Origin of the sequence: Edwardsiella anguillarum ET080813 (assembly GCF_000264765.2) — a bacterium.
Lineage (GTDB): Bacteria > Pseudomonadota > Gammaproteobacteria > Enterobacterales > Enterobacteriaceae > Edwardsiella > Edwardsiella anguillarum.
The window spans coordinates 920,343-1,381,715 of record NZ_CP006664.1; the positions used below are offsets into that span (position 1 = coordinate 920,343).

The window sequence follows — 461,373 nt, forward strand, 5'->3', positions numbered from 1 at the left end:
CAACAACATTCATTCACCAAGCTTATATATTTACTTTTTTTGCGCAAATATGTGAACGCTTTTTTGACTAAAAACAGATTTATCTTTGTTTTTTTTCGTCTAAAAAAATCCAAAAGAGCTCTAATTTACGATCTTTTTCTCTGCTCATTGCGCTATGCTTAGTTTTTTGTTCTGCACACACAAAAATGATAGGATTTATATATCGTTTACTTTACTTTCACAAGCAGTTAAGATCGTGTAATTATCTTTTTGCGGAACAATCAACTTGTTCTAGAATACTCGCCAGTTGAAGGAGAGAGAAGGATAAGGACTAGTTTGTGACTAAAACAGAAGTAAGCATTGAAGAGGATCTATCATTCATTTTCTGATATTAAAGGTAATATGAATGAGGCTGTTGATTATATGAACGATGACACATTAACAAAACGTAACAATAATGATGATAATTTCTCCTCGTCCACCACGAAAGGTCAGTTTGCACCCGGTGTAATGACAGAAGGACGATTTTTGCTATTAATTGAGATATCCTCTATCCATAGCGAGAAGGTTATAGCTGCACTAAAAGAGCATCTAGTATTAGGTTATACAAGAAGAGAGGTTTGTGAACGGAATAATGTTTCCGCAGGATATCTGTCGCTTAGCTTAACTAAACTACTTCGCATCGAAAATGCAGCAACATCATTATCTACTCATTGTAAATAATATTTTGATGCATATAGCAGACTGGCTAAAGCAGAACGTAACTTAATGAATCACAGGGGGGGGTAATAGTGTGTTAATTGACTAATTGATTTCGCGGCTTAATTTTATATTGCCAATTAAAATATCGATGCGATTGATTTACCATTATTATATTGGTGAATTAGCAAACTCATCCTATTTTTAGTATAAATATCAGCATCATGTCAATTAGTGAGTTATATATAGTGCAATTGCATTAGGAATCTAGAATGAAAAATAAAAAAATATTAAACATTACTGGATACGGCATGTTAGGCGCTGTATCGCAACGCCGGTATTCAAAAAAAATAATGTTGCTATTGGCTACATGCTGCGCATTGAGCATGTCCTCTTTGCAGAGTCTTGCTGCAGAGAAACCAAACATTGAACAAAACTCTCAGGAATTTGCTGTTAAATTGGGGGCGACTCGGGTTATTTATGCGCCGAGTTCAATGGGGCAAACTTTGTCAGTAAGTAATCCTCTGGATTATCCAATGCTTATCCAGTCACGAGTGTATGGCGAAGATATGAAAAGCAAAGCCCCATTTGTAGTTACACCACCGTTATTCCGCTTAGATGGGCAACAACAAAGCAATCTGCGCATTATTCGTACCGGTGGCGATTTTGCAAAAGATCGCGAGTCACTCCAGTGGCTATGTATAAAAGGGCTTCCTCCGAAGGAGGGAGATCTCTGGAATAATAAGAAGGGAAAGATAGAAAGTCATAAAGTAGTTTCATTAAATCTACAAGTTTCTATTGATAGTTGCATTAAACTATTTGTTCGTCCGGAAAGCATCAAGGGCCATCCGGAGGATGTTGCCTCATCACTATCTTGGTCTCAACAAGATACGAATTTAAAGGCGATGAATAATACACCATTTTATATGAATTTAGCATCTTTAAAGGTTGGTAATGTTAACATTTCTAATGTGCATTATATTCCGCCATTTTCGTCTTATACATTCCATTTACCTAAAGGTGTATCAGGGATGGTCTCTTGGAGTATTGTCACTGATTATGGTGGCGTGAGTGATATATATCATAAAAGTATCAACTGAATAATAAATTAGAAACTAAAAACAAATTAACTTAATTTGACCAGGTATCACTATCGTAAGTCATAGTGGTAGTGTGGTCATTCAGGTTTCGTTTACTAATCAACCAAATGATCCAAGCTGAACTCATGCTGGAAAGTAAAATGAAATGTAGTCTGATGAAAAGATCTTCTTCAAAAAAAACATCGGTTACGTGTTTGGTTTATAACCCAATAGCCTTAGCTGTTAGTATGGTGTTTATCTGTGGGCTGTACAGCACTAGCGTACAAGCCAAGTATTATACTTTCGATGCCTCTCAGTTAGATGGAGGGGGGAATGTTGACATTTCGTTACTTGAGCAAGGCGGTCAATTACCCGGCACCTATCAAGTTGATGTGATACTCAATGGTGAACGAATTGACTCACGTGAGATGCTCTTTCATCTTGAGAAAGATGCAGGTGACACGCCTTTTTTGCAAACATGTTTAACCCGTGAACAGTTGATACGTTATGGCATTAAAGTGGATAGTTATCCTGAGCTGTTTCCGACTATCAAAAGCGGTAATCGCAATAGTGCACCTAAAGTAGCTAAATGTGCACGGATATCGGCTATTCCGCAAGCTAAAGAGACATATCAGTTTAATAGTCAACAGCTGTTGCTGAGTATTCCACAGATTGCGCTGCGTCCTCATTATACAGGCATTGCACCACAAGCACTTTGGAATGATGGTATCCCTGCATTTCTAATGAATTACCAGGCGAGTGCTTTTCGTTCTGAATATCGAGGCAATGGTGAAAACTCCAGCATCAACGGCATGGATGTCCAGTTAGAACCGGGGTTTAATTTAGGCGCATGGCGTTTTCGCAATCTGACCACGTGGCAGAAGCAAGGGGCACAAGAGGGACAATGGCAGACCTCATATACCTATGCTGAACGTGGTCTATATGACTTAAAAAGCCGTTTAACACTGGGAGAGCGATTCACACCATCTGACGTATTTGACAGCGTTCCTTTCCGCGGTGGAATGATAGGGTCTGATGATGCAATGGTACCTTATAGTCAGCGAGAGTTTGCGCCAATAGTACAAGGTATCGCGCAAACACAGGCACGTATTGAAGTTAAACAGAGTGGCTATGTCATTTATAATACCACGGTAGCACCAGGGCCTTTTGCCTTGACTGACCTTCCTGGTATTAATGGTGGTGGTGATTTACAGGTAACGGTTTTTGAATCAAATGGGACCCGTCAAGTATTTACAGTGCCCTATACCACACCCGCCATTGCGTTACGACAAGGATACTTAAAATACAACGTAATGATGGGGCAATATCGCTCTGCAGATACGTCGGTCGATAAAGCCCCTGTTGGGCAGGCGACCGTTATGTATGGTTTACCTTGGAATTTAACCGTTTACAGCGGTGGTCAATGGGCCAACCACTATCAGGCTGGTACATTAGGGTTAGGGGTTTCTCTGGGTGCTGTGGGTGCAATATCATTGGATGGTACGCTCTCTCGTGGTCAGAAACGAAATCAAGAGATAGAACAAGGACAGACGTGGCGCATTCGCTATAGTAAATCATTTCAGAGCACGAATACCGGATTTACATTAGCCAGTTATCAATATGCTTCATCTGGCTATAACTCATTATCAGATGTTCTTAATACTTATCGTTCGGGCGATGGTTGGTATTCGAAAGAATATTGGTATCCTGAACAAGGTTATCAGTCTTATTGGTATCGTGATGATTCGAGTGAAAAACGAAAATCACGGACCAGTATTACATTAAGTCAACCACTGGGTGAATGGGGTTCCATTTATTTTAGTGGGAGTCGTGAAAACTATTGGAACCGCTCACAAAGCACTAATGAAATATCAGCACGCTACGCTGGACCAATGATACAGGGTATCTCCTGGTCGGTGGATTTAACTCAGCGAAAATGGGATTATTACTCATATTATGGTAGTGATGATAATAAGACCGAGCGATCTATTAATCTATGGATCAGTGTGCCATTAAACCGTTGGTTGGGTGGGGATACCAGTGTTTCTTACCAAATGCAAAATAGGACGGACCAGGGTACTTTGCACAATGTGGGATTGAACGGTTATGCCTTTGATCAACGATTGTACTGGAATGTTAATGAACAGATAGTACAGGGTAGCACGAGCGATAACCAAAATAGCAGTGATCTGAACTTACGCTGGAATGGGACCTATGGTGAAATCAGTGGAGGATATGGTTACCACAAGAATGGTAATCAAATGAATGCTGGTGTTCAAGGTAGTATGGTTATCCATCAGCATGGAGTGACATTTGGACAACGTCTGGGTAACACCGCAGCCTTGATTGAGGCACCTAACGCCAGTGGTGTTTCGGTAATCAATGAAGTGGGAGTTAAAACAGATTTTCGTGGTTACACCACTGTGGGAAATTTGGCTCCATATCAGGAGAATGCCATTAGCTTAAACCCAGTAACGTTACCGACAAATGTATCAATACCACACACTGATACCAAGGTGGTTCCAACGGAAGGCGCTATCATTCCAGCAAGTTTCGTGACGCGTGTTGGTGGACGTGCATTGATTACACTGACGCAAGCAAATGGTAAGCCTGTCCCCTTTGGTGCCATCGCCAGCCTCGTCGGCCAAATCGATACGCTGCGTGGTACGGGTATTGTCGGAGATAGTGGTGATGTCTATATGACTGGTTTACCGGAAAAAGGACAACTTCTGGTGCAATGGGGCAATGGGCAGCGACAGCACTGTCAAGCTGATTACCAGTTATTAGAAAAGAATGACGTTGCAGGTGTATCAAATCTGAAGGCATTGTGCCGGTAAATAACTGGGGGCGGATAAAATGACTCAGCGTGTAATAAAAGGTGTGCTAGCAGTATGCGCTATCCTGGGGAGCATACCGGCTCAGGCTAATGATAGTGTGGACATTACGTTGAACAGCGTATCAAATTTAAGCTCGCAAGTTAGAGATGGGCAAATGATTAGTCGCGGGCGAATCACCGGTCAGCAAATACGCCAAGGTTATCAAGTGTGGTTAGATGCAGAAAGAAACGGTGATGCACCTAATCGGTATGTACTTACAGGAAAAAATAGCAGACAACATAAGCTATACGTAATAATCGGTCAGGAGGGTTGGGTACCAGATACCAAGGATGGCTTAGGGATAATAAAATATACTAGAAAGGGACAAGAACAGTTTGATATTGTAGCGAATGGTAACCAGAGTGTTCCGATAGATACCTATGTCATAACGATTCAAGGGCGTTATCTTAACCGTTAATTAAAATCACTTGATAAACCTTATTTTTATTATTAAGTGGGTAGTAGCGATGATATTTATACATTCAAAACAAAGAGACCAGGCCAATATACACTACGTTTATTATTGAGCATGTTATAACTCACAAATTCTAAATTTAATAAATGGAAGGAGTTGTTATGTACACAATGTGGATAGTTTTATATTGCTCGCACCAAAATGCGAATAATTGCGACAATATTCGCAAAGACTTTACTATTTATTCAAAAAATATTTTCTTAAGAAATAAGGAGGCGATGATTTTATTAGTAAATAATCGTACCGCGTGGAACCGTAAGATGAAAAATTTAATGAGCACAGGGCCACCGATATGGCTAGCCGTGCTCGTAAGGAACGATACCTGTAGTTTTATTAGCAACCTTGTCGACATAGATCACACATAATGAATTATGTTACAAGATACAAGTCTATCGAACCTAACGACTAAAATAAGCAAGGTGATTAATACCTTGAGCCGAATAAAACATCGGCTCTTGAATCAAGTTATTTTGCTCAACGAAGCTCTAATTAAATAAGGATGTAAAGATGAAAAAGACTATTTTAGCTGTTGCAATTTTTGCTTTAGGTGGTTCCGCATATGCTGCTACAACGGCCACAAGCCTCGTAACTGTCACTGGTTCTACGGGATTCTCTATCGGGGGGAATCCAGCAAAGACTCTGGGCTCCACTATCACTAACGGTGTTCAAGTAGGTGGCTTTACTGTGACCAACAGCGGGACCACTCCGGCCAAAGCAGCCGTTGAAATTAGCTCTAACAACAAGTGCAGTGACGGAAGTTCTTTCCAGTTCTGCTACATTACCGGAGACGGTAAAGGTGCGACTAAACAAATTTGGGTAGATCTGGACTCTGCAAGCGACTTTATCTGGAATTCTACGTCTAATCAGTTTATTAGCAAATCACTAATGGCGACCAATGCTAAATTGCCATTGCTATTTACTGCGATCCGTAATAACGCTAACCTTACTCCAGGGGAGTATAATTTAGTTGCAACAGTAAAAACATCAACTAACTAATTAAGGGCCGCCGGGGAGTATTTCCCCGGCGGCATATACCTCCTTGCAAAAAATGCTCACTCATAATATTTTATTTTTACGGAACAAATCCAATTTTATTGAATTATAAAAATCATAGCTACACGTCGTCGATATAAATGCTCTACAGGTAAAAAATCATCGTTTATCATAATACTATCAAGCCATTATCAATCATTTTCCATGGCATCTACTTAATCGATAAAGTGATTTGACATCGCTTATGGATATTTAATGAACTAACGTTATTACATGGCCACAATAAATAAAATTACTCACCGAAATTATAGCAGCGGCAACTCCGCAATCAACGTTACATTATCGTGATAGATACCATCTATTAGATTTGATTTATCTTGATTAAACTGAAACATCAAAATTAACGGAAGTTGATTTGTACTGTTTAAACTGATTATCTCTACGGGGGGGGCGATGCTAACCGTATCCTTATTTAAGGCATATTGTTTCGACCCAGCATGCAATATAGCCTGATAAGGTAATACTCTTCCCGTATCATTACGCAGAGAGAAGTTATTATCAGAGCGTACACTCAAACGCACCCGGCCAAAATTGGGGTCAAATGAACCTTGTAATATCAGCGGCGTCGAGGCATACCCTTCCACGTGCTCTTGTGTATATCTCGTTTTAAATAGCACGTTCTTTGAAGGTAAAGATAATCCGCTAAAATAGGGTTGTTTTCTTATTGTTACAGATGTGGTTGTATTTAATTGCTTTCTGGCGCCTCTATTGGGATTCTCCAGAGATTCCAAATTTAAACTAACGCTACCGGTATAAGTATCCGCTGGTAGTGATTGCCAAGCATCACTCGCTATCAACGTAGGTATATCGAGCCAGACGCGTCTTGCATCGCCATATGTATATATAGGGCGAATGTTTTCATAGATAAAAGGATATGTGTTTCCACTGCAATCCTGCGTAAAATCATGATTACCTGAATCAATAAAAATAAAATGACCAGCGCCTCCAGGGAAATTATCATAATCCGGCTGCAGCCCCCCACTACATCCGTTATTAACGGTACTGCCAGAAAAATGAGCGAGTAAGAACGAATCCTGTCTAAATATACTCCTACCTAACTTTGCACGTAACGTTATCGTTCTTCCATATCGCGCCCCCGTCAGAGTTACAGTAAAAAGACTTGTTCTTCGATGGAAGCTAGAGTCTCCCTTACCATTTCCCAAATCTGATATCAAGAACCCAGATAACTCAGGGTAGTTATCCTGGAGTTGCAGTACACCGTCACTCAGAATTTCTGGCCCATCACCACTAACAATCTGTACCTCTTGATTAAATATATTAAGACTCACGCCGATAGCATACCCCTTTGCTATTAACGACAGCGGCAATACACTATAAGCTAAATAGCGTAGGAACCTCCCCCTAATTACATTATACATACTCTCTCCTTACATAAAATTAAATCACCAACTTAAGAACATAGCAGGTGATACCTATTAAAGAGGCACACTCACTAATAAGCTAACCTGCCCACTGCAGACTATCGGCATACTGACCCCATCGGCGGGAAGTCGGCTTGAGATATCGGGCAGGGTTACCCGAAGATAAAGGTCCAGAATAAAACGATTTACCGTTATACCCGCCAAATCCTCTGCACGTTGCCATTGCCCAGGCTCAAAACGGTGTTGGCGCCCGCCCTCACTCTGCAACGTGGCAACCTGACGCCCTCCGCTTTCCACCTCATAGCGATATCCTTGGTTGATCGCCGTCGCCGTAAACGGCGGGCGCTGTATCGGAGAAAGACTCGCACACTGATACTGATCGTGTACGACCTCCAGCAATAGCGGTTGACTGTTTTGCTCGCTAATCGCCCGTAAGGCAATCCCCATCGCCTCAAAGCGCTGACGCTGCGAGTCATAGGCGATTTGCTGAAACAGCGGGGTTTGGCTGATCACCTGCAGCGGTAACACAATATGGCTGCCCATATCGATAAGCGCGCTCAGCTGTAAAGTCTCTTCCAATCGCTGACCGTTATGACTCAGTACAAAAGCCTGTGCCGAGCTCAATAGCAACCCGAGACTTAGTCCTATTCCCAGTCCTACTCGACGTTTATTCACTTTTGCACTCCACGATGGGTAATTGATCTGCCGGTAACTGCATCGCTGAAGAGAGCGAGGTACATGAGCGCCCTTCAGACAACAGGTGAATTGCCCCGTTAGGTTGTAGCTGCAGCATAAACAGACCGTTCTGTATCCGCTGAACGCCAATACACCCTGGACCGTCGCACTGCAATTGCTCTACTGGACTGCCTTGTCGTCTAACGCGGATCGCCTGATTGCGTACCGGTAGGAGCGTACGTGTGGTGTCAACTAAACGCCCTGGGAGTAAATCAATCTGCTGCTGATAGCGTAACTGGTGATTATCAAAGACATGGCCACTGCCAATCAGGCGCTCATCTAGCTGATAGCGGCTATATGCCGGCAGGGCGATGATTCCCCCCTCTCCTTCGGTGTAATAACGAGTGAGTCCGGTGGTTTGCTCTTTCAACGCCACAGATACGACTCCTTTCTCCTGTGCCGGTAGGCGCAGAAAAGCTCGCTGACTCAGCTCATCCGGACGGTGAAAGGAGATCCCATCTGCAGCGATTAATTGACTGGACTGCACATCAAGGCTACCAGCGCCGCCTGGCTGATCGCTGGCCAGGTAAACCTGTGCCCGAACATCTGCCTTACCCCGATATTGTGCGCCGGCCGAGAAGGTTGTCTGCGCGCTGCTATCGGAAAATTGCTGGCCGCCCTGAAGATTAACAAGCCAATTTTCAGCCAAGCTTTGGTTATAGTTCACGGTATTTTGACTGCGCCAGCGCCCTCCATTTTGTTGCGAGTAGTAGCTGCTGGCTTGCAGGCTGCCTATCGGTACCGATATCCCCAACGTGGCGCTCCAGAGATCACGTTGAGAGTAGCTTAGGCTGGAAGTGAGGTTAATATTCCATGGTAATCGGCTAAACAATGAGAATGTATAGTATTGAGTCTGTTGAGATTGCTCGCGAAAAAATTGATAGCCGAGCTGCAATGTATGATCTTGATGTAAGGCAACGTTATAGTTAACCAGTAGATTCTCACGGTTTGTTGACGTGCCAAGAAGGTTATCCAGGTAGTCGGGGATTGGATTGGGCCGCAGCACATCATCGGGCTCGACAGTGATAGACAATGGGCGTTCGGCGCGGCGCTCGCGTTGACGATAACGTTCGCGGGTATATTGCAACGAGAGTCGGTAGAATGTAGCGACTGCATCACTCTTCGTATACCCCTGACTCCCCAAGGTTTGCAGTAATGATAACGTGATGCTGTTGCTACGAATATCGGTCCCTACCGTCCCCAAAAACTCACGATCGGCATAGCCGGCTAATCCAGACAAACTGGCGATAGCGCCGATGGGGAGCGTAAGGCCGAATTCGCCCATCCAAGCGTTACCGTAATAGGCATGATCATCCAGACGCCCGGCAGTAAGATGAGTACTAACCCCCTCAAGCGTCGGACCATCGTTAACCAAAAGCAGGGGTTGGTCAGAAAACAGCTCATCATTTAGCCCCTTAATGACAACCCGTACTTGATAAATGCCACTCGGCAAGCTCTGATAGGCGAGATCCCCCATACCCGCATTAACGCCGCGACGCAGTAACAGTTTATCGTCACGCCAGACCTCCAAGACACCCGGTAAGGGGGCGTAATAGGTATAATGGCGATCGTTATGGCTCCGCACCTGCATCTCTGCAGAGTTACCAAGCAGAAGAGCGGTCATTTGAGTATTTTTGAACAAGCTACGTTGCGCGGAGGGGTTAAAGTCATAGCTGCTATCAACGGCGCCTAGCTGAGCCTTAAACCACTGGTGTTGAAAAACGTAATTTAATGCATTGATGCCATATGTCTGTTCGGTAACATAGGCATCATATTTTAAAAAGCCGCCGGGTAATCCCCATAAGCCATAATCACGGGCATAAATGCTATCTCCCTGATTTGCATAGCGATTAACAAAGAGGCTAGTATGGTTAACTAGGATTTTTTTCTCCGTACGCCCTTGCAGATATTCAACATGACGCGTTTCAGGTGCAAACCAGCTGGGGGTAAAGAAGAGACGGACTTGGCGTGCGTAATAATCAATAACGACGGCCATTCCATCAGTGTTGATGATACAAGTCGCCCGACTTCCCTTACAACGGCTATCATGTGATACCCCTTCGGCAAACTGTTGAGCCACGTAGCTTGCCTGTTTTTGACTCAACCCAGCACGGTATAAAAATGCTGTTACCGCGCCGACATCCTCAATACGGACACTGTCTAAAGCAAGCTCACCCTCAAAGCGATCCTCATCCAATTGTGGAATAACGAGGGTGATCGCCATGGGCGTAGGGGTAAGAATTTTACTATAACGCGAGCTCGCCAAAGGGATGCCGGAGGCTAATGACATCCCATGTGTCATAGCCAGTGTCGCATTATTCCGCGCCAGAGTTTGCATAGAGGCGGAGGTTGAGTGATTACTGGTTAACGTATCTGTAGGGGAAGAGGGCGCCGCCCATGCAGCACCGTCGAGCAAACAGATAACCGGTAATATTTTTATTACGTTAATATGGATACTCGTCATGGTCGTATTGGTATTCAATCCTTGTGACACATCTGTGATCTGTTATCTGTATTAAAAAATTACCGTAATTCGGTTATCTAACAGAACGGAGAGAGATCTCTTTTTTATATTGATTACTGAGATCAAAAAATATCACTTTCCCCGTATTCAGATCCGCCCCCATAGGGACATTAATCTGCTTTTCATTTCCGGGGAGTAAGATGGCTTCGCTATAGCATCCCTCACTTGCTGTACTTTTATCGCTATCTGGACAAACATCCAACGTCAGGCGTAAAACCTTATTCGTTGGGTTATTGAAATGAATACGCTTGTCGCTGATCCAGGCCTGGGGTTCCCCAGCGAGAGGTTGGGTGCCGGGGATGAGATACCACGACTTATAGCCAATGGTGATGGCGACATTGCTGTTTGCGCCCTGCTCTTGTTGACGTAAACTGTCAGGGATAAAGCTAACACCAATAATACGATCGAGGGGGGTGGTTTGTGCTGTACGGATAACTGAAACACGCACCTCACCACTAGCATCAATAACGATATCCATGGGGTCAATATAAATAGGCCATGATAAAAAATCGTCAGTAGACAGCGCTATTTCTTGATAGACGCCTTTATTTGTTCGCTGAAGTTCCGTGAGTGAAACAGATAAATAAACTGACTCAGCGTCTGGGTTTTTTAGTACAAAATAGCGACTGTTTTCACTGTCAACTTTGAATAGTGAGTCAACAGTAAAAGCATAGGCATGATTGAATATTAATAAAAAAGGTATAATCCATTTATACATTAAGAATACTCTATGAACAATGGTAAATATCCGGCGATATAATTACCACCGGATCGCATTAAACCGTAGAATAGAATCTAAGAATTAAATTGTAGATGGTAAGGCTGAAGTTATATCAACCCCGAAGACGACTGGCGTCGTAAAGCTGACACTGCTGCCGGCATCGTAAGCATCCTGGGTTGCTTTAGCATACAGACCAAGACTGATAGGACGATCATTACCCGAGCCAGTAACAGTAACAGCATCAGAGCTACCTACTTTAAGTGCCTGACCATTGATGGTAATCAAGACCTTATTATTCTCTGGTGCAGTGGATGTTTCTTGTAAATCCAGTTGGCGGCTTCCTTTAAAACCAGTGGCTACGGGTGCAGAAGCCAAATAAGCAGTGATACCATTAATAGAGCCAGTATTCGATTTAATATTAAAGGTTACCGGTGAGGAGGTGTTTAAATTCACGTTATTATCAGCATCGACTGAGGTAGAGAGCGTCTGAGGAGTCGATACATAATCATTTCCTAGGGCATCAACAAATTTCCAGTCGCCGGAAAGCACTCGGGCAGGGATAGTCCCCTGCCAGGTAAAGGTCAGCTGACCGTTAGTTACATCTGCGGAGGCATACAAAGGGGCAACCAGTAGCGCAGCTAAAGCTAATTTTTTCGCGAAAGACATCTTGTCTACTCCATACTTAAGCATTTTAATGATATAATTAATATTGATACTAATTATTGATAAGCCTTCAACATCTAGTCTAGGGCTTCACAAGGCTAAGTTAGGTAGGCGTTTTTATATTTATACTAAAGCAAAGGATTAAGGATCATCAACTGGCGTAACGACAACACAGCTTTCGCGCGGCTCCACCACTCTCTGGCTGGAACGGAAAGTCATTAAGGCGAGGAAGGTTAGTCTTCCTCTTCGGCGACATCCGCATATGGATTGCCCCATTCCATCAGTCAGACCGTAGACCCTCCGAAAACTCGCTCCGCTTCTGGGCAGTTAGCTTCATCTTGCGTCCTGTACCCGGGGCGAGCTCATAAAAAGGCAGAGAGCCGATTACTGATTACTTGCTCCAATGCATTTTACATACGTATATCTGAAGTCTATACATTTAACTAAATGAATTCGCGAGTACCAATAGGCCCCATTGGTCGATTATATCCGCCCAATATCACAGACATCTGTTGCCAGACCACTATAAATAAAAAGCCCATGTAAACATGGGATTATATATTTTCATCTTTTGGCGCTAGAGAATGCCTAACGTTAAATCATTCCCACTCGATTATCAATTAAATCAAAATCAATACATATAACAGTTACTTAGAAAATTGATCTTTCTCGATACCACAATCTATACCATGCGGAGATTTTTTTATTTTTCTGCTCATCGACGTTTATACAGCTATGCTGAGAAGATTCTCGCATAACATGCATTTGATATTTAATTTAACATATAAAAATCAGTATATTACATAAAATCATGCACAACCTCCATTTGAACTACTAAGCAGATTGTAGTCAGCTATGCGGACACATTTTACCGACCATGACACCTCTTGTATTTCATGCCACTGCCACATGGACAAGGTACATTACGGCCAATTTTTAAGCTATTGCGACTAGGGGAGATTTGTTTTCCCCGGTCTAGATTGACTGTACGTACAGGGTTAGCCATTCTCACCGCGTCTTCATAATAAATGTGGACGTTTTCTGCCGTTTGCTCCGTCGGTATGTAAATTTTGAAAGACCGCGCTTGGACATAAGTACCATCGGCACTGACTTCAGCCACAACGCCAATGACGTTAGTAGCCTTGGCGCTCAACGCAACTGCGCTGGCCTTAGTCCAGTCAATTGGATGGCCATACCGTTGAAGCCAAACGAAGAGCGGTACACCGTCCCCGCCCAGAACAAAGTAACGAACGGGATGCTGAATCAGTGTTTTTCGAAGGTCGGACAGCATCTTGGCCAGATTATTCCGGCCTTCCTCTCCTAGGTCACGGATATGACTCTCTGCTGAAAGCCAGCCGCTAGCTCGGGTACTATCGAGTGCTCCAAGCAGCTTCAGCACCTCCTCTGGGAACTCCTGCCTTGGGAACGGTCTGCTTTCCCACTCTTCACCCTCGAAGCTTCTGTCAACGATGTCACTCATGCCATCCCAGACAAGCATGTTCGCTTTCCCTTCCTTCAGCTGCTCGACAATATCCTGATCGAAACAATTCTTCTTAAGATAAGCACCCAAGTGATCGAACTCGTCGAAGAGATGAGCTCCACGTATCCCAGCCACAGCTTGCCGCACTTCCATGTAGTGCATGAACTCGCCAGGCGTGGGTAGGAGAGCACTGTTGCAAAGTTAACGATGAGGCAGCCTTTTGTCTGATTGAAAGATCTTACATTTCAAAAACTCTGCTTACCAGACGCATTTCGCCCAAGGGATCACCATAATAAAATGCTGAGGCCTGGCCTTTGCGTAGTGCACGCATCACCTCAATACCTTTGATTGTGGCGTAAGCCGTCTTCATTGATTTAAATCCCAGCGTGGCGCCGATTATCCTTTTCAGTTTGCCATGATCACATTCAATGACGTTATTCCGGTACTTAATCTGTCGGTGCTCAATGTCAGACGGACATCGACCTTCACGTTTGAGCAGGGCTAGCGCACGGCCATAGGTGGGCGCTTTATCCGTGTTTATGAATCGCGGGATCTGCCACTTCTTCACGTTGTTTAATATTTTTCCTAGAAACCGGTATGCAGCTTTGCTGTTACGGCGGGAGGAGAGATAAAAATCGACAGTGCGGCCCCTGTTGTCGACGGCCCGGTACAGATACGCCCAGCGGCCATTGACCTTCACGTAGGTTTCATCCATGTGCCATGGGCAAAGCTCGGAAGGGTTATGCCAGTACCAACGCAGACGTTTTTCCATTTCAGGCGCATAACGCTGAACCCAGCGATAAATAGTGGAGTGATCGACATTCACACCACGTTCGGCCAGCATTTCCTGCAGCTCACGGTAACTGATACCGTATTTGCAGTACCAGCGTACCGCCCACAGAATGATGTCACGCTGAAAATGCCGGCCTTTGAATGGGTTCATGTGCAGCTTCGTCAGCAAAAAGTTTATCACTACCGACTATTTGCAACAGTGCCACAGGAAGCACAAAAATACAGTAATCCACCAGTTATCGATCCTGTGCCGTTCTTCTATATATTTAACCGAATGGAAGATGGTATAGAAACGAAAGACTAATAGCCTGGTCAAAAACAGCCGGTATATTTACCGGCTGTTTTCCTCTTAGCGATACCCTGCCCCTTAGCTATATCGTCTCAGCTACATTTTTACAGGTCACTAACTCAATAAGAAGCCACACATTATTCGGATAAAGTATGTTTTATCCTTTCTTTAATAAGGAGTTCTTTGATTGACAGTCCCATAGAAGCACTTTCCCGAAATCTGTAGCGAGTAATTTCCGTACAAAGGAACTCAATAATAAAAAGTTGGGAAGCCCTGGTTGTGATTGAATCTCCTTGCAAAGGACCTTCCGTTCCACTGGTGAGTAGAATAGTGCTGGCCAACTCTGCAAGCGGAGAAGTAGTATTGTGGGTTATCGCCAGCCGATAAGCTAAAGCCTTTTGAGCCAACCGGAAAGCATTTACCACCTCCGGAGTTTCTCCCGAATGAGAAAACGCAAGTACAATATCGTCTTGTTTTAAATTGGCAAGCTTAAGTGTGATAGTAAACCGATCTATATAAGCCTCGGACTCGACCCCTAGACGATTCATCTTATCTCTGGCCTCAAGAGCTGATAAACCCGACGCGCCAAACCCGACAAAAATTACACGGCTTGCTTGTAGTAACCTTTCCACCACGGGTTTCACAACCTTCATATCTAATAGGCCAATGGTTTCTTTAAGGGTTGTATCAACAGTCAGCGCAATTTTATAGGCGACATCAATTCGTGAATCATTAAGGTAAATATCAGGGGATGAAGGTAATGATAAATCATTCTCAGCAAGCAGCTCCCTCTTTAAATCGCTTTTTAGGTTCAAAAGACCGCTATAACCAATTTTTTTACAAAAACGAACTATTGTTGCCTCGCTAAGGGCAATTTGCTCAGCAAGTTTCTTTACCGGCATTTGGGCAAATTGAGCCGGGTTTTGAAGAATAAACTCGGCTATTTGTCGGTCTGATTGCTTCAGACCATTAAGAATATTGCTAATATATATTCGTACATTTTCTTTATTTACGCCCATATAGCCCAGATCCTGTTGAAAAAATAGCCCTAGCCATTTTGCCAATTTTGACGCTATACGTCTATATCAAACCTGAGGGATACCTTAAACATACAGCTCTCGTCTGGTTCCAGCCAGCGAATACCCCGTTTGGTATCGACCTGGCCGGAAAAGTCCGGATCATCAGTCGTTCCCGCCAACGGTTCTACGCATAAAAAATCGACGTCAGGTACGTTCCATAAGGCGAGCCAGTCAAAATTTTTCGACTCCAGACGTAACACCGTTTTTCCCATCGGGTTGTTTACACATACGGTGCGGCAGGAGCCAAAATAGACAGCGCCGCGATGAAAGCACTCCGCTGTCAGCGGAAATGCCATGGTTCCCGGCTCAGGGTGCGGAATTGATAATGTGCGATCTTGTGTCGGCAGCGGACCAACAACCTGTTTTCCAGCGAAATTAACCTGCCAACCGGGCTGTGACGAAATAGGCAAGTTAAAACCAGGATGCCACCCCATAGAGTAAGCAAAAGGTATCGTATCTTCATTCTGGACTGTAAAGCAAAGTTGAACGCCTTGCTCATCCAGTTCCCAATAGCTATCCACCCGCCAACTCCACGGCCAGATAAGGCGTGTTTCTTCGCTGGCGCTCGCGGTGAGCGCCAGCTGTGTATCATGCTGATGAACACAGGAGAAAACCTGATCGCGCAAAAAACCGTGTGCAGGTAGTGTAAAAAAACGGTCATTCTGCCGCCATCCGTTATGGATAAGTCTGCCCACCACGGGAAAGAGACAGGTCGCAGAGTTGTTCCATACGCCTTGCCTGGGCTGCCAGATCCATTCTCTTTCCCGTTGTTTATCCCATACGCTGCAAAGCTCGCTGCCTTGCGCGCTAACCATCACCCTGAAACAGTTATTCTCAAGTATCCATTTTTGCATCTGGCTCGCCCTATTCGGTACGTAAAAGTAAACGAACCTGATACATCAGCGCCTTATGTCGGTCCCCGGAGAAAAACGTATCAATCAGTTTGAAAATATCCTGCTCAGTTATGACTTTCCCCTCAAAAAATAACGCTTCGATATCTGACAGTTTTTTCCCTTGTTCCCTGCTGGCCGCGGAAATAAATGATAGAGCCTCCTTAACCCCCGGATCGGTACAACGCAGTGAAGAATCCTGGAACCTGTATTGCTCATTTCTGCGTACGGCAAATGCCAGCTCACGCGAGCGCGAAATTGGTTCCAGCTCGAAACGTTGATATAGCTCATCCGGCGCATCATGCTCTTTCATTAACGAAACCATTGCCTGCATATAATAAAGCGTTTTATCTACATCGTTAAGAGCCCGCTTCTGGGCGGGATCGTTTTTCAGATCGAATAATTTATCACCGAAACGCCACGGATTAAGGTAGCTGAATGAAGCAGGAATTTTCATTACCTGGGCCCCTTGGGTAAAATTAAAGCCCGGATGGATAGTAATTTCGCGCAACTCGGAAAGTTTGAACGGACTGTCGATACGAGTCGGCATCAACGTATATTCATAAAGCGACCCCTTCCCTTTATCACGCGGGCAGCGCATATAAACATAATCACCATCAGTGATATTGATATGTCCACCAAAATAACCATAGAGAGCGTAATCACGGATCAACTCATTTTTCTCTATCGCCGGAAGTAAAGATCTACCGGTCATCGTTTTGGGCTGAGTGATATTGAAATAATCCAGCAAAGTAGCAGGAATATCAATGGTTTGAGCCAAAATATCTTTCCGTACACCCCGTACATCATTACGTGGATCACGAATAAAGAAAGGGGTATTAGCAATCTCGTTATAGACCGGCATAATATTTTTCCCCCACCACTGGTGCTCACCTAGTAAAAAACCGTGGTCGGTACAGACAATAAGTAAGGTATCCTCCCAGAGGTTTAATTCTTTCATTTTATCCATCACCTGACCAAGGTAGTCATCGCACATGGTGATCAAGGCTTGATAGAATTTCTTTGTTTTGTCATCCGCCGGTCCGCCGGGAGCATCACAATAATAAGGTACCCAACCGTTAAAATCTTCCTGCTTACAGTCGTACTGAGTCAGATACTTTTCCGGCACGAAAAAGGGTTCATGAGGGTCAAAGCATTCAATCTGCAGGAACCAGTTTTCCTGGTTCTGGTTCCGCTGAAGGAACTCCATGCCGGCACCAATGGTCCGGTGGGTATAGTGGTCTTCCTGTCTGGGCATCGCGGACCGATTAATCAAGTCCTGCGTCATTCTGACGGTTCTGCGGCAGCGGGTTTCCTCATCCTCTGCCCCTTGCCAATTAACTTCGGGCTTTTCTACCTGCCCTATCCAGTTATCCCCCTCCTGACCACGGATAAATTCAAAAGTCGAGTATCGTGTATGGTAGGTGGCACCGCCGTCGCGCCAATAGTGTTTATGGTCTGTGACAAGATGGGAATGAATCCCAGCCTGATGTAATGCCTCCATGACTGAAAAATCAAACGGTTCCAGCGGGCCCCAGCTCCGGTGCATAAAATTGTAACGTCCGGTATGCAATTCCCGCCGCGCAGGCATGCATGGCATACTGCCGACATAAAAGTTATCAAACTGTACCGACTCCGCCGCCAGACGAGTAAAATTCGGCGTGATCGCCTCGCCCCCATAGGGTGCGAGATGATGGCGAGTCAGTGTGTCAAAAATCAACATAACGGCTTTCATAATTTATTCCTGCTTACAAACCAATAAATTCTTCAACTTCGTTCTTAATCAGCGTGACATGAGGTCCGTAGACCACCTGCACCCCTTCACCTTTTACAAAAGCGCCCTTGCTCCCCAACCGTTTAAAATCATCAACTTTCACATAGTTTGGATCTTTAACGATCACACGTAATCTGGTTGCACAGCAGTCGACATCGACGATATTATTTTTCCCTCCCAGCGCTTCCACGATGCCTGCAGCTCGTTGACCCTGTGTCGAAACACCGCTTTCCTCCGTCATCACAGCGTTAGTATCATCCTCACGCCCGGGCGTTTTTAACTGGCGCCATGAGATGAGGAAACGGAAGCTAAAGTAATACAAGCAGAACATGACGGCACCGAGCGGCAGCATTAGTAACCAGTTAGTTTTCGCGTTCCCCTGGAGCACGCCGAATAAGAGGAAATCAATTAATCCCCCGGAGAAAGTCTGGCCTACCGTTATTTGCAGAATATGTGTAAACATAAACGCTACGCCAGTAAGGACGATATGCACACCGAAAAGAAGTGGTGCACAAAACATGAAGGCAAACTCCAGAGGCTCAGTGATCCCCGTCACGAATGCCGTCAAAGCAGCGGACAACATCAGGCTGGCGACGCGTTTACGGTTTTCAGGGCGAGAAGATTGATAAATGGCGAGCGCGGCGCCTGGTAATCCGAACATGAAGTCGGCGAATCTTCCGGCCATAAAACGGGAAACGCCAATGTAGTATTGGGTTACACTGGGATCAGCCAACTGCGCAAAGAATATTTTTTGCGTGCCCTGCACAAGATGACCATTTACCATCACCTCTCCTCCGACACTTGTCAGCCAGAATGGCAGATAAAAGAGATGATGCAGTCCTAACGGGATAAGGCACTTCAGAATCATGCCGTAGAACAAAGTTCCGACGTAGCCAGTCCGTTCCACCAGCCCACCTAAATGAGTGATCCCGGCCTGGACCGGCGGCCACGCCCAGAATAACGCAGCACCCAGAAAAATAGCGAAAAAAGAAGTGACAATAGGTACAAATCGCGAGCCGCTAAAGAATGCCAGCATGTTCGGTAGCTCGGTTTTGCCAAAACGCTTTTGTACCCACCAGGCAAGCAGGCCGCTCATCACTCCGCCCATCACACCCGTTTGCAGAGTGGTAATACCCAGAACACTAGTTTGGCCTACCGCGTTCATATTTTCACTGGCCAGTTTGCCACTCAACAATAGCAGCACATTGATTGCTTTGTTCATAACGAGAAAGCTCAGAACCGCGGCTAGCCCTGCGGTTCCTTTATCGCTTCGCGCCATACCAACGGCAATCCCCACGGCAAACAAAAGTGCGAGGTTATCGAATACCACGCTGCCGCAGAGTTTCATTACGTTGAAAATCATCTGAACAATATGGTTGTCCAGAATGGGGTAAGTTTCGATCGTTACCGGATTGGTGAAAACGCCACCAAACCCTAGCAGCAGACCGGCAGCAGGTAAGATAGCAATGGGCAACATGAATGATTTGCCCAGATTTTGTGCCCCAGCGAACAGTTTACTCATAAAAACCTCTGGTATTAACCAAATGTAGTTTATATTTCACATATAAATTAAAGTCATGAAATCATTATTTCTACTGTTTATACGTAAAGTCAAAATTGGATGCTGCAAAAGTGATCAACATCACTATTACTGATGCAGAAATTGGTCCGGAGGTTATATGAATCGCCCTTTTCATTTGATGGCTAAACCCGTTAGCTATCAATGCAATATCGCCTGTGATTACTGCTTTTATTCTGCAAAAAAGGGATTAGTAAAGACATGTAAGGAACAAAGACATATGGACGATGCAACGCTGGAAGCCTACGTACGCCAGTACATTGAAGCTAACCCGATGTCCGAGATCGAGTTCACCTGGCAGGGGGGGGAACCCACGCTGGCGGGAATAGAATTCTATAAGAAAGCGCTCATGCTGCAACAGAAGTATGCAAAAGGAAAAACGATCTCCAACAGCTTTCAGAGCAATGGGGTACTCATCGATGACGAATGGGCTTCTTTTTTTGCCCAGCACAAATTCCTCGTAGGCCTTTCTATCGATGGCCCGGAGTGGCTTCACGATCAGTACCGTAAATCAAACAGCAATAAATCGGTGTTTAATAAAGTCATCAAGGCGATGGATGCGCTTCAGCGCCACCAGGTTGAAGTTAACGTATTAACGGTCGTCAATAACATCACATCCATTCACCCCATTGAAATATATAAATTTTTAACCCAAGAGCTGAAAGCCGAATTCATTCAGTTTATCCCGGCAGTGGAACAGCGTCCCGGCGCTGAAAAGTTCGGAGAGCTTCTTTATCCACAAACATTATCCGGAGGGATGGTTACAGAGTGGTCCGTATCGGGAGGACAGTACGGTTATTTTATCAATACTATTTTTGACTATTGGGTGCGCCACGACGTTGGTCGCGTATTTATTCAGCTATTCGACAATGCTCTGGCCGCCTGGGCTGGTGAACAACCCTCGCTATGCGTTATGCGCTCATCCTGCGGCAAAGGGCTTGTTGTCGAGCAAAATGGAGACGTTTATAGCTGCGATCATTATGTCTATCCCTCGCACCGACTGGGTAACTTACACCATGATAATCTGGTCCAGATGGCGAACGGCAAACAGCAGCGCAAATTTGGACTGGCAAAAAATCAGCTGTCAGCCGAATGTGAGCGCTGTCAGTGGCGTTTTGCCTGCCAGGGAGGATGCCCAAAGCACCGTATCCACAAAACGAGCAGAGGCTGGCATAACCACCTATGTCCCGGATATAAGGCCATTTTCAGTCACATAGATCCCTATATGAGATTTATGGCATACCAGTTAAATCTACACCTTCCCCCTGCTAACGTCATGCATACTGCATCGGCCATTGCAGCGACCCAAACAACTTTAAGCAAGCAAGAGACTGAATGTTTTCCGCATAAAGCGTGACATACATCACTTTATGCTCACAACAGCGTTGACTCATATTATTATATGAAATATTTAATTCTCACTGAATTTAAATTTAGAAACAAAAATTACAAAAAACTTTTCTCAATCGAGCATCATGAATAGCTTCGGATACATTCAGAGAGATCAATGTAATACATAAACCAGTTATACAATGAAATATAAGGAGAAAAATATGAAACAAGCCTCCTCTGCCCACAAATCGTGCCAGCAATCATTGACAGATCAACTAATTCAACGTACCCGGATAACCGTGGTCGGCGCGTTTGTCCTTGCAGCCCTCGCAGCTACGCCTTCCGCTCTCGCTGCCTCACACACGGCTCCGAATGAAAAGGTGAATGTGCTACTTATTGTACTTGATGATGTCGGTTTTGCTGACCTTGGAGCCTTTGGTTCAGAAATTAAAACCCCAAATATCGACGCCCTGGCCAGCTCAGGCGTCAGGTATAATCAATTCGATACGAAAGCTATGTGCTCGCCATCACGAGCCTCCCTACTGACCGGTCGAAACAACCATACGGTCAATATGGCTGACCTCCCACCGAAAGGAAAGCCAACACCATCGCAAAAGGTCCCACTGGGATCAGGGCCGTCTGACAGTGGAGAAATACCGCTGAACGCGCAGAATATAGCGCAAGTACTTAAGGCCGACGGGTATTCAACTTATGCATTTGGTAAATGGCATATGGCTCCTTTATACAAAGACAATACAGAGCGGAATAAACCCTTTTATCCACGGCAACGCGGGTTTGACTATTTTTACGGTTTTTTAAGTGGCCACTCTGACCAATATCATCCGGACCTGGTAGAAAATAATACAGTTTTACCTAAAGTTGAACACCCGAGCGGTTACCATTTTTCTACCGATATTGTTAATCACGCGATTGATGCTATAACAAAAGATGCAAAAAAGCCCAAACTTGTATACCTGGCATTCGGAGCTGCTCATGCACCTTATCAGGTACCTGACACCTATATTCAGCAATATAAAGGGTTATACTCACAAGGTTGGGACGAGCTACGGCGCCAACGTTACGAACGACAGATAAAAATGGGCATCATCCCTACCAATACCAAATTACCACCGAGAGAAAATGGCGATGCAGCCTGGGCCTCTTTAAATCCAACTGAAAAAAGAGTCTATTCAAAGTTTATGGAAACCTACGCCGGTTTCCTAACCCATACCGATCATGAGATTGGTCGGATAATCGATACGCTTAAAAAAACGGGTCAGTATGATAATACAATGATCGTATTTTTAACCGATAATGGAGCCGCTTCCGAAGGAGGGCCACATGGGGGTTTCCAGGTCGCCTATAATGATAAAATGCCGGTTGAGGAAATGGATAAACGTCTTGACGAAGCCGGCAGCGCTTCTACATATATGCTGTATCAACGCCCATGGGCCTATGCCGGTACTACACCATTCCGCAGATATAAACTCTGGCCATATTTAGGTGGAGTCAGGACTCCATTAATTATTTCCTGGCCTCAGCATATTGATAACCCGGGAATTATTCGGCATCAATATGTCAACATCATTGATTTGGCACCAACCATTCTACAGGCAACAGGAACAAAATTTTCTGCTTCTGTGGACGGCCAAAAGCAACTACCGATTGCAGGAAAATCTATACTTGATACATTAAATTCCGATATGGCGAAAACTCGCGATATCCAGTACTTCGAGTTGCGTGGACAACGCGCTATTACCTGGGGAAAATGGCGTGCGGTTGCCATGCATGACGTAAATACCGATTTCTCTCAGGACAAATGGGAATTATTTGATACCGAAAAAGACTTTTCCGAATCCACAGATTTAGCAAGCCAGAATCCGGAAATTCTATCAAAAATGAAGGAAATATGGCAACAGGAGGCAGAAAAATATAGCCAACCAACGGCATTTCAGCCTGATCCCACACTTTATAAAAACAACAGTATGCAGGATGGCATAAAAAACTGATTGGGAATTAAATCTTACCTGAACGTTGTGGCTATAGGAATAAGGGGTGACTCGTAAATTTCGTTCATTTTACAGAAGCCCCATTCATTATCCAGCACTCCATTGATTTGAGCAGTAAAGATGATTAGTTCCTTTCCTGCAGTATATAAGATTAGCTCTCAAACGGGCAGATAAGAATATGCAAAAAAATAACGGTTCTTCCCCCACAAAATGGTGGCAACGAGGTAAACGTCCCGATTATCGGTTTTCTCTCGCAAACGAACGCACCTTCCTGGCATGGATCCGTACAGCGTTGGCACTGCTGGCAGGAGCTTTTGGTATTCAACAACTTACCAGCCACACAGATTCATATCTTGCTAGTTATTTGCTGCCTTCGATGTTGACGCTCGGAGCAATCGCTCTGGGAAGCATGGCCTGGAGACGCTGGAAACAAAATGAAAAGGCAATGCGCCACGATGATGACTTATCTTATTCGAAGTTATTACCAATATTATCCGTCTGGCTGCTGGCCATTGCTGTAGTCATTATGTATATGATTTTTATGGCATGATGGTGAAATAATCATGCGCGATCCCGGACTGCAACCAGAACGCACCTCTCTTGCCTGGGCCAGAACCACTTTTTTAGCACTTACAATTGCGGTACTTTTCTTCAGACAGGCCATACTGTGTGAAAAAAATTCATACGCTGTCGCAGGGATGATGATGTTTGCTGCAGCTCTGTGCAGTTTTACCCTGAACCATACAGTTGACGACTCTCTGAAAATTCCTCCCCTTAGCACTCGGTACCCGCTCAGATATTTCCTGCTGTTGTCGTTTAGCGTATCAGTGGTATTGTCAGGTTTATGTTATCTTGCTGAACTGTGGGGTATTCCTTAGAGGAACCGACATTTTGCAAAATTATTTATTTTACTCCCGTTTGAAACATGTAGGATTTACTTATGAAAAAAGCTGTACCTCATTCATACGACAATATACGCAGGATAAACGATGGCGAGTTCAATATGGGATCCAACCTGCATTATCCGGAGGAGCGGCCGGTCAGGCCTAAGCATGTTCATGGGTTTTGGATTGATATTACCCCTGTAACAAATAAACAATTTGCTCAATTCATTAATGACACCGGTTACGTAACCACTGCGGAAAAAACTGTCATAGAGGATTTTCCTGATGCAGATCCGGCACTTCTTGATGGTTAGGATTTTCAATCAGTTATTATTAACGTTATAATATCAAATCTCTGCCTGTGAGGTAGCCTTGGTGGTGCGCTTACAAAGAACCTATTCGCTTTCCTTCAACGCACGAAAGGCGGCGGCCGTCAGCAGATGGCTGCTCAGCTCTATCTGGTAGACCATTTTTATCTGCGGATAAGGTGCTGTCTGGCTGGCATAAGTCTGTCGCGGGAAGGAGGCATAATTCTAAGGAGTTTCTGGCGTTCGCCAGACCACGCCATCCATGGGCAGCAGCGTCAACCCGTACCAGTGTGGATGAGTGACAGAGCAGTGCAGTTTCAGTGAATCCCCCTCGAACTGCCTCGCTGCCCAGTCTTTGATGTACCTGGATAACCTTGATTTGGCGACTTTAGACCTATGAACCCGTTGTTATTTTGTCACGGGAAAGGCTTTCCCAGATGCCAATCACTACCAGAATCACCGTCGTTAAACCGCTAACCATCAGTAAATCCGTGTGAAACGCCAGCGGGAACAACACGATAAAGGCAATCAGGCCAATAAGGTGCGACAGTGGGAATCTGCCGTGAATGATGCGCTTATACACAACGTTAGCCAGAATATAAATAGCGGGGCCGAGGATTAACACGACGGCGGTTACGGACTGTATGCGCTCGTCGGGGTGCGCAATCACTTGTTCATTAGCCACTGCGCAGACAATAATTGCCCCAACCAGCACGACATGAATATAGTGGAACCAGGCTCCCATTTGACCGGGATTTTTCGAATGAGTAATGGCATGACTTCCTGTTTTGCTGCTGGTATCGAAATAAACCCACCACATCGCCAGGCTACCGACAAAGGCAACCAGTGCAGCAATGACGATGGGGAGACTCCAAAACTCAAGCTCACTTAGTGTGGCTCCCGTGATAAGAATTGTTTCACCTAGTGCGACAATCACAAACAGCTGGCAACGTTCGGCTAAATGATGACCTTCGATAGTCCATTCCTGATTGCTGTCCGAACGCCCCAGTCCTGGCAGACGGAACCCGAACATGGGTGAAAGGTATTCGCACAGCACCGCAACGGCCCACAGAGCCAACCTGGCGTGACCTTCAGTAAAACCCCCGATGATCCAGAAAAGCGCTGAGATGCAAAGCCAGCCCAGGATCCGTTGAAAATTCTTCCTTAACGGATTATCCCGACCCAGTAAACGCAGGATGACCAACGAGCGGCCTACCTGAATAGCGGCAAACGAAAGCGCGAAAACCATTCCGCGTTCACCAAAAGCTTCTGGCAGGGCCGCCGCCGCAAATAGCCCCAGGAGCATAATGGCGAAAAGCAGTAAGCGGATCTGGCGAGTATCAGGATCGAACCAGTTAGTGACCCAGGCGGTATATTGCCAGGCGAGCCAGACAGCGAACCACAGCACCAGCGTTTGCAGGGCTCCTGTCAGCGTCAGGTGATGTAGCAGGTAGTGAGAAAGCTGGGTCACTGCAAAAACATAAATCAGATCGAAAAGCAGCTCTGAAAATGAAACACTGGCGCCGTGGCCATCGCGGGAGCGAAGCAGGGTTCGAGCCATAATCTTACCTTAGTAATAAGTATGTTGTCAGACTGCGTGGCAATAATAATCGAACAACAGAGTAATTCCAGTCAGTTACCCGCAAATCAGCAAAATCCGGCGTATGTACTGGGAAAATCTTATTACCGGTTTCGGGTGTCCGCCGGACGCCTGTAAGGCCAGGCTGTACGGAATAAGGAAGCTTTTGATGGTCGATGTGGTGTCCCTGGAAGATTAAATAAGAGGGCGAAGCATGAGCTTCGCCCTCTTATCACGCACCAGTGTGTTTATTACCCGTGCGCACTCCCCATGCTGGTCATCTAGCTGCTTCAGGCAAAGTGTGCAACCATTTACCTTGATTGAACTGGTTTATTCGAACGTAAGCGCACCGTGAAGGACGTGGGGTAAAAATTAGTTTACAGAGAGAGTAACGTTCCAGAGCAACAGCTCTTTCACGCGGTTGGCAGGCCAGGTGTTGATGACACTGATCACGTGACGTAGCCTCGTTTCCAGCTCGATGCCGTTAAGTTTGCAGCTACCTATCAGGCTGTACATCACTGTTGCACTGTCGCCACCACCATCAGAGCCGAAGAACATGTAGTTACGACGCCCCAGCGCAACCACCCGGAGGGCGTTTTCACACAGGTTATTGTCGATCTCCACCCAGCCATTGCGGCAGTATTCGTTCAGGGCATCTATATGAACGCATCCCGTTTTGCAAGGCGTCCATTGTTTTGACTTTGTCAGGTAGGTTGCAGCTCTATATCCGGCCTTAACACAGCCAGAGCTGCGGGCCACTATGAGATTCGCTGACTTGCCCCTTATTCCCATTACGAGCTTTAAGCTCTGGATGCCCTTCAGGTTTAGCAAGTCACGGTCTTACCTGTCTTGATCATAACTCTGGCCACCATAGCAACCTTTCAGCATGCACCATTTGTAAGCGTTGATTTTTATCGATATCAGCGATTAATACGGCCTGATACTGACATGATTTTTATCGTATTTACGGCCATGGGCTGTGATAGCCCATACAGTCCGCGCCAGTTTGTTGGCCATACTCACCACAGCTACGCTGACAGGCCTTCTTTTTATCAGTTCCGTTATCCTCGCCGGCGAACCTGAGCGTTCGGAGGCAGATGTAGTTTTTGAGACGACGAAGAAATCAACATTTAAACCTCACTTCACTGGTCTGAAACCAGCTTTCAGCAGTTCCGGTGATCCACAGGAAAGAAAAGTTGGCAGCTATCGCTGCTACCCGGTCACTACCCCTACACGCCAGATCCATCACCCGCTTTCGGCGGAATATACAAAATTTTGGCGGCTTGCCGCTTACAACCCCATCCCGGAAATTTCGGCGGTTCCGGCGTACAACCCCTTCTAGGATACGAAGGGCCTCTTCGAAATCCTTAGGCCCGTGCGCTAAGCCGTAGGTTCTGCTCATCGCTGTATGTAAGGGCTCAAAAGATGAGCGAAGGGTCACCAAGGATACCCCATACTCCGCCAGAAAAAACATCGCTATCAAAAGGTGCCTGCACCGATGATCGATGTGTGTGCGGAAGGCGGTGTCCCAAATCTGGCTAGGATTATTCAGCGCGTCGATAAAATCTGCAGGGTAGTTGGCAGGTTCAATATCGCGGACACGAAATGCGTCTGTCATGGCCTCGATAACACGTGGGTTATAGTTCTTATGATCAACAATTTCCCCAAGCTTATTGCTTTCCAATAGGGCCCGGATATACGGCTGAGGTGTCTCTGAGACGAGAAGATGATTGTAAAGAATCCGTGCCTTGATCTGGCGTGTATAGACACCAACATCGAGTACATACTTCGTTACATCGAGGCGCTGATCGCCAAGATGTTCTGAAACCCTCCGGGCTTCCTCAAAGATGTACGCCCGCGTCGTCAGAATAAAACGGGCATTGGGTGAGCGACGTACTCGGCTCATGAACCGCGCCAAATCAGAATTTTTGTACGCCAAAGCTTGCCGGTCAAGAGCAACCTTTCCCAAAAAGTCGTCGAATAGGAATACCTGCTTTTTGCTGTCGGCAATAGCAGCGAAGCCGTCCTCCAGACTACGGATGGGAACGAGCTCCCACTGCTCACTCAGGAAGGTGTAGCAAAGCATCTCGGCCAATATCGTTTTGCCTACACCCGGAGGCCCGGAAATGATAAGAAGACGATGCTTCTCTAAAATGCATGGCAATAATGGATACTCCTAGACCATGGTCTGTTCACCGTTAAATTTCTCCAGATAGACTTCCATTTCGCGAGTCCACCTAGGGGCGGGTACCAAGGTCACCATTAGCCACGGAAACCACCATACAAGTATGAAGAGCATCATAAACGGTGCGACCATTTCGGCCGAAGCATGAGAAACTATATAGATAATGAATACTATCAGTAGAACTGCGTTTGCAATCTGACCTGCCAGAAAAAGACGCCAGCGAAAACAATGCCATTTCCTGTTGAACACAATCCGTCCATCCCGTTCTTCGAGCCAGTTACGCCACGGCTTGAGATAACCAGCCCGCAACCCATAACGATCACACATTATTACAGCCAAATCCTGCAGCCGATAATTATACAAGCCTGTGAGCCGATAAAGGCTGCGCTGACGAAGCTCACGCTTTGCCAGACGGACCGCATTTTTATTCAAATATGGCTGTGTAAGCATTTGCTCTAGCCGGCGCTTCCTAAGATTGAGTAGTCCACGAAAGACACTACCAGATTCAGCATTAATTACTCTGTGACGAACTACACCGAGTACAATATAGATAAACAGCAATAGCCAGCCGGTCTTAGGGTATTGATTCATCCATTGTATAATTACAGACAACTCAGGCACTCTTATTTTTCCTTTTTATGCAATCCAGATAAAACCAGTAAAGATTCAGTAAATTTTAGCGGCTAAAATTACTCTCCTAGCGTAGACAAAAGAAGCATATCCACTTAACTTACTGATTGTTAACTACTTACTAGTCCATTCATCAATCATATTCGCCCAATCTTGTAGCATCTCAGCCCTCTGCTCACGATATTCAGCCTTGTTATAAACAGCTCGTACCCCTTTTTTTTCATGAGCAAGGCTCTTCTCAATCCAGTCAGTATTGTACCCGGCCTCATGTAGCAAGGTGCTGGCTATACGCCGTAAGTCATGGGGACCAAACTTAGGCAACAACTCCCCTTCTTTCTGAGCCAGGCGATACGTCAGTGTCAAAACCCGGTTTAAAGTAGCGCTACTCATTGGCGCATCGGAATGCGTAGCGCGAAGGAAGAATAAAATCAGAGCTACCGGCAAAGGTTTTGAGTGCAATCAAAATATCCATTGCCTGTCGGGGAAGAAAAACCAAATGTGGATTGCGTCGTTTCATCCTCTCCTTTGGTATCGTCCATACAGCTTCACTAAAATTGACCTCATCCCAGGTCGCGTTAGTAAGCTCACTTTTACGTACCATCGTTAACAGTAATAGTTTAACTGCGGCTCTGATTGATGGCGTCGAGCCTACACATTCCATATAACGGTACATCAACCCGATTTCACCTGCCGTCAATGCCCTGTCACGAGGTTCAAATTTTGCAATGCTTGCAGGACGTACCAGATCAGCTGGATTCTCCACCTTCTGACCGCGCTCAATAGCCCAGCGATAGACTTGCAATACAATCTCTCTGGCGTGTACAGCTGTCGCCGGTGCTCCTCTCTCGACAATATTATCGGTTAATGCGCGTAAGTCTTCATGCGTAATCTCACTCAGTTTCTGCTGGGCAAATTTTGACTTCACCTCCCTTTGATATACCGAACGCCGCATATCACGCGTCGATTCAGCCATTTGATAACCGCGTAACCATTTCTCAGCCCACGCACCAAAAGTCTCCGCATCTTTGATACGCGCTTTATCTCTGGCTTTTTCCCTCGCAGGCGATCTTCCATCGGCAACCATTTTTTTGGCTTCATTGAGCCGTTCACGCGCTTCTGCAAGCGTGATCCCTCCAACACCATAGCGGCCAAAAGTAACGGTCTCCTGTCTTCCGTTTATTGAATAGTTATAACGAAATGAGATCGTTCCAGCCGGAGTGACCGCAACATACAAACCATCACGGTCATTAACTTTATAGAGTTTCTCCTTCGGCTTAAGGTGACGCAGCCTGGTGTCAGTCAACATGGTTTATTGTTTTCCTTCATCAAAAAATACCATGTTGTAAAAAATTCAGAAAAGTCATTTAACTCTCTGTTTTTAATTGAGTTATAAAAAACAAATACCATAACTCAACCGAAATTTATCACATGGTACTTTTTCAAACCTGAATTCGAAATCAGAGAGTACCATCAAAAATTCCATTGAAAAAACCGTGCTTCCCGTTGCCAACAGCTGCCAGAAAGTGCCAGACACAAAAACAAAAAAGCCCGCAGTTACGCGGACTTAGAGGTACTTTACTGCTTTTACGTGCAGGCTGTTGCCAGACGCGAAATCATTCCCACTCGATGGTGGCCGGCGGCTTGCCGGAGATATCGTACACCACGCGGGAGATGCCGTTGACCTCGTTGATGATGCGGTTGGAGACGCGGCCGAGGAAGTCATAGGGCAGGTGCGCCCAGTGCGCGGTCATAAAATCGATGGTTTCCACCGCACGCAGGGAGACCACCCAGTCATACTTACGGCCATCGCCCATCACGCCGACGGAACGTACCGGCAGGAAGACGGTGAACGCCTGGCTCACCTTATGATACAGGTCGGCCTTGTGCAGCTCTTCGATGAAGATGGCATCGGCGCGGCGCAGCAGGTCGCAGTACTCTTTCTTCACTTCACCCAGCACGCGTACGCCCAGGCCCGGCCCCGGGAACGGGTGGCGGTACAGCATGTCGTACGGCAGTCCCAGCTCCAGACCGATCTTACGCACTTCATCCTTAAACAGCTCTTTCAGCGGCTCGACTAGACCCAGCTTCATCTCCTCCGGCAAGCCGCCCACGTTGTGGTGCGACTTGATCACGTGCGCCTTGCCGGTGGCAGAGGCGGCGGACTCGATCACGTCCGGGTAGATGGTGCCCTGCGCCAGCCACTTGACCTGGGGCAGCTTGGTCGCCTCTTCATCGAATACCTCGACGAAGACCCGGCCGATAGTCTTGCGCTTGGCCTCCGGGTCGGCGATGCCAGACAGCGCCGAGAGGAAGCGCGCTTCGGCGTTGACGTGAATGATGTTCAGGCCGAACCGATCGCCGAACATGTCCATCACCTGCTCGGCTTCGTTCAGGCGCAGCAGGCCGTTGTCCACGAAAACGCAGGTCAGGCGCTTGCCGATGGCACGATGTAGCAGCAGCGCGGTGACAGAAGAGTCCACGCCGCCGGACAGGCCGAGGATCACCTCGTCGTCGCCGATCTGCTCACGCATGCGGGCGACGGCATCTTCAATGATGGTGGCCGGGGTCCACAGCGCGGCGCAGCCGCAGATCTCCAACACGAAGCGCTGCAGCACATGCTGGCCCTGATGGGTATGGGTAACCTCCGGGTGGAACTGCACGCCGTAGAAGCGTTTTTCTTCGTTGGCCATAATGGCGTACGGGCAGGTTTCGGTGCTAGCGACGGTGGTGAAGTCAGACGGGATCGCCGTCACTTTGTCACCGTGGCTCATCCACACGTCCAGCACGGCGTTACCGTTGGCGCTAAGGGCGTCCTGAATGCCGTCGAACAGACGACCCGGCGCCGTGACTTCTACCTTGGCATAGCCAAACTCGCGCTCGGTGGAGCTCTCCACGCGACCGCCCAGCTGCATGGCCATGGTCTGCATGCCGTAGCAGACGCCCAGGACCGGGACGCCGGCCTGGAATACAAACTCCGGCGCACGCGGGCTGCCGGCTTCGGTAGTGCTCTCCGGGCCGCCGGACAGAATGATGCCGCTGGGGTTGAACTCGCGGATCTGCGCTTCGCTGACATCCCACGCCCACAGTTCGCAGTAAACGCCAATTTCACGCACGCGACGGGCCAATAACTGGGTGTACTGTGAACCGAAATCCAGGATCAGGATACGATCTTGATGAATATTTTGCGTCATTAGGGGCTCTGTATTGGCAAATTGATCGGGCAAAACGGTACAAACTCAGCGGGCCCGGCGCAGCGCCGGGCCCAGCTCGCCGGGTTAGGAACCCAGACGGTAATTCGGTGACTCTTTGGTAATGGTCACGTCGTGTACGTGGCTCTCCTGAATACCGGAGCCGGTGATACGCACGAACTGCGCCTTGGTGCGCAGCTCATCGATGGTCGCGCAGCCGGTCAGCCCCATGCAGGAGCGCAGGCCGCCCATCTGCTGGTGTACGATCTCTTTCAGGCGGCCTTTATAGGCCACGCGCCCTTCGATGCCTTCCGGCACCAGTTTATCGGCGGCGTTATCGCTCTGGAAGTAACGGTCGGAGGAGCCCTTAGACATTGCGCCCAGCGAGCCCATGCCACGGTAGGACTTAAAGGAGCGCCCCTGGTACAGCTCGATTTCCCCCGGAGACTCTTCGGTCCCGGCCAGCATGGAGCCGACCATGACGCAGGCGGCGCCGGCGGCCAGCGCCTTGGCGATGTCGCCGGAGAAGCGGATACCACCATCGGCGATCACCGGAATGCCGGTCCCTTCCAAGGCGGCGACGGCGTCAGAGACGGCGGTGATCTGCGGTACACCGACGCCGGTCACGATACGGGTGGTACAGATTGAGCCCGGTCCGATACCCACTTTGACGGCGTTCACCCCGGCGTCGGCCAGCGCCTTGGCGCCGGCGGCGGTGGCGACGTTACCGCCGATGATCTGCAGCTGCGGGAATTTAGCGCGGGTTTCGCGAATGCGCTGCAGCACGCCTTCGGAGTGACCGTGAGAGGAGTCGATCAGCAGCACATCGACGCCGGCCTCGACCAGCGCGGCGATGCGCTCTTCGTTACCGGCACCGGCGCCGACGGCGGCGCCGACGCGCAGGCGGCCATGCTCATCCTTACAGGCGTTCGGCTTGCGCTCAGCCTTCTGGAAATCTTTCACGGTGATCATGCCGCGCAGGTGGAAGCTATCGTCTACCACCAAGGCCTTCTCAACGCGCTTTTCGTGCATGCGCTGCAGCACCACGTCGCGGGCTTCGCCCTCTTTCACCGTCACCAGACGCTCTTTCGGCGTCATCACGGCGGTGACCGGCTGCTCCAGGTCCGTCACGAAGCGCACGTCGCGGCCGGTGATGATCCCCACCAGCTGGTTATCTTCCGTCACCACCGGGTAACCGGCAAAGCCGTTACGCTCGGTCAGGGCCTTCACTTCGCGCAGGGTGGTGCTCGGCGTCACGGTCTGCGGGTCGGTCACCACGCCGGATTCGTGCTTTTTCACCCGGCGTACTTCTTCGGCCTGGCGCTCGATGGACATGTTCTTATGGATAAAGCCAATCCCCCCTTCCTGCGCCAGCGCAATGGCCAGACGCGCTTCGGTGACGGTGTCCATGGCGGCGGACAGCATAGGAATGTTCAGGCGAATAGTGGTAGTCAGCTGAGTGCCAAGTTCGGCGGTGTTCGGCAGAACGGTAGAATGGGCAGGAACTAAAAGAACGTCGTCAAACGTCAGGGCTTCTTTAACAATACGTAGCATGGGCAATATCTCACCAGAGAGGAAGGTCAAACCAGATTTAATATTGCCGCGGCATTATACAGGCCGGAATCGGTTGCCTCCAGCATTTTTTTCAAAAATATCTTGCGATGCATGTTCATGCATGTAGTATCGACTAATTAACAGTATGATTTTAAGTTTGATCTAGGTCACATGACGCAGCCTGTTACCCCCACCATCTTTACCGTCAGCCGGTTAAATCAGACCGTGCGCCAGCTGTTGGAGCTGGAGATGGGGCAGATTTGGCTGTCGGCCGAAATCTCCAATCTTTCCCAGCCCGCCTCCGGCCACTGGTATTTCACCCTCAAGGATGACAAGGCACAGGTGCGTTGCGCCATGTTTCGCAACAGCAACCGCCGCGTCACCTTTCGTCCGCAGAATGGCCAGCAGGTCCTGGTGCGCGCCAGTATCACGCTGTACGAACCGCGCGGCGACTATCAGCTGATCGCCGAAAGTATGCAGCCGGCGGGCGACGGCCTGCTGCAGCAGCAGTTCGAGGCGCTCAAGCAGCGTCTGCAGGCCGAAGGGCTATTTGACGTCGGCCACAAGCAGCCGCTGCCGTCGCCGGCGCGCTGCGTCGGGGTGATCACCTCCACCAGCGGTGCGGCGCTGCACGACGTGCTGCATGTGCTGTGCCGGCGCGATCCGGCCCTGCCGGTGGTGATCTACCCCAGCGCGGTGCAAGGCGCCGAGGCTCCGGCACAGTTGGTTCGCGCCATCGAACGCGCCAACCAACGGGCGGAGTGTGACGTCTTGATCGTCGGACGCGGCGGCGGATCGTTGGAGGATCTGTGGAGCTTTAACGACGAGCGGGTCGCGCGGGCGATCTTCGCCAGTCGTATTCCCATCGTCAGCGCCGTCGGCCATGAGACCGACGTCAGCATCGCCGACTTTGTCGCCGATCTGCGCGCGCCGACCCCCTCGGCGGCGGCCGAAGTGGTCAGCCGTAACCGGGACGAACTGCTGCGCCGTCTGCTGAGCCAGCGTCAGCGGCTGGATATGGCGTTGGATTATACCCTCGCGCGCCGCCGTCAGCGCCTACAGCAGCTGCGTCACCGCCTGGAGCAACAGCACCCCCAGCTGCGTCTGGCGCGCCAGCAGGCGCGACTGCTTAGCCTACGCCGCCGCCTGGAGGAGGCCATCGATACCCGGCTACGCCTGGCGGAGCGACGCTGGCGCCTGGGCGGTGAACGCCTGCAACAGCACTCTCCGGCGCATGCCCTGCGCCAGCAGCAGTACCGCCTGCAGCTGCTCAGCCACCGATTGGAAAGTCAGCTGCAGCGTAACGTGGCTGCCCGGCGGGAGCGCTTTGGCGCCCTGTGCTCACGCCTGGAGGGCATGAGCCCCCTGGCAACGCTGGCGCGCGGCTTCAGCGTGACCCAGCGCGATGACGGCCAGCTGCTGCGCCGCCGCGAGCAGGTCGCTCCGGGCGATACCCTGCGCACCCGCCTGGAGGACGGCTGGGTCGAAAGCCAGGTCACCGCCACCCGGCCACTGACCGCCCGCCGCCCCCGCGGGACAAAGGGCTGCGCGTAGCCCCCGCTGTAGCTATCCCTGCCGCTGCATCATGCGGGCGGTGGCGATAGCCTCGATCAGTTGACGCCGGTTGATCCGCGCAGATCCGTCGTCCAGCAGGCGCTGCCATAGCCCGATCGCCCGCGGGTAGTCCGCCAGCATAAAGGCATCCGCCGCCAGCAGCATCAGCGCGGAAACCTCCCCGGGATCGAGACGCAGCGCCATGCTGATATCCTCCTGCACCTGCGGCGTCATCTGCTGCCCGGCATCGTAGTAGCCCGCCGCGGCCCGCGCCGCCCACAGCTCAGCGCTATCGGCGCGCAGCGCGATGGCCCGATCGTAGGCGCGCAGAGCGTCGCGACTCTGTCCCAGCCACAGATAGTGCTGCCCCAGCGCCGCCCAGGCCTCACCGCTTTCGGGTGTCGCCCGCACCGCCTCCCAGCGCTGCGCCAGCATACGATCCGCCTGCTGCTGGGGGGTAAACAGTCGCTGCGGATCGTCGCGCAGACGCTGCGCCTGCAGCACCAATGCCGCCCGTCCGCTCAGACCATAGCCCGCCAGTGCCAGGCTCAGCGCCAGCGTCGGCAGCAGCAGCGCGCGCCAGAGGCTCATCGCCGCCTCCGCCACAGCCCGACGACGATCATCAACAGCAGCAGCGGCGGCAGTCCCCACAGCAGTGCCGTATGGCGATTGACGGCGGGTCGATAGCGCACAAACTCGCCGTAGCGCGCCGCCATAAAATCGACGATCTGCGCCTCATCCTGCCCCTGCGCCACCCGGCGAAACACCTCATGGCGCATCGCCACGGCCACCGGCGAGTTGGACTCGAGCAGGTTCTGATTCTGGCACTGGGGACAGCGCAGCTGGGCGGCGATGGCCAGCCCTTGGGCGCGCGCCTGGGGCGAAGGAAACGCCCACGCATCCACCACCTGCGCCCGCGCGGCCCCGCACAGCAGCAGCAGCGCCCATAGCCCCCCTCTGATGATCCTCATGGCTCCCTCCGTCGCGCCCGCAGGCACAGCAGCGCCCCGGCGATCATCAGACCGCCGCCGCACCAAATCCAGCGTATCCCCTGGCGCAGGTACAGGCGCAGGGCATAGCGATCGCCCTGCTTTTCCGCCATCAGGGCGTACCATTCATCGCGCCAGCTCCAGCTGATGCCCGGCTCAAACATCTGCTGGTTGCGGGCCAGATAGTGGCGCCGCTCCGGATACAGGCGCGCCACCGTCTCTCCCGCCCGCTGCACCCAAATCTCCCCACGCTCGGCGGTATAGTTGCCGCGCGCAAACTGCGTCACCTCCCGCAGGATAAAACGGTACTCACCCAGCTGCGCCGACTGCCCGGGCGCCAGCGCCACGCTGCGCTCCTGCTGTCCGGCGGCGTGCAGCCCGATCCCCAGCGCGCACAGCAACGCCCCCAGGTGAGCCAGGCGTCCCCCCGCCCCCACCCTGCGTCGCAGCCCGCCATACAGCATCAGCGCCAGCGCCAGCAGCGCAAACGGCAGCAGTACGCCGTTAAAGTAAGGCGCCCCCACCGAAATCCGCCCCCAGCCCAGCAGGCCGTACAGCATGGGATACAGCGTTCCGATCAGCACGATCAGCGCCGCGGCGCTGAACAGCCACAGGATCCCCAGCAGCGGTAGGGAGACCGACGCTGTCACCGGCGTCAGCCGCCCCGCATACAGGGCGTACAGCATCAGGGCACCGACGGAAAGGCCACCGAACAGCAGCAACAACGCCAGCGCCCGCGCCTCGTCCAGAGCGAAGGCATGCACCGACAGCAAAACGCCGGAGCGCACGATCAGCGTACCCATCAGGGTAAAGATCAGCGACGTCAGCGCCAGCAGCAGCGACCAGTGCGCCAGCGCGCCGCTGCGCCGAGTGACACTCAGGCTGTGCAGCAGCGCCGTCGCGCTCAGCCAGGGCAACAGCGAGGCGTTTTCCACCGGATCCCAAAACCAGAACCCGCCCCAGCCCAGTTCGCTGTAGGCCCACCATGACCCCAAGATGATCCCGGCACTCAGGCACCCCCAGGCCGGCAGCAGCCAGCGCCAGCAGCCGTCGGCCATCGCCTGCGCCGTCTGGCGCGCCAGCAGTCCGGCCAACAGGCGGGCGGCGCACAGGGCCAGCCCACCATAGCCGAGATAGAGCAGCGGCGGATGGAAGATCAGCCCAGGGTGCTGCAGCATCGGATTTAGATCGCGCCCCTCCGGCGGCGCGGGAAACTGACGTGCGAAGGGATCGCCGAGGGTGACGATAAACAGCAGAAAGGCGCCGACGATCAACGCCATCAGCCCTAGGGTATAGGCGTTCGCCTGCGCCGCCTGACGGCGGGCGCACTGGGCATACAGGGCGCTCCACCCCGCCAGGCACAGCAGCCACAGCAGCAGCGACCCCTCGTGGCCGCCCCAGGCGGCGGCCAGCTTTAGCCCGCGCGCCAGCGCGGAATGGCTGTGCTGGGCGACATAGCGCAGGGAGAAATCATCCGCCAGCAGCGCCAGCAGCAGCAGCGCAAATCCCGCCGCCGTCAGCGCCAGCTGAGCCAGCGACCAGCGCCGTGGACACAGCGCGGGTAGGCGTTGCGCCCACGGCGCGCCGCCCGCCAGGCTCAGCAGCGCCGTCAGCAGGCTGACGCACAGCGCCAGCAGCAGGGCAATAAATCCCAGTTCAGGCCACCACAGCACACCGGCTCCTTAGGGGGTAGGTTCGCCTCATCTCCGGCTCAGACCACCGTCAGCTGCCCGGCGTACAGGATAAACAGATGCAGCAGCAGCAGGCCGCACAGCGTTATCCCACTCCCCAGAAGGATGCGCAGGCGCAGACTGCCCCGCGTCACCAGGCGCAGCAGCAGGGGCAGGATAATGCCGATGCCGACCACGCCCAACCACAGCCACCAGCTCCAGAAGCCGCCGTCCAGCAGCGTGGCCAGCGCCCGCTGCTTCGCCGCGTCGCCCTGCGCCAGCCCCAGCACAAACAGCAGCAGCAGCGCCAGCAGCACGCCCCCGAGGGGAGCCTCGATGCGGCGCAGACGCGCCTGCTCCTGCGCCACATCGTCGCCGTGCAGCCACAGCGAGGCCAATAGGGCGACCGCCACGCCACAGCTCAGCGCGGCGCACAGGAACAGCGCGGGCAGCAGGGGCGAGTTCAGCATCGGGTAGGACTTCAGCGCCGAGAGCAGCAGGCCGTTATAGATGCCTAGCAACAGCGCCAGGATCAGCAGGATGATGGACAGCGGACGCCGCAGCCCCTGTAGGCGCATCAGCGGCGCCGCCAGGCGCAGGGCGCTCGGCTGCCTCCGCTGCAGCAGCCCGATCAGCGATGGCGTAAACCACAGCGCCAACCACAGCAGCAGCAGCGGCAGGTAGAGCTGGAACAGCAGCACTCGCACGGAGAGCACCGAACTCAGGTTATAGTGCAGGCTGACCTTCCAGAACATCCACGGCCGCGCCAAATGCAGCGCCAGCATCAGCAGCCCCAGCATGACCGTCAGCGGCGCCAGCCACAGCGTGGCGCGCATCACCGCGCTGGCCTCCGCGCGCTCTCCGCGCCAGCCGCGCGCCATGACCGCCAGCGCGACCAGACCTGCAGAGACGCTGACCAGAAACAGATCGATGGCGATGGGCCAATCCCAAACCAGCGACGGAAAATGAAACGGCGATGTCATGGGGTCACCTCCCCGTAGCGGAACGGAATGCGATACAGTTTCGGGCGGGTGCCCAGCGCCAGCTTGTAGCGGTAGCTCGGCTGTTCGCGCAGCAGGCGGCTCACCGCGCTGGTGGGATCGTCAAGATCGCCAAAGGTGAGCGCCCGGGTCGGACAGGCCAGCACACAAGCGGGCTCCTTACCCGCCTTCAGGTTGGTTTTACGACAAAAGTCGCACTTATCGGCGGTACGGGTCTGCGGGTGAATGAAGCGCACCCGATAGGGGCAGGCGGCGATGCAGTACTGACAGCCGACGCACAGATCGGGATTGACGTCGACAATGCCGCTGGCGACGTCGCGGAACGATGCGCCGGTCGGGCAGGCATTGACGCAGGGCGCATCGTCACAGTGCTGGCAGGAGTGGCGGAAAAAGCGATATTTCACCGACGGAAACTGGCCGATGGGTTCGCTGCGGATGATCTCCAGACGTGATACGCCGGCGGGCACCCGGTTAACCTCACGGCAGGCCTCCATGCAAGCGGTACAGCCGATGCAGCGATTTTCATCATACACCATGCCCAGCCGGACGCCCTGCGGCGTCACGGCAGAGGCCACCACCCGCGGCAAGGCGCCGCCGGAGAGCGCCATGACGCCCAGCCCGGCGATGAAACGTCGACGGGAGCAACTCATGGCCGCAGCTCCTTACCCGGCATTTTCAGCGTCACCGCTGCCGGATCGAACGCCGGGTTATCCTGCTGCTGGCGGTGACAGTCTACGCACAGCGCGACGCGCTCGCGCTCGTTCAGCCGGATGACCGGATCCGACTGCGGATGCAGGCTGTGACAGGCGGCGCAGTTCACCGTGGTCAGATGTACATCGTGCGGCCAGAACGCCTTTTGCAGCTTCTCCGGTAGATGGCAGGACATACACACGCTGTTTTGCTGTGCGGCGCTGTGCCCGTCACGGTTGAAGCGCATCACGTCCGGCGCACCGTCGCGGTGACGCTCAAGGGAGACATTGCCGTGACAGTTGCTGCAGGCGATCGCCGAGCCGGTATTGGGATTTTTCTCCTGGCTATGACGCCCGTGCAGGCGATCCTGCGGTGTTTTATGGCAGTCCAGGCACCCCTGGTTGGGATCGCGCTGTAAGACGACCTCTGCCTGCGCTGGCGTCGCCCCCTCTCCCGCCGCCGGCGGGGTGGAGAGTGACGGAGTGGAAAGCAGCAGCCCACTGACCAGCGCCCCGGCGGTAAATAACAAACGCAGTAGGTTCATGATGACTCCATCTGCAGTGCCCCGCAGCGCGGGGCGCAGGGGTTAATGGTCCAGGCGCCCGGCGCTGCGCGCCTGGGCTTCCCACTCAGGAACAACCGTATTCAGGAAAGTCTGCTTTTCCTGCGTAAACTGCTGCATATTCATCCCCAGCGCCTGCTGCGCTAGCGCCTTGGTGGAAATATCCGGCAGCGGTACCGCGTCGTTGACGCCGTGGTTAGCCAGCACCCGCACCAGCTGCGTACGCGCATTGGCCGCCTTGTCCAGCGCGGTGCCCAACATCCGTAGCGCGACGTCCGGCGCATGCATATGCACGCCGTGGGAGGCAATAGAGAAGTCCCAGCGCCACTGGGCGTGGCGAATGTCGGTCAGGATCGGCTGCATTTCGGCCTCGCTGGCACCGGCGGCCCAAGCGGCCTTGGCCTCAAAGTGCGCCCGTACTAGCTGATCCTCAACCTTCAGCTTAATCTCATTGACATCCTGCTTGCGCTTGGCCACGGTCTGCTGCAGCGTCGCTTTATCCTGGGTATGACAGGTCCGGCAGGTCTGCTCAAAGCTATCGAATGGATTGCCTATCTTATGGCTGGTGTACAGCTTGCCTTCGGCGTTCTGCACCTTCGGCATATGGCAATCGACGCAGGAGATGTTGTTCTGTCCGTGGATCCCGGCGCGCCAAGTCTCATAATCCGGGTGCTGCGCCTTCAGCATCGGCGCCTTGGAGAGCGGGTTAACCCAGTCGGTAAAGGCAATACCGTCGTAATAGGCCTCGATCTCATCGACGCTGGTGCCCTGATCCCAGGGGAATTTGACGGTTTTATCCTTGCCGGAGAAGTAGTACTCCACGTGGCACTGACCGCATACCATCGACTGCTGATCGATGCGGTTGGCTTTATCGAACGGTTTGCCAATCGCCTCCAGCGCCCGCGCGGCGTAGGGGCGCGACAGCTGCAGGGCCGGTTTGCCGGCGGCAAAGTCATCGGAGGCAGTATTATGGCAGTCGGCACAGCCCAGGGCGTTGACGATCTCCGGCCCGCCGCGCGCCCACATGCCGTGGAAATAGGCCGCTTCTCCCTGCTCCGCGATCACCCGCGCCACGTCCGGACTCTTACAGCTCCAGCAGGCCATCGGCTGAGGCCCATCCTCCGGCTTCATCGGCGCACCAGTGCGCAGGGTCTCGCGCACGTCGGTCAACGCATAGGCGTGGCCGCGCGGCTTGTTATAGTCCTTAGCAAAGGCGTAGCCGGCCCACAGGATCACCAGACGCGGATCCTCCGCCAGCGCATCGCTAAGTTCACTCTGCTCGGCGGTGGCCTTCCAGGAGGCATACTGGTCAGGGTGCGGCGCGGCGAAGCGATCATTGCGCGCCTCGATCTTCGGCGGCGCCTTCTCCGCCGCGGCGGCGGAATCCGCGGCAGCCGCCTGGGCCCCCCCGCCAAACAGCGCCAACGCGGCGCCAATCAAAATACGCTGCAGCGCATTGCTTACCTTAATCATAAGCATTCCATCCAGAGTTATATCCCTGTCGCACACGAGTCATGGCACGCAGGTTATGAGTTATACATCGCACATCCGTGGGCGTAAGGGTGAAAATAGATTCACCAAGTCGATAAAGTAATCCCTACCACCGCCTATCGGGAAATATCACCCGACCACCGGAAAATAAAAAACACCCCACTCCGTGCGCAGCTTAATTTTTATTTGTCACGCCTAGCATGAATAGCAAAAACCAGATAAAAAATATTGTTTTTGATCAACACCGATAAATACCACACAGGGCAAAGGTGTATTCTGTAATTTAAAACACGGAGAAAATGTAACCGAGAATTTGTACAGAGGAATTATGTGGAAATTACGACATAAAGAATAAAATCTATAAAACAAAATCACAATAAATAAAAAATACCCCAATCGGGGTATTTAAATATAATTAAAAATAAATCTGTATTCAGCAGGGAATATAGCATATGTGCAGCTGCTTTTTAGAGATCAGCCCATGCCCATGCGGGCAGAAATAATCAACGGCGCCGCACGCCTTCAGCTCCTGTAGTGGCTGCTGGCACTGGGGACAGCGCGCCTCACGGCGATAGGCCTGACGGCAGGATGGGCAGAAAAAGCGCCCATCCTGCTGCCACTGTAGCTCATGCTGGCACTGCGGACAGCTAGCTTGCATCACACTCTCCTAAATAACGCCCCACTGGCGCAGGAAGTAAAGCCCCAGCGCCGTGGTAAAAAACGATCCCAGGGTGGTAATGGCGATAATATTCGCCGCCAGCGTCGCATTGCCGCCCATAGCCCGGGTCATCACGTAGCTCGCCGCCGCCGTCGGCGTGGCGCTCAGCAGAAAGATCACTCCCAGCGTAACATGGCGGAAACCGCAGAGCCAGGCGCCGCCGGTCAGCAGCAGCGGCACCAGCAGCAGCTTGGCCAGCGAGGCATACCCCGCCACGTTCGAGGCGCCGAACATGGCACGCCAGTCGATGCTGGCGCCGGCGCACAGCAGCGCCAGGGGCAGGGCCATAGCGGACAGAAAGTTGCCGGTCGCGTGTATCACCTGCGGCATCGGCAGACCGGCCGCGCTCCACAGCAGCCCCAGCACGATAGCAATGATCAGCGGATTGCTGACGATCCCACGCAGCATGGTGCGCCAGCCGATCCCACGCTGGCCGTCGCCGTACAGCGAACGCGTCAGGGTGATCACCGACAGGACATTGAACAGGATCACCGTCACCGCCATGTAGAGCGAACCGATGGCAACCCCCTCGCTGCCGTAGGCGCTGGCGCAGTAGGCCAGGCCGACAATCGCCGTATTGGCGCGAAAGCCGCCCTGAACAAAGATCCCCCGCTCACGCGGATCGCATACCAGCCAGCGCGATACCCACTCCAGCAGGAGAAAGCTCAGCAACGTCGCCCCGGCACCATACAGCACAAAGGGCAGATTCTGCCGCAGAGAGGCCTGTGCGGTGGCGATGCTGAAAAACAGCAGGCAGGGCAGCGACAGGTTAAACACCAGCCGGGTCGCACTGTCGCAAAAGCGATCGTCGAGCAGCTGGCAGCGGCGCAGCAGTATGCCGATCAGCAGCATCAGCAGGTTAGGAACGGTAACGCCAAAGGCAAAACTCCAGGTCTCCCAGGACATAGCGCATCCTTGTTACAGGCGGGAAGAATAGCGGGCGGCGCAAGGCACTGACGGGAAGGCACCGCATCGGCGCGCGGCGCCGGGCCGCCGTAAGGACTTACTCACCGGCGGAAACTGCCTGGGGCCCACTCCCGCCGAACGTATCACGCGCGGTCAACATGACCGCCAACGACGCCCAGAACAGGTACGATAAATAGCCTAACATAGGGCCGAGGCAAAAAAAACGGGACACCAATGTGTCCCGCTATTAACGATTACTTCGCCTTTTTCAGGTGGCTCAACAAACGCTTACGCTTACGCATCTGGTTTGGCGTCAAGGTGTTGCGCTTATTGGCGAACGGGTTATCCCCCTCTTTAAACTGAATGCGGATCGGCGTCCCCATCACGTTCAAAGAGCGGCGGAAGTAGTTCATCAGGTAGCGCTTGTAGGAGTCCGGCAGATCCTTCACCTGGTTACCGTGGATCACCACGATCGGCGGGTTATAGCCCCCGGCGTGCGCATACTTCAGCTTCACCCGGCGCCCGCGCACCATCGGCGGCTGATGGTCATCCTGCGCCATGGTCATAATGCGGGTCAGCATCGCGGTGCTGACGCGGCGGGTAGCGCTTTCGTAGGCTTCCTGAATCGATTCGAACAGGTTGCCCACGCCGCTACCGTGCAGGGCGGAGATGAAGTGGATGCGGGCGAAGTCAACGAATCCCAGACGCAGATCCAGCATATCCTTCACCTGCTCTTTGACCTCCAGGCTCAGGCCGTCCCACTTATTGACCACCACCACCAGTGAGCGCCCACTATTGAGGATAAAGCCGAGCAGAGAGAGATCCTGATCGGAGATCCCCTGGCGGGCATCGATCACCAGCAGCACCACGTTGGCATCCTCAATCGCCTGCAGCGTCTTGATGACCGAAAACTTCTCAACGGTATCCGTAACCTTGCCGCGCTTGCGCACCCCGGCGGTGTCGATCAGCACGTATTCGCGCTCGTCACGCTCCATCGGAATATAGATGCTGTCGCGCGTGGTGCCCGGCATGTCATACACCACCACCCGGTCTTCGCCCAGGATGCGGTTGGTCAGCGTGGACTTACCGACGTTGGGACGCCCGACAATCGCAATTTTAATGGGCTGATTGATGGGATCAAACGCCTCTTCCTCCTCCTGCGCCTCGCCGTCGGCTTCCGTCTCCAGCTCCGCCCAGTAGGCCGCGTTCTCCTCTTCCTCGCTCAGCACCGGCGCCGGCGCTTCCTGTGGAATAAACGGGACCAGCGCATCTTCGATAAGCTGGGTCACACCGCGCCCATGGGAGGCCGCGATAGGGTGAACCTCCCCCATCCCCAGGGAATAAAAGTCCCCGACGGCGACCTCGGCGTCAATGCCGTCGGTTTTGTTGGCGACCAGGAACGTCGCCTTATCGCGGCTGCGCAGGTGGCGGGCAATGGCCTCGTCCGCCGGCAGCAGGCCATCGCGGGCATCGACCAGAAACAGCACGATATCGGCCTCTTCAATCGCCATCAACGACTGCTCCGCCATGTGGGTCTCGACCCCGTTTTCGGTGCCGTCGATACCGCCGGTATCGATAATGATAAACTCGTGACCGTTTACTTCAGCACGACCATACTTGCGATCTCGGGTTAATCCGGGGAAGTCGGCGACTAACGCATCGCGGGTGCGCGTCAACCGGTTGAATAAGGTGGATTTCCCCACATTCGGGCGCCCGACTAGCGCGACGACAGGTATCATTGTTGAAGCCTCTATTACGTAATGTCATTCCCCGCCGCCGTCGGCGACGGGGAAATATGCAGAAGACGAAACGGCCCCTGAGGTCATCAGGAGCCGTTCCGGGCGGCGAAAGCCGCCCTATATCATGTTATAAATCAACGAGATATGGCGTAAACTTCACCATCCCGCGCCTGAATAATCAGGTTATCGCCCGCCACCTGTCCAGCGCTGAGCAAGCCGGAGCCGTTCAGCTTCTGCTCAACCACCAGACGACCGTCGTCCGGATTGATCCAGTACAGGTAACCTTCGGCGTCACCGACCACCAGATAGCCACGGTACAGCACCGGCGCCGTTACGCCGCGGTGTAGCAGCTCGCTGTTTTTCCACAGCGCGACGCCGCCGCTGGTGCTCATGGCGGCGACGCGGCCATCCTGATCCACCAGATAAATACGCCCGCCGTCGACGATGATATTATTCACCCCGCCCATATCGCGTTTCCAGACGATCTGGCCAGAACGCAGATCCAGCGCGGACAGGCTGCCGTTGTAGCCCAGGGTATACACCACCCCGTCCACCACCACCGGCGTCATATCGATATCATTCAGGCGATCGATCTCAGTCGCACCGGTCGGCTGAGCCACCCGCTGCTGCCAAATCATCTGCCCCTGCTGCAGCAGCACCGCGCTGACGCGGCCATTGTCACCGCCGACGATAGCGGCGCCATAGGCCACCGCCGGAGCAGATTCACCGCGCAGGGTCAGCGACGGAATATCCAGGCTGATGGTCCACTTGATCGTACCATCGCTCTCATCCAGCGCCTGCAGCATCCCGTTAGAGGTGTGGATCAGCACCAGACCGTCGCTGACCACCGGACGGGAGATCGCCTCGCCGGCTACCGTCGTTTTCCAGGCGACGCTGCCGTCATCGCTGTTCAGCGCATAGACGACCGCGTGCTCAGAGCCGACATAGATCTTGTTGCCGGAGACGGTCAGGCCGCCAGACAGCAGCGCATCGCGACGGGAGAACCAGCCCTCTTTCTCGCCAAGGTTCACCGACCACAGCTTATCGCCGTTTTCGGCGTTCATCGCCATCACCAGCCCCTGACGATCAGCGGCGTAGATATGGTTATCCTGAAACGCCGGACGCAGGTGGGAATAGAAGTCACCGACACCGTTACCGACCGAGCGGCTCCATACCGTCTGCGGCGTAAACTGGTTCTCTACCTGCGGCAACGGGGCCATGACGACCGTATCCGTCTCGCCGCCGAACCAGGAGCATCCGCTCAGCATAGTTGCTGACAGTAAGCCGACCAGGAGCGTTTTACGCAATTGCATCGATTATCCCCTTAGCTGGATAAATTATTCAGTTTCATCCGCAGCAGCGCCTGCAGCGACTGGGAGGCGCTCTCCGCCAGCCCTTTGCTATAGGCCTCACGCGCGCCCTTGGCGTCGCCTTTCTTCAGCAGCACGTCGCCGCGTACATCCTGGGCCAGCGGCTGCCACCCTTTGGCCGTGACGCCATCCAGGGTTTTCAGCGCCGCATCCAGCTGATTTTCCTGCAGCTGTACCCGCGCCAGGCGCAGATCGCTCAGGGACTTCAGATTTTCGTCTTTGGCCTGCCCCGCCGCCCAAACTAGCTGGGCCTGCGCCTTGGCGAAGTCAGACTTCTCTACCTCATACTGCGCCAGCTGCAGCGCCGCCAGTACGCCGTAATTGTTGCCATTCTCTTTGATAAAGGCTGCGCTGAGCGCCACGCCGTCCTGCTTACCACCGCTCAGCGCCTCGCTGGCCAGCTGATAGGACTGGGAAGCCTGCGCCATGTTAGCCTGCTGATGACCAACCCAGTAACGCCAGCCGAGCAGCGCACCGACGCCAATCACCACGCCCACCACCAGCGTCTTGCCATACTCCTGGAAGAAATGGCGGATGGCATCAACCTGTTCGTTCTCTGTGCTATAGACTTCCACTGTTTCCTGCTCCTTAGCCCAACAGGGTCGCCAGCAGCATCGCGGCCTGATCCTGCGCCACGGTCTGCTGTTCACCGCTTGCCAGGCACTTCACGTTCACCTGACCACTCTGTACTTCGCTCTCGCCCAGCACCAGCGCAATGCGGGCGCCCCATTTATCGGCACGGGCAAACTGCTTCTTAAAGTTACCACCGCCGTAGTTGGTCATCAGACGCAGCGTCGGCAGGGCGTCGCGCAGCTGCTCCGCCAGACGCATCGCTGCGCTTTGGGTGCCCTCGCCGGCGGCGATCAGGTAGACATCGACCGTGCGCTGCGGCAGGAAGCCTGGGTTGACCGCCTGAACCAGCAGTACCAGACGCTCCAACCCCATGGCAAAGCCCACCGCCGGCGTCGCATGACCGCCCAGCTGCGCCACCAGACCATCGTAACGGCCCCCAGCGCAGACGGTGCCCTGTGCGCCAAGGCTGGTAGTCACCCACTCAAACACGGTGCGGTTATAGTAATCCAGCCCGCGCACCAGACGCTCGTTGACCGTATAAGCGATCCCGGCGTCATCCAGCAGACGGCACAGGCCGTCGAAGTGTGCGCGGGAGTCGGCGTCCAGATACTCGGACAGGCGCGGCGCCGCGTTCAGCAGCGTCTGTACCTGCGGATTCTTCGAGTCCAGCACGCGCAGCGGATTGCTGTACATGCGACGCTGGCAGTCCTCATCCAGCAGATCCTTATACTGTTCCAGGTAGGTGACCAGGGCGTCGCGGTAGGCGGCGCGCGCCTCCAGCGAACCGATGGAGTTCAGCTCCAGCGCGACGTGATCGGCAATCCCCAACGTCTTCCACCAACGGGCGGTCATCATGATGATTTCCGCGTCGATATCGGGACCGGCCAGGCCGAACACCTCCGCCCCCAGCTGATGAAACTGGCGGTAGCGCCCCTTCTGCGGGCGTTCGTGGCGGAACATCGGCCCGATGTACCACAAACGCTGCTCCTGATTGTACAGCAGACCATGCTCGATGCCGGCGCGCACGCAGCCAGCGGTGCCTTCCGGACGCAGGGTCAGGCTGTCGCCGTTGCGATCCTCGAAGGTATACATTTCTTTTTCAACGACATCGGTCACTTCACCGATGGCGCGTTTGAATAACGGGGTCTGCTCTACAATCGGCAAACGGATTTCGCTGTAGCCGTAGCTGGCCAGCACCTGCTTAAGCGCCGCTTCAATCGGCTGCCACAGCGCCGTATCTGCCGGCAAATAGTCGTTCATGCCACGAATGGCCTGGATATTCTTAGCCACGTCAACTCTCTATGTAATTTGCAAAAACTGGCCCGATTATAGAGGGATTCACGGCCCCTCTTCAACGCGGGCAAACAGCGGCGGCGCCAGAACGCGCCGCCCGTCATCACCGCTCGTCCAGCGTCGTGACGCCAATGCGCATCTTTTCATCCAGCATGGCGGCCTTGGCGCGGATCTTCGCCTCCAGCAGATCGATGATCGCATCGTTATCAAAGCGCTCCTTCTGACGGACTCCGTCCTCATAGAAGCCGCTCTTATTGTGTCCGCCGGTCACGCCCAGGGTTGAGACCAGCGCCTCACCCGGCCCGTTGACCACGCAGCCGATGATCGATACATCCATCGGCGTGATGATATCTTCCAGGCGCTGCTCCAGCGCATTCACCGTTCCGATCACATCAAACTCCTGGCGGGAGCAGGTCGGACAGGCGATAAAGTTGATCCCGCGCGAGCGGATGCGCAGCGACTTAAGGATGTCGAACCCGACCTTGACCTCTTCCACCGGATCGGCGGCCAACGATACGCGCAGGGTATCGCCGATCCCCTCTGCCAACAGCATCCCCAGGCCGATGGCGGACTTCACCGAGCCGCTGCGTGCGCCGCCGGCCTCGGTAATCCCCAGATGCAGCGGCTGATCGATACGCGCCGCCAGCAGGCGGTAGGCGTCAACCGCCAGAAATACATCGGAGGCCTTCACGCTCACCTTAAACTGGTCAAAGTTGAGGCGATCCAGAATATCGACATGGCGCATGGCCGACTCCAGCAGCGCCTGCGGGGTCGGCTCACCGTACTTCTCCTGGATGTCCTTCTCCAGCGATCCGGCGTTAACGCCGATGCGGATAGGAATGCCGCGATCGCGCGCGCAGTCGACCACCGAACGGATCCGGCTCTCATTGCCGATATTGCCCGGATTGATGCGCAGACAGTCTACGCCGTACTCCGCAACCTTCAGCGCAATACGGTAGTCAAAGTGGATATCGGCCACCAGCGGCACCTGCGCCTGCTGTTTGATCAGCCGGAACGCCTCGGCCGCCTCCATGGTGGGCACCGATACGCGCACGATATCCACCCCGACCCGCTCCAGTGCGCGGATCTGCGCCACCGTCGCATCGACGTCGGTGGTGCGGGTGTTGGTCATGGACTGGACGGCGATAGGGGCGCCGTCGCCGATCGGCACGCTGCCGACATGAATACGCGTCGATTTACGGCGCTTAATGGGGGATGCACTATGCATGACTTCTCTCCGCCCTTGCCGTAGCTCAGTTAGCCGCCGCAGGCTGCGCGTCTAACGTCAAACGGGCAACCTGGCTTGACTTGATAAAACGACTCAGATCAACGGGCTTACCCAGATACTGGATCTGCACCGCCGCCGGCGCCCCGATCTTCAGGCGATAGGGAGCCTTACCGGCCAAATCGAGTTTACCGCCGGCGCGCTGCAGCCCGCTGAACAGGACCTTGCCGCTGGCATCGCGCACTTCCAGCCAGCAGTCGGCGCTGAAATGCATCGCCAACGGGCTCGCAGAGGCTTCGCCCGCGCTGCCCGGGGCCACGCTCGCGGCGGCAGTCGGCAGGGCCGCGCCGGAAAGCGGCGCTACGTCAGCCTGGCTCGGTGCGACCACGGCATTGTTCTGCGCCGCGGTCGGCCCGTTATTCTGCACCGCCGCCGGAGCGGCAGCCTCAGGCGCTGCAGCGTGAGCCGCCACAGATGCGGCAGGCGTCGTCGCCGGCGCAGTATGGTTAGCGTCCGCAGCGGACGGCGCCGCGGCGCTATCGCCGGCGGTCGTCGACGCAGAGGATGGCGATGCCGCGGACAGATCGACCGGCTGAGCATCCTGCTGCTTCGCCAGCTGAGCCGACGACTCATCGGCCATTTCCACGATATCCTGCTGCTGGGCTTTATGGTTTTGCCACCACCAGGATCCGGTAATGCCGATCACCACAAAGATCACCAGCCAGGTAAAGGTCATCAGCCAGCCTTCGCGCTTCTTACGCTTTTTGCCCAGCGAAAAGCTCTGCATTGGTGCCATTTTTACCGCCCGAACAGGGGCTTGTTTGGCTAACAGCGGGGCGATCTCCTGCTCGGGGATCTGCACCAGCTTGGCGTAGGAGCGGATATAGCCGCGGACAAAGGTCGATACCAGACCATCCGGGGCCTTGTCTTCTTCAATATCGCGTACGGTTGAGAGCTTCAGGCACAGGCGTTCGGCCACCTGCTGCTGGGTGAGTCCTAAACGCTCGCGGCCCTGGCGCAGACGCTCGCCGGTGCTCATCGGTGCTGCTTGATCTTGGGAGGCTTCAGTATTCATTCGCTAGGAACTGCTGGTACTGTTGGGATTGTGGAAAATTTCGCGCCAGTTGCTTGCCATAACGTTCGAGATTCGTCTGGCGCCCATCTAACGCAGCGAAACGGATTTGTAACCATAAACTATCGGCGCTGGCCGGTAAAATATGATTGTAAACATCCAACATCAATCGTGCATCCGTGCGGTCACCCTGTTGTAACGCCCGTGCGGCGTCGCCCAGCAGACGCGTCCCCTGCTGCGGATCGGCCTTTAACGCGCGGGCAAATAGCCTGCGGGCTTCATCAGGCCGATCGGCCCGCAAAAAGCAGGTCCCCGCGCTAAAAAAAGCCTCGGCGACCCAGCCGTCGTCCGGCAGGCGCGCTGCAGCGTTAAACTGTTGTTGCGCCGCTACATACTGCCCTAAACTGCAGAGAAACGCACCGTAATTATTCACGACGCTGCCGTTGTCCGGCGCCAGCGCCAGCGCCTGGCGATAACTTTGCGCGGCCGCCTGCGGCTGACCGCTCAGCTGCTGATAGCGCGCCGTCAGCAGCGGGCGCCGATAGTCGCCGGGTGCCGCGGCGGGCAGCTGCGCTAACGCCTGCTGCGCCAGGGCGGCATCGCCGCGATCGAGCGCCGCCTGCGCCCGCGCCTCCGGCGACAGGGCGAGCGCATCGGCCGCTGCCGCGCTCGGTGCCTCCGGGGTATCGGCACACCCGAAGAGCAGCAGCGTTACGCTTGCGCACATCGTCGCCGTCGTCGTTTTCATCCCTTGCTCCGCTACGTCCGTGTGCGGGTCAGCCGATGTCTGGCGCTGCGCCGCCGTCGCCGGCGGCCGTTCGTCTCTACATCAGACTTCACGCACGTTGATAGGTTCCCCTGCCGCTTGCTTCTTCAGGGTCCGTTTGGTTCGGTCGATCACCTCACCCGCCAGCTGACCGCAGGCGGCATCGATATCGTCGCCGCGCGTCTTACGCACGATAACGGTAAAGCCATACTCCATCAGCACCTTGGAGAAACGATCGATACGGCTGTTGGAGCTGCGACCAAAAGGCGCTCCCGGGAAAGGGTTCCACGGGATCAGGTTGATCTTGCACGGCGTATCCTTCAGGCACTCCGCCAGCTGGTGCGCATGCTCCGTACCGTCGTTGATATGATCCAGCATCACATACTCTACCGTCACCCGCCCCTGATTGGCGTTGGACTTCTCCAGGTAGCGGCGAACCGATCCCAGGAACATATCGATATTGTACTTGCGGTTGATCGGTACGATCTCATCGCGGATCGCATCGTTCGGCGCATGCAGCGAGATCGCCAGCGCCACGTCGATCATATCGCCCAGCTTATCCAGCGCCGGCACCACGCCGGAGGTGGACAGGGTGACGCGACGCTTGGAAAGACCGAAGCCAAAATCATCCAGCATAATCTCCATCGCCGGGATCACGTTGGTCAGGTTGAGCAGCGGCTCCCCCATCCCCATCATCACCACGTTGGTGATCGGACGGTTGCCGGTCACCTTCTGCGCGCCGATGATTTTTGCCGCGCGCCAGACCTGGCCGATGATCTCCGAAACCCGCAGGTTACGGTTAAAGCCCTGCTGGGCCGTCGAACAGAATTTGCACTCCAACGCGCAGCCCACCTGGGACGAGACGCACAGGGTGGCCCGATCGTCTTCCGGAATATAGACCGTCTCTACCCGCTGATCGCCCACCTGCAGCGCCCACTTGATGGTGCCGTCAGAGGAGCGCTGCTCAACCGCCACCTCCGGCGCACGGATTTCCGCCACCTGCTTGAGCTTAGCACGCAATACCTTGTTGATGTCGGTCATCGCGTCAAAGTCATCGCAGCAGTAGTGGTAGATCCATTTCATGATCTGATCGGCGCGGAACGGCTTTTCGCCCATCTGGATGAAAAACTCGCGCATTTGCCTGCGATCCAGATCGAGCAGGTTAATTTTTTCCGGCGCCTGAGAAGCGCACGGCGCGGCGTCAGCAGAAACGGGCGTTACATGAATATCAGACAAGGGAGACTCGATGGCAGTGGCATCGGGCGCAGCGCCCGGATGCGATAAAGGATTCTTGGACATAAAATGGACAGGCCTCGTTGTTACACTTTGCGGCTCGTTGCCCCCCGCCCGACGGGCGGAGAGGACAGAAACTGGCATACAATAACGCCCCGGAGAAAACGCGGGGCGGCATATTGTACCTACTCTCGCCCGCCGATGCCATGGCGATAATGCACCCAGGCGGGATTTTGGCGCGCGGACGGGGCGCTCAGCGGGTGCGCGGGCAGAGGTCGCCGGCGCTGAAGAAATAGGCGATTTCGCGTTCGGCAGAGGCCGGAGAGTCAGAGCCGTGCACCGCGTTCTCCGTCAGGCTATCGGCATAGTCTGCGCGCAGCGTACCGGCCAGCGCGTTTTCTGGATTCGTGGCTCCCATGATCTCACGGTTACGGCGCACCGCATCGTTACCCTCCAGCACCTGCACCATGATCGGGCCGGAGGTCATGAAGGTCACCAGGCCGTCAAAGAAGGGGCGCCCGCGGTGCTCGGCGTAAAAGCCTTCCGCCTGCTCGCGCGTCAGGTGCACCATTTTGGCGGCGACGATCTTCAGGCCAGCAGACTCAAAGCGTGCGTAGATGACGCCGATGGCATTTTTGGCCACTGCGTTCGGTTTTACGATGGAAAAGGTACGTTCTAAGGTCATGTCTACCCCTGTCAGACAGCTTTAATCAACATCCGCGCGGGATTCTACGGCGCAACAGCGACGGAAGAAAGCCACCCGGTCATGCCAACACCATGAGCTGGCGGAAGATTTTACTTACGCTTATCGCTACCGATGATGCCCAGTCGGCCCGTTGCCCGCCCGGCGGGGCGCGCAGACTGGCGAATTCGATTATAAGAGGGCGCCGCGGGGTTGCCTATGGTAATGACGTTAATTTGTTAAAAAGATATGAATATTTTGATGCCTACCGCAGGGCGCTCTCCCGGCGGTAGGCGGAGGATGGGTCTGACGGACTAGCGTCTCGTCGCAATGGCGTTGCGCAGCCAGCCGCCCCAGCGCCGCTGATACAGCGGCGTCACGTGGGTGCGCAGGTAGTCGGCCAGCGGATCCTGTGCATCACGGCGAAGGCAGCAGACGTCGATCGCGTCATCCTGATCCAGCAGGGCGCTGGCTAGGGTGCCCGCCTCGCGGATCAGCGCCTGATGCGCGGCCGCATCGTTTCCCTCCAGCTCCAGCGCCAGCAGCAGCACCGGCTGCGCGTCGCAGAGCGGATCCTGAAAATGCGCCAGCCAGGCGCTCCGCACCAGATTGCGCTGGCCGCACAGGACGGTCAGCCCGCTCTGCAGGGCCTCCGGTGTCCGCTCCAGCGGCCCGACGCGGATCGCGGCGCCGCCGTCGATCGACAACGTCTGCGGCTGTGCCATGCCGCCGCTCTCCAGCAGCATCGCCACCTCCTGCGGGTAGAAGGCCTTGCCCGCCTCCGCGCGGGGATTTAAAAACAGCGTCTCGCCGCGAGTCAGAGCGAACAGTTCGCGGACCGGCAGCGCGTGCCAAGACGCGGGACCGCCGTCCGTCAGCGCCTGTTGTAGACGCGCCGGCGTAGAGAAAAAGGGGATCACCCGCGTGCCGTCCTCCATTTCCCAGTGTTCGATCGCCAGCATATCGTCGTCCGCCTCCGCCATCGCGTCACCCCGAGCCGGAAGATAGACCGTCGACGACAGCAGCGCACGGTAAAACAGCGCCAGATAGGCCGGATCGGCCGCTGCCTGGGTCAGGCTGGATTCGAGCCGCTGTTCGGGGGTATCGTGATGGTGATCGTGCTCATGCTGACGATCATCGTGATCGGGGGGGGTATCGCAGGTACTCACCGTCATCTCTCCTGTTTCCGTATTTCCTTGGCCGATGCAGGCTCCGCCGTGCGGCGGAGCCATAATGTCAACGTCAGCAGCGCCCGGCCTGCGTCAACAGCAGGCGCGCCAGCGTCCGTACGCCGATGCCGGTCGCCCCGGTGGACCACTGATCCACCGCCGCCTTACGGTAGGTGGCGCTGCAGTCAATGTGCAGCCAGCCCTGCCGGTAGTCAGTGACGAAGTGCGACAGGAAGGCCGCCGCCGTACTGGCGCCGGCCGAGTGCGCCGCGCCGGCCACGTTGCTGAGATCGGCAAAGGCGGAGGGCAGCTGACTACGGTGAAACTCCGCCAGCGGCAGACGCCAGAACAGCTCATCTTCCTGAGTCGCACTCTCCTGCAGCGCCGCCGCCAGCGCATCGTCAAAGGAAAACAGCGCATGGTAGTCGCCGCCGACCGCGGTCTTGGCCGCGCCGGTCAGAGTCGCGCAGTCGATGATCATGCGCGGCGCCTGACGCGAGGCATCGATCAGGCCATCGGCCAGCACCAGGCGCCCTTCGGCATCGGTATTCATAATCTCAACCCGTTTGCCGTTGCGATACGAAATGATATCGCCCAGTTTGAACGCGTTGCCGCTGACCAGGTTATCCGCGCAGCACAGGTAGAGTTTGACCCGCGCCTGCAGCCCCTGCGCGATCGCCAGCGCCAGAGCGCCGGTCACCAGCGCCGCACCGCCCATGTCCGACTTCATGGCATCCATGAAGGCCGTCTGCTTCAGGCTATAGCCGCCGGAGTCAAAGGTGATCCCCTTCCCAACCAGGCAGGCCAGCACCGGTGTATCAGACTTACCGCCGGGATTATAATCCAGCTCCAGCAGCGCCGGCGCGCGCGCAGAGCCGCGGCCAACGCTGTGCAGCCCCATATAGCCCTGCTCGCGCAGATCGTCACCCTTAATGATGCGGTAGTGAATGCTGTCGCAGGCCTGTGCGCACAGCAGATCGACCGCGCGCTGCGCCAGCTGAGTCGGCCCCAGGTTTTCCGCCGGGAGATTGATGGTGTCGCGCACCCAGTCGATATTCAGCAGGCGGCGATCCAGCTCGGCGCGATCGGCGGCGCTCAGCGCAGGCCACTGCACGTGCTGCCCGCCCTTCGGATTGCGAAAGCCCTGCCAAAACGCCCAGCAGACGCTCAGGCTCCACGACGTCCCCTGCAGAGAGACCTGCTTCATCCCCTGGGTATCCAGGCGGCGCGCGGCGCGCTGAACCGCCCCGAGGTCCAGCGGCTCTCCGGCATGAATGGTCATCCCCTGAGCGTCCGCGCTCAGCAGCGCATCGCTGCCCCAGCGCATATCCGCGCACTGACTTGATAAATGGACCGGCATCAATTCATTGGTCATACGTGTTCTCCCGCTTGCTTCGCGGCCCCCCGCGAACGGACGTCGCGGGCGGTCTATAGTAAAAAGCCACCCCTACGGGTGGCTTGCCCGGGCCGACTCCCGCGCCGAACTCAACGACGGGGGAGGCCCCTCTCACTCTGCCTCATCTAACCAGACCAGCAGGATGGCTTCCAGAATTTTTTCACTGGAGGCGCCCGGATCGTCATCAAAATCATCCAGACTGCAGATCCAGCGGTGCAGATCGGTAAAGCGCACGCTCTGTGGGGAGACGTCCGGATACGCGTCATATAGCGCCTCGCCGATGGCGCGGCTATCGTGCCACTTCAGTCCCACCTCAGTGCTCCCGCGCATGGTTAACGGTATAGCGCGGGATCTCGACCACCAGATCCTCATCCGCGACCCGCGCCTGGCAGCTCAGGCGACTTTCCGGCTCCAGACCCCAGGCCTTGTCCAGCATGTCATCCTCCAGCTCGCTGCTCTCCGCAAGGGAGTCAAAGCCTTCGCGGACGATGCAGTGACAGGTGGTGCAGGCGCAGGACTTCTCGCAGGCATGTTCGATTTCAATCCCGTTACGCAGCGCGGCGTCCAGGATCGTTTCGCCTTCCTGGGCCTCGATCACCGCCCCGTCCGGGCAATGTTCCTGATTGGGCAGAAATACGATTTTTGGCATGTTTAAACCTCATCCACAGAGTGACCGGCCAGAGCACGACGAATAGAGCTATCCATGCGCCGCGCGGCAAATTCTTGAGTTTGTGCATCCAGCGCCTTGATCGCCGCCTCGATCGCCGCCGTATCATTACCGGCGGCGGCGGCCTGCAGCGCCGTCTGCGCCTGGCGGATTGCCGCCAGCTCCTGCTCGCCCAGCAGAGCACTGTCCTGCTGCAGCGCGCCGTGCAGGCTTTCCAGCACCCGCGCGGCCTCTACTTTTTGTTCCGCCAGCATACGCGCGCTGAGATCGCCCTCGGCGTTCGCCATGGAGTCCTTCAGCATGCCGACGATTTCGTCTTCGCTCAGCCCGTAGGAGGGCTTCACCTGGATCGCCGCCTGCGCCCCGGTAGACTTCTCCATCGCGGTCACGCTGAGCAGCCCGTCGGCATCCACCTGGAAGGTGACGCGAATATGGGCGCCGCCCGCCGGCAGCGGCGGAATGCCGCGCAGGGTAAAACGCGCTAGTGAACGATTATCCTGGGCCAGCTCACGCTCGCCCTGCAGCACATGGATCATCATCGCCGTCTGGCCATCTTTAAAGGTGGTAAACTCCTGCGCCCGAGCCACCGGGATGGTGGTATTGCGCGGGATCACCTTCTCGACCAGCCCACCCATGGTCTCCAGCCCCAGTGAGAGCGGGATCACATCCAGCAGCAACATATCGGCATCCGGTTTATTGCCGACCAGAATATCGGCCTGGATAGCCGCACCGATCGCCACCACGCGGTCGGGATCGATCGCGGTCAGCGGCGGACGGCCAAAGAAGTCGCCCACCAGCGTCCGCACCAGCGGTACCCGGGTTGAGCCACCAACCATCACCACCTCCAGCACCTCGTCGCGGGTAACACCGGCATCTTTTAGCGTCCGGCGACAGGCCAGCAGTGTGCGCTTAACCAGCGGCGCGATCAGCGCATCCAGCTGATCCCGGCTCACCTCACCCTGCCAGTCGCCGACGCACACCGTCGTCTCTTGCTGGGCGCTCAGGGCGATTTTTGCCGCGACGGCCGCATCCAGGAAGCGGCGCGCCAGCCCGGCATCGCTACGGTCGTGCAGACCGGCCTGCTCACGCAGCCAGTCGGCCAGCAGGTGGTCAAAGTCATCGCCGCCCAGCGCGGAGTCGCCGCCGGTGGCCAAGACCTCAAACACCCCGCGGCTAAGGCGCAGAATCGAGATATCAAAGGTGCCGCCGCCGAGATCGTAAACCGCGATCACCCCCTCCTGGGCGGAGTCCAGACCGTAGGCGATGGCGGCCGCGGTCGGCTCATTGAGCAGGCGCAGCACGTGCAGACCAGCCAGACGCGCGGCGTCTTTCGTCCCCTGGCGCTGCGCATCATCGAAGTAGGCTGGCACGGTGATCACCACCCCGTCCAGCTCGCCGCCCAGGGCCGCCTGCGCGCGCGCAGAGAGTGCGGCGAGGATGTCGGCGGACACCTGGATCGGGTTGACGCTGCCCGCCGCCGTCGCCAGCTGCGGCATACCGCTCTCGCTGGCGTGCATCTGATAGGGTAAATGCGGGTAACGCGCCTGAACGTCGGCCAGCGAACGCCCCATCATGCGTTTAATCGAGCCCACGGTATTGAGCGGATCGTCGGCGGCCTGCTCACGGGCCTCAGCGCCGACGATATGCCCGCCAGCCTGGTAGCGCACTACCGACGGCAGCAGATGGCGACCCAGCTCATCGGCCAGCGTTTCGGCCTGGCCGCTGCGCACGGTCGCCACCAGAGAGTTGGTGGTGCCCAGATCGATACCCGCCGCCAGACGACGCTGATGCGGCGCGGCACTCAGTCCCGGCTCACTGATTTGTAATAACGCCATGTTCGCTTCCGTTACTCCATCAAAAAGGGTTACATCCCCAGCAGCCGCTCTTCCAGCTGTTCGGTCTGCTGCTGGAGCCTGTCTAGAAATCGTAGCTTGCGCACGCTGTCCGCCGCCTGGGTCCAGGCCTGACGATCCAGCTCACTCACCATCTGCGCGCTGCGGGCCTGCACCATTTTAGCGATCCCGTCGGCAAAGTTCATTAACGCCTCATCGGCGTCGGCGCGCTGCTCCAGCGCCTCCAGCTCCTCGCGCAGGGTCATCTGCTCCATCAGGAAAGCCGTATCGCGCAGGGTCTGCTGTTCATTATTGATGTCAAAACCGTGCAGCGAGAGCAGGTACTCGGCCCGCTTGAGAGGATGTTTGAGCGTCTGATAGGCGTCGTTGATGGTCGTCGCCTGCTGCATCGCCAGCAGACGATCGCGCTCGGGCGCGGTGGCGAAACGATCGGGGTGAAACTGACGCTGCAGGTCCTGAAAACGCACAGCGAGCAGGCTGCCGTCCACGTCATAGCGTGCCGGCAACCCGAAAAGCGTGAAGTAGTCCATGCCGTACTCTGATGCTGATACCGTGAAAGCGGCGTCGCCGACGTCGGCTGGTTAAGGAAAGGCGACGGCCGCCGGTGACGCGGGCGCGGGCGCGGGTTAAACGTTAAAGCTCTCGCCGCAGCCGCACTCATTCTTAACGTTCGGGTTGTTGAACTTAAAGCCTTCGTTCAGGCCCTCTTTAACGAAGTCCAGCTCGGTGCCGTCGAGGTACACCAGGCTCTTTCCGTCAACGATGACCTTCACCCCTTTATCCTCGAAAACCACATCGTCCTCGTTCAGGACATCGACAAACTCCAGCACATACGCCATGCCCGAACAGCCTGAGGTTTTTACCCCCAGACGCAGGCCCAATCCCTTACCGCGATTGGTTAAAAATGTCTGTACGCGCTTTGCAGCGGAGTCGCTCATGGTAATCGACATACAACAACCTCAGTCAAAAAATTCAGGGTGACGGCGACCAGAGAACCGGCCGCCGGAGCGCGGCGCTTATTCCGCGCTATGCTTGTTTTTATAATCGGCGATCGCCGCCTTGATGGCGTCTTCTGCCAGGATCGAGCAGTGGATCTTCACCGGCGGCAGCGCCAGCTCCTCGGCGATATCGGTATTCTTGATCTCCGCCGCCTGCTCCAGGGACTTGCCCTTGACCCACTCAGTGACCAGCGAGCTGGAGGCGATGGCAGAGCCACAGCCGTAGGTCTTGAAACGGGCGTCCTCAATGATACCCTCATTGTTGACTTTAATCTGCAACTTCATCACGTCGCCGCAGGCCGGTGCGCCAACCATACCGCTGCCGACGCTGGGATCGCTATTGTCAAAGGATCCGACGTTGCGCGGATTCTCGTAGTGATCGATCACTTTATCGCTATAAGCCATTTATCGATGCTCCTAAAAGGGTGTCCAGGGAATTAATGGGCTGACCATTCGATGGTGCTGATATCCACGCCCTGCTTATGCATTTCCCACAGCGGTGAGAGCTCGCGCAGACGGCCGATGGATTTACGCACCAGATCGATGGCGTAATCGACCTCTTCTTCCGTGGTAAAGCGCCCCAGAGAGAAGCGGATGGAGCTGTGCGCCAGCTCATCGTTCAGGCCCAGTGCGCGCAGCACATAGGAGGGCTCCAGACTGGCAGAGGTACAGGCAGACCCGGAAGAGACGGCCAGATCCTTCAGCGCCATGATCAGGGATTCCCCTTCAACAAAGTTAAAGCTGACGTTCAGGATGTTCGGCGCCCCCTGCTCCAGGGAGCCGTTCAGATACACCTCTTCGATATCCTTCAGCCCGTTCCACAGGCGATCGCGCAGGGCGCGCAGACGCGGAACTTCGGTCGGCATCACCTCTTTGGCGATACGGTAGGCCTCGCCCATCCCGACGATCTGGTGTACCGGCAGGGTCCCGGAACGCATACCGCGCTCATGGCCGCCGCCGTGCATCTGCGCTTCGATACGCACGCGCGGCTTGCGGCGAACGTACAGGGCACCAATGCCCTTCGGGCCATAGATTTTATGGCCGGAGAATGACATCAGATCGACCTTCAGTTTACTCAGATCAATCGGCAGTTTGCCCACGCTCTGGGTGGCATCCACGTGGAAAATAATGCCTCGCGCGCGGCACATCTCGCCGATGGTCTCAATATCCTGAATGATACCGATTTCGTTATTCACATGCATGATGGAGACCAGGATCGTGTCGTCACGCATCCCCGCTTCCAGGGCATTCAGGTCGATCAGCCCGTTGGGCTGCGGCGCCATATAGGTCACCTCAAAGCCTTCACGCTCCAGCTGACGGCAGGTATCCAGCACCGCTTTGTGCTCGGTCTTACAGGTAATGATGTGCTTGCCCTTCTTCTGATAGAAGTTGGCGGCGCCTTTGATGGCCAGGTTATCGGCCTCGGTCGCACCGGAGGTAAACACGATCTCGCGCGGATCGGCACCCACCAGCTCGGCGATGTTATTGCGCGCAACGTCTACCGCCTCTTCGGCTTGCCAGCCGAAGCGGTGGGAGCGGGAAGCTGGGTTACCGAATGTACCGTCCAGCGTCAGATACTGCATCATCTTCTCAGCCACGCGCGGATCGGCCGGCGTCGTTGCGGAGTAGTCCATATAAATCGGTAATTTCATTCTTTTGCTCCGTACATCACTTCCAAAAATGATTTGCCTACGGGTGATAATTCAACGCCGTGCCCGCGCTTAGGCGCGCAGGTTCACGTTAATCGTATCCTGACGCCCGGCCGCGACAACGCTGCGCCGTGCATCGATATCCTGTCGGTCAGCCACATCCATGACTTCCTGGTTATTGACCAGCTCCGCCAGCGAAATATTGTTTAGAAAGCCGCTGATACGCTCGCTGAGATCGCGCCACAGCGCGTGGGTCAAGCAGCGGGTTCCCCCCTGGCAGCCCTCTTTTCCCTGGCAGCGGGTTGCGTCCACCGACTCATCCACGGCGGTGATCACCGCGCCGATGGCAATCTCGCTGGCCTCTTTTCCTAGCAGGTAACCGCCGCCGGGACCGCGTACGCTGGCCACCAGACCATTCTTGCGCAGGCGAGAGAACAGTTGCTCCAGATAAGAGAGCGAGATCCCCTGGCGTTCTGAAATATCCGCCAGCGGTACCGGTCCTTCCTGGGAGTGAAGCGCCACATCGAGCATGGCTGTTACGGCATAGCGCCCTTTGGATGTCAGTCTCATGGCTAATAGTCCCTTTGGGAAAAAGAGTGAAACACGCGGTGTTGCTCAACGGTTTCATCCTCTCATTCCTGACTATTTCAGTCAACCATTTATCCTACTATTTTAGTCAAGTATTATGCCGTTGTCGACGCCGCCCCTCCGCGAGAAACGCGCGGCAATACCAGCCAGCGTCCACGCAAAAATACCCGTGTATTCTACTATGATATAGCCGCTGTCGCAGTTAACTTTCGTGCCGTTCTGCGTCGCACTTATCAATTGAGGCCAGTATACCGCGCAGGATATTCAGCTCCTGAGCCTCCGGGCGGGCGCGAGTGAACAGGCGGCGCAGACGGTTCATGACCTGACCCGGATTCTTCTCACGGATAAAACCGGTGTGGTGCAGCGTCTGCTCCAGATGGGCATAAAAGCGCTCCAGATCGTCCGCCAGCGGATAGGCCGCCTCCTCCACCGCCGGCGCCTTGGCCGCCTGGCGATCCAGATGCGCGACGCGGATTTCATAGCTGAGGATCTGCACCGCCATCGCCAGATTCAGCGAGGTGTACTCCGGATTAGCCGGGATCTGCACATGGTAATGGCACTTCTGCAGCTCATCGTTGGTCAACCCGACCCGCTCACGGCCAAATACGATGGCGACGGGCGCATGCTCCGACTCCATGGCGCTGCGCTGGCCGCATTCGCGCGGCTCCAGCATCGGCCACGGCAGCGAGCGCGAACGGGCGCTGGTGCCCACCACCAGGCTGCAGCCGGCGATCGCGTCATCGAAGCTGTCCACGATGGTCGCGTTGCCGATCACATCGCTGGCGCCGGCCGACAGGGCAATGGCCTGTGAGTCGGGGCGTACCAGCGGGTTCACCAGATACAGGTTGGTCAGTCCCATGGTCTTCATGGCGCGGGCGGTTGACCCCATGTTGCCGGTGTGGGAGGTTTCCACCAGCACGATGCGAATATTGTCCAGCATGCTTACTCATTACACGGTTGAATTGATTCTGCGATTTTACCATAAGGCGCTATTAATGGTTTCTATTGATTTATTTACCGCCGAGCAATTTCACAGCCAATTGATATAAAACACTATTTATTGTTATGGTCCACGGATATCAAAACGGCATGGTTGTTTGCCGCGCACTTTGCTATACTCTGCGCCGTCTAAATTTCCCGTTCTTTAACATCTAGTGGAAGATTCCCATGCATCCGATGCTGAACATCGCCGTGCGCGCCGCGCGCAAGGCCGGTAACCTGATTGCCAAAAGTTACGAAACGCCCGACTCAGTAGAAGCCAGCCAGAAAGGCAGCAATGATTTTGTGACCAACGTCGATCGCGATGCTGAACACCTGATCATCGAGACCATCCGCAAGTCTTACCCCAAGCACACTATTATCAGCGAAGAGTGCGGTGAGCTGCTGGGTGAAGATCACGAGATCCAATGGGTAATCGATCCGCTGGATGGCACCACCAACTTCGTCAAGCGTCTGCCGCACTTTGCGGTGTCCATCGCCGTACGCATCAAGGGCCGCACCGAAGTCGCCGTCGTCTATGATCCGATGCGCAACGAGCTGTATACCGCCACCCGTGGTCAGGGCGCGCAGCTCAACGGCTACCGCCTGCGCACCGGCGTCGCCAAAGATCTGGATGGCACCATCCTGGCCACCGGCTTCCCGTTCAAGATGAAACATCACGCCGCCACCTACATCAAGATGGTCGATAAGCTGTTTACCCAGTGCGCCGACTTCCGCCGCACCGGCTCTGCCGCGCTGGATCTGGCCTACGTCGCCGCCGGCCGCGTGGACGGTTTCTTTGAAATCGGCCTGAAGCCGTGGGACTTCGCCGCCGGTGAGCTGCTGGTGCGCGAAGCGGGCGGTCTGGTTACCGACTTTATCGGTGGCCATGGCTACCTGGCCAGCGGTAACGTCGTCGCCGGTAACCCCCGCGTCGTCAAGTCGCTGCTGGGCGCCCTACGCGACGAGCTGAGCGATGCGCTGAAGCGCTAATCGCCCGCCCGAATGGGCACCAAATTCGTCTTTTTCAACGCCCTGCCGGAGCCCCCGCGCAGGGCGTTTTGCTTTTTTGCGCTCGCCGCCGCACGGAAACCCCGCGTGGACGCCCCACCGAGGTCGTCGGGCTTTGCTATGCTTAGACGATGCCCCAGCGTCCGCCTCGCGGGGCGTACCCTATGCCGGTTTCGTCGCTCTTCGCCCGGGGGGAAACACACATGCAGAACGATGTCCCGCTGCCGCCGCCGCACTCCCGCGCTGAGCGACACTGTAATCTGGCGCTGCGGCTGCTGCTGCCGACGACGCCGCTGACGATGGCGCGCCTGTGTAAGCTGCAGCAGCAAACACCCTATGAGGCCGAGCGAGATCTGAGTCACCTGGTCAGCGACATCATGCGCTATCACGCCCTGCATATCAGCTTCCACCCGCGCCATGGCTATCGCCTGCACGGCCCGGCCTATGAGTGGCGGCTGTGCCTGCTGCACTGGCTACAGCGTACGCTGCGCTACTTCCCGGCCAACGTGGAGCTCCTGCTATCTCCTGCCCTGCACCCAGCCTTTTCTCGACAGACGCTCTACGAACGCCTGCAGCAACGCGCCCCGATCCTGGAATCCCCAACTATCCCGGCATCCGCGGCCTTTACGCCGCGCCAGCGCCAGCTGATCGGCTGCATGATGCTATACGCCGCCGCACAGGGCCACGGCGGTCGATCGGATTCACTGATGCCCTGCTGGCTGCTGCCCTACCGCCGCCGCTGGCTGGAGCAGAAAGAGGAGTATGCCGTTGCCGAGGCGCTATGCCGCATCTACATCGGCGACGCGCCGGCGGACGTTCTGGAACAGGAACGGCTATTCGCGACGCTGCTGTTAACCCTGCTCAAGAATCATAGCCACAGCCCGCGGGACAATGCGCAGGACCGAGCCCTCATGCACGAGATTGAGCGCTGCGTCGACTGCGTCGAGCGCGACAGCGATGTGCGACTCTCCCAGCGCGAAAGGCTGTGCGCCCGCCTGTTCGCCCACCTCGGTGCCGCCGTTGAGCGCGCGCTGTTCGACATCCGTATCGGCACACCGCTGGCGGCGGAGCTGGCGTCTCACCATCCCGCATTACTGGCGCTCACCCGCCGAGCCATCGCCGGGCTGGAGCGACACTACCGTATCCGCTTCTCCCCCGAGGAACTGAGCCTGATCGCCGTCAGTATCGGCGCCTGGCTGATGCAGGCCGGCCGACTACAGGAGCCACCGGCGTAAAAAAGCCCGCACGCGGCGGGCTCGGCAGGGCTGGTAGTCGGTCAGGCATAGACCGGCAGGCGTTCACAGAGAGCCAGCACCTTCTGTTTAGTGCAGGCGATCGTGGCCTCATCATGGATGTTGTCCAGTACGTCGCACATCCATCCCGCCAGCTCGCGGGACTCCGCCTCGTTAAAGCCACGGCGCGTGATGGCCGGGGTGCCGACGCGGATGCCGGAGGTCACGAACGGGCTCTGCGGATCGTTGGGCACGCTGTTTTTATTCACCGTAATATTGGCGCGCCCCAGCGCGGCGTCGGCCTCTTTGCCGGTGATCTGCTTGTCGACCAGATCCAGCAGGAACAGATGGTTTTCCGTGCCGCCGGACACCACCTTATAGCCGCGCTGCAGGAAGACGTCGACCATCGCCTTGGCATTCTTAGCCACCTGCTGCTGGTAACGGGTAAACTCGGGCTCCATCGCCTCTTTCAGCGCGACCGCCTTGGCGGCGATCACGTGCATCAGCGGCCCGCCCTGCGCCCCCGGGAACACGGCAGAGTTCAGCTTTTTATACAGCGCCTCATCCAACCCCTTGGCCAGGATCAGGCCGCCGCGCGGACCGGCTAGGGTCTTATGGGTGGTGGTGGTCACGACGTGAGCATGGGGAACCGGATTGGGGTAAACCCCGGCGGCGACCAGACCCGCCACGTGCGCCATATCCACAAACAGGTAGGCGCCGATGCTATCGGCGATCTCGCGCATACGCGCCCAGTCCACGACGCCGGAATAGGCCGAGAAACCGCCGATGATCATCTTCGGACGGTGCTGCTGCGCCTGCGCCGCCAGATCGTCATAGTCGATACGGCCATGCGCGTCGATGCCGTAAGGCACCACGTTATACAGCTTACCGGAAAAGTTAACCGGAGAGCCGTGCGTCAGATGGCCGCCGTGCGCCAGGTTCATGCCCAGTACCGTATCGCCCGGCTGCAGCAGCGCGGTATAAACGGCGAAATTGGCCTGAGAGCCAGAGTGGGGCTGCACGTTAGCGTAGTCGGCGCCAAACAGCGCCTTGGCGCGATCGATCGCCAGCTGCTCGACCTGATCCACATACTGGCAGCCGCCGTAGTAGCGCTTGCCCGGATAGCCTTCGGCATATTTATTGGTCAGCTGGGAGCCCTGCGCCTGCATAACCCGCGGGCTGGTGTAGTTTTCCGAGGCAATCAGCTCAATATGCTGCTCCTGACGCGTCACTTCCTGCTGCATTGCCTGCCACAGCTCGGCATCGTAATCGGCAATGTTCATCTCACGCTTTAACATCCGCTTCTCCTGACTCAGCTAACCGGTTTTGAGTAAATCTGGCCCTCACAGCCAATACATCTCCACCCCAACGGGCAATCGTCACAGTGTAATATGTTTTTAGCTTGTTACAAACACCTTGCCCCATCTTTTGCGCAATCGTTTGGCACTCCGTGGCGCAAGGCCTCGGCCAGATAGACACCTTGTTGCATTTTTGTGCGCGCAGCGATAGGCGTGCATAAAAAAACACCATTACCGTAACGCCAATGAGGCCCATCGGCAATTATTGATTTACAGCGTCGCCTAAAAGCTTTAAGTTGCATTTAAAATGCAACTTAATTGACAACGCCCAGGAGCGCCCATGCTGGACACACAAACCATCGCTATCATCAAATCCACCCTGCCGCTGCTGCAGCAGTATGGCCCGGGACTGACCGCCCATTTCTACCAACGCATGTTTCACCATCATCCAGAGCTGAAGCCTCTCTTCAATATGAGCCACCAGCGCAGCGGCGATCAGCGCGAGGCGCTGTTTAACGCCATCTGCGCCTATACCGCCCACATTGATACCCCCGCCGCGCTGGCCGGCGCGGTGGAGCGTATCGCTCACCGGCACGTCAGCGTCGGTATTCAGCCGCAGCAGTACGCCATCGTTGGCCATCATCTGCTCAAAACGCTGGAGGAGCTGTTCAACCCCGGCAGCGATGTGCTAAACGCCTGGGGAAAGGCCTACGACGCGCTGGCGCAGCTGTTTATTGCGCGGGAGGCCCGGCTGTATCAGGGACACGTCGGACAGCCCGGCGGCTGGGCGCATCAGCGAGCGTTTACGATCGCCGAAAAACGGGCGGAGAGCGACCTGATCACCAGCTTTACGCTGGTGCCACAGGATGGCGCGCCGATCGCCAGCTTCCTCCCGGGGCAGTATCTGGGCGTATATGTGCGCCATCCCAGCCTCCCGCGCCAGGCGATCCGTCAGTATTCACTGACCCATGCCCCCAACGGTCAGCATTACCGTATCGCCGTCAAACGGGAGCCTCAGGGCGCCGTCTCCCGCTACCTGCACGACGTCGCCGGCGCGGGCGATACGCTGCACCTCTCAGCTCCCTGCGGCGGGTTTACCTTAGAAACGACACCAGAGACGCCGCTGGCGCTAATCTCGGCAGGCGTCGGTGTGACCCCGCTGCTCAGCATGCTGGATACCCTGAGCCGCCGTGGACAGCGCGCCCCGCTGTACTGGCTGCACGCCGCCGACAGCGACCCCGTACGCGCCTTTGGCGAGGAGAGCGAGCGCCTGCTGGCCACGGTTCCCCTGCATCACGCGCATCTGTGGCTACGCCGCGGCGAACCCGCGCAGCCGGTCCACGCCCGCTGGCATCGCGGTACGATGGATCTCGGCGCCGTGGGCGATGGGCTGCGCGATCCGCGCATGCAGTTCTATTTCTGTGGACCGATTGGCTTTATGCAGCACGTGGCGCGGCAGCTGCTGGCGCAGGGCGTCGATGCGGAACGGCTGCACTATGAGTGCTTCGGCCCACACAAAATTCTGTGATCCCGCCGGCCCGGCCATCCTCGCGCCGGAAACGCCGGCGCTGCCGCCCGCGGCGACTGATCGATGAGGGATAAAACGAAAAACCCCGGTTCATTTCTGAACCGGGGCTTGGAATGTTGGCGGAACGGACGGGACTCGAACCCGCGACCCCCTGCGTGACAGGCAGGTATTCTAACCAACTGAACTACCGCTCCGCGTTGTTCCCGCTGGGGGAACGAGGCGCATATTACGGTCAGCGCCCGGCGGCGTCAACCCTTTTTCACCGCAAAACCATCATTCGCACATATTTTATACTTTGCGATGATTTTCCAGCAAATTTTCTCGTTTAGCTACGCCACAGACAGCTGCCGCCCTTTTTCTGGACCAGATCCAGGCGCTGTTCATGGGCCGCCAGCTCCGCCTCGCTGGCGTACACGATCCGTAGCCCTTTAGCGCCGCGTACCACCCGGCGAATTTCCGACGCCTGCGACTGAGAGGCGCCGTCGCCGTCGCTGGAAAACGCCAGCGATGTCTGGCCACCGGTCATGATAAGGTAAACGTCGGCCAGGATCTGGGCATCCAGCAGCGCCCCGTGCAGCGTACGTTTGCTGTTGTCTATCTCATAGCGGTTGCACAGCGCATCCAGGCTGTTCCTTTTGCCCGGAAACAGGCGACGCGCCATCACCAGGCTATCGGTGATAGTGCAGAATGTCTCCGTCTTCGGCAGATCGCGCCCCAGCTTGGCAAACTCATAGTCCATAAAGCCGATATCGAACGGCGCGTTATGGATCACCAGCTCCGCGCCGCGGATAAACGCCAGAAACTCGTCGGCAACCTCGGCAAAGCTGGGCTTATCCAGCAAAAAGTCATCGCTGATGCCGTGCACCGTAAACGCCTCGGGATCCACCAGGCGATCCGGCTTCAGGTAAACGTGAAAATTACGGCCGGTCAGGCGACGATTAACCACTTCAACGGCGCCGATTTCAATGATGCGATGCCCCTCATAGTGGGCACCCACCTGGTTCATACCGGTGGTTTCCGTATCGAGGACGATTTGGCGGGCGATAGGGGTAGTCATTTTACTGTGCTCATCGTGTCACTTTATGTCAGACTCACGGTTTTGATCAGGGAGTAGTCTACCAGAGATGTTAAAGCAGGTTGAGATTTTCACCGATGGCTCCTGCCTGGGTAACCCGGGTCCGGGTGGCTATGGCGCCATTCTACGCTACCGTCAGCATGAAAAGGCGCTCAGCGCCGGCTATCGGCTAACCACCAACAACCGCATGGAGCTGATGGCGGCCATCGTCGCCCTGGAGACGCTGACCAGCGCCTGTCAGGTCACACTGTTCAGCGATAGCCAGTATGTCCGTCAGGGCATCACCCAGTGGATCCACGGCTGGAAACGACGCGGCTGGAAAACGGCGGATAAAAAACCGGTGAAAAACGTCGATCTGTGGCAGCGGCTGGATCAGGCCATCGGCCCGCATCAGGTGGAGTGGATATGGGTCAAAGGCCACGCCGGCCACCCGGAGAACGAACGCTGCGATGAGCTGGCACGCAGCGCCGCCGGGGCACCGACCCGGGAGGACAGCGGCTACAATCCCGAGTAGCCGCGTCACCGGCGGTGCCACTAAGCCGGTCGCCGCAGGATCTTCGCCGCGCCGCCAAGCGCGCGGCGGATCCCGTGATGCGCCCGTAGGACGCGCTGCGGCGTCAAGGTCAACGGAACGGTGCGCTTCCGCGCCACGATCAGCATCAGACACCCCATCGCCGGAAAGTGGCGACTCAGCAGAGAAACACAGGGCTGATGCCAGGGCAGCACCTGAAAACGTGACGCCGCCAGCACCTCGTAGTTCAGCAGATTCAGCCAGTCGATGAGGCGTCCCATACTGAACATACGGCTGTTATAGGGCACCCGGCGGCACAATCCGGGCACCAGCTTCCCCATCCCCAGCAGGCTCAGCGGACTAAAGGCGCTGATGATAAGCCAACCGTCATCTACCAGTACCCGATCGACCTCGCGCAGCACCCGGTGCGGATCGCGGGAGTAGCCCAAGGTGTGGGCCAGCAGGCAAGCATCCACCGACTTCGCGGCGAACGGCAGATGCGTGAGATCGGCAATCACCTGTAAATGCTCTCCCTCCGGCGCCACACTCACCTGATGTGATATGGTACAGCGGTCCGTTGCCAGATCGGTGCTCAGCGCCCCCAGCTTCAGCAAATGGTAGCCAAACAGCTTGGGCCACCACGGCGTTAAACGCAGCTCCAGCGCGGCCCGGTAGTGCATTCCCCACGGGATTTGCCGCCAGGTAAAAGGCGCGTTCAGCGTACGCTTGCTCAGTGCCGGTTTCATCGTCACCTCTGACTTTGGAGTAGATAACATCATGGATCTTATCGGTCTTCCTGTCCTACAGGATAACTACATCTGGCTGCTAATCAATCCGCAGCATCAATGTCTGATCGTCGATCCCGGCGTCGCCGCGCCGGTTTTACACTATTTGACAGAGAATAGGATAACCCCTAAAGCCATCCTGCTGACGCATCATCATAATGACCACGTTGGCGGCGTTGCAGAGCTCGTCCAAGCCTACCCTGAAATGCCGGTTTACGGCCCGGCAGAAACGCAGGGGCTGGGGTGTACCCAGATCGTGGCCGACGGCGATACGTTCTCCCTGCTAGAGTGCCAGATTTCGGTCATGGCCCTGCCGGGACATACGCTGGGCCATGTGGCCTACTACAGCGCCCCTTACCTGTTTTGCGGCGATACGCTATTTTCCGCCGGCTGCGGCCGCCTGTTTGAGGGCAGTGCGCAGCAAATGTTTGACTCGCTACAGCGCATTATGCAACTTCCTGATAACACGCTGGTGTGCTGCGCTCACGAATATACCGAGTCAAATCTGCAATTTGCACGGCATGTCTTACCCCAAAACAGGGCAATAGAAACATATCAGCAACACGTAGCGACGTTGCGGGCAAAACAGCAACCTACGGTGCCTTCAACGCTACGGATTGAGAGGGAAATAAATCCATTCTTACGCTGTTATGATGATGATTTGCAAAGGAATGTAGGTTTTCCTACGCAACCTAATGAGATTTGGCGAGTTTTTGCCTGTCTACGCGACATGAAAGACAGCTTTTAAAGCTTTTTCTTGTGTTGTGCGGCCAAGCAACGTATTATTGCTCGTCTTTTAATCACCAGTGACACACACATGAAGGCTAAAGCGATTATCTTCGCCTCCGTGTTGTTGGCTGGCTGTCATGGGGCCTCCCAATCACAGCCGGAGCAATATGCACAGAGTTTGTCTTCTGTCAGTCGAAGTGAAGCAGGACAGCCCTCGGACGCACGAGCGACCTCCGCGCGATGGTTAAGCGACAGCAATACCCTCGCGCAGGATGACTTATGGGGCTTCATTAGTGACGACATGAAGATAAAGGTTCCGGACAATGCCCGGATCCGCGAGCAACGAAACAAGTATTTACGCAATAAGAGCTATCTCCACGATGTAACATTACGGGCAGAGCCGTACATGTACTGGATTGTCGAGCAGATTAAGAAACGTAATATGCCGATGGAACTGGTACTGCTACCCATAGTGGAGAGCGCTTTTAATCCGCATGCAACATCATCGGCCAACGCCGCAGGGCTATGGCAGATCGTGCCTCAAACGGGTCGTAACTACGGATTGAAACAGAACCAGTGGTATGACGGACGCCGGGATATCGCCGCCTCGACAACGGCTGCGCTGGATATGATGCAGCGCATGAACAAGATGTTCGACGGTGACTGGCTGCTGACTCTGGCTGCATTCAACAGCGGCGAAGGGCGTGTCATGCAGGCGATCAAGGCCAACAAGCGCAAAGGGCGTCCGACCGACTATTGGTCTCTCTCCCTACCGCGTGAGACGGCGCTGTACGTGCCGAAGGTGCTGGCGCTGAGCGATATCATTAAGCATAACCAGCGCTACGGTATCAAGCTGCCTAAGTCGAGCCAGGAGCGGGCGCTAGCGCGCGTTGACGTCGGTCAGCAGATGCAGCTCAGTCAGGCTGCCGAGATGGCCGGGATGTCGCTGACTAAGCTGAAGTCGTTCAACCCAGGCTATAAGCGCAACGTTACCGCGCCGAGCGGTCACGGTCCGCGCTATATCATGGTGCCTCAGGCTCACGTTGATCGGCTGAAGGATTCGTTGGCAGAACGTGAAATTGCCGCGATCCAGCCGGATACCGAGCTGGCGAACAATCGCAGCGCGTCAACCTACCGGGTGCGCAGCGGCGATACGGTGTCTGGCATCGCCCGTCGCCTAAACATGACGCAGAAAACGCTGCTGAGCATGAATAATATGGGCAGCCGCAGTACCCTGAAGGCCGGGCAGACGCTGAAGGTCGCCACGGACGCGAAAGGCACTGCGCTGGCGGACAATACCATCACCTATAAGGTGCGGAAAGGGGACTCACTCTCCAGTATTGCACGCCGCCACGGCGTCGACATCGATGATGTCATGCGCTGGAACAGCAAAGTGAACAACCCGGGTCAGATCCAGCCGGGCGATCTGCTCACCCTGTACGTGAGGGATAAGCAGGACGGCAACAGCTGACGCCACTAACGGCAATAAAAAAGCGCCTTTTCGGCGCTTTTTTATTGCACGGTATGGAGGTCCATCACTCGGGACGAAACTCAACCAGCAGCGGATTATGATCTGAGGCCTGAGTCACCAGTACCGATGCCTCCACAACGCCTAAACCACGATAAAAAACAAAGTCTAAAGGACGCCCAAAGGCCGTACGGCGATGATCGTTCGTGAAGTGGACCTCACGTAGCTCCATACCGCTGGCAAAGCGCCTCAGGGCATTCAGACGGCGATTACTCCAGGCATTGAAATCCCCCGCCATGATCACCGGCCCCTTATGCAGGGCAATCTGCTCCCCTATCGGATCCAGCTGCTTGCTGTAGACCTCAACGCCTAGGCTAAAGTTGACCGCATGAATATTCACCACCATCAGCAGGCGCCCGTCAAACAGCGGATATACCGTCACCAGCGCTGATTTCGCCAGACGGATCAGCGGCTCCTTCTCCCGCAGCGGACAGCAGTAGATCGGGTGTGCCGCGGCCAGGGTCATCACGCCGGAGGGATGTTGGGGCAGCGAGAAAGCCGGCACCTGATCGGCCGTCAGATAGTGACTGGTGGCAAAGCGCACCAGCTCAGGGGTGGTTTGCGCCTCCTGCAGTAGCACCAGCTGTGAACGACGCCCATACTCTTTCAGCACCGACAGCCAATCAGCGCGCTGCTGCTTGAAAATATTCCAGACCATGATCCGCAGGGCATCATCCGTCGGTAGCGCCTGGGTCATCGCCGGCTGGCTCAGCGCGTCGGTGGCTCCGGGAAAAATACGCGTCGCCGGCATGCCCGCCGTATAGCGCATGGCAAAGTTCTTTTTGCGCACGTTTACCGCCTGTTGCTCAGAATACATCGTAGAAAAGACGCGGGAGTGCGCATTCCACGCTATGTCCTCGAGTCTACTCCTCTGTTATAGGGATGCACAGCGTGAATTACAACCGCCGGGCGCCCAGCTCCGGTGATATCGGCAAAGTGTAAGCCTGAAAGGACACGCCAGGCGGGGTAGAAGAGTCCAGCGAAAAATGGGAATGGGAAAACAAAAAGGCCTGCTGAACCAGCAGGCCTTTAAAATAAGTGGCGGAACGGACGGGACTCGAACCCGCGACCCCCTGCGTGACAGGCAGGTATTCTAACCAACTGAACTACCGCTCCACCGAATTTTGTCTCTTGGCACACTCTCCACCTACAGAGTTCGGCCTCCGTCGGCGGGTACTAAAAAGGCCTACTGAACCAGCAGGCCTTTTGAATAAGTGGCGGAACGGACGGGACTCGAACCCGCGACCCCCTGCGTGACAGGCAGGTATTCTAACCAACTGAACTACCGCTCCACCGAATTTTGTATCACACCCGTTTCCGGGGTACTGCTAAATTGGGTGCCTGGCAGTTCCCTACTCTCGCATGGGGAGACCCCACACTACCATCGGCGCTACGGCGTTTCACTTCTGAGTTCGGCATGGGGTCAGGTGGGACCACCGCGCTATCGCCGCCAGGCAAATTCTGTTTCACCAACCGCCATCACTGGCCATCGGTTCCAATCTTGAACAAGCTAAATTCGTCTCTCTAAAAACACCTTCGGTGTTGTAAGGTTAAGTCTCACGGATCATTAGTACTGGTTAGCTCAACGTATCACTACGCTTACACACCCAGCCTATCAACGTCTTAGTCTTAAACGTTCCTTCAGTGGGCTCAAGGCCCAAGGGAAGACTCATCTCGAGGCAAGTTTCGCGCTTAGATGCTTTCAGCGCTTATCTTTTCCGCACGTAGCTACCGGGCAATGCAATTGGCATCACAACCCGAACACCAGCGGTGCGTCCACTCCGGTCCTCTCGTACTAGGAGCAGCCCCTCTCAATCTTCCAACGCCCACGGCAGATAGGGACCGAACTGTCTCACGACGTTCTAAACCCAGCTCGCGTACCACTTTAAATGGCGAACAGCCATACCCTTGGGACCTACTTCAGCCCCAGGATGTGATGAGCCGACATCGAGGTGCCAAACACCGCCGTCGATATGAACTCTTGGGCGGTATCAGCCTGTTATCCCCGGAGTACCTTTTATCCGTTGAGCGATGGCCCTTCCATTCAGAACCACCGGATCACTAAGACCTGCTTTCGCACCTGCTCGAGCCGTCACTCTCGCAGTCAAGCTAGCTTATGCCTTTGCACTAACCTCCTGATGTCCGACCAGGATTAGCTAACCTTCGTGCTCCTCCGTTACTCTTTGGGAGGAGACCGCCCCAGTCAAACTACCCACCAGACACTGTCCCTACCCCGGATCACGGGGCCAGGTTAGAACATCAAACATTAAAGGGTGGTATTTCAAGGTCGGCTCCATGCAGACTGGCGTCCACACTTCAAAGCCTCCCACCTATCCTACACATCAAGGTTCAATGTTCAGTGTCAAGCTATAGTAAAGGTTCACGGGGTCTTTCCGTCTTGCCGCGGGTACACTGCATCTTCACAGCGAGTTCAATTTCACTGAGTCTCGGGTGGAGACAGCCTGGCCATCATTACGCCATTCGTGCAGGTCGGAACTTACCCGACAAGGAATTTCGCTACCTTAGGACCGTTATAGTTACGGCCGCCGTTTACTGGGGCTTCGATCAAGAGCTTCGCCTTGCGGCTGACCCCATCAATTAACCTTCCAGCACCGGGCAGGCGTCACACCCTATACGTCCACTTTCGTGTTTGCAGAGTGCTGTGTTTTTATTAAACAGTTGCAGCCAGCTGGTATCTTCGACTGGCTTCGGCTCCATCCGCGAGGGGCTTCACCTACATGCCAGCGTGCCTTCTCCCGAAGTTACGGCACCATTTTGCCTAGTTCCTTCACCCGAGTTCTCTCAAGCGCCTTGGTATTCTCTACCTGACCACCTGTGTCGGTTTGGGGTACGATTCAGTGTTATCTGGAGCTTAGAGGCTTTTCCTGGAAGCAGGGCATTAACCACTTCAGCACCGTAGTGCCTCGTCATCACGCCTCAGTGTTAAAGATGACCGGATTTGCCAGGTCATCACACCTACACGCTTAAACCGGGACAACCGTCGCCCGGCCGGTCTAGCCTTCTCCGTCCCCCCTTCGCAATAACACCAAGTACAGGAATATTTAACCTGTTTCCCATCGACTACGCCTTTTCGCCCTCGCCCTTAGGGGTCGACTTACCCTGCCCCGATTAACGTGGACAGGAACCCTTGGTCTTCCGGCGAGCGGGCTTTTTCACCCGCTTTATCGTTACTTATGTCAGCATTCGCACTTCTGATACCTCCAGCAGCCCTCACAGGCCACCTTCAACGGCTTACAGAACGCTCCCCTACCCAACAACGCCTAAGCGTCGCTGCCGCAGCTTCGGTGCATGGTTTAGCCCCGTTACATCTTCCGCGCAGGCCGACTCGACCAGTGAGCTATTACGCTTTCTTTAAATGATGGCTGCTTCTAAGCCAACATCCTGGCTGTCTATGCCTTCCCACATCGTTTCCCACTTAACCATGACTTTGGGACCTTAGCTGGCGGTCTGGGTTGTTTCCCTCTTCACGACGGACGTTAGCACCCGCCGTGTGTCTCCCGTGATAACATTCTTCGGTATTCGTAGTTTGCATCGGGTTGGTAAGTCGGGATGACCCCCTAGCCGAAACAGTGCTCTACCCCCGAAGATGAGTTCACGAGGCGCTACCTAAATAGCTTTCGGGGAGAACCAGCTATCTCCCGGTTTGATTGGCCTTTCACCCCCAGCCACAAGTCATCCGCTAATTTTTCAACATTAGTCGGTTCGGTCCTCCAGTTAGTGTTACCCAACCTTCAACCTGCCCATGGCTAGATCACCGGGTTTCGGGTCTATACCTTGCAACTAGACGCCCAGTTAAGACTCGGTTTCCCTACGGCTCCCCTATTCGGTTAACCTTGCTACAAAATATAAGTCGCTGACCCATTATACAAAAGGTACGCAGTCACACCCCGAAGGATGCTCCCACTGCTTGTACGTACACGGTTTCAGGTTCTATTTCACTCCCCTCGCCGGGGTTCTTTTCGCCTTTCCCTCACGGTACTGGTTCACTATCGGTCAGTCAGGAGTATTTAGCCTTGGAGGATGGTCCCCCCATATTCAGACAGGATAACACGTGTCCCGCCCTACTCATCGAACTCACAGCTGTGCACCTTCGTGTACGGGGCTATCACCCTGTATCGCGCGACTTTCCAGACGCTTCCACTAATGCACAAACTGATTCAGGTTCTGGGCTCTTCCCCGTTCGCTCGCCGCTACTGGGGGAATCTCGGTTGATTTCTTTTCCTCAGGGTACTTAGATGTTTCAGTTCCCCTGGTTCGCCTCGTTAAGCTATGTATTCACTTAACGATAGTGCAACGGATTGCACTGGGTTTCCCCATTCGGACATCGCCGGCTAATAATGCTTCATATCAGCTCACCGACGCTTATCGCAGATTAGCACGTCCTTCATCGCCTCTGACTGCCTAGGCATCCACCGTGTACGCTTAGTCACTTAACCTCACAACCCGAAGGTGTTTCACTTCGTGCTGTAAGCATTTGAGAGACTCTCGAATCACTTATTAAAAGCAATTCGATTGTTTTCGAATTTTCAGCTTGTTCCAGATTGTTAAAGAGCAAAATATTGCAAACATGACTCGTAAGTCCGTTTTGCAATACTGTTGGCACCGTCTTTCACCCGATACCGCAAATGGCGTCCCCTAGGGGATTCGAACCCCTGTTACCGCCGTGAAAGGGCGGTGTCCTAGGCCTCTAGACGAAGGGGACACAAGGGTCGGCTTCGCAGACGCGTTTGCTCGAACATCTATCAGACAATCTGTGTGAGCACTACACAATTTCGTATCTTCAGGTAAGGAGGTGATCCAACCGCAGGTTCCCCTACGGTTACCTTGTTACGACTTCACCCCAGTCATGAATCACAAAGTGGTAAGCGCCCTCCCGAAGGTTAAGCTACCTACTTCTTTTGCAACCCACTCCCATGGTGTGACGGGCGGTGTGTACAAGGCCCGGGAACGTATTCACCGTGGCATTCTGATCCACGATTACTAGCGATTCCGACTTCATGGAGTCGAGTTGCAGACTCCAATCCGGACTACGACGTACTTTATGAGGTCCGCTTGCTCTCGCGAGGTCGCTTCTCTTTGTATACGCCATTGTAGCACGTGTGTAGCCCTACTCGTAAGGGCCATGATGACTTGACGTCATCCCCACCTTCCTCCAGTTTATCACTGGCAGTCTCCTTTGAGTTCCCGGCCGAACCGCTGGCAACAAAGGATAAGGGTTGCGCTCGTTGCGGGACTTAACCCAACATTTCACAACACGAGCTGACGACAGCCATGCAGCACCTGTCTCAGCGTTCCCGAAGGCACTCCCGTATCTCTACAGGATTCGCTGGATGTCAAGAGTAGGTAAGGTTCTTCGCGTTGCATCGAATTAAACCACATGCTCCACCGCTTGTGCGGGCCCCCGTCAATTCATTTGAGTTTTAACCTTGCGGCCGTACTCCCCAGGCGGTCGATTTAACGCGTTAGCTTCGGAAGCCACGCCTCAAGGGCACAACCTCCAAATCGACATCGTTTACAGCGTGGACTACCAGGGTATCTAATCCTGTTTGCTCCCCACGCTTTCGCACCTGAGCGTCAGTCTTCGTCCAGGAGGCCGCCTTCGCCACCGGTATTCCTCCAGATCTCTACGCATTTCACCGCTACACCTGGAATTCTACCTCCCTCTACGAGACTCTAGCTTGCCAGTCTTGGATGCAGTTCCCAGGTTAAGCCCGGGGATTTCACATCCAACTTAACAAACCGCCTGCGTGCGCTTTACGCCCAGTAATTCCGATTAACGCTTGCACCCTCCGTATTACCGCGGCTGCTGGCACGGAGTTAGCCGGTGCTTCTTCTGTAGGTAACGTCAATTGTGAACGCTATTAACGTTCACACCTTCCTCCCTACTGAAAGTACTTTACAACCCGAAGGCCTTCTTCATACACGCGGCATGGCTGCATCAGGCTTGCGCCCATTGTGCAATATTCCCCACTGCTGCCTCCCGTAGGAGTCTGGACCGTGTCTCAGTTCCAGTGTGGCTGGTCATCCTCTCAGACCAGCTAGGGATCGTCGCCTAGGTGAGCCATTACCTCACCTACTAGCTAATCCCATCTGGGTTCATCTGATGGCATGAGGCCCGAAGGTCCCCCACTTTGGTCTTGCGACGTTATGCGGTATTAGCTACCGTTTCCAGTAGTTATCCCCCTCCATCAGGCAGATCCCCAGACATTACTCACCCGTCCGCCGCTCGTCAGCGGAGAAAGCAAGCTTTCTCCCTGCTACCGCTCGACTTGCATGTGTTAAGCCTGCCGCCAGCGTTCAATCTGAGCCATGATCAAACTCTTCAATTAAAAGCTTGATGCTCAAAGAAATTAAACTGTTTATTCGTAATGAATTAACTGCTGTCACTCTTCAAGACTTTAAATATTTTGGCATTCCGAGGAATGCTTAATACGAATCTTGCGAGTGCCCACACAGATTGTCTGATAATTTGTTAAAGAGCAGTGACTTAGCAAGTTTTCCTTACCAAGTCGAGGTGGCGTATATTACGCTTTCCTCGGTGAGAGTCAACGTTTAATTTACCGTTTCACTCTCACTCTCCCCGGCTCATCCTGTGATGTTGTTCACATGTGCCGTGTCGATGGAGGCGCATTATAGGGAGATTACGCCGCCTGACAAGCCCTAATTACAACTTTTTTATCATTCGACCATTTTCCATACAGAGTGCGTTATTTTCATACCTTTTCCAGCCTTCTCTCCACCAGAAAAGGTAAAAGAAAGGGCAGCCATCAGGCTGCCCTCGTATTGCGCTATCGTGAATTACTGCTGTGCCACGATCTGCTCGCCGTCCAACGCCAGGGTAATCGGTTTGCCCGGCAACAGTTTCCCGGACAGGATCTGTTGTGCCAACGGGTTTTCGATCTCCTGTTGGATGGCACGCTTCAACGGACGTGCACCGTATACCGGGTCGAAGCCAGCCTGAGAGAGCTGATCCAACGCCGCCTCGCTCATCGTGACGCTGTAGCCCTTCTCTTCCAGACGCTGGTACAGACGCTGCAGCTGGATACGGGCGATCGCCTTGATATTCTCCTGACCCAACGGATGGAATACTACCGTTTCATCAATACGGTTAATGAACTCCGGTCTGAAATGGTGAGTGACTACGCTCATCACCAGCTCTTTCATTTCGCCATAGCTCAGGTCACCGAAGCGATCCTGGATCAGATCGGAGCCCAGGTTAGAGGTCATGATGACCACCGTATTACGAAAATCGACGGTGCGCCCCTGGCCATCGGTCAGGCGTCCATCGTCCAACACCTGTAGCAGGATGTTAAAGACATCTGGATGTGCCTTCTCGACCTCGTCGAGCAGGATCACCGAGTACGGACGACGGCGTACCGCCTCCGTCAAATAGCCACCCTCTTCATAGCCGACGTATCCCGGAGGGGCCCCGACCAAGCGGGAGACGGAGTGCTTCTCCATAAACTCGGACATATCAATACGCACCATGGCGTCATCACTGTCAAACAGGAAGTTCGCCAGCGCCTTACACAGCTCGGTTTTACCCACCCCGGTCGGGCCGAGGAACAGAAATGAGCCGATGGGACGGTTCGGGTCGGACAGCCCGGCGCGGCTACGGCGAATGGCGTTGGAGACGGCCTCAACCGCCTCATTCTGGCCGACGACGCGTTTATGCAGCTCATCTTCCATACGCAGCAGTTTTTCACGCTCGCCTTCCAGCATCCGCGATACCGGAATCCCGGTCCAGCGCGCCAGCACCTCGGCGATTTCGGCGTCGGTGACCTTATTGCGCAGCAGCTTCATGCTCTTGCCTTCGGCCTGCGTTGCAGCCTGCAGCTGCTTCTCCAGATCCGGCAATTTGCCGTACTGGATCTCAGACATCTGCGCAAGGTCACCGCTGCGGCGTGCCTGCTCCAGCGCAATCTTGGCCTGTTCGATCTCGGCCTTGATATTCTGGGTACCGGTCAGCGCGGCCTTTTCTGCCTTCCACTCCTCTTCCAGCGAGGCATAGTCGCGCTCTTTCTCCTCCAGCTCGGTGTTCAGGATCTCAAGACGCTTCTTGCTGGCCTCGTCGGACTCTTTCTTCAGCGCCTGCTGCTCCAGCTTCAGCTGAATGATGCGCCGCTCCAAACGATCCAGCGTCTCCGGCTTGGAGTCGATCTGCATACGGATGCTGGAGGCGGCCTCGTCGATCAGGTCGATGGCCTTATCGGGCAGCTGGCGATCGGCGATATAGCGGTGCGACAGCGTGGCGGCCGCTACGATGGCTGGATCGGTGATCTGCACGTGATGGTGCAGCTCATAACGCTCCTTCAGCCCGCGCAGAATGGCAATGGTATCCTCGACGGACGGCTGCGCCACATAGACCTTCTGGAAACGGCGCTCCAGCGCGGCATCCTTCTCAATATACTGACGATACTCATCCAGGGTCGTCGCACCGACGCAGTGCAGCTCGCCGCGCGCCAGCGCCGGCTTCAGCATATTCCCCGCGTCCATGGCACCGTCGGCCTTACCGGCCCCGACCATGGTGTGCAGCTCATCGATAAACAGGATGACGCTGCCCTCCTGTTTGGCCAGATCGTTCAGCACCGCTTTCAAACGCTCTTCAAACTCACCGCGGAATTTCGCGCCGGCGATTAATGCCCCCATATCCAGAGAGAGCACGCGCTTGTGCTTCAGTCCCTCAGGGACCTCACCGTTGATGATGCGCTGGGCCAGCCCTTCGACGATGGCCGTTTTACCAACCCCGGGCTCCCCGATCAGCACCGGGTTATTTTTGGTGCGGCGCTGCAGTACTTGAATGGTGCGCCGGATCTCTTCGTCGCGCCCGATCACCGGATCCAGCTTGCCCTGCTCGGCACGCTCGGTCAGATCGATGGTGTACTTCTTCAGCGCCTGGCGCTGATCTTCCGCATTCTGATCGTCCACTTTCTCTCCTCCGCGCAGCTGCTCAACTGCAGCGCTGAGTTTTTGCGCAGACGCACCGGCGGCCTTCAACATATCGGCCAGTTTGCCGCGCTCTTCCATCGCGGCCAGAATAAACAGCTCTGACGATATGTAGGTGTCGCTGTGCTTTTGCGCTAATTTGTCACACAGGTTGAGAACCCGAATCAGCTCATTGGATGGCTGAACGTCGCCACCGGTCCCCTCCACCTGCGGCAGACGGGCAATCGCCTGTTCAAGGGACTGCTGAAACGCGCTGATATCGACGCCTGCAGATACCAGCAAAGGACGAACCGTGCCCCCATCCTGACCAAGCATCGCGCTCATCAGATGTATCGGTTCAATAAATTGGTTGTCACGCCCGAGTGCCAAAGACTGGGCGTCAGCGAGGGCTAACTGGAACTTGTTGGTTAAGCGATCCAGACGCATGTTTCCTCCGAGACGTATGCAAATTGCTTCTGGAGAATAAGTGTGGTCTAGACTGCACTTTTCAACCAAACTGTGACAATTATTTAATTATTTTTTGTTCAATTTAGAGTGGCACGTGAGGCGTACAGCGTCCCAAGGCCGCCGGACGCGGGCCTTGGGAGAAATACGTTAGGAGAACCAGATCAGCGAGGCCATGCGACCGGTCTGCGCCGCGCGACGATAGGAGAAAAAGCGCGATGCATCGCTCAACGTACAAAACTCGCCGCCGCTGATGCGGGTAACGCCCGCGGTCTGCAGGCGCTGGCGTGCCAGGGCGTAGATATCGGCCAGGTATTTACCGTCCGCAGTGGGCCGGAACGCGCTGATGCAGGCCCGATCGTGCTGGATAAACTGCGCCCGCACCTCGGCGCCCACCTCAAAGACCTCGGGGCCAATGGCCGGCCCGAGCCAGGCCATCACCGCACCGGGCACCGCATGAAAACGGCTCAGGGTCTGCTCTAAAACCCCATTGCATAACCCACGCCAGCCGGCATGGGCCGCCGCCACTTCGTTACCCTCATCACAGGTAAACAGCACGGGCAAACAGTCAGCCGTCATCACTGCGCACACCAGCCCCGGCGTGCGGGTATAGACCGCATCGGCACGCACGTCGTCATCGGTATGCCCGACCGCCAGCGTCAGCACCCGCGTACCGTGCACCTGATCCAGCCACACCGGCGGCGTCGGCAGATCCAGCGCCTGACACAGCCGCGCGCGGTTGGCCGCGACCCGCGCAGGATCGTCACCGACGTGCGCGCCCAGATTTAACGCGTCATAGGGCGGCAGACTAACGCCGCCGTCGCGGGTGGTCCCATAGGCAAAGACCCGCGGCGGCGCCGGCCAGCGTGGCACGATCGGTTTCATAGCCAGTCCATCTCATCCTTAAAGGTTTCGGCGTCCTCCTGCATTACCGCAATCAGGCGCTGCATATCTTCTGGAATCGGCGCATGCCACTCCATCTCAATACCGCTGATCGGGTGATACAGGCGCAGCATGGTCGCGTGCAGCGCCTGGCGATCGAACTCGCGTAGGATGCAGATAAACTCCGGCGACGCATCGCGCGGCGGGCGCGGGCGGCCGCCGTACAGCGGATCGCCCACCAACGGATGGTTAATGTGTGCCATATGCACACGGATCTGGTGAGTACGCCCGGTCTCCAGACGCAGGCGCAGGCGCGTATGGGCGCGGAAGTGCTCCATAATGCGATAGTGCGTCACCGCCGGTTTGCCCATCGGATGCACCGACATGTGGGTTCGCTTGGTCGGATGGCGCGCGATCGGCTCACGCACCGTGCCCCCCGCGGTCATGGTGCCAATCGCGACAGCCTCATATTCACGAGTGATTTCACGCAGCTGCAGCGATTCGACCAGACGCGTCTGGGCCGGTACCGTTTTAGCGACCACCATCAGGCCGGTAGTGTCTTTATCAAGCCGGTGCACGATCCCGGCGCGCGGAACGTCGGCGATCGGCGGATAGTAATGCAGCAGCGCGTTGAGTACCGTACCGTCCGGGTTACCGGCGCCGGGGTGCACCACCAAATCGCGCGGCTTATTGATCACCAGGATGTCCTCGTCCTCGTAGACGATATCCAGCGCGATATCCTGCGCCTCCCAACGGTTCTCTTCCTCAATCAGGGCATCAATGGCAATATGCTCACCACCCAGAACCTTCTCTTTAGGCTTATTGATGATGAGCCCGTTCACGCTGACGCGTCCCTCCAGGATCCACTCTTTTATGCGTGAACGTGAATAATCAGGGAACAATTCCGCCAACGTCTGATCTAAGCGTTGACCGAGCTGGGATTCCGTCACCGTCGCGGTGAGCTGTACTTGTTGTGCCATAGTGAGTTTCTTTCGTTAACGTTGGGTTTTCTCGGCGTTGCCGTTTAAAATAATGTGCTATTGTAGCTGGTCTTTGCCGGGAGCTTAACGGAGAGTCACCCGGAACAACACAAAAAAGGGTAAGCAAAACGTCATGACGCGTATCAAATATCTGGTGGCTGCCACCACGTTGAGCCTGGCGCTGGTTGGTTGCTCCAGCTCCAAAGAGGCGGTGCCCGACAATCCTCCTGCAGAAATCTACGCCACTGCACAGCAAAAACTGCAGGACGGTAACTTTAAAGCGGCGATTACGCAACTGGAAGCGCTAGATAACCGCTATCCATTTGGCCCTTACTCTCAGCAGGTGCAGCTGGATCTGATCTACGCCTACTATAAATCGGCTGACCTGCCGATGGCACAGGCTACCATCGATCGCTTCATCCGTCTCAATCCGACCAGTCAAAACATGCCCTACGTACTGTACATGCGTGGTCTGACGGATATGGCCATGGACGACAGCGCGCTGCAGGGCTTCTTCGGCATCGACCGCTCTGACCGTGACCCCGAACATGCCCGCCAGGCTTTCCGTGACTTCAGCCAGTTGGTACAGCGTTACCCGAACAGCCCCTACACGGCCGATGCCACCAAGCGTCTGCTCTTCCTGAAAAACCGGCTTGCCAAACACGAACTAGCCGTCGCCCGCTTCTACACCAAGCGCGGGGCCTATGTCGCCGTGGTGAACCGCGTAGAGCAGATGCTGCGCAACTATCCGGATACCCAGGCCACCCGCGACGCACTGCCGCTGATGGAGAACGCCTACCGTCAGATGGGCCTGAACGGCGAAGCCGACAAGGTACAAAAAATCATCGCGTTCAACGGCGACAAAGCATAGCGCCAGCGCTGAGACAGATAAATAGCAAAGGCAGCCCATCGGCTGCCTTTCGTTTGATCCGCGCAGACACGCAGAATAGAAGCTGAGAGGCGCGCCCCGCCTGGGGGGATATTTCGGCCACGGCCCATCCTAGGCTGCGCCAATTTTTCCGCCTTAACTTCGCCATCATGCGCATAAATTTCCGCTGACTCAAGCGCTATTTTCAGCACTTTTCACCAGAATCGCAAAACCACTTAACTTTGCAAAAAGTGACAAAAATCCGTGATTTTCCTCTCACACTTTGCTCCGCGGCGCGTTATGCTGAAATCACCAAGACGGAAAAGACAGAGAGGTATCTGTATGACTATCAGCATTACCAGCAAACAAATGGAAATCACTGCTGCCATCCGTGAACATGTCGAAGACCGTCTCAGCAAACTGGACAAATGGCAAACGCACCTGATTAACCCGCATATCATTCTGTCTAAGGAGCCGCAGGGGTTTGTGGTTGACGCCACGATTAACACGCCCAATGGTCAACTGGTCGCCAGTGCCAAGCATGAAGACATGTATGCCGCGATCAACGAGCTGCTGAACAAGCTGGAGCGCCAGCTAAACAAAGTCCAGCATAAGGGCGAAGCTCGCCGCGCCCATACCAGCGTAAAAGACGCTAATCTGCAGGCTGCTGCCAGCGAATAACCTAAAACGAGCCCTTTTATTTAGAGATAACGCGCCCCATGGGCGCGTTTTTTGTATCAATAAAAAACATTGACAGGAAAAAAGTATCACGGTTAACGTAGGGTATGACTCACCGTGGAGCTGCGTTATGTCACCTCGCCCGCTGTTCTTGCGCTGCTTTTTTCCGACTCTGCGGCCGGGAGGCGTCGCTCCGCGCTAAGAAAGCAGCGCAAGAACGACGTAAAGCCTCCCCCCGGGAGGCTTTTTTTATGCGCGCCACCACTGCACCAAGCTGATTAAGGGCCCCTGATGAGCACACCTAATCCATTATTGACGCTGCGCGAGCAGATTAGCGCCGTCGACAGCCAGCTGCTGGCGCTGCTGGGCGAACGCCGCTGCCTGGCCGAACAGGTCGCCCGCACCAAACAGGCGCTGCATCACCCGGTTCGCGACCGGGCCAGAGAGCGCGACCTGCTGCACAGCCTGATTGAACAGGGCAAACCGCTGCAGCTTGACGCGTATTTTATTACTCGCCTGTTTCAACTGATTATCGAAGACTCGGTGCTGACCCAACAGGCGCTGTTACAGCAGTCACACCTGGCCGCCGACGCCACCGCACGCATCGCCTTTCTCGGCCCCAAAGGCTCCTATTCCCATCTGGCCGCCCGCCGCTATGCCGCGCGCCATTTTGACCAGGTGCTGGAGTGCGGCTGCCCACGTTTTCAAGACGTCGTCGCCCAGGTCGAAAGCGGCCAAGCCGACTATGGCGTACTGCCGATTGAAAACACCTCATCCGGTGCCATTAACGACGTCTACGATCTGCTGCAGCACACCAGCCTCGCTATCGTCGGAGAGCTGACGCTGCCTATCAAGCACTGCCTGCTGATCGCCGGGGAAGGCGATATCAGCGCGCTGACCACCGTCTACAGTCACCCCCAGCCGTTTCAGCAGTGCAGCCAGTTCCTCAGCCGCTACCCACAGTGGCATATTGAATACTGTGAAAGCACCGCCGCTGCGATGGAGAAGGTCGCCGCGCTGCGCTCTCCCCAAGCGGCCGCCCTGGGCAGCGCCGACGGCGGCAATCTGTATGGCCTGCAGCCGCTGGCGCACGATCTGGCCAATCAGGCCCAGAACATGACCCGGTTCATCGTCCTGGCACGCAAAGCGATCGAGGTTAATCCCCGCATCGCTGCCAAAACCACGCTGATCATGGCGACGGGCCAACAGCCCGGGGCGCTGGTCGATGCGCTGCTGGCCTTCCGCGAGCAGCATATTGTCATCACCAAGCTGGAGTCACGGCCAATCAACGGCAATCCGTGGGAGGAGATGTTCTATCTGGATGTACAGGCTAATCTGAATGACCCTGCAATGCAGCGGGCGCTGCATGACCTACGGGCGCTCACCCGATCGCAGAAAGTCCTGGGCTGCTACCCGAGTGAAAACGTGGTGCCGATCGCCCCAAGCGAGCAAGCATAGGCCTGATACCGCCGCGGCATCAGCCGCGGCGATCGTGCGCCTGGCTCAGCAGCGCCCGGCTCTCATCCTGAAAACGCTGCGCGTCGTCGCCGAACCAGCGGGCGATACGCTGAAACGTCTCGATAAACGCCTCTTTATTCTGCCCGTCGAGCAGTCTGATCGCTTCACCAAAGCGCTGATAATAGCGCTTGATCAGCGCCAGATTATCCGGCGATGCCATAATGATGTCAGCATACAGCTGCGCATCTTGCGCAAACAGACGCCCTACCATCATCAGCTCCAGACGATAAATCGGCGAGGAGAGCGCCAGCAACTGCTCCATGCTGACATTCTCTTCGGCCAGATGCAGCCCATAGGCAAAGGTGGCAAAGTGACGCAGCGCCTGAATAAACGCCATATTCTGATCGTGCTGTACCGCGCTGATGCGATGCAGGCGGGCGCCCCAAACCTGCAGCTGCTCCAGTAGCCACTGATAAGCCTGCGGCTGTCGACCGTCGCAGTAGACGATCACCTGCTTAGCAAAGCTGCCGACGTCCGGGCCAAACATGGGATGCAGCCCGACGACGGGCCCGCTGTGCGCTGCCAGCATCGCCCGCATAGGTCCCCCCTTCACCGACGCCAGATCGACCAGCAGGCAATCCGCCGGCAGCGGCGGCAGGCGGGCTATCGCGGCCTCGGTCAAATGGATCGGTACGCTGATCATCACCATACCGGCATCGGCGCAAAGCGCCTCGGCCCGCGGCCAATCCTGCGTCTCCAGTATGCGCACCGAGTAGCCCGATAGGCGCAGCATCCGGGCAAACAGCCGCCCCATCTGCCCCGCGCCACCGACGATCACCACCGGGCGTAGCGCCGGATTCAGCGCCTTAAATCCCTTGTCATTTTCACTGAGGTAGGACTCCCGCATCACCCGACGCAGTACGTCCTCAATCAGATCCGGCGAGACGCCAAGCAGCTGCGCCTCCGCCCGGCGCGACGCCAGCATCGCCGCCTCTCGTTCCGGCACATAGACCGGCAGGCCATAGCGGCTCTTGACCTCCCCCACCTGGGCGACCAACTGTAAACGGCGCGCTAACAGCCCCAGCAGCGCCTTATCGACCTCATCAATGCTATCGCGCAGTGCGCTCAGTTCCGCCACCATCGTCTATCATGCCTCCCGATCGCGCCGCCGCGGCGCCAGTTGACGCTGCATATCGCGCAGCAACGTTTCCGTTGTCGTCCAGTCAATGCAGCCATCCGTCACGGACACGCCATAGCGCATAGCGCTGCGCGGCTGCTCCGAGCTCTGACTACCGGCGTCCAGGTTGCTCTCCAGCATCACACCGATAATGGTGCGGTTCCCCCCCGCGATCTGCGCAATGACCGACTGCGCGACCTGCGGCTGACGCCGGTAGTCCTTGTTGGAGTTGCCGTGGCTGCAGTCAACCATCAGCAGCGGGCGCAGACCGGCCTGTACCATCTGAGCCTCGCACTGCGCAACATCCTGCGCGCTGTAGTTTGGCGTCCGCCCTCCGCGCAGAATAACATGACCATCGGGGTTTCCCTGCGTCTGCAGCAGGCAGACCTGCCCCGCCTGATTGATGCCGACGAAGCGATGCGGCATCGCCGCTGCCTTCATCGCATTAATCGCGGTCTCTAGGCTACCGTCGGTGCCGTTTTTAAAGCCGACGGGCATCGACAGGCCAGAGGCCATCTCGCGATGGGTCTGCGACTCGGTGGTTCGCGCGCCGATGGCCGACCAGCTGAACAGATCGCCCAGATACTGCGGCGAGTTGGGATCCAGCGCCTCGGTCGCCAGCGGCAACCCCATATCGACCAGCTGCAGCAGCAGGCGACGGGCGATGTTCAACCCGGCCTCAACGTCAAAAGAGCCGTCCATATAGGGATCGTTAATCAGCCCTTTCCAGCCCACCGTGGTACGCGGCTTCTCAAAATAGACCCGCATGACGACGTAGAGCCGATCGCCAACGCTCTGCGCCAGCGCCCGCAGACGGCGCCCATACTCAAGGGCGGCATCGACATCATGGATCGAGCAGGGGCCGCAGATCACCAGCAGACGCGAGTCGCGCCCAGCCAGAATATCGGCGATCTCGCGGCGGGAGGCGGCGATGTGCGCCTGCTGGACCTCGGTCAGCGGGAAGCGGGCCTTTAGCTCCTCCGGCGTAATCAAAATCTGCTCATCGCTGATATGGACGTTATTCACGGCGTCTTTTTGCATCATCATTACAGTACCTGCCTATCTGGGAGTGGTTATCTCGGCGCGGCCGCCGTGCTTCTATTCAGGCTACATTAACATGCGCAGTAAACTTTTCAATCCATATGTGTAAACAATATCGTACAATCATCTTTACACGTCACCGAGCAGCAAAATTTGAAGTATCACGCAGTTTCATTGTCGATTACACCGCGAAGTTAAAGACACATGCTAGGCTGTGCCCGCTGACCATCCGCGACGCGCCGGCGGCTTGCCGCCCGATCCTGTTCGCTCTGGGGAGAAAAGATGTTAACCGCTATCATTGTCGACGATGAACAGCCGGCCCGTGACGAGCTGACTACGCTGCTGCAGCGCTATCCTGAAATAACGCAGGTTGCCAGCTGCGCCAACGCCCTGGAGGCGATTCCCGTCATTCATCGCCTGCGCCCCGACGTACTATTTCTCGATATCCAGATGCCACGCATCAGCGGGTTAGAGCTGGTTAACATGCTGGATCCGGACAGCCAGCCCTACATCGTCTTCATTACCGCCTTCGACGAATACGCCATCCAGGCGTTTGAACAGCACGCCTTTGACTATCTGCTAAAACCAATCGACTGCGCCAGGCTGCAAAAAACCCTGGATCGCCTGCTGCGCGGGTGTGCGGTGCGACAAAATCTACAGCCTCTGCAGGAGCCACAGCTGCGGCATATACCCTGTCACGGACTCAACCGCATCTTTTTGCTCAAGCTGGATGAGATTGAATATCTATCGTCAGAATTAAGCGGAATTCACGTCGTCGGCGCTCAGCAAAGCGGCTATACCCAGCTGACCCTCAAAACGCTGGAGGAGAAAACGCCCTTCGTCCGCTGTCATCGTCAGTACATGGTGAACGTCGATCGCCTGAGCGAAATCCAGCTGCTGGATAACGGCGCCGCCGAGGTATTGACCCACAGCGGAAGACGCATTCCGGTCAGCCGCCGCTACCTGAAAAATTTAAAAGAACATCTGGGGATCGCCTAATGCCTCCGCGAATAGACTGATTAGCTCGCCTGATAAAATATCATGCTGGCATCGTCCGCTGGCGTGGATAAAAATAGCCGAGCCGGCGTGCCACCTCAGATTTTATTATATTTCATATACTCATAACACGCTGATCGCTAATCCTCATCCGTTCATCATTCTACGCACATCCATTTTATAAGATCGCTGCAATAAAGGTTATATTTCCGCTTTATTACTACGAAATAATCTACCATTCATCGATGGGTACCCCCTTTGGGGTACCGACCTGTCCTATCCGTGTGAGAACGGAGACATGATCCGGCGTCAGCGCCGCAAACGAAATGCTAGCGACCGCGCTAAACCGAACGAGACAATAAAATATTGCGGTGCATATAAAATATTTTGTGCACTTTTGCATCCGTTTTGCATAAAATAAACAGCATAGAAGTTAGCGCATATTATTTTATGCTTACCCATCGGTAGCGCGAGCTCTCTGCCCTGCGCCAGTGACATTGATTAAATATGATGAATACAACTGTCTCATTTGAAGCCAAAGGCTATGAGGATATTCCTGCGCTATTAGCCTTTCTGCAGCGGAATCTACAGTGTGGAGAGCTGAGCATCGAAATGACCGCTGATGATTTCTATGCGCAGGCCACGATCACCGCGCTGGAGAACGGCGCCCACTTCATGACCATGAACGCCTGCGGCTACCGTATTGAACATCATATCGCCTGCGATCTGCACAATCGGCGGCTATACCTTATCTACTCCGATCACAAGATGCAGTGGGGTGAAGAGGGGCTCAACTGCACCCTGCCCTATCGGGACTCTTTTCTGATCGACAGCACCAAAAGCTTCCGTATCGCCTCGCCGGGATATCAAAAAACACGCTCTTTCGGCATCCCATTTTCCCTGCTGGGCGATCGGCTGGAGCATGTGATCAATGGATTAACCGGAAGGAAGCTCTCGACGATCAAGTATGGGGATGAGATCAACAAAATCCTATCGACCACCTATCATGCGCCGGGGCTCGCCGAACGCCTAGACATCGTGACCAACCTGATCAAGGTGATCACCTACAATGAACCTCCTGAGGGCAACGGTAAATACGATCGTATCGTCAAAAAAATCACCATGAATATTTACGATGAGTCCCTCACGCTGCCCAAGCTGGCGCATCTGTGCGCCATGTCAGCCCGCACCATTCAGTATATCCTGGCGTCGCACGGTACCTCGTTTAACCGTCTGAGCGCCGATATTCGACTCAGGCTACTGTGCGAAAACATACACAAGATGAAAAACAAAAGAATCAACGAGATCGTCTTTCTCAGCGGCTATAACTCGTTTTCAACGGCGGCCAGACATTTTAAGCGTAAATTCAATCAGTCAATCACCGATTATCTCAGCGCCAGTGGTCAATAGCCGTCCCCGCTTATAGGCAGTATTTTATGTAGCATCCCTCCAGCGACTCGCGGTAATAGCGTCTGAAGTTCCGCGAGGCGGTCAGCAGCGAGCGATAGCCGCAGCCGCTGGCCAGCTCGACTAAAGACTGCGAGGGGTTACGCTGCATCTCTCTCAGCAGGCGATCTAGGCGAGCCTGGATCAGGACATCTTGAAAACGCGTATTCTGCTGCGCAAACACATACTGAATCGAGCGCTTGGACATCCCGCTGACGCTGACCAGCCCCTCGAGGGAAAAGCTGCGCTCTACACAGTGTTCGTCTATCAGGCTACTGAGATAGGCGAACTTATTCAGCGTACGCCCCAGTGACATCCCACAGGAGATAATCAACAGGTTGACCAGCGCCGCCACCTTTTCCTGCAGCGCCGCCACGCTATGACATTCTGCGGCCAGCTTATTGATCAGCTTGCCAAAGGGCAGCGTCGAGGCCAGGCGCCCGTCAAACATCGGGGTAACCGCCTGCGCATGCGGACCAAAGCTGGTGGCGGGAATCAGTACCGAGATGGTCGCCCGAGGGACCGCCGAATCCAGGATAAACGGCAGCCCACCGTTCATCAACACGCACTCCTTACTGCGCACGGCGATCGCCCGCCCACCCAGCGTACACCGCAGCGGTGCATCCGAATACACGATGCCGAACACGGGTTCAGAGTATTCACACTTCTCGATAACGCCCGGCGTGGTGCGGATGACTATCACCCTCTCCCCACTGGCCAGATGGTGAATCTCACTCTCACCAAAAAAATCATCATTATGCACATTAATCTTTATCTTGCCGCAGCGTGCCTGCTGTTGGAAAAAGTCGCCCCATCCTGAAAAATGCTCGATGCCGTATGCAAAGAATGTGCGTGTAATAATGTCCGCCATAGATCCACACCCTTAAAATAAGAAAAATTGTACACAGGCAAACTTAATCGTGCCGGCAGTAGACGCAACCTACGTCAAAATATGCAGCCTCCCATTTTTCTTAATATTTTGATGCCGTTCGATATATATCCAGCGACGCCCTTCACATCCGCAATAATCCGGCATGAAGGGCAGAACCCTGAATATATGGTTAAAGCGTTTTTACACACATCGCCATTCTGAGCGTCGGCCACCCATTGTTAGCGATCAGCTCTGTTGCAAGATATCCCGTCATTCGGCCAACGCTATAGCGGACGCTACGGCTCTCATCGGTATATTCCGCGCTCCAGCTCTGTTCGGCGCCAAACATGACGTCTAGCCTGGTAATATCTCCCCACTCCGACCACAGCGGGCCAACCGCACGCCAGCCCGTTTGACCTTTATAAACGGCAGTGGTCACCCAACGGTAGCTGGGCACCTCGTAACCGCGCCTTGCGGCACAATAGGCATCGGCCGCCGCACTGGAAATATACTCAATGCCATTGCTGATAAACCAGCGCGATACGGTAAAGCGGTAGGAGACGTCATGACCATAGCGCTTAGACCTCGCCGTGATCGTTACCTCTTGGCGCGCCGTCGGTTCGGCCAGAAACTGCACGTAGCCACCGCTGTCGACCATGACCCACTCCGATGCGCTGCTGCGCCACTCATAGTCGGCGTTTTGCGCACTGTCACCGTTAATTTCCAATAAAAACTTAGCATTGGCAAAACCCGTCGTCGGAAACCCTGCGCTGGCATCAAAGCGTGCGCCGTTAACCATCACCGCGGTAAACCGATCGTTTGGCACAAAGTGGGTATCCAGCGCAGACTGTCGGTTATTACTCAGCGTAGCGCTCACCCGGCTGACACCAACCGCCGTACTGCTCAACGAGACCTCGGCGACCCCATCCTCGCCGGTGGTAACCTGCGTCTCCTCCAGCGTGGCGCCGTTATCCGCCGAGAACACGACGCGCTGATGACTCAGCGGTGTCCCCGCGGCGTTCGTCACCCGCGCGCGCACCTGATTTTTATCAACGCCGTCGGCCTTCGCGTTGTCCCGGAGCAGCGTGAGGTTGCCGCTCAAAATCCACGCTTCATTATCCCTCTCGGGCTTTAATACCGTGATCCGCGTAGTACTGATATTCGAGCGCTGTCCTCGGGTATCATAGGCCATAACATCGATATGATAGATATTCTCCCCATTGTCATTATACGGGGGATATGTGATTTGCAACCGATTGTTTGGCAACATCATGATCTGCCCTCCAGCAGCAACTAACGCCGCGGAGCGCATCCACTGTAGATTGCGTACGCCATACTTGCTGACCACCTCGGTATATATTTCACTGCTATTACCGGGATACCCCTCAAGATATTCAGTACTTTTAATTTTTAGCATCTGCTGCTCTTGGTACTGCAGGACAATATTATGATTCCGCTCCACTAGGTCATAGCGGGTTTTTACTATTGTCCTTGCGGCGATCAGCTCGGCGGGATCAAGCTGAGGCAGCACCTCAGCGCCAATACGATAATTTATTTGTAGCCCCAGCTGAGTATCCTGATTTCCCTGTTTACCCAAGCGCTGCTTAACCTCCAGCGTCAACAGCGAGAATGGCGTGTAGTTCCCTCCTATCGTAATGGCATAAGGGTTACGCTGCAGATGCTCTTTACCAAAAAGCGCAACGCTATCGCCAAAATAGTGCTCATATATCAGCGCTCCCCCCAGCTGAGGCTGTGCCGGAAGCCAGCCGTTGACGCGCAGATCGACCCCGTTGGCCGGCCGCTCATTATAGTCGCTGCGATCGCGCGACGGATGCCACTCCGTCAGCCCGAGGTAACCGTTAGCCGACAGTTGAAAATAGTCAGTCCAGAGCTCGGCGCCGAGCCCGATACGCCTGTTTTGCCCTGTGAAATCATTATCATAAAAAGCATTCCCACCCATAATCCACTCACGGTGAATGAGCCGGGCACCGATTCCAACATTCGCAATATTACGCCGATCCTTATTCCTGAAGCCCAGCTGTGTAAACAGGATAGACGCCTGTGAATCATACAGCGGCAGCTGCCAGTCCAGAGCGCTCTCTGCCAATGAAAAATACCGATCGGTATTTAGCTGGATCCGCGCGCTCCCATAGCGATTTAGCCATTGCCCTATCTGATCATTTACCGCCGACGTCGCCATGGTACGCGCTATATTATGTAACGCATCCGCCCGCCCCGATGCAGCTAGCGCGCTACCCATGCCGCGAATGGGCAGTGCATCCAGAGGGCGGTGTTCTTGAGTCAATGACTCAGCGCTTTCATGCTTTTTATTATTCTTTATGGCAATGACATCGCTTATTGGTTCGTCAATAATTTTCCCGCCATCGGCGTTTTCAATCTGGTGTATAGCCATCGACCGCTGACCTATTTCACCATATAAAACAACCGCTCCACCCCGTATTACTGACACGCTGGAAATGCTACCGACCTTATCCTGGATAGCGTAGTGGTGTTTTTCTTTTATGATATCATCAGATCTTCCAGTTATTTTTTCAGACGCCGCGCAAGCCATACTAAAATATAAAATCAAAGCCAAAAGAAATAATAGACAAAACGGGAAAATAAATAGCTGATGCCTGATACGCAGGTTTTTCTTCATCTTATGCCTCAGCGCATCGGTTAGATACAGTGATACCATCCCGCCTCCCCAAAGGCATCCGAAAAACAACAATAGGAATCATCAATAACAATTTTTGCATATATTATTTGTCAATTGCGTCACACGCATCCAAAATGCGCAATTTATGATATAACGTGCAAAATATAATTATTTTTTATTAACATGATGGCGTAATCTCATCACACAAATCACACCAAAATACAACGTACCGAGGAGGCGTCCGGCTCTCTCGCGATATCACTGAAGGCGTGAAAAAACCGACGATTGCCGGCCGAGGAAAGTCGCCAAATCGCGGCGTTAGATATCGAGATAAAAGCAAAGGGACAGATCAATTACGGTTATTGAATGACAGACCGCAGCCTATGCCGCGTCCGCGATACACTATAAGCAGGATAAGCAACCGGCGACGCCTGTACGCTTACGGCATGATGACGAACGGATTTACCTCATGATATCAATTCTATTTTATATGCCTCTCCGCTTCTCCGGAGTTTTCATTTTTTCCACAATAGTTTATTCAGATCAATTTTCATTGAATTTATATTCTGTATTTTTATAAAGGGAGAGCAATCTCTCAGAATCACGTGCAGACCCAAAAGATTATTACGCAGCATCACGCTGTATACGATTTTCGCTGTCATGAATGCCCGACGCTCTCATAACATGAACCACGGCGCGGGAGAATAAAAACAAAGGGAATATATGGTCACACTACAATTTGCCGTTATAATAATCTGTCTATTGCTGGGGACACGCTATGGCGGGATGGGGCTGGGGCTTATCAGTGGTATTGGTCTCTTCATCCTGACCTTTGTCTTCGATCTGGTGCCTGGCAAGCCGCCGGTCGAGGTGATCCTGACCATCCTGGCCGTCATCGGCTGCGCCGCCGTGCTGCAAACCGCCGGCGGCCTCAATGTGATGATGCAGTTTGCCGAACGCCTGCTGCGCCGTCACCCACAGCACATCACCATTCTGGCGCCGCTGACCACCTGGATGCTGACGTTCCTCTGCGGCACCGGGCACGTGGTCTATACCATGTTCCCCATCATCGCCGATATTGCGCTGAAGAAAGGCATCCGCCCGGAGCGTCCGATGGCGGTCGCCTCCGTCGCGTCACAGATGGCCATCACCGCATCGCCGGTCTCCGTCGCCGTGGTTTCGCTGGTCTCGATCCTCGGCGCCGCGCACGGCATTGGCCAGGCCTTCACCATTCTAGATATTCTGGCCGTGTCAGTGCCAGCCTCGCTGTGTGGGGTATTGGTTGCCGCGCTGTGGAGCCTGCGCCGCGGTAAAGATCTAGACAAGGATCCAGTATTTCAGGAGAAAATCAAAGATCCGGAGCAGCGCGCCTACATCTATGGCGATAGCCAGACGCTGCTGAACCAGACGTTCCCCAAACAGTCCTACTGGGCTACCTGGATCTTTTTTACCGCTATCGCCATCGTCGTCATCTTGGGCGCCTTCGCCGATCTGCGGCCAGCCTTTGAGGTTAAAGGGGTGATGAAACCCCTCTCGATGAACCTGGTCATCCAGATGATGATGCTGATCGCTGGCGCCATCATTCTGATGTCCTGCAAGGTCAAGCCGGGTGACATCTCCAGCGGCGCCGTCTTTAAAGCCGGTATGGTCGCCATCTTCTCCGTCTTTGGCGTCGCCTGGATGAGTGATACCTTCTTCCAGGCACACATGCAGGATCTGCGCCTAGTGCTGGAAGATGTCGTGAAGAGCCATCCCTGGACCTATGCGCTGGTACTGTTTTTGGTCTCCAAGCTGGTAAACAGCCAGGCGGCCGCGCTGACCGCCATCGCACCGATGGGGCTATCGCTAGGCGTAGAACCCAAGATGCTGCTGGCGTTCTTTCCGGCGGCCTATGGCTACTTCGTTCTGCCGACCTACCCCAGCGATCTGGCCTGTATCGGCTTTGACCGCTCCGGGACCACCCGCATCGGGAAATTTATTATTAACCACAGCTTTATCCTGCCCGGATTTATCGGTGTTATCACCTCGTGTACGGTAGGCTATCTGCTGGTTGCCGCATTCTATTAAGACATACCTTCCCCGGCCTCCTGCGGGAGGCCGATATAAAAAAAGCGTATAACGCTCCCGTCAACCTTGCAAAAATAAGCTAATCATTACCATTTTTGGCCACAATATCACCCGCTATAATGTGACGCCTGTCAACTTTGGCAACATCCCTATTTTTACTGGAAACATCATGCTCCGCTTATGCGTCACCCGTTCACTGCCGATCCTCATTGGCATTACCACTGCCCTGTACGGCGTCAATGCCTGTGCCGATAGCACCCTGTTTACCGCGTTGGACGATCCGTCAACGGCGAAACAGCCCTTTACCGGAAACATACAGGCCGGTTATAACTCACAGTCAGGAAACAGCAATAACGCCAGCCTACTGGCCGACACCACCATGACCTGGTTTAACCGGGATGCTGCCACCGCCTATAGCCTATGGGGAACGGCGAACAATGCCGAGTCTAACGGCACCCGCTCCGCCGAAAAATACCAAGCCGGCGCCCGCACCCGCTATAACGTCACGGCTGATAACTATATGTTTGGCCAGGTTAACTGGCTGAACGATCGCTTTGCCGGCTACGCCTCCCGCACCACCGGTACCGCAGGCTACGGTCGTCAGATCTTCTCCTCGCCGTCGCAGGATCTGCGCGTCGAATTCGGTCCTGGCATCCGCCATGACGAATATCGGGAGGGGGGGCGATCCACCCGCGCACTGGCCTACGGCGCCGCGAACTACACCTATCAGCTCACCAAGAACACCCAGTTTACCCAGGGAGTCTCTGCGCTCTCTAACGAAGATACCTCCCTCAACTCGGAAACGGCGCTCAACGTCGGCATTAACGATGCTTTCTCGCTGCGTCTCTCCTATAACGTGACCTACAACAGCGAGCCGCCGGCCAGTGCGCCCAAGCACACCGACCGCACCAGCGCGATCACCCTACAGTACAACCTGTAACGGCCGCCCTCCCCCCGGGAGGGTGTCTGCGCCTGCGCCACGGGTCGGTCGTGGCGCGCCTGACACGACCTTACCCTTCTTATGCTTTCTTTACACCGCAGCTTAATATCCGCTTAAGCATTTATCGCTCTAATGGAAACCACGATATGAGAAGCGAGAGGAAGCGGTATCATGCTATTGACCGAATCACTGAAAACGACGGCAAACTTCATTACCCAGTTCGTCCGCTCACCCCGCACGGTTGGCGCCATCGCCCCCTCCACCCCCTATCTGTGCCGCCAGATGGTAAGCTCCGCTGACTGGGCCTATAGCCGCCGCGTTGCGGAGTTCGGTGCGGGTACCGGGGTTCTGACGCATCATATTCAGCGTCATATGCGGGCGGATGCCAGGCTGGATATCTTTGAGACCAACCCGCACTTTTGCCAGGCCCTGCGCAATATTGCCGATCGACGCACAGCGGTACACTGCGCCTCGGCGGCGGCGATCACGCAAAAATACGATGCGATCTTTTCCGGCCTGCCGCTACTGGCTTTCCCCCAGGCACTGCGCCAGACGATCCTGGCTCAGGCCGCCCACGCCCTGACGCCCGACGGGGTATTTATCCAGTTCCAATACAGCTCGCTGCTGGAAGACAGCCTTTCTGCCCACTTTCTCTGGCAGCGTACCCTGGTATGGCGCAATCTTCCCCCCGCCTTTGTCTACCTGTGCCGGGCGCGCACGATGAGAGGGTAAAACAGCCCCCTGCCGCGCAGGGGGATCAAGACACTTAGACACAAAGACAAAAAAAGGGGTTGACCAAATGGCCAACCCCTTATCATTTAACTACTTTCGGATGTAGCGAAAGCGTCGTCTTAGTTCAGGCGCTCTTTAATACGGGCAGCCTTACCAGTACGCTCACGCAGGTAGTACAGTTTAGCTTTACGAACGGCACCACGGCGTTTCACAGCGATGCTGTCGATAACCGGTGAGTGAGTCTGGAATACACGCTCAACACCTTCGCCGTTGGAAATTTTGCGAACAGTGAATGCAGAGTGCAGACCGCGGTTACGGATAGCGATAACCACGCCCTCGAATGCCTGCAGACGCTTTTTGGAACCTTCAACGACCCATACCTTCACTTCCACGGAGTCACCCGGACGGAACGCAGGTACGTCTTGCTTCATCTGCTCTTGTTCAATCTGTTTAATGATATTGTTCATAATAATCTCTTACCCTAGGTAAACTGATATATCGGCCCGACCTTTTAGTCGCAGCCTTCATGATCCTGCTGCGCGGCATGCTCCTCGCGGAACTGCGCCAGCAGCTTTGCTTGCTCGTCAGTCAGAGCTAGGCTTTCTAGAAGTTCAGGTCTTCTAAGCCAGGTTCGGCCCAGCGACTGCTTTAAGCGCCAGCGACGTATCTCGGCATGGTTTCCCGACAGCAGCACTGGCGGTACCTCCATATCCTGTAACACCTCAGGGCGGGTATAGTGTGGACAGTCCAGCAGACCGTCGACAAACGAATCCTCCTCAGCCGAGGCCTGATCGCCCAACACCCCCGGAACAAACCGGGAGATCGAGTCAATCAGGGTCATGGCCGGTAGTTCGCCGCCGCTGAGAACGTAATCGCCGATCGACCACTCTTCATCGATTTCGGTTTTGATTACGCGCTCATCAATACCCTCATAACGCCCGCAGACCAGAATTAACTTCTGGCTGGCGGAGAGTTCGCAAACGCCCTGCTGGTCCAGTTTGCGCCCCTGAGGCGAAAGATAAATCACCTTCGCCCCTTCGCCTGCCGCTGCCTTTGCCGCATGGATGGCATCCCGCAGGGGTTGAACCATCATCAGCATCCCCGGTCCGCCGCCATAGGGGCGATCGTCCACGGTTCGATGCCGATCGTGCGTGAAATCGCGCGGATTCCAGCACTGCACGCTAAGCAGGCCTTTTTTTACGGCCCGGCCAGTTACCCCGTAATCGGTGATTGCGCGGAACATCTCGGGAAACAGACTAATTACCCCAATCCACATCGTGGCGTTCCACTCAGTTCTACCGTTAATATCGGAGGTCAAAAACCAGGATCCCAATCTACTTCAATAGATTTAGCAGTGAGATCGACTTTCTTGATCACCTGTCCGTCGAGGAACGGAATCAACCGCTCCTTCATACCAAATGCATCTTTCAGGTTCGCCTTCACGACCAATACGTCGTTGGAGCCGGTTTCCATCATCGCAGTGACTTTACCCAGCGCATAGCCAGACACGGTGACTACCTGGCAACCCATCAGGTCTTTCCAGTAGTAGTCGCCCTCATCCAGCGACGGCAGCTGCGACTCATCCACGATAATCTCTCGATTAACCATGGCATTGGCCGCATCACGATCGTCAATACCTTTAATTTTGACGACCCAATCCTGATTGTGGCTGCGCCAACTTTCCAGCTCGATCGCAACCCACTTACCCGCCTGCTGGATAAACCAGGGCTGGTAATCAAAAATGCTTTCAGCATCCTCGGTGGAGGAAAACACTCTGAGCCAGCCGCGGATGCCATACGCAGAACCGAGTTTCCCCAGAACGACCGCATTGCTCACCGCCGGCTTATTCTCTGTGCTCATCGTGACCACCGCAACGGGTTAAGCTGCTTTCTGAGCTTCTTTGATCAGCGCAGCTACGCGATCAGAAACGGTTGCGCCCTGGGAAACCCAGTGGCTTACGCGATCCAGATCCAGACGCAGGCCTTCGGCGCTACCGGTCGCGATCGGGTTGAAGAAACCTACGCGCTCGATGAAACGACCGTCACGGGCATTACGGCTGTCGGTCACTACTACTTGATAAAACGGACGCTTTTTCGCGCCGCCACGTGCTAAACGAATGGTTACCATAACATCCTCATTAGTAAATAAAACACCAGACCCCATCGAGGAACGGAGCCCGGTGTCCTTGTTCATACGAACATAAAAGCCCGAAAATTTTACTCATTTTGGCGCGAAAAGCAACTGCCGCTATAGGCTTTCGCACCAACGACGGCGATTAACGCCCCGGGAACCCCGGCGGCATCATGCCGCGCATGCCGCGCATCATTTTTGCCATTCCGCCTTTCTTCATCTTTTTCATCATGCGCTGCATTTCGTCAAACTGCTTCAGCAAGCGGTTCACGTCCTGCACCTGCATGCCGGAGCCCTGAGCGATGCGGCGTTTGCGTGAGCCTTTGATAATCTCCGGATTGCTGCGCTCTTTCAGCGTCATCGAGCTGATGATCGCCTCCATCCGCACCAGCACCTTGTCATCCATCTGCGCCTTCACGTTGTCCGGCAGCTGGCCGACACCCGGCAGCTTGGCCAGCATGGAGGTCATGCCCCCCATGTTGCGCATCTGCTTGAGCTGATCCATAAAGTCGTTGAGATCGAAGCCGTCTCCCTTCTTCAGCTTGGTCGCCAGCTTCTCGGCCTGGGCGCGGTCAACCTTGCTCTCCAGCTCTTCGATCAGCGATAGCACGTCGCCCATGCCCAGAATACGCGAGGCCACGCGGTCCGGATAAAACGGCTCCAGCGCCTCGGTCTTCTCCCCGACGCCGAGGAACTTGATCGGTTTCCCCGTGATGTGGCGGATCGACAGCGCCGCACCGCCGCGGGCGTCGCCGTCTACCTTGGTCAGCACCACGCCGGTCAGCGGCAGCGCCTGATTAAAGGCGCTGGCGGTATTGGCCGCATCCTGGCCGGTCATCGCATCGACCACAAACAGCGTTTCCACCGGGTTAATCGCCGCGTGGATCTGCTTGATCTCATCCATCATCGCTTCATCGACGTGCAGGCGGCCTGCAGTATCGACGATCAGCACATCATAAAACTTCTGTTTGGCGTGGGTCAGCGCGCGCTGCACGATATCCAGCGGACGCTCCTGCACGTCAGAGGGGAAAAAATCGACGCCTACGCCCTCTGCTAGCGTCTCCAGCTGTTTGATCGCCGCCGGGCGATACACGTCGGCTGATACGACCAGCACTTTCTTCTTCTGTTTTTCCTTGAGGAACTTACCCAGCTTACCCACGCTGGTCGTCTTACCGGCGCCCTGCAAGCCGGCCATCAGCACCACGGCCGGCGGCTGCGCCGCCAGATTCAGCTCGGTGTTGGCCTCCCCCATTGCGCGGGTCAGCTCATCCTGAACGATTTTGACGAACTCCTGTCCCGGCGTCAGGCTCTTGTTGACCTCCTGACCCAGCGCGCTCTCTTTCACCCGACTGATGAACTCGCGCACCACCGGCAGCGCCACGTCGGCTTCCAGCAGCGCCATGCGCACCTCGCGCAGGGTATCCTTGATATTATCTTCGGTCAGTCGCCCGCGGCCACTGATGTTGCGCAGCGTGCGCGACAATCGATCGCTTAGATTTTCAAACATGGTTTATGCTCAACGTAGTACCAATGCAAAACGGGCCGTCAGGCGACGACATCGCTAAAGATGGCGGCGAGTATAACACGAAGCCCCGCGATTCTCTCCCCCACGGCGCGCATTGGTCGGCGCCAGCGGTTGGAGCGTAGCGCCGCTGCGGCTATACTGAACGCCTCATTCACTCAGCCATCAATGAACTCGCTATGCCCGAATTTGCCATCACGGCCATGATTGCCTATCTGCTCAGCCTGGGACTGATTGTTCCCGGTCTGGCGCGCAATAATCGCGCATACCGGCGTCTGGCGCTGACCTTTGCCGCCGCGGCGCTGCTGTGCCATGCCATCGCCCTCTACCAGCGCATCTTTGATGTCAGCGCAGGGCAGAACCTCAGTCTGCTGAATATGGGATCGTCGGTCAGCCTGCTGATCTGTCTGGTTATGACCGTAGTCGCCTCACGCGATCGCGGCTGGTTTCTGCTGCCGATCGTCTACAGCTTCGCCCTGATCAACCTCGGTCTGGCCAGCTTTGTTCCCGGGGAGTTTATTACCCATCTGGAGGCCAGCCCCTCTCTGCTGTTCCATATCGGGCTGGCGCTGTTCTCTTACGCCACGCTGATCATCGCCGCGCTGTATGCCTTTCAAGTGGCGTGGATGGATCACCTGCTGAAGAATAAAAAGCTGAGCCTGCGCGCCGACATGCCGCCGTTAATGAGCATTGAGCGCAAGATGTTCCACATTACCCAGGTGGGCGTGGTGCTGCTAACCCTGACGCTGATCAGCGGCAGCCTGTATATGGCGCAGCTGTTCAGCGCCGAAAATATGCACAAGGCGCTGCTGTCGCTATTGGCCTGGTGCGTGTATATCATATTGCTGTGGGGGCACTATCGCCGGGGATGGCGGGGTCGTCCGGTCGTATGGTGTAACCTGGCCGGCGCGGCGCTGCTGACGCTCGCCTACTTCGGCAGCCGGATCATTCTGGATCTGGCGCAGTAATCCTACGCCCCCACACCGATTTTCGCGCCCCGCCGTCGCGCGGGGCTGACCGCTAACCACCATAAGGAATACCCGTTTGGAGCACGTCTCGACCGGTACGCTGATCGCCATTCTTCTGCTGATGGTGATCGTCTCCGCCTACTTCTCCGCCTCGGAAACCGGGATGATGACCCTCAACCGCTATCGCCTGCGCCACCTGGCCAAGCAGGGACTGCGGCCCGCCCGGCGCGTCGAGCGCCTGCTGCGACACCCGGATCGCCTGATAAGCCTGGTGTTGATTGGCAATAATCTGGTCAATATACTGGCCTCGGCGCTGGCGACCATCGTCGGTATGCGTCTGTACGGCGACAGCGGCGTGGCCATCGCCACCGGTATCCTGACCTTTGTCATTCTGATCTTTGCCGAAGTGATGCCAAAAACTTTCGCGGCGCTGTACCCGGAAAAGGTGGCATTCCCCAGCAGCCTACTGCTGGGCCCGCTGCAGAAGGTCATGATGCCGCTGGTCTGGCTGCTGAACGGCATCACCCGCTTGCTGCTGCGGCTGTGCGGCGTTCAGCCGCACGCGGGCCCCAGCGATGCGGTAAGCAAAGAGGAGCTGCGCACCATCGTGAACGAGTCGCGCGCTCAGATTTCGCGGCGTAACCAGGATATGCTGATCTCGGTACTGGATCTGGATAAGGTGTCGGTCGAGGACATCATGGTACCGCGCACCGAGATCGTCGGCATCGACGTCAACGACGACTGGAAATCGATCCTGCGCCAGCTCACCCACTCCCCCCACGGGCGCATCGTGCTGTTCCGCGATACCCTGGACGACGCTATCGGTATGCTGCGCGTGCGCGAAGCCTACCGCCAGATGATTGAAAAGCAGGAGTTCAACAAAGAAAACCTGCTGCGCGCCGCCGACGAAATCTACTATATCCCGGAGGGAACCCACCTCAACGTGCAGTTGCTGAAGTTCCAGCGCAATAAGGAAAAGGTCGGCATCGTGGTTGATGAATACGGCGACATCAAGGGGCTTATCTCCGTCGAAGATATCCTTGAGGAGATCGTCGGCGACTTTACTACCTCCATGTCCCCCTCGCTGGCTGAAGAAGTGCTACCGCAGAGCGACGGCAGCGTACTGATCGACGGCAGCGCCAATATCCGCGAGCTGAACAAGGCCTTTAACTGGACCCTGCCTGCAGAGGGGGCGCGCACCATCAACGGGATGCTGCTGGAAACCCTGGAGGAGATCCCGCTGCCGGGCACCCAGGTCACCATCGGTAACTACTTCATCGAAATTCTCGATGTGCAGGACAACATGATCAAGCGGGTGAGAGTCTCTCTGCTGCGCGCCCACCTGCCGGGCGACGGTGCCTGATCTGCGCATTTTCCCCCGCATCGCAGACATAAAAAAGCCCCCGCAGGTTAGCGCTGTGGGGGCTTTTTTATCGAGGATGCCTAGGGCGTGTCCCGCAACCGGCCGTGAGCGGCGCTGGCGGTCATTTTAGCCCAGGGCAAGGTCCGGGGCCCAAAGGCACCGTGAGTAACGCAACCCTGGGCAAAAAGGCCCCAGCCCTACGGGACCCGTGCCAGGAACGCATACCTTGCGCTGTCGGAGTTGCGCATAGATCCACGATCTCCTGCGCCTCGATGATGCGCTTTTGGCTCAGCGTCGACGCCGCGCGCTGTTATCTGGGCCCCCCTAGGGGTGCAGACGGACCAGCTGTTCGGCGGAAAGCGCCAGCGCATCGTTATGGTTGATACCGATCCCGGCCACCAGGATCTGGCGGGCAATCTGGTGAGCCTCTTCCAGCGAGTGCATGCTGTAGGTACCACACTGAAACTCATTCAGCTCTGGAATGCTGCGCTGATCGGTGACCCGCAGCACGTCCTCCATCGCCGCCTTCCAGGCCGCGGCAACCCGCGCTTCATCCGGTGTACCGATCAGGCTCATATAGAAGCCCGTGCGGCAGCCCATCGGTGAAATATCAATGATCTCAACGCCGTCGCCGTTCAGATGGTCACGCATAAAGCCGGCAAACAGGTGCTCAAGGGTATGAATACCGCGCTCCGGCAGAATAGCATGGTTGGGACGGCAGAAGCGCAGATCGAATACGGTGATCTGATCGCCGTGCGGGGTGGTCATATTTTTTGCTATGCGAACGGCGGGTGCGGCCATGCGAGTATGGTCGACAGTGAAGCTATCCAGTAACGGCATTTCGTCACCTCCTCAATAAAAAAATATTTTTTTCCTTTGTTAGGAAACCTTTTCCCATACTGCGACTCTCAGTATATGAAAGACGCGCATTTGTTATCATCATCATCCCTGTCCTCAGAGATGCTTATTTTGGCCACAGGTATTGTGGCCTTTTTCTTTTCTAGCGTCCGGCGTGCTGCCGGAGATAGGCCGCGAAGGACTCGCTGTCCTGTGATTCCAGCGCCGCTTGACGACTCACCGAGCGCTGCGCCTGCGCCGTCAGCGTCGCCTCATCCAATAGCGTCAGCGGCTCGCTGCACAGCCGATCTCGGTAATGCTGCGCCAGCGCCAGGCCATAGTCACCGATCCCCCGATCCCCCATCTGGGCTACGACCCGAGCCGAGTAGGTCAGTGAGACGTCCTCGAAGGCCGCGACCAGGCGAGCGCAGACCTGCTGGTAGCGCGCATCGCCGTTAATGCCATCCAGCACCTCGGCGACCCGATGCAGGTCGGCAAAGAGTGACTGCCCCACGTGCGCCAGCGGCTGACGGGCATCATGACAGCCAATGCCGATGGTCTGCCCCGGCTTACGTCCCTCAAGGATCACCCGGTTCCAGTTTTGGCGCGTACACAGCAGCTCGTCGCTGCTCATTTCTGGCGCGTCGGCCAGCACGCACCAGATCAGGAACAGATCGAGGAAGCGGGCCTGATCGGCATCGACGCCGATGGGGGTGAACGGGTTAATGTCCAGAGAGCGAACCTCAATGTACTCTACGCCGCCACGCAGCAGCGCATCGGACGGCGACTCACCGTCGCGCGTCACGCGCTTGGGCCGGATCGGCGCATAGAGCTCATTCTCGATCTGCAGAATATTGGCATTCAGCTGGCGATAACGGCCGTCTTCCTCCACGCCCAGGCGGGCAAACTCGGCGGAGGGGGTATGAATGGCGCGCTTCAGCCCTTCGACATACTGGTCAAGGTGGTTAAACGTGATCCCGAGATTGCTCTGCGACTTATTGGTGTATCCCAGATCGCTCAGGCGCAGCGAGGTAGCATAGGGCAGGAACAGTGTTCCGCCGCTGCGTTCAAACGGCAGCGTGCTCTCCCGACCGTTCAGAAAGGAGCCGCAGATGGCCGGCGAGGCGCCAAACAGATAGGGGATCACCCAGCCAAAGCGGTAGTAGTTCCGGATCAGGCGGAAATAGCCGTCGGAAATGGCAGCCTTACCGCTATCCGCATCCTGTACGCCAGCGCGCGCCTGCCAAAACGACAGCGGCAGGGAGAAGTTATAGTGCACGCCGGAGATGGTCTGCATCAGCGCCCCATAACGGTTCTTCAGCCCCTCGCGGTAGAGCGTTTTAAAGCGCCCCAGGTTGCTGCTGCCGTACTGGGCCAGGGTGATATCCTGCTCGCTCCCGATAAAACAGGGCATGCTCAGGGGCCACATCCGCTCATCGCCGAGATTGCGCGCCACATAGCGGTGAATATCGCTGAGGAACGCCAGCATATGGTCGATGCTACCATCGACGGGCGTGATGAACTCCAGCAGGCTTTCGGCGAAGTCGGTGGTGATCCAGGGGTGGGTCAACGCCTTGCCCAACACCGCCGGATGCGGCGTAGCGGCCAAATGCCCCTCGGGAGTGACGCGCAGCGTTTCGCGCTCGATACCACGCCGGATGCCGTCCAGGGCATTCGGATGAGATTCTAGCCAGCTAAGGGCCTGAGATACGTCCGGGATCAAATTGACCTCCCGCTAATAAGAAGAGTTAATCGCGCCCACCGCGTCTTACCGCAATGTACGCCTAATGCCACCACGACATGCCGTACAGCGTCAACCATGCCAGCGCCACATAGCGTGCGGCCTTGCCCAGGGTCAGATACAGCGCAACCTTTCCCCACGGCATCCTCAACCATCCGGCCAGGAGGCACAGCAGATCGCCGATCAGCGGCAGCCAGCTGAGCAACAGCGCCGCGGCACCGTAGCGCTGCATCCAGCCCAACGCCATCGCCAGCCCGCGCTGCGGCGTCACCTGGGGCAGCGCCCGACCAATGATCACATTGGTCAGTCCGCCCAGTACGTTACCCACGATCGCCGCCGTCAGCAGCCAGAGCAGCGGCGCCTGAGCTGCGATCAGCAGCCCGCTCAGCACCACCTCCGAATTACCCGGCAGCAGCGTCGCGCTGGTAAAGCTGCTGACAAACATGCCAGTGACAGCCCAAAATTCACTCATTACAGGTCGCGCACGTCGATCCAGTCCATCCCCGCTCGCCGGGCGGCCTGAATCCCCAAATCCGCATCCTCAAACACCACGCAGCGGGTCGGCGCAACGCCGAGCAACGCAGCACAGCGTAAAAAGGTTTGCGGATCCGGCTTATGGCGCTGTACATCATCAGCGGCCACGATCGCCTGAAAACAGTCGCGCAGCCCCAGATGGCGCAGCAGGGCATCGGCCAGGCGATGTTCGCTGCCGGTGCCGACGGCCATGGGACGACGCCCCTTATAGGCCAAGGCAACCTCCGCCAGCGGCAGCGGACGTACGCAGTCCAACAGCATACTCTCTACCGCCCTCATTTTTTCCGCGGCCAGCGCATGAGGATCGAGATCGGACTGATTGTGTTCAATGATAGCCTGAGCAATACGCCATGTGGGAGAGCCATTGAGTGCGATCACCGCCGTTAGGTCATAATCCATACCGTAACGCCCCAGCACCGCGTCCCACGCCCGCCGGTGCGTCGGCTCGCTGTCGAGCAGGGTACCATCCATATCGAAAATCAGCCCGTCATAACGGTCATACATCGTCATGCTCATCCTCTGAAACGGGGAAAAGAGAGCTACTTTAGCGTAAAAGCAGGCTGGCTGTCGCGGGCCGTCGCCGCATCGCCGTGATAGCTGCGGGAGGACTGGGCAGGAAAAGTGGATCAGAGGGAGGAAGGGGCGACTGAATGCAAAAAAACCCGCAAAAGCGGGCTTTTTTATCCAGCGAGAAAGCATCTAGGCGGATAATTTGACGCTGCACGTCTCACCGCAGGGGTCGTTGCTACGCAACCTTGACCAGTCTAGTGTGCAATCCTATACAGTCTTTAGCGTAGGCGAAGCATGATGTTAGCATCACGCTCTGCGAAAGATGGTGCATCCGGGAGGATTCGAACCTCCGACCGCTCGGTTCGTAGCCGAGTACTCTATCCAGCTGAGCTACGGATGCACAGAGTTACAATGTTGACGGTAGGTAACCCTACGGTCCGATCCACCGCGTACCAGCGTGAATCGAAAAGATGGTGCATCCGGGAGGATTCGAACCTCCGACCGCTCGGTTCGTAGCCGAGTACTCTATCCAGCTGAGCTACGGATGCACAGAATAACAATGTTGACAGAAGGGTTACCCCGCTGTCTGATTCACCGCTAATCACCATGAATCTAAAAGATGGTGCATCCGGGAGGATTCGAACCTCCGACCGCTCGGTTCGTAGCCGAGTACTCTATCCAGCTGAGCTACGGATGCACAGAGAACTTACCTGATGACACGGGCCGTTCTGATTCCCGTATCCGATTTACCGCCGTGAGGCGATAAACCTGAAAGATGGTGCATCCGGGAGGATTCGAACCTCCGACCGCTCGGTTCGTAGCCGAGTACTCTATCCAGCTGAGCTACGGATGCAAATGGCGGTGAGGGGGGGATTCGAACCCCCGATGCAGCTTTTGACCGCATACTCCCTTAGCAGGGGAGCGCCTTCAGCCTCTCGGCCACCTCACCACACGCGACTCTTGCGAGCTGTGCCCACTCAACCTTTCGTTGTCTCATCGGCACTGCGTGGCGCACATATTACTTTCACGGGCTGATAAGTCAAACAATTTTTCCTGAGTTTTCACGCAATCTGATTCGTTTGCACAATTCACAGGCAAACCGCTGTGAATAGCGTCAACCTGCTGTTTTTATGAACCGCAAAAACCCCCCGCTTTATCCAGCATGGCGCGCGCGCCATGCCTACCGAGCGCGCGCCGCCAAACCGTTTGGATAAAAAAAAAGCGCGCCTCTCCTCGCTGGGGCGATCGCCGGACAGGAATCCACGCCACAGGCGGAGATGACGCCGGCAGAGAAACGTAACAGAGAAGCGTAAAAGGAGAAAGCGACGGAAGAAAGAGGATACGAGGGGGGAGCGACAGAGGTCGCAGCAGGCACCGCGTAAGCGCCCCGCTGCGATGCGAGACGCTATACCGAAATTAATACGTCGTCGGTTGGGACTTTTCCGCCTGAATACGCTGGTAGATCTCTTCACGGTGCACGGAAACCTCTTTCGGAGCATTCACACCGATACGTACCTGGTTTCCCTTCACCCCCAACACGGTGACCGTTACTTCATCGCCAATCATGAGGGTCTCACCCACTCGACGAGTCAGAATAAGCATTCTTTGCTCCTTGAAAGATTAATTAGAGTCGGGTCTCTCAGTTTTTCCCCGCCATTATCCATCATCTGTAGTAAAAACGTAAACAGCAACAAATCTATAATGTGTAAGCAGATTCCCGCCTACTACATTCTTAGTACAAGTTTAGCTCAAACCACAAACACCATTGCAAAATTTATAACACCAAGCGGGCGAAAAAACAAAAAAACGCCGTATCCAACAAATGGATACGGCGTTTTCACCGTTCTAGCGCGGATTACAGCTTAGCGGCAACCCAGTCCGCCACGCTAGCCAGCGCCTGAGGCAGGGCTGCAGCATCGGTTCCTCCGGCCTGCGCCATATCGGGACGTCCGCCGCCTTTGCCTCCGACCTGCTGCGCGACCATACCGATCAGCTCGCCGGCCTTCACCTTGGCGGTCAGATCCTTGGTCACGCCGGCGATCAGGCTAACTTTACTCGCCTCCGCCGTCGCCAGCACCACAATGCAGGAGCCCATCTGGTTTTTCAGGTCATCCACCATGGTACGCAGCATCTTCGGCTCCACGCCGTCCAGCTGACTCACCAGCAGCTTCACCCCGTTAACCTCGATGGCTTTCCCGCTCAGCGAGGCGCTCTCCTGCGCAGCCTGCTGATCCTTGAGCTGCTGCAGCGCTTTCTCCAGCTGGCGGCTCTTTTCCATCACGGCGCGGATCTTCTCTGCAACGCTTTGGGCATCACCTTTCACCAGGGATGCAGCCTCACGCAGCATATCGCTCTCCTGGTGCATCGCCAGCAGCGCCTGCTCACCGGTCACCGCCTCGATGCGGCGCACGCCGGCCGCGGTGCCGCTCTCGCTGACAATGCGGAATAGGCCGATATCGCCGGTGCGCTCTGCGTGCGTACCGCCGCACAGCTCGGTGGAGAAGTCACCCATGCTCAGCACGCGAACCTGGGCGTCGTACTTCTCGCCGAACAGCGCCATGGCCCCTTTGGCCTTAGCCTCCTCCAGCCCCATCTCCTGCGTGTCTATAGGCAGGTTGCTACGGATCTGGGCGTTAACGATATCCTCAACCTGACGGATCTGCTGCGGCTTCATCGCCTCCGCGTGCGAGAAGTCAAAACGCAGAGCGCCATCGCTCACCAGCGAACCTTTCTGCGCGACATGCTCACCCAGTACGCTGCGCAGGGCGGCATGCATCAGGTGCGTCGCCGAGTGGCTCTGGCGGATACGCTCGCGGCGCGCGCCGTCGATGCCGGCCTGGACCCGCTCTCCGACCCGCAGGCTGCCCTGGGCTACCTTACCGAGATGTCCGATAGCCTGACCGTACTTCTGGGTATCCTCAACCACAAAACGGCAGCCCTGCGCCGTCAGCTCACCGCGATCGCCCACCTGACCGCCGGACTCGGCGTAGAACGGCGTCTGCGCTAGCACGACAACCCCTTCCTCGCCGGCCTGCAGGACATCAACCGCCTGCCCGCTGTGAAACAGGGCCGTCACCAGGGCATCCTGCTGCTGCAGGTGATAACCGGTAAAGTCCGTGCTACCGTCAACGCGGATCATGCTGTTGTAGTCGGCGCCGAAGCCGCTGGACTCGCGCGCACGACGGCGCTGAGCCTCCATCGCCCGCTCGAAGCCCTCTTCATTCACCTTCAGACCGCGCTCGCGGCACACGTCGGCGGTCAGATCCAGCGGGAAGCCATAGGTATCGTACAGGCGGAATGCGGTCTCGCCGTCCAGGGTATCCCCGTCCAGCGTGGACAGCTCGTCGTCCAGCAGCGTCAGCCCACGTTCCAGCGTGCGCGCAAACTGCTCCTCCTCCGTCTTCAGCACCTGCTCCACCATCGCCTGCTGCTGCGCCAGCGCATCGGCGGCCGACCCCATCACGGCGATCAGCGGCTTCACCAGCTTATAGAAGAAAGTCTCTTTGGCACCCAGCATATGTCCGTGGCGCACGGCGCGGCGGATGATACGGCGCAGCACGTAGCCGCGGCCTTCGTTGGAGGGCAGCACGCCGTCGGAAACCAAGAATGCGCAGGAGCGGATATGATCGGCGATCACCCGCAGCGATTTGCTGCTCAGATCGCTGACGCCGATCACCCGCGCGGTCTCCGCGATCAGGGTACGGAACAGATCGATATCATAGTTGGAGTTAACGTGCTGCAGCACCGCCGCAATACGCTCCAGCCCCATCCCGGTATCGACGGAAGGCTTAGGCAGCGGCAGCAGCGTGCCGTCGCTCTGGCGGTTAAACTGCATAAAGACGATGTTCCAGATCTCAATATAGCGATCACCGTCCTCATCTGGGCTGCCCGGAGGTCCCCCGGCGATGTGGGCGCCGTGGTCATAGAAGATCTCGGTGCACGGGCCGCACGGACCGGTATCGCCCATCTGCCAGAAGTTATCGGAGGCGTAGGGCGCACCTTTATTGTCGCCGATGCGAATAATACGCTCGCGCGGTACCCCGACCTCGTTGGCCCAGATGTCGTAAGCCTCGTCGTCGCTTTCGTACACCGTCACCCACAGCTTCTCTTTCGGCAGGTTAAACCACTGCACGCCGGTCAGCAGCTCCCAGGCAAAATTGATGGCGTCATGCTTGAAGTAGTCGCCAAAGCTAAAGTTGCCCAGCATTTCAAAGAAGGTGTGGTGACGGGCGGTATAACCGACGTTCTCCAGGTCATTATGCTTACCGCCGGCGCGTACGCAGCGCTGTGCCGTAGTTGCACGGCTATAGCTGCGCTTATCGATACCAAGGAAAACATCTTTAAACTGGTTCATCCCGGCGTTGGTAAACAACAGTGTCGGATCGTTGTTCGGCACCAGGGAGCTGCTGTCCACCACCTGGTGGCCCTTACTGTGATAAAAATCGAGAAACGCTTGACGGATCTCAGCGGTACTCTTGCTCATAAATGTCCCGGAGTCTGGCTAGAAGAACAGTCCGTGAACAAAACAGCCCGCATTCCGCTGCCGACGCCCGCTCACGAACACAAAGTGACACTAAGATAAAATTTCTTCTCACCGAAGTAAAACGCCGCGTGCGTTCACGAAGTTAAATCGCGCAGGGCATCCTGGATCTCCTCCGAAAAGAAGCCACGGTACAGCAGATAGCGCTGCACTTTAACCCGAGTAGCCCAATCGGGCGAGAGCGGTAAGGAGAAGTGGCGCTCCAACGCCCGGCGCGCCTGTGCGCTCCAGTCGATCTCACACTCGGCCAGCGCCTGCTGGATGAGATCGCGCGCCACGCCGCGCACCCCCAGCTCCTGACGAACGCGCTGCGCGCCATAGCCTTTACGGCTGCGGGACTCGATATAACGCTGAGCAAAGCGGGCGTCGTCCAGCCACTGATAGCGCTGACAGTGGGCGATAGTCAACGCTATCTCCCCCTCAGAAACGCCCTGCGCCGCAAGTTTGCGGCGCAGTTCATTCTCGCTGTGGTCACGCTGGGCCAGCAGACGCATGGCCCGGTTAAGCGCGTCGCTCACGCAGACCTCGCCGCGTCGCGCCCGTGGCCGGCGGGATTAGAAGTTTTCATCATCCGTCGCCGCGTCGTCTTCGCGCTCGGCCCCCGCGCGCTCGGCGTCGGTCGCCGCGGCGTGACTCAGCAGCAGCTCACGCAGCTTGCCCTCCAGCTCAGCGGAGATCGTCGTATTCTCCTGCAGAAACTTCATGGAGTTCGCTTTACCCTGGCCGATCTTGTCGCCATTGTAGCTGTACCAGGCGCCGGATTTATCCAGCAGCTTGTGCTTAACGCCCAGATCGATCAGCTCGCTCTCCTTAGAGATACCGGCGCCGTACAGGATCTGGAACTCAGCCTGACGGAACGGCGGGGCCACCTTGTTCTTGACCACCTTAACGCGGGTCTCGTTGCCGACCACCTCATCGCCCTCTTTTATGGCGCCGATGCGACGGATATCCAGGCGCACGGAGGAGTAGAACTTCAGCGCGTTACCGCCGGTGGTGGTCTCTGGGTTACCGAACATCACCCCGATCTTCATACGGATCTGGTTGATAAAAACCACCAGACAGTTGGCATTTTTGATATTGGCGGTCAGCTTACGCAACGCCTGCGACATCAGACGCGCCTGCAGACCAACGTGAGAGTCCCCCATTTCGCCTTCGATCTCCGCCTTCGGCGTCAGGGCAGCCACGGAGTCCACGATGATCACATCGACGGCGCCGGAGCGTACCAGCGCATCACAGATCTCCAGCGCCTGCTCACCGGTATCCGGCTGCGATACCAGCAGATCATCGACGTTGACCCCCAGCTTGGCGGCATAGATCGGATCCAGCGCGTGTTCGGCGTCAATAAAAGCGCAGGTCTTCCCCGCCGCCTGGGCGCGCGCGATGACGGACAGGGTCAGCGTGGTTTTACCGGAGGACTCCGGCCCGAAGATCTCAACGACGCGCCCCATCGGCAGACCGCCGATGCCCAGCGCCACGTCCAGACTCAGAGAACCGGTTGAAATGGACTCAATGTCCAGCGTTTGGGTATCCCCCAGACGCATGATAGAACCTTTACCAAACTGCTTTTCAATCTGGCCTAACGCCGCAGCCAGGGCACGTTGTTTGTTCTCGTCCATCCGTTTACTCCACGCATAGCAAATCTGAAATTGACCTTGATTATACTGTATGCTCATACAGTATCAAGACTCACGTAAGAAATTTTTCCAGCAGCGTCTGCAACGCAAACTGCGCCGCCTGCCGCCGCACGGCCTCCCGATCGCCGGCAAAACGTCGGCACAGGCACAGGGGCTCCCCGCCGCGAGCGGCAAAGCCAAACCAGACGGTGCCGACCGGCTTCTGCACGCTGCCTCCGTCGGGCCCGGCAATCCCACTCACCGCCACGGCCAGGTCGGCCCGCGCCGCGCGCAGAGCACCGACGGCCATCGCCGCTACCACCGGCTCGCTGACCGCCCCATGCTGCGCCAGCACGCCGCCTGCCACCCCCAGCATCTCCTCTTTGGCCCGATTGCTGTACGTGACAAAGCCGCGCTCAAAATAGCACGAGCTACCGGCAATATCGGTCAACAGCTTGGCGATCAGCCCCCCGGTGCAGGATTCGGCGCAGGTGATCTGCTCCCCGCGCACACGCAGACGCTCGCCCACCTTTCGGCTTAACGCCGTGAGCGATTGTTCCATAGCGACTCCTTGGTTCATAGCGGAACTGACGGCATAGTAGCACGTTCTGCCGCGGGAGGCCCCGGCGGCGGAGCGCAGGGTTAAAATAATGAGGAAAAATAAATAAGGTTAATAGAATATATAGATATTATATTCAACAGGCCAATACTGAAATAATAAAAATACCTCAAAAAAATAATCTCAATATTCCCGTTAGGTCGCTCACACAATAACGTCAAATTTAAAAACGGCGCAGCGAAAACATGTTAATTAGCGGTTGACACAGCATTAATCTCGAAAAAGAAACTGAGAAAACACCATAACCATAAAGCCGCTGACGCCCCTACCGTCGGGCCGAGCCGATGTGTGTCGCGTTTTATTTCCCATTAATGCAAGGACACCGCTATGAAGAAAAAACGAAATACGACTTTCCGCCGGTCTACGCTCGCACTCTCCATCGCACTGCTGCTCGGTACCGGCGCCATATTCCCCCGCGAGGCTGCCGCCGATCAGCCCCGTCTCTCCAGCCGCACAACACCGATTATTACGCTTAATGATGCAACTAATACCTATTATTTTAAAGACGCCAATAAAAACGGCACACTGGATCTCTATGAAGACTGGCGCAACCCCGCCGCGCTGCGGGCCATCGATCTGCTGAGTAAAATGCGCAATGAAGATAAACTGGGACTGATGGTCATCGGCTCACAGTCATTGGGATCAACAGGCTGCTCAAGCCCCAACGCCAACGGTATTTTATGTGAGACCTACCGCCAATTTACCAGTAACGTATTCAGTGCGCCCGGCGACAGCTTTGAATTCTTTGAAAAGCCGGTTATTGAACGTAGCGCGCCAGCGACCGAAGGGATCCTCGACTGGAAAGTGCGCTTTATGATCGATCGCAGCAACGCCGATCCGCTGACGCTGACCATCTGGACCAACGCCCTGCAGCAGGTGGCGGAGGGCTCCACGCACGGCATCCCCGTCGTGGTCACATCCAACCCACGTAATCACAACACCAACAATGTCGGCTTTGGGCTTCAGGAATCTTCCGGCACATTCTCTCTATGGCCCAGCACCCTGGGAATGGGGGCTGCTTTTATTGGTGAAATGCAAACCCGCAACGCCCGCAGCAGTCTTATCCAAGACTTCGCCAACATGGCGGCACAGGAGTGGGAGGCCACCGGCGTTCGCAAGATATATGGCTATATGGCCGATACCGCCACCGATCCGCGCTGGTTCCGGCTGGCCGATACTTTCGGCGATAGCCCGGAAATCGTAGCCGAGGCAACGCGCCAGGTCGTTACCGGATTTCAGGGGGATCAGCCAAGTAACCTGGATATTGCCATGACCACCAAGCATTTTCCCGGCGGCGGCGCCCGCGATCGCGGCACCGATCCCCACTATGTCTACGGTCAATACTCCCCCTACCCGACCAAAGACAGCCTGTACCGCTACCATCTGCCCGGCTTTATCGCCGCCGTCGATGCCGGCACCTCGTCGATCATGCCCTACTATGCGCGTCCCAGCGATGCCATGAGCCTGCCTCAGCTGTATCTCAGCGATATTCCCGAGGCGGAGAAGATCGTCAATGACGCCGGCGACGGCTCGACCCTATTTACCCGCGACCGCTTCGGCAACCGTATCTATGATCCGCTGTATCTGGCCAAAAAAGCTCCGGAGAAATTCCTGGATCAGGGTTTCAGTGAAGAGCTGGGCTTTGCCTATAGCCACAAGCTAATCGACCGTCTGCTGCGCGATCAACTCGGCTTTACCGGCTACATCAACAGCGACTCCGGTATTCTGACCGGCATGGCCTGGGGGCTGGAAAACGCAACGCTGGCCCAGCGCGTCGCCCTCGGCGCCGCCAACGGCGTAGATGTGTTCAGCGATCTCTCTGATGTTTTCCTGTTCCGCGATGCGTTCGACAGCGAACAAAGCTTTAACCAAGCCATATTGGATCAGGCCGCTGGCCGCCTACTGACGGAGATGTTCAGTCTGAGGTTATTTGAAGACCCCTACCGCGACCCGCAGCAGGCCGTTGATATTTTCAATGAGCCGGCGCGACACGAGGCCGCCTACCAGGCCCATCAGAAGTCGGTCGTGGTGCTGAAGAACAGCGGCAATCTGCTGCCGTTGACCGAAGAAAAGATCGGCGATGCGCCGGTCTACATCGAGTTCTTCTCACGCGACGCCGAGGCGCAGCGGGCGACGGACACGCTGACGCTATACCAGGCGATCAAACGCCAGGCGCCCTGGCTAAACGTTACGTTTGACATCAATAATGCTGACTATGCCTTGCTGTTCGTCAAACCGGCAGACGGCGTCGGCCTATTCGAACAGAGCGCAGAATTTGTCTACAACCTGCAAGTTAATGATCATAACGGCATCGATATCGATCGCATTAATATGATCCAGGCGAAAGTTCCCACCATCGTCAATGTTAACCTGTCCCAACCGTGGCTGTTGGAAAATCTGGAGCCGGGTGCGGCTGCCATCACCGCCAGCTTTGCCACTCTTTCTGAAGCGGTCGTGGATGTACTCGCCGGTAACGTCAACCCCTCTGGTGCACTGCCGGTAACCCTACCGCGCAACGAAGGTGAGGTCGTCAAAGCTGAAACGGCCGGGCCACAACGCGATGGCCGCAAGATAGCATCCGATGTGCCGGGCTACCTGCGTGATAACCTACAGGAGTATGCCTACACCGACAGCGACAATAACCGCTACCAGACTGGCTTCCATCTGGTATGGGATATCGCGAACCTGGATAACAGTGCCCCCAATCGAAACGCGCTGCTGCAACAGGCACGCATCGGGCTGATCTCCACCCGTTATCAACAGGCGGAAAACCCGCCCGAAGTCAATCGCTACTACCTCAGCGCAGAAGCGATGGCAGACAGAGTCTCTGCACACAAAGGCGAAACACTGGCCCTGAGCAATCAGGTTAATCTTGCCGTTAACCAGCCGGCTCACACTGCAGCCGATGCAGATGCTAATCTGAAAACGCGCCAGCCGGCGCGCAGCATGAATCCGGGGCTGTTTATCACTAAGGAAGATAACGACGTGACGCTAGACCACGTCTTTAACGGTGGCGTTTATCAGCGGACTCAGGATAACAGCGCTAACGTCTACTCTGCCGGGATCTGGCTGGACGCCTCCGCGGACCATAATTCGCTGCACCTGAACCGCAGCATCAACCTGGCCTACAGCAATGCCCTGGCCGCTTATGGGGTATTCCAAAACGCCAGCAGTCAGGACAACCTGCTGCTGCTGCAGAACTCACTGAATCTGTCCATCGGCGACGGTGTCACCTCACACGGTATCTACCACGGTAACAGCAATGCCTATAGCCTGCTGACAGATGAAGGTTATGACAGCGGGCAGCGTCAGGCGTTCAGCCAAAGCGTCGTCGTTCTGGATAATGCGGCCAACATCGCTGTGCGTTTGAAGGACGGTGTATTGCCTAGTCTGACAAAAGCCTTTACCAACGTGCCGACGCTGATCCTCAATAACAGTCTGGTGGGCGGCGATATCACCCAGACCGCGGGAGACGACTTCCTGCTCAGCTTCAACAGCGCGCTGTACGGCGACATCGCCCTGAGCAACGGTAACGATATCTTCGTGCTGGACGAAAGCAGCCGTGACGTCACTCTGCGTGGACAGATAACGCCAGACTATCGGTTTACCGATAGCCTCTACATCTACACCCCCTCCTGCAGCGACAGTAGCTGTATTCAGCTCATTCAAGGCGAAGACAGCTTCAGGGTTGTCAGCACCGCGCCCGTCGGCGGTGACACCCACACCATCGCAGACGTCCGCTACGGCGCGCTGAACCCGTTCAATGTCTACCAGGTTACGGCGGACGGCAGCGTTTCCGATGTCGCGCTGCTGAGCCGCGATGTTCCACCGCCGCTGCGCCCGCTGATCCAAGCCTACCGCTATACCTTCGCCAACGGCTATCAGGCGGACTTCGCCCTGCCCGTGCAGGATAGTGACCGCGTTACCCTACGCGGCGCCGAGATGCGCGTCGGCGACTGGCGCCTGACGCCAAACGCCGTCGTTACCCCGCAGGGCTATCGACTGCGCAGCGACGGCCTGCTGGTCCGCGCCGGTACGCCGCTGCCGGGGCTGGTCACCGGCAGGGTCGAGGTGCCCAGCGAGCCCACCTATGTCCTGCTCCCTGACGCCAACGGCGCTCCCCGCATGGAGCGCTTCACGGAGCCGCGCGTCCTCGATCCCGGCAAGCCGCTTACCCTGACCCAAGATGCCCTGCTGGTGCGGGATATCGCCACCCGCGCCGCGCCGGAGAATACGCTGCTGGTCGCGATTGACGGGGCGCAGATGCAGGTCAAAACCCCCGCCGGCATCCAGGCCAGCATCGACATCAACGCGCTGAGCGCAACCCGGGTCAGCCATATCCCCGGCAGCGCGCTGCATGTCGATGCCTTTAACTACCTGTTGGAGGTCCCGGGGATGCTCAACGACACGCTGCAGGCTCGCGAGCGCAGCGTGCGTCTGCAGGAGGGCGAGCTGGATGTCTATCTGAACTACCTGGCCGACAACCGCACCGATGACGGCGGCAACGGCGGCGCGGGCAGTAAGGGGCAGACCTCCGGCATCGCGCTGGGACTGGGCGCTGGCGTAACCGATACCCTGACGCTGTACGGTCAGTTGGCGAAGACCTACGGCAGCCTGAGCAGCGGCGCCAGCGAGGCCGACGTGGATGTCAACAGCCTGACGCTCGCCCTCACCTTCCGCCCGCAGATGACGGAGGAGAGCAGCACCCCCTTTGTCTCTCTGAGCGCCGGGCTGGGCTGGAGCCAGTATGAGCCACGCCGGCAGATGGGGAGCCTGGGACAGGCGCGGGCAGAGAGCGATGGGTGGCTTTACAGCTATGCGCTGACGGCCGGCTATGAAGCCAGCCTGAGCTCGGCATGGCGTCTGACGCCGTCGCTGGCGCTGCAGGGTAGCTATCTGCGTCAGGACGCGTTCCACGAGTCGGGACACGATACGCTGGCCCTCGACGTCGCCCGCTTCAGCGACAGCCGTAACGATATCGCCCTGCGCCTGGACAGCGATTATCGCATCAGCCTCGGCGACTGGCAGATAGCGCCACGGCTGTTCGCCGAATACCGCTATGGCCTGGGCGATAAAAACAGCCGGGCGGATCTGCGTCTGGGTAGCGCGACGCTGGATCCGATCGTCCACGTCCGCGGCGATAACCAGCTGCGCGGCGGCGCAGAGCTGGGCGTCGGCTATGGCCCCTGGTCGCTGGCGCTGCGCGCCGACGGCACCGTCGGCGATAAGCGCGGCGGCGGCAGCGCGGCCCTTCTCGTAGGCGCCCGCTTCTAACCTCCAACGGCCCAACCCTCCGGCGCGCGCCCCGCGTGCGCCGGTATCCTGAGCAGAGTCTCAGGTCGTGTCCGCGCGGCGCCATCGCGCCGCGCTATCCGCCCTCTCCCCTCCGTAGGCAGCGCCGTCGGCTACTTCACCAGGCCATACTGCAGCACCAGCTGCGTCAGCCCGGAGGCCAGCAGCTGCAGCGACAGCGTCACCAACACAATGCCGGCGATGCGCGCCATGGCATCGATCGCCCCGCCCGAGAGGCGTCCGTGCAGCGGACCGACCGCCAGAAACGTCAGAGCAATAGTCGGCGCCATCAGCAAAATCACCGCCGACAGCTGCAGCAATCCCGCCAGAGAGCCGTGGCTGGCCAGCGAAATGCCGACGGCGATGGTTCCCCCGCCGATGGTCAGCGGAAACAGCAGCGGCACCAGCACCATATCCTGCACGTTGGGGCGGGCATCGGGCGCGACGACCATCCGCGCCGGCTCCGCCTTGGTCCCCTTGGTCATCAGCGGCCAACCCTGAAACAGCAGCGCCGCGCCGCCGGTCGCGGTCAGCGCGTGGGCGTTCAGCCCCAGCGCCATCAGCAGGTAGTTCCCGATCCAGATCGCGATCAGCATCACCGCCACATATTCGAGCGCCACCTTCCAGGCCAGCTGGCGCAGCGTATGGGGTGGCACCTGGCCCAGCAGGATCGTCGCCGCCGTGATGGTGGCCGGGGGACAAAACATCGACAGAAAGGTGACATAGGTGAGCAAAAAATGAATCAGCCACGTTTCCATACCGTCCGTCCCCGTCGGAAAAACAGCGCCAGCGCCAGGCTCAGCAACAGAGCGCCCAGTACCCACAGCAGCGCCGGCCCGCCCTGCTGCCACAGACTAAAGATAAAGCCGACGATCACCAGCAGCATCACCAGCGCCCCGCACAGCAGCAGCGGCGCGGCGGCGCCGATCTCCCGGCGCAGGCGCCAGGCCACGACAAAGACCGCCAGATAGCAGAACAGAAAGGTCGCGCTGGCGACGTTGGCCAGCGCGCCGAGATCCAGCAGCAGCGTTATCAGCATAATCAGCGCCACCACCGTCAGGTTGCCGGGCGTACTCTGGCGCCACAGCGGGCGGTGGAACGCCTCCGGCAGCTCACCCTCGCTGCCCATGCTGGCCATGATGTTAAAGGCCGCAAACAGCGTCGCGTTGATCGCCGAGGCCGTCGCCAGCAGCGCGCCGATCGCCACGATGGTATAGCCCACACGCCCCAGCAGCGGATAGGCGGCCTGTGCCACCGCCGTATCGGCATAGCGCTCCAGCTGCGCCGCCGGCACATCGCTGACCAGCACCAGCGCCAGCGTCACATACAGCAGCGCCGTGACGCCGATGGCCAGCGTGAAAGCCCGCGGCATGGTGGTGGCCGGGCTGCGCACCTTATCGGCCGCGTTGGCCATCATGCCAAAGCCCGCGTAGGCGAGAAAGGTAATGCCGATGGCGGAGAAGAAGGCCCCACCGCCGGGCGACGACGTCAGCGTCAGCGAGGCCGGGTGCAGCGCCCATACCCCGGCGGCGATCAGCACCAGCAGGATCCCCAGCTTGACGGCCACCAGCACCACCTCCAGCCGCCCGACGGCATGGCTGCTCAGGGCGTTGAACAGCGCCATCAGCGCGATCACCCCCAGCGCATAGCTCAGGATCACCCGCTGATCCTGACTGCCATCATGCAGCAGATCGGCGGCATAGGCACCAAACGCCCGCGCTACCATGGCGATGGTCAGCACCAGCGTCACCAGATACAGCAGCGACAGCGACAGCGTCAGCAGCCCGTCGCCCAGCCCACGGCGAAAGAAGTCGATTATGCCGCCGTTGCTGGGGTAGCTTGCCCCCAGACGGGCGTAGGCGTAGCCCGAAAACATGGCCACCACGCCGCCGAAGACAAAGGCCAGCCAGGTCGACGAGCGCATCAGCAGCGCCGCCTGCCCCAGCAGCGCGAAGATCCCCGCGCCGACCATCGCCCCGATACCGATGGCGACCACATGCCACAGCCCCAGGGGTTTCTCGTTGTCGCCATCGCCCGCGTTCATCGTATTTAGGCCTTATACAGGTTATATCCCAGCCGCGCGGCGACGTCCGCCACCATTTTTTGCCCACGGACGCTGTTACCCGCCTCATCCAGCGGCGGAGAAAAGGCCGCGATGCCCATCACCCCCGGTACCACGGCCAGGATCCCGCCGCCGACCCCGCTCTTGCCCGGCAGACCGACGCGGTAGGCCCAGTCGCCGGATCGTCCGTACAGCCCCTCCATGGTCATCTCCGCCAGGATATACGGCACGTTGTCGACCTGCAGCACCCGCCGTCCGCTGCGCGGATTGACGCCCCCCGCCGCCAGCGTGGCGCCCAGCGTCGCCAGCTCAACGGTATCAATGAGCGTGGAGCACTGGCGGGTATACACGTCGCAGGCCTCCATCGGATCGCAGTACATGGTGCCGGCCGAGTAGAGCAGCCAGGCGATGGCGCGGTTGTGGAAGTTGGTGGTCTGCTCCGACTGGTTTACCTCGTCCGATAGCGCCACCGTCTCGCCGGCCAGCTGCTGCTGGATGGCCAAGATACGCTGCCAGCGCTGCTCACGGTTATCGGCCTTAATCAGGCTGGCCGAAGCCATGGCCCCCGCATTGACCAGCGGCGACAGCGGCTTGTCGCCGTGCAGCTCCAGCGCCATCACCGAGTTGAACGGCAGGCCGGTCGGATCGGCGCCGATCTTATCCTGCACCGCCTCGGGCCCCACGTCCTCCAGCGCCAGCGCCAGGGTACATACCTTGGAGATCGACTCCAGGGCGAAACGGTAGCCGCTGTCGCCGGCGCAGTACACCGCGCCATCGCGCGTGACCACCGCCACCGCCGCCAGCTGGCTCGGCACGCTGGCCAGATAGGGTATGTAGTCCGCGTTTTTCCCTCCCACCAGCGTCGCATACTGTGCGTGGGCCGCATCGACGGCCTGCTGCAATTTCTGTGCATCTAACGTCATGATATAACTCCTGATACCACTCCGGGTTAAAATGCAGGCAGGGCATATGCCCTGCCCAATGTCTTACGGACGGGATCAGACCGGTGACGTCGGCGGTTTATTGCCGGGCGCCGCGGCGGCCTGCTGTGCCTGGGCCGCCAGCACGCTGGGGTGAGCAGAGGAGTCCGTCGGGATGCCCGGATGTCCCCCCTCGGCCTGCCAGGTGAACGGCGCAAAATCGCTGTTGTCATCGCGCCAGTGCGGCTTACGGATGGCATAGATAACAAACGGCACCAGACAGAAGAACAGCGACAGGGCTATTAGGATACCGACATACGCCATCGGGCTACCCACCGCGATCTGGCTGGGCGGCACAAAGCTGAGGATAAAGGCCAGAATCGAGCCCACCAGCCCCGCCCCGCCGATGATCCACATGCCGATCGCGCCGCCGGGAATGCGGTAAGGCCGCGGGCGGTTAGGCTGGCTATAGCGCAGGTAAATCGCCGAGCAGAACATCAGGATGTACATGATCAGATACAGGATCACTGTCAGCTGACTGAGGATCTGATACGTCGCCTGCACCGACGGCAGGATCACGAACAGGATCGACAGAATGGTGACGATCACCGCCTGCAGCAGCAGGATATGGGTCGCCATGCCATTCTGGTTGGTGTGCTGCCACCAGCGCGGCAGGTAACCCGCCTTCGCCACGACCAGCAGACCGGTACTGGGGCCGCCGACCCAGGTCACCACCCCCGCCAGTACGCCGATCGCCAGCGCGCAGGCCATCACTGGCCCGAGCCACTCCACGTGCGCCCATTTGAACATGTCGTCAAAGGCCACCAGCAGACTCTGGGTCAGGTTGATATCGGACTGGGGAATGATAAAGGCGATGGCCAGGGTCCCGAAGACGAAGATCACTACGGTACCCAGCGCCGCCAGCATGATGGCGATGGGGTAGTTACGCTGCGGGTTGTCCACATCCTTGACGTGAATGGCGTTCATCTCCATCCCGGCGTAAAACAGGAAGATACTCGCCGCCAGCACCACGTTGTCGAAATTGGTGAAGTCGGGTACCACCTGATCCCAGCTTAACGTGATTTGCGGCGTACCGCCGCCGATCAGGTAAGCAAATCCCAGCACGATCAGGATAATCGCCGGAATGATGGTGCCGATCATCCCGCCCCATTTGGAGACCTTGGCAAAGGTATTCACTCCTTTAAAGGCAATAAAGGTCGCCAGCCAGTAGATGAACAGTACGATGGGCAAGATAAAGAATCGGTTGGCGGAGAGGGCCTCATCCCAGCGCTGATCAGGGCCGATAAACGCCAGGGAGACGGCGCCGAAGGTCAGCGCCGTCGGGAACCATACCGTCACCTCAATCCACAGCATGCACATCGCCAGGAAAGCCCAGTGCGGTCCGAAGGCCTCGCCGACCCAGCGGAATATCCCCCCTTTCTCCGGCCAGCCGGTCGCCAGCTCAGCGGCCACCAGCGAGACCGGGATCAGGAAGAAGATCGCCGCAAACAGGTAGTAGAAAATGGAGCTCAACCCATATTCCGCCTCTGCCGGCAGTCCGCGCAGGCTGACCACCGCGACGATATTCATGATCGCCAGGGTCATGATACTCAGTTTCTTCACCGACACGGGGGAGGCGGCGGTCGATTTTGTAGCCATGATAGTCACTCCTTACCTCAAGGGTGGACAGGCGCCTCAGGAATGCTTGAAGCTGTTCTGATGCGCCACATGGGCCACTGCCGGATAGGCCTTGAGATAGGCCAGCGCCGCGCGGAAGTCCGCCATCAGCAGCTGAGCGAAGTCCATCTCAAAGCCGCGGCGGCACATGATGCGCATCACCACCACATCGGACATTTCGCCGTTCAGGGCAAAGGCCGGAACCTGCCAGCCGCGCAGGCGCAGGCGCTCGGAGAGATCGTACAGGCTATAGCCCAACTCCTTGCCGGCCGGAATGCGGAAGCACACCGCCGGGATGCCCTGCTGCGGATCACCGCTACAGATAAACTCATAGGGCCCCAGCTTAGCGATCTCCGCCGCCAGGAACTGCGCCACCTGATAGCTGGCGGTATGCACCTTGGTGTAGCCCTCGCGTCCCAGACGCAGGAACTCATAGTACTGCGCGATCACCTGGCCCGCGGGACGGGAAAAGTTAATGGCAAAGGTACCGACCTGTCCACCCAGATAGTCCACCTTAAAGATCAGATCCTCCGGCAGGGAGGCGGCGTCGCGCCACACCACCCAGCCGCAGCCGAGCGGCGCCAAGCCGAACTTATGCCCGGATGAGCTGATGGATTTGACCCGCGGCAGGCGGAAGTCCCAGACGATATCCGGGGCGCAGAACGGCGCCAGGAAGCCGCCGCTGGCAGCGTCGACGTGCATGTCGATATCCAGCCCGGTACGCGCCTGCAGATCGTCCAACGCCTTGTGCAGCACATCAGGCATCTCATAGTTACCGGTGTAGGTTACGCCGAAGGTCGGCACGACGCCGATGGTGTTCTCATCGCAGGCGGCGATCATCCGCTCCGGATCCATAAACAGCTTGCCGGGCGCCATCGGGATCTCGCGCAGTTCGACATCCCAGTAGCGGGCAAACTTATGCCAGCAGACCTGTACCGGCCCGCACACCATATTGGGTTTATCCGCTGGTTTTCCCTGCGCCAGACGCTTGGCGCGCCAGCGCCACTTCATCGCCATGCCGCCCAGCATGCAGGCCTCGGAGGAGCCGATGGTATTGGTACCGATGGCCTGCCCGTCCGCCGGACGCGGCGCATGCCACAGATCGGCCACCATGTTGACGCAGCGCAGATCGATCGCTGCCGACTGTGGATACTCCTCTTTATCGATCCAGTTTTTATTGATCGAAATATCCATCAGGCGGTGTACATAGTCGTCATCCCAGGTCTGGCAAAACGTCGCCAGGTTTTGCCGGGCATTGCCATCTAAAAACAGCTCATCGTTAATAATCTGGAAAGCAATGTCTTCGCGCATTTCTCCCTGAGGAAAATGGTGAGCCTCCGCCGCCGTGCGAATAGTCTCTGAACCAAAGCGGGAATCCAAATATCCCCCACGGGTGTCAGTACCTTTTTTCATTCTCTCTCTCCCAAATGGTAAATCGCTGATGACCAAAAGACAGACTCAGGAGAAAAGGGCAGTCGTTATGCACCGCCCGTTCCCTATTCCTCCTTAAGTGATCGCCAAAATAGGTAAACAGGCAAATTATTAACAACAATTATTTATAGAATGATTAAGATAATGATGAGAAAAATAACGCTAACTAATAGATAAGAAAGAAAACTATGGCAGGGAATAAAATCATTCGCCGCCCGCAACGCGGGACGGCGACATTGTGCCCGGACGGGCGATCAGGAATCAGATACGGAACTGTGCGATAGTGCCGTGCAGCGACCGGGCGTACTCCTCCAGCGCGCGGGCATCGCCCGCCAGCTGCTCGGAAAGGGCCGCGTTCTGGCGGATACCACTGTCCATGAAGGCCACCGCGCTGACGACCCCATCCACCGTTCCGGCCTGCTCGGCGGAGTCTGCGCTGATCAGGTTCACCGCGCGTTTCACCTGCTGCATCGCCGCATCGATTTGGGTCATACAGCGCTCGGCGCTGTCAACGGAGTGGGCGTTGCTGCGCACTCGCTGTACCGAGCGGGCCAGCAGCTGGCCGATGTCGCGGGCGGCGACCGACGAGCGCTGGGCCAGAGAGCGAACCTCGGCGGCCACCACGGCAAAGCCGCGTCCCTGACTGCCGGCCCGCGCCGCTTCAACCGCCGCGTTCAGCGCCAGGATATTGGTCTGAAACGCGATGGACTCGATGATGCGAGTAATATCGGAGATCTCCGCAGAATCCTTGATGATGTGCTCCATATCCGCCACCACGGCATGGATCACCCGGCTGCCCTCGGCCACCTGCTCGCCGGCGTCGGCCACCAGACTGTCCGCCTGGCCGGCGTTCTCGGAGTTACGCTTCACCGCCGCCGCAAACTGCGCGATCGCCGCCGCCGTCTGCTGAATGGACGAGGACTGACTGTCGCTACGGGCGGCCAGATCGCCGCTGCCACCGGTCAAGCCCTGGCTGACGCCGGAAACCTGCTGTACCGACGTTTTCACCTGCCCCAGCAGGTCGGTCAACGCCCGCTGCATCTCCTGAGTCGCCGCCAGAATGCTGCCCGCCGGCACCGGCGCTATCGCCAATCGATACTGCAGATCGCCCGCGGCAATGGCGTTAATTAGGCGACGCAGGGCAACCGGCTCTGCGCCCAGCGTACCGCTGATGGTGCGCCGGATCGACAGGGCGATCAGCACCACCGTGGCGACCGCCAGCGCAGCCAGCGCCAGCATCAGAAAGCGAAAGTGTTCGGAGACCCCGCGCGCAACTTGGGTCTGCGCGTTGCTATAGCCATCCTCGATGGTGATAAAGGCATTGATCTGCTTCAGCCAGGTCACAAAGCGGGGGCCGGCCTGCTGCAGCAGCAGCTGAGACGCCTGCTCGCGCTGCCCCGCCTCGCGCAGGGCGATCACCTGCGCGATCAGCGGCAGAGTCTGGGACTCCGTCGCCGCCAGTTCGCGATAGACTCGCTGCTCCTCTGCGCTGAATCCGGCGTTGCCGCTGCGCAGCTGCTCCAGACGCTGCCAGGCCCGCTGATAGTCGCCCCCCAGACGGGTAATATCCCGCACGATGGGCGCCAGGGCGCCCGGCTCCACCAGCACGACGTCGCGCAGCGCAATGGCGCGATCGTGCACGCTGCCGCGCAGATCGACCGCTAGCTGCTGCTTCACGTTATTCACATCGTTAATCTGCTCCAGCGAGCTTTTAATCTTGCCGACCTGCCACACGCTGACCGATGCCAGCAGCAGCACCAGTACCAATACCACGCCAAAGCAGATGACGATCCGCTCCCCAATTGTCACTCGCTGAAAATAACTGCGTACTGCCGCCAACATGACTTTCCCTCAAATAAAATACCGACCGCGCATCGGCTAAATAGGTTTTATCGTTATCCTGCCGTGGGGTAACCCCAGCGCCACCCCGCTCGCCAGTCTCATCGATAACCGACACCGTTCTGAAATGGTTATCCGTAACTACGCTATATCGGCCAGACGCGGCAACAATTCAGTCATCTCGCCGCTTTATTTACCTATCGATGAGATAGCAATGGCGAATCAATCCTGCGCTAGCGGAATCATGGCGCTTTCTTGCTCAGGATGCGGGGCTCCCCCCCCCGGCGGATCGCCCGTTCGGCCCGGAGCAGATAACCCGGCAGATTTTGCGCCGCCGTACGCCATTCGCGGCTATAGTGCTAATAACGCGTTTTCCGGCAGCTCGGCGTCGGCCCCCCGGGCATCCCTTGAAAAGGCTCCGCGTTGCTGGCAAGATGGCGTAAAATATGTAATACAAAATGCATATTCTATTTATCGATCAATTAAGTGAGGCAGTGACAGCAATGAAAATGACGCTACTCGCCGCGGTTCTGGGCGCCCTGACGCTGGGCGGCACCAGCCTGGCCCAGGCCGCCACGGAAACCACGCCGCAGAACATGACCTGCAAAGAGTTTGTGAACCTGAATCCTAAGGCGATGACGCCGGTCGCCTTCTGGATGCTCAATAAAGATACCGACTATAAAGGCGGTGACTACGTCAACTGGAATGAGGTCGAAACCGTCGCCGTTCCCCAGGTCATGGAAGTCTGCAAGCAGCATCCGCAGAAGAAAGTCATGGATATCAAAGGTCAGATTAAACCTGCCGGCAACGCGGCGCACTAATCCACCGGCGCCCGGCTCCGTTGAGTCGGGTGCGTTTCTCCCCCGCCGCCCCACGCCGAATGGACAGCCCGCCCGCAGTGCCTACACTTAATGGGCTCCCAATCAGCCAAGCTCGGAGGCGCCATGCGGCCAGCGATATCCCCACAGGCGTCACCCGATAGGCCCCACTGCGTCTACATCGTCGCCCCCTGCCCCTTTTTTGCCCAGGGACTGTCGGCCCTGCTGGCCCCGTATCTGGAGATCCACCTGCTCCCCTCTCTACAGGCGCTAAGCCACGATCGGCAGGACACCGGGCCGGCGAGGGCCATCGTCTGCACCGGCACGCTGAATAGCCAGCGCCTTGGCGAACTGAGTCAGCTGGTCGCCCGCCTGCGGCGACGCCATCCTGCGGGGCTGCAGCTGCTGGCCGTGCTGGATGCCCGACATCCCGGCCTGGAGCGCCTGCTGCTGGCGATGGGGTTCGACGCCGTCTGGTATGACCGCCTAAACCTGACCCAGTGGCTGCTGCATCTGGCCCACTGGCTCGACATCCGCCCCACGGCGGGGCGGATCGCCGTTCGTCCCTATCTCACCGAACGGGAGCTGCGGGTCCTGAAGTGGAGCGCCGAGGGCGCCTCGCTGCCGACCATGGCCCAGCAGCACGGCGTCAGCGTGAAAAGCCTCTACAGTCAGCGCCGCTCCGCGCTGCATAAGCTAGGGCTGACCCGTACCCGCGAGTGGCTACAGCTCTCCGCCTCTCTGCTGCGTACCCCCCCTTTTGCCATCAAACGCCGCCGCACGCCGCCGGCCTGAGCGCCGCGCAAAACGCGCTCGCGGTTCCCCTGCCCTAAAGAGTTGGTTATCATGCTTAGTTAACGGTTTTCTGGCCTGGGTTCGCCCGGTCGCGGGCGTACCCGCCCGCCGCTCTCCCATCAGGCCGGTTCTATCACACGGATACGCAGACCTATGACCACCACGGACAATCTTGACGCTCACACCCCCATGATGCAGCAGTATCTGCGTCTCAAGGCACAGCACCCCGACATCCTGCTGTTTTACCGGATGGGAGACTTTTACGAACTGTTTTATGACGATGCCCGCCGTGCGTCACAGCTGCTGGATATCTCCCTGACCAAACGCGGCGCCTCCGCCGGGGAGCCGATCCCGATGGCCGGCGTACCGTATCACGCGGTAGAGAACTACCTGGCCAAGCTGGTGCAGCTGGGGGAGTCGGTGGCTATCTGCGAACAGATTGGCGATCCCGCCGCCAGCAAGGGGCCGGTAGAGCGCAAGGTGGTGAGGATCGTGACGCCGGGCACCGTTAGCGATGAGGCCCTGCTCAGCGAGCGGCAGGACAACCTGCTGGCGGCGATCTGGCAGTCGCCCAACGGCTTTGGCTACGCCACGCTGGATATCAGCTCCGGACGCTTCCGCGCCGCCGAACCGCAGGACGCCGATAGCATGGCCGCGGAGCTGCAGCGCACCAATCCGGCGGAGCTGCTGTATCCAGAGGGGTTTGCCGCCATGGCGCTGATCGAGCAGCGCCGCGGGCTGCGTCGCCGCCCGATGTGGGAGTTCGAGCTGGAAACCGCCCGCCAGCAGCTCAACCTGCAGTTTGGCACCCGCGATCTGAGCGGCTTCGGCGTCGAACAAGCCCCTCTGGCGCTGCGCGCCGCTGGCTGCCTGCTGCAGTATGCCAAAGATACCCAGCGCACCATGCTGCCCCATATCCGTGCCATCACCATGGAGCGCCAGCAGGACGGCATCATTATGGACGCCGCCACCCGGCGTAATCTGGAGCTGACCCAGAATCTGGCCGGGGGCCAGGAAAACACCCTGGCGGCGGTGCTGGACGCCAGCGTCACTGCGATGGGCAGCCGGATGCTCAAGCGCTGGCTGCATATGCCGATCCGCGATCGCCAAGCGCTGCAGCTGCGTCAGGATGCCATTGAGGCGCTGCTGCCGCTGATTGACGAGCTGCAGCCCCTGCTGCGCCAGGTCGGCGATCTGGAGCGCATTCTGGCCCGGCTGGCGCTGCGCAGCGCCCGCCCACGCGATCTGGCGCGCATGCGCGTCGCCTTCCAGCAGCTGCCAACCCTGCAAACACTGCTCGGCGAGCGCGGCGGTGAGGCGCTGGCGCCGCTGGCGCATCAGGCTGGCCGCTTCGATGCCCTGTGCGAGCTGCTGGAGCGGGCGCTGGTCGAGACGCCACCGGTGCTGGTACGCGACGGCGGCGTGATCGCCAGCGGCTATCACGCCGAGCTCGACGAGTGGCGTGCGCTGGCGGATGGCGCCAGCGACTACCTCGACCGGCTGGAGATCCGCGAGCGTGAGAAGCTGGGGCTGGATACCCTGAAGGTCGGCTTTAACGCGGTGCACGGCTACTATATTCAGGTCAGCCGCGGACAGAGTCACCTGGTACCTATTCACTACGTTCGCCGCCAGACGCTGAAAAACGCCGAGCGCTACATTATCCCCGAGCTGAAAGAGTATGAGGATAAGGTGCTGACCTCTAAGGGCAAGGCGCTGGCGCTGGAGAAGCAGCTGTATGACGAGCTGTTCGACCTACTACTGCCGCACCTGGCGGCGCTGCAGCAAAGCGCGACGGCGCTGGCCGAGCTGGACGTCCTGAGCGGCCTGGCCGAGCGGGCCGACCGCTACGGCTACGTCCGCCCACAGCTGAGCGAACGCGCTGGAATCAATATTGACGAGGGGCGACACCCGGTCGTGGAGCAGGTGCTCAGGGAGCCCTTCATCGCCAACCCGCTGACCTTGTCCGGCGCACGGCGCATGCTGGTGATCACCGGCCCCAACATGGGCGGCAAGAGCACCTACATGCGCCAGGCGGCGCTGATCGTGCTGATGGCGCACATCGGCAGCTTCGTCCCGGCGCAGCGCGCCGTCATTGGCCCAGTCGATCGCATCTTTACCCGCGTCGGCGCCGCCGACGATCTGGCCTCCGGCCGCTCCACCTTTATGGTGGAGATGACCGAAACGGCCAATATCCTACACAACGCGACCGAGCACAGTCTGGTACTGATGGATGAGATTGGCCGCGGCACCTCCACCTACGACGGCCTGTCGCTGGCCTGGGCCTGCGCCGAAAGCCTGGCCAGTCGTATCAAGGCGATGACGCTGTTCGCCACCCACTACTTTGAGCTGACCACCTTGCCGGAGAAGCTGGAGGGGGTCTACAACGTGCATCTGGACGCGCTGGAGCACGGCGAGACCATCGCCTTTATGCACAGCGTACAGGACGGCGCAGCCAGCAAGAGCTACGGGCTAGCGGTGGCGGCGCTGGCCGGGGTGCCGCGCGAGGTGATCAAGCGCGCGCGCCAGAAGCTGCGCGAGCTGGAAACCCTGTCGCAGCACGGCAGCCAGAGCCAGGCAGACAGCGCTCAGCTACCGCTACTGGTCGAGGCGGAGCCGTCGGCGGCGCTGGAGGCGTTGACGGCGATCGATCCCGATGCGCTGACGCCGCGCCAGGCGCTGGACTGGCTCTATCGCCTCAAGGGGATGCTATAGCGATAAAAAAAACGGTGAAGCCTTGGCTTCACCGTTTTTTTGTGACCGTACCGCTCAGCGGAACAGGGCCTCGATACTCAGCCCCTGCATCTGCAGGATCTCACGCAGGCGTCGCAGCCCTTCAACCTGGATTTGACGCACCCGCTCACGGGTCAGGCCAATCTCTCGCCCGACATCCTCCAGCGTGGCGGCCTCATAGCCCAGCAGGCCAAAGCGGCGCGCCAGCACCTCGCGCTGCTTGGCGTTAAGCTCAAACAGCCACTTGACGATGCTCTGCTTCATGTCGTCGCTCTGGGTACAATCCTCCGGCCCGCTTTCGTTCTCATCGGTCAGAATATCCAGCAGCGCCTTCTCCGAATCGCCGCCCAGCGGGGTGTCCACCGAGGTGATCCGCTCGTTGAGACGCAGCATGCGACTGACGTCATGCACCGGCTTCTCCAGCCGCTCGGCGATCTCCTCCGCGCTCGGCTCATGGTCCAGCTTATGAGAGAGTTCGCGGGCGGTGCGCAGATAGACGTTAAGCTCTTTAACGATATGGATAGGCAGGCGGATGGTGCGGGTCTGGTTCATGATGGCTCGTTCAATGGTCTGACGGATCCACCAGGTGGCGTAGGTCGAAAAGCGGAAGCCGCGCTCCGGGTCAAACTTCTCTACCGCGCGGATCAGACCCAGGTTACCCTCTTCGATCAGATCCAACAGCGCCAGACCGCGGTTGCTATAGCGGCGGGATATCTTGACCACCAGCCGCAGGTTGCTTTCGATCATCCGCTTACGCGACGCCTCATCCCCTCGTAGGGCGCGGCGGGCGAAGAAAACCTCCTCCTCTGCCGTCAGCAGCGGCGCATAGCCGATTTCGCCAAGATAGAGCTGCGTGGCGTCCAAAACACGCTGTGAAACAGACTGAGACAGCAATTCATCATCGGTAATGTCATTTTCCATGGACTCTTCAACGAGGGCCTTCTCGTCAAAACCGTCCTCAACGCCATCCTCCAACTCGACTTCATCATGTAATTCGTTAACTTTCAGCGTAGTGTGACTCATAGCTGTACCCTACCCGTGATTTGCGAGCAGGATACAGCGATCCTGCTCAAACTATCGCTGCGGCAGATATTGCAGCGGGTTTACGGATTTTCCCTTGTAACGAATTTCAAAGTGCAATCTAACTGAGCTGGCACCGGTACTGCCCATGGTGGCAATTTTTTGACCCGCCTTCACCTCTTGTTGCTCCCGGACCAGCATGGTGTCGTTATGGGCGTAGGCGCTCAGGTAATCATCATTATGCTTAATGATAATCAAGTTTCCGTAGCCGCGCAGCGCGTTACCGGCATACACCACCCGCCCATCGGCGGTGGCCAGCACCGGCTGTCCACGCGAGCCTGCGATATCGATCCCCTTGTTGCCCCCTTCGGCCGACGAGAAGTTTTCGATAATCTTACCGTCAGTCGGCCAGCGCCAAGTCCCTACCGGCGCAGAGCTGGATGACGATGCGGAAACGGCGGGAGCAGCGCTAACCGCCCCGGCTGCAGGCAACATTCTGCCTACATTCTGTTTACCCGAAGGGTCAGAATACGCGCTGGCCGATTTAGAATCAACATTCGTCGTCTGAATTTGTGCACTGCTTGGCTGAACGGGAACAATATTATTGGAGGCCAACATACCGCCGCCGCCGTTTCCGCCGATGCGGATAACCTGCCCGACATTCAGGCTATAAGGCGCCTGAATATTATTGCGCGCGGCCAGATCGCGGAAATCACTGCCGGTGATCCAGGCGATATAAAACAGCGTATCGCCGCGCTTCACGGTGTAGGCTTCGCCGTTATAGCTTCCCTTGGGAATCGACTGGTAGCTGCGGTTATAAACAATATGCCCGCTGGCATCCGTTTGCACATGACCGCCGGAAGAAAGCATGCGGCCACCGCCCGAGCCATTCACAGAGCTTATCGGTGCGGAATTATCACTACTGCTACACCCCGCCAGCCACATTGTAACCAGCGTACACATCGCCACCCGGCGCCATTTAATCATTGGGCTTCCCATGCTCATGACTCCCCCATGACAGCATTCTTCTCTTAAATAAGTCATTCGATATACCCGGAAAACGCCGGATTAGCATCGGCCGGCACTGGCCGAAAGGCATTGATATCGCTTAGCCAATTATTCTACTCATTCCCTAAGGCAGGGATTGGACACTAAAAAGCGCCCGCAGGTCAAATACGGATTCAGTAAGAATTATCCCTATTCGTCCCGGCAGGACGCGATGGGAAAGTCTACGGCACGCTCCGCCGCCGCTCATCCGTATCCCAGCATAACGGCAATTGCGCCGCCCTGCACGGCGAGGCGTGCCATTGCCCCGTCAGGCCAGCTCGCCGCTCACCAGCGGGACAAAGCGCACCGGCTCGATCGATTCGACCAGGTATTCGTCGCCGCGCCGCTGGATGCGCCGCAAAAACTGGGGCTGGGACGGCTCACCGACCGGCAGCACCAGGCGCCCCCCCTCGGCCAGCTGCGCCAACAGCGCCGACGGGATCTCCGGGGCGGCGGCGGTCACGATAATAGCATCGAAGGGGCCGCGCGACGCCCAGCCCTGCCAGCCATCGCCGTGGCGGGTCGATACATTGTGTAAATCCAGCTGCTTAAGACGCCGTTTGGCCTGCCATTGCAGGCTCTTGATCCGCTCGACCGAATAGACGTGAGGCACCAGGTGCGCCAGCACCGCCGTCTGATAGCCGGAGCCGGTGCCGATCTCCAGCACCCGGGAGGCCGCCTGCAGCACCAGCAGCTCGGTCATCCGCGCCACCATATAGGGCTGGGAGATGGTCTGTCCTAACCCTATCGGCAGCGCCGTGTTGTCATAGGCCTTATGAGACATGGCCTCATCGATAAAGCGCTCGCGCGGCACCGAGGCGATAGCCTTCAGCGCCGCCTCATCGCGGATCCCCTGACGCATCAGCTGCTGGATCAGCAGCAGAACCCGGCGATCGACGTCTACCATGCCGCACCGCCCTTATCCACCCGGCCCAGCCACTCCGCCAGCCGGTCGCGCGCGCCGTGGGCGGTCAGATCCACCTGCAGCGGCGTCACGGAGACATAGCCCGCCGCAACGGCGGCAAAATCAGTCTCTTCGCCGGCGTCCTGTTTGGCCCCCGGCGGACCGATCCACATCAGCGGCTTACCGCGCGGATCCTGCTGATGGATCACCGTCTGCGCCGGATGACGGCTGCCGCAGCGGGTCACGCGCCAGCCGCGGATCGCCGCCAGCGGAACGTCCGGCACGTTCACATTCAGGATGCGCCCGCTGCGCAGCGGCGTATCGGACAGCATGCGCAGCAGCCGGCAGGTGACTGCCGCCGCCGTATCATAGTGTCGCTCGCCGTCCAGCGACACCGCCAGCGCCGGAAAGCCCAGATGACGCCCCTCCATCGCCGCCGCCACCGTGCCGGAATAGATCACGTCATCGCCCAGGTTAGGACCGGCGTTGATGCCGGCGATCACGATATCCGGGCGCGGACGCATCAGCGCATTGACCCCCAGATAGACGCAGTCGGTCGGCGTACCATCGATCACGCTGATATCGCCATTGGCCAAGGTTTCGCTGCGCAGCGGCGACTCCAGCGTCAAGGCATTGGAGGCCCCGCTGCGGTTGCGGTTCGGGGCGACGACCTGCACCTGGGCAAACTCTCGCAGCGCCGCCGCCAGCGTCTGAATACCGGGAGCCGTTACGCCATCATCATTACTCAGCAAGATCCGCATCGGGGTTTTCCTGACAGAACAGTTCACGCACCACGCTGGTGGCGAAACTACCGGCGGGCAGATCGAAGGTCAGCTCGACGGTGGCGTCATCCCACCAGTTCCAGGCCATCACCTGCGGCTGCAGCAGCACCGCACGGCGCGCCGGCTCTACCCGCTCACGCGTCAGCAGGGCCTGCAGATCAGCATACTCAGACAGCACGCGACGTTCAAACTCCGCCGCATCGCCGGCGACGCCGCCGTCACCGTCGCCCGGCAGCGCCGCCGTAATGCGCAGCTCGCCGGCGTCCAGCCGCTGCTGCAGCGCCGCCAGCTCCGCCTCCTGGGCGACAAACCAGCTGCCGCGACCGGTCAGCTGCAGCGCATCGCCGGCCAGGGCTCGAGAAAAACAGCCCGCCGCCAGCCGCTCGCTCACCAGCCGATTAAACAGCGCGCTGCGCGCCGCGGAGAGATAGAAACCGCGCTTGGCGCGCTCTTTCACCCGAATCTGATCGGTGGCCCAGCGACGCGCCTGCTGCAGGTTATTGCCGCCGCGGCCAAAGCGCTGCTCGCCGAAATAGTTGGGCACGCCCTGTGCCGCCACCCGACGCAGGCGCTCTTCGACCTCGGCGCTATCGCTGATATGACGCAGTACCAGGCGGAACTGGTTGCCGCGCAGCGTACCGATACGCAGCTTCTTCCGGTGGCGAGCCACGGTCAGGACCTGGCACCCCTCCAGCACAAACTGGCTGAAGTCTGGGGTATCACGCCCCGGCAGGTGCAGGCAGAACCACTGCTCGGTCACCGCATGACGATCCTTCAGGCCGGCGTAGCTGACCGAGCGCGCGGCGATACGGGCAAAGCGGGCCAGATTCTCCGCCACAAACTGGGTATTGCACCCCTCTTTACGCAGACGAACCAGCACATGCTCACCCTCGCCGTCCGGGGCAAACCCCAGATCCTCCGCGACGAAAAAATCCTCGGCGAACGCCTTGACCACCCCGGTCGCCGCCGGGCGCCCGTGCAGATACTGCAGCGTGGAAAACTCCATCGATCACTCCTTGACCAGCAGGGCCACCGCCTCGCAGGCGATCCCCTCGCCGCGCCCGGTAAAACCCAGCTTTTCAGTGGTGGTCGCCTTCACGTTGACATCATCGATCGGGCACTGCAAATCCTCAGCCAGAAACACCCGCATCTGCGGGATGTGCGGTGCCATTTTCGGCGCCTGGGCGATCAGGGTAATGTCCAAATTCCCCAGACGGTAGCCCCTGGCGCGAATGCGACGGTACGCCTCACGCAGCAGCGCGCGGCTGTCCGCCCCCTTATAGGCGGGATCCGTATCCGGGAACAGCTTGCCGATATCCCCCAGGGCTGCCGCCCCCAGCAGGGCATCAGTCGCCGCATGCAGGGCGACATCGCCATCGGAATGGGCCAGCAGCCCCTGTGGATGCGCGATGCGCACGCCGCCGATAATCAGCGGCCCTTCGCCGCCGAAGCGGTGAACGTCAAAACCGTGACCAACTCTCATCGGTTATTGCTCCTGTGAGTGCGTCATAGAGGCATGGCGCGCCAGATAGAACTCTGCCAGCGCCAAATCCTCTGGACGGGTAACTTTAATATTATCCGAACGCCCGTTGACCAAGCGTGGATGGTAGCCGCAGTGCTCCAGCGCCGAGGCCTCATCGGTCACCGTCGCCCCCTCGTTCAGGGCGCGCTGCAGGCACTGGATCAGCAGCGCACGGGGAAACAGCTGCGGCGTCAGCGCATGCCACAGATCCTGACGCGCCACCGTATGGGCGATCCGCGGGAGACCGGCCTCGGCCCGCTTCATCGTGTCACAGACCGGCGTCGCCAGTATCGCCCCCTGATGCGCTGCGTCCACGCAGGCCACCAGTTGCGCCAGATCGTCGGGCCGCAGGCAGGGGCGCGCCGCATCGTGCACCAGGACCCAGTCGGCATCGGCGGCGGCCAGCAGCGCGGCCAGCACCGACTCGGCGCGGCTCACGCCGCCCGTAACACGGCTCACCCGCCGATCCGCCGCCAGCGGCAGCGCGTCAAAACACCTGTCCTGCGGGTGCAGCGCAACTATCGCCCGGCGCACCGACGGGTGGGCGAACAGCGCCGTCACGGCATGCTCCAGAATGGTCTTGCCATTCAGCGTAAGATATTGCTTGGGGGTAGCGCTTTGCATCCGGCTGCCGATCCCGGCGGCCGGTACAATGGCGACAATGGACGGTTCGTTAACGGAGTCGTTGTCGTTCATCGGTGAATTATCGTTATCGGATATGAAGGCATGGCGCGGGCCATGCAAAGAAGTCAGTGACTCGCCGTCACTGACGGGTAGGACGCGGCTGGCTGGGAGGCCGTTCCCGCCGTACGGCGTTTGTTCTGATCGGGCACCAGGCGGTAGAAGGTCTCGCCCGGTTTAATCATCCCCAGCTCATTGCGCGCGCGCTCTTCGATCGCCTCTTGCCCGCCGTTAAGATCGTCGATCTCGGCAAACAATTGATCGTTGCGCGATTTCAGCTTGGCATTATTCGCCAGCTGCGTCGCAACATCCTGCTTCACCCGCATATAGTCATGGACGCCGTTTTTGCCGACCCACAGCGAATACTGCAGCCAGCCCAACAGCACCACCAATAATAGCGTCAGTTTACCCATTCACGCCCCCTGAAAAACCGCCCAATCATCCCATAACTTCCGTCAGGACTCCATCATGACGGCAAAATTCCCCGGACGCGCCCTACATCCCGCCTCGGATCAGACCGCCGACGCCGCGCCGCTCCAAAAACGAGGCGGTGAGGTGACGCACCTCGGTCGATGAATGGGTCGCCACCATACGGGCGGCCAGCCCTTCGACATCTTGCAGATCCAGGTGACGCAGCAGATACTTGATACGCGGCACGCTGTGGCCGTTCATGCTCAGCTGACGAAATCCCAGCCCCACCAGCAGCAGTGCGCCCATCGGATCGCCGGCCATCTCGCCGCAAACGCTGACCGGCAGCCCCAACTCGGCGCACTCGCGCACCACCTGCTGCAGCAGGCGCAGCATCGCCGGGTGTAGGCCATCATACAGCGCCGCCACTCGGGTATTGTTGCGATCCACCGCCAGCAGATACTGGGTCAAATCGTTGGTGCCGACCGAAATAAAGTCGACCCGTGAGGCCAGCCCCGACAGCATAAAGGCCAACGCCGGCACCTCCAGCATCACCCCGATACGCGGACGCGGCAGAGCATAGCCCAGCATCTCCTCGACCTCCCTCCCGGCACGATCGATCAGGCGACGCGCCTCATCCACCTCGGCCAGGGTGGTCACCATCGGCAGCAGGATCCCCAGGTTGCCGCTGGCCGCATTGGCGCGCAGCATGGCGCGCACCTGCACCAGAAAGATCTCCGGCTGATCGAGGGTGATCCGCAGCCCACGCCAGCCCAGGCTGGGGTTCTCCTCGCTGATCGGCATATAGGGCAGCTGCTTGTCGGCGCCGATATCTAGGGTGCGCAGCACCACCGGCTTCGCCGGGTTGATCTGCAGCATGCCCTGATACTGTGCGACCTGCTCCTCCTCTGACGGGAAGCCGCTCTGCAGCATAAAGGGAATTTCGGTACGGTACAGTCCTACGCCGTCGACGCAGGCCTCCAGACGCTGCTCATGCTCCGCGCTCAGGCCGGCGTTCAGCAGCACGGCGATCCGTTCGCCACTGCGCAGCTGCGCCGGGCGATCCGACTCAGCCTCTGTCTTACGGCTCAGCGCCTGCTCTTCGCTGATCAGGCGCTGGTACTCCTGCACCAACACCGGCTCCGGCTCAACCAGCACCTCTCCGCGGTAGCCGTCGATGATCAGCAGCCGCTCATGGAGCAGCGCAGGGCGAATATCGGCCCCCATCACCGTCGGTACACCCATCGCGCGCAGGATGATCGCCGCGTGGGAGTTCGAAGCGCCGTCGCGCACCACCACCCCCAGCAGACAGGACTGCGGGATCTCCGCCAGCAGAGTCGGCGTCAGCTCATCGGCCACCAGAATAAAGCGCTCCGGCCACGGCGCCGGACCGATGGCGTTATCATCAAGATGGAACAGCAGACGCTGCCCGAGCGCGCGCAAATCGCTGGCGCGGTCGCGCATATAGCTGTCCTGCAGGCTGGCAAACTGGTCTGCAAAGTGCTCGGTGACCTGCTTCACGGCCCATTCGGCTACCGCGCCGCCGTCGACGTGACGCATCAGCTCGCGCTTCAGACGCGGATCGTTGAGCAGGTGGGAGTAGAGATCGAAGATCGCCGCGCTCTCTTTCTGGGCGCTGGCGCCAAAGCGCTTGCTGTAGCGGCGAAACTCGCTGGCCGCCTCCTCCAGCGCCCGCGCCAGCCGCTCGCGTTCGCTGTCGGTATCCAGCGTGGAGGCCTCATAGACATGCTCCAGCGCCGGCTGGCTGATATCCATCCATCCCTTGGCCACCGCGACGCCGGGCGCCGCGGCGATGGCGCGCAGACGATTCTGGCGCAGGCGGCCAAACAGGCTGTTAAGCTGGGTTTGCGACAGGATCCCGGCCAGCTGGGTCGCCAGGGTCACCAGAAAGGACTCTTCGACCTCATCAAACTGACGGGACGCACGCTGCTGTATGACCAGCACCCCCAGCAGCTGACGGCGATAGATCATCGGCACGCCCAGGAATGCGCGGTAGCACTCCTCGCGCACCTGCGGCAGGTATTTAAAGCTGGGATGGCTAGGCGCATCCGCCAGGTTCACCGGCTCCGCCAGACGGCCCACCAGGCCGACGATCCCTTCGTCGAAAGAGAGCGCCACCACGCGGCCGCGCGGCTTTTGCAGACCGCGAGTCGCCATCAGGTAGTAGCACTGACGATCGTTGTCGGCCAGGTAAACCGAGCAGACCTCCGTCTCCATCGCCCGACAGGTTTCGTCCACCAGCACATTCAACGCGTCATTCAGGCTGGCGGCCGCGGCCACCTTCTCCACGATCTCGCGCAGGCGTGTAAGCATGATTACTGCCACTTAACCTCTTTTACGGCGATAGCCGGGAGACGAACGCCCCCCCTGGGCTACGCTCTCCTGCAATGACATGACAACGGATGAGAACTCCTTCATCACCCGGCGGTAAACATCGCGCTTAAACGACACTACCTGACGCACCGGATACCAATAGCTGACCCAGCGCCAGCCATCAAACTCCGGCGTATTACTGCGCTGCATATTGATCTCCGCCTCACTGCACTGCAGCTGCAGTAAAAACCAGCGCTGCTTTTGGCCGATACACACCGGCTTGGTATCCCAACGCACCAAACGTTTAGGTAATTTATAGCGTAACCAGTTGCGGGTAGAAGCCAGAATTTTCACATCCTTACGTCCCAGCCCCACCTCTTCAAACAGTTCGCGGTACATCGCCTGCTCGGCGGTCTCCCCGGCGTTGATCCCGCCCTGCGGGAACTGCCAGGAGTTTTGCCCATAGCGGCGTGCCCACAGCACCTGCCCCTGCCGGTTACAGATTACAATACCTACGTTCGGGCGGTAGCCATCATCATCGATCACCAGACTACCTCAATAGCAAAATCGCAAGATGACATGATTGTTTCACACTCGCACCAAGCGGTAAACCATTGGCTCAACGTCGGGATTTCTCGCGCGGGCGCCGCATGATTTCGGGATAACTCACAGATAAATGCAAAGTTATAAACACACACCCGATGGCGAGGCGGCTTTTATTCACTTTTTCTGTGGATATATTTGTGTAGAACTGTCTGGAAAGAGGGGTAAAACTTATCACCACCGCGACAACCACCCTGTACCACCAAAAAACATTTCAATATCTTTCAATTAATTAATCAACAATTCCACACTGTGCACACGATAAAAATGTGATCCATGCACGCTTAGGATCCCGCGCTGTCTAAAGATCGCGCAACGCCGATTTTATCCACAACATATCCGCAAAACTTGCACACTGCGGCAGCAATTTCGCAAAAAACAGCGTCCGTCAAGGCTGTAAATCAAACCAGTGCCCGCCGATAAAACGGGTTATCCAAAATATCTGTGGATAAATAGGTGTAAGATCCTGTTCATTGTCAGTGGCTAGTGGTGCACAATAGCAGATCCCGGCCCGGTGTGGGGAGCGCGTTATAAAAAATTTCATTATGAATCATAATATTATTTATAGCCTGCGCCGCTGCCGCCCGAGCTGTTGATAAGCCCTAAATGAGCGTACATTTTTTGACCAGATGATAAACGAACCGTTTCCCCCTCACTCGCCGCCGGCGGATCGTCAGGCGCTGCTGCAGCGCGCCCTGCGTCTGGCCGGATATACCTATACCGAGCTGGCCGCGCTGGCCGGCCTGACCCTACCGCGCGATCTGCGACGCGATAAGGGCTGGGTCGGCCTGCTGCTGGAGCGCTGCCTCGGCGCCTGCTCGGGCAGTAAGGCGCAGCAGGACTTCCCTGCGCTGGGCGTCGAACTGAAGAGCATCCCTATCGATGCCCAGGGACGGCCCCTGGAGACTACCTTTGTCTGCGTGGCTCCGCTGACGGGAAATACCGGGTTGACCTGGGAACACTGCCATCTGCGCCACAAGCTGCAGTGCGTACTGTGGATCCCGGTGGAGGGGGAGCGCCAGATCCCGCTGGCGGAGCGCCGGGTCGGCGCCCCGCTGCTGTGGACCCCCTCTGCACAGGAGGAGCTGGCGCTGCGGCGAGATTGGGAAGAGCTGATGGATCTGATCGTACTGGGGCGGGTTGAGTCGATCACCGCCCGCCACGGCGAGGTACTGCAGCTGCGCCCCAAGGCGGCCAACAGCCGGGCTCTGACCGAAGGCATCGGCCAGCGCGGCGAGCCGATAATGACCCTGCCGCGCGGCTTCTATCTGAAAAAGAACTTCACGGCGGCGCTGCTGGCCCGCCACTTTCTGCTGTAAATTCTGTTTTACGCCCCGCGGGCGCTGCGCAGCGGGACACTCTCGGTGTATAATTCCCGTTTATGATTTGTTTAGGTATTTATCTCTATGTTTGCGTGGATTGCCGATCCTAACGCCTGGCTGGCGCTGGGGACCTTAACGATTCTGGAAATCGTTTTGGGCATCGATAACATCATCTTCCTCTCCCTGGTAGTGGCTAAGCTGCCCAAGAAACAGCAAAACAAAGCGCGCCGCATCGGCCTGCTGGCCGCCATGGGGATGCGCCTGTGCCTGCTGGCCTCGATCGCCTGGGTAGCCCACCTGGTGCATCCGCTGTTCAACCTATTGGGCCACGCGGTCTCCGCCCGCGATCTGATCCTGCTGCTCGGCGGACTGTTCCTGATCTATAAGGCCAGTAAAGAGGTGCACGAGACCATCGAGGGCAGCAACGATAATCATGCGACCCACGTGCACTCTTTTATGGGGGCCATCGTGCAAATCATGATGCTGGATATCATCTTTAGCCTGGACTCCGTGATCACCGCCATTGGCCTGTCCGATCACCTGTTCATCATGATGGCGGCGGTGATCATCGCCGTGGGCGTGATGATGTTCGCCGCCCGACCGATCGGCGAGTTTGTCGCCCGCCATCCGTCGGTCAAGATGCTGGCGCTGGCCTTCCTGATCCTGGTGGGCTTCACCCTGATCCTGGAAAGCTTTGCGGTACACGTCCCCAAAGGCTACATCTACTTCGCCATGTTCTTCTCCATGGCGGTGGAAAGCCTCAATCTGGTCCGTAGCAAAAAGGCCAGCGACGGCGAATAAGCCACGCGGCGCCAACGACAGAGGGGGCGTAAACGCCCCCTCTGCTTATCCCAGCGATTCCCCGCCCGTACGACTCACTCCACGCAGTCCCTGCGATTCAGCATCAGAATACGCTCCTCCTGATGCACCCGGTAGACATACATCACCTTCATGCCGAACTGACGCACGCCGCGCTCGTGGCAGTGTTGGAGGAAGTCGGTCAGGGCGTGACGGCGCAGAGATGCCTCGCTGGCCCCCTCTCCCTCCAGACGCACGCGATAGACAAACACCAGCGTGCGTCCCTCCAGGCGCACCCGCCGCAGCCAAATCCCCGGGGCATTCGGCGTTTCGGCAATCGTCAGGTGCTGATAGCGTCCCAGCATCTGGCGGCGATACTCGATCCACAGCAGTGGATTCTCCCGCTTTTTCTCCAGCCAGCGCAGGGCAAAACCGCTGCTGAAGCAGCTTAGCAGCAGCGCCAGCAGCATCAATACCAGCACCGGCCGCCAGCCGCGCCGTGCCAGCCACAGCGGCCGCACCGCACCGCGCGCCTGACGTTGGCGCTGCGTCGTCGCGATCGCACCAAACAGGAAAAACAGGACGAACAGGAAGCTGATCGCCAGATTAAAGGCGGTTCCCCGTAAAAACAGATACAGCAGCAGCGCATTAAACCCAATCAGCAGCGCCCAGGCGCAGGTGCGCGGAAAACGCAGCATCCCCAGCAGCAGCAACAGGGTCACCGGCCCCAGATAGACCCCGGCCAGCATATAGGTGCGCTCTTTAAAATCACCGGGGAACATCAGCACCATCATTAGCGTCAGCAGGGCGCTGCTGGCCGCCGCCATGACGCCGCACAGCTGATAAAAGCGTAGATGTTCACCCGGCTCAGCATCGGTGTCGTCGTCCGCACCGGGCGAAACAGGATGTTTTATGAACATATTTAATTAGAGGTGTAAATAAATGCACATAAAACATACCATAAGAATAATAAATAGTTCACTGATACTTTTATCCGTGATCCGGGATAAAAAAAACGGCCCGGCTGGCAATAGCCCCCGGGCCGCCGATCTCGGTCACGGCTTAAGGGGCGCTCTTCAGTCCCAGCGCATCGCGCAGGGTAAAGAACAGATCGGTCTGATCCGTCAGGCCGACCACGTTGGCCCCGTGGGGACCGTAGGCGGCGATGCGCAGCTGAGAGCCGGTATGCTCCTGGCTATCCGCCTCCTCGGCGGTGCCGTAGCTGATGGTCATCGGTACCCCATCCTGGGTGATCAGCGTCTGCGTCAGCCCCGGCGCCTTGGCATCGTTGGGGATGATCTGGCTGGTGTGGGCGTGGTCGGCCGTGACCACCACCAGGGTGTTGCCATCGCGGCGGGCAAACGCCAGCGCCTTCTGCACCGCCTCGTCCAGATCGACCGTCTCGCCAAACTGACCGCACGGATTGGCGGCGTGATCCTGCTTATCGATCGACGCCCCCTCAACCTGCAGGAAAAAGCCGTTGGGATTCTTGCTCAGCAGCGAGATGGCCTTATCGGTCATCTGCGCCAGGCTCGGCTGGCTGTCGCTGCGCTGCGGATTCGGCTGGCAGGTCACCGGCGCCTGACGGTTGCCATGTCGCGTGGCCTTGGGCCCCAGCCAGCGCACCGGCATGTTGCCCTCGGCGAACAGGCCCAGCAAAGGACGCCGATCGTCCGCCTCCGTGACAGCGTTCATCTCATCCAGATTGCTGACGATGTGGTAGCCCTGCGCCTGCGCCTGCTGGCGCAGGTTTTTTCCCTTAAACGCCCCCGAGCTCACCGTCTGCGTAAAGGTCTTCGCCCCGCCGCCCAGCGTCACATCGGCACGCGCCTTCAGCATCTGCTCGGTGATCGATCCGGCGCCGCCGTTATCCAGCGCATTCTCCGGGCATTTCTCCAGGGTCTGCTGCGGGCCATAGCATTTGCGCCCACTGACGTGGGCGAACATCGCCGCTGGCGTGGCGTCCTGCAGCTCTGCGGTCGAGACGTTTCCGGTGGCCTTGCCCGCCGCGCGCGCCAGCTCCAGTAGCGTCGGATGCGGCTTACCCGTCACATCGATGCCCAAGGCGCCGTTATAGGTCTTTACCCCGCTGCTCCAGGCGGTCGCCGAGGCCGCCGAGTCGGTGACATAGTTCGGTCGGTGGGTTTGGCGATCCAGCGAATAGTGCGTGTACTGCCCGGTCAGCGGCAGGGCATCGATGCCGCGCAGCATTCCGCCCGCGCCGGCCGCATAATTACGGGCGGCGGTGATCTCCGCATCGCCCATGCCATCACCGATCAGTAAGATCACGTTCTTGGCCGGACGGGCGCTCAGCGACGCCTGCAGCGCCGCGGTCTGATCGCCGAGCAGGCGGCGGGCGCCTCCCCGCTGGGTGATATCGCCGCGCGCGGCGCGTTCGGTAAGCACCTGCTCTGCGCTCGGCGCGGAGGGCGCGGCCTGCAGCGGCAGGGCCAAGCTAAGAGAAAGCATCAGCAGAGAAAGGGAAAAAGGGGGATGGCTTGCCATGATAAGACTCCGTGTCCAAGAGGAAAATCGATCAACTAATGAATGAGTTGGCACGAAGTATAAGGAGAGATAATGTCGGTTAGGTGACACTCCGGTGAAGGCGGAATGACAGGCGGCGCCTCAGCGCCGCCCCCAGCGCCAGACCGCGACGATCGCCAGGGCAAACAGCAGGCCAAAACCCGCGCCGGTCGCCACCACCGGCACCCCGCAGCGAATCGCGGCGGAATAGCACGCCAGCATCAGCAGCATGGCCCCATTCTCTCCCAGATTCTGCACCGCGATAGCGTGGCCGGCGCCGACGCTTTCACGCCCGCGCTGCTGCAGCAGCGCGTTGAGCGGAACCACGAAAAAGCCGCCGCACACCCCGACCAGCAGCAGCAGCGGGTAGGAGAGCGCCAGGCTGTGCTGCAGGGAGAACAGCAGCACCAGCAGGCCGATCAGGATCCCCGCGGGCATGCAGCGCTGCGCCGTGCTCAGGGTGACCAGCCGCCCCGCCGCCGCCGCGCCGATCACGATGCCGATGGCCACCATGGCGTTCAGCAGCGTCGGGGTGGTGTTATCCGCGATGCCGAGCACCGTCGGCACCCACAGCACCAACAGAAAGCGCAGGGTCACCCCGGCGCCCCAGAAGAGGCTGGTTCCCACCAGCGAAAAGCGGGCCTGCGGATGACGCCACAGGGTGCGACAGGCCGCGCTAAACTCCGCCAGCATCGCGCCCGGCCGGCACGCCTCAATCCGGCGCGCCGGCGCGAGGCGCGGAATATACAGGTTGGCGATCAGCGCCGCGCCATAGATCAGCGCGCAGATAGCCAGCGCCGCGCTGACGTGCCAGTCGGCCAACATGCCGCCGGCGACCGACCCCGCGAGGATCGCCGCGATCGTCGACGCCTCCAGGACGCCGTTGGCCTTCACCAGGCGACCGCCGTCCGTCAGTTCGCCCAGGATCCCATACTTGGCCGGAGAGTAGGCCGCCGCGCCAATCCCGACCAGGGTATAGCCGACAAAGGGGTTCACCCCGAGGCAGATCAGCAGCGCCCCCAGCAGCTTGAGGGCGTTAGCCCCCATCATCACCCGCCCTTTGGCAAAGCCGTCGGCCAGGTGTCCGACAAAGGGGGCAAACGCGATATAGGCCGCGACAAAAGCCATCTGCAGCGCCGGCTGACTCCACTGCGGGAAATGCAGCCCCTTCAGCAGCGCCAGCGTCACAAACAGCAGGGCATTGTCGCCAAACGCAGAGAAAAACTGCGCCACAACAACCGCTCGCATTCCCCGTCCGCTCCCGCCGACGGCGGCGCGCTGTGTCTCATCCATCCACGCTATCCTCAGACTCCGCCATACGGCGTAGCGTCACAAAATCCACCTTGCCGCTGCCCAACAGCGGCAGGGCCTTCAGGTAGCGAATATCCCGCGCCACCGCCAGCTCAGGGGCGCCGCTGGCGCGAGCCGCCGCCAGCAGCTGCTCCCGTCCCAGTTCGGCATCGGTGGTAAACAGCACCAGCGCCTCCCCCTTGAGCCGATCGCTTCGCGCGCTGGCGGCATGCTCGCCCTGCGGCGACGCTGTGCGCGCCAGCAGTTCAACCCGCTCCAGCGATACCATTTCGCCGGCCAGTTTGGCAAACCGCTTGAGACGTCCAATAATCGTACAGTAGCCCTGTGCGTCCAGCGTCACAATATCACCGGTATCGTACCAGCCCGCCGCCATCTCACCCTGTGCGTTCGCCGCCGCAGGCGGCACCAGAACCCCCGGCGCCTCGACCCGCAGGTAACCTTTCATAATATTGGAGCCACGCAGCTGCAGGCAGCCGCCCTGCGCGATCCCCGCCACCGGGATCAGCCGCGCCTCCATTCCCGGTAGAATACGGCCGACGCTGCCGGTGCGGGTCGCCATCGGCACATTGATCGCCACCACCGGCGCACACTCGGTCACCCCGTATCCCTCCAGAATACGGATGCCAAACTTCTCAAACCACAGCCGGGCCGTCTCCGGCGCTAGCTTCTCTGCGCCGGCAACCACATAGCGCAGACGGGCAAAGTCATAGGGATGAGCGAAGCGCGCGTAGTGCCCCAGGAACGTCGATGTAGCGAACAGCACGGTGCAGTTCCGGTCATACACCATCTCCGGCACCATGCGGTAGTGCAGCGGGCTGGGGTACAGAAAGACCCAGCTACCGCACAGCAGCGGCGTCAGCAGCCCCACCGTCAGCCCGAAGGCGTGAAACAGCGGCAGCGCCGACATAAAGCGATCGCGCGGAGTAAAGTCCGCTACGCAGCGGATCTGCTCCACGTTGGCCAACAGGCTACGGTGAGTGTGTACCACCCCTTTGGGTGCGCCCTCTGAACCGGAGGTAAACAGGATCAGCGCCGCATCGTCAGGCTGGCGCGGCAGCATCGCACCCGCTGGACGCCACAGGCGCCACAACACCCAGAGCTTATCCCGCCACCCTAGCGTATCCCGCAGATCCTCCAGATAGATCCAGCGTGCGCCGTCCACCTGCTGCGGTAGCTGCTCCAGATGCGCCTTCTGCAAAAATTGCCGCGAGGTGACCACGGTCTCGATCCCGGCGGCCAGCAGGGCGTTGCGCAGCCCGGCAGCGCCGGCGGTGTAGTTCAGCATCGCCGGTACCCGATTGCGCAGCGTCGCCCCCAGGATTGCCGCCGCCGTGACGGTGGCGTTGGGCAGCAGCATACCGACGTGCTCATCCTCGCGGGTAAAGCGCTGCAGGATCCGGCTGACGGCGAGGCTCTTTTTCAACAGCCCGCGGTAGCTGTCCTCACGCAGGTTAATGTCGTCGATAGCCCGGCTGCCCGCCCCATAGCGCCGCATCGCCGCCAGATAGGCGGCAAACAGCGTGGTCATCGGCTGTGCGTCCAGACGCGCGCGCATCATAATGTCGCGCAGGCGTTCACCGGCCAGCAGGCGCCGCTCGCGCGCCCGCGCGGCCTGCGGCATCGCCAGATGCGTCACCGGCAGCAGATGAAGGGAGAGCGGCGGCAGCAGGCGCAGGCGGAACAGCCCCTTCAGACGGCCAAAATGGCTGAACTCAGCGCCCTCGATGCGCACCGGCAGCAGGGCTGCGCCGGAGCGGGCCGCCACAAACGCCGCGCCGTCATAGACCTTCATCAGCGAACCGGTCACGGTGATACGTCCCTCAGGAAAGATCACCACCGGCCTTCCCTGCTCAACCAGGCGAATCAAGCGCTTGATCGCCATCGGCTTGCGCGGATCCAGGGCGACGATATCGACAAAGCGCCCGACTAGGCGCATCAGCCAGCTATCGGCTATCGAACTGTAGACGGCAAACACCGGCCGGACCGGCAGATACAGCGTCAGCAGAACGCCATCCAAGAAGGAGACGTGGTTGGGAACGATTAACAGCTTCGGGTGATCGAAGCGCTGATCGAAGCCGGTCAAACGAAGACGGAACAGCGTTTTCAGCAGCGCGCCGATGAATCGGTACAGCATGGACATCTCCCTATGTGCGACAGGATAGCGCGGCTAGCATACTACCCCATGCCAGAAGCGCCGCAAACTGCGCAGGCGGGAATATCTGCGCCCCGGCACGGACGGGCGCGGCGGGCAAAAAAAAAACCTACGCATCTGCGTAGGTCGGTGTAAGCGTTGGTCGGCTTTCCGGCGGGAAAACCAGAACATCACCAATCAATACCTCTGGGACAATCAGTGTAGGAAAATAATGGCCGACGCCGCCATGAATAATTCGCAAGCTAACCATTCAAAATGAAACAGAGTGTAATCAGGGAGAAAATGAGGCAAAAAAAAACCTACGCATCCGCGTAGGTCGGTGTAATTTTGTTGGCTTCAGCAACTGAAAACTGAACTCTCACCAATCAATACCTCTGGGACATTCAGCATACGGGGCATCCCCGCTCTCCATGAAGTCCCGAATGGCAACATTCGACTGCAAAATGTAACCAGCGGTGTACTTTGTTGTTTTTCGCACATATTAGGGGCCCAAACGCCCATCCCCGGCTTGCAGGCGCGGCGCTTTTCCGCAACACTGGTGTAAACGTTTACGGTTTGCAGTTGGACATACAAGAATATGGCTACGATCAAAGATGTTGCCAGGCTTGCCGGCGTATCGGTAGCCACCGTCTCCCGGGTTATCAATAACTCTCCCAAGGCCAGCGAAGTCTCGCGCGCAGCGGTGCACGCCGCCATGGCGCAGCTGCGCTATCACCCCAACGCCAACGCGCGGGCGCTGGCTCAGCAGTCGACGGAGACCCTGGGGCTGGTGGTCTGCGATGTCTCCGACCCGTTCTTTGGTGCCATGGTCAAGGCGGTCGAGCAGGTGGCCTATGCCACCGGCAACTTTCTGCTGATCGGCAATGGATACCATGAACAGCACAAGGAGCGGCAGGCCATCGAACAGCTGATCCGCCACCGCTGCGCGGCGCTGGTGGTCCACGCCAAAATGATCCCCGACGATGAGCTGGCGGCGCTGATGCAGCAGATCCCCGGCATGGTGCTGATCAACCGAACGCTACCTGGCTATGAGCTGCGCTGTGTGGCGCTGGACGACCGCCACGGCGGCTGGCTGGCGACGCGTCATCTGATCCAGCAGGGGCACCGCCGCATCGCCTGCATCTGTTCCAACCATGCGATCTCCGACGCCCACGACCGCCTGCAGGGGTATCTGGAGGCCATGCGCCAGCACGATCTGCCGATCGATGAACGGCTGATCGTCCATGCCTCGCCCGATGAGCTCGGCGGCGAGCAGGCGATGACCGAACTGCTGGGGCACGGGCGTAAATTCAGCGCGGTCACCTGCTATAACGATCCCATGGCCGCCGGCGCGCTATCGGTGCTGAATGACAACGGCATTGAGGTGCCGGGCGCGGTCTCCCTGATCGGCTTTGACGACGTGCTGATCTCACGCTACCTGCGCCCGCGTCTGACCACCATCCGCTATCCGGTAGTGGCCATGGCGACTCAGGCGGCGGAGCTGGCGCTGGCGCTGGCCGCGGGGAAAACGCCGCCGGAAACCACCAACGTGTTCAGTCCCACGCTGGTATGCCGCCATTCCGTCTCTCCCCTGCGAGCGCTGTGATACACTGCTGCACGTCATCGCCGTCAGCCAAGGGAGAGAGGGAACTATGATCACCATGCTGGACGTCGCACGCCGCGCAGGCGTATCCAAAGCGACGGTATCCCGCGTGCTCAACGCCACCGGGCAGGTCAGGCAAAGCACCCGTAGCGCCGTATTCCGCGCGATGGAGGAGCTGGGCTACCGCCCCAACCTGCTGGCCCAGGCGCTGGCCAACCAGACCTCCAACACCCTGGGGCTGGTGATCTCCCACTTTGACGGCCCCTACTTTGGCCGCCTGCTACGCCAGGCCGCCGCGCAGGTCGAAGCCAGCGGCAAACAGCTGATCGTGACCGACGGCCACGATACGCCCGACGGCGAACGCCAGGCGGTGCAGATGCTCAGCGACAGGCGCTGCGACGCCATCGTACTGTACACCCGCTTTATGGCCGAAGCCGATCTGATGAAGCTGGTATCTCAGTACCCCTCACTGGTGGTAATCAACCGTGCGCTGCCCCAGGCGGCGCAGCGCTGTATCTTCTTTGAACAGCGCGCGGCGGCGCGTCAGGCGGTAGAGTATCTGATCGGGCGCGGCCATCGCCGCATCGCCTGTATCACCCTGACCATCGACACCCCGACCGGACAGGCGCGCCTGCAGGGCTACCGCGACGCGCTGCAGGCCCATGGGCTCTGCGCGCCCGCCCAACGCGTCGCCCACGGCGATAACAGCGTGGAGGGCGGATACCACGCCTGCCTGCGGCTGCTGGAGCAGCGCGACGCGCCGTTCAGCGCCCTGTTCTGCTGCAACGATGATATGGCCATCGGCGCCCTGCGCGCCCTACGTCAGGCCGGACTGCGCGTCCCGCAGGAGGTCTCCCTGTTCGGCTTTGACGACCAGCCCATCGCCGCCTACCTGATGCCGGCGCTCTCCACGGTCTACCTGCCCATAGACGCCATGATCGCCGCCGCGATTCAACAGGCCCTGCGCCTGAGCCGCGGCGACCCCGTCGACGCCCTGCCGCCCTTTCACGGCGAAATGCGTCTGCGTGAGTCGGTGGCGGACGCCCCCGCGGCGCAGTAGCGCATCGTCATAAGTGTCGATATGCCATATGCGCTGTCGACATCGTCACCTTATCGCTCGCTGTCGACAGACGGCGCCGCATCACAATCCATTGATTTAAAACAATAAGCAAAGAAATTGTTTATTTGGCATGGTTTATGCTTATCCGGGGCGGATCTTTTTTATAGTCTGTCTTTGAGGACATAACATGAACCGCTTTGTGATTGCGGATCCCCGACTGTGCATCGGGTGCAATACCTGCATGGCCGCCTGCTCGCAGGAGCATGAGGCACAGGGCCTGCAGGCACTGCCGCGCCTGACGCTGGTCAAGACCAGCCACGAGTCGGCGCCGCAGATGTGTCATCACTGCGAAGATGCCCCCTGCGCCCTGGTCTGCCCGGTCAATGCCATTACCCGCCAGGACGGCGCGATTCAGCTCAATGAAAGCCTGTGCGTCGGCTGCAAACTGTGCGGTATCGCCTGCCCCTTCGGCGCCATCGCCCTGGGCGGCAGCAAACCGCTGCATATTCCCGCCAACAGCAATACGCCGCTGGCGCCGCCTGCGCCCCCGGCCCCCCTCAGCGTCGGCCCGTTCCTGGACTGGTATCCCGGTATCCGCAGCATCGCGGTGAAGTGCGATCTGTGCCAGTTTAGCGATGCCGGACCGGCCTGCGTCCGCGCCTGCCCAACCCATGCCATCGTACTGGTGGATGCGCGTCGCCTAGAGGATGCCAGCGCCGCCAAACGCCTGAACGTACTCGATGCCCAGCGCGCCGACCTGCTGGCTCTCGCTCGTTTATCCGGGGGAAATGACGCCCTATGAGTATTCTGCAGCTGTTTAATCTGATGCTGGCGCTGTACCTGTGCAGCGCCGCCATCGCGCTGGCGTTCAGCGGCATCGGCCGACTGGGCGCCCGCATCGCCGCCGCCGGCGGGCTACTGGCCGGCCTCTGCGGCAGCGCTGCCGCCGCCGCCCTGTTACTGCAGGCGCCGCAGTTTCCTCCGGCGATCCTGCTGTTCAACCGTCTGCCGGTGCTGTTCAGCCCGCTGAATAACCTGATGCTGCTGCTCACTTCGCTGATCAGCCTGCTGTGTGCGCTGTCCGCCTTTAGCGTATCCCGACACGACGCCGGTAAAGCCGCGCGCAGCGGCTGTCTGATGAACCTGCTGAGCGCCGCTATCAGTCTGCTGGTGGTATCGAACGATGCGCCAACCTTTATGGTGATGCTGGAGCTGATGAGCCTGAGCGCCGCGCTGCTGGTCTGCCAGGGCGGCAGCGCCAAAGCGCGCCGCGCCGCCGGACTGTACTGGCTGATGTCCCGCCTGGGCTCGCTGGCGCTGCTGCTCTGCTTCTGGCTGCTGTGGCGCGCCAGCGGCACGCTGCTGCTGAGCGAGTTCCATCTGGCCAGCCTCGGCCACGCGCAGCAAAGCGTCGTCCTGCTGCTCGGCCTGCTCGGCTTTGGCATCGTCACCGGCCTGGTGCCGCTGCACGGCTGGATCCCGGAGCTGCATGCCAACGCCCCGGCGCCTGCGGCCACGCTGTTCGCCAGCGTCATGATCAAGATCGGCCTGTTTGGCCTGCTGAAGCTCAGCATCGACTGGCTCGGCGTCCCGCCGCTGTGGTGGGGGCTGCTGCTGCTGTGCTGCGGCGCCCTCACCGCCTTTATCGGCGGGCTATACGCCCTGGCGGAGCACGATCTGCGCCGCCTGCTGGCCTATCACACCGTGGAAAACAGCGGCATCATCCTGCTCGGCCTGTCGGCCTGCGTCATCGGTGTCGCACTAGGCAGTCCGCTGCTGGCGGTGATGGGGCTGTTGGCCGGGCTGTTCCACCTGATCAACCACACCCTGTTTAAGGGCGGGCTGTTCTTCGGCAGCGGCGCCCTGATCCACGCCACCGGCCTGCACGACATCGATAAGATGGGGGGCCTACTGCGCCGTATGCCGCTACTGGGACTGATGATGCTGTTGGCGCTGATGGCCATGGCGGCCCTGCCACCACTGAGCGGGTTTGTCAGTGAATGGTACACCTACCAGTCCCTGTTCAGCCTAAGCCAGAACGGCGCCGGCGCCCTGCGCCTGCTGGCGCCGCTGGCGATGGTGGCATTGGCGATCGCCGGTGCGCTGGCGGTAATGTGCGTAGCCAAAATCTTCGGCATGACCTTCCTGGGAGCCCCGCGTAGCGAGGCGGCGACCAACCCGGGCACGACGCCGTGGAATATGCTGCTGCCAACCCTGCTGCTCAGCCTGTGCTGCGTGCTGTTTGGGGTCGGCGCCCCCTGGGTCGTTCCCGCGCTGCTGCGCCTCAGCGCGCAGGTGCTGCGGCTGGCCATCGGCAGCGATGCGCTGACGATGGGCGCCATCATGTCGCCGGGCAGCGGTAATCTGACCCTGCTGTCGCCGCCGCTGATGACCCTCCTGCTGCTGGCCTTCCCGCTGCTGCCGCTGCTGCTGGCCGCCCTGTACCGCGGCAGCCGCCTGCCGGCGCGCCGCCACGGCGACGCCTGGACCTGTGGCTACGGCCATGAGGCGGGCATGGTGGTTACCGCCGGCGGCTTTGCCCAGCCGCTGCGCGTCCTGTTCTCCCCGCTGTTTGCCCTGCGTCGGGTCTGCAATCCGGCGCCGCTGTGCGGTGGACTGCTGAGCGAGGGCGCCCTGCGTGTCTACCCGGTACTGGCGCTGTGCGAACTGGCGCTGCTGCTGGTTGCCGTGTTCTCCTGAGGAGATGATGTGATGATGAGTTCACTTTCCATTTTTGCCCTGGCTCTAGGCCAGGCGCTGATCCTGCTGGCGCTGGCGCCGCTGGCCAGCGGTATCTCGCGCGTACTGCGGGCGCGCATGCACAGCCGACAAGGCCCCGGTCTCCTGCAGGAGTACCGCGATATCGCTAAGCTGCTGCGGCGCCAGAATATCGCGCCGCAGTGCAGCGGCGCGCTGTTCCAGATGATGCCCTATGTCATGGTCGGCACCATGCTGACCATCGCCAGCGCCCTGCCGCTGGTCACCCGCAGCACGCCGCTGCCGGGACTGGGCGACGTCATTACCCTGGTCTACCTGTTCGCCGTCGCCCGCTTCTTCTTCATCCTGGCGGGGCTGGACACCGGCAGCCCGTTCAGCGCCATCGGTGCCAGCCGTGAATCCCTGCTGGGCATTCTGGTCGAGCCGATCCTGATGCTCGGACTGTGGGTGACCGCGCTGCTGGCCGGCTCCAGCAACCTGGGGCTGATGGGGGGCTATGTGTATGACTGGCATCAGCACGCCTCGCTGGCGCTCGGCCTGGCGCTGCTGGCCTGCGTCTTCGCCACCTTCATTGAAATGGGCAAGCTACCGTTCGATCTGGCCGAGGCCGAGCAGGAGCTGCAGGAGGGGCCCCTGACGGAGTACGCCGGCTGCGCACTGGGCATCCTCAAGCTGGGCATCAGTCTAAAGCAGCTGGTGGTGCTGCAGCTGTTCATCGCGGTGTTCATCCCCTGGGGGCAGAGCACCACCCTGAGCGGCGGTGCCCTGCTGCTGGCGCTGGTCATCGCGCTGGTCAAGCTGCTGATCGGCATCGTCGTCATCTCCCTGCTGGAAAACAGCATGGCGCGCCTGCGTTTCCTGAAGACCGGCTACGCCACCTGGACCGGCTTCGGCCTGGCGCTGCTGGCGTTCTTCTCCTGGCTGATCGCGTGAGGCGAACCATGACATCCATCGCCACGACGACCCGTTTTCCCTTTTTTGGCACACTCCATGAGGCCGCAAAGTAAAATGACACAACACACCGGACAACACTACATTGCGGCGCTGCGCCAACAGTTCCCCCACGCCATTATCGAGGAGAGCTGGCAGACCGATACCCAGGCCACCATCACGGTGAAGACCGGCATGCTGCCGGAGGTGGTCGAATACCTGTACTACCAGCAGGGCGGCTGGCTTTCCGTCCTGTTCGGCAACGACGAGCGCCCGCTGTGCGGCAGCTACGCGGTCTACTACGTTCTATCGATGGAGCGCGGTACCAAGTGCTGGATAACCGTCAAGGTGCTGGTCGACGCCACGACCCGCGAATACCCGTCGGTCACGCCGCGGGTGCCCGCCGCCGTGTGGGGCGAGCGCGAAGTCCGCGACATGTATGGGCTTATCGCCGTCGGCCTGCCGGACGAGCGCCGCCTGGTGCTGCCGGACGATTGGCCGGACGAGCTCTACCCACTGCGCAAGGATGCGATGGACTATCGTCAGCGCCCGGCGCCGACCACCGATCGCGAGACCTACCCCTTCGTCAACGACAGCAGCAGCGGTAAAATCGTTCCTATCGGCCCGTTGCACATCACCTCTGACGAGCCGGGCCACTTCCGCCTGTTCGTGGACGGCGAAGACATTGTCGACGCCGACTATCGCCTGTTCTATGTCCACCGCGGCATGGAAAAGCTGGCGGAGACCCGCATGGGCTACAACGAGGTCACCTTTCTCTCCGACCGCGTCTGCGGTATCTGCGGCTTTGCCCACAGCACCGCCTACACCAGCTCGGTCGAAAACGCGCTGGGCATCCAGGTGCCGCAGCGCGCCCAGGCCATCCGCTCCATCCTGCTGGAGGTGGAGCGTCTGCACAGCCACCTGCTCAACCTGGGGCTCTCCTGCCACTTCGTCGGCTTCGACTCGGGCTTCATGCAGTTCTTCCGGGTACGTGAAAAATCGATGAAGATGGCGGAGATCCTCACCGGCTCGCGCAAAACCTACGGACTGAACCTGATCGGCGGCATCCGTCGCGACATGCTCAAAGAGGACATGATCGCCACCCGCCGTCTGGCCGCAGAGATGCGCGCCGAGGTCAAAACCCTGGTCGACATCCTGTTCAGCACCCCCAATATCGAACAGCGCACCGTCGGTATCGGCCGCCTCGACCCGCAGATCGCCCGCGACTTCAGCAACGTCGGCCCGATGGTGCGCGCCAGCGGCCACGCGCGCGATACCCGCGCCGACCATCCGTTCGCCGGTTACGATCTGCTACCGATGCAGGTTCACAGCGAGCAGGGCTGCGACGTCATCTCGCGCGTCAAGGTGCGTATTAACGAGGTGTTTACCGCCCTCAACATGATCGAGTTCGGCCTGGACAACCTGCCGGGCGGCCCGCTGGCGGTCGAGGGCTTTACCTATATTCCGCAGCGCTTTGCCTTGGGCTTTACCGAGGCGCCGCGCGGCGACGACATCCACTGGTCGATGACCGGCGACAACCAGAAGCTGTATCGCTGGCGCTGCCGCGCGGCGACCTATGCCAACTGGCCGACCCTGCGCTACATGCTGCGCGGCAATACCGTATCCGATGCGCCGCTGATCATCGGCAGTCTTGACCCCTGTTACTCCTGTACCGACCGCGTCACCCTGGTGGACGTCAACCGACGCAAATCGGTCACCGTGCCCTATAAGGAGATCGAACGCTATGGACTGGAGCGCAAGGACTCACCGCTGAAGTGATCGCCGGAGACGAGAGACTATGCTGAAACTGTTAAAAACTGCCCTGCGTCATCGCCACGCTACCGTCGCCTATCCGGCGCGTCCGCTGGATGTCGACGCCAACTTCCGCGGCAAGCCGCAGTATGATGCCCAGCAGTGCATCGCCTGCGGCGCCTGCACCGCCGCCTGCCCGGCCAACGCCCTGACCATGCAGACCGACGCCGCCAGCGGCGTACGGACCTGGGCACTCAATCTGGGGCGCTGCATCTTCTGCGCCCGCTGTGAGGAGGTTTGCCCCACCGCCGCCATCGTGCTGTCGCCGGAGTTTGAGCTGGCGGTGTGGCGCAAAGAGGATCTGCAGCAGCGCGCCGAGTTCCGCGTCTGCCGCTGCATCGAGTGCGGCGCGCCTTACGCCGCGCAGAAAGAGATCGACTACGCCATGGCCCTGCTGGTCCAGGCCGGTCACCTGACGGTCGAACAGGCCGAGGCACGCCGGGCCCAGTTTGAAACCTGTCCGGCGTGCAAGCGTCAACACAACATGATCCCGACGGCGCGCATTGCGCTGGGCCGTCACCTGATGCCGGAGGCGTCACAATGAGCCAGATCATCACTACCCCGCCGGCGGCGGGCGCGTTAATCGGTCCGCGCGACGCTAACGGCCAGCCGGTGCCCATCACGCTGGATGCGCAGGCGGCCCGCCTGAAGCAGACCCTGCTGAAGGACATCCGCCGATCGGCCTATGTCTACCGCGTTGACTGCGGCGGCTGCAACGGCTGCGAAATTGAAATTTTCGCCGCCATCTCACCGCTGTTCGACGCGGAGCGCTTCGGCATCAAGGTGGTTGCCTCGCCGCGCCACGCCGATATTCTGCTGTTCACCGGCGCGGTGACCCGCGCCATGCGCATTCCGGCGATCCGCGCCTACCAGTCGGCCCCCGACCCCAAAATCGTTATCTCCTACGGCGCCTGCGGCTGCAGCGGCGGCATCTTTCACGATCTGTACTGCGTCTGGGGCGGCACCGATAAAATCGTCCCGGTGGATGTCTATATCCCCGGCTGTCCGCCGACGCCGGCGGCGACCCTGTATGGCTTTGCCGTCGCCCTCGGCCTGCTGGATCAAAAGCTCAAGGCGCAGCACCATAGCCAGCAGGATGATGAGCAGGCGGCCATCCTGCACCCGGATATCCCGCAGACCCTGCGGGTGCTGATCGACCGCGAGGCGCGACGCATGTCCGGCTACCGCTATGGTCGCCAACTGGCCGACAAGTTTATGGCCCTGCTGGCCAGCCGCGACGCCGATACCCTGGAGCAGCGCCTCGACCGCTTCCTGGCGGCGGAAAACGATCCGCGCCTGAGCGAGGTCATGGGACGGCTGATGCAGGTGTGCAGCGATGCCGCCCCGCGGGGAGACCGCCGATGACCGAACGCGCGTCCGCCTACTTTCCCGATCCAACGGTGGTGTTTCACATCCTCAACGCCAAGTTTGTCCAGCAGGCTGAAGATGAAGCAGCAACGCCGCCGGCGGCGCGAGAGGTTATCTACTACAGCCTGGCCATCGGTCATCACCTGGGAGTGATCGACTGCCTGAAGCCCTGCATGTCCCTGCCCCTGAGCGACTACCGGGCGTGGATAGCGCAGCTGGAGGCCGGCGAGGCGCGGCGCAAGCTGGAAGGCGTGCTGCGCTTTGGCGAGATCGGCATCGATATCAGCCATATCCACACGCTGGCCTGCGCGCTGGATCGGGCGCTGCCGGCGATGACGCCCCCGCAGCAGGCGTGGAGCCGCAGCCTGATCGACGCGCTGCAGCTGATCGAGAATGAACCAACAATCTATCTGATGGTGAAACGACACAATGGCTGACAATCTAATCCTGTGCGTAGGCAACAGCATGATGGGCGACGACGGCGCCGGCCCGCTGCTGGCGGAGAAGCTGTGCGGGCACCCCATCCCCGGCTGGCAGGTCATCGACGGCGGCAGCAGCCCGGAAAGCTGCGCCCACACCGTGCGCGAACTGCGCCCGCAGAAGCTGCTGATCGTCGATGCGACGGAAATGGGGCTAGAGCCGGGCGAAATCCGCATTATCGACGAGCGCGACATCGCCGAGCTGTTTATCGTCACCACCCATAACCTGCCGTTGAGCTACCTGATAGCCCAGCTGCGCGAAGACGTGGACGATATCACCTTCATCGGGATCCAGCCGGCCATCGTGGCCTTCTACGCGCCGATGATGCAGCCGGTCAAAGAGGCGGTCGAGACGCTGTATCAGCGCCTGCACCGCTGGGGCGACGACGGCGGCATCGCACGCCTGACGGTGCCCTCAGGCGAGATCTGACGTGCGATGCCGGGCAGGGTGCCAAAATTGTGCGACAGTTTTGTCGAGTCCATCGGCACTTTGATGCGGATCATCACGGGATTCCCACGCCAGCCTTTATAGTTCAGGCAATTAGGCCACCTGGCTTGATAGGAAAACCTGGCACGCATCATGCATATATAATCGGGAGAGCGCGGCGAACGGCCTCTGTGCCGCCGCCCGTACATGACAGGCGGGACGCACACCGATGCGCCAAGGCTCTCTGTAGATAGTTACGCCGGACGGGTACGCGACGTCCGGTGGTCATAAAAATAGGAGCAATGTTGATGAAGAAAGTCATCACGGTCTGCCCTTATTGCGCCTCGGGTTGCAAAATCAACCTGGTGGTGGATAACGGCAGAATTATTCGTGCCGAAGGGGCGAATGGCGTGACGAACCAGGGCGAGCTGTGCCTGAAAGGGTACTACGGCTGGGATTTTATCCACGATACCAAAATCCTGACCCCGCGCCTGAAGTCACCGATGATCCGCCGCGAGCGCGGCGGCAAACTGGAAGCGGTTTCCTGGGACGAGGCGATCGCCTTCGCCAGCTCCCGTCTGCTGGCGGTCAAAGAGAAGTACGGCCCAGATGCCATTATGACCACCGGCTCATCGCGCGGTCCCGGCAACGAAGCCAACTACGTGATGCAAAAGTTCGCCCGCGCGGCTATCGGTACTAACAATATCGACTGCTGCGCACGCGTCTGACACGGCCCTTCGGTTGCAGGTCTGCAGCGATCGGTCGGTAACGGCGCCATGAGCAACTCTATCGTCGAACTTGAAGATACTGACTGCATTTTTGTCTTCGGCTACAACGCCGCGGACTCTCACCCCATCGTCGCCCGTCGCATCCTCCATGCGAAGGCGAAAGGGGCAAAAATCATTGTCTGCGATCCGCGTCGCATTGAAACCGCGCGCATCGCCGACATCCACGTTCCGTTGAAAAACGGCTCTAACATTGCGTTCCTCAACGCGATGGCGCAGGTGATCATCGCGGAGAACCTGCACGATCGCGCGTTTATCGAACAGCATACCGAGGAGTTTGATACCTTCCGCGAGCTGGTCGCCGCCTACACCCCGGAATCGGTTGAAGAGACCACCGGCATCAGCGCCCAGATGATCCGCGAGACGGCGCGGATGTATGCCAAGGCACCCAGCGCCACCATTCTGTGGGGCATGGGGGTTACCCAGTTCTATCAGGGGGTGGAGACCGTACGTACCCTGACCAGCATCGCACTGTTGACCGGCAACCTGGGCAAGCCCCACGTCGGCGTCGGCCCGGTGCGCGGGCAGAACAACGTACAGGGCGCCTGCGATATGGGCGCGCTACCCAACACCCTCCCCGGCTATCAGTACGTGAATCAGCCGGGCGTACTGGAGAAGTTTGCCCAGGCCTGGGGCGTTGAAAAGCTGAATGACAAGATCGGCTACGCCCTGAGCGAGGTACCGCACAATATCGATCACGGGCTGATCAAGGCGCACTACGTGATGGGCGAAGATCCGCTGCAGACCGAGCCGGATCTCGCCACGATTCGCCGCACCTTCGAACAGCTCGATCTGCTGATCGTGCAGGACATCTTCATGACCAAGACCGCGGCCATCGCCGACGTGATCTTCCCGGCCACCAGCTGGGGCGAACACGAAGGTGTATATACCTCCGCGGATCGCGGTTTCCAGCGCTTCTATAAAGCGGTGGAGCCGGTGGGCGACGTGAAGCGCGACTGGGAGATCATCGGCCTGATGTCAACGGCGATGGGCTACCCGATGCGCTACAGCGATACCCAGGAGATTTGGGACGAGCTGCGTGAGCTGTGCCCGATCTACTACGGCGCCACCTATGAGAAGATGGCGGATCTGGCCTATATCCAGTGGCCGTGCCCGACGCTGGAAAGCCCCGGCACCCAGTACCTGTACCAGGGCGGCAAGTTCGACACGCCCAATGGCAAAGGCCAGTTCTTTACCTGCGAATGGCGCCCGCCGATCGATCGCGTCAGCGACGACTATCCGCTGGTGCTGGCGACGGTTCGCGAAGTGGGCCATTACTCCTGTCGCTCCATGACCGGTAACTGCAAGGCGCTGGCCGCGCTGGCCGACGAACCGGGCTATATCCAGATCAATACCGAGGACGCCAAGATCTTTGGCATCCGCGATCAGGATCTGGTGTGGATCCGCTCCCGTCAGGGCAAGGTCATCAGCCGGGCGGCCGTCAGCGAGCGCGCCAACCGCGGGGCAGTCTACATGACCTACCAGTGGTGGATCGGCGCCTGCAACGAGCTGGTCGCGGAGAACCTGAGCCCCATTACCAAGACGCCGGAATACAAATACTGCGCGGTCACCCTGGAGGCCATCGCCGATCAGCCGGCGGCGGAAGCCTACGTGGAACGTGAGTATGACAGTATCAAGCGACATCTGCGCGAAAGCGCAGAGGGGTAACGGGCTACGGCTCTCAAAACAATAACGCGCCTTTGAACGCCTTATCAACGGGGTGCGCAGCGGATTATCAAACTAACACGCCGCGTATCACTTTTGATAACCGTCCGGCGGGGTCGGCAGCAGCGGCTCCGCCGGGGTTCCACGGCGCGACACTATAACGATATCGGGAGTAATTGAATGAATCGGTTTGTCATTGCGGATCCCAAAACATGCATCGGCTGCCGTACCTGCGAAATCGCCTGCGTCATGGCCCACCGGGAGGAGAGCGAGCTGCATAACCTCAGCCGCGATAACTTCACCCCGCGCATTCACGTCATTAAGGGAGACAACATCAGCACGGCGATCCTGTGTCGTCAGTGCGAAGACGCCCCCTGTGCCAATGTCTGCCCCAACGGCGCCATCAGCCGCCAGCAGGACTTCATCTGCGTTGACCAGGAAAAATGCATCGGCTGCAAGACCTGCGTGGTCGCCTGTCCTTACGGCACCATGGAGGTCGTCACCACCACGGTGACACAGCGCTACGGCAGCAGCGGCTGTATCAGCAGCAGCAAGGCTGAGGCCAACAAGTGCGATCTGTGCAACCACCGCGCCAACGGCCCGGCCTGCGTGGAGGCCTGCCCGACCAAGGCCCTGAAGCTTATCGATCGCAACGCCATGCAGGCGCTGATCCAGGAGCGACGCCAGCGCGCCGCCTTCGATAACCTGGGCGATCTGCTGTAACCGGGCGTACGCCCCTCTCCACCGTTCTCGCGGGGGTCTCCCCCGCCACCGGCGCACCGCGGCAAAGCGAGAGCCAACGCTCAGATGTGACATGCCGCGTTGCACGGCCCTCGGCCCATTTGCGACAATTTATTCACCGTTCGCTTTATTTAACGCGCTGCGATTTGCGTGTAGGCTGCCTGATATCAAAGCGGCCTGGCGCCGCTGCCGCTAGGCTTATCCCCGGTCAACCAGCGCAGCGCCGCTATCCCCGGACAACCCAGGTATCAAAGCCAGCCCCGCAGCGCGCTGGCACGGAGTTATTTTTTGGAACACAACGCCATCGCATTACGGATAAAAGGAAAGGTTCAGGGCGTCGGCTTTCGCCCCTATGTCTGGCAGATAGCCCAGGCGCTGGGGCTACACGGCGAGGTCAGCAACGACGCCGGCGGCGTCTGGCTGGTGGTCCGTCTGCCGGCAGATCTGGACACGCTGATTCAGCGACTGTACGCAGACTGTCCGCCGCTGGCGCGTATCGATACCATCGAACGGCACCCCTGGGCAGAGACGCCCGCGGACGGCTTCCGGATCGTCGACAGCCGCCAGGGTGCCATGGATACCCAGATCGTGCCCGACGCCGCCACCTGCCCGCGCTGCCTGGCTGAGATGCGCGACCCGGCCAACCGCCGCTACGGCTACCCGTTCATCAACTGTACCCACTGCGGCCCGCGTTTTACCATCATCCGCCGTATGCCCTACGATCGCCCCTTTACCGCCATGGCCGACTTTCCGCTGTGCCCGGCCTGCGCCCGCGAGTACCGCGATCCCGCCGACCGGCGCTTTCATGCCCAGCCGACCGCCTGCGCCCTCTGCGGCCCGACGATGTGGAGCTGCGGCGCCGACGGCGCCGACCGGCGCGAAGGCGAGGCGGCCTGGCAGGCCGTCACCCGGGCGCTGAATGCCGGACATATCGTCGCCGTCAAAGGGCTGGGGGGATTTCATCTGGCCTGTGACGCCGAAAACGACGCCGCCATCGCCCGCCTGCGCGAACGCAAGCGGCGCCCCGGCAAGCCGCTGGCCCTGATGCTGCCCGACCTAAGCTGGCTGGCGCGCTACTGCCGCACCGTGCCGGATGCCGGGCTGCAGGCCCTGCTGAGCAGCCCGGCGGCGCCCATCGTCCTGATCCCCGCCTCCGACGCGGTACCGACCGGGGTCGCCCCCGGCCTGGACGAAGTCGGCGTGATGCTACCGGGCACGCCGCTGCACCACCTGCTGATGGCGCGTATCGGACGGCCGCTGGTGATGACCTCCGGTAACGCCAGCGGCCAGCCGCCGGCGCTGGATAACGCCCAGGCGCTGAGCGATCTGGCGGGGATCGCCGATCTGTGGCTGCTGCACAACCGCGATATCGTCCAGCGCGCCGACGACTCGCTAGTGCGCTACGCGCCGGAGGGGAGCGAGATGCTGCGCCGGGCGCGCGGCTATGTGCCGGACACCATCGCGCTGCCCGCGCCCTTTAGCACGCTCCCAGACATCGCCGCCGTCGGCGGCGATCTGAAAAACACCTTCTGCCTGCTGCAGCGCGGACGCGCCCTGCTCAGCCAGCATCTGGGCGATCTGGGCGAGGCGCGCATTCAACAGCAGTTCCTGCAGACCTGGCAGCTACTACTGCAAACGTACCAATTCAGCCCGCGCGCCATCGCCTGCGATCGCCACCCCGGCTACCACAGCCACAGGCTGGCGCAGCAGCAGGCCGACGCGCGCGGACTGCCGCTGATCGCGGTGCAGCATCACCATGCGCACCTGGCGGCCTGCATGGCCGAGCACGGGATTACGCCGCAGGAGACCCCGCTGATCGGTCTGGCGCTGGACGGCATCGGCTACGGTGAGTCGGGGGAGCTCTGGGGCGGCGAATGCCTGCGGGTCGACTACCGGGGGTACACCCGCCTGGGCGGTCTGCCGGCGGTGGCGCTGCCCGGCGGCGATCTGGCCGCCCGTCAGCCCTGGCGTAATCTGCTAGCCCAGCTGCTGCGCTTTGTCCCTGAGTGGCCGCGTTACCCGGAAACTCAGCGGATACAGGCAAAAAACTGGCCGCTGCTGGCCCGGGCCATCGATCGCGACCTGAACTGTCCGCGCGCCTCCTCCTGCGGGCGCCTGTTTGACGCGGCGGCGGCGGCGCTGGATCTCTGTCACGAGCAGATAAGCTTTGAGGGTGAGGCGGCCTGCCGCTTAGAGGCGCAGGCCTGGCTAGCCTGGCCCCAGGAGACGCCGGTAACCCTGAGCCTCGACGCGCAGGGCGAGCTGGCAATGGGCGATTTCTGGCGCAACTGGCTCGGCTGGCAGGCGCCGGTGCCCCTGCGCGCGCTGGCCTTTCACCGGGCGCTCGCCGACGGTCTGGCGGCGCTGCTGCGCTACCACGCCGAACGCGAAGGGTGCCAAACGCTGGTATTGTCCGGCGGGGTACTGCACAATCGACTGCTGCGTCAGCTGTTGCTGGCGCGCCTGGCGGACTACCGTCTGCTGCTGCCCCTGCGCCTGCCCGCCGGAGACGGCGCGTTGGCTCTCGGTCAGGCCATCATCGCCGCTCACTGCCTAAAAGATGCGATAGATCCCGCGCAGGCGTCATGCAGCGCCGAGGAATCGGTGAACTGATGACGGTAATCAAGGTTCAGCCGTCCGCTTTCCCCGAGGATAAGCCCGGCACAACGAAAGAAGAATGACCATGCATGAATTATCCCTTTGCCAAAGCGCATTTGACATCATTGAACGCCAGGCGCGCGACAGCGGCGCCAAGCGTGTCACGTCGGTCTGGCTGGACATTGGCGCCCTCTCCTGTATTGAAGAGAGCGCATTAACCTTCTGTTTTGACATCGTCTGTCGCGGCACCTTGGCCGAAGGCTGCGCGCTGCGGATCAACACCGTTCCGGCCCAGGCCTGGTGCTGGAGCTGCAGCCGCCCGATCACGGTAACCAGCCACGATGCGGGCTGCCCGCACTGCCAGAGCCACAATCTGCGCGTCGACGGCGGTGACAGCATGCAAATCAAACAGATTGAGATTGAGTAACCCTAACGCTCAGGAGATCCCCTATATGTGTACCACCTGCGGCTGTGCAGCCGGCGAACTGCATATTGAAGGCGACGAACACCATCACGCCCACCGTCACGACAGCGACGGTCATGCGCATCACCACGGTCACCACCATCATGGCCATCGCCATGAGAGCCAGGACGCCGCACGCGTCGTGAATGTGCATCATCACTACCACCATAATGGCGATGTGCACCACCACTATCACTATGTCTTCGCGACGCCTGAACAGGCACAGCAGCATGCCCATAGCCACGATGGCCACCCTGAGCATGCCCACAGTCATGAGCATAACCACCATCATGACCATGCGCACGAGCACGAGCATAGCCATGCCCACTCTCATGCCCATAGCCATGCCGAAGAGACGGCGTTCGCGCCCCATCAGCATCACGACGATCTGGACTATGGCCACGGTGAGGCGGGCGCCCACGCGCCGGGCATCAGCCAGCGCCGCATGGTGCAGATAGAGCAGGACGTACTGAGCAAAAACAACGCGCTGGCCGAGCATAATCGCGAACACTTCACCCGCCAGCATATTGCTGCGCTGAATCTGGTCTCCAGCCCTGGCTCCGGTAAAACCACCCTGCTGACTGAAACCCTGAAGCGCATCGCCAGTCGCTTCCCGTGCGCGGTGATCGAAGGCGATCAGCAGACCACCAACGACGCCGAACGCATTCGCGCCACCGGCGTCAGCGCGATTCAGGTCAACACCGGCAAAGGCTGCCACCTGGATGCTCAGATGGTACATGACGCCATGCACCGCCTGGCGCTGCCGGACCACAGCCTGCTGTTCATTGAAAACGTCGGCAATCTGGTCTGCCCGGCCAGCTTCGATCTGGGCGAACGCCATAAAGTCGCGGTGCTGTCTGTCACCGAGGGTGAAGACAAGCCGCTGAAATATCCACATATGTTTGCAGCCTCCAGCCTGATGATCATCAATAAGATCGATCTGCTGCCCTACCTGCAGTTCGACGTCGACGCCTGCATTGCCAACGCGCGACGCATCAACCCGCAGATCCAGGTGATCCAGCTGTCCGCCACCAGCGGAGAGGGAATGGACGCCTGGCTGGCCTGGCTGGAAACCACGCTGGGAGAAAATCAATAATGTGTCTGGGAATTCCGGGAAAAGTGGTCGCCGTCGGCGACGATATCCACCAGCTGGCGCAGGTCGACGTCTGCGGCGTGAAGCGTGACGTCAACATCGCGCTGGTGTGCGAAGGCGACACCCGCGATCTGCTGGGTCAGTGGGTGCTGGTGCACGTCGGCTTCGCCATGAGCGTGCTGGACGAGCAGGAGGCGCAGGATACGCTGGAGGCGCTGAAGTCCATGGAAGCGGTAGAGGCCGACGTGGCGCACTTTATGCGCGTCGGCGCCGGCGCGGCGCGCAGCGGAGAGTGATAAATGCAGTTTGTTGATGAATTCCGCGATCCCCAGCTGGCGGAGGCGCTGCTGACGAAGATCCGCCAGCGCGTCAGCCAGCTGCCGGCCACCTGCCGCCTGCCGCTGCAGATCATGGAGGTGTGCGGGGGGCATACCCATGCCATCTTCAAGTTTGGCCTCGATCAGCTGCTGCCCAAGGAGATCGAGTTCGTACACGGCCCGGGCTGTCCGGTCTGCGTACTGCCGATGGGACGTATCGACCAGTGCGTGGAGATCGCCCGCCGCCCCGGCGTGGTGTTCTGCACCTTTGGCGACGCCATGCGCGTGCCGGGCCGCAGCGGTTCCCTGCTCGACGCCAAGCGTCAGGGGGCGGACGTACGCATCGTTTACTCCCCCCTCGATGCGCTGAATCTGGCGCAGCAGATGCCGGATCGCGAGGTGGTCTTCTTCGGCCTTGGCTTTGAGACCACCATGCCCAGCACCGCCGTCACCCTGCAGCAGGCGCGCGCCCAGAATGTGAAAAACTTCAGCGTCTTCTGCCAGCACATCACCATTACCCCGACGCTGCGCAGCCTGCTGCAGCAGCCCGACGTGCGCATAGATGGCTTTATCGCACCGGGGCACGTCAGCATGGTGATCGGCGCCCACCCCTATGCCTTTATCTGCGATGAGTTTCACAAGCCGCTGGTGATCACCGGCTTTGAGCCGCTGGATATCCTGCAGTCTCTGGACATGCTGCTGGCCCAGGTGTGCGATGGGCGCTGCGAGGTGGAAAACCAGTACCGCCGTATCGTCCCAGACAGCGGTAACGCCCTGGCGCAGCGGGCGCTGGATGAGGTGTTTGTCACCCGCGACAGCAGCGAATGGCGCGGTCTCGGCGAAATCGCACACTCCGGGGTGGCCCTGAGCCCGGCCTACGCCGAGTTTGACGCCGAGCAACGTTTTCACCCCCGGCGCCAATGCGTGGCCGACGATCCACTCGCCCGCTGCGGCGATGTGCTGACCGGACGCTGCAAACCGGCGGAGTGCCCGCTGTTCGGCACCCGCTGTAACCCCCAGAATGCCTTTGGCGCGCTGATGGTCTCTTCGGAAGGGGCCTGCGCGGCGTTCTACCAGTACCGTCGAGGAATGGAGCAATAAGCATGAGCAAATGGTCTGAGGACGATGTGATTACCATGGCGCACGGTAGCGGCGGCCTGGCGATGCAACAGCTGCTCGATACCCTGTTTTTACCGCTGTTTGACAATCCGGCGCTCAACGCCCGTGAAGATCAGGCGCGTCTGCCACTGTGCGGCTTCAACCAGCTGGGCGATCGGCTGGCCTTCACTACCGACAGCTACGTGATCGATCCTATCTTCTTCCCCGGCGGTAACATCGGTAAGCTGGCGGTCTGCGGCACGGCCAACGATCTGGCGGTCAGCGGCGCCTATCCCAAGTTTCTCTCCTGCGGCTTCATCCTGGAAGAAGGGCTGCCGCTGCGCGATCTGGAGCAGGTGGTACAGAGCATGGCCCAGACGGCACGCGACGCCGGGATCCAGATCGTCACCGGCGATACCAAGGTGGTGCAGCGCGGCGCGGCGGATAAGATCTTTATCAATACCGCCGGCATCGGCGCTATTCCGGCGGACATCCGCTGGGCGGCCGCCGAGATCCAGCCGGGCGATCGTCTGATCGTCAGCGGCACCCTGGGCGATCACGGCGCCACCATCCTCAATCTGCGGGAAAAGCTGGGGCTGGAGGCCGAGCTGAGCAGCGACTGCGCCGTGCTGGCGCCGCTGATCGCGCCGCTGCGCAACATCCCAGGCGTACGCGCCCTGCGCGATGCCACCCGCGGCGGCGTTACCGCCATTCTGCATGAGTTTGCCCAGGCCAGCGGCTGCGGCATGGATGTCGACGAGAAGTCGCTGCCGGTAAAAGCCGCGGTGCGCGGGATCTGCGAGCTGCTGGGGCTGGAGCCGCTCAACTTCGCCAACGAGGGCAAGCTGGTGCTGGCCGTCGCGCCCGAGGCGGAGCAGGCAGTGCTGGATTGCCTGCATGCCCACCCGCTGGGGGCAGATGCCGCCACCATCGGCGTCGCCACCGATCGGCGTCAGGTGCGTCTGGTCGGCCTGTTCGGCGCGGCGCGTCTGCTCGACCTGCCGCACAGCGAACCGCTGCCGCGCATCTGCTGATAGCGGCTCAACACCGGGCATCTCCGCCCGGTGTTTTCCCCCTGAATATCAGGCGGGAACGTTGCCGCCCCAGCGGGCAAACAGCACCTCATGCAGCGGACGGCTGTCCTGCATGGCATGATACAGGGTGTCATACAGCGACTGAATTTTTTCCAGGTAGTGCTCCAGCACGCCATCGCGGTCGCGGTTGCTAACCCGGCCATCCAGGACCCCCTCGTCGTCAAAGGTCGCCCGTCCCAGCTCGACAAAGCGATCCTCATCGCCGCCGCTCAGCCGCAGGCCGTACTGAATGGTCTTGCTGTAAAACTCCCCGGCCAGACGGATCTCCACCATAAAGTGGTCAAACACGGTAAAGTTGACGCTGTCGCCGTCACCGCAGCTGAACTCATGGAAAATCTTCAGCCGGGAAGAGGTGGTCGCCTTGATCAGGCTGCTTTTATAGGTCGCCCACTGCGCCATCAGCTTCTCATTCTTATTATGGATAAATAGCGACTTCTCAGTTAGTTCGCTGACCTTCATAGTAATTACTCCACCATACTCCAGAGATTGCGCGCATCGCGATGTGATGCGCCGTGCGGCCGGCGCGCAGTCTATATCACCGCCCGTCGGTCACCAAAATAAGCAGGATACGTGCCAGTTTTAATTATTAATTATTTGTATGATGTTTTACAGGAAATTAGTAACTTAAATAACGTATTTCAGCGCAGATGATGCGTTTATCGCCAGAGGGAATGCCGCGCGGCGTGCGGTCCCCCCAAAACGACGGCGGCATCGACACTAATGTCGATGCCGCCGTGACACCACTGGCGACGCCTAACGCTACGGGGTGGCGTCGTGGGCCGAGATCCCCAGGCGCTGCATGCGCGAAATCAGCGTCGTACGCTTCAGCCCCAGGCGAACCGCCGCACCGCGCGGCCCGGCGACGATACCGTTGCATTCGCGCAGCACCTGCAGGATGCGCTCTCGCTCGCTCTGCTCCCCCGGCGCCGGCGACGCGAGTGCCATCGGCGCCTGACCCGGCATACTGCGGCTGGCCAGCGGCGGAGAAAGATGATACTGCAGCTCATCCAGCGGCAGATTCAGCACCGGGCCACGGCTCAGGATCACCGCCCGCTCGATAATATTCTCCAGCTCACGCACGTTGCCCGGCCAGGGCAGCTGGCTCAGCACGCGGATGGTCTCCGTTGGAATGCTGTCGATAGTGCGGTTCATCCGCTTGGCTATCTTGCGCGTGAAGAACTTAACCAGCAGCGGGATATCCTCGGGGCGCTCCCGCAGCGGTGGAATCACGATAGGAAAAACGTTGAGCCGGTAGTAGAGATCGCTGCGGTACTGGCGATCCTGCACCATCTGCTTCAGATCGCGGTTGGTGGCGGCGATCAGTCGCACGTCCACCGGGATCACCCGGCTGCCGCCCAGACGCTCGATCTCGCGCTCCTGCAGCACCCGCAGCAGCTTGGGCTGCAGCTCCAGCGGAATATCCCCGACCTCGTCCAGAAACAGCGTGCCGTGGTTGGCCAGTTCAAAGCGCCCTATGCGCAGGGCGCTGGCGCCGGTAAAGGCCCCCTTCTCGTGGCCGAACAGATCGCTCTCCAGAAGGCCGCTGGGAATGGCGGCGCAGTTCATCTTGACCATCCGCTTCTGATTACGCAGGCTGAGGTTATGGATCGCCTGCGCGATCAGCTCCTTACCGGTGCCGGTCTCCCCCAGGATCAGCACGCTGCAGTCGCTGGCCGCCACCATCTCTACCTGCTCCAGCACGCTGCGCATCGCCTCGCTCTGGCCGACAATCTCGCCAAAATCGCCCTCCTGGCGGATGCACTCCGTCAGATAGCGGTTCTCATGCACCAGGCTGTCCTTCAGGCGTGAAATCTCGCCGTAGGCCAGCGCATTATCGACGGCAATGGCGATGCGGGCGGCGATCTGACGCAGCAGCTTCAGGTTACGCTGATTAAAGACCCCCGCCTGACACTGGGCCAGCTTCAGCACCCCCAGCACCTTATTGCCAAAGATCAGCGGCAGCTGGCAGACGGTACGGTTGCCAAAGCTCAGCATCTGCGCCAGCTGACGATCCTGCGGCGCTAGGCGGGCGGAGTCGGAGAGATCCATCAACAACAGGGTCTTATCCTGGATCACCCGCTGGGCCAGCGAGCCGGCCAGCGGCAGCAGCTTTTGCTCACGCAGCACCGCCTTACCGTTCTGATAGCCGGTGATATAGGACTTAAGGCGCTCGTCGCCCTGCTCGATCAGCGACAGCCCGATGTAGTCGATGCCGAAGAAGCGGTGGATCTCCTTGGAAACCTCGGCCGCCAGCGCATCCATCTCCAGCTTGGAGGTCACCGCGTTGGTCACGTCCACCAAAATACGGAAGTGGTCGCGCTCCCGGCGCAGCAGCTCCTCCTGCTGCTGAAACTGCTCCCGCTCCAGCAGACGCTCAAAGATCTGCGCCACGATCTCAGCCAGCGGCGCCGCCAGCGCCAGCTCTCCCTCACTGAAGGCATCGGCTCGATACTTAATGAATTCGATACCGCCCAGACGCTGCCGATCCGTGGTCAGCGGCAGCTGGCAATAGGCCGTAATCCCGGCATAGTGCGGCAGCGTGGCGACGGCGGCGAAGTCAGTGCAGAAATCGGCGCCCGAGCAGCAGACCGGACGCTGTTCGGTCCAGACCCGCCCGCCTGGGCCATCGGCCAGCAGGACATCGCCGTCCTGAATCACTCGATCCTGCTGCGGATCGTAGCGATACAGGGTGATGCGGTTATGCAGCGGATCCAAGCGCAGGATATTGACGCGATCGAAGCGGATCGCGGAGAAGGAGAGCTGATGCAGGGCACGCATCAGCTCGAGAAGCGAACGCTGAGCCAGCAGACTCTGCGTCGCCTGATGCAACAAATCCTGCCAGATCGGCTCCAGGCGCGATAACGAACAGGTTTTCGTGCTATTCATACTCGACTGTATCCCATGGCTGTAACGGTGCGTGGCGTCGACGCTGAGCCAGAAATGGGGGGGCGGGACGCAAAGGCCCTGTGACACCGATCCGACGGTGCGGCGCTCCCATTTCTGGCGCGCGTCACGCAGCGGGGCCTGAGGCCCGGCGCTGCGTGACTCACGGCGTATCGGGGGTGACGCATCTTGCCGCTCGCGCCTTGCTCCGGGCCAATATGATCGCCGCTGCCGCCCCGCTACGGGAAACGCCCCAACCCAATCTCGCAGTAAGAAATCAGGCCGCTGAGTGTAGGCGATCCGCTCTGGGGGAAATATGATCTAATTAGTTAAATAACGTTATTGTTGGCCTATGAAACATAAGGCAACAATTTAATATGTTTAATTTGAGAGCAATAGCGCAGAACAACGCCTGAAATCATTATACCTGCTCCAGCGCCAATAGCTCATCCATTCGCTGACGACGACGGATCAGCCGGACCCTATCCCCCTCCACCAGCACCTCCGGCAGCAGCGGACGACTATTATAGTTGGAAGACATCGAGGCGCCGTAGGCGCCGGTATCGTGAAACACCAGCCAGTCTCCCACCTGCGCCGCCGGCAGCGCGCACGAGGTCACCTTTCCCCCCTCGCGCTGGGTAAACACATCGCCCGACTCGCACAGCGGCCCCCCCACCACCGTTTCGATACACGGCGTCGCGACGTCGCGCCCGTCCTGTGGCAGCAGTGAGATATGGTGATGGCTACCGTACATCGCCGGACGCATCAGATCGTTAAACCCGGCGTCTGCCAGGACAAAGTGGCGCTGTCCCATCGACTTCACCGCCCGCACCTGCGCCAGCAGCACGCCGGACTGCGCCACCAGATAGCGTCCCGGCTCAATCTCCAGACCCACCGGATGCCCCAGATGTGCGGCGATACGCCGCCGCGCGGCATCCCACAGCCCATAGTAGTGCCTGACATCCACCGCGGCGTCGCCGTCGCGGTAGGGGATGCTGAGCCCCCCGCCGGCGGAAATCGCCCGGATATCACGCCCCAGCGCGATCGCCTGGTTGGCCAGCGTATCGCAGACCCGAGCCAGGTGGTCGTAATCCACGCCGGAGCCAATGTGCATATGCAGGCCGACCAGACGCAGGCCATAGGTATCGATCAGGGCCAGCGCCTGTGCCAAATCCTGATGCCAGATGCCGTGCTTGCTGTTTTCTCCGCCGGTATTAGTCTTCTGGCTGTGGCCATGGCCAAAGCCTGGATTGATGCGCAGCCAGACCGGATGCCCGGATGCCCGACGGCCCAGCTGACGCAGCATGTCGCAGGATCCTGCGTTAACCGTGATCCCCAGCGCGCAGATCCGATCCAGCGTCGCCTCATCGATCACGTCGGCGGTAAAGACGATCTCCTCATCGTCGCCGCCCGGGCGGAACCCCGCCACCAGCGCCCGCTCAATCTCCCCCAGCGATACCGCATCCACCTTCACACCGGCCTGACGCATCAGGCGCAGAATATGCAGGTTAGAGCAGGCTTTCTGCGCGAAGCGAATGGTGTCGAAGGCGCGCAGGGAGGAAATCTGGCGTTCGATCAGCGCAGCGTCATAAACCCACAACGGCGTACCAAAGCGGCCCGGCAGAGAGGAGAGCAGCGTGTCATTCAGGGCATAACCGGCCTGATTCAGAGGATAGGGCATGGCAAAAGACTCCGGAAAAATCAGCATTCCCCTTTATGTAACAGCGCGCAGAGCGAATAAAAAATATCTATTTGTCACGAGTCTATTCATTTATGATATAGAATCAACCCGTTTCCTGTACGGCCACGCGCCGCCGGAGCCCGCCATGCACCGCATTTCCCTGCGTCAGGTCGCCATCTTTCATGCCGTGATGACCAGCGGCAACCTCACCGAGGCCGCCGCGCAGCTGCACACCTCTCAGCCGACCGTCAGCCGCGAACTGGCCCGCTTTGAGCAGCTGCTGGCGCTAAAGCTGTTCGAGCGGGTGCGCGGTCGTCTGCGGCCAACCGCCCAGGGGCTGCAGCTGTTTGAAGAGGTGAAGCGCGCCTACTATGGCCTTGAGCGTATCGAGGATGCCGCCAGCCAGATCCGCCAGTTTCGCCGGGCCACGCTGGATATCGTCTGTCTGCCGGCATTTTCCCAGTCCCTGCTGCCGCAGGTCTGCCGCCGCTTTCTCGCCCCCTATCCGGAGGTCAGCCTTACCATTACCCCACAGGAGTCCCCCCTGCTGGAGGAGTGGCTGTCGGCCCAGCGCTACGATCTGGGGCTGACGGAAGAGTGCAGCACGCCGCCGGGCTGCGAGCGCCACGCCCTGGCGACGCTGAATGAGGTCTGCGTACTGCCGGACGACCACCCGCTGCTGTGCCACACCATCCTGACCCCGGCGCACTTTGCGGCGCAGCCCTATATCAGCCTGTCGGCCGGCGATAGCTATCGCCATACCTTGGATGCCCTGTTTCAACGGGCCGGGGTCGCACGCCGGATGGTGGCAGAAACCCACAGCGCCGCCGCCGTCTGCGCCCTGGTGCGTCAGGGCATCGGGCTCTCCATCGTCAATCCGCTGACCGCGCTGGACTTCGCCGGCCGCGGGCTGGCATGGCGTCCCTTCAGCGTAGCCGTCCCCTTTACCGTCAGCCTGATCCGCCCCCGCCACCGCCCCGGCTCCGCCGCCGTAGAGACCTTTATCGCCTCGCTGCAGGAGGAGATCACGGCCGTCGCCGGGCTGCTGCGGGCGCCCCACGCCAATAACGAAAAAAATTGAAAGCGAAAGATCATTTATTGCACAATATCACCTCGGAAAAAGCTTTCGTTTTGATTTTTATAAAACAAAACATATGCAATAACATGATTTATAGTTATTTATCTATTAATCACGACGCTTTCGATTGCATGCGGTGCTATTTTCGGCGCGCGACAATCCCCCCCGGCACCGCGGCGGCTCACCACGAAAATCCCCCCTTAACCTTCGCGATTTCCGTCCAGCGCTCGCACATTAACGCCTTTAAAAACCGTATGCTATGCGGTAATACCTGTTAAGTACCTCACAGTTTTTTTATCCCTCATCCCCCCCTTCGCCACGCTGTGGTGCATTTAGTGTGATCTTGCTTTTATTTCCATAATTTTCGTTAATTTATGATTTGAGCTGCACAAAAAGTATAAATAAGATGTGTAAAAACCAAACGAAAGAAAACGCAAAAATAAAGAAGGGGGGTTTGATGTCCGTTACTCGCAGGAGCTTTCTGAAAGGATTGGCCGCCGGAGGTGCAGCCATCTCTGCGCCGGCCGCCCTCGCCGCCACGCTGGGGCAGGAGCAGGGAAAAGGCGCCCAGGCCAGACCGGCGGATGCGCCGAATCTGCTGATCGTGTTTCCCGACGAATTCCGCGCCCAGGCGCTGCAGTTTATGGGACAGGACCCCTCGCTGACGCCGAATTTGAACACCTTCGCCAAGCAGTCTCGCGTGATGCGCCAGGCCGTATCCAACTACCCGCTATGCACGCCATTTCGCGGCATGCTGATGACCGGGCAGTACCCGATCCGCAACGGCATCACCGGCAACGCGCATGACTTTGGCGGCAAGGTCGGGATTGAGCTATCGCGCTACGCCCAGTGCTGGTCAGACGTACTGAAAAAGCTGGACTACAGCACCGGCTACATCGGCAAATGGCATCTGGACGCTCCCCAGGCCCCCTTTATCGAGAGCTACAACAACCCGATGGAAGGGCGCTACTGGAACGACTGGACCGCCCCGGATCGTCGCCATGGCTTTGACTTCTGGTACTCCTACGGCACCTACGATCTGCATATGCGCCCGATGTACTGGGGCAATAATACGCCGCGCGAATCGCCGATGTATGTCGATCAGTGGAGCGCCGAACACGAAGCCGACATGGCCATTAAATTCCTGCGCAATGAGAAAGGCAGCTTCCGCGCCGCCGACAAGCCGTTCGCGCTGGTGGTGTCCATGAACCCGCCGCACTCCCCCTACGATCAGGTACCACAAAAATACTTAGACCGCTTCCCGGGCAAGAGCTCGCGCGATCTCAACACCCGCCCTAACGTCGACTGGCAGGCCAACTACCAGGAGGGCTATGGCCCGCAGTACTTCAAGGAGTATATGGCGATGGTCAACGGGGTCGATGAACAGTTTGGCCGTATTCTGGCCGAGCTGGACAAGCAGGGGCTGGCGGAGAACACCCTGGTGGTGTTCTTCTCCGATCACGGCTGCTGCCTGGGCGCCAACGGTCAGCCGACCAAGAACGTTCCCTATGAAGAGGCGATGCGTATCCCGATGATGTTCCGCCTGCCGGGCAAGATTGCCCCGGGCAGCGATGATGCGCTGATGTCGGCGCCGGACATCTACCCGACCATCCTCGGTCTGATGGGGCTGGAGCAGTGGATCCCCGGCACGGTCGAGGGCAGCAACCTGGCAGCGCGTATCACCCACGGCAAGGGCGAAACGGCCAGCTCTCAGCTATACCTGTTTGTCCCCTACGGCGAGCCCTCCTTCGGCCGCCGCGGCGTACGCACGGCCAGCCACACTCTGGTTATCGATCGCCAAGATGGCCAGCCGCTGAAATATACCCTGTACGATAATGTTAACGATCCCTATCAGATGAAGAATATTGCCTCTGGCAATGACGCTCTGATTAAAAAAATCACCGATGAAGAATTAATTCCATGGCTGGAAAAAACCGGTGACTCCTGGCGGCCGGTCGAATTTACCACCGCCACCACCAATAAACTGAACAAAAAAGTGGCCGAGTGCGCTAAAGCCAGCTAACGCCACCCATCGTACGTATTTCCCCCGCATCCTTACTGTCGGCGCTGTCGACAGTAAGGGCGGTGTTTGGTTTGCGTTCGAAAATAATCATAACAATACCAGCAAAAGCATTAATTCATCACGGTTGTTATTATCGTAAGGAATGCTATGAACAAGCACAATCAATTACTTCTGGGATCGCTTATTGCGCTGTCGCTGACCTCCCTGAGCACGCAGGCGGCCAATATTAACACTATATTTTCTTGGGAAACCGCCGATTATGATACGCCGGCGAACTACTCGGGTTACCGCTTAGATATCAATATTAACCCAACCAAATCCAACTGGTATTTTGATGCCGGACTACGTCAGCGTGAAGCCGATAATAACAGCCGCTATCAGCGTCTGGATCTCCAGGCTGGCTATCGTTACAAGATCAATAATGGTTGGGTTCAGCCCAGCTTCAAGGTGCGTCAGGACACAACCACGTATGACAACGGTAACCGTATTACCGTTGACTTCTACAGCACCAAGACATCCTATTACTATAACCTCTCCAACAGCTGGGCGCTGGCGGGCAGCGGCATGTTCAGCATGGAGAAGAAGGAGAACCTGGCAAAGGGACTGACCACCAATACCGACTATCTCTCCTGGGAGCTAGAGCCAGGCATCCGCTACTTTATCACCCCGAATATCAACACCACCGTCGCCTATTTTCAAAGTGGCAAACACGCCAATAAGCAAAATGAGTTTGCAACCCGTGAACTCCAGCGTAACCAGCAGGTGCGTGTGTATTTAAACTGGAACACCCCCATCGGCTTAGTCATTTCACCCTCAACCCGTCAGTCGGTATTCAGCGAAATTACCGAGCGCAACGCTCTGGGTGATGTGATCAAGAAGGATATGTCACGCTACACACTGCAACTGGCTTACCCAATTAATAACCAGTGGCGTGTCATGACTGAGTATTATCACGAAAAAATCAAAACCAAAGATAGCGATAAGAAAACCGAGTACGACTACTTTAAGGTCGCCGTACGCGCGAGTTTCTAATTCATTAATAAATTTTGCCAACGCCGAGGTTATCACGTGAATAAATACCAGCATCTTTTCCTTTATACCGCCATTATCTCTGCACTCTACAATACTGCCTGGGCGGCAGATTGCGATCCTGCCAGCGATATCTGCGATACCATGATCATTGGCGGGAGTGGCGCGACGCTAAATAAAAATATTGTCGTCAATGCTCCGGACACCCCCGCGATACTGGTTGCAGCTGGCACCACGGTCACCGGCAATGTCTATATCAACGGCGCCAACGTTATCAGTGAACAGGGCACCGCCATTCAGGTCGACGGGAGTTTCACTCCCGGGCGTATCTTCAGTGTCAAAGGCGGTGCGACCGTTCAAGGTGGCAATGGCATCGCCATGGACTTTCGTCAAGCCAGCGGTCCGATGCGTGCAGACATCGTCGACGGCAGCACTATTATCGGCGATATCCTGGGCAACGGTAACGCCGAAAAAGGTAACAAGATCAACTTTGCCCTTAACAACAGTACCGCTATCTTCAACGGTAACAATATCAGCGGGTTTAATACGATCGAAAACTGGGGCACGCTGACCATAATCGGACAAGACAGCACCATCCACTTCGGCGGAACCTTTGTAAACCAGAAAGGCAGTAATCTGCTCTTTCAGCTCAACGACCGGACCAACCTGGATGAGGCCATACTGCGGGTCGACAAGCTCTCTCTCCATAAGGAGGGCAGCACCGTCAGCATGGGCTACAACGGCAGTAATATTTCGAACATTATCAATAAAGATATCATCCTGATCGAGGCCACCGGGGGCATCACCAACCCCGACAAGGTCACTATCACCGGCACGGATGGCGCCAAGCTCGACATCTCCCCGCTGCTGACCCAGACCAACTCCTGGATAGAGCCCTCTCCACCGCAGATGAACGGCGGCGTCAGCGGCAATCAGCTGATCGTCAACTACGGCGTCAGCTACGGCGGCGCCAGCACCTTTGCCGCCCTGGCGGAGCAGGGCGGCGCCTCGGCCAACGCGCTGCGCACCACCGCCTTTATCGTCCCCAACGTACTCAGCGAATTTAACGGTACCCACAGCGCCGCCTCTGACCAGGCGCTGGCGCTGCTGGTCTCCGCCGGCAGCAATGCCGAAGCCATCGCGACGCTGGCCAACCAGATGACCCCCAACGGCGACGGCAGTGAGATCCGCGCCGCCAACCAGCTGGTCGGCGACATGCGGAACAATATCGCCCAGCGCCAGCTCGGCTACCTGGGTCAACTGCCGCTGCAGGAGCGTGACAGCGGCTGGAACCTGTGGGTCAATACCCTGTACGGCCACGGCACCCAGAGCGGCAATGACTACGCCACCGGCTTTCGCATGAACCGCTACGGCATCAGCCTGGGCGCCGATCAGGAGATCGACGATAGCGCCATGCTCGGCTTCGCCCTCGGCTATAGCCATAGCCAGGCCGATAGCCGCGGCGTGACCCAGAGCAAACGCATCGATGCGGTCGAGCTGATGCCCTACCTCGGCTGGCGCAGCGGCATGCTATTCGCCGACGGTAACCTCAACATCGGCTATCTGCGCGTCAACAGCGAGCGTCATATCGGCGGCGACAGCGGCTGGCAGGGCGAAACCCAGGCCAACGGTGACTATACCGGCATCCAGGCGGGCTACCAGCTCAACGCGGGCCTGAATCTGGAGCTGGGCGCCCTGCACCTGCGCCCGATGCTCACCTACCAGTACCAGTGGCTCAACTTTGACTCCTGGCGTGAAAACGGCTCCATCCTCTCCCTGAGCAGCAGCAGCCAGAAATACAGCCTGAACCACCTGGGCGGCGGCCTGAGCGCCTGGGCGCAGTACGCCACCGGCTGGGGCACGCTGACGCCATCGATGCAGGTCAGCTATCTGCACGATCTCGACGGCGACCGCCGTATCCGCCAGCAGCATGCGCTGGTCTCCATCACCAACGGCGGCTCGACCTTTGAGACCGTTGGCGCCCGGGTGGGCGGCAATCAGCTGCGCGTCGATGCCAGCGCGCGCATGGATATCAGCGAATCGCTCAACCTGGGGATCGGTCTGGGCTATAACCGTGATGACCGCTACGGCGAAGGCGTTATCGGCCTGACCCTGGGCAATCGTTTCTAATCGGCGCACTTGGGAAAGGGAATCTACCATGTTATCCATGCATCGCACCCTGCTGGCGGCCTCCATCGCCGCCCTGCTACTCAACGCGGCGGCCACGGCGGCCCCGGACGCCAACGCCCGCGATCGCGCCGAGATGATGCGCTCGCAGATCTACAGCTTTGATCAGCCGGAAGATCTCCGTGACATCACCACCACATCCGGCTCGCGCGTCGCCCTGAGCGATAAGCGCGCCATCATGGGGGAACGGGCGCTGGTCTGGGACTGGCAGCGCGGCGGCAGCCTGCTGCTGCGCCACGCCATGAATATTCCAACGGATGCCCAGGTCTCCAAGATTTGGGGACGGGCCGCCACACCGGTCCTCTCCTTCTGGATCTATAACGAGCATCCCATCGATGGCGTCCTGACCGTCGATCTTGGCAATGGCCTGAACGGCACCAATGAGGCCGACGCCGGCACCCAGGTCAAGCTGAACTTCCGCGGCTGGCGCGCCGTCGGCGTCTCGCTGAACAACGATCTGGCCAACCGGGAGATGAGCGGCGCCGGCGTACGCAGCGACGAGGACGCGGCGGAGCCCAGCGTGGGCCGCACCCTCGGCGATCGCATCGACACCATTCGCTTCCGAGCGCCGTCCGGCGAGAAGTCAGGCCGCCTGTTCATTGACCGGGTGATGATCTCGGTGGATGACGCACGCTATCAATGGTCTGACTACCATGTCAAAACCCGCTATACCGAGCCGGAGATCCAGTTCCATCGCGCCACGCCGACGCTGGCGATGACACCCGCCAGCCAGGCCGGCGTCGAGTTGATCCGCCAGCGCCTGATCGACGAATTCGTCAACGGCCCGCAGGACAGCACCCTGAAAGCCGAGGCGGATCTGGGCAAACTGCGCGCCGCCTTCGACGCCCTGCAGATCCGCCAGGCCGCCGACGGCACCCTCAGCGGCCGCCACCTGATCACCGATAAACAGAAGATCCTTTACCAGCCGGAGCACCTGAGCGCGCAGGATAAGGCCAAGTTCGATCGCTACGTCATCCTAGGCGACTACACCACGCTGATGTTCAACATCAGCCACGCCTATCGTCAAAGCCGCGATCCTGCCGTGCAGCGCCAGCTGGCCGATATGTATCTGCTGATGACCCGTCACCTGCTCGACCAGGGCTTCGCCCAGGGCAGCGGTCTGGTCACCACCCACCACTGGGGCTACAGCGCCCGCTGGTGGTACATCTCGGCGCTGCTGATGAACCCGGTGCTGGATCAGGCCAAGCTAACGCAGCCGGTCTACGACGCCCTGCTGTGGTACTCACGCGAGTTTAAGGCTAGCTTCGACATGAAGGTCGGGCCCGAGAGCAGCAACCTGGACTACTTCAATACCCTGTCGCGCCAGCATCTGGCCCTGCTGCTGCTGGAGCCCGACCCGCAGCAGCGTATCGACCTGCTAAACAGCTTCAGCCATTACATCAGCGATGCTCTGGCCCAGACGCCGCCGGGCAGTAACGACGGCCTGCGTCCCGACGGCACCGCCTGGCGCCATGAGGGGAACTACCCGGGCTACTCCTTCCCGGCGTTCAAGAATGCGGCCCAGCTGGCCTATCTGCTACGCGGCACCCCCTTCGCCCTGCAGCAGGACGGGCTGGACAAGCTCAAACAGGCCATGGTGGCCGCCTGGATCTACAGCAACCCGCAGACCGGTATCTCGCTGGCCGGGCGCCACCCGTTTAACTCCCCCTCGCTGGAGAGTCTGACCAACGCCTATTACTGGCTGGCCATGTCCTACGGCAAACGGCCTGACGCCACCCTAGCCGCCATCTACCTGCGCCTGGCGAATAAGACGGCGGCGGATGCGAAGACCCTGTTCGGCGAGCCCCTTCAACCGGCGGCACTGCCGCAGGGGTTCTATGCCTTCAACGGCGGCGCCTTCGGCATTCATCGCTGGCGCGACAAGATGGTGACCCTGAAGGCGTTTAACAGCAACGTCTGGTCCTCTGAGATCTACCTTAAGGACAACCGCTATGGCCGCTACCAGAGCCACGGCGTCGTCCAGATCGTCTCTCACGGCCCGCAGGAGGAGCAGGGCTACCGCCAGGCGGGATGGGACTGGAACCGCATGCCGGGGGCGACCACGCTGCACCTGCCGCTGGAGGCGCTCAACAGCCCGAATCGCCACACCCTGATGCAGCGCGGTGCTCACCCATTCAGCGGCGCCTCGTCGCTGGATGGCCGCTACGGCATGCTGGCCTTCGATCTGCGTCCGATGCGTGATCAGCCCAGCTTCGATCAGGCGTTGAGCGCGCTGAAAAGCGTCCTGGCCGTTGATGACCGCCTGATCATGGTCGGCAGCGATCTGAACAGCAGCGACGGTAAACACGCGCTGGAGACCACCTTGTTCCAGCTGGCCAACGCCCCGGGGCGCGACAGCGCCATCTGGGTCAACGGTCAGCGTATCGACGCAGCCGCCTGGCAGGGCAACCTGCAGAACGGCGACTGGCTGATCGACGCCGATGGCAACGGCTACCTGCTGGTGCAGGGGCCGACGGCAGAGGTGCGCCGCCAGCTGCAGCGCTCCGCCGATAATAAGAGCATGGCCCCGACGGAGGGGGAGTTCAGCGTCGCCTGGCTCAATCACGGTACGGCGGTCAAGAACGGCACCTATCAGTACCTGGTAGTGCTTGACGCCACGCCGCAGCGCATGCGCGAGCTGGCGCAGCAGCTGAAGCAGGGGAATGCACCCTTCACGGTTATCCGCAGCCGGGATGGCGTACACGTGATCCGCGACAACGCCAGCCAGGTCACCGGCTATGCCTTTTACCGGGCGCAAACCCTGAAGGAGGGGCCGGTGATCGGCGTCAACCGCCCGGCCATCGTGATGACCCGGCCGCAGGACGGCGGCCTGGTGCTCAGTGCCGTGACGCCGGATCTGAACATGACGCGCCAGAAGGCGGCGAAACCGGTCACGATCGAGGTCACCCTGCGGGGACGCTGGCAGCCTGCCACGCCGGTCGACGGGATCGCCTGCGCCACGCGCGGCGACGAAACCCGCCTGCGGTTCAGCATCGACTTCGGCATTCCACAGCAGATTGCGTTGAAGAAAATGCCCTAACCGGATCGCGGACGGGGCCTCCCGTCCGCACCGCCCACGCTTGATTACGGGATACCTGCCCATGCACAACCATTACGGCATCAATACCATCACCCTGGGGCTGCTGGCCTGTCTGTCCGCTCCCCTCTGCGCCGCCCTGCCCTCGGTCAGCCAGGAGCCGGGCGCCGGTCACGTCTATCTGTTTGAACAGACGCTGCCGGCGTCGATCTCCACCCATAATGCCACGCTACGCATCAGCGATCTGCGCGCCAAAGATGGGCAGCATGCGCTGCAGTGGCGCTATCAGCCCGGCGCCACCCTGACCGTGAAGACCCCAATCAGCTACCGCGACGCCGCCGACAGCGCAACCCCGCTGACCTTTATGGTCTGGGTTTACAACGAGCGGCCCGTCGACGATACGCTCACCTTCCGCTTTGGCCAGGGCGAACGCAGCGACGCCCACTTTCAGGCCAGCCTCAACTTTCAGGGCTGGCGCGGCATCGCCGTCCCCTATCGCGATATGCAGGGTACGCCGAGCGCCGCGATGGATCGTCTGACCATCACCGCGCCGACCCAGGCCGGCACGCTCTATTTTGATCAGCTGATGCCGGCGGTGCCGGTGGATAACCGCTGGCCGCTCCCCGACTATACGACGCCGTTTGCCAATCGCGCGGTCAACGACATGGTCAGCAAAAACTGGAGCGCGCTGCTGATGTATGACGAGATGCTGCGTCAGCGCTTCCCCACCCTCAACTTCGATGTCGCGTTCAGCGACAGCAGCGGTCCGAGCGCCTCGCTGTACCGTCGCTTCGACGATTACCAGGGGATCCGCAGCGACAGCCGCGTCAGCCCCGAACAGATCGAGCAGAACCTTGAGGCCTACCGCCGTCTGGGCATCCGTACGCTGGCGGATGGTACCGTCGGTGGAACCCCGCTCGACCACCCTAACCGCCAACACTTTATGAAGGTGAAGGGGATCTTCACCCCGCAGACCCTCGATGCCCTCACCGCGGGAAATCCCATTCGCGACGTCGGCAAAACGCTGCTGCAAAGCGCGCGCTACCTGCGCAGCGACAGCCTGACGGCACAGCAGCGCGACGCGCTGCAGCGCCAGTTCCTGGATACCACCCGCTATGTCCTCGATCAGGGCTTCGCCCGCGGCAGCGGCTACCAGATCATCACCCACGTCGGCTATCAGACCCGGGAGCTGTTCGACGCCTGGTTTGTTCAGCGCAACCTGCTGGCCCAGCACCATCTGCTAGCGCCGACGCAGCAGGCCATGATGTGGTACAACGCCACCGGGCGCATCTTTGAACCTGCGGCAGACATTGTGGATGCCAATGTGGACATCCTCAACACCCAGCTACAGTGGATGGTGAAGAGCATTCTGATGCTACCCGATCCCGCCCAGCGCGACGCGCTGCTGGCCCAGACCAGCCAGTGGCTGGCGAAAACCGTATTAAGCTCCAGGGGGGTCGGCGGCGGCTTTAAGCCCGATGGCGCTATCTTCCATCACTCTCAGCACTACCCGGCCTACGCTAAGGATGCCTTCGGCGGACTGGCACCGACGGTCTACGCCATGAGTAGCTCGCCTTTCCGCCTGCCGACGGAGGCGCACCAGCGACTGAAAGAGGTGCTGCTAAAAATGCGCATCTACACCAAAGAGACCCAGATCCCGCTGACCCTCAGCGGCCGGCATCCCACCGGCCTGCACAGCATTACCATTGCGCCGTTTAAGTGGATGGCGCTGGCCGGTACCCCGGACGGCAGTCAGCCGGTCGATCCAGCGCTGGCCGCCGCCTATGCCCGTCTGGCCGGAGAGGCGCAGTTCGCCGCGATCGCCGCCGAGGCCGAGCCCAGCGGCGCCTGGGCGATGAACTATGCGGCGATGGCCATCCAGCGCCGCGCAGGACAGCAGAGCGACGGCCGATCCTGGCTGGCCATCGCCCGCGGTTTCAGTCGCTATCTGGTGGGTAACGAAAGCTATGAGAAGAACAACCGCTATGGCCGATACCTACAGTATGGTCAGTTGGAGATCATCCCGGCCGATAAGGCACAACAGGGATTCCGCCACGCGGGCTGGGACTGGAACCGCTATCCGGGCACCACGACGGTGATCCTGCCCTATCCTCAACTCAAGGCACAGCTGAACCAGCTGCCGGGGGCGGGCATTGAGGAGATGCTGCTGTCGACGGAAAACTACGCTGGCGCCAACGCCCTGGACGGCAACAGCATGTTTGCGATGAAGCTGCACGGCCACAGCAAGTATGGGCAGGAGAGTCTGCGCGCGAATAAATCCTACTTCCTGTTCGATAACCGCGTGATCGCCCTGGGCTCCGGCATTAGTAACAGCGACAGTCAGCACCCGACAGAGACCACCCTGTTCCAGTTTGCCGTCCCACAGCAGCAGCCGATCGGCGTCAACGGAGAGCGAATCAATCAGCCGGACAGCCTGCGGACGCTGCAGGGCGCGGCCCATCTGGTCGATCCGGCGGGTAACAGCTACTGGCTACCGGCGGGTCAGCAGGTACGGGTCAGCTACCGCCAGCAGCACTCCGTCGACGATCGCAACGATGCGCCGACGCAGGGGCTGTTTGCCGTCGCCAGCCTGCTGCACGGCACCGCGCCGCAGCAGCAGGGATATGAGTATGCCATCACTATCGATGATCCCGGTGCCAAGGCCCCCGCCTACCGGGTTCTGCAAAAGGACGACACGCTGCACGCCGTCCGCGATCAGAACAGCGGGCAGGAGGGCTACGCCTTCTTCCGCGCCGCCCAGCGCCAGGGCGACGGTCTGCTGCTCGCCGTCGACGCGCCGCTGATGGCCATGCTGGCGCCGGGCGAAGACACCCTGCGCCTGAGCATCGTCAACCCGGATCTGGCGCTGTATCAGGGGGACGATCCCGAACAGCGCGGCGCCGACGGCAAACAGAAAGAGGTCAGCATCTACTCCCGTCCCTGGCGCAGCAGTGAGCCGACGCCCCAGCACGCACAGCTGACGCTGAAAGGGCACTGGCAGCTGGCGCAGCCGGCCAGCGGCGCCAGCCTGATCCGCCAGGGCGATAATACCTTGCTGCGCGTCACCACCCGCGCCGCGCAGCCGCTGGAGCTAACGCTCAACCGCGGCTAACGCCCGCCTATCGGTAAGCGAGGGGCCGCGGCAACGCCGCCCTTCGCCACTCCGGATACGCTTAAATCAAACGGTACCAGGTGAATATATTTTATATATCACTAGCGCAACAATATTTATCAGACTAATCCTCTACCTCTACCGCACTATCCTGACAAAATAGAACTTGCTAAAACCCCCCGTGCGTGAGTTAATGCGATGCTGGTTTGCAGCCATAGGGCAAACATTCCGCATTTATTCGACCTAAGCTCCCGGGGGTCTTCCCGCCGGCCTTCTTCTCTGATGCGCCGTTTACCCGCTAACAGTAGGTTTTATCTGAAAATCAGAGATCAGCGGACATGCTCCCCTCTCCGCGGCGTCACCATGGCTGGAAACAGGCATAATACAAAAGAAGCGTCATAAAACCTGTCAATATATATAGGAAATAGAGGCACATTAATTAAATAGATAGATATCAACACCCAAAGACACAGATAAAAATAACATCAAAAAACCATGGCTGCACCATCCTGCCATCGCGATAAAAATAATAAGCAGTCCAATAGATAAAAATAAGGTTTTCAATGAAAAAGCCGTTTCACTTCCGCCAGGCGTACCTGCATCCCCGCTACCTTAGCCTGTGGCTGGGTATCGGCCTGCTCTACCTGCTGGTACAGATGCCCTACCGCTGGATCTGCGCCCTGGGGCGCTTTCTGGGCCTGTGCGCCATGCGGCTGATGGCCCGGCGCGCCTCCATCGCCCGTCAAAACCTGACGCTATGCTTTCCACAGAAGACGCCGGCGCAGATCGAACACATCGTCCGGGAAAACTTTAAGTCCCTGGGGATCTCACTGTTTGAGCTCGGCATCGCCTGGTTTTGGTCAGATCGCCGCATCCGCCGCTGGTTCGATGTCTCTGGCCTGGAGCATATGCAGGCGGCGCGCGCGAAAGGGAAAGGGGTATTGGTCGTCGGCGTCCACTTTATGTCGCTCGATCTCGGGGGACGGGTCATGGGGCTGTGCAACCCCATGATGGCGGTCTACCGCCCGCATAACAACCCGGTGCTGGAATATCTACAGACCCGCGGGCGCTCGCGCGGCAATAAACAGATGCTGGATCGCAAAAACTTGAAAGGGATCGTCGGAGCGCTGAAAAGCGGCGAGGCGGTCTGGTTCGCCCCCGATCAGGACTACGGCCCGCGCGGCAGCTCCTTTGCGCCATTCTTTGCCGTCAGCAACGCCGCCACCACCAACGGCACCGCCACCCTGGCCCGGCTATCCAACGCCGTGATACTGACCACCGTCCTGATCCGCAAACCCGACGCTCAGGGCTATCAGTTGATTATCGAGCCCGAGCTGGAAGGCTACCCGGCGCACGACATGGTACAGGCCGCCACCTTCATGAACCGCATCGTCGAGCGCGAAATCCTGCGTGCACCAGAGCAGTATCTCTGGCTACACCGCCGCTTTAAGACCCGCCCAGAGGGCATGCCGTCGCTGTATACCCGTTAGACCACACCGCCCACGGCATCGTTTACCCGGCAGTTGATATCCTGATATACCTCCGCTGCCGGGTTAACGAACAGAGACGTCGATCGACTATCGGCACTGGGGCTTAATCCACTATTTTATACAACATAAAATAACAACACGGAATATAATAGAGAAAACCAGACAACAGGAATGTAATAAACTGAAAAAACCAAGCCAACATTAAACCATTTTTTATACTATTGCGCCCTCCAGTTTGACCATCGTCAAATAACCTAACGGTTTATGTCTATCGGTAAATACACGACAAACACATTAACTCATTTTATATATTATACCTTATCCCCCTCAGCGCCGCGGACTAAGCCAAATCAGCAGCCGGCAATAGCGTACTAAGTCAAATGTTAAGCATTTTCCAAAGCACAATGGCCCAACCTCAGGGTTTACAGCATGAGACATCGGTCATAGAATCACTCCCGGAAGATAAAAAGCGTTAAATCCAATCAGTTATAAATTAGTCTGTCGTTCCTTGCGCTGCATCAGGGACGATGCATCATCGTCCTAGAGTGCAAATGCATCAACTTTTATAATCAAACCGGCAGAATAATTCGATTGTCCAACTCCTCTTCCTCCCACTCACCGTCATAGACGGCGAGAGAACTCTTGCGTAACGATATTCCGCCGCGGCATCTCGTGCCGCCATGCGTTTTTTGACAGAGAATGGTATATTAAATGAAATTAAAAACTTCCTGTGCACTGCTAGCGTTATCCTCCTCTTTATTCCTTTCCGGCTGTATGAATAATGCGGACCAATATGCCGCCGATGTTTATAATCCGACGCAGCTGAATCAGAAGCAGGAGAGCAAAACCGTCAATATTATTTCTATTCTGCCTGCCAAGGTTGCTGTAGATAATAAAGAGAACAAAGAGATGGCGCAGACCGTCGGCGCGATCCTGGGCACCGTTGCCGGCGCCGCCGGCGGCTACAACCTGGGGCATGGTTCCAAGGCCGGCGCCGTTGCCGGCGGTGCCGCCGGCGCCGCGACCGGCGCCGCCGCGGGCTCACTGGTCAAAGACAAGGTACTGGTGCACGGCGTCTCCCTGACCTACAAAGAGGGCAGCAAGATCTACACCTCGACTCAGGTTGGCGAAACCTGCCAGTTCCAGCCGGGTGTCGCGCTGGTGATCTCTATGGAGCAAGGGGAAACCCGTATCCAGCCAAACGCGGCCTGCCCGAAAAAGTCATAAGCGGGGTCTAATATGCGCAAGCCATTAATCGCCCTGCTGCTGGCGATACCGACGCTGACCTGCGCCAATCCGCTTTCATCCCAGCTAAACGCGGTCGCCGCCGCCGAACAGCAGGGAGTGAGAGAGGAGGCCAGCAGACAGGCGCAGGAAGAAGCCGCCCGCCAGGCCCACCTACGCCATGAGCAGGCCGTCGCCGCACAGCACCAGCGTGCCGCCGCGCAAGCCCGCCTCAAGCGGGAGCAGCAGCAGCTTGCCGCACAGCGGGAGGCGCATCAGGAACGGATGGCCGATAAGCAGCGCGAGCAGTCCTACCAAGATCAGCTGCGACAGATGGAGCTGGAGAACATGAAAATGGAGATGGACGCGCGCCGCGCGGAGCTGGAGCTGTCCAAAGCCCGTAATCATGCCCGCAGCAAGCTGGTGGATGAAGAGCAGAAAAACCAGATGCAGCTGGATGCGGCTGAACGACGCGCTGAAATCAGCAACAAATCCGCCGTCGGCGACGCCATTCGCAACGAGAGCGAGGGCGATAAGCACCTCAAGGAGCGGATGGGAAGCGGGATTGAGAATGCGGGCAAGGCCGCCGCAGACAAGGCCAGCGGATGGTTTAACTGATCCGCTCTGACGCGATGGGACAGGCGACGGCCTGTCCCTTTTTTTATCTCGTGAAAGCCGCGGGCTATGCCGGGGGACCCGCTCCGGGCCCGAAAAGCAAAAACCCCCGCCGAGGCGAGGGTTTGCAAATCTGGAGCGGGCGAAGGGAATCGAACCCTCGTATAGAGCTTGGGAAGCTCTCGTTCTACCATTGAACTACGCCCGCGATGTGTGAACCATTATAGTCACTTCCCTCGCCGCAGCAAGAGGAAACTGAGCTAAGTGATGAATATTTCAGCAGATATCTTATCAACCCGCCCATGTGCCGTTTTCTTCACCATTTCGGCCGCCGCCTTCCCTCTCCACGGCAGACGTTCTACCCTTTCGCCCCTCTCGCCAGCGCTCTCCCCGGGAGCGCTGGCGAGAGGATGACAGTTGAAACATGCCCTGAAATATCACCTGAAACAGTAATCACAACGTAATTGATCGCCTGAAATAGCCAATAAGTATGTCAGAGAAAACATTTGCAACCGAAAGCTGACACGGCGGGAGATTATCTAAAAATACAGAGCGCAATTTGCATAAGAAAACGGCAGATTACAAATACAACATCATAATATCCAACAGTTTTAATACTTGAGCCATCATTGATAAAAAAGAGGATATTACGATGTCCCTATTCCGCATCGGTATTATTTCTACCGCCGTTCTTTTGACCGTCTCACCGTTTGACGACGCCGTCGCGGCGCCGGCACTCCCTAACGCCGCCGCCGTCCATCGCGGGATCCTGGATGTGCATCTGGGCAACGACAGTAACTGCGCGGGCGGCAGCTATGATACGGCGCTCGGCGCCAGCAGCCGTACCCGCGGCGACGCCGCTACCGCCATCGGCGCCGAGTCCTACTCCGGCGGCGCCAACAGCGTCGCCATCGGTAACGAAAACCGCAGCCAACAGTCTGGCGGGACAGCACTCCACGGCGCTCGGCGATGGGGCCCAGGCCACGCCCGATAACGCGATAGCGCTGGGCGACGATGCCCAGGCCAGCGCCAGCTACTCCACCGCCATCGGCGTCAGCGGACGAGCATCCGGGTATAGCAGCATGGCGCTGGGCAACGATAGCCAAGCCTCCTATATGAACAGCGTCGCCCTCGGCGCCAACAGCCAGACCGCGCGCGTCAACAGCGTCTCTATCGGCGCCCCCGGCAGCACGCGTCAGCTCACCCACCTCAGCGCAGGCACGCAGGCGACGGATGCGGTCAACGTCAGCCAGCTACGGGGATATAGCCGTAGCTTAAGCAATACAGAGCGTAACGATATGCAGGCAGCCAATGCGCGCCTCAACCGGTTCGGCCATGCGATAGAAGGACGAGTCAACCGGCTGCAGCAGCAGATGACCGACCAGCATAACGAGAGCAATGGCGGTATCGCCTCCGTCACCGCGATGGCCGATATTCCCTATACCCACCGGCAGACCGTTAGCGTCGGGGTGGGCGTCGCCAACTATCAGAACGCCAACGCGCTGGCCGTCGGGGCGCAGTACCAGGTAACGCCGCACACCGACATTCGTCTGGCCTCTGCGTGGAACAGCGCCGAAGGGGATGTCGTGGGTGCCGGTATCGCCTATGGCTGGTAACAGGCGAAAACCGGCGTAGATGACAAAAAAAAAGCCCCGGCGATGCCGGGGCTGATACGCGATGAGGACAACGCTTATTTCTGCGGACGCATCGCCGGGAACAGGATCACGTCACGGATGGTGTGGCTGTTGGTGAACAGCATCATCATACGGTCGATACCCACGCCCAGACCGGCGGTCGGCGGCAGGCCGTGCTCCAGCGCGGTCACGTAGTCTTCGTCGTAGAACATGGCTTCGTCGTCGCCGGCATCTTTGGCTTTCACCTGATCCAGGAAACGCTCCGCCTGATCTTCGGCGTCGTTCAGCTCGGAGAAGCCGTTACCGATCTCACGGCCGCCGATGAAGAATTCAAAGCGGTCGGTGATGAACGGGTTCTCGTCGTTACGGCGCGCCAGCGGAGAAACCTCAGCCGGATATTCGGTGATGAAGGTCGGCTGAATCAGCTGGCTCTCTGCCGTTTCATCAAAGATTTCGCACTGTACGCGGCCCAGGCCCCAGCTTTTCTCGATCTTGATGCCCAGGGACTCGGCGATCTTGCAGGCCTTATCCATGTCATCCAGATCGGCAGAGGCGATGTCTGGACGGTAGTGGCAGATGGCCTCTTTCATGCTCATCTTGATAAACGGCTTGCCGAAATCGAAGGTCTGATCGCCGTACTGCACCACACTGCTGCCCAGAACATCCTGGCTGATGGTGCGGAACAGCTCTTCGGTCAGCACGATCAGGTCTTTGTAGTCCGCGTAGGCCATATAGAGTTCCATCATAGTGAACTCGGGGTTATGACGCGGAGAGACGCCTTCGTTACGGAAGTTACGGTTGATTTCGAACACGCGCTCGAAGCCGCCGACCACCAGACGCTTCAGGTACAGCTCCGGCGCGATACGCAGGTACATATCGATGTCCAGCGCATTGTGATGGGTGATGAACGGACGGGCGGAGGCGCCCCCCGGGATCACCTGCATCATCGGGGTTTCGACCTCCATGAAGCCTTTGTTGACCATGAAGTTGCGGATAGCGGCCAGGATCTTGGAGCGGGTACGGAAAGTCTCGCGGGAAGACTCGTTGGCGATCAGGTCCAGATAACGCTGGCGATAGCGGGTTTCCTGGTCAGACAGACCGTGGAATTTGTCCGGCAGCGGGCGCAGGGCCTTAGTCAGCAGATGGATAGAGTGGCAATGAATGGACAGCTCGCCGGTCTGAGTGCGGAACAGAGTACCGCGTGCGCCGATGATGTCACCCAGGTCCCATTTCTTGAACTGTTCGCTGTAAACATCATCTTTCAGATCGTCACGGGCAACATACAGCTGAATACGGCCACCCATATCCTGCAGCGTAACGAAAGAGGCTTTACCCATGATACGGCGGGTCATCATGCGCCCGGCAACGGAAACTTCAACGTTCAGCGCTTCCAGCTCTTCCTTGCTCTTACCGTCATACAGGCTGTGCAGCTTATCGGAGGTGGTGTCGCGGCGGAAATCGTTAGGGAAAGCGATGCCTTCCTTACGCAGAGCCGCCAGTTTCTCGCGGCGAGCCTGCATTTCGTTGTTTAAGTCCAGAGCCTGTTCGGCGCCTTGTTGCTGTTGTTCAGACATAGTGTTTCCTCATAACCCGGCTTTTAAACTTGCCTCAATAAACCTATCCAGGTCGCCATCTAACACGGCCTGTGTATTACGTGTCTCAACGCTAGTACGTAAATCTTTTATGCGGGAGTCATCCAGCACATAAGAACGGATCTGACTACCCCAACCGATATCGGACTTGGTATCTTCCATCTGCTGCCGTTCAGCATTTTTCTTTTGCATCTCAAGTTCATAAAGCTTGGCTTTCATCTGCTTCATGGCCTGATCTTTGTTCTTATGCTGGGAACGGTCGTTCTGGCACTGCGTCACCAGCCCGGTCGGAATGTGGGTAATACGCACGGCGGACTCCGTCTTGTTGACGTGCTGACCACCGGCGCCAGAGGCGCGGTAAACGTCGATACGCAGATCCGCCGGATTGATATCGATATCGATATCGTCATCCACTTCAGGATAAACAAAGGCGGAGCTGAACGACGTATGGCGACGACCGCCCGAGTCAAACGGGCTCTTGCGCACCAGGCGATGCACGCCGGTTTCGGTACGCAGCCAGCCATAGGCATAGTCACCGCTAATTTTGATGGTGGCGGACTTCAGACCGGCCACTTCACCCTCAGATTCTTCGATAATCTCGGTTTTGAAGCCCTTGGATTCAGCCCAGCGCAGATACATACGCAGCAGCATGCTGGCCCAGTCCTGCGCTTCGGTTCCCCCGGAGCCGGCCTGAATATCCAGGTAGCAGTCGGCGCTGTCGTATTCGCCGGAGAACATGCGGCGGAACTCCAGCTGCCCCAGCTTCACGTCCAGTAGATCGAGTTCGGCGACGGCCTCGTTAAAGGTCTCTTCGTCGTCGGCCTCTACCGCCAGCTCCAGTAATCCGGATACATCCTCCAGCCCCTGGTGCATTTCATCGATGGTGTTGACGATGGTTTCCAGGGAGGAACGCTCTTTGCCCAGTGCCTGCGCACGCTCCGGTTCATTCCAGACATCCGGCTGTTCCAGCTCGGCGTTTACTTCTTCCAGGCGCTCTTTCTTGGCATCGTAGTCAAAGATACCCCCTCAGAACATCTGTCCGCGCAGACAGGTCCTGAATACGGTGTTTTACCGGATTAATTTCAAACATAGATTGTTATCTTCTTTAAAAGTGCAACGGTCGGGAAACACGGTGCCGTCATACGGCCCCCGGCCAAAAGGACAAACGCAAAGTAACGGGATATCTCGCCATACGCTGGCAAAGGCATAACCTAAATCCCCATCCCATTACCCCTACAGACTATAGCAACTCGTTTGCAGAAATGGCAGACCCTACGCAGAGATCCTGCACTGTTGCTGTAAAATCCGGCACTTAACGCGGAAGTTCAACGAATTTACTAATCTGCGCGCCCCAGTTATTAATTATGCTAATAAACAAGAGGGGTAACTTTCGTTACCCCTCTACAATACATGATTTTGCTGACCCTGCCTCAGCGCGGCCAGAGGTGTTGGATCATTAACTGTACACTGCGATTGCCACGGTACTCATTGATGTCCAGCCGATAGGCCAGCTCCACCTCACGCACGCTGGCGTCCGGCCACAGGGCGGTATCCACATTAAACGCGATGCCGTCCAGCAGCGGGCCACCGCCCAGCGGTTCCAGCATCAGCTTAAGGTGGCGCTCCCCGACCAGACGCTGCTGCAGAATGCGAAACTGACCGTCAAAGGTCGGCTCCGGAAACGCCTGTCCCCAGGGTCCACCGTCGCGCAGCAGCTCCGCCACCGGCAGCGTCAGCTCATCGCTGCTCAGCGCCCCGTCCGACCAAACCACCCCTTCCAGCTGGGCCGGATCGAGCCACTCGCCCACCAGCGCATCAAAGTGATGACGGAAGTCGTCAAAGCGCGCCGCCTCAATGGTCAGCCCCGCCGCCATCGCATGGCCACCAAATTTCTGCATCAGCCCCGGGTATTGGGTGTCCAGACGCTCTAGCGCATCGCGCATGTGCAGCCCCGGCAGCGAGCGCCCCGATCCCTTCAGCAGCCCCTCTCCGGCCGGAGCAAAGGCGATCACCGGACGGTAAAAGCGCTCTTTGATACGCGAGGCCAGAATCCCCACGACACCCTGATGCCATTCGGGATGGTAGAGCGCCAGCCCGTAGGGCAGCTGCGTCAGGGTGCGCTCCAGCCCGGCACAGATCGCCAACGCCTCGCTCTGCATCCCCTGCTCTATCTCGCGGCGCGTCTGGTTTAGCGTATCCAGATCGCAGGCCAGCGCACGCGCCTGCGGCATATCCTCGCTCAGCAGCAGCGCCACCCCCAGCGACATGTCGTCCAGCCGCCCGGCGGCGTTGAGGCGCGGCCCCAGGGCAAAACCGAGATCGCTGGCGCTCAGACGCAGGGCATCGCGCTTGGCTACCTCCAGCAGCGCGCGGATCCCCGGACGACAGCGCCCGGCACGAATACGGTTCAGCCCCTGGTGCACCAGGATACGGTTGTTGGTATCCAGCGCGACCACGTCCGCCACGGTGCCCAGCGCCACCAGATCCAGCAGATCGGCCAGATTGGGCGCAGGGCGCCCCAGACGCTCAAACCAGCCCTGCTCTACCAGATGACGGCGCAGCGCCAGCATCAGGTAGAAGGCGACGCCGACGCCGGCCAGCGACTTGGAGGGAAAATCGCAGTCGGCCAGATTCGGGTTGACGATGGCCTCCGCCGCCGGCAGCGTCTCTCCCGGCAGGTGGTGATCGGTCACCAGCACGCGGATCCCGCGCGCGTGGGCCGCCTCGACCCCCGCGTGCGACGAGACGCCGTTATCCACGGTCATGATCAGCTCCGCCCCCATGGCGGCGGCCTGTTCGACCACCTCCGGGCTAAGGCCGTAGCCATCCTCAAAACGGTTGGGCACCAGATACTGCACGCTATCGCAGCCCATGGCGCGCAACGCCAGCACCGACAGCGCGGTGCTGGTCGCGCCGTCCGCATCAAAGTCACCGACGATCACCAACCGCAGACGCTGCGCCAGTGCCTCCTGCAGCAGCGTCACCGCCCGCTCAATACCGCTCAACTGCTGATACGACAGCAGCCCCTTCACCCCGCGCTCCAGCTCGGCGGCGCTGCGCACGCCGCGGTTACCGTACAGACGGCGCAGCAGCGGCGGTATCTCATCCGGCAGCTGACTCTCCGCCGCCGCCTCTCGCCGGCAAAGCCGTGTCTTCATCGTCAAAACATTAACCTTTCTTCTGGCCCATCTGGGCCTGGGCATCCAGCATCGCCAGCATCTCTTTCGGCCCCTGATAGCCAGGGATCACCATTCCGTTGCTCAGCACGATCGCCGGCGTCCCCTGAATGCCAAACTGCACGCCCAGCTCATAGTGAGACTTGATGTTCACATCACAGGTCGCCGGTGAAATCGTCTCGCCCTTCAGCGCATCGTCGAAGGCCTTGCGGCGATCCGCCATACACCAGATCGACTGCATATCCTTCTCCGCCTTGGAGTCCGGCCCCTGGCGCGGGAAGGCTAGATAGCGCACGGTGATCCCCAGATCGTTGTACTCCTTAATCTGGGCGTGCAGCTTATGGCAGTAGCCGCAGGTGATATCGGTAAAGACGGTGATCACATACTTCTGCTTCGGTGCCTTATAGACGATCATTTCTGGCGCCAGCTTATCCAGGCGCTTCATCAGCAGCTGATTGGTGACGTTTTCCGGCACCGCGCCGCTGACGTCATACATCGGCCCCTGCAGGATATGCTTGCCATCGTCCGTTACATACAGCACGCCGCCCTCGCTGAAGACCGTCTTCAAACCGGCCACCGGCGACGCCTGGATCTGCGCCTGCTGGATCCCCAGCTTTTTCAGGGACTGCTGGATCGCGGCATCATCTGCCCGGGCCAGGCCGCTGACGGATGTCGCCAGTAATGCCAACCAAATCACGCTTTTCTTCATAATGAATTCCTTTGAATTGCCCTCCGCTCAGGCGCGGGGATGATGCTGTTGATGTAGCTGTCTCAGACGCTCTGTCGCTACATGGGTATAAATCTGGGTAGTGGAAAGATCGCTGTGCCCCAAAAGCATCTGTACGACACGTAAATCCGCGCCATGGTTCAACAGATGGGTAGCGAACGCATGGCGCAGCACGTGCGGTGACAGGCGCTCCGCATCGATCCCCGCCAGGACGGCATAGTGCTTAATCCGGTGCCAGAAGGTCTGGCGCGTCATCTGGCGGGCGCGATTGCTGGGAAACAGCGCCGCAACCGTCTGGCCGTTCACCAGCCACGGACGGCCATACTCCAGATAGTACTCAATCCAGTAGATCGCCTCCTCCCCAAGGGGAACCAGGCGCTCTTTGTTGCCTTTGCCGATCACCCGTACTACGCCCTGACGCAGGCTGATATCCTCCTGCGCCAGCCCCACCAGTTCGGACACCCGCAGGCCGGTGGCGTACAGCAGCTCCAGCATCGCCTTATCGCGCAGCTCCAGCGGCGTATCGATGGAGGGCGCCTGCAGCAGGGCGCCCACCTGGGCTTCAGAAAGGTCTTTCGGCAGCCGCTGCGGCAGCCTGGGCGAGGCCAACTGCGCGCTCGGATCGTCGCCACGCAGCGTCTCCCGGTACAGATACTGATAGCAGCGGCGCAGCGCGCTGAGCAGACGGGCCGAGCTGGACGCCTTATAGCCCCCGTCCATGCGCTGGGCGAAGAAGTCCTGCAGATCGCCGTGCGCCGCCGTCAGCAGGGTCAGATCGTGACAGGCCAGCCATTCGGCCAGCGTGCGCAGATCCTGACGATAGGAGGCCAGGGTATTCTCCGCCAGATTCTTCTCCAGCCACAGCGCATCCAAAAACTGTTCGATCAGCGCCTGATCCTGTTCGTGCACCCCGACTCCTTAACCCATAATATCGCTGTATGGTATCCCGCCTGCACGCTACGTGCGGCGCCTTATCGACGGCCAGCCTACAGGATGCGGTCAGTGGTTTCAAATCTGTTACACTGCCCGTATCCGCTTGGGCAATCATGGCAAACGCACAATGAAAATCGGTCTTTTTTATGGCTCCAGCACCTGCTACACCGAGATGGCCGCCGAGAGAATTCGCGACATTCTGGGCGCCGATCTGGTCACCCTGCACAACATCCGCGACACCTCGCCCGCGCGAATGACGGAATACGACATGCTGATCATGGGGATCCCCACCTGGGACTTCGGTGAGCAGCAGGAGGATTGGCAGGCCGCGTGGGACGCGCTGCCGCCGCTGCCGGGAAAAATCGTCGCGCTGTATGGCATGGGCGATCAGCAGGGGTACGGAGAATGGTTTCAGGACGCGCTCGGCATGCTGCACGATCGCCTGCTGACGCTCGGCGCCCGCCCGGTTGGCTACTGGCCGACGGCGGGCTATACGTTCACCGCCTCTCGGGCAACGCTGGACGATGGACGCCTATTTGCCGGCCTTGCGCTGGACGAGGTTAGCCAGTTCGATCTCAGCGAGGCACGGCTCCAGCGCTGGTGCCAGCAGATCATGCTAGAGACGGCCGAGCTGCTGTAGCGACCACGCCAGCGCGGCGATTCGCTATGCGCGATCGTCGCCCGTATCGAGCAGCGCGCGGCGCAGCTGCCCCCACTCTTCTCGGCTCATGCTGTCGGCCGCCAGCCACAGACGGCGGCGGCACGGTACACCATGGGTACTCTGCAGAATCAGCAGCGCCCCCAGATCGCTAACCCAGGGGCGCCGGGCCAGGCGCCACTCGCGCAGCTGCCAGTGCCACACCTGCGGCGTCAGCAGCTGCAGCTCACCGCGGTTACGCGCAATCCGACGCTGGCTGCGGATACACTCAAAGATCACCGCCACCAGCAGAACCAGCCAGAATGCGCTGTAGTTTTCCGGCCAGGGCGCCAGCAGGATCGCCAAAACCAGCGCGCCGTGCCCCAGCAGAAACATCACCTGGGTACGCCAGGAGACGTGAACGTTACAGCGCCAAAGGACCACGTTCTTTATTTCGCGTCTGAATCAGCGTAATCATACGGGCCAGATCAGCGTCGTCCGGCTTACCCTGGTTCATCAGCCATTTAAATAGCTCAGGATCGTCGCAGGCCAGCAGGCGGACAAAGGTCTGTTTATCGGCATCGTTAAGCGCATCATACTCATGTTCAAAGAAAGGCATAATCGCGATATCCAGCTCGCGCATTCCGCGGCGGCACGCCCAGTGAACCCGCGCTTTATTATTGATATCCATGACTCATCCACTCCGACTTCGTTTTCTATTTGGTAACTGACGGGACGCCGGCCCACACGCCGGCATCGCTGGCGGTATCCCGCGCCAATCTGACTCTTATTCTAGCGCGAAAACCCGTTTGATTTAGAAAATCCCTTAACACTCTGTCATATTTTGCCCACGCTGCCACGGATAATATTTGTTATTCGTGCTTTTTTATTCAGGATTTGCAATGTGTTACGCAACACCTCATGCCGAGACCGCCCAGTTTCTGAACGTAACCACATCGAGCGCAATTAACCATTGGCATTGCGGGCGAGCTTTCTTACCATGGTCACTACGTCCGGTATGACCTTACAGGGAACTCTCATGAACCTTAACGCCCCCTTCTCCCCGCAGCCGCCTCTGGCCGCAGAGCACCTTCCCCTGACCCTGATACGGTTGGATGACTGGCTGCCGATCAACGTCAGCGGCCCGGATGCGCCAAGCTACCTACAGGGGCAGCTTACCGCCGACGTGCTGGCGCTGACCGCCACGCAGCATACGCTGTGCGGCCACTGCGACGCCCAAGGCAAGCTGTGGAGCAGCCTGCGCCTGCTGCGCCGCGGCGACGGCTTCACCTATCTGCTGCGCCGCAGCGTGGCCACCCTGCAGACGCTGGAGCTGAAAAAGTATGCGGTATTTGCCAAGGTCAGCATCGCCAGCGATGAGACGGCAGTGCTGCTGGGCGTCGCCGGCGCGCAGGCCAGCGAGGCCCTCGGCACACTCTTCCCGCGGCTGCCGGACGCCGATGCGCCGCTGCTGCAGGCCGGCCGTAGCCATCTGCTCTATATGGCCTGGCCGCAGCCGCGCTACCTGCTGATCTGCGATGATGCGGATGAAGCGGCGCGGCTCCTCACCCCGCTGGCCGCGCGCGCACGCCTGGCGGATAGCGCCCAGTGGCTGGCGCTGGATATCGAAGCCGGGCTCCCGATCATCGATGAGCCCAGCTGCGATCGGTTCCTCCCCCAGGCCGTAAACCTGCAGGCGCTGGGCGGGATCTCGTTTACCAAGGGATGCTACAGCGGCCAGGAGATGGTGGCGCGGGCCAAATACCGCGGCGCCAACCGGCGGGCGCTGTTCTGGCTGCGCGGTAGCGCAGAACGGCTACCGCACGCCAGCGAAGATCTGGAGCTGCGTCTGGGCGACAGCTGGCGGCGCAGCGGTACGGTGCTGGCGGCACAGCGGCTGGCCGACGGCGACATCTACCTGCAGGCGGTGCTGAGCAGCGATCTCCCGGCAGACAGCGTACTACGGGTACGCGACGATGCGCGGAGCCAGCTCGCGCTGTCGCCCCTGCCCTATCGCATCGCGGATCAACCGGAATAGCCTCCATCGCGCCCGACACAGCCGACGCCCGCGGTCGGGCGTCACTCTCCCCGGGCGTGGGCGGCGGCCTGTAAAAATAGCCCGTGCTCCGGCCGAATGCCGGTATACAGGACAAACTGCTCCACCGCCTGGATGGCGAACACCTCGGCCCCGGTGATCACCGTTTTGCCCGCCGCCCGCGCCGCCTGAACCAGCGGCGTCGCTATCGGTATGGCCACCACCTCAAACACCGCGCGGGCCTGCGCGATGAGCGCGGGATGAAATGACAGCGCGCTGGCAAACTCGCCGCCGAGCATCCCCACCGGCGTGGCGTTGATCAGCAGCTCGGCCGGCGCCTGCACCGGCAGCTCTCGGTACCAGGTATAGCCATACTGCGCGGCCAGACGCTGACCGGACTCGGCGTTTTTCGCCACGATATAGCCACGGGTAAACCCCGCGTCCCGCAGCGCGCAGGCGACCGCCTTGGCCATGCCGCCGCTGCCGTGCAGGGCAAAGCACATGGTGGGATCGAGCGCATACTGGCGCAGCAGCTGGGCGATGGCGATATAATCGGTGTTATAGGCCTTCAGCCAGCCCTCCGTATTGACGAGGGTATTCACCGATCCGATCCCGGCGGCCGAGGCATCCATCTCATCCACCAGCGGGATCACCGCCTCCTTAAACGGCATGGAGATAGCGCAGCCGCGGATACCCAGCGCCCTGACGCCGCCGATAGCGGCGACGATATCGCAGGTGGTGAAGGCCTTATACAGATAATCCAGATCCAGCGCGTCATACAGGTAGTTATGAAAGCGGGTGCCAAAGTTTCCCGGGCGCGCCGCCAGCGACATGCACAGTTGGGTATCCTTGCTGAGGTGTCGGGTCATGATAGCTCCTTAGGCCAGAAAGTTCGCCGCACAATCCCGACATCATGGCGTAAAACGCGGCACAGAAAAACGGCTCGTTTTCCTGCGCGCCTTCCTCTTTTTAGCCATGAAAAAGGCCCCGTCGCAGCGGGGCCCTGATGCAGACATGGCGTGGGATTAGAAGTTGTACCCCACCACCAGGTAGTAACCCCAGCCGGTCGGATGCAGATCTTCACCCAGCGCGGCACCCTCTTTCCACTGGCCGCCGTTATGGAAGTAACGAGCCACCACGGAGTAGTGCCAGTGGGTGTAGTTCAGCGCCAAAATATGGCTGGAGGCGATGGAGTTATTGGAGCGCAGCTGATTGCCGTTGCTGCCGACCCCGGACTTGTCGCCCAGACGGGAGCCGAAGTCAAAGTTGGTGAAACCGATATAGTTCAGGTTGCCGCCCCACAGCTCGGTCAACGGCACGAAGTACTTCACCTTCACGCGGTAGCCGTCCCAGCTATTCTCGTTGGCTGCACCGTAGTTTTCCCACTGGTACTTGCCGTACACGTTCAGCGACAGGCCCATCGGCAGACCGGTATCAATGTCGGTCCCCAGACCCATATACCAGGTATTCTGGCGGCTATCGCTGTTACGCCCCATGTCAAAGACATAGTCGTTAGCGAAGTACCACTCTTTAAACGGACCGAAGCCCAGGTTCAAGCCGGTCAGCTTATCGATAGAGAAGCGCGGCTCGATCTCCATAAACAGCGGGGAGCCTTTATCCCAGATCCCCTTATCGACCGTGTTGCCGGCGCCGAAGAACTTCGGTACGTCAACATAGCCATAAAAATCGAGCCAGTCCTTCTTGGCAAAGGCTTCGTACTCCAGGTACACATCATTGGTACGGAACGGCCCAAAGCGAGTATGGTAGCTACCCACCACGTTCACGCTCTGATGCCACCAGTCGGAAAGATACTCGCCGTTATTGTCCGCCGCCGTTGCCGTGACGCTGGTGGAGAGACAGGACAGCAGAGCGCCCGCAGCTAAAATTGTTTTTTTCATATGAGTGCCACTTACCTTAAAAAGCTCCCCGCGCAGAGGGAGACAACGACAACATGTCAACATCGCCACAAATCAGCCATCACTCGCGCGAACGCCCGCTCGTTGGCCTGGCGCATTATAGAAATAAACGGATACAGAAAACTGTGATCAAGTAAGAGTTTTTTAAAAGCGTAATCGATTGCGTTCACGATTGCGGAGAAAAACGACGCAGGAATAATACATTAATTGAGATTCTCATCAAATTAATGAGTTGGACGTTTTCCGTGCAGAAGATCTCTTTTTTGTTTAAAAATCAGTTTAATAAATTCAACAAGATAGCCATAACCCCCGACAATCCCCCGCGCAGCGGCAAAAAGTGGCCCTGACGGCGGCGATCCGCTGTTGTAAAAGTAATAATCACGGTGACTATTTGTGATTTTAAGCACATCAACTCTCATTATATGGCCGCGCGCCGCGCCGCTTTTTTAGCGTACACGTGTACACTGGAATCATTCTCAGCTACTCTAGGTCGTTCCGTCGCTGGCGGAATGACCTGGAGCTGGGAGGCATGTCCCCGGCTTACCTAAGTCCGACGTGGATCGGGCTTCGCTGCGTGAGATCATACGATGATGACAACCGCTTCCCCGCTGCAACCGGGGTACTCTCTGACCGAAGAGATCGCCAATAGCATCAGCCACGGCATCGGTTTTATTCTGGGGATCGTCGGGCTGGTTCTGCTGCTGGTACAGGCCGTCGGCAGCGGCGCCAGCGCGATGGCCATTACCAGCTACAGCCTGTACGGCGGCAGCATGATCCTGCTGTTTCTGGCCTCGACCCTCTACCACGCCATCCCTAACCGGGCGGCCAAGCGCTGGCTGAAAGTTTTTGACCACTGCGCCATCTATCTGCTGATCGCCGGAACCTATACCCCCTTTTTACTGATCGGGCTGGATTCACCGCTGGCGCGCGGGCTGATGGCGGTAATTTGGACGCTGGCGCTGCTGGGGATCCTGTTTAAGCTGGCCTTCGCCCACCGCTTTAAGATCGTCTCGCTGATCACCTATCTGACCATGGGCTGGCTCTCGCTAATCGTGATTTATCAGCTGGCGATGCGCCTCTCCGGCGCGGGGATCGCGCTGCTGGCGCTGGGGGGGATCGTGTATACCCTGGGGGTTATCTTCTACGTCTGCCGGCGCATTCCCTACAATCATGCCATCTGGCATGCCTTTGTCCTCGGCGGCAGCGCCTGTCACTTCTTCGCTATCTATCTGTACCTCTAAGTAAAACGGCGGCAGAGGAGCCCCCTGCCGCCGTGATGCTAACGCCCGACTAGGTCATTCGCCTTCGGCGACCGCGCTACCGTGGCGGCGCTGGCCGATCTCGCGGGTCAGACGGATCACCACCGGCGACAGCAGCAGCAGCGCCGCGAGGTTCGGCAGCACCATCAGGCCGTTGAACATATCGGCCATATTCCACACCAGCTCCACGTGGAAGAAAGAGGCGATGAAGATAAAGACGACCACCAGCAGCTGATACACCCGCACCGCCTTCTGCGAGTTAAACAGATAGCGCACGTTGGTCTCCGCATAGTAGTACCAGCCAATGATGGTCGAGAACGCGAAGAAGAACAGTGAGGCGGAAATAAACAGGCTGCCAAAGTGACCATAAACATAGGAGTACGCCTGCTGGGTCACAGCAATCCCCTGGCCTGAAAATACGCCGAGGAAAGAGGCCTGCGCCTGCCCACCCTGCTGCCACATCGCCATGCCAGAGGTGATGATCACCAGCGCCGTCAGGGTGACGATCACGCACACCACGAACACCCCCATCATGGCGATAAAGCCCTGCTGCTCCGGGTGTTTCACCTTGGCCACCGCGTGGGCATGCGGCGTTGATCCCATCCCGGCCTCGTTCGAGAACAGGCCGCGGGCAATACCGAAACGCATCGCCTGCTGGATAGCGATCCCCGCGCCGCCGCCCAGCACCGCCTGTGGGTTGAAGGCCGCCACGAAGATGGCCTTGAACGCCGGCAGAATATAGTGGGCGTTCAGGCCCAGGATCAGCAGCGCGCCGACCAGATAAAATACCGCCATGGTCGGCACCACCTTCTCCGTGAAGGAGGCGATACTGCGCAGCCCGCCCATGATAACCCCACCGGTCAGCACGGCCAGAACCACCCCGACGATCCAGCCCGGAACGCCCAGCGAACCCTCAAAGGCGGCGGCGATCGAGTTGGACTGCACCATGTTGCCGATAAAACCCAGCGCAAAAATAATCAGCACGGAAAACAACGCAGCCAGCCATTTACAGTTCAGCCCTTTCTCAATGTAATAAGCTGGGCCGCCGACAACGTGTCCCTGTTTATCAAAAGACTTATATTTCTGCGCCAGAATGGCCTCGGCATAAATCGTCGCCATCCCCAGGAATGAGGAGACCCACATCCAAAAAATAGCGCCCGGACCACCGGCGACGATCGCCGTCGCCGGACCGGCCAGGTTCCCGGTCCCCACCTGGCCCGCGATGGCCGTGGCGACCGCCTGGAATGAGCTCATCCCCTGCTTGTCCGCCTTATCACCGGACAGAGACATACCACCGAACAGCGCGCGAAAGCCGGAGCCGAAATGCCGGATCTGAATAAAGCCCAGACGCAGGGTGTAATAGATCCCCGTGCCGCAGAGTAAAAAAATCAATAGCTCATTCCACAACAGACTATTGATGCGGTTCACACACTGTGCCAAAAGTTCCATACCTGACATTACCCGTTTTTATTTTTGCCTGTCGGTGTATTGGACGTTTAAACGGGAATAGTACGCCGCCGTCGCCCGGCAAACGGGCGCGGTAACATAAACCGGATAAACGCGGGAGCGGTACGCTGCCGGCGGGCGGAGAAAAACGCCTCTCCGCAATGGCAACATTTCACGATGAGAACTCTATCACACTTTACCCCCCTGGCCAGCCGGGGAAATCGCCGATCAACGCATGAATAAAAGTGATGATTAGCGCAAGTAATAACAGACGATCAAAATGTAATAAAATGATTTTAATTGATTTTTAATACAAAAGCGCCAGATGCGTCGTTCGTTATCCACTGGATAATAAATTAGAATATTTCATACATAAAATGTTCATAAAAAGCGGACACGCCCCGGGAGAACCGGGTTCGCCATCGATCCGGCGCGCGGAAGCCGTGCAAAAAAAAGCGGGCGACCGTCACCGATCGCCCGCCCGCGTGGGATAACCTATGCCCAGTCGCTCAGCGGCGGACAGGAGCACTGCAGATGGCGATCGCCATAGACATCATCCAGGCGCTTCACCGCCGGCCAGTACTTGTTATCCCGCGTCTGCGGCGTGGGAAACACCGCCAGCTCACGCCCATAGGGGTGATGCCACTCGCCCACCAGCTCTCGTTGGGTGTGGGGCGCATTGACCAACGGGTTATCCTGCAGCGGCCACTCACCGGCCTCAACGCGCGCGATCTCATCGTGAATCGCCAGCATGGCAGCGATAAAGCGATCCAGTTCGGCCTTATTCTCCGACTCCGTCGGTTCGACCATCAGCGTACCGGCGACCGGGAAGGACATGGTCGGTGCGTGGAAGCCATAGTCGATCAGACGCTTGGCGATATCCATTTCGCTGATGCCGCTGCGCGCCTTCAGCGGGCGCAGATCCAGGATACACTCGTGGGCCACATAGCCCGTCTTCCCGCGGTACAGCACCGGGTAGACCGCCCCCAGACGGCGGGCGATATAGTTAGCGTTCAGGATCGCCACCGCGCTGGCGCCGCGCAGCCCATCGGCCCCCATCATGCGAATATACATCCAGCTGATGGGCAGAATGGATGCGCTGCCGAACGGTGCGGCGCTGACCGCGCCCTGGCGGGTGGTCAGGCCGGCCAGCTGCACCACCCGGTGGCCGGGAACAAAGGGCGCCAGGTGAGCCTTGACGCCGATCGGCCCCATTCCCGGCCCGCCGCCGCCGTGCGGGATGGCGAAGGTTTTATGTAGATTCAGGTGCGAGACATCGGCGCCGATATAGCCGGGCGTGGTGATCCCGACCTGCGCGTTCATGTTGGCGCCGTCCAGGTACACCTGACCACCGTACTGATGCACTATCTGGCACACCTCGCGAATGGTCTCTTCATATACGCCGTGGGTCGAGGGGTAGGTCACCATGATCGCCGCCAGGCGCTCCCCCGCCTGCCGCGCCCGCTCACGCAGATCGTGCAGATCGATATTGCCCTGCTCATCACACGCCACTACCTCGACCTCCATCCCGGCCATCTGCGCCGAGGCCGGGTTGGTGCCGTGGGCCGAGGCCGGGATCAGGCAGCGAGTACGCTGCCCCTCGCCCCGGCTTTCATGATAGCGGCGGATCGCCAGCAGACCGGCATACTCCCCCTGTGCGCCGGAGTTGGGCTGTAGACAGACGGCGTCATACCCCGTCAGCTGCACCAGCCACTCCGCCAGCTGGCTCAGCAGAAGCCGGTAGCCCTGCGCCTGCTCCGGCGGACAGAACGGGTGCAGCGCGGCGAATTCGGGCCAGGTGATCGGGATCATCTCGGCGGCGGCATTCAGCTTCATGGTACAGGAGCCCAGCGGGATCATCGCCTGATTCAGCGCCAGATCGCGCCGCTCCAGCGCGTGCATATAGCGCATCAGGGCGGTTTCGCTGTGATAGCGGTTGAACACCGGATGCGTCAGGATCGGCTCGCGGCGCAGCAGCGCCGCCGGAATGCTGCCTTCGCAGGCCTCCTGCGCCAGCGTATCCAGGGTATCGATATTCAGCGCATGGCCGTCTCCGAGCAGGATGGTAAACAGCGCCTCCAGATCGTCGCGCGTGCTGCACTCGTCAAAGCTGATGCCGACCGCGCCATCCAGATCGCCGCGCAGGTTGATGCCAAAGCCGAGGGCCCGCGCCAGCACCGCCCCCTTGTCGGGCACCGCCACCGTCAGGGTATCGAACCAGCGGTGGTTGCGCAGCGTCATCCCCTTTTGCTGCAGGCCGAGCGCCAGAATATCCGCCAGGCGGTGAACCCGTTCGGCAATGCGCCGCAGCCCCTGCGGACCGTGATACACCGCATACATACCGGCGATATTGGCCAGCAGCACCTGCGAAGTACAGATGTTGGAGTTGGCCTTTTCCCGCCGGATATGCTGTTCACGCGTCTGCATCGCCATGCGCAGGGCCGGCTCCCCGGCGGCATCCCGCGCGACGCCGATAATCCGCCCCGGCATGGCGCGCTTAAACGCCTCGCGACAGGCAAAGAAGGCGGCGTGGGGGCCACCGTAGCCCATCGGCACGCCAAAGCGTTGAGCGGAGCCAAACACCACGTCGGCTCCCTGACGCCCCGGCGCCTCCAGCAGCACCAGCGCCAGCGGATCGGCCGCCATACAGGTGATCACCCCGCGCTCGCGCAGGGAGTCCATCAGCGCACGATAGTCATGCAGCTCGCCCTGCGTGCCGACCTGCTGCAGCAGCACCCCGAACAGATCGCGGTGATCCGCCGCCCGCCGGGCATCATCGATGATCACCTCAACCCCGCAGGTCGCGGCCCGGGTACAGACCACGTCGATGGTCTGCGGGTGCACATCCTGCGCGATAAAGAACGTCTTGGCCTGCTTCAGGCGGCTGGCGCGCCGCGCCAGCGCCATCGCCTCGGCGGCGGCGGTCGCCTCGTCAAGCAGCGACGCCGAGGCCAGCTCCAGCCCGGTCAGATCCAGCGTCATCTGCTGAAAGTTAAGCAGCGCCTCCAGACGCCCCTGGGATACCTCCGGCTGATAAGGGGTATAGGCGGTATACCAGCCGGGGTTCTCCAGCATGTTGCGCTGGATGGCCGGCGGCGTCTGCACGCCGTAATAGCCCATGCCGATAAACGATCTGTAGCACTGGTTTTGCGCGGCGATCGCCCGCAGCTCGTCCAGCGCCTGCTGCTCGCTGCAGGCGGCGCCGATGGGCGGCGCGGCGGGCAGCTGAATATCCGCCGGGACGATGTGCGCCAGCAGCGTATCGAGATCCGCTGCACCAATCTGCGCCAACATCTGCTGCTGCTCCTCCAGCGTGGGGCCGATATGGCGGGCAATAAAAGCGTCACTGTTTTCAAGCTGAGTAAGGGTCTGAGTCATGGCTTACGCATTCCTGGATCGCGCCGCAGCCCGGCGCCCGGCAAATCATACGAAAAGGCCGCCACTGGGGCGGCCCGGCGGTCACGCGCTTATTCGTCCAGCGCGGCCAGATACCCTTCGGCGCTGAGCAGCGCCGCAAACTCGGCGGGATCGTCGGCCCGGATACGGAACAGCCAGCCCTCATCATAGGGCGCTGCGTTGACCTGCTCCGGCGCCTCCTCCAGTGAACCGTTTACGGCCACGATCTCCCCCGCCAGCGGGCTGTAGATGTCCGACGCCGCCTTGACCGACTCGGCCACCGCGCACTCCGCGCCGGTGTCGATGTGCGCCCCTACCTCCGGCAGATCCACAAACACCATATCGCCCAGCAGCCCCTGGGCATGATCGGTGATCCCGACGCAAAAGACCCCGTTTGCCTCCGCGCGTACCCACTCATGGGACGCGGTATACTTCAACTCTGTCGGCACATTGCTCATCGCCATCCTCTCCTGGAGTTATGTGTTGCTTCACTTGGTTAGTTGCCTATCGCCGCCGCATCGACGGACGGGATCAGGCTGCGGCCGTGACGAACAAAGCCCGGTTTCACCACGCTGAGCACCAGCTCGCGACCGCGAATCTCGACCCACGCCTCGCCGCCGATCCCCTGCGGTACCCGCGCCAGGGCGATGCTGCACCCCAGCGTCGGCGAGAACGAGCCGCTGGTGATCGTCCCCTGACAGGCGTTCCCCTGTCCATCGCGGAAACGGATCGTCATGCCCGCCCGCAGCACCCCTTTCTCCCGCATCACCAGCCCGACCAGCTGTTCAGGATGCTGGCCCTGCTGACGCTCCAGCGCCGCCCGGCCAATAAAGTCACGCTCCGGCGGCGCCCAGGCGATGGTCCAGCCCATGTTGGCCGCCAGCGGCGAGATCCGCTCATCCATCTCTTGACCATACAGGTTCATTCCGGCCTCCAGACGCAGCGTGTCGCGGGCGGCCAGCCCGCAGGGCCTGATGCCCGCCTGTACCAGCCGCTGCCAGAAGGCCGCCGCCGCCTCCTGCGGTAGCGCTATCTCATAGCCATCCTCCCCGGTGTAGCCGGTGGTGGCGATAAACAGCGATCCCGCCTGACGGCCGAAGAAGGGTTGCATCCCGGCGATCGTCTGACGCTGCGCCGGCGTTAGCAGCGCATCCACCCGCTGACGGGCCGTTGGTCCCTGCACCGCGATCAGCGCCAGATCGCGCCGCTCGCGCAGCTCAACGCCAAAGGCAAGCGCATGCTCGCCAATCCAGGCTAAATCCCGCTCTCGGGTCGCCGAGTTGACCACCAGACGAAACTGCTGATCCGTCAGAAAATAGACGATCAGATCGTCGATCACCCCGCCGCTGGCGTTCAGCATCGCGCTGTACAGCGCCTTACCCGGCTGTGTCAGGCGCGCCACATCGTTGGCCAACAGATGGCGCAGGAACTCTCGTACCCTGACCCCGTGCAGATCCACGATGGTCATATGGGAAACATCAAACATCCCGGCATCGCTGCGCACCGCATGGTGCTCCTCCAGCTGGGAGCCATAGTGCAGCGGCATCATCCAGCCATGAAAATCCACCATGCGCGCCCCGTCGGCCACATGTTGATCATAAAGCACCGTCTGTTTTGCCATTCTCATCCTCGACTGAGTATGCGGCCGTAAGCGGCTGCGCTCGCGCCGCCGCGGCCCCTCCGCGGCGCGCAATCGATACATCTCTGCCCGACGGTATCACTGAAACAGCGAATTAACCATAAGATAAAATAGGCGTAACAACGCTAACCCCGCCGGGACGATAGGATGATAATGCAGAATATCTTGCTGAAAAAATGCGCACATCAGCACAAAATTAACATAGTTGCTGCATTTTTGTTGCCTATGTATAACCTTAACAGATTAAGGAAAGCAGAAAACAGCAGGGATAAAAAACGGGGAGATGAGAAAAACTAATTCAAACGGCGGGGATAGGATTAGAATATTTCACCCGCGGAGGGCATCCGCGGGCGAGGCGCCCGATCTTTATTCGTCCGACGGCGCCGCCCGCAGCAGCGCAGGCAGATCCGCCAGTCCCATGGCATGGCGCACCAGCTGAGGCTTCACCCCCGGCAGGCGATCGGCCAGCGTCAGCCCCAGGTCACGCAGCAGTTTCTTCGCCGGGTTGGCCCCGGCGAACAGATCGCGGAACCCCTGCATCGCCGCCAGCATCACGGCGGCGCTGTGCTTGCGCCGACGCTCATAGCGGCGCAGATACAGATGGTGTCCGATGTCCTTGCCCTGGGCCTGCAGGCGGCACAGCTCACCCGCCAGCTCCGCCGCATCCATCAACCCCAGATTAACCCCCTGACCGGCCAGCGGATGCACGGTGTGCGCCGCATCCCCCATCAGGGCCAAGCGGTGTCCGGCAAAGCTGCGGGCATAGCGCCCCTGCAAGGGAAACAGCGCCCGTTCGCCGACGCACTGGCAGCGGCCAAGCCGATGATCGAAGGCGATGGTCAGCGCACGCTCAAACAGCGGCGGCGCGGCCGCGTACATGCGCTGTGCCTCCTGCGGCGGCAGCGACCACACGATAGAGCACAGGTTGGGATCCCGCAGCGGTAAAAACGCCAGGATCCCCTGCGGGTGAAAGATCTGACGCGCGATCTGGTCATGGGGCTGCTCACAGCGGATCGTCACCACCAGCGCATGATGCTGGTAGTCCCAGAACGTCAGCGGTACGTCGGCCTGACGGCGCAGGGCCGAGTGGGCACCGTCGGCGCCGACCAGCAGCCGCGCGCTGAGCATCGTCCCGTTATCCAGCGTCACAAACGCCTCACTCTCTCCCCAGGCCACCTGCGCAAGGGTCGCCGGCGTCATCAAAGTGATCCCCTTATCCTGCTCGGCCCGCTGCCACAGCGCCGTCTGTACCGCCTGGTTCTCCACGATGTGGCCCAGGTGGAGATGCCCATAGTCCGCGGCGTCAAAGGCGATACGACCAAAGCTGTCCGCCTCCCATACCGCCATGCCGCGACAGGGCGCGGCACCCTGCGCCAGGATCTGAGGCCAGACGCCCAGCTGCTGTAGTAGACGCTCGCTGGCGATATTCAGCGCGGACACCCGCCGCACGGTCGTTGGTGCCGGCGCACGCGGCTCGACCACCGCGATGCGCAGCCCGCTGCCGGACAGGGCATTGGCCAGCGCCAGACCGACCATACCGCCGCCGACAACAATAATATCGAATGATTGCATAGCTTCCTGTTTCCCCAGCAACGGCGGACTAACGGGCGACCTGACCCAGCGTGCGCCGCACCAGCGGTGTGCGCAGCGGCGGCGTCAGCGCCAGCGCCATCAGTCCCAGATTACGCCCGACCGCCAGCGGCGGCAGACGGTTGGCGAACAGCCGCACCAGACAGTCGGTCAGCGCAACAGTCGCCGCGCAGTCGGGCTGACGCCGCCCTTGATAGCGCGCCAGCGTCCGATAGGCGCCGGGATCCTCCCCGCGCCGCAGCGCATCACTCAGGGTCTCCGCCAGCGTCATCACATCGCGCAACCCCAGGTTAAATCCTTGCCCAGCAATCGGGTGCAGCGTCTGCGCCGCATTGCCGACCAGCGCCAGACGGTGGCCGATATGCCCGTGCGCCCGACGTAGGCTCAGCGGGTAGCTATCGCGCCGGCCGCAGTGCGTCAAGCGCCCCAGGCGCCAGCCAAAGGCCTGCTGCAGATGATGCAGAAACGAGGCATCATCCCACAGCATCGCCTGTGCCGCCTGCGCCGGCGGCAGACACCAGACCAGCGTGCTCCGCCCCTCCGCCATCGGCAGCAGCGCCAGCGGCCCGTCCGGCGTAAAACGCTCAAAGGCGCGTCCACGGTGCACCTCGCGGGTAGCCAGCGTGGCGATCAGCGCCGTCTGCTCATACGCCTCGCTGTGCCACCCCATGCCGCACATCTGCGCCAGAGGCGATGAGGCTCCGTCGGCGGCCACCAATAGCCGTCCCTGTAAGCAACGGCCATCCGCCAGCCAGGCCGTCACGCCGTCGACGCGACGCTCCACCCGCGCCAGCGTCGCCGGACAGAGCAGCGTCACACCCGGCGCCGACGCCAACAGCCGAAACAGACGGGTGCCGGCCTGATGCAGCGGGATCACCTGCCCCAGCGCGGGGAGATCGTACGCATCGGCGTCCAGCCACAGCGCTCCGCCGTGGCCGCGGTCGCTTATCTGCACCTGACGAATCGCGGTCGCGCAGGAGGCCAGCGCCGGCCAGACGCCGATCTGCGCCAGCTGCTGACAGGTACCGTGGGCCAGCGCGATGGCGCGGGCGTCAAATCCGGGGTGCGCATCGGCGCCGGGAGCGACTGCCTCCACCAGCGTTACCGCACAGCGCCCGCCGCTCAACGCCGACAGCGCCAGCGCCAGCGTCGCGCCCGCCATGCCGCCGCCGGCGATGATGATGCTCATTCCCGCGCCCGCGCCGCCGCCATCAGTGCTTCGATCGCCTCGACCGATTTCACGACGCCCTCGGTCAAGATCTCGCAGCCCGCCTCGGTGATCAGCACATCATCCTCAATCCGCACCCCGATGCCGCGATAGGCCAGCGGCACATCGGCATCGGGTGCGATATACAGCCCCGGCTCGCAGGTCAGCACCATTCCCGGCTCCAGCGTACGATCGCGCGCCGGCGTCGCATAGTCGCCAACGTCGTGGACATCCAGCCCCAGCCAATGCCCGAGGCCGTGCATAAAGAACGCCCGATGCTTCTGCTGCGCGATCAGCTGCTCGACCTCTCCCTGCAGGATCCCCAGCGCCACCAGGCCTGTCACCATCATCTGCACCGTGGCCTCCTGCGCCTCGCGCAGGCTGCTGCCGGGACGATAGTACTCAAGCCCCGCCGCCATCGACGCCAGCACCAGCTGATAAATCTGACGCTGGGGCTCGCTAAAGCGGCCGCTGACCGGGAAGGTTCGGGTGATATCGCCGGCATAGTGGCGGAACTCGGCGCCGGCATCCACCAGCACCAGATCGCCCTCTTTCATTTCACTTTCGTTTTCAGTGTAATGCAGGATACAGGCGTTCTCGCCGCTGCCCACGATGGTATTGAAGGAGGGGGCCCGCGCGCCGTGTCGGTTGAACTCGTGCAGCAGCTCGCCCTCCAGCTGATACTCATACATCCCCGGACGGCACTTCTCCATCGCCCGGGTATGGCCCTGTGCGGTGATCTCGGCGGCGCGCCGCATGACGGCGATCTCCTCCGCCGACTTGAACAGCCGCATCTCATGCACCCAAGGCCGCCAGTCCGTCAGGGTCGCGGGCGCACGCAGGCTCTGACGGGCGCCGCGGCGCAGCGTCTCCAGCGCGGAAAAGAGCATCGCATCGGCGAAGTCATACATGCCCTGCGCGTGATACACCACGTCCAGACCGTTGAGCAGCAGCGGCAGTTGCTCCTCCACGTCGCCGTACGGCAGAGCGCGATCGATATTCAGCCGCGCCGGCGCCGCCTCTTGTCCCAGACGACGGCCAAACCAAACCTCTGCCGTGACGTCTCGCACCCGATTGAACAGCACGCTGTGGCTATGGTTGTCGGCGCTTTTGATCAGCACCAGCAGCGCCTCCGGCTCATTGAATCCGCATAGGTACCAGAAATCGCTGTTCTGGCGATAGGGGTATTCGTTTTCGGCATTGCGGCAGCGGACCGGCGCCGCGAAAAACAGTGCGGCGCTGCCCGGTTGCATTTTGGCCAGCAGCGCCTGACGGCGACGCTGATACTCTTGCGGGGTCATATCCATCTCCTGACAATAGGCGGGTCAAACGGCAGGGCAGCCCGGCGGCTGCACCCTGTCTCCATAATACAAACCGGTTATTAAAACGGGATACGTCCAGGCCGTATCCCGCAATAATGCGCGCGATCAATACGCATCCACAACGGCGACGCTCCGCCGACGGCACCGGCGGTCCCGCCGCCGCTCATCCGTCAGCCGCGCCGATCAGTGCAGGCGGGGCGCGTCGGACGCTGGCGCCCCGCGGCGGCTGAACTCGCCGTGGCACAGCATGGCGGCCATGCGGACATACTCCGCAACCTCCTCCAGAGAGTGGGCCAGCGCCTCCTGATCTTCATCCTCGTCGTAGCCCAGTTGAGCGATGCTACGCAGATCGTCGATGGATTCGCCCACGTCGCCTTTAACCTGTCCCAGCTTGGCTTGCATCATGCCCAGCCCCAGCAAGAAATGGTTCACCCACCCGGCCAGCGCATCGGCGCGGACGAATACCGAGGCGTCATCCTCGCCCGGCAGCAGCAGTTGGAAGGCGAACTCATCGCCCTCCAGCGCGCCGCGCGTCTGCCCATACAGCGCCTGCAGCGGCTGCGACAGGCTCAGGGAAAACGCCGTGCCTTCGTTGGTCAGATCGTGCACCAGCGTCAGCCAGCTGTCATCGCGATTGCCGCCGCACAGCAGGCCGCTGAGTAATCCGTGCATTTCGGCGGCGGTCAGCGCCACGCCCTGCTGCTGCAGGGCCTGCGTCAGGGTGGCGTAATCCGCCAGGCTATTCTCTGTAGACATACGTATTGGTCATCGTTGGCTGATAAAGTTCGTGTTATGCTACCACCAAGATGAGTCGCTATACCAGAAAGGGCCGTATCGCAAGCCGAGGGCTTGTCACTGCATAGCGGGGTAGATATAGTTAGCGCCCACAGCGTTCTACAGTGGAACGCGGCGCAAAACCTAGCAGGAAGATAGTATGTCTGCACAACCGGTAGATATTCAAATTTTTGGCCGCGCACTGCGTGTTAATTGTCCGCCAGAACAACTGGATGCCTTAAACCAGGCCGCAGAGGATCTGAATCAGCGGTTGCAAGATCTGAAAGTTCGCACTAGAGTCACCAATACGGAGCAGTTGGTCTTTATCGCGGCATTGAACGTATGTCACGAACTGGCGCAAGAGCGATTGAAAACTCGCGATTATGCCGCCAATATGGAGCAACGGATCCGCATGCTGCAGCAGACGATAGAGCAGGCGTTGCTGGAGCAAGGACGCATCACCGAGCGTCCCGGAACCTCTTTTGAGTAAAAATTAACTTACTGATTATACAACAATATTTACAAAGAAAGCCGTTCCATAAAGCGAAAGTTGTGTTAGTATAAACAGTAACAAAGCAGCAAGATTTCAAATTTCTCTGAGGTGTTCGTGCGCGGGCCAGTCCCCTGAGCCGATATTTCAAACCTTAAGAATGTGGCGCTCCACAACCGGTGAGCAGGCTCGGTCTCCGAGAAGCCTTAAAGTTGTGACGTTATGTTCACCTTGAACCCCGGGTTCAAGGGTTACAGCCTGCTACGGCACCTCGGAGATTCCCTAAAACGCCAGTCCTGCCGCGGAGTCAGCTCCATGTCCCAGGAACCTGCGTTATCTTCCCGTCATCAGTTTCGTCATCGCCTACGTACGCTGCGCCGCTCGCTTTCCCTCGATCAGCAGAATCAGGCCGCCCTTGCGCTCAAAGATCGCCTGCTGACGCTGCCGCGACTGAGCCAGCCCCAACATATCGCGCTCTATTTACCCTTTGACGGCGAGCCGGATACCCAACCGCTGATCCACGCTCTGTGGCAGCGCGGCCACCGGATCGCCCTGCCGCGGTTACATCCGTTCAGCCCCGGTCACCTGCTGTTTCTGGAATATACCCCGGAGACCCCGATGTGCCGCAACCGCTTTGGCATCGCCGAGCCGCGCCTAGACGTCACCCGGATTATTCCCCTAGCCCGGCTGGATCTGCTCCTGACCCCGCTGGTGGCCTTCGACCGACGGGGACACCGACTTGGCATGGGCGGCGGCTTTTACGATCGCACGCTGCAGGGGTGGCAGCAACGCCACCGCCTCGGCGCTGGCCCCTACCCCATCGGTCTGGCCCACGACTGCCAGCGCGTCGCGGCCCTGCCCGTTGCCGCCTGGGACGTGCCGCTGCCGGAGATCATCACCCCGCGGGCCCACTATCGCTGGCCCGACGCCGGCGCCGCTTAGTACAGCAGGCGAGCGCGCACGGTGCCGGGGATCACGCGCATGCGCTGCAGCGCCGCCTCCGCCCGCTCGGTCTCCGTTTCCACGTCGATCACCACATAGCCGATGGTCGGGGTGGTCTGCAGGTACTGAGCGGCGATATTCACCCCCTCTTCGGCAAAGATCTGGTTGATGGCATTCAGCATCCCCGGGCGGTTTTCATGGGTGTGCAGCAGACGGCTGACGTGATCCTCATGCATCGGCAGGGAAACCTGCGGAAAGTTCACCGCCGACAGGGTCGAGCCGTTATCGGAGTACTTCGCCAGCTTACCCGCCACCTCAACGCCGATATTCTGCTGGGCCTCCTGGGTCGAACCGCCGATGTGCGGCGTCAGCAGGACATTGTCGAAGCGGCACAGCGGTGAGGCAAAGGGATCGCTGTTGGTCGCCGGCTCCGTCGGAAAGACATCGATCGCCGCCCCGCTCAGGTGACGGCTCTCCAGCGCCTGACACAGGGCATCGATATCCACCACCGTACCGCGCGCGGCGTTGATCAGAATCGCGCCGGGCTTCATCCGCGCCAGCTCCGCCGCGCCAATCATATTGCGGGTGGATGGGGTCTCCGGCACGTGCAGCGATACCACGTCGCTCATGTTCAGCAGTTCGGAAAGATGGCGCACCTGGGTCGCGTTGCCCAGCGGCAGCTTGCCCTCAATGTCATAAAAATAGACGTCCATCCCGATCCCTTCCGCCAGGATCCCTAGCTGCGTGCCGATGTGGCCATAGCCGATGATCCCCAGCTTCTTACCGCGCGCCTCATAGCAGCCCACCGCCTGCTTACTCCACTCACCGCGGTGGGCGCACGCGTTGGCCTGCGGAATATTACGCAGCAGCAGTAGGGTCTCCCCCAGCACCATCTCCGCCACCGAGCGGGTGTTGGAGAATGGCGCATTAAACACCGGGACACCGCGGCGCTGCGCCGCGGCCAGATCAACCTGGTTAGTTCCGATGCAAAAGCAGCCCACCGCCACCAGCTTTTCCGCCGCGGCAAACATCGCCTCGCTCAGCTGCGTGCGCGAGCGCAGGCCGATAAAGTGGGCGTCGCGGATCGCCTCGCGCAGCGCATCGTCATCCAGCGCCCCCTTATGGTATTCAATGTTGTTATAACCGGCGGCGCGCAACGTATCGACGGCGCTTTGATGCACCCCCTCCACCAGCAAAAACTTAATTCTGTCCTTGTCCAAAGAAACTTTTGCCATGATCTGCCCTACTGTCCGAAAGGAAATGGTGTGCAAATACGCGGTTCCTGCGCGCCTACGGCAGCGCGGCGCCGCCTTATCAACATAACAAAAATTACACTCGCGACAAGCGACGGGCCGGCGACGGGCATCATCCGGGCGATAGCGCGATGGGCATAAACTGGCAAAAAATATTAATAAGACGGGATGTATCAGCGGGAAAAATTGAATCAGCGAAACTCCGTGATAGATGTCACCAAATTTCACCACAGCGGAAAAAAGTGTCCGCCGCGAGCACGGCGCCCCGCCTCGGCGGGGCACCCAGCGGCGATTACAGGGTCAGCGTTTTGACCCCATCAGCGCAACCGACCAGCGCCACGTCGGCGCCGCGGTTGGCAAACAGCCCCACCGTCACGACGCCGGCGATAGCGTTAATGGCGTTCTCCAGCTTGCACGGCTCCATGATCTGCAGGTTGTGTACATCCAGGATCACGTTGCCGTTATCGGTCAGGACGCCCTGACGATACACCGGCTGTCCGCCCAGCTTCACCAGCTCGCGGGCGACGTAGGCGCGCGCCATCGGGATCACCTCGACCGGCAGCGGGAAGTGCCCCAGAATATCGACCTGCTTAGAGGCATCGACGATGCAGACGAACGTCTTGGCCACCGCCGCCACGATCTTCTCACGCGTCAGCGCGGCGCCGCCGCCCTTGATCATCTGCATGGCGCCGTTGATCTCATCGGCCCCATCCACGTAGATATCCAACGCATCCACCTCGTTGAGGTCAAAGACCGGGATCCCCAGGCTTTTCAGCTTGGCGGTGGAGGCATCAGAGCTGGAGACCGCACCCTCGATCTGGCCCTTCATGGTCGCCAGCGCATCAATAAAGTGAGAGGCGGTGGAGCCGGTGCCTACCCCAACAATGGTCCCAGGCTGCACATACTTCAGCGCTGCCCAGCCCACGGCTTTTTTCAATTCATCCTGCGTCATATCGTATCCTATGGACTTTGCTACGAAAACGTGTGCGTTATTATAGAGCAGCCCGCGTAAATACCCCACAGCAGCGGCGTAAATTTACGCCTACTCTCCGTTTTTTTCCCGTTGCACCCGCGTATTTTCTCCGCGACGCCCGCCAAAATGTGGCATATTGCGATAACGGTAGCGCCTCCAGCCGCCACGCGGTGCCTGAACAGGGCTCCCCCGCCGGGGGACGGGCCGTTCGCGCCGTTTTCCCGACGTGAGCAATAACGCTTTATACATAACAAAAATGGAACCAAGGGGACAAATACCATAATGAAACGCCCGGACTACCGGACCTTGCAGGCACTGGACGCCGTCATCCGCGAACGTGGTTTTGAGCGCGCCGCACAAAAACTTTGCATCACGCAGTCGGCGGTTTCCCAGCGCATCAAGCAGTTGGAAAACCTGTTTGGTCAGCCGCTGCTGGTGCGCACCGTGCCACCGCGCCCTACCGAGCAGGGACAGCGTCTGCTGGCGCTGCTGCACCAGGTCGAACTGCTGGAGGAGGAGTGGCTGGGCAATGACAGCAGCAGCGATGGCCCCCTGCTACTGTCGCTGGCGGTCAACGCCGACAGCCTGGCAACCTGGCTGCTGCCGGCCCTGAAGCCGGTGCTGGCCGACTCGCCGCTGCGCCTGAATCTGCAGGTCGAGGACGAAAGCCGCACCCAGGAGCGGCTGCGCCGCGGTGAAGTGGTCGGCGCGGTGAGTTTGCAGCCCCAGCCGCTGCCGAGCTGCCTGGTGGATCGTCTGGGCGCGCTGGACTACCTGTTCTGCGCCTCTCCCGCCTTTGCCGCCCGCTACTTCCCCAACGGGGTAACCCGCTCATCGCTGCTTAAAGCGCCGGCGGTCGCCTTCGACCACCTGGACGACATGCATCAGGCGTTCCTGCAGCAGAACTTCGAACTGCCGCCGGGCAGTGTGCCCTGCCATATCGTTAACTCATCGGAAGCGTTTGTGCAGCTGGCGCTGCAGGGGACCACCTGCTGTATGCTGCCGCACCTGCAGGTTGAGCGCGAACTGCGCGAAGGGGTGCTGATCGATCTGACGCCGGGCATGGTGCAGCGCCGCATGCTGTACTGGCACCGTTTTGCCCCGGAGAGCCGCCTGATGCGTCGGGTCACCGATGCGCTGATAAGCCACGGCCGCGACGTGCTGCGTCAGGACTAGACGCCCCCTCCACGCGGGGAGCGCGTCTCGACAGAGCGGGATCGGCGATCGATCCCGCCCACCATCAAGCCGTTATTTACTCAGGTTAAATACCACCTCAACCCGATCGTCGAAGTGAATCGTCTGCTGCTCATAGGTCTGTGCCGCCGAGGTTTGATTGGCGGACGGCGCCGCTGCGTACATGCGCGTCACCGGCTCCGGCTGGAAGTTGGAGACGTGGTAACGGACGCTGTAGACCGGCCCCAGCGTCACCCCGAATCCCTGCGCCAAGGACTCAGCCTGGGAGATGGCGTTCTTGATCGCCATCTGGCGCGCCTTGTCACGGTACGCCTCGGGTTTGGCCACGCCCAGTTCGACGGAGCGGATCTCATTGAGGTTGGCCTTCAGCGCCCCGTCCAGCAGGCTGTTCAGCTTATCCAGCTGGCGCAGCGTCACCTGTACCGTGCGCACGGCGCGGTATCCCTTCAGCTGGCTTTTCCCGTCTTTCTGATACTCATACTCCGGCATGGTATACAGATTGGCGGCGCTGATATCCTGCGGGTCGATGCCGCTACGCTTGAGAAAATCAAAATATTTGGCCACCCGCTGATCGACCTGAGATTTGGCACCGGCGGCATCCTTAGCGCTGGCGTTAACCTGAAAGGTCAGGGTCGCCATGTCGGGGACGGCGTCCACGCTGGCGGTACCCGACGTCACGACATGCGGCCCCTCCGGCACTTCTGCCGCCTGAACACCGGCGGCCATGCCACCGACTCCCATCATTGTAGCCAAGGCCAATACTGTTAATTTCACGGTTATCCTCCGGTTCACTACCACGTTGCCAGGGGCTTCCCCTCTGTCACGCGCCGACCCCTGGGGCCCGGCCCTCTCCCGCCGGCCGATCGCCGACGGATGTATTGTTAGCATAGCGCGCCGATGGCGCGACGTGAATCGGATATTCCCTACATGGCTAGCCCCTGACGCGCCAGCGCGAGCGCAATAAACCACATCACTCCGCCGACGGCCAGGTTGATCGCCCGCTGGGCGCGCGGGCGGCTCAGCCAGGGGGCCAGCCAGGCCGCCAGCAGCGCCAGGCTGAAGAACCACACTACCGAGGCGCTGACCGCCCCAAAGGCAAACCAGCGCCGGGCATCGGCCACCAGCTGTCCTCCCAGGCTACCGAGCACCACAAAGGTATCCAGATAGACGTGCGGATTAAGCCAGGTCACCGCCAGCAGCGTGACGATGATCCGCCAGCGCCCCTGCTGCATCAGGCTGTCGTCCATCGACGCCTGCACAGGACGGAGCGCCGTTCGCCAGGCCCCCCAGCCATACCACAGCAAAAACGCCACGCCGCCCCAGGTCACCAGCTGCAGCAGCAGCGGCGACCGCAGCAGCAGCGCGCTGCCGCCGAAGACCCCGGCGCAGATCAGCGCCAGATCGCTCAGGGCGCACAGCGCGGCGATGGTTAGGTGATAGCGGCGCCGGATACCGTGGCTAAGCACGAACATATTCTGCGGTCCCAGCGGCAAAATCAGCGCCGCGCCCAGGGCAAATCCCTGTGCAAATACAGAGAACATAACGATAATCCTTCAGAAGAGGGAGTGCGGACGGCGGCCAAGTGACCGGATGGAGAGCATCATAAACAGCCGGGCGGCGGCGGGGAAATGGCGATTTCTTATCGTCGATTAGGCGGGCTAATGATGTCTGGCCGGAGCCCGGCCAGACCGGGAGCGATCACTCGATGCGGGCTTTGGCCGCCTGATACAGATGCACGTCCATCTGCGGGAACGGAATACCGATGTTATTGGCATCCAGCGCGCGTTTGAAATTCTCCATCAGATCAAAATAGATGGCCCAATAGTCGGCGTTGTTGCCCCAGACACGCACCACGAAATTGAGCGACGAGGCCGCCATTTCGTTCAGGCGGATGGTCACGCCATCACCGTGCAGAATACGCATATCGGCCGCCACCACATCGCCCAGCACCCGCTTGACCACGTCGATATCGGCGTCGTAGGCCACGCCCACGATAATATCGATACGGCGCTTCGGCTCGCGGGAGAAGTTGATGATGTTGCCGGCAATGATCTTGCCGTTCGGCACCACGATCACTTTATTGTCGGCGGTGGCCAGCGTGGTAGAGAAAATCTGCACCTCGCGTACCGTGCCGGTGACGCCGCCCAGATCCACCACCTCGCCCGCGCGGAACGGGCGGAACAGCACCAGCAGCACGCCGGCGGCAAAGTTGGACAGGGAGCCCTGCAGCGCCAGACCGACCGCCAGACCGGCGGCGCCCAGCACGGCGATCACCGAGGTGGTCTGTACCCCGAGTCGCCCCAGCGCGGCGATAATGGTAAAGGCCAGAATGCCGTAACGTACCATCGCCGCCAGGAAGTGCACGACCGTCACATCCAGACCGCGCGCCTTCAGCAGGCGAATCAGCGTCGCCGAAATGCCGCGGGCGATCAGGGCGCCGACGATCAGGATCACCACGGCCGCCACCAGATTGACGGCATAGCCCAGCAGCAAATCCTGATTACGGACGATCCAACCGCCGGCGCTCTGAAGGCCGTCAACTACATTCAAGTCTTTCATCTTATTGTTTACCCTCTAATTTCATTACCTGACCTCTCACCGGATCCCCCGGTGACACAGGCAAAACAGGCCGCAGATCGCGGCCAAAGCGCCCTAAGGGTAACCCAACTACGGCGATGGACTCCACATTTCATTAACGCCAAAAATCTGAAAATTAAATCTAATTAACACAACATATTCATCTAACCGCACGCGGCGGCATTTCCCCGCGATCCAGCAGCATAAAAAAACCCCGCAATGCGGGGTTTCTCCAGCCGATGGACGACGATTACAGCACGTCTATGCAGTTCAGCTCTTTGAATGCTAGCTCCAGGCGCTCGATCATCCCGGTCTGACCGGCGCGCAGCCATACGCGCGGATCGTAGTATTTCTTGTTCGGCTTATCGTCGCCTTCCGGGTTACCCAGCTGGCCCTGCAGATAGCCTTCGTTCTTCTTGTAGTACTTCAGCACGCCTTCCCAGGTTGCCCACTGGGTATCGGTGTCGATGTTCATCTTCACCACGCCGTAGCTGACCGCTTCTTTGATCTCTGCCGCGGTAGAGCCGGAGCCGCCGTGGAAGACAAAGTTCAGGCTGTTGTGCGGCAGGTTGTGCTTCTTGGAGACGTATTCCTGAGAGTTTTTCAGGATCACCGGCGTCAGCTGCACGTTACCCGGCTTGTACACGCCGTGCACGTTGCCGAAGGAGGCGGCGATGGTGAAGCGCGGGCTGATGGCGCTCAACTTGGTGAACGCGTAATCCACGTCTTCCGGCTGGGTGTACAGCGCGGAGTTGTCCAGGTGGCTGTTGTCCACGCCGTCCTCTTCACCGCCGGTGCAGCCCAGCTCCAGCTCCAGGGTCATGCCGATCTTGGACATGCGGGCCAGGTACTGAGAGCAAATTTCGATGTTCTCTTCCAGAGACTCCTCGGAGAGGTCGATCATATGGGAGGAGAACAGCGGCTTGCCGGTCGCGGCGAAGTGCTTCTCACCGGCGTCCAGCAGTCCGTCCAGCCACGGCAGCAGCTTCTTGGCGCAGTGGTCGGTATGCAGGATCACCGGAACACCGTAGTATTCCGCCATCTGATGCACGTGGTACGCGCCGGAGATCGCGCCGAGGATGGCCGCCTGCTGGCCCTCCAGCTTCAGCCCTTTGCCGGCGATGAAGGCAGCGCCGCCGTTGGAGAACTGAACGATGATCGGAGCGCGTACCTTGGCGGCGGCCTCCATCACCGCGTTGACGGAGTCCGTACCGACGCAGTTAACGGCCGGCAGAGCGAATTTGTTCTCTTTCGCTACCTGGAATACTTTCTGAACGTCATCGCCAAAGATGACACCCGGTTTAACAAAGTCAAAGATTTTAGACATGTCTAATCGTCCTGTTTCGTGGGCGTGAGTGTTTTCCAATCGGATCAACATTACCGCGCCAGGGCGCGATAAAACAACGGGAGGCATGATGGCCTCCCGTGTCGGGCATTACTGCTTGGCGCGCTCTTCGAGCATCACCACGGCCGGCAATTTCTTGCCTTCTACGAACTCCAGGAAGGCGCCGCCGCCGGTGGAGATGTAGGAAATCTTGTCGGCGATGCCGAACAGGTCGATTGCCGCCAGGGTATCGCCGCCGCCGGCGATAGAGAACGCGTCGCTCTCGGCGATGGCATTAGCCACGATTTCGGTCCCTTTACGGAAGTTCGGGAACTCGAAGACGCCGACCGGGCCGTTCCACAGGATGGTCTTGGCGTTTTTCAGGATAGCGGCCAGCTGCTCAGCAGAGGCGTCGCCCAGATCCAGAACCTGCTCGTCGTCTTTGATTTCGCTGACGGATTTCATGGTCGCCGGTGCCGTCTCAGAAAACTCGGTCGCCACACGTACGTCGGTCGGAACCGGGATGTCGCAGGTAGTCAGCAGCTTCTTGGCTTCCGGGATCAGGTCGGCTTCGTACAGGGATTTACCCACGTTATGGCCTTCGGCCGCGATGAAGGTGTTAGCGATGCCGCCGCCGACGATCAGCTGGTCAGCGATCTTGGACAGGGAGTCCAGTACGGTCAGCTTGGTGGAGACTTTGGAGCCGCCGACGATGGCGACCATCGGACGTGCCGGGTTGCTCAGGGCCTTGCCCAGGGCTTCCAGCTCGCCGGACAGCAGCGGACCGGCACAGGCGATCGGCGCAAACCGGCCCACGCCGTGGGTAGAGGCCTGGGCGCGGTGCGCGGTGCCGAACGCGTCCATAACGAACACGTCGCACAGGGCGGCGTATTTCTTGGACAGGGTCTCGTCGTCTTTCTTCTCGCCCTTGTTAAAGCGGACGTTTTCCAGCACCACCAGCTCGCCCTGGGCGACGTCAACGCCGTCCAGGTAATCTTTGGCTAGACGCACTGGCGCCTTCAGATGATCTTTGAGGTAATTCACCACCGGCAGCAGAGAGAACGCTTCGTTGTACTCGCCTTCGGTCGGACGACCCAGATGGGAGGTGACCATCACGCGCGCACCCTGCTTCAGCGCCAGCTCAATGGTCGGCAGCGACGCGCGGATACGCGCATCGGAAGTCACTTTACCGTCTTTAACCGGAACGTTCAGGTCCGCACGGATCAGAACGCGTTTACCCGCCAGATCCAAATCGGTCATCTTAATTACAGACATGGTGAATCCTCTCATTGATTCTCTAAAAGTTGCTTTAAGCTGTGTCGCCGCACGCGGCTACGACGCATTAGAAACTGCCCGGGTCATCGCCAGCGTAGTATCCAGCATCCGGTTGGCGAAGCCCCATTCGTTGTCGCACCAGACCAACGTTTTAATCAAATGCCGACCACTGACCCGCGTCTGGGTGCCGTCCACGATGGCGCTGTGCGGGTCGTGATTAAAGTCGGTCGAGACCAGCGGTAATTCTGTGTAATCAACTATACCATGAAATGCCGTCGATGCTGCCTTTTGCAGCAGGCCGTTTACCTCGTCTACCCGCACCGGCGTACGCACGCTGACGCTGAGATCGATGGCGGTCACATTCAGCGTCGGTACCCGTACCGAGATCGCCTCAAAGCGATCGCGAAACTGCGGCAAAACGCGTGCAATACCCGCCGCCAGCTTGGTGTCCACCGGAATGATCGAGTGGCTGGCCGCCCGGGTTCGCCGCAGATCCGGATGGTAGGCATCGATCACCTGCTGGTCGTTCATCGACGAGTGGATGGTGGTCACTGCGCCCGAGTCGATGCCAAAGGCATCGTCCAGCAGTTTAATCACCGGGATGATACAGTTGGTGGTACAGGAGGCGTTGGAGACGATGCGATGCTCCGCCAATAGACACTCCTGATTCACCCCGTAGACCACGGTGGCATCAAGGTCATGGCCGCCGGGGTGGGAAAACAGCACTTTACCGGCCCCCGCCAGAAGATGAGCCTCGCCATCCGCCCGGCTGCCATAAACGCCGCTACAGTCCAGCACCACATCGACCTGCAGCGCCTCCCAAGGCAGATCGGCGATCTGCGGCCGGTGCAGCAGACGAATGCAATCGTCGCCGACCCACAGCTCGTCATCCTGCTGGCGCACCGACCAGGCAAACCGGCCGTGGCAGGTGTCATATTGCAACAGGTGCGCCATCCCCTCGGCGGCCGCCAGCTCATTGATCGCGACGACGCGCATCTGCGTCTGCCGTCCCGACTCATACAGCGCCCGCAGTACGTTGCGGCCGATGCGGCCAAAACCGTTAATGGCGATACGAATGGTCATCTTACTCTTTCCTCGTCCGGCAAACAGACGCTCAGAGTAATCCATGCCCGCGACGCCGGGGCGGATTCCGGCAGCAAAAACGCCACTGGCCCCATCAATTCGTCGCCGCTTCCCCCATCAACTGAAACGCTTCAGCCAAGAATAAACCAAACGCGGCGCAAAGAAAACACGGGAGAGAAAAAGCGGGAAGCGCAGAGGTGAATTTGAATGGAAACGTGCATTACATCACAATTTAATGCGAAATCGGTGCATAGATCGCGCCCGATGCGCCGGCAGAAAAAACGGGGCAGACGCCCCGTTCATCTTTTTCTACCGCGGACGGCTTACTTCAGCAGCGCGCGGGCCTTGGCCAGCACGTTGTCGACGGTAAAGCCGAACTCGACGAACAGCTGCTCGGCCGGCGCGGACTCGCCGAAGGAGGTCATGCCAACGACCGCCCCGTTCAGACCGACGTACTTGAACCAGAAGTCGGCGATACCGGCCTCAACCGCCACGCGGGCGCTGACCGCGGACGGCAGCACGGCTTCGCGGTAGGCGGCGTCCTGCTTGTCGAACACCTCAGTCGACGGCATGGAGACCACGCGGACCTGACGCCCTTCGGCGCTCAGCGCGGCCGCGGCGTTCATCGCCAGCTCCACTTCGGAACCGGTGGCAATGAAGATCAGCTCCGGCTGACCGGCACAGTCCTGCAGAATGTAGGCGCCGCGTTCAACGTTGGCCAGCTGCTCGGCGCTGCGATCCATCTGGGTCAGGTTCTGGCGGGAGAAGATCAGCGCTGACGGGCCGTCCAGACGCTCGATGGCCTTCTTCCAGGCCACGGCGGACTCCACCTGGTCACACGGACGCCAGGTGTTCATGTTCGGCGTGGTGCGCAGGCTGGCCATCTGCTCGACCGGCTGATGGGTCGGGCCGTCTTCGCCCAGACCGATGGAGTCATGGGTGTAGACCTGGATGTTACGGATCTTCATCAGGGCAGCCATACGCATGGCGTTGCGGGCATACTCCATGAACATCAGGAAGGTGGCACCGTAGGGGATAAAGCCACCGTGCAACGCAACGCCATTGATGATAGCGGTCATGCCGAACTCGCGCACGCCATAGTGGATGTAGTTGCCCGCGGCGTCTTCGTTCAGCGCCTTGGAGCCGGACCACATGGTCAGGTTGCTCGGCGCCAGGTCGGCGGAGCCGCCCAGGAACTCCGGCAGCAGCTTGCCAAACGCTTCCAGCGCATTCTGTGACGCCTTACGGCTGGCGATCTTGGCCGGATGGGCCTGCAGCTGTTCGATAAACTGACGGGATTCGCTGTCCCAGCTGGCCGGCAGTTCGCCGTTGATACGGCGCGTGAACTCGGCGGCCAGCTGCGGGAACGCGGCCTGATAGGCGGCGAAGCGGGCGTCCCAGGCCTGCTCTTTGGCCTTGCCGGCCTCTTTGGCATCCCACTGGGCATAGATTTCCTGCGGGATGACAAACGGCGGGTAGTTCCAGCCCAGCTGAGCGCGGGTCGCCGCAATCTCGGCATCGCCCAGCGGCGCGCCGTGGGAGTCATGGGTACCGGCCTTGTTCGGCGAACCGAAGCCGATGACGGTTTTGCACATCAGCAGGGACGGCTTGTCGCTTACGCTGCGCGCCTCTTCGATAGCGGCCTTGATAGCGGCGCTGTCGTGACCGTCTACGCCGCGCACCACGTGCCAGCCGTAGGCTTCAAAACGCTTGGCGGTATCATCGGTGAACCAACCGTCAACGTGGCCGTCGATGGAGATACCGTTGTCATCATAGAACGCGATCAGCTTGCCCAGCTTCAGGGTACCGGCCAGAGAGCAGACCTCGTGGGAGATGCCTTCCATCATGCAGCCGTCGCCCATGAAGGCGTAGGTGTAGTGGTCGACGATCTCGTGGCCCGGGCGGTTGAACTGCGCGCCCAGCGTGCGCTCGGCGATGGCCATGCCGACGGCGTTGGCAATGCCCTGGCCCAGCGGACCGGTGGTGGTCTCAACGCCCGGGGTATAGCCATACTCCGGGTGACCCGGGGTCTTGGAGTGCAGCTGGCGGAAGTTTTCCAGCTCAGACATCGGAAGATCATAGCCGGTAAGGTGCAGCAGGCTATAAATCAGCATAGAACCATGGCCATTGGACAACACAAAGCGGTCGCGATCGGCCCAGTGCGGGTTAACCGGGTTATGGTTCATGTAATCACGCCACAGGACTTCGGCGATATCCGCCATCCCCATCGGGGCGCCCGGATGACCGGATTTGGCCTTCTGCACCGCATCCATGCTCAGGGCACGGATAGCATTGGCAAGCTCTTTACGAGAGGACATGTTCTACTCCAAGTCGGATTGTATGAAAACAAGGGTTCGCCATATTGTCTCAGACTCGGAGTGAAAACGGCAATCCTTAATCGCGGCGCCGTCAAGGGGCCGCGCCGAAAAATCCGCGATGATACGCACTCACACCGTTCTCCCGACGCCGCGGGACAGTATGGCCTGACGGGGCAGGGTAGCACAAAACCGACGCCGCCCCGCCCCGCGGCGTACAGCGCTTGCGCAATCGGCGTCCTTTTTTGACCTGCATTGCGCAAAGATGGATTTTTCACCGTGCGCGCCGCCGCGGTCTATTTGCGCGCAAAATACTTTCTTTTTCTTTTGATTGTGCGTTATGCGATCGATATCGCGGTGAAATATTGTTTCGAATTGTTATCTTTGCTTTCGAACAATAAAAAGGAATCGACCATGTCTCTTTCTCGACGCGAATTTTTACAGCGAACCGCCGGCGGGATGGCCGGAGTCGCCCTCGGTGCGCCGGCGCTGGCCGCCAGCGATGCCCCCGCCGGCACGGGCGCGGGCGCCAAGTCCCCTCCGCGCAATATCGTCATCATCACCGCCGATCAGCTGGCGCGGCGCGGCGTGGGGGGCTATGGCAATCCCCAGGTCAACACCCCGGCCATCGACAGCCTGATCGCCCGCGGCACCCGCTTTGAACAGGCCTACTGCCCCTACCCGCTGTGCGCCCCGTCGCGCGCCTGCTACTGGACCGGCCGTCTGCCCCATCAGACCGGGGTGATCGCCAACGACAGCCCCAACGTCCCGCAGGATATGGTGACGCTGGGCGAACTGTTCAGCCAGGCGGGCTACGAATGCCGCCACTTCGGCAAGCGCCACGACTACGGCGCGCTCAAGGGGTTCACCTGCGCCGACCAGATCGAGCTGCCCTACGACAGTCCGGCCGCCTACCCGGTCGATTACGATACCCGTGAGGATGTCTACTGCCTGCGGGAGAGCCTGAAGTATATCGACACCCTGAAGGGGCGCGGCGCCGATGCGCCGTTTATGCTGGCGATCGAATTCAATAATCCCCATAACATCAACGGCTGGACCGGGGCCTTTGCCGGTCCGCACGGCGATATCGACGGCCTGGGCCCCCTGCCGCCGCTGCTGGATAACTTTGACACCTCCGCCGATCTGCCCAACCGCCCCCTGGCGATTCAGTATGCCTGCTGCACCCATAACCGGGTGATGCAGGCCGCCAACTGGAACGCGCTCAACTTCCGCCAGTATCTCAAGGCCTACTATCACTTCACCGAGCTGGCCGATGGCTTCATCGGCCAGGTACTGAGCGCGCTGCGCGCCAGCGGCCACGCGGACGATACCCTGGTGGTCTTCTTTGCCGACCACGGCGATGCCATGGGCGCCCACCGCCTGGTGGCCAAGATGAACTGGTTCTATGAAGAGTCCACCAACGTGCCGTTGGTTTTCGCCGGCCCCGGCATCCGTCCCCAGGCCAGCAGCCGCCACCTGACCTCCCTGTGCGATCTGCTGCCGACCCTGTGCGACTACGCGGGCCTGACGCCGCCGCCCGGCCTGTACGGCCGCTCCCTGCTGCCAATTCTGCGCGGCGAGCAGCCCGACGCGTGGCGCGATGAGGTCATTACCCAGTGGAATACCGATCGCAACGTCGACGTACAGCCGGCGCGCATGCTGCGCACCGAACGCTATAAGTACATCCTGTATAAAGAGAATGAAGAAGAGGAGCTCTACGATCTGCAGCAGGATCCGGGAGAGACGCGCAACCTGGCGCACTCGCCGGCGCATCAGGCCGAGCGTCAGGCGCTGCGCGCCCGCTTCGACGAGTATGTGCGCAATCAGGTCGATCCCTTCTACAGCCAGGAGGCGATCATCGACCGGCGCTGGCGCAGCCATCTGCCCGGCTACCATAACCATCAGGGGCAGACCAGCATTCAGGTCTACCAGAAGGAGATCCGCCCGCTGATCATGAATAAGGAGTTTGAAAAGGCGCGCGAAGTGCGTCTGGCGCTCTACCGCCAGGCTCGTGCCTCGTATGGCGGCGGGGTGTGATCGCGGCGCATAAACAGCCTCCGGTGAGCCGGGGAGTTTTCAAGACACAAAAAAGGCCGGGCGTCTGCCCGGCCTCGCGCGCTCAGCGAAGATTACTTCTTCGCCGCCTGGATATACAGCATCTCCAGCGCCAGGGTCGCCGCCGCCAGGGCGGTGATCTCCGACTGATCGTAGGCCGGCGCGACTTCCACCACGTCCATGCCGACGATGTCCAGATCCTGCAGACCACGCACCAGCTTCAGGGCGCGATCGGAGGTCAGGCCGCCGATCACCGGCGTACCGGTGCCCGGCGCGTGGGCCGGATCCAGGCAATCGATGTCAAAGGTCAGATAGACCGGCATATCGCCGACGATACGCTTCACCTCGGCCAGCACATCCTCTACGCTGCGATCGTTCACCTGGGCCGCGTCCAGCACGGTAAAGCCGTTGTCACGATCGTACTCGGTGCGAATACCGATCTGCACCGAATGCTGCGGATCGATCAGCCCCTCGTTCGGCGCATGGAAGAACATGGTGCCGTGATCGAACTTGCTGCCGTGCGCATAGGTATCGGTATGGGCGTCGAAGTGCACCAGCGCCATTTTGCCGAAGTGCTTGGCGTGAGCGCGCAGCAGCGGCAGGGTGATGAAATGGTCACCGCCAAAGGTCAGGCAGCGTTTCCCGCTGGCCAACAGACGCTCGGCGTGAGCCTGTAGGTTATCGCTCATCTCCTGGGCGTCGCCAAAGCTGAAGACCACGTCGCCGCAGTCCACCACCTTCAGGCGGTCGCGCATATCGAAGTTCCACGGCCAGCGCTTGCCTTCCCAGGCCAGGTTGGTCGAAACCTGACGGATCGCCGCCGGCCCGTGTCGGCCACCCGCGCGGCCGGAGGTCGCCATATCGAACGGCACCCCGGTGATCACCCAGTCGGCGTCGCCGTCATACGGCATGAAGTCCAGCGGCAGACGCAGGAAACCAAAGGCGTTGGATACCAGAGAGTTATCAGGCTTATGCCCCAGAGTACACATACTCACTCCTCCTATAAATCCCGTCGCCGCGCCGCGTATCGGCCAGGCTGACGGAGTCGCGATGAAAAAAAATCCCTCCCGCGTCGTTAACCCGACGAGGAAGGGATTATCAGTTCGTTTGGCAGTGCATTTCGCCGATTATGGCGACAACCCACCGCAACTGCAAGCCCAGAGGATCTCCCCGGCGACGCCGCGCCGCCGGGCACCGATCACTCCTCTTCCAGGTAGGTGTAACCGTACAGACCGGCCTCAAACTCTTCCAGGAACTGCGCCTGCAGCGCCTCGTCCAGATGGGCCGCGCGCACCTGATCGCGGAAGTGGGTCAACAGCACCTGCGGATCGAGCTGCACATACTCCAGCATCTCCGCCACGGAGTTGCCGTCGTAGGATTCGTCCACCTCGACGCTGCCGTCCTCGAACACATACACATCGACCGTGGCGGTGTCGCCGAACAGGTTATGCATGTTGCCCAGGATCTCCTGGTAGGCACCGATCATGAAGAAGCCCACCAGCGGCGGATCCTGCGGATCGTACTCCGGCATCGGCATGGTGGTCGCTACGCCATCGCCGTCGATGTAGTGATCGATGGTGCCGTCCGAATCGCAGGTGATATCCAGCAGCACGGCGCGGCGCGTCGGCACCTTATCCAGCCCGCTGAGGGGCAGCACCGGGAACAGCTGATCGATCCCCCAGGCGTCCGGCATCGACTGGAACAGGGAGAAGTTCACGTACAGTTTATCGGCCATCCGCTCCTGCAGCTCATCGATGATCGGACGATGGGCGCGGTTGCTGGGATCCAGCTGGGTCTGCAGCTGGCTGCAGATGGCCAGATACTGCTGTTCGGCCCAGGCGCGCTGGCTCAGGCTGAGGATCCCGTGGGCATACTGGCTGTGCACGTCGTGCAGATCGAGCTGGCTATCATGCAGCCACTCGCGCAGCGAACGGCGGCCGCTAGGCACCTGCATCTCCTCCCAGGTGGCCCACAGGCTCTGCAGCGCGCGCGGCGCATCGGCGGCCGGTGGCTGCGGCTGCGGCAGTTCGTTGCGCTCCACCCCGATGATATTGGAGACCAGCACCGTATGGTGCGCCGTCACCGCCCTGCCCGACTCGGTGATCACCGTCGGATGCGGCAGGCCGTGTTCGTTACAGGCGTCGCCTATGCCCCAGATCACGTTGTTGGCGTATTCGTTCAGGCCGTAGTTAACCGAGCAGTCGGACTGGGAGCGGGTCCCCTCATAGTCGACCCCCAGGCCGCCGCCGACGTCGAAGCACTGGATATTGACCCCCAGCTTATGCAGTTCGACGTAGAAACGCGCCGACTCGCGCACCCCGGTGGCGATATCGCGAATGTTGGCCATCTGCGATCCCAGGTGGAAGTGCAACAGCTGCAGGCTATCCAGGTGCCCGGCCTGACGCAGGGTCTCCACCAGCTGCAGGACCTGCACCGCCGCCAGGCCGAACTTGGACTTTTCACCGCCGCTGGACTGCCACTTACCAGAACCCTGGGAAGCCAGACGCGCACGCACGCCCAGGCGCGGCACCACGTCGAGACGCCTGGCCTCTTCCAGCACCACGTCTATCTCGCTCAGCTTCTCGATGACCAGATAGACCTTGTGACCCAGCTTTTCACCGATCAGCGCCAGCCGAATGTATTCACGATCCTTATAGCCGTTGCAGACGATCACGCTACGCGTCATACCGGCGTGCGCCAGTACCGCCATCAGCTCGGCCTTGGAGCCAGCCTCCAGCCCCAGCGGTTCGCCGGAGTTGACCAGCGACTCGATCACCCGCCGCTGCTGGTTGACCTTGATCGGATACACCAAGAAGTAATCCCCCTGGTAGCCGAACGAGGCGCGCGCCCGGCGGAAGGCGGCGTTGATCGAGCGCAGACGATGCTGCAGGATCTGCGGAAAGCAGAATAGCGCCGGCAGGCGCTGCTGGCGATCGGCCTGGATCTGCAGCGCCAGCGCCGTCAGATCGACCCGCGCCTGCGGCACGTCGGGGTCCGGGCACACGGAGATGTGGCCCAGCTCATTCACATCGTAATAGTTGCCACCCCAGTAGGCGACGTTATAGGTGCTCAGCATCTTGCTGGCATTACTATCGCTCATCGCGACCTCCTGCATGGAACGCAAAGGGGAGCTGTCTGCCGAATCCTGCGGGTACTGTGCAATCAGATCAGACACGGGCAGCTCCTTTTCCGGCGTGGCCAACCGTTGCGCCAGCCACTATCGCAGCATCATCTGCATAGAACAACCCACACGCCGGGATTTTTGGCGTGACCACAAAGCTCAGCACCGGACATAATGCCGGGCCGATATCAGTATAAGAACAAAACACGTCGTTAACTCCGTGGGTCGGGGAACGTATTGGAATCGCCGATCCCCTATGAATAAACCCCTGCGGCCGGACGCCACAGGCTACCCTTGTTCAGTCATCAGATGCCGTAAACGGCGCAAGAATCCTGAGGTACACCCAAGCCGTCATCCCAAGGATGGGTAACATCGGGCAAATGCGAGAAAAGAGGATAAAAAGGAAGGAAGGCGCGTTGCACAAAACGCGTCGCAATGACGCAGTACGCCGCAGGGAGCGGCACGTTTTACCACAGCCTTAGCACGGATCATTACCTGAACCACCTCCATCGCTGCCATATCACACGGCAGATCTTCAAAGTTAACAGCATGATAAAACTGACAGTATGGCGCTGCCATACCCTCCTCGGCCGGAAGTGGGACACATAGCCGCCCCGAAACGCCCCGTTTTACGCCATCAGCGGTGGGGAAAACGGCAGCACGCAGGTTGAAGCGTTATGCACCGGTAAGCCGCGCGCCGTTTATACCGACAACGGGCTAAAAAAGCAAAATGAAATTGTATCCACCGCCTGCAATCGGATTACCGGACGTGCGGGGGGCTCCCCTAGAGTGCGTTTCCGACAAAAAAGGAGTGGAAAAATCCCACCGCCTTGGCCTAGAATAGCCGTCCAGATGTTAATCCATCTATACTTTTTAACCGATAAACTGCTTAACGGCTTTGCCTGAGGGGCGTTGCAGGAAGCATCAGGCACCAGAGGTCCTCAGCGGATAACGATGAGGGTGCCCCTGATGGCTAACCCCAAACAGCACGCAGCGTCAGCGCTGTGCAGCGCAGTAGAATCAACCCGTCTTTTGAAGGTAAAGAACACATATGGCCAAACACCTTTTCACTTCCGAGTCCGTGTCTGAAGGACATCCGGATAAAATCGCCGACCAAATCTCCGACGCCGTACTGGATGCCATCCTCGAACAGGATCCGAAGGCGCGCGTAGCCTGTGAGACCTACGTCAAAACCGGCATGGTGCTGGTCGGCGGCGAAATCACCACCAACGCCTGGGTCGATATCGAAGAGCTGACCCGTAAAACCGTGGCCGACATCGGCTACGTCAGCTCCGACATGGGCTTTGACGCCAACTCCTGCGCCGTACTGAGCGCCATCGGCAAACAGTCCCCGGATATCAACCAGGGCGTCGACCGCTGCGATCCGCTGGAGCAGGGCGCCGGCGACCAGGGCATCATGTTCGGGTACGCCACCAACGAAACTGACGTACTGATGCCGGCACCGATCACCTACGCCCACCGTCTGATGGAGCGTCAGGCCCAGGTGCGCAAAAACGGTACCCTGCCGTGGCTGCGTCCGGATGCCAAGAGCCAGGTGACCTTCCAGTATGACGACGGCAAGATCGCCGGTATCGATGCCGTGGTGCTCTCGACCCAGCACGCCGACACCATCAGCCAGAAAGATCTGCAGGAAGCGGTGATGGAAGAGATCATCAAGCCGGTTCTGCCTGCCGAGTGGCTGTCCGCCAGCACCAAATACTTTATCAACCCGACCGGCCGCTTCGTTATCGGCGGCCCGATGGGCGACTGTGGCCTGACCGGCCGTAAGATCATCGTCGATACCTACGGCGGCGCTGCCCGTCACGGCGGCGGTGCGTTTTCCGGTAAGGATCCATCCAAGGTTGACCGCTCCGCCGCCTACGCCGCGCGCTATGTTGCCAAGAACATCGTCGCCGCCGGCCTGGCCGACCGCTGTGAGATCCAGGTCTCCTACGCCATCGGCGTGGCCGAGCCGACCTCGATCATGATAGAAACCTTCGGCACGGAGAAGGTCGATCAGGAACAGCTGACCCAGCTGGTTCGTGAGTTCTTCGATCTGCGTCCGTATGGCCTGATCCAGATGCTGGATCTGATCCAGCCGATCTATCGCCAGACGGCAGCCTACGGCCACTTTGGCCGTGAGCAGTTCCCGTGGGAAAAAACCGACAAAGCCGCGCTGCTGCGCGAGGCCGCCGGTCTGAAGTAACCGCGTATTACGCCTTCATAGAGCAGGTCTTACGGCCTGCTTTTTTTATCCCCGCGTGTCCCCCTCCCCGCACCGCGCATCCCTCTGCCGCTGACGCAGCACCAAAGTGAAAACGGTTACACAGTGCGATACAGCGCCATCGTTCGTCGGTGTCACTCAGCCTATCGCCAGGCTTAATTAGGCTTTCCATTGGCCAAAACAGGGGTAAAACCGCGAAATAACGTCGTGTTACAACATAAACAAATCGAGTCATTAACAGTGCAGCTACGTGTATTGATGATGATTATTTATCCGGATGAATGTAAGCGATTACATTTGTGTGATCATGCGCACTTTATAGTCAGCGGGCAATTCTTACCATGGCGGCATCAGAGAAATGATCCTGTTTGGAGGCAGTATGAGTACTACCGTCAATACATCCGCCGTACCCCATGCCCGTTCCAACGCCGGCATGACGTTCTTTGTCTGCTTTCTGGCCGCGCTGGCGGGTCTACTGTTTGGTCTGGATATCGGGGTGATCGCCGGTGCACTGCCGTTTATTACCGATACCTTTAACATCACCAGCTCGCAGCAGGAATGGGTCGTCAGCTCGATGATGTTCGGGGCCGCCGTCGGCGCCGTTGGCAGCGGCTGGATGAACCACCGTATGGGGCGTAAATACAGCCTGATGATCGGGGCGATTCTGTTCGTCGTCGGCTCCCTGTGTTCCGCCTTCGCCCCTAACGTCGATATTCTGATCCTGTCGCGCATCCTGCTGGGGCTGGCCGTCGGCATCGCCTCCTACACTGCGCCGATCTACCTGTCCGAGATCGCCCCGGAGCGCATCCGCGGCAGCATGATCTCGATGTACCAGCTGATGATCACCATCGGGATCCTCGGCGCCTATCTGTCCGATACCGCCTTTAGCTATACCGGCTCCTGGCGCTGGATGCTGGGGGTGATCACCATCCCGGCCATCGTGCTGCTGCTGGGGGTCTTCTTCCTGCCGGACAGCCCACGCTGGCTGGCCTCCCGTAACCGCCACGAACAGGCGCGCCAGGTGCTGGAAAAGCTGCGCGACAGCAGCCAGCAGGCCCAGGATGAGCTGAACGATATTCGTGACAGTCTGAAGTTGAAGCAGAGCGGCTGGACGCTGTTCCTGCAGAACAGCAACTTTCGCCGGGCGGTCTATCTGGGGATCCTGCTGCAGGTCATGCAGCAGTTTACCGGGATGAACGTCATTATGTATTACGCGCCGAAAATCTTCGATCTGGCCGGCTTTGCCAGCACCGAACAGCAGATGTGGGGAACGGTGATCGTCGGTCTGGTCAACGTACTGGCCACCTTCATCGCCATCGGTCTGGTGGACCGCTGGGGCCGTAAGCCAACGCTGATCCTGGGCTTTATCGTCATGGCCGTCGGGATGGGCACCCTGGGCACCATGATGAACATCGGCATTACCTCCAGCGTAGTGCAGTACTTCGCCATCTTTATGCTGCTGCTGTTTATCGTCGGCTTCGCCATGAGCGCCGGCCCGCTGATCTGGGTGCTGTGCTCCGAAATCCAGCCGCTGAAAGGGCGCGACTTCGGCATCACCTGCTCCACCGCCACCAACTGGATCGCCAACATGATCGTCGGGGCAACCTTCCTGACCATGCTGAACAATCTGGGCAGCGCCCACACCTTCTGGGTCTACGCCGCCCTGAACCTGATCTTCATCTTCATTACCCTGGCGCTGATCCCGGAGACCAAGAATATCTCCCTGGAGCACATCGAGCGTAATCTGATGGCCGGCAAATCGCTGCGCAACATTGGCTCGCGCTAAACACATCGCCCCACGCTACCGCATGGCGCCTGCCATGCGGTTTTTTTATCCGCGCCGAGGCGATGAGACCCCCTTCACTCCCCGGCGATCTGCATGCTGTCCAGCAGCACCGAGCCGCACTGAATGTTGCTGCGCGTTTCAATATCGTCGCCGATGGTGACCATGTTGGCCCACATGTCGCGCAGATTGCCAGCGATGGTAACCTCGCTCACCGGGTACTGGATCTCGCCGTTCTCCACCCAGAAACCGGATGCGCCGCGCGAATAGTCGCCGGTCACCGCGCTCACCCCCTGCCCCATCAGCTCGGTGACCAGGAAGCCGCGCCCCATCTCGCGCAGCATCTGTTCAAATCCCAGCCCGCGGCCGGCGATACGCCAGTTATGAATACCGCCTGCGTGACCGGTGCTATGCAGCCCCAGCTTACGCGCCGAATAGCTGGTCAGCAGCCAGGTCTGCAGCACGCCGTCCTGTACAATACGGCGCGGCGTGGTGCGTACCCCTTCGCTGTCGAACGGGGTCGACGCCAGACCGCGCAGCAGGTGCGGCTGCTCATCAATGGTCAGCCAGGAGGGCAGGATCTGCTGGCCCAGGCTATCGAGTAAAAAGGTGGACTTGCGGTACACGCTGCTGCCGCTAATCGCCCCGACCAGATGGCCGAACAGCCCGGTGGCGGCCTCTGCGGCAAACATCACCGGCGCCTGCATGGTGGGCAGACGACGCGGTGCCAGGCGCGCCAGCGTTCGGCGGGCGCACTCCTCGCCGACCCAGCGCGCGGAGCGCAGGTCATCCATATCGCGGGAGATGGTATAGGCGTAATCGCGCTCCATGTCGCCGTCCTGCTCGGCAATCACGCAGCTGGACAGGGAGTGGCGGCTGGAGCAGTAGCTCTGCAGCATGCCGTGGCTGTTGCCGAAGACACGGATGCCATAGTGGCTGTTGAAGCTACCGCCCTCGGTATTGCTGATTCGCGCATCGGCGCTCAGGGCCGCCTGCTCGGCCTCTGCCGCCAGCGCAATCGCCTGCTCAGCGTTCAGCTCCGCCGGGTGAAACAGATCCAGATCCGGCGCCTCAAACGCCAGCAGATCGCACGGCGCCGGCCCGGCGCAGGGGTCAGGAGAGGTGTAGCGCGCAATATCCAACGCCGCCTGCACCGTACGCGCGATGGCCTGCGGGCTGAGATCGGTCGAGGAGGCGCTGCCTTTACACTGCTGATGGTAGACGGTGATCCCTAGCGCGCCGTCGCTGTTAAACTCGACGTTCTCGACCTCACCAAAGCGGGTGCTGACGCTGATGCCGGTGGTCCGGGTCACCGCCACCTCTGCCGCATCCGCTCCGGCCTGCGCCAGCGTCAGCGCCTGCGCCACGGCCTCTTCCAGCGCCTTGCGCTGCTCTGCTACCTGATTGATGACTTTCATTAATCCGCCATGATTGCAAAACGGTTAAACCGGACGACACCGCGCCGTCGGCTATGACAACAGGCCGCAGCCTGAGTAATACAGGGCCGTATCTCCCGCGGACAGCCGGCAGCGGTACAGGCCGGCGCGATCGCCGACAACCGCCCAGGGACAACGGCGCCCAATGAGGGAACAGCAGCTATGAGTGTAACAGGAAGCGCAGCGAATTTCGTTGCCAGCGCATGTCCCGGCGCAGACCCGCCGCGGTGCGAGTGCCGTGCCGCAGGCGCAGCGCGACCCAGCGAAGGGATGAGATAAGAAAAAGACGGGACGCGCGGCGCCGCCGCAAATAACGGCGCGACCGCCATGCCCCGCGCTGACGGGGAGCATCATGACGGTCGGAGAATTTATTTGATCAGGAAATCATCCAGGGATTTACCGGCGTCGACTTCACTCTTGATCATTTTCGGCATGCGGCCCTGGCCGGTCCACTGCTTAATTTCGCCGTTCTCATCCAGATATTCATATTTAGCCGGACGCGGCGCACGCTTAGCTTTACGCTCAGTGACCTTTTCCATCTCCAGTAAATCATCCAGAGAGATCCCTTCGGCCATCAGCATTTCGCGGTAGGACTTCAGCTTCTCTTCACGCTCGCGGCGGCTGCTCTCAGCCTGCTCGATCTCTTCACGGCGCTCGCTTACCACGGCGCGCAGCTTATCCAGCATATCTTCCAGAACGGTAATCTGGGTTTCGCGTGCATAGGCACGCAGCGTACGAATATTATTCAGTGACTTCAACAAATCTGACATAACTAACCTATATTAATTTAGACCGCGGCATTATAATTATATTGTCTTTCGAGTCAAAACCTATGACAAATTAATTTTCCCTGACCGACGTTCCGTGTTCGGTCCCACTTTCCGCCACCGTTAACAGATCAAAAAAGACGATTTAGCAAAATATTATATATCCCCCATCAGATCACAATCCGCCAATTAAATATTAATATGTATTATTAATCAGAGTATTAATTTCAGCGCACTGCGCCGATCCGCCGTCACCGTCGCGCGACAGACCAGGCGTAACGCGCTATTTTCCGGCGCTACAGCGCGGCGCGTGGGGGCGATGGCGATGGCGAACATTCCCTGCCGTAAAACGGGCGCCGGGTATATACTTCTGCACGGGAAACCGTCTTACGGGTCATCCATCGACCGCGGCGTCGGCGCGGGCCGATAATTGCGCGACACGCACGCGTACACCTGTTAGGATGTGCGCCATTTTTTAAGGAAACTGCCATGCACAAACATCCAGACGAAGAGTGGCTGGACGAGATCCCAGGCCAACAAGAGAACGAAGATGATGATGAAATCATCTGGGTCAGCAAAAGCGAAATCAAACGCGATGCCGAAGCCCTGAAAGCCCTGGGGGCCGAACTGGTAGACCTCGGGAAAAATGCGCTGGACCGCATCCCGCTGGATGAAGATCTGCGCGCCGCAATTGAGCTAGCGCAGCGCATCAAGAAAGAGGGGCGTCGTCGCCAGCTGCAGCTGATCGGTAAACTGCTGCGCCAGCGCGATCCCGAGCCGATCCAGACGGCGCTGGATAAGCTGAAAAACCGCCACAATCAGCAGGTTGCTCTGTTCCATAAGCTAGAACAGCTGCGCGACCGTCTGATCAACGATGGCGATGAGACGATCACCGAGGTTCTCAACCTCTATCCCCACGCCGACCGCCAGCAGCTGCGTGCCCTGATCCGCAACGCCAAAAAAGAGCGGGACGGTAACAAGCCCCCCAAATCCGCACGTCAGATTTTCCAATATCTGCGCACGCTGGCAGAAACAAACGACTGATACAACGCGCCTGCCGGCCGCTTGGCCGGTAGCGCCGTTTCCCCGCGTATTAGGCCGCTCTATCGTAGGTATTAAAGCGCAACTCGCCCTCCAGCTCCTCTTCGGCGTCCTCAAACAGCAGCACCAGCGCTGCAAAGCGTCGCCTTTTCGCGGCGTCGAAGTTGACGAACGTAATCTCCAGCGGCATCCCGATATCGCCGGTCAGCGCATCCCACAGCGCATCAAGGTTGTTGCCAAACCTCGGCGCCAGCGTAAAGGCCCGGGAAAACTGGCGATAGAACGCCGCTAAATCGGCTATCTGGTTAAAATCAAACTGGACTTTTTGCATGGCGATCACTCCATACGGGTAAAGTGTCGATAGTGATCACGGGTGACATAAATCAGACCGTCGTTAGAGTACAGTACACGATCCGCCTGACGACGGCCACAGCGATAGTTTATATCGGCCTCACGCCAGATCCGGTGCGCCTGCTGCGGCAGACGCCCCTCGCGGTTGGCGAAACGATCGCCGCCGATGGCCCGCCCCGGCACCGCCTGGCACAGGTTGCCGCGTGCGGGATCCCAGCCCGCCGCCCGCGCCTGGCGCTTGGTAATATAGTAGTCAGGCAGCCGCTGGTTCGCCTGGAGATAGGCCACCACCCGCGCCTGACGCGTCAGCTGCTCGATCGACGCTTCCGTCTGTCGCGCCTGTTCATCACTGGCCCCGCGCACATGGTGCTGCGCCAGCGCCGCACCGCCCGCGATCATGACACTCAGGGCCAGGATCAGGCCAAAGAAACCTCTGCTCCGTCCGTTCATCGTTACTGAGAGACCACTCCTGCACTGCGACGGCAACGCGACCGTCTCTGTCTGCCGCCAACGGCGGCCCTATCCCTTTATCATAAACGCTGAGGCGGGAAAAACCAGCCGGGCGGCGCCGTCGGGAGGACAGGACTTAACGCTGGGCGCCGTTGCTGCGGATCACCTGCTGATACCAGTAGAAGCTGCGCTTCTTGCGCCGCGCCAGATCCCGCTGCCGATCGACATACACGAAGCCATACTGCTTCTGGTAACCGTTCAGCCACGAGAGCAGATCGATAAACGACCAGGGGTAGTAGCCGCGCACGTCGGCGCCCTCGGCGATAGCCTGCTCGACGGCGGCGATATGGTCGCGCAGGTAGTCGATACGGGGCTGATCGGCTATCTCAGCGTCGGTGATGGGATCTTTGGCCCCCAGTCCGTTCTCGGTGATATAGATGGGGATCGCGCCGTAGCGCCGACGAATGCGCGCAATCGCCTCCGTCAGCCCCTGCGGATAGATCTCCCAGTCCCAGTCGGAGTAGACGCCATCGGGGTTGCGTACGATCTTAAACAGCCCCTTAAACCCCATGCCGCCGCCGCTGCCCTTCTCTCCGCTGGTATTGAGATCAAAGCCCTGTATATCCTCATTGGCGGCGATCATCTCGCGTTTGTAGTAGTTCAGTCCGATAAAATCGACGGTGTTCTCCCGCAGCAACGCCGCATCGCCCGGGGCAAACTGCGGTACGCCAAACGCCTGCTGCGCCATCGCCAGCAGCTCCGCCGGATAGCGGCCCTTCAGTACCGGATCGAACAGCCAGTGGGTGTAGATCCCTTCGGCCAGCGCGCAGGCGCGCAGATCCTCAGGACGTTGACTGATGGGATCGTTCGGCTGCATCACGTTAACGAAGCCGATCTGCCCAGCCACGCCCATCTCGCGAAAACGCTTTACCGCCCGCGCGTTGGCCAGAAATACATGGTGACAGGCCTGAATGCCGATGCGCGGATCCTTCAGCCCCGGAGGATGCTGGCCGGTAAAGTACCCCATACTGATAAAGACGATGGTTTCGTTAAAGGTCGACCACAGATCGACCCGATCGCCGAAGCGGGCGTAACACAGACTGGCGTACTCCTCAAAGGCCTCTACGATGCGGCGATCGGCCCAGCCGCCGAAGCGATCCTGCAGCGCCTGCGGCAAATCCCAATGGTATAGCGTGATCATCGGACGGATATTATGCTGCAGCAGCGCATCGATAAGCTCGCTGTAAAAGCGCACGCCCGCCTCATTGACCCGCCCGGTTCCCTCCGGCAGCAGCCGCGACCACGAGAGTGAGAAGCGGTATGAGGTCATCCCCAGCTCGGCCATCAGGGCGACATCCTCACGAAAGCGGTGATAGTGGTCGGCCGCCACATCACCGTTGCTGCCCTGGTAGGTCGTGCCGGGCCGATGTGAGTAAACGTCCCACACGGAGCGCCCTTTGCCGTCGGCGTCATGCGCCCCTTCAACCTGATAGGCCGCCGTCGCCGCCCCCCACAAAAATCCCTCGGGAAATCCCATGACCGTAGCTCCTCGGCGTCACGCCATCGCTTACTCTGCGCCCCGCGGGCACCCCGCTCCGCAGTATAGACTGCGGCAAAAAGAGACTGCAACCGGTTTCAGAAACCGGTTGCAGTCTACGTGATCGCCGCCACACCGCAGAGAGCCGGCGCACCGGCCCCCTGTCGGCGATAGCCGCACGCGTATAACGCGGGACAGAGGTGGACGCGGAGGTAGACGTGGAGCTGGAGGTGAACGCGGATGTAAGCGCGAAGGTGGAAGTGGTCGTTCATCGTAGCAGAGACGCAGACTGTATACGCGGCGCGCAGGCGACGGAGCGGGGGGATGACGCGGGGCAGAAAAGCGAAAGCAGAGGGGGGAGAGCCTCTCTGCTTTCTGAACCCGATCTGTCAGAATCGGGAGTCGTTCAGCGGGATTTTAGCCGAATCCTGCGAACCGGTTCATTATCTCACAGGCAACCGACGGCGCAATTCTCCGCGCGACTAAATCTGCTTTTTGTGAGCTGTCAGACCAGATAATTCGGTGATAACGAAGCCCCCCGCTGGTTTTGCTGAAACATCCCGTCAGGCCGCGCCACACGGGCATAATACTGCCCGTTTCCCCCTCCGCCCGACCGATAGCTTCCCGCCGATTTCAGTGCCGTATCATTTTCTGCCCCTCGGCGTTATAGGGCGCTAGGACGTATCCCGTAACGGTGCGTGGCGTTGACGCCGAGCACTGTTGATCCGCCTGGTCAGCGTTGATCCGGCCTGCGGTAAAACGGCGGTGTACGGCTATCCGATCGATGCCGCGGCAGATGCTAAGCGCAGTGACGCCGGGATCGGCGATATCGTAGCGACCGATACCCAGCGTATCCTGCTGGTAGAACACGACGACGCCATGCCCCCCGAGGCAGTCGACCAGGCTCACGCCAGCGACCTGAGCACATTTGACCGGCCGGCCGCGAACCTGGCACAGCGTGGCATAACGCTCGTGGACACACGCCGGCGGCTGACCTGCGTAAGCTGGGCTGGCAACAGAAGAAAGCCGCGTGGCTGGCGCGCATCGACAGCACAACGCTGGCGCTGACCAACGATAGCAACGTCGGCGTGAAGAGCGTACTGCCGCGCGCGCAGCAGGATAAACACGGAAAGGCTACCGGATTACCCCATAGGGTAAGCTGACGCTGGATGGGATCGCGCAGGGCATCGGCATCGCACCGTTAAAAAACCGGATGCCGGCAGCGCGCGTTGGAGGGGAACGCTAACGGCGCCGCGCTCTTGATGTCAGCGCAGACCGGGCGCGGTAATGAAAAATCCCCCGCGGTTCACTAAAAACGCGGGGGATTGATACCCGACGGCGGGTGGAAAAATGCGAAAAGGCAGAGATAAACTCTGCCTTCCGGGTTGTGACTCCGCTTACATCAGGCCGAACAGCTGCGGCACAAACAGGGAGATCTGCGGGATATAGGTGATCATCATCAGCGCAACGATCAGCGCCAGGTAGAAGGGCAGCAGCGGCTTAATCAGCTGCTGGATCTTCACGCCGGAGATAGAGCAGCCGACGAACAGCGCGCTACCGACCGGCGGCGTCAGCAGGCCGATACACAGGTTGGCGACCATCATGATCCCGAAGTGTACCGGATCCATCCCCAGCTCCTGTGCGATCGGCAGGAAGATCGGGGTAAAGATCAGGACCGCCGGGGTCATATCCATAAAGATACCGACGATCAGCAGCACAATGTTGATCAGCAGCAGGATGACGATCGGATTTTCCGAAATCCCCATCAGCGCATCGCTGATCATGTAAGGGATATCCGCGTTGGTCATCGCCCAGGACATGCCGACGGAGAAGCCAATCAGCAGCAGTACGATGGAGGTCGTCACCACCGACTCCAGGATCAGCCGCGGCAAATCACGCCACTTCACTTCGCGATAAATCAGCACCGACAGCACAAAGGTGTACACCACGGCGATCGCCGAGGCTTCGGTCGCGGTAAAGACACCACCGAGGATCCCGCCCATCACGATGAATACCAGCAGCAAGCTGGGCCAGGCATCCCAGAAAGCTTTACCTGCCTGACGCAGGGTCGGACGCGCGCTGACCGGATAGTTACGCGCCTTGGCGATAAAGGCGCACACCACCATGATCGACAGCCCCATCAGGATCCCCGGCAGATAGCCGGCCAGGAACAGCGACGCCACCGACACGCCGCCGGCGGTCAGGGAGAAGACGATCAGCACGTTGGACGGCGGAATCAACAGCCCGGTGATACAGGACGACACGTTCACCGCCGTACAGAAGGCCGGATCATAGCCTTCGCGGGTCTGGATCGGGTGCAGGGTCCCCCCCACCGCCGCCGCCGCCGCCACCGCCGAGCCGGAGATGGAGCCGAACATCATGTTGGCCAGCACGTTAACGTGCCCCAGGGAGCCGGGCACACGTCCTACCATCACCTGTGCCAGGTTGATCAATCGAATGGCGATACCGCCGCTGTTCATCAGGGTGCCGGCAAAGATAAAGAACGGTATTGCCAGCAGCGCAAAGTTATCCAGCCCGTTGGCCAGACGCTGCGCGACGGTAATGGTAGCGATCTCCCACGGAAACATCAGCAGCATGGAGGCAAAGGTGGCGATACCGATAGAGAATGAAATCGGCACACCGACAAACACCAGAAAGAAGAAGCTGCCAAACAGGGTCAGGGCGATATAGCTCTCCATCAGTTATTCACTCCTTGCGGGATGGCCAGTTTCTTCATTCCACTGATCACAAAGTACAGACTATAAAAAATGATGATGGCGCCGCTCAGCGGCAGAATAAAATAGACATACCCCATCGGGATCTGCATCGCCGCCGACAGCTGCGCCGTCTCCAGGGTCTTTTCGATCAGCATTCGCCCCCCAACGATCATTACCAGGAACGAGAACACCATCACCAGCAGATTGACCAGCACGCTCAGCGCGGCCTGGGTACGGGCACTGACCGACATTGCCAGCAGATCAATCGACAGATGGCGCTGGGCGCCCACGGTATAGGCGGCACCCAGCAGGCCGACCCAAATCATCAGAAAACGCGCCAGTTCATCAGTCAGGGTACTGGGCTGACTGAGCACATAACGGCTGAATACCTGCCAGACGACGCAGGCCACCAGCGCCACCATCACCACCACCGCAAACGAGGCGATACTGCGGTCGACGATTTTTTTGATCCGATCGAGAATCATACGGTCTATCCAAATAGCGGGATGAAACGGCGCGGGCGTATCTCTCGCCCGCGCATAACGGCGTTACTGCGCGGCGGCTTCGAACTTGTCCAGCAGCGCGGCCTGCTGCGGATCCTTGCGGAACTCGTCATACAGCGGCTGTACGGCGGCACGGAACGGTGCCTTGTCTACGGTTACGATGCTGGCACCCATCGCTTTGGCCTGCGCGCGGGACTCGGCATCGACCTGATCCCACAGCTTCTGCTGGTAGACTTCAGAATTGCGGGCGGCTTTGGTCAGGATGGCCTGCTGCTCCGGGGTCAGCTTCTCCCAGGTTTTGGTGGCGATGACCAGGTAGTCCGGAATCGAGGCGTGCTCATCTTCAGACAGGACGTTGGCGATTTCGATGTGGCGGGTCTGCACCCAGGAAGGTATGTTGTTCTCCGCGCCATCCACCACGCCCTGCTGCATGGCGGTATACACCTCGCCGAAGGAGATCGGCGTCGGAGAGCCGCCCATCAGCTCCACCATCTTGATGGTGGTCGGGCTGGCCTGAACGCGGATTTTCATCCCTTTCAGATCGGCGGGCGAGGTGATCGGCTTCTTGGCATAGAAGCTGCGGGTACCGGCGACGTAGGCGGACATGGCGAAGAAGCCCTTATCCTTGGTGGAATCCATAATCTCTTTGCCGACCGGACCATAGACGACGTTATTAAAGTGCTGCTGATCCTTAAACAGGTACGGCATATTATAAATGGCGTAGACGTTATCGAATGATTCCAGATCGCTACCGGAGCCTTTGGTCATATCCAGCGCGCCGTTCTGCAACAGCTCGAGGGTTTCGCGGGCGCTGCCCATCTGGCTGCTGGGGTAAATACGGATACGCATATTGCCGTTAGAAAGTTGTTGTACCTCTTTCGCCATCTGCTCGAAGGCTTGGTGCACAACGTGGCTGCGCTCAAGGTTATGAGCCAGTTTCAGCGTGACTTTCTCTGCTGCCTGTGCGCCGCCAGCGATCAGAGAAAGCACGGCTGCACAGAGGATATGACGGGAAAAAGTTTTCAGTTTCATATGGCAAGGCTCCCTGATATTGGTTGAATATGTGTTACTTTTGGTCTGAACAAATAAGTAATTACGCCAATTTCTGTATGACATCTTATTTTAGCTATCGGATAAGTAGGCAGTGCATGCCTCACATTTTCGGTAATTCTCTTATCAGAGATACAATTCTGCGCCTTCGATCACCAAATAATTCGAATTGAGCAGCTTAATTACATCGTAAATACCGATGATTTAATCTCCATATTTATCATTCAAATTATTTTCCCTACATGTATGTTCGGAAAAAATATATTATTCACTGAGAATCGCGCGACGGGGTTGTCATACCACTGGCCGAGAGGGCAGGATAGCGGGGAGCATCCGGAGAACCGCGGAGGGGGAGCAGAGATGGAGATAGGCTGGCTTGAAGACTTTCTGGCACTGGCAGAGCTGCGTAACTTTTCCCGCGCCGCCGCCAGCCGCAATATCACTCAGCCGGCCTTTGGCCGCCATATTCGGGCGCTGGAGCAGAGCGTGGGTCAGCAGTTGGTCGATCGCAGCACCACGCCGGTGACCCTGACGCCCGCCGGCTACCAGTTTCGCCTGCTGGCCCACGCCATGACCAACCAATGGCGCGAAGGGCTGAACAACATCAACGGACGCCCGCAGGCTCTGCTCCATCCGGTACGTTTCAGCGCTCCCCACAGCCTCTCCTCCCCTTTTCTGCTCGACCTGATCGCCGCGGTCACCGCGGACGACCCGGCGCCCTTACCCTTCGGCGTTGATATTCTGCGGGTGGACTTCGCCGTCGAGGCGCTGATGGAGGGTGAGAGTGACTTCCTGCTGGCCTTTGATAACCACGCCCTGCTACAGCCGCCGTTTGACAACCTGCTGCTCGGGCGCGGCGATCTGCTGCTGGTCAGCGCCCCCGATACCAACGGCCAGGCCCGTTTTCAACCGGGCGAACAACCGGTGCCGGTGCTGCGCTACACCCCGGACTCCTACAGCGCCCGCATGGTAGAGCGTCTGATGCCCCAGTATCCCTTCCCCGCCCAGCCGCTGTTTGAGGCCTCGCTGTGCGATCTGCACCGCCAGATGGCGCTGCGCGGCCACGGCCTGACCTGGCTCGCCGACTGCCAGATCGGCGCAGAGCTGGCGGAGGGCCGGCTGGTAGCCGTGGATCGCCAGCGCTGGCGCGTCCCCTATCAGATCCGCCTCTATCGCAACCGCGCCCGCCTGCACCAGCGCGCCGAGGCCTTCTGGCAGCGGCTGGCGCAGCGCATCGCCGCCGACCATGCCTTCTGGCCGCCGCCCGCGCCGGCGCGCTGAGCGCCGGCGAAAAACCGGCCCCGGTGCCGAATCGGCCTGAGCCATGCCGGAATAGCATTTCACGCCCGGCGCGCGCTCCCCTATGATGCGCCTTTCCCTTTTTCTGCCGCGGGATAGGTCAATGCCAGCGACGCAAACGATTACCTGGCCGGATTTTCTGGCCAGATTCCCCAAACTGGATCTGCACTACCACCTGCTGGGCGGCGTTCGCCTAGAGACGATGCGCGACCTGGCGAAGCAGGCGGGCGTGACCCTCAGTGAACGCGATGCCAAGAGCTTCTACCGCCGCTATCAGGCGGAGACCGGTCAGGTCAAAGGCGGTATCGCCGCCCTTAATTTCCTCTACCCGCTGCTGACGCGCCCCCAGGACTACTGCCGGGTCATGCAGGAGGTGGCCGAGGACGCCGCGGCGACCGGCGTACGCCACCTGGAGCTGTTCTGGAACCCCTCTGACACCGCGCTGCCCTATGCCGAGGTCACCGCCGCGCTGGCGGAGGGACTAGCCTGCGCCGCCCAGCGCTGGGATATCCACGCGCTGTTCCTGCCGGCCATCAACCGCGAAAAGAGTCCCGAAGAAGCCGTACGCATGGTGGAGACGGTGCTATCGCACCCGCACCCGCTGGTGCCCGGAATCGGCATCGACTACCGCGAACACGATGCGCCGATAGAGCACTTCTGGAAAGCCTACCGTCTGGCGCGTCAGGGCGGACTGCGCCTGACCGGCCACTGCAGCGAGTTCGGCCTGCACTGGCGTAACGTGGAGAGCGGACTGGATCTGCTGCACCTCGATCGCATCGATCACGGCTACAGCATCGTCGATAACCCCGAGCTGATGGCGCGCTGCGCCCGCGACGGCGTTCCCTTTACCGTGGTGCCCAGCAACACCTTCTTCCTCAAGCGCTGGCCCGATCGCGACACGTGGCGCCAATGCCATCCCATCCGCCGCATGGCGGCGGCGGGCATCAACCTGATCCCGGCCACCGACGACTGGCATATGCACGACACCAACGGCGCCGAATGCTACCGGGTCATGGTGGAGGAGTTCGGCTTCGATCTCGACGGAGTGCGAACCATGCTGGCCAACGCCATCGACGCCTGCTGGCAGCCGGCGCCGCTCAAGGCGCGTTGGCGCATCCAGTGGCTGGCCGAGTTCGATGCCCTGCGTGCCCGGCTGGCGCAGGAGCCGCCCTACGATACGCAGCGCCACGTCATCTACCAACGCCCTGTCTCGGGAGACTAAACCATGTTAGTTATTGCCGGTATTGCGATCCTGATCCTGACGGTGATCCTGTTGATCAAGCGCCAGGATACCCGCACCGTGCTGCTGTTCTCCGGCCTGCTGATGTGCCTGCTGGCCGCCGATCCGATGGCGGCGATGAACAGCTTTGCCCAGAAGATGGTCTCCGAGGGGCTGATCCAGGCGATCCTGTCGGCCATCGGCTTCGCCACCGTGATGAAGTTTACCGGCTGTGACCGCCACCTGGTACGCCTGCTGAGCGTACCGCTGCGCCGCGTCGGTCTGCTGCTGATCCCCGGCACCATTCTGCTGACCACCTTCGTCCAGCTGGCGCTGCCCAGCGCCGCCGGAGCCGCCGCCGCCGCCGGTATCACCATGATCCCGCTGCAGCTGGCGGCGGGTATCCACCCGGTGATGGCCGGCGCCGCGGTACTGGCGGGCACCTTCGGCGCCAGCCTGCTCAATCCGGGCAGTCCGCACATGGCCCTGGTGGCCAAGATCGTCGGTGGCGACGTGATGACCATCATCGGCTCACGCGCCATGACCGTGGTGTGGCTGGGGCTGCTGATCATGGTCGGCATGACGCTGACCGCCCTGCTGCGCCGTGAGCATCGCGGCTATCACTCAACGCTGGAAAGCGAGATGCAGGCCAACCACCAACCGATCAATCTGCTGGCCGCGCTGATGCCGCTGCTGCCGGTCACCCTGCTGATGCTCGGCGCCTTCGGCGGCGTCAGCTGGCTGAAGATGGGGGTTCCGCAGGCGGTCATGTGGGGGATCCTCGCCACCCTGCTGGTCACCCGTACCCACCCGGGCAAAGCGATTCCCGCCTTCTTCGACGGCATGGGCAAAGCCTACAGCGACGTGTTCGGCATTATCATCTGCGCCGGGGTCTTTGTGGCCGGCCTGAGCGCCATAGGGCTTATCGATGCCGCCAAAACGCTGCTGATCGACTACCCGCAGGCTGCCCGCTTCGGCGGCACCGTCGGCCCGTTTCTGATGGCCATCGTGATAGGATCCGGCGACGCCGCGGCCTACGCCTTCAACGAGGCCATAACCCCCCACGCCGCCGCCTTTGGCATGGATGGCACCAGCCTGGGAACCGCCGCCGCCTTCGCCAGCTACCTGGGGCGCACCGCCTCGCCGCTCTCCGCCGCCGCCATCGTGGTCGCCGGCATGGTCGGCGTCTCGCCGCTCGATCTGGTCAAGCGCACCGCGCCGGTGATGCTGGTGGGGCTGCTGCTGCTGATCGTCCTGATCTGAGTCCGTCCGCGGCGTATCCAAACGAGATCGCCGTCACATATCCCGCCACAACACACCCGCCCGGGACATTTGTCCCGGGCGGGTGTGTAATATCAGAGCCCGTCGGCAGTTTTTACGCCCCCGTTGCTGCCGCAGCGGACGCCCGTCCTGTCCCGTAACCGAAGGAATATCTATAGTGTTCAAAGCTAACTGCGGCATGCACAGCGAAGCGTGGCAGGCCATCATTGCACAGGTCACCGCCAATGCCGCCCTCTACGATTGGGTTAAGCACTGTCCGCTGAGCATCATGCGCCGCTGGTCCGCGCGAACGGTCGCTCAGAACGGGCTGATCTGCCGGCAAGGCGATATCTGCCAGCATTTCCGACTAATATTGCAGGGAGAAGCCGACATCTTTTTTGAAGCTGACGACGGACGCCGTTATCAGCAGGCTCGCTACCACCAGGGAGACATCTTGGGGGAGCTGGAAATATTTGAACAGCGCCCCTATATTTGCTCGGTCGAAGCCACCCGCGAGACGCGTCTACTGGAGCTCACCCGCGATGACTTCCACCGTTGGCTGGCGCTGGATAACCATTTTAATCAACGCATACTGCGTACCTGCAGCCAGCAGTATTATCACCTGTCTGCCAAGGCCGGTGCCGACAGCCTGTATACCCTGCAACAGCGGGTATCGCTGACGCTGTGGCACCGCTTTGCGCAGCAGGAGAGCGAGCGCATCGCATTGGACAAACAGCAGCTCAGCCACGAGTTTGCCGCCGCTGTGCGCAGCATCAATCGCATCCTGTTCACCCTGAAGGCGCAGCAGATTATCGCGGTTGATGGGGAGTATATTACCCTGCTTGATCCCGACAGCCTGCAGCGTGAAGCCGGTCTGTAATACAGACGTATGAGGAGCCCGATGGAACTACAACCGCACATCCGCCTGAGCCGCGCCATGACCCAGGCACGCTATGCGCTGCTGCCCGGCGATCCGCAGCGCGTTGAGCACGTCGCCCGCTTTCTGGAGAAGGTCGAGCCGCTGGGGCAAAACCGCGAGTTCCGCGCGCTGCGCGGCGAGTTCCACGGCATCGAAGTCCTGGCCATCTCCACCGGCATCGGCGGCGCATCGACCGCCATCGCCGTGGAGGAGCTGCGCCACATCGGCATCACCACCCTGATCCGCATCGGCAGCTGCGGCGCCCTGCAGGATCACATGGCGATGGGCGATCTGGTGATCGCCAGCGGCGCGGTGCGCGATGAGGGAACCAGCCACGCCTATGCGCCTGCCAGCTACCCGGCCTGCGCCGACAACGGCCTGGTGCACCTGCTGCGCACAGAGGCCGAACGCCTGGCGTTCCCGGCGCACTGTGGCTATGTGCGCAGCCACGACAGCTTTTACACCGACCGAGAGGCCGAGCTGGACGCCGAATGGTCGGCGCGCGGTATTCTGGCCGCCGATATGGAAACCGCGCCGCTGATGGTGGTTGGCGCGCTGCGCGGCCTGCGCACCGCCTCGGTGCTCAACGTGGTGGTCACCCACAGCGGTGGGCTGGCGCAGGGCATCAACGACTACCAGCAGCAGGAAGCGCACAGCCAGCGCGGCGAAGCCCGAGAGATCGAGCTGGCCCTCAACGCCATCCGACAGGATTATAACAAGGGGAACTGATATGGATTTTTTCAGCATTAACAACGTAATGGCAAACATCCCCCTCGGCGAAGGCGGATATGCCCTGTCATGGATCGAAGCCATCGGCACGCTGTTTGGCCTGCTGTGTATCTGGTTTGCCAGCAAAGAGAAGATCATCAACTACCTGTTTGGGCTGATCAACGTCACCCTGTTTGCCGCCATCTTTTTCCAGATCCAGCTGTATGCTAGCCTGCTGCTGCAGGTGTTCTTCTTCGCCGCCAACCTGTACGGCTGGTACGCCTGGAGTCGGCAGAACGGCGATAACGAGGCTGCCCTCAGGGTACGCTGGCTGTCGCGCGGCAAGGCGCTAACCCTGGCCCTGGTCTGCCTGGTTGCCATTGCCCTGATGACCCGCTTTATCGATCCGGTGTTCGCCGTCCTCACCCGCGTCGCCATCGATCTGCTGCAGGGAATGGGCGTGGCCGCCGTGATGCCGGATCTGCAGCCGGATGCCTTCCCGCTGTGGGATTCCACCATGCTGGTGCTCTCCATCGCCGCGATGGTGCTGATGACCCGCAAATACGTTGAGAACTGGCTGCTATGGGTGGTGATCGACATCATCAGCGTGGTGATCTACGCCATCCAGGGGGTCTACGCCATGTCGCTGGAGTACATCCTGCTGACCGCGATCGCCGTGATGGGCTCCGTGACCTGGATCAAAAGCGCGCGCCGCCACGGCTCCCGCCCGCTGGCGCCGGCCACCGTATAATCGCCCTGCCCGCGTCCCGCCAGCCGGGACGCTCCTCTGCGGCGCGGCTCATCTCACAGCGGTAGACGGTAGGTCACCTGCCGTGCCTGCTCGGTCAACCCCAGCGCAGCCAGCATACGCTGCTGCGCCCTATCCTCCAGCGCCACCGCCGTCACCATCTCCGCGCATCCACGCTGCCGTCCCCAGGCCGCCACCGCCGCCATCAGCGCCGTCGCCACCCCGCGCCGTCGCCGGTCGGGCGATACGAACAGGCAGCACAGCCGCAGCCGGGCAGGCGCACTGCGCTGTAACGTCTCCGGCTGTAGCGCAATCTCCACAAACCCCTGCGCCTCACCTTCGGCGTCCAGCGCCAGCAGGGCGGCGTAGGGGGCGGCATCCAGCAGCGCGCAGCCCTCAAGCCAGTGGCGGCTCAGCGGCGTCTGCGGCGCCAGCTGGGCGCGCAGTGCGACCCAGCGGCGCATCATGGTTTCATCCAACGGTACAATCGTCATGCGTCCCCCTGCGTGGGTGAGATTCGGCAATGAAAAAGGCTAGCCTAACGACCGGGATCGGGACAGACAACGGATGCGCCGGGGCAAGAGGGAGGGCACCCTGTGGGCATTAACATGGCGAAAAAAATGGGCCGCACTCTGCGGTGCGGCCCGGTATATCGGCAAGACTCAGGCCTCCTGGCGTACGGCAGCGTCATGCCCCTGCGGACGGACGTAGCGGTAACGGAACAGGAACAGGAAGATGACGGCCAGCAGCAGCGAGTAGCCGGCGAAGATCAGCCATACGGTCGGCCAGTCGGTCACACCGCCGTGGGTGTAATACTCCACCACCTTCCCGCTGACGATGCCGCCCAGGATACAGCCGAACCCGTTGGTCATCATCAGGAACATCCCCTGCGCGCTGGCGCGGATGGACGGTTTGACCTCCTGATCGACGAACACCGAGCCAGAGATATTAAAGAAGTCAAAGGCGCAGCCGTACACGATCATCGACAGCACCAGCAGCACGGTGCCGAACGGCGACGGATCGCCGTAGGCAAACAGGCCGAAGCGCAGCATCCAGGCCACCATGCTCATCAGCATCACGTTCTTGATACCATAGCGCCCGAGGAAGAACGGGATGGTCAGGATAAACACGGTCTCAGAGATCTGTGATACCGACAGCAGCACCGAGGCGTGCTCGACGATAAAGCTGCCGCTGAACAGCGGATTCTGATCGAAGCTGTGCAGGAACGGGTTACCAAACATGTTGGTAATCTGCAGCTCAGCGCCCAGCAGCATGGAGAAAATAAAGAAGATCGCCATGCGCGGGGTCTTGAACAGGCTAAAGGCATTCAGCCCCAGCATCTCCGCCCAGCCCTGTTTCTCCTGGCGTTTCGCCACCGGAATATGGGGCAGCGTCATGGCAAACAGGCTCAGCAGCAGCGAGGCCACGGCACCGATATACAGCTGCATGTAGCTCAGCTCAAAGCCGGAGAAGCTGACCGCCCACATGGCCAGAATAAACCCAATGGTGCCCCAGATACGGATCGGCGGAAAATCTCTGACGATATCCATGCCCGCATTCTGCAGCCGATAATACGAAATGGTATTCACCAGCCCCAGGGTCGGCATATAGGCCAGGGAGTTCAGCAGGATAACCACGAACATGGCGCTTGGCGTCGTCACCTGGGCCGCCAGGAACAGGGTCAACGCCCCCACCAGATGGCAGGCGGCATAGACCCACTTGGCGCTGATCCATTTATCCGCCACGATCCCCAGCAGGGTCGGCATAAACAACGCCGCAATCCCCAGCGAGCTGTAAACCGCCCCGATGGCCGCGCCGTCAAACTTCAGGGTAACAAACATGTAGGAACCGAGCGTCGTCAGCCAGCTCCCCCACAGGTAGAACTGCAGAAATGACAGTATCTTCAGCTGCAGCTTGAGATTCATGTTATTTTCCTCACACATAGGAGCCAGGATAAGATGGGATAAAAACATTTTTAATTTATTATGGTTTGATCCTATCACCCCGCGGGGAAAATATTTTGCTACCGCGCTCAAAAAATGAAAAAGCATATTAATTGCGGCATAAATTAGTGATGGAGATAACATTTATGCCGTAGTGCAATGGCCTACGACGCCGGGCAAGACGCAGTGCCCAGCGGGATCTCGCATCTGTCGCATAGGACAGATGCTCAGGTAACATGCTGTTTTCCTGTGATGCCGCTTAACCATGCCTCTTATCCGAAGCGCCCTCAAACCACGGGATTATCCCATCGAGGTTATTGTTCAGTGTATCCGCTGATATCTGACTTACTCACTGCCTCGGCGCGATCTCGAAGAGATAATGACCGTGCGCGGTATTCATTTTAACCACGCCATGCTTCACCGCTGGGCTATCCGCTTGGCGCCGCTTCCGGATAAGGCATGTCGTTAGTATAAACGGCAGCGGGCCGCGGATGACGTATCAATGAAACCGGCATCAAAATCAAAGACCAGTGAAAATATTTATATCGTGCGATAGGCACGGTAGGTCAAACCGTCGATTTCCGGCTGACCGCCAAACGGGAGACCGCCGCCGCATTACGCTTCTTTCACAAGGTGAGTAGCCATCATGGCGCACAGGATAGCGAATTTATTGATAAGAATGGTGCCAATACCGCCATACTGGTGACACCTAATGGCGATAGCTCAATCGATGAAATAATTACCATCAGTAAGGGCAGATATCTTAATCATCTGATTGAGCAAGCTCTCTGGAATATCAAATAACGGGTGTGACCCATGCCAGGATTTAAAGCATTTCAGCGGGCATAGACGATAGTGGCGGGCACTGAGTCAATACTCATGTACACACAGGACAACGTCAGCATTCAGCCGCCGACAGATTATCACCGGCGGAACACTTTTATCTGTGGGTGGCTGAAAAAACGGCCAGCTCCCCCCTTTGGCTAATGCCATGTCGCTCATGCGACAGGATCACAAAGAGACCGCACGTTTTACACTACCACCGAAATAGTTTATGAAGTTACATTCATCTTACTTACTGTTATTCTGTTTATATTAAATGCAATGAATTATTCTATTCCAGTTGCTTGTGGTCATCTTATGGAAATATCCATGTTAATTTATTGTTAATAATATTCCAATCTGTTTTCAAAAAGAAAACATACATATTCATTATTTAAATTTGGCATTTAAAACCAAAAATATAATCCAAAACGATCTTTTCATTCGATATAGTTGATATATTTGGATTTTTATTTTGACTATCTTTGTTTTTTTTAGTTTTTTATATCACATCAACTCAATTTTGCAGATCAAAAGATCGAGTTATTGTCTTTTTTCAGCATAAAAGATCGTTTATTCTCAAAAAAGTAACATTTGTTTGAGTGCTGCATGTTTGCATGTGATGTGCATTAGGGGAGTATTATGAGATTTATCGCAATTAATAACACAAATGGAATCTTAGCTATTGGAGTTATCACCGCGGCGATTCAGAGCGCTATCGCCTCTCCCGTGGATTTTTCTGATGGCAACCACCATAAAATAATGGGTGAGAATCTAAATAATAATGGTTCTGCATATATCAGTACTGTGACCGTAGGTAACAAATCTAGCCTGGAAATCACTAACTCCAGTATTACTGCAGCGGCTATTGCATCCAGTGGAATTTTGACTACATCAGGAGGAAGAACAGATGTAACATCATCTCACTTGCTCAGCAGCGGGGGTGGAAGTTTTGCTCTCCAGTCAAAAGAGGGCGGTAGTACAACTATTTCTAAATCAGTGGTTGAATCCAATAACAAGAGCCATGGTGGGGTACTTAGCTCAGGTAAAGGCTCAGTGATAGACGTTGATGCAACCAAAATCATCGTAACATCAGCAGGGGGGATTGGATTAAATGCTGCTGGCGCTATTGCTGAATTCGAGGCCAATCTAAATATTAAGAATAGTCAGGTTGAGACTAGCGGTGAGTTTTCCTCTGCACTTTTTGCTCAGGCTAAGGGAACGCTGAATGCACAAAAAACTGCACTGTTCACTACAGGAAATAATAGCACCGCAGTGCAAGCTAACAGCGGCAGTGAGGTGACTTTTGATAGTGGAAATATTCAGACTCGCGGCGATGGTTCGCATGGTGCAATGGTTTCAGGGGGAAGTACTGTTGCAATAAGCCAAAGCAGTATTGCAACGACGGGGGCTGCCTATGGCGTCTATGCTACGGATGCGGGTAGTCGAGTAACGCTAGATAACGCTCAAGTGGTGACGAGCCATGCGTTGTCGAGTGCTTTGCTAGTTCATCAAGGTGCGATGCTTGTCAGTAATGATAGCCAGATTGTTACAGAAGGTGCAGGTAGTTACGGTGTACTTACCAGCGGCGAGAATTCTCAGGCGCAGCTGACTAATATTCAGATTGAAACACTGGGTGATATGTCAGGGGATGTCTCGGCGAATGGTGTTGTTAGCGAGTTCGGCGCTAATGTCTCACTACGTGGTAATAACCGCATTACAACGCAGGGAACCTCGGCGATGGGTATATTAGCTCAGGTCTCCGGAACCATCGGGGATACGCTAATATCAACGATAGGAAATACGCAGGTAGTCACGCGAGGAGATGGGGCATTTGCATTGTCCGCTTGTGCCAGGAACGGAGGGAGAGAGTGTACAACGGCTCTCGAACAAGGTGTGGATGGTAGTGATCCGGTAAGTCAGGCGTTGGTCGCGGCTAAAGGTTTACATGCCATTACCGAAGGGAAAGGAAGTTATGCCGCCTATGCGAATGGCGCGAATGCAAAAGTAGCATTAGATAACGCCTATTTAGAGACTCGCGGAAGTGGTAGCCATGGCGTAGCTATCCGTGCGGGTCAAGCATCCCTTTCCCAAACAGATATCCGTACTATTGGTGATGGTGCACACGGTGCAGCTATATATAATGGTGGTTCGCTACAAGTTACCGATTCATCGCTCAAGGCTGAGCAGGGTAGTGGACTGTACGTTAATAGCACTCAGCCTAGCAGTGTCGCAAATATTTCTGTCTCTAACTCACAGCTTTGGGGAAAGCATAGTGCAATTAATGTAAATACGGGTAAGGCAAATATCGCATTGGTGAACTCAGCAATCAGCGCCGGTAACGGTGTCATGCTTGAAGCCGAACAGGGCGATGTTGCTCTAGAGGCTAAAGGGAGTTTGCTTAGCGGTAGCGCGATGAGTAGCAGTCATAGCAAGATAGCGATGACGTTGAGTGACTATAGTCGATGGGAAAATGCTGCAGGATCACGGATCAGCGGCCTGACATTGGTCGACAGTTCACTGTATTTTGCTGAACAACAATCCCCTAATCCCCACGGCGCGCTGACGATTGATGGTAATTTAAACAGCGATAACGGCCATTTTTATTTTAACGGGGTTATTAATGGCGATGATTCAGCCATTAATAAACTTATTGTGAATGGTGATACACAAGGCAGCGGATGGGTCAGTGTAACCAATGTAGGAGGAGTAGGAGAAAAAACCTTACAGGGGATTGAGCTGATTAATGTTTCAGGAAATTCCTCTGCAGATTTCCATCAAGTCGGGCGTATTGTTTCCGGTGCTTATGATTACTATCTCGTCAGGGGGCAAGGAGACAATAAATCTAACTGGTATCTGAGTAATACGTTGGCTTCTGCTCAGTCTCCGGTTCTTCGGCCTGAAGTTGGCGGCTATATTTCCAATATTGCTGCTGCCAACACACTTTTTACAATGAGTCTGCACGATCGCCTCGGTGAAATAGAATATATCGATGCATTTACGGGTAAAAAGCATGCAACCAGCCTGTGGTTACGCCAGTCCGGTAGTCATAATGTTTCCAGGGATAATAGTGGTCAGTTGGACACGCAAAGTAACCGTTACTTGGTGCAACTCGGAGGCGATATTGCCCAATGGATTATGCCGGGTCAACAGCGTATCCATCTAGGTGTGATGGCGGGTTATGGACATAGCAACAGCAATACACATTCAACGCTTTCTGGATATCGTGCTCAAGGATCAGTGAATGGCTATAGCGTGGGTATGTACGGCTCTTGGTTTGCTAACCCCGAAGACCAATCAGGTAGTTATGTTGATAGCTGGTTGCAATATGGCTGGTTTAATAACCAGGTAAAAGGTGAGCAAACTGTTGCACAAAATTATCGCACTCACGGCTGGAGTGCATCGCTAGAAAGTGGCTATACACTTAAGTTAAAAGATTACCATACTGAATATGGCAGCCTTAATAGCTGGTATCTACAGCCTCAGCTACAGTTGACATGGATGGGGATTCAGTCTGGTAATATGCAGGAAGCCAATGGAACGCGCATACGTGGTACCAATACAAATAATATTCAGACGAGAGTGGGGCTGCGTACCTTTCTTAAAGGACATAGTATTATCGATAAAGATAAATCCCGTGAGTTTGAGCCGTTTATTGAAGCAAACTGGCTCCATAATACACAGCGCTTTGCTGTTGAAGTAAATGGCGATCGATCTTATCAGCAAGGCGCGAATAATCTTGCTGAGGTAAAATTAGGCATTGATGGGAAAATCAATAATAGCGTCAATCTGTGGGGCAACGTTGGCGTACAGGTTGGCAAGGAACACTACAGTGATACCACGGCAACACTAGGCATTAAGTATATCTTTTAATTGATAAATCGCCGGATACGTCCGGCGATATTTCCCATGCTCGCTGAAATATAATCAATGATTTTTGACGAAAGCGTTTATGCCTAATTCTATTGCTAATCGATTAAATTTTTATGGCTTAGATAACTTCTTTATTTCAGGCCTTGAAAAGGCCTGTTCTACCATGCTGGATAAATCTGTTTATTTAGGCGTAAATCAGTATGACGAGAAGGTGTCTGTGTATGTTATGTCAGGGATGAGCCTGGCTGAAATTGGCCATTATATATTACATACCGATCCAGGTGGAGTCGTACTATTCATTATGGATAGCAAATATATACACATTCTCAGCGATATGTTTAATTACCATCAGGTGAGATTTATCGAATCATCAAAAAACATTCATGAGATATGTAATATTTTGTCTGACTTGTTGCTGGATATATCTTATACATTGAATGATAAAGCGCTTGGACTGCGCGATTCCAGATTGATCTCGCCTACTGAAACACGATTTATGTATTACTTCTTACGAGGAATCAACAATAATGAAATCGCAAAAAAACTCTCTATTAGCAATAAATCATCAAGCTATATCAAGAGGAGCTTAATGAAGAAAATCAATGCAAGAAATAACATTGAACTACTGATTAAATATCAGTTATTATGCCGTTTTATCCCTAGCATACATCAAGACTTAAGAATTTATGATTTAGCGATGTAATCCATCTCTATTTCTTAATAGAGCGACATTAATAGATACTCATAAAAATGTGTATCAACTAAACCTTGAATGTACAACAACGCAGCATAGACAAAGTGATTTTGTCTATAGAATACCGAGACCATTGATAAGAATCATGTCAATAAAGCGACATGGGTAATACTCAACGCTGATAAAACAGAAGATGAAGCGGTTACCGCCGGACTAAGCAAGTATCTTAATCATCTGATTGAGCAAGCTCTCCGGAATATCAAACAACGGGTGTGCCCCATGCCGGGATTTAAAGCATTTCAGCGGGCATAGACGATAGTCGCGGGCACTGGGCCAATACACATGTACACGCAGGACAACGTCAGCATTCAGCCGCCGACAGATTATCACCGGCGGAACACTTTTATCTGTGGGTGGCTGAAAAAACGGCCAGCCCCCCCTTTGGCTAATGCCATGTCGCTCATGCGACAGGGGTCACCCGACAGCCCGACTGGCCGGCCGCGCCGCTGATTCGACGCAGCGCGTTGATCGGGCTGCTGACGGCGGCGGCCTTCGCCGAACGCCCGATCCATCTTCTCTGACCGAATGACAAATCCTCGCCCCGGCGCCGGGTGGTCACGCTCAATGCGCTGGCGGCGCACTTCTCGCCGACGCCACCCTGGCTGCGCGATCCGGCGGATGACCGCGGCGACAAATGGGCGCCAGCGCCGCGCAAAACCGCCTACGCCTGCCGCCCGGAGCGACGGTGCGCGCCGGGCGGCAGGCGCAGACGGCGATCCTCCCGGGCCTTATCGCACAGGAAGGTCAGCGATACCCCGTTCAGCATCGCGGCCACGTCATGCTCTATCGACAGCAGCAGCGCCGAAACCTGTGCCCGGCGCTCGCCGTCCTCTCCCGACGCAGCCAGGGCCTGACGCCCGATCAGCCGGTTAATCCGCTCCAGACGCCGCAGGCGACGACGAGCCAGATCGAGCCGCAGCGCCACGATGGCGTCGATAACACCGGTCAGGGCCACGCTGTTCAGACACAGCGCGCGATACCAGGGATCATCCACGGCCAGATGCAGGCGGGTCGTCAGGCTATGCAGCAGATTCAGCGTCAGCATCAGGCGGCTGATACGGTGGGTAAACAGCTGAAAGCGCGCATAGATATAGCGATCGAACAGCAGATCGTAAGACCAGATGGGCAGGTTGCCGTGCACGTAGTGCTCCAGCTCCTCAAAATGGTGAAAGAAGGCCCCCTCCGGCACCCGCCACTCTCCCCCGGCCGCCAGTAGGCAGCTCCGGTTAAACCCGGCGATACGGCGCAGCAGGCCGGTCAGGGTCGCAAAAACCTGATCATGCTGGTGGCGCGGCATGATCAGCAGCGAACAGAGATAGGCCACCAGGGCGCCACACAGCGTATCGATCAGGCGATAGCTGAGCAAGGTCCACAGCAGCGGGCGCTGATGATTAAAAAAGCTGGCCAGCAGCATCGCCACCAGGGTCGTGATCAGGCAGACAAAAAGGCCGTAGTAGCGGCTCAGGCACTTGCTCCAGTAGGCCAGCGTTCCGGTCAACACCAGCAGAATCAGGAAGATAGCAGTATGATCGATCAGTAGGATGCCACAGCTGCCCAGCGCGACCCCGCACATCGTTCCCAGTACCCGCTGGAAACCGCGGCGAAATGCCGCCGATGAGGAGGTGATGGTCAGACTGACCACCAGCGCGGTCAGGGGAACCCAAAATCCCTGTACCAGCGGCACCCATGCGATCAGCAGCTGGGCCACTACCATGGAGACCGCGGCGCTGGCCATCTGGTGTAGCACCAGCGGCGGCAGCGGCGTCTTAGCGCCGCTCAATCGCATGACGCCTCCTGCTGCGCGGGGAGCGCCAGCGGCGCGCATTGCTCGACCAGCGCCTGCAGCAGGGAGACCAGCAGGCGCAGCGTGGGATGCGCCCCCTCCGGCAGCGCGCATGCAAGCCACTGACGCAGCGCCGTCAGCTGCTGCGCGCGCTGACGGTAGTCCAGCGACTCCACCCGACACAGCAGCGAGGCCAGCGCCAGAAAGCAGCGTCGACGCAGCGCGTTGACCCGGCGTAGATCATCCCGCCCCAGCGGCTCCACCGGCCAGTAACTCAGGGTGATCACCCCCTCCACCAGCGCCATCAGCATCGCGGAGCGGGGCGACGGAGGGGCGCCACCGCCGTCGCATCCCGCGTGGTATGCGCTCAGCAGGCGCTGCAGCGTAGCCTGACGATTGAAGGTGGCCTTTTTCAGCGCCGGCGCCAGCTGGTTAAAATCGCGTACAGCGGGCAGATAGGCCAGCCAGCGGCAGGTCTCTCCCAGCTGGTGTAGCAGTACGCGCGGCAGGCGCCGCCGGTAGCGGCGGCTGGTGCGGGCGGGAAGCAACAGGAAGGCGCCCAGCGCGCAGGCGCCGCCGGCCAGCAGCGCCGGGATCAGCTGCCCCATGACCGGGGGGCGCTCCTGCGCCAGCCCATTGGCGATAATGGCGAACAGCGTCACAAACAGCGACACCATGGCCATCGCGGGCCGGCAGGAGAATAGATACAGCGTTAGGGCCGCCAGCAGCGCTACCATCACCACCTGCAGCGGGATACTGCACAGGCTGCCCAGCAGCACCGCGCTACCGATCAGCAGGGTATTGATCAGGACGCTCAGCGCATGGCTGGCGAGGCGATCGCCCATCACCACCTGTACGGAGAATACGCCCAGCAAAATACTGTAGATCCCCCATTCGGCGAACGGACCGACCTGATCGACCACGATCCCCAGCGTCAGTCCAATCGCGGTACGCATAGCGTTGAGCATAAAGCGGCCGTCGGGATCGGCCAGAATAACGCGATCGCATACCCTCATCGCGAGCGCTCCGGACCACGGCGTAGGGAGACCCAGGCGTCACACTCGCCAGCGCGCGGCCTCGGCATTCTTGACGTAGACAAAACAGAGAGGCTATCCCAGAACACCATAAAATCGCCGACCTAAAAAAATGACTCTATTATTAAATAGCATATCAATCTGGACATTGGGTTGGAATATTTCTACTGGAATGATTTTATTCTATTAATTTATGCTTAATGGGAATTTTTATATGCTTTGTTATCGATAATAAACGCCGGATATTATGCGAAAAAAATTCATCTCCGGAATAAATATGAGCACCGTAGTCAGCGAAATAGATTATCAGTCCCGCAGTTACCATATCCTGCAGCCGTTACTGCAGCAGGCCGGCATAGGCCTTGAGGGGCAGCAGCCCTATGACCTGCAGATCCATAACCCGCAGCTATTCTCCACCGTGCTCAAGGCCGGCTCCCTGGGGCTGGGCGAGAGCTATATGGACGGCTGGTGGGACTGCGAACGCCTGGATATGTTTTTTGACCGCGCCCTGCGCCACGGCCTGGACAAGAAGCTGCCCGGCAACCTCAACGATCTGATCTATGCCGTCAGCGCCCGCCTGTTTAACCTGCAGTCGCGCCGGCGCGCCGGTCAGGTTGCCCGCGAACACTACGATCTGGGCAACGATCTGTTTGAGGCCATGCTCGATCCCCACATGCAGTACTCCTGCGCCTACTGGAAAGAGGCCAAAACGCTGGAGCAGGCCCAAGAGGCCAAGCTGGATCTGATCTGCCGCAAGCTCGATCTGCAGCCGGGTCAGCGAGTGCTCGACATCGGCTGCGGCTGGGGGGGACTGGCGGCGTACATGGCCCGCAACTACGGCGTAGAGGTCACCGGGATCACCATCTCGCAGGAGCAGTGCGAGCTGGCCCGCCAGCGCTGCGCCGGTCTGCCGGTAACCCTGCGCCTGATGGACTACCGCGATCTGGACCAGCCATTCGAGCGCATCGTCTCCGTCGGCATGTTTGAGCACGTCGGCCCCAAAAACTACGCCACCTACTTCAACACGGTCAAACGCTGCCTGCACCCTGAAGGGCGTTTTCTGCTGCACACCATCGGCAGTAATATCTCCGATCACGGTGTCGATCCCTGGATTAACCGCTATATTTTCCCTAATGGACGCCTGCCCTCCATGCGCGATATCGTCAGCTGCAGCGAGGGGATGATGGTCATGGAGGATTGGCACAATTTGGGGAGCGATTACGATAAGACGCTGATGGCATGGGAGGCTCGCTTCCGCGCCGCCTGGCCACAGCTGAAGGATCGCTACGGCGAGCGTTTTTACCGTATGTTCCGCTACTATCTCTGTGCCTGCGCCGGCGCCTTCCGCGCCCGGGATATCCAGCTGTGGCAGGTGCTGTTTAGTCCCCACGGCGTCAGCGGCGGCGTACGGGTCGCACGCTAACCCCGCCCCTATTTTCTACGGTCGGCCGCCGCGGCGGTCGGCCTGTCTATGATCGCTAACGGTGAATACGACACCGCAACAGGTGACGCCATGTCGCACGATAATTTTCTGAAGTCCATGTATGACACCCACTACGGTGCCCTGATCGCCCTGGCCGCACTGAATGAAGAGCAGAGCGTCAGCCGGGCCGCCGAATGCCTGAGCATCAGCCAGCCCTCCATGAGCAAGCTGCTGATGGAGCTGCGCAAAGAGTTCAACGATCCGCTGTACACCAAGTGCAATAATCTGTTTACCCTGACCCCGGTCGGCGAGACCCTGTGCACCATCGTGCGCAATACGCTGTACGCCAGTCAGTCGATGATCGACCAGCTGCGCTGCGGGGTGAAGCACCGCTATAACATCTGTCTGCCCCACTGGTTCAATATTCAGGAGGTCTCCGCCCTGATCGGCAACGTGCGCACCCTGTATCCCAACCTGGTGATCAACTTCCGGCCGCCCAGCGCCACCACCGCAGAAGACATCGTGCAAAGCCTGAAGCAGGGCAACGTGGACGTCGCCGTACGCCACTTTCCCCACGCCTGTCCCAGCGGTATTCACCTGAAGACGCTCGGATCCTCCGAATTCATGTTCCTACGCCGTGTCCGCGCCATCGGCCAACAACCGACGCAGATGCTGACCATGACCCGCGAGCAGCTGCTCTGCACGCCGCTGATTATCTACAATATCAGTCCCTACCTACAGGACAGCTTCCTGCAGGCCAACCGCCTGGATGAGGGACTGCTGAATATCACCATGACCCTGACCAACAACTTCCGCCGCTGGCTGGATGAGCTGGTGGACGACGATACCCTGCTGATAACGCTGCGCAGCGTCGGCGAGGCGCTGGTCGAAAGCGGGGAGTACCGGGCGGTCGCTATTCCCGGCATGGCCATCCACTTCCCGTATCATCTGATGTGGCACGAGCGCTCGTCGCAGGATCCGGTCCATCACCTGATCCGCAAGGCGCTGATCGCCATGGGCAGCGCCAGCCTTCCCCCACCGATGGAGCGCTGAGGCTAGCGATAGACCAAAACGGCAGCCAACGGCTGCCGTTTTTACTGCGTCCAAACTAGATCTGCACTGCCCGGTGGCGGCCATGCACCACCCAGATGCGCAGGGTAAACAGCACCAGCGCCAGCAGCGCCAGACTCAGGCTGTAGAAACCGATGTGCCGGCTCAGCAGCGCGGTCACCAGCGCCCCGACAAAGAAGTGCGCGATCACCATCAGGTAATGCAGGCCCTCATGGTACAGGCGTACCCGCTCACGTCGATTGCGGTGACGATCGAACACGCTGAACAGACGGCTCATCATCAGCACGTACACCGTGGTCACCACCGAGGTCGCCGTCGGCTGACGGGTTCCCCCGTGCTTAATCACAAAGTTCTGGATATACATAAAGATCAGCCCGATGGTCACCAGCGGCATCACCCGCGGCGTCGGCTTGGCACCCAGCAGCCCATAGTGGCTCATCGCCGCCCCCAGCAGCATGAACGCCAGCAGCAGCAGGCAGTTGATGCTCATGGCAATGGCATAGCCGTGCCACGGGCTGTTCAGGCGGGAGTGATAGCGGTTGACGAGCAGCTGATGCAGCGCCGCCAGCACCATCCAGATCAGGATGATAGAAATATGGTAGACCGACTCAAAGTCCATCCCCCCATTGGCCAACGCCGCAATGCCGAAGATCATGTTAGAGGTCATATAGCCGATTAAGGCCTTGTATAAATACATAAAACTGACGATTTCCAGGCAGCCGCCAATAAAGCTCATCATATAGTGAATTTCATGATTGAGCGTGCGGTAGACCCGGGATAGGGGCTTATTACGCATTACGTCACTCGATAAGAATTAACACGCAGAAATTTTATCACTCGATAATAATATCTGGTGGTTATGATGATTATATTATAGGCGGGAATAAAAACGGCGTCGGACGACGCCGGTAGAACGATGACGGGGGCGGCATCGACCCGCCCCCGGTTGACCCAGGCTATTTCAGCCGCGGCTCAAGCCATACCAGGATCAGAGTCGACAGCGAACACATCAGCAAAATGCCGACAAACCACAGTAAATACCACATCGCGCCCTCTCCTCAGTACAGTTCGTGATCGTGACGGCGGATGGTCTCCGGATTAATCCGCCCCAGCATTTTATAGTAGCTCCACAGGGTGTAGAGCAGCACGATCGGCAGGAAGATCAGCACGATCACCAACATGATACTCAATGTCATCTGGCTGGAGGTGCTATCCCACAGCGTCAGGCTGGAGACAGGGTTAATGCTGGAGGGCATCACAAACGGGAACAGCGTCACCCCGGCGGTAAACACCACCCCGGCCTGCGCCAGCGATGCCAGCAGGAATCCCCACCCTCCACGACCGCGGGCGCTGGCGAACAGGGTCAGCAGCGGACACAGCACGCCGAGCAGCGGGAAGAGCAGCAGCAGCGGCGAACGGATAAAGTTACTCATCCAGGCGCCGGGCAGCACCGCAACCGCCTTCAGCAGCGGGTTGGAGGGGCCATTGGCATCCTGGCTGAGCAGCACATAGCCATCGATGCCGACCCATAGCCAGTAGCCGGCCAGCAGGAAGCAGAGCACCACCAGCAGCGCGCTGCGGTTGGTCGCCGAGCGGGCCCGCTGACGGATCACGCCGTCGGTCTTCAGCTGTAGCCAGACACCGCCCTGCATGATCACCATACACAGGCTGAGCAGCCCGCACAGCAGGGCAAAAGGCGACAGCAGCTGCCAGAAGGTGCCAAAGTACTCCACGCGCAGCTGCGGGGTGAAGGCAAAGGGAACCCCCAGGATCAGGTTGCCAAACGCCACGCCGAACACCAGCGGCGGCACCAGGCTGCCGATCACCAGCCCGATATCCCACAGGGTGCGCCAGCGCGCATCGGCGATCTTGCCCCGGTAGTCAAAGGCCAGCGGACGAAAGAATAGGGCACACAGCACCAGGATCATCGCCACATAGAAGCCGGAAAAGGCGGCGGCATAGACCCGCGGCCAGGCGGCAAACAGCGCGCCGCCGGCCAGGATCAGCCATACCTGGTTGCCCTCCCAGTGGGCACCGACGCTGTTGATCAGCACGCGCCGCTCGTCGTCGCTGCGCGCCACCAGCGGCAGCAGGCAGCCGACCCCCATGTCAAATCCGTCGGTCACCATAAAGGCCACCAGGATCACGCCGATCAACAGCCACCAAATAAACCGCAGCGTTTCATAATCAAACATAACAGTCTCCTTTACCCCTGCTGCGCCGGTTGTTCACTCTGCATCGCGCTCGGCCCGAGACGCGCGTACTTCTGCATCAGATAGACCTCGGCGATTAAGAACAGGGTGTAAAGCCCCAGGATCAGCCCCATCGAGAAGGCCAGCTGGCCTACCGTCAGGGCCGAGTGAGCGGAATAGGTCGGCAGGATATCCTGAATTGCCCAGGGCTGACGGCCAAACTCCGTCATAAACCAGCCGGCCTCGATGGCAATCCACGGCAGCGGCAGGCTATAGAACACCATACGCAGCACCCAGCGGTGCTGATCGATGCGCACCCGCAGCGTCTGAACCAGCGCAATCAGCATCACCAGCAGCAGCAGCGAGCCGCAGCCCACCATGATACGGAAGCTCCAGAACACCGGCGCCACCTGCGGGATCAGGCCGCGCTGCGCCGCCTGATACTGCGCCGGCGTCACATTGTTCATATCCGGCGCATACTGCTTCAGCAGCATGCCGTACCCCAGATCGCTTTCGACGGCGCGGAACGCGCTCAGCACCTGCGGCGAGCGGTTGCCCTGCGAGAGGGTATTCATCAGCAGCCAGGCCTCGCGCCCGCGCTGCAGACGCGGCAGGGCGTCGGCCATCAGATTCTTCAGACCCGGCACCGGCGTATCCAGCGAGTGGGTCGCCAACAGGCCGAGTAGAGCCGGTACCTTGATGGCGAAGGCGTTACGCTCCTGCTCTTGCTCCGGCCAGGCCACCAGGTGGAACGGCGCAGGCGCGGGTTCGGTCTGCCACTCCCCTTCCATCGCCGCCAGCTTCACCGGCTGAACCTTGGCCACCTCATAGGCGGAGCTGTCGCCCAGCTGCAGCGTCCCCAGAATGGCCAGGGTGCCGAACACCGACCCGATGGCGAAGGAGCGCAGCGCCACGTCACGCTCGCGGCCGCGCAGCAGATACCAGGCGCTGATGGACATGATGAACATCGCCCCGGCCACATAGCCGGACATCACGGTGTGGACAAACTTCACCTGGCTGACCGGGTTAAATACCAGCTCGCTGAAGCTGGTCATCTCCATACGCAGGGTGTCGATATCAAAGTGAGCCCCGGTCGGAAACTGCATCCAGCCGTTGGCGTTCAGGATCCACAGGGCGGAGATATTCGAGCCGAAGGCCACCAGCCAGGTCACCAGCAGATGCTGATACTTGTTCAGCCGCTGCCAGCCGAAGAAGAACAGGCCGACAAAGGTGGACTCGAGGAAGAAGGCCATCAGCGCCTCCATCGCCAGCGGTGCGCCGAAGATATCGCCCACGTAGTTGGAGTAGAATGACCAGTTGGTACCGAACTGAAACTCCATGGTCAGGCCGGTCGCCACGCCCAGAGCAAAGTTGATCCCAAACAGCTTACCCCAGAAACGCGTCATATCGCGGTAGATCGCTTTGCCGGTCACCACGTAAATGGTTTCCATGACGGCCAGCAAAAAAATCAGCCCCAGGGTAAGGGGTACGAACAAGAAGTGATACAGCGCGGTCAGCGCAAACTGCCATCGCGATAAGTCAATAACATCCCACATGCGGACTCCTGTAGGCGATAAGATGGGGAATATGGACCCGGCTGTCTCCCGCAACGGATCACCGCGTCAACGCGTGCCCGGACGTGCGCCCTGCCAACGGGGAGGCTCCCCCGCCGTTTTTGCGCAGCCCAAAGCCGCCATGACCACTGACGACATATCCATACTTTTACGGGATACCGCCTAATAGTAGATCGCCGCGCGCGCCGCCGCAGACCCGGCCCCCATATATAGGCCAATCGTGCTACACAAAGGCCCGAAAACCCTATTTTATGTACGTATTTATCAGATGACTGCGCCGCCTAACGGCGGCGCAAAATGAGGCGGGCTGACGCGCGAAAAGCGCTCAGTCCAATAGCAGGAAGTGCGGCTTATCCGCGTCACACTGTGGGCAGCGCCAGTGCGCCGGCAGCGCGCTGAAGGGAACCCCAGGCGGGATTTGTCCCACCTTGTCCCCCTGTGCCGGATCGTACACCCACCAGCACAGGTTGCACTCCAGCCGGGCATCGTCCGCGATCGTCTGGGCGTAGCCGCGCTCAAACATGGGCCACCTCCTCCAGCCAGCGGCAGACGTCGCCCAGACGCTGGGCCGAGTCGGCCAGATCCTCCGGCGCCGCCAGCACCAGCTCCGGCAGGGTGCACACCTCATAGCTGTCGAGCAGCGTCCCCTTCAGGGTATCCAGACAGCGTACGTGCCAGACATGGCGCAGCCCCGTCGCGTCGATACGGCTCTCGCCGTAGCCAAAGGTGCGGATCTGAATCCGCCCTGCCCCACACAGCCGCGTTAAAAACAGACGATCGGCCTCGCTCAGCGGCAGCTGGGTCAGGTTGATGCTGTGGGGCTGGGCCGCCGGATCGCGCACGTGCGTCAGCAGCTCATGGGCCAGCGGCAGCCCGTTCATCAGCCCATCGATGGGCGGCGGCAGCAGCGAATCGTTCGGCAGCGTATCGGCGCTGGCCGCCTGCCACAGCGGCAGCGGTGCACAGCCCGCCTCCAGCCGGTCCTCCAGCACGCAGCCCCCCAGCAGACGGCGAACCCGCCACAGGCCACAGAAGATCGCCTCCTGGATCTCGCTTTCGCTGCCGTCCGGATGCTGAATACGCACCGAGACCTCCCCTTCGCCCAGCAGGGCGTTGAGAAAGGTCATATCCTCGTCATCCAGCGCCGACAGATCCCAGCCGATCACCTCGCCCAGGGGGGGAATCCCCTGCGCCAGCTGACTCAGTAAGCGCGTCAGCAGTGCCATGATCCGCGGGCTGTGGGCGCAGTGCTCCAGCGCCGCCATACTCGGATCGCCGTTTACCCCGCAGGTGATCGGCAGCGGGTTCATGCTAAAGCTGTCGTCATCGGGCTGGGTGCCCGGCCCCAACAGATGGAAAAAGGTCTCGCTCATCGATCAGGACTCCTGCGGAAGGGCGGATTCAACCAGCGGGCGCATCAGGGCGATCAGCTCGGCCCACGGGTGGATCCCGCTGAGTACGCCGCGCAGTTCGCCGCCGATAAACACCAGCGTTGCCGGAAAGCGACGCACGCCAAAGCGATCGCCGATGGCCTCGCTCTGATCCAGATCGGCCATCGCGATGCGCCAGTCAACCTGGGGAAACTCACGCAGCAGCTCGGCGATCATCACCGGGTTGTCGCTGACCTCCGGCGTACGGCGCGGATCGCAGCTCAGCAGCACCACGCCGTCCGGCGCCTGTGCCAGCCAGCCGTCCAGCGAATGCGCCTCTACCGGCTGCCAGCCGCGCGCCAGCATGCGCTGCCACAGCGCGGAAAACGGATTGTCGTTCAACACTCCTCCTGTCCCTCCAGCGTCATCCGATACTGGCGAATGCGGACGCCCTCATAGTTCTCCATCGACAGACATTCGTAGTTCAAGCAACGGCTCTCCTCGCTCGGCTGCGGGACGATCCCCCAATCGGCCAGCTGCGTCAGCGCCGCCTGCTCCGCCGCGGGCAGCTGGGCCCGCGCCACCTCGGTCAGGCTACCGCCGTACTCATCCAGCAGCGCGGGCTGCAAACCGACCAGCGCGACATGAGACGGCATGTGACCGCGAATGTCCGCCAGGGCCAGCACCTCGGAGAAACTGCTCTGGTGCAGACTCATCTTCTTGGCGCTGAGGTAGGCCGGCACCATCTCCCCGGCGTAGGTACGCAGGGTGCCCGGCGCCAGGCCGTAGTCAATGGCATCCAGGATCAGCAGATGGCTGGCGCTTTCGACATAGCCCAGCAGGTTCAGCCCCTGGGTGCCGCCGTCGACAATCTCCACCTGATCCGGCCAGTGGTAATGGGCATACAGCCGTTCGGCCACCCGTACGCCGAAGCCCTCATCGGCCCACAGCAGGTTGCCCAGCCCCATCACCACCACGCGCTGCTCACTCATGACGCCTCCTTGTCGCGTTTGCGCTTCGGGAACTTATGACTGCGAAATCCATTGATCATGGTAGAGATAACCGTGTCGTCAGACATGATGTCTTCGCGGATGGCCATATACACATGCCCAACGATAAACGCCCCGATAAGCCACATCCCCAGGCGGTGCCAGCTGTGGATATCGATGGAGTTGCCGCCGGTCCAGTAGAAGAACTCGATCACATAGTGGAACGGGGCGAAGATGGCGTACTGGCTGTGCTCGCTGAACAGCGCGAACCCGGTGAGGATCATGAATACCGACATCAGGAAATAGCCAAACATCGCCGCCTGGGCGATGGGGTTATGGCCAATGTCACCGCTCGGGCGCTTCTCCAGAAACAGATACCAGCGGATCTCATACAGCACGCCCTGCCACCAGCTGCGGCGCCACACCGGCACCACGAACAGCTCGCGCGAGTAGCGGTTGCCGACGCAGGCCCAATAGATGCGCATCAGCAACAGCACGGTGAACAGCATCCCTGCGCTGAAATGAACCAGACGGATATAGCCCATGTAGAACAGATAGGTGGCCTCGCCGCTGACCGACGGCAGTGGCCGGCCAATGAAGTACCCGGTCACCATCAGCACCAGCATGCAGCCCACCGTCAGCCAGTGCCACAGGCGCACCGGCGCCTCGAACACATAGTGGCTGACGGCATCATCACGCGCCTCCTCGGCGCGCGGGGATGTCTTTTCACTCATCGTTCTTCTCCTTAGCGCTTAGCGTACCTGGACGGAGATCAGTTCGCTGCCGTCATCGCCGAGCACGTGGGTTGAACAGGCCAGGCAGGGGTCGAAGCTGTGCAGGGTGCGCAGGATCTCCAGCGGCTGATCGGGGATCGCCATCTGGGTCCCCATCAGCGCCGCCTCATAGGCCCCGATCTGTCCCTTGGGATCGCGCGGACTGGCGTTCCAGGTGGTCGGTACCACGCACTGATAGAGATCGATCTTCTGATCGCGGATCGATGCCCAGTGGCCCAGCGCACCGCGCGGCGCCTCGGTAAAGCCGATACCGCGGCAGTGCTGCGGCCAGGTGGCCGGTTCCCACTTCTCGGTATTGGCCGTCGCCAGATTGCCGTTCTTCAGATTGGTCATCAGCTTGTCGAAGAAGTACTGCAGCTTGCCGGCGGCCCACTGCGCCTCGTGGGCGCGGCACAGAATGCGGCCCAGGGTAGACTGAATGCCGGAGAGCGGCAGCTTGAGCGATGACATCATACGATCCACCGACTCGATGGTCGCGGCATCGCCCTTGTGGTAGGCGATCAGGGTACGGGCCAGCGGGCCGACCTCCATCGGGTGACCGCGCCAGCGCGGCGCCTTGATCCAGGAGTAGCGCGCCTGCTCATCCAGCTGCAGGATATTGGTGTCGCTGCCCTTCACGTTGCCCGGGTTGTACCAGGGGTCGGTAATGCCGTCGAACGGATGGCGTCCCTGCTGCTCGTTGGGGTAGCGATACCAGGAGTGATCGACAAACTCCTGTACCTGCTGCGGATCGGCCAGATCCACCGGCAGCACGTTGGCGAAGTCGCCGTTGATCACCGCGCCGCCCGGCATCAGCAGGCTCTTCTGGCTGAAGTCGTTGGCGATGTCCGGGAAGGCGCCGTAGCTCAGCACGCACTTGTCGGACAGACCGGTGCCGATCTGGCTCCACGGCTTGTTAAACAGGCCGATGGCCAGCGCATCGGGGATCATCACGTTGTTGATAAAGTCGGCGGTGCGGGTAATGATCGACTGCACCAGATTGAGGCGCTCCATGTTGATCGCGCCGACCGCGCCGCTCTGATCGATGTTGATGGCGCAGGGCATGCCGCCGACGATCCAGTTCGGATGCGGGTTCTTACCGCCGAATACCGTGTGGATCTTGACGATCTCACGCTGGAAATCGAGGGCCTCCAGATAGTGGGCAAAGCCCATCAGGTTGGCCTCCGGCGACAGCTTGTACTGCGGGTGCCCCCAGTAGCCGTTGCGGAAGATCCCCAGCTGACCGCCCTCCACGAACTTTTTCAGGCGGTTTTGCACGTCAAAGAAGTAGCCCGGCGACGACATCGGCCAGGAGGAGAGGCTCTGTGCCAGCTGCGAGGTGGCGCGCGGATCGGCCTTCAGGGCATCCAGCACGTCGATCCAGTCCATCCCCGCCAGCTGATAAAAATGCACCAGATGGTCGTGGCACCACAGGGTGGCCAGCATGATGTTACGGATGATATTGGCGTTGTCCGGCACCTTGATGCCGATGGCATCCTCGATGGCGTACACCGACGCCAGGGCGTGCACCCCGGTGCATACCCCACAGATACGCTCCACAAACGCCCAGGCGTCGCGCGGGTCACGCCCCTGCAGAATGATCTCCAGTCCGCGGAACATGGTGCCGCAGGAGACGGCGTTGGTAATGATGTTCTGATCGTTGATGTTCACTTCGCAGCGCATGTGCCCTTCGATGCGGGTGATCGGATCCACCACCAGGCGACGGCCGGCATCGCTTAACGTATATCCTTGGGTTTGATACTGGTAACTCATGCCTGTTTATCCTCATTGCCCGGCTGTTGTTGTTCTGCCTGTGTCAGCTGCTGGTTGTGGCGTTTACGCTGATTGACGGCGCTGGCCACCGCATGTACCCCTACCCCGGCGGCGACCACGCCCAACGCGGTCAGGCCGACGGTATCGGCGGTAGAGTGGGTCCCCATCTGAGGGATATCGACCACCCGGCTGTAGAACGAACCGCGATCCCAGAAGCCATTCTCTGCGCAGCCCAGGCAGCCGTGGCCGGACTGGATCGGGAAGGATACGCCGTCGTTCCAGCGGGTGGAGGAGCAGGCGTTATAGGTGGTCGGCCCCTTACAGCCCATCTTATACAGGCAGTATCCCTTACGGGCGGCGTCATCATCCCAGCTCTGGACGAACTCACCGGCGTCGAAGTGGGCGCGGCGGTAGCACTTATCGTGAATGCGCTGACCGTAGAACATCAGCGGACGCCCCATGCGGTCAACGTCCGGCAGACGGTCAAAGGTCACCATATAGGTGATGATGGCGCTCATCACGTCCGGAATCGGCGGACAGCCGGGCACTTTGATGATCGGCTTGTCGGTGATCACCTTGTCGATGGGCGTCGCCTGGGTCGGGTTGGGACGGGCGGCCTGCACGCAGCCCCAGGAGGCGCAGGTCCCCCAGGCGATGATGGCGCTGGCGCCGGCGGCGGCCTTCTTCAGCTTTTCAATAAACGGACGGCCGCTGCTGATGCAGAACATCCCCTGCTCACCCAGCGGCGGATTTCCCTCCACCGCCAGAATGTACTTGCCGTGGTAGCGGGTGATGATGTCGTCGAATACCGCCTCGGCCTGCGTCCCGGCCGCCGCCATCAGGGTATCGTCATAATCGAGAGAGATCAGCGAAAGGATCACATCCTTGGCCAGCGGATGCGAAGAGCGGATAAAGGATTCGGTACAGCAGGTGCACTCCAGACCGTGGATCCAGACGACCGGAATGCGCGGCTTATTCTCCAGCGCCCAGGCAATCTTTGGCGCCATCCCTGCCCCCAGCCCCAGCGACGTGGCGGCCAGACTGCAATACTTGAGAAAACTCCGCCGGGTCACTCCCTGACGGCGCATGGCTTGGTAAAAGGTATCCTCGTTATTCATAACGCACGTCTCTTCTCCTTGCAGCACCGGCGGGTGTACCGGGCGCGTTTGGTCGGCCGGCGACGTCCCCCAGCAAGGCAAGCCATCGGATCGCGCGCGCGACGCGAACGCGAAAATAACGATCGCCCTTCCCTTTGCACTGGCGTACGCCGTCAGGTGATATTGTAAAAAAAGTGTAGCCAGTTTTTTGCTAAAAACAATATAGAAACTATGGATATGTCTTTTTACGATGTTTTCTGAACTATTTACCTCTCTTTCCAGCGGCGACGCTTTTTTCCCTCTGGCGACAAGCACTTTTCGCCCTATCGTGGCCGTTAGACGCCGCGGGAAATCCCCATTATTCCGCGCCCGCTAGCGCATTCGATGTGCATAAATCCCCATCCGCGCGCAAATTACCCACTGCGACAATATCAATAAATGAATGTCACTCATGTAATAATTAATTTATGGACGATAATTGGCGAATAACAGAGACCGGCGCGAGACACCATCATTCAATTTACTCATTTCCCTTACACGTCAATCAGCTAAATTAACGCAAGCGTTAACGCCGATAAAACCGACACGCCGGTAAGCAACGCTACAAAAACGTATTCGAGGATTAATTTTACTAATAGTGATAAATATCACAGTATCCCGCTACCACCAACTTACACTGACTCTGTTTTTTAAACGGGGATATGTCCGGCAGCGATTGCCAAACATAGACCGGCAAGGAGTTCAATAATCCACGCTGTGGTGAACTCAGTTGAGTGTATTTCCTGATAGCGAGAGAGTCGAAGAATGGAAAACAATAATAAAAACTGGCCACACATTCGACGTGTGACCCATATTATGATGGTGGCTCACCGCAGCTGCTTCGATTTCCACAAGTTCAACGCTCGATAACCCTCCTTCCCGACATCCGTCGCGTGCGGATCGTCACGCGCCTAATCCAGCCATACCTGTAATCTGCGCCAGGCCGCACTCGGCGGGCGTTTGGCTAGAGCTTTGCGTTATCTCTGACAATCCGTAACCGACCCGTGTCGCGACGATGGCTAAGGCCATCAGGCAGCCGTATATCCATTGGACAGTAGTGTCTTTACGACAGATTACTGTGCCCTACTGCTGCCATAAAAAATGACTTACAGCGAATTTAATTCAATTAAATTCGACGGGATGGGTTTATCCTAAATAATGTAATGAGACCAATAAAATGGAAACATTAAAAATAGCAATCAGCGACAACGTGATGCAGTGTATTAATACACAGCGAAACCTTGTGGCACTCGAAAATAGCGATCTTACCGACGTTGCCGCCGTGGTGCTGTCGGTACAGGATGCGCTGGGCGGCGCGCTGGAGAAGGTCGAGCAGAGCGCCTTTGGCCTGCCCGTCTTTGTCGCCGAGGCGTGCGATCAGCGTCTGCCGGCCGAATATCTGCCGCGCCTGACCGGCGTATTTGCCTGCGGCGATGGCAATCAGGACTTTTATGGCAAGCAGCTGGAAAGCGCGGCGCAGAAATATGAGGCCGAGCTGCTGCCGCCGTTTTTCGGCAGCCTGCAGGCCTATGTCCAGCAGGGCAACGCTGCCTTTGACTGCCCGGGGCATCAGGGCGGGCAGTTCTTCCGCCGCCATCCCACCGGCCGCCGGTTCTTCGACTACTTCGGCGAGGCCCTGTTCCGCTCCGATCTGTGCAACGCCGACGTCTCCATGGGCGACCTGCTGATCCACGAAGGCGCCCCCTGCGCCGCCCAGCAGCATGCGGCCAAGGTGTTCAACGCCGACAAGACCTACTTTGTGCTCAACGGCACCTCCTCCTCCAATAAAGTGGTGCTCAACGCGCTGCTGGCGCCCGGTGATCTGGTCCTCTTTGACCGTAATAACCATAAATCTAACCACCACGGCGCATTGATTCAGGCCGGCGCTACGCCGGTCTACCTGGAAACCGCACGCAACCCGTTCGGTTTCATCGGGGGCATCGACGCACACTGCTTTGAAGAGAAATACCTGCGTGACCTGGTGCGTGAGGTCGCCCCGGCGCGCGCCGGGGAACAGCGGCCGTTCCGCCTGGCGGTTATCCAGCTCGGTACCTACGACGGCACTATTTACAATGCCCGCCAGGTGGTGGACAAGATAGGTCACCTGTGCGACTACATCCTGTTCGACTCCGCCTGGGTCGGCTATGAGCAGTTCATCCCGATGATGAAAGAGTGCTCGCCGCTGCTGCTGGAGCTGAACGAGAACGATCCGGGGATCCTGGTGACCCAGTCGGTGCACAAACAGCAGGCCGGCTTCTCCCAGACCTCGCAGATCCACAAGAAAGACCGGCATATCAAGGGGCAGGCGCGCTATGTCAACCATAAACGGCTGAACAACGCCTTTATGATGCACGCCTCCACCAGCCCGTTCTACCCGCTGTTCGCCGCCCTGGACGTCAACGCCCGCATGCACGCCGGCGACAGCGGCAAGCGCATGTGGATGGAGTGCGTCCGGGTGGGCATTGAAACCCGTAAGCTGCTGCTGAAGACCTGCCAGCACATCCGCCCCTTCATCCCGGAGACCGTGGACGGCCGCCCGTGGGACGCCTTCGACACCGAGGAGATGGCCAACGATCTGCGCTTCTTTAACTTCATCCCCGGCGATCGCTGGCACGCCTTTGAGGGCTATGCCGAGCATCAGTACTTTGTCGACCCGTGCAAGCTGATGCTGACCACTCCGGGCATCGACGCCAAGAGCGGCGAATACCAGGCCTTTGGGGTGCCGGCGACCATTCTGGCCAACTTCCTGCGCGAAAACGGCATCGTGCCGGAGAAATGCGACCTGAACTCGATCCTGTTCCTGCTGACCCCGGCGGAGGACATGGCCAAGATGCAGCATTTGGTGGCCCAGATCGCCCGCTTCGAGCGCCTGCTGGAGCAGGACGCCCCGCTGGTCGAGGTGCTGCCGTCCCTCTACCGCGCCAACGAGGCGCGCTACCGCGGCTACACCCTGCGTCAGCTGTGCCAGGAGATGCACGACCTGTACGTCAGCCACGACGTGAAGCAGCTGCAGAAGGAGATGTTCCGCAAGGCGCACTTCCCACGGGTGGCGATGAACCCGCAGCAGGCCAACATCGCGTTCGTGCGCGGCAACGTCGAGCTGGTCTCCCTGGCGCAGGCCGAAGGCCGCATCGCGGCGGAAGGGGCACTGCCGTACCCGCCGGGGGTGCTGTGCGTGGTGCCGGGCGAGATCTGGGGCGGCTCGGTGCAGCGCTACTTCCTGGCGCTGGAAGAGGGCATCAACCTGCTGCCGGGCTTCGCGCCGGAGCTGCAGGGGGTCTACATCCAGCAGGATGAGGATGGTCGCAAGCGCGCCTATGGCTATGTGATCAAGCAGTAACAGCCTTTAATCGACATTACCAATAAAACAAGGTTGGCGGGGGGCCGCGGCTCCTGGGTTGCTCCTGCCCGGCTCCCCGCATTTTGAGAGAGAGAAACTATGAGTACGTCTAGCGGCAATAAGATGGGCGTCGTGCAGTTAACCATACTGACGGCGGTGAACATGATGGGGTCCGGCATCATCATGCTGCCGACCAACCTGGCTTCCGTGGGGACTATGTCGATACTCTCCTGGCTGGTCACCGCCTTCGGCAGCCTGTGTCTGGCCTACGGTTTTTCCAAGTGCGGGATGTTCAGCCGCAAGTCCGGCGGGATGGGCGGCTACGCCGAGTACGCCTTCGGCAAGTCCGGCAACTTCATGGCCAACTTCACCTACGCCATCAGCCTGGTGATCGCCAATATCGCCATCGCTATCTCCGCCGTCGGCTACGGCGCCGTGCTGTTCGACTGGCATCCGTCGCCGATCATGACCTGTATCGCCACCATCGCCGTCATCTGGCTGACCACCGTGGCCAACTTCGGCGGGGCGCGCATCACCGGGCGCATCGGCTCCGTCACCGTCTGGGGGGTGATCATCCCGGTGGTCGGTATCTCCATTCTCGGCTGGTTCTGGTTTAGCCCGAATATGTACATCCAGGCCTGGAACCCGCATCACCTCTCCTTCGCCTCCGGTCTGGGTGCCTCCATCGCCATGACCCTGTGGGCCTTCCTGGGGCTGGAGTCCGCCTGCGCCAACTCCGACGCCGTGGAAAACCCGGAGAAAAACATCCCGGTCGCCGTCTTCGGCGGCACCCTGATCTGCGCCATCGTGTATATCCTGTCCACCAACGTGATGGCCGGCTTCGTCCCCAACATGGATCTGGCCAACTCGACCGCGCCGTTCGGCCTAGCCTTCTCCTACATGTTCGACCCGACGGTCGGTAAGATCATCATGGCCCTGATGGTCGTCGCCTGTATCGGCTCCCTGCTGGGCTGGCAGTTCACCGTCGCCCAGGTGTTTAAGTCCTCTTCCGACATCGGCTACTTCCCGCAGATCTTCGCCAAAGTCACCGCCAAGGATGCGCCGATCGCCGGGATGATCATTCTGGGGGTGGCGCAAACCATCCTGTCGCTGATGACCATAAGCCCGTCGCTGAACAATCAGTTCAACTCGCTGGTTAACCTGGCGGTGGTCACCAACCTGATCCCCTACATCCTCTCCATGGCGGCGCTGATCCCGATGCACCGCCTGTACAAGATGGCCAACAAGACCCACGTGATGATCCTGCTCACCGCCATCATCGGCACCGTTTACAGCTTCTACGCCCTCTACTCCTCCGGCTCCGACGCCATGCTGATGGGGTCACTGGTCACTTTTGCCGGCTGGAGCTGCTATGGCCTGTTCGTGCGGGACAACAACACCTGCCCGAAAGACAAGATCCAACATGTTTAACTCGGAGAACGTGAAATGAAAGACATTCTGTTCCTGTGTAACCCCTCACCGACCTTCAAGCGGATTCCGCTGGAGGAGCTGTACGCCCAGCTGCGCGATCGGAGTTTTAGCATCATCGAAAGCACCTCGGTCGACGATCTGCTGGATCTGGTGCGCAATAATGCCCAGTTGGCCGGGGTGGTCTTCGACTGGGATAGCTACAGTCTGGATCTGTGTAAGCACATCACGGCGCTGAACGAGATGCTGCCGCTGTATGCCTTCGCCAACACCCACTCCACGCTGGACGTCAGCCTAGGCGACCTGCGCATGAACATTCAGTTCTTTGAGTATACGCTGGGCGGCGCGGCCGACATCGCCGACAAGATCCGCCAGGGAACCGACGGCTACATCGATGCCATCATGCCGCCGCTGACCAAGGCGCTGTTCCACTACGTCAAAGAGGGCAAATACACCTTCTGTACCCCGGGGCACATGGGCGGCACCGCGTTCCAGAAAAGTCCGGCCGGCAGCCTGTTCTATGACTTCTTTGGCGCCAACGCCATGAAGTCCGACATATCCATCTCCGTCTCCGAGCTGGGCTCCCTGCTGGACCACTCCGGCCCGCACAAAGAGGCGGAAGAGTATATCGCCCGCACCTTCAACGCCGATCGCAGCTACATGGTGACCAACGGTACCTCCACCGCCAACAAGATCGTCGGCATGTACTCCGCCCCGGCTGGCAGCACCATCCTGATCGACCGTAACTGTCACAAGTCGCTGACCCACCTGATGATGATGAGCGACGTTATCCCGATCTACCTGCGGCCGACCCGCAACGCCTACGGCATTCTGGGTGGGATCCCCAAACGCGAGTTCACCCATGACACCATCGAGGCGCGGGTGAAAAAGACCCCGAACGCCACCTGGCCGGTGCATGCGGTGGTCACCAACTCCACCTACGACGGCCTGTTCTACAACGCGGAGTACATCAAGAAAACCCTGGAGGTAAAATCCATCCACTTTGACTCCGCCTGGGTGCCCTACACCAACTTCAACCCGATCTACCAGGGACTGTGCGGCATGAGCGGCGAGCGCGTAGAGGGTAAGGTTATCTACGAAACCCAATCCACCCACAAGCTGCTGGCAGCGTTCTCGCAGGCATCCATGATCCACGTGAAAGGCGACTTCAACCAGGAAACCTTTAACGAAGCCTACATGATGCACACCTCCACCTCACCGCACTACGGTATCGTGGCCTCCATCGAAACCGCGGCGGCGATGATGAAGGGCCACGCCGGTAAACGCCTGATCGATGACTCTATCGCGCGTGCCATCCGCTTCCGTAAGGAGATCAAGCGCCTGCGCAGCGAATCCGACGGCTGGTTCTTCGACGTCTGGCAGCCGGACAATATTGACCAGGTCGCCTGCTGGAAGCTGGACCCGAAAGAGTCCTGGCACGGCTTTAAGGGCATTGATGACAACCACATGTACCTCGACCCGATCAAGGTCACCCTGCTGACCCCGGGGATGAACCCGGACGGTACCATGGCGGATGACGGCATTCCGGCCTCCATCGTAGCCAAGTACCTGGACGAGCACGGCATCATCGTCGAGAAGACCGGCCCGTACAACCTGCTGTTCCTGTTCAGCATCGGCATCGACAAGACCAAGGCCCTGAGCCTGCTGCGCGCGCTGACCGACTTCAAACGGGCCTATGACCTGAACCTGCGCGTGAAGAACATGCTACCGTCGCTGTACCGTGAGGATCCGGAGTTCTATGAGCACATGCGGATCCAGGAACTGGCCCAAGGCATCCACGCGCTGATCCTGCACCATAACCTGCCGGATCTGATGTACCGCGCCTTCGAGGTGCTGCCGACCATGGTGCTGAACCCACACGACGCCTTCCAACAGGAGCTGCGCGGCCAGGCCGAAGAGGTCTACCTCGACGAGATGATCGGCAAGGTCAACGCCAACATGATCCTGCCGTACCCGCCGGGCGTGCCGCTGGTGATGCCGGGCGAAATGCTGACGGAGGAGAGCCGGCCGGTGCTGGAGTTCCTGCAGATGCTGTGCGAAATCGGCGCCCACTATCCGGGCTTCGAAACCGACATCCACGGCGCCTATCGTCAGGCCGACGGGCGCTATACGGTGAAAGTGCTCAAGCAGTAGCGTCTCTTGTGCGGAGCGCCGCGGTGCCCCGCAGTAACCTTCTGCATTTTCCTGCCTGAAGACGGCTGCGCGTAGGAGGCGCCGCAGCGGCGCCGGGGGAAAGGAAGAGATTCCCCCTCACTATTTATCCACCCTTTCTGACGCGACGTGCCGTCGCCGCGTCATCACGCCGTCTCCCGAGCCGCGGCGCAGGCTTTGCCTGCCGCGGCTCATCTCTCCGGCGTGACATCGGCTGACAAGCCCTGATGCCGACGGACGGACACCGCTAAAGCCTCCTATGCCCTTTACGGTGGCCCCCGTCCGTCGGCACTTTTTTTCCCCGCCCAAGATCCGGCTGCGCGGTTGGCGCCCCCACAAATAATAAAACATCATTTCAAATTAATTGAATTGGCAGACCAGCATCAGTAGACTAGCCAGAGATTCGCGGACGGATTCGCGCCTGCGGCGACAATTCCCGCCCTTCCTTTGGGTTACGATGTAAGGATATGTTGTGAAAATTGCACTCATGATGGAAAACAGCCAGGCCGCCAAGAACGCGGCGGTGCTGAACGAACTCAACGCCGTGGCACAGGACGGCGGGCACCAGGTCTATAACGTCGGCATGTGCGACGAACAGGATCACCATCTGACCTATATTCACCTGGGGATCATGGCCAGCATCCTGCTCAACGCCCGCGCGGTTGACTTTGTGGTCACCGGCTGCGGCACCGGTCAGGGCGCCCTGCTCTCCCTCAACGCGCACCCCGGCGTCGTCTGCGGCTACTGCATCGATCCGGCCGACGCCTTCCTGTTCGCCCAGATCAATAACGGCAACGCCCTGTCCCTGCCGTTCGCCAAGGGCTTTGGCTGGGGCGCCGAGCTGAATCTGCGCTATATCTTTGAAAAGGCCTTCGCCGGCGAGCGCGGCCAGGGCTACCCGCAGGAGCGCCGCGAACCGCAGGTGCGCAACGCGGCGATCCTCAACCGGGTAAAGGCGGCGGTGATCAAGGACAACTATCTGGATACCCTGAACGCTCTCGATCGCGATCTGGTCAAAACCGCCGTCGGCGGCGCGCGTTTCCAGCAGTGCCTGTTTGAGCAGGGGCAGGATCCGGCGATTATCGACTATGTTCGCAGCCTGCTGGCCGCGTAACCGAGCCGCATCGTCAAACAACAGCGCGGCCGATAGGCCGCGCTGTTGTTGCTCTCTGAAGCGCAGGGGCGACATCAGGAAGGATTACGACTCCAGCGCCAGACGCGCATCGACGTGCGGCAGACGCGGACGCGCCACCCGCAGCGAGCAGCACAGGGTCACCAGCAGCAGGCCGAAAATCAGGTAGAAGGTAGCCAGGAAACCGCCGAACAGCGCCGCCACGATCGAACCGATGATGCTGCCGATGCCGAAGCCAAGGTAAATCACCCCATAGTTTTTGGTCAGGTTGTTCAGGCCAAAGAAGTCGCTGACCAGCGACGGATAGACGGTAATGGTGCCGCCGAAGCTGAAGGCGACGCAGGCGACCGCTAGGTAAAACAGCGTCTCATTGAGCGGCACGAACAGCAGCAGCGCCATCCCCAGCAGGGTCACCAACTGCGCCAGCGAAATCACCCGGATACGCGGCATCTTGTCCGACAGTACCCCCAGCGCCAGCCGTCCCCCCAGATTCGCCACGGCGATGATCGCCACCGCCCCGGCGGCGACGCTGCCAGACAAGTGCGCCAGATGCTCACCGATATCTTTGGCCACCCCGATGACGTACAGCCCGCTCATGCAGGCGGAGAGGAAGATCAGCGCCAACACCCAGTACTGTGGCTGACGCATCGCCTGCGCCAGGGTGAAGTCCACGCGGCGATCCTGACCGTCCACGGCGGCGGCGCTGTCCTGACGCGGCGGCGCGTCACGCATCAGCAGGCTCCCCAGCAGCACCATCACCATGGCGATCGCCCCCCAGTAGGTGAAAGCCTGGGACAGCCCGGCGTGGCTCAGCAGCAGGCCGTTGATAAACTTAAAGCCCAGGCTGCCCAGCCCATAGGCGCCGATAGCGCAGGCGGAGACCAGCCCCTTCCGCTGCGGAAACCACTTCACGCAGTTGGAGAGGGTCAACAGATAGCCGGCGCCGTCCGCCAGCCCCACCAACACCCCGGCGCACAGGTACAGCATCACCAGGCTGTTGGCGTGGGCGGTCAGAAAAAAGCCGATCCCCAGCGCAATTCCCGCTCCCTGCGTCACCCGGCGCACCCCGAAACGCTCCTGCAGCTTGCCCGCCAACGATGAGGCCAGCGCCAGCGCCAGACTGAGCAGGCCGAAGGTAAAGGCCACCTGACTGACCGGCTGATCCAGGCGCTGCGACAGCTGGGCGTTAAACAGGCTCCAGGTATAGACCGAGCCGAGGGCAAACTGGGTGATGACCGTACCGATCAGCGTCAGTACGCGGGTACGTTGGCGGGAATGCGGATCCATAGTTACCTCGTGAATGTCAGTTGGCGGCAGCGGCGGGCTGCCGAATACTGGGCACTATAGGCGCACACCCGCGCGAGGCGGGCGAAAAAGGCATGAGATGCACGATGAGAGGAATGAAATGCAGCCCATGGGGAATAGAATGCAGGCTATAAACGCATCAGCTGGCGGAAGGCTTTGATGTTGCTGCGGCTAACGGGCACTTCGAACGTCAGATCATGCAGGTGGATCAAGTAGGTGCTGTTAAACCAGGGCACGATCTCGCGGATCTTATCGATATTCACGCAGTAAGAGCGGTGACAGCGGAAGAAGCGCTCCGTCGGCAGCCGGCTGATAAACTCGCTCAGGCTCATCGACAGGACAAAGCGATCGTCGCGGGTGTACACATAGGTCAGCTTCTCATCCGCCTCGGCGTAGTAGATCTGCTCACAGGGGGTGACGATGATGCGCTCCCCCTTGGTCAGGTTGACCGTCGCCGCCGGCGCGTTGACCTCGACGCTCCCGGGCGCCGGGCGCAGCGCCTGCTGCTCCAGCTGCTGCAGCACCTGAACGATGCGCGCCTCGTTATAGGGCTTGAGGATATAGTTGAACACCTCCAGCTCAAAGGCCTCGGCGGCAAACTCCTTATGGGCGGTGACAAACACCACCGCCGGTCCCCCCTCGCCGCGCTGCTGGCCCAGCAGGTTACGCGCCAGCATCATCCCGTCGATGGAGGGGATCTGAATGTCGAGAAACACCGCGTCCACCCGGTGCCCCTGCAGGTATTTGAACGCCTCCAGGCCATCCTCAAACTGCGCCAGCACCCGGATCTGGCTGTGACGCCCGATCAGGTAGGCCAGCTCCTCTCGCGCCAGGTATTCGTCCTCCACAATGATCGCCGTCAGCATGCGCTCCTCCCGGATTTCGGCAAATAGAAACAGACCTCGGTTCCCGGCTCCAGGCGGCGGATATGCAGCCCCTCGCCATACAGCAGCGCAGGCGCTGCTGCACGTTACCAAGCCCAATGCTGTCGCCGCTGGACTCGCCGTTCGCCACCTGGGCGATCACCGCCTGGCTGATGCCGTAGCCGGTGTCGCGCACCGCAATGCGCACCCGCGTCGGCTCATCGCGCACCTCAATGGTCACCTGCCCCGGCCCGCTGCGCGGCTGAATGCCGTGCAGGATGGCGTTCTCCACCAGCGGCTGCAGCAGCAGGCTGGGCAGCGAGATCGATACCGGATCCAACGCAAAGGTCACGTTCAGCCGGCGGCCGAATCGGGCCTGCTCAATAGCGATGTAGTTGCGCACCTGCATCAGTTCCTCCTGCAAGTCGATCAACCTGTCGCCGCGCGCCAGGTTATAGCGCAGGTAGTCTGCCAGCGAGGCGATCAGCTGACGCGCCTGATCCGGATCCATGCGGATCAGGGATGAGATGGCGTTCAGCGCATTAAACAGAAAATGGGGATTGATCTTGCTCTGCAGCGCGCTGAACTCCGCCCTGCGCGTCCCTTCGCGCAGCTGCTCCGTGCGTGCCACCGCCATCTGGGTAGACATCAGCTGCGACAGCCCCACCGCCAGCTCGCGCAGCGCGCCGCTGATCCGATAGCGGCGATGGTAGTAGATCTTCAGCGTCCCGGTCACCGCCTCCTGCTGCTCGCGCAGCGGAATGATGATCACCGAGTGAAAGCCCGACAGGCTATAGCTGCTCAGGTTATTGTTCAGCAGGATCTGGCCACTCTCCACCGCCTCGCGCGTCAGCTGACCGATAGCGTGATGCCCCTCCAGCGGATACTCCTCGCGCCCGGCGCCGGCGTAGGCCAGCACATCCTGGGTGTCGGTGATCGAGACCGCATCGGCGCCGATCTCGCGGCGGATAATCTCGCACACCGACTCGAACGCGCTGCGGGTTATCTGGCGAAAGTAGGGCAGCGTCTGGTTGGCGACGTCCATCGCCAGCTTGGCCTGACGCGCGGCGATCAGCTCCTTCTCATCGTTGAGATCCTGCACCAGGCGGATGATCAGACCGATGCAGGTCGCCCCAACGATCATCGGCACCCCGATCTGATCGACGATAGCGATCCCTACCGCGTGGGGCTGGGTCAACAGCAGGATCAGCAGCATGGTCAGCCCCTCACAGGCCATGCCGGCCAGAATGCCGTACAGCCACAGGCGCGAACGGCGTACCCGGTAGTGGATCAGCGTCGCCAGCAGCCCCGCCGCCACGCTGCTCAGCAGACAGGGCAGCGAGGTGTAGCCATCCACATCGATCAGATAGCGGTGCAGTCCGGAGACGATCCCGGCGGGAATGCCCACCCAGGGGCCGAACAGGATCCCCCCGGCGACGATGGCGATAATGCGCACGTTGATCAGCGCCCCCTCGACCCGCAGGCCGGTGTAGGTGCTGAAGACCGCAAAGGCGCAGAACAGCACCGACACGGTGGCCAGCTCAGTGGCCGAATGCTTCTGCTTCTGCAGCAGCGACTGAAACGGGCGGATGCGGGTGAGGAAAAACAGCATCATCAGCATCAACGCCGCCCGCTCAAACACGGCCAGCAGCCGCAGGATATCACTGAACACGCCACCACCTCGGCAGGCAATACGGCCCCATACGGCCGAAAGGGATCTCCGTAAGAGGGGCACAGAACGCGGCCCCCTTACGCCTCAGGCCGGCGTCCGTGCGGCGTTAAACTGCGGCAGCCACTGCCGCTGGGCGGCGAACAGCGCATCGAACATCTGTTGGATCTGCTCCAGGGTACAGACGGCGGCGGTCAGCGGATCGAGGGAGAGCGCATAGCGCGCCGCGTCCAGATCGCCGGTCAGCGCCGCCTGCACCACCAGCTCCTGCACCGCGATATTGCTCTTGCACAGGCTGGCGCACTGAGTCGGCAAGCGCCCCATCGTCTGGGGGTGCAGGCCGTCGCCGTCCACCCAGATCGGCACCTCTACCACACACTCCGCCGGCAGGTTCTCCACCAGCAGCCCCTGCGGCTGACGGTTGGCCATATTGCCGTTGATACGGATGCGCTCGCCGCTGAGCTGCGCGGTGATCAGCTTGGGCGCGTTGAGCATGTTCGGCGCGATAACGAAGGGACGCTCACCGGCCAGCTGAGCATCGATCTCCGCCTTGCCGGCGGCGTGCACCTGCTCCTCCAGCGCCAGCAGATTCCAGCGCTGCGGCAGGAAGCGATCGATCATCTGTGGGTTCTTGCGGAAGTAGGGCAGATAGTCGCTGCAGTGCCAGTGGTTCTCGGTACACCACAGGCCGAAGAAGCGCAGCACCTCGCAGCGGACCAAATCGGCCTGACGGGTAGGTTCGTCGTCCGCCAGGGCGCGTACCCTTGGTAACAGATCCTCGCCATGGCGCGACAGCGCCGTGATCCAGGTCATGTGGTTGATCCCGGCAAAGCCATACTCGATATCCGCCGGGACCTCGTGGTACATCAGGCGCTGCCAGCGCTGCGGCGTGGAGGGGTGGTCAACCCACGGCCCCAGCCCAAGATAGCCGACCAGCTGCGCCACGGTATAGCGCACCCCGTAGCACAGGCCGATGCTGCGCACGCCGCTGGCCTCTTTGGCCGCCCAGGTCAAGGGGGCCAGCGGATTGGCATAGTTGATGAACAGCGCCTGCGGACACAGATCCTCCATATCGCGCAGAATATCCAGCATCGGGGGAATATGGCGCAGGGCGCGGAAGATACCGCCCGGCCCCAGGGTGTCCCCCACCTCCTGAATCACGCCGTAGCGCGCCGGAATCTCCATATCCAGCCGCCAGGGCGCCAGCCCGCCCACCTGAATGGCGTTGATGACAAAGTCGGCGCCGCGCAGCGCGCTGCGTCTGTCGGTGGTGTGGCGCACCGTCACCGGCACCCCCGACTGCGCCACCATCATACCGATCAGGCGCTGGCTGCGCGCCAGCACCTGCTCATCCAGATCCATCAGGATGATTTCGCTGCCGGCCAGCACCGGGCTGGACAGCAGGGCGGAAATGATCTGACGCGAAAACATAATACTGCCCGCGCCGATCAGGGTGATCTTGCTCATTACATTGCCTTAATCAATACGCTGCGCCGACGGCGCAGCCTTAACGCCGTCGCGGGCGGCGCTGCAGCAGAGAGCCATGCACCACCAGCGCCGCAAGAATAATCACGCCGTACACCAGACGGGTCCAGAAGCCGTCCAGACCGGCGCTGATGATCCCGGCCTCCAGCATGCCGATAATGCAGGCGCCGAACAGGCTGCCCATCAGCGAACCGCGCCCGCCCAGCACCGAGGTGCCGCCGATAAACACCGAGGCGAACACCAGTAGCATGTAACCCTGCCCCTGATTCGGCCACCAGCTGCTCATCTCGACGCTGAGCAGTACCCCGACCAGCGCGGAGAGAATGCCCATCACCATAAACAGCCAGAAGCGGGTGGCGTTGACCGGCACCCCCATCAGACGCGCCGACTCGGGATTGTCGCCGATGAAGTTGATCTGATCGCCGAAGCGGTGACGCGCCAGATACAGCCACATCACCAGCGTCACCAGGAGCCCCCACAGGCTCTGCGCCGGCAGCCAATCGCCCAGGCGCCCCACCAGCAGGGTTGATAGCCCATCGTCGCGCAGCGTCGGCAGGCTGATCGCCAGGCCGTTGGCCAGCACCGTCGACAGACCGCCCAGAAAGAACTGAGTGCCGATGGTGGCGATAATCGACGGGATATTGAGGCGCACCACCAGCAAGGCGTTCAGCAACCCACACAGCAGACCGCTGACCACTGCGCCGCCCAGCGCCAGCGGGGCAGAACCGGTATGCTGATACAGCCAGGCGAAGACGAAGCCCCCCAGCGCCACCACCGACGGAAAGCTCAAATCTATCTCGCGGGCGATGATCAGCAGCGTCATCCCCAGCGCCAGCAGCACCGTCAGCGGAATGGTGGAGAGCAGCGAGGTATAGATCCGCGCGTGCAGAAAGGTCACCGGGCTGATGGCGGCAAACAGGCTCCACAGCAGCAGCAGGATAAACCCGGTCAGCAGCGGCGCCCGGTGACGGGTAAAAAACAGTTTCATCGACTCATGACCTCACGGCATCCAACAACGCCTGCTGCAGGCTGGCCAGCGTCAGCTGATCCTTACGATAGGCGGCGACGATAGCGCCGCGATCCATCACCACGAAACGGTCCGCCACCCGGTAGGCGTCGGCCATGTTGTGGGTGATCAGCAGGCAGGCTCGCCCCTGGGCGCGCAGCTGCTCAATAAAGCACAGCACCTTCTCCACCTCCCCCAGCGACAGGGCGGTGGTCGGCTCATCCAGGATCACCAGGCGGGCGTCGAACAGCATGGCGCGCCCGATGGCTAGCCCCTGGCGTTCACCGCCGGAGAGCTGGCCGACCAACGCATCGACGTTGGCGCCGACGCCGCGAAAGTTGAGCTGACGCAGCAGCGCCTGCGCCCGCTGTCGCTCCGCCCGCTCGTCGATAAAGCCCCAGCGGTTGCGCAGGTGACGCCCGAGGAACAGGTTGCGCCACAGCGACTGCCCCAGCCCCAGCGCGCCGTTCTGGTACACGGTCTCGATCCCCTGGCGGCGGGCCCCCAGCACGTTGTAGCGCCGCCCGTCGACCGCCTGCCCCGCCACCTTCAGCGTACCGCTATCGAAGCGCTCGGCGCCGGCGATCGCCCGGATCAGGGTCGATTTGCCGGCGCCGTTATCCCCCAGCAGGGCAACCACCTCGCCGGGGAACAGCTGAAAGTGAATATCGCGCAGGGCGTGAACCGGGCCGAACCATTTGTTCAGCCCGATCAGTTCCAGCGCAGGCTGCGTCATCAGCGCAGACCCTGGCTGGCCAGCGGAGCGATCAGACCGATATTCTCTTTAGAGACAAACCCGGCGCCGGTGTTGATATCCAGACCGGAGAAGCCATAGCGCTTGCTCAGGACGATCTGCACCACGGAGAAGTAGCCCATCAGGTAGGGCTGGGCATCGGCCACCAACTGTACATAGCCGGACTTAATCGCCTCGGCGGTCGCCGGCGACAGGCTGAAGCCGGCCACGTAGACCTCGCCCTGCTTGATCCCGGCGTTGCGCATCAGGTTGCCCATCTGCGCGGTCAGGGCGCCGTGATCGACCAGCACCATCTTCACGTCCGGGTGGGTCGCCATATAGGCGGTAAAGGCCGGCGCGCCCAGAGAGGGATCTTTATCCACCTCCGGTGAGATCTGCAGGAAGTCGACCTTCACCCCGGCCTGCTCCAGCCCCTTGATCAGCCCCAGGGTTGACTCACTGCGGGCGGCGCGATCTTTAAGCCCCCACACCAGCGCGCGATCGCCCGCCTTCAGCCCGCTGCGGCGCACCGCCTCTTTGGCCAGGCGCAGACCGCGCACCGCGTTGTTATCGCCAACGTAGCCGAAGCCCTTGCTCTGCTCGGCCGCCATGGTGCCCGGCAGCTCGGTGTCGATGGAGGTCACCAGGATCCCCTTATCGATCGCTTCCTTGATTAACGGCTGATAGGCGGTATCGCCCGGCAGGCCGATCACCACGATGCCGGTCGGCTTGGCCGCCAGCGCCTGCTTAAAGTTTTCGATCATCTTCTGCGGCTGCCAGTCGGAGTAAACCAGACGCAGATCGACGCCCAGATCCTCGGCCGCCTGCTTGGCCCCGTTCTGCACCACCGTCACGTAGGACTCGCCCACCGGGCCGCCGACGTCGAACCAGATGCTCATATCCTTACCAGACTGCGCGGCAAACGCCGGCGAAGCCACGCAGGAGACGGCCAGCAAACAGGCCACAGCCCAACCTTTAATCCTTTGAGAAACACCCATCATTATCACCTTTATTATTAGCAGGGTATGACGGCCGCCGCAGGGGCGGGCGCCACCAGGCCGCAGTCGGGGACGAGGAGAACAGCGGGGACAACGGCGTCGCTGTCGTTTTTCGTCACATCCATTTACGCGGGGCAAATATAGTAGGCGTTTTTATCCCTCAGCTAAAGCCCATCCGCACCGCCCAGGCGATACCACTCTGGCGGTGTCTGCGGTAGACTGTTAATAGGGATCGCCCGCGCCGCGTCAACCTCTGCGGAAAAAACGCCCACCGTGCGGCGACGCACGCCGCGGGTGAGCGCCCGATAACATAATCGATAAGACAGCCGATAAGATAATCATGTATCGCCGTGGGGCGGGCGGATACTCGCCCAGGCCCGGCCATTTTCACCATTTAAGGAAACGACCATGTCCAAATCACGGGCCGCCATTCTGGTTGAGCGAATTAAGGATGCGCTGAAGGGCAATAAACTGCAGACCAGCGAAATCAACGTCCATCTGGTGGAAGACAGCTCCTTTGGCCCGGTCAAGATCGTCATGTTCCTGTGGAGCGTGGCGGACAACGATATTAATGCCGACATCGTCGCTCAGGAGGTGCTATTTCACCTGAAAGACGACGATATCTATGTCTCATTCCATAAGACCCGCCGCCGTGACGGCGAGCGTCTGCTGACCGTCACCCAGCCGCTGGAGCCGAACAACCCCAAGTACAGCTACGGCAATCTGCGCGGCTTCACCTCGCTGTGGCTGATCCAGGCCACCGGCGCCGAAAAACTCAAGCAGGCGCGCGACGGCCAGGGCAACGACGGTCGCATCATCCGTCGCTAAGCGATAGCCTTACTGTCCCGCACTCGGCGCGGCAAAATCGTAGCGGGCCAGCACCGTCTTGCTCTGTCCGTTGGCGTCCGTCTCCGCGATCCCCAGCCCAACCGCCTCTAGGGTTTGCGCGCCAAAGCGCTGACCATCATGCTGCATAAACTGGCTTAGCGCCGCATGGTCGCTCTGCGCCAGCAGGGTGATGTGGGGATCGAAGTGGCTGAACACATTCGGGCTGCCATAGCGGACAAAGGCCGCCTTCTTCTCCGGATAGGCTTTCACCCAGCTCGGCAGCGGTGCGCCCTTATCACGATAGGGTGACAGCCGGCGCACCAGCGTATCCGACAGGCCCTGCAGCTCCCGGCTGTTCTTTACCGCCACCATCAGCCAGTCGCCGCGCGTCTGGACCAGGTGGGTCAGACGCAGGGGAAACGCCCGCTGACGCTGGCTGAGCGCCGCGACCTCCTGCTTCAGCCGCGGCAGGACATCGGGCCCATACTCGGCCAGATACAGCGTGACATGGGGCTGAAACCCCTGCGCCGCCAGGCTGGTCAAATGATACTGCCCCAGCTGCGCCGTGGTCTGTGCCAGCAGGGTCTCCATCCCGTCGCTGGGAATAATGAACACATCGTAGCTCTTGCTCTTGCTCGCCCCCCAGGCCGCCCCCGTCAATGCACACAGCAGCACAGCGCCGCCCAACCGATAACCCATCGTCTCGCCTCCCCTCGGATCGTCATACGCTGCGACCGCCCGGCGCTCAGGCGACGCGGGCGACCCCGTTTATCCCCGCTATCATCCCTGCCCCTCAGCGGCAAAAATGAGATCGCACTCAAGAAACGGACCGCGCTATATGTATATTGCAAAAACAGGGCTGCTCCCGATCGATATTGGCGCCGGCCTCGACGGTCGTCATCGCCCCCCTCGCTGGAGACCTCCCCGCGCCGGTTTCCCGCTCGGATCCGCCGCACCGATGCCCTGACCACCAGCGCTCCGTACAGCAGCCGCGCGCCATACGGCGCCCAAGGTCGCCGCCGCCGCGGCTGCAGCACCTGCACCGCCTCGCTCCCCAGGACATCGCGCGAAACGTGCACCGCCGTCAGCGGCACATCCAGGATCGCCGCCAGCGTAAGCTCGTCAATACTCATCACCGACACACCCTGTGGTACCCGCGGCCCGCCCTGGCGCAGCGCGCCCAGCTTATCTGTCAACCATCCCCTAGGGAAATTAAACAGGGCATAGGCCATGCCCCAGACAAAAGAGATATCGCCGTTCGGCGCAAGACTACAGTGCCAATCTTTCTGAAGCGCCGGAATCCACACGGCGAAGTTAACCCTATCCATAGCATTAATCGCGATGACGATAACCATCGGCAATATAATTAAGTAACGCCGCCGGGTCATAAACACGTCTGAGATATGGATCGTGATCCCCCGGCGCCGCGCTATCGTTGATGACAAAATGCAAATTCACGGATAACACCTCCCCCGCGTTATTTCAACAAATCCCATTTTGCTAGGCAAAATGTGGCGACAAACCGGGGATAAATATCCGCGCCCCGAAACCGGGCGTAATACGATGGCGGGGCTCCGACAATAAAACCCGCCGGCCGGTACAGGTTACGTTTATCTTTATCGGCGCATACTGTCTATCACCCGTTCATTCCCCCTGAGGAGAGCAGACATGTTCAGCGCAGCATCAGACGACCCCCCATCGTTCGGCAACGCGACGGAATGACGATTCTGAACACCCGCTCATGCGTAGGTAAGAATAGTCAGTCCACGCGCCGCATATTGCCCGGCGCGACGTCAAATTATTTTTAACCTATACGCTTAATCGAGGTGTAGTATGTGGTATATCGATACATTATTCCCTGGCTATATCGGCTCACCGGTGGTCAACCGGACATCGAGCGCCTCTACATTTGATAGCGCCGACGATCATCATCCCCAGCGGGATACTACGCCGGCGTCTGGCCGGAACTCGACGCTGGGTGCCGCGATTCGCGCATTTTCAAAGAGAATGGCGGAAAAACGCCGGCAGCGGATTATTGATCAGGTCGACGCATTAATTCCCTAACCACAGCCAGGGCGCATTCACTGCGCTATCCATCGCGCAGTGAATGACTGCGGTATTCGCGGCAGCGGGGGATTATCCGCCCGCGGGGCGGCGGCCATCGGCCGCCTCACTTCAGCACAAAGTCATACTGAATGCCGCCCTTAATATCCCAATAGTTCAGACGATCGCCCAGGTGGCTGCCCGGGCGTTTCTCCCGCGTACGGTCGGCGGCGATAAAGGCCGTCAGCCCCGCCAGCGGGCCGGAGGGTATGCGCCCGGAGACGCCGCCGAGCAGGCCGATCCCCTGCACCCGCACCCGCTTTTCCGATGACTCCCAGCCGTCGGTGTAGATCGGCGCCAGCATCAGGCTAATATTCGGCAACGGGCTGTAGCTCAGCCCCACCTGATAGGACCACATCCCCTCATGGTTACGATCCATCGACAGGGAGAACGGGTAGCCGATATCGGTATTAACGGCGTATCCCAGATTATGGGTCACTTTCTCAAACGCCGCCGACACTCCCCAGCGCCCCACTTTCCACGCCGCCGAGGCAGAAGCAATAATGGATTCATTCGGTTTCCCCGCCCGTCGGCTCATCCCGTCCAGGCTGGCATAATAGAGGATGGCATCGTACTGTAGCGCGGTATCATTCTGCAGCGTCTGAGTATACTTCAGGGTACTGGAGGCCTGCAGGGCCACATCGGACTGATAAGACACCCCGGTGCCAAACTGGCTGTTGTCATCCCGGTAAACGGCAGCGACCGCCCCCAGCGGACGATGCACATCGTATTCCCCGGTCTGTGGGTTGAACACCCCTTCATAGCGAATCCCTTTATCGGCATCGAAGGCGGTAAAGACCCGCTGGCGGTATAGCATCCATAAATCGAGGCGATCTGTCAGGGCAAACTGCCCCATTGCCCCCTCTGACACCACCGGCAGGGTGCGGTTAGAGGCGCCGTCGATCATCGGCACCGAATAGGGCAGACTGCCATACAGCGCATCGGTGCCGAAGCGCCCGATTTTCAGCTTGCCATACTCCCCCAGCTTCACCTTTATCGCCCCCAGGGCATAGCCAAAGCTATCGTGGCCGTCGAGATAAAAACGGCTGGATGCGCTGGCGCGGGTGCCCAGTTTATACACATAGTAGGCCCCCCCCTCGATGCCGATAATATCGTGGTAGTAGTGGCTGTTCGCATCCAGCATCACCCCCTGCACCCAGGCGTAGACATCCCGCCCGTCCCCGGCGCTGGGCTTATCGGCCCGGCGCAGATCGTTACGTAGGCGCAGACGGATATAGTCCTCTTCATCCTGTAGCGCGGCGGCGTAGCCCAGCGACGACGTCATCACCGCGCCCAATAAACCAAGGCATATTATTTTAATTTTCATTTTTATATCCCGGTGAAAAATAATATAAAGTGGCATGTTTATTTATTGCGGTGCCGGCAGACTATTTCTCAGAAAATAGCCTGCCGATACGTCATACCGCGACAGCGTTCCATTCTTTATTTTTACGGTGTTACCGCGCCTCCCCCAGACTGTATTTTTCGTTGTTTAATCTCACCGATAATTTCCGCAAAGCGCGCATCGCTCAGCGGGTAGAAAAGCATGATTAGAAATCCGCCCAGAATCAAAACGGCCGGGATCAGCGTCATACACAGCTTAATACTGAGCAGGGCGCTGGGGCTCTGGGTAGCGCTATTCGCGACATAACCGCTGTACCCCAGAATAAAGGCAGGAATTGAACCGCCAATGGCCTGCCCGCATTTACGGGTAAAGGAGAACAGCGAGTAAGTGAGCCCCTCAATACGCACACCGGTACACCATTCGCCATATTCGACGGTATCCGCCTCTAGCGCCCACATCACCGTCATCGAGGTGCTCAGTCCCAGCGTGGTCACCACAAGGGAGATAAGCACTCCCGGCAGCGAGGCCATAAAGAACATGAGAAGGTACCCCAATGCGGCCAACAACAGCCCGGCCAGAAAGGTATTCCGCTTACCCAACCGACGTACCAGGAACGGCACCGAGGGCGCCGCCAGCAACATTCCCAGCAGCGTCTGAATGGCCACAAACAGCGCCAAAAGCGACACATCATTTAAGATGTAGCGGGCATAAAAGATGGTGCTCGCGCTGACAGAGAAAGAGGCCCCCAGGGTACACAGCGCACAAACGCACAGCATAAACAGCGGTCGGTTCCGACGCAGCGTCCCCAGGCTTTCCCTAAACGATGGCTGAGCCACCTGGCGCTGGACAACCTCGCGGGTGCTGGCGAAGCAGAACAGATACAGCGCGATCCCAACCACCGCCAGTACCAGCGTCAGCTGGGTATACAGGGTCTGTAGCTCGGCCGGCGTCGAGGAGCTGAGACGCGGCGAAATCACAAAACCTATCAGCACAAAGGTCAGTCCGGCGCCGATAGAGCGCGCCATCCCCAGCTTGGCCCGGGACGCCGGATCCTGCGTCATCACCGTCGCCAGCGAACCATAGGGAATATTGACGAAGCTGTAGCAAATATTCAGGGCAATATAGGTCGCATAGGCATAGAGCACCTTACCGTCGTGCGACCAGTCGGCGGGCACGGAAAACACCAGTATGCTGCACAGCATCAGCGGCAGGGCACCGAACACCAGATAGGGACGGAATTTACCCCAGCGGGTATCGGTCTTATCCACCACCCGCCCGGCGATCACATCGATAAAGGCATCCAGTATCCGCACCGACAGCAGCATGGCCCCCGCCGCTGCCGCACCGACGCCGGCCACGTCGGTGTAATAGCTCAGCAGAAACAGCGCCCCCATGGCAAAGGCAAAGTTATTGGCCATGTCGCCACAGCCATAGCCAATCACCGCCCTCCAGCTCAGTGACTGACTCATTGCGCTCCCCCCTTGTCACCCGCGGGTTTCACCCCGTATTGCACCGCCGTCCAGCGCGCCTTGAGGGTAAAAGCCGCCGCCTTGGGCTTTCTGTCGCGGGTAAACACCCCTTTCTTGTTGCCGCCGGCGCGCAGGATCCCCTGCGCCGTGGCGAAATCGGCGAAGTTCCACACCTGTTCCCCCACCACGTAGGGCAGACGATCAAATACCCGGTGATAGGTGGTTAAAAACTGTGCCTGAAACTCCTCGCTCCACATCTCCGGATATACGCTGTGCAGCCCGGCCAGGGTGTCGGCCCCGTATTCCGTAATGATGATCGGCTTGTGGTGCCGCGCATGCCATACCGACAGCTCCTGCTCCAGCTCACGCCCGGCGGTAGCCAGATCGCCACTGTTGACATACCAGCCGAAATAACGGTTCAGACACAGCACGTCAAACAGATCGCTGATGGTGTCCTTGTCCGGCGGGCAGAGCATGATGTTGACGCAGCACAGCGGACGGGAGGGATCCAGCTCTCGTGCCGCCTGCACCAAGGGAGCAAAGTAGTCGCGCGCCGCCGCCTCGCGCACATCAGGTTCGTTCGCCAGGCTCCACATCACCACGCTGGGGTGGTTTTTATCGCGGGCGATAAGCTCGCGGATCGCCTGCAGGTGGGCCCGCTGGGTCTGAGAGCCGATGCGCTCCTCACAAAACAGTTTCTCCTCCAGACGGGAGGAGAGATCCAGCGTGAAGCCGTTCAGGGCCATCATCCCCACCGCCGGCGTCTCATCGATCACCACGATCCCGTGCTCATCGGCCCAGTCCAGCATCTCCTCGGCATAGGGGTAGTGGGAGGTGCGATACGAGTTGGCGCCGATCCAGCGCATCAGGGCGTGATCGTGCACCAGCAGCACAGGATCCAGCCCCCTGCCGCGCAGATCCGCATCCTCATGACGGCCAAAACCGGTAAAGTAGAACGGCTTACCATTGATCAGGAAGGCGCTCTCCGTGACCTCCACGGTGCGGATCCCCACCCGCAGGGTGTATTCATCGATGCCCTCCCCGGCGCAGACCTGCAGGGTATACAGATAGCCCTCCCCCGGCTGCCATAGACGTGGGTTGGCGACCGTCAGTGTCCCCTCGCCTCCCTCGCTCTCGGCCACACAGTTCTGCTGCTCATCCAGCAGGCGGCACTGCACGCCGGCATCGCCGGCATCGACCGCATAGTGCACCAGCCCCTGCGCCCCGTCGGCGCTGATTTCGGTCGTCACGCAGACATCGCGGACATAATCCTGCGGCGTCGAATAGAGCCATACCGGGCGATGGATCCCGGCATAGTTAAAGAAATCATAACTATACTGCAGGCGGCGCTCACCGTTGACCTCGGTGACCCGCCCCGGCGGGATGGTGTGCCAGGAGAGTTCGTTATTGACGCAGACGGTGACGCGCACCTGCTCACGTCCGGCCAGCAGAGCGCTGATGTCCGTCTCAAACGGGGTATATCCCCCCTGATGCGCCATCACCTGGGTTTCATCTACCCACACCGTCGCCCCATGGGTTACCGCGTCAAAGCGCAGCACCATACGTTGCCCGGCCCAGCCGCGCGGCACGCGCACTTCGGTCTGATACCACACATCCCCCACGTGGTTGCGGATGGCCTCATCGGCAAACTGATCGTTAAAACTGGCGGGTACCGCAATGGATCTGGCACCCGGCAAAGGCCCACACCACCACTGTTCACGGTGACCACAACGCTGTACATCCGGCACAAACTGCCACAGCCCGCTCAGATTCTTACGCTCACGGGAACGGCTTTCAATCGGCTTTAACATGGCAACACTCCAGTGTGTAGAGAAAAAAACAGGGATCATCTCTACACCCGTCGGAGACGGTAAAAGTTACCTTAAAGATCGAAGAAATTTTCTACCGGACAGCCCGCGGCCGAGGGACAGCGCGGGTAAAACGCGATATCGCCGGGCTCGGGGGCTCAGCCCCGCCGATCGGCGCGATACAGATTCAGACAATTCCAACCCATTGATCATCAATATAAATCAAATTCAGAAATACAATGAACGATGCGAATTTATATAAATGATGACTAAAAATAGACCCGCTAGAATAGAGAGAAACCTGTCCCCATTAACCGCGCTGTCTACAGGAAGGGATCGCTATGGCGTTATCTGCCCCGCTGATGTTGGTGCTGATTGGATTAAGCGCCCTGCTGGCGCAATGGGCCGCCTGGTCACTGCGCCTACCGGCCATACTGCTGCTGCTCTTGTTTGGGATTGTTCTCGGCCCGGTCACCCACCTGGTACAGCCCGACCCGCTCTTTGGCGAGCTGCTGTTTCCCCTCGTCTCCCTGTCGGTGGCGATCATCCTGTTCGAAGGCGCGCTGACGCTGCGGCGGGAGGAGATACGCGGCCTGGGCGGCGTCGTGCGTAACCTGGTCAGCATCGGCATGCTGGTCACCTTTGCCGTCATCGGCCTCGCCTGCTGGTGGCTGCTGCGGCTGCCGCCGGAGCTAGCGGCGCTGATCGGCGCGGTAACCGTGGTCACCGGCCCCACGGTGATCGCCCCCCTGATGCGCGTGGTGCGCCCGAACGCCCGCATCAACCAGGTGCTGCGCTGGGAGGGGATCATCATCGATCCCATCGGCGCCATCTTCACGCTGCTGGTCTTCGAATTCATCGTCCTGCAGCAAAGCGCCCGGTCTTACGGCCATCTTTTCTGGACGCTGGGCAGCACCGTCCTGTCCGGCCTGCTCGTCGGGCTGGCGTGCGGCTATCTTATCGGTGTTAGCCTGCGCCGCGCCTGGGTACCGAGCTATCTGCAAAACCTGGCGGTCCTCGCCTCGGTGCTGGCCGCCTTCGGCCTGTCGAACGCCATCGCCGACGAGTCGGGGCTACTGGCCGTCACGGTGATCGGCATCCTGCTGGCCAACATGCGCGATGTCGATACCAGCGATATCCTCGCCTTTAAGGAGGAGCTCTCCGTCATCCTGATCTCCGCCCTCTTCATTATCCTAGCGGCACGCCTCGATATCGCAGCGCTCTGGCAGATGGGCTGGCCGCTCATCGGGGTGCTGTGCGCCGTGCAGTTCATCGCCCGGCCGCTGTGCATCGCCGTCTCCACCTGGCGCTCCTCGCTGCGGTGGCGCGAGCGGCTATTGCTCAGCTGGATCGTCGCCGCGGCCGTCAGCGCCCTCTTTGCCCTGACGCTGCAGCGCAGCGGCTACCCGGATGCCGGACGGCTGGTGACGGTGGTTTTCGCCATCATCATCGGCACCGTCATCCTGCAGAGCCTGACCAGTCGCTTCGTGGCCCGCCTGCTACGCGTCCAGCAACGTAAGCCGCGCGGCGTACTGATCATCGGGGCCAACGGCGTGGCCCGCCTGCTGGCCCAGGCGCTGATCAAGCTGGAGATCCCCGTCATCGTCAGCGACAGCAGCTGGGAGTATTACCGTCAGGCGCGCATGGAGGGGATCCCCGCCTATTACGGCCACGCCTATTCCGAGCACGCGGAAAACTACCTCAATCTCGGCGAAACGGCACAGGTGTTCGCCCTGTCGCCCAACCGCCACCAGAACGCCCTGGCCATCTACCACTTCGGCCATATCCTCGGCGATGAGAACGTCTTCGCGATCCGCTCCGGCTCGCCGCTGAAGGGACGCGGCGATCGTGCGGAGAGCGCGCGTTTCCGCCGCCACGAGAGCCTTTTCAATCACGAGGCCAGCTACGGGAAACTGAGTAGCCTGATAGCCAGAGGCGCCATCATCAAGGTCACTCGCCTGAATAAGAACTTCGGCTGGCCGGAGTACCTGGCGATGCACCAGGGCGTCATTCCGCTGTTTACCCTGTCAGAGAGCGGAAAGCTCCAGCCCGTGCGCGCCGATAGCGCGCCTGCGGCCCCCTGCACCCTGATCGCACTGGTACAGCGCGACAGCGAGGCAGACCCCGCCCACCGCGCCTGATGTCGCATGGGGAGCGTGCCACCGCCGGGGCTATCTCCGCCGAGCTGGGATTTAACGGGTAGGTCGCGCGCCTAGGCGCTCTGCCGGGCGACAAACTTATAGGGGAAGATCACCGTCTGCGGCGCGCCAGGATGCTCGCCATCCAGGGCGGCCAGCCATTGCTGTAGGCGCTTCGCCGCCTCATGCGCCATCTTGTCGTAATCGATACGCAGCGAGGTTAACGAGGGGTGGATCTGGTCGCAGTTGGCGGAGCCTTCGACGCAGGCCAGCGCCAACATGCCGGGCAGCTTGATCAGCCGCCGTTGGCATTCAAACAGCACCCCCAGCGCGATTGCCTCGTGGCTGCATACCACCGCCTCCAGCTCCGGCTGGCGGGTCAACATGTCGCTGATGGCCTGGCGGCCAAACTCCATCGTCGCCACATAGGGCGTGGTAATGCTCTGTTCGGCGCTATAGTTATGGTGCAGCATCGCCCGGCTCCAGCCGCTCAGCTGTTGCCCTTGTATCTTGCGCCCCATCTGGGCGCCGATATAGCCGATGCGCTGGTGGCCCTGCCGCAGCAGGTACTCAGTGAGGAAGTAGGCCGCATCGCCGATATTGCTCTGCAGGTTCAGGGCGAAGGGGTATGCGTCCTCGCCGGCGGCGCAGATCACCGGCAACGCGCTGTTGGCGAGCAGCTCGACGGCCTGCTCCGCATTCAGCGCGCCGAACACCACTAGGGCCGCCGGGCTACTCTGCAGCAGCGTAGAAAGTACCTCGGCCTCCCTCTTCGCCTGGTAATCGTGACAGCCGATGACCACCTGATAGCCGTTGTCGTTCAACGCCGCCTGCAATGATTGCAGGAACACCGAGCTGGCGTAATCACGCAGCGAGGGGACGACCACCGCCACCGTACGGCTCTGCCCCGATGCCAGGATCCCCGCCGCCGAGTTTGGAATGTAGCCTAACTCGGCGATCGCCTGATCGATCTTGGCGCGCAGCTTAGCGGAGACCAGTTCGGGGGTGCGTAACGCGCGCGATACCGTCATCGAGCCGACACCGGCTCGTTGTGCGACCTCTTGTAGGGTGACGCGCCCGGTGCCTTTTCTCTTGCGTGTTTTTTCCATGAAGTAGGGTGTATTCACATTGATCACTGACCGTCTTACGGTAGCACAGCTTGCCGCCGATGATCAGCGCAGCGACGCGCTTTGAGCGCCGGCGGATTAATTTCGCAGCAAAATGATAGCGCTATCACGAAATCACCTCCTCGAACTAGATAGCGCTACCATTGCTCTCTACTATGCCTTTCACAAGAGAATCATTTTAAAAAAACAGCCGACATGACCAGGAGCCGATTGAATGTTGACGAAACTGCTTACCCCCAACGTCATTCAGGTTATCGAGCAGGTAACGGACTGGCGTGAGGCGATTCAAACCGCCTGTGCCCCACTGATAGAAAATAATGCGATTACCCCTGGCTATGTCGATGCCATTATTCAGTCGCATAACAAAATCGGCCCCTATTATGTGCTGGGCCCAGGCATGGCAATGCCGCATGCACGCCCGGAAGATGGCGTTAATCAATTGGCATTAGGCCTGACCGTGATTAAACACGGCGTCGAATTCGGCTCCGCCGGTAACGATCCGATTAAATTACTGATCGTATTGGCCGCCACCGATAGTAATAGCCACATCGGCATCATCGCCAAACTCGCCGAGCTATTCGATAACCAAGACGATATCGATAGGCTGCAACAGGCAGAAAGCGTCGATGAGATCCTGCAAGTCATCGCGCGTTATTAATTACGAATTACACCGAGGGAATAATTATGAATATCACAGTGGTATGCGGTAACGGTTTAGGCACCAGTCTGATGATGGAAATGAGCATCAAGACCATCCTAAAAGATCTGCAGGTCAACGCCGAGGTTAACCATGTCGATTTAGGCTCCGCCAAAGGCACCGCCAGCGATATTTTCGTCGGTACCGCCGATATCGCCGAGCAGTTGGTCGCCCAGCAGGTCGGCGGCGAGATCGTCGCGCTGGATAACATGATCGATAAAGTGGCGATGAAAGAACGTCTGAGCGTCGCCCTGCGTAAACTCGGCGCATTGTAGTGGAGGCACTATGTCATTCTTCCGTTTTCTGATGCAGGATGTGCTATCCGAACCGGCGATATTAGTCGGCCTGATCGCACTCATCGGCTTAATCGCCCAGAAAAAACCGGTTACCGAATGCATTAAAGGCACCATCAAGACCATCATGGGTTTTGTCATTCTGGGTGCCGGCGCCGGTCTGGTGGTCAGCTCGCTGGGTGACTTCTCCGCCATCTTCCAACATGCCTTCGGTATTAATGGCGTGGTGCCGAATAACGAGGCCATCGTCTCCATCGCTCAGAAGAGTTTCGGGCGTGAGATGGCGATGATCATGTTCTTCGCCATGCTGATCAACATCGTTATCGCCCGCCTGACGCCGTGGAAGTTTATCTTCCTCACCGGCCATCACACGCTGTTTATGTCGATGATGGTGGCGGTGATCCTGGCGACCGCCGGGATGCAGGGCACGATGCTGGTGCTGGTCGGTTCGCTGATCGTCGGCTTCTGTATGGTGTTCTTCCCGGCCATCGCCCATCCCTACATGAAAAAGATCACCGGCTCAGACGACGTGGCCATCGGCCATTTCTCGACGGTATCCTATGTACTGGCTGGCTTTATCGGCAGCAAGTTCGGTAACAAAGAGCACTCTACCGAAGACATGAATGTGCCGAAGAGCCTGCTGTTCCTGCGTGATACGCCGGTGGCGATCTCGTTCACCATGTTCATCATCTTTATCATCACCTGCCTGTTCGCCGGCGGTGACTATGTGCGTGAGGTGAGCGGCGGCAAGAACTGGTTTATGTTCTCGCTGATGCAATCCATCACCTTCGCCGCCGGGGTGTACATCATCTTGCAGGGTGTGCGGATGGTGATCGCCGAGATCGTCCCGGCCTTTAAGGGGATCTCCGACAAGCTGGTGCCCAACGCCAAGCCGGCGCTGGACTGCCCGGTGGTGTTCCCCTACGCCCCCAACGCGGTGTTGGTTGGCTTCTTGAGCAGCTTCGCCGCCGGGGTCATCGGCATGTTCGTGCTGTACGCGCTGAATATGACGGTGATCATCCCGGGCGTGGTACCGCACTTCTTCGTCGGTGCGGCGGCGGGTGTGTTCGGCAACGCCACCGGTGGGCGGCGCGGCGCCATCCTGGGCGCCTTCGCCCAGGGGCTGCTGATCACCTTCCTGCCGGTGTTCCTGCTGCCGGTACTCGGCCAGATCGGCATCGCCAACACCACCTTCAGCGACGCCGACTTTGGCGTGGTGGGCATTCTGCTGGGCATCATCGTGCGCTGATAGCGCGACCGCCCTGCCTCACAGACGCCCCGTCACCCCGCGTGACGGGGCGTTTTTTATGGTGCCAGCCTGCCTCCCACTCACGCCAATGTGGCAACGTGGGCCATCAATGTTTACACCACGAATACTATCGAATCAGTACATCGTCAGTTCAGGAAGCTGACGAAAACAAAATAAACTTTCCCTAATGAAAACAGTCTCTTGACGCTGATTTATCTGGGACTGATGAACGCACAGGGAAAATGGACAATGCCGATCCAGAGCTGGAATTCGACATTGTCGCAGTTAGCCATTTATTTGGAGGGGCGCCTAAATAATGCGATAACGCTGTAGAAGTTTTAACGTGATACAGAATTCTGAACGCTCTCTACAGACTCCAAATATCAGAAGCTATAGCGTATTCCCAGCCCCCCCTCACCGTCTGTCTTAAAGTCCCCGTCAAAACTGCTGTTCAGCGTCAGCTGTACATGCAGTTTTTCCGTCACTCTGCCGTCAAGCCCCACGGAGGCGGTATAGCGATCGGCGCGCTCCGCGTTATAGTGTCTTGCCCTCCAGTTATCAGTAAGCGTGATACCCGGCATCTCATTCAGCGTAATATTCCGGGATAACCCGGATTTAATCGACAGTATCCCAAAGTCCTTCTCCACCATCACTCCAGCCTTCAGCCACAGCGCCCCCCCCGCATGCAGTTCTGCCGACCGGCCATTGCCCTGCAGATAATTGCCATCGATACGGGCCCCGTTCACAGAGACTGATGGCGTGATAGCGATATCGGCGTCTTTAAGATCTATCCGCCACCCAATCCGGGCGCCAGCGGTGGCAATATGGCTCTTCACATTCCCAGACAGATCATTCAGATCGCCCTGAACGGAAAATGTCTCAGACAGCTGTCGGTATCCCGCAGAACCATCCACAAACAGGCCTGATGCTAATGTCTGGCCGGCGAAAAGGCTGACGCCCCATACTCTGTAATCATCGCGGAACCCCGTAGCGCTGCTGTTGCCATCATATAGCTCCACCGCCGTGCCCCAGAATTCACCTGAATCACCGTGCTTTCTGAAACCGAAATCCAGGCCGTTCTGCCTCACGCTATAGGCGTCATAACCACCGTGGCTATAGCCAGTCATGGCCCATGCCCCGCTCTGCGCATCCGTGTAATCAATAATCTGTTCCCAGTGATCTACGTGGTCACTGAGGATATATTCCCGTGCGGCAAACATACTCCGTGCCTTTTTCAGCAGCGCCGTATTATCCTCTTTCCTGAACAGATGCTCCCCATTAACCGGCGTGCTGATATTGCCCGACGACGAACCGCCCGCGCCGCTGCCCGACGGCGGATCCCCCGCGCCGCTGCCCGACGACGAACCGCCCGCGCCGCTGCCCGACGACGAACCGCCCGCGCCGCTGCCCGACGACGAACCGCCCGCGCCGCTGCCCGACGACGAACCGCCCGCGCCGTTGCCCGACGACGAACCGCCCGCGCCGCTGCCCGACGACGAACCGCCCGCGCCGTTGCCCGACGACGAACCGCCCGCGCCGCTGACCGACGACGAACCGCCCGCGCCGCTGCCCGACGACGAACCGCCCGTGCCGCTGCCCGACGACGAACCGCCCGCGCCATTGCCCGACGACGAACCGCCCGCGCCATTGCCCGACGACGAACCGCCCGCGCCATTGCCCGACGACGAACCGCCCGCGCCGCTGCCCGACGACGAACCGCCCGCGCCATTGCCCGACGACGAACCGCCCGCGCCGCTGCCCGACGGCGGATCTCCCACGCCGTTGCCCGACGACGAACCGCCCGCGCCGTTGCCAGCGGAGCCTGAAGCGCCATTGCTCCCATCGCCAGCCGGCGTCGTCGCACTGTCAGCGCTCTCCAGAATGGCGCTGTGCTTCAACTGCCACTGAACTCGGCCATCCTTCTCCACGATCTGTGTGTCCGGGGTGTATACCGTAAAGCCACGATTCAGGCTGGCAAAAGAGAAATAGCCGTGCGATGTCCCCGCCGGTGCCGAAGCCAGAGTAAGGTCATTCGTTAGCTGCACCGTCTGGTCAAACAGGTAAGACATATCCAGAATATTATGTTCGCCCTTAGCCTGATTCAGGATATCGATTCGGTCACTAGCGTTGTCCGATGTATTAACCCCCAGACCAATGCGCAGGTTGCTGGCATCCAGAGTATTTACCGTCAATGTCTTCGGTTTCCAGCGGGCCGTCACCAGGGAAAGCACCCCATCGCGGCTTTGCAAAACATCAAGAGAGGAGTCTTGCGTCATGTTCCATATGCCGCCCTGCGCCAGCTGCACATGTGTACCTGAATAGCCGGTAATATCACCGTTAAAGAGAGCATTCACAATATTCAGCTGGCTGTTCCCGCTCAGCGCGGCGCTGCCATTAAATACGCTCCTCTCAGCCTGGTTACGGGCCGCTGATATGCCCTCGCTCAGGCGAAAATCTGTTCCTGCACCATCTTTTTGATCAATAAATACCCGGTCGTCACCCAGCGTGACAACGGAGTTACTGGCGTCAATGGCAGTATTCAGGGTGGCGTTACGACCTAAACCAAAATCTGTATTCTTCAGAACCAGACGACCCAAGGTGAACGACCTATTTTCCCAATCCTCTTGGTCAAAAGAGGTCGGCTGGGTCCGCACGGACGTATCACCAGTTGCGGCCAGCTTATCCGCGATAGCCCGATCGTTATACGCATGAATGACCGGATGCCCCTGCAATGTCAGGCGTCCGTTTTCCTGAGTGAAACTCCCGGATATATCTGCCGAGCCATCCAGCACTAGCTTCCCGCTACTGCCTGGGGCTACGACATTGCTCACGTTCAAATTCCCTTTTAGCTGACCGTGATACAGATATCCTTGGGCATTCTCTCTTTCTGCCACCTGTTTTTGAGCATCGACCAGGTTATTACCTAAGTACTCCCACGTATCGCTGCTGCGCTGATCCGTCGGGAAATAACCGTAGGAATTGGTTTTCAGGATGAAATAGTCGGTAGTGTTCGCATAAGGGTTGCGGTATTCATAAAGGCTTCCGACAGTTCCCTGGCGAGAGCCGGACCAGCTATTCAGCGCTACATTTCCCGGTGACAGGGTATAATCCATGGCCACCGTGGCACGAACCTCCGCATTATTCGCCAACACCGCGCCATAGTCCGCTGCCCTCAGACGATGGAAGGTAAGACTATTGCCATTAATATCCAGCGTACCGCCATGATACCCCCAGGAAATATTATCCGGCTGCACCTGCCGGTTATCAGACAGCACCACGGTGGGGCGACCGCTGGCGATATTTACGCTGTCGAAGGCCTGAACCCGGCCGTCTTTATCTGTCTGCTGCTGCAGGACAACGGTGCCATCCCCCACCTTCAGCCCTCCTTCATTGACGCCCTCGCCCTGTATAACCAGCGTTCCCTCACCGATTTTATGCAGATTATCGCCCTTCACACCGTTGACCTGCCAGTATACGGACGCATCCTTGTCCACAATAATCCCGGCACCGCTCCAGGTGCTCCCGGTGGATGCGGTTACCCGGTAGTCATTGCGGAATGTCAGGGAGCCTGCGCCCTGTGAAACGCTGTTTTTCAGATCAATCAGCCCTGCCTGTCCCAGAAATACCAGATTCTTACCCGCGTTCAGATCGGCTCCCTGCTGCCCGTGCATGGAATATACCGAGGCTCCCTGCGTTAAGGCTCCGATCCCCCGGCTACCGTCAAAGGTCCAGGAGAGCTCGTGCCCGGCCGAAGCATCAAACCTGATCGGAGCGTCGCTGTCATCAGAAAAAACCTGTGAAATGAAAGCGCCGGGTATCAATTTCTCTATCGACGTCACCCCGCCACCGTTGGCCGCGTGCACCGCAACCAACACCCATTTTTTATTAGCCGCATCCCAGCCAAACACGGGTGAACCGCTATCTCCGGGGCGGGGGCGACTGGCCATAACGCCATAATCATTGATATTCCCGCCCATATTCACCTGAATTCCGCTCAGGCCACCGTGCGAGTAATACGACGCAGGTAATAGCCCTCCGGTAAGATAGTTGTATGCCCCGCTTATTTCAGTGAGAGTGCCATCGTCATCCTGAATATATTGCGTCCCTGATCCCACGCGGTAAAATACGGTGAATCGCGAGGGGTCAAGTATTTCTTCCTGTGAGGCGCCGCTGACAGCGGTGGGAGCGACTTCGGTAACCAGCTTATTGAGTCGTGGCGCGTGAAAATCGATAGAATCATGCTCGTTCCGAGCCACGATGTTGTACTGATTCTCACCATTACCAAAGCCGACGGTCTGATATCCAGAGTTATGCTTCACGCTTACGATATATTGGGGGTTAATCAGTGTCGCAACCCCGATGCCCGAATCCACCGAACTGAAGTCCAGCATCGGTGTCTTATTCAGCGTCGCAATCTGCTCACCTTTTTTATTATAGATAGAGATATTGGTGGCTCCGGGTTTAAAGGCACCCTTATTTTCTGCAAAATCACGGTATTGCTGATAACCAATATTCGAACTAACAATAGAGGCCTCCACCAGGCTACTAGATCCCAGCAGAGATAATAATAACGCAGCGTTCAGGGGAGATCTCCCGGCGATCTGGCAGACACACTTCCTGGCAAATTCGGGAACGGCAATAAATCCACGGGCAACGGTGCTATAGCGGAGAGAGTAGATTCGGTTCATACTATGTATCCATAAAATAACGTCAATCAAGTCATCAGGCGTAATTCACAGCGACAGTCCAGCAGGGCGACCAGACTGATTGTTAACTCGCCACAATGTGGGATTACAGACTAATCCAAGCCATAACATGAATGTCCAGCACATATCCCAATAAAATAAAATCGGCTGAGGACAATAAAACCATGACAAATCCGCTTGCCGGAAATTCGCATCAGGGTAAATAATCACTCCCGGCACTTTTGCAGGCTTCGGATGCATTCCTCCGATGTCTAGCTATTTAACGATGAACCGGAGCAATAGTGGTTATATTGCTATCGCTCTATCTTTTCCTGCGCATCTTGCCGGGGGAGTCTCCAGGCACATTCACTCCCCATCTCGAACTCAGCGATTCAATAACGCGATCAGCACATTCTCCGCAGGCTTAACCGCCCACGAGAAGCCCATGACCATACCGTTTTCGCCGGCCCTGGGTTCCTGGACCTTAAAAATAAATCTGCGGCCATTGTCCATCTACAGCCATTAGAGAACCCGCACTCTTAGCGGCTTCAGACGTTCATCCGCGTTCACAAGGTAACGCTGGCGGCCTGGCACGACACACCAGACCACGTCTCCCTCCGGCAAAACGCAGCCTCAGAAATCGCCCTCTTCGCCAGACCGCTGTTCCCGCCTGCCGGTTTTCGCCTGCTTCAGGGAAAACGCCGTCCGTTACTCGGTATAACGTGGCATGTTGATGCCAGATAACGTTACTTTTCACCAGGGGGAAGAAAGATCGCGTGCTTTACTTTACACAGGTATTGAACCGCGGGGGAGACCCGAACATAAGATTCAGACGAAATCCATTTCTAATCCATGTTGCAGCGCAAATATAACGCTTTAATGAATATCCGCTATTCAGGTGCGTTATTTATCACGACATAAGGTTGAGCTCATATCCTCCATTAATCCGATCCCTGACCGACATAATATTTGAAGACGATTTATACCCGTTACCGCCAACAAACGGGTTAGATGAAAATAACGCCTCCGTCTTCCGGGGGTAGACTGTCTGCGTCATACCGCATTCCCGGATAAAGGTCAGCCACGCCTCCCGCTGGCCACGGGTGAGCTTCACAGACTGACTCCCCGGACTGCGTGTTAAAGCCATTAGCTGGCCCAACATAGAGAATACCGGCAGCTATAGCCGCGATCGACCGGACCGACCTCCTGCCGCAGGCATCTCCCCCTAAGCCGCTCCGGTACCCGCGCCCCCTGCGCACCTCTGCCTGTCGCTACGCCGCACATATCCACGACGGATATCGCCCCCGGCCGGCAAGAGGTACTGCGCTCAGGGCCGAGAGCGTCATGTCATCACCGTCCCCGACGCCGCGATTCGCCCCCGCGTACGGGTACTCAGTCTCACCGCCGGAGAGGCTCGCCCGCGGAATGGCGCTGCGCCGGTCAGACAAAGCTCGCCGCAGCCGGAAACGCCAAACAAAAGAATATCCGCAGAGGCCATATCTCTATACGGCCGACAATAGGCATAGCACGAATAAAAATATCAGCCGCGCGAAAATAATATCAATGATATCCCGATTTTGACCACGGGTTAAAACGGTTATAAATAGCCCGCCGCAGGCTGTATCGCTCAGCTATGCCACGCCATGGCTCGCCTGAGCACAGTACCTCAAATACGATACTCTACCTGCCTGTCCATGGCGTTGCGGACTCTGCCGACGGTCAAGGCTGAATGAAAATCCATGCGTCATCGAGAGGATCGCAGCGAACCATAGTTCAATATATTGTGGAAATGGCGATGACTATAGCGCTAGTGCATAAGAAGCACAGCCTAGATACGTAGAACTTTTCTACCTTAACAGCAAATTACGCCACAAAAATGCTTCAGAGATAATGCCTGGATCAACTTTGTATACTCTTTGTTGTCATATGTACTGGTATTAATGACTGACACTACAAGAAAAGGGGTTTACTATGTATCTGATTGATTATAATAGTTATCGCTCGGTAAAAGGCTTCAGTCGTCGCGTTCGATTCCTGGTCATGCATTACACTGCTATTGATTTTAAGGCGTCAGTTACCGCGTTGACCGGATCTTCTGTAAGCGCCCACTATCTTATCCCTGACCCTTCAGAAAAAACATATATTGATGCCGGCTTTAAGGATATGCGTATTTTCAACCTGGTTGATGAAAATGAGCGTGCCTGGCATGCAGGCGTCAGCTCATGGTCAGGGCGTAGCAATCTAAACGACACGGCCATCGGTATAGAGACAGTCAATCTAGCCACTGAAAACAATAATATATTTATTTTCCCGCCTTATAATCCAGAGCAAATTGAAGCCATTAAAGCGCTGGCAACTAATATCCTACAGCGCTATCCCGATATTACACCTACGAATGTTGTCGGTCACAGTGATATCGCCCCGGGGAGAAAAAGCGATCCAGGGGCGGCTTTCCCGTGGAAAGCGCTGTACGATGCAGGTATCGGCGCATGGTATCAGGAGTCGACTATGCAGAACTACCTGGCACAGTTCAGCCGAACTCAGCCAGCGAAAGCAGATATCATCGCCAAGTTAAAGACATACGGGTATGACACTTCAGATGCTGGAACAGACAACGGATACAAGAATTTAATCCGTGCATTTCAGCTTCACTTCCGACAAAAAAATTATGACGGGATCGCTGATGCTGAAACAGCAGCAATCCTCTATGCGTTAGTGGATAAATATTTCCCGGGGAAATAATGCAATACGCAGATTGACATTAACTGCACCTGCAAACCGGCTTGTTAAAATAGAGGGGATGTTAAGTGGGTCGTAAAATAACAGGAAAATTACTTATTTTAGCTTGGCTATTCTCCTCTACGACAGGATTGGCGAGGTCGATACCAAGCGAAGATATCGCTTCATTAATTAATCAGCGTTTGTCTTACATGAAAGACGTTGCTGGGTACAAAGCGAACCATCATCTGGCGATTGAAGATTTACCTCAGGAAGCCAAAGTATTAGCAAACGCGATGCGCGAGGCCGCGACGTTAGGATTGGATGGTGAATCAGTAAAGCCCTTCATACAGGCACAAATGGATACGGCTAAAGCGATTCAATATCGCTATCGCGCTGACTGGCTATCGATGCCGGAAAAGGGTTGGCAACCTGAGTCCTTGGAGCAGGTAAGAGCCAAAATCAGTATGTTAAACACCACTATTCTTACCGATATCAGGACACAGTTAACGGCGGGCGATCCGTTGACTGACAAAGCCGCTTTTATGAAAAGGCTTAATCAAACCAACTTAAGAGACAGTGATAAAGAGCACCTGTGGTATTCATTGAAAAAAATTACTTTAAAGAAATATCCAGACCCTGTAAATCATACAGTGTAACGGCCACTGAGCTCAGGTGATCGCGCAGGCGGTCACCTGAGCTCGATAATAAAACGCCCTCTCGCCAGCCGATAGCCCTAGCGCGACATAATCCATGTTCTCGATGCTGCCAGTACCACCGGTGATCCCCCCTGCGCACCGAGTCATCTGCCGGGAACACTCTGCGTTTCTTGGTATCCACAAGGATAATGCTGTTCAGTAATTCGACGGTATTGATCGCGTAGATAGCTTTGCGGATATCGGGTGGATAGCCGACAGGCCTGTCAAGATTTTCCCTGTAGATACGTCAACCGTTGCAGATTGGCGAACATTTGTCATCCCAGACCTCTGCGAGCCGGAACCGAACCATCAAGGCTACGATGGCTGCCGGAGCCTAAAGCCCGTCGGTGACAGCCTTGCCGTCTCTCCAATCACGTATTTCTGGCAGTTACGCGCTATAGAGATGATATACAGCGGGATATGAATGTATGGATAGATGCTGTTGATTGCATCCGGGAAATCTTTCAGACCATCCACGCAGGTCATAAAGGCCACAAGTTTTAAACGCCTCTAACCAGCCACATCTCAGCACTGTTTTCCGGCCTCCGGTGTATATATCCCGCACCAGGCAGATGAAAATCTCTCACTTTTCACTGCGCTAATTTTTATCCAGGGTCAGTCCGATTCAGGAAGATCCCTCACCGAGGGTTAAACGTTAAAAACATATAAACATCAAACCAGTTTATGCCGCAACTTTAACAATACATTTTCATTTTCGGGTGTGTTTTTATTTTTCATTTCACCAACGTTACCGTGACAATAATGTGAATAGAATGTAATACTTCCTTTCCCTTTAATAAAAACTATTGTCGTGATAAAATTATTCATATTACAAAAAGAAGTAACCGTTCGTTACTTTATATAATCGAATAGTCTATCCGTAATTGATAGTTAAACCCAACCCCGTATCGGTTGTCCCCCGTGAATTAAGATACAGAGCAGATGAGTGACTTTGTATAAAATCTCATCGAGACATGGAGCAACTTTATACAAAGCGTAATAAATCGGGGCTACCCATATCTGCAGCACTAAAAACAATAAATTTAGCTTAGCGAGCTTTTTCATATGCTGAAAGACTCTATTTGGTGTGGTTAAAATGCAAAAGGAAACACGTTATGTTCAATTTCAATAAATCAGATATAAATGCCCTGAGCCTGATCATCGTCCCGCTCATTTTATCAGCGCTGGGTGCCTGGATTAATCCAGCGATCATCGGGCCTGCCAGCATCGGGAGCTGCATTTTCTATATTTACGCCGACCGTAAGCAGCGCAAACAGGCCGGGGTGAACTCACCCTCATTCTGGTGGTGGCTGTTATCACCGGTCTATCTGTGGAAACGTGACACCCTGGACAGCCGAGCCAAACATCCCCTGTTTCTGCTCTGGTGCGTATCCGTTGTGGTTATGGTGCTGATCAGCCTAGCGGCGGATGCGAAAGAATCTAACCAACTGGTAAAAACACGCACCTGCGAACTGGTGACCGAAATCATGCACGATAACCGCATTCAGGGATCCTGTGTTAAGACCATGGAGTTGAATCGTGTAGAAGGTACTGAGTTCTATCGCGGTACAGTATTGATCACTAACGGTAACGAGGTGCCCGTCACCACCAACATGCAGAAGGATGGGAACATCTACGTGCGTATCACCGATACTTCTACTTTGCGTTAAACAATCACGATGGCTGAAGGAGGTCGTGCCTTCGGCCATCTCCCACCCGGCTATTTTTATATTGACTGATTCGATACGCCGCGCATAGAACGCATGTTTACTACCTACTCAAATAATACGATAACGGTATCGACCTCCCCACGATGTAGCCCGGGTAACGTCCAAAAGCTGTGCCGGTAACATCAGCCAACATCTATATTATCCCCTGTAACGATGCAAACTATTGACCATGGGAGAGCATACACATTGACAAATAATATAGAAAACTTATGTATATTCATTAATTACAGGGTACCAGACTCAAAACCCTCCTTTCGGTGGCTTGATGCGACGGATGGACTCAAAAAACAAATCAACACATTGAAAATTAAGAAAAAAGTACATATATGTGCCCCCATAGTTTTTTAAGTCCCTTAAGCTCACAACTGATTGGTATTCATAAGGAAATGGATATTTTTCCTTCATCGGTTAGGTTCCGACATACGGATCCTAACCGGGGTAATATTGAACATCAGTAAAATTCTTTTTTTCCGTATAACTGTTCACCTCGACAATTTTCTATTTCATATCATTAAGTTAAGTGGTGATGAGTTGCTGAAGAGTGAACAGTCGACTCTTCACCTTTGTGATTTTTGCTCGTTCTGGATCCGCCCGGTCAGGCGATGCGCAGGGTGATAAAAAGTTTTTTTAGGTTTTACTGTTCACTCTGTTCGCCTTTTATTTTTTATTAATAATTTCATTGTGATACAGGGTTCACATACGGTGAAGGGTGAACAGGGGATTGTTCATCTTGTGGCAATGGCCAGAAAGGAAAAGACCGGCTGTTGCCGGTCTGAGTTAGGTTATGTTGCTGTGGGTTCGTCACACTTCGACAGCCAGTCGCCGTAGCTTTCCTCTTTCAGCGACAGGTTGGTCTGGATCCCCTGCTTTATGTGTCGCTTCTCATAATTCAGGTCGCACTCTTTCAGCATCATGGGCAGCCCCAGCCCGAACATTTTCAGGCTGAGCTCGTTCCTGTATCCGTTGGCCTCCATATAGGCCAGATACGTGTGATAGAGATATTTACGGTAATTACGCGGGATGATACTGGCATTCCCCATAAACATCCCGTTAGTCTGCGAGAGCATGTCCAGATAGCCACAAAAATCAAAGGTCGGGTCAGCATCGCACTTGATGCTGAGCGCCTCGTCGGAGTTCTGCTGCGACTGGAGCAGTGCGCGGGCTGCCATCAGGTCGCTAAACTGCTGCATAAGCTGGCGCACAATCACGGCCAGCTCGCGCGCAATTTTATCCCTGAGCTGCGGGTCGCGCTCCTCCGGGGCAATCTGCTCCGGGAAGTGAATAATCACCCGGCGATGTGACACTCCGCCGCTGCGGTCAGTGAAGCGCATCGGGTTGTTGTTCACGGCCAGAATCACCGCCGGAATATGTGTTGAGTACGGGTTCTGGTATTTCGGGTCAACCGAGACCGCATCGCCGCCGGTGATGGCCCTAAGCCCTGCGCCGTCAACGCTCCATTTTTCCTAATCAGGTAGACGTATCAGCGAGAAACCAATCAGGGATGCGCGATTGCGCGGATCTTCCAATGTATCGACGTCAGCCGAGGTGGCGTTATCCTCTCCGGCGAGCAGGGTCGCGATCTCGGCCAGAATGCTTTTCCCGCTGCCGCCCGGCCCGGTCACTTCGAGAAAGAGCTGCCAGTCGTAGCGGTTCGCCAGCACCATAAACAGCGCGGCGAGTATCACATCGCGTTTATCGGCGCGGCCACCGGCCGCCCGGTCGAGCCAGCGCCAAAAATTCGGTGCGTGGGTCTCCAGCGTTTCGCCCTCAACCAGCGAGGTAAAATCCACGTCGCACAGCGTGCGCAGCCAGTGCAATTTGTGGTGCGGGTTGAACAGGCCGCTTTGGGTATCGAGTACCCCGTAGCGAAAGCCAATCAGACGGCGCGCCGGTGTATCCTGCTGCGGAATAATCAGCTTCAGGGTCTCCACCACCGAGGTAATTTTCCCGGACAAGAACGGGGCACGCAGGCGCTGAAACAGCCCGGCCACGTCACGGGCAAAATCGGATGACGGAATGATTTTCCATATCCCGGCCTCATAGCGTGACAGGAGCTGGCCGTTAGCATCGACGGCCAGCGCTTCGCCGTAATGCTCATGGACCCGCATCGCCTTTTCACTGGTACTCATGGCGGTAAACGCCGCCTCACTCATGGTGTTAAACGGGCTCTCCGCTATAGGGCGAGTAGCGTCATAAATCGCTTTCCGCGTGGCCTCCCCGCCTTTCTGCATAAAGGCGTCATTCCAGTCACCGAACACCGGTGGCAGGGCGACCATGCCGTCACAGGACTCTGCGGCCGCGGCGGCTTTGCTCTGGCCGTCTCCGTTCAGATCCCGGTCGGCTGCCAGCACAAGCTGACAGGCCGGGTATTTATGACGGGCAAGGCTCGCCAGAGAAAGGAGGTTCACGGAGGACTGCGCCACCATGACGGTTTCCCCGCTCAGGTGATGCACGGTGAGCGCGCTCGCATAGCCCTCCGCTATCCACAGGCGTCTGCCACGCTGGCACCTGAGCTGATGGGGTATAACGAACAAATTCCCGCAGTAAAGCAGTAAAACAGAGCGCCATGCAGCACTCAGTTGATTATCTGCGTGAAGCCCTGTCGGTGTGGCTGGCCAGCGGTGAAAAAATTAATTATTCCGCGCAGGGCAGCGATATTTTAACGGCCATCGGATTCAGGCCTGACGCGGCCTCGCGGGATGATCATCGCGAGAAATTCACCCCGGCACAGAGCCTGATTTACACCCGCCGCCGTGCAGAACTGGCCGCACGGTAGTAGGCAAAAAAATCCCCGAAAATCCCGCTATTTTTCCCAAAATAAGCCATGCATCCATAAGATGCATGGTTTTGCATGTGCTTTACCGACACTGAATCCCCCGCCAGCGCCAGCACTGGCACGCCCTGAGGCTGTTTATGCACCTGCATTAAAAGCGACCTCTTAAGCGGGCAGGCGTAGCGGGGAGAGCATTGCGCGCTGAGTTTGATATTGCCTTTTATATCAATGAGCTCAAAGTAGATGCGTTTAACATCCAATCCGCTTGGTTACGGTGAAAAATATAAGCGTGATAGCTTACTAAAATCATATGCACGAGTCCCTTGCGACAATGTGAAATCATTTCATCGAATACCCCCCTGTAAATCAAAGTGCTTCAAGCCTCAATAAACAAGAAGCACCTTATAGCAAGGTTTATGTATTCATTCTTCTGATTCAACAAATTCAAAACAATGATTACACAACCCTCTTTTTTTATAAGCCGCATGATTAACATCAATTGGAGCTTTGCAATGTGGACACCTAAAGGCCTCACCGATTTCCATCATAAATGACTGGAAGAAAGCATCCTCAAGAGAAATCCTGCGAACATCACGCAGATCCTTTATATTGAGGTCGTTAAGCATTGACGTATCTAGTTTGTTTTTCGTTATATTAAGAGAGTTATAACAACCATAGTCGACAGAGTAAACATTGTATGATACCCCTGGGTGATCTTTATGCGAAAATCCACTTTTACGCAAATGAATAACGCGCAAGTCGATAAGATTCTGAATGTGTTTATTATTCGAATATTTTTCAGGAATCAAAAAATGCATGGATTTCTTTTTTTCTATTACTTCCTTCACTATTTCAGTTAATAATTTCTTCTCAATATCGTTTTTATCAACCTGTTCTTTTTTATCTGACTCATACCATTCGGCATTAGCTAGTCGTAAATTTTTAACGCTAATCCTCGCAGCTGTCGAACTAGATGATAGCATGAATTTATCATAGCTATTAAGAAACAAATTCATGAAATCTCGTGGTATTCCAGCACAAGCAATTAATATTTCATTCAACGCAACATTAGCAAAAAGTATATTAATAAAGCTGTCTTTAGTTTTCTTCTCTTTTTTAACAAGATTATCAATGGCTGTTTTATTTATTGAAGAAAGATGTTTATATAGAAGATCATTAAAGAAATCTCTAGTTTGGTTTTTATTAACTTCAAAAACATATCTCATATCTAGAGGATATCCAAAAATATCCCCCCCTTCTTCGAGACCAAAAAATTTACTCTCAGTTTTAATACCCAAAGTAGTTCTATTCGGAATAGCTGCAATTTTTGTAACCACATTGATTGCAGAAAATGTTTTTTTAAAAATCTCTGCCAATGAAGGCTGTATTTCACGAGGTATTTCTGACCATTCATCAACTAAAATCATCAGAAAGCGCAAATCCAACTCGTTTAAAATTTCATCAAGTGCATTAGTGATATGTAAAATGGAGACATGCCCTCTACGGCCAGTTTGTTTGTTTTCTTTAACAGTACCTGACGCTGATAATTTTGCACTAGGGCTTTTCGATATATTCACGTCTCCACTTAAAGTTTTCACCTCCTCCTCAGATACCGTTAAGTCATTAGATTTTTTTAATTCTCGACCATTGAATTCCAAATATAATGATTCAAAAAAATCATTTAATTGAGATTTTTTGGAATCAAACAAAGCCTCATTTTTAGAATCAAATTCATTTTTATTTAATAGAGTGGGTAAGTTACAATACAAATTAAATGAAACTTCTTGCATTATGTATTTGAAAATCAAAAGAGCATCAACCTCCTTGTTTTCCACCTCTGGTGAAACCAAAGGTATAATTCTCCTTAAGTCTATATAAACTGGGAACACTTTATCATCAGGATAATTATAAGCAACCCTTTCAGACAATGCTTTGAGGAGATGGGTTTTTCCTGACCCACGCCGTCCATAAACAACCGTGTTATTAATATTATCAATATTCCTAATATTTTCCTCACCGGAGTAAAGTTCCAAATAACTATTGTAATCAATTCTCTCAGCTCGAATGTTATTAGCCAACTTACCTATGCAACTATTTATCTCTTGTGATTTTATGCTCATCCCAGCTCCAAGTGTTATTTTTAATTAGCCGCTCACGTAATAATATCCTTTGAATAAATTAGTTCACTCTAATTTATTCAAAGGCACTACGTGGAAGTTTGGCAAAATCATAAGCTGTAACATACCCATTTGAGTTTCTATCAAGGTAGTCAGCCCACCACTATACCATCAAACGCCGCTCATCCAAATGTTCAGAAGTATGAATATAGGCCGAGCGCACATTACTGTGCTCAGAGTGGCTTAACTGGCGCTCGATAGCGTCATTGCTCCATAACCCTGACTCTCCCAACGCACCACGCGCCATCGTCCTAAAACCATGCCCGCAAACCTCGATTTTCGTGGCATATCCTATCGCACGTAATGCGCTGTTCACCGTGTTTTCACTCATAACCTTAGTTGCGTCATGATCACCCGGAAAAAGCAGCTCTTTATCACCACTAATCTGCTTTAACTGGTCTAACAAAATCATCGCCTGTCGACTAAGCGGAACGATATGCTCCTCTTTCATCTTCATACCCCGGTACGAGTAACGCACACCCTTAATTTCCTCTCGTTTTGCAGGTACTCGCCAGAGAGATTTATCGAAGTCGAACTCATCCCAACGCGCGAAACGTAACTCACTGGAACGCACAAAAGTCAGCAAAGAAAGCTCGACTGCGATCCGTGTCATCACACGGCCACAATAAGCAGCAAGACGAGCAAGAAACTCAGGGAACCGGCTGGAGGGTAAAGCGGGGTAATGTCGTGCTTTGGTTGTAGATAACGCACCGACCTATCACTGGCTGGATTTGAGTCGATGTAATCGTTCTGTACGGCATAACGCATTATGACCGTCACGCGCTGCTGCAGGCGCTGAGCAACGTCATGTTTACCACTGGCATCAACTTTTTTAATTGGGGCTAACAGGTGGCTAGTTTTGAGCTGGCGAATGTCGGATGAGCCGATATGAGGAAAGATATAAAGCTCAAGATAGCGAAGAACGCGCGCTCTATGGTCTTCACTCCAGCGCTTGTTACTGGCATGCCATTCACGGGCAATGGTTTCGAAAGTATATACCCACGAATTCTCGGCCTGAGCTTCTTTCTGTTCGGCTTTTGGGTCAATGCCCTGCACTAACAGCTTTTTAGCTTCGTCGCGCTTTGCTCTTGCCTGAGCAAGCGTCACTGTAGGCCAAACACCAAAAGCGAGACGATCCTCTTTTTTGTCGGAGGGACGTCGGTATTTCATACGCCAGTATTTAGAACCCTTTGGCGAAACCTCGAGATACAAACCGCCGCCATCGGCCATTTTGTAGGTTTTGTCTTTTGGCTTTGCGGTCTCGACCTCCCTGGCATTGAGCTTCATTTTGGGGGCACATTTCTAATCGAAGTTAAGATGCCCCCAATTATGCCCCCAATGACATGCGGATAGCCTCGGACGACTCAGGACGTAAAAACCGCTGCAAGCATTGATTTTAAAGGGATAATTGGACTTTCTCGGATGGTCTGGGAAGAACTAATGGTGCCGAAGGCCGGACTCGAACCGGCACGTATTTCTACGGTTGATTTTGAATCAACTGCGTCTACCGATTTCGCCACTTCGGCACTGAAGGGGATGCGGAAACCCGTGCATTATACCCGCTGGCGATCGCCATGCAACAGATATCCGCCGCGGCGGTTTTCAACTGTTGAAAAAAGCACCTCAGTCGATAGGTGCGCTGGTTTTTCAGCGTGTTAGCAAGGGATGGCGCCAGTAGCCCGCAAGGCCGCAAACCGACAGAGACAAAAAAGGCGGGTCAGTGACCCGCCTGGCTATCTGGCCCAGCGAATGGGCTTAGTTGATCTTCACCGGCATGCCGGAGCGGGCCTTCAGGGCTTCGTCTACGGCGTGGGTGCTGACGCTGGGGTCGGCGACGATCTTGGTCACCGCGGCGTTGAGCTGGATCGGGACCGGCGCGCGGGACTGCCACTCCGCCTCGGTGGTGGAGAGCGGGTTATGCACCTCGATATAGCGGGAGCCGTCCGGTTCGACGGTGGCTTTTACCGGTTCGTCGATAAACTGCACGCGGGTGCCGACCGGGACGTTGTCAAACAGCCACTTGATGTCCGGGTCGCGCAGGCGCACGCAGCCGTGGCTGACGCGCAGGCCGATACCGAAGTTGGCGTTGGTGCCGTGCACCGCATACAGGCGGCCGACGTACAGGGCGTACAGCCCCATCGGGTTGTCCGGACCGGCGGGGAAGACGGCGGGCAGGTACTGGCCGTTGGCGGCGTACTCTTCGTGCATCTTCTTGGTCGGGGTCCAGGTCGGGCCGGCTTTCTTGCGCTGGACGGAGGTCACCCAGTTCATCGGGGTGTCGCGGCCCAGCTGGCCGATGCCGATCGGCAGTACGATCACGGTCTTACTACCTTTCGGATAGTAGTACAGGCGCATTTCGGCGCTGTTGATCACGATCCCCTCGTGGGGCGTGTTCGGCAGGATCAGCTGCTGCGGGATGGTCAGGCTACGACCTGCGCGCGGCAGGTAGGGGTCGACGCCGGGGTTGGCTTCCAGCATGTTACTCAGCCCCATCTGATACTGGGCAGCAAAGTGCTCCAGCGGGTACTTACTGTCTTCCGGGACCTTGATCTGCAGGTTCTCGCCAACCACTCGGCTGTTGTTCGCCGGCAGAGGGTATACCACGGCAAACGCAGACTGCACGCAGGCAGTCGCGGCCAGAAGTACCGTGAGAAGCGCACGGATACTCATTTTCATGTTTCTATTCCTGTTGGGTGCTTAACGCCGCGCAGGCGGTTGTTCGGTTACAGTCACAAATGACCGCTGCGCATTATATGTTCACAGAGGACAAAGAGGAAAAAATAACTGCGCTGCGGCAGAAAATTTCACCGTGACCGCCCCGTTCAGCCTCTCTCTTTACAGCGTAGCAAGATTACCCTTGCATGTGCGCTGCGTCACATTCATTTTTACCCGCGGCAGCACTCTGGCAGTATTTTTTACAAAATTCCCGGCGAAAAGCGCTGCCGTGCAGCGTTGGCTGGCATTACTATACTTACCCTCTTAATTCCCTAGCGTTTGAATGACATGGATACTCGTTTTCGCTCTTTTTTTCCGCTGGCCGCGCTGGCCATCGGCTGCATGCTGAGCGGCGTTTCCGCCCGCGCCGCCGCGCCGGATGCCCAGATCAGCGCAACCGTTGATCGCTACGCCGAACATATCTTTTACAACAGCGGCGCCACCGGGATGGCGCTGGTCGCCATCGACGGCAGGGAGCAGCTGTTCCGCAGCTACGGTGAGACCAAGCCGGGCAACCATCAGCGCCCGCGCCCCGACTCGCTGATCCGTATCGCCTCCCTGACTAAGCTGATGACCAGTGAGGCGCTGGTCAAGCTGGACGCCGAGGGCAAAGTCAAGCTGACCGATCCCCTGTCGCGCTATGCGCCACCGGGTAAGCGTGTGCCCACTAACGCCTCCGGCAGGCCGATCCGCCTGATGCACCTGGCCTCCCACACCAGCGGTCTGCCGCGCGAGCAGCCGGGCGGCGCCGCCAATCGGGCGGTGTTCACCTGGCCGACCTATAGCCAGCGCTGGCAGTGGCTGCAGCGCGCGCGTCTGAGCGTGGCCCCGGGCAGCAGCGCAGCCTACTCTAACCTGGCCTACGATCTGCTGGCTGACGCCCTGGCCCACGCCACCCGGCAGAGCTACCCGGCGCTGTTTCAGCGCCTGATCGCCCGCCCGCTGGGGATGAGCAGCACTACCTATACCCCGACGGCGACGCAGTGCGCGCGTCTGATGATCCCGGCGCGCAGTGCCAGCCCCTGTATCTCCTCGCTGGCGGCTATCGGCAGCGGCGGCGTCTACTCCACGCCGGACGACATGCGTCGCTGGATGCAGCAGTTTCTGGCCGGCGGTCAGCAGCCGCGCAGCCCCTATGCCGCCCGTCTGCTGAAGATGTACTATCCGCGCGCCAAGCTGAATCAGGTGAAAGGCATGGATGTGCCGGGCAAGGCCTCCGCCCTGGGGCTGGGATGGGTGGCGATGGCGCCGCAGGACGGGCACCCGGCCATCATTCAGAAGACCGGCGGCGCCGGCGGCTTTATCACCTATATGGCGCTGATCCCGGAGAAGAACATCGGAGTCTTCGTGGTGGTCACCCGCAGCGACCTGACGCGCTTTAAGAACATGAGCGACGGGGTGAACGATCTGGTCAGCGCGCTGGCGGCGCAGAAGCGTTAAGGCCTGAGGCCAAGGGCGAGATGCTCGAAGTGAGTAATCACTTATATCGCGCCAGCGGGCCGCTTTGGATGCCGCCCCCCGCGCGCTCATGCCTCGCCCGGTTTTTTTACTCATCAGATACAAGCGGGGCGCCCTTAGGCGCCCCGCATAACCTATCCCCACACCGCTAGCTGCGGCGCAGCAGCAGATAGACGCTGAGCCCCAGAAACAGCGCGCTGGGCAGCACCGCCCCGATCACCGGCGGCACGTTGTACACCAGGCTCATCGGGCCGAAGATCTGATCCAGCACGTAAAACACAAAGCCAAAGCAGATGCCGGTCAGCACCCGAACCCCCATCGGCACGCTGCGCAGCGGGCCGAAGATAAACGACAGCGCCATCAGCATCATCACCGCCACGGAGAGCGGCGCAAAGATTTTGCTCCACAGGTTGAGCTGGTAGCGGCTGGACTCCTGGCCGCTCTGCTTCAGGTATTTGACGTAGTGGTACAGCCCGCTGATGGAGAGGGAGTCGGGGCTAACCGCCACCACCCCCAGCTTGTCCGGCGTCAGGTTGGTCTTCCACACCCCGCTCAGGGTACGTGAGCCGGTGATCATCTTCGGATCGGTCAGGTTGGACTCCTCCACCTGGGCCAGCTTCCACTGCTTGCCGTCAAAGGTGGCCGACGCCGCGTAGCGCAGCGAGGTCAGCTTACGCTGGGCGTTCAGTGTGTAAATGCTCACCCCGCCAAGGGTACGGTCGTTCACCACCTGGGCAATATAGACAAACTGGTTGCCATCTTTGGCCCACAGCCCGCCCTGGGTCGACAGCAGCGAGCCGCCGTACATCTGCTGGGCGCGGTAGTTGCGCGCCGCCTGATCCCCCTGCGGCGCCACCCACTCACCGATGGCCATGGTCAGCAGCACCAGCGGGATGGCGGTTTTCATCACCGCCGATGCCACCTGCATACGGGTAAAGCCGGCGGCCTGCATCACCACCAGCTCGCTGCGCTGCGCCAGCATCCCCAGCCCGAGCAGGGCGCCGAGCAGCGCCGCCATCGGAAAGAAGATTTCGATATCCTTGGGGATGCTCAGCAGGGTAAACAGGCCGGCGCCGGCCACGGAGTAGTCGCCCTGACCCACCTTGCGCAGCTGATCGACAAACTTGATGATGCCCGACAGCGACACCAGCATGAACAGGGTCATCATGATGGTGTTGAAGATGGTGCGGCCAATATAACGATCGAGAACGCCAAACATCAGGCCACTCCTTTTCCGCTCAGGCGCGCGCGCAGGCGACGCATCGGGACGGTATCCCACAGGTTAAGCGCGACGGCCAGCAGCAGGTAGAGACCGTTCACCGCCCACATCCAGATCATCGGGTCCAGCTTGTCCTTACCGCCGTTGGAGCGCAGGGAGCTCTGCAGCAGGAAGAAGATAAGGTACAGCAGCATCGCCGGCAGCATCGACAGCACCCGCCCCTGGCGCGGGTTGACCACGCTGAGCGGCACCACCATCAGCGCCATCACGATCACCGAGAACACCAGGGTCAGACGCCAGTGAAACTCGGCGCGGAAGCTCGGCTCCTGCGAGTGCCACAGGGCGGACATGCTGGCCTGATCGGCGTTATTGGGGTCCAGCATCGCCGATTTATGGCCGATGATCGCCGAATAGTCGACAAAGTCGGTGATACGGAAATCGCGCAGCATGGCGGTGCCCTCATAGCGGGTGCCGCTGTCCAGCACCACCTTCTGCGCGCCGTCTTTCATCTCCACCAGATGGCCGCTGTCGGCCACCACCACCGACGGGCGCTGGGAGCCGCTGGGGCGCAGCTGGGCCAGGAAGACATTATGGAATTTCTTGTCCTTCACATTGCCGACAAACAGCACATAGTTGCCGTCCTGCGAGGGCTGAAACTGCCCCTCCGCCAGCGACGCCAGGCCGGGGTTGGCTCGTGCCTCGGCCATCACTTCGTCCGAATGCAGCGAGGACCACGGGCTCAGCCAGAAGGCGTTGACCAGCGCCAGCGCGCCGGTAATAAAGGCCAGCGCCATCGCCGCCTTCACCAGCACCGCCTTGCTCAGGCCGCAGGCGTGCATCACCGTGATCTCGCTCTCCGTGTACAGTCTGCCCAGCGTCATCAGCAGCCCCAGGAACAGGCTGAGCGGAAGAATGAGCTGGGCCATCTCCGGTATTCCCAGCCCGAGCAGGGAAAATACCAGATTGGTCGGGATATCACCGTTCACCACCGCCCCTAAAATTCGCACCATCTTTTGGCAAAAAAAGATCAGTAGCAGAATAAACAGGATAGCGACCTGGCTCTTAAAGGTTTCCCGTACTAGATATCTAATGATGATCACGCTTATTACGCCTGTGAAAACTTGTATTTTTGCAGGAAAATAGATAATTTCTACGCTAACGCGCCATTTTTATGATGATTATGGCAGCGGCAACAATCAGGAACACGATATACAGCCTTTGCTGTCCGGGCGGCGTAAAAGCACACTGGGAACGTGACCAGATCCCAAAACGCCAACCGCTTGTCAGGTAAACTGATTGTACTGTAAACCGATTGTACCGTAATCGTTAGTCACGAAAACGACAAATTTAGCCGCCGGCAGCGCAAAAAACCAGCAAAAGCCGCTGCGGTGGCCGGATAAGACCAATGCCGGCACGATTTTACCGTTTGGCTCAAAAAACGTGTGGCAATAATTGTTTCTAGTCAGTTCAACGGCGCAGGGGCCGCAGCTCGCTTGAGTATAGTTTATCTGCCCCCCCGGCCGCTGTCTTTAAGATTCAGGAGAGTGCATGGAGTTCAGTGTAAAGAGCGGTAGCCCGGAAAAACAGCGTAGCGCCTGTATCGTGGTCGGCGTGTTCGAACCGCGTCGCCTGTCACCGATTGCCGAACAGCTCGACAAGATCAGCGACGGCTATATCAGCGCCCTACTGCGCCGCGGCGAACTGGAAGGCAAGGTGGGTCAAACCCTATTGCTGCACCATGTCCCCAACGTACTCTCAGAGCGCATCCTGCTGATCGGCTGCGGCAAAGAGCGTGAGCTGGACGAGCGCCAGTATAAGCAGGTGGTCCAGAAGACCATCAACACCCTGAATGACACCGGCTCGATGGAGGCGGTGTGCTTCCTCACCGAGCTGCACGTCAAGGGCCGCAACACCTACTGGAAGGTGCGTCAGGCCGTCGAAACGGCCAAAGAGACCCTCTACACCTTCGATCAACTGAAGAGCAACAAGGTGGAGCCGCGCCGCCCGCTGCGCAAGATGGTGTTCAACGTGCCGACCCGCCGCGAGCTGACCAGCGGCGAACGCGCCATTCAGCACGGCCTGGCCATCGCCGCCGGGATCAAGGCCGCCAAGGATCTCGGCAACATGCCGCCCAATATCTGTAACGCGGGCTACCTGGCCTCGCAGGCGCGTCAGCTGGCCGACAGCTACGCCGACGCCGTCACCACCCGGGTGATCGGCGAACAGCAGATGAAAGAGCTGGGCATGAACGCCTATCTGGCCGTCGGTCAGGGCTCGCAGAATGAGTCGCTGATGTCGGTGATCGAATACAAGGGCAGCCCGAACCCGGACGCACGCCCGATCGTGTTGGTCGGCAAAGGGCTGACCTTCGACGCCGGCGGCATCTCCCTCAAGCCGGGCGAAGGCATGGACGAGATGAAGTACGACATGTGCGGCGCCGCTTCGGTGTATGGCGTGATGCGCATGGCGGCCGAGCTGCGGCTGCCCCTCAACATCGTCGGGGTGCTGGCGGGCTGTGAAAACATGCCGGGCGGGCGCGCCTACCGGCCGGGCGACATTCTCACTACCATGTCCGGCCAGACCGTCGAGGTGCTCAACACCGACGCCGAAGGGCGCCTGGTGCTGTGCGACGTGCTGACCTACGTCGAACGCTTCGAGCCAGAGCTGGTGGTGGACGTCGCCACCCTGACCGGCGCCTGCGTCATCGCCCTGGGTCATCACCTGACCGGCCTGATGGCTAACCATAACCCGCTGGCCTCCGAGCTGCTGAGCGCCGCGGAACAGGCGGGCGATCGCGCCTGGCGTCTGCCGCTGGGCGAGGAGTTCCAGGAACAGCTGGACTCCAACTTCGCCGACATGGCCAACATCGGTGGCCGTCCGGGCGGAGCGATCACCGCCGCCTGCTTCCTGGCGCGCTTCACCCGCAAGTACAACTGGGCGCATCTGGATATCGCCGGTACCGCCTGGCGCTCCGGCAAGGCCAAGGGAGCCACGGGCCGCCCGGTGGCGCTGCTGTCGCAGTTCCTGCTCAACCGCGCAGGGCTAAACGGCGAGGAGTGATCCCGCCTCTCCCCTCCCGCACGGGAGGGGATGCATGAATATTCCCGCCATTGCTGTAGAATAGAAGAAAGGGTCGTCCGCCGCGCGGGCGGCCGCGTCCCGTCGCTGATCCCGGCGGCGGGGCAATCACCTAGCAGGATAGATCCGACTCCCGATGAAACAGGCAACCTTTTATTTGCTGGAGCAGCCCCAGGCGGCGGACGCGCCGGACGATGTAGAAACGCTGGCCTGCGATCTGGCCTGTCAGCACTGGCGCGCCGGTAAACGGGTGCTGCTGGCCTGCGCCAGCCAGGAACAGGCGCTGCGCCTGGACGAGGCGCTGTGGGCGCGCGATCCGCAGCAGTTCGTGCCGCACAGCCTGGCCGGAGAGGGGCCGCGCTTCGGCGCGCCGGTGGAGCTGTCCTGGCCGGGCAAACGCGGCAGCGCACCGCGCGAGCTGTTAATCAGCCTGCTGCCGACGTTCGCGGATTTTGCCACCGCTTTCCATGAAGTGATAGACTTCGTGCCTTACGAAGACGCATTAAAGCAGTTGGCGCGCGAACGCTATAAAGCCTATCGCAGCGTCGGCTTTCACTTGACCACGGCGACGCCGCCAACTCACTGACCGATCAGACGAAACAGACGAAGAATGGAAAAAACATACAACCCGCAAGACATCGAACAGCCGCTGTATGCGCACTGGGAACAGCAGGGCTACTTTAAGCCGAACGGCGACACCAGCAAAGAAAGCTTCTGCATCATGATCCCGCCGCCGAACGTGACCGGTAGCCTGCACATGGGCCACGCGTTCCAGCAGACCATCATGGACACCATGATCCGCTACCAGCGCATGCAGGGTAAAAATACCCTATGGCAGGTAGGGACCGACCATGCCGGTATCGCCACCCAGATGGTGGTTGAGCGTAAGATTGCGGCCGAAGAGGGCAAGACCCGCCACGACTACGGCCGTGACGCCTTCATCGACAAGATCTGGCAGTGGAAGGCCGAATCCGGCGGCACCATCACCCGCCAGATGCGCCGTCTGGGCAACTCCGTCGACTGGGAGCGCGAGCGCTTCACCATGGACGACGGCCTGTCCAACGCGGTGAAAGAAGTCTTCGTCCGTCTGTATCAGGAAGATCTGATCTACCGCGGCAAGCGTCTGGTCAACTGGGATCCGAAGCTGCGCACCGCCATCTCCGATCTGGAAGTGGAGAACCGTGAAACCAAGGGCTCCATGTGGCATCTGCGCTATCCGCTGGCCGACGGCGCCAAGACCGCAGAGGGTCAGGATCACCTGGTGGTCGCCACCACCCGTCCGGAGACCCTGCTGGGCGACACCGGCGTGGCGGTCAACCCGGAGGATCCGCGCTACAAAGATCTGATCGGCAAGTTCGTCATCGTCCCGCTGGTCAACCGCCGCATTCCGATCGTCGGCGACGAACACGCCGACATGGAGAAAGGCACCGGTTGCGTGAAGATCACCCCGGCGCACGACTTCAACGACTATGAGGTCGGTCGTCGCCACCAGCTGCCGATGATCAACATCCTCACCTTCGATGCCGACATCCGTGAGCAGGCGCAGGTGCTCGACACCAACGGCGTCGAGTGCGACGCCTACAGCGATGAGCTGCCGGCCGCATTCCGCGGCATGGAGCGCTTTGCCGCCCGTAAGGCCATCGTCAAGGCCTGCGACGAGGCCGGTCTGCTGGTCGAGATCAAGCCGCACGATCTGACGGTGCCCTACGGCGACCGCGGCGGCGTGGTGATCGAACCGATGCTGACCGACCAGTGGTACGTGCGCGCCGCCCCGCTGGCTAAGCCGGCCATTGAAGCGGTCGAAAACGGTGACATTCAGTTTGTGCCCAAGCAGTACGAAAACATGTACTTCTCCTGGATGCGCGACATTCAGGACTGGTGTATCTCCCGTCAGCTGTGGTGGGGTCACCGTATCCCGGCTTGGTACGATGCCGAGGGCCACGTCTACGTGGGCCGCAGCGAAGAAGAGGTGCGCAACGAGAACGGCCTGGGCGCCGAGGTGACGCTGACCCAGGACAACGACGTGCTGGATACCTGGTTCTCCTCCGCCCTGTGGACCTTCTCCACCCTGGGCTGGCCGGAGAATACCGAGGCGCTGAAGACCTTCCATCCGACCAACGTGCTGACCAGCGGCTTCGACATCATCTTCTTCTGGATCGCCCGCATGATCATGATGACCATGCACTTCATCAAGGATGAAGACGGCAAACCACAGGTGCCGTTCAAGACCGTGTATATCACCGGCCTGATCCGCGACGACGAAGGGCAGAAGATGTCCAAGTCCAAGGGCAACGTCATCGATCCGCTGGATATGATCGACGGTATCAGCCTGCCGGCGCTGCTGGAGAAGCGCACCGGCAACATGATGCAGCCACAGCTGGCCGAGAAGATCGCCAAGCGCACCGAGAAGCAGTTCCCGGACGGCATCGAGCCGCACGGCACCGACGCCCTACGCTTCACCCTGTCCGCCCTGGCCTCCACCGGCCGTGACATCAACTGGGACATGAAGCGCCTGGAAGGCTACCGCAACTTCTGTAACAAGCTGTGGAACGCCAGCCGTTTCGTACTGATGAACACCGAAGGCCACGACTGTGGCTTCAACGACGGCGAAAAGGTCTACTCGCTGGCCGATCGCTGGATCCTGGCGGAGTTCAACCGCACGGTGAAGGCGATGCGTGAGGCGCTGGACAGCTACCGCTTTGATATCGCCGCCAATATCCTGTACGAGTTCACCTGGAACCAGTTCTGCGACTGGTATCTGGAGCTGGCCAAGCCGGCGATCAACGACGGCAGCGACGCCGAGCTGCGCGGCACCCGCCACACCCTGGTCACCGTGCTGGAAGGGCTGCTGCGCCTGGCGCACCCGATCATTCCGTTCATCACCGAGACCATCTGGCAGCGGGTCAAGCCGCTGGTCGGCATCGACGCCGATACCATCATGCTGCAGCCCTACCCGCAGTATGACGCGGCCCTGGACGACGCGCAGGCGCTGTCCGATCTGGAGTGGATCAAGCAGGCCATCATCGCGGTGCGTAACATCCGCGCCGAGATGAACATCGCCCCGAGCAAGCCGCTGGATCTGCTGCTGCGCGACGCCAGCGCCGACGCCCAGCGTCGCGTGGAGCAGAACCGCAGCTTTATCCAGTCGCTGGCGCGCCTGCAGGGCATCACCCTGCTGCCGGCCGGCGACAAGGGCCCGGTCTCCGTCACCAAGCTGGTGGAGGGCGCCGAGCTACTGATCCCGATGGCCGGTCTGGTCGACAAGGCCACCGAGCTGGATCGCCTGACCAAAGAGGTGGCCAAGATCGACGGCGAGATCGCCCGCATCGAAGCCAAGCTCTCCAACGAAGGCTTTGTGGCGCGTGCCCCGGAGGCGGTGGTCGCCAAGGAGCGCGAAAAGCTGAACGGCTACGCCGATGCCAAGGCCAAGCTGATCGAACAGCAGGCGGTGATCGCCGCGCTGTAATCGCCCCCGGCGGGCAAGCACGACAGCGGGAGCCAGACGGCTCCCGTTTTTTTTAGTGTACGCCCGGGCCGGCCCGCAAATGCGCGATACCGGTGCTAAGCCTACCGCAGCGGCTATAATCACAGACAGCGCAATCAATCACCTACCGACGTTGGGGGCCATCTACGCGCGCACTCCGGCCATCGTCGTGCCGGATCCCACCGCCCCCTGATGCGAGGAGCCCGATGGATATTCGTTTCCCCGGCAGCCACGGGCCGCTGAGCCTGAACCCCAATCGCTGGGATATCGTCGCCTTTCCGCTGATCATCAGCCTGATCGCCATGATGGCCATCGGTTTTCATCAGGCGCTGCAGCCTCTCGCCAGCCTGGAAAAGCAGAGTATCTCCCTGGCGCCGGGCGCCCTGCCGGAGTATGCCCTGCGCACCACCCTGCGCATGCTGGTGGCCATGCTGGCCTCGCTGCTGTTCACCCTGATCTACGGCACGCTGGCGGCTAAAAGCCGGCGGGCGGCCAAGGTATTGGTGCCGATGCTGGATATCCTGCAGTCGGTGCCGGTGCTCGGCTATATCTCGTTTACCGTCACCTTCTTTATCGCCCTGTTCCCCGGGCGGGTGCTGGGGGTCGAGCTGGCGGCCATCTTCGCCATCTTTACCAGCCAGGCCTGGAATATGACCTTCAGCTTTTACCAGTCCCTGCGCACCGTCCCCGGCGATCTGGATGAGGTCGCCCGCGGCTTGCACTTCACCGGCTGGCAGCGTTTCTGGAAGCTGGATGTCCCCTTTGCCATGCCTGGGCTTATCTGGAACATGATGATGTCGATGTCCGGCGGCTGGTTCTTTATTGTGGCCTCGGAGGCGATTACCGTCGGCAATACCCACTTCGTCCTGCCGGGCATCGGCGCCTATCTGGCCGAGGCGATCCTGCAGCGCGATCTCCACGCCATCGGCTGGGTGCTGCTGACCATGGTGGCGGTGATCCTCATCTACGATCAGCTGCTGTTCCGCCCGCTGGTCGCCTGGGCCGATAGGTTCCGCATGGAGAATACCCGCACCGCCAATCCCCCTACCTCCTGGCTGCTCAACCTGCTGCGGCGTACCCGCCTGTTCCACCGCCTGCTCGCCCCGCTGGGGCAGTTGCTGGGTTGGCTGGCACGCCTGCCGCTGCGCTGGCCCGGACAGTCGCGCTACCGCCCCACGCCGGCACCGGGGCGCTCACCGCGCTATCTCGATCTGCTCTGGAGTGCGGCTATCCTCGTGTTGACCCTGTATCTTTGTATCCGGGTCGTCCTGTATGTCCGCAGCGGCGTTTCGCTGCATGAGGTCGGCTATGTCCTGCTGATGGGGCTGGTAACCCTGCTGCGCGTCAGCCTGTTAATCCTGATCTCCTCGCTCATCTGGGTGCCGCTGGGGGTGCTGATCGGCCTGCGTCCGGCCCTGGCCGGTAAGATCCAACCGCTGGCCCAGTTTTTGGCCGCCTTTCCGGCCAACCTGCTGTTTCCCGCCTTCGTCATCGCCATCATGCACTTTCAGCTCAACCCGGACATCTGGCTGTCGCCGCTGATCGTGCTGGGCACCCAGTGGTATATTTTGTTCAACATCGTGGCCGGCACCATGAATTTTCCCAATGACTATCGCGAGGTCACGGCCAATCTGCATATTCGCGGCTGGCAGTGGTGGCGCCAGATCATGCTGCCGGCCATCTTTCCCTACTATGTCACCGGCGCCGTCACCGCCGCCGGCGGGGCCTGGAACGCCAGCATCGTGGCCGAATATGTCCAGTGGGGCGATACCCGGGTGGCGGCGCACGGTCTGGGAGCCTATATCGCCGAAAACACCGCCGGCGGTAACTTTCCCAAAATCATCCTGGGCATCGCCATCATGTCGCTGTTCGTCACCCTGTTTAACCGCCTGCTGTGGCGCCCGCTGTACGCCTATGCAGAATCCCGCTTTCGCGCCAACTGACCCTGAACACAGAATACTAACCGAGGAGCCGCGCCATGACCGATCCCCTTTCCCCGCTGCCGCACGGCGTCACGCCGGCGCCTATCCTGAGCGTGCAGGACGTTGATCACGGCTATGAGCAGGCGCACGGCGTCCAGACCATCCTGCAGGGGGTTAACCTGACCCTGCGCGAGGGCGAGATAGTGGCCCTGCTCGGTCGCTCCGGCTCTGGAAAATCCACGCTGCTGCGCATCATCTCGGGCCTGATCACCCCCAGCGCAGGCCAGGTGGACTACCTTGGCGTACCGGTGCATGGCCCGGCTAGGGGGGTGGCGATGGTGTTCCAGACCTTCGCCCTGTTTCCGTGGCTGACGGTGCTGCAAAACGTGGAGGCCGGTCTGGAGGCCCAGGGCATGGCGGCCGCCGAGCGGCGTACCCGGGCGCTGGCGGCCATCGACCTGATCGGCCTGGACGGCTTTGAGAACGCCTACCCGCGCGAACTCTCCGGCGGGATGCGCCAGCGCGTCGGCTTTGCCCGCGCCCTGGTGGTTGACCCCACGCTGCTGCTGATGGATGAGCCGTTTTCGGCCCTCGATGTCCTGACCGCCGAAACCCTGCGCACCGACCTGCTCGACCTGTGGAGCGCAGGCAAGCTGCCGATTAAGTCGATGCTGATCGTCACCCATAACATCGAGGAGGCGGTCTTCATGTGCGATCGCATCCTGCTGCTCTCCTCGCACCCCGGCAAGATCGTCGCCGAGATAGCGGTCCCCTTTCACCACCCGCGCAGCCGCCTCGATCCGCCGTTCCGCCACCTAGTCGATGAGATTTACGCCCAAATGACGGCGCGCAGCGGCGACAACACGCTGCGTCACGAGCTAAAGCTGGGCTCCTGGCTACCCCATGTCTCCACCAACCTGATCGCCGGGCTGCTGGAGACCCTGGCGGCCGCCCCCTACCACGGCCGAGCCGACATGCCCGATCTGGCGCTGGCGCTACACATAGAGGCCGACCGCCTGCTCTCCGTCGCCGAGGTGCTGCAGCAGCTGGACTTTGCCGAGGTTCATCAGGGGGATATTATCCTCACCCCCGCGGGGCAGCAGTTCGCCGTCATGGACACCCAGCCGCGCAAGGCGCTGTTCGCCGCCCACCTGCTGCGCCACGTGCCGCTGGCCACGCTGATCAAGAGCGTACTCGACGAGCGCCCCGGCCACCGGGCGCCGCGGGTACGCTTTGAGCAGGAGCTGGAGGACGTGCTCTCCGATGACGCCGCGCGCGAAACCCTGGATACCGTGATCAACTGGGGGCGCTACGCCGAGATCTTCTCCTATAACGATCAGAGCGGCTCCTTTAGCCTGGAGGACGTCGAGTTTTAATCCGCCCGGGGCCGCTTTCCCCGGCGGCATCTTGCATTGTGGGGGGCGACGGTGCTATTTAAGAAACTGCTTATCCGCACACTGACCAGGGATTCCCAGATGACCGACCAACGCGCCCCCGACATCCGCATTCGCCCACTGACCGCCGCCGACAATGGGGCGATTGCCGACGTGATCCGCCGCGTCTCCGCCGAATGCGGCCTAAGCGCCGACAAGGGGTTCACGGTGTCCGATCCCAATCTGGATCGCCTGGCGCAGAGCTATGCGGCGCCGCGCTGCGCCTATTGGGTGGTAGAGTTGGACGGTGAGGTGGCGGGCGGCGGCGGCGTCGCGCCGCTGGAGGGGGCGGCGCCACACCTGTGCGAGCTGCAAAAAATGTACTTTCTGCCCGCGCTGCGCGGACGCGGGCTGGCCAAGCGCCTGGCCCTGCAGGCGCTGGATTTCGCCCGAGTGCAGGGGTTTACCCACTGCTACCTGGAAACCACCGCCACCCTGCACGACGCCATCGCCCTGTACCGTCATCTGGGCTTTGAACCTATCGACGCCGCGCTGGGCGCCACCCGTCACGTGGACTGTGAAGTCCGCATGCTGCGCGCGCTATAGGCTATCGGCCGGCGACGCGTCCGGCGCCCCCGCCGCGGGGCGCCGGCGCAGAAAATAGCTGGCGATCACCAGCGCCAGCAGCGTGAGCTCGGCCAAGAGCATGCTGCCCCCCCTGCTCGCTCAGCCAGGTACCGACGATCACCAGCCCGTTAAGCACGATGCAGGCCCAAGACAGCCAGGGAAACCACGGGGAGCGGTAGCCCGCGCGGATATCGGGATAGTGCCCCGCCCGCTGACGGCGGCGAAAGCAATACTGACACCAGGCGATCACCATCCAGGCCAGGCAGCCGACCTGCCCGGTGCTGGCGATCAGATACAGGTACAGCGACTGGGCCGGAATGTACTTGCTCAGCAGGCACACCAGCGAGATCAGACAGGTCAGCGCGATCCCGTTAGCCGGAACGCCGCGCCGGTTGACCCGGCCGCAGAGGCGCGGGGCAAAGCCGTCCTGCGCCATCGACCACAGCATGCGCGAGCTGGCGTAAATCGCCGAGTTGGCCGCCGATACCGCGGCGGAGAAGATCACCAGCAGCATCAGGGTATCGGCGCCCGGCAGGCCGACGTGGGCAAAGACCCAGACGAACGGGCTGTCGCCGCTCACCGCCCGCGCATAGGGATAAACCAGCGCCAGTACCGCGATAGCCAGCACATAGAACAGAATGATGCGCCCACCGATCCCCATTATCACCCGCGGCAGCACCTTCTCCGGCGCCTCGGTCTCCCCGGCCGCGCTGCCCACCAGTTCCACCCCCTGAAAGGAGTACACCACCACGGTCATGCACAGAAAGAGGCTCCAGGTACCGTGCGGAAACCAGCCGCCGGCGGTGCGCAGCGTCGGCTGCCATGCGCCGCTCCCCTGCAGGCGAAACATCATCACGATTCCGGCGGCGATAAACAGAACGATGGCGAACACTTTGAGCGCCGATAGCCAATATTCACACTCACCAAAGCTGGCGGCGGACAGCAGGTTCAGCAACAGCAGGGAGATAAGGATTGCTAGACAAAACAGGTAGATGGGTACTGCGGGGAAGCACTGGTGGGCGATAAGTCCGGCGGCGGTCAGGTCGGCGGCCAGCGAAAATACCCAGCTCAGCCAGTATAGCCAGCCGATGCTATAGCTCCACAGCGGATGGGGCAGAAACATCAGCGCATAGTGCTGAAACGAGCCGGAGTGGGGAAACGCGCAGGCCAGCTCTCCCAGACACATCATGGTGATCAGCATCACCCCGCCGCCCAGCAGATAGGCCAGAAGGGTGCCGAGCGGCCCGACGCTGTGCAGCGGCTCGGCAATGCCGATAAACAGACCGGTACCGATGGTCCCCCCCAGCGACATCATCAGCAGGTGACGCTTTTTCAGCGTGCGCTGGAGCGCCGGAGCGGTTGAGGGTGAAGGCGTCTCCGTCTGACAAGCCATGGTATCCCCCTATGTAAGGTGCATTCTGCGCGCCGGCGCGGGTACGCCGGCGCACGTTTATGGCCTCGGGATCATCCCTTAAAACGGCGTTGCACACCATGGGTCTGGCAGGCCATCAGCAGCCCGGTATAGTCCAGCTCGAAGCTGATGCTATCGCCGACCTTCAGCGCCTCATCGCAGTCCTCGATATCCACCAGCGTATGGTCGCTGGTCTGCCCCAGCAGCGTGATGGCGTCGTTGCAGGGCGTGCAGTTTTCCGCCGGCACATCCTGGCGGCCAAAGGCCAGCAGCGCGCGGCGGCGGGTGCCCTTATCGACAAAGGTCTTGTGCTGTAGGAAGGCATCGACCCCCAGCTCGCCGACCGGCACCGTCGGCTTGCTGTTCAGCTCGATGATCTCGGCGTGCAGCAGATACATATCCGAGCAGGCGCGATCCACCGGCTTGGTCGAGTGGTGAAACGCCTCCAGATACTTCATGTCGACATATTCGATGCCGAACTCATGCAGCCCGCCGATGCGCAGGTGGTTCAGCCCCTGCGGCCAGATGCCCTTATCCAGCAGATGGACGCTGGTGCAGTTGCCGGCCGACAGGCGGCGAACGGTGATGCCGCAGTCGCTCTCCAGACGCCGGGCGATGGCCTGGAAGCGCTCGCCGTTTTCCACCGTCGGCAGCACCGTGCCATAGCAGTTGAAGTTGGTGCCCAGCCCGTACAGCGCCAGCCCAGGCAGCGACGCGATCAGGCGCACCGTCTCCAGGATCTGCGCATAGTGCTCAAACCAGATCCCCTCGCGCAGATCGCCCATATCCACCATCAGCAGCACCTGATGCACCTTGTCCTGACGCAGCGCCTCGGCGGAGAGGGCCCGCAGCACCGCGGGCTCGCTGTTTAAGCTGATATCGGCGTAGCGTACGACCTCTTCGATCTCGCTCAGACAGGGGCTGCGCAGCAGGCAGGTGGTGCAGCCGGTTGCGCGGATCTTCTTCAGGTTGTAGGTGCGCGACTCGGCGACCACGCTGATCCCCCCCTCCACGACGGCGCGGGCGGTCTCCGGGCAGCCGTCAAACACCTTGTTGACCGCCATGACCTCGATCCCCTGCTCCGCCAGCAGCGCCAGCTCGGTCCGGGCATTGTCGCGCAGCTTGCGCAGATCTATCTCTAGCGTTGGCATATACATCTTATTTTGCTCCTTCACTCAGTAAATTCGCATTGCGGCGCTGCGCGCGGTGATAAATCAGCTCCGCCACGATCACGGCCAGCACGGCGCCGCCAATAATCTTGCCGGCGTACTGCATATAGCCGCCCATGTCGATCTGTGACGGCGGAATGAACAGCAGGCATACGGCAAAGGCGATAGAGATAAAGCCCAGCGCCGGCAGCACGATCGGCAGGACGCGTCCCGGAATACGGAAGCTGCGCGGGGTATCCGGCTGGGTGATACGCAGGCGATAGAAGGCCGGGAACATAACCAGATAGGGGATAAAGTAGGTGATGGTCGTCAGCGCGGTCAGCATCCAGTAGGCGGCGGCGACGCTCGGCGAAACAAAGGTCGAGAAGCACAGCACCGTCACGATGATGGCCTGCCAGACTAAGGCAAACGCCGGCGTCTGGTATTTGGGGTGCAGACGCCCGATGCGCTCGCCCAACAGGTTATCCTCACGCGAGGCCTCCTGCAGCATGTAGATGGGTCCAACCAGCCAGGAGTTGATTTGCCCCAGGGCGCCAAAGAACATACAGATGGCCATGACCGGCAGCAGCCACGGCATATGCAGGGTATTGGCGGCGGAGCGCATGGCCTGCATCACGCCGGCGACGATATCGGTCTGTCCGGCCGGCAGCAGGGTATTCAGCGCCCAGGTGCCCACCATGTAGATGCCGACGATCACCGCGGCAGAAAACGCCATGGCGCGCGGGAAGTCACGCTGCGGGTTGCGGGTGCGCCCGGCGATCATCGGCGCCACCTCCAGACCGGCAAAGGCGAACATCATGCTGGAGAGGAAGACGATGGTATCCCAGTGGCTCAGATCCGGCACCCAGTTGGCGGGCGTAGCGTAGTCGGTCTGCATCGGGTGGCCGGTCGCCAGCCAGACGATCGCCAGCAGGATCAGGATCGCCGACGGGATAAAGACCCCGCACCAGGCGCTGATGCTGTTGATGATCTTGGTCCACTGCATACCGCGGATATTCATCAGGGTCAGCAGCCAGAAAATCACCATCGATCCGACGCCGATGAAGATCTTATTCTCCGCCAGCGAAGCGCTGAACATATAGCCGAGGGCCGTGAAGCCAAACTGCAGCATCAGGGGGAAAAACAGCACGCAGGAGAACAGGAAACAGACCACGACAATCCAGGCGATGCGTTTACCAAAGGCCTCCTTGATCCAGACGAAAATACCGCCGTCCTTCGGCCAGCCGGTCGACAGCTCGCCGCAGACCATGGCTAACGGGAAAAACAGGCAAAATGCGGCGATCACCCACAGCAGCATGGCCGAGGCGCCATAGGGGGCGACGTTGGGGATCTGCCGCAGACTCAGAATGGCAATGACATTCATAAAAACAATGTCTTTGATGCCGAGCTTACTGGTGTCTTGAGTACTCATGGACATCTCCAGAGCCAGAGAAACAGAAACGGGGAGCCGCGGCCCCCCATGCAGATTAATAAATGTCGTACTTAACCATGTCTTCGTAGCTGTCCTCACGGCGGATCAGGCGATCATTGCCCTGACGATCGATCATCACCACGGCGGTGCGCGGACGGTTGTTATAGACCGTCTGGCTTTCAATCGAGTAGGCGCCGGCGTCCAGGAAGGCGACGACATCGCCGATCGCCGTATCGTGCGGCATCAGGAACTCCTCGCCCTTCACGCCGACGTGGAAGTAGTCGCCGCCGTCGCACAGCGGGCCCGCCAGCTTGATGTAGCGATCGTGCGCCTCGGTGATGCGCGAGGCGTTATAGACATAGAAGAACCAGTCAAAGTGCTGGCTGTCGGAAAGGACGCTGTAGCCGGCGTCGACAAACTTCCACTCCACGTGGCACTCCACGTTACCGTCCACATCGTAGTTGGTCTTGCGCTTCTCGCAGGCCACCTCCGTCAGCAGGATGGCCGCCGAGCCGGTCACCTTGCGCCCCGGCTCGATACAGATCTGCACGTCGGTGCGCCACTTGTGCACCTCGCTGATGACGGCATCGGCAAAGTCCTGCGCAGTGATCCCGGCGTACATGTTGTCCTTGAGCGGATCGCCGTTCTCTTCATCGTACTTATATGGCACCGGAATGCCGCCGCCGACGTTGATCAGATCGAACCTGATCCCCAGCACCTGCTCCAGACGGCGGGATTCGTCCACCAGCACGCGGGTCGCTTTGGCAAACGGCTCCGCCTCCGGCACCTGATCGCCCACGTGCATGTGCAGGCCGCGCAGGTGTACGTAGGGCATCGCCAGGATACGGCGGCAGGTCTCTTCGGCCTGCTCTAGATCCAGCCCCGACTTGGCGTGGAATGCGGTGACCAGCTCGGCGTGGGTAGCGGACGGCACGTTCGGCTCGACGCGCACGCACACGTTGGCGGTCTTCTTCAGGCGGCGGGAGATCGCATCGATATGGTCCAGCTCATACAAGCTGTCGACGTTGATCAGGTACAGATCGTTGGCGATGGCGTACTCCAGATCCTCAGGCTTTTTCACCACCCCGTTAAACACGATCTGATCGCCGCGAAAGCCAACCTCCAGACACTTGCGTACCTCATACTGCGAGTTGGCCTCGGCGCAGATCCCGGCGTCGCGGATCGCCTGCAGCACCCCCATCACGGAGCAGGTTTTGGAGGCGAAGAAGGTTTTGGTGTTCGGATGGGCGGAAAAGGCCTGCTCGATCTCGCGGATATTGCGCACGATCTCCGCCTCGGAGAATACGTAGAAGGGGGTGCCATACTTCTTCGCCAGCGCGGTGACATCCTGTCCCTCAAAGCACAGCTTGCCGCCGCGGGCGCTGAAGCGACGATCGTGTTCAATTACGTTATGACGCAACTGGTTATAGTTTTTAATAACGTTATCTGACATAAAAACCTCTGATTGCTGTGGATAATATTGATTGATATCGTATCGATAGCAACTCTATAGCAATGCACGTGCCAGCTTTTAAATCATTAAAAATCAAGTAGATAAAATAAAATCGCATTGCTAAACATTGGTCGGTCGGTCTGTTTTTCGTCGTAGCGCCGAAAATTCGGCGCTACGTCCCCAGGCGCCCGGCAGTCAACCCAAGGAAAATGCACCATGCCGCCAGTCAACCCGGATCTCCGCAGCGCACTCAGCATGTTTGCGCGATTCTTCGATCTGATTCATCAGCCCCTCGCCATCATCGACGAGCAGGGCCGCTACGTGTACTACAACCAGGAAAGCGCGGAGCTGGACGGCTGCAGCGCAGAGTGTGCTCTGGGGCGCCACATACTGGCCGTCTACCCACGGATGAAGGAGAGCCAAAGCACCATGCTGTGCTCGCTGAAAAGCGGCGTTGAATACGTGGGGAACTACCAGGTGTACTACAACGCCCGCGGGCGGGCGGTCGACTATCAGCATACGACGGCGCCGCTGTACGCCCGCGACGGCAGCATGGTGGGCGCCATCGAAATTGGCCGCGATATGTCGGGCGTACGCCGTCTGCAGGAGCAGGTCGTCGAGCTGAACCAGCGTCTGTACGCCGCGGCCGACGAGGACAGCCATGCCATCATTACCCAGGATCCGGCGACGCTGGCGCTGATCGATAAAGGGAAACGCCTGGCGCAGAGCAACGTGCCGGTGATCATCGTCGGCGAGACAGGAACCGGTAAGGAACTGTTTTCCCGCCTGATCCACCGCAGCAGCCCGCGGGCGGAGCGCCCCTTTATCGCCCTGAACTGCGGCGCCCTGCCGCCGACCCTGATCGAGAGTACGCTGTTCGGCACCGTCAAAGGCGCCTTTACCGGCGCGGAGAACAGCAAGGGGTATCTGGAGCTGGCCGACGGCGGCACCCTGTTCCTGGATGAGCTCAACGCCATGCCGCTGGAGATGCAGAGCAAGCTATTGCGCTTTCTCCAGGATAAAACCTACTGGAAGCTGGGCGGCAGCCAGCAGAAACAGTCGGACGTACGCATTGTGGCGGCGATGAACGAGGCGCCTGCCGCCCTGATAGACCAGGGGAGACTGCGGGCCGATCTGTTCTATCGCCTAAGCGTCGGCATGCTCGCGCTGCCGCCGCTCTCCGCCAGGCCGTCCGATATTCTGCTGCTGGCTAACCACTTCCTCACCAAATACCGCAACGACATGGTGCACCGCATCCACGGCATCGCCAAAGAGGCCCAGGATACCCTGCTGCGTCGGCGCTGGCCCGGCAACGTGCGCATGCTGGAAAACACCATCGTACGCAGCATGATCATGCAGGATCACGACGGCCCCCTCGACTGCATCGCCTACGATGAAGAGGCGCTGAGCATGATTCCGTCGCGCGGCGCATGCCCTCCGCCGCCCATCGAGCCGCCGCCCAGCGCGTATCCGGCCATCCAGGAAGAGGGCAATCTGGCCCAACGCATCGCACGCTATGAGCGCGGCCAGATCGTCCAGGCCCTCAACCACAGCAACGGCTGCGTCGCCCAGGCGGCGCGCAGCCTGGGGCTCTCGCGTACCACCCTGCAGTACAAGGTGCACAAATACGCGATCCATCTGGGGGTCATTGATACCCTAGACTAACTCAGAGAGGAGCGTCATCGCTGACGCAGCACGGGACGCGCCCTGCCTGGCAGGAGAGCCTGCGCGGGACAAAAAAACGGGAGCCCGCAGGCTCCCGTCAGCACGATCGCGATCGACATCGATCTCAGTGGCGACGACCGTCGTCGTCCTCGTCGATCGCCTCGTCGTCGTACTCCTCGCCGTCGTCACCCTCTTCGCCGTCCGGATCTTCAAAATAGGTTCCCCAGCCGTCGTAGCTGACGCCGTGCTTCTCCGCCAGGGCGATCAGTTGCTCGACCTGAGCATCGATGGTCTCGGCGTTCAGCCCCACTTCACTGATCACGTCGCAGCACATCAGCAGGATGCCCCCTTCAACCTCCAGCTCCTCGGCATCGGTCACTTCGTAACCCAGCTTGAACGCCTCCACGGCAGCCTGCTCCAGCGCCTCAAAGCGCTCCGCCGACAGGTGGTGCTCAATGGTGTACAGCGCGTCCGGATCGCTGCCGTCGTCCAGCAGCTCCTCAATAATCATGCGGGTTTCTTCGCGCTGTTCTTCCAGCAGCTCTCGGTTTGCCATTTCACTGATCCTCAATCGCTAAGCCTTTGGCGCATTCTCCCACAGGCGACGGCGCCTCACCACTCAAGAAAATACAATATTTCACGCTCGGGGGTTGAAAATGAATTTTAATACACATAATGTGAATATAAATTCATCGCAGCATAACCCCCCCACAGACGGAGATGACCCATATGGATCAGCTTAATCAGCAGCACTTCCTGAGGTTACTGGATTTCACCCCGCAGCAAATTGCATATCTACTCAATCTGGCTGCCGAACTGAAGCAGGCCAAAAAACAGGGGTGCGAATGCCCTCGTCTGCGGGGCAAAAACATCGCGCTGATCTTTGAAAAGGACTCCACCCGTACCCGCTGCTCCTTTGAGGTGGCCGCCTACGATCAGGGCGCCCATGTCACCTACCTCGGCCCCAGCGGCAGCCAGATAGGCCATAAAGAGTCGATCAAGGATAGCGCGCGGGTGCTCGGCAGGCTGTATGACGCCATTCAATACCGCGGCTTTGGCCAGCAGGTGGTAGAGACGCTGGCGCACTACGCCGGCGTGCCGGTGTGGAACGGCCTGACCGATGAGTTTCACCCCACGCAGATCCTGGCGGACTTCCTCACCATGCGCGAACACTGCGCCAAGCCCCTTGCCGCCATGAAGCTGGCCTATCTGGGCGACGCGCGCAATAACATGGGCAACTCACTGCTGGAGGGCGCCGCGCTGATGGGGATGGAGCTGCGCCTGGTCGCGCCCAAGGCCTACTGGCCGGAGGCCGAGCTGATCGCCCAGTGCCAGGCCGTGGCAGAGCAGACCGGGGCGAAGCTGGTGCTGACGGAGGAGGTCGCCGAAGGGGTACAGGGCGCCGACTTCCTGTATACCGATGTGTGGGTCTCCATGGGCGAGCCCAAATCGGTCTGGCAAGAGCGCATTACCCAGCTGCTGCCGTATCAGGTCAACCTGCAAACGCTGCAGCTGAGCGGCAACCCGCAGGTAAAATTCCTGCACTGCCTGCCCGCCTTCCACGACGAGATGACCGGCGTAGGCCAGCAGATGGCCGAACAGTATGGGCTACACGGCGGAATTGAGGTGACCGATGAGGTGTTTGAATCGCCCCACAGCATCGTCTTCGATCAGGCGGAGAACCGCCTGCATACCATCAAGGCGGTGATGGTGGCGACCCTGGGCGAATAACGGCGCGCGGCATCAGAGACCGCACGAGCCAGCGGCCACCGCCGCTGGCCGCCGTGACCGCTACAGCAGGCCGAGCGCCTGCGCATCCAGCTTGATCACCGCCTTGCGCACCCGCGCCGGCTCACCCAGCGCGCACAGCGGCTTGTGCACCTCGCCGGGATAGAACACCACAAAATCGCCCGCGCACAGCGCCAGCTGCTTCTCCTGCAGACCGCCCGCGCCCACCGGCAGGAAAGCGATATCCTTCTCCGCCAGCAGATCTTCCCCGGCGACGCCCGGTGCCAGATTGCTAAAGCCCATGCCCTCCTGCCCCTCCAGCACGATCTGGATATCCAGATAGCGAGCGTGGTATTCGGCGCGGCGTGTCTCGGCCGGCGCCGTATCGTCGTGGGCGATCAGCACGAACTGGCGCTGCGCATCAATTTCATAGCGGCCCGCCGGCGTTTCGGCGCTGAAGTTGACCATCACATACTCAATCGCCTGGCGCAGCGCGACCGGCAGATACGGCATCTGATCCAGATAGTGAACGTTACCGGTTAACATGACTCATTCATTCCCTTGTTTATAAAACTGCGTTTTATTTTAACCAGGAGACGACGGCGTAACTGCGCCGTTCGCCACATTTATGGCAGGGGCGTCAGAAAGAAAAAAAGGTCCCGGCGCAGGCCGGGACCAAACAGGGACACTCACTCTAACAGGAGGTAATAACAAGAAAAGCTCGATGATACAGAGACGCCCCGTCACCCAGCGGGGCCGCCGACCGGCTACGCCAGCGCCTGGGCCAGCAGGGTGATCGGATGTTCGCAGCGCTTACTGGTGGACATTTCGATCTGCCATTTACAAGTCTCACAGTCGGTGACCACCAGATCCACGCCGCTGGCGTCGATCTGGCGGAACAACCCGGCGCCGATGCCCTGTGCGGTCTCATAGTTCTCCTTCTTGAAACCGTAGGTCCCGGCGATACCGCAGCACTGGGAGTCCAGAATGATAAGCTCTACGCCCGGAATCATCTGCAGCAACGCCAGGGTATAGGGCGCCCAGCCCATCCGCTCCATATGACACGGCGTATGGTAGGCGATCTTCAGGTTCAGCGGCTTCAGGGGCAGCGTGCGTCCGCCGTCGAGCAGACGGTAGAGATGACGGGTCGCCAGCTCGACCCGATCGCGCACCGGCGTGGTATCGATATCCAGCACGTGCGGGTACTCGTCGCGCAGCATGAAGGTGCAGCTCGAGGAGGTCGCCACCACCGGCAGCCCCTTCTCCAGCACCGCCTCGCTCAGGGAGTCGGCGTTCACCCGCGCCTGTTTCTTGGCCTGATCGATAAAGCCGTTGGCCACCAGCGGCACGCCGCAGCACTTCTCACGTGACAGCAGCTGGACCCCGATATCCATGGCGTTAAACACCCGCACCAGATCCTTGCCCAGCTGTGGATGGTTGTAGTTCACGTAGCAGCCGTGGAAGAACGCCACCTGCTCACTAAAGCGCGCCTGCTCCGCGCTCTGCTTGCGCATCCAGCTGCGGAAGGTGCCATGGGAGTACTTGGGCAGCTCGCGGCGATGGTCGATCTTCAGCGCCTTATCCAGCAGCTGACGCACCGGCTTCAGGCCGGTGGTGGCGTTGATCAGCGGCGCAAACGGCGTTGAGAGGGTGCCCATCAGATCGGTATGGCTGAGGATGGCGTCGCGCAGCTTGGGCTTATGGTTACCGTACTGATTCTTGGCGCGCAGAATGATGTCGCCGATCTTTACGTCGGACGGACAGGCCACCTCGCAGCGCTTGCAGTTGGTGCAGTACTTCAGCGCCTCATCGTACAGCTGCGGATCCTTCAGGCGCAGACGCTCCCCGTCCGGGCCCGCCTGTTTTGGGCCGGGATAGGCCGGATTCACCTTGGCGACCGGACAATAGGTGGTGCACACGGTGCACTTGATACATTGTTCAAAGCTGTTATCAGCAGGCAGGCTCATTACGCGTCCTCCGCCAGAATCTGTTGCGCGGCGTGCAGGGCGGTGAGCAGGGAAACCCCGGCGCCGCAGCCCTGATGGATCGGATCATAGCCGCCCAGCACGGCGCCGGCGGCATACAGGTTATTGACGACGGCGCCGTTGACGGCGGCGCGCTGCTCGGCGTCGCCGCGCACCCCGAACTGCAGGTACGGCTGCGGCGCGAACATCGACTCGCTGCACCAGTCGCTGCGATCGGCGGCCGAGATGACGTCCAGACCGAACACCGGCTCACGCACGCCGCCGAAGTCGGCGCGTAGCCCGTTGCTGAAGAAGCTGCCGCTGGCCAACACCACATGACGCGGACGCAGCGGAATATCGCCGTGATTGCGGGTGTACACACGAGCCACCCGGTTATTCTCATACTCCGCACGCAGCACCGTATCCCCCGGCATGATCAGGCCGCCCAGCGCCTGAAAACGGCGGCGCAGCCGCTGGTGAATATGGATCCCCAGCACCGACGGCGGCAGGGTCGGCAGCAGCATCAGCGGACGGGCGACCGCCGCGCGCAGCTGCACCAGCGCATCGTCGCAGTCCACGCCGACGCAGGCGGGCATCAGGATGGCATCCGCCTGCGCCCCATGACGGTTCAGCTCCTCGGCCAGCAGGCGGCGGTTCTCCGCCACGTCGAGCACCCGGGCGATGTTGACCGCGCGGAACTCGCTGGGGTTGCCGCGCAGACGATCCAGCGCCGGCAGCGTCAGCTCGACCACCTCGCACTCGGCCCCCTGCTCCTGCAGAGAGCTGGCCACCAGCTGCGGCTGAAAATCGAGAAACCCTTCAATGCCGGCCACCAGGATACGCCGCCACGGCAGCGCGGCGTCCACATCGCTCACCGGCACCTCATCCGGGCTCAGCCAGGTCAGACGGCGGGTGCCCAGGGGGGTGACTCGCAGGTGGTTACGCTGATGGTCGCCCACCAGCGCCAGTCCGCTGCGCTCCAGCAGGCGCTCGGCCTCAACGGCGTAGCGGGAAAACCGCTCGGCGCCCATCAGGCTATAGGGGTGCTGCGGCGCCTGGCGCTGCAGCTCGTCAATCGCCGCACGCGGCGCGGTAACCGGCGTACCGTCCGGCAGGCGCGACAGCAGATCAAAGGAGCCGGAGGAGAAGTGCAGCGCACTCTGCCCGGCGCTGACGATAGCGCAGCGTTGCCCGGCCTCGGCCAGGCGGATGCCGCAGGCCAGTCCGGCCAGGCCGCCGCCGATCATCAGGGTATCAAATTTCATCGTCGCTCTCCCCGCGCTGCGGCAGCGCGGCGTCCATCCCGCACAGCCCTTGGTAAACCCAACTGGTAAATTCGCTTTCGCGCAGTGCATCGCCCCAGGCGATCGGGCGGATCCCCTTCCAGCGTTCGTTCAGGAAGTGGGACAGCTGATCGATAGACTGCTGCGGCGTGGTGATCTTAAATCGGTTCAGCAATCCGGCCGCACGGCAGGCGCACAGCTCGCCCTGACAGGTGCCCATCCCCACGCGGGTGCGACGGCGCAGATCCACCAGGTTATTCACCGTCAGCGAATCCACCGCATAGCGCACCTCGCCGGCGGTCACCGCCTCGCATTCGCACACCAGGCTGCTATTGAGGCGATCGCCGTTCAGCAGGCGATCGGCGCGATCGCCGTGGCGGTAAACCGCCGAGCCACGGATCGGCGCCGGCAGAGAAATCACCTTGCGCAGCGTCTCTTCAGCCGACTGCTCAGAGCCGGGCAGCGGCTCGCTGGCGGTGGTGCAGGGGGTGGTGACACCCAGCTTTTCACAGACCTTATCGGTGGCCCATTCGGCCATCAGGCGATAGGTCATCAGCTTGCCGCCGGTAATGGTAATAAAGCCCTCCAGCCCGTCGCGCACCGCGTGATCCAGCAGCACAATACCACGGCTGACGTTACGCCCGCTCGGATCGTCGTCGCTGGCCACCAGCGGACGCACCCCGGCGTAGGCGCGCAGAATGCGGGTCGCCGCCAGCTTGGGCGCCAGCTTCTCTCCTTCACGGATCAGAATATCCACCTCCTGCGGCGTGACGATCATGTTGTCTATCTGATCGTAATCGACGTGGGTCGAGGTGGTACCGATCAGCGAAATGGTATCGCCCGGTACTAGAATATCGGCATCCGCCGGCTTGCGGCAGCGGTTGATCACCATGTTGTTGATACGGTGGCCCAGGATCAGCAGCGCCCCCTTGGCCGGGAACATCTTGATACGCAGATCGGCATACTCGGCGATGTGCTGCCCCCAGATCCCGGCGGCGTTCACCACGATCTGTGCGTGAATGTCGTAGCGCTGGCGCGATTTATGGTCGATAACGCGCACGCCGGTCACCCGATCGCCCTGGCGCAGCAGCCCGCACACCTCATGATAGGTCAACGCCTGGGCGCCGTGCTCACGCGCATCTAACATGTTGGCTGCCGTCAGGCGGAAAGGATCGACGGTGCCGTCCGGCACGCGCACCGCGCCCAGCAGATTCGGGTTGGCGGCAGGCTCCAGACGCAGCGCCTCGGCCGGTTCGATGGCTTCGGCATCGATACCCGCGGCGCGGCAGGCCTCAATAAAGTGCGGCTGATAGGCCAAATCGTCTTCCGGTAGCGTGATAAACAGTCCGTCGGTGCGCTCGACGCAGTGGCGGGCGATGCGCTTAAGAATACGGTTCTCTTCAATACATTCGCGCGCGGACTCACCGTCGGTCACCGCATAACGGGCGCCGCTGTGCAGCAAACCATGGTTACGGCCGGTCGCACCGGTGGCGATGTCGTGGCGCTCCAGCAGAATGCAACGCAGGCCGCGACGCGCGCAGTCACGGGCGATGCCGGCGCCGGTGGCGCCGCCGCCGATAATGACGACGTCAGTTTCCTGTGATGCGGGGCTCTGTAACATGAGTGGCTCCCAAGCCAAATGAGTAGTAATGACGCTAGTAGGCCATATTACGATGATGGAATGTTTGATAAGGAGCAAATACGCGCACAAAACGAAAATAACCAGGCCACAAAAGCTCATCAATGTGATCGGAATCACTCTACACACACGATTTAATCATACAAATAATCGTTATTTTTTACCCTAACGGTCAATTTGTATATCAAATTCATAAAACTGTAACAATATGAGCGATCTCTCACAGTATCGACGTTCGTAATTGCCTATCCTGCGCTCGAAAATGAAAACAGACGGTATATCCACTCGCCCCTACGCCAGTGGATGCGCGTCTTTTCTCTTGATAAGCATAGGGTGTGCCTTAACCGCATTCACTGGGGAAGCGGATTGAGACAGTACAAACAATAACAGTCATCGGAGAGAGTTATGTTAAGCATGTTTAAGCCCGCGGCGCATAAACCGCGGCTGCCGGATGCGCAGGTAGACCCGACCTACCGCCGCCTGCGCTGGCAGATTTTTATGGGGATTTTCTTTGGCTATGCCGCTTACTACCTGGTGCGTAAAAACTTCACCCTGGCGATGCCTTACCTGGTAGAACAGGGGTTCTCGCGCGGCGATCTCGGCTTTGCCCTGTCCGGTATCTCCATCGCCTACGGTTTCTCCAAGTTCATCATGGGCTCCGTCTCTGACCGCTCCAACCCGCGCGTCTTCCTGCCGGCCGGCCTGATCCTGGCCGCCGTCGTCATGTTGGTGATGGGCTTCGTCCCGTGGGCAACCTCCAGCATCATGACCATGTTCGTGCTGCTGTTCCTGTGCGGCTGGTTCCAGGGCATGGGGTGGCCGCCGTGTGGCCGTACCATGGTGCACTGGTGGTCGCAGAAGGAGCGCGGCAGTATCGTGTCGGTATGGAACTGCGCCCATAACGTGGGCGGGGGGCTGCCGCCGCTGCTGTTCCTGCTAGGGATGGCCTGGTTCAACGACTGGCACGCCGCGCTGTACATGCCGGCCTTCGCCGCCATTCTGGTCGCCCTGTTCGCCTTTGGCATGATGCGCGATACCCCGCAGTCCTGCGGCCTGCCGCCCATCGAAGAGTATAAGAACGACTATCCGGACGACTACTCCGACAAGGCGGAGCAAGAGCTAACCGCCAAGCAGATTTTCATGCAGTATGTCTTCCCCAACAAGCTGTTGTGGTACATCGCCATCGCCAACGTGTTCGTCTATCTGCTGCGCTACGGCATCTTGGACTGGTCACCGACCTACCTGAAAGAGGTGAAGCACTTCGCGCTGGATAAGTCCTCCTGGGCCTACTTCCTGTATGAGTACGCGGGTATCCCCGGCACTCTGATCTGCGGCTGGATGTCTGACAAGGTCTTCCGCGGCAACCGCGGCGCCACCGGCGTGTTCTTCATGACCCTGGTGACCATTGCCACCATCGTTTACTGGCTCAACCCGGCGGGCAACCCCAACGTCGATATGGCCTGTATGATCATCATCGGCTTCCTGATCTACGGTCCGGTCATGCTGATCGGCCTGCACGCCCTGGAGCTGGCGCCGAAAAAAGCGGCCGGTACCGCGGCGGGCTTCACCGGCCTGTTCGGTTACCTGGGCGGCTCCGTGGCGGCCAGCGCCATCGTCGGCTACACCGTTGACTACTTTGGCTGGGACGGCGGCTTTATGGTGATGATCGGCGGCAGCATCCTCGCCGTGGTTCTGCTGTTGGTCGTGATGATCAACGAAACCAAACACCACCGCGATCTGGAAGCCAAGAGAGGCTGATAGCACGCGATTGCGGCGGCGCCCTGCGCGCTGCCGCCGTTGAACCAAGGCTGTGCCGCTCACCCGGGGCGCGGCCTTTTCTTTACCCCTACGCAGCGTAAAAAAACACCAAAAACAAGGATAATCCTATGAAAATCAAAATGAATGCGATTGTCGCCGGGCTTCTTCTCGGCGGGACGCTGGCAATGAGCGCCCAGGCGGCTGACGATAAAGTGGTGATTGCTCACCGCGGCGCCAGCGGCTACCTGCCGGAGCATACCCTGCCCGCCAAGGCCATGGCCTACGCCCAGGGCGCCGATTTTCTGGAGCAGGATCTGGTGATGACCAAGGACGACCAGCTGGTGGTGCTGCATGACCACTATCTGGATCGGGTCACCGACGTCGCCGACCGCTTCCCGGACCGTGCGCGCAAGGATGGCCGCTATTACGCCATCGACTTTACCCTGGATGAGATCAAATCCCTGAAGTTCACCGAGGGGTTTGATATCGAAAACGGCAAGAAGGTGCAGAGCTATCCGGGCCGCTTCCCGATGGGGAAATCGGACTTCCGAGTACATACCTTTGCAGAGGAGATCGAGTTCGTTCAGGGGCTGAACCACTCCACCGGCAAGAACATCGGCATCTACCCGGAGATCAAGGCTCCCTGGTTCCACCAGCAGGAGGGCAAGGACATCTCCGCTAAGGTATTGCAGGTGCTCAAGCAGTACGGCTATACAAATAAAGACGCCAACGTCTACGTACAGTGCTTCGACGCCAACGAACTCAAGCGGATTAAAAACGAGCTGATGCCGAAGATGGGGCAGAACCTCAAGCTGGTGCAGCTGATCGCCTATACCGACTGGAACGAAACCCAGGAGAAGAAGCCGGACGGCACCTGGGTCAACTACAGCTATGACTGGATGTTCAAGCCCGGCGCCATGAAACAGATCGCCCAGTATGCCGACGGCATCGGCCCGGACTACCACATGCTGGTCAGCGAAGACTCCCGTAAGGGCAACGTCAAGCTGACCTCGATGGTGAAAGAGGCGCACGCCAACAACATGGCCGTCCACCCCTACACCATTCGCGCCGATAAGCTGCCGGACTACGTCACCGACGTCAATCAGTTGTATGACGTGATCTACAACCAGGCCGGCGTCGACGGCGTATTCACCGACTTCCCGGACAAGGGCGTACAGTTCCTGCAAAAGCAGGGACAGCATCAGTAAGTCGGACTCACCGGGGCCCCTCGGCCCCGGTCTCCACGGCCGGCGCGGGGCCTAAAAGGGCGGAATCATCCCGTTGATACCGATAAAGGCACGCTGCACCTCCGCCGTCGCGCGCCCGTCACGCGATGTCAGGATCAGCACCGCGGCCTGCCCCGGCCGCAGTGCGCCGCGCGTGAGCGAGTCCACAAAGACCACCGGCGTCTGCAGGCCGACCCTAATCTGCTGCGCCCCCCCGCCATAGCGTAATATCAACGGCTGCCCCGCCACATCGCCGTCACCGTGCCAGGCACCCCCGACGTCGACGGTGCCGTTGGTCATGCTGCCCTGTTCACCGTTGACCAGCCGCCAGGGGGAATGCCCCTCGCCCGCGCCGCGCAGGCGATCGGAGAACAGATGCAGCGTCTGAGCCTCCAGCGTACCATCCGCCAGCGGCAGCGCAGCCGCCCCCAGAAATGCGCCGGGACGGATATCGTCCAGCGCTGCGCTGAACACCCCGAACAGGCGTGTCGCGGGAGTCAGCCTCAGCGTCAACTCTCCACCGTGGCGCTCGCGCAGCTGCAGCGCGCCGGGCGAAACGGCGCTCAGAGTGCCACGCACGATCAGCGCCCGCGCGTCGGCGTCGCCCGCCTGGGCGCAGCCGGAAAGCAGCCAGCAGAAACAGAGACAGCAAAATACTCGATATCCCATGATCTCCTCCTTGAACCGTGGTGCGAGTCCGCGCTGGCCACGCACCGATCCTTCCAGCATACGATGGCGCCCGCGGCGGCGACAGGCGCATGCCCTGCACTCGCTCTGATAAAACGGCAATCCTCTGAAAACGGCTTTTTCTGTGCAAGGATTGCGCAGTGCGCCCGGTAGCATGCTGAAATTCTGTCATACTGGAGTCTCACGGCGGTTCTCCCCGCCAATCCGGCTATGGAGCGTCACAGTCCGTCAATAGGAGGCCCGAATGAAACTGATCGGCAGCTATACCAGTCCCTTCGTGCGCAAAATCTTTATTCTGCTGCTGGAAAAGCAGCTGACCTTCGAGTTCGTCAACGACAATCCCAATCTGGACGGCTCCCGGGTGCCCGACGTGAATCCGCTGGGCAAAGTGCCCGCGCTGGTGGCGGACGACGGCGAGATCTTCTTCGATTCGCCGATCGTTGCCGACTATATCGACAGGCTAACGGAGACACCCCGCTTTCTGCCCCTCGATTGGGAGCGTGCGCTGCGGGTGCGCCAGACCGAGGCGTTGGCCGACGGCATCTGCGACGCCGCGGTCACCATTGTGAAAGAGCTGCGCCGTCCCGCTGAGCACAGAGATGAGCATGAGCTGCAGCGCCAGCGCGACAAGATCCTGCGCGGACTGGATGAGCTGGAGCGCAGCGTCGCCGCGGGCCGCTGGATCGGCGGCGAGGCGCTGAGCCTGGCCGATATCGCCGCCGGCTGCTGCCTAAGCTATCTCAACTTCCGCCGCGTCTGTCCCAACTGGTGCGTTGGCCGCCCGGCGTTAGTACGCCTGGCGGAGCGCCTGTTTCAGCGCGACAGTTTTCTGCGCACCGCGCCGCCGGCCGACTAGGCTGTATTCCTGTCCCGTCAGCCTTTATCATGGGAGTCCTTCGCCCAGCGCAGATAAAGGTACGGAACAGTTCAATGAGTTCAGATCATCAGGCGCTTTACAGCCAAATCCCCGCGATCGATACCCTGCTGCGCACGCCCACGTGCGCAGCCCTACAGGCGCAGTATGGCAGTCAGCTGGTTACCCAGACCCTGCGCTCGCTGCAGCAGCAGGCCCGTCACGCCGTGCAGCGACAGCAGACGCTGCCCGACTGGTGCGCCGACTGGGGAGTAGCCTGCACCCGGCGGCTCGCCGAGACGCTGCGGCCGGCCCTGCGCCAGGTCTTTAACCTGACCGGCACCGTCCTGCACACCAACCTGGGCCGGGCGCTGCTGCCCGATCCGGCGATCGTGGCGGCGGCCGAGGCGATGAGCGCCCCGGTCACCCTGGAGTACGATCTGGACGATGCGGGGCGCGGCCACCGCGATCGCGCGATCGCCGATCGACTGTGCGCCCTGACCGGCGCCGAAGACGCCTGTATCGTTAACAATAACGCGGCGGCGGTGCTGCTGATGCTGGCGGCCCTGGCGCCGGGGCGAGACGTGATCGTCTCGCGCGGCGAGCTGGTGGAGATCGGCGGCGCGTTCCGTATTCCCGACGTCATGATCCAGGCCGGATGCCGTCTGCGCGAGGTCGGCACCACCAACCGTACCCACCTGCACGACTACCGCCAGGCCATTGACGAGCATAGCGCGCTATTGATGAAGGTACACACCAGCAACTACGCCATCGCCGGGTTCACCGCCGCCGTCAGCGAGGCCGAGCTGGCCGCCCTGGGCCACGAATATGGCCTGCCGGTCATCAGCGATCTCGGCAGCGGATCGCTGCTGGACATGGCCGGCTACGGTCTGCCGGCCGAGCCGATGCCGCAGCGCATGCTGGCCGACGGCGTCGATCTGGTCAGCTTCTCCGGCGACAAGCTGCTCGGCGGTCCCCAGGCGGGGATCATCGTTGGCCGCCGGGAGCTGATCCACCGCCTGCAGCGCCACCCGCTCAAGCGCGCCCTGCGCTGCGGCAAGATGACGCTGGCGGCGCTGGACGCCACGCTGCAGCTGTACCAGCAGCCGGAGAAACTGCGGCAGGCGCTACCCACCCTGCGCCACCTGACGCGGGAGGCCAGCGAGATCGCCGCCTGCGGCGAGCGGTTGCTAGCCCGCCTGCGCCCGCGCTATGACGAGGCGTTCATCTTAGCGCTGGAGCCCTGCCTGTCGCAGATCGGCAGCGGCTCGCTGCCGGTGGATCGCCTGCCGAGCCATGCGCTCACCCTGACCCCGCGTGACGGCCGCGGCGGCACCCTGACGGCGCTGGCCGAGCGCTGGCGTGCGCTGCCACGCCCGGTCATCGGGCGCCTGCAGGAGGGCAAACTATGGCTCGATCTGCGCTGTCTGGACGATGAGCAGGCGCTGCTCCAGGAGCTGTGCCAATGATCATCGCCACCGCAGGACACGTTGACCATGGCAAGACCACCCTGTTGCGCGCCCTGACCGGCATCGACACCGATCGCCTACCGGAAGAGAAGCGCCGCGGCATGACCATCGATCTCGGCTATGCCTATCTGCCGCTGGCGGATGGGCGGGTGCTGGGGTTTATTGACGTCCCCGGACATGAAAAATTTCTGGCCAATATGCTGGCCGGCATCGGCGGTATTCCACAGGCGCTGCTGGTAGTCGCCTGCGACGACGGCGTGATGGCCCAGACCCGCGAGCACCTACTGCTGCTGCGCCTGGCCGGACGTCCCGGCCTGACCGTGGCGCTGACCAAATCCGATCGGGCCGATGCATCGCGGCGGGCGCAGGTGCGCGATCAGGTGCAGGCGCTGCTGGCGGAGCAGGGCTGGCCCGACGCGGCGCTGTTCGAAACCGATGCCCTGAGCGGTCAGGGTATCGAGGCGCTGCGCCGCCATCTGTTGGCGCTGAACGCGGCCCCGCCGCGGGCCGATCGGCGCTTCCGCCTGGCCATCGATCGCGCCTTCAGCGTCAAGGGCAGCGGTCTGGTGGTCACCGGTACGGCGCTGGCCGGAACGGTACGCTGTGGCGATACGCTGTGGCTAACCGGCTGCGACACGCCGGTGCGGGTTCGCACCCTGCACGCCCAAAACCGGGAGGCGCAGCAGGCGCAGGCCGGCCAGCGCGTGGCCCTGAACCTCAGCGGCGACATAGAAAAAAACCAGATCCAGCGCGGCGACTGGCTGCTGGCGCAGCGGCCTGCCGCAGCGGCGGCCCAGCGGGTGCTGGTCGCCGTAGACAGCATCGCACCGCTGCAGCACTGGCAGCCGCTGCATCTCCACCACGCCGCACGCCATATCACCGGGCGCCTCTCGCTGCTGGAGACCGCCGCGGCGCCGCAGGCGCCGATCCTGGCCGAACTGGTGCTCGATGCGCCCCTCTGGCTGGCCGAGGATGACACCCTGATCCTGCGCGACATCGCCGCGCGCCACACCCTGGGCGCGGCGCGGGTGCTGCAGCTGGAGGCACCGCGCCGCGGCAAGCGTCAGCCCGCTTTTCTGGAAACCCTACGTCGCCTGGCGCAGGCCCACGGCGATCGCGAGGCGCTCAGCCTACGCCTGCCCTCGGGCACCCTGAGCATCGCCAGCCTGGCCTGGGCGCGCCAGCTGACGGAGGAGGCCTGCCGGACGCTGCTGGCGCAGGACGATCTGCTGGTGGTCGGCGATCACCTGCTCTCCCGCGCGACGGCGGCGCGGCTGCGCCAGCGGCTGCTGGAGACCCTGGCGCACTACCATGACCAGCACGGCGATCAGCTGGGCGTCGGGCGCGCCCGCCTGCGGCGCATGGCGCTACCGACCGAGGCGGAGACGCTGGTATTTCATCTGATAGGCGAGCTGCTGGCCGAGGGCGCGCTGTGCAATAGCCGCGGCTGGCTGCATCTGCCGCAGCACAGCCTGGCCATGACGCCGCCGCAGCAGGCGCTGTGGCAGCGGGCGCAGCCGCTGTTCGCCGACGATCCGTGGTGGGTGCGCGATCTGGCCCATGCCCTGAGCGCCGACGAAGACGAGATGCGCCAGACGCTGCGCCAGGCGGCGCTGCTCGGGCACATCACCGCCGTGGTGCGCGATCGTTACTACCGCAACGAACGGCTCTACCAGTTTGCCGAGCTGATCCGCCGGCAGGATCGCAGCCAAGGCAGCACTAGCGCGGCCGACTTCCGCGATCGGCTCGGCATCGGTCGTAAGCTAGCAGTGCAGATCCTGGAGTTCTTCGACCGCTGCGGCTTCACCCGGCGGCGCGCCAACGACCATCTGCTGCGCGACAGCGCTCTGTTCTGCCGCGATGAGCGCGCGTCGGCGCCGGAAGATCACCGTTAAGCGTAGCGGGGGCGGCGCCGCGCGGCCGCGCCCGCTCTCCCTATCCATCTTGGCCCATTCGCGTTACACTTTTTTATTATTCCTCTACCGCGCATTGCTATGAAAAAACTGTTCCACCGCGTATATAGCCTATTCAAACCCTCGTGGTGCCTGGCACTGCTGGTCGCCCTTGAGGGTTATCTGTTTGCCGAACCGGTCGTCATTCAGGCATTCCGCTATGTTCCCGGCGCACTACAGACGTTCCACAGCTGGAAAGAGGCGCTCTCCGTGGTTAACCTGCTGGAGATCCCCCGGGTCATGCTCGGCGTCGCGCTGATCCTGATGTCCATCGGCCTACTGCTGCGGGCGCGCGTCGCCTGGGCGTTTACCCTGCTGCTGCTGATCGCCATCGCCGTGCTGTCGCTGATCCAAGATCCCAGTCTGCCCATCTGGCAGGCGCAGGATCTGGTGCGCCTGCTGTGGCACGATCTCAGGGCGTGGAACTGGCAGGATATCTCACTGACCAATCTGGAGAACTACAGCCATAACCTGACGCTGTATACCCTGGTTCTGATCGCCCTGCTGATCCGCTACTGGGAGCGCTTTGACCGGGCCAGCCTGGCCGCCGGTAGCCTGTTTGCCCTGGTCAGCTTTGCCTCGTTGCTGATCTACGCCATCTTTGGCTCGCTGTATCTGGGCGACGAGTTCAAGCCGCCGATCCTGGACGTGGTCACCGCGTTCTACTTTTCGGTCGTCAGCATGTCCACCGTCGGCTTCGGCGACATCGTTCCCTATACCGCCACCGCGCGGCTGTTCACCATCTCGGTGATCGTGATGGGGATTACGGTATTCGCCACGTCAATCAGCGCCATCATCGGTCCGGTGATCGGCGGCAACCTTAAACGCATGGTTAAAGGCAGGATCTCTCACGTGATGCGGAAAAACCACTTTATTATCGCCGGCGCGTCGCCGCTGGCGCTCAGTATCTACAACGGGCTGAAGGAGCGCGGCGATGCGATCACCGCCATCGTCCCGATGGGCATCGCCCACGAGTATCCGCAGGACGCCGACGTGGTGGTCGGCGATCCCTCCAGCGCACAGGTGCTGACGGAGGCCGGCGCCGCGCGTGCGCTGTACATTCTGGCGCTGCGCGAGGACGATGCGGAAAACGCCTTTATCGTCTTAGCAGCCAAAGAGGTGGCCGGCGGCGCCACCAAGACCATTTCGCTGGTCAACGCCAGTAAGCATCTGCAGAAGATCAAGCGGGTACAGCCAGATATGGTGTTCTCGCTGCAGCTGCTGGGCAGCGAATTGCTGGTGCGCACCCTGAGCGGCGAAGCCATCGACAACAAGCTGGTTACGCAGCTGTTCTTTGGCAATGCCGAGGTAGCAGGGGAGCAGGACTGATCCCCGTCGCGCTACGGAGTGCCGCCTATCGGCGGGGAGAAGGAAATCGGGGAAATCACGCAGCGGTCAGCCCGGATGGGCTGACCGATAAGCCTCAGCGACGCAGCGCGATAGCCTCGATTTCGATCTTCACATCTTTCGGCAGGCGAGCCACTTCAACGCAGGAGCGGGCCGGGAACGGCGCGCTGTGCTCATTAAAGAACGCTTCATAGGTGGCGTTCACCGTCGCAAAGTCATTCAGATCTTTAACGAATACGGTCGTCTTCACGATGCTGGCCACGCTCAGGCCGGCGGCTTCAACGATCGCTTTCACGTTTTCCAGCGACTGACGGGCCTGGGCGGCCACATCGTCCGCAACCAGACCGGTTTTCGGGTCAACCGGGATCTGGCCGGAGGTGATGATCATGTTGCCCAGATCAACGCCCTGTACATAAGGCCCAATGGCGGCCGGTGCGTGCTCAGTGCTGATGGTGCCAGACATATCTGCTCCTTAAGGATGGTAGGATGTGACGTTACCGCGGGACTACGGTAACCAGGCCCCATTATAAGGAGCCCGCACGGCAAATCCCACCCTGCCAGGATCACTGTTCCATCACGGCGTGATGTTCAAACTCTTTCTCACAATACTTGCACTTAAGCAGCACCTCGCCGGCGCGGGCGCGCACGCTGAAGCTGGAGCAAACCGGCTCGCTGCGGCTGATGCAGTTGCTGTTGGGGCAGGTCAGCACGCTGTCGATACGCTCCGGCAGGCTCGGCGCCATCTTGCGCACCACGCTGTAGTTCTCAATGCAGTTGACCGTGGCGCGCGGGGCATAAATCGCCAGCTGGTTCACCTGCTCCTCGCTGAGAAAGACATCCTCAATCTTGATCAAATCCTTACTGCCCTGTGCGTTAGAGGGCAGATTCAGGCCGATGGTGACCCGCCGGTTGGTCTCCGTCAGCTTGAACAGGGTCAGCAGCTTAAAGCCGACGTGCGCCGGGATATGGTCAATGACGGTGCCGCATTTAATCGCTTCAACCTGCAGTTTGTTGTCGTGAGTCATTTCGTTTCTCCCTTAGAAATTCAGTTCAGCGTTGAGGATCAGGGCCAGCAGCGCCTGACGGGCAAAGATGCCGTTGCCCGCCTGCTGGAAATAGTAGGCATAGGGGGTGGCGTCGACGTCGGGGGTGATCTCGTCGATACGCGGCAGCGGATGCAGCACTTTCAGGTTATCGCGCGCGCCCTCCAGCATCGCGGCGCGCAGAATGAACTGCGACTTAACGTTGGCGTATTCGGAGGAGTCCAGACGCTCTTTCTGTACTCGAGTCATGTACAGGATATCCAGCTGCGGCATCACCTCTTCAAGGGTTTCATGCAGGCTGTAGGCGATCCCCTTCTCCTCCAGCATGGTCAGGATATAGTCCGGCATCGCCAGGGCCTGCGGGGCGATGAAGAAGAAGCGGTTACCCTCAAACTTGGCCAGCGCCTGGGTCAGGGAGTGCACGGTACGGCCATACTTCAGGTCGCCGACCATGGCGATGTTGATGTTGTTCAGGCGCCCCTGGGTCTCCTGGATAGTAAACAGATCCAGCAGCGTCTGGGTCGGGTGCTGGTTGGCGCCGTCGCCGGCGTTGACCACCGGGATGCGGCCGCAGAACTCCGTGGCCAGACGGGCGGCCCCTTCCTGTGGGTGACGCATCACGATGGCGTCGACGTAGGTGCCGATCACCGAGATGGTATCCGCCAGCGTCTCCCCCTTCTTGCCCAGCGAGGTGTTGCTGCTGTCGGCAAAGCCGACCACCGAGGCGCCCAGGCGGTGCATGGCGGTTTCAAAAGAGAGGCGGGTACGGGTGGAGGCCTCAAAGAACAGGCTGGCGATCACCTTGTGGCGCAGCAGCTCCGGCTGCGGCGTAGCCTTCAGGCGGGCGGCGGTATCCAGCACCAGCTCAAGCTCGCTGCGGCTCAGATCGTTGATGGAGATAATATCTTTTAGATACAAGGGATTGGCCATTGGTATTCTCCTGTTCTGGCGCCGGCATCGCGCGGCGCGGGCATACTGTTCACTCGGGTTAATTTTTCAACTTGCCGTATTACGGGCAAAAAAAAACCCCTCCAATGAGGGGTTTTCTACGATCGTGAATGCGACGGGAGAAAAACGGCCGGTGGCTGCCCTGATGGGGCAGATTCTTCGGTCGCATCACGACCGATAAACCACAATAGCCAACGCTGTTTCTCATGCTGTCTCCCGGCAAATTGTCCGGCATTATACTCAGCGCTCGCCTCGCCGCAAGCACAATCTTCCCCGGTGATTGATTTAGCGCAAACGGTTACCCGATTAATAAAGCGCCCATTTGATTAATCGTTGCACCGGCGCGGGCGCCTGCTGGATTAGCGCAGCCGTTAACCCAGCAGCACGCCGCGGTATCGGTGCAGCACATCGGCAAGCTGATACAGCGGCTGCAGCGCGGCGGCGGCGGTGCCCTGCCGCGCCAGCGCATCGGCATAGCCGCTCAGCCCCGTCGTCAGCCGTAGCAGGGCGCCGCGGCGCCGCGCCGCACCGCGCCCGGTCAAGAGCCGGGTCGCCGCCGTATCGATCGCGCGCAGCCGCCCGGCGTCGTACGGCAGCGCCGGGTGCGCCAAACGCTGCTGCAGGACGATCAGCGTCAGCGCCAGGCGGTAACGCCCGATGTCATCGGGAAACAGCGTCAGCAGCAAGAACAGCTGGCGGTAGAGAGCCGGCAGCAGATTTCCGCGCGTCCCCTCTCCCCGCAGGGCCGCCACCGCGCCGAACGCCAGGCGCCGCATCAGCGTTCGACCGGTGCGGGCACGCGAATGATCGCGCACCGCCAGCAGCACCACCAGCGCCAGTAGGCAGCCGATCACCTGGCCGATGGCGCTGTCGACAAAGCTCTCGATCGGAAAACGCATCGGGTTGCTGAGCACCAGAATATTCAGGGTCGAGGCCAGCGTTCCCAGCGATCCCAGACGACGCTTTTGCACCTCCATCCCGCAGATAAAGCTCAGCGCGCCCAGGCTCAGGCACAGCAGCACCAGGCTTTGCTGGGTGGCGGGGAGGATCAGCGTGTAGTACAGCGCGCCGACCGGCAGCGCCACCAGTGAGCCCATCAAGAAGTCGATCGCCGCCATCCGCGGGTTGGGGGTGCGCACCGCCAGCGAGGTCACTACTGCGATCATGATCATGCAACCGCTGCCCGCGTTCCAGCCGCTCCACAGCCAAAACAGCGCACCCAGCGAGGTGGCCAGCCAGGTGCGCAGGCCATTGATCAGCGCATGGTGCCCCTGGGCGGAGTAGAGCTGGCGCGGCGCGGCGTCGTGGGCGAGGATCGCCGCCTCATGCCGCCCGATACGGACGTTGCTCGCCACCCCCTTGGCCAGCAGCTGCAGCTGGCTGGCGCCGTCGATCCAGCCGATCAGCGCGGGCGGTAGCTGATGTCCCCCGTGCGTCGCCAGCAGGCGACGCAGCTGTTTTAAGCGTTGATAGGCCTCCGCAGGCGTCTTGGCCGGGGCGGCTATCAGGGTCAAAAACGGCGCCGGCAGCGCCGTCGGCGTCTGACGCTGGGTGAGGAAAATTTCACACGCCCGGGTGATCAGGGTCAGCGATAGGGTGTGCAGCGCCGCCAGCCGGCGACAGGCGCGCGGCCAGCGGGACGACTCCAGCGCCAGGCTGGCGCGCATCCCCTCCAGCGTATGGCTCTCCCGGATCAGCCCGTGCCAGTGCCGATCGACGGCGTCACTGTCGCGCCCGTCGACGCAGCGCTGCAGCAGGCGTAGCTGACCGAGCAGCATTCCGCCGACGACGCGATCCACCTCGCCCTTGATCGAGCGCGGCGCCAGCAGCGTATCGGCCAGCACCGCGCAGACGATCCCCAGCACGATCTCGCCGCAGCGCTCCAGGGCCAGCTGTAGGATAAACTGCGGCTCGCCGAGGCAGGAGACGACGATGATCAGCGCCGTATAGCCGGAGAGTCCCAGCGCATAGGCGTTCTCCATACGCACCAGCGACGACAGCCAGGTGCAGACGCCCGCCCACAGGCAGCACAGCAGGATCATCAGCAGCGGCGCGCGGATCAACAGCATCATCAGCAGCAGCGCGCACAGGGAGCCCAGCACCGTGCCGATGATACGCAGCCAGCCGCGGTAGCGAATGGCGCCGGCAAAGGGTTCACCGCCGGCGGCAAAGGCCGGTCCGGCGGCCACCAGGGCGGCGGTCAGCGCCGACCAGCGCGGCGTCTGCAGGCCGAAATAGAACCCGAGCAGCAGCGACAGGACGATCGCCAGCGTCAGCTTGCAGGCAAAGCGCAGGTGGAGTACACGTGGATGCAGCATCTTCGCCCCCAGCTCAGCCGAACTCGCGCAGACGCTGCAGCAGGCGCCGATACGGCGCCGGACGCGCGGCCTGTGTCTCACCGCCGGTGCCGATCACCACCGTCGCCGTGGTACCCGCCGGATAGGGATGCGCCTGGGTCGCCGCATCCAGGCGAATACGTACCGGCACCCGCTGCGCCAGACGTACCCACTCCAGATTGGAGTCCACCGTCGCCAGCCCTTTGCGCCCCGGCGTCGCGCTGCTGTCGTTGACCCCGGCGGAGATGCTGTCTACCGTGCCGTGCAGAATGCGATCGCTGCCCAGCGGGGTGATCTGCGCCGGTGAGCCGCGGCGCACTCCGGCCAGCTTGGTCTCCTCCATATAGGCCTGCACGTAAAAGCTGTTCTGCTTAATCAGCGCCACGGCGTTAACCCCGCGGTTGATAAACTCGCCGCCGTGAACCTGCAGGTTGGTCACCCAGCCGCTGGCCGGCGCCCGCACCACCGTGCGCTCCAGATCCAGCTGCGCCAAGGTTCGGGTCGCCTGCGCTCGGGCCAACTGTTGCTCGGCCGCCGCCAGCGCGCTGTAGGCGAGATCGATGCTCTCCTGGGCGACGATGCGCCCACCCAGCTCGGCCCGGCGCTGCGACTCTCGCCGTTTCTCCGTCACCAGCGCCTGATAGTAGCGCTCGTCCGCCTCGGCCTGCGCCAGCGCCGCGCGGTAGCGCTGCGGATCGATGCGAAACAGCACCGCCCCCTGCGCCACCCGCTGGTTATCCTGTACCTGCACGTTCTCCACCAGCCCGCTGACATCGGGGGCGATGGCAACCACGTCGGCGCTGAAACGCGCGTCCCGCGTCCAGGGAGAGGCGGTATAGAACACCCAGGCCTTGAAGACCGCCAGCGCGGCCAGCGCCAGTAAGGCCAGCGTAATGGCCACTCGCGTCATGCGTCCAATCCAACGCTTCACAAAACCCCCTTCAGATAAAAAGCCAGCTCACCAGATAAAACAGACACCCGTACAGCGCGCAGTTAAACAGCGCGGGGTGCCAAATCATGTCGTACAGCCCGCTGGGCTGCAGCAGACGCCGCAGCAGCCAGAACAAGGGCAGAGCCGCCAGCAGCGCAAAAAAGGCCGGCGGAAAAGAGAGGCCAAACAGCACCATCACGGGCAGCGTTCCCATGGCAAAATCCTTACTTAACGACGCATGCCCGCACGAAGCTGACGACAAAAGACGGCGGACAGAGAAAAGGGGTGGCGGTTACGCGATGTGCGCCGCAGGCGCAGGGCGGAACAGATGCGCCCCGACATCGGCGGCGCAGGGACATGTTAGCCTAATGCGCCGCGTGGATATATAATCTGTGACGCAAATCACTTTTTATTGTAAATAAACAATCAGCGGTGATTATCTATTGTCGATAAGAAAAAATGCGCATAAAACAGGCAGATGGTTCTGAATTCGGCCACCACCATTAAGACAGGATTAAAAATGGAGCGATTAAAGCGTATGGCCATCTTCGCTCGGGTGGTCGAGTGCGGCTCGTTTACCGGCGCCGCAGCGCAGCTGGCGATGAGCGTGTCATCCATTAGCCAGACCATTACCAAGCTGGAGCGCGCCCTGCAGATCAGGCTGCTCAACCGCAGCACCCGCCGCATCAGCCTGACCGAAGCTGGACGCATCTATTATCAGGGCTGTCGCAAGATGCTGCAGGAGGCCCAGGAGGTGCACGAACAGCTGTACGCCTATAACAATACCCCCAGCGGCACCCTGCGCATCGGCTGCTCGGCCACCATGGCGCAAAACGTTCTGGCGCCGATCAGCGCCCGGATGCTGGCCGAATATCCCGGGCTGTCGGTCAACCTGGTCACCGGCGTCCCGGCGCCCGACCTGATCGCCGACGGGCTGGATCTGGTAGTCCGCGCCGGCGATCTCCAGGACTCACGCCTGTTCTGCCGCGCCCTGGGCGCCATGCCCATGGTGATCTGCGCCGCCAAAGGCTACCTGCAGCGACACGGAACCCCGGAGAGTCCCGCCGAGCTGGGCAGCTATAGCTGGCTCAACTTTAGCGGCCAGCCCGCCCACGACCTGACGCTGATCGCCCCGGAGGGGGAGTCGCTGCGGCTGATGCCCAGCGGACGCTTCCACACCAATGATGCTCAGACCCTGCTGAGCTGGCTGAACGCCGGGGCCGGGATCACCTATCTGCCGCTGATGTGGGTGATCGACGCGGTGCGGCGTAAAGAGGTCGAGATCCTGTTCCCCCAGTACCAGTCCACCCCGCGCCCGGTGTATGCGCTGTACGCCCAAAAGGCACACCTGCCCGTCAAGCTGCGTCTCTGTCTAGAGTACCTAAGCGACTATTTTGCCCAGATGGCAGACACCTTCCGCGATACCCGCCAGGAGAAATAGCGCGGGCCGGCAAATGCCGGCCCGCGGGACATACCGTGGCGAATCGCGCCGAACTCAGGCGGTGCCGCCGACGGTCATCGCATCCAGCTTCAGCGTCGGCTGGCCGACGCCGACCGGCACGCTCTGCCCCTCTTTTCCGCAGACCCCGACGCCCTTATCCAGCGCTAGATCGTTGCCGACCATCGAGATCTGCTGCATCGCCTCAATGCCGGAGCCGATCAGGGTCGCCCCCTTCACCGGATGGGTGATCCGTCCCTTCTCGATCAGATAGGCTTCCGAAGTGGAGAAGACAAACTTACCGGAGGTGATATCGACCTGACCACCGGCGAAGTTAGGGGCATACAACCCATACTCCACGCTCTCGATAATCGCCTGCGGCGTGCTCTCGCCGGCCAGCATATAGGTGTTGGTCATCCGCGGCATCGGCAGGTGGGCATAGGATTCGCGGCGGCCGTTGCCGGTCGGCGCCATCCCCATCAGGCGGGCGTTGAGCTTATCCTGCATATAGCCGCGCAGCACTCCGTTCTCAATCAGCACGTTGTACTGGCCGGGCACCCCTTCGTCGTCCACCGCCAGCGAGCCGCGCCGCGCCTCCAGCGTACCGTCGTCCACCACGGTACACAGCGGCGAGGCCACCTGCTGGCCCAGCTGACCGCTGAACACGGAGGTGCCGCGCCGGTTAAAGTCCCCCTCCAGCCCGTGGCCGACCGCCTCGTGCAGCAGCACCCCCGGCCAGCCGGCGCCGAGCACCACCGGCATGGTACCGGCCGGCGCCGCCTTGGCGTGCAGGTTGACCAGCGCCATGCGTACCGCCTCGCGCGCATAAGCATCGGCACACACCTCGCCGTCGCGGGGGGTCAGGAAGTAGTCATAGCCAAAGCGGCCGCCGCCGCCGCTGCTGCCGCGCTCACGGCGGCCATCCTGCTCTACCAGCACGCTGACGGAGAGGCGCACCAGCGGCCGTACGTCCGCCGCCAGCGTGCCGTCGCTGGCGGCCACCAGCACCAGCTCATACACCCCGGTCAGGCTGGCGTTCACCTCCTGAACCCGGGCATCGGCCGCCCGCGCCACCCGATCGACCTGCGCCAGCAGCGCGATCTTCTCCTCGCGCGGCAGGCTATCGAGCGGGGAGTGCGTGCCGTAGCGGGAAACCGCCTTGAGCCCTCCCAGGGTGTGCGCCCGCCCATCGCCCTGCTCACGCACGATGCTGCGCGCGGCGTGGGCACTCTGGGTCAGCGCCTGCAGGGTTATCTGATCGGCATAGGCGAACCCGGTCTTTTCACCGTGGATGGCCCGCACCCCCACCCCCTGATCGATATGGTAAGAGCCCTCTTTAATGATGCGATCTTCCAATACCCAGGATTCGTGGACGCTGGACTGAAAATAGAGATCGGCATAGTCCAGGCGGCGGGCGTTCAACTGCCCCAAGACATTATATAAATCCTGATGATTCAGGTTATTGGCAGCCAGTAACTGCTCACTGACAAACGTCAGACTCATGGTGTTTTTACCCTTGGTGAAGATGGATCAGCTCAGGCTGGAATCGGTTGTGCTGTGCCAGCGGCATCTGCCCGCGCAGCACGCTCAGTGAGTTGGTGTTCACTTTAATCTTTATCGGCCGTACGGCATCGGCGTTCTGCTGCAGCACGCGGCCCCAGCCGTCCACCGCCATGCTGTGGCCCCAGGTACGCCGGGTCGCGCCGTGGCTGCCGACCTGGGCCGGCGCCAGGATATAGCACTGGTTTTCAATCGCCCGGGCGCGCAGCAGCACCTCCCAGTGCGCCTCGCCCGTCACCCGGGTAAAGGCGGCCGGCACCGAGATAAGCTCCGCCCCCTGCGCGCGCAGCGCCTGGAACAGTCCGGGAAAGCGCAGATCGTAGCAGATGGTCATCCCCAGACGCCCCACAGGCGTATCCACCACCGTCAGCAGTTCGCCATGGCGGTAAACGTCAGACTCACGATAGCGGCCATGCGCGTCACGCACCTCGACGTCGAACATGTGCAGCTTGTCGTAGCGGGCGCGCAGCGCGCCGCCGTCATCAAACAGCAGGCTACTTGAGGTAATGCAGCCGGCGTCCTCGCGGCTGTATAGCGGCATCGAACCGACCAACAGCCACACCCCGTAGCGGCGCGCCAGCTCGCGCACCGCCGCCTGGAGCGGACCGTCACCCTCCCGCTCGGCGTGCTGGCGGTACCCCGCGGCGTCGCTGAACAGCAGCGCATTCTCCGGGGTCAGCGCCAGCCTGATATTGCCGTTGAGCTGCTTCAACTGCTGCTCAATCTGCGCCAGGTTGGCGCGGCTGTTTTCACCGCTACACAGTTGCAGTAAGGCGACGTTGGCATTCCTCATTGTGCCTTCTCCTTCTTCGGCTGACGTAACACTTCATGGATCGTCGGGCTGTCGAGCCCGCCGCTTATGTTGTAGCGTATCAGCGATATTTTATTCCACAATGGCGCCAGCACTTTTGACGCGGCAAAGACCGCGGCCCCCACCACCGGGTTAACGGCAAAGGCGGTGGCCACGCCGACCGTCGCCGACAGCTCCGGCGCGATCACCGCCTGCATATCGATCCGCTGGGTCACCAGGTTCACCGTGCCGTTCATCGCCACGTCCGCAGAAAGGCCATCGATCAGCAGATCGTCCGTCGACATCACCCCGTGCTGTAGGGCGATATGCCCCTTGATGCCATCGAAGTAGAAGCCTTCGCCGAAGGTGTCGCTAAAGTCCAGCCGCAGCTTGCGCAGCAGAGCATCAAAGCTCACCAGGCGCAGCAGCTGACCGGCGCGCCCGGTATCCATGCTCTCAAGCACCCCCTTGCCCAGGCTCACCCGCAGCGCGCCATCCAGCGTCTCTACGCGCGGCTGCCAGGGCTCCCCCTGCCAGCGGAGATCGTACTCGCCCTTAAAGGCGGACTGCTTCAGCGGCAGGGTCTGGCCAAAAAAGTCCGCGCTGTCCGTCAGGTTCGCCCCCTGCAGCACCCCGCTGATCTGCGTCCGGCTGATGCCGTCCTGCTGCTGCCAGCGGCCACTCAGCGTCAGACGAGTGTTACCGCTGTCCAGCAGGCCATCCGTCAGCCGCAGGGTATCTCCCTCCACCCGCATATCGGCGGCCACTTTCCCCAGGTTTTGCCCCATAAACCAGCACGACTGACAGCGCAGCTGCATGGCCGGCCAGCGGCGAAACAGGGGCGGCTGACCGGCGACCGGCCGGGCGATGGGCGCCGCGCTCCCCGGCATCATCGGCTGGGGATCGTAGTACAGAAAGTCCAGCGCAGCGCTCAGCTGCCCGGCGCCCAGACGCGCGGTACCGCGGATTTCGCGGCCATCGGCGCGCAGATGCGTCGTCTCCCCCTGGCGCGTCAGCGCCAGGCTCAGCTGGTGCCAGGCCTGCCCACCCAGCAGCAGCCGCGGCGTAGAAAGGGTTATCTGCGCCGGCAGACGCAGCACGCTGCGGCTATCCAACTGCGACGACAGCGGCGCCGCTAGCAGGGCCAGCCACCCGGCGCCGTCCAGCGGCGGCAGGCGCAGCGTGGCCTGACCGGGCTGCGTCTGCGGCGCAGCGCTGCTCTGGCTGTCCCAGCTCAGGCTGTCCAGCGCCACGCCGCGCGGGCCGAGCGCCACGTTCGCGGCAAAATGGCTGTCGCGGCCCAGACTGCCGTTGAGCGTAAAGCCCACCATATCGCCGTCGGCGTTAACCTTCAGCCGCTGGGCCGCGCCGGCCGCTTTCGTCAGCGGCGCGGGCAGCGTACTGGCCACCGCGCGCAGGTCAGCCTCGACGTCGACCTGATAGCGGCTGGCGCCGCGGTCAGGCAGATCGATCGCCACCTTACCCTGCCAGGGGGCGTTCCCCTGCAGACGCGTATCCATACCCGACGGCAGCCACGGCAGACGGGCCGGCAGCCAGTCGCCATTCAGATCGACCGCGACCTGATACCGATCGGCCTGGGGTACGGTGGCAAACTGCAGCGTCAGCGGCTGCCCCAGCCAGTGGGCGCGCAGCCGATCGCTCTGCAGGCGACCATCGTCGAAGCGAAACGCGCCGCTGACCCCCTGCATCTGGCTGCCGAGGGGCTTGATAAACAGTGAGTTATTGTCCAGGCGCACCTCTCCGCGGGCGCGGGTATCGCCACCGTCGAGCGGAATATCCAGATCCAGGCGCCCCGTCACGTCGCCGCCCACCTGCAGCTCATCCAGCGTCGCGCCCACGGAGCTTTTCAGCGGCGACAGCATGAAATAGTCGCGCACCGCCTTGCCGCTGCCGGACACTCCGGCGCGGATCAGCAGGCGCTCGGCGCCATACTGCGGGATATCCGCGTGAATAGCGCTGCCGCGCGCCGCCCCCAGATGGGCCGACGGGGCAAACATCCACAGTCCGTCGTTCAGGAAATTGAGGTCGATGGACAGATCGGTCAGCGGGGCCCAGTCCGGCTGAAAGCGGAAGGTGGCCTGGCGCAGCGGCACATAGACCTGAAACTGACCGTCGTGGTGCGGATAGGGGAACTGCTGCGGATCGCCGTCATACAGCAGCGTGGCGTTCTCCACCGTGCCCCCCTCCAGCGCCCCGCTCAGGTAGTCCGTCAGCGCCGTTCCCATCAGTGGCTCGGGGAAATAGCGCCAGGCCTCGCGGGCGTCCGTCAGGCGAATCCCGGCCAGAATACTGAGCAGCGCCGGCCCCGTCGTCGGCTGATGGTAGCGAAAGCCGCCGTGACTCCACAGGGCGCGCGCCTGCACATCCACATCCTGTCCGCTCAGCGTCCACCCCTGAGCATCGCGGGTAAAGTTGACCGCGCCGCTGGCGCGCTGCACCGACAGCGGCGCCCGGAACATCGCAGCATAAGGTAGCGTACTGTCTTTCAGGGTGAAACGCAGCCGAGCATCCTGCCCGCTGCCGCTCAGGGAGCCGCTGAAGCGATCGATGCCGGGCAGCAGCTTCCAGGGCTGCCAGCTGACGCCGCGCCAATCGGCCAGCACCCGGCTGCGCTCGGGATGCTGCAGCGGAATATCGACGCCCACCCGGCTGATGTACCCCTGCGGCTGCAGACGCTGCAGCGGCTCCACCAGCGCCGGAGACAGGAAGCTGAAGGTCGGCAGCAGCGGCGTAATGCGCGCCAGCTGCAGATCGGTGGCCCGCAGCCGCAGCTCTTCATCCTGCGCCGTCCCCTGCCTGGGCAGGTAGAGCAGGCTCAGACTCCCTGCCGGCCAAGATTGGCCATCCGTCGCCAGATTCAGGCGCGGGACATCCAGGCGCCAGCCATCCTGGTAACGCGCGGCACGCAGCGTCAGATCATCGACGGTTAAACGGTGGCGCTGGCTGGACGCTTGCCAGTCAGCCTGGCCGTCACGCAGACGGATCTGCGCCGCCTGCATCTCGCCTTTATGGATGGTCAACCAGGCATCTAAGCTGAAGTCAGCGCCGCTCACCCCGGTGTTGCGGTTGACCCAACGGCTCAGCCAGGGGGTAAGGTCGATCTGCTGCGCCTGTAGGTAGAGTTCACCATCGCTGAGCAAGCCGTTTTTATCGCGCAGATCCATGCGGACCTGGAGGGTGCCATGTTGCCCCTGTGGGGTGGTAAAACTCACCTCACCCTCGGCACGATGACGATCCGGGCTGTTCAGCCAGGTCAGTTGCGGAATGGTCAGTTGCAGTTGGGTGCCCGAGGGCGAGGGGAAACTCAGGCGACTGTCGCGCAGGGTAAAGTGGTCAAACTGGCGCAGGAAGATGTTGCTCAGCTCGTCGCGCTTCAGGCCGCCATGGCCCTCTTCGCGCGCCAGCGGGCGATCGGTGCTGGCCTGCAGCTGATAAAACGTCAGATCGCGAAACTGCGGACGCGCGTGCAGCAGCGACTGCCAGACATCCAGCCCCAGCGTCATGCGCCGTACCTGCAGCTGCCCCTGCGCCCCCTGCAGGGCGATGTCGCGCGCCTCCAGCGTGGGGCCAAAGGATTGCCAGCTGGCGCTCAGCGCGCCGATGGTCAGCGGCGCGCCGATAAACTGGCCGAGGCGCGCGGCGATCTGCGGGCGCACGCTGTCGATGTGCGGCAGCAGTAAACGCAGCCCGCTCACCAGCAAAGCGACCAGCACTATCAGGGTCGCCAGCGTTGCCAGCAGGTAACCGGGCAGTCGCCTCACGCCGTTCTCCTATCGTTCAAACATGACCCAGCGGATCGATCCCGTCCCCGGCGTCAGCGCCGTTACATCATCACCACGTCGAACTGCTCCTGACTGTAGAGCGGCTCAATCTGTACTTTAACCTGTTTGCCGACAAACAGCTCGACCTCCGCCAGAGCGTGGGACTCTTCGCTCTTCAGCGCCTCGCCCACCGCCGGGGAGGCATACACCAGGAAGCGATCGCTGTCATAGGCATGGTGTACCCGCACGATCTCGCGCAGGATCTCGTAGCACACCGTCTCCACGGTTTTCACCGTACCGCGGCCGTGACAGGTAGGGCACTCGCCGCACAGCACGTGCTCGATGCTCTCACGGGTACGCTTACGGGTCATCTCTACCAAGCCTAGCTGCGAAAAGCCATTGATGCTGGTTTTTGCCCGATCCTTACTGAGAGCCTGCTCCAGGGAGTGCAGCACCCGGCGCCGGTGATCCTCGCCGCTCATGTCGATAAAGTCGATGATGATGATGCCGCCCAGGTTACGCAGGCGCAGCTGGCGGGCAATGGCCTGGGTCGCCTCTATGTTGGTATTGAAGATGGTCTCATCCAGATTGCGGTGGCCGACGAAGGCGCCGGTGTTAATGTCGATGGTGGTCATCGCCTCGGTCTGATCGATGATCAGATAGCCGCCCGACTTCAGCTCCACCCGACGCTCCAGCGCCCGCTGGATCTCGTTCTCCACATCGTACATGTCAAAGATCGGCTGCTTACCGCTGTACAGCTCCAGGCAGGGGGTCATCTCCGGCATGTATTCGCGGGTGAAGTCCTGCAGCAGATCGTAGGTCAGACGCGAGTCCACCCGGATGCGATCCAGCGGAGCCCCGGCAAAGTCGCGCAGCACCCGCTGCGCCAGCGCCAGCTCACCGTACAGCGTGCACTTGGTCTTATTGCGCCGCTTGCGCTCCATCACCTTGATCCACAGGCGCTTGAGAAAAGCGGCGTCCTGCGCCAGCTCCTCGTCGTCGGCCCCCTCCGCCGCCGTGCGGATAATAAAGCCGCCCAGTTCGTCGCAGTGCGGGGCGACGATCGCCTTCAGGCGCTCACGCTCCGCCTCGCTGTCGATGCGCTGCGATACCCCGACGTGGCTGGCCCCCGGCATAAACACCAGATAGCGCGACGGCAGGGTAATATCGGTGGTCAGCCGCGCCCCCTTGGTCCCCAGCGGATCCTTCACCACCTGCACCATCAGATCCTGTCCCTGACGCACCAGCTCGGCGATATCGCGCACGTGAAAGTTCTTCTGTTCGTCACCGGCAACGCACTCGGTGTGCGGCATGATATCGGAGGCGTGCAGAAACGCCGCCTTCTCCAGACCAATATCTACAAAGGCCGCCTGCATTCCGGGCAAAACCCGGCTCACGCGCCCTTTGTATATATTGCCGACGATGCCGCGCTTGGACTCGCGCTCAATATGGATCTCCTGCAGGATACCGCCATCGATATAGGCTACGCGCGTTTCCGATGGGGTAACGTTAACCAACAGTTCAGTTGTCATGCTCTCTCCTCACATCCTTTAACGCCATAAAGCGTGCCAGCAGCTCGCGGGTCTCCACCAGCGGCAGTCCCACCACCGCATGGTAACTGCCGTTGATCGCGCGGACGAAACAGCCCCCCTTGCCCTGAATGCCGTAGGCGCCGGCCTTGTCCAGCGGCTCGCCGCTGGCCACATAGTCGGCGATCTGCGCCTCGCTCAGGGGACAGAAGGTCACCTCGGTCGCCACGTGGCAGCTGAGGCAGTCTCGCCGATCGGCCAGGGTCAGCGCCGTGATCACCTGATGGCTACGCCCGGACAGGCGCCGCAGCATCAGCGCCGCCTGCGCCGGATCCTGCGGCTTCTCCAGCACCTCGCCGTCGAGTACCACGATGGTATCCGCCCCCAGCACCGGACGATCCTGCGCCGCGGCGGCCACGCCGGCCTGCGCCTTGTCACGCGACAGGCGACAAACATACGCCAGCGGCGCCTCGTTCTGGCGGCGCTGCTCCTCCACTGTCAGCGTTAAACGCTCAAAGGGAATCGCCATCAGCGTCAGCAGTTCGCGCCGACGCGGGGAGCCAGAGGCCAGATAGATTTCACACATACGCTTTCGATAACCCTGTATTCAGCGCCGCCGCGCGCCGTCACTGCACGGCAAACTGGCGGCGCACCTTACGCATCAGCAGGAACAGCCACGGCCATAGCAGCCCGTTCACTACACTACTCCAGAATACTTCCGGGCGGAATGCGGCGCTCGTGACCACAAACTCCCCCCAGAAAATCACGATGTCCATCGCCGCCGTCAGCACCATGACCATCAGGGCCTGCTGCCACAGCGCCATATTGCGCAGCAGCTGAAACTTAAAGGCCACCAGATAGGCCAGCAGGCTAAAGGCCAGCGCGCGGATCCCCAGAGTTGACCCCAGGATCAGATCCCACCCCAGCCCCAGCAGAAAGCCGGTGCCGACGTTAACCCGGTGCGGCAGCGCCATGGTCCAGTAAATCAGAAACAGCGCCAGCCAGTTGGGGCGAAACATGGCGATATTATCCGGCCAGGGCATGATCTGCAGCACATAGGCCAGCAGGAAGAACAGCCAGATAATCCAGCGTCCATGGCTACGGTATCCCGACATCAACGCACCTCCTGTTTACGGCCCTGTGCCGCCGTACCCGGCGCGACGGCCGGCTTCGCACTTCCCGCCGCGGGGGCGGCGGGAGGCGTCGGCGCAGATCCGGCGTTCGATGCGGGCGGCGGCGCCGGTGGCCCCATCGCCGACGGCGGCGGCAGCACCTGCGGCATCATCTGCATCAGGCGCTCGTTGGCCACCCGCTGTACCGCATCCGGCGGCAGCGGTAGGGTGCCGTCGCGATCGCCGCTCCACAGCAGCAGCAGGTAGCGCAGGCGCTGCAGACCGGCGGTCGGCCGCGCCTTGATCACCGTATAGGCCCGCTGGTTATCCACCTTCACCGATGAAACCACCGCCACTGGGTAGCCCTCCGGGAAGCGGCCGCCCAGGCCGGAGGTCACCAGCACATCGCCGACGCGAATATCGGTATTCGCCGGCAGGTGCTCCAGCTGCAGATCGTCGCTGCAGCCGTTACCGGCGGCCAGCACGCGGATATCGTTGCGCAGCACCTGGATCGGCAGCGCATGGGAGGCGTTGCAGATCAGCAGCACCCGGCTGGTCGCTTTACCGACCGCCACTACCTGGCCGACCACCCCTTTGTCGCTGATCACCGGCTGACCGAAGTAAACGCCGCTGCTGCTGCCCTTATCGATCACCACCTGATCGCTGTAGGGATCGGGCAGCGCAGAGATGACCTGGGTCACCATCTTGTGTTCATCCTGACGCAGCGGCGACCCCAACAGTTCGCGCAGGCGCGCGTTTTCCTGCTTCAATTGTCCCTGTAGCAGCAGATCGCTGTTTTTTAATAAGAGTTCTTGACGAAGCGCCCGGTTCTCCAGCTCCAGCCGATCGCGGGTGGCGAAGGTATTGGAGAGGGTATCCAGGAACTGACGGGGACCGTTGGACAGATAATAGAACGGACTCACGGAGGTATCGAGGTAGGCGCGGATCTGCTGAAACATGCCCAAACGGCTGTCAGCCACCACCAGTCCTACCGCCGCCACCACCGCCAAAAAAAGTCGCAGTTGCAGGGAAGGACCCCTGCTGAATATCGGCTTCATAAAATTGCGTTATCCTCGACGTCGGGGCCGCGCCGCGCGCAGCCCCGCGCATGTAGCGATCGCGCGATACACGAACACCGGACAGGGAGATCGCCCCGCCCGGTGTCCGGCATTCATATCATCCCCGGCGGACGCCCGCGCCCGCCGCAGAGAGATTACTCTTCGCTGAACAGATCACCGCCATGCATGTCGATCATTTCCAACGCCTTGCCGCCGCCGCGCGCCACGCAGGTCAGCGGATCTTCGGCCACCACGACCGGGATCCCAGTCTCTTCCATCAGCAGACGGTCCAGGTTACGCAGCAGCGCGCCGCCGCCGGTCAGCACCATGCCGCGCTCGGAGATATCGGAGGCCAGCTCCGGCGGGCACTGCTCCAGCGCCACCATCACCGCGCTAACGATGCCGGTCAGCGGCTCCTGCAGCGCCTCCAGGATTTCATTGGAGTTGAGGGTAAAGCCGCGCGGAACCCCTTCAGCCAGGTTACGGCCGCGCACTTCGATCTCACGCACCTCATCGCCCGGATAGGCGGAGCCGATCTCATGCTTGATGCGCTCCGCGGTCGCCTCGCCGATCAGCGAACCGTAGTTACGGCGCACATAATTAATGATCGCTTCGTCAAAGCGGTCGCCGCCGATGCGAACGGAGGAGGAGTACACCACGCCGTTGAGGGAGATCACCGCCACTTCCGTGGTACCGCCGCCGATATCCACCACCATGGATCCCGTCGCCTCGGAAACCGGCAGGCCGGCGCCGATCGCGGCCGCCATCGGCTCTTCGATCAGGAACACCTCGCGGGCACCGGCACCCTGGGCAGACTCACGGATGGCGCGGCGCTCAACCTGCGTGGCGCCGACCGGCACGCACACCAGCACGCGCGGGCTCGGGCGCATGAAGCTATTGCTGTGCACCTGCTTGATGAAGTACTGCAGCATCTTCTCGGTGACAAAGAAGTCGGCAATCACGCCGTCTTTCATCGGGCGGATGGCGGCGATATTGCCCGGCGTACGGCCGAGCATCTGCTTCGCTTCATGCCCCACGGCGGCAACGCTTTTCGGAGAACCGGCGCGGTCCTGGCGAATGGCGACCACGGAAGGCTCATTCAAAACAATGCCTTGTCCTTTAACATAAATCAGGGTATTGGCAGTACCCAGGTCGATGGACAAGTCATTGGAAAACATGCCACGAAATTTTTTAAACATAACTGAAGGATAATCCTGAAAGCTGGAGGCGAAAAATAAAATCCGCTTACTTTACCAACCACGCGGAACAGCGACAAGGCGCAAAAACGTCCTGCTCCGGTGAAAAATTACACCGCGTTTACCATTCAACAGATTAGAGTGGTATTTATCATGACACCACGCTGGAACGCCGACGCAAACGGGGAAACGCTGCCCCGAAGACGATAGCACGCCCCACATCGCCACGTTACCGCACCACGCATCCGTTACCGGCCGCAACACAGCGCATCAATAATTCAGATAAATCATATTTCAACGGCACAGCGTGCGGGAAACCTGCGTCGTTTTCCCGCGCTTCGGGAGGACTCCGACGATACGCGCCGGGCGGCGCGTAAGCGCCCACCAACCGTATAAGCGCAGATTACACGCTATTCTACGTGAATTTTCCCTGACAAAAAGCGCAATTCATTATCCGTCACAATATTTTTTCCAACTAGAGAACCGGTCGCGATTTTGCAAAAAAATCCCCCTGCCCGCCGGCGATCCCTTTTTCCCTGAGGACTCGCCACTCCTCTTTGCTGCGCACCCCGGTGGCGAAGACCTGCGCGATGGTGCCCTCGCAGGCGCCGGTGATACTCTGCACAAACAGCTGGTTTTCGATACGCCGGTCAATATTGCGCACTAGCGCCGGGTGCAGCTTCACCAGCGCCACCTGCAGCTGCTTGATATAGGTGGTGCTGACGATGCGCAGCCCAGCCTGAGAGACCACCACCTGACACTCCAGTCCGCGCAGCAGACGCAGGATCGGGGCCAGCCGCGCCTGGTGGGCGCAGACGTCCGCCTCGCTCAGCTCGATCAGGATGCGCTGGCGCAGCGGGCGCTCACTCTGCAGCAGGGTGTCACGCAGCCAGCGCTGAAAGCTGCGCTGTAATAATGAGTCAACCGTCAGTGGAAAGGCCAGCCTTTGTCCCGGCAGGCGACGCAACAACGGAATAATCTGACTGACCATCTGACGATCGAAGCGTTCCGCCAGCCCCAGCTGCTGTACCAGCGGCATAAATTCGGCGCTGGGGATCGGCTGATTGCCGTCATAGATGTACGGCAAGATGTAATGGTGATGCACCCGCCCATCCACCGTCACCGCGGGTTTGTGGAACAGCCGCGCCCCGCCGCGCGCCAGGGTCTGCTCCAGCAGGGTACGCCAGCGCACGCTGCCGCGCACCATCTCCGGCTGTGGAATCGGATCGACAAACCATCCGTTACCACCCTGCAGGGTCGCGCTGCGCGCCGCCTGCTCGGCGCGATCCATCACCGACTCCACCTGCTCGCCGGCGCGGTACAGGGTGATCCCGATATGCAGCACCTCATCGGCAATCACCCCCGGCGCGGAGGGGATGGCCGCCAGCGAGGCCAACAGCTGGGCGGCGAAGCCCTCCGCCTCTTTCAACGAGCGATGCGGCAGCAGTACGGCAAAGTTATTCTGAAAATAGTGGGCCAGCAGGCCGGAGGGATAGCGCATGACATAGGTCGACAGCATATTGGTCAGCGCATAGCGAAACTCTTCGCGCTGGCGCCGTCCCGGCTGGCTGGCCAACGCCTCCAGATCCGGCAGGCGCAGGATCATCACCACGCCGTGGGCTCCGTCATCCTCCAGCAGGGTGGTCAGCTGATTATCGAAGAACAGGCGGTTATTCAACCCGGTGCGTGAGTCCTGCGCGGCAAAAGCACGGATCAGCGAATCGATCCGGCTGCGCTCTTCGCGCGCATCGGACAGCTCGGAGAGCAGGCAGTCGAGCGCGCTGCTGGCGCTGGCGGGAAACTCGCCGACCCCGCCCGCCCGCAGATCGCGATCGCCGGACAGAATGCGACGCGCCCGGCGCTCCAGCCGCTCGATCCCCTGGGTCTGTCCACGCAGCCAGCGATAGGCGATAAACAGCATGATCACCATAACCCCAATGGAGAGCGAGAGCGGGAACATGCGCTCCAGCGAGTGGCTGTAGCTGGCCGTCGGCTCAATGTAGACCATCTTCAGGCGATAGCCCGGGTGCTGCAGCAGCGGCGACTCAAAGCTACGCAGGTTATCGTTGGTACGCCACGGGTTATACAGCGCGGGCAGGTGATGGTAATAGACCTGGCGATCATCGTGATAAACCGCCAGCTCAACGGCACCGGCCGATCGCATCATCACCGGCAGCCAGCGCTTTACGCTGTCGCGGGATTCGGTCAACAGCTGCTGGTCGATCATCGCCGTCAGGATATTAAGCTGGGTCTCCGCGCGCTGGTGGGTCTGGTTGTAAAAGCTATAGGTGCTGCCCAGCAGCATCAGAAACATCCCTAATGCCACCAGTAAGGTAATGAAGGCAAAGAATTTGGTTGTAATACGCATCCCTGACCCTGCCCATTCCGTTAAGCGTCATCGCCGTGAAAAAAAGACGCCCTCTGCGCGCGCCGCCGCCCGGGAGAGGCGTCTGCCTCAATAGTAAACAATTCCGACGTCGACCATATCATCATTTATATAAATTGTTTTTGCAGATCTAATTTTTCCTTTTAATACAAACGACCTCAGAGGGCGCACAAAATGTCGGATACGCCACAGTTTTGACATTTACCGTCCGGGTTCATCGCCGCCGCGCTTTACAACACCGGGAAGGATTGCAAAAAATCACCTTGCAATACAATGGATTACACATAAACACAATGATTAACTGACAGGGATATCCTATGAAAAAATTATCTTTCACGGGCGGCCTGAGCCTGCTGCTGTGCGCCGCGGCGCCGGCGCTGGCCCACACCGGCGCCGGGACGACCCACGGCTTCTGGGCGGGTGTCTACCACCCGCTGTCCGGTCTCGATCACCTGTTGGCGATGCTGACGGTGGGGCTGTGGGCCGCCCAGCGCGGCGGCAAGGCGCTGTGGTGGGTGCCCGCCGCCTTCGTTCTCACCATGATCGCCGGCGGCGCCCTGACCCAGGTGACCGACCGGGTGCCCGGGCAAGCCGTCGAGTTCGGCATCACCGCCTCAGTGCTGGCGCTGGGGCTGCTGGTCGCCGCCCGGGTACGCCTACCTCTGCTGCCCAGCTGCCTGCTGGTCGGGCTGTTCGCCCTGTTCCACGGCTATGCCCACGGTATGGAGATGCCGGCCGACGCCGGCGGGCTGAGCTACAGCCTGGGATTTGCCCTGGTGACCGCCCTGCTGCACGGGGCCGGGTTGACGCTGGGGCTGCTGTTCGGGCACATAGAGCGGCGCGGGCTACATTATCTGACGCCGCTCACCGGTGGGATGGTTGCCGTAGCGGGCGGCGCCCTATTCCTGTTATAGAATAGGCATCGCCGCCGCAGAAACGCGTCGGCATTCAGCCACTCAATCAACAGGATCCCATCATGAAAGCGCTGCTACTCGACAACCGTGACGGTCAGACCCATGCCCATATTCAACAGCTGAACAGCGACGACCTGCCCGCCGGGGAGGTTCTGGTCGACGTGCACTGGTCCGGTCTTAACTACAAAGATGCGCTGGCCATCACCGGCAAGGGCAAGATCGTGCGCCAGTTTCCCATGGTGCCGGGTATCGATTTTGCCGGGGTCGTGAACCAGAGTACCGACGCGCGCTTCGCCCCCGGCCAGGAGGTACTGCTGACCGGCTGGGGCGTCGGGGAGCATCACTGGGGCGGGCTGGCGCAGCAGGCGCGGGTCGCCGCCGACTGGCTGCTGCCGATGCCGCAGGGGCTGGATGGCCGCCGGGCGATGATTATCGGCACCGCCGGCCTGACCGCCATGCTGTGCGTGATGGCGCTGGAAGAGGGAGGCGTTCCCCCTGAGCAGGGCGACGTGTTGGTCACCGGCGCCAGCGGCGGCGTCGGCAGCACCGCCGTCGCGCTACTCAGCCGCCTGGGCTATCGGGTGACGGCCGTCAGCGGACGGGAGGAGAACCACGACTATCTGCTGGCGCTCGGCGCGCAGCAGGTGCTGCCACGGGCCGATTTCCAGACCCCGGCCCGCCCGCTGGAAAAACAGCGCTGGAGCGGCGCCGTTGACACCGTCGGCGGCGAGGTGCTGGCCAAAACGCTGGCGCAGATGGACAGCAACGGCACGGTCGCCGCCTGTGGGCTGGCAGGCGGCTTTACTCTGCCGACCACCGTGATGCCGTTCATTCTGCGCAACGTGCGGCTGCAGGGCGTGGACTCGGTGATGGCCTCGCCCGAACGCCGCACCCTGGCCTGGCAGCGTCTGGCCGAGCTGCTGCCGGCCGACTTCTACCGTCGCTGCGCCAACGAGATCACCCTGGAGCAGGCGATCCCGGCCGCGGCCGATCTGATGGCAAACCGCATCACCGGACGCACGCTGGTGCGCCTGCGCTAACCCCACCGCGCGGCGGGAACTCCCGCCGCCAAGTATAACAATTTTGTGATACTCGCCACCGCAGGTCTCTTTCCTGCCATGATGCACATAAGACCCATTATCAAGGAGTGCGACCATGGCCCGATACCCGACACTGCGCGATGCCGATGTCACCCCGGAAGATCTGTTCTACCAGCGGCGCCGCGTACTCAAAGCGCTCGGCATCAGCGCCGCAGCGCTGGCCATCACCCCGTCGGCCCACGCCGATCTGCTCAGTTGGTTTAAGGGGAACGATCGTCCGCCCGCGCCGCCGGGCAAGCCGCTGGAGTTCACCCGTCCTCCCGCCTGGCAGGCCGATCTACCGCTGACCCCGGAAGACAAGGTCAGCGGTTACAATAACTTCTACGAGTTTGGCCTGGACAAGGCTGATCCGGCCGCCAACGCGGGATCCCTGCGCACCGACGGCTGGACGATCACCCTCGACGGCGAGGTGGCCAAACCGATGACCCTGGATATGGACGATATCCTGCGCCGCTTCCCGCTGCAGGAGCGCATCTACCGCATGCGCTGCGTAGAGGCCTGGTCCATGGTGATCCCCTGGGTCGGCTTTGAGCTGGGAGAACTGCTGCGCCAGGCTGAGCCCACCAGCCGGGCGCGCTATGTCGCCTTTACCACCCTGTACGATCCCGAACAGATGCCAGGCCAAAAGGATCGCTTTATCGGCGGCGGCCTGAAGTACCCCTATGTCGAAGGGCTGCGGATAGACGAGGCCATGCACCCGCTGACCCTGCTCAGCGTCGGGGTCTACGGCAAGGGGCTGCCGCCGCAGAACGGGGCGCCGATCCGCCTGACGGTACCGTGGAAATACGGTTTTAAGGGTATCAAATCGATCGTGCATATCCGTCTGGTGGAAAATGCGCCGCCCACCACCTGGAATCTGCTCGCCCCTAAAGAGTACGGCTTTTATGCCAACGTCAACCCGCAGGTTGACCACCCGCGCTGGTCCCAGGCCAGCGAGCGGCTGATCGGCAGCGGCGGAATTCTGGACGTCAAGCGACAGCCGACGCTGCCGTTTAACGGCTATGCCGATCAGGTCGCCTCGCTGTATCAGGGGATGGATCTGAGGAAATACTACTGATGAAACGCCTGAGCCCTGCCCAGATTACCGCGCTGAAGTGGCTGATTTGGCTAGCGGCGGGCTTGCCGCTGCTGTGGCTGCCGCTGGCGGCAAGCCAGGGCTGGCTCAGCGCCGATCCGGCCAAGGACATTCAGCACATGACCGGACTGATGGCGCTAAAGCTGCTGCTGGCGACCCTGCTGGTATCGCCGCTGGCGCGGCTGACCCGCCAGAGCCTGCTGATGCGAACCCGCCGCCTGCTGGGGATATGGTGCTTTGTCTGGGCTTCGCTGCACCTGCTGAGCTACCTGCTGCTGGAGCTGGGCGGCAACGTCGCGCTGCTGGGCAGCGAGCTGCTGCGCCGTCCCTACCTCACGCTGGGGCTGGTTGCCTGGCTGATCCTGCTGGCCCTGACCCTGACCTCGACCCGGCGCGCCATGTCCGCCCTGGGCCCCCGCTGGCAAAAGCTGCATAACCTGGTCTATCTGGCGGCGATTATCGCTCCGCTGCACTACCTGTGGTCGGTCAAGACGCTCTCCCCTCTGCCGTTTTTTTACGCACTCGGCGCCCTCATCTTGTTAGCATTGCGTTATCAAAAAATCCGCCAATGGTGGCGATAACCAGTGGAACTTGCAGCCATTTTTAGAATCTAACCTCTAACGTGCCGTCGCGATCGCCGCGGCGGCGGGTTGCATATCTTCGCTGATTCGACCAGTATTCAGCTGCGAATTGATCCGAAATCATTATAATGCCCGACTTTATACGCCGATCGATGCCACAAATTGGCAGAGAAAGAGTGACAACGCGGCGACATCGGGTTATTTTGGCAAAATTCGTCTGATTGCCGGAGATAGCAGCACAATGGCAGATAAGTTCAACATTTTGCTTCTTAACGGTCCCAATCTGAATATGCTGGGCGTCCGCGAGCCGGAAAAATACGGCACCCTGACGCTAGCGCAGATTGCGGCGCGCCTGGATCGGCGCGCGCAGACGCTCGGCGTTTCGCTGCGCCATGTTCAGTCCAATGCAGAGCATGAGCTGATCGCCCAGATCCATGCCGCGTTTGGCAATACCGATTTTATTCTGATTAACCCGGCGGCGTTTACCCACACCAGCGTAGCGCTGCGCGATGCCCTGTTGGCGGTGCAGATCCCGTTTATCGAGATCCATCTCTCCAACGTGCACGCCCGGGAGCCGTTCCGCCACCACTCCTATCTGTCCGATATCGCCGTGGGGGTCATTTGTGGTCTGGGTGCCGAGGGATATGAGTATGCCCTGCAGGCGGCGGTTAATCGCCTGAACGCATCATGATAAACCGGGACGTGCGCCCGTCTGCCGCTGTGCGCGGCGCGCGTCCACAATCTTCGTAACAACAACGAGTACGGAATCACACATGGATATTCGTAAAATCAAGAAACTGATCGAACTGGTTGAAGAATCCGGCATCGCCGAGCTGGAAATCTCTGAAGGTGAAGAATCAGTACGCATCAGTCGTGCCCCGGCCGCCATGCCGGCCATGCAACCGTTCTACGCCGCAGCCCCGGCTCCGGTTGCCGCCCCGGTCGCCGCCGCGCCAGCCGTGGCAGCCCCCGCCGCAGCCGACAACGGCAGCGCGGCCCTGAGCGGTCATGTCGTCCGTTCTCCGATGGTCGGTACTTTCTACCGCACCCCGAGCCCGGAAGCCAAAGCGTTCGTCGAAGTGGGCCAGAAGGTCAACGCCGGCGATCCGCTGTGCATCGTTGAAGCGATGAAAATGATGAACCAGATCGAAGCCGATAAGTCCGGCGTCGTTAAGGCGATCCTGGTAGAAAACGGCCAACCGGTTGAGTTTGACGAGCCGTTGGTGGTCATCGAATAACGGGGCGAACATGCTAGATAAAATTGTTATCGCTAACCGTGGTGAAATCGCCCTGCGGATCCTGCGCGCCTGTAAGGAGCTGGGGATCAAAACCGTAGCGGTGCACTCCACGGCGGATCGCGATCTAAAACACGTACTGCTGGCGGACGAAACCATCTGTATCGGCCCGGCGCAGTCCGTTAAAAGTTACCTCAATATCCCGGCCATCATCTCCGCGGCGGAAATCACCGGCGCGGTGGCGATCCATCCGGGATACGGGTTCCTGTCTGAAAACGCCGACTTCGCTGAACAGGTGGAGCGTTCCGGTTTTATCTTCATCGGCCCCAAAGCGGAGACCATCCGTCTGATGGGGGACAAAGTCTCTGCCATCAGCGCAATGAAGAAAGCCGGCGTGCCGTGCGTTCCCGGCTCCGATGGCCCGCTGGACGACGACATGGATAAAAACCGTGCCTTCGCCAAGCGCATCGGTTATCCGGTGATAATCAAGGCCTCCGGCGGCGGCGGCGGTCGCGGCATGCGCGTCGTACGCAGCGATAAGGATCTGGCCCAGTCGATCCTGATGACCAAGGCGGAAGCCAAAGCGGCGTTCAACAACGACATGGTCTACATGGAGAAGTACCTGGAGAATCCGCGCCACATCGAGATCCAGGTACTGGCCGACGGCCAGGGTAACGCCATCTATCTGGCCGAGCGCGACTGCTCCATGCAGCGCCGCCACCAGAAAGTGGTGGAAGAGGCGCCAGCGCCGGGCATTACCCCGGAGCTGCGCCGCTACATCGGCGAACGCTGCGCCAAGGCCTGCGTCGATATCGGCTACCGCGGCGCGGGGACCTTTGAGTTTCTGTTTGAGAACGGCGAGTTCTATTTCATTGAGATGAACACCCGTATCCAGGTTGAGCATCCGGTGACCGAGATGATCACCGGGGTGGATCTGATCAAAGAGCAACTGCGTATCGCCGCCGGTCAGCCGCTGTCCATCAAACAGCATGAGGTGCAGGTGCGCGGTCACGCGATCGAATGCCGCATCAACGCCGAGGATCCGAAGAGCTTCCTGCCCAGCCCGGGTAAGATCACCCGCTTCCATGCGCCGGGCGGCTTCGGCGTTCGCTGGGAGTCCCATATCTACGCCGGTTATACCGTACCGCCGTACTATGACTCCATGATCGGCAAGCTTATCTGCTACGGTGAAAACCGTGACGTCGCCATCGCCCGCATGAAGAATGCGCTGGCAGAGCTGATCATCGACGGCATCAAGACCAACATCGAGCTGCAGCAGTCGATCATGAACGATGCCAACTTCCAGGCCGGCGGCAGCAACATTCACTACCTGGAGAAAAAGCTGGGCCTGCAGGAGAAGTAACGCTCCGTTAGGCTCCGTTCCTCAAAGGCCGGGTAACCGGCCTTTTGTTTTTCCTGCGTAAACCCGACGCTGCATCTGTGTGCGCATTGCCGTACAATTCCCTGCTTTTTGCTTGTTTGCTTACCGATACTGGGAGATCCCATGGATGCACGTTTCGCGCAGGCGCACCGTGAAGCCCGCTGGGCCTTAGGGCTAACGCTGGTCTATCTGTTCGCCTGGATTGCCGCAGGCTACCTGCCCAACAGCCTGCTGGGCATCACCGGTCTGCCGCACTGGTTCGAAATGGCCTGCCTGCTGCTGCCGCTGCTGTTTATTCTGCTGTGCTGGACCATGGTCCGCCTGATATTCAAGTCCATACCGCTGGGGAGCGATGATGCAGACTGACGTAATCCTGCCGCTGGTAGGCTACCTCGCCTTGGTGTTCGGCCTGTCGATTTATGCCTATCGCCGCCGCCAGAAAGGCAACTTCCTCAACGACTATTTTCTGGGCGACCGCTCGATGGGCGGATTTGTCCTGGCGATGACCCTGACCGCCACCTACATCAGCGCCAGCTCCTTTATCGGCGGCCCGGGGGCGGCCTATAAATACGGTCTTGGCTGGGTGCTGCTGGCGATGATCCAGCTGCCCGCCGTATGGCTCTCGCTGGGCATATTGGGCAAGAAGTTCGCCATTCTGGCGCGCCGCTACCAGGCGGTCACCCTCAATGACATGCTGTACGCGCGCTACGGCAGCCGTCTGCTGGTATGGGTCGCTAGCCTCAGCCTGCTGGTCGCCTTTATCGGGGCGATGACGGTGCAGTTTATCGGCGGCGCGCGCCTGCTGGAGAGCGCCGCCGGTATTCCCTATGACGCCGGGCTGCTGATCTTCGGGGTCACCATCGCCCTATACACCGCCTTCGGCGGCTTTCGCGCCAGCGTGCTCAACGATGCCATGCAGGGCGTAGTGATGCTGCTGGGCACCCTGCTGCTGTTGATCGGCATCATCCACGCCGCCGGCGGTATGCACGCCGCCGTAGAGACCCTGCAGCGCATCGATCCCAAGCTGGTCTCCCCCCACGGGGCCGACGATATCCTGAGCCTGCCGTTTATGGCGTCGTTCTGGATCCTGGTCTGCTTTGGCGTCATCGGTCTGCCGCATACCGCCGTCCGCTGCATCTCCTACAAAGACAGCAAGGCGGTTCACCGCGCCATCATCATCGGCACCATCGTGGTGGCGCTGCTGATGCTCGGCATGCACCTGGCCGGCGCCCTTGGCCGGGCGGTGCTGCCGGATCTGACGGTGCCGGATATGGTGATCCCCACGCTGATGGTGCGGGTGCTGCCCCCCTTCGCCGCCGGGATCTTCCTAGCGGCGCCGATGGCGGCGATCATGTCGACGATCAACGCCCAGCTGCTACAATCCTCGGCGACCATCGTCAAAGATCTCTATCTGGGGCTGCGTCCTCAGGCGCTGCACAATGAGCGCCGTCTGGCCCGCCTCTCGGCCGCTTCGACCCTGATCCTCGGCGCCCTGCTGCTGCTGGCGGCCTGGCGTCCGCCGGAGATGATCATTTGGCTTAACCTGCTGGCCTTCGGCGGCCTGGAGGCGGTGTTCCTGTGGCCGCTGGTGCTGGGACTCTACTGGGAGCGGGCCAATGCGCACGGCGCCCTGAGCTCCATGATCGTCGGCGCCGCCAGCTACGCGCTGCTGGCCAGCCTGAAGATCCAGCTATTCCACCTGCACCCGATCGTACCTTCCCTGCTGCTGGGCCTGCTGGCCTTCTGGGCAGGCAACCATTTTGGCAGCCATCCGAATCCCGCGGTCGCTGCCAGCGAATCAACTGACTAAAAAGAGACATGCCATGCCTTGGATCCAAATTAAAATCAACTCAACCGGCGACCAGGCGGAGACCCTGAGCGATGCGCTGATGGAGAGCGGCGCCGTCTCCGTCACCTTTCAGGACAGCCACGACAACCCGGTCTTTGAGCCGCTGCCGGGCGAAACCCTGCTGTGGGGCGATACCGACGTCATCGGCCTGTTCGACGCCGAGACCGAGATGTCTGCGGTGATCGCCGAACTGGAAAACCATCCGGCGCTGGGCGCAGGCTTTCGCCACAAGATAGAGCAGATCGAGGATAAAGACTGGGAGCGCGAGTGGATGGATAACTTCCACCCGATGCAGTTTGGCCGCCGCCTGTGGATCTGCCCGAGCTGGCGCGAGATCCCCGAGCCCGACGCCGTGAACGTGATGCTGGATCCGGGCCTGGCCTTCGGTACCGGTACCCACCCGACCACCGCCCTGTGCCTACAGTGGCTGGACGGTCTGGATCTGGCCGGGAAGACGGTGATCGACTTCGGCTGTGGCTCCGGTATTTTGGCCATCGCCGCCCTGAAGCTGGGCGCCGCGCGCGCCATCGGTATCGACATCGATCCGCAGGCGATCCAGGCCAGCCGTGACAACGCCGAGCGCAACGGCGTCTCCGAGCGCCTAGAGCTCTATCTGCCCAAGGATCAGCCCGCCGCTCTCAGCGCCGATGTGGTGGTCGCCAATATCCTGGCCGGCCCGCTGCGCGAGCTGGCGCCGCTGATCGGCTGCCTGCCGCGTCAGGGCGGTCTGCTGGGCCTGTCCGGCATTCTGGCAAGCCAGGCCGAGAGCGTCTGCGAAGCCTACCGCGAGAAGTTCGCCCTGGACCCGGTGGCCGAACGCGAGGAGTGGTGCCGCATCACCGGCGTACGCCGCTGACGCCACGCTGACGGCGCACAGGCGCCGTCAGCCCCGCCAATTGACCCATCGCGCAGGAGATCCGCCCCGGCAGAGTCCGTCGGCCAACGGCATCGACGCCCGCGGGCCCGCTGACTCTCTCCCTACGCCGCAGGGGCCTCATCGATGCACCCTGCGTCTGCGCCGCCGTCACACGCCCTGTAGCGCCCCGTATCAGCCTCACCACGCCCGCCTGCGTCAATAGCGCTCCGGCAGCCCTCAGGCGCACAGCGCCCCGTTTACGCCCGGGAAGCCCGGCGGTGCAACGATACCCGCGCCGCCGCGCGCACCCTCCTCGCCGGTTCAGGCGCAGGCAGGCGCCGGGTGCGCTGTGCGGCCGCCCGCCCTCGAGGCCCTCCGTGGGTTACCACACGGTTTCGCGGCAGATTAAGCAGAAAAATGAGACTCAACTCGCATAAAATAGCGAATAATTGCGGATAAAAGCAGCGTTTTCACTCGGACACACTGTTTCCCCTGCGTGACAGTCGCAATAACTTTGCAGAAAATACATCGGCGCACTTTTTAATCATTTTATATCAATTGATTGATTTTAAACAAATAATTTCAAAATGCGAGCGGAGCGCACGGATTTCATTGATCTGCAACAGTCGATTGTTCAAAGTTTGGCCTTTCATATCCGTGCAAAAATGCGTAATATACGCGCCCTTGCGGACACAGTATGGTCACTCTTTGTCTATGCGCATCGGAAATATCCAACTTAAAAATCGTCTGATCGCCGCGCCCATGGCGGGCATTACCGATCGGCCCTTTCGCACCCTGTGCTATGAGATGGGCGTCGGCATGGCGGTTTCTGAGATGCTCTCTTCCAACCCGGAAGTATGGCGGACGGATAAGTCACGTCTGCGCATGGTACATATGGATGAGCCAGGTATCCGAGCCGTGCAGATCGCCGGTAACGACCCCGATGAAATGGCCGCGGCAGCCCGCATCAATGCTGATAACGGCGCGCAGATCATCGATATCAATATGGGTTGTCCGGCAAAGAAAGTGAATCGCAAGCTGGCCGGTTCTGCCCTGCTGCAGTATCCCGGTCTGGTGGAACAGATCCTGCGGGCCGTCGTGGACGCGGTGGATGTTCCGGTGACGCTCAAGATACGCACCGGTTGGGATCCTGCGCACCGTAACTGTGTCGAGATTGCCCAATTGGCTGAACGCTGTGGCATTCAGGCCCTGACCATTCATGGCCGAACCCGTGCCTGCCTGTTTAACGGCGAGGCCGAGTACGACAGCATTCGGACAGTTAAGCAGCATGTTTCCATTCCGATCATCGCGAACGGAGACATAACTGACCCGCATAAAGCCAGGGCGGTACTCGACTACACCGGAGCTGATGCTCTGATGATTGGTCGCGCCGCTCAGGGAAGACCCTGGATCTTCCGGGAAATCCAGCATTATCTGGACACAGGGGAGCTGCTGCCGCCCATGCCATTGGGCGAGATAAAGCGGCTATTGGCCGGGCATGTCAAAGAGCTACATGATTTTTATGGCTCGGGAAAAGGACTGCGCATCGCCCGTAAACACGTGTCCTGGTATCTCCAGGCGCACGCCCCGAATGACCAGTTTCGGCGCACATTCAACGCCATTGAGGACGCCAGCGAGCAGCTGGAGGCGTTGGAGGCATACTTCGAAAAACTTAGCGTAAAAAAAGAGCTGACAGAACTATGTTCGAACAACGCGTAAATTCTGACGTACTGACCGTTTCTACCGTTAACTCTCAGGATCAGGTGACTCAAAAACCCCTGCGTGACTCGGTTAAACAGGCACTGAAGAACTATTTTGCTCAACTGAACGGTCAGGACGTCAACGACCTGTATGAGCTGGTACTGGCTGAAGTGGAACAGCCTCTGTTAGACATGGTGATGCAGTACACCCGCGGCAACCAGACCCGTGCGGCCCTGATGATGGGGATCAACCGCGGCACGCTGCGCAAGAAGCTGAAAAAATACGGCATGAACTGATTTCGGTCGGTTGATGTATTGAAAAAAGGCGCCTCTATCGCAAGATGGGGCGCCTTTTCTCTTTTCTGCACCGCAAGAGGAGAGCCGCAAGGCTCCCGACGCGACGCCCGACGTGAATAACGCCCGCGCGACGGATGAATACACTAAGGAAAAATATAAAACATCAAAAGATTATTTATTTTACTTATAGCATTATCGTTTCCATATTATTCATTTCTTGAGTTAATTTTAATAAATACTTATATCCCTTTATCCGGAATCGCAGTTGCAACGGACAAATAGCGCTCACGGCGGCCCGACGTCGCGCGGCGCTTCCCTCGTCGGCGCCCAGTCACGGCGCACACGGCTCGCAGCCACCCCCGGCTCAGAGGCCAGGAGGGGCACAACGCCCGCCGTCGCGCATATCTCCACCACGCCAGGCGCGGCCATATCCCCTCGGCATCCCGCCTATTTTTTTCCGTGCGCCTGAGCAAGGTTTTATTTTGCCCTGCTGGAGTGAATTTATCATTGGCCATCATAATAACGATGCCAAACAACGGCAGGCTGGAGGCGAAGGGGGAATTAGCGCAGGCCTAACGGCGCCGTCCGTTATTTCACGGCGGAAATCACCTGACGTTATTGTTATAACAGAATGGGCGCATAGGGAGCGGGCGATCCGATGGTCGCTACGCTCAACGCCGATGTTTAAAGGATAAAGCCATCATGTTATCAGAGGTGATTACTATGCAAAAAACACGGCTGGCGGCGACGCTCAGGGTCATCCTGTACGCTGCCGCGCTGAGTGCCTCCGCAGCCGCGCCAGCGGAACGCCCCAATGTCATTATTATCATGGCCGACGATCTGGGCTATGGCGATCTGGGGAGCTATGGGCACCCCATCGTACAGACCCCCCATCTGGACGCCATGGCCGCTAACGGTCTACGCCTGACCCAATATTATGCCCCTGCACCGCTCTGTTCACCGTCACGCGCCGGTCTGCTTACCGGACGTACTCCTTTCCGCACCGGCATCCGCTCCTGGATCCCGGCCAATAAAAACGTGGCGCTGGGGCGTAATGAACAGACCATCGCCCACTATTTGAAGGCGCAGGGCTATGATACGGCGGTGGTGGGCAAGTGGCACCTTAACGCGGGCGCCGATCGGCGCGACCAACCGCAGGCCGCAGAGATGGGCTTTAACTATTCCCTGGTCAACGCGGCCGGCTTTGTCACCAGCGATCTCGATCGGGCGCCCGAAAGGCCACGCTACGGCGTGGTCTACCCCAATGACTTTTATCGCAACGGTAAACCACTGGGTAATGTGCAGCGCATCAGCGGTGAGTTTGTCAGCGACGAAGCCGTCAGCTGGTTAGCGCGGAAACAGCCCGGCGATCCCTTTTTCCTGTACGTCGCCTTTACTGAAGTCCACACACCGCTGGCCTCGCCACAGCGGTATCTCGATATGTACCAGCCCTACATCAGCGCCTTTGCCCGCCAGCATCCTCATCTGTTTTACGCCGACTGGGCCGATACGCCCTATCGCGGCCCGGGGGAGTACTACGCGAACATTAGCTATCTGGATGCACAGGTCGGTAAAATCCTGCGCCAGGTCGAGCGCATGGGGGCGCAAGAGAATACCCTGATCCTGTTTACCAGCGATAATGGCCCGGTCACCCGTGAGGCCCGCAAGTGGTATGAGCTGAATATGGCCGGGGAAACCGGCGGGCTACGCGGACGTAAAGATAACCTGTGGGAGGGCGGTATCCGCGTACCGGCGATCGTGCAGTATCGCGGTCACATTCCCCCCGGCAGCGTCAGCGATACCCCGGCCAGCGGGCTCGATATCCTCCCCACCCTGGCCGAGCTGATCGGCTTTCCCCTCGCGAACGATCGTGTCATCGACGGTGAGTCCATCACATCGCTGCTTCTCGGCGGCACCGTCGATCGCCGTCACCCGATGATCTGGGCCATCGATATGCCGCAACAGGACGATCCCACCGACATGTGGGCACTGCGTCAGGATGAGTGGAAGATGATCTTCGATCGTCAGTCGCAGGCAAAATACCTGTACAACCTGCAACGCGATCCCTGGGAGATCGATAACCAACTGGGAAAACAACCACAGATCGAGGCCCGCCTGCAGAGCGCGCTGGACGACTATCGCCACAGCATCGAACAGGATGCGGTCATGCGCGCCCGCGCTGAAACGCCAACGCCGGTAGACTGGAACTAAGCCGCTGTGCGGAAACGGCGGCGGGCCGTCGCGCGTCCTAGCGGTAGCGCAGCAGCGTCCCAATCAGGACGCACAGGGCAAAGCCGGACAGCACCAGCCCCAGCGTGGCCGGCAGACGCGACTGCATCACCCGCGCCAGCGCCGCGGAGATCACCGCGATCAGCAGCAGGGTCACGGCGCCCGGCAGCCACGCCAGCGCCGGGAACGGCCTGGAAATCAAAAACGGCAGGCTGAAAAACAGCAGATAGCACACCGCGGCATACAGGGTGGCCAGCAGGGTCTGGCGCAGGATCTTGCGCCCCAGGACGCCGCTGGCCAGCCGCCCGGAGACCGTCAGGTTTAGCTGATGCTCGGCGTGCAGCAGACTGTCGCGCAGACCGGCATAGTGCGACAGCAAAAAGGCAAAGGCGCTGGAGAGGGCGCTGATGATCCCGATGGACATCAGCGTCGGCCAGGCGGGCAGCGCCCGTCCGGCGCACAGGGTTCCCAGGGAGAGCAGCGCGGCCGTCAGGGTGCCGGAGACTGCGCCGCCCAGCAGAGCGACCAGGTTGTAGTTCCGATTCTCCCGCCGCAGCAGGCGCATGCTCAGCGCACCCGCGCGATACGCTCAACGATATCGCTGCCGCAGACGATCTGATCGACGCTGTGCACCGCGGCGCCGGTATTCTCCATCGCCTCGACCAGCCGATCGTGATCGAGGTAGTTCCCGACGATGGTTATGTCCATACCGACGGTTTCGATATCGATATCGCTCACCGTAATATTAAAGGCGCTCACGCCCGGACAGCCGTGAATGGCCTGGGCTATCTCCAGGATCGTGGGCTGCGACATCGCTTTATCGACGTCGAACGTCAGGCGGCGAATATTCATGGCATCAGGCATCATATACTCCTCTGTAGCCCGCTCGACGGTCGGGCTCCGCCGGCGCAATAGCGCGATCCTACGCCAACGAGCCGCCCCCAACGCCCCTTTTTGGCAAATAAATATTTCTCGCCCTGACCCTGCTTGACACTCATAGACCGGCGCGGCGGATAGACGGAACCCCGGCCGCCCGCCGTTGTCATAAATTTTTGCATTGCCCCCGTAGACGCCACGGCGCGTATTCATACACTGGGTGATGCTTTTTGCTTCGCCACGGATGACGTTGGCGGCGCTTTTCGGCTGCCATGGGGCGTCGTTGCCCCGGCTGCACTTTGACGACATGACGTCCTTTATCACATCAGGCAAACATGACGATGATGAAAAAAACTTGTATGGCTTTACTGACGGTGGCTTCCTGCTCAGGTATCGCGCAGGCCGCGGAGATGATCGGCCCCTATCCGGCCGTGGGTGAAACGAACTGCGGCGGGCTGAAAGTGCTCTCTACCGCCATCAATAGCGATAACATGATGGCGCTGAAAATCACCGATCCGTCGAATAACCTGACCCAACTCTATTTGGCCAAGCGCACCGAGGATATGTCCGACAAGGTAGCCTATACCCTGTCGCGCTATGACGAGGCCAGCGGCCGCTTCACGCCGGATCCGGCGCACATTACCATCCGTTTCGGGATCAAGATGCAGACCGGCGTACCGGGCACCGATCGCTATAACATGACCATCGGCAACCAGCAGTTCGTCTGCTCACCGTTCACCATCTTCCCCTGAGCCTTCGCGGGCGCCGCCGCGCGCCCGCGTAGCCCAGCGCCCGCCACCGTTCGGCCTCGACTTCTGGCACAGAGCCCCGTGTTTTACCGGCGATCGCCGTGGATCGCAGGCGTTCCAGAAAAGTCCGCTTGTGACGTGCGGCCTATCCGTTAAGGTCATAGGACAGCAATAAACAGGGAGAATGACGATGTATTTACGCCCCGATGAGGTCGCGCAGGTGCTGCAGCGCGCCGGATTTACCCGCGATTCAGTCAGCGATCAGGCCTATGGTTTTCACAAGGGAGAGCACTATGTGTATGTCAATCGCGAGGTGCGGCTCGGGCGAACCGCGCTGTTGATCCACCCGGCGCTGGCCCAGCGTAGCCTACGCTTTGCCCAGCCCTCTGCCGCCCAACGCAGCAGCCCGGCCTACGTCCGCTTTCCGCCCGATCCCGACGCCGCGTCACCGGCTTTTATCGGCGTGCCCCACGGCTTTACCTCACGCGAACGCTTGAATCACTATCTGGCGCAGATGTTTCCCTGAGCCCCGACCACAGCAGGCGGCCGATCAGCGGCGAAAGACATGATAATCGAGACGATCGGTCAGTTTACCGCCGCATCTAACCGCATCTGATACATGAGGATATACGCATGATCAAAACTGATTATCGCCCTCACCCGGGCCGAGGCGCGTATCGCGTTACTAACACAAGACAGAATGGCGGTAGACTCCTCCTATAGCCTAGCTTTATTCGTCACTACAGTCGGCGAGTCAGGCATGACACAGGAGGATCATCGGCATGCTGGGGGCACGCTAAAGTGCACAATTCATTCGGGTGGGAGCTACAGCGCGGGGGCTATAAATAATAAAGCTCCGATAGAAATTTATCGGAGCTTTATGACTATTCAATGATAAAGATGGCGCTGATTAGTGTATGCACACCGCATACACATTTGCCGTACTCACATTGACATTACTCTGAGGATTTCCTCTTATCAAATCATATGTTTTCCCGACACCACCCGCAATATCAGTAGGCGTTTGCTCAACCCAGGCCTGCCTTGCAACCAGCCCGGCATAGGCCGGATAACGGTTAGCGTCCCCCCACAGCATACGCACATTCTGCAATACGCTCTGATCAGCCGCCAACGCCCCGCCCTGAGCAATACAGTAGGTTCTCGCCGCCGAGTAATTTCTTTGCGTGGCGAACTCTGGTCGCACAAATACGGCCGGCGTATTCAGCGTATAAGAGGCCGTTTGTCCATCCTCAGGAGAGGTGACCTGGATCGTCGCGTCACCGGCGGAATCCAGCGTAATCAGGCCACTATCATTGACGGTCGCGCTTGCAGCGGAAGACGCATATTGCAGTCCCGCACCACCGCCTCGGACCACCAGCTGAATTTGCCCCCCTTCTAACCAGACGCTCGGCACCGAGGTTCCACCAGAACCAGGAATCAATACGCCGGTGATCTCCAGAACCGCGTTAAATGTCACCGTCTTCGTCGCTGGCGTCCCCCCCGCCGTAGTGGCGGACACGGTCGCCTGACCTGCAGTCACGCTGGTCAGAATGACCCGGGCGGTACCATCAGCCTCCGTAGTCACATCGGTTGCCGATAAAGTCCCTCCCGACGTCGCAAAGGTCACCGGGATCCCAGCAGCGGGTGCACCATCACGCATTACCGTTGCAGTGAACGTGACTCCACTGGTGCCATTTGCTACGGCAAACTCATTATCGGCGGTCAGCGTTGCCACGCTGGGATTATTGCTAAAGTTGACCGGGCTGGCATCCAGCGCCGTCGTCATCTCGGCCGTTTTGGCGGAGACGATGACGTTATTGGCCACCGCGTTAGAGGTCAGACTGACCGTGACACGACCCGCGGCATCCGTCACCGCCTTGGTCGCGCTCAGCGTCCCCGCCGTCGTAGTAAAGTTGACCTCTACGTTAGGCTGCGCAATATGGTTCTGAGTGACCTCGACGGTGTAGGTAATCGCATCGACGCCGTCGGGCAACGCCTGAGTTTTATCCGCCGTGATACTGCTGACAACGGTAGGCTCGACGTTAACGAAGTTGACCGGGCTGGCATCCAGCGCCGTCGCCATCTCGGCCGTTTTGGCAGAGACGATGACGTTATTGGCCACCGCGTTAGAGGTCAGACTGACCGTGGCACGGCCCGCGGCATCCGTCACCGCCTTGGTCGCGCTCAGCGTCCCCGCCGCCGTAGTAAAGGTGACCTCTACGTTAGGCTGCGCAATATGGTTCTGAGTGACCTCGACGGTGTAGGTAATCGCATCGACGCCGTCGGCCAACGCCTGAGTTTTATCCGCCGTGATACTGCTGACAACGGTAGGCTCAACGTTAACGAAGTTGACCGGGCTGGCATCCAGCGCCGTCGTCATCTCGGCCGTTTTGGCGGAGACGATGACGTTATTGGCCACCGCGTTAGAGGTCAGACTGACCGTGGCACGGCCCGCGGCATCCGTCACCGCCTTGGTCGCGCTCAGCGTCCCCGCCGTCGTAGTAAAGGTGACCTCTACGTTAGGCTGCGCAATATGGTTCTGAGTGACCTCGACGGTGTAGGTAATCGCATCGACGCCGTCGGGCAACGCCTGAGCTTTATCCGCCGTGATACTGCTGACAACGGTAGGCTCAACGTTAACGAAGTTGACCGGGCTGGCATCCAGCGCCGTCGTCATCTCGGCCGTTTTGGCAGAGACGATGACGTTATTGGCCACCGCGTTAGAGGTCAGACTGACCGTGGCACGGCCCGCGGCATCCGTCACCGCCTTGGTCGCACTCAGCGTCCCCGCCGCCGTAGTAAAGGTGACCTCTACGTTAGGCTGCGCAATATGGTTCTGAGTGACCTCGACGGTGTAGGTAATCGCATCGACGCCGTCGGCCAACGCCTGAGTTTTATCCGCCGTGATACTGCTGACAACGGTAGGCTCGACGTTAACGAAGTTGACCGGGCTGGCATCCAGCGCCGTCGCCATCTCGGCCGTTTTGGCAGAGACGATGACGTTATTGGCCACCGCGTTAGAGGTCAGTTTTACGGTAGCTACACCATCTGCGCCCGTCGTCACTCGAGGCGAACTCAGCGAACCCGCCGTCGTCGTCACATCAACATCAGTGTTAGCCTGGGAAACCCCATTTTTACTCACGCGAATGGTATAGCTGATAGCATCGGTACCATTTGCCAACGCCGTCGACTTATCCGCCGTAATCTCATGAACAACAATAGCGCCGCCCGCAATAAAGTTAACGGGGGCAGCTGCGAGAGGTGCTGACATATCTGCCGTCTTTGCTGCAACAACCACTTCACCCACTTCAGTTGCAGTCAAACGAACCATCGCTCGCCCTTGAGCATCGCTCTTTGCCTGAACGGTACTTAATGTGCCAACACCGCGCTGAATAGAGAAATCGACATCCACATTTGCCTGTGGTTTTCCTCCCGACTGTACCAATGCGGTATACGTAATCTCATCCGTGCCATCTGCAATCGCTGATATTTTATTTGCAGTCAACGTATCGACGATCGTGCCACCGCTGCCAGAATCCGACAATACAGTGACCAACAAAACCGCCACATTCGATATGTTCCCCTGAGAGTCAATCGCGCGTGCATTGACTTGATAGGTATTATTGCCATTCTTGATGTATTTTGGGAATTCAAGCTGGTAACCTTCCCCCACCTTATTAATCTTCCCACCATACCTCACTAGCTCGACATCATGCCAATCAATCCGGCTAACCGCATGCTTGCTTTTTACTGAGTAGGTAATACTCCGAACTGTCCCCTCGAGACCTGACATTCCATCCGGAATAGTCAGCGAAATGACATCCTGCTTTTTATAATCTAATACGATATTATTATTACGCTGTACTAGATCATAACGACTGCCCTGCAGACTACGCAGATTCGCGACGTTCTGTGGCGATATTTGTTGCTGCCAAGAGTCACCAAAACGATAGTTAAATTGTAAGGAATACAGCGTATCATTCCGCCCCCCCGCGCCCAACCGGTAGTCTGCGCCGAAGGTCACCAAGGGGATCGGTGTATAATTCACCCCCATCGTAAATGCTGAAGGATTAGACTGCTTACTATCGCGATCAAAAAGTGCAACATTATTACCATAATATTGCTCAAAAATAAGTTTTGTCCCGAGTGCAGGGTAACTTGGCAAGTAAGCATTCACACGAAGATCAAACCCATTCGCTGGACGCTCATAATAATCACTCTGATCATAAGACTGATGCCAGCCGGATAACCTAAAATAGGTATTTAAGCTCGTTTTTAAATAATCACGCCAGTACTCAATCCCGACCCCCAGACGTGAATTGTTCCCTGAGATATCCTGATCGATAAAAGTGTTATAGCCAACCATTCCATGATCAAAAAAGAAACGCTGCCCACCACCCACGTTTGCTGTAAAGCGGGAGTTAATATAACGAGCACCAACCTGGCTAAACGCCAGCATCGCAGGGGTATCATAAAAAGGCAGTAGCCAATCCAGAGAAGAGCCATCCCAGCCATTTCCGGCCTGCAGGTTCACTTCAGCAGTACCAAACTGACTCATCCAGGCTTGAAGAGCACCGCTGGCCTGCCCGCTAGCCATTGCCAACGCCATGCTCCCGGTTTGCTGACCATTCAACGTCTGCGCTGACGTTGGCTGCGCACGCCCCCCATACAGTCTATCGGCCGAAACTGTACTCCCTACTTCGCTCGGTTGCCACAGTACAGAGCGCTCGCCCGGCATGCCCTGACGAACAGTTTGAAAGTTATCGGTCATCTCTATTGACCCCAGCGCAGGGAGTCCATCCAAAGCACCCAATGACTTCAACGGCAAACGCAGTATATCCCCGCTCCCCGCACTCAGCATCGACTGACGACTGGAGTAATAAGATTTATTAATTGACCAAATCGCATCAATACTAATGCCATTCTTTTTGGCGATATAGGCAGCATTCTCTCCTTTCTTTAAAGTATAATAGATAATATTACCGGAGTTAATATTACTATTAGGAATCAGCTTACTATCTTGGTACAGAGTGTAATAATTTGTTTGCCCAGCATAAGCAACACAAACAAAAGATAATAAAATAAATATAAAAAACAATATGTTTTTTATTTTACTTTTTAGTACACCCCCACTCATAAATGAATATTCACTCATTTATACACCCTCAATCTATTTTCACCTGAGCACATTCAAAAAAAGCACGTAGCTAACGCGCAGAAAAATAGTTCTTTATTTCCATTTTTTCGAATGGGGAAACGTTAAGTAAATCATTCTTTAGCTCAATCCCTTGGTTATGAAATACCAAGTAAAGGTTTTCCATCGCATTTACAACATGCTCTATCTCATTTTCCAATTTATCGGTGGTACAGTGATCTAAATTAACACGTAGTGCTAATAGCAACGACTCAGAGCCTGACTCATAGCACAAGTGAGGCCCCCCACTCTCAGCGAACCACAGATTGGCGTTAAGAATCTCTAAAGCAAAGCCCTGTTCATTAATGGGAAACTTACCGCATACCCCATAGATCATCATGTGCTCATCACTAGCATCCGATAAAGAAACACAATAGAGATCATCAATAAAAAAGGAGCATAACTTATATTCATTAAAGCAAAGCCCATCGATACCAACGCGTTTCGATAGACTCTCAAGCAGTACCTGAGCGCGAGATGACATAACTGTCCCTATAAATAATTGATCAATGCATTTAATAAATTAATATTGCGAGATATTAATTGGCGATATTTGGAAAACCGTTAATAAATTATGGTATATATTACTTATACTAAGCGGTCATGACCGGTGGCATGACCCGCTAGCGAGGTTTGACTCGCACTGTCCCACGTGGAAGAGGCTGCACTCCATTCGCCCCTCTGTAACCCCTGATATATCCCTCCCACTGCGCCAGGCTCCCTCGGCGGTTGATCTAGCACTACCGCTCTCGGAAAGGTAAACCTCTCACTACGAGTCCCCGTCTCCGTCCGGTTACCCACCGGTGGCTCAGCCTGTGGCATTGCACGATGGAGTTCCATCGCCCCCTCATGTGTCTCCTTATTTCGCCGATACAGCACACCAGCCGCCGTAAATCCCCCCGCGCCGATCAAGGCTGCCGCCCCGTAGCCAGCGCCGCCGGAAATGGCCAGCTCTTTATCCCGCTTTTCCTGTTGCGTATCGTGTCGTTCTTGCGCGGCCACATTATCAGTAATAGCCTGCTGTTTAGCTGCCTCTCCGGCCTCCAGCGCCTTAACCTCGATCTCCGCGGCCACATTATCTAGCAGTATCCCGGTCGGCCGCTGATTACCCATCTCATCAACCTCAACCTTCTGATTGGCAGGATCCTTCAGCGCCTCACTCGTTAACTCATTTCTCGTATTCGTTACGGCATCCTGCTGCGCCTGATTAGGATCGACCATCAGAGCATCATCCGGTGCAGGAGTGATAGCAAACGCCTGAGACAACCCGGTTGCCAGCGCAGTAAGCCCCACGGCTGCCGCCGTGCCAAGCGCTACATATAAGTGGCTTCGACTCATTGCTGGAGGGTTAACCGCTATTTCAACAAGTCGGGTACGCGTTAGCCCTCTTAGCCTTTCTCCCCCCTCAGTCTGCGGACCCTGATTTATAGTATCGACCTGGCCAGCAAGCGCCTGAGTCGCTGCAGACCTCCTCGGTTCACTCGGAGCAGTATTAGTTTGGCCCGTGGCCCCGAGCTCACTATGGGATGAATGCAGGAAACCCGTTCCTCCCGTCATCTCGCGGTCTACGCCCGTTCGATTTCCAAGCGAATGCTCAAGCTGCCCTCTAAACAGGCTAGAATCCAGAGGCGATACTCCTCCTGGCCTATCGCTTAGTCCCTGTCCCCGCTCTAACGTCTGCCTAACGGAAATAACCTCGGAACTCTCTCCGGCCAGCGAGACCAGGGGATGGGAACGCGATCCACCAATAAAAACAAAATTAGCCTCGGGATCGGGACTTAAACTATTCAATGCATACTGTTCATCTTGCGGTAAGAGCACCGCCATCTCATGTTGCCCCCTAGTACTAACGGCCTCAACGTTTCCCTCGGGCGTAGTTCTACGAGAAAATGTCGCATTACCGACACGCTCAAATAGCATGTTGAGCGACATTCCCTTTATCGCCTCAAAGCTATCTTGCGCGGTGTACGCATTAGTATGGCGATAGACAGGATCGCTCCCTCTGGAAGGCTGTAACGCCACAGGAGAGCTAGGCAGACCTGGCAGTTGGCCTCCATCTCTTGCTGAAGAATCAGCGTTAACAGCTATAGCCCTATCCCCCAAGCGCCCCAAATTAGCCGTATTTTGGGTTCCTGATTCAGAAGGGGCATAAGGATTGACTAGAGGAGAGTTTGCAGCAGACTCCAGCTTCATAATATCTACCTCATTATGACTATATTAATATGCTTTAAAAATAGGTATTAATCACATTATTTATCAGTTATGATAAATAATTACAACATAATCCTCGCGATCTTATTACAACCATGATCATACAGTATGAAAATACGCCTGCAAGAGGAAAAACAGCAGAAAAATAAAATCACAACCAATTGATTTTTATCATGAAAAAAAACCAACAACCAACAAACTCAATAGCAAATAGAAAATAATAAATAAAAAACAAATTCACCAGTCATAAATATCACTACTAACCGAAGATTAAACAAAAAAAAGAAAACAAGATAAAAGCAATACATTATTAATATCGGTATTCATTATTCCGTTTTTTTAATAAAGTGATTTTCACTAAACGGCAGAGAATAAATCACCGGAACCTACCCCAAAATCCTGCTCCATTCAGAAACAGAATGCCGGCATGATAAACACTCCCCCGAACGAGGTGGTGCCGATGAAAAAATCACGATTTACCGAAGAGTAGATTTTCTTTGCCCTGAAGCAGGCTGAGCTGGGGACGTCCGTGCCGGGTGTCTGCCGTAAGCTGGGAGTTTCTGATGCCACGCTCTATATCTATGGACTACCTCCGTTTTGCAAGTACTGAATCTGGTTTTGGGTTGTCGCTTACATCTATCCGGCATCAGGAAAATCTGTGCCCAAATGGATAATTCGCACACAATCGCCTCAACAACTGGACGGCCTCTGAGGCCAGTATAAAAATCAGGTTCCGATTGTGCAGGTGCAACCTGTCACCATTTCTCAGTACGCTGCAACTTTTTCTGGCAGGGGATTAATTTCACACTACCTGATACTCGGTCTCATTTCTCAGCATCGACCAGATTATTCGCGCGTTTTTGTTAGCGACCGCTACGGTCGTTTTATTAAATCCGCGCTGTTCCTTTAACTGGTTAACCCACTGATTCATATAGCCATCATTGTTATTTGTGGCAACCCTGACGACAGCGCGGGCACCATGAATAAAAAGAGTCCGCAGATGCTTGTCGCCTTTTTTCGTCATATTCATCAGCACCTGCCTGTCGCCACTCGAATGCTGGCGTGGAACCAGACCCAGCCATGCAGCAAAGTGGCGGCCATTCTTAAATTCAGTTCCTTTGCCAATAGCAGCAACAACGGCCGTAGCCGTTTTAGGGCCAATGCCTTTAACTCTGGCGATACGCTGACAGGCTTCTGATTGCCTGAATACTGTTTCAATTTCCTTATCAAAAAAATGGATCCGACGCTCGAGATCGTTAAAGAGATCATAGAGCTCGGCAATTGTTCTGCGCATACGGGAACTTAGACCGTTTTCTGCATCTTCAAGGATAAGAGGAATAGCCCGGCGAGCTCTGGAGACAGCACTGCCAATGGGGATCCCCCGGTCAAGTAACAGCCCTCTTATTTGACAGACTGTAGCAGTGCGGTGATTGACAATACGCTGCCTTGCCCGGTGTAAAGCCTGGATATCCTGCTGTTCGGGGCTTTTTGGCGGCACGAACTGCATTGTCGGTTGCATCAGAGCCACTGCGATGGCCTGTGCATCATTACCATCATTTTTTTGCCCGCGGACAAAGGGTTTTACATACTGAGGACTGATGACCTTTACTTTGTGCCCCAGTTTCTCAAACTCACGCTGCCAGTAAAATGCCCCGGTGGACGCTTCGATCCCAATCAGACATGCAGGAATATTTGCCAGCGTCTGGAGCAATTCTTTTCGGCCAGTTCGTTTCGTATAAACCGGTTTGCCGGCCTGGTTTAACCTGCAGAGTTGAAAAACATTTTTAGCCAGATCAATACCCAGAAATACGATATTCATGGTGATTCTCCTGGTAAGCACATTTCGTACAGTTAACCGCAGCGGGAGGAGGTAGTCCATCCCATTACATGGCGCAAAAAATATGGCGGGATTTCTCCTTCAGAACTGAAGAATATGCGGCAGTTGGAAAAGGTAAATCTGCGGCTAAAGAGGCGGGTTGCCGATCTCAACCTCGACAAAGCCATGCTGCAGGACATATTGGCAAAAAAGCGCTGACGCTGGCACGTCTGCGTGAATGGCCCCGGGACCTGCAAGCACGCTACGGGGCCAGCGAGAGGCAGGTCTGCTTTGCACAACAGGTCAGCAGCAGCTCTTTCCGTTGCCGCTTTGTGGCAGCAGACGACAGTGCGCTACGCCTTCGAATCAAGGAGATCATCGAAACCCGGATCCACTATCGCTATCGCCGGGTTCATGTCATGCTCAGGCGGGAGGGCTTGGTGGGATAATCACAAACGCATTTATCGACTCTACAGTGAGCAGGGCCTGTCCCTGCGTCTCAAACGCCCACGCCGCAATAAATCGGCACAGCGTCGACAGCCGCTGCCTCAGGGACTGTATCCAAACTACGTGGAGCATGGATTTTGTCTCTGACGCCCTGTTTGACGGGCGGCGACAGCACCGGCTGACCGCTATCGACCTTTACACCCGCGAATGTCTGGAAATATGCGCGATATAGAATCTGCGTTCGACAGAAATAGCTGGAATATTGGGATGCTGGGATGCTGGGATGCTGGGATGCTGGGATGCTGGGATGCTGGGTAGCATAGCGCTCAGGCGTCTTTGACTGCAGTTGCTGAAAACCGATAACGGCCCTGAATTTGCAGGGAAAATATTGAACAAATAGGTGTATGAAAAAGGGATCAGGCTCGACTTCTCACGCCCAGAAACAGCGATGGACAACGCGACGCTGGAATCCTTCAACGGAAGGTTGGTTGGTTGGTTGGTTGGTTGGTTGGTTGGTTGGTTGGTTGGTTGGTTGGTTGGTTGGTTGGTTGGTTGGTTGGTTGGTTGGTTGGTTGGTTAAGGCAGGAATGCCTGAATGAGAACAGGTTCATGTCTCTAGAGGATGCACGGTGCAAAATTGAGGCCGGCCGCATACACGATAGTCAGAGTCATCCCCATTGTGCACAGAGCTGGACGCCCCGCCAAATTTACTGAAAAATCTGCCGGTTGCCAGAATATGCAGCCAGAATGAGGCCAGTTATTCCTAATTATGAGTGGATCACATACGGGGAGCCGGTCATGCTAAAAACATCTATATTGATATCATATCAAGACCAATAGTTGTAATTGACAAGCACCATAAAAATCATTTCCTATAATGCCCAGAAACACTAAGCTAGCACTAACCAAATGATTTAACGAAACTTTTAATAAAAATTTATTTTAGTTTGAATTTAGTATTGACTTCCGAGAAGTCCATACATTAGAAATGACATAACAAGATATGGATACATTGTTACTACTTATTAATTAACTTAATAAATCTATCTAAGGGGAAAAACATGGACAATAGCCAAGCAAGCAACTACACACAGCTCATAAAAGAAATTGAACAGTTGACTAAGGAGGCCCAACGCCTGCGAGACCAGGAAATTCATAATGTTATCAATACAATACAACAGCAAATCTCCGAGTATAATATTACACCATCTGAACTAGGGTTCCATCCTGAAATCCTCAGTCCGGCATCGAAGAAGATGTTGGAACGAAAAAGCTATTACCGTAATGCTGATGGGCAAACCTGGTCCGGAGTCGGAAGACAACCGAAGTGGCTTAAAATTGCATTAGATCACGGGCATAAAAAGGAGGATTTTTTAGTTTGCAATCAATCCACAAACTGTTTTTCCAGTGAATTAAATCAATCAAATAAAACAGATGATGGACAATTATGATATCGATTACATTACTTGAGGATATAATTATAGAGGATCCTGAACAGTCGACATCTGAACTTATCAAAACACTAGAGTATGAGATAGAAAAAAACAATCATGAAATGAAAATGATAAAATGCAATGCGGAGTATAAAAAAAGAGATAAGCTAAACATTGCATATTTATCAGCAATATCAACAATTACCACAATAAAGTCGAGAATCAAAAATGAAAAAAACAGATAATCAATTAATAAAAAAAACAGTAATTATGCAAAAAATGGATCAGGAAATTAAAATTATCAATGAGATGATAAAGTCATTTGATCACATAATGGAGCACATTAAAGTATTGGAGAATCAAGCCAAGACAGATCCCCAGGCACAACAGAAATTGAATAAACTCATTCATGGTTATCAACATGGAGAGGAGAGAATTCTATACGAAAGAGCCATGTTCAATATAGATAAACTAATCAATAATCCAAGCGCTAGCCTCCCCAACAATACAAATAAAAGGCGCAAAATTAAAAACATCATATGAATGGAATAAAAAAAAACGAGGTAAGTTTTTACTCGCTAATAGAAAATCCGATCGAATATATTCATCCTGAGTGGATCTCTAAATTCATTGAATTACCAAAAGATGGAATTCAAAAACTAATTAAAGAGTCGAATACAAAAAGGAAAATCAATAAAGTAATAAGAAACCAACTCACACCATCAGGAGGAACATATACGCTCCATGGTTCTTTTGTCTATCAAGCCATAGGTAAACTAGACATAATTATGGTCTGTGTTGCACTATTAGATATTCGTTGCCCAGACTATTTGTTTATTAGCCAATATAGAGAAAAAATAAAATACTTTATCGGAGAGCAAAATCTTACACAGTTAACTTTTTATTGGAAAAATGGACAGAGTGAACCCAACACATCCCCTGAGGATATTATCAAACACCTAACTAGATATGGGGTAACAATATTTGAAACTTTATTTCCCGACGATCTTGCGTGGAAAATAGCAAAGTATTACTTTCCTAAAGGTTACACCAAAATAACATTATCTAATAGTGATCACATATCATTAATTATACAACTAAATAAATTATTATTTAAAAATGAAAACAACACGCTACAGAAAAATAAAATTGAGTAATTTTAATGAAAAAAAACACTTAAGCGCCAGTGAGATCAGTATATTAAATATTGAAAATAACAACATTAAAGAATCTAGAGAAACAGCATGCAATATATTATTATCAGCAAGAAAAAAGAAACATCAGATAAAAGCAAACATTCGCAGAAGACTCGCAATTAGACTATGGAGATATCGTAACAATATTAACACGCATTATCAAATGAGATTTAATGAAAAAATAAACCAATCCATTCAACTACTACTCGATACTCAGAATGCTGAGCGTTATCTTTTTCTAAAAGCCATAGAGCAGGCGCAGTTATCATTGAGCCGCGCACTCCCTGAACTTTTGGCTAAACGCATCGACTGGCCACAAATTCTATCAGAAATAATTAGTGACGAAATTAAAAAAAACAAGTTAAATGGAGATATAGAAATAACAAAGAACGAAAATCTCATAATTAATACAGATAGTATTAATGCAACGATTACTAATGATAGCAACATGGACATCGATACCATAGTAATGGAAAATCAATATATAAGAATAACACTATCGCCCAAAAAACAAATAGAAAACGCGTTAGCAAACTTCAAACTAAAATATAACACTTTATTAGACGAATAATAAACCATGACACAACTTATATCTATAGGAAGTCAGCCTATCACGCTGATCGTTATATTCTTCCTCCTATCACTGCTTCCGATTTTCGTTGTCATAGGAACCTCATTTCTTAAGATTGTCATCATATTAGGCATCCTTAAAAATGCTCTTGGAATCCAGCAAGTACCTCCTAATATGGCGATTACCTCAGTAGCTTTAACATTAACCATATTTATAATGTCACCAACAATACTTCAAGTAAAAAAAAATCTAGAAACAAACCCCATAGATATAAACAACAATAACTACTTCGAGAGTGTAGATAAAAACATACTCTCACCTTATAAAGACTTCCTAATAAAAAATACAGATGTAAAAAAAATCGACTTCTTTGAGAAAAAAGCACAGGAAAAATGGGGTGCACACAGTGATGTAGCATCTAAAGAGTCTATATTCATTCTTCTTCCCGCCTTTACATTGGGGCAGCTTGAATCTGCTTTTAAGATAGGATTTTTGCTCTATCTTCCTTTTATTGCAATAGATTTAATTATATCAAATATCCTATTGGCATTAGGTATGATGATGGTCTCACCAATAACCATTTCAATTCCATTTAAAATATTATTATTTATATTGATTGGTGGTTGGCAAAAATTATTCGAATACCTTCTGGTGGTTAATTAATGAACAGTGGAACATTAGTTCAAGTCAGTATAGAAATGCTATGGGTGGTACTATTATTATCGCTTCCAACAGTAGCTGCTGCCTCTATCGTTGGTATATTAATAAGCCTAATTCAAGCACTCACTCAACTTCAGGACCAAACTTTACCCTTCTTACTAAAGATATTAGCTGTATTTGCCACACTAGCACTTACATACCATTGGATGGGGAATGTCATTCTTAATTTTTCATCATTAATTTTTGAACACCTTAATCTATTGGTAAAATGATGAAAGATACTGTTGACATCATCATCACTATATTTATATGTATATTACGCCCTTTGGGCGCATTCCTAATTATTCCCATCTTTTCTTTGGGAAACTTCCTGTCACCGCTAATCCGGAATGCATTCACATTAGCAATATCACTCCCAATAATACATCAAAATATAAATATCACTGAGGTTATGCCACATGAGATATCGTCTTTATCTCTATTTGTACTAAAAGAATTAATGATTGGATTCTTTATCGGACTATCGTTTACTATCATCTTCTGGGCTATAGACTCCGCAAGCCAACTTATTGATACCTTGCGCGGTTCAACCATCGCTTCAATACTTAACCCTGCAATAAACGATTCCTCATCTGTAACCGGTGTATTTTTATATCATTTTGTTAATATTATTTTTATAATACATGGAGGTATAGAAGATATACTCAGCACATTATATTCATCATACCAAACATTACCCATATCACAATCTATTGAAATCAACGGTCAGCTCATTAGTTTCATATACTCCTTATGGAACTCATTTTTAAAACTTCTGGTTAGCTTCTCAATTCCTATGATCGTCGGTATTTTGCTGACAGATATAGCCTTTGGATTCTTGAATAAAACGGCACAGCAGCTAAACGTATTCACGCTATCGTTACCGATTAAAAGCTTAATCGCATTCTTTATTTTAATCATTGTACTTCATACATATCCATCCTTAGTAAAAGAAGCAATAGCGCTCAATAAAAACTTAATTACCTTACTACTAGAGAAAGCTATATGAGTGAAAAAACAGAAAAGCCGACAACAAAAAAATTACGGGATCTAAAAGAGAAAGGCGATGTTATAAAAAGTGAAGAGGTTGTTTCAGCCGTACAATCTATATTTATATTTACATATTTATATCTGTATGGTAATTCATTTTTATCTGAAATAATAGAACTAATAAATACATCTATCGAGTCAATTAACTATGAATTATCTTATTCCGCTGGAAAAATTACTGGAATGGCATTAGACTTATCAATAAAATACATACTCCCTCTAGTTGCAGTTATTTTTATCGGTGACATCCTCTCTATAGTTTCACAAATTGGATTTATTTTTGCAGTTGAAAAAATCAAGCCGAGCCTGCAAAAACTTAGCGTTAAAAATAACATAAAAAATATTTTTTCACTTAAAAATGTCTTTGAGCTTTTAAAATCAATATTAAAGTTAGCCTTCATTAGCCTAGTTAGCTACATCATAATTCGTGAGCACGTACGCGATTTCTCAAATTTACCATATGCCTCTAATACAGTAGCATTTGATTATTCTTTTTATATTATTTCACTCCTTTGGAAAGGAATACTAGTCGGTTATCTTATCTTTTCCATATTTGATTTTTGGTTCCAAAGAAGAAATGGAGAAAAGAAAATAATGATGACTAAAGATGAAGTAAAGCGTGAATCAAAAGATAGCGATGGCAACCCAGAAGTAAAATCAGAAAGAAAAAAAATCCATGCGGAAATACAAAGTGGAAGCCTGGGTAACAACGTACGAAAATCAACAGTAATAGTAAAAAACCCCACACATATTGCTGTATGCATATACTATAAATTAGGTGAGACCCCCGTCCCTCAAATATTAGAAATAGGCATAGGGAAGTTAGCCTTACATATACTAAAAATAGCTGAAGATAATAACATACCCATAGTTGAAGAGATTTCCTTAGCACGAGGAATCCATGCCAATATAGCTCCCGGAGATTATATTACAGAAGATTTTTTTGAACCTGTAGCGGAAATACTTCGTATAGCCATGAATCTAGATTATTGAGGCCCTTTCGGACTTATTTTTTGATAGGACTCAAATACTAGCCTTGCATACTTTTCTTTGTTAAGAATAGAGGTTAAACTCTTCCCGTACCCCGCATTATATGCCCCAACAGATTCCCATGTTGCACCATTACTTTTTATGTTCATAGCAAGGATATAGGCTCCTACGAAAATATTAACACAGGGATCATTAATAAGATCATCCTCTGTAATTCCCATTTTTTTTAATTTTTCAAAATGAAATGAATTTATTTGCATGATACCGACATCATATGTTCCATTCGCATTCATCTTACTGACCACATGACTTGATAAATTTGACTCTTGTATCGCTATAGCTTTCAATAAAATTGGTGAGATATTATAACTTTGTCCAGCCCGAACGAAGCAATCATTTAAAAAATCACTTTTAGCCGCATAAGCCGATGAAAATGAAAAAACGAAAAGACAAATAAAAATAAAATTACGCATATCATTAATCACTCAAGGTTAAGTAATTCAACATAAAACGCATCATTTATTTTAACCAACTCACCTTCAGCTATACAAGATTTACCATTTATAATTTTCACATTAGGGAAATACATTATTTTATTGTAATTAACAGCCCCGCTAACTAAGAATCGATCAAGCTCACTGATGTTTAATGTAACCTTGCCTACGCAATAATAATACATATGTTCATAATCATGGGCATCATCTAAAACTATAGCAGCCGGTGAATATAATGTCTCAATAATATTCAACTTACTATTCTCAACGCGAACAATACCAAGTGGAGAGCCGTAAGAAATCCAAACCTGATCATCGTCAATATTTGATATATTATTAACTCTTATCGCGCCACCTAACTCCAACTGACTTATCACAATTTCATCATATCCAATAGCAAGATAAAACTCAAAATCAAATAGCTTAAATTGACCATAAGGATATATTTCAGAATCACCATTCCCAAAAAAAGACAAAAAAGATAATGGAGTGCTAAGCATAACCATGGCTATATTTTTATCCTCTGAGTTTATTGTTGCCTGTGGATAAAAACCATCTAACAGCACCAGAGTAGTTATTTGCTTTATAATAATTTTATGCCCGAAAAAAAAATCACCGAGTACCCATGTAGCAAGAATATCCTTCAAACTAATGGGAATAGCCTCAATGTCAGAAAAATGTACAATGTCATTACACCATTCTAACCACTCCGACTCCGAAAACCAAATCTGACCTGGCACGCTATCAACAACCAAATCGATTACAACCCCCCGCCCTGCACCGTGAGAGAAATGGAGATAAATAGATCCGCTCTCATCACGATGATATACTCTCCCACTACCAATTTTAGAAAAAAGGCTTAAATACTCTAATTTAATCATAATAAGTTATACCAAATTGAATAGAACATGAGTCAAAAATATTTTTTATTTTTTCTATGATAATAGTAGCATTATCGATAATTACCTTATGCTCGATCCTATTGCGACTTACTTTCAGAGTGATAAATCCACCTTGGTTATTGCGTTCAATCGCAATAATAATATCTTTTAATACTCGATTATATAATCTAAAAGTTCTTATTCCATAAGGGATATGAGCGAAAAGGTTGTCTCCAGAATGAAACATCGAAAACCATAGTTCAGCACCACGAATAACCCATCGGTCAGCACTTCTTTTCTTCATTAATAAATTATAAAAAGAATCTTGCTTCTCAGTTGGAGACTCTACTGGGTAACTTTTAAAAAAAAGGTTTCTTTCTATTTTATCTATATTATTCATCATTCAGTACATACTTTATCTTTTCGATAGAAATATTAATTTTTTTTATATCTTCCGTTAGTGAGTTAATATTTTTTGATAAAACACAAATATTATTTTCACACTCTTTTTTGTCTAAAATTAACTGTTTCATATCATATTCAAAGTCAGCTTGTTTTTTACGATACTCGAATAATGATATGAACTCTATCGAAGTAAGATTATCGCAAAAATTTTTATAGACTTGAATATTGCTCGTGAGCCTACGTTGATAGGTATCCAAATCAATAAAAGCTTGTTGCTTTTGTGTTTCAACATCAGCAAGATTTTTTTTCTTTTTTAGAATTCGTCGTTTTTTTATCGCTAAAATATCATTAAGCATGATTAGCCTACCGTTCTGAATAGTTCATTTATAGTTGTATTAAATTCCATAACAGAATCAAATGGCTGACGACAAAAAGATTGAATCTGCGGCCACAGATGTATAGCGCGATCGACCTGAGGATCTTCACCATGCTTATACTCACCAATTCGCAGCAACAACTCAACATCCTTATAGGTAGCAATCATTGATTTTAGTGTAGCGGCAGCATTTGACTGCTCACGAGAGGTAACATTAATCATAATACGACTAGCACTCAAACCAACATCAATAGCAGGATAATGATTCTCTTCAGCAAGCTTCCTACTTAAAATAATATGTCCATCTAAAATAGATCTTACCTCATCAGCAATAGGATCGTTAGCATCATCATTTTCTATCAGCACGCTATAAATAGCTGTTATGGCACCAACAGCTGCAGGACCTGCCCTTTCAAGTAAGCGTGGTAAGGTAGCAAAGACGCTAGGTGGAAAACCACCGCGTATATCAGGCTCGCCAATCGATAACCCAACATCCCTAGCGGCTCGAGCATAACGAGTAACTGAATCCATTATCAATAATACATGTTTTCCCTGATCACGGAAAAACTCAGCGATCGTAGTAGCAGTAAATGCAGCTTTCATTCTTTCCAATGGTGGACGATCCGATGTAGTGACTACAAAGACAGAACGTAGCCTGGTTTCCTCTGGTAGCAAAGCAAGAAACTCATTAACCTCTCTGCCTCTTTCACCGATCAAGGCCATCACGATAATATCGGCCTGAGCACCATTACATATCATACCTAACAAGGTACTTTTCCCAACGCCAGAACCAGCGAAAATACCGATACGCTGGCCTACGCCGCAGGTTAATAATCCGTCAATCGCTTTAACGCCTACGGATAGTGGCTTATCAATAATGGCTCTTGATAACGGGTCGGGAGGCTCTCTAAATAAAGAGCGCTGATAAGGTATATTAGTCAATTTATCCCCAGCGGCCAAAGGGTGACCTAATCCATTAACAACGCGGCCCAATAAACCATAGCCCACAGAGATAAAAAATTCACTTTGATAAAAACTAAGCCACTGTCCTAAAAACATACCGCTCATGTCACAGAATGGTAAAAGTGTGACGCTCATTTCATTTATTGAGATCACTTCAGCAAATTCATCACTGGGTTTAATCTGATAGATTGAACCAATTTTCGCCAAAGGCAAATATGCCTTTATAAAAATAGCTCCAATTTCTATTATTTTACCTTCATAAGTTGCAGTATTCTCTATTGATATCACAACATCATCATGCCTCAATAGTTTTTTTATATTTTCACAACATAACTTAGGAACATATTCATTATTCATATCCATTAATTGTCCCCAAAACTTTAAGACCGATATCATTTCCTACCTCCTGAAAAGAAAGAACGGAGATAGTTGGAATTGTGCCCTCAATAAGCTTTTTCATATAACGGCGGATATCGAGCGATGTCAATATTACGCCATTAATATTACTATCGATTATAGTATTCATGCTTGCAATGAGTTGCGAACTTCTTTCAGCACTAAGGTTAAGGTAAGACCCCGAGGATGTCTGACGAATAGCCTCTCGCATTTCGTTTTCTAACTCGCTACCAATCAACCAAACGGATAGCATCTCACCATGATTACTATGTTTAGAGATAATATGTCGCCGCAATGCTACCCGAACATACTCACAAAGAATCACCACATCTTTTTCTTTTACAGACCAAAAAATTAGTGTTTCAAATATAGTACGTAAATCACGGATGGATATCTCTTCATCAACTAAGCGTTGTAATATATCTACAATCTTACTCAACCCTAACTGACGCTGTAACTCTTTCACCAACTCGCTATATTGCCTTTCCATAATATCCATAAGATATCGTGTTTCTTGCACTCCGATAAACTCTCTAGCACAGCATGAAACGATCAGTTTACTATAAAAAACAACGGCATCATTTACATTATTAACTACCTTAATACCCAATGATATTGCTATCTCCTCATTAGCCAGCGGAGTTTTATAAACCTTTCTTCCATATGGTAATAACTCCTTTTGATACTCAAACGAAAAATCATTACTGTTAGGGAAAAATATTATTTTTTCATTCTCCCAAAATGTCTTATAGACTAACTCTTGATACAGATAGACCTCTATAGCATCATCCTTGATGCTTGAGCATTCTAAAACAATCTCAGGAAGAGGAATTCCTCTTTCATCAAAAAAACGCCAGCGCATCATGTCAATAAACTGTTTTAATTCTGCGTTGAAGATTCTTGCACCTATTTTTAAACGCAGAGGGACTGCACCAGATGTCACATTTTCAGAGCCTATCCGCTCCTCAGGACCTAAAGAACTATGGCTATCAAAAACCTGTTTTTTATTAACCCGCCAACCAATAACACCCATAGCTAATGAAAGTAAAATAAAAACCAGAACAGGGAACCCTGGAATAGATGCCATCACTAGCATCAAGCCGGCACTGATAAAGAAAGGGCGACTATTCCCTGATACTTGACCAATTATATCACCCGCCAAATTATTATTAATCTCACCAGGAACTCTCGTTACTACAATACCCGCAGTCACAGAAATCAACAATGCAGGAATCTGAGCTACCAAAGCATCACCAACAGAGAGTACCGAGAAGAGCGCTAAGGCATCACTGAAACTCATGTTAAACTGCCACATACCGATCAACACACCGCCGAGGAGATTCACAACAATAATGATAATACTGGCAATAGCATCACCTTTAACAAACTTCATAGCCCCATCCATTGCGCCATAAAGTTGACTCTCTTTTTGTACCTCAGCCCGCTGTTTCTTTGCCTCCTGCGCATCAATAATACCAGCACGCATATCACCATCTATACTCATTTGCTTGCCAGGCATTCCATCAAGAGAAAAACGCGCGCCAACCTCTGCAACACGTTCAGCGCCTTTAGTTATCACTAAAAATTGCACTATTGTGATAATAACAAAAATAATCAGACCAACGACAATATTACCTCCAACGACAAAGTTACCAAATGAATAGATTATTTCACCGGCATCATGTTGTAGAAGTATCAATCGAGTGGTACTGACACTGAGAGACAAACGCATCAGAGTTGTTATCAACAGAATAGTTGGGAAGACGGATAAGTCTAGCGGTCTCTTGATGTATATAGATAGCATCAACAACAATAATGCTGTTGATATATTTATCGCAATAATTATATCAACAACAATCGTTGGCAGTGGAATGATCATCATCATTACTGCCATAAAGAAAAAAATAGCCAGAACGAGATCTTGATATTTGGAAAATGAATTCAAAAAAGAAATATAACTTTTCATTTTTAACGGCATAGCCTTTCTATAATTGATTTTATTTTATTGTGATTCATTAATAGTAATTTTTCATAACGACTTGAAAGATCATCTATCTGATAGCATATACATAGATTTTCTCGATAAATAAACACATGAATAATAAAACCATTAATACGCTCTGGTGATAACTCACTAAGAAACTTTACTAGATTATCACATCGATATCCTATTGAGTAAGTAAAAAAGACGCCACCATCAGCGTCACCCTCAATAAAAAGATCAAACAAATTAGATTTAACAACAAAAAAAACATCATTATTATTGCATACTTCATTTTCATTTATAGCCATTAAAAACGATTCTACATTTCTTTTTAGAAATAAATTCAAAACACACCATCCTTACTGACCTCGTAAAAATATAAACATCGTCTTGAAATCGCCTTGAGAATATTATATACATGACAAGGCATCTATATGCAAGGTATAGCACCCATCCTTTAAAAGTTATAGATGTCGTAAGTTATCAAAGGGATGTTGATACTAGCAGCACTTATATATGACTTGTTGGAATATTCAGCTATGACTACAGGTACAATAGGGACTCTCCCTAGCAATGCTCTGCCTATGCGACCGATCAACACACATGAGTCAACCAATGCAGTCGGCGTGTTAAATTCAGAGTCCTCTACTAATACGTCCAGAACCATTAAGATAGTAACCTTAGCGAGTTCCCTTACCCTAGTATTAGGGGCAATTGGAACAGGCATTGCCGCTAAAGTGACGGGAGACAACGGAGATGCCGATTCATCTATGGCTCTGGGTGTCAGCGCTGGAGTGTTAGGTTTTGTTGGCCTTGGCGCAGGTGTTCTCGGTTCCATCGTAGCAAAAAAATTAGACAATAATAGTAGCAATAACAGCTAACGATATTGTTAGCAAAGAAAATAATTAATGCCGGCCAAGCTATAGCTTTGGCCGGTAATAAGGTAATGTAAAATGGACCCAATACTGCAGACTAACGCGCTTTCATCTATCTTACCCCACTCAGCGGAGGCCTCTACCATTCCATCATCAGTTCAGTTAACAAACATGCCCGCTCAGCCGGTAGAAATGACCGCAGCTTCTCAGTTTTTATCGCAACTGTTACCCAGTACAGCTAGCGTAGCTTCTCCTGAACAAGTCCTAATAGAAGAGATCAAGCGTAGACATTTCAATGCACTCAATGCCCCGGATCTTAACTTTGATGATCTTGCCGCAGGTAAGCTATCGCCAACAGACATGCTACAGCTACAGCGCTCTGTACTGAATGCAAATGTGAATATAGATGTTATTTCAAAATTAGCCAGTCTGTTTTCTACATCTATTACAAAACTAACATCAATGCAATAAAAAATACATGAAAACAAAAAAAATAATATTAATGATTTCTATTTTCCTTATTACAGGATGCAAAGAGATATTATATTCTGAGTTATCTGAAGCTGAAGCAAATCAAATGCAAGCATTATTATTAACAAACAACATAGACGTCGATAAAACCATTGAGAAATCCAAAGCGATATCGTTAAGTGTAGACAAAAAGGATTTTGTAAAATCGATAAAAATACTCAATGATAATGGATTCCCGAAAAAGAAACTGGTAAGCATTGAAACTATTTTTCCCGCTAGCCAATTAATTTCATCGCCTATGCAGGAAAGTGCTAAACTCAATTTCATTAAAGAGCAAAGCATTGAGAAGTTTCTTAATAAAATACCTGGCGTCGTTGATAGTAGCGTTACATTAAATGCATTAAAAACCGACGGTTCCTCAGGAGTATCAACAGCATCCGTTCTCATCATCACTGCACCACAGGCTAATTTAGAACCATCAATCAATCAGATCAAAGGACTGGTGAAAAATAGCGTTGATGAACTCAGCATTGAAAACATTACTGTAGTGATAAAGAAACTAGCCATATAAACATCAGAATATATATAATGAGACAACATTAATGAGTAATAGTAATGATTTCTCTATCGAATGGCTAAGTTCATTAGAGTTTATTAATAATGTTAGTGGTGATAGCTCTCAGATATTCTTTACCATTTATAAAAAAGACGCTATTCTTCGCGATTTTGGTCACAGCTGGATTCTCTACATGAAGCTTAATGTAGACTATAAACAGATGGACACAGCAAGATTAAATAAATTATGTAGTATATTAACTGCAGGAAAAGAATATCGACACATGGGTGTCTATCTATCAAATAACAATTGGTTTCTATGCCGTAGCTATCTAAAGAATGGTAATCACAGATCTCATATTAGTTTAATTATTATGCAGCATACATTTGCAGTTTTACTGGATAAAAATTTTGCCAAAATAGATGATGAAGAATCACACAGCCACTCTTCTTACTCTAATATTATAAACTTAGCATAATGAAAAAATCATATATATTCTTGTTTACAATTGGCATGCTACCTTATTTAAACGTATCGGCTAGCACACTCAGCCAACGTTTGGCTGGCGATTATTTTATTGTCACACCAAAAACTGACGTTAGCATAATCATCAATGATATCGCAGCAAACTATAGTTTGCCAGTATTTATAAGCCCTAAAATAACCGATAGTTTTCTTGGAGAACTTAAAGCCGATAATGCATTAATAATATTAGATAAACTTGCAAAAATGTATCATCTATCACTATATTATGATGAAAATATCCTTTATGTGTATAAATCAGATGAAATTACCCGGAGTATTATCACACCAAACTATCTAGATACTAATACATTAATTTCATACTTAAAAAAGCCTACGCAAAATAATAATGCATCATGCCAGATAAAAAAAATAAGTTCCTTTAACTCGCTTGAGGTGAGGGGCGTGCCAGAATGTATAAAGTATATCACTAACTTGGCTAGTAACTTGGATAAAGAGTCTCAAACCAAAGCAACAAATAAAGATGTAATCAGAGTTTTCAAACTAAAATATGCATCTGCTGTAGATATAAATTATAAATATAGAGATCAAAGCGTAACAGTTCCAGGCGTTATCTCGATTCTTAAAACAATGGCGAATGATGGTACGCTGCCCAGTCAAGGGAATAATGCAACGGATTCAAGTAAATTACTCTCTGGTGGACAGGCCCAGATCTCTGCCGATCCAAGACAAAATGCTATCATCGTTAAGGATCGTGAGATTACTATGGATATCTATCAACAACTTATTACCCATCTTGACGTGGAGCAACGGCAGATTGAAATATCAGTATCAATTATCGATGTAGATGCAAACGATCTACAACAACTAGGAGTTAATTGGTCTGGCTCCATGAGTTTTGGTAACAGCTCAGTCAGTTTTAACTCACAAAATACTTCAGCTACTCTCAGCACTGCAGTGATCAGCAATGCAAATAACTTCCTTATTCGCGTCAATGCATTGCAGCAAAACTCAAAGGCCAAAATATTATCGCAACCATCGGTGATAACATTAAATAATATGCAAGCTATTTTAGATAAAAATGTGACCTTCTTTACTAAGGTATCCAGTGAGCGTAGCGCATCTTTGGAAAGTATTACCAGCGGTACGTTATTACGAGTAACCCCACGAATAATTAATAGTCAAAATAATTCAGATGTTTTAAAGAATGAAAAGGTCCGGCTGCTCCTTGATATTCAAGATGGTAGTCAGTCACCATCAACACAGAATAATCAGGAGGCTCTCCCTCAAGTTCAAAACTCAGAGATAACCACAGAAGCGACACTGAACGCAGGTGAAAGCTTGCTGCTTGGAGGATTTATTCAAGATAGAGAAATTTCAGGAAAAGCAGGGATACCATTATTGCGTGACATACCTTTGATTGGGCATCTTTTTAGCAGTTCAACGCAGGAAAAACATAGCGTCATGCGACTTTTCCTTATCAAAGCAACGCCAATTAATAACTAGTAACCACAGTGTATCCAGCGATGAATAATATAAAGTCAATCCAGGAAATTATTAAGTTTTATAAAAGTGGTGGGACACTTGCGGCATTGACATCAATGACACAGCAAGATCTTAATGTATTGCATGGTTATGCCTACAATACGTTTCAAGCGGGCGACTTCACGACAGCTAGAAACATATTTATGTTATTATCTTATCTAGAACATTGGAATTATGACTATACTCTTTCTTTAGGTATCTGTCATCAACGCCTTGCTGACCATGAGGATGCACAACTTTGCTTCGCGCGCTGTGCTACATTGATCATGCAAGATCCTCGAGCGCCATATTATGCCGGAATAAGCTATGCTCTCACCAAAAAAAATGTAATGGCTAAAAAGGCTTTCAAGGCTTGTTTATTGTGGTGCAATGGCAAAGAAGAGTACAAGAGCATTGAGGATAGTGCTAAAAAACTTCTAAAAGATTGCAAGGAAAAGACATAAAAAGTGGGCTGTTTAATATATCAACAGCCCACTACTCTATCATCTAATGAGAACCACTTTGGCATATCTTTAATAAAGACTGGCTAATTTCATCATCTGCATAGGCAGAAACTCTCTGCCTTGCCTCATCTTCTCTATTTAATCCAAAAAGAATAATACATTCAATTTGTGCTAAATCCTTCTTATTGGGAATGACATACTCAAGCGCAGATAACATGGCCACTGCATCATGCCTCAAATTATGGTTAACTGCAGCAATAGCAGAAAATATTAAAATTTGATTTGCCGTCATACGTTGAGCGCCGTCTAACATAATTAAAAACTCCTGTTAGCTATCGTAGAAATAATATCTTTTACCGTTTTCAGCATTCCACTCTCTACGTTAACATAGGCAGAATATTGTTGAACAGCAAACTGTAACTGCAGCATTCTCTCAGGGTTGTTAACAACATCCTCGCCACTCGCTAGCAATGGCTGAATTGAGTCGCTAATTCGTTGCCCAAACTGTCCCATTTGTGTAGTCACATCAATCAGATTCATGCGAATAACCTTCTATAATTTATCAATTGTTAACAAAAAGCTTAAACCAAGTCTCTTGCTCAGTACTAAAAATCCTTGCGCCTTTACTTTGGAAAAAGTCGAATAGACCGGCTCTCCTCTCTTTCTCATCAGGGTTCCCTGACATTGCCTGCATCGCTGAAATCACTTTAATCTCTATAAACCGTGAGCAAAGATCCTGTAAGAATCGACTCAATGATAAAACAGGGCTTTTCAGCCCTGTTTGGTTAACCTGTGAAACAAAATAACACAGGATAAGCTCATCACCATCAAGTCGATACGTTAATGAAAAATGAGATGTCTCAATACACCAACCAATAAAAAAACCGCTTCCCATTAAATATTCATGGCGAAGATGATATCCCTTACTGGCTAGATAGCGATTGATTACAGTATCATTAAACGTATCATTCATAACTTATCCCGCAATACGTACAGCTTGTCCTTGTCGAGTCAATATATCATTAATGTTACGAGTAACTTCGGTGATATCATTTAAACGCTGACGAACTTCATCTTTACTTCCCTGAACATCTTGCTGATAGATATTACGGCTCTGCTGCTGGTAATCCTCTAGATTTTTAGCTCGATCAGCCGCCAAATCATTAGATACTTTCAGCCCAGCAGAGATAGTACCAGGTAGCTCTTTTACCCCTTGAGCTAAATGAACTCCAGCAATGAATGCCCCATTCTGTGAAATACTATCAAATTTATTAGTTACACTTTCAGCCATACGCTTCAAGCGGCTACTCAGCTCGACCACATCGTCTGTAGCACTGGCTACGTCATTAGCGACAGCGGCCATTGGCGCTGTACTTGTCACAGCATCTTCAGCCACATCAGCTGCTCGGCGGGTTAACGAGGCCGCACGCGATACAGCCTGCTGTGTATTTTGTGCCATATCATCAGCAATATCAGATGCACGGCTTGTAATTGACGCTGTACGAGATAATGCTTGCTGCGTGCTTTGCGCTGTATCAGCAGCAGCATCTGCCACCTTACTCAGCTGAGCCGTAGATTTAGCCAGCTCACTCGTCACATCACCGGTTGAGTCGGCAATCTTCGCAGCAGCACTACCCGCCTTTACAGCCTCCCGCGCTTGGGTTATTCCGGCAAAAGACCCTAACACACCCAATGTGGAACCAATAATTCCACCAATCAGCGCAGTAGTCGCACCTTTTCGTCTTTCTTCAATAGCCTTATCCTGGCTAGCAAACGCTGCCTCCTGGATCTTAAAGCTCTGTCCAACCTGTTGCTGCTGGTACTCCTGTAGGACTCTTAATGCCTTACGCAGCAGCACTTGAATCTGCAACAGCAGCTCATTGAGATCCAACGCACCCGCAGGTAAGGTCTCGGATGGTGTAGGACTTACACCTAACGCAGTATTAACGCTATTGATACCTGACGCGTTATTCGCAGAACCATCTACAGTATTAATCATATTTTATTATCCTTAAGATCACGCCAAACCACGAATAATGCGCGAATTAACACGCGCAGTGTCAGACATAACATTAGAGGTTCCTTGTAAAAAGCGAACCAGATCATTGCCCTCGTCCGCAGCTCTACGCAGCATTGAGCCAGCACTCTCACCCATTAAGCGGTAATTCATATCCAAATTCTTAACGCTAAACGCTGCAGCTAAAGAGTCGATAAGTGCGTCTGAGGACTCCTTATTCAATACGGTAGTCCCTATGCTTTTACTCGACTCTGTCAATCCAGTCGCGATAGCACCAACCTTTGCTGCAGTATTTTCAACGAACTTTTCAGTTACCTTGGCAACGACTTTCGTTACCGTCTCACCCAATTTCTGCGCCACTGAGCTCGCGCTTTTAAGAATTGAGGACAGGGCCCCTACGCCAGCCGTCGCCAAACCGGCAGCCATAGAGATCCCTCCGAATACCTGCGCTGCGCTTTTCAACGCCTGCGGAGCTTTATCACCCATAACATCAACGGCAGTTTGCAGTGCCATTGATGTTGCACTGATCGCAACCACGACCCATAGAGCAGGGTTAAAGAGGGCGGCTATGGCGGTCGCCAGCACACCCAGCCAACCAAAAACCTGACCTAAAACTTTCGATTTTTGCGCTTTCTCTTCCGCTTTTTGTTGTTCTTCAAGCTGTTTTTTAAACTCTTCTAACTTACTCGCGAGCGCTTTATCTTGCCCATCGGCATAGATTCGATTTGAATCTTTCAGGCTACCGATTTTTTGTGTAGAGGTTTCCATCGACAGTGAGGTTACCATCAGCATCATTGCAATAGGATCAACCTGACTGAGACGTGCCAAGATCGGTAGCGCCGTTTTATCTTCCCCTTTATCAGCAAACAACCCGGTGCTATCGCTACCACTTCGCTCGCCGGATATCCCACCAAAAAGCTTATCTAGCACATCCTCTGCCGCTGAAGGTGTCACCATACGGTGCGCGACACTGCCAGGAGGCAGCGGTAATGGGCTACTATTAAAAGAGGATGAACCCTCATCTACCTGTGCTCTTGGCTGTAGGATAGGTTGTGTTAGGGGGATGACGGAGGATTTTAGACTGTTGCCCCCTGGGGCTACAGCATCCAATGCCATACTAGGGCCAACGGAGGATATAGTTAAATTAGTATCCATCATTATTCACCTATTATATTAAAAAATTATTTTCCTATCGTAATTCCTGAAATCGTTCGGTATTGCAATGATTGTAAATCAGAACGAGTACTGGTCATAAGGTTTAGCGTGTTAGACAGCTGCTGGATTTGTAGCTGATTGCTATTAACAACGGAGGTCAGGTTATTCGCCTTTGCCCCTAATGCAGCCTTCACGGTCTGTAGATCGCCAGCGCCCATCGCCTCAGTTAACCCTACGCTCAGCCCGGAAATTTTTATCTCATTGGATGGATCGTTAATATAATCAATCACCTCCTGCGGGAGTTTTACTTTTGTATTCTTATCACTGCTACTTTGCACATCGGCAATTTTGGCATCAACCAAATTTTCCATTTTCTGCGCTTCAGTCGAAGCCTTCGACGCCTCATTCATCTCGGCAAAAACTTTAGTCGTCATTTTACTCTGCGCAGAGTACATACTAGAAAACAACATAATCGCGGCTTGAAATGCCCCTACTTTTTCAAACAGCGCTTGTACATCAGCTTTTGACATGCTTGATAGATCATACCCTAGGGTACCGTCTACCTGAAAACCACCGCCTACTGAAATATCACTCATATCATCTATCCTTCTATATATTAGAAACATTAAACAACATTTAAAATTAAACTCAAAATCAACACCAACTTACTCCGAGTCTCTATCTATAACATCTGAAATACCATTAATAATACTTTCTCGCTGTTCTTCAGTCATAAAACAAGAGTGGGGCAACGTTTGATAAAAATCTTTTATTAAATGATAATAATATAGTTTCTGTCCATCAATAACACCAACCCGGCTTGGACTCCCCGCAAACCACTCTTCGGTCAACCAAGTTTGTTCCAACGTGCTAATCAGCTCACTAAGAATAATATCAGCATCCTTTTTTAAGGATAAAGAAACTATTTCGCTATAATTATTTAATGATAAAAAAACTATAATTCTATACAGATCAGTAATGACAGATGACGTTCTTTCTCTATCCTCGACTTGTGGTAAATAAGATAGCTCAAATGACAATGCACGAATTATTACTTTAAGGTAGTTATCTCTATCAGGCAAATCCTTTATCTCTAAGAACCATGTAAGCAGTGTACTTCCTTCATAATCCTCCTGATCTTTTGCCTTCTGATAGAGGTTTTTTATTTTCTTTAGTTTTTCATGCGTTATCCCACCGACCCCCAACCAGGCCAGCAAAGCCAGCTCCCATTCCTCTTCACCGAGTAGTTCCAAGAGCAATTTAGCATATTTTTTTTTGCGCTAAGGTAATCGTATTCAAATGCAGTAGGGACGATATTAATGCAATAATCTCGCCTTTCGGCATTGCGCCAAACATCGCCAACTGGGGGTCATGCTGATCCAGCTGAATAGCGGTGTGCAACGCAATATCCTGCAACGCATCCTCACCAGCTAAGTTAATGATATCTTGCATTTTATTGATTATATTATCATTACCCCCATCTTCCTCCACCCTACGTCCCGTAGGTCGACGGAACCCTAAGCTGATCCCCTCAGCCGTTTCAGCCATAGAGGCTGCATTGATTATTGCTAACTCATTTTGCATATTAGCTAATGGTGTATTTAACGATAAATTATTATTTTGTTTATTCGAAAAATCATTTATATCGTTAAACACTGGAATTACAGATACATTAAAATCAATACCAGAAGCCATTTTAAGAACCTTTTATATAAATAAACATTGAATTATTTATAATATTCAGCTGTACAAGCGCACTCAGCATAATTTATGCTAACCGTACTATCAAGCTACTTTATACTATTAGCAACAATCATCAACATGCGATCTGATTATAAAATAAGATTTCTGACTTGGCCACTGAGTGGTAGAGAGTTGATTGTACCTATAGAGTCATTTTCTATTGGTAAAAACGATGATAGTCTCATCACATACCAACTTGAAAATCCATTGCAAAATTTCACTCTTAGCACTAATGATGATGGTGTTTGGCTAAATACCCCCACTACATTTTGGATTAATGGTATTCAGACGTCTAACGCTGATTCAATTTTGCTTCCACTCAATCAACCAATTGATATTGCCGGCTGCGGATTTATTCTACTTAGCGCAGATCAAGAAACGTCGCTAGTATCATTACCCAAACGAAAAAAAAACGCACATATAGATAAGAAAAACATTGTAGTAATCGCATCATTGCTATTTTTAACACTTTCTTTATCGATTTTTGCTTTTTTTTATATAAAAAAACAAGATTCTATGATTAGTCTCATCAGCAGAGAAGACGTTTATCAATCACTAAAAAAAGAAAAGCTTTTTGCTATTGTACCCGTCTGGCATGGGAGTAGCATTGCTTTATACGGTCGATGCGAGCAATCATCTCAATTGCAGACTTTCTTTAATTTTCTTTATAAAAATAACATAAGATATATAAATAATATTATTTGTAATGACCAAATAATCAGTGGAATTAATGATGTTTTAGTTCAGTATGGCTATGACAATATAGATGTATCTTATGGTGGTAGCCCCGGATTCTTCATCCTATCGGGTTACATTCAGTCACCGCTACAGTGGAAAAAAGTAGAAGGCCAGCTCTTAACTATGCCAGGCGTCAGAGGATGGCAAGTACGAAACAAAGCCGACGCCATCATCAATTCATTAGTTGATGAACTATCGAAAAACAAATTAATCAACAAGTTAAGCATTCATAAGCGTGATAAAGCAATAATCATTGACGGCTTAGTTTCAGCAGTAGAAGAGCAAAAAATAATAAATATTATCGACAGGCTAAATAACAATAAAATAATTTTTCAAAATATACCACCCTATATTCCCAAAAACCTATTTTCAGGAAAGATCATCAGAGTGAGTGGAACAAAAAATGCGCCAATGATTACATTAGATAATGGGAGCACTCTCACTGTCGGCAGCGCCCTAAACAATGGCTACATAATCAACGAAATCAGCCTAGAAAATGGTATTAGTATCTCGAGGGAAAATGAATTAATCCATATCCCAATCTCTTATGATAAGTAAAAGTACAGTCTAGACTGGAGGGAAATACTTTCATGCAAATAACACAGTTGCAAAAAATAGTACAAACGCAGATAGACCAAACAACGACCCCTGACACAACCAAGGGTCGCCTGGCAGGGTACTCAGTCAATACATCACAACAACAGCAAGAGGAAGCATTCACACGGCAAATAATGGAGCACGTGTCTAATACCCCATTAACAGAGAAGAATGTGACCGAACTATATCGGTTTCATGAAATGATTAAAGTCACTCATGACACAACCTCCACACAAAAATTCAAAGCAGTATTTACAGAGCTCAAACCCGGCATAACCTCTATACCATTAGGATTAGCAAAATTATTATTGGATGCTGCATATGAGTCTCAACCGCCTAGGTCCGCATCCTCCCCCGTTACAGACAGGTCTCGAACTCCCACTCCGCTTGCCAACGCGGCGCATATAGCATCGCGTCCATATACCTCTCCCCAGGCTGGCATGCCTCCGCCGCCTCCCCCACGCCCCCCTTTATTAGGACATGGAGCTCATGCAGCCTTGCAGCCACATAGCGCCCCCCAGGCTGGCATGCCTCCGCCGCCTCCCCCACGCCCCCCTTTATTAGGACATGGAGCTCATGCGGCCTCGCAGCCACATCACGCCCCCCAGGCAGGCATGTCCCCGCAGCCTTCTCCGCGCCCATCCGACACCAGTAGCGCTGTCCGAGCTAAAATTAGAACTCATGCAGAAACGTCAGAAAAACCGCAGCTCCCTATATCTCGGCCGACTAGACTCGAATTACACAATATAGATTCAATATCTCAGACACCTCGTCAAGAGTTACAAAATCGATTAAAGCAGGAGAAACTGCTATTAAATGATCCTAGCTCTTTTTCGACAAGCGCACAAAACCGATTCCCAGACATTCGCTCTAGGGCAACTACCCAGGTTAGATCAGATTTAAACGCTAACTTTATCGATGTTGGTGGAAAACGATGCGCTATCGCATGCCAATATCCTATTCCTACACAGGTAGAATCACATTTACGTATGATTATGGAACAACGCGCGACAGTACTCGTAGTGCTATCGTCACGCACAGAAATCGATAGAACAGCAGAGCTTGCAAAAAAAGACCCGATGGATCCTAAAATACTCCCTGATTACTTTAGCGTCCCGAAACAAAAATATGATGCTATAACGATGACATCAGAAAGGCTTGCATCTAACCAATCGTTACTCAAAGACAATGACATACTACTGGACCGCTATCGATTGACGATAAAACCAGATGGACCAGGAAGAGGTATTGCCCTAAGTCTGATTCATGTAACCAACTGGGGGGATCATACGGAATTGGACAGCAAAGCTATTCAAGCGCTTGCCAAGTTAGTCAATGATACTGCAGCAGAGCGTAAACAGGTTTACATTAATTCCAAAAGCAGTGCGCAGTATGACACCGACAAAATGCTGCCAGTCATTCACTGTCGCGCTGGCGTCGGCCGTACTGGCCAACTTCTTGGAGCCATGGCAATGCAGCAGACCCAGGATCAATCGTCCCCTTTGAGCCTGCAACAAATCATTTCCGATATGCGTACTAGCCGCAATCCAGTCATGGTACAAACGCCGGAACAGCTGGGTATTTTAATGGATATCGCCACAGAACAACATCGTCCCTTACTGTCGTCATAAGGTAACGTGCGACAAAGGGCCTATGCTAGGCGTATCGCTAAAAAATCATCAAACTCAATGTGATAATTATGCAACATTTTCATGCAATACTGCATCAACTAGCCTCCTTACTGGAGTTGGATAACACAGTATTCCAAGAAGATCAATCCAGCTGGAGCCTGGAAATAGATCAACGCTGGAACGTACATATTGTGGCGTTGGATCTACGGGAAATCGTATTGTTTTTACGGGTTGCACCACTCTCCTCGCCATTGCTGGCAGTATCATTATTACAGGAGAATCTATTCACGCTATCAAATAGGATGATACGCTGCGGACTTGACAATATGCAGAGTATTATATTATGGAATCAGCAAAGCATCAGCAATACTGATGGGGGTGAGCTTTATCAGGTATTACTATCGCTGATCCACAAAGCTGAAGAGATAGAGCAAATGGTACAAAAAAGTGAGGAGATAACTGAATCCGAGTCCAAAGCGGAGGTGTGGACACCATTGGTTTAGTAAGGTTGGCTACTGTTTTATAGCGTTAGCGCCTTTATAACCTTATCGATATTGAAAGTACCGTTCCCAAATACAGAAGGAGGCCAACATACAGTATATTGGCCAAGGTAGATAAGCTATCACACTCACAGTATATGTGTATCGTCATTCACTGTGAGTGCATCTACTTTAATCAATAATACCCTACCACAGTAGGCGGCCGATCAGCGGCGAAAGCAGCACCGTCACCACGCCGGCCAGCATCATGACCAGGCTGGAGACGACGCCTTCGGTCTGCCCCATCTCATAGGCCTTGGCCGTCCCGGCGCCGTGGGACGATGCGCCGAGTCCGGCGCCCTTGGCCATGCCGCTACGTACGGAGAGGCGCAGCAGCAGCATGTCCCCCACCGCCATACCAAACACCCCGGTCAGCACCACAAACAGCGCCACCAGATCCGGCTGCCCCCCCAGGCGCTTGGCCGCCTCAATGGCGAACGGCGTGGTAATCGAGCGTACCGCCAGGCTACGCTGGATGCTTTCTGGCAGGGTCAACAGCCGCGCCAGCCACACCGAGCTGAGTACCGCCACCAGCGTCGAGGTCAGTACGCCGGCCGTCAGCGACAGCCAGTGACGACGGATAATCGCCAGGTTCTCATATACCGGCACAGCAAAGGCGATGGTCGCCGGCCCCAAGAGCCAGAGTAACCAGTGATTCTCCCCCATATAATCACGGTAAGAGATATGCCCCAGAACCAACAGCAGCACCAACAGCAGCGGCGTCAGCACCAGCGGCATCAGCCAGATACGGTGAACCCGACGGTACAGCCGTTTATTGGCGAAATAGAGCGCCAGCGTCACCGCCAGACACAGCATGCCGATCCCCAGACCGTTCATCAGCGCACCATCCCGGCGCGGCGCCGCTGTAGCCACAGCTCCAGCCGGTAGATCCTATCCACCACCAGCGCCGTCATCCCCAGCGTTAACAGGGTGCTCAGGGCGATCACCGCCACGATACGCCACCCCTCGACCATCAGCAGCGAGGCATAGTTCACCACTGCCACCACCGCCGGGACAAAAAATAGCAGCATCTCGGCCAGCAGCCAGCGGGAGCCCGCCTTCACCCACGCCAGCGGCAAAATACGCAGCGCAATCAGCGCCAACAGCAGCAGCATACCGATGATATTGGCCGGCAGCGGCAGTGAAAAGCGGCTGACCAGCCATTGGGAAAAGAGAAACAGCAGCGCATACAGCGCCACCTGCAACGGCACCCGGGCGTGGGTGCGCAGGTGCGCCATAACGGGGCGCAACGCCAGAGACATACAAACCTCAGAAGGGGATTAATGTGATAAGAAGCACAGTATAGGCAAAGAGGATCCCTGGCATAAAATGAATTAAAATTATTGCCATCATTGATAAATGGCATACCTATCCTGTAAAGCGGAGTCCTGCATGGACGTGAGAACGTTACGTTACTTTGTTGAGGTGGTGCGCCAACAGAGCTTCACCCGAGCGGCGGAAAAGCTGTTTGTCACCCAGCCGACCATCAGCAAAATGCTGCGCAATTTGGAAGAGGAGCTGGGGTGTACCCTGCTGATCCGTGAGGGGCGTGGCCTGCGCCTGACCGACAGCGGCGGCGTAGTCTATCAGCGAGCGCAGATGATCCTCGATCAGTTTAGCCAACTGAGAACCGAGCTGGACGATTTGGGCACCCTGAAGAAGGGGAGCCTGAAACTGGGCATCCCACCGATGGTCGGTACCCAAATGGCCGGCCTGATCGGCGAATTCCGCCAGCGCTACCCGGGAATCGAGCTGCACATCGCCGAGTTCGGCGGGCTGACCGTCGAGCAGGCGGTGCTCTCCGGCGAGCTGGATCTGGCGCTCACCGCCCTCTCTGCCCAGCCCGATCCAGCCATCGCCTCGCTGCCGCTGTTCAGCCACCCGCTGTATGTGCTGCTGCCGCGCCAGGCGCCCTGGCTGACCCGCTCTGCCCTGAGCATAGCCGATCTGGCCCAGCAAAACATCCTGCTGTACAACGAGGACTTCGCCCTCTATCAGCAGCTGATGCAGGCCTTTTCCACCGCCGGCGTGAAGCCGCAAATCGCGGTGCGCAGCGGCCAGTGGGACTTTCTGGCCGCCATGGTACAGGCCGGGGTGGGGATCGCTATCCTGCCGCAGCCGATCTGCCAGCGCCTCGATCCGCACAGCCTGCTGTGGCTGCCGCTCGCACCGGCGCTCATGTGGCGACTGGGGCTGATCTGGTGCCATGGCCGCTATCTGTCGCACAGCGCTCAGGCGTGGATCGCCCGCTGCCGCGCGTTCTGGCCGGAGGGGGAAATGCACCCCGAGCGCCTGACCCTGCGCGGTAACGAGACGCCGCCGACGACGGCATAGCATCACGTTCCCCCGCTCTCGCCGGGGCCCTAGAGGTAAAAAAGCCCCGGACGCAAGGCGTCCAGGGCGGGAAGGCTCAGCGCTAACCCTTAGTTTTTTTCGACCAGCAGCGCCTCCAGCAGATCCAGATCGTGCAGCATCTTCTGCAGCGTCTCGTTACTGATCTTCTGGGTGGCGCGCAGGTGATACAGCTCGCCGCGTTCGGCGCGCAGCGCCGTTAAGCGGAAACGGCGCTCCAGATTCTCCACCTCCAGGATTTCGTCGGCGTTCTCCTTGGTCATCACCCGTCGCCGCAGACTGCCGATGACCCGCGAGCTGACCTCGGTCAGCAGTTGCGGATCGATGTTCTCCTCGGTGTCGGCCTCAAGGCGCTCCTGCATCTTCTTCAGACTCTCGATGGCCACCTCGGCGCTGACCGACTTCGCCATCAGCTCCTCATCGCGGTAGGCCACGCCGTCGGTGATCTCGACGCCGCGCAGCAGCAGCGGCAGCGCCACCACCCCCACCAGCAGGGAGAACAGAATTACCCCGGCGGCCAGAAACACCAGCTGATAGCGGCCGGGGAACGGCGTACCGTCGGTCAGGAACAACGGAATAGAGAGTACACCGGCCAGCGTGATGGCTCCGCGAACGCCGGCAAACGAGGCAATCCACAGATCGCGCATGCCGTAGGAGGCGAACTGCAGCGGGTTGTGCTTAAAGAAGCGCAGGCTGATACGCTTCATCCCCCACAGCCACAGGAAACGCAGCGCCAGCAGCAGCGCATACACCAGCACCACGTCGGCGAACAGATACCAGGTTTCGATATTTGGGTCGCGATCGGCCTGGATAATTGAGTTTTCCAGGATCCCCGGCAGCTGCAGGCCCAGCATGATAAACACCATGCCATTGAACACGAACTCCAGCATCGCCCACACGCTGTTGGCGCGCAGGCGCATGGTCAGCGGCGCGTTGCGGATCACCCCAGACTGACTGATGGTCATCCCCGCCGCGACGGCGGCCAAGATGCCGGAGACGCCGATATGTTCGGCGATCAGGTAACTAGCGAAGGGCAGCAGCATCAGAAGGACGATCTGGGTCGCCGGATCATCCCCCGCCCAGCGGCTCATCACCCGCAGGGACTTGCTGTACAGCCAGGTGACCGCCGCGCCGGTCAGCAGACCGCCCAGCGCCACCTTGAGAAATTCCAGCGTCGCGCCGGAGACGGTGAACACCATGGTACCCATCGCCACCGCGATAGCGAACTTCAGGGAGACCAGGCCGGAGGCGTCGTTCATCAGCGCCTCCCCCTCTAGCACCCCCATGATGCTCTTGGGGATCCGTCCCTGGCCGACGATACCACCGAGCGCGACGGCGTCGGTGGGTGACAGCACGGCGGCCAGCGCAAAGGCCGCCACCAGCGGAACCTCCGGCAGCAGCAGGTGCAGAAAGTAGCCGACGCCGACCACGGTAATCAACACCAGCACCAGCGCCAGCCCCAGGATCTCCCTACCGTGGTGCAAAAACTCCCGCGTCGGGGTTTTCCAACCGTCGGCAAACAGCAACGGCGGAATAAACAGCACCAGGAACAGCTCAGGGTCAAAATCCACGTGCAGGCCAAAGTGGGGCCAGGCCAGCAGCGCCCCGATGGCGATCTGCATCAGCGGCAGCGGGATTTGAAACGGCAGCAGGCGCGTTACCACGCCGGAGAGCGATACCACCAAAATCAGGATCAGGATTGTGAAGAATATTTCCATGTTCTTTCAGACTCAATGCCAACAGGGCCAACAGGACTAACGCAACGCTTTATAAAATATCATCTTATGAATTTTGAGCCGAAGAGAAATATCCCCTGAAAGACCGAGATAACACGGAAAATGCACTGCGGTAGCGCCGCCGTTGATATTCGTGCCGCCCAGACAGCAGAAAAGCGCCCGTAGGCGCTTTTCCACAGGAGGATGCCAAAGCCGCTTAAATCGCCCAGCCGCCGGCGTAGAACGCCACCAGCACCACTGCGATCGCCACGGTACCGATGTTCAGACGGTTCCACTCTTTGGAGCATACGCGGCCGATCACCAGGGTGCTAAAGCCGAGCATGATACCGGTCACGATGTTACAGGTCAGCACGATAAACACCGCGCACACCAGACCGGACATCGCATCGACGAAGTCGTTGAAGTCCAGCTTGGCGACGTTGCTCAGCATCAGTAGGCCGACATACATCAGCGCCGGCGCCGTCGCGTAGCCCGGAACCAGATAGGAGAGCGGCGAGAGGAACAGGATCAGCAGGAACAGCACCCCGACCACCACAGCGGTCAGACCGGTTTTCCCACCGGCCGCGGTACCGGCGGCAGACTCGATATACACCGCCGCCGGCGCCGCGCCGACCAGACCGGAGAAGATCGAGCTGACGGAGTCCGCGGTCAGCGCCTTACCGCCGCTGATGATCTGGCCATCCTTGTCCAGCAGGTTCGCCTGACCGGCCACCGCGCGGATGGTTCCGGTGGCGTCAAACACCGCGGTCATCACCAGGGCCAGTACGCTCGGCAAGACCACCGGCTGCAGGGCGCCCATGATATCCAGGCTAAAGATCAGGGACTGACCGTCGGCGCCGGCCAGGCTCGGCATCGCAACCAGACCGTGGTACTTCACGCTGGGATCAAAGATCAGGCCGACGATGGAGATACCGATAATCACCAGCAGAATGCCGCCCGGCACCTTCAGCTTTTCCAGACCGAAGATCACCGCCAGCCCCAGCAGGGACATCATCACAGGGAACGAGGTAAAGGCGCCCAGCGCGACCGGCAGTCCCTCCAGCGGGTTTTTCACCACCAGGCCGACGCCGTTGGCGGCGATCAGCAGCAGGAACAGGCCGATACCGATACCGGTGCCGTGGGCAATCCCCATCGGCAGATTGCGCAGGATCCAGGTTCGAATCCCGGTCACCGAGATGGCGGTAAACAGAATACCCATCAGGAATACGGCGCCCAGCGCCACCGGCACGCTGATATGCTGCCCCAGCACCAGGCTGAAGGCGGTAAACGCAGTGAGGGAGATGGCACAGCCAATCGCCATCGGCAGGTTGGCCCACAGCCCCATCAGCAAAGAGCCGCAGCCAGCCACCAGACAGGTCGCCACAAATACCGCACTCGGCGGAAAGCCAGCCTTGCCCAGCATGCCCGGTACCACGATCACCGAATAAACCATCGCCAAAAACGTCGTTAAACCGGCGAGCACTTCTTGGCGCACGCTGCTACCACGTACCGAGATCTTAAAAAATGTATCGAGTGATCCCCGTGACTTCCCTGCCGCTGATACCTGAGAAGAATCGCTAGACATGATGATGTCCTCTGAGTGATTTAAAAAACTTTTCTGTAACGTAATCGATTACGTCTGTTATTGCAGAGCGGCCCATAATGCTGTGTCTGCCCTCCGCCCCATCCGGCTGCCCCCGTGGGCAGCCGCTACTCCCTGCCACTACATCCTGCGACCAAATTCGGGTAAAAATGGGACGGAAGTAAAAGGCAAACGATTATCTGACCTAATACCTCGTCATTTCAACCCACAAACGCGACATTTTAGGTGCGTTCGTACACTAAACGACCATCGACATAGGTACGATATATGGTGCGATCGTCGCCCAGTGTCATGGTGACAAACAGCTTATCCACCAAAGAGACCGAGTTGTCATAGCGCAGCTGTTGCAGCGGCGTCGCCGTCGGCTCCAGCACCACAAAGTCGGCCTCTTTACCGACCAGGAAGTTACCGATGCGATCGTCCAGCCCCAGAGAGGCCGCGCCGCCCAGGGTTGCCAGGTAGAACGCCTCATAGGCGGACAGGCGGCAGCCCTGCAGCTGCATCACCTTGTAGGCCTCATTCAGCGTCTGCAGCATGTTAAAGGTGGTCCCGGCGCCGATGTCGGTTCCCATCCCCACCTTCACCCGCTTGCGCCAGGCCTTTTGCAGGTTAAACAGGCCGCTGCCGAGGTACAGGTTAGAGGTCGGGCAGAAGGCGATCGAAGAGCCGGTATCGCTCAGGCAGTCCCACTCTTTCTCCTCCAGGTGGATACAGTGGGCGAACACGCAGTTCTTCCCGGTCAGGCCATACTGGTGATACACATCCAGATAACCGTCATGGTGCGGGTACAGCGACTTGACCCAGGCGATCTCGTCGCGGTTTTCACACAGGTGGGTATGCAGATAGGTGTCGGGGTACTCTTCGCGCAGGCGCTGAGCCATCGCCAGCTGCTCCGGGCTGGAGGTCGGCGCGAAGCGCGGCGTCACCGCATACAGCAGGCGGCCATTCTTGTGCCAACGCTCGATCAGCGCCTTGCTCTGTTCGTAGCTGCTCTGCGCATCGTCCAGCAGATAGTCCGGCGCATTGCGATCCATCATCACCTTGCCGGCGATCATGCGCATGTTGATATGGCTGGCAGCCTCAAACAGCGCGTCCACCGACTCGGGGTGCACGGTGCCGAACACCAAGGCGGTGGTGGTACCGTTACGCAGCAGCTGCTTAAGGAAAAAGTTAGACATCTCGCGGGCGTAATCGAGATCGTTATAGCGCCGCTCGGTGGGGAAAGTGTGCTTGTTCAGCCACTCCAACAGCTGTTCGCCATAGGCCCCGACCATCTCGCTCTGCGGATAGTGAATATGGGTATCGACAAAGCCGGGGACGATCAGCTTGCCGCGGTAGTCTCGCACTCGGATCGAGGCGGGAATACGCTCCCGCCCCTCTTCCCAGCTACCGCACCAGTCCACCTTGCCGTTACGGATCAACAGTAGCCCGTCCTCAATAAAACGCAGCGCGGACTCGACCTCCTGCGGATCGGTTACCGTGCGGGTGACATCTAGAATGCTGCCGCGTACTGCCTTGAGGGTATGTTCACAAACCATGATTAACTCCTAATCAGCCAAGACATCGACTCAATCCATCTCTTCTTCGCCGCGTAACGGCTCGACCACCGTATCCCTCTCTTCGCGAACCTCGGCCTTTTTCCGCATCGGGATCAGCAAATTCAGGATGATAGCCGTCAGACCACCAGCGCAAATGGGGTTCTCTACCAGGACATACAGCGAATCCGGCAATACTCGGAATACGGCCGGATCGTACGAAACCCCCAGCCCCAACCCAAGGGAGGTGGCGACGATAATGGTCTCGCGGCGACGCAGTCCGTTGGAAATGATGATGCGGATCCCGGCGATGGCGATCATTGAGAACATCAGCGTCATCGCGCCGCCCAGTACTGGGGCCGGAATGGTGGTAAAGAAACGGCCGATCACCGGGAACAGCCCCAGCAGCACCAGCATCACGGCGATAGCCCGACCGACATAGCGCGAGGCCACGCCGGTCATCTGGATCACCCCGTTATTCTGGGCGAAGGTGGTCAGCGGCAGCGACCCCAGGGCAGAGGCGATGACCGACACCAGCCCATCGGCCAGAACCCCGCCGCTCAGACGCGACTGATACTCCGGCCCTTCGATGGGGCGATTCGAGACCATCGCCGTCGCGGTAATATCCCCCACCGCCTCCAGCACGCTGAGCAGATAGATGGTGCCGGCCACCAGGAAAGCGTGCATGTCAAAGGTAAAGCCATATTTAAAGGGAACCGGCACGGTCACCAGCGGCAGGTCGCGCAGGGCGCTGAAGTCCACCATGCCCAGGCACAGCGCCACGATATAGCCGGCAATCAGCCCGATGGCGATGCCGCCCATCCGCAGCAAGGGGTGGCGCGCACAGTTAAAGCCGATCACCACCAGTAGTACCAGCAGACCGACGCCGATGTTTTCATAGTTGCCAAACGTGCCGCTGCTCTTGGCGGCGAAGCCGCCGCCGAAGTCGATGATGCCAACCTTGATCAGGCTCAGGCCGATCATCAGCACCACCACCCCGCTTACCGTCGGGGTGATCACCCGGCGTAGGTAGGGCAGGATAAACGAGGCACCTACCACCAGGAAGGCACCGACAAAGGAGACCCCCAGCAGGGTCGAGATGATCAGTTCCTCATGCAGGCCATCGTGTTTCATGGCGCCGCCCAGGGCGATCATCACGGTAACGAAGGAGAAGTTCACTGACTGGATCGACAGCAGGCCGGAGCCGACGCAGCCATAGCGGTTCACCTGCAGCCAGGTGCCGACGCCGGAGGCGATCATCGCCATGGAGACCAGATAGGCGGTAATTTCGGTGGAGAGGCCCAGCGCAGTACCGACGATCAGCGCCGGTGCCACCATGGGGACAAAAATCGCCAGCAGGTGAGTCACCGCACCCACCATGAGCTGGTGAAAGGGCGGTTTATCCTCTAGCTGATAAATAAGATCGGATCCAGCACGCGGTATATCAGACATCCCTTTACTCCTTGGTAAATTTGATCATCTGATCCAATTAATAAATATCCGCCTACCGGTTTTCCCGCCGCGCGGCAAGGGGCGCCCCTGAGGGTGTGTTCCCCCTAATTCCGTCTGTGGCTGTGCAGTTCAGATATTCATTATCCAACGGCTAATTGAATCGTTGGCGCAGGGCCGCCCCGGCGGAGCGGCCCGCACGCGGTCTTACAGTTTTCCTAACGCGCTCAGTATCTTCTCCGGTGTAAAGTGCCATTCACGCAGCCAAACCCCGCAGGCGTCGTGAATCGCGGTGGCGATGGCCGGGGCGGCGCCGTTCACCCCGATCTCCGAGATCGACTTGGCGCCGTACGGGCCGACCTGATCGTCGCTTGGCACCAGGAAAGCGCGGAAGTCACGCGGGATATCGCCGATCATCGGCGCACCGTAGGTGCGCAGATCGCGGGTGATCGGGCGCCCCTCGCGGTCATAGCGGATCGCCTCGCTCATGCTGTGGCCGATGGCGCGCATGGTGGCGCCATAGATCTGCCCCAGCGCCAGCTCGGGGTTCACCGGGGTACCGCAGTCCAGCAGGGCATAGAACTTGTCCAGCCGGATCTCGCCGGTGCGTACGTTCACCGCCACCTCGGCGAAGTTGGCCCCATAGGGGAAGGCAAACTCCGGCGTGATGTAGCTGGCCGTTGCCACCAGCGTACCGAAGCCGGTACCGGTTTCCGCCTTATGGGCGATATCGGCATAGCTGACTTCACCACGCTTGCCGCGCACGATCCCCGGTGCGACCAACACGACATCCTCTTGCGACTCACCCAGCATCTGCGCGCCGTGGAACAGGATCTTCTCGCGCAGATTCTCCGCCGCCTTCTTGGCGGCGTTACCGGAGAAGCAGGTGCCGGATGAGGCGTAAGCCCCCTTGTCGAACAGCGCGTGGTCGGTATCGCCGGAGATGACATGCACCTCGGACATCGGGCACATCAGCACCTCGGCCGCCAGCTTGTTGACCACCGTATCCAACCCGGTCCCGATGTCGGCACCGCCGGAGTGCACGATAAAGGTGCCATCAGACTCCAGTTTTATCATGCAGTTGGCCTGATCGATGTCCGGAATGCCCGACTTCTGCATGATGATCGCTACCCCGCGTCCGATGCGCCAGTCACCCTCGGCTGGCTTCGGCGCGTCCCAGTCGATCAGCTCACGCCCTTTGCGCAGGATCGGCTCCAGCGCACAGCTGGCGGCAGAGGGGACCGAGGTCGGCATCTTGCCTTCGCCGATGGCGCCCAGAATCTTCAGCTCCTGTCCCTCATGCACCCGGTTCAGTTCGATGATATCCAGCAGGTCGATGCCCAGCTGATCGGCCAGCTCGGCCAGCGCCATGGTCAGGGCGAAGTTCCCCTTCGGCGCCCCGTAGCCCTGATAGGCCCCGGTCGGACAGATGTTGCTGTAATAGGTGGTGACCTGGAAGTTGACGTTATCGCAAGGATACAGCGGCAGCGACAGCGCCGGGCCGTTACTCGGCACCGTCAGGGAATGGTTGCCATAGGGGCCGGTGTTGGCGCGGAAGTCCATGTCGATGGCGGTCAGACGCCCCTCTTTGGTGGCGCCGATCTTCACCTTCACCTTGGCGACGTGGCGCGAGGTGTTGGCGATAAACTCCTCTTCACGGGTATAGCGGAAGTAGACCGGACGCCCGGTGACGCAGGTCGCCCAGGCGCACACCTCTTCCAACAGGATATCCTGCTTGGAGCCGAAGCCGCCGCCGACGCGCTCCTTGATGATGTGAACCTTGTTCTGTTTCATCCCCACGATACGCGCCACCTGGCGGCGTACGTGCCACGGCACCTGGGTGGAGGCGTGAACCACCAGGCGGTCACCATCCATGTAGGTATAACAGACGTGCGGCTCGGTCGGGCACTGCTGAGCCTGGGTTGACTCGTAGGTGCGTTCGATGACGACATCCGCCTGAGCGAAGCCTTGCTCAACATCCCCAATACGGCCGTGAACGCTGGCGGCGATATTGTCATGCGGACGCGCCCCGATCGGGAAGTTGATGATCATGTGCTCGCCGCGCTGCGCCGAGCCCCGATTCTGCACCTCCAGATCGCTAGGAGCCCCGTTCACATACACGATGGGTTCGTCGTGGATCAGCGGCGCATCGTCGGCCATCGCCTCGTCGATGGACATCACCGGGCGCAGGATCTGGTACTCCACCTCGATCAGCTGCAGCGCCTGTAGCGCGATCGCCTCGCTCTCCGCCACCACGGCGGCGACGCGATCGCCGACGTGGCGCATCTTCTTGCCGAACATGCGGCGATCGAGCGGCGACGGCTCCGGGGCACTCTGTCCACCGGGGGTGTAATAGACATCCGGACAGTTCAGATGGGTAATGACGTGCACCACCCCTGGCAACGCCTCGGCGCGGCTGACATCCAGATGCGTGATCAACGCATGGGGATGGGGACAGCGCAGCATCTTGATCACGCAGGCGTCCGCCGCAATGCGATCCTCGACGTAGCAGGGCTTAGCCTGCACCATCTTGGCCGCATCCACCTTCGGACAGTTTTTACCAACCACGCTCAGATCGTCGCGAAACTCGGGCGCCACCTCCATCTGATACAGCGGATCGCGCATCCGCGCCGCCGCCAGCGCCACCACCTGGTAGAACTGCTGGTAACCGGCGTCGCGGCTAAACAGCCCGGAGAGGGCGTCATCGATATCCTGACGACTCGGCGCCGGAATACGCTCCAGCAGATCGGTCAGGATCAGCGCCGCCGCCGGATCGTTATAGCCGGACTGCACCACGCCGACGTCGACCATCGCCTGCTGCACCGGACTCAGTTGATTCCAGGCACCGAGCGATTCGGCGGTGCGCACCACCGCGCCCTCTAACTGGGCGGCGATCAGCAGGGAGGCGTTGATCACCACCCCGTCGAAGATAATGGCATCGGAGCCGGCAAAGCCGAATCCATCGTCGCTGTTGCGAACAGAGTGCATGCCGAGTCCAAACAAGAGCTGCTGCACATTGTCGCCCGGCTGACACGCCAGCGTGCGCGGAGTGCCGTTCAGCGTAAAGCGAATTGTCATTTTGCTTCCTCCCTCATCTGCTGGCAGTCCGCCAACAGTTCAGCCACTACGACGCCCGCGATGTAGCGCTTATACGCTTCGCTGCCGCCCAGATCCGCGCTCGGCGCGATCGCGGCGCTGACCGCCTGCGCCAGCGGCGCGCCCTCAAGGGCCAGCCCCTCCACGTCGTGCAGACGCTGCGGGCGAGAGGCAACGCCGTCCAGGGCGATACGCCGCCCCCCGTCGCCTGGGAGAGCGACGGCCGCCGTCACTACCGACCAGCCCGCCGCCGAACGGCTCACCTTGCGGGTCGCGCAGCAGCGCAGGGGATCGTCGATGATCACCGCCGTTAACAGACGATCGTCCGGCGCGGCCAGATACTCCTCCAGCGCGATCGCCGCGCCGTCGGCGCTCTGCAGACGGGCATCCAGCGCCAGCAGCACCGGCGCCAACACCGATTCGGCCTGACGAGCCGCCAGCTCGCCGCCCAGCGTCGACTGGTTACGCAGATGGCGTGAATAGACAAAGCCCAGCGCGTCCTGCAGCGCCTGGGGCAGCCGCGCCGTATCGCGCAGCTGCTGCAGCGTCGTCAGGGCGCCGAGGTGCAGTGCCCCGTCATGCCAGGTGACCCGATCCAATCCCAGCCCCTTCAGGGAGATAGCCACCGTCTTCTCGGTGCGCGTGGGCGTGGCGTTTAATTTACTTCCTCCGGCGAAGTAGACGGCCTCGTCCTGAAAGCGGCGCTTAAGCTCCAACGCCTGCTCTATGGAGTCCGGCCGGAAAAATTGCTCAATCATGTTCCACCCTCTTTGTGCAAAACCGCACGGGCCAAAGCCCGCGCGGTTTTATGGTCTCAGTTCAGTGCATCCATACGCTGCCACATCTTGGCGGCGACCCTGCGGGCCTCGGCGTAAATCGGCTCGACGTCAAACGGGAACGCACGATCCTCATACACCATCACCCCTTCGACCATCACGCTGTGCACGCTGGATGAGCCCAGGCCGAAGGCCAGATGTCCACCGATGTTCTGCGCCGCTAGCGGCGTCGGTGACGGATAGTCGCAGATGGTCAGATCCGCCTTATAGCCCGCCTCCAGACGGCCAAAGCGGGCGCCAAAGTTGCGGTCAAGCAGCTGGTTGCCGTTGTACAGGAAGCGGGTAAAGCTATCCGGCCACAGCGGGCCGCCGGCGTCGCGGTGTTTAAAAAAGGCAAACTTCAGCTCTTCAAACATGTCCGCGCCGATGCCGTCGGTGCCGAGCGCCAGGTTGCGATACTGCGCCAGACGCTGGTTGTAGCCTACGTGGTTATTCATATTGGAGCGGGCGTTGTGTACCAGGAAAGCATCCTGCTCGTTGAGGATGCGGATGTCCTCACCGGAGAGATACAGACCGTGGGCCAACAGGGTCTTATCGTTAATCAGGTCATACTCGGCCAGGCGCACTACCAGATCCTGACCATACTTGTCATGGCTGTGGGAGACATCATAGCGATCCTCCGCCGCGTGAATATGCAGCCCGCGCCCGGTGGCGCGCAGGGCCTCTCGCAGCATATCCAGACCGGCGTTGGAGACGGTAAAGGGCGCGTGGGCACCGATGTGCGCCTCCACCAGGTAGGGCTCGCTCCCCTTTGCCTTGGCGTCGTCGATCAGGTGGGCGAAGCGGATATTCTCCTCTACCCCCGCCTGCAGCTCACGGGTGCCGCCGTTGCGGTCGGTGGTCTCGAAGCAGGTCATGCCGCGCAGACCGGCCTTCAGAAATCCCTGGCGCAGGGTCGCCAGAGAGCCAGCTATATAGTTGGGCGAGGCGTGATGGTCGATCACCGCGGTACAGCCGCTCTTAATCGCCTCCAGCGAGCAGATCAGCCCGCTGTAGTACAGCGACTCCTCATCCAATGCCCGATCCAGGCGCCACCACAGGTTCTTCAGGGTGGAGATGAAGTCCGGGCACGGCGCAATGTTGGCCATGATGCCTCGCGACAGACCGGAGTAGAAATGGTTGTGGGCGCAGACGATGCCCGGCATCACCAGACGCCCGTGCATCTCCTTAACCCGGACCTCGGGGTACTGCGCACGCAGGTTGTTGCCCACGGCGCGGATCTCCGCGCCGTCGATGGCGATATCGACCCCTTCCAGGACACGCGCCGGCTCAAACTGTACGGCAGTGACATTCTTCAGAATCAGCATGGTTATTCCTCCACGCGGCCAAGCAGATAATGGTGGTGGTTGTGAACATGGCTGATGATACGGCACATGTCGCTCAATACCGGCGGCACCTCGGCGAATTCGCCCGCCTCGTCGATGCGCAGCTGCCAGATCTGTGCGTCCTGGCGCACGCTCACCTGAGATCCCTCCACCAGGAAGCCGGGATTGGTGCTGTTAGTAAAATCCTGCGCCAGGCTGAAGATGGTGATCTTGTCCTTGTAGGGTTTCCCCTGCCACGGACAGAACTGGGCGCAGTTGCCGCATTCGTTGCAATAGGCGTCAATATGCAGGGTCTGGAAACGGTTTTGGAATCCCGGCACCGCGATGGAGACGTTGGCGCGGTTTGGACAGACATCCACGCACTTGCTACAGACGTAGTTACACTCCAGGCAGCGCTGCGCCTCCTGCGCCACGAAGGCGTCGCGGTCATCTTTATCCACCAGCGTGACGGCGATCGCCCCCTTACGCTGGTAGATGCGCGCCGGATCGACGTTGTTCCAGTACTTATCGCCGTAGCTGCTCGCAATGCTCTCCCGCGCCAGAATCGCATCCGTCGCCCGGCGGGCGGTGCCGATGGCGGCCACGATGGATGACGGTCCACTTTGCACGTCACCGATCAGGAATACGTTCTCACGCGTGGTCTCGCCGCTGGCGTCGCGCACCGCCGGCCAGCCGCTATCGTCCAACGGCACGCCGATGGCGGCCAAGTGCTCACAGTCGGCCTGTTCACCGATAGCGGTGATCAGAGCATCCATCTGCAGGGTGACGGTCTGCTCGGTCGCCACCGGGCGACGCCGCCCCTGCGCATCCGGCTCACCGAGCGCCATGACACGCGCCACCAGGGTGCCGTCCTGATCGAAACGCTCAGGGTTGGTCAGGAACATGAACTTCACCCCGTCCTCCAGCGCCTCCTGGTACTCCTCGCGATAGGCCGGCATCTCATTCAGGGTACGGCGGTACAACACCGTGACATCCTCGACCCCCGGCACCCGCAGGGCGGCACGGGCGCAGTCCATCGCCGTATTACCGGCGCCGACCACCGCCACGTGTTTGCCCAGCGTCAGCGCGACGCCGCGGTTGTAGTCGCGCAGGAACGGCAGAGAGCGATAGACGTTGCGGTTGTCGCCCGCCAGGCGCACGCCGCTGTTCTTATCGGTCCCGACCCCCACCAGCACGTAGGCGAAGCCCTGCTGCTGCAGCTGCTCGACCGTCAGCTGCGGATCGCAGCCAAACACAAACTTCACGCCGTGATCGGCGACAAACTCGATATCGTGGGCGATCAGTTCTCCCGGGATGCGGAACTGCGGAATGATGTTCTTCACCACCCCTCCGGCGTTGGCCTCGCGCTCAAACAGGGTCACTGGATGCCCGGCGCGCGCCAGGAAGTAACCGGCGGAGAGGCCGGCGGGACCGGCGCCGATCACCGCCACCGGGTGCTTGTTCCCAGAGCCGGCCGGCTTGTGCCAGCGCTGCTTGTACTCCTGCCAGCCGCGCTCCAGTGCCACCTTCTTCAGCTCGCGGATATTCAGCGCACTGTCATAGTCCAGGCGGGTACAGTTGTACTGACACTGGTGGTCGCAGATATGGCCGGTAATCGCCGGCAGCGCGTTACGCTGATAGATCACCGCCAGCGCGTCGGCATAGCGCCCTTCGCCCATCAGGCGGATATATTCCGGAATGTCCTGCTTAATGGCGCAGGCGGTGACGCAGGGCGCCACATAGCAGTCGGTCTGCGGCAGCGGGCCGCCGGCGTCGATGCGATCGTCGGACTTCCACTGCTTCTGGGTGTACTCCATGCTGACCGCGCGGGCGGCCAACGCCTCCAGCCGGGCGACGTCCACCTTCGGCATATCCCAATATTCAGAGCGATCCAGCTCGCGCATGCATTCGGTCAGGCGCAGGTAGCCGCCCGGCTTCAGCAGGTCGGTCGCCATGGTGATCGGCCGGATACCGGTCTCGAAGATATCGCGGATGTTGAATTTACTGGCGCCGCCGGAGTAGGAGATCGGCAGCTCGCCGTTAAAGGCACGCGACAGCACCGCCGCCACGTTGATGGAGAGCGGGAACAGCGCGCGGCCGGACATGTACATCTCTCCGCCGGGCAGCGCCCCTTTATTGTTGATGGTGCCCAGGGTATTGGTCAGCTTAACGCCAAAGCTCAACTGCTTCTCCCGCCCCAGTGTCATCAGACGCTGCAGCATCTCCAGCGCCTGCGCCAGCTTCAGATCGTGATCGAAGGACTCCTCTTTCAGACCGATGTAGTCAAAGCCACAGGTATCGAGGATCTCGCGCACCCGCGCATAGCCCAACAGGGTCGGATTCAGCTTCACAAAGGTGTTCAGATGCTTCTCTTCCAGCATGTAGCGGCAGATCGCTTCAATCTCGTCCGGCGGACAGCCGTGCATGGTCGACAGGGTGACGCCGTGCGCCATGTCCGCGGGGATACCCGCGGCCAGCGCCGCCAGACGATCGCGCCGCTCAACCAGCCCCAGCCGGGACAGGAAAGCCTCGTCGCCGACCCAGCGCGCCAGGATGCGGCGATATTCGGCAAACTTAGGATGCTTGGCGGAGTCCATCATGTCGTGGATGAATTGCTGCATCGGCGGCTGCTTGATGCCGTCGAGGTTATACCCCACGCTCATATTGAAAATGAAGGATTTGGCCTCGCCCCGGGTGCGCGGATCGAAGATCTCCTCCAGCAGATGCAGGGCAAACCAGGCTTTCAGGTACTCATCGTGCGCCTTCAGCAGCGTGAACTCGGTGGACCACTCGGTGTTGAAGCACTCGTCTTCCGCATCGATACAGGGTTTATCCAGCTCCAGCCGATCGAGGATCTGCACGGTCTTCAGTTCGATAAAACGACCGCCGGTCAGCCAGGAGACGATGATGTTTTGCGCCAGCTGGGTATGGGGGCCGGCGGCAGGGCCGATGGGGGTCTCACAGGTTTCACCGAACACCTTGATCAGGCGCTGATTATCCTTACGGTAAAACTGCTGCTCGGGAATACCAAAGATAGAGCGGCTTTGATGGTATTCATCAAAAATGCGCGTCAGAAGCTCCTCAAACGGAACGGGACGCATAATATCACCCATGACTCTCTCCTTGCTGCGACATAACGCTGATATCGATTTACCGGGGTGCGTCCTGCGCACACCGGCGGCTACCCAGATATCAGCAACAATCACGCCAGATGTTTATTCCTATTCCTTGGATGATAAAAATCGTGAGTAATATCTAATTGTTTTATCTATTTGTGAAATAGCTCACATGAGCCAAATGAGAATATAAATCAATAAACCACGACGGCCTCCGCGCCGCTTATTCAGCGACGGAGAGATTATCAAAAAAAGAGAGGCTGTATCACTTTGATATGCGAATTCCGCGATAATTATTTTAACTGTGAACGCAATCGCTTAAATATAAAAAGTAAACGTCTTACTTACCCAACAGCAATTGATAGGCCTGCGGAGTATCGACATCCAGAATAATTTCAGGCGCATTTATATCAAGATAACGATAATCCTTTGCTAACAAATATTCACGCATGCTGCGCTGAGGATAAGCCTGCTCGGTCTGCGGCAGCAGCGCACGCGGCAGCAGCACAGGATGGCCGGGTATCCCCCGATAGCGCGGCATCAGGGCATAGGGGCCGCGCCGCTGCCACAGGAGGGAAAACAGCGCCGGCGTCAAACAGGGAATATCGCCATGGCTAATAAAGCAGTAGTCGCTTTGCACCGCCGCCGCGCCGCAGCGAACGGAGGAAAATAACCCGCTGCGATAATCCAGATTAACCACCGTACGAATTCTCGGATGGTCCCCGTAGCGCTGCAGCAATTCGTCTGCACGAAAGCCAACCACTAATATAATTTGCTGACAAAACCCCAATGCGTTATTAATACTGGCATCCAGAAGGGTGCCACCGCGATAGGGCAGCATCATTTTCCACTGTCCCATCCGCGAAGAGAGCCCCGCGGCGGTAATGATCCCCTCGACCGCCTCGGGAATAATATTCTCTGTTAGCTGCATCATTCTATTTTTCCACTGGATTAGGAGCATAGCGCCGCGCCCTGTCGGCATCATGATGGCAATTGCAGCCCGCAGACATCGACGTCACGCACCGCCGCCGAAGGCGGCGCGCGGACGCAACGCGATGAATAAAAATGGCCGCAGGGAACCGGTTCTATTAATAGCACATATGCCGAATGCCATGATACCCGAACTGCAGGACGTACTGAGGGACTGCCATGCGGAGACCGGTCCGCTGCTGATCAGCCTGATCGGCGCCGGCGGAAAAACCAGCGCCCTACGCTGGCTAGCGCGCGCCTTTGCCGAACGCGGCCAGCGAGTGATGGTCACCACCACCACCCGCATGTATCTGCCCGACACGCTCCCCACTCTGTTTTGCCATCAGCTAGCAGCCTTACCGGCTGACGCGCTGCGCGCGGCGATCACCGCCTGCTTCGCCACCTGGGACCCTGTCCAGGGTAAGGTGCGAGGCTTTACCCCGGCCCAGATCGATGCCCTGTCCCAGTGCCGTCTGGCCGATGTGATCTTGGTGGAGGCCGATGGGGCACATCACCTAGCGATGAAGGCGCCTGCGGGGCACGAACCTTGCATCCCTGAGCGTAGCCATTGCGTGATCGCGGTGAGCGGGGGACAAACGCTAGGGCATCCCGTCGGCGCACAGAACGTACACCGTTGGCCGCTGTTCGCCGCCCGCAGCGGCCTGGCGGAGGGAGAACGCCTGGATATGGCGGCGATGAGCCGCTTCATTCGCCATCCGAACGGTATGTTTAAGGGCGTCCCCGATGGGGCTCGGCGGGTCTGGCTGATCAACCGCTTTTATCAATCTGATAACGTCACGGACGCCAGCCTGTATGCCCTGCTTAACGACGGGACGCTGGACGCCGTCTGGCTCGGCGCCGTCCGTGAACAGCCCCCGATTACGCGCATTCTGCAGCGCCATGACAACAACGATCCCCGCGCAGGCCCGCCGCCGCGCCGGGAATAACAACAAGGCAGTCGACATTGAGGTCGTTATGAATATCTTTGCACAAGCTGCGCAACTCGAGGAACAAAACCGCCCGTTCGCCATGGCCCAAATTATCGAGAGCCGTGGCTCCACGCCGCGCCATTCGGCGCAGATGCTGGTACTGAAAGACGGCGGCATCATCGGCACCATCGGCGGCGGCATGATCGAACGGCTGGTCATTGAACAGGCCATGCAGGCGCTGGCCGAACGCAAGCCGCGCGTATTCCACGGACGCATGGCGCGCAGTGGTCAGGACGCCGTCGGCTCTGACTGCGGCGGCGCCATGTCGGTCTATATCGACGTGCACGGCCTACGCCCGCGTCTGGTACTGATCGGCGCCGGCCACGTCAACCGTGCCATCGCCCACGCCGCCGCCTCGCTGGGCTTTGACATCCACGTCGGCGATACTTATCAGGAGAGTCTGGATCCGGCACTCTTTCCTGCGGGCACTCGCCTACACCACGCCGACAGCTATACCCATCTCATCGCGGCGATGCAGATCGAAGCGGAGAGCTTTGTCATCATCGCCACCAACAGCCAGGATAAGGAAGCCCTCGACTGTCTGATCGATAAGCCGCTGTATTACCTAGGGCTGTTAGGTAGTCGTCGCAAGGTGCAGACCTTCTGCCAGCAGCTGCGCCAGAGCGGTATCGACGAGGAGCACTTAGCACGCCTGCACGCCCCCATAGGCTATAACATCGGCGCCGAAACACCGGAAGAGATCGCCGTCAGCATTCTGGCCGAAGTGCTGCAGATCAAAAACCGCGCCGCCGGCGGCCTGATGAAACAGAATATCCGTCTGCAGCGCAACCGCCTGGTGGCGATCCGCGGCGCCGGCGATATCGCTACCGGCGTGGCGCTGAGGCTGTACCACGCCGGGTTTCAGGTACTGATGCTGGAGGTGGCCAAGCCGACGGTGATCCGCCGCAGCGTCGCCTTTGCCCAGGCCGTCTTCGACGGGGAGAGTACGGTCGAGGGCGTCACCGCCCGCCGCGCCGATGGCGCAGAGCAGGCCTTCAGCCTGACCGAACAGGGGATCATCCCGGTACTGGTCGATCCGCAGTGCCTCACGCTGGCTGAGCTGCAGCCCCACTATCTGGTCGATGCGATCCTGGCTAAGCAGAATCTGGGGACGCGGCGCGATATGGCCCCGGTGACCGTCGCCCTCGGTCCCGGCTTCGAGGCCGGCCAAGACTGCGATGCGGTGATCGAAACCAACCGCGGACACCACCTGGGGCGGGTGATCTACCGCGGCTTTGCCCAGGCCAATACCGGGATCCCGGGCAACATTAACGGTCATACCACCCGCCGGGTGATCCGCGCCCCGCACGCCGGCATTATGCACTGCTGCGTTAAGCTGGGCGATCTGGTCAACGAGGGCGATATTATCGCCCATATCGATACGACGCCGGTGGTCTCTCCGCTGCAGGGTATGGTACGCGGCCTGCTGATCGAGGGGCTGGAGGTCAGCGCCGGGTTTAAGATCGGCGACGTCGATCCGCGCGGCGCGCAGGCCGACTACACCACCGTCTCCGATAAAGCGCGCGCCATCGGCGGCGCGGTGCTGGAGGCGATGATGAAGCTGAGCCCGCGCCCCTAGTGCGCGACCGGAGAGTCAGACAGTAAAAAGGGGCGCCAAGCGCCCCTTTCGTTTTTCCCTGCGCTTACTGGCACACCACGGTGCCGGTTTTCCCCTCGATCCCCTCTTTGGCTTTATCCAATACGGTGATCAGCGCCTCGCGCCCCGGACGGGTGCGCGCAAAGGAGAGCGCCGCCTCGACCTTGGGCAGCATGGAGCCCTTGGCGAAGTGCCCCTCATCGATAAAGCGCTGGGCATCCTCCAGGCTCAGGCGATCGAGCCACTGCTGGTTCGGCTTACCAAAGTTGATGGCGACCTTCTCCACCGCCGTCAGGATGATCAGCATGTCGGCATCGATCATCTCCGCCAGCTTGGCGCTGGCCCAGTCCTTGTCGATCACCGCGCTGGCGCCGCGTAGGTGATTACCCTCGCGGATCACCGGGATCCCGCCGCCGCCGACGGTGATCACTACCTGGCCGGCGTTGATCATCGCCTTGACGGTCTCTTTCTCAATAATGTCCACCGGCTTCGGCGAGGCGACAACGCGGCGATAGCCGCGCCCGGCGTCCTCTTTCATGTTGTAGCCGTTGCGCGTCAGGATCTCCGCCTCCTGCTGCGTGAAGAAGGAGCCGATCGGCTTGCACGGATTGAGGAAGGCAGGATCCTTACCATCCACCTCAACCTGAGTGATCAGCGTCGCTACCGGCGTATCCATCCCCCGATCCCGCAGCTCCTCACGTAGCGCATTCTGCAGATCGTAGCCGATATATCCTTGACTCAACGCGACGCAGACCGACATCGGCAGCATCGGCGTATGGGCCTCGGTTTTCGCCGCCGCCTCAAACGCCTGGTTGATCATCCCCACCTGCGGACCGTTGCCGTGGGTGACCACCACCTGGTGCCCCTGGGCGATCAAATCGACAATCGCCCGCGCCGTGGTCTTCACCGCCTTCATCTGTTCGGCCAGCCCCTCGCCCAGTGCGTTGCCCCCCAGCGCGAGCACGATTTTTTTCTTCATCATATCCTCACTCGTATGTTGTTGGACCGGACTGCATCCCGTCGCGCAAGCTTCCCGGCGGTATGCGGGCGCAGCCGTACTGCTTATACCGGTGCCTGAAACGCCTTCCGCTTCAGGAAACGCCCGCGCCCCGGCTCGGCGCTAAACTCACCCTCACTGAAAATACGCTCGCCGCGCGCCAGGGTATGGCGAATGGCTCCCCGGCATACCATGCCCTCATAGGGGCTGTAGTCGGCGTTGTCATGTAAGTCGCCGTGTCGCACCGTCGTCGTCCGGCGCGGATCGATGATCACTACGTCGGCGTCGGCGCCCGGCGCGATCACCCCCTTCTGCGGCCACAGCCCAAACAGGCGCGCTGGGGTCGCGCTAGTTAGCGACACGAAATGCGCCAGCGAGATACGCCCGGTCATCACCCCGGCGGAGAACAGCAGCAGCATCCGGTTCTCCACCCCCGGCAGGCCGTTAGGACAGCGACTGAAGTTGCCGCTGGAGAGCGCCAGACGCTGGCGGTAGGGGAAAGTGCAGTGGTCGGTGGCCACCACATCGATGGCGCCGTCGCTGATGCCGCACCACAGGGCGTCCTGTTCGCGCAGGTTGCGCAGCGGCGGACTGAGAATAAACTTCAGGCCGTCCTCACGCAGATAGCTGCGTTCATCCAGCAGCAGATACTGCGGGCAGGTCTCGACCCACACCGGCTGATGGCGCGCGCGGGCCAGACGCAGGTAGTCCAGCCCCAGCCCGTTGGACAGGTGAACGATATACAGCGGTGCATTGCCGGCCAGCTGCGCCAGGTTAATCATCCGGGCGATGGCCTCCGCCTCGCACTCCAAGGGACGGCTGCGGGCGTGAAAGATCGGCGCGACCTCGCCTTGCGCCAGATAATGGGCGCGCCGCTGGGCGATGGCGGCATCGTTCTCCGGGTGCACCGTGGTCAGCGCGCCGACCTGGTGCAGACGGCGCAGCGCGCGTAGCACCGCATCGTCGTCCAGCTTGAAACCGTAGGTCAGATAGAGCTTAAAGCTGCTGATCCCCTCTTCATGCACCATCGAGGCCATCTCGTCGAGGATCGCCTCGTCGATATGCTGGATCACCCCGTGGAAACTGTAGTCGATCACCGCCTTATCCGCGGCGTAGCCGTGATAGGCTGCCAGCTGATGGTGCAGAGAGCAGCCCTTCGGGCCAAAGCCCATATGGTCGATAATGGTTGTTGTACCGCCACACGCCGCCGCGCGGGTACCGGTAAAAAAATCATCACAGCTGCGGGCCAGACCGACATCGATATTAAAGTGGGTATGTACGTCCACCCCGCCGGGCATCACATAGCACCCGTCGGCGTCGATCACTTCATCTGCCTCGTCCTCCGACAGGCCGGGCTCCAGACGGCTGATAATGCCGTGTTCGATCAGCACGTCCGCGCGCCGTTCGCCGTCATGATTCACCACCGTGCCGTTTTTAATCAGGCTTTTCATCGTCGAGACTCCGCAAAGAGACCCCGGCACGCACGGTGCCGGGGCAGATAGCGTCAGAATTACTTCTTCAACTGCTCAAGATAGGTCAGCGGGATGGCGGCATACATCGCCGCGCAGGTCACCAGGTGATCCTTCCAGGTCTTCTCGTTCGGCGCGTGCGCCTCCGGCTCTTTACCCGGACCAAAGCCGATCACCGGGATACCGTGGCGGCCCATGATGGAGACGCCGTTGGTGGAGAAGGTCCACTTGTCGACCACCGGCTGCTTATGGAACAGCCCCTGGTAAGCCTGGCTCAGGGTTTTCACCGTGACATGATCCTCTTCGACCTTCCAGGTGGGGAAGTAGCATTCGGTCGGATAGACCAGCCCGGTGTAGGAGGGACGATCGTAGTTATACATGGAGACGGTGGCGTTGGCCGCCTGCACCGCCGGCAGCGCGCGGATCTCCTCCAGCGCCCCTTCCCAGGTCTCGCCCCAGGTCAGGCGGCGGTCGATGGAGACGGCACAGCTGTCGGCCACAGCGCAGCGGCTCGGTGAGGTGAAGAAGATCTCGGAGACGGTCAGGGTCCCCTTGCCGAGGAACTCATCATACCCCAGGCTCTGCGACAGCTCCTGCAGTTCGTTGAGGATCGGCCCCATCTTGAAGATGGCATTGTCGCCGCGCTCCGGCGCGGAGCCGTGACAGCTGACGCCCTGCACGTCGATACGGATCTCCATGCGTCCGCGCTGGCCGCGATAGATCTGGCAATCGGTCGGCTCGGTGCTGACCACAAACTCCGGGCGGATCTTAGATTGCTCGATGATGTACTGCCAGCACAGGCCGTCGCAGTCCTCCTCCTGAACGGTACCGGTCACCAGCAGGGTATACTGATCCTCCAGCCCCAGATCCTTGATGATCTTGCCGGCATACACCATGGAGGCCATGCCCCCTTCCTGATCCGACGCGCCGCGCCCGCCGATCAGATCGTCGGTCTCCATCCCCTCATAGGGGTCGAAGGTCCAGTTTTTGATGTTGCCGATGCCGACGGTGTCGATGTGGGCATCCATGGCGATCAGGTGCGGACCGTGGCCCACATAGCCCAGCACGTTGCCCATCGGGTCGATCTCAACCCGATCGAAGCCCACCTTCTCCATCTCTTCTTTGATGCGCTGCACGACGCGCTTTTCATCACAGCTTTCACTGGGGATGGCAATCATGTCGCGCAGGAAACGGGACATGTCGTCTTTATACTGATGCGCCTTCTCCAGAATCATATCGAACGGAACTTGCTTAGCCATTATATTCTTCTCCAGTGGTGATCCCCCCGCTGGGCGGGGAGCATGAATTCAACGATGCCCCCGCGCTTATTCACACGCCGGGTATTTCCCTTCCCAAACCACTTCACGGTAGTGCTTCACGTCGGTATCCCCTTCGGTGCTGATCAACAGCACCACGGAGTCACGGTTCAGCCCCAGCGTCTTCATCAGCTCTTCGCGGCGCGGATGGTGATGGACGGCGGCCAGAACCCCCAGGCCGACGGCGCCCGACTCGCCGGAGATGATGCGAGCATCCTGACCCAGCGGGTTGCCCAGCACGCGCATCCCCAGCGCCGCCACCTTGTCCTGACAGGAGATAAACTGGGTGGCGCAGTTGCGCAGCAGCGGCCAGCCCAGCGGGTTAGGCTCGCCGCAGGCCAGACCGGCCATGATGGTGGCCATATCGCCGCCGACGTTGACGATCTCGCCCTTCACGCCGGAGCGGAACACGCAGTCCGCCAGATCCGGCTCGACGATCACCGAGTGCAGGTTCTGTGCACCGTAGACGTCGACCAGATAGCCCAGCACCCCGCCGGCCATGGCGCCCACGCCGGCCTGCAGGAAGACGTGGGTCGGACGGGCAATGCCCATCTGCGTCATCTGCTCCACCGCCTCATCCGCTAGCGTGGCATACCCCTGCATGATCCAGGTCGGGATCTTGGTGTAGCCCTCCCAGGCAGTATCCTGTACCACCTCCCAGCCGCGCTCCTGCGCCGTCTTCATGGTCAGACGCACGGTGTCGTCATAGTTCATGTCCGTGACGATGCACTCGGCGCCCAGGTTCCGGATATGCTCCACGCGTTCGCGCGCCGATCCCTTGGGCATGTACACCACGGCATGCTGTCCCAGCTGCTGCGCTGCCCAGGCCACGCCGCGACCGTGGTTGCCGTCGGTGGTGGTGGCAAAGGTCATTCGCTCGGTCAGGGTGGATTTGAGCTTCTCGAAGGAGAAGTCATTGATATCCATGTGATACTTTTCGCACAGCAGGCGTGCAATGGCGTAGGCACCGCCCAGCATCTTGAAGGCATTCAGGCCAAAGCGCTGCGACTCATCCTTCACCAGGATCTTGCCGATGCCAAACAGGTGCGACAGTTCGTCCAGGGCATACAGCGGCGTTGGACGGTAGCCGGTGATTTTTTTATGAAAGGCCCGCGCTTTCTGCGCTTCGGCGCGGGAGAACAGTGGCGACGTTTCACCATTGAAGAAACGGTTTTGCGCAACATCCACCTTCAGCGAGAAAACAGACATAACCCAACCTCATCCATCGAATAAGAAATCCGCGCTGGCGGAGAGGCCGGCCCACTCGGCCGGCCGACGGTGTTACTTAATACGCTTCTGGGCTTCCTTGAGCAGCTGCTCCAGCACCAGGCCCGGTTTCGGGAATTTACGGGCGACGATCATCGCGGCGATGATGTACGGCTTCCAGCTGGCCTCTTTATAGGTAGCGATGCGGTATTTCTCGAATACCCCTTCCGTCACCTCACCCTCCTTACAGGAGACGCCGGAGATATCGGCCGGCAGGCAGTGCATATACAGCGCTTCGCCGCCGCGGGTCAGCTTCATCATCTCTTCGGTGCAGTGCCAATCTTTATGATTGGCGTTCTGGGCCAGGCACTGTTTCTCCAGGGCCTTCAGGCCATCGTGATCATTGGCGCGCAGCAGCTCGGTGCGCTGCTCCATCACCTTGTAAGGCGCCCAGGACTTGGGATAGACGATATCCGCATCCTTGAAGGCCTCTTCCATGGAGCTCACCTGACGGAAGCTGCCGCCGGACGCCTTGGCGTTGTTGTGGGCGACCTCCACCACGTCGGGGATCAGGTCATAGCCTTCCGGATGGGCCAGCGTGACGTCCATCCCAAAGCGGGTCATCAAGCCGATGATGCCCTGCGGCACGGACAGCGGCTTGCCATAGCTCGGTGAATAGGCCCAGGTCATGGCGATCTTCTTGCCTTTCAGGTTTTCCAGGCTGCCGAAGTGCTCGCGCAGCCAGGCCAGATCGGCCATGGACTGGGTCGGGTGGTCGATATCGCACTGCAGGTTGACCAGCGCCGGACGCTGCGGCAGAACGCCCTGCTCGTAGCCTTCATCCAGCGCCGCGCCGACCTCACGCATATAGGCGTTACCGGCGCCCAGGAACATATCGTCACGGATGCCGATGGCATCGGCGCAGAAGGAGATCATGTTGGCGGTTTCACGCACGGTCTCACCGTGGGCGATTTGGGATTTGCCTTCATCCAGATCCTGCTGGGCCAAACCCAGCAGGTTCAGGGCAGACGCATAGGAGAAACGGGTACGGGTCGAGTTATCGCGGAACACGGAGATACCCAGCCCGCTGTTAAAGATTTTGGTCGCGATATTTTCAGCGCGCATGGTCTTCAGCGCCTCAGCGACATCCAGCACCAGCTTCAGCTCCTCCGGACTCTGCTCCCAGGTCAACAGAAAGTCCTTGTCATGAAGGTTAGACTTGAGCGCGTTGATATCCTTGATAATTTCATTAACAGTTTTCATCGTATGGCCCTAATGAGTAAGTGACTGGCTACCTGACAACCTGCTACGCCGCCCAGGTGGTGAGAGTCCGACCTGCAAACAGCCGATAACAGCGACTGGCAATACTTAAACAATAACTGTGCCAAATTTGTTTTCTGCAGAAGGGCCAACGGAGATCCCATAACATTGTGCGAGAGCCATCACAAAATAGCGCTTACCAGCAGCGGGAAACGACGGTTTTTATCTATTGAATGCATATTATCAGCAGAGTAAATATACAGATGACCGACCACGCGTGGAATATTTCCGCGCTATTCCCCCTCCACCCTCAACCCATATTGATAACGTTAAGGGCGTATCTCTCATTTTGATAATAAAGTGTGATGGCTCTTACATATTTGTCGTATCGCGAGCGAAAAGAAACGCTTCCTTATCAAACTTCAATATTGCTGAGTTAGTATCATGCGATAAAAGAACACGCTTATGGCCTAATGGAATAGGTTCTAACATCAGCCAACATACCCGTAATGCAGGGTAACTGGTTAAGTGCTAAAGAAAGGTTCAATTATGACACCCGCAAACACTCAATCCGTTTTAATGCAGATCCAGCCTACTATCCTGCGCTTTACCAAAATGCTTTCCAGCGTACTGCAGCTGGAGGTCGAGATCGTCGATGCCACCATGACGCGCGTCGCCGGCACCGGCCCCTACGGTAAATTCTTTGGCCGCAAGCTCAACAGCAACTCGCGCCTGCTGCGCTATGTGCTAGATACCAAGCAGGAAAAAGTGGTGATCCGCTCCCGCTTCGATCCGGTCTGCGAGGGATGCAACAGTAAGGACAACTGTAAGGAAAAGGCTTTTCTCGGAACGCCGATCCTGTTCCAGGGGAACTGCATCGGCGTTATCAGCCTGGTGGCCTTTACCCAGGAGCAGCAGGAGCGAATAAAGGATAATTTGCATGAGTTTTCCGATTATGTCCGGCATATATCCAACATATTTGTTTCTAAACTCTTGGAAAGCCAGGGAGGGAACGATGGCGTCAGCAAAATATTACTCAGTCTGATCGAGAATATGGATCAAGGCGTATTGGTATTGGATGAAAATAACCAGGCGCAGTTTGCCAATGCCACGGCATTAAAACAGCTGAACGCCATTAATGAGCAAGTTATTGGTAAGACATTTAATATTCGCCCCCTGACCTATCAGCAGAACTACCTCAGCGGTCATCTACAGCATATTGTCGCTTTCGATCAGCACCAAGAGCTGATTATCGGCCAGCTGCATGACATTCAGGACCACCAGCTCTTTTTGATGACGTTCCATCAGTCCCATTCACCGATGAACGTCGAACTGAACCCCGACGATCCGCGCATCGAGCATTTGGTCGGAGAGTGCCGCCCGATGCGCAACCTGAAGCGGCTGATCAGCCGCATCGCGTCCAGCCCGTCGAGCGTGCTGATCGTGGGCGAGAGCGGTACCGGTAAAGAGGTGGTGGCTCGCGCCATCCACCAGCTCAGCGATCGCAATAACAAGCCGTTTATCGCCATCAACTGCGCCGCCATTCCGGATCAGCTGCTGGAGAGCGAACTGTTCGGCTACGTGAAGGGCGCCTTCACCGGCGCCTCCGCCAACGGTAAAATGGGGCTGATCCAGGCCGCCAACCACGGAACGCTGTTTCTGGACGAAATCGGCGACATGCCGCTGACCCTGCAGGCCAAACTGCTACGCGCCATCGAGTCGCGCGAGGTGCAGCCCATCGGCTCCAGCAGCCCCATCGCCGTCGATATCCGCATTATCTCCGCCACCAACCAGAACCTAGAGCAGTACATCGCCGACGGTAAGTTCCGCGAAGACCTCTACTATCGCCTGAATGTGATCCCGATGGCCCTGCCGCCGCTGCGCGAGCGGCAGGGCGACATTGAGCTGCTGATCCACTACTTCCTTAACCTGCACACCAAGCGCATCGGCCTGGTCTATCCCGGCATTTCGCCGGAGGTCATGATGCTGCTCAAGCGCTACCGCTGGCCGGGCAACGTGCGCGAGCTGAGTAACCTGATGGAGTACCTGATCAACGTCGTGCCCAGCGGCGAGGTGATCGACACCGCGCTGCTGCCGCCCAACCTGATCAATGGGCAGGTTACCCTGAACTATCGGGAGGATAACAGCGCCTATCAGAGTAGCGTAGCCTGCGGCGACGACCACGGCAGCACGGCGCTGGAGGAGATGGAAAAGCAGATGATCCGCGAGGCGCTAGCGCGCTACAGCAATAAGAAGCAGGCGGCGGAGGAGCTGGGTATCGGTATTGCCACCCTCTACCGCAAGATAAAGAAGTATGAGCTAACGGCCGGTTGATGCGCCGCGCGGCCCGTTTACCCGGGCCGCCCGCTGCTTAGCCGTGCACCCAGAACAGACCGGCGACAAACAGGCAAAACAACAGCGGCAGCGCCAGCACCAGCAACTCCACCATTCGCTGCAGCGGACGCAGCGTCTCCTGCGGGGTTCGCGCCAGCGCGACCGCGCCGACCAGCAGCGCCAGCAGCGAGAGCGCGCCGGCGAAGGCGGCATCGGCCAGCAGCACCGTCATCTTCCAGCCGTTGTAGGCCTGCGGCGAGATCGCCGCCTGATGCTGCCCGGTCTCCAGCCACTGCCACAGCAGCAGTACCCAGGGCATCAGCCAGGCGCCGCTGCCGACCATCCAGGAAAGCCGTCGTAATACCATATGTTCTCCCTCATCCCATGTCGCCCGTCTCTATGGAACGGTTATGCCGGGTGGTGTCCGCTCTCTGGCGGAAAAATAGTAAAAAGCCCCGCGCTGCGGGGCTTTAAAGGGGAATACCCGCGCGCTATCAGAACGGGATATCGTCGTCAAAGTCCATCGGCGGTTCGCTGCTCTGCGGCGCTGCCGGCTGAGCCGGTTGAGCCGGCGCGGAATAGCCGCCCTGCTGTGACTGCTGACGCGGTGCCGCCTGGCCGCCGCTGAACGCGGCGCCCTGCGGCTGCTGCGGCTGACCCCAGCCGCCCTGCTGCCCCTGGTTGCCCATCGGCGCACCGCCGCCCTGGCGACCGCCCAGCATCTGCATGGAGCCGCTGATATCGACCACGACTTCCGTGGTGTAGCGATCCTGGCCGCTCTGATCCTGCCACTTACGGGTACGCAGCTGACCTTCGATGTACACCTGAGAGCCTTTGCGCAGGTACTCACCAGCGATCTCCGCCAGCTTGCCGTACAGCGCAACACGGTGCCATTCGGTGCGCTCTTTCTGCTCACCGGTCTGCTTGTCACGCCAGCTGTCAGAAGTTGCCAGCGTCAAATTGGCAACGGCGCCGCCGTTCGGCATATAGCGGACCTCCGGGTCCTGACCCAGATTCCCGATAAGAATCACTTTATTTACGCCTCTGCTGGCCATGTCGACTCTCCTGATGAAGTAAATTTATTCAGTCTAAACCGTAAATTCTAACACGCCAGCGACGCTTGAGCACTCATCATCGTTTTGTGTAGGCGTTCGAGATCCGGTTTAAGGCGCACCACTTCGGTTATTGAATACTGGATATCCATTCAGTTTCGGATATGTCATAATCAATGATCCAGCGTGTGCACGGTGAGATCGGTAACTGTTAATCCGGGAAGTAGGTAATGGATAAAATAGAAATACGCGGTGCTCGCACCCATAATCTCAAGAATATCAATCTGATTATCCCCCGCGACAAACTGGTGGTCATCACCGGTCTGTCCGGATCCGGCAAATCCTCTCTGGCGTTCGATACCCTGTATGCCGAAGGGCAGCGGCGCTACGTCGAATCCCTTTCTGCCTACGCCCGCCAGTTCCTGTCGCTGATGGAAAAGCCGGACGTCGACCATATCGAGGGACTCTCTCCGGCCATCTCCATCGAGCAGAAATCCACCTCCCACAACCCGAGATCCACCGTGGGAACCATCACTGAAATTCATGACTACCTGCGCCTGCTGTTCGCCCGCGTCGGTGAGCCGCGCTGTCCGCAGCACGGCACGCCGCTGGCGGCGCAGACCGTCAGCCAGATGGTGGACAACGTTCTGGCCCAGCCGGAGGGGAAACGTCTGATGCTGCTGGCCCCGATCATCAAGGATCGCAAGGGGGAGCACAGCAAGACGCTGGAAAACCTGGCGGCGCAGGGCTACATCCGCGCCCGAATCGACGGCGAGGTGTGCGATCTCTCCGATCCGCCGAAGCTGGAGCTGCAGAAAAAACACAGCATCGACGTGGTCGTCGATCGCTTCCGAGTGAAGGCCGACATGGCCCAGCGCCTGGCGGAATCGTTTGAAACCACCCTGGAACTCTCCGGCGGCAGCGCGGTGGTCGCCGATATGGACGATCCCCAGGCGGAAGAGATGCTATTTTCCGCCAACTTCGCCTGCCCGCTGTGCGGTTACAGCATGCGGGAGCTGGAGCCACGGCTGTTCTCCTTCAATAACCCGGCGGGCGCCTGCCCCACCTGCGACGGCCTCGGGGTACAGCAATATTTCGATCCGGAGCGGGTGGTACAAAACGGCGAACTGTCGCTGGCGGGCGGCGCCATTCGCGGCTGGGATCGCCGCAACTTCTACTATTTCCAGATGCTGCGCTCGCTGGCCGACCATTATCATTTTGATATTGAGGCGCCCTTCGACTCCCTGGATGAAACGGTACGCCACGTGGTGCTGTACGGCTCCGGCAAAGACGAGATCGAATTCAAGTACATTAACGATCGCGGCGATACCACCGTACGCCGTCACCCCTTCGAGGGGGTGCTGCACAACATGGAGCGCCGCTACAAAGAGACTGAGTCCAGCGCGGTGCGCGAGGAGCTGGCCAAATTCATCAGCAACCGTCCCTGCGCCACCTGCGGCGGGACGCGTCTGCGTGAAGAGGCGCGCAACGTCTTCATTAAAGACACCACGCTGCCGCAGATAGCCGACCTCAGCATCGGCGCTGCGCTGCGCTTCTTTCACGGACTGGCGCTAGAGGGACAGCGCGCCAAAATCGCCGAGAAGGTGCTGAAAGAGATCGGCGAGCGCCTGCAGTTTTTGGTCAACGTCGGCCTGAACTACCTGAGCCTGTCCCGCTCCGCCGAGACCCTGTCCGGCGGCGAAGCGCAGCGCATTCGTCTAGCCAGCCAGATCGGCGCCGGGCTGGTCGGGGTGATGTACGTGCTCGATGAACCCTCCATCGGTCTGCATCAGCGCGATAACGAACGCCTGCTCGATACGCTGATGCATCTGCGCAACCTGGGCAACACAGTGATCGTGGTCGAACACGACGAGGACGCCATCCGCGCCGCCGACCACGTTATCGATATCGGCCCGGGCGCCGGGGTGCACGGCGGCAAGATCGTCGCCCAGGGCAACGTGGAGCAGATCATGGCGACGCCGGCCTCCCTGACCGGCCAATATCTGAGTGGACAACGTAAGATCGCCATCCCCAGCGAGCGGATCGCCGCCGATCCGACGCGGGTGCTCAAGCTGAGCGGCGCACGCGGCAATAACCTGAAAGAGGTGACCTTGACCCTGCCGGTCGGGCTGTTCACCTGCATCACCGGCGTTTCCGGCTCCGGCAAGTCCACCCTGATCAACGATACGCTGTTCCCCATCGCCCAGCGCCAGCTAAACGGCGCTACGCTGGGCGAACCGGCCCCCTACCGCAGCATCGAGGGGCTGGAGCATTTCGATAAGGTGATCGACATCGATCAGAGCCCCATCGGGCGAACCCCGCGCTCTAATCCGGCGACCTACACCGGCATCTTTACCCCGATCCGCGAGCTATTTTCCGGGGTGCCGGAGTCGCGGGCGCGCGGCTATACCCCGGGACGCTTCAGCTTTAACGTGCGCGGCGGGCGCTGTGAGGCCTGTCAGGGCGATGGGGTCATCAAGGTGGAGATGCACTTCCTGCCGGACATCTATGTGCCGTGCGACCAGTGCAAGGGCAAGCGCTACAACCGTGAAACGCTGGAGATCAAGTACAAGGGCAAAAGCATCCACGAGGTGCTGGAGATGACCATTGAGGAGGCGCGCAGCTTTTTTGACGCCGTTCCTGCGCTGGCG

General features: G+C 58.1%; 372 protein-coding genes, 11 tRNA genes, 3 rRNA genes, 1 other RNA gene, 16 pseudogenes and 1 other annotated feature (1 of these 404 cut by a window edge). Of the genes and pseudogenes, 155 read left to right on the forward strand and 248 right to left on the reverse strand.

Annotated features, from left to right (window positions below; genetic code table 11):
• Positions 1 to 339 precede the first annotated feature (339 nt).
• From ETEE_RS19415 to ETEE_RS21165, 5 genes are all read left to right on the forward strand, one after another.
• Positions 340 to 702: an adhesin biosynthesis transcription regulatory family protein gene (locus ETEE_RS19415; protein ID WP_225865114.1), complete on the forward strand. Its 363-nt coding sequence runs from the start codon at positions 340 to 342 to the stop codon at positions 700 to 702.
• 248 nt (positions 703 to 950) lie between these two features.
• Positions 951 to 1,778: a fimbria/pilus periplasmic chaperone gene (locus ETEE_RS19420; protein WP_045425663.1), complete on the forward strand. Its 828-nt coding sequence runs from the start codon at positions 951 to 953 to the stop codon at positions 1,776 to 1,778.
• Between the two features lie 227 nt (positions 1,779 to 2,005).
• Positions 2,006 to 4,594, forward strand: a complete 2,589-nt coding sequence (locus ETEE_RS04260) for a fimbria/pilus outer membrane usher protein (protein WP_049703967.1) — start codon at positions 2,006 to 2,008, stop codon at positions 4,592 to 4,594.
• 19 nt (positions 4,595 to 4,613) lie between these two features.
• Positions 4,614 to 5,051, forward strand: a complete 438-nt coding sequence (gene afaD, locus ETEE_RS19425) for an AfaD family invasin (protein ID WP_045425658.1) — start codon at positions 4,614 to 4,616, stop codon at positions 5,049 to 5,051.
• Positions 5,052 to 5,615: 564 nt separating this feature from the next.
• Positions 5,616 to 6,104 (forward strand): Dr family adhesin structural subunit, encoded by a 489-nt coding sequence (locus tag ETEE_RS21165; protein WP_144242795.1) that lies wholly within the window; start codon positions 5,616 to 5,618, stop codon positions 6,102 to 6,104.
• 302 nt (positions 6,105 to 6,406) lie between these two features.
• On the opposite strand, the gene ETEE_RS21170 is transcribed toward ETEE_RS21165, so the two are convergent.
• From ETEE_RS21170 to ETEE_RS04310, 11 genes are all read right to left on the reverse strand, one after another.
• A complete protein-coding gene (locus ETEE_RS21170) occupies positions 6,407 to 7,540 on the reverse strand; it encodes a hypothetical protein (protein WP_144242796.1) in 1,134 nt (377 codons plus the stop codon).
• A 57-nt stretch (positions 7,541 to 7,597) separates the two neighbouring features.
• Positions 7,598 to 8,218: a hypothetical protein gene (locus ETEE_RS04270; RefSeq protein ID WP_081854082.1), complete on the reverse strand. Its 621-nt coding sequence runs from the start codon at positions 8,216 to 8,218 to the stop codon at positions 7,598 to 7,600.
• On the reverse strand, positions 8,211 to 10,760 hold the full coding sequence (locus ETEE_RS04275) for a TcfC E-set like domain-containing protein (protein WP_034165875.1): 2,550 nt from the start codon (positions 10,758 to 10,760) through the stop codon (positions 8,211 to 8,213). Before ETEE_RS04275 ends, ETEE_RS04270 begins: the two co-directional genes overlap by 8 nt.
• 55 nt (positions 10,761 to 10,815) lie before the next feature.
• A complete protein-coding gene (locus ETEE_RS04280; protein ID WP_034165872.1) occupies positions 10,816 to 11,520 on the reverse strand; it encodes a hypothetical protein in 705 nt (234 codons plus the stop codon).
• Between the two features lie 84 nt (positions 11,521 to 11,604).
• Complete coding sequence (locus ETEE_RS19860; RefSeq protein WP_071881886.1) at positions 11,605 to 12,189, reverse strand: hypothetical protein; 585 nt, start codon at positions 12,187 to 12,189, stop codon at positions 11,605 to 11,607.
• Positions 12,190 to 13,054: 865 nt separating this feature from the next.
• Positions 13,055 to 13,828 (reverse strand): YecA family protein, encoded by a 774-nt coding sequence (locus ETEE_RS04285; protein ID WP_034166114.1) that lies wholly within the window; start codon positions 13,826 to 13,828, stop codon positions 13,055 to 13,057.
• Between the two features lie 76 nt (positions 13,829 to 13,904).
• A complete protein-coding gene (locus ETEE_RS04290; RefSeq protein WP_038631709.1) occupies positions 13,905 to 14,609 on the reverse strand; it encodes an IS6 family transposase in 705 nt (234 codons plus the stop codon).
• 275 nt (positions 14,610 to 14,884) lie between these two features.
• Positions 14,885 to 15,766: a MurR/RpiR family transcriptional regulator gene (locus ETEE_RS04295; protein ID WP_034165357.1), complete on the reverse strand. Its 882-nt coding sequence runs from the start codon at positions 15,764 to 15,766 to the stop codon at positions 14,885 to 14,887.
• Positions 15,767 to 15,819: 53 nt separating this feature from the next.
• Positions 15,820 to 16,680, reverse strand: a complete 861-nt coding sequence (locus tag ETEE_RS04300) for an aldose epimerase family protein (RefSeq protein WP_034165358.1) — start codon at positions 16,678 to 16,680, stop codon at positions 15,820 to 15,822.
• 10 nt (positions 16,681 to 16,690) lie between these two features.
• Positions 16,691 to 18,451 (reverse strand): sulfatase, encoded by a 1,761-nt coding sequence (locus ETEE_RS04305; protein WP_034165359.1) that lies wholly within the window; start codon positions 18,449 to 18,451, stop codon positions 16,691 to 16,693.
• A gap of 13 nt (positions 18,452 to 18,464) precedes the next feature.
• Positions 18,465 to 20,012 (reverse strand): PTS transporter subunit EIIC, encoded by a 1,548-nt coding sequence (locus ETEE_RS04310; RefSeq protein WP_034165360.1) that lies wholly within the window; start codon positions 20,010 to 20,012, stop codon positions 18,465 to 18,467.
• Positions 20,013 to 20,169: 157 nt separating this feature from the next.
• Between ETEE_RS04310 and ETEE_RS04315 the strand changes: the two genes are divergently transcribed.
• The 5 genes from ETEE_RS04315 to ETEE_RS04325 all read left to right on the forward strand — a co-directional run bounded on the left by ETEE_RS04315 (position 20,170) and on the right by ETEE_RS04325 (position 24,608).
• Positions 20,170 to 21,426, forward strand: a complete 1,257-nt coding sequence (locus ETEE_RS04315) for an anaerobic sulfatase maturase (RefSeq protein WP_034165362.1) — start codon at positions 20,170 to 20,172, stop codon at positions 21,424 to 21,426.
• A gap of 196 nt (positions 21,427 to 21,622) precedes the next feature.
• Positions 21,623 to 23,410: an arylsulfatase gene (locus ETEE_RS04320; RefSeq protein ID WP_225865116.1), complete on the forward strand. Its 1,788-nt coding sequence runs from the start codon at positions 21,623 to 21,625 to the stop codon at positions 23,408 to 23,410.
• 178 nt (positions 23,411 to 23,588) lie between these two features.
• On the forward strand, positions 23,589 to 23,960 hold the full coding sequence (locus tag ETEE_RS19865) for a YidH family protein (protein ID WP_034171880.1): 372 nt from the start codon (positions 23,589 to 23,591) through the stop codon (positions 23,958 to 23,960).
• A gap of 13 nt (positions 23,961 to 23,973) precedes the next feature.
• Positions 23,974 to 24,288 carry a DUF202 domain-containing protein gene (locus tag ETEE_RS22315; protein ID WP_071881887.1) on the forward strand — a complete coding sequence of 105 codons (315 nt, stop codon included), beginning with the start codon at positions 23,974 to 23,976 and terminating at the stop codon, positions 24,286 to 24,288.
• 62 nt (positions 24,289 to 24,350) lie between these two features.
• Entirely contained in the window at positions 24,351 to 24,608 is a 258-nt protein-coding gene (locus tag ETEE_RS04325) for an SUMF1/EgtB/PvdO family nonheme iron enzyme (RefSeq protein ID WP_034171879.1), read from the forward strand.
• A gap of 105 nt (positions 24,609 to 24,713) precedes the next feature.
• Here ETEE_RS04325 and ETEE_RS21825 read toward each other — a convergent pair.
• The 9 genes and pseudogenes from ETEE_RS21825 to guaB all read right to left on the reverse strand — a co-directional run.
• Positions 24,714 to 24,896: pseudogene (locus tag ETEE_RS21825) on the reverse strand (IS4 family transposase); the annotation flags it as partial.
• Positions 24,897 to 24,996: 100 nt separating this feature from the next.
• Complete coding sequence (locus ETEE_RS04330; protein WP_034165364.1) at positions 24,997 to 26,163, reverse strand: low temperature requirement protein A; 1,167 nt, start codon at positions 26,161 to 26,163, stop codon at positions 24,997 to 24,999.
• 390 nt (positions 26,164 to 26,553) lie between these two features.
• Positions 26,554 to 26,835: pseudogene (locus tag ETEE_RS04335) on the reverse strand (IS66 family transposase); the annotation flags it as partial.
• 273 nt (positions 26,836 to 27,108) lie between these two features.
• Positions 27,109 to 27,246: pseudogene (locus tag ETEE_RS20985) on the reverse strand (IS110 family transposase); the annotation flags it as partial.
• A gap of 58 nt (positions 27,247 to 27,304) precedes the next feature.
• Positions 27,305 to 28,345, reverse strand: coding sequence for an nSTAND3 domain-containing NTPase (locus tag ETEE_RS04340; protein ID WP_330935807.1), 1,041 nt, complete (start codon positions 28,343 to 28,345; stop codon positions 27,305 to 27,307).
• 12 nt (positions 28,346 to 28,357) lie between these two features.
• Entirely contained in the window at positions 28,358 to 28,987 is a 630-nt protein-coding gene (locus ETEE_RS04345; protein ID WP_034165365.1) for a hypothetical protein, read from the reverse strand.
• A gap of 123 nt (positions 28,988 to 29,110) precedes the next feature.
• Positions 29,111 to 30,302: pseudogene (locus ETEE_RS04350) on the reverse strand (tyrosine-type recombinase/integrase).
• A 307-nt stretch (positions 30,303 to 30,609) separates the two neighbouring features.
• Positions 30,610 to 32,187 carry a glutamine-hydrolyzing GMP synthase gene (gene guaA / locus ETEE_RS04355; protein ID WP_034165367.1) on the reverse strand — a complete coding sequence of 526 codons (1,578 nt, stop codon included), beginning with the start codon at positions 32,185 to 32,187 and terminating at the stop codon, positions 30,610 to 30,612.
• 84 nt (positions 32,188 to 32,271) lie between these two features.
• A complete protein-coding gene (gene guaB, locus ETEE_RS04360) occupies positions 32,272 to 33,738 on the reverse strand; it encodes an IMP dehydrogenase (protein ID WP_034165369.1) in 1,467 nt (488 codons plus the stop codon).
• A gap of 171 nt (positions 33,739 to 33,909) precedes the next feature.
• Here guaB and xseA point away from each other — a divergent pair, with 171 nt between their 5' ends.
• Entirely contained in the window at positions 33,910 to 35,292 is a 1,383-nt protein-coding gene (xseA, locus tag ETEE_RS04365) for an exodeoxyribonuclease VII large subunit (protein ID WP_034165370.1), read from the forward strand.
• Positions 35,293 to 35,304: 12 nt separating this feature from the next.
• Here the strand turns inward: xseA and ETEE_RS04370 are convergent, their stop codons facing one another.
• From ETEE_RS04370 to trmJ, 29 genes are all read right to left on the reverse strand, one after another.
• Entirely contained in the window at positions 35,305 to 35,883 is a 579-nt protein-coding gene (locus ETEE_RS04370; RefSeq protein ID WP_034165372.1) for a TPR domain-containing protein, read from the reverse strand.
• Positions 35,880 to 36,263, reverse strand: a complete 384-nt coding sequence (gene nrfF, locus ETEE_RS04375) for a heme lyase NrfEFG subunit NrfF (protein ID WP_034165373.1) — start codon at positions 36,261 to 36,263, stop codon at positions 35,880 to 35,882. Before nrfF ends, ETEE_RS04370 begins: the two co-directional genes overlap by 4 nt.
• On the reverse strand, positions 36,260 to 37,954 hold the full coding sequence (nrfE, locus tag ETEE_RS04380) for a heme lyase NrfEFG subunit NrfE (protein WP_034165375.1): 1,695 nt from the start codon (positions 37,952 to 37,954) through the stop codon (positions 36,260 to 36,262). Before nrfE ends, nrfF begins: the two co-directional genes overlap by 4 nt.
• Positions 37,955 to 37,992: 38 nt before the next feature.
• On the reverse strand, positions 37,993 to 38,934 hold the full coding sequence (nrfD, locus tag ETEE_RS04385; protein WP_034165377.1) for an NrfD/PsrC family molybdoenzyme membrane anchor subunit: 942 nt from the start codon (positions 38,932 to 38,934) through the stop codon (positions 37,993 to 37,995).
• Positions 38,931 to 39,602: a 4Fe-4S dicluster domain-containing protein gene (locus tag ETEE_RS04390; protein WP_034165378.1), complete on the reverse strand. Its 672-nt coding sequence runs from the start codon at positions 39,600 to 39,602 to the stop codon at positions 38,931 to 38,933. The genes nrfD and ETEE_RS04390 overlap by 4 nt, the downstream gene beginning before the upstream one ends.
• Entirely contained in the window at positions 39,599 to 40,186 is a 588-nt protein-coding gene (gene nrfB / locus ETEE_RS04395; protein WP_034165379.1) for a cytochrome c nitrite reductase pentaheme subunit, read from the reverse strand. The genes ETEE_RS04390 and nrfB overlap by 4 nt, the downstream gene beginning before the upstream one ends.
• Before the next feature lie 42 nt (positions 40,187 to 40,228).
• Complete coding sequence (gene nrfA / locus ETEE_RS04400; protein ID WP_034165380.1) at positions 40,229 to 41,677, reverse strand: ammonia-forming nitrite reductase cytochrome c552 subunit; 1,449 nt, start codon at positions 41,675 to 41,677, stop codon at positions 40,229 to 40,231.
• A 451-nt stretch (positions 41,678 to 42,128) separates the two neighbouring features.
• The gene (locus ETEE_RS04405) at positions 42,129 to 42,353 is read right to left on the reverse strand and encodes a zinc ribbon domain-containing protein (protein WP_034165381.1); all 225 of its coding nucleotides are present in this window, start codon (positions 42,351 to 42,353) and stop codon (positions 42,129 to 42,131) included.
• 9 nt (positions 42,354 to 42,362) lie between these two features.
• A complete protein-coding gene (locus tag ETEE_RS04410; protein ID WP_034165383.1) occupies positions 42,363 to 43,319 on the reverse strand; it encodes an AEC family transporter in 957 nt (318 codons plus the stop codon).
• 254 nt (positions 43,320 to 43,573) lie between these two features.
• Entirely contained in the window at positions 43,574 to 45,058 is a 1,485-nt protein-coding gene (der, locus tag ETEE_RS04415; RefSeq protein WP_034165384.1) for a ribosome biogenesis GTPase Der, read from the reverse strand.
• Positions 45,059 to 45,192: 134 nt separating this feature from the next.
• Positions 45,193 to 46,371 (reverse strand): outer membrane protein assembly factor BamB, encoded by a 1,179-nt coding sequence (bamB, locus tag ETEE_RS04420; protein WP_034165385.1) that lies wholly within the window; start codon positions 46,369 to 46,371, stop codon positions 45,193 to 45,195.
• Positions 46,372 to 46,382: 11 nt separating this feature from the next.
• Positions 46,383 to 47,003: a YfgM family protein gene (locus ETEE_RS04425; RefSeq protein WP_034165386.1), complete on the reverse strand. Its 621-nt coding sequence runs from the start codon at positions 47,001 to 47,003 to the stop codon at positions 46,383 to 46,385.
• A 13-nt stretch (positions 47,004 to 47,016) separates the two neighbouring features.
• Positions 47,017 to 48,291, reverse strand: coding sequence for a histidine--tRNA ligase (hisS, locus tag ETEE_RS04430; RefSeq protein ID WP_034165387.1), 1,275 nt, complete (start codon positions 48,289 to 48,291; stop codon positions 47,017 to 47,019).
• A gap of 106 nt (positions 48,292 to 48,397) precedes the next feature.
• Positions 48,398 to 49,522, reverse strand: coding sequence for a flavodoxin-dependent (E)-4-hydroxy-3-methylbut-2-enyl-diphosphate synthase (gene ispG, locus ETEE_RS04435; protein ID WP_034165388.1), 1,125 nt, complete (start codon positions 49,520 to 49,522; stop codon positions 48,398 to 48,400).
• A 25-nt stretch (positions 49,523 to 49,547) separates the two neighbouring features.
• A complete protein-coding gene (gene rodZ, locus ETEE_RS04440; protein WP_071881888.1) occupies positions 49,548 to 50,594 on the reverse strand; it encodes a cytoskeleton protein RodZ in 1,047 nt (348 codons plus the stop codon).
• Complete coding sequence (pilW, locus tag ETEE_RS04445; protein WP_034165392.1) at positions 50,584 to 51,339, reverse strand: type IV pilus biogenesis/stability protein PilW; 756 nt, start codon at positions 51,337 to 51,339, stop codon at positions 50,584 to 50,586. Before pilW ends, rodZ begins: the two co-directional genes overlap by 11 nt.
• A gap of 81 nt (positions 51,340 to 51,420) precedes the next feature.
• A complete protein-coding gene (gene rlmN / locus ETEE_RS04450) occupies positions 51,421 to 52,593 on the reverse strand; it encodes a dual-specificity RNA methyltransferase RlmN (RefSeq protein ID WP_174434929.1) in 1,173 nt (390 codons plus the stop codon).
• Positions 52,594 to 52,843: 250 nt separating this feature from the next.
• Entirely contained in the window at positions 52,844 to 53,275 is a 432-nt protein-coding gene (gene ndk / locus ETEE_RS04455; protein WP_034165394.1) for a nucleoside-diphosphate kinase, read from the reverse strand.
• 311 nt (positions 53,276 to 53,586) lie between these two features.
• A complete protein-coding gene (locus ETEE_RS04460) occupies positions 53,587 to 54,447 on the reverse strand; it encodes an enhanced serine sensitivity protein SseB C-terminal domain-containing protein (RefSeq protein ID WP_034165395.1) in 861 nt (286 codons plus the stop codon).
• 67 nt (positions 54,448 to 54,514) lie between these two features.
• Positions 54,515 to 55,816 carry an aminopeptidase PepB gene (gene pepB / locus ETEE_RS04465; protein WP_034165396.1) on the reverse strand — a complete coding sequence of 434 codons (1,302 nt, stop codon included), beginning with the start codon at positions 55,814 to 55,816 and terminating at the stop codon, positions 54,515 to 54,517.
• Positions 55,817 to 55,948: 132 nt separating this feature from the next.
• Positions 55,949 to 56,149, reverse strand: coding sequence for a Fe-S cluster assembly protein IscX (gene iscX, locus ETEE_RS04470; protein WP_034165412.1), 201 nt, complete (start codon positions 56,147 to 56,149; stop codon positions 55,949 to 55,951).
• Between the two features lies 1 nt (position 56,150).
• Positions 56,151 to 56,486: an ISC system 2Fe-2S type ferredoxin gene (gene fdx / locus ETEE_RS04475; protein ID WP_034165398.1), complete on the reverse strand. Its 336-nt coding sequence runs from the start codon at positions 56,484 to 56,486 to the stop codon at positions 56,151 to 56,153.
• Between the two features lie 2 nt (positions 56,487 to 56,488).
• A complete protein-coding gene (hscA, locus tag ETEE_RS04480; RefSeq protein ID WP_034165399.1) occupies positions 56,489 to 58,339 on the reverse strand; it encodes a Fe-S protein assembly chaperone HscA in 1,851 nt (616 codons plus the stop codon).
• A 29-nt stretch (positions 58,340 to 58,368) separates the two neighbouring features.
• Positions 58,369 to 58,887 carry a co-chaperone HscB gene (gene hscB, locus ETEE_RS04485; RefSeq protein WP_034165400.1) on the reverse strand — a complete coding sequence of 173 codons (519 nt, stop codon included), beginning with the start codon at positions 58,885 to 58,887 and terminating at the stop codon, positions 58,369 to 58,371.
• Between the two features lie 96 nt (positions 58,888 to 58,983).
• Positions 58,984 to 59,307, reverse strand: coding sequence for an iron-sulfur cluster assembly protein IscA (gene iscA / locus ETEE_RS04490; protein ID WP_005289574.1), 324 nt, complete (start codon positions 59,305 to 59,307; stop codon positions 58,984 to 58,986).
• A gap of 66 nt (positions 59,308 to 59,373) precedes the next feature.
• The gene (gene iscU / locus ETEE_RS04495) at positions 59,374 to 59,760 is read right to left on the reverse strand and encodes a Fe-S cluster assembly scaffold IscU (protein ID WP_034165401.1); all 387 of its coding nucleotides are present in this window, start codon (positions 59,758 to 59,760) and stop codon (positions 59,374 to 59,376) included.
• 32 nt (positions 59,761 to 59,792) lie between these two features.
• Positions 59,793 to 61,007, reverse strand: coding sequence for an IscS subfamily cysteine desulfurase (locus tag ETEE_RS04500; RefSeq protein WP_034165402.1), 1,215 nt, complete (start codon positions 61,005 to 61,007; stop codon positions 59,793 to 59,795).
• A gap of 69 nt (positions 61,008 to 61,076) precedes the next feature.
• Positions 61,077 to 61,574 carry a Fe-S cluster assembly transcriptional regulator IscR gene (iscR, locus tag ETEE_RS04505; RefSeq protein WP_012849640.1) on the reverse strand — a complete coding sequence of 166 codons (498 nt, stop codon included), beginning with the start codon at positions 61,572 to 61,574 and terminating at the stop codon, positions 61,077 to 61,079.
• 220 nt (positions 61,575 to 61,794) lie between these two features.
• Positions 61,795 to 62,532 carry a tRNA (cytosine(32)/uridine(32)-2'-O)-methyltransferase TrmJ gene (gene trmJ, locus ETEE_RS04510; RefSeq protein WP_012849642.1) on the reverse strand — a complete coding sequence of 246 codons (738 nt, stop codon included), beginning with the start codon at positions 62,530 to 62,532 and terminating at the stop codon, positions 61,795 to 61,797.
• A 227-nt stretch (positions 62,533 to 62,759) separates the two neighbouring features.
• Between trmJ and suhB the strand changes: the two genes are divergently transcribed.
• The gene (gene suhB / locus ETEE_RS04515) at positions 62,760 to 63,563 is read left to right on the forward strand and encodes an inositol-1-monophosphatase (RefSeq protein ID WP_034165403.1); all 804 of its coding nucleotides are present in this window, start codon (positions 62,760 to 62,762) and stop codon (positions 63,561 to 63,563) included.
• 221 nt (positions 63,564 to 63,784) lie between these two features.
• Positions 63,785 to 64,816: a PRD domain-containing protein gene (locus tag ETEE_RS04520; protein ID WP_034165404.1), complete on the forward strand. Its 1,032-nt coding sequence runs from the start codon at positions 63,785 to 63,787 to the stop codon at positions 64,814 to 64,816.
• A gap of 41 nt (positions 64,817 to 64,857) precedes the next feature.
• Here the strand turns inward: ETEE_RS04520 and glyA are convergent, their stop codons facing one another.
• The gene (gene glyA / locus ETEE_RS04525; protein WP_034165405.1) at positions 64,858 to 66,111 is read right to left on the reverse strand and encodes a serine hydroxymethyltransferase; all 1,254 of its coding nucleotides are present in this window, start codon (positions 66,109 to 66,111) and stop codon (positions 64,858 to 64,860) included.
• 340 nt (positions 66,112 to 66,451) lie between these two features.
• Here glyA and hmpA point away from each other — a divergent pair, with 340 nt between their 5' ends.
• On the forward strand, positions 66,452 to 67,639 hold the full coding sequence (gene hmpA / locus ETEE_RS04530) for an NO-inducible flavohemoprotein (RefSeq protein WP_034165406.1): 1,188 nt from the start codon (positions 66,452 to 66,454) through the stop codon (positions 67,637 to 67,639).
• A 117-nt stretch (positions 67,640 to 67,756) separates the two neighbouring features.
• Here the strand turns inward: hmpA and ETEE_RS04535 are convergent.
• Positions 67,757 to 67,833 (reverse strand) — tRNA-Asp (locus ETEE_RS04535).
• Positions 67,834 to 67,964: 131 nt separating this feature from the next.
• Positions 67,965 to 68,696, reverse strand: coding sequence for a DNA polymerase III subunit epsilon (gene dnaQ / locus ETEE_RS04540; RefSeq protein ID WP_034166000.1), 732 nt, complete (start codon positions 68,694 to 68,696; stop codon positions 67,965 to 67,967).
• Between the two features lie 67 nt (positions 68,697 to 68,763).
• Here dnaQ and rnhA point away from each other — a divergent pair, with 67 nt between their 5' ends.
• Positions 68,764 to 69,228 carry a ribonuclease HI gene (gene rnhA / locus ETEE_RS04545; protein ID WP_034165999.1) on the forward strand — a complete coding sequence of 155 codons (465 nt, stop codon included), beginning with the start codon at positions 68,764 to 68,766 and terminating at the stop codon, positions 69,226 to 69,228.
• A gap of 20 nt (positions 69,229 to 69,248) precedes the next feature.
• Here the strand turns inward: rnhA and ETEE_RS04550 are convergent, their stop codons facing one another.
• The gene (locus tag ETEE_RS04550) at positions 69,249 to 69,971 is read right to left on the reverse strand and encodes a class I SAM-dependent methyltransferase (RefSeq protein WP_034165998.1); all 723 of its coding nucleotides are present in this window, start codon (positions 69,969 to 69,971) and stop codon (positions 69,249 to 69,251) included.
• Positions 69,972 to 70,002: 31 nt separating this feature from the next.
• On the opposite strand from ETEE_RS04550, the gene gloB reads away from it, so the two are divergent.
• Positions 70,003 to 70,758, forward strand: a complete 756-nt coding sequence (gene gloB, locus ETEE_RS04555; protein WP_034166002.1) for a hydroxyacylglutathione hydrolase — start codon at positions 70,003 to 70,005, stop codon at positions 70,756 to 70,758.
• A 69-nt stretch (positions 70,759 to 70,827) separates the two neighbouring features.
• Positions 70,828 to 72,210, forward strand: a complete 1,383-nt coding sequence (gene mltD / locus ETEE_RS04560; protein WP_034165997.1) for a murein transglycosylase D — start codon at positions 70,828 to 70,830, stop codon at positions 72,208 to 72,210.
• A gap of 64 nt (positions 72,211 to 72,274) precedes the next feature.
• Here the strand turns inward: mltD and ETEE_RS04565 are convergent, their stop codons facing one another.
• The 10 genes from ETEE_RS04565 to rluD all read right to left on the reverse strand — a co-directional run bounded on the left by ETEE_RS04565 (position 72,275) and on the right by rluD (position 83,540).
• Positions 72,275 to 73,084, reverse strand: coding sequence for an endonuclease/exonuclease/phosphatase family protein (locus ETEE_RS04565; RefSeq protein WP_081854080.1), 810 nt, complete (start codon positions 73,082 to 73,084; stop codon positions 72,275 to 72,277).
• Between the two features lie 222 nt (positions 73,085 to 73,306).
• A tRNA-Asp gene (locus tag ETEE_RS04570) sits at positions 73,307 to 73,383 on the reverse strand.
• A 99-nt stretch (positions 73,384 to 73,482) separates the two neighbouring features.
• A tRNA-Asp gene (locus tag ETEE_RS04575) sits at positions 73,483 to 73,559 on the reverse strand.
• 47 nt (positions 73,560 to 73,606) lie between these two features.
• Positions 73,607 to 73,722 (reverse strand): 5S ribosomal RNA (rrf, locus tag ETEE_RS04580).
• A gap of 91 nt (positions 73,723 to 73,813) precedes the next feature.
• Positions 73,814 to 76,724: ribosomal RNA gene (locus ETEE_RS04585) — 23S ribosomal RNA — on the reverse strand.
• Between the two features lie 190 nt (positions 76,725 to 76,914).
• Positions 76,915 to 76,990, reverse strand: a tRNA-Glu gene (locus tag ETEE_RS04590).
• An 83-nt stretch (positions 76,991 to 77,073) separates the two neighbouring features.
• A 16S ribosomal RNA gene (locus tag ETEE_RS04595) occupies positions 77,074 to 78,617 on the reverse strand.
• The 16S, 23S and 5S rRNA genes sit together here with 3 tRNA genes alongside, the layout of an rRNA operon.
• Before the next feature lie 469 nt (positions 78,618 to 79,086).
• Positions 79,087 to 81,660, reverse strand: coding sequence for an ATP-dependent chaperone ClpB (gene clpB, locus ETEE_RS04600; RefSeq protein ID WP_034164592.1), 2,574 nt, complete (start codon positions 81,658 to 81,660; stop codon positions 79,087 to 79,089).
• Positions 81,661 to 81,828: 168 nt separating this feature from the next.
• The gene (pgeF, locus tag ETEE_RS04605; protein ID WP_034164593.1) at positions 81,829 to 82,563 is read right to left on the reverse strand and encodes a peptidoglycan editing factor PgeF; all 735 of its coding nucleotides are present in this window, start codon (positions 82,561 to 82,563) and stop codon (positions 81,829 to 81,831) included.
• Complete coding sequence (rluD, locus tag ETEE_RS04610) at positions 82,560 to 83,540, reverse strand: 23S rRNA pseudouridine(1911/1915/1917) synthase RluD (RefSeq protein WP_034164594.1); 981 nt, start codon at positions 83,538 to 83,540, stop codon at positions 82,560 to 82,562. The genes pgeF and rluD overlap by 4 nt, the downstream gene beginning before the upstream one ends.
• A 133-nt stretch (positions 83,541 to 83,673) precedes the next feature.
• Between rluD and bamD the strand changes: the two genes are divergently transcribed.
• From bamD to pheA, 3 genes are all read left to right on the forward strand, one after another.
• On the forward strand, positions 83,674 to 84,411 hold the full coding sequence (gene bamD, locus ETEE_RS04615; RefSeq protein WP_034164595.1) for an outer membrane protein assembly factor BamD: 738 nt from the start codon (positions 83,674 to 83,676) through the stop codon (positions 84,409 to 84,411).
• A 339-nt stretch (positions 84,412 to 84,750) separates the two neighbouring features.
• Positions 84,751 to 85,089: a ribosome-associated translation inhibitor RaiA gene (raiA, locus tag ETEE_RS04620; RefSeq protein ID WP_034164596.1), complete on the forward strand. Its 339-nt coding sequence runs from the start codon at positions 84,751 to 84,753 to the stop codon at positions 85,087 to 85,089.
• A 126-nt stretch (positions 85,090 to 85,215) separates the two neighbouring features.
• Positions 85,216 to 85,339 (forward strand) — a sequence feature (Phe leader region).
• Positions 85,340 to 85,377: 38 nt separating this feature from the next.
• Complete coding sequence (pheA, locus tag ETEE_RS04625) at positions 85,378 to 86,544, forward strand: bifunctional chorismate mutase/prephenate dehydratase (RefSeq protein ID WP_034164597.1); 1,167 nt, start codon at positions 85,378 to 85,380, stop codon at positions 86,542 to 86,544.
• A gap of 19 nt (positions 86,545 to 86,563) precedes the next feature.
• Here pheA and tyrA read toward each other — a convergent pair whose 3' ends face one another.
• Together tyrA and ETEE_RS04635 are read right to left on the reverse strand one after the other, a co-directional pair.
• Positions 86,564 to 87,685 (reverse strand): bifunctional chorismate mutase/prephenate dehydrogenase, encoded by a 1,122-nt coding sequence (tyrA, locus tag ETEE_RS04630; protein ID WP_034164598.1) that lies wholly within the window; start codon positions 87,683 to 87,685, stop codon positions 86,564 to 86,566.
• A gap of 6 nt (positions 87,686 to 87,691) precedes the next feature.
• On the reverse strand, positions 87,692 to 88,762 hold the full coding sequence (locus ETEE_RS04635; protein WP_034164615.1) for a 3-deoxy-7-phosphoheptulonate synthase: 1,071 nt from the start codon (positions 88,760 to 88,762) through the stop codon (positions 87,692 to 87,694).
• A 282-nt stretch (positions 88,763 to 89,044) separates the two neighbouring features.
• On the opposite strand from ETEE_RS04635, the gene btsR reads away from it, so the two are divergent.
• Entirely contained in the window at positions 89,045 to 89,761 is a 717-nt protein-coding gene (gene btsR / locus ETEE_RS04640; RefSeq protein WP_034164599.1) for a two-component system response regulator BtsR, read from the forward strand.
• Between the two features lie 504 nt (positions 89,762 to 90,265).
• Positions 90,266 to 91,168: a helix-turn-helix domain-containing protein gene (locus tag ETEE_RS04645; protein ID WP_034164600.1), complete on the forward strand. Its 903-nt coding sequence runs from the start codon at positions 90,266 to 90,268 to the stop codon at positions 91,166 to 91,168.
• A 10-nt stretch (positions 91,169 to 91,178) separates the two neighbouring features.
• Here ETEE_RS04645 and ETEE_RS04650 read toward each other — a convergent pair whose 3' ends face one another.
• A complete protein-coding gene (locus ETEE_RS04650) occupies positions 91,179 to 91,967 on the reverse strand; it encodes an AraC family transcriptional regulator (RefSeq protein ID WP_227625203.1) in 789 nt (262 codons plus the stop codon).
• Between the two features lie 298 nt (positions 91,968 to 92,265).
• Complete coding sequence (locus ETEE_RS04655) at positions 92,266 to 94,734, reverse strand: inverse autotransporter beta domain-containing protein (protein ID WP_227625204.1); 2,469 nt, start codon at positions 94,732 to 94,734, stop codon at positions 92,266 to 92,268.
• Positions 94,735 to 95,457: 723 nt separating this feature from the next.
• Between ETEE_RS04655 and ETEE_RS04660 the strand changes: the two genes are divergently transcribed.
• From ETEE_RS04660 to ETEE_RS04670, 3 genes are all read left to right on the forward strand, one after another.
• Entirely contained in the window at positions 95,458 to 96,801 is a 1,344-nt protein-coding gene (locus ETEE_RS04660) for an anaerobic C4-dicarboxylate transporter (RefSeq protein ID WP_034164603.1), read from the forward strand.
• A gap of 169 nt (positions 96,802 to 96,970) precedes the next feature.
• A complete protein-coding gene (locus tag ETEE_RS04665) occupies positions 96,971 to 97,741 on the forward strand; it encodes a DUF481 domain-containing protein (RefSeq protein ID WP_034164604.1) in 771 nt (256 codons plus the stop codon).
• Between the two features lie 171 nt (positions 97,742 to 97,912).
• On the forward strand, positions 97,913 to 98,473 hold the full coding sequence (locus ETEE_RS04670) for a class I SAM-dependent methyltransferase (RefSeq protein ID WP_034164605.1): 561 nt from the start codon (positions 97,913 to 97,915) through the stop codon (positions 98,471 to 98,473).
• A gap of 119 nt (positions 98,474 to 98,592) precedes the next feature.
• On the opposite strand, the gene rplS is transcribed toward ETEE_RS04670, so the two are convergent.
• The 5 genes from rplS to ffh form a co-directional block, all read right to left on the reverse strand.
• Positions 98,593 to 98,940, reverse strand: coding sequence for a 50S ribosomal protein L19 (rplS, locus tag ETEE_RS04675; RefSeq protein WP_015872450.1), 348 nt, complete (start codon positions 98,938 to 98,940; stop codon positions 98,593 to 98,595).
• A gap of 44 nt (positions 98,941 to 98,984) precedes the next feature.
• The gene (gene trmD, locus ETEE_RS04680; RefSeq protein WP_034164606.1) at positions 98,985 to 99,749 is read right to left on the reverse strand and encodes a tRNA (guanosine(37)-N1)-methyltransferase TrmD; all 765 of its coding nucleotides are present in this window, start codon (positions 99,747 to 99,749) and stop codon (positions 98,985 to 98,987) included.
• Positions 99,750 to 99,787: 38 nt separating this feature from the next.
• Entirely contained in the window at positions 99,788 to 100,333 is a 546-nt protein-coding gene (gene rimM / locus ETEE_RS04685) for a ribosome maturation factor RimM (RefSeq protein WP_034164607.1), read from the reverse strand.
• Positions 100,334 to 100,351: 18 nt separating this feature from the next.
• Positions 100,352 to 100,600: a 30S ribosomal protein S16 gene (rpsP, locus tag ETEE_RS04690; RefSeq protein WP_015462230.1), complete on the reverse strand. Its 249-nt coding sequence runs from the start codon at positions 100,598 to 100,600 to the stop codon at positions 100,352 to 100,354.
• Between the two features lie 148 nt (positions 100,601 to 100,748).
• Positions 100,749 to 102,110: a signal recognition particle protein gene (gene ffh / locus ETEE_RS04695; protein ID WP_034164608.1), complete on the reverse strand. Its 1,362-nt coding sequence runs from the start codon at positions 102,108 to 102,110 to the stop codon at positions 100,749 to 100,751.
• Between the two features lie 194 nt (positions 102,111 to 102,304).
• Between ffh and ETEE_RS04700 the strand changes: the two genes are divergently transcribed.
• A complete protein-coding gene (locus tag ETEE_RS04700; protein ID WP_034164609.1) occupies positions 102,305 to 103,093 on the forward strand; it encodes a cytochrome C assembly family protein in 789 nt (262 codons plus the stop codon).
• A gap of 76 nt (positions 103,094 to 103,169) precedes the next feature.
• Positions 103,170 to 104,456, forward strand: a complete 1,287-nt coding sequence (locus ETEE_RS04705; protein ID WP_034164610.1) for an HlyC/CorC family transporter — start codon at positions 103,170 to 103,172, stop codon at positions 104,454 to 104,456.
• A 324-nt stretch (positions 104,457 to 104,780) separates the two neighbouring features.
• On the opposite strand, the gene luxS is transcribed toward ETEE_RS04705, so the two are convergent.
• The 14 genes from luxS to pncC all read right to left on the reverse strand — a co-directional run bounded on the left by luxS (position 104,781) and on the right by pncC (position 114,793).
• On the reverse strand, positions 104,781 to 105,296 hold the full coding sequence (luxS, locus tag ETEE_RS04710; protein ID WP_034164611.1) for an S-ribosylhomocysteine lyase: 516 nt from the start codon (positions 105,294 to 105,296) through the stop codon (positions 104,781 to 104,783).
• A gap of 160 nt (positions 105,297 to 105,456) precedes the next feature.
• On the reverse strand, positions 105,457 to 107,016 hold the full coding sequence (gene gshA, locus ETEE_RS04715) for a glutamate--cysteine ligase (protein WP_034164612.1): 1,560 nt from the start codon (positions 107,014 to 107,016) through the stop codon (positions 105,457 to 105,459).
• Between the two features lie 61 nt (positions 107,017 to 107,077).
• The gene (locus tag ETEE_RS04720; RefSeq protein WP_034164613.1) at positions 107,078 to 107,506 is read right to left on the reverse strand and encodes a YqaA family protein; all 429 of its coding nucleotides are present in this window, start codon (positions 107,504 to 107,506) and stop codon (positions 107,078 to 107,080) included.
• Complete coding sequence (gene yqaB / locus ETEE_RS04725; RefSeq protein WP_034164614.1) at positions 107,506 to 108,072, reverse strand: fructose-1-phosphate/6-phosphogluconate phosphatase; 567 nt, start codon at positions 108,070 to 108,072, stop codon at positions 107,506 to 107,508. The genes ETEE_RS04720 and yqaB overlap by 1 nt, the downstream gene beginning before the upstream one ends.
• A 329-nt stretch (positions 108,073 to 108,401) precedes the next feature.
• Positions 108,402 to 108,478 (reverse strand) — tRNA-Arg (locus ETEE_RS04730).
• Between the two features lie 71 nt (positions 108,479 to 108,549).
• Positions 108,550 to 108,626, reverse strand: a tRNA-Arg gene (locus tag ETEE_RS04735).
• A gap of 72 nt (positions 108,627 to 108,698) precedes the next feature.
• Positions 108,699 to 108,775 (reverse strand) — tRNA-Arg (locus ETEE_RS04740).
• 79 nt (positions 108,776 to 108,854) lie between these two features.
• Positions 108,855 to 108,931 (reverse strand) — tRNA-Arg (locus tag ETEE_RS04745).
• A gap of 3 nt (positions 108,932 to 108,934) precedes the next feature.
• A tRNA-Ser gene (locus ETEE_RS04750) sits at positions 108,935 to 109,027 on the reverse strand.
• A 467-nt stretch (positions 109,028 to 109,494) separates the two neighbouring features.
• The gene (gene csrA, locus ETEE_RS04755) at positions 109,495 to 109,680 is read right to left on the reverse strand and encodes a carbon storage regulator CsrA (protein WP_002209449.1); all 186 of its coding nucleotides are present in this window, start codon (positions 109,678 to 109,680) and stop codon (positions 109,495 to 109,497) included.
• A 253-nt stretch (positions 109,681 to 109,933) separates the two neighbouring features.
• A complete protein-coding gene (alaS, locus tag ETEE_RS04760) occupies positions 109,934 to 112,561 on the reverse strand; it encodes an alanine--tRNA ligase (protein ID WP_034164619.1) in 2,628 nt (875 codons plus the stop codon).
• 134 nt (positions 112,562 to 112,695) lie between these two features.
• Positions 112,696 to 113,136: a regulatory protein RecX gene (locus ETEE_RS04765; protein ID WP_034164621.1), complete on the reverse strand. Its 441-nt coding sequence runs from the start codon at positions 113,134 to 113,136 to the stop codon at positions 112,696 to 112,698.
• A 36-nt stretch (positions 113,137 to 113,172) separates the two neighbouring features.
• Positions 113,173 to 114,234: a recombinase RecA gene (gene recA / locus ETEE_RS04770; protein ID WP_012849684.1), complete on the reverse strand. Its 1,062-nt coding sequence runs from the start codon at positions 114,232 to 114,234 to the stop codon at positions 113,173 to 113,175.
• A 70-nt stretch (positions 114,235 to 114,304) separates the two neighbouring features.
• Positions 114,305 to 114,793, reverse strand: a complete 489-nt coding sequence (gene pncC, locus ETEE_RS04775) for a nicotinamide-nucleotide amidase (protein ID WP_034164622.1) — start codon at positions 114,791 to 114,793, stop codon at positions 114,305 to 114,307.
• A 384-nt stretch (positions 114,794 to 115,177) separates the two neighbouring features.
• Between pncC and ETEE_RS04780 the strand changes: the two genes are divergently transcribed.
• The gene (locus tag ETEE_RS04780; RefSeq protein ID WP_034164623.1) at positions 115,178 to 120,124 is read left to right on the forward strand and encodes an autotransporter domain-containing protein; all 4,947 of its coding nucleotides are present in this window, start codon (positions 115,178 to 115,180) and stop codon (positions 120,122 to 120,124) included.
• Between the two features lie 131 nt (positions 120,125 to 120,255).
• On the opposite strand, the gene ETEE_RS04785 is transcribed toward ETEE_RS04780, so the two are convergent.
• The 6 genes from ETEE_RS04785 to ETEE_RS04810 form a co-directional block, all read right to left on the reverse strand.
• The gene (locus tag ETEE_RS04785; protein ID WP_034164625.1) at positions 120,256 to 120,900 is read right to left on the reverse strand and encodes a MarC family protein; all 645 of its coding nucleotides are present in this window, start codon (positions 120,898 to 120,900) and stop codon (positions 120,256 to 120,258) included.
• Entirely contained in the window at positions 120,885 to 122,186 is a 1,302-nt protein-coding gene (locus ETEE_RS04790) for an APC family permease (RefSeq protein WP_034164626.1), read from the reverse strand. The genes ETEE_RS04785 and ETEE_RS04790 overlap by 16 nt, the downstream gene beginning before the upstream one ends.
• Positions 122,187 to 122,191: 5 nt before the next feature.
• A complete protein-coding gene (glsA, locus tag ETEE_RS04795) occupies positions 122,192 to 123,127 on the reverse strand; it encodes a glutaminase A (RefSeq protein WP_034164627.1) in 936 nt (311 codons plus the stop codon).
• A 75-nt stretch (positions 123,128 to 123,202) separates the two neighbouring features.
• Positions 123,203 to 124,783, reverse strand: a complete 1,581-nt coding sequence (gadC, locus tag ETEE_RS04800; RefSeq protein WP_034164628.1) for a glutamine/gamma-aminobutyrate antiporter GadC — start codon at positions 124,781 to 124,783, stop codon at positions 123,203 to 123,205.
• Between the two features lie 36 nt (positions 124,784 to 124,819).
• Positions 124,820 to 126,214, reverse strand: a complete 1,395-nt coding sequence (gene gad / locus ETEE_RS04805) for a glutamate decarboxylase (RefSeq protein ID WP_034164629.1) — start codon at positions 126,212 to 126,214, stop codon at positions 124,820 to 124,822.
• Between the two features lie 279 nt (positions 126,215 to 126,493).
• Positions 126,494 to 128,074: a methyl-accepting chemotaxis protein gene (locus tag ETEE_RS04810; RefSeq protein ID WP_034164630.1), complete on the reverse strand. Its 1,581-nt coding sequence runs from the start codon at positions 128,072 to 128,074 to the stop codon at positions 126,494 to 126,496.
• Between the two features lie 500 nt (positions 128,075 to 128,574).
• Between ETEE_RS04810 and hdeB the strand changes: the two genes are divergently transcribed.
• The 3 genes from hdeB (at position 128,575) to mutS (ending at position 132,396) form a co-directional block, all read left to right on the forward strand.
• Positions 128,575 to 128,892, forward strand: a complete 318-nt coding sequence (gene hdeB / locus ETEE_RS04815; RefSeq protein WP_034164631.1) for an acid-activated periplasmic chaperone HdeB — start codon at positions 128,575 to 128,577, stop codon at positions 128,890 to 128,892.
• 123 nt (positions 128,893 to 129,015) lie between these two features.
• Positions 129,016 to 129,684 (forward strand): helix-turn-helix transcriptional regulator, encoded by a 669-nt coding sequence (locus ETEE_RS04820; protein ID WP_034164633.1) that lies wholly within the window; start codon positions 129,016 to 129,018, stop codon positions 129,682 to 129,684.
• A gap of 153 nt (positions 129,685 to 129,837) precedes the next feature.
• Positions 129,838 to 132,396, forward strand: a complete 2,559-nt coding sequence (gene mutS, locus ETEE_RS04825; protein WP_034164634.1) for a DNA mismatch repair protein MutS — start codon at positions 129,838 to 129,840, stop codon at positions 132,394 to 132,396.
• 54 nt (positions 132,397 to 132,450) lie between these two features.
• On the opposite strand, the gene rpoS is transcribed toward mutS, so the two are convergent.
• The 10 genes from rpoS to rppH form a co-directional block, all read right to left on the reverse strand.
• Complete coding sequence (gene rpoS, locus ETEE_RS04830; protein WP_034164635.1) at positions 132,451 to 133,437, reverse strand: RNA polymerase sigma factor RpoS; 987 nt, start codon at positions 133,435 to 133,437, stop codon at positions 132,451 to 132,453.
• Between the two features lie 51 nt (positions 133,438 to 133,488).
• Positions 133,489 to 134,421 (reverse strand): murein hydrolase activator NlpD, encoded by a 933-nt coding sequence (gene nlpD, locus ETEE_RS04835; protein WP_081854110.1) that lies wholly within the window; start codon positions 134,419 to 134,421, stop codon positions 133,489 to 133,491.
• Between the two features lie 328 nt (positions 134,422 to 134,749).
• The gene (locus ETEE_RS04840) at positions 134,750 to 135,388 is read right to left on the reverse strand and encodes a protein-L-isoaspartate(D-aspartate) O-methyltransferase (RefSeq protein WP_034164638.1); all 639 of its coding nucleotides are present in this window, start codon (positions 135,386 to 135,388) and stop codon (positions 134,750 to 134,752) included.
• A complete protein-coding gene (gene surE, locus ETEE_RS04845; RefSeq protein WP_034164639.1) occupies positions 135,382 to 136,146 on the reverse strand; it encodes a 5'/3'-nucleotidase SurE in 765 nt (254 codons plus the stop codon). The genes ETEE_RS04840 and surE overlap by 7 nt, the downstream gene beginning before the upstream one ends.
• Positions 136,127 to 137,173 (reverse strand): tRNA pseudouridine(13) synthase TruD, encoded by a 1,047-nt coding sequence (gene truD / locus ETEE_RS04850; protein ID WP_034164641.1) that lies wholly within the window; start codon positions 137,171 to 137,173, stop codon positions 136,127 to 136,129. The genes surE and truD overlap by 20 nt, the downstream gene beginning before the upstream one ends.
• A 3-nt stretch (positions 137,174 to 137,176) precedes the next feature.
• Positions 137,177 to 137,650 carry a 2-C-methyl-D-erythritol 2,4-cyclodiphosphate synthase gene (gene ispF, locus ETEE_RS04855; RefSeq protein ID WP_034164642.1) on the reverse strand — a complete coding sequence of 158 codons (474 nt, stop codon included), beginning with the start codon at positions 137,648 to 137,650 and terminating at the stop codon, positions 137,177 to 137,179.
• 3 nt (positions 137,651 to 137,653) lie between these two features.
• Positions 137,654 to 138,385, reverse strand: coding sequence for a 2-C-methyl-D-erythritol 4-phosphate cytidylyltransferase (ispD, locus tag ETEE_RS04860; RefSeq protein ID WP_034164740.1), 732 nt, complete (start codon positions 138,383 to 138,385; stop codon positions 137,654 to 137,656).
• A 53-nt stretch (positions 138,386 to 138,438) separates the two neighbouring features.
• Positions 138,439 to 138,783: a cell division protein FtsB gene (ftsB, locus tag ETEE_RS04865; protein ID WP_034164643.1), complete on the reverse strand. Its 345-nt coding sequence runs from the start codon at positions 138,781 to 138,783 to the stop codon at positions 138,439 to 138,441.
• Between the two features lie 82 nt (positions 138,784 to 138,865).
• Complete coding sequence (gene ptsP / locus ETEE_RS04870; protein WP_034164644.1) at positions 138,866 to 141,112, reverse strand: phosphoenolpyruvate--protein phosphotransferase; 2,247 nt, start codon at positions 141,110 to 141,112, stop codon at positions 138,866 to 138,868.
• Between the two features lie 12 nt (positions 141,113 to 141,124).
• The gene (gene rppH / locus ETEE_RS04875; RefSeq protein WP_034164645.1) at positions 141,125 to 141,658 is read right to left on the reverse strand and encodes an RNA pyrophosphohydrolase; all 534 of its coding nucleotides are present in this window, start codon (positions 141,656 to 141,658) and stop codon (positions 141,125 to 141,127) included.
• Positions 141,659 to 142,344: 686 nt separating this feature from the next.
• On the opposite strand from rppH, the gene mutH reads away from it, so the two are divergent.
• Together mutH and ETEE_RS04885 are read left to right on the forward strand one after the other, a co-directional pair.
• Positions 142,345 to 143,034 carry a DNA mismatch repair endonuclease MutH gene (gene mutH, locus ETEE_RS04880; protein WP_034164646.1) on the forward strand — a complete coding sequence of 230 codons (690 nt, stop codon included), beginning with the start codon at positions 142,345 to 142,347 and terminating at the stop codon, positions 143,032 to 143,034.
• Positions 143,035 to 143,121: 87 nt separating this feature from the next.
• The gene (locus tag ETEE_RS04885; protein WP_034164648.1) at positions 143,122 to 143,838 is read left to right on the forward strand and encodes a TerC family protein; all 717 of its coding nucleotides are present in this window, start codon (positions 143,122 to 143,124) and stop codon (positions 143,836 to 143,838) included.
• Positions 143,839 to 143,912: 74 nt separating this feature from the next.
• Here ETEE_RS04885 and ETEE_RS04890 read toward each other — a convergent pair whose 3' ends face one another.
• From ETEE_RS04890 to aas, 4 genes are all read right to left on the reverse strand, one after another.
• Complete coding sequence (locus tag ETEE_RS04890; RefSeq protein ID WP_034164649.1) at positions 143,913 to 144,755, reverse strand: hypothetical protein; 843 nt, start codon at positions 144,753 to 144,755, stop codon at positions 143,913 to 143,915.
• Between the two features lie 142 nt (positions 144,756 to 144,897).
• Positions 144,898 to 146,340, reverse strand: coding sequence for an alkaline phosphatase (gene phoA / locus ETEE_RS04895; RefSeq protein ID WP_034164650.1), 1,443 nt, complete (start codon positions 146,338 to 146,340; stop codon positions 144,898 to 144,900).
• 120 nt (positions 146,341 to 146,460) lie between these two features.
• Entirely contained in the window at positions 146,461 to 147,651 is a 1,191-nt protein-coding gene (gene lplT / locus ETEE_RS04900; protein WP_034164651.1) for a lysophospholipid transporter LplT, read from the reverse strand.
• Positions 147,644 to 149,803 carry a bifunctional acyl-ACP--phospholipid O-acyltransferase/long-chain-fatty-acid--ACP ligase gene (gene aas / locus ETEE_RS04905; protein WP_034164652.1) on the reverse strand — a complete coding sequence of 720 codons (2,160 nt, stop codon included), beginning with the start codon at positions 149,801 to 149,803 and terminating at the stop codon, positions 147,644 to 147,646. Before aas ends, lplT begins: the two co-directional genes overlap by 8 nt.
• A 595-nt stretch (positions 149,804 to 150,398) precedes the next feature.
• On the opposite strand from aas, the gene galR reads away from it, so the two are divergent.
• The 18 genes from galR to hypE all read left to right on the forward strand — a co-directional run bounded on the left by galR (position 150,399) and on the right by hypE (position 169,991).
• The gene (galR, locus tag ETEE_RS04910) at positions 150,399 to 151,406 is read left to right on the forward strand and encodes an HTH-type transcriptional regulator GalR (RefSeq protein ID WP_034164653.1); all 1,008 of its coding nucleotides are present in this window, start codon (positions 150,399 to 150,401) and stop codon (positions 151,404 to 151,406) included.
• A gap of 46 nt (positions 151,407 to 151,452) precedes the next feature.
• Positions 151,453 to 152,463: a LacI family DNA-binding transcriptional regulator gene (locus ETEE_RS04915; protein ID WP_034164654.1), complete on the forward strand. Its 1,011-nt coding sequence runs from the start codon at positions 151,453 to 151,455 to the stop codon at positions 152,461 to 152,463.
• Between the two features lie 187 nt (positions 152,464 to 152,650).
• A complete protein-coding gene (locus tag ETEE_RS04920) occupies positions 152,651 to 153,265 on the forward strand; it encodes a 4Fe-4S dicluster domain-containing protein (RefSeq protein ID WP_034164655.1) in 615 nt (204 codons plus the stop codon).
• Positions 153,262 to 155,163: a proton-conducting transporter transmembrane domain-containing protein gene (locus ETEE_RS04925; protein ID WP_034164657.1), complete on the forward strand. Its 1,902-nt coding sequence runs from the start codon at positions 153,262 to 153,264 to the stop codon at positions 155,161 to 155,163. Before ETEE_RS04920 ends, ETEE_RS04925 begins: the two co-directional genes overlap by 4 nt.
• A 12-nt stretch (positions 155,164 to 155,175) precedes the next feature.
• The gene (locus ETEE_RS04930; protein WP_081854109.1) at positions 155,176 to 156,114 is read left to right on the forward strand and encodes a respiratory chain complex I subunit 1 family protein; all 939 of its coding nucleotides are present in this window, start codon (positions 155,176 to 155,178) and stop codon (positions 156,112 to 156,114) included.
• A 75-nt stretch (positions 156,115 to 156,189) separates the two neighbouring features.
• Complete coding sequence (locus ETEE_RS04935) at positions 156,190 to 157,890, forward strand: hydrogenase large subunit (RefSeq protein ID WP_034164658.1); 1,701 nt, start codon at positions 156,190 to 156,192, stop codon at positions 157,888 to 157,890.
• Between the two features lie 19 nt (positions 157,891 to 157,909).
• A complete protein-coding gene (locus ETEE_RS04940; protein WP_034164660.1) occupies positions 157,910 to 158,467 on the forward strand; it encodes a formate hydrogenlyase complex iron-sulfur subunit in 558 nt (185 codons plus the stop codon).
• The gene (locus tag ETEE_RS04945) at positions 158,464 to 159,288 is read left to right on the forward strand and encodes an NADH-quinone oxidoreductase subunit B family protein (RefSeq protein WP_034164661.1); all 825 of its coding nucleotides are present in this window, start codon (positions 158,464 to 158,466) and stop codon (positions 159,286 to 159,288) included. The genes ETEE_RS04940 and ETEE_RS04945 overlap by 4 nt, the downstream gene beginning before the upstream one ends.
• Positions 159,285 to 159,728, forward strand: a complete 444-nt coding sequence (locus ETEE_RS04950) for a formate hydrogenlyase maturation HycH family protein (protein ID WP_034164662.1) — start codon at positions 159,285 to 159,287, stop codon at positions 159,726 to 159,728. The genes ETEE_RS04945 and ETEE_RS04950 overlap by 4 nt, the downstream gene beginning before the upstream one ends.
• The gene (gene hycI / locus ETEE_RS04955) at positions 159,721 to 160,200 is read left to right on the forward strand and encodes a hydrogenase maturation peptidase HycI (protein WP_034164663.1); all 480 of its coding nucleotides are present in this window, start codon (positions 159,721 to 159,723) and stop codon (positions 160,198 to 160,200) included. Before ETEE_RS04950 ends, hycI begins: the two co-directional genes overlap by 8 nt.
• A 305-nt stretch (positions 160,201 to 160,505) precedes the next feature.
• Entirely contained in the window at positions 160,506 to 162,650 is a 2,145-nt protein-coding gene (gene fdhF, locus ETEE_RS04965) for a formate dehydrogenase subunit alpha (protein WP_081926397.1), read from the forward strand.
• 177 nt (positions 162,651 to 162,827) lie between these two features.
• Positions 162,828 to 163,370 (forward strand): electron transport protein HydN, encoded by a 543-nt coding sequence (gene hydN, locus ETEE_RS04970; protein ID WP_015462257.1) that lies wholly within the window; start codon positions 162,828 to 162,830, stop codon positions 163,368 to 163,370.
• 306 nt (positions 163,371 to 163,676) lie between these two features.
• Positions 163,677 to 166,001: a carbamoyltransferase HypF gene (hypF, locus tag ETEE_RS04975; RefSeq protein WP_034164666.1), complete on the forward strand. Its 2,325-nt coding sequence runs from the start codon at positions 163,677 to 163,679 to the stop codon at positions 165,999 to 166,001.
• Positions 166,002 to 166,071: 70 nt separating this feature from the next.
• Complete coding sequence (gene hypA / locus ETEE_RS04980; RefSeq protein WP_034164742.1) at positions 166,072 to 166,413, forward strand: hydrogenase maturation nickel metallochaperone HypA; 342 nt, start codon at positions 166,072 to 166,074, stop codon at positions 166,411 to 166,413.
• Positions 166,414 to 166,438: 25 nt separating this feature from the next.
• On the forward strand, positions 166,439 to 167,545 hold the full coding sequence (gene hypB, locus ETEE_RS04985) for a hydrogenase nickel incorporation protein HypB (RefSeq protein ID WP_034164667.1): 1,107 nt from the start codon (positions 166,439 to 166,441) through the stop codon (positions 167,543 to 167,545).
• Positions 167,545 to 167,838 carry a hydrogenase maturation factor HybG gene (gene hybG / locus ETEE_RS04990; protein ID WP_012849729.1) on the forward strand — a complete coding sequence of 98 codons (294 nt, stop codon included), beginning with the start codon at positions 167,545 to 167,547 and terminating at the stop codon, positions 167,836 to 167,838. The genes hypB and hybG overlap by 1 nt, the downstream gene beginning before the upstream one ends.
• A 3-nt stretch (positions 167,839 to 167,841) precedes the next feature.
• On the forward strand, positions 167,842 to 168,960 hold the full coding sequence (gene hypD, locus ETEE_RS04995) for a hydrogenase formation protein HypD (RefSeq protein WP_034164669.1): 1,119 nt from the start codon (positions 167,842 to 167,844) through the stop codon (positions 168,958 to 168,960).
• Positions 168,961 to 168,962: 2 nt separating this feature from the next.
• Complete coding sequence (hypE, locus tag ETEE_RS05000) at positions 168,963 to 169,991, forward strand: hydrogenase expression/formation protein HypE (protein WP_034164670.1); 1,029 nt, start codon at positions 168,963 to 168,965, stop codon at positions 169,989 to 169,991.
• A gap of 48 nt (positions 169,992 to 170,039) precedes the next feature.
• On the opposite strand, the gene hycA is transcribed toward hypE, so the two are convergent.
• The 3 genes from hycA to lysA form a co-directional block, all read right to left on the reverse strand.
• Positions 170,040 to 170,510, reverse strand: a complete 471-nt coding sequence (gene hycA, locus ETEE_RS05005) for a formate hydrogenlyase regulator HycA (RefSeq protein ID WP_034164671.1) — start codon at positions 170,508 to 170,510, stop codon at positions 170,040 to 170,042.
• Positions 170,511 to 170,810: 300 nt separating this feature from the next.
• A complete protein-coding gene (gene flhA, locus ETEE_RS05010) occupies positions 170,811 to 172,937 on the reverse strand; it encodes a formate hydrogenlyase transcriptional activator FlhA (protein WP_081926398.1) in 2,127 nt (708 codons plus the stop codon).
• 418 nt (positions 172,938 to 173,355) lie between these two features.
• Positions 173,356 to 174,615: a diaminopimelate decarboxylase gene (lysA, locus tag ETEE_RS05015; protein WP_034164744.1), complete on the reverse strand. Its 1,260-nt coding sequence runs from the start codon at positions 174,613 to 174,615 to the stop codon at positions 173,356 to 173,358.
• A 145-nt stretch (positions 174,616 to 174,760) separates the two neighbouring features.
• Between lysA and ETEE_RS05020 the strand changes: the two genes are divergently transcribed.
• From ETEE_RS05020 to ETEE_RS05060, 9 genes are all read left to right on the forward strand, one after another.
• Complete coding sequence (locus ETEE_RS05020; protein ID WP_034164672.1) at positions 174,761 to 175,696, forward strand: LysR family transcriptional regulator; 936 nt, start codon at positions 174,761 to 174,763, stop codon at positions 175,694 to 175,696.
• A 454-nt stretch (positions 175,697 to 176,150) separates the two neighbouring features.
• Complete coding sequence (locus ETEE_RS05025) at positions 176,151 to 177,716, forward strand: sulfatase family protein (RefSeq protein WP_034164673.1); 1,566 nt, start codon at positions 176,151 to 176,153, stop codon at positions 177,714 to 177,716.
• A 147-nt stretch (positions 177,717 to 177,863) separates the two neighbouring features.
• The gene (locus tag ETEE_RS05030) at positions 177,864 to 178,748 is read left to right on the forward strand and encodes an OmpG porin family protein (protein ID WP_034164675.1); all 885 of its coding nucleotides are present in this window, start codon (positions 177,864 to 177,866) and stop codon (positions 178,746 to 178,748) included.
• 36 nt (positions 178,749 to 178,784) lie between these two features.
• Positions 178,785 to 180,875: an autotransporter family protein gene (locus ETEE_RS05035; RefSeq protein ID WP_034164676.1), complete on the forward strand. Its 2,091-nt coding sequence runs from the start codon at positions 178,785 to 178,787 to the stop codon at positions 180,873 to 180,875.
• Between the two features lie 28 nt (positions 180,876 to 180,903).
• Complete coding sequence (locus tag ETEE_RS05040; RefSeq protein ID WP_034164677.1) at positions 180,904 to 183,972, forward strand: chondroitinase family polysaccharide lyase; 3,069 nt, start codon at positions 180,904 to 180,906, stop codon at positions 183,970 to 183,972.
• A 61-nt stretch (positions 183,973 to 184,033) separates the two neighbouring features.
• A complete protein-coding gene (locus ETEE_RS05045; protein WP_034164678.1) occupies positions 184,034 to 187,081 on the forward strand; it encodes a chondroitinase family polysaccharide lyase in 3,048 nt (1,015 codons plus the stop codon).
• 563 nt (positions 187,082 to 187,644) lie between these two features.
• Entirely contained in the window at positions 187,645 to 188,571 is a 927-nt protein-coding gene (lpxL, locus tag ETEE_RS05050; protein ID WP_034164680.1) for an LpxL/LpxP family Kdo(2)-lipid IV(A) lauroyl/palmitoleoyl acyltransferase, read from the forward strand.
• A gap of 711 nt (positions 188,572 to 189,282) precedes the next feature.
• Entirely contained in the window at positions 189,283 to 189,798 is a 516-nt protein-coding gene (locus ETEE_RS05055; RefSeq protein ID WP_034164681.1) for a hypothetical protein, read from the forward strand.
• A 12-nt stretch (positions 189,799 to 189,810) separates the two neighbouring features.
• Positions 189,811 to 190,413 (forward strand): DUF5384 family protein, encoded by a 603-nt coding sequence (locus ETEE_RS05060; protein WP_034164682.1) that lies wholly within the window; start codon positions 189,811 to 189,813, stop codon positions 190,411 to 190,413.
• Positions 190,414 to 190,544: 131 nt separating this feature from the next.
• Here ETEE_RS05060 and ETEE_RS05065 read toward each other — a convergent pair.
• Positions 190,545 to 190,618, reverse strand: a tRNA-Gly gene (locus ETEE_RS05065).
• Positions 190,619 to 191,062: 444 nt separating this feature from the next.
• Between ETEE_RS05065 and ETEE_RS21830 the strand changes: the two genes are divergently transcribed.
• Both ETEE_RS21830 and ETEE_RS05070 read left to right on the forward strand, forming a co-directional pair.
• Positions 191,063 to 191,404 (forward strand): hypothetical protein, encoded by a 342-nt coding sequence (locus ETEE_RS21830; protein ID WP_225865117.1) that lies wholly within the window; start codon positions 191,063 to 191,065, stop codon positions 191,402 to 191,404.
• Positions 191,349 to 192,026: a YadA-like family protein gene (locus ETEE_RS05070; protein WP_225865209.1), complete on the forward strand. Its 678-nt coding sequence runs from the start codon at positions 191,349 to 191,351 to the stop codon at positions 192,024 to 192,026. Before ETEE_RS21830 ends, ETEE_RS05070 begins: the two co-directional genes overlap by 56 nt.
• A gap of 74 nt (positions 192,027 to 192,100) precedes the next feature.
• On the opposite strand, the gene lysS is transcribed toward ETEE_RS05070, so the two are convergent.
• The 5 genes from lysS to xerD all read right to left on the reverse strand — a co-directional run bounded on the left by lysS (position 192,101) and on the right by xerD (position 198,448).
• Entirely contained in the window at positions 192,101 to 193,618 is a 1,518-nt protein-coding gene (gene lysS / locus ETEE_RS05075) for a lysine--tRNA ligase (RefSeq protein WP_034164683.1), read from the reverse strand.
• A gap of 9 nt (positions 193,619 to 193,627) precedes the next feature.
• Positions 193,628 to 194,726, reverse strand: a protein-coding gene (gene prfB, locus ETEE_RS05080) for a peptide chain release factor 2 (RefSeq protein WP_107775223.1) whose coding sequence is annotated in 2 segments (ribosomal slippage) — positions 193,628 to 194,650 and positions 194,652 to 194,726 — 1,098 coding nt in all. Because the reading frame shifts where the segments join, the coding sequence is not laid out codon by codon here.
• A 340-nt stretch (positions 194,727 to 195,066) separates the two neighbouring features.
• A complete protein-coding gene (gene recJ / locus ETEE_RS05090; protein ID WP_034164685.1) occupies positions 195,067 to 196,800 on the reverse strand; it encodes a single-stranded-DNA-specific exonuclease RecJ in 1,734 nt (577 codons plus the stop codon).
• A gap of 4 nt (positions 196,801 to 196,804) precedes the next feature.
• On the reverse strand, positions 196,805 to 197,521 hold the full coding sequence (gene dsbC, locus ETEE_RS05095) for a bifunctional protein-disulfide isomerase/oxidoreductase DsbC (RefSeq protein WP_034164686.1): 717 nt from the start codon (positions 197,519 to 197,521) through the stop codon (positions 196,805 to 196,807).
• Between the two features lie 27 nt (positions 197,522 to 197,548).
• On the reverse strand, positions 197,549 to 198,448 hold the full coding sequence (gene xerD / locus ETEE_RS05100) for a site-specific tyrosine recombinase XerD (protein WP_034164688.1): 900 nt from the start codon (positions 198,446 to 198,448) through the stop codon (positions 197,549 to 197,551).
• Between the two features lie 151 nt (positions 198,449 to 198,599).
• Between xerD and fldB the strand changes: the two genes are divergently transcribed.
• Positions 198,600 to 199,112 carry a flavodoxin FldB gene (gene fldB / locus ETEE_RS05105; protein WP_034164689.1) on the forward strand — a complete coding sequence of 171 codons (513 nt, stop codon included), beginning with the start codon at positions 198,600 to 198,602 and terminating at the stop codon, positions 199,110 to 199,112.
• Positions 199,113 to 199,136: 24 nt separating this feature from the next.
• Here fldB and ETEE_RS05110 read toward each other — a convergent pair whose 3' ends face one another.
• Positions 199,137 to 199,553, reverse strand: coding sequence for a protein YgfX (locus ETEE_RS05110; RefSeq protein ID WP_034164690.1), 417 nt, complete (start codon positions 199,551 to 199,553; stop codon positions 199,137 to 199,139).
• Positions 199,534 to 199,800 carry an FAD assembly factor SdhE gene (gene sdhE, locus ETEE_RS05115; protein ID WP_012849755.1) on the reverse strand — a complete coding sequence of 89 codons (267 nt, stop codon included), beginning with the start codon at positions 199,798 to 199,800 and terminating at the stop codon, positions 199,534 to 199,536. The genes ETEE_RS05110 and sdhE overlap by 20 nt, the downstream gene beginning before the upstream one ends.
• 348 nt (positions 199,801 to 200,148) lie before the next feature.
• Between sdhE and ygfZ the strand changes: the two genes are divergently transcribed.
• Entirely contained in the window at positions 200,149 to 201,147 is a 999-nt protein-coding gene (gene ygfZ, locus ETEE_RS05120) for a tRNA-modifying protein YgfZ (RefSeq protein ID WP_034164692.1), read from the forward strand.
• Positions 201,148 to 201,188: 41 nt separating this feature from the next.
• On the opposite strand, the gene ETEE_RS05125 is transcribed toward ygfZ, so the two are convergent.
• Both ETEE_RS05125 and ETEE_RS05130 read right to left on the reverse strand, forming a co-directional pair.
• Positions 201,189 to 202,013, reverse strand: coding sequence for a shikimate 5-dehydrogenase (locus tag ETEE_RS05125; protein ID WP_034164693.1), 825 nt, complete (start codon positions 202,011 to 202,013; stop codon positions 201,189 to 201,191).
• Positions 202,014 to 202,169: 156 nt separating this feature from the next.
• On the reverse strand, positions 202,170 to 203,042 hold the full coding sequence (locus tag ETEE_RS05130) for a nucleoside-specific channel-forming protein Tsx (protein WP_034164695.1): 873 nt from the start codon (positions 203,040 to 203,042) through the stop codon (positions 202,170 to 202,172).
• 605 nt (positions 203,043 to 203,647) lie between these two features.
• Here ETEE_RS05130 and trhA point away from each other — a divergent pair.
• Positions 203,648 to 204,301, forward strand: coding sequence for a PAQR family membrane homeostasis protein TrhA (gene trhA, locus ETEE_RS05135; RefSeq protein ID WP_370634716.1), 654 nt, complete (start codon positions 203,648 to 203,650; stop codon positions 204,299 to 204,301).
• A gap of 54 nt (positions 204,302 to 204,355) precedes the next feature.
• Here the strand turns inward: trhA and ETEE_RS05140 are convergent, their stop codons facing one another.
• The 8 genes from ETEE_RS05140 to ETEE_RS05175 all read right to left on the reverse strand — a co-directional run bounded on the left by ETEE_RS05140 (position 204,356) and on the right by ETEE_RS05175 (position 215,675).
• Positions 204,356 to 205,768 carry an alanine/glycine:cation symporter family protein gene (locus ETEE_RS05140; protein WP_034164696.1) on the reverse strand — a complete coding sequence of 471 codons (1,413 nt, stop codon included), beginning with the start codon at positions 205,766 to 205,768 and terminating at the stop codon, positions 204,356 to 204,358.
• Between the two features lie 492 nt (positions 205,769 to 206,260).
• On the reverse strand, positions 206,261 to 209,143 hold the full coding sequence (gene gcvP, locus ETEE_RS05145) for an aminomethyl-transferring glycine dehydrogenase (RefSeq protein WP_034164698.1): 2,883 nt from the start codon (positions 209,141 to 209,143) through the stop codon (positions 206,261 to 206,263).
• 89 nt (positions 209,144 to 209,232) lie between these two features.
• Positions 209,233 to 209,619 (reverse strand): glycine cleavage system protein GcvH, encoded by a 387-nt coding sequence (gcvH, locus tag ETEE_RS05150; protein ID WP_034164699.1) that lies wholly within the window; start codon positions 209,617 to 209,619, stop codon positions 209,233 to 209,235.
• 38 nt (positions 209,620 to 209,657) lie between these two features.
• Entirely contained in the window at positions 209,658 to 210,782 is a 1,125-nt protein-coding gene (gene gcvT / locus ETEE_RS05155) for a glycine cleavage system aminomethyltransferase GcvT (protein ID WP_034164700.1), read from the reverse strand.
• A gap of 384 nt (positions 210,783 to 211,166) precedes the next feature.
• Positions 211,167 to 212,372 (reverse strand): FAD-dependent 2-octaprenylphenol hydroxylase, encoded by a 1,206-nt coding sequence (gene ubiI, locus ETEE_RS05160; protein ID WP_034164701.1) that lies wholly within the window; start codon positions 212,370 to 212,372, stop codon positions 211,167 to 211,169.
• Between the two features lie 28 nt (positions 212,373 to 212,400).
• Positions 212,401 to 213,579: a 2-octaprenyl-6-methoxyphenyl hydroxylase gene (gene ubiH / locus ETEE_RS05165; protein ID WP_034164703.1), complete on the reverse strand. Its 1,179-nt coding sequence runs from the start codon at positions 213,577 to 213,579 to the stop codon at positions 212,401 to 212,403.
• A complete protein-coding gene (gene pepP, locus ETEE_RS05170) occupies positions 213,576 to 214,898 on the reverse strand; it encodes a Xaa-Pro aminopeptidase (RefSeq protein WP_034164704.1) in 1,323 nt (440 codons plus the stop codon). Before pepP ends, ubiH begins: the two co-directional genes overlap by 4 nt.
• Before the next feature lie 204 nt (positions 214,899 to 215,102).
• Complete coding sequence (locus tag ETEE_RS05175; protein WP_034164705.1) at positions 215,103 to 215,675, reverse strand: YecA/YgfB family protein; 573 nt, start codon at positions 215,673 to 215,675, stop codon at positions 215,103 to 215,105.
• A gap of 178 nt (positions 215,676 to 215,853) precedes the next feature.
• Between ETEE_RS05175 and zapA the strand changes: the two genes are divergently transcribed.
• The 3 genes from zapA (at position 215,854) to ETEE_RS05185 (ending at position 217,125) form a co-directional block, all read left to right on the forward strand.
• The gene (zapA, locus tag ETEE_RS05180) at positions 215,854 to 216,183 is read left to right on the forward strand and encodes a cell division protein ZapA (RefSeq protein WP_005282128.1); all 330 of its coding nucleotides are present in this window, start codon (positions 215,854 to 215,856) and stop codon (positions 216,181 to 216,183) included.
• A 100-nt stretch (positions 216,184 to 216,283) separates the two neighbouring features.
• Positions 216,284 to 216,465: non-coding RNA, 6S RNA (gene ssrS, locus ETEE_RS19880), on the forward strand.
• A 33-nt stretch (positions 216,466 to 216,498) separates the two neighbouring features.
• Positions 216,499 to 217,125, forward strand: coding sequence for a 5-formyltetrahydrofolate cyclo-ligase (locus tag ETEE_RS05185; RefSeq protein ID WP_034164706.1), 627 nt, complete (start codon positions 216,499 to 216,501; stop codon positions 217,123 to 217,125).
• On the opposite strand, the gene serA is transcribed toward ETEE_RS05185, so the two are convergent.
• Together serA and rpiA are read right to left on the reverse strand one after the other, a co-directional pair.
• Complete coding sequence (gene serA, locus ETEE_RS05190) at positions 217,122 to 218,360, reverse strand: phosphoglycerate dehydrogenase (protein WP_034164707.1); 1,239 nt, start codon at positions 218,358 to 218,360, stop codon at positions 217,122 to 217,124. The two genes, ETEE_RS05185 and serA, sit on opposite strands and share 4 nt — an antisense overlap.
• 310 nt (positions 218,361 to 218,670) lie before the next feature.
• Entirely contained in the window at positions 218,671 to 219,330 is a 660-nt protein-coding gene (rpiA, locus tag ETEE_RS05195) for a ribose-5-phosphate isomerase RpiA (protein WP_034164708.1), read from the reverse strand.
• A gap of 303 nt (positions 219,331 to 219,633) precedes the next feature.
• Between rpiA and ETEE_RS05200 the strand changes: the two genes are divergently transcribed.
• Positions 219,634 to 220,527 (forward strand): LysR family transcriptional regulator ArgP, encoded by an 894-nt coding sequence (locus ETEE_RS05200; RefSeq protein ID WP_034164709.1) that lies wholly within the window; start codon positions 219,634 to 219,636, stop codon positions 220,525 to 220,527.
• Between the two features lie 72 nt (positions 220,528 to 220,599).
• On the opposite strand, the gene ETEE_RS05205 is transcribed toward ETEE_RS05200, so the two are convergent.
• The 7 genes from ETEE_RS05205 to tkt form a co-directional block, all read right to left on the reverse strand.
• Complete coding sequence (locus tag ETEE_RS05205) at positions 220,600 to 221,319, reverse strand: oxidative stress defense protein (protein ID WP_034164710.1); 720 nt, start codon at positions 221,317 to 221,319, stop codon at positions 220,600 to 220,602.
• Between the two features lie 149 nt (positions 221,320 to 221,468).
• Complete coding sequence (argO, locus tag ETEE_RS05210) at positions 221,469 to 222,086, reverse strand: arginine exporter ArgO (protein ID WP_034164711.1); 618 nt, start codon at positions 222,084 to 222,086, stop codon at positions 221,469 to 221,471.
• 157 nt (positions 222,087 to 222,243) lie between these two features.
• On the reverse strand, positions 222,244 to 223,104 hold the full coding sequence (mscS, locus tag ETEE_RS05215; RefSeq protein WP_034164712.1) for a small-conductance mechanosensitive channel MscS: 861 nt from the start codon (positions 223,102 to 223,104) through the stop codon (positions 222,244 to 222,246).
• Between the two features lie 268 nt (positions 223,105 to 223,372).
• Positions 223,373 to 224,449: a class II fructose-bisphosphate aldolase gene (gene fbaA, locus ETEE_RS05220; protein WP_034164713.1), complete on the reverse strand. Its 1,077-nt coding sequence runs from the start codon at positions 224,447 to 224,449 to the stop codon at positions 223,373 to 223,375.
• A 108-nt stretch (positions 224,450 to 224,557) separates the two neighbouring features.
• Positions 224,558 to 225,721, reverse strand: a complete 1,164-nt coding sequence (gene pgk, locus ETEE_RS05225; RefSeq protein WP_034164714.1) for a phosphoglycerate kinase — start codon at positions 225,719 to 225,721, stop codon at positions 224,558 to 224,560.
• Between the two features lie 57 nt (positions 225,722 to 225,778).
• A complete protein-coding gene (epd, locus tag ETEE_RS05230; protein WP_034164715.1) occupies positions 225,779 to 226,804 on the reverse strand; it encodes an erythrose-4-phosphate dehydrogenase in 1,026 nt (341 codons plus the stop codon).
• Between the two features lie 323 nt (positions 226,805 to 227,127).
• On the reverse strand, positions 227,128 to 229,122 hold the full coding sequence (tkt, locus tag ETEE_RS05235) for a transketolase (protein WP_034164717.1): 1,995 nt from the start codon (positions 229,120 to 229,122) through the stop codon (positions 227,128 to 227,130).
• Positions 229,123 to 229,533: 411 nt separating this feature from the next.
• Here tkt and ETEE_RS05240 point away from each other — a divergent pair, with 411 nt between their 5' ends.
• Positions 229,534 to 231,156, forward strand: coding sequence for a sulfatase family protein (locus ETEE_RS05240; protein WP_034164718.1), 1,623 nt, complete (start codon positions 229,534 to 229,536; stop codon positions 231,154 to 231,156).
• Positions 231,157 to 231,248: 92 nt separating this feature from the next.
• On the opposite strand, the gene speB is transcribed toward ETEE_RS05240, so the two are convergent.
• The gene (gene speB, locus ETEE_RS05245; RefSeq protein WP_034164719.1) at positions 231,249 to 232,163 is read right to left on the reverse strand and encodes an agmatinase; all 915 of its coding nucleotides are present in this window, start codon (positions 232,161 to 232,163) and stop codon (positions 231,249 to 231,251) included.
• A 209-nt stretch (positions 232,164 to 232,372) separates the two neighbouring features.
• Positions 232,373 to 234,289 carry a biosynthetic arginine decarboxylase gene (gene speA, locus ETEE_RS05250; protein ID WP_225865210.1) on the reverse strand — a complete coding sequence of 639 codons (1,917 nt, stop codon included), beginning with the start codon at positions 234,287 to 234,289 and terminating at the stop codon, positions 232,373 to 232,375.
• A gap of 1,057 nt (positions 234,290 to 235,346) precedes the next feature.
• Here speA and metK point away from each other — a divergent pair.
• Both metK and ETEE_RS05260 read left to right on the forward strand, forming a co-directional pair.
• Positions 235,347 to 236,501 (forward strand): methionine adenosyltransferase, encoded by a 1,155-nt coding sequence (metK, locus tag ETEE_RS05255; RefSeq protein WP_012849786.1) that lies wholly within the window; start codon positions 235,347 to 235,349, stop codon positions 236,499 to 236,501.
• A gap of 397 nt (positions 236,502 to 236,898) precedes the next feature.
• Entirely contained in the window at positions 236,899 to 238,305 is a 1,407-nt protein-coding gene (locus ETEE_RS05260) for a sugar porter family MFS transporter (protein ID WP_034164748.1), read from the forward strand.
• A 74-nt stretch (positions 238,306 to 238,379) separates the two neighbouring features.
• On the opposite strand, the gene pmbA is transcribed toward ETEE_RS05260, so the two are convergent.
• Complete coding sequence (pmbA, locus tag ETEE_RS05265) at positions 238,380 to 239,720, reverse strand: metalloprotease PmbA (protein ID WP_034164721.1); 1,341 nt, start codon at positions 239,718 to 239,720, stop codon at positions 238,380 to 238,382.
• A 386-nt stretch (positions 239,721 to 240,106) separates the two neighbouring features.
• The gene (locus ETEE_RS05270) at positions 240,107 to 240,508 is read right to left on the reverse strand and encodes an H-NS family histone-like protein (protein ID WP_034164722.1); all 402 of its coding nucleotides are present in this window, start codon (positions 240,506 to 240,508) and stop codon (positions 240,107 to 240,109) included.
• Between the two features lie 486 nt (positions 240,509 to 240,994).
• Here ETEE_RS05270 and yjgA point away from each other — a divergent pair, with 486 nt between their 5' ends.
• Positions 240,995 to 241,549 carry a ribosome biogenesis factor YjgA gene (yjgA, locus tag ETEE_RS05275; protein ID WP_012849792.1) on the forward strand — a complete coding sequence of 185 codons (555 nt, stop codon included), beginning with the start codon at positions 240,995 to 240,997 and terminating at the stop codon, positions 241,547 to 241,549.
• Between the two features lie 49 nt (positions 241,550 to 241,598).
• Here the strand turns inward: yjgA and ETEE_RS05280 are convergent, their stop codons facing one another.
• The 7 genes from ETEE_RS05280 to ETEE_RS05310 form a co-directional block, all read right to left on the reverse strand.
• A complete protein-coding gene (locus tag ETEE_RS05280; protein WP_034164724.1) occupies positions 241,599 to 241,877 on the reverse strand; it encodes a barstar family protein in 279 nt (92 codons plus the stop codon).
• Positions 241,878 to 241,882: 5 nt separating this feature from the next.
• Positions 241,883 to 242,347: a ribonuclease domain-containing protein gene (locus ETEE_RS05285; protein WP_034164725.1), complete on the reverse strand. Its 465-nt coding sequence runs from the start codon at positions 242,345 to 242,347 to the stop codon at positions 241,883 to 241,885.
• Between the two features lie 136 nt (positions 242,348 to 242,483).
• On the reverse strand, positions 242,484 to 243,884 hold the full coding sequence (locus ETEE_RS05290; RefSeq protein WP_034164726.1) for a GH1 family beta-glucosidase: 1,401 nt from the start codon (positions 243,882 to 243,884) through the stop codon (positions 242,484 to 242,486).
• A 633-nt stretch (positions 243,885 to 244,517) separates the two neighbouring features.
• The gene (locus tag ETEE_RS21180; protein ID WP_144242797.1) at positions 244,518 to 244,793 is read right to left on the reverse strand and encodes a hypothetical protein; all 276 of its coding nucleotides are present in this window, start codon (positions 244,791 to 244,793) and stop codon (positions 244,518 to 244,520) included.
• Between the two features lie 488 nt (positions 244,794 to 245,281).
• The gene (locus ETEE_RS05300) at positions 245,282 to 246,583 is read right to left on the reverse strand and encodes a TRAP transporter large permease (protein ID WP_034164727.1); all 1,302 of its coding nucleotides are present in this window, start codon (positions 246,581 to 246,583) and stop codon (positions 245,282 to 245,284) included.
• Positions 246,583 to 247,086 (reverse strand): TRAP transporter small permease, encoded by a 504-nt coding sequence (locus ETEE_RS05305; RefSeq protein ID WP_034164728.1) that lies wholly within the window; start codon positions 247,084 to 247,086, stop codon positions 246,583 to 246,585. Before ETEE_RS05305 ends, ETEE_RS05300 begins: the two co-directional genes overlap by 1 nt.
• Positions 247,087 to 247,149: 63 nt before the next feature.
• A complete protein-coding gene (locus ETEE_RS05310; protein ID WP_034164729.1) occupies positions 247,150 to 248,136 on the reverse strand; it encodes a TRAP transporter substrate-binding protein in 987 nt (328 codons plus the stop codon).
• A 378-nt stretch (positions 248,137 to 248,514) separates the two neighbouring features.
• Here ETEE_RS05310 and ETEE_RS05315 point away from each other — a divergent pair, with 378 nt between their 5' ends.
• The 6 genes from ETEE_RS05315 to pnuC all read left to right on the forward strand — a co-directional run bounded on the left by ETEE_RS05315 (position 248,515) and on the right by pnuC (position 254,310).
• Positions 248,515 to 249,435 carry a LysR family transcriptional regulator gene (locus tag ETEE_RS05315; protein WP_034164730.1) on the forward strand — a complete coding sequence of 307 codons (921 nt, stop codon included), beginning with the start codon at positions 248,515 to 248,517 and terminating at the stop codon, positions 249,433 to 249,435.
• A 121-nt stretch (positions 249,436 to 249,556) separates the two neighbouring features.
• Entirely contained in the window at positions 249,557 to 250,675 is a 1,119-nt protein-coding gene (locus tag ETEE_RS05320) for an adenosine deaminase family protein (RefSeq protein WP_034164731.1), read from the forward strand.
• A 3-nt stretch (positions 250,676 to 250,678) separates the two neighbouring features.
• Positions 250,679 to 251,935, forward strand: a complete 1,257-nt coding sequence (gene dcuC, locus ETEE_RS05325; RefSeq protein ID WP_034164733.1) for a C4-dicarboxylate transporter DcuC — start codon at positions 250,679 to 250,681, stop codon at positions 251,933 to 251,935.
• A 175-nt stretch (positions 251,936 to 252,110) separates the two neighbouring features.
• Positions 252,111 to 252,812: a Crp/Fnr family transcriptional regulator gene (locus ETEE_RS05330; protein ID WP_034164735.1), complete on the forward strand. Its 702-nt coding sequence runs from the start codon at positions 252,111 to 252,113 to the stop codon at positions 252,810 to 252,812.
• Positions 252,813 to 252,833: 21 nt separating this feature from the next.
• Positions 252,834 to 253,580 (forward strand): nucleoside phosphorylase, encoded by a 747-nt coding sequence (locus tag ETEE_RS05335; RefSeq protein WP_034164736.1) that lies wholly within the window; start codon positions 252,834 to 252,836, stop codon positions 253,578 to 253,580.
• 1 nt (position 253,581) lies between these two features.
• Complete coding sequence (gene pnuC, locus ETEE_RS05340; protein ID WP_034164737.1) at positions 253,582 to 254,310, forward strand: nicotinamide riboside transporter PnuC; 729 nt, start codon at positions 253,582 to 253,584, stop codon at positions 254,308 to 254,310.
• A 53-nt stretch (positions 254,311 to 254,363) separates the two neighbouring features.
• Here the strand turns inward: pnuC and ETEE_RS05345 are convergent, their stop codons facing one another.
• Positions 254,364 to 254,801: a GNAT family N-acetyltransferase gene (locus ETEE_RS05345; protein ID WP_034164738.1), complete on the reverse strand. Its 438-nt coding sequence runs from the start codon at positions 254,799 to 254,801 to the stop codon at positions 254,364 to 254,366.
• 168 nt (positions 254,802 to 254,969) lie between these two features.
• On the reverse strand, positions 254,970 to 256,232 hold the full coding sequence (locus ETEE_RS05350) for a nucleoside permease (RefSeq protein WP_034164739.1): 1,263 nt from the start codon (positions 256,230 to 256,232) through the stop codon (positions 254,970 to 254,972).
• A 283-nt stretch (positions 256,233 to 256,515) separates the two neighbouring features.
• Between ETEE_RS05350 and ETEE_RS20815 the strand changes: the two are divergent.
• The 3 genes and pseudogenes from ETEE_RS20815 to ETEE_RS05360 form a co-directional block, all read left to right on the forward strand.
• Positions 256,516 to 257,206: pseudogene (locus tag ETEE_RS20815) on the forward strand (IS6 family transposase); the annotation flags it as partial.
• A 508-nt stretch (positions 257,207 to 257,714) separates the two neighbouring features.
• Positions 257,715 to 260,945 (forward strand): autotransporter outer membrane beta-barrel domain-containing protein, encoded by a 3,231-nt coding sequence (locus ETEE_RS19435; RefSeq protein WP_081854106.1) that lies wholly within the window; start codon positions 257,715 to 257,717, stop codon positions 260,943 to 260,945.
• A 79-nt stretch (positions 260,946 to 261,024) separates the two neighbouring features.
• Positions 261,025 to 261,648 (forward strand): LuxR C-terminal-related transcriptional regulator, encoded by a 624-nt coding sequence (locus ETEE_RS05360; RefSeq protein WP_081854105.1) that lies wholly within the window; start codon positions 261,025 to 261,027, stop codon positions 261,646 to 261,648.
• A 712-nt stretch (positions 261,649 to 262,360) separates the two neighbouring features.
• Here ETEE_RS05360 and ETEE_RS05365 read toward each other — a convergent pair.
• The gene (locus ETEE_RS05365) at positions 262,361 to 263,485 is read right to left on the reverse strand and encodes an FUSC family protein (protein WP_034165862.1); all 1,125 of its coding nucleotides are present in this window, start codon (positions 263,483 to 263,485) and stop codon (positions 262,361 to 262,363) included.
• Positions 263,476 to 264,498, reverse strand: coding sequence for a hypothetical protein (locus tag ETEE_RS05370; protein ID WP_034165861.1), 1,023 nt, complete (start codon positions 264,496 to 264,498; stop codon positions 263,476 to 263,478). Before ETEE_RS05370 ends, ETEE_RS05365 begins: the two co-directional genes overlap by 10 nt.
• A 295-nt stretch (positions 264,499 to 264,793) precedes the next feature.
• Here ETEE_RS05370 and cfa point away from each other — a divergent pair, with 295 nt between their 5' ends.
• Positions 264,794 to 265,939: a cyclopropane fatty acyl phospholipid synthase gene (cfa, locus tag ETEE_RS05375; RefSeq protein ID WP_034165860.1), complete on the forward strand. Its 1,146-nt coding sequence runs from the start codon at positions 264,794 to 264,796 to the stop codon at positions 265,937 to 265,939.
• Positions 265,940 to 266,029: 90 nt separating this feature from the next.
• Positions 266,030 to 266,992 carry a LysR family transcriptional regulator gene (locus ETEE_RS05380; protein WP_034165859.1) on the forward strand — a complete coding sequence of 321 codons (963 nt, stop codon included), beginning with the start codon at positions 266,030 to 266,032 and terminating at the stop codon, positions 266,990 to 266,992.
• 55 nt (positions 266,993 to 267,047) lie between these two features.
• Here the strand turns inward: ETEE_RS05380 and ETEE_RS05385 are convergent, their stop codons facing one another.
• The 11 genes from ETEE_RS05385 to hyaA all read right to left on the reverse strand — a co-directional run bounded on the left by ETEE_RS05385 (position 267,048) and on the right by hyaA (position 276,799).
• Complete coding sequence (locus tag ETEE_RS05385; RefSeq protein ID WP_034165858.1) at positions 267,048 to 267,806, reverse strand: DUF1275 family protein; 759 nt, start codon at positions 267,804 to 267,806, stop codon at positions 267,048 to 267,050.
• Between the two features lie 160 nt (positions 267,807 to 267,966).
• A complete protein-coding gene (gene cbdX / locus ETEE_RS19910) occupies positions 267,967 to 268,056 on the reverse strand; it encodes a cytochrome bd-II oxidase subunit CbdX (RefSeq protein WP_015462307.1) in 90 nt (29 codons plus the stop codon).
• A 12-nt stretch (positions 268,057 to 268,068) separates the two neighbouring features.
• Positions 268,069 to 269,205, reverse strand: a complete 1,137-nt coding sequence (appB, locus tag ETEE_RS05390) for a cytochrome d ubiquinol oxidase subunit II (RefSeq protein ID WP_034165857.1) — start codon at positions 269,203 to 269,205, stop codon at positions 268,069 to 268,071.
• 11 nt (positions 269,206 to 269,216) lie between these two features.
• On the reverse strand, positions 269,217 to 270,758 hold the full coding sequence (gene appC / locus ETEE_RS05395) for a cytochrome bd-II oxidase subunit 1 (RefSeq protein ID WP_034165856.1): 1,542 nt from the start codon (positions 270,756 to 270,758) through the stop codon (positions 269,217 to 269,219).
• A 343-nt stretch (positions 270,759 to 271,101) separates the two neighbouring features.
• Entirely contained in the window at positions 271,102 to 271,299 is a 198-nt protein-coding gene (locus tag ETEE_RS05400; RefSeq protein WP_034165855.1) for a rubredoxin, read from the reverse strand.
• Complete coding sequence (locus ETEE_RS05405) at positions 271,292 to 272,149, reverse strand: hydrogenase expression/formation protein (RefSeq protein WP_034165854.1); 858 nt, start codon at positions 272,147 to 272,149, stop codon at positions 271,292 to 271,294. The genes ETEE_RS05400 and ETEE_RS05405 overlap by 8 nt, the downstream gene beginning before the upstream one ends.
• A 3-nt stretch (positions 272,150 to 272,152) precedes the next feature.
• Positions 272,153 to 272,551: a hydrogenase-1 operon protein HyaE gene (hyaE, locus tag ETEE_RS05410; RefSeq protein ID WP_034165853.1), complete on the reverse strand. Its 399-nt coding sequence runs from the start codon at positions 272,549 to 272,551 to the stop codon at positions 272,153 to 272,155.
• On the reverse strand, positions 272,545 to 273,138 hold the full coding sequence (gene hyaD, locus ETEE_RS05415; protein ID WP_034165852.1) for a hydrogenase 1 maturation protease: 594 nt from the start codon (positions 273,136 to 273,138) through the stop codon (positions 272,545 to 272,547). Before hyaD ends, hyaE begins: the two co-directional genes overlap by 7 nt.
• Positions 273,135 to 273,869, reverse strand: a complete 735-nt coding sequence (gene hyaC / locus ETEE_RS05420; RefSeq protein WP_034165851.1) for a Ni/Fe-hydrogenase b-type cytochrome subunit — start codon at positions 273,867 to 273,869, stop codon at positions 273,135 to 273,137. The genes hyaD and hyaC overlap by 4 nt, the downstream gene beginning before the upstream one ends.
• 18 nt (positions 273,870 to 273,887) lie before the next feature.
• Positions 273,888 to 275,681, reverse strand: coding sequence for a Ni/Fe-hydrogenase large subunit (hyaB, locus tag ETEE_RS05425; RefSeq protein ID WP_034165850.1), 1,794 nt, complete (start codon positions 275,679 to 275,681; stop codon positions 273,888 to 273,890).
• Positions 275,678 to 276,799, reverse strand: coding sequence for a hydrogenase 1 small subunit (hyaA, locus tag ETEE_RS05430; protein WP_034165849.1), 1,122 nt, complete (start codon positions 276,797 to 276,799; stop codon positions 275,678 to 275,680). Before hyaA ends, hyaB begins: the two co-directional genes overlap by 4 nt.
• Before the next feature lie 783 nt (positions 276,800 to 277,582).
• Here hyaA and speFL point away from each other — a divergent pair.
• The 5 genes from speFL to ETEE_RS05450 all read left to right on the forward strand — a co-directional run bounded on the left by speFL (position 277,583) and on the right by ETEE_RS05450 (position 284,871).
• Positions 277,583 to 277,687: a leader peptide SpeFL gene (gene speFL, locus ETEE_RS20820; protein ID WP_015462313.1), complete on the forward strand. Its 105-nt coding sequence runs from the start codon at positions 277,583 to 277,585 to the stop codon at positions 277,685 to 277,687.
• Between the two features lie 307 nt (positions 277,688 to 277,994).
• Positions 277,995 to 280,157 (forward strand): ornithine decarboxylase SpeF, encoded by a 2,163-nt coding sequence (gene speF, locus ETEE_RS05435; RefSeq protein WP_038631285.1) that lies wholly within the window; start codon positions 277,995 to 277,997, stop codon positions 280,155 to 280,157.
• A gap of 99 nt (positions 280,158 to 280,256) precedes the next feature.
• Positions 280,257 to 281,588 (forward strand): putrescine-ornithine antiporter, encoded by a 1,332-nt coding sequence (gene potE, locus ETEE_RS05440; RefSeq protein WP_038631287.1) that lies wholly within the window; start codon positions 280,257 to 280,259, stop codon positions 281,586 to 281,588.
• Positions 281,589 to 281,603: 15 nt separating this feature from the next.
• Complete coding sequence (locus ETEE_RS05445; protein ID WP_034164754.1) at positions 281,604 to 283,739, forward strand: lysine decarboxylase CadA; 2,136 nt, start codon at positions 281,604 to 281,606, stop codon at positions 283,737 to 283,739.
• 490 nt (positions 283,740 to 284,229) lie between these two features.
• Entirely contained in the window at positions 284,230 to 284,871 is a 642-nt protein-coding gene (locus ETEE_RS05450; RefSeq protein WP_034164755.1) for an RpiB/LacA/LacB family sugar-phosphate isomerase, read from the forward strand.
• 84 nt (positions 284,872 to 284,955) lie between these two features.
• Here the strand turns inward: ETEE_RS05450 and ETEE_RS05455 are convergent, their stop codons facing one another.
• The 7 genes and pseudogenes from ETEE_RS05455 to ETEE_RS05485 form a co-directional block, all read right to left on the reverse strand.
• Positions 284,956 to 286,176, reverse strand: coding sequence for an L-lactate MFS transporter (locus ETEE_RS05455; protein ID WP_034164756.1), 1,221 nt, complete (start codon positions 286,174 to 286,176; stop codon positions 284,956 to 284,958).
• Between the two features lie 146 nt (positions 286,177 to 286,322).
• On the reverse strand, positions 286,323 to 287,057 hold the full coding sequence (locus ETEE_RS05460) for a LytR/AlgR family response regulator transcription factor (protein WP_200901076.1): 735 nt from the start codon (positions 287,055 to 287,057) through the stop codon (positions 286,323 to 286,325).
• Positions 287,054 to 288,678: pseudogene (locus ETEE_RS05465) on the reverse strand (LytS/YhcK type 5TM receptor domain-containing protein). The gene ETEE_RS05460 and the pseudogene ETEE_RS05465 overlap by 4 nt, the downstream one beginning before the upstream one ends.
• A gap of 135 nt (positions 288,679 to 288,813) precedes the next feature.
• Positions 288,814 to 290,193, reverse strand: a complete 1,380-nt coding sequence (gene melA / locus ETEE_RS05470) for an alpha-glucosidase/alpha-galactosidase (protein WP_034164758.1) — start codon at positions 290,191 to 290,193, stop codon at positions 288,814 to 288,816.
• A gap of 40 nt (positions 290,194 to 290,233) precedes the next feature.
• Positions 290,234 to 291,199, reverse strand: coding sequence for an ABC transporter permease (locus ETEE_RS05475; RefSeq protein WP_034164759.1), 966 nt, complete (start codon positions 291,197 to 291,199; stop codon positions 290,234 to 290,236).
• A gap of 4 nt (positions 291,200 to 291,203) precedes the next feature.
• Positions 291,204 to 291,953: an ATP-binding cassette domain-containing protein gene (locus ETEE_RS05480; protein ID WP_034164760.1), complete on the reverse strand. Its 750-nt coding sequence runs from the start codon at positions 291,951 to 291,953 to the stop codon at positions 291,204 to 291,206.
• Entirely contained in the window at positions 291,953 to 292,915 is a 963-nt protein-coding gene (locus tag ETEE_RS05485) for a sugar ABC transporter substrate-binding protein (protein ID WP_446180174.1), read from the reverse strand. Before ETEE_RS05485 ends, ETEE_RS05480 begins: the two co-directional genes overlap by 1 nt.
• A 441-nt stretch (positions 292,916 to 293,356) precedes the next feature.
• Here ETEE_RS05485 and ETEE_RS05490 point away from each other — a divergent pair, with 441 nt between their 5' ends.
• The gene (locus ETEE_RS05490; RefSeq protein ID WP_012849837.1) at positions 293,357 to 293,776 is read left to right on the forward strand and encodes a hypothetical protein; all 420 of its coding nucleotides are present in this window, start codon (positions 293,357 to 293,359) and stop codon (positions 293,774 to 293,776) included.
• A gap of 9 nt (positions 293,777 to 293,785) precedes the next feature.
• Here the strand turns inward: ETEE_RS05490 and ETEE_RS05495 are convergent, their stop codons facing one another.
• The gene (locus tag ETEE_RS05495; protein ID WP_012849838.1) at positions 293,786 to 294,475 is read right to left on the reverse strand and encodes a 2'-5' RNA ligase family protein; all 690 of its coding nucleotides are present in this window, start codon (positions 294,473 to 294,475) and stop codon (positions 293,786 to 293,788) included.
• A 194-nt stretch (positions 294,476 to 294,669) separates the two neighbouring features.
• A pseudogene (locus ETEE_RS21840) lies at positions 294,670 to 294,960 on the reverse strand (substrate-binding domain-containing protein); the annotation flags it as partial.
• Between the two features lie 649 nt (positions 294,961 to 295,609).
• Here ETEE_RS21840 and ETEE_RS19915 point away from each other — a divergent pair.
• Positions 295,610 to 295,840 carry a hypothetical protein gene (locus ETEE_RS19915; protein WP_012849841.1) on the forward strand — a complete coding sequence of 77 codons (231 nt, stop codon included), beginning with the start codon at positions 295,610 to 295,612 and terminating at the stop codon, positions 295,838 to 295,840.
• A 106-nt stretch (positions 295,841 to 295,946) separates the two neighbouring features.
• On the opposite strand, the gene uidC is transcribed toward ETEE_RS19915, so the two are convergent.
• From uidC to uidA, 3 genes are all read right to left on the reverse strand, one after another.
• A complete protein-coding gene (gene uidC / locus ETEE_RS05505; RefSeq protein WP_015683473.1) occupies positions 295,947 to 297,206 on the reverse strand; it encodes a glucuronide uptake porin UidC in 1,260 nt (419 codons plus the stop codon).
• Positions 297,207 to 297,328: 122 nt separating this feature from the next.
• Positions 297,329 to 298,693 carry a glucuronide transporter gene (gene uidB, locus ETEE_RS05510; protein ID WP_012849843.1) on the reverse strand — a complete coding sequence of 455 codons (1,365 nt, stop codon included), beginning with the start codon at positions 298,691 to 298,693 and terminating at the stop codon, positions 297,329 to 297,331.
• A complete protein-coding gene (gene uidA, locus ETEE_RS05515; protein WP_034164764.1) occupies positions 298,690 to 300,504 on the reverse strand; it encodes a beta-glucuronidase in 1,815 nt (604 codons plus the stop codon). The genes uidB and uidA overlap by 4 nt, the downstream gene beginning before the upstream one ends.
• 338 nt (positions 300,505 to 300,842) lie before the next feature.
• Here uidA and ETEE_RS05520 point away from each other — a divergent pair, with 338 nt between their 5' ends.
• Complete coding sequence (locus ETEE_RS05520; RefSeq protein ID WP_034164766.1) at positions 300,843 to 302,642, forward strand: cation:proton antiporter; 1,800 nt, start codon at positions 300,843 to 300,845, stop codon at positions 302,640 to 302,642.
• Between the two features lie 71 nt (positions 302,643 to 302,713).
• Here ETEE_RS05520 and ETEE_RS05525 read toward each other — a convergent pair whose 3' ends face one another.
• Positions 302,714 to 303,748 (reverse strand): LacI family DNA-binding transcriptional regulator, encoded by a 1,035-nt coding sequence (locus ETEE_RS05525; protein WP_034164767.1) that lies wholly within the window; start codon positions 303,746 to 303,748, stop codon positions 302,714 to 302,716.
• 232 nt (positions 303,749 to 303,980) lie between these two features.
• Here ETEE_RS05525 and ETEE_RS05530 point away from each other — a divergent pair, with 232 nt between their 5' ends.
• The 4 genes and pseudogenes from ETEE_RS05530 to ETEE_RS19920 form a co-directional block, all read left to right on the forward strand.
• Entirely contained in the window at positions 303,981 to 304,424 is a 444-nt protein-coding gene (locus tag ETEE_RS05530) for a PTS sugar transporter subunit IIA (protein WP_005289978.1), read from the forward strand.
• A gap of 26 nt (positions 304,425 to 304,450) precedes the next feature.
• Positions 304,451 to 304,738 carry a PTS sugar transporter subunit IIB gene (locus ETEE_RS05535; RefSeq protein WP_005289977.1) on the forward strand — a complete coding sequence of 96 codons (288 nt, stop codon included), beginning with the start codon at positions 304,451 to 304,453 and terminating at the stop codon, positions 304,736 to 304,738.
• 10 nt (positions 304,739 to 304,748) lie between these two features.
• The gene (locus ETEE_RS05540; protein WP_015683476.1) at positions 304,749 to 306,005 is read left to right on the forward strand and encodes a PTS ascorbate transporter subunit IIC; all 1,257 of its coding nucleotides are present in this window, start codon (positions 304,749 to 304,751) and stop codon (positions 306,003 to 306,005) included.
• 111 nt (positions 306,006 to 306,116) lie between these two features.
• Positions 306,117 to 306,338 (forward strand): annotated as a pseudogene (locus ETEE_RS19920) (transposase); the annotation flags it as partial.
• Positions 306,339 to 306,388: 50 nt separating this feature from the next.
• Here the strand turns inward: ETEE_RS19920 and ETEE_RS05545 are convergent.
• Together ETEE_RS05545 and ETEE_RS22320 are read right to left on the reverse strand one after the other, a co-directional pair.
• Positions 306,389 to 310,693 carry a S6 family peptidase gene (locus tag ETEE_RS05545; protein ID WP_095666544.1) on the reverse strand — a complete coding sequence of 1,435 codons (4,305 nt, stop codon included), beginning with the start codon at positions 310,691 to 310,693 and terminating at the stop codon, positions 306,389 to 306,391.
• 1,529 nt (positions 310,694 to 312,222) lie between these two features.
• Positions 312,223 to 312,364, reverse strand: a pseudogene (locus tag ETEE_RS22320) (IS5/IS1182 family transposase); the annotation flags it as partial.
• Positions 312,365 to 312,661: 297 nt separating this feature from the next.
• On the opposite strand from ETEE_RS22320, the gene ETEE_RS05550 reads away from it, so the two are divergent.
• The 3 genes from ETEE_RS05550 (at position 312,662) to ETEE_RS05560 (ending at position 315,776) form a co-directional block, all read left to right on the forward strand.
• Positions 312,662 to 313,432, forward strand: a complete 771-nt coding sequence (locus ETEE_RS05550; RefSeq protein ID WP_015683482.1) for an N-acetylmuramoyl-L-alanine amidase — start codon at positions 312,662 to 312,664, stop codon at positions 313,430 to 313,432.
• Positions 313,433 to 313,497: 65 nt separating this feature from the next.
• A complete protein-coding gene (locus ETEE_RS05555) occupies positions 313,498 to 314,067 on the forward strand; it encodes a chorismate mutase (protein ID WP_034164770.1) in 570 nt (189 codons plus the stop codon).
• A gap of 1,154 nt (positions 314,068 to 315,221) precedes the next feature.
• The gene (locus ETEE_RS05560) at positions 315,222 to 315,776 is read left to right on the forward strand and encodes a hypothetical protein (protein WP_015462350.1); all 555 of its coding nucleotides are present in this window, start codon (positions 315,222 to 315,224) and stop codon (positions 315,774 to 315,776) included.
• An 842-nt stretch (positions 315,777 to 316,618) separates the two neighbouring features.
• On the opposite strand, the pseudogene ETEE_RS05565 reads toward ETEE_RS05560, so the two are convergent.
• Positions 316,619 to 318,340: pseudogene (locus tag ETEE_RS05565) on the reverse strand (primase-like DNA-binding domain-containing protein); the annotation flags it as partial.
• Here ETEE_RS05565 and ETEE_RS05570 point away from each other — a divergent pair.
• Positions 318,323 to 318,612, forward strand: a pseudogene (locus tag ETEE_RS05570) (phage polarity suppression protein); the annotation flags it as partial. The pseudogenes ETEE_RS05565 and ETEE_RS05570 sit on opposite strands and share 18 nt — an antisense overlap.
• Positions 318,613 to 319,031: 419 nt before the next feature.
• On the opposite strand, the gene ETEE_RS05575 reads toward ETEE_RS05570, so the two are convergent.
• From ETEE_RS05575 to ETEE_RS05590, 4 genes and pseudogenes are all read right to left on the reverse strand, one after another.
• The gene (locus ETEE_RS05575) at positions 319,032 to 320,729 is read right to left on the reverse strand and encodes an ORC-CDC6 family AAA ATPase (RefSeq protein WP_034164771.1); all 1,698 of its coding nucleotides are present in this window, start codon (positions 320,727 to 320,729) and stop codon (positions 319,032 to 319,034) included.
• A gap of 73 nt (positions 320,730 to 320,802) precedes the next feature.
• A pseudogene (locus tag ETEE_RS05580) lies at positions 320,803 to 322,073 on the reverse strand (tyrosine-type recombinase/integrase).
• Between the two features lie 154 nt (positions 322,074 to 322,227).
• Positions 322,228 to 322,312 (reverse strand) — tRNA-Leu (locus ETEE_RS05585).
• A 229-nt stretch (positions 322,313 to 322,541) separates the two neighbouring features.
• Positions 322,542 to 323,462: a L,D-transpeptidase family protein gene (locus tag ETEE_RS05590; RefSeq protein ID WP_012849905.1), complete on the reverse strand. Its 921-nt coding sequence runs from the start codon at positions 323,460 to 323,462 to the stop codon at positions 322,542 to 322,544.
• A gap of 327 nt (positions 323,463 to 323,789) precedes the next feature.
• On the opposite strand from ETEE_RS05590, the gene ampH reads away from it, so the two are divergent.
• Positions 323,790 to 324,941, forward strand: a complete 1,152-nt coding sequence (gene ampH, locus ETEE_RS05595; protein ID WP_034164772.1) for a D-alanyl-D-alanine-carboxypeptidase/endopeptidase AmpH — start codon at positions 323,790 to 323,792, stop codon at positions 324,939 to 324,941.
• 166 nt (positions 324,942 to 325,107) lie between these two features.
• Here ampH and lptG read toward each other — a convergent pair whose 3' ends face one another.
• Positions 325,108 to 326,178 carry an LPS export ABC transporter permease LptG gene (lptG, locus tag ETEE_RS05600; RefSeq protein WP_012849908.1) on the reverse strand — a complete coding sequence of 357 codons (1,071 nt, stop codon included), beginning with the start codon at positions 326,176 to 326,178 and terminating at the stop codon, positions 325,108 to 325,110.
• Positions 326,178 to 327,278, reverse strand: a complete 1,101-nt coding sequence (lptF, locus tag ETEE_RS05605; RefSeq protein ID WP_034164774.1) for an LPS export ABC transporter permease LptF — start codon at positions 327,276 to 327,278, stop codon at positions 326,178 to 326,180. Before lptF ends, lptG begins: the two co-directional genes overlap by 1 nt.
• A gap of 448 nt (positions 327,279 to 327,726) precedes the next feature.
• On the opposite strand from lptF, the gene pepA reads away from it, so the two are divergent.
• From pepA to ETEE_RS05635, 6 genes are all read left to right on the forward strand, one after another.
• A complete protein-coding gene (gene pepA / locus ETEE_RS05610) occupies positions 327,727 to 329,238 on the forward strand; it encodes a leucyl aminopeptidase (protein WP_012849910.1) in 1,512 nt (503 codons plus the stop codon).
• A 154-nt stretch (positions 329,239 to 329,392) separates the two neighbouring features.
• Complete coding sequence (locus ETEE_RS05615) at positions 329,393 to 329,842, forward strand: DNA polymerase III subunit chi (protein WP_012849911.1); 450 nt, start codon at positions 329,393 to 329,395, stop codon at positions 329,840 to 329,842.
• 24 nt (positions 329,843 to 329,866) lie between these two features.
• Positions 329,867 to 332,722 carry a valine--tRNA ligase gene (locus tag ETEE_RS05620; RefSeq protein ID WP_034164775.1) on the forward strand — a complete coding sequence of 952 codons (2,856 nt, stop codon included), beginning with the start codon at positions 329,867 to 329,869 and terminating at the stop codon, positions 332,720 to 332,722.
• Between the two features lie 224 nt (positions 332,723 to 332,946).
• Complete coding sequence (locus ETEE_RS05625) at positions 332,947 to 334,683, forward strand: ABC transporter permease (protein ID WP_034164776.1); 1,737 nt, start codon at positions 332,947 to 332,949, stop codon at positions 334,681 to 334,683.
• A 35-nt stretch (positions 334,684 to 334,718) separates the two neighbouring features.
• The gene (locus tag ETEE_RS05630) at positions 334,719 to 336,038 is read left to right on the forward strand and encodes an ABC transporter ATP-binding protein (RefSeq protein ID WP_034164778.1); all 1,320 of its coding nucleotides are present in this window, start codon (positions 334,719 to 334,721) and stop codon (positions 336,036 to 336,038) included.
• Positions 336,039 to 336,137: 99 nt separating this feature from the next.
• On the forward strand, positions 336,138 to 336,641 hold the full coding sequence (locus ETEE_RS05635) for a GNAT family N-acetyltransferase (RefSeq protein WP_034164779.1): 504 nt from the start codon (positions 336,138 to 336,140) through the stop codon (positions 336,639 to 336,641).
• On the opposite strand, the pseudogene ETEE_RS05640 reads toward ETEE_RS05635, so the two are convergent.
• From ETEE_RS05640 to dokD, 4 genes and pseudogenes are all read right to left on the reverse strand, one after another.
• Positions 336,636 to 338,055: pseudogene (locus ETEE_RS05640) on the reverse strand (amino acid permease). The gene ETEE_RS05635 and the pseudogene ETEE_RS05640 sit on opposite strands and share 6 nt — an antisense overlap.
• Positions 338,056 to 338,126: 71 nt before the next feature.
• Positions 338,127 to 339,230 (reverse strand): alanine/ornithine racemase family PLP-dependent enzyme, encoded by a 1,104-nt coding sequence (locus ETEE_RS05645; RefSeq protein ID WP_034164780.1) that lies wholly within the window; start codon positions 339,228 to 339,230, stop codon positions 338,127 to 338,129.
• 1 nt (position 339,231) lies between these two features.
• Positions 339,232 to 340,653, reverse strand: coding sequence for an APC family permease (locus tag ETEE_RS05650; protein ID WP_034164781.1), 1,422 nt, complete (start codon positions 340,651 to 340,653; stop codon positions 339,232 to 339,234).
• Positions 340,654 to 340,708: 55 nt separating this feature from the next.
• Positions 340,709 to 342,106, reverse strand: coding sequence for an ornithine/lysine decarboxylase DokD (gene dokD, locus ETEE_RS05655; protein WP_034164782.1), 1,398 nt, complete (start codon positions 342,104 to 342,106; stop codon positions 340,709 to 340,711).
• A gap of 216 nt (positions 342,107 to 342,322) precedes the next feature.
• Here dokD and ETEE_RS05660 point away from each other — a divergent pair, with 216 nt between their 5' ends.
• Positions 342,323 to 343,771: a sigma-54 interaction domain-containing protein gene (locus tag ETEE_RS05660; RefSeq protein ID WP_034164783.1), complete on the forward strand. Its 1,449-nt coding sequence runs from the start codon at positions 342,323 to 342,325 to the stop codon at positions 343,769 to 343,771.
• 124 nt (positions 343,772 to 343,895) lie between these two features.
• Here the strand turns inward: ETEE_RS05660 and rraB are convergent, their stop codons facing one another.
• A complete protein-coding gene (gene rraB, locus ETEE_RS05665) occupies positions 343,896 to 344,327 on the reverse strand; it encodes a ribonuclease E inhibitor RraB (protein ID WP_034164785.1) in 432 nt (143 codons plus the stop codon).
• A 173-nt stretch (positions 344,328 to 344,500) separates the two neighbouring features.
• Between rraB and argF the strand changes: the two genes are divergently transcribed.
• The gene (gene argF, locus ETEE_RS05670; protein WP_034164786.1) at positions 344,501 to 345,502 is read left to right on the forward strand and encodes an ornithine carbamoyltransferase; all 1,002 of its coding nucleotides are present in this window, start codon (positions 344,501 to 344,503) and stop codon (positions 345,500 to 345,502) included.
• Positions 345,503 to 345,562: 60 nt separating this feature from the next.
• On the opposite strand, the gene ETEE_RS05675 is transcribed toward argF, so the two are convergent.
• The 4 genes from ETEE_RS05675 to glpA form a co-directional block, all read right to left on the reverse strand.
• On the reverse strand, positions 345,563 to 346,045 hold the full coding sequence (locus tag ETEE_RS05675) for a NanQ anomerase/TabA/YiaL family protein (protein ID WP_034164787.1): 483 nt from the start codon (positions 346,043 to 346,045) through the stop codon (positions 345,563 to 345,565).
• Between the two features lie 221 nt (positions 346,046 to 346,266).
• The gene (glpC, locus tag ETEE_RS05680; RefSeq protein ID WP_034164789.1) at positions 346,267 to 347,466 is read right to left on the reverse strand and encodes an anaerobic glycerol-3-phosphate dehydrogenase subunit GlpC; all 1,200 of its coding nucleotides are present in this window, start codon (positions 347,464 to 347,466) and stop codon (positions 346,267 to 346,269) included.
• Positions 347,466 to 348,728, reverse strand: a complete 1,263-nt coding sequence (glpB, locus tag ETEE_RS05685) for a glycerol-3-phosphate dehydrogenase subunit GlpB (RefSeq protein ID WP_034164790.1) — start codon at positions 348,726 to 348,728, stop codon at positions 347,466 to 347,468. The genes glpC and glpB overlap by 1 nt, the downstream gene beginning before the upstream one ends.
• Complete coding sequence (glpA, locus tag ETEE_RS05690) at positions 348,718 to 350,367, reverse strand: anaerobic glycerol-3-phosphate dehydrogenase subunit A (RefSeq protein WP_034164792.1); 1,650 nt, start codon at positions 350,365 to 350,367, stop codon at positions 348,718 to 348,720. Before glpA ends, glpB begins: the two co-directional genes overlap by 11 nt.
• A gap of 423 nt (positions 350,368 to 350,790) precedes the next feature.
• Between glpA and glpT the strand changes: the two genes are divergently transcribed.
• Both glpT and glpQ read left to right on the forward strand, forming a co-directional pair.
• On the forward strand, positions 350,791 to 352,143 hold the full coding sequence (glpT, locus tag ETEE_RS05695) for a glycerol-3-phosphate transporter (RefSeq protein ID WP_012849928.1): 1,353 nt from the start codon (positions 350,791 to 350,793) through the stop codon (positions 352,141 to 352,143).
• 128 nt (positions 352,144 to 352,271) lie between these two features.
• Positions 352,272 to 353,351 carry a glycerophosphodiester phosphodiesterase gene (gene glpQ / locus ETEE_RS05700; RefSeq protein WP_034164793.1) on the forward strand — a complete coding sequence of 360 codons (1,080 nt, stop codon included), beginning with the start codon at positions 352,272 to 352,274 and terminating at the stop codon, positions 353,349 to 353,351.
• 51 nt (positions 353,352 to 353,402) lie between these two features.
• Here the strand turns inward: glpQ and ETEE_RS05705 are convergent, their stop codons facing one another.
• A complete protein-coding gene (locus tag ETEE_RS05705) occupies positions 353,403 to 354,038 on the reverse strand; it encodes a hypothetical protein (protein ID WP_034164794.1) in 636 nt (211 codons plus the stop codon).
• 262 nt (positions 354,039 to 354,300) lie between these two features.
• On the opposite strand from ETEE_RS05705, the gene ETEE_RS05710 reads away from it, so the two are divergent.
• The 4 genes from ETEE_RS05710 (at position 354,301) to kch (ending at position 359,659) form a co-directional block, all read left to right on the forward strand.
• Positions 354,301 to 354,912: a glutathione S-transferase gene (locus tag ETEE_RS05710; protein WP_034164795.1), complete on the forward strand. Its 612-nt coding sequence runs from the start codon at positions 354,301 to 354,303 to the stop codon at positions 354,910 to 354,912.
• A gap of 74 nt (positions 354,913 to 354,986) precedes the next feature.
• Positions 354,987 to 356,378 carry an L-seryl-tRNA(Sec) selenium transferase gene (selA, locus tag ETEE_RS05715; protein WP_034164796.1) on the forward strand — a complete coding sequence of 464 codons (1,392 nt, stop codon included), beginning with the start codon at positions 354,987 to 354,989 and terminating at the stop codon, positions 356,376 to 356,378.
• Positions 356,375 to 358,273, forward strand: coding sequence for a selenocysteine-specific translation elongation factor (gene selB / locus ETEE_RS05720; protein WP_034164797.1), 1,899 nt, complete (start codon positions 356,375 to 356,377; stop codon positions 358,271 to 358,273). Before selA ends, selB begins: the two co-directional genes overlap by 4 nt.
• Before the next feature lie 99 nt (positions 358,274 to 358,372).
• Positions 358,373 to 359,659, forward strand: a complete 1,287-nt coding sequence (kch, locus tag ETEE_RS05725; RefSeq protein ID WP_034164798.1) for a voltage-gated potassium channel protein — start codon at positions 358,373 to 358,375, stop codon at positions 359,657 to 359,659.
• A 94-nt stretch (positions 359,660 to 359,753) separates the two neighbouring features.
• Here the strand turns inward: kch and ridA are convergent, their stop codons facing one another.
• The 6 genes from ridA to aaeX form a co-directional block, all read right to left on the reverse strand.
• Entirely contained in the window at positions 359,754 to 360,140 is a 387-nt protein-coding gene (ridA, locus tag ETEE_RS05730; protein WP_012849935.1) for a 2-iminobutanoate/2-iminopropanoate deaminase, read from the reverse strand.
• Positions 360,141 to 360,240: 100 nt separating this feature from the next.
• On the reverse strand, positions 360,241 to 360,702 hold the full coding sequence (pyrI, locus tag ETEE_RS05735) for an aspartate carbamoyltransferase regulatory subunit (RefSeq protein ID WP_034164799.1): 462 nt from the start codon (positions 360,700 to 360,702) through the stop codon (positions 360,241 to 360,243).
• Positions 360,703 to 360,714: 12 nt separating this feature from the next.
• Positions 360,715 to 361,650 carry an aspartate carbamoyltransferase gene (gene pyrB, locus ETEE_RS05740; RefSeq protein WP_034164800.1) on the reverse strand — a complete coding sequence of 312 codons (936 nt, stop codon included), beginning with the start codon at positions 361,648 to 361,650 and terminating at the stop codon, positions 360,715 to 360,717.
• Between the two features lie 389 nt (positions 361,651 to 362,039).
• Positions 362,040 to 363,986 carry a p-hydroxybenzoic acid efflux pump subunit AaeB gene (gene aaeB, locus ETEE_RS05745; RefSeq protein WP_034164801.1) on the reverse strand — a complete coding sequence of 649 codons (1,947 nt, stop codon included), beginning with the start codon at positions 363,984 to 363,986 and terminating at the stop codon, positions 362,040 to 362,042.
• 13 nt (positions 363,987 to 363,999) lie between these two features.
• Complete coding sequence (gene aaeA, locus ETEE_RS05750; protein WP_034164802.1) at positions 364,000 to 364,935, reverse strand: p-hydroxybenzoic acid efflux pump subunit AaeA; 936 nt, start codon at positions 364,933 to 364,935, stop codon at positions 364,000 to 364,002.
• Between the two features lie 10 nt (positions 364,936 to 364,945).
• The gene (gene aaeX, locus ETEE_RS05755) at positions 364,946 to 365,149 is read right to left on the reverse strand and encodes a p-hydroxybenzoic acid efflux pump operon protein AaeX (RefSeq protein WP_012849940.1); all 204 of its coding nucleotides are present in this window, start codon (positions 365,147 to 365,149) and stop codon (positions 364,946 to 364,948) included.
• A 306-nt stretch (positions 365,150 to 365,455) separates the two neighbouring features.
• Between aaeX and aaeR the strand changes: the two genes are divergently transcribed.
• On the forward strand, positions 365,456 to 366,376 hold the full coding sequence (aaeR, locus tag ETEE_RS05760) for an HTH-type transcriptional activator AaeR (protein ID WP_034164803.1): 921 nt from the start codon (positions 365,456 to 365,458) through the stop codon (positions 366,374 to 366,376).
• Between the two features lie 54 nt (positions 366,377 to 366,430).
• Here aaeR and tldD read toward each other — a convergent pair whose 3' ends face one another.
• The 9 genes from tldD to csrD all read right to left on the reverse strand — a co-directional run bounded on the left by tldD (position 366,431) and on the right by csrD (position 379,768).
• Positions 366,431 to 367,876, reverse strand: coding sequence for a metalloprotease TldD (gene tldD, locus ETEE_RS05765; RefSeq protein ID WP_034164804.1), 1,446 nt, complete (start codon positions 367,874 to 367,876; stop codon positions 366,431 to 366,433).
• Between the two features lie 7 nt (positions 367,877 to 367,883).
• Positions 367,884 to 368,726, reverse strand: a complete 843-nt coding sequence (nit1, locus tag ETEE_RS05770; RefSeq protein ID WP_034164806.1) for a deaminated glutathione amidase — start codon at positions 368,724 to 368,726, stop codon at positions 367,884 to 367,886.
• Positions 368,723 to 372,505 carry an AsmA2 domain-containing protein YhdP gene (gene yhdP / locus ETEE_RS05775; RefSeq protein ID WP_034164807.1) on the reverse strand — a complete coding sequence of 1,261 codons (3,783 nt, stop codon included), beginning with the start codon at positions 372,503 to 372,505 and terminating at the stop codon, positions 368,723 to 368,725. Before yhdP ends, nit1 begins: the two co-directional genes overlap by 4 nt.
• A gap of 62 nt (positions 372,506 to 372,567) precedes the next feature.
• Entirely contained in the window at positions 372,568 to 374,037 is a 1,470-nt protein-coding gene (gene rng, locus ETEE_RS05780; RefSeq protein WP_034164808.1) for a ribonuclease G, read from the reverse strand.
• The gene (locus ETEE_RS05785; protein WP_034164809.1) at positions 374,027 to 374,620 is read right to left on the reverse strand and encodes a Maf family protein; all 594 of its coding nucleotides are present in this window, start codon (positions 374,618 to 374,620) and stop codon (positions 374,027 to 374,029) included. Before ETEE_RS05785 ends, rng begins: the two co-directional genes overlap by 11 nt.
• 40 nt (positions 374,621 to 374,660) lie before the next feature.
• Positions 374,661 to 375,149 carry a rod shape-determining protein MreD gene (gene mreD / locus ETEE_RS05790; RefSeq protein ID WP_034164810.1) on the reverse strand — a complete coding sequence of 163 codons (489 nt, stop codon included), beginning with the start codon at positions 375,147 to 375,149 and terminating at the stop codon, positions 374,661 to 374,663.
• Positions 375,149 to 376,204 (reverse strand): rod shape-determining protein MreC, encoded by a 1,056-nt coding sequence (mreC, locus tag ETEE_RS05795; protein ID WP_034164811.1) that lies wholly within the window; start codon positions 376,202 to 376,204, stop codon positions 375,149 to 375,151. Before mreC ends, mreD begins: the two co-directional genes overlap by 1 nt.
• A 155-nt stretch (positions 376,205 to 376,359) precedes the next feature.
• The gene (gene mreB, locus ETEE_RS05800) at positions 376,360 to 377,403 is read right to left on the reverse strand and encodes a rod shape-determining protein MreB (protein WP_005289819.1); all 1,044 of its coding nucleotides are present in this window, start codon (positions 377,401 to 377,403) and stop codon (positions 376,360 to 376,362) included.
• A gap of 472 nt (positions 377,404 to 377,875) precedes the next feature.
• Positions 377,876 to 379,768: an RNase E specificity factor CsrD gene (gene csrD / locus ETEE_RS05805; RefSeq protein ID WP_034164812.1), complete on the reverse strand. Its 1,893-nt coding sequence runs from the start codon at positions 379,766 to 379,768 to the stop codon at positions 377,876 to 377,878.
• Between the two features lie 335 nt (positions 379,769 to 380,103).
• On the opposite strand from csrD, the gene ETEE_RS05810 reads away from it, so the two are divergent.
• From ETEE_RS05810 to ETEE_RS05870, 13 genes are all read left to right on the forward strand, one after another.
• Entirely contained in the window at positions 380,104 to 380,700 is a 597-nt protein-coding gene (locus ETEE_RS05810) for a HupE/UreJ family protein (RefSeq protein ID WP_034164813.1), read from the forward strand.
• A 62-nt stretch (positions 380,701 to 380,762) separates the two neighbouring features.
• Positions 380,763 to 381,740: an acrylyl-CoA reductase (NADPH) gene (gene acuI / locus ETEE_RS05815; protein WP_034164815.1), complete on the forward strand. Its 978-nt coding sequence runs from the start codon at positions 380,763 to 380,765 to the stop codon at positions 381,738 to 381,740.
• Positions 381,741 to 381,855: 115 nt separating this feature from the next.
• The gene (msrP, locus tag ETEE_RS05820; protein WP_034164816.1) at positions 381,856 to 382,857 is read left to right on the forward strand and encodes a protein-methionine-sulfoxide reductase catalytic subunit MsrP; all 1,002 of its coding nucleotides are present in this window, start codon (positions 381,856 to 381,858) and stop codon (positions 382,855 to 382,857) included.
• Positions 382,857 to 383,456 carry a protein-methionine-sulfoxide reductase heme-binding subunit MsrQ gene (gene msrQ / locus ETEE_RS05825; RefSeq protein WP_034164817.1) on the forward strand — a complete coding sequence of 200 codons (600 nt, stop codon included), beginning with the start codon at positions 382,857 to 382,859 and terminating at the stop codon, positions 383,454 to 383,456. The genes msrP and msrQ overlap by 1 nt, the downstream gene beginning before the upstream one ends.
• A gap of 241 nt (positions 383,457 to 383,697) precedes the next feature.
• A complete protein-coding gene (gene aroQ, locus ETEE_RS05830) occupies positions 383,698 to 384,147 on the forward strand; it encodes a type II 3-dehydroquinate dehydratase (protein WP_034164818.1) in 450 nt (149 codons plus the stop codon).
• 82 nt (positions 384,148 to 384,229) lie between these two features.
• A complete protein-coding gene (accB, locus tag ETEE_RS05835; protein WP_034164819.1) occupies positions 384,230 to 384,694 on the forward strand; it encodes an acetyl-CoA carboxylase biotin carboxyl carrier protein in 465 nt (154 codons plus the stop codon).
• A gap of 10 nt (positions 384,695 to 384,704) precedes the next feature.
• Positions 384,705 to 386,054, forward strand: coding sequence for an acetyl-CoA carboxylase biotin carboxylase subunit (accC, locus tag ETEE_RS05840; protein ID WP_012849957.1), 1,350 nt, complete (start codon positions 384,705 to 384,707; stop codon positions 386,052 to 386,054).
• A 141-nt stretch (positions 386,055 to 386,195) separates the two neighbouring features.
• Complete coding sequence (locus tag ETEE_RS05845) at positions 386,196 to 386,438, forward strand: YhdT family protein (RefSeq protein WP_015872707.1); 243 nt, start codon at positions 386,196 to 386,198, stop codon at positions 386,436 to 386,438.
• On the forward strand, positions 386,428 to 387,882 hold the full coding sequence (panF, locus tag ETEE_RS05850) for a sodium/pantothenate symporter (RefSeq protein ID WP_034164821.1): 1,455 nt from the start codon (positions 386,428 to 386,430) through the stop codon (positions 387,880 to 387,882). The genes ETEE_RS05845 and panF overlap by 11 nt, the downstream gene beginning before the upstream one ends.
• Positions 387,883 to 387,895: 13 nt before the next feature.
• Positions 387,896 to 388,777 (forward strand): 50S ribosomal protein L11 methyltransferase, encoded by an 882-nt coding sequence (prmA, locus tag ETEE_RS05855; RefSeq protein WP_034164823.1) that lies wholly within the window; start codon positions 387,896 to 387,898, stop codon positions 388,775 to 388,777.
• Between the two features lie 714 nt (positions 388,778 to 389,491).
• Complete coding sequence (gene dusB, locus ETEE_RS05860; RefSeq protein WP_012849962.1) at positions 389,492 to 390,496, forward strand: tRNA dihydrouridine synthase DusB; 1,005 nt, start codon at positions 389,492 to 389,494, stop codon at positions 390,494 to 390,496.
• Entirely contained in the window at positions 390,478 to 390,774 is a 297-nt protein-coding gene (gene fis, locus ETEE_RS05865) for a DNA-binding transcriptional regulator Fis (RefSeq protein ID WP_000462905.1), read from the forward strand. Before dusB ends, fis begins: the two co-directional genes overlap by 19 nt.
• 723 nt (positions 390,775 to 391,497) lie before the next feature.
• Positions 391,498 to 392,985, forward strand: coding sequence for a sulfatase family protein (locus ETEE_RS05870; RefSeq protein WP_034164841.1), 1,488 nt, complete (start codon positions 391,498 to 391,500; stop codon positions 392,983 to 392,985).
• A gap of 37 nt (positions 392,986 to 393,022) precedes the next feature.
• Here the strand turns inward: ETEE_RS05870 and ETEE_RS05875 are convergent, their stop codons facing one another.
• Together ETEE_RS05875 and ETEE_RS05880 are read right to left on the reverse strand one after the other, a co-directional pair.
• A complete protein-coding gene (locus ETEE_RS05875) occupies positions 393,023 to 393,568 on the reverse strand; it encodes a hypothetical protein (protein WP_034164837.1) in 546 nt (181 codons plus the stop codon).
• A 2-nt stretch (positions 393,569 to 393,570) separates the two neighbouring features.
• Positions 393,571 to 393,870, reverse strand: a complete 300-nt coding sequence (locus tag ETEE_RS05880; RefSeq protein WP_225857362.1) for a DUF211 domain-containing protein — start codon at positions 393,868 to 393,870, stop codon at positions 393,571 to 393,573.
• 368 nt (positions 393,871 to 394,238) lie between these two features.
• Here ETEE_RS05880 and ETEE_RS05885 point away from each other — a divergent pair, with 368 nt between their 5' ends.
• Complete coding sequence (locus ETEE_RS05885; protein WP_225865122.1) at positions 394,239 to 394,631, forward strand: hypothetical protein; 393 nt, start codon at positions 394,239 to 394,241, stop codon at positions 394,629 to 394,631.
• Between the two features lie 187 nt (positions 394,632 to 394,818).
• Positions 394,819 to 395,154 (forward strand): DUF2002 family protein, encoded by a 336-nt coding sequence (locus tag ETEE_RS05890; RefSeq protein ID WP_034164838.1) that lies wholly within the window; start codon positions 394,819 to 394,821, stop codon positions 395,152 to 395,154.
• A gap of 384 nt (positions 395,155 to 395,538) precedes the next feature.
• On the opposite strand, the gene ETEE_RS19440 is transcribed toward ETEE_RS05890, so the two are convergent.
• The 4 genes and pseudogenes from ETEE_RS19440 to ETEE_RS22325 all read right to left on the reverse strand — a co-directional run.
• Entirely contained in the window at positions 395,539 to 399,783 is a 4,245-nt protein-coding gene (locus ETEE_RS19440; protein ID WP_081926400.1) for an inverse autotransporter beta domain-containing protein, read from the reverse strand.
• Between the two features lie 52 nt (positions 399,784 to 399,835).
• Positions 399,836 to 400,306, reverse strand: a complete 471-nt coding sequence (locus tag ETEE_RS05905; protein WP_034164839.1) for a CesT family type III secretion system chaperone — start codon at positions 400,304 to 400,306, stop codon at positions 399,836 to 399,838.
• 104 nt (positions 400,307 to 400,410) lie between these two features.
• Complete coding sequence (locus tag ETEE_RS21845) at positions 400,411 to 401,088, reverse strand: Tir intimin-binding domain-containing protein (protein WP_225865211.1); 678 nt, start codon at positions 401,086 to 401,088, stop codon at positions 400,411 to 400,413.
• Between the two features lie 441 nt (positions 401,089 to 401,529).
• Positions 401,530 to 402,015, reverse strand: a pseudogene (locus ETEE_RS22325) (Tir N-terminal domain-containing protein); the annotation flags it as partial.
• A 508-nt stretch (positions 402,016 to 402,523) separates the two neighbouring features.
• Between ETEE_RS22325 and ETEE_RS22245 the strand changes: the two are divergent.
• Positions 402,524 to 402,610: pseudogene (locus tag ETEE_RS22245) on the forward strand (transposase); the annotation flags it as partial.
• 225 nt (positions 402,611 to 402,835) lie between these two features.
• On the opposite strand, the gene ETEE_RS05915 reads toward ETEE_RS22245, so the two are convergent.
• Positions 402,836 to 403,852, reverse strand: a complete 1,017-nt coding sequence (locus ETEE_RS05915; RefSeq protein ID WP_034171954.1) for an IS110 family RNA-guided transposase — start codon at positions 403,850 to 403,852, stop codon at positions 402,836 to 402,838.
• A 68-nt stretch (positions 403,853 to 403,920) separates the two neighbouring features.
• Between ETEE_RS05915 and ETEE_RS21195 the strand changes: the two genes are divergently transcribed.
• The 9 genes from ETEE_RS21195 to ETEE_RS05950 all read left to right on the forward strand — a co-directional run bounded on the left by ETEE_RS21195 (position 403,921) and on the right by ETEE_RS05950 (position 410,238).
• Entirely contained in the window at positions 403,921 to 404,298 is a 378-nt protein-coding gene (locus ETEE_RS21195; protein WP_144242799.1) for a hypothetical protein, read from the forward strand.
• A 1,059-nt stretch (positions 404,299 to 405,357) separates the two neighbouring features.
• Positions 405,358 to 405,747, forward strand: a complete 390-nt coding sequence (locus ETEE_RS19955; RefSeq protein ID WP_045427118.1) for an H-NS histone family protein — start codon at positions 405,358 to 405,360, stop codon at positions 405,745 to 405,747.
• A gap of 210 nt (positions 405,748 to 405,957) precedes the next feature.
• The gene (locus ETEE_RS05925) at positions 405,958 to 406,272 is read left to right on the forward strand and encodes a type III secretion system filament chaperone (RefSeq protein WP_034165269.1); all 315 of its coding nucleotides are present in this window, start codon (positions 405,958 to 405,960) and stop codon (positions 406,270 to 406,272) included.
• Positions 406,269 to 406,886 (forward strand): type III secretion system domain-containing protein, encoded by a 618-nt coding sequence (locus tag ETEE_RS05930; protein WP_034165268.1) that lies wholly within the window; start codon positions 406,269 to 406,271, stop codon positions 406,884 to 406,886. The genes ETEE_RS05925 and ETEE_RS05930 overlap by 4 nt, the downstream gene beginning before the upstream one ends.
• The gene (locus tag ETEE_RS05935) at positions 406,879 to 407,496 is read left to right on the forward strand and encodes a hypothetical protein (protein ID WP_144242800.1); all 618 of its coding nucleotides are present in this window, start codon (positions 406,879 to 406,881) and stop codon (positions 407,494 to 407,496) included. The genes ETEE_RS05930 and ETEE_RS05935 overlap by 8 nt, the downstream gene beginning before the upstream one ends.
• Before the next feature lie 6 nt (positions 407,497 to 407,502).
• Entirely contained in the window at positions 407,503 to 408,159 is a 657-nt protein-coding gene (sctR, locus tag ETEE_RS05940; RefSeq protein ID WP_081926401.1) for a type III secretion system export apparatus subunit SctR, read from the forward strand.
• Positions 408,159 to 408,428, forward strand: coding sequence for a type III secretion system export apparatus subunit SctS (gene sctS / locus ETEE_RS19960; protein WP_071844113.1), 270 nt, complete (start codon positions 408,159 to 408,161; stop codon positions 408,426 to 408,428). Before sctR ends, sctS begins: the two co-directional genes overlap by 1 nt.
• Complete coding sequence (gene sctT, locus ETEE_RS19965; RefSeq protein ID WP_071844213.1) at positions 408,428 to 409,204, forward strand: type III secretion system export apparatus subunit SctT; 777 nt, start codon at positions 408,428 to 408,430, stop codon at positions 409,202 to 409,204. The genes sctS and sctT overlap by 1 nt, the downstream gene beginning before the upstream one ends.
• Positions 409,201 to 410,238, forward strand: a complete 1,038-nt coding sequence (locus ETEE_RS05950) for an EscU/YscU/HrcU family type III secretion system export apparatus switch protein (protein WP_034165265.1) — start codon at positions 409,201 to 409,203, stop codon at positions 410,236 to 410,238. Before sctT ends, ETEE_RS05950 begins: the two co-directional genes overlap by 4 nt.
• Here the strand turns inward: ETEE_RS05950 and ETEE_RS19970 are convergent.
• From ETEE_RS19970 to ETEE_RS21210, 7 genes are read right to left on the reverse strand one after another with little or no spacing between them, the layout of a single operon-like run.
• Positions 410,232 to 410,708 (reverse strand): lytic transglycosylase domain-containing protein, encoded by a 477-nt coding sequence (locus tag ETEE_RS19970; RefSeq protein ID WP_071844112.1) that lies wholly within the window; start codon positions 410,706 to 410,708, stop codon positions 410,232 to 410,234. The genes ETEE_RS05950 and ETEE_RS19970 overlap by 7 nt on opposite strands.
• Before the next feature lie 8 nt (positions 410,709 to 410,716).
• Entirely contained in the window at positions 410,717 to 411,610 is an 894-nt protein-coding gene (locus tag ETEE_RS05955) for a type III secretion system protein SepQ (RefSeq protein WP_034171875.1), read from the reverse strand.
• Positions 411,603 to 412,013: a DUF1106 domain-containing protein gene (locus tag ETEE_RS21205; protein ID WP_117026446.1), complete on the reverse strand. Its 411-nt coding sequence runs from the start codon at positions 412,011 to 412,013 to the stop codon at positions 411,603 to 411,605. Before ETEE_RS21205 ends, ETEE_RS05955 begins: the two co-directional genes overlap by 8 nt.
• Positions 412,003 to 412,371: a hypothetical protein gene (locus ETEE_RS05960; RefSeq protein WP_034165263.1), complete on the reverse strand. Its 369-nt coding sequence runs from the start codon at positions 412,369 to 412,371 to the stop codon at positions 412,003 to 412,005. Before ETEE_RS05960 ends, ETEE_RS21205 begins: the two co-directional genes overlap by 11 nt.
• Before the next feature lie 2 nt (positions 412,372 to 412,373).
• Complete coding sequence (locus tag ETEE_RS05965; RefSeq protein ID WP_095666575.1) at positions 412,374 to 413,711, reverse strand: FliI/YscN family ATPase; 1,338 nt, start codon at positions 413,709 to 413,711, stop codon at positions 412,374 to 412,376.
• On the reverse strand, positions 413,704 to 415,716 hold the full coding sequence (gene sctV, locus ETEE_RS05970; RefSeq protein ID WP_034165276.1) for a type III secretion system export apparatus subunit SctV: 2,013 nt from the start codon (positions 415,714 to 415,716) through the stop codon (positions 413,704 to 413,706). Before sctV ends, ETEE_RS05965 begins: the two co-directional genes overlap by 8 nt.
• Positions 415,717 to 415,718: 2 nt before the next feature.
• Positions 415,719 to 416,081, reverse strand: coding sequence for a hypothetical protein (locus ETEE_RS21210; protein WP_144242801.1), 363 nt, complete (start codon positions 416,079 to 416,081; stop codon positions 415,719 to 415,721).
• 192 nt (positions 416,082 to 416,273) lie between these two features.
• Here ETEE_RS21210 and ETEE_RS21215 point away from each other — a divergent pair, with 192 nt between their 5' ends.
• The 6 genes from ETEE_RS21215 (at position 416,274) to ETEE_RS05980 (ending at position 420,107) form a co-directional block, all read left to right on the forward strand.
• On the forward strand, positions 416,274 to 416,615 hold the full coding sequence (locus ETEE_RS21215) for a hypothetical protein (protein WP_192828385.1): 342 nt from the start codon (positions 416,274 to 416,276) through the stop codon (positions 416,613 to 416,615).
• Between the two features lie 72 nt (positions 416,616 to 416,687).
• The gene (gene sctI, locus ETEE_RS19975) at positions 416,688 to 417,080 is read left to right on the forward strand and encodes a type III secretion system inner rod subunit SctI (RefSeq protein WP_081854118.1); all 393 of its coding nucleotides are present in this window, start codon (positions 416,688 to 416,690) and stop codon (positions 417,078 to 417,080) included.
• Between the two features lie 7 nt (positions 417,081 to 417,087).
• On the forward strand, positions 417,088 to 417,651 hold the full coding sequence (sctJ, locus tag ETEE_RS05975; protein WP_034165262.1) for a type III secretion system inner membrane ring lipoprotein SctJ: 564 nt from the start codon (positions 417,088 to 417,090) through the stop codon (positions 417,649 to 417,651).
• A 31-nt stretch (positions 417,652 to 417,682) separates the two neighbouring features.
• Positions 417,683 to 418,114, forward strand: coding sequence for a hypothetical protein (locus ETEE_RS21220; protein ID WP_071881891.1), 432 nt, complete (start codon positions 417,683 to 417,685; stop codon positions 418,112 to 418,114).
• The gene (locus tag ETEE_RS19985; protein WP_071881892.1) at positions 418,114 to 419,625 is read left to right on the forward strand and encodes an EscC/YscC/HrcC family type III secretion system outer membrane ring protein; all 1,512 of its coding nucleotides are present in this window, start codon (positions 418,114 to 418,116) and stop codon (positions 419,623 to 419,625) included. Before ETEE_RS21220 ends, ETEE_RS19985 begins: the two co-directional genes overlap by 1 nt.
• A gap of 20 nt (positions 419,626 to 419,645) precedes the next feature.
• Positions 419,646 to 420,107, forward strand: coding sequence for a SycD/LcrH family type III secretion system chaperone (locus ETEE_RS05980; RefSeq protein WP_034165261.1), 462 nt, complete (start codon positions 419,646 to 419,648; stop codon positions 420,105 to 420,107).
• A gap of 43 nt (positions 420,108 to 420,150) precedes the next feature.
• On the opposite strand, the gene ETEE_RS05985 is transcribed toward ETEE_RS05980, so the two are convergent.
• The 7 genes and pseudogenes from ETEE_RS05985 to ETEE_RS06015 all read right to left on the reverse strand — a co-directional run bounded on the left by ETEE_RS05985 (position 420,151) and on the right by ETEE_RS06015 (position 424,974).
• Positions 420,151 to 420,420: an EscG/YscG/SsaH family type III secretion system needle protein co-chaperone gene (locus ETEE_RS05985; RefSeq protein WP_049648759.1), complete on the reverse strand. Its 270-nt coding sequence runs from the start codon at positions 420,418 to 420,420 to the stop codon at positions 420,151 to 420,153.
• A 2-nt stretch (positions 420,421 to 420,422) separates the two neighbouring features.
• Entirely contained in the window at positions 420,423 to 420,647 is a 225-nt protein-coding gene (gene sctF, locus ETEE_RS05990; RefSeq protein ID WP_034165260.1) for a type III secretion system needle filament subunit SctF, read from the reverse strand.
• Positions 420,648 to 420,669: 22 nt separating this feature from the next.
• Complete coding sequence (gene sseE / locus ETEE_RS05995) at positions 420,670 to 421,080, reverse strand: type III secretion system effector protein SseE (protein WP_034165259.1); 411 nt, start codon at positions 421,078 to 421,080, stop codon at positions 420,670 to 420,672.
• Between the two features lie 3 nt (positions 421,081 to 421,083).
• Positions 421,084 to 422,106: a hypothetical protein gene (locus tag ETEE_RS06000; protein WP_034165258.1), complete on the reverse strand. Its 1,023-nt coding sequence runs from the start codon at positions 422,104 to 422,106 to the stop codon at positions 421,084 to 421,086.
• 18 nt (positions 422,107 to 422,124) lie between these two features.
• On the reverse strand, positions 422,125 to 423,054 hold the full coding sequence (gene sctE / locus ETEE_RS06005) for a type III secretion system translocon subunit SseC family protein (protein ID WP_144242803.1): 930 nt from the start codon (positions 423,052 to 423,054) through the stop codon (positions 422,125 to 422,127).
• Between the two features lie 251 nt (positions 423,055 to 423,305).
• Complete coding sequence (locus ETEE_RS06010) at positions 423,306 to 423,875, reverse strand: secretion protein EspA (protein ID WP_117026449.1); 570 nt, start codon at positions 423,873 to 423,875, stop codon at positions 423,306 to 423,308.
• Positions 423,876 to 423,944: 69 nt separating this feature from the next.
• Positions 423,945 to 424,974: pseudogene (locus ETEE_RS06015) on the reverse strand (TyeA family type III secretion system gatekeeper subunit).
• Between the two features lie 75 nt (positions 424,975 to 425,049).
• Between ETEE_RS06015 and sctD the strand changes: the two are divergent.
• The 3 genes from sctD (at position 425,050) to ETEE_RS06035 (ending at position 428,491) form a co-directional block, all read left to right on the forward strand.
• Positions 425,050 to 426,318, forward strand: coding sequence for a type III secretion system inner membrane ring subunit SctD (gene sctD / locus ETEE_RS19990; RefSeq protein WP_081926402.1), 1,269 nt, complete (start codon positions 425,050 to 425,052; stop codon positions 426,316 to 426,318).
• Positions 426,319 to 426,971: 653 nt separating this feature from the next.
• Positions 426,972 to 427,988, forward strand: a complete 1,017-nt coding sequence (locus ETEE_RS21865) for a protein-tyrosine phosphatase family protein (RefSeq protein WP_071881894.1) — start codon at positions 426,972 to 426,974, stop codon at positions 427,986 to 427,988.
• Between the two features lie 68 nt (positions 427,989 to 428,056).
• Positions 428,057 to 428,491: a CesT family type III secretion system chaperone gene (locus ETEE_RS06035; RefSeq protein WP_034165256.1), complete on the forward strand. Its 435-nt coding sequence runs from the start codon at positions 428,057 to 428,059 to the stop codon at positions 428,489 to 428,491.
• Between the two features lie 183 nt (positions 428,492 to 428,674).
• Here ETEE_RS06035 and ETEE_RS06040 read toward each other — a convergent pair whose 3' ends face one another.
• Both ETEE_RS06040 and ETEE_RS06045 read right to left on the reverse strand, forming a co-directional pair.
• Positions 428,675 to 429,364: an LrgB family protein gene (locus ETEE_RS06040; RefSeq protein WP_034165255.1), complete on the reverse strand. Its 690-nt coding sequence runs from the start codon at positions 429,362 to 429,364 to the stop codon at positions 428,675 to 428,677.
• Positions 429,364 to 429,789, reverse strand: coding sequence for a CidA/LrgA family protein (locus tag ETEE_RS06045; protein ID WP_034165254.1), 426 nt, complete (start codon positions 429,787 to 429,789; stop codon positions 429,364 to 429,366). Before ETEE_RS06045 ends, ETEE_RS06040 begins: the two co-directional genes overlap by 1 nt.
• Positions 429,790 to 429,919: 130 nt before the next feature.
• Between ETEE_RS06045 and ETEE_RS06050 the strand changes: the two genes are divergently transcribed.
• Positions 429,920 to 430,861: a LysR family transcriptional regulator gene (locus ETEE_RS06050; RefSeq protein ID WP_034165253.1), complete on the forward strand. Its 942-nt coding sequence runs from the start codon at positions 429,920 to 429,922 to the stop codon at positions 430,859 to 430,861.
• 89 nt (positions 430,862 to 430,950) lie between these two features.
• On the opposite strand, the gene ETEE_RS06055 is transcribed toward ETEE_RS06050, so the two are convergent.
• The 9 genes from ETEE_RS06055 to ETEE_RS06095 all read right to left on the reverse strand — a co-directional run bounded on the left by ETEE_RS06055 (position 430,951) and on the right by ETEE_RS06095 (position 446,467).
• Positions 430,951 to 432,597 (reverse strand): Na+/H+ antiporter, encoded by a 1,647-nt coding sequence (locus tag ETEE_RS06055; protein WP_034165252.1) that lies wholly within the window; start codon positions 432,595 to 432,597, stop codon positions 430,951 to 430,953.
• A 214-nt stretch (positions 432,598 to 432,811) separates the two neighbouring features.
• Positions 432,812 to 434,179, reverse strand: a complete 1,368-nt coding sequence (locus tag ETEE_RS06060) for an NCS2 family permease (protein WP_034165251.1) — start codon at positions 434,177 to 434,179, stop codon at positions 432,812 to 432,814.
• 239 nt (positions 434,180 to 434,418) lie between these two features.
• Positions 434,419 to 435,735 carry a guanine deaminase gene (gene guaD, locus ETEE_RS06065; RefSeq protein ID WP_034165250.1) on the reverse strand — a complete coding sequence of 439 codons (1,317 nt, stop codon included), beginning with the start codon at positions 435,733 to 435,735 and terminating at the stop codon, positions 434,419 to 434,421.
• Positions 435,736 to 435,765: 30 nt separating this feature from the next.
• Positions 435,766 to 437,184 (reverse strand): nucleobase:cation symporter-2 family protein, encoded by a 1,419-nt coding sequence (locus ETEE_RS06070; RefSeq protein WP_034165249.1) that lies wholly within the window; start codon positions 437,182 to 437,184, stop codon positions 435,766 to 435,768.
• A 204-nt stretch (positions 437,185 to 437,388) separates the two neighbouring features.
• A complete protein-coding gene (locus ETEE_RS06075; RefSeq protein ID WP_034165248.1) occupies positions 437,389 to 440,259 on the reverse strand; it encodes a molybdopterin-dependent oxidoreductase Mo/Fe-S-binding subunit in 2,871 nt (956 codons plus the stop codon).
• On the reverse strand, positions 440,256 to 441,035 hold the full coding sequence (gene ygfM / locus ETEE_RS06080; protein WP_034165247.1) for a molybdopterin-dependent oxidoreductase FAD-binding subunit: 780 nt from the start codon (positions 441,033 to 441,035) through the stop codon (positions 440,256 to 440,258). Before ygfM ends, ETEE_RS06075 begins: the two co-directional genes overlap by 4 nt.
• Before the next feature lie 56 nt (positions 441,036 to 441,091).
• Positions 441,092 to 442,420 carry a putative aminohydrolase SsnA gene (ssnA, locus tag ETEE_RS06085; protein ID WP_034165246.1) on the reverse strand — a complete coding sequence of 443 codons (1,329 nt, stop codon included), beginning with the start codon at positions 442,418 to 442,420 and terminating at the stop codon, positions 441,092 to 441,094.
• A 2-nt stretch (positions 442,421 to 442,422) separates the two neighbouring features.
• Positions 442,423 to 445,530: a putative selenate reductase subunit YgfK gene (gene ygfK, locus ETEE_RS06090; protein ID WP_034165245.1), complete on the reverse strand. Its 3,108-nt coding sequence runs from the start codon at positions 445,528 to 445,530 to the stop codon at positions 442,423 to 442,425.
• 343 nt (positions 445,531 to 445,873) lie between these two features.
• The gene (locus tag ETEE_RS06095) at positions 445,874 to 446,467 is read right to left on the reverse strand and encodes an NTP transferase domain-containing protein (RefSeq protein ID WP_034165244.1); all 594 of its coding nucleotides are present in this window, start codon (positions 446,465 to 446,467) and stop codon (positions 445,874 to 445,876) included.
• 178 nt (positions 446,468 to 446,645) lie between these two features.
• Here ETEE_RS06095 and yqeC point away from each other — a divergent pair, with 178 nt between their 5' ends.
• Positions 446,646 to 447,449 carry a selenium cofactor biosynthesis protein YqeC gene (gene yqeC / locus ETEE_RS06100; RefSeq protein WP_049703976.1) on the forward strand — a complete coding sequence of 268 codons (804 nt, stop codon included), beginning with the start codon at positions 446,646 to 446,648 and terminating at the stop codon, positions 447,447 to 447,449.
• Positions 447,450 to 447,477: 28 nt separating this feature from the next.
• On the forward strand, positions 447,478 to 449,070 hold the full coding sequence (gene yqeB / locus ETEE_RS06105) for a selenium-dependent molybdenum cofactor biosynthesis protein YqeB (RefSeq protein WP_034165242.1): 1,593 nt from the start codon (positions 447,478 to 447,480) through the stop codon (positions 449,068 to 449,070).
• A 64-nt stretch (positions 449,071 to 449,134) separates the two neighbouring features.
• Here the strand turns inward: yqeB and arcC are convergent, their stop codons facing one another.
• The 5 genes from arcC to ygeW form a co-directional block, all read right to left on the reverse strand.
• Positions 449,135 to 450,067 carry a carbamate kinase gene (gene arcC / locus ETEE_RS06110; protein WP_034165241.1) on the reverse strand — a complete coding sequence of 311 codons (933 nt, stop codon included), beginning with the start codon at positions 450,065 to 450,067 and terminating at the stop codon, positions 449,135 to 449,137.
• Positions 450,068 to 450,150: 83 nt separating this feature from the next.
• Positions 450,151 to 451,536, reverse strand: a complete 1,386-nt coding sequence (gene hydA, locus ETEE_RS06115; RefSeq protein ID WP_034165240.1) for a dihydropyrimidinase — start codon at positions 451,534 to 451,536, stop codon at positions 450,151 to 450,153.
• 59 nt (positions 451,537 to 451,595) lie between these two features.
• Positions 451,596 to 452,813 carry a YgeY family selenium metabolism-linked hydrolase gene (locus ETEE_RS06120; protein WP_015462397.1) on the reverse strand — a complete coding sequence of 406 codons (1,218 nt, stop codon included), beginning with the start codon at positions 452,811 to 452,813 and terminating at the stop codon, positions 451,596 to 451,598.
• A 66-nt stretch (positions 452,814 to 452,879) separates the two neighbouring features.
• The gene (gene dpaL, locus ETEE_RS06125) at positions 452,880 to 454,079 is read right to left on the reverse strand and encodes a diaminopropionate ammonia-lyase (protein ID WP_034165239.1); all 1,200 of its coding nucleotides are present in this window, start codon (positions 454,077 to 454,079) and stop codon (positions 452,880 to 452,882) included.
• A 72-nt stretch (positions 454,080 to 454,151) separates the two neighbouring features.
• Complete coding sequence (gene ygeW, locus ETEE_RS06130) at positions 454,152 to 455,339, reverse strand: knotted carbamoyltransferase YgeW (RefSeq protein WP_034165238.1); 1,188 nt, start codon at positions 455,337 to 455,339, stop codon at positions 454,152 to 454,154.
• A gap of 546 nt (positions 455,340 to 455,885) precedes the next feature.
• Here ygeW and ETEE_RS06135 point away from each other — a divergent pair.
• Positions 455,886 to 457,670, forward strand: coding sequence for a sigma-54 interaction domain-containing protein (locus ETEE_RS06135; protein ID WP_034165237.1), 1,785 nt, complete (start codon positions 455,886 to 455,888; stop codon positions 457,668 to 457,670).
• Between the two features lie 37 nt (positions 457,671 to 457,707).
• On the opposite strand, the gene ETEE_RS06140 is transcribed toward ETEE_RS06135, so the two are convergent.
• Together ETEE_RS06140 and ETEE_RS06145 are read right to left on the reverse strand one after the other, a co-directional pair.
• Positions 457,708 to 458,037: a hypothetical protein gene (locus ETEE_RS06140; RefSeq protein ID WP_034165236.1), complete on the reverse strand. Its 330-nt coding sequence runs from the start codon at positions 458,035 to 458,037 to the stop codon at positions 457,708 to 457,710.
• 127 nt (positions 458,038 to 458,164) lie between these two features.
• A complete protein-coding gene (locus ETEE_RS06145) occupies positions 458,165 to 458,725 on the reverse strand; it encodes a single-stranded DNA-binding protein (protein WP_034165235.1) in 561 nt (186 codons plus the stop codon).
• 227 nt (positions 458,726 to 458,952) lie between these two features.
• Here ETEE_RS06145 and uvrA point away from each other — a divergent pair, with 227 nt between their 5' ends.
• On the forward strand, positions 458,953 to 461,373 hold the 5' portion of the coding sequence (uvrA, locus tag ETEE_RS06150; protein WP_034165234.1) for an excinuclease ABC subunit UvrA. The gene runs 411 nt beyond the window's last position; only the first 2,421 of its 2,832 coding nucleotides appear in the window; it begins with the start codon at positions 458,953 to 458,955; the stop codon falls past the right edge of the window.

Coding starts and splice junctions, on each gene's coding strand:
- ETEE_RS19420 (WP_045425663.1), top strand. CDS start 951: ATGAAAAATAAAAAAATATTAAACATTACTGGATACGGCATGTTAGGC.
- ETEE_RS04260 (WP_049703967.1), top strand. CDS start 2,006: ATGGTGTTTATCTGTGGGCTGTACAGCACTAGCGTACAAGCCAAGTAT.
- afaD (WP_045425658.1), top strand. CDS start 4,614: ATGACTCAGCGTGTAATAAAAGGTGTGCTAGCAGTATGCGCTATCCTG.
- ETEE_RS21165 (WP_144242795.1), top strand. CDS start 5,616: ATGAAAAAGACTATTTTAGCTGTTGCAATTTTTGCTTTAGGTGGTTCC.
- ETEE_RS21170 (WP_144242796.1), bottom strand. CDS start 7,540: ATGTATAATGTAATTAGGGGGAGGTTCCTACGCTATTTAGCTTATAGT.
- ETEE_RS04280 (WP_034165872.1), bottom strand. CDS start 11,520: ATGTATAAATGGATTATACCTTTTTTATTAATATTCAATCATGCCTAT.
- ETEE_RS19860 (WP_071881886.1), bottom strand. CDS start 12,189: ATGTCTTTCGCGAAAAAATTAGCTTTAGCTGCGCTACTGGTTGCCCCT.
- ETEE_RS04285 (WP_034166114.1), bottom strand. CDS start 13,828: ATGCACTACATGGAAGTGCGGCAAGCTGTGGCTGGGATACGTGGAGCT.
- ETEE_RS04290 (WP_038631709.1), bottom strand. CDS start 14,609: ATGAACCCATTCAAAGGCCGGCATTTTCAGCGTGACATCATTCTGTGG.
- ETEE_RS04295 (WP_034165357.1), bottom strand. CDS start 15,766: ATGGGCGTAAATAAAGAAAATGTACGAATATATATTAGCAATATTCTT.
- ETEE_RS04300 (WP_034165358.1), bottom strand. CDS start 16,680: ATGCAAAAATGGATACTTGAGAATAACTGTTTCAGGGTGATGGTTAGC.
- ETEE_RS04305 (WP_034165359.1), bottom strand. CDS start 18,451: ATGAAAGCCGTTATGTTGATTTTTGACACACTGACTCGCCATCATCTC.
- ETEE_RS04310 (WP_034165360.1), bottom strand. CDS start 20,012: ATGAGTAAACTGTTCGCTGGGGCACAAAATCTGGGCAAATCATTCATG.
- ETEE_RS04315 (WP_034165362.1), top strand. CDS start 20,170: ATGAATCGCCCTTTTCATTTGATGGCTAAACCCGTTAGCTATCAATGC.
- ETEE_RS04320 (WP_225865116.1), top strand. CDS start 21,623: ATGAAACAAGCCTCCTCTGCCCACAAATCGTGCCAGCAATCATTGACA.
- ETEE_RS19865 (WP_034171880.1), top strand. CDS start 23,589: ATGCAAAAAAATAACGGTTCTTCCCCCACAAAATGGTGGCAACGAGGT.
- ETEE_RS22315 (WP_071881887.1), top strand. CDS start 23,974: ATGCGCGATCCCGGACTGCAACCAGAACGCACCTCTCTTGCCTGGGCC.
- ETEE_RS04325 (WP_034171879.1), top strand. CDS start 24,351: ATGAAAAAAGCTGTACCTCATTCATACGACAATATACGCAGGATAAAC.
- ETEE_RS04330 (WP_034165364.1), bottom strand. CDS start 26,163: ATGGCTCGAACCCTGCTTCGCTCCCGCGATGGCCACGGCGCCAGTGTT.
- guaA (WP_034165367.1), bottom strand. CDS start 32,187: ATGACGCAAAATATTCATCAAGATCGTATCCTGATCCTGGATTTCGGT.
- guaB (WP_034165369.1), bottom strand. CDS start 33,738: ATGCTACGTATTGTTAAAGAAGCCCTGACGTTTGACGACGTTCTTTTA.
- xseA (WP_034165370.1), top strand. CDS start 33,910: ATGACGCAGCCTGTTACCCCCACCATCTTTACCGTCAGCCGGTTAAAT.
- ETEE_RS04370 (WP_034165372.1), bottom strand. CDS start 35,883: ATGAGCCTCTGGCGCGCGCTGCTGCTGCCGACGCTGGCGCTGAGCCTG.
- nrfF (WP_034165373.1), bottom strand. CDS start 36,263: ATGAGGATCATCAGAGGGGGGCTATGGGCGCTGCTGCTGCTGTGCGGG.
- nrfD (WP_034165377.1), bottom strand. CDS start 38,934: ATGACATCGCCGTTTCATTTTCCGTCGCTGGTTTGGGATTGGCCCATC.
- ETEE_RS04390 (WP_034165378.1), bottom strand. CDS start 39,602: ATGAGTTGCTCCCGTCGACGTTTCATCGCCGGGCTGGGCGTCATGGCG.
- nrfB (WP_034165379.1), bottom strand. CDS start 40,186: ATGAACCTACTGCGTTTGTTATTTACCGCCGGGGCGCTGGTCAGTGGG.
- nrfA (WP_034165380.1), bottom strand. CDS start 41,677: ATGATTAAGGTAAGCAATGCGCTGCAGCGTATTTTGATTGGCGCCGCG.
- ETEE_RS04405 (WP_034165381.1), bottom strand. CDS start 42,353: ATGCAAGCTAGCTGTCCGCAGTGCCAGCATGAGCTACAGTGGCAGCAG.
- ETEE_RS04410 (WP_034165383.1), bottom strand. CDS start 43,319: ATGTCCTGGGAGACCTGGAGTTTTGCCTTTGGCGTTACCGTTCCTAAC.
- der (WP_034165384.1), bottom strand. CDS start 45,058: ATGATACCTGTCGTCGCGCTAGTCGGGCGCCCGAATGTGGGGAAATCC.
- bamB (WP_034165385.1), bottom strand. CDS start 46,371: ATGCAATTGCGTAAAACGCTCCTGGTCGGCTTACTGTCAGCAACTATG.
- ispG (WP_034165388.1), bottom strand. CDS start 49,522: ATGCATAGTGCATCCCCCATTAAGCGCCGTAAATCGACGCGTATTCAT.
- rodZ (WP_071881888.1), bottom strand. CDS start 50,594: ATGAATACTGAAGCCTCCCAAGATCAAGCAGCACCGATGAGCACCGGC.
- pilW (WP_034165392.1), bottom strand. CDS start 51,339: ATGAAAACGACGACGGCGACGATGTGCGCAAGCGTAACGCTGCTGCTC.
- ndk (WP_034165394.1), bottom strand. CDS start 53,275: ATGACCTTAGAACGTACCTTTTCCATCGTAAAACCGAACGCAGTGGCC.
- ETEE_RS04460 (WP_034165395.1), bottom strand. CDS start 54,447: ATGACGGTGAGTACCTGCGATACCCCCCCCGATCACGATGATCGTCAG.
- pepB (WP_034165396.1), bottom strand. CDS start 55,816: ATGACCAATGAATTGATGCCGGTCCATTTATCAAGTCAGTGCGCGGAT.
- fdx (WP_034165398.1), bottom strand. CDS start 56,486: ATGCCAAAAATCGTATTTCTGCCCAATCAGGAACATTGCCCGGACGGG.
- hscA (WP_034165399.1), bottom strand. CDS start 58,339: ATGGCGTTATTACAAATCAGTGAGCCGGGACTGAGTGCCGCGCCGCAT.
- hscB (WP_034165400.1), bottom strand. CDS start 58,887: ATGGACTACTTCACGCTTTTCGGGTTGCCGGCACGCTATGACGTGGAC.
- iscA (WP_005289574.1), bottom strand. CDS start 59,307: ATGTCGATTACCATGAGCGACTCCGCTGCAAAGCGCGTACAGACATTT.
- iscU (WP_034165401.1), bottom strand. CDS start 59,760: ATGGCTTATAGCGATAAAGTGATCGATCACTACGAGAATCCGCGCAAC.
- ETEE_RS04500 (WP_034165402.1), bottom strand. CDS start 61,007: ATGAAATTACCGATTTATATGGACTACTCCGCAACGACGCCGGCCGAT.
- iscR (WP_012849640.1), bottom strand. CDS start 61,574: ATGAGACTGACATCCAAAGGGCGCTATGCCGTAACAGCCATGCTCGAT.
- trmJ (WP_012849642.1), bottom strand. CDS start 62,532: ATGCTGGACAATATTCGCATCGTGCTGGTGGAAACCTCCCACACCGGC.
- suhB (WP_034165403.1), top strand. CDS start 62,760: ATGCATCCGATGCTGAACATCGCCGTGCGCGCCGCGCGCAAGGCCGGT.
- ETEE_RS04520 (WP_034165404.1), top strand. CDS start 63,785: ATGCAGAACGATGTCCCGCTGCCGCCGCCGCACTCCCGCGCTGAGCGA.
- glyA (WP_034165405.1), bottom strand. CDS start 66,111: ATGTTAAAGCGTGAGATGAACATTGCCGATTACGATGCCGAGCTGTGG.
- hmpA (WP_034165406.1), top strand. CDS start 66,452: ATGCTGGACACACAAACCATCGCTATCATCAAATCCACCCTGCCGCTG.
- dnaQ (WP_034166000.1), bottom strand. CDS start 68,696: ATGACTACCCCTATCGCCCGCCAAATCGTCCTCGATACGGAAACCACC.
- rnhA (WP_034165999.1), top strand. CDS start 68,764: ATGTTAAAGCAGGTTGAGATTTTCACCGATGGCTCCTGCCTGGGTAAC.
- ETEE_RS04550 (WP_034165998.1), bottom strand. CDS start 69,971: ATGAAACCGGCACTGAGCAAGCGTACGCTGAACGCGCCTTTTACCTGG.
- gloB (WP_034166002.1), top strand. CDS start 70,003: ATGGATCTTATCGGTCTTCCTGTCCTACAGGATAACTACATCTGGCTG.
- mltD (WP_034165997.1), top strand. CDS start 70,828: ATGAAGGCTAAAGCGATTATCTTCGCCTCCGTGTTGTTGGCTGGCTGT.
- ETEE_RS04565 (WP_081854080.1), bottom strand. CDS start 73,084: ATGTATTCTGAGCAACAGGCGGTAAACGTGCGCAAAAAGAACTTTGCC.
- clpB (WP_034164592.1), bottom strand. CDS start 81,660: ATGCGTCTGGATCGCTTAACCAACAAGTTCCAGTTAGCCCTCGCTGAC.
- pgeF (WP_034164593.1), bottom strand. CDS start 82,563: ATGAAACCGATCGTGCCACGCTGGCCGGCGCCGCCGCGGGTCTTTGCC.
- rluD (WP_034164594.1), bottom strand. CDS start 83,540: ATGGCACAACAAGTACAGCTCACCGCGACGGTGACGGAATCCCAGCTC.
- bamD (WP_034164595.1), top strand. CDS start 83,674: ATGACGCGTATCAAATATCTGGTGGCTGCCACCACGTTGAGCCTGGCG.
- raiA (WP_034164596.1), top strand. CDS start 84,751: ATGACTATCAGCATTACCAGCAAACAAATGGAAATCACTGCTGCCATC.
- pheA (WP_034164597.1), top strand. CDS start 85,378: ATGAGCACACCTAATCCATTATTGACGCTGCGCGAGCAGATTAGCGCC.
- tyrA (WP_034164598.1), bottom strand. CDS start 87,685: ATGGTGGCGGAACTGAGCGCACTGCGCGATAGCATTGATGAGGTCGAT.
- ETEE_RS04635 (WP_034164615.1), bottom strand. CDS start 88,762: ATGCAAAAAGACGCCGTGAATAACGTCCATATCAGCGATGAGCAGATT.
- btsR (WP_034164599.1), top strand. CDS start 89,045: ATGTTAACCGCTATCATTGTCGACGATGAACAGCCGGCCCGTGACGAG.
- ETEE_RS04645 (WP_034164600.1), top strand. CDS start 90,266: ATGATGAATACAACTGTCTCATTTGAAGCCAAAGGCTATGAGGATATT.
- ETEE_RS04655 (WP_227625204.1), bottom strand. CDS start 94,734: ATGAAGAAAAACCTGCGTATCAGGCATCAGCTATTTATTTTCCCGTTT.
- ETEE_RS04660 (WP_034164603.1), top strand. CDS start 95,458: ATGGTCACACTACAATTTGCCGTTATAATAATCTGTCTATTGCTGGGG.
- ETEE_RS04665 (WP_034164604.1), top strand. CDS start 96,971: ATGCTCCGCTTATGCGTCACCCGTTCACTGCCGATCCTCATTGGCATT.
- ETEE_RS04670 (WP_034164605.1), top strand. CDS start 97,913: ATGCTATTGACCGAATCACTGAAAACGACGGCAAACTTCATTACCCAG.
- rplS (WP_015872450.1), bottom strand. CDS start 98,940: ATGAACAATATCATTAAACAGATTGAACAAGAGCAGATGAAGCAAGAC.
- trmD (WP_034164606.1), bottom strand. CDS start 99,749: ATGTGGATTGGGGTAATTAGTCTGTTTCCCGAGATGTTCCGCGCAATC.
- rimM (WP_034164607.1), bottom strand. CDS start 100,333: ATGAGCACAGAGAATAAGCCGGCGGTGAGCAATGCGGTCGTTCTGGGG.
- rpsP (WP_015462230.1), bottom strand. CDS start 100,600: ATGGTAACCATTCGTTTAGCACGTGGCGGCGCGAAAAAGCGTCCGTTT.
- ffh (WP_034164608.1), bottom strand. CDS start 102,110: ATGTTTGAAAATCTAAGCGATCGATTGTCGCGCACGCTGCGCAACATC.
- ETEE_RS04700 (WP_034164609.1), top strand. CDS start 102,305: ATGCCCGAATTTGCCATCACGGCCATGATTGCCTATCTGCTCAGCCTG.
- luxS (WP_034164611.1), bottom strand. CDS start 105,296: ATGCCGTTACTGGATAGCTTCACTGTCGACCATACTCGCATGGCCGCA.
- ETEE_RS04720 (WP_034164613.1), bottom strand. CDS start 107,506: ATGAGTGAATTTTGGGCTGTCACTGGCATGTTTGTCAGCAGCTTTACC.
- yqaB (WP_034164614.1), bottom strand. CDS start 108,072: ATGTATGACCGTTATGACGGGCTGATTTTCGATATGGATGGTACCCTG.
- csrA (WP_002209449.1), bottom strand. CDS start 109,680: ATGCTTATTCTGACTCGTCGAGTGGGTGAGACCCTCATGATTGGCGAT.
- alaS (WP_034164619.1), bottom strand. CDS start 112,561: ATGAGCAAGAGTACCGCTGAGATCCGTCAAGCGTTTCTCGATTTTTAT.
- recA (WP_012849684.1), bottom strand. CDS start 114,234: ATGGACGAGAACAAACAACGTGCCCTGGCTGCGGCGTTAGGCCAGATT.
- pncC (WP_034164622.1), bottom strand. CDS start 114,793: ATGGAACAATCGCTCACGGCGTTAAGCCGAAAGGTGGGCGAGCGTCTG.
- ETEE_RS04780 (WP_034164623.1), top strand. CDS start 115,178: ATGAAGAAAAAACGAAATACGACTTTCCGCCGGTCTACGCTCGCACTC.
- ETEE_RS04785 (WP_034164625.1), bottom strand. CDS start 120,900: ATGGAAACGTGGCTGATTCATTTTTTGCTCACCTATGTCACCTTTCTG.
- ETEE_RS04790 (WP_034164626.1), bottom strand. CDS start 122,186: ATGAACGCGGGCGATGGCGACAACGAGAAACCCCTGGGGCTGTGGCAT.
- glsA (WP_034164627.1), bottom strand. CDS start 123,127: ATGACGTTAGATGCACAGAAATTGCAGCAGGCCGTCGATGCGGCCCAC.
- gadC (WP_034164628.1), bottom strand. CDS start 124,783: ATGGCTACAAAATCGACCGCCGCCTCCCCCGTGTCGGTGAAGAAACTG.
- gad (WP_034164629.1), bottom strand. CDS start 126,214: ATGAAAAAAGGTACTGACACCCGTGGGGGATATTTGGATTCCCGCTTT.
- ETEE_RS04810 (WP_034164630.1), bottom strand. CDS start 128,074: ATGTTGGCGGCAGTACGCAGTTATTTTCAGCGAGTGACAATTGGGGAG.
- hdeB (WP_034164631.1), top strand. CDS start 128,575: ATGAAAATGACGCTACTCGCCGCGGTTCTGGGCGCCCTGACGCTGGGC.
- ETEE_RS04820 (WP_034164633.1), top strand. CDS start 129,016: ATGCGGCCAGCGATATCCCCACAGGCGTCACCCGATAGGCCCCACTGC.
- mutS (WP_034164634.1), top strand. CDS start 129,838: ATGACCACCACGGACAATCTTGACGCTCACACCCCCATGATGCAGCAG.
- rpoS (WP_034164635.1), bottom strand. CDS start 133,437: ATGAGTCACACTACGCTGAAAGTTAACGAATTACATGATGAAGTCGAG.
- nlpD (WP_081854110.1), bottom strand. CDS start 134,421: ATGATTAAATGGCGCCGGGTGGCGATGTGTACGCTGGTTACAATGTGG.
- ETEE_RS04840 (WP_034164638.1), bottom strand. CDS start 135,388: ATGGTAGACGTCGATCGCCGGGTTCTGCTGCTGATCCAGCAGCTGATG.
- surE (WP_034164639.1), bottom strand. CDS start 136,146: ATGCGGATCTTGCTGAGTAATGATGATGGCGTAACGGCTCCCGGTATT.
- truD (WP_034164641.1), bottom strand. CDS start 137,173: ATGGAGTTTTCCACGCTGCAGTATCTGCACGGGCGCCCGGCGGCGACC.
- ispF (WP_034164642.1), bottom strand. CDS start 137,650: ATGAGAGTTGGTCACGGTTTTGACGTTCACCGCTTCGGCGGCGAAGGG.
- ispD (WP_034164740.1), bottom strand. CDS start 138,385: ATGAACGACAACGACTCCGTTAACGAACCGTCCATTGTCGCCATTGTA.
- ftsB (WP_034164643.1), bottom strand. CDS start 138,783: ATGGGTAAACTGACGCTATTATTGGTGGTGCTGTTGGGCTGGCTGCAG.
- ptsP (WP_034164644.1), bottom strand. CDS start 141,112: ATGCTTACACGCCTGCGCGAGATCGTGGAGAAGGTGGCCGCGGCCGCC.
- mutH (WP_034164646.1), top strand. CDS start 142,345: ATGATAAACGAACCGTTTCCCCCTCACTCGCCGCCGGCGGATCGTCAG.
- ETEE_RS04885 (WP_034164648.1), top strand. CDS start 143,122: ATGTTTGCGTGGATTGCCGATCCTAACGCCTGGCTGGCGCTGGGGACC.
- ETEE_RS04890 (WP_034164649.1), bottom strand. CDS start 144,755: ATGTTCATAAAACATCCTGTTTCGCCCGGTGCGGACGACGACACCGAT.
- phoA (WP_034164650.1), bottom strand. CDS start 146,340: ATGGCAAGCCATCCCCCTTTTTCCCTTTCTCTGCTGATGCTTTCTCTT.
- lplT (WP_034164651.1), bottom strand. CDS start 147,651: ATGGATGAGACACAGCGCGCCGCCGTCGGCGGGAGCGGACGGGGAATG.
- aas (WP_034164652.1), bottom strand. CDS start 149,803: ATGCTGTACCGATTCATCGGCGCGCTGCTGAAAACGCTGTTCCGTCTT.
- galR (WP_034164653.1), top strand. CDS start 150,399: ATGGCTACGATCAAAGATGTTGCCAGGCTTGCCGGCGTATCGGTAGCC.
- ETEE_RS04915 (WP_034164654.1), top strand. CDS start 151,453: ATGATCACCATGCTGGACGTCGCACGCCGCGCAGGCGTATCCAAAGCG.
- ETEE_RS04920 (WP_034164655.1), top strand. CDS start 152,651: ATGAACCGCTTTGTGATTGCGGATCCCCGACTGTGCATCGGGTGCAAT.
- ETEE_RS04925 (WP_034164657.1), top strand. CDS start 153,262: ATGAGTATTCTGCAGCTGTTTAATCTGATGCTGGCGCTGTACCTGTGC.
- ETEE_RS04930 (WP_081854109.1), top strand. CDS start 155,176: ATGATGAGTTCACTTTCCATTTTTGCCCTGGCTCTAGGCCAGGCGCTG.
- ETEE_RS04935 (WP_034164658.1), top strand. CDS start 156,190: ATGACACAACACACCGGACAACACTACATTGCGGCGCTGCGCCAACAG.
- ETEE_RS04940 (WP_034164660.1), top strand. CDS start 157,910: ATGCTGAAACTGTTAAAAACTGCCCTGCGTCATCGCCACGCTACCGTC.
- ETEE_RS04945 (WP_034164661.1), top strand. CDS start 158,464: ATGAGCCAGATCATCACTACCCCGCCGGCGGCGGGCGCGTTAATCGGT.
- ETEE_RS04950 (WP_034164662.1), top strand. CDS start 159,285: ATGACCGAACGCGCGTCCGCCTACTTTCCCGATCCAACGGTGGTGTTT.
- hycI (WP_034164663.1), top strand. CDS start 159,721: ATGGCTGACAATCTAATCCTGTGCGTAGGCAACAGCATGATGGGCGAC.
- hydN (WP_015462257.1), top strand. CDS start 162,828: ATGAATCGGTTTGTCATTGCGGATCCCAAAACATGCATCGGCTGCCGT.
- hypA (WP_034164742.1), top strand. CDS start 166,072: ATGCATGAATTATCCCTTTGCCAAAGCGCATTTGACATCATTGAACGC.
- hypB (WP_034164667.1), top strand. CDS start 166,439: ATGTGTACCACCTGCGGCTGTGCAGCCGGCGAACTGCATATTGAAGGC.
- hybG (WP_012849729.1), top strand. CDS start 167,545: ATGTGTCTGGGAATTCCGGGAAAAGTGGTCGCCGTCGGCGACGATATC.
- hypD (WP_034164669.1), top strand. CDS start 167,842: ATGCAGTTTGTTGATGAATTCCGCGATCCCCAGCTGGCGGAGGCGCTG.
- hypE (WP_034164670.1), top strand. CDS start 168,963: ATGAGCAAATGGTCTGAGGACGATGTGATTACCATGGCGCACGGTAGC.
- hycA (WP_034164671.1), bottom strand. CDS start 170,510: ATGAAGGTCAGCGAACTAACTGAGAAGTCGCTATTTATCCATAATAAG.
- flhA (WP_081926398.1), bottom strand. CDS start 172,937: ATGAATAGCACGAAAACCTGTTCGTTATCGCGCCTGGAGCCGATCTGG.
- lysA (WP_034164744.1), bottom strand. CDS start 174,615: ATGCCCTATCCTCTGAATCAGGCCGGTTATGCCCTGAATGACACGCTG.
- ETEE_RS05020 (WP_034164672.1), top strand. CDS start 174,761: ATGCACCGCATTTCCCTGCGTCAGGTCGCCATCTTTCATGCCGTGATG.
- ETEE_RS05025 (WP_034164673.1), top strand. CDS start 176,151: ATGTCCGTTACTCGCAGGAGCTTTCTGAAAGGATTGGCCGCCGGAGGT.
- ETEE_RS05030 (WP_034164675.1), top strand. CDS start 177,864: ATGAACAAGCACAATCAATTACTTCTGGGATCGCTTATTGCGCTGTCG.
- ETEE_RS05040 (WP_034164677.1), top strand. CDS start 180,904: ATGTTATCCATGCATCGCACCCTGCTGGCGGCCTCCATCGCCGCCCTG.
- ETEE_RS05045 (WP_034164678.1), top strand. CDS start 184,034: ATGCACAACCATTACGGCATCAATACCATCACCCTGGGGCTGCTGGCC.
- lpxL (WP_034164680.1), top strand. CDS start 187,645: ATGAAAAAGCCGTTTCACTTCCGCCAGGCGTACCTGCATCCCCGCTAC.
- ETEE_RS05055 (WP_034164681.1), top strand. CDS start 189,283: ATGAAATTAAAAACTTCCTGTGCACTGCTAGCGTTATCCTCCTCTTTA.
- ETEE_RS05060 (WP_034164682.1), top strand. CDS start 189,811: ATGCGCAAGCCATTAATCGCCCTGCTGCTGGCGATACCGACGCTGACC.
- ETEE_RS21830 (WP_225865117.1), top strand. CDS start 191,063: ATGTCCCTATTCCGCATCGGTATTATTTCTACCGCCGTTCTTTTGACC.
- lysS (WP_034164683.1), bottom strand. CDS start 193,618: ATGTCTGAACAACAGCAACAAGGCGCCGAACAGGCTCTGGACTTAAAC.
- dsbC (WP_034164686.1), bottom strand. CDS start 197,521: ATGAAGAAAAGCGTGATTTGGTTGGCATTACTGGCGACATCCGTCAGC.
- fldB (WP_034164689.1), top strand. CDS start 198,600: ATGAAAATCGGTCTTTTTTATGGCTCCAGCACCTGCTACACCGAGATG.
- sdhE (WP_012849755.1), bottom strand. CDS start 199,800: ATGGATATCAATAATAAAGCGCGGGTTCACTGGGCGTGCCGCCGCGGA.
- ygfZ (WP_034164692.1), top strand. CDS start 200,149: ATGAACCTTAACGCCCCCTTCTCCCCGCAGCCGCCTCTGGCCGCAGAG.
- ETEE_RS05125 (WP_034164693.1), bottom strand. CDS start 202,013: ATGACCCGACACCTCAGCAAGGATACCCAACTGTGCATGTCGCTGGCG.
- ETEE_RS05130 (WP_034164695.1), bottom strand. CDS start 203,042: ATGAAAAAAACAATTTTAGCTGCGGGCGCTCTGCTGTCCTGTCTCTCC.
- trhA (WP_370634716.1), top strand. CDS start 203,648: ATGATGACAACCGCTTCCCCGCTGCAACCGGGGTACTCTCTGACCGAA.
- ETEE_RS05140 (WP_034164696.1), bottom strand. CDS start 205,768: ATGGAACTTTTGGCACAGTGTGTGAACCGCATCAATAGTCTGTTGTGG.
- gcvP (WP_034164698.1), bottom strand. CDS start 209,143: ATGACTCAGACCCTTACTCAGCTTGAAAACAGTGACGCTTTTATTGCC.
- gcvH (WP_034164699.1), bottom strand. CDS start 209,619: ATGAGCAATGTGCCGACAGAGTTGAAGTATACCGCGTCCCATGAGTGG.
- gcvT (WP_034164700.1), bottom strand. CDS start 210,782: ATGGCAAAACAGACGGTGCTTTATGATCAACATGTGGCCGACGGGGCG.
- ubiI (WP_034164701.1), bottom strand. CDS start 212,372: ATGCAATCATTCGATATTATTGTTGTCGGCGGCGGTATGGTCGGTCTG.
- ubiH (WP_034164703.1), bottom strand. CDS start 213,579: ATGAGCATCATCATCGCCGGCGGCGGCATGGCGGGCGCGACGCTGGCG.
- pepP (WP_034164704.1), bottom strand. CDS start 214,898: ATGACCCCGCAAGAGTATCAGCGTCGCCGTCAGGCGCTGCTGGCCAAA.
- ETEE_RS05175 (WP_034164705.1), bottom strand. CDS start 215,675: ATGTCTACAGAGAATAGCCTGGCGGATTACGCCACCCTGACGCAGGCC.
- zapA (WP_005282128.1), top strand. CDS start 215,854: ATGTCTGCACAACCGGTAGATATTCAAATTTTTGGCCGCGCACTGCGT.
- ETEE_RS05185 (WP_034164706.1), top strand. CDS start 216,499: ATGTCCCAGGAACCTGCGTTATCTTCCCGTCATCAGTTTCGTCATCGC.
- serA (WP_034164707.1), bottom strand. CDS start 218,360: ATGGCAAAAGTTTCTTTGGACAAGGACAGAATTAAGTTTTTGCTGGTG.
- rpiA (WP_034164708.1), bottom strand. CDS start 219,330: ATGACGCAGGATGAATTGAAAAAAGCCGTGGGCTGGGCAGCGCTGAAG.
- ETEE_RS05200 (WP_034164709.1), top strand. CDS start 219,634: ATGAAACGCCCGGACTACCGGACCTTGCAGGCACTGGACGCCGTCATC.
- argO (WP_034164711.1), bottom strand. CDS start 222,086: ATGTTCTCTGTATTTGCACAGGGATTTGCCCTGGGCGCGGCGCTGATT.
- mscS (WP_034164712.1), bottom strand. CDS start 223,104: ATGAAAGACTTGAATGTAGTTGACGGCCTTCAGAGCGCCGGCGGTTGG.
- fbaA (WP_034164713.1), bottom strand. CDS start 224,449: ATGTCTAAAATCTTTGACTTTGTTAAACCGGGTGTCATCTTTGGCGAT.
- pgk (WP_034164714.1), bottom strand. CDS start 225,721: ATGTCTGTAATTAAGATGACCGATTTGGATCTGGCGGGTAAACGCGTT.
- epd (WP_034164715.1), bottom strand. CDS start 226,804: ATGACCATTCGTATCGCCATTAACGGTTTTGGCCGCATCGGCCGCAAC.
- tkt (WP_034164717.1), bottom strand. CDS start 229,122: ATGTCCTCTCGTAAAGAGCTTGCCAATGCTATCCGTGCCCTGAGCATG.
- ETEE_RS05240 (WP_034164718.1), top strand. CDS start 229,534: ATGTCTCTTTCTCGACGCGAATTTTTACAGCGAACCGCCGGCGGGATG.
- speB (WP_034164719.1), bottom strand. CDS start 232,163: ATGTGTACTCTGGGGCATAAGCCTGATAACTCTCTGGTATCCAACGCC.
- speA (WP_225865210.1), bottom strand. CDS start 234,289: ATGCAGGAGGTCGCGATGAGCGATAGTAATGCCAGCAAGATGCTGAGC.
- metK (WP_012849786.1), top strand. CDS start 235,347: ATGGCCAAACACCTTTTCACTTCCGAGTCCGTGTCTGAAGGACATCCG.
- ETEE_RS05260 (WP_034164748.1), top strand. CDS start 236,899: ATGAGTACTACCGTCAATACATCCGCCGTACCCCATGCCCGTTCCAAC.
- pmbA (WP_034164721.1), bottom strand. CDS start 239,720: ATGAAAGTCATCAATCAGGTAGCAGAGCAGCGCAAGGCGCTGGAAGAG.
- ETEE_RS05270 (WP_034164722.1), bottom strand. CDS start 240,508: ATGTCAGATTTGTTGAAGTCACTGAATAATATTCGTACGCTGCGTGCC.
- yjgA (WP_012849792.1), top strand. CDS start 240,995: ATGCACAAACATCCAGACGAAGAGTGGCTGGACGAGATCCCAGGCCAA.
- ETEE_RS05280 (WP_034164724.1), bottom strand. CDS start 241,877: ATGCAAAAAGTCCAGTTTGATTTTAACCAGATAGCCGATTTAGCGGCG.
- ETEE_RS05285 (WP_034164725.1), bottom strand. CDS start 242,347: ATGAACGGACGGAGCAGAGGTTTCTTTGGCCTGATCCTGGCCCTGAGT.
- ETEE_RS05290 (WP_034164726.1), bottom strand. CDS start 243,884: ATGGGATTTCCCGAGGGATTTTTGTGGGGGGCGGCGACGGCGGCCTAT.
- ETEE_RS05300 (WP_034164727.1), bottom strand. CDS start 246,583: ATGGAGAGCTATATCGCCCTGACCCTGTTTGGCAGCTTCTTCTTTCTG.
- ETEE_RS05305 (WP_034164728.1), bottom strand. CDS start 247,086: ATGATTCTCGATCGGATCAAAAAAATCGTCGACCGCAGTATCGCCTCG.
- ETEE_RS05310 (WP_034164729.1), bottom strand. CDS start 248,136: ATGAAACTGAAAACTTTTTCCCGTCATATCCTCTGTGCAGCCGTGCTT.
- ETEE_RS05315 (WP_034164730.1), top strand. CDS start 248,515: ATGGAGATAGGCTGGCTTGAAGACTTTCTGGCACTGGCAGAGCTGCGT.
- ETEE_RS05320 (WP_034164731.1), top strand. CDS start 249,557: ATGCCAGCGACGCAAACGATTACCTGGCCGGATTTTCTGGCCAGATTC.
- dcuC (WP_034164733.1), top strand. CDS start 250,679: ATGTTAGTTATTGCCGGTATTGCGATCCTGATCCTGACGGTGATCCTG.
- ETEE_RS05335 (WP_034164736.1), top strand. CDS start 252,834: ATGGAACTACAACCGCACATCCGCCTGAGCCGCGCCATGACCCAGGCA.
- pnuC (WP_034164737.1), top strand. CDS start 253,582: ATGGATTTTTTCAGCATTAACAACGTAATGGCAAACATCCCCCTCGGC.
- ETEE_RS05345 (WP_034164738.1), bottom strand. CDS start 254,801: ATGACGATTGTACCGTTGGATGAAACCATGATGCGCCGCTGGGTCGCA.
- ETEE_RS05350 (WP_034164739.1), bottom strand. CDS start 256,232: ATGAATCTCAAGCTGCAGCTGAAGATACTGTCATTTCTGCAGTTCTAC.
- ETEE_RS19435 (WP_081854106.1), top strand. CDS start 257,715: ATGAGATTTATCGCAATTAATAACACAAATGGAATCTTAGCTATTGGA.
- ETEE_RS05360 (WP_081854105.1), top strand. CDS start 261,025: ATGCCTAATTCTATTGCTAATCGATTAAATTTTTATGGCTTAGATAAC.
- ETEE_RS05365 (WP_034165862.1), bottom strand. CDS start 263,485: ATGCGATTGAGCGGCGCTAAGACGCCGCTGCCGCCGCTGGTGCTACAC.
- ETEE_RS05370 (WP_034165861.1), bottom strand. CDS start 264,498: ATGAGGGTATGCGATCGCGTTATTCTGGCCGATCCCGACGGCCGCTTT.
- cfa (WP_034165860.1), top strand. CDS start 264,794: ATGAGCACCGTAGTCAGCGAAATAGATTATCAGTCCCGCAGTTACCAT.
- ETEE_RS05380 (WP_034165859.1), top strand. CDS start 266,030: ATGTCGCACGATAATTTTCTGAAGTCCATGTATGACACCCACTACGGT.
- ETEE_RS05385 (WP_034165858.1), bottom strand. CDS start 267,806: ATGCGTAATAAGCCCCTATCCCGGGTCTACCGCACGCTCAATCATGAA.
- cbdX (WP_015462307.1), bottom strand. CDS start 268,056: ATGTGGTATTTACTGTGGTTTGTCGGCATTTTGCTGATGTGTTCGCTG.
- appB (WP_034165857.1), bottom strand. CDS start 269,205: ATGTTTGATTATGAAACGCTGCGGTTTATTTGGTGGCTGTTGATCGGC.
- appC (WP_034165856.1), bottom strand. CDS start 270,758: ATGTGGGATGTTATTGACTTATCGCGATGGCAGTTTGCGCTGACCGCG.
- ETEE_RS05400 (WP_034165855.1), bottom strand. CDS start 271,299: ATGTTTGAGCGCGGCTACGCCCAGACGATCGCGGACGATGCCCGGCTG.
- ETEE_RS05405 (WP_034165854.1), bottom strand. CDS start 272,149: ATGAGCGAGACCTTTTTCCATCTGTTGGGGCCGGGCACCCAGCCCGAT.
- hyaD (WP_034165852.1), bottom strand. CDS start 273,138: ATGAGTGAGCAGCGCGTGGTGGTGATGGGGCTGGGCAACCTGCTGTGG.
- hyaC (WP_034165851.1), bottom strand. CDS start 273,869: ATGAGTGAAAAGACATCCCCGCGCGCCGAGGAGGCGCGTGATGATGCC.
- hyaB (WP_034165850.1), bottom strand. CDS start 275,681: ATGAGTTACCAGTATCAAACCCAAGGATATACGTTAAGCGATGCCGGC.
- hyaA (WP_034165849.1), bottom strand. CDS start 276,799: ATGAATAACGAGGATACCTTTTACCAAGCCATGCGCCGTCAGGGAGTG.
- speFL (WP_015462313.1), top strand. CDS start 277,583: ATGGAAAACAATAATAAAAACTGGCCACACATTCGACGTGTGACCCAT.
- speF (WP_038631285.1), top strand. CDS start 277,995: ATGGAAACATTAAAAATAGCAATCAGCGACAACGTGATGCAGTGTATT.
- potE (WP_038631287.1), top strand. CDS start 280,257: ATGAGTACGTCTAGCGGCAATAAGATGGGCGTCGTGCAGTTAACCATA.
- ETEE_RS05445 (WP_034164754.1), top strand. CDS start 281,604: ATGAAAGACATTCTGTTCCTGTGTAACCCCTCACCGACCTTCAAGCGG.
- ETEE_RS05455 (WP_034164756.1), bottom strand. CDS start 286,176: ATGGATCCGCATTCCCGCCAACGTACCCGCGTACTGACGCTGATCGGT.
- melA (WP_034164758.1), bottom strand. CDS start 290,193: ATGAGCAAGATCACCCTGATCGGCGCGGGCAGTATTATGTTTTCGCGT.
- ETEE_RS05475 (WP_034164759.1), bottom strand. CDS start 291,199: ATGAAACTGTTTTTTACCCGTCACCGGGCGCCGCTGCTGACCGGGTTT.
- ETEE_RS05480 (WP_034164760.1), bottom strand. CDS start 291,953: ATGACGCAGCCTGCGCTGGAACTGATCGGGCTGAACAAATGGTTCGGC.
- ETEE_RS05490 (WP_012849837.1), top strand. CDS start 293,357: ATGTCCAAATCACGGGCCGCCATTCTGGTTGAGCGAATTAAGGATGCG.
- ETEE_RS05495 (WP_012849838.1), bottom strand. CDS start 294,475: ATGGGTTATCGGTTGGGCGGCGCTGTGCTGCTGTGTGCATTGACGGGG.
- ETEE_RS19915 (WP_012849841.1), top strand. CDS start 295,610: ATGTGGTATATCGATACATTATTCCCTGGCTATATCGGCTCACCGGTG.
- uidC (WP_015683473.1), bottom strand. CDS start 297,206: ATGAAAATTAAAATAATATGCCTTGGTTTATTGGGCGCGGTGATGACG.
- uidB (WP_012849843.1), bottom strand. CDS start 298,693: ATGAGTCAGTCACTGAGCTGGAGGGCGGTGATTGGCTATGGCTGTGGC.
- uidA (WP_034164764.1), bottom strand. CDS start 300,504: ATGTTAAAGCCGATTGAAAGCCGTTCCCGTGAGCGTAAGAATCTGAGC.
- ETEE_RS05520 (WP_034164766.1), top strand. CDS start 300,843: ATGGCGTTATCTGCCCCGCTGATGTTGGTGCTGATTGGATTAAGCGCC.
- ETEE_RS05525 (WP_034164767.1), bottom strand. CDS start 303,748: ATGGAAAAAACACGCAAGAGAAAAGGCACCGGGCGCGTCACCCTACAA.
- ETEE_RS05530 (WP_005289978.1), top strand. CDS start 303,981: ATGTTGACGAAACTGCTTACCCCCAACGTCATTCAGGTTATCGAGCAG.
- ETEE_RS05535 (WP_005289977.1), top strand. CDS start 304,451: ATGAATATCACAGTGGTATGCGGTAACGGTTTAGGCACCAGTCTGATG.
- ETEE_RS05540 (WP_015683476.1), top strand. CDS start 304,749: ATGTCATTCTTCCGTTTTCTGATGCAGGATGTGCTATCCGAACCGGCG.
- ETEE_RS05545 (WP_095666544.1), bottom strand. CDS start 310,693: ATGAACCGAATCTACTCTCTCCGCTATAGCACCGTTGCCCGTGGATTT.
- ETEE_RS05550 (WP_015683482.1), top strand. CDS start 312,662: ATGTATCTGATTGATTATAATAGTTATCGCTCGGTAAAAGGCTTCAGT.
- ETEE_RS05560 (WP_015462350.1), top strand. CDS start 315,222: ATGTTCAATTTCAATAAATCAGATATAAATGCCCTGAGCCTGATCATC.
- ETEE_RS05575 (WP_034164771.1), bottom strand. CDS start 320,729: ATGAGCATAAAATCACAAGAGATAAATAGTTGCATAGGTAAGTTGGCT.
- ETEE_RS05590 (WP_012849905.1), bottom strand. CDS start 323,462: ATGAAAATGAGTATCCGTGCGCTTCTCACGGTACTTCTGGCCGCGACT.
- ampH (WP_034164772.1), top strand. CDS start 323,790: ATGGATACTCGTTTTCGCTCTTTTTTTCCGCTGGCCGCGCTGGCCATC.
- lptG (WP_012849908.1), bottom strand. CDS start 326,178: ATGTTTGGCGTTCTCGATCGTTATATTGGCCGCACCATCTTCAACACC.
- pepA (WP_012849910.1), top strand. CDS start 327,727: ATGGAGTTCAGTGTAAAGAGCGGTAGCCCGGAAAAACAGCGTAGCGCC.
- ETEE_RS05615 (WP_012849911.1), top strand. CDS start 329,393: ATGAAACAGGCAACCTTTTATTTGCTGGAGCAGCCCCAGGCGGCGGAC.
- ETEE_RS05620 (WP_034164775.1), top strand. CDS start 329,867: ATGGAAAAAACATACAACCCGCAAGACATCGAACAGCCGCTGTATGCG.
- ETEE_RS05625 (WP_034164776.1), top strand. CDS start 332,947: ATGGATATTCGTTTCCCCGGCAGCCACGGGCCGCTGAGCCTGAACCCC.
- ETEE_RS05630 (WP_034164778.1), top strand. CDS start 334,719: ATGACCGATCCCCTTTCCCCGCTGCCGCACGGCGTCACGCCGGCGCCT.
- ETEE_RS05635 (WP_034164779.1), top strand. CDS start 336,138: ATGACCGACCAACGCGCCCCCGACATCCGCATTCGCCCACTGACCGCC.
- ETEE_RS05645 (WP_034164780.1), bottom strand. CDS start 339,230: ATGTATATGCCAACGCTAGAGATAGATCTGCGCAAGCTGCGCGACAAT.
- ETEE_RS05650 (WP_034164781.1), bottom strand. CDS start 340,653: ATGAGTACTCAAGACACCAGTAAGCTCGGCATCAAAGACATTGTTTTT.
- dokD (WP_034164782.1), bottom strand. CDS start 342,106: ATGTCAGATAACGTTATTAAAAACTATAACCAGTTGCGTCATAACGTA.
- ETEE_RS05660 (WP_034164783.1), top strand. CDS start 342,323: ATGCCGCCAGTCAACCCGGATCTCCGCAGCGCACTCAGCATGTTTGCG.
- rraB (WP_034164785.1), bottom strand. CDS start 344,327: ATGGCAAACCGAGAGCTGCTGGAAGAACAGCGCGAAGAAACCCGCATG.
- argF (WP_034164786.1), top strand. CDS start 344,501: ATGGATCAGCTTAATCAGCAGCACTTCCTGAGGTTACTGGATTTCACC.
- ETEE_RS05675 (WP_034164787.1), bottom strand. CDS start 346,045: ATGTTAACCGGTAACGTTCACTATCTGGATCAGATGCCGTATCTGCCG.
- glpC (WP_034164789.1), bottom strand. CDS start 347,466: ATGAGCCTGCCTGCTGATAACAGCTTTGAACAATGTATCAAGTGCACC.
- glpB (WP_034164790.1), bottom strand. CDS start 348,728: ATGAAATTTGATACCCTGATGATCGGCGGCGGCCTGGCCGGACTGGCC.
- glpA (WP_034164792.1), bottom strand. CDS start 350,367: ATGTTACAGAGCCCCGCATCACAGGAAACTGACGTCGTCATTATCGGC.
- glpT (WP_012849928.1), top strand. CDS start 350,791: ATGTTAAGCATGTTTAAGCCCGCGGCGCATAAACCGCGGCTGCCGGAT.
- glpQ (WP_034164793.1), top strand. CDS start 352,272: ATGAAAATCAAAATGAATGCGATTGTCGCCGGGCTTCTTCTCGGCGGG.
- ETEE_RS05705 (WP_034164794.1), bottom strand. CDS start 354,038: ATGGGATATCGAGTATTTTGCTGTCTCTGTTTCTGCTGGCTGCTTTCC.
- ETEE_RS05710 (WP_034164795.1), top strand. CDS start 354,301: ATGAAACTGATCGGCAGCTATACCAGTCCCTTCGTGCGCAAAATCTTT.
- selA (WP_034164796.1), top strand. CDS start 354,987: ATGAGTTCAGATCATCAGGCGCTTTACAGCCAAATCCCCGCGATCGAT.
- selB (WP_034164797.1), top strand. CDS start 356,375: ATGATCATCGCCACCGCAGGACACGTTGACCATGGCAAGACCACCCTG.
- kch (WP_034164798.1), top strand. CDS start 358,373: ATGAAAAAACTGTTCCACCGCGTATATAGCCTATTCAAACCCTCGTGG.
- ridA (WP_012849935.1), bottom strand. CDS start 360,140: ATGTCTGGCACCATCAGCACTGAGCACGCACCGGCCGCCATTGGGCCT.
- pyrI (WP_034164799.1), bottom strand. CDS start 360,702: ATGACTCACGACAACAAACTGCAGGTTGAAGCGATTAAATGCGGCACC.
- pyrB (WP_034164800.1), bottom strand. CDS start 361,650: ATGGCCAATCCCTTGTATCTAAAAGATATTATCTCCATCAACGATCTG.
- aaeB (WP_034164801.1), bottom strand. CDS start 363,986: ATGCTGCATCCACGTGTACTCCACCTGCGCTTTGCCTGCAAGCTGACG.
- aaeX (WP_012849940.1), bottom strand. CDS start 365,149: ATGGGAACGCTGCCCGTGATGGTGCTGTTTGGCCTCTCTTTTCCGCCG.
- aaeR (WP_034164803.1), top strand. CDS start 365,456: ATGGAGCGATTAAAGCGTATGGCCATCTTCGCTCGGGTGGTCGAGTGC.
- tldD (WP_034164804.1), bottom strand. CDS start 367,876: ATGAGTCTGACGTTTGTCAGTGAGCAGTTACTGGCTGCCAATAACCTG.
- nit1 (WP_034164806.1), bottom strand. CDS start 368,726: ATGAGGAATGCCAACGTCGCCTTACTGCAACTGTGTAGCGGTGAAAAC.
- rng (WP_034164808.1), bottom strand. CDS start 374,037: ATGACAACTGAACTGTTGGTTAACGTTACCCCATCGGAAACGCGCGTA.
- ETEE_RS05785 (WP_034164809.1), bottom strand. CDS start 374,620: ATGTGTGAAATCTATCTGGCCTCTGGCTCCCCGCGTCGGCGCGAACTG.
- mreD (WP_034164810.1), bottom strand. CDS start 375,149: ATGTCGGGATACCGTAGCCATGGACGCTGGATTATCTGGCTGTTCTTC.
- mreC (WP_034164811.1), bottom strand. CDS start 376,204: ATGAAGCCGATATTCAGCAGGGGTCCTTCCCTGCAACTGCGACTTTTT.
- mreB (WP_005289819.1), bottom strand. CDS start 377,403: ATGTTTAAAAAATTTCGTGGCATGTTTTCCAATGACTTGTCCATCGAC.
- csrD (WP_034164812.1), bottom strand. CDS start 379,768: ATGCGTATTACAACCAAATTCTTTGCCTTCATTACCTTACTGGTGGCA.
- ETEE_RS05810 (WP_034164813.1), top strand. CDS start 380,104: ATGAAAAAATTATCTTTCACGGGCGGCCTGAGCCTGCTGCTGTGCGCC.
- acuI (WP_034164815.1), top strand. CDS start 380,763: ATGAAAGCGCTGCTACTCGACAACCGTGACGGTCAGACCCATGCCCAT.
- msrP (WP_034164816.1), top strand. CDS start 381,856: ATGGCCCGATACCCGACACTGCGCGATGCCGATGTCACCCCGGAAGAT.
- msrQ (WP_034164817.1), top strand. CDS start 382,857: ATGAAACGCCTGAGCCCTGCCCAGATTACCGCGCTGAAGTGGCTGATT.
- aroQ (WP_034164818.1), top strand. CDS start 383,698: ATGGCAGATAAGTTCAACATTTTGCTTCTTAACGGTCCCAATCTGAAT.
- accB (WP_034164819.1), top strand. CDS start 384,230: ATGGATATTCGTAAAATCAAGAAACTGATCGAACTGGTTGAAGAATCC.
- accC (WP_012849957.1), top strand. CDS start 384,705: ATGCTAGATAAAATTGTTATCGCTAACCGTGGTGAAATCGCCCTGCGG.
- ETEE_RS05845 (WP_015872707.1), top strand. CDS start 386,196: ATGGATGCACGTTTCGCGCAGGCGCACCGTGAAGCCCGCTGGGCCTTA.
- panF (WP_034164821.1), top strand. CDS start 386,428: ATGCAGACTGACGTAATCCTGCCGCTGGTAGGCTACCTCGCCTTGGTG.
- prmA (WP_034164823.1), top strand. CDS start 387,896: ATGCCTTGGATCCAAATTAAAATCAACTCAACCGGCGACCAGGCGGAG.
- dusB (WP_012849962.1), top strand. CDS start 389,492: ATGCGCATCGGAAATATCCAACTTAAAAATCGTCTGATCGCCGCGCCC.
- fis (WP_000462905.1), top strand. CDS start 390,478: ATGTTCGAACAACGCGTAAATTCTGACGTACTGACCGTTTCTACCGTT.
- ETEE_RS05870 (WP_034164841.1), top strand. CDS start 391,498: ATGCAAAAAACACGGCTGGCGGCGACGCTCAGGGTCATCCTGTACGCT.
- ETEE_RS05875 (WP_034164837.1), bottom strand. CDS start 393,568: ATGCGCCTGCTGCGGCGGGAGAATCGGAACTACAACCTGGTCGCTCTG.
- ETEE_RS05880 (WP_225857362.1), bottom strand. CDS start 393,870: ATGATGCCTGATGCCATGAATATTCGCCGCCTGACGTTCGACGTCGAT.
- ETEE_RS05885 (WP_225865122.1), top strand. CDS start 394,239: ATGGCTTTACTGACGGTGGCTTCCTGCTCAGGTATCGCGCAGGCCGCG.
- ETEE_RS05890 (WP_034164838.1), top strand. CDS start 394,819: ATGTATTTACGCCCCGATGAGGTCGCGCAGGTGCTGCAGCGCGCCGGA.
- ETEE_RS19440 (WP_081926400.1), bottom strand. CDS start 399,783: ATGAGTGAATATTCATTTATGAGTGGGGGTGTACTAAAAAGTAAAATA.
- ETEE_RS05905 (WP_034164839.1), bottom strand. CDS start 400,306: ATGTCATCTCGCGCTCAGGTACTGCTTGAGAGTCTATCGAAACGCGTT.
- ETEE_RS05915 (WP_034171954.1), bottom strand. CDS start 403,852: ATGAATATCGTATTTCTGGGTATTGATCTGGCTAAAAATGTTTTTCAA.
- ETEE_RS21195 (WP_144242799.1), top strand. CDS start 403,921: ATGGCGCAAAAAATATGGCGGGATTTCTCCTTCAGAACTGAAGAATAT.
- ETEE_RS19955 (WP_045427118.1), top strand. CDS start 405,358: ATGGACAATAGCCAAGCAAGCAACTACACACAGCTCATAAAAGAAATT.
- ETEE_RS05925 (WP_034165269.1), top strand. CDS start 405,958: ATGAAAAAAACAGATAATCAATTAATAAAAAAAACAGTAATTATGCAA.
- ETEE_RS05930 (WP_034165268.1), top strand. CDS start 406,269: ATGAATGGAATAAAAAAAAACGAGGTAAGTTTTTACTCGCTAATAGAA.
- sctR (WP_081926401.1), top strand. CDS start 407,503: ATGACACAACTTATATCTATAGGAAGTCAGCCTATCACGCTGATCGTT.
- sctS (WP_071844113.1), top strand. CDS start 408,159: ATGAACAGTGGAACATTAGTTCAAGTCAGTATAGAAATGCTATGGGTG.
- sctT (WP_071844213.1), top strand. CDS start 408,428: ATGAAAGATACTGTTGACATCATCATCACTATATTTATATGTATATTA.
- ETEE_RS05950 (WP_034165265.1), top strand. CDS start 409,201: ATGAGTGAAAAAACAGAAAAGCCGACAACAAAAAAATTACGGGATCTA.
- ETEE_RS19970 (WP_071844112.1), bottom strand. CDS start 410,708: ATGCGTAATTTTATTTTTATTTGTCTTTTCGTTTTTTCATTTTCATCG.
- ETEE_RS05955 (WP_034171875.1), bottom strand. CDS start 411,610: ATGATTAAATTAGAGTATTTAAGCCTTTTTTCTAAAATTGGTAGTGGG.
- ETEE_RS21205 (WP_117026446.1), bottom strand. CDS start 412,013: ATGATGAATAATATAGATAAAATAGAAAGAAACCTTTTTTTTAAAAGT.
- ETEE_RS05960 (WP_034165263.1), bottom strand. CDS start 412,371: ATGCTTAATGATATTTTAGCGATAAAAAAACGACGAATTCTAAAAAAG.
- ETEE_RS05965 (WP_095666575.1), bottom strand. CDS start 413,711: ATGAATAATGAATATGTTCCTAAGTTATGTTGTGAAAATATAAAAAAA.
- sctV (WP_034165276.1), bottom strand. CDS start 415,716: ATGAAAAGTTATATTTCTTTTTTGAATTCATTTTCCAAATATCAAGAT.
- ETEE_RS21215 (WP_192828385.1), top strand. CDS start 416,274: ATGACTACAGGTACAATAGGGACTCTCCCTAGCAATGCTCTGCCTATG.
- sctI (WP_081854118.1), top strand. CDS start 416,688: ATGGACCCAATACTGCAGACTAACGCGCTTTCATCTATCTTACCCCAC.
- sctJ (WP_034165262.1), top strand. CDS start 417,088: ATGAAAACAAAAAAAATAATATTAATGATTTCTATTTTCCTTATTACA.
- ETEE_RS21220 (WP_071881891.1), top strand. CDS start 417,683: ATGAGTAATAGTAATGATTTCTCTATCGAATGGCTAAGTTCATTAGAG.
- ETEE_RS19985 (WP_071881892.1), top strand. CDS start 418,114: ATGAAAAAATCATATATATTCTTGTTTACAATTGGCATGCTACCTTAT.
- ETEE_RS05980 (WP_034165261.1), top strand. CDS start 419,646: ATGAATAATATAAAGTCAATCCAGGAAATTATTAAGTTTTATAAAAGT.
- ETEE_RS05985 (WP_049648759.1), bottom strand. CDS start 420,420: ATGTTAGACGGCGCTCAACGTATGACGGCAAATCAAATTTTAATATTT.
- sctF (WP_034165260.1), bottom strand. CDS start 420,647: ATGAATCTGATTGATGTGACTACACAAATGGGACAGTTTGGGCAACGA.
- sseE (WP_034165259.1), bottom strand. CDS start 421,080: ATGAATGATACGTTTAATGATACTGTAATCAATCGCTATCTAGCCAGT.
- ETEE_RS06000 (WP_034165258.1), bottom strand. CDS start 422,106: ATGATTAATACTGTAGATGGTTCTGCGAATAACGCGTCAGGTATCAAT.
- ETEE_RS06010 (WP_117026449.1), bottom strand. CDS start 423,875: ATGAGTGATATTTCAGTAGGCGGTGGTTTTCAGGTAGACGGTACCCTA.
- sctD (WP_081926402.1), top strand. CDS start 425,050: ATGCTAACCGTACTATCAAGCTACTTTATACTATTAGCAACAATCATC.
- ETEE_RS21865 (WP_071881894.1), top strand. CDS start 426,972: ATGTCCCCGCAGCCTTCTCCGCGCCCATCCGACACCAGTAGCGCTGTC.
- ETEE_RS06035 (WP_034165256.1), top strand. CDS start 428,057: ATGCAACATTTTCATGCAATACTGCATCAACTAGCCTCCTTACTGGAG.
- ETEE_RS06040 (WP_034165255.1), bottom strand. CDS start 429,364: ATGAACGGTCTGGGGATCGGCATGCTGTGTCTGGCGGTGACGCTGGCG.
- ETEE_RS06045 (WP_034165254.1), bottom strand. CDS start 429,789: ATGTCTCTGGCGTTGCGCCCCGTTATGGCGCACCTGCGCACCCACGCC.
- ETEE_RS06050 (WP_034165253.1), top strand. CDS start 429,920: ATGGACGTGAGAACGTTACGTTACTTTGTTGAGGTGGTGCGCCAACAG.
- ETEE_RS06055 (WP_034165252.1), bottom strand. CDS start 432,597: ATGGAAATATTCTTCACAATCCTGATCCTGATTTTGGTGGTATCGCTC.
- ETEE_RS06060 (WP_034165251.1), bottom strand. CDS start 434,179: ATGTCTAGCGATTCTTCTCAGGTATCAGCGGCAGGGAAGTCACGGGGA.
- guaD (WP_034165250.1), bottom strand. CDS start 435,735: ATGGTTTGTGAACATACCCTCAAGGCAGTACGCGGCAGCATTCTAGAT.
- ETEE_RS06070 (WP_034165249.1), bottom strand. CDS start 437,184: ATGTCTGATATACCGCGTGCTGGATCCGATCTTATTTATCAGCTAGAG.
- ETEE_RS06075 (WP_034165248.1), bottom strand. CDS start 440,259: ATGACAATTCGCTTTACGCTGAACGGCACTCCGCGCACGCTGGCGTGT.
- ygfM (WP_034165247.1), bottom strand. CDS start 441,035: ATGATTGAGCAATTTTTCCGGCCGGACTCCATAGAGCAGGCGTTGGAG.
- ssnA (WP_034165246.1), bottom strand. CDS start 442,420: ATGCTGATTCTGAAGAATGTCACTGCCGTACAGTTTGAGCCGGCGCGT.
- ygfK (WP_034165245.1), bottom strand. CDS start 445,530: ATGGGTGATATTATGCGTCCCGTTCCGTTTGAGGAGCTTCTGACGCGC.
- ETEE_RS06095 (WP_034165244.1), bottom strand. CDS start 446,467: ATGATGCAGCTAACAGAGAATATTATTCCCGAGGCGGTCGAGGGGATC.
- yqeC (WP_049703976.1), top strand. CDS start 446,646: ATGATACCCGAACTGCAGGACGTACTGAGGGACTGCCATGCGGAGACC.
- yqeB (WP_034165242.1), top strand. CDS start 447,478: ATGAATATCTTTGCACAAGCTGCGCAACTCGAGGAACAAAACCGCCCG.
- arcC (WP_034165241.1), bottom strand. CDS start 450,067: ATGAAGAAAAAAATCGTGCTCGCGCTGGGGGGCAACGCACTGGGCGAG.
- hydA (WP_034165240.1), bottom strand. CDS start 451,536: ATGAAAAGCCTGATTAAAAACGGCACGGTGGTGAATCATGACGGCGAA.
- ETEE_RS06120 (WP_015462397.1), bottom strand. CDS start 452,813: ATGGCTAAGCAAGTTCCGTTCGATATGATTCTGGAGAAGGCGCATCAG.
- dpaL (WP_034165239.1), bottom strand. CDS start 454,079: ATGTCTGTTTTCTCGCTGAAGGTGGATGTTGCGCAAAACCGTTTCTTC.
- ygeW (WP_034165238.1), bottom strand. CDS start 455,339: ATGAAAACTGTTAATGAAATTATCAAGGATATCAACGCGCTCAAGTCT.
- ETEE_RS06135 (WP_034165237.1), top strand. CDS start 455,886: ATGACACCCGCAAACACTCAATCCGTTTTAATGCAGATCCAGCCTACT.
- ETEE_RS06140 (WP_034165236.1), bottom strand. CDS start 458,037: ATGGTATTACGACGGCTTTCCTGGATGGTCGGCAGCGGCGCCTGGCTG.
- ETEE_RS06145 (WP_034165235.1), bottom strand. CDS start 458,725: ATGGCCAGCAGAGGCGTAAATAAAGTGATTCTTATCGGGAATCTGGGT.